This window comes from Amycolatopsis solani (assembly GCF_033441515.1).
Classification (GTDB): domain Bacteria; phylum Actinomycetota; class Actinomycetes; order Mycobacteriales; family Pseudonocardiaceae; genus Amycolatopsis; species Amycolatopsis solani.
Genome location: NZ_JAWQJT010000003.1, coordinates 226,762 through 688,134 on the forward strand (window position 1 = coordinate 226,762; position 461,373 = coordinate 688,134).

The 461,373-nt window shown below is 72.5% G+C and carries 342 protein-coding genes, 6 pseudogenes and 1 riboswitch (2 of these 349 cut by a window edge); of the genes and pseudogenes, 140 read left to right on the top strand and 208 right to left on the bottom strand.

Annotated elements, in window-relative coordinates; translation table 11 throughout:
• The 3 genes and pseudogenes from SD460_RS34050 to SD460_RS34060 form a co-directional block, all read right to left on the bottom strand.
• Nucleotides 1-14,242: the 5' portion of a type I polyketide synthase gene (locus SD460_RS34050; RefSeq protein WP_318307276.1), read on the bottom strand. 5,309 nt of this gene lie to the left of the window's left edge; the window shows 14,242 of its 19,551 coding nt (coding positions 1-14,242); it begins with the start codon at nucleotides 14,240-14,242; the stop codon falls past the left edge of the window.
• A 305-nt stretch (nucleotides 14,243-14,547) separates the two neighbouring features.
• Nucleotides 14,548-34,605 (bottom strand): type I polyketide synthase, encoded by a 20,058-nt coding sequence (locus tag SD460_RS34055; RefSeq protein ID WP_318307277.1) that lies wholly within the window; start codon nucleotides 34,603-34,605, stop codon nucleotides 14,548-14,550.
• Nucleotides 34,602-42,914: pseudogene (locus SD460_RS34060) on the bottom strand (type I polyketide synthase); the annotation flags it as partial. The gene SD460_RS34055 and the pseudogene SD460_RS34060, both read right to left, overlap by 4 nt.
• Before the next feature lie 212 nt (nucleotides 42,915-43,126).
• Here SD460_RS34060 and SD460_RS34065 point away from each other — a divergent pair.
• The 3 genes from SD460_RS34065 to SD460_RS34075 are packed head-to-tail and all read left to right on the top strand — an operon-like array spanning nucleotide 43,127 to nucleotide 46,249.
• Nucleotides 43,127-44,524 carry a glycosyltransferase gene (locus SD460_RS34065; protein ID WP_318307279.1) on the top strand — a complete coding sequence of 466 codons (1,398 nt, stop codon included), beginning with the start codon at nucleotides 43,127-43,129 and terminating at the stop codon, nucleotides 44,522-44,524.
• Complete coding sequence (locus SD460_RS34070) at nucleotides 44,521-45,492, top strand: ATP-binding cassette domain-containing protein (protein WP_290061713.1); 972 nt, start codon at nucleotides 44,521-44,523, stop codon at nucleotides 45,490-45,492. Before SD460_RS34065 ends, SD460_RS34070 begins: the two co-directional genes overlap by 4 nt.
• Nucleotides 45,482-46,249 (top strand): ABC transporter permease, encoded by a 768-nt coding sequence (locus SD460_RS34075; RefSeq protein ID WP_290061709.1) that lies wholly within the window; start codon nucleotides 45,482-45,484, stop codon nucleotides 46,247-46,249. Before SD460_RS34070 ends, SD460_RS34075 begins: the two co-directional genes overlap by 11 nt.
• 122 nt (nucleotides 46,250-46,371) lie before the next feature.
• Here the strand turns inward: SD460_RS34075 and SD460_RS34080 are convergent, their stop codons facing one another.
• From SD460_RS34080 to SD460_RS34095, 4 genes are all read right to left on the bottom strand, one after another.
• Nucleotides 46,372-55,839, bottom strand: a complete 9,468-nt coding sequence (locus tag SD460_RS34080) for an SDR family NAD(P)-dependent oxidoreductase (protein WP_318307280.1) — start codon at nucleotides 55,837-55,839, stop codon at nucleotides 46,372-46,374.
• A 7-nt stretch (nucleotides 55,840-55,846) separates the two neighbouring features.
• Nucleotides 55,847-80,962: a type I polyketide synthase gene (locus SD460_RS34085; protein ID WP_318307281.1), complete on the bottom strand. Its 25,116-nt coding sequence runs from the start codon at nucleotides 80,960-80,962 to the stop codon at nucleotides 55,847-55,849.
• Nucleotides 80,963-80,988: 26 nt separating this feature from the next.
• The gene (locus tag SD460_RS34090; RefSeq protein WP_318307282.1) at nucleotides 80,989-107,529 is read right to left on the bottom strand and encodes a type I polyketide synthase; all 26,541 of its coding nucleotides are present in this window, start codon (nucleotides 107,527-107,529) and stop codon (nucleotides 80,989-80,991) included.
• A 136-nt stretch (nucleotides 107,530-107,665) separates the two neighbouring features.
• The gene (locus tag SD460_RS34095) at nucleotides 107,666-108,697 is read right to left on the bottom strand and encodes a GDP-mannose 4,6-dehydratase (protein WP_290059880.1); all 1,032 of its coding nucleotides are present in this window, start codon (nucleotides 108,695-108,697) and stop codon (nucleotides 107,666-107,668) included.
• Nucleotides 108,698-108,891: 194 nt separating this feature from the next.
• Here SD460_RS34095 and SD460_RS34100 point away from each other — a divergent pair, with 194 nt between their 5' ends.
• On the top strand, nucleotides 108,892-109,947 hold the full coding sequence (locus tag SD460_RS34100; protein ID WP_290059879.1) for a DegT/DnrJ/EryC1/StrS family aminotransferase: 1,056 nt from the start codon (nucleotides 108,892-108,894) through the stop codon (nucleotides 109,945-109,947).
• Nucleotides 109,948-110,206: 259 nt separating this feature from the next.
• Here SD460_RS34100 and SD460_RS34105 read toward each other — a convergent pair whose 3' ends face one another.
• The 11 genes from SD460_RS34105 to SD460_RS34155 form a co-directional block, all read right to left on the bottom strand.
• On the bottom strand, nucleotides 110,207-110,491 hold the full coding sequence (locus SD460_RS34105; protein ID WP_290059878.1) for an HPr family phosphocarrier protein: 285 nt from the start codon (nucleotides 110,489-110,491) through the stop codon (nucleotides 110,207-110,209).
• The gene (gene ptsP / locus SD460_RS34110) at nucleotides 110,491-112,182 is read right to left on the bottom strand and encodes a phosphoenolpyruvate--protein phosphotransferase (protein ID WP_290059877.1); all 1,692 of its coding nucleotides are present in this window, start codon (nucleotides 112,180-112,182) and stop codon (nucleotides 110,491-110,493) included. Before ptsP ends, SD460_RS34105 begins: the two co-directional genes overlap by 1 nt.
• Before the next feature lie 33 nt (nucleotides 112,183-112,215).
• Nucleotides 112,216-113,271 (bottom strand): zinc-dependent dehydrogenase, encoded by a 1,056-nt coding sequence (locus SD460_RS34115; RefSeq protein ID WP_290059876.1) that lies wholly within the window; start codon nucleotides 113,269-113,271, stop codon nucleotides 112,216-112,218.
• The gene (locus SD460_RS34120) at nucleotides 113,268-113,723 is read right to left on the bottom strand and encodes a PTS mannitol transporter subunit IIA (RefSeq protein WP_160698390.1); all 456 of its coding nucleotides are present in this window, start codon (nucleotides 113,721-113,723) and stop codon (nucleotides 113,268-113,270) included. Before SD460_RS34120 ends, SD460_RS34115 begins: the two co-directional genes overlap by 4 nt.
• On the bottom strand, nucleotides 113,713-114,021 hold the full coding sequence (locus tag SD460_RS34125) for a PTS lactose transporter subunit IIB (RefSeq protein WP_125310453.1): 309 nt from the start codon (nucleotides 114,019-114,021) through the stop codon (nucleotides 113,713-113,715). The genes SD460_RS34120 and SD460_RS34125 overlap by 11 nt, the downstream gene beginning before the upstream one ends.
• A 34-nt stretch (nucleotides 114,022-114,055) precedes the next feature.
• A complete protein-coding gene (gene mtlA / locus SD460_RS34130; protein WP_290059874.1) occupies nucleotides 114,056-115,168 on the bottom strand; it encodes a mannitol-specific PTS transporter subunit IIC in 1,113 nt (370 codons plus the stop codon).
• A 79-nt stretch (nucleotides 115,169-115,247) separates the two neighbouring features.
• Nucleotides 115,248-116,183: a 1-phosphofructokinase gene (gene pfkB / locus SD460_RS34135; RefSeq protein WP_247024828.1), complete on the bottom strand. Its 936-nt coding sequence runs from the start codon at nucleotides 116,181-116,183 to the stop codon at nucleotides 115,248-115,250.
• A 272-nt stretch (nucleotides 116,184-116,455) separates the two neighbouring features.
• Nucleotides 116,456-116,725, bottom strand: a complete 270-nt coding sequence (locus SD460_RS34140) for a hypothetical protein (protein ID WP_290059871.1) — start codon at nucleotides 116,723-116,725, stop codon at nucleotides 116,456-116,458.
• Nucleotides 116,726-116,741: 16 nt separating this feature from the next.
• Nucleotides 116,742-117,434 (bottom strand): helix-turn-helix transcriptional regulator, encoded by a 693-nt coding sequence (locus SD460_RS34145; protein WP_290059870.1) that lies wholly within the window; start codon nucleotides 117,432-117,434, stop codon nucleotides 116,742-116,744.
• 434 nt (nucleotides 117,435-117,868) lie between these two features.
• Nucleotides 117,869-120,679 carry an AAA family ATPase gene (locus SD460_RS34150; protein WP_318307283.1) on the bottom strand — a complete coding sequence of 937 codons (2,811 nt, stop codon included), beginning with the start codon at nucleotides 120,677-120,679 and terminating at the stop codon, nucleotides 117,869-117,871.
• Nucleotides 120,680-120,685: 6 nt separating this feature from the next.
• Nucleotides 120,686-123,472 carry an AAA family ATPase gene (locus SD460_RS34155; RefSeq protein WP_318307284.1) on the bottom strand — a complete coding sequence of 929 codons (2,787 nt, stop codon included), beginning with the start codon at nucleotides 123,470-123,472 and terminating at the stop codon, nucleotides 120,686-120,688.
• Nucleotides 123,473-123,841: 369 nt separating this feature from the next.
• Here SD460_RS34155 and SD460_RS34160 point away from each other — a divergent pair, with 369 nt between their 5' ends.
• Both SD460_RS34160 and SD460_RS34165 read left to right on the top strand, forming a co-directional pair.
• Nucleotides 123,842-124,801, top strand: coding sequence for a DUF742 domain-containing protein (locus tag SD460_RS34160; protein ID WP_290062062.1), 960 nt, complete (start codon nucleotides 123,842-123,844; stop codon nucleotides 124,799-124,801).
• 40 nt (nucleotides 124,802-124,841) lie between these two features.
• Nucleotides 124,842-125,507 carry an O-methyltransferase gene (locus SD460_RS34165; RefSeq protein ID WP_290062056.1) on the top strand — a complete coding sequence of 222 codons (666 nt, stop codon included), beginning with the start codon at nucleotides 124,842-124,844 and terminating at the stop codon, nucleotides 125,505-125,507.
• 108 nt (nucleotides 125,508-125,615) lie between these two features.
• Here SD460_RS34165 and SD460_RS34170 read toward each other — a convergent pair whose 3' ends face one another.
• From SD460_RS34170 to SD460_RS34200, 7 genes are all read right to left on the bottom strand, one after another.
• Nucleotides 125,616-126,686, bottom strand: a complete 1,071-nt coding sequence (locus SD460_RS34170) for an HAD-IIIC family phosphatase (RefSeq protein ID WP_290062063.1) — start codon at nucleotides 126,684-126,686, stop codon at nucleotides 125,616-125,618.
• A gap of 26 nt (nucleotides 126,687-126,712) precedes the next feature.
• Nucleotides 126,713-127,834: an acyl-CoA dehydrogenase family protein gene (locus SD460_RS34175; RefSeq protein WP_318307285.1), complete on the bottom strand. Its 1,122-nt coding sequence runs from the start codon at nucleotides 127,832-127,834 to the stop codon at nucleotides 126,713-126,715.
• Nucleotides 127,827-128,102 (bottom strand): acyl carrier protein, encoded by a 276-nt coding sequence (locus tag SD460_RS34180; protein ID WP_318307286.1) that lies wholly within the window; start codon nucleotides 128,100-128,102, stop codon nucleotides 127,827-127,829. The genes SD460_RS34175 and SD460_RS34180 overlap by 8 nt, the downstream gene beginning before the upstream one ends.
• Complete coding sequence (locus SD460_RS34185) at nucleotides 128,103-128,960, bottom strand: 3-hydroxyacyl-CoA dehydrogenase family protein (protein WP_290062059.1); 858 nt, start codon at nucleotides 128,958-128,960, stop codon at nucleotides 128,103-128,105.
• Nucleotides 128,961-129,050: 90 nt separating this feature from the next.
• The gene (locus tag SD460_RS34190; protein ID WP_290062060.1) at nucleotides 129,051-129,329 is read right to left on the bottom strand and encodes a hypothetical protein; all 279 of its coding nucleotides are present in this window, start codon (nucleotides 129,327-129,329) and stop codon (nucleotides 129,051-129,053) included.
• Between the two features lie 32 nt (nucleotides 129,330-129,361).
• Nucleotides 129,362-132,109 carry an AAA family ATPase gene (locus SD460_RS34195; RefSeq protein WP_318307287.1) on the bottom strand — a complete coding sequence of 916 codons (2,748 nt, stop codon included), beginning with the start codon at nucleotides 132,107-132,109 and terminating at the stop codon, nucleotides 129,362-129,364.
• A 13-nt stretch (nucleotides 132,110-132,122) separates the two neighbouring features.
• Nucleotides 132,123-132,386, bottom strand: coding sequence for an Rv0250c family protein (locus SD460_RS34200; protein WP_290055937.1), 264 nt, complete (start codon nucleotides 132,384-132,386; stop codon nucleotides 132,123-132,125).
• A 191-nt stretch (nucleotides 132,387-132,577) separates the two neighbouring features.
• On the opposite strand from SD460_RS34200, the gene SD460_RS34205 reads away from it, so the two are divergent.
• Both SD460_RS34205 and SD460_RS34210 read left to right on the top strand, forming a co-directional pair.
• Nucleotides 132,578-133,375, top strand: a complete 798-nt coding sequence (locus tag SD460_RS34205) for a thioesterase II family protein (protein ID WP_290055936.1) — start codon at nucleotides 132,578-132,580, stop codon at nucleotides 133,373-133,375.
• Between the two features lie 44 nt (nucleotides 133,376-133,419).
• Nucleotides 133,420-134,181: a DeoR/GlpR family DNA-binding transcription regulator gene (locus SD460_RS34210; RefSeq protein ID WP_086865209.1), complete on the top strand. Its 762-nt coding sequence runs from the start codon at nucleotides 133,420-133,422 to the stop codon at nucleotides 134,179-134,181.
• A 1-nt stretch (nucleotide 134,182) separates the two neighbouring features.
• On the opposite strand, the gene SD460_RS34215 is transcribed toward SD460_RS34210, so the two are convergent.
• From SD460_RS34215 to SD460_RS34230, 4 genes are all read right to left on the bottom strand, one after another.
• Nucleotides 134,183-135,343, bottom strand: coding sequence for a cytochrome P450 (locus tag SD460_RS34215; RefSeq protein WP_290055935.1), 1,161 nt, complete (start codon nucleotides 135,341-135,343; stop codon nucleotides 134,183-134,185).
• An 82-nt stretch (nucleotides 135,344-135,425) separates the two neighbouring features.
• Nucleotides 135,426-136,937, bottom strand: a complete 1,512-nt coding sequence (locus tag SD460_RS34220; RefSeq protein ID WP_290055934.1) for a hypothetical protein — start codon at nucleotides 136,935-136,937, stop codon at nucleotides 135,426-135,428.
• Nucleotides 136,938-137,136: 199 nt separating this feature from the next.
• Nucleotides 137,137-137,550, bottom strand: coding sequence for a hypothetical protein (locus tag SD460_RS34225; RefSeq protein WP_290055933.1), 414 nt, complete (start codon nucleotides 137,548-137,550; stop codon nucleotides 137,137-137,139).
• Between the two features lie 99 nt (nucleotides 137,551-137,649).
• Nucleotides 137,650-137,817: a hypothetical protein gene (locus tag SD460_RS34230; RefSeq protein ID WP_290055932.1), complete on the bottom strand. Its 168-nt coding sequence runs from the start codon at nucleotides 137,815-137,817 to the stop codon at nucleotides 137,650-137,652.
• Nucleotides 137,818-137,968: 151 nt separating this feature from the next.
• Between SD460_RS34230 and SD460_RS34235 the strand changes: the two genes are divergently transcribed.
• Complete coding sequence (locus SD460_RS34235) at nucleotides 137,969-138,376, top strand: hypothetical protein (RefSeq protein WP_290055931.1); 408 nt, start codon at nucleotides 137,969-137,971, stop codon at nucleotides 138,374-138,376.
• A gap of 3 nt (nucleotides 138,377-138,379) precedes the next feature.
• On the opposite strand, the gene SD460_RS34240 is transcribed toward SD460_RS34235, so the two are convergent.
• On the bottom strand, nucleotides 138,380-139,570 hold the full coding sequence (locus SD460_RS34240) for an MFS transporter (RefSeq protein ID WP_290055930.1): 1,191 nt from the start codon (nucleotides 139,568-139,570) through the stop codon (nucleotides 138,380-138,382).
• A 50-nt stretch (nucleotides 139,571-139,620) separates the two neighbouring features.
• Here SD460_RS34240 and SD460_RS34245 point away from each other — a divergent pair, with 50 nt between their 5' ends.
• Nucleotides 139,621-140,709 carry an ROK family transcriptional regulator gene (locus tag SD460_RS34245; protein WP_290055929.1) on the top strand — a complete coding sequence of 363 codons (1,089 nt, stop codon included), beginning with the start codon at nucleotides 139,621-139,623 and terminating at the stop codon, nucleotides 140,707-140,709.
• On the opposite strand, the gene SD460_RS34250 is transcribed toward SD460_RS34245, so the two are convergent.
• The 3 genes from SD460_RS34250 to SD460_RS34260 form a co-directional block, all read right to left on the bottom strand.
• Complete coding sequence (locus SD460_RS34250) at nucleotides 140,702-143,644, bottom strand: 3-keto-alpha-glucoside-1,2-lyase-like domain-containing protein (RefSeq protein ID WP_290055928.1); 2,943 nt, start codon at nucleotides 143,642-143,644, stop codon at nucleotides 140,702-140,704. The genes SD460_RS34245 and SD460_RS34250 overlap by 8 nt on opposite strands.
• 165 nt (nucleotides 143,645-143,809) lie before the next feature.
• Nucleotides 143,810-145,036: an acyl-CoA dehydrogenase family protein gene (locus SD460_RS34255; protein WP_318307288.1), complete on the bottom strand. Its 1,227-nt coding sequence runs from the start codon at nucleotides 145,034-145,036 to the stop codon at nucleotides 143,810-143,812.
• A 64-nt stretch (nucleotides 145,037-145,100) separates the two neighbouring features.
• Complete coding sequence (locus tag SD460_RS34260) at nucleotides 145,101-145,934, bottom strand: TetR-type transcription factor C-terminal domain-containing protein (protein ID WP_318307289.1); 834 nt, start codon at nucleotides 145,932-145,934, stop codon at nucleotides 145,101-145,103.
• A gap of 106 nt (nucleotides 145,935-146,040) precedes the next feature.
• Here SD460_RS34260 and SD460_RS34265 point away from each other — a divergent pair, with 106 nt between their 5' ends.
• The 9 genes from SD460_RS34265 (at nucleotide 146,041) to SD460_RS34305 (ending at nucleotide 153,763) form a co-directional block, all read left to right on the top strand.
• A complete protein-coding gene (locus SD460_RS34265) occupies nucleotides 146,041-147,033 on the top strand; it encodes a phosphotransferase family protein (protein ID WP_290055925.1) in 993 nt (330 codons plus the stop codon).
• Nucleotides 147,033-147,818, top strand: coding sequence for an enoyl-CoA hydratase-related protein (locus SD460_RS34270; RefSeq protein WP_290055939.1), 786 nt, complete (start codon nucleotides 147,033-147,035; stop codon nucleotides 147,816-147,818). The genes SD460_RS34265 and SD460_RS34270 overlap by 1 nt, the downstream gene beginning before the upstream one ends.
• 309 nt (nucleotides 147,819-148,127) lie before the next feature.
• A complete protein-coding gene (locus SD460_RS34275) occupies nucleotides 148,128-148,820 on the top strand; it encodes a dihydrofolate reductase family protein (protein ID WP_290055924.1) in 693 nt (230 codons plus the stop codon).
• Between the two features lie 14 nt (nucleotides 148,821-148,834).
• The gene (locus tag SD460_RS34280; protein ID WP_290055923.1) at nucleotides 148,835-149,197 is read left to right on the top strand and encodes a YciI family protein; all 363 of its coding nucleotides are present in this window, start codon (nucleotides 148,835-148,837) and stop codon (nucleotides 149,195-149,197) included.
• Nucleotides 149,194-150,396, top strand: coding sequence for an RNA polymerase sigma factor (locus tag SD460_RS34285; RefSeq protein WP_318307290.1), 1,203 nt, complete (start codon nucleotides 149,194-149,196; stop codon nucleotides 150,394-150,396). Before SD460_RS34280 ends, SD460_RS34285 begins: the two co-directional genes overlap by 4 nt.
• A 228-nt stretch (nucleotides 150,397-150,624) precedes the next feature.
• Nucleotides 150,625-151,938, top strand: a complete 1,314-nt coding sequence (locus SD460_RS34290) for a tachylectin-related carbohydrate-binding protein (protein ID WP_290055920.1) — start codon at nucleotides 150,625-150,627, stop codon at nucleotides 151,936-151,938.
• Between the two features lie 69 nt (nucleotides 151,939-152,007).
• Entirely contained in the window at nucleotides 152,008-153,333 is a 1,326-nt protein-coding gene (locus SD460_RS34295; protein ID WP_290055919.1) for a tachylectin-related carbohydrate-binding protein, read from the top strand.
• Nucleotides 153,334-153,343: 10 nt separating this feature from the next.
• Complete coding sequence (locus SD460_RS34300; protein ID WP_290055918.1) at nucleotides 153,344-153,508, top strand: hypothetical protein; 165 nt, start codon at nucleotides 153,344-153,346, stop codon at nucleotides 153,506-153,508.
• Nucleotides 153,509-153,607: 99 nt separating this feature from the next.
• Nucleotides 153,608-153,763 (top strand): hypothetical protein, encoded by a 156-nt coding sequence (locus SD460_RS34305; RefSeq protein ID WP_290055917.1) that lies wholly within the window; start codon nucleotides 153,608-153,610, stop codon nucleotides 153,761-153,763.
• A 7-nt stretch (nucleotides 153,764-153,770) separates the two neighbouring features.
• On the opposite strand, the gene SD460_RS34310 is transcribed toward SD460_RS34305, so the two are convergent.
• The 4 genes from SD460_RS34310 to wzt all read right to left on the bottom strand — a co-directional run bounded on the left by SD460_RS34310 (nucleotide 153,771) and on the right by wzt (nucleotide 157,486).
• Nucleotides 153,771-154,727 carry a helix-turn-helix transcriptional regulator gene (locus SD460_RS34310; protein ID WP_290055916.1) on the bottom strand — a complete coding sequence of 319 codons (957 nt, stop codon included), beginning with the start codon at nucleotides 154,725-154,727 and terminating at the stop codon, nucleotides 153,771-153,773.
• A 114-nt stretch (nucleotides 154,728-154,841) separates the two neighbouring features.
• Nucleotides 154,842-155,231: a hypothetical protein gene (locus SD460_RS34315; RefSeq protein WP_290055915.1), complete on the bottom strand. Its 390-nt coding sequence runs from the start codon at nucleotides 155,229-155,231 to the stop codon at nucleotides 154,842-154,844.
• Nucleotides 155,232-155,463: 232 nt separating this feature from the next.
• The gene (locus SD460_RS34320) at nucleotides 155,464-156,579 is read right to left on the bottom strand and encodes a M48 family metalloprotease (protein ID WP_290055914.1); all 1,116 of its coding nucleotides are present in this window, start codon (nucleotides 156,577-156,579) and stop codon (nucleotides 155,464-155,466) included.
• 166 nt (nucleotides 156,580-156,745) lie between these two features.
• Nucleotides 156,746-157,486: a galactan export ABC transporter ATP-binding subunit Wzt/RfbE gene (wzt, locus tag SD460_RS34325; protein WP_290055913.1), complete on the bottom strand. Its 741-nt coding sequence runs from the start codon at nucleotides 157,484-157,486 to the stop codon at nucleotides 156,746-156,748.
• Nucleotides 157,487-157,552: 66 nt separating this feature from the next.
• Between wzt and SD460_RS34330 the strand changes: the two genes are divergently transcribed.
• The gene (locus SD460_RS34330; RefSeq protein ID WP_290055912.1) at nucleotides 157,553-158,185 is read left to right on the top strand and encodes a TetR/AcrR family transcriptional regulator; all 633 of its coding nucleotides are present in this window, start codon (nucleotides 157,553-157,555) and stop codon (nucleotides 158,183-158,185) included.
• Nucleotides 158,186-158,201: 16 nt separating this feature from the next.
• On the opposite strand, the gene SD460_RS34335 is transcribed toward SD460_RS34330, so the two are convergent.
• The 9 genes from SD460_RS34335 to SD460_RS34375 are packed head-to-tail and all read right to left on the bottom strand — an operon-like array spanning nucleotide 158,202 to nucleotide 167,632.
• Nucleotides 158,202-159,554 carry a DUF6351 family protein gene (locus SD460_RS34335; RefSeq protein WP_290055911.1) on the bottom strand — a complete coding sequence of 451 codons (1,353 nt, stop codon included), beginning with the start codon at nucleotides 159,552-159,554 and terminating at the stop codon, nucleotides 158,202-158,204.
• A 12-nt stretch (nucleotides 159,555-159,566) separates the two neighbouring features.
• Nucleotides 159,567-160,484: a poly(ethylene terephthalate) hydrolase family protein gene (locus SD460_RS34340; RefSeq protein ID WP_290055910.1), complete on the bottom strand. Its 918-nt coding sequence runs from the start codon at nucleotides 160,482-160,484 to the stop codon at nucleotides 159,567-159,569.
• Between the two features lie 20 nt (nucleotides 160,485-160,504).
• A complete protein-coding gene (locus SD460_RS34345; protein ID WP_290055909.1) occupies nucleotides 160,505-161,728 on the bottom strand; it encodes a 2-hydroxyacyl-CoA dehydratase family protein in 1,224 nt (407 codons plus the stop codon).
• Nucleotides 161,725-162,726 (bottom strand): 2-hydroxyacyl-CoA dehydratase family protein, encoded by a 1,002-nt coding sequence (locus SD460_RS34350; protein ID WP_290055938.1) that lies wholly within the window; start codon nucleotides 162,724-162,726, stop codon nucleotides 161,725-161,727. The genes SD460_RS34345 and SD460_RS34350 overlap by 4 nt, the downstream gene beginning before the upstream one ends.
• A gap of 5 nt (nucleotides 162,727-162,731) precedes the next feature.
• Nucleotides 162,732-163,970 (bottom strand): CaiB/BaiF CoA transferase family protein, encoded by a 1,239-nt coding sequence (locus SD460_RS34355; RefSeq protein ID WP_318307291.1) that lies wholly within the window; start codon nucleotides 163,968-163,970, stop codon nucleotides 162,732-162,734.
• On the bottom strand, nucleotides 163,967-165,106 hold the full coding sequence (locus SD460_RS34360; protein WP_290055907.1) for a CapA family protein: 1,140 nt from the start codon (nucleotides 165,104-165,106) through the stop codon (nucleotides 163,967-163,969). The genes SD460_RS34355 and SD460_RS34360 overlap by 4 nt, the downstream gene beginning before the upstream one ends.
• Complete coding sequence (locus SD460_RS34365) at nucleotides 165,103-165,888, bottom strand: amino acid ABC transporter ATP-binding protein (protein ID WP_290055906.1); 786 nt, start codon at nucleotides 165,886-165,888, stop codon at nucleotides 165,103-165,105. Before SD460_RS34365 ends, SD460_RS34360 begins: the two co-directional genes overlap by 4 nt.
• Nucleotides 165,885-166,760 (bottom strand): amino acid ABC transporter permease, encoded by an 876-nt coding sequence (locus SD460_RS34370; RefSeq protein ID WP_290055905.1) that lies wholly within the window; start codon nucleotides 166,758-166,760, stop codon nucleotides 165,885-165,887. Before SD460_RS34370 ends, SD460_RS34365 begins: the two co-directional genes overlap by 4 nt.
• The gene (locus SD460_RS34375; protein ID WP_290055904.1) at nucleotides 166,757-167,632 is read right to left on the bottom strand and encodes a transporter substrate-binding domain-containing protein; all 876 of its coding nucleotides are present in this window, start codon (nucleotides 167,630-167,632) and stop codon (nucleotides 166,757-166,759) included. The genes SD460_RS34370 and SD460_RS34375 overlap by 4 nt, the downstream gene beginning before the upstream one ends.
• Nucleotides 167,633-167,841: 209 nt before the next feature.
• Between SD460_RS34375 and SD460_RS34380 the strand changes: the two genes are divergently transcribed.
• Nucleotides 167,842-168,831 carry a PaaX family transcriptional regulator gene (locus SD460_RS34380; RefSeq protein ID WP_318307292.1) on the top strand — a complete coding sequence of 330 codons (990 nt, stop codon included), beginning with the start codon at nucleotides 167,842-167,844 and terminating at the stop codon, nucleotides 168,829-168,831.
• 180 nt (nucleotides 168,832-169,011) lie between these two features.
• The gene (locus tag SD460_RS34385; RefSeq protein WP_318307293.1) at nucleotides 169,012-170,388 is read left to right on the top strand and encodes a glycoside hydrolase family 10 protein; all 1,377 of its coding nucleotides are present in this window, start codon (nucleotides 169,012-169,014) and stop codon (nucleotides 170,386-170,388) included.
• A 62-nt stretch (nucleotides 170,389-170,450) separates the two neighbouring features.
• Here the strand turns inward: SD460_RS34385 and SD460_RS34390 are convergent, their stop codons facing one another.
• Nucleotides 170,451-171,872, bottom strand: coding sequence for a serine/threonine-protein kinase (locus SD460_RS34390; protein ID WP_318307294.1), 1,422 nt, complete (start codon nucleotides 171,870-171,872; stop codon nucleotides 170,451-170,453).
• Nucleotides 171,873-171,969: 97 nt separating this feature from the next.
• Nucleotides 171,970-172,581 carry a TetR/AcrR family transcriptional regulator gene (locus SD460_RS34395; RefSeq protein WP_290060236.1) on the bottom strand — a complete coding sequence of 204 codons (612 nt, stop codon included), beginning with the start codon at nucleotides 172,579-172,581 and terminating at the stop codon, nucleotides 171,970-171,972.
• 95 nt (nucleotides 172,582-172,676) lie between these two features.
• On the opposite strand from SD460_RS34395, the gene SD460_RS34400 reads away from it, so the two are divergent.
• A complete protein-coding gene (locus tag SD460_RS34400) occupies nucleotides 172,677-173,807 on the top strand; it encodes an alpha/beta hydrolase family protein (protein WP_290060234.1) in 1,131 nt (376 codons plus the stop codon).
• Between the two features lie 15 nt (nucleotides 173,808-173,822).
• On the opposite strand, the gene SD460_RS34405 is transcribed toward SD460_RS34400, so the two are convergent.
• The 3 genes from SD460_RS34405 to SD460_RS34415 are packed head-to-tail and all read right to left on the bottom strand — an operon-like array spanning nucleotide 173,823 to nucleotide 176,249.
• A complete protein-coding gene (locus SD460_RS34405) occupies nucleotides 173,823-174,674 on the bottom strand; it encodes a dioxygenase family protein (protein ID WP_290060233.1) in 852 nt (283 codons plus the stop codon).
• A gap of 12 nt (nucleotides 174,675-174,686) precedes the next feature.
• Nucleotides 174,687-175,679 carry an amidohydrolase family protein gene (locus SD460_RS34410; protein ID WP_290060231.1) on the bottom strand — a complete coding sequence of 331 codons (993 nt, stop codon included), beginning with the start codon at nucleotides 175,677-175,679 and terminating at the stop codon, nucleotides 174,687-174,689.
• Nucleotides 175,680-175,685: 6 nt separating this feature from the next.
• Nucleotides 175,686-176,249, bottom strand: a complete 564-nt coding sequence (locus SD460_RS34415) for an NADPH-dependent FMN reductase (protein ID WP_290060230.1) — start codon at nucleotides 176,247-176,249, stop codon at nucleotides 175,686-175,688.
• A 95-nt stretch (nucleotides 176,250-176,344) separates the two neighbouring features.
• Between SD460_RS34415 and SD460_RS34420 the strand changes: the two genes are divergently transcribed.
• A complete protein-coding gene (locus SD460_RS34420) occupies nucleotides 176,345-176,836 on the top strand; it encodes a MarR family winged helix-turn-helix transcriptional regulator (protein WP_290060228.1) in 492 nt (163 codons plus the stop codon).
• An 83-nt stretch (nucleotides 176,837-176,919) separates the two neighbouring features.
• Entirely contained in the window at nucleotides 176,920-177,627 is a 708-nt protein-coding gene (locus SD460_RS34425; RefSeq protein ID WP_290060226.1) for a FadR/GntR family transcriptional regulator, read from the top strand.
• Here SD460_RS34425 and SD460_RS34430 read toward each other — a convergent pair.
• Genes SD460_RS34430 through SD460_RS34445 form a run of 4 tightly spaced genes read right to left on the bottom strand, consistent with a single transcriptional unit; the run spans nucleotide 177,624 to nucleotide 182,551 of the window.
• The gene (locus SD460_RS34430; RefSeq protein ID WP_290060224.1) at nucleotides 177,624-178,649 is read right to left on the bottom strand and encodes an ABC transporter permease; all 1,026 of its coding nucleotides are present in this window, start codon (nucleotides 178,647-178,649) and stop codon (nucleotides 177,624-177,626) included. The two genes, SD460_RS34425 and SD460_RS34430, sit on opposite strands and share 4 nt — an antisense overlap.
• A complete protein-coding gene (locus tag SD460_RS34435; protein WP_290060222.1) occupies nucleotides 178,642-180,141 on the bottom strand; it encodes a sugar ABC transporter ATP-binding protein in 1,500 nt (499 codons plus the stop codon). The genes SD460_RS34430 and SD460_RS34435 overlap by 8 nt, the downstream gene beginning before the upstream one ends.
• Before the next feature lie 11 nt (nucleotides 180,142-180,152).
• Entirely contained in the window at nucleotides 180,153-181,199 is a 1,047-nt protein-coding gene (locus SD460_RS34440) for a sugar ABC transporter substrate-binding protein (RefSeq protein WP_290060219.1), read from the bottom strand.
• A gap of 29 nt (nucleotides 181,200-181,228) precedes the next feature.
• Nucleotides 181,229-182,551: an enolase C-terminal domain-like protein gene (locus SD460_RS34445; protein WP_438860861.1), complete on the bottom strand. Its 1,323-nt coding sequence runs from the start codon at nucleotides 182,549-182,551 to the stop codon at nucleotides 181,229-181,231.
• Between the two features lie 183 nt (nucleotides 182,552-182,734).
• Between SD460_RS34445 and SD460_RS34450 the strand changes: the two genes are divergently transcribed.
• The 3 genes from SD460_RS34450 to SD460_RS34460 are packed head-to-tail and all read left to right on the top strand — an operon-like array spanning nucleotide 182,735 to nucleotide 185,577.
• A complete protein-coding gene (locus tag SD460_RS34450; protein ID WP_290061645.1) occupies nucleotides 182,735-183,838 on the top strand; it encodes a substrate-binding domain-containing protein in 1,104 nt (367 codons plus the stop codon).
• Between the two features lie 12 nt (nucleotides 183,839-183,850).
• Nucleotides 183,851-184,819, top strand: a complete 969-nt coding sequence (locus SD460_RS34455; RefSeq protein WP_290061644.1) for an ABC transporter permease — start codon at nucleotides 183,851-183,853, stop codon at nucleotides 184,817-184,819.
• Nucleotides 184,816-185,577, top strand: a complete 762-nt coding sequence (locus tag SD460_RS34460) for an ATP-binding cassette domain-containing protein (RefSeq protein ID WP_290061643.1) — start codon at nucleotides 184,816-184,818, stop codon at nucleotides 185,575-185,577. The genes SD460_RS34455 and SD460_RS34460 overlap by 4 nt, the downstream gene beginning before the upstream one ends.
• On the opposite strand, the gene SD460_RS34465 is transcribed toward SD460_RS34460, so the two are convergent.
• Genes SD460_RS34465 through SD460_RS34485 form a run of 5 tightly spaced genes read right to left on the bottom strand, consistent with a single transcriptional unit; the run spans nucleotide 185,565 to nucleotide 191,342 of the window.
• Complete coding sequence (locus tag SD460_RS34465) at nucleotides 185,565-186,359, bottom strand: amidohydrolase family protein (protein WP_290061642.1); 795 nt, start codon at nucleotides 186,357-186,359, stop codon at nucleotides 185,565-185,567. The two genes, SD460_RS34460 and SD460_RS34465, sit on opposite strands and share 13 nt — an antisense overlap.
• Nucleotides 186,356-188,275, bottom strand: coding sequence for a DUF8034 domain-containing protein (locus tag SD460_RS34470; RefSeq protein WP_290061641.1), 1,920 nt, complete (start codon nucleotides 188,273-188,275; stop codon nucleotides 186,356-186,358). Before SD460_RS34470 ends, SD460_RS34465 begins: the two co-directional genes overlap by 4 nt.
• A gap of 1 nt (nucleotide 188,276) precedes the next feature.
• Complete coding sequence (locus SD460_RS34475; protein WP_290061640.1) at nucleotides 188,277-189,152, bottom strand: carbohydrate ABC transporter permease; 876 nt, start codon at nucleotides 189,150-189,152, stop codon at nucleotides 188,277-188,279.
• The gene (locus tag SD460_RS34480) at nucleotides 189,142-190,008 is read right to left on the bottom strand and encodes a carbohydrate ABC transporter permease (protein ID WP_290061639.1); all 867 of its coding nucleotides are present in this window, start codon (nucleotides 190,006-190,008) and stop codon (nucleotides 189,142-189,144) included. Before SD460_RS34480 ends, SD460_RS34475 begins: the two co-directional genes overlap by 11 nt.
• The gene (locus SD460_RS34485) at nucleotides 190,005-191,342 is read right to left on the bottom strand and encodes an ABC transporter substrate-binding protein (protein ID WP_290061638.1); all 1,338 of its coding nucleotides are present in this window, start codon (nucleotides 191,340-191,342) and stop codon (nucleotides 190,005-190,007) included. Before SD460_RS34485 ends, SD460_RS34480 begins: the two co-directional genes overlap by 4 nt.
• A 199-nt stretch (nucleotides 191,343-191,541) precedes the next feature.
• On the opposite strand from SD460_RS34485, the gene SD460_RS34490 reads away from it, so the two are divergent.
• Nucleotides 191,542-192,291, top strand: coding sequence for a FadR/GntR family transcriptional regulator (locus SD460_RS34490; RefSeq protein ID WP_290061637.1), 750 nt, complete (start codon nucleotides 191,542-191,544; stop codon nucleotides 192,289-192,291).
• Nucleotides 192,292-192,506: 215 nt separating this feature from the next.
• Here SD460_RS34490 and SD460_RS34495 read toward each other — a convergent pair whose 3' ends face one another.
• Nucleotides 192,507-193,388, bottom strand: coding sequence for a transporter substrate-binding domain-containing protein (locus SD460_RS34495; protein WP_290060749.1), 882 nt, complete (start codon nucleotides 193,386-193,388; stop codon nucleotides 192,507-192,509).
• A 303-nt stretch (nucleotides 193,389-193,691) separates the two neighbouring features.
• On the opposite strand from SD460_RS34495, the gene SD460_RS34500 reads away from it, so the two are divergent.
• Nucleotides 193,692-195,128: a non-reducing end alpha-L-arabinofuranosidase family hydrolase gene (locus tag SD460_RS34500; RefSeq protein WP_318307296.1), complete on the top strand. Its 1,437-nt coding sequence runs from the start codon at nucleotides 193,692-193,694 to the stop codon at nucleotides 195,126-195,128.
• A gap of 39 nt (nucleotides 195,129-195,167) precedes the next feature.
• Here SD460_RS34500 and SD460_RS34505 read toward each other — a convergent pair whose 3' ends face one another.
• The gene (locus SD460_RS34505; RefSeq protein ID WP_318307297.1) at nucleotides 195,168-195,779 is read right to left on the bottom strand and encodes a TetR/AcrR family transcriptional regulator; all 612 of its coding nucleotides are present in this window, start codon (nucleotides 195,777-195,779) and stop codon (nucleotides 195,168-195,170) included.
• Between the two features lie 68 nt (nucleotides 195,780-195,847).
• Here SD460_RS34505 and SD460_RS34510 point away from each other — a divergent pair, with 68 nt between their 5' ends.
• Together SD460_RS34510 and SD460_RS34515 are read left to right on the top strand one after the other, a co-directional pair.
• Nucleotides 195,848-196,723, top strand: coding sequence for an NmrA family NAD(P)-binding protein (locus SD460_RS34510; RefSeq protein ID WP_290060755.1), 876 nt, complete (start codon nucleotides 195,848-195,850; stop codon nucleotides 196,721-196,723).
• On the top strand, nucleotides 196,720-197,751 hold the full coding sequence (locus SD460_RS34515; protein WP_290060757.1) for an amidohydrolase family protein: 1,032 nt from the start codon (nucleotides 196,720-196,722) through the stop codon (nucleotides 197,749-197,751). Before SD460_RS34510 ends, SD460_RS34515 begins: the two co-directional genes overlap by 4 nt.
• A gap of 10 nt (nucleotides 197,752-197,761) precedes the next feature.
• Here the strand turns inward: SD460_RS34515 and SD460_RS34520 are convergent, their stop codons facing one another.
• Nucleotides 197,762-198,598 carry an MmyB family transcriptional regulator gene (locus SD460_RS34520; protein WP_290060758.1) on the bottom strand — a complete coding sequence of 279 codons (837 nt, stop codon included), beginning with the start codon at nucleotides 198,596-198,598 and terminating at the stop codon, nucleotides 197,762-197,764.
• Between the two features lie 100 nt (nucleotides 198,599-198,698).
• Here SD460_RS34520 and SD460_RS34525 point away from each other — a divergent pair, with 100 nt between their 5' ends.
• Together SD460_RS34525 and SD460_RS34530 are read left to right on the top strand one after the other, a co-directional pair.
• Entirely contained in the window at nucleotides 198,699-199,553 is an 855-nt protein-coding gene (locus SD460_RS34525; RefSeq protein ID WP_290060759.1) for an SDR family oxidoreductase, read from the top strand.
• Between the two features lie 131 nt (nucleotides 199,554-199,684).
• The gene (locus tag SD460_RS34530) at nucleotides 199,685-200,119 is read left to right on the top strand and encodes a DUF6292 family protein (protein WP_290060761.1); all 435 of its coding nucleotides are present in this window, start codon (nucleotides 199,685-199,687) and stop codon (nucleotides 200,117-200,119) included.
• Between the two features lie 41 nt (nucleotides 200,120-200,160).
• On the opposite strand, the gene SD460_RS34535 is transcribed toward SD460_RS34530, so the two are convergent.
• Together SD460_RS34535 and SD460_RS34540 are read right to left on the bottom strand one after the other, a co-directional pair.
• Nucleotides 200,161-201,486, bottom strand: coding sequence for an MFS transporter (locus tag SD460_RS34535; RefSeq protein ID WP_318307298.1), 1,326 nt, complete (start codon nucleotides 201,484-201,486; stop codon nucleotides 200,161-200,163).
• 63 nt (nucleotides 201,487-201,549) lie between these two features.
• On the bottom strand, nucleotides 201,550-202,293 hold the full coding sequence (locus SD460_RS34540) for an SDR family oxidoreductase (RefSeq protein ID WP_290062699.1): 744 nt from the start codon (nucleotides 202,291-202,293) through the stop codon (nucleotides 201,550-201,552).
• A gap of 91 nt (nucleotides 202,294-202,384) precedes the next feature.
• Between SD460_RS34540 and SD460_RS34545 the strand changes: the two genes are divergently transcribed.
• Nucleotides 202,385-203,230: a LysR family transcriptional regulator gene (locus tag SD460_RS34545; protein WP_318307299.1), complete on the top strand. Its 846-nt coding sequence runs from the start codon at nucleotides 202,385-202,387 to the stop codon at nucleotides 203,228-203,230.
• 11 nt (nucleotides 203,231-203,241) lie between these two features.
• Here the strand turns inward: SD460_RS34545 and SD460_RS34550 are convergent, their stop codons facing one another.
• The 6 genes and pseudogenes from SD460_RS34550 to SD460_RS34575 all read right to left on the bottom strand — a co-directional run bounded on the left by SD460_RS34550 (nucleotide 203,242) and on the right by SD460_RS34575 (nucleotide 209,414).
• Nucleotides 203,242-204,882: a RecQ family ATP-dependent DNA helicase gene (locus tag SD460_RS34550; RefSeq protein ID WP_290062697.1), complete on the bottom strand. Its 1,641-nt coding sequence runs from the start codon at nucleotides 204,880-204,882 to the stop codon at nucleotides 203,242-203,244.
• 448 nt (nucleotides 204,883-205,330) lie between these two features.
• Nucleotides 205,331-205,591, bottom strand: a pseudogene (locus SD460_RS47045) (hypothetical protein); the annotation flags it as partial.
• Nucleotides 205,592-205,916: 325 nt separating this feature from the next.
• Nucleotides 205,917-207,110, bottom strand: a complete 1,194-nt coding sequence (locus SD460_RS34560; protein ID WP_290056447.1) for a L,D-transpeptidase — start codon at nucleotides 207,108-207,110, stop codon at nucleotides 205,917-205,919.
• A gap of 2 nt (nucleotides 207,111-207,112) precedes the next feature.
• Nucleotides 207,113-207,943 (bottom strand): arginase family protein, encoded by an 831-nt coding sequence (locus SD460_RS34565; RefSeq protein ID WP_290056448.1) that lies wholly within the window; start codon nucleotides 207,941-207,943, stop codon nucleotides 207,113-207,115.
• Nucleotides 207,936-208,631 (bottom strand): GntR family transcriptional regulator, encoded by a 696-nt coding sequence (locus tag SD460_RS34570; RefSeq protein WP_290056449.1) that lies wholly within the window; start codon nucleotides 208,629-208,631, stop codon nucleotides 207,936-207,938. Before SD460_RS34570 ends, SD460_RS34565 begins: the two co-directional genes overlap by 8 nt.
• 54 nt (nucleotides 208,632-208,685) lie before the next feature.
• Nucleotides 208,686-209,414, bottom strand: a complete 729-nt coding sequence (locus SD460_RS34575) for an IclR family transcriptional regulator (RefSeq protein ID WP_290056450.1) — start codon at nucleotides 209,412-209,414, stop codon at nucleotides 208,686-208,688.
• Nucleotides 209,415-209,515: 101 nt separating this feature from the next.
• Here SD460_RS34575 and SD460_RS34580 point away from each other — a divergent pair, with 101 nt between their 5' ends.
• The 3 genes from SD460_RS34580 to dmpG are packed head-to-tail and all read left to right on the top strand — an operon-like array spanning nucleotide 209,516 to nucleotide 212,234.
• Nucleotides 209,516-210,307 carry a 2-keto-4-pentenoate hydratase gene (locus tag SD460_RS34580; RefSeq protein WP_318307301.1) on the top strand — a complete coding sequence of 264 codons (792 nt, stop codon included), beginning with the start codon at nucleotides 209,516-209,518 and terminating at the stop codon, nucleotides 210,305-210,307.
• Nucleotides 210,304-211,236, top strand: a complete 933-nt coding sequence (locus SD460_RS34585; protein WP_290056452.1) for an acetaldehyde dehydrogenase (acetylating) — start codon at nucleotides 210,304-210,306, stop codon at nucleotides 211,234-211,236. Before SD460_RS34580 ends, SD460_RS34585 begins: the two co-directional genes overlap by 4 nt.
• Nucleotides 211,233-212,234, top strand: a complete 1,002-nt coding sequence (gene dmpG, locus SD460_RS34590; protein ID WP_290056453.1) for a 4-hydroxy-2-oxovalerate aldolase — start codon at nucleotides 211,233-211,235, stop codon at nucleotides 212,232-212,234. The genes SD460_RS34585 and dmpG overlap by 4 nt, the downstream gene beginning before the upstream one ends.
• Here dmpG and SD460_RS34595 read toward each other — a convergent pair.
• From SD460_RS34595 to SD460_RS34605, 3 genes are all read right to left on the bottom strand, one after another.
• Entirely contained in the window at nucleotides 212,203-213,207 is a 1,005-nt protein-coding gene (locus SD460_RS34595; RefSeq protein ID WP_318307302.1) for an LLM class flavin-dependent oxidoreductase, read from the bottom strand. The genes dmpG and SD460_RS34595 overlap by 32 nt on opposite strands.
• Nucleotides 213,204-214,517, bottom strand: coding sequence for an MFS transporter (locus tag SD460_RS34600; RefSeq protein ID WP_290056455.1), 1,314 nt, complete (start codon nucleotides 214,515-214,517; stop codon nucleotides 213,204-213,206). The genes SD460_RS34595 and SD460_RS34600 overlap by 4 nt, the downstream gene beginning before the upstream one ends.
• Before the next feature lie 72 nt (nucleotides 214,518-214,589).
• The gene (locus tag SD460_RS34605) at nucleotides 214,590-215,399 is read right to left on the bottom strand and encodes an alpha/beta fold hydrolase (RefSeq protein WP_290056456.1); all 810 of its coding nucleotides are present in this window, start codon (nucleotides 215,397-215,399) and stop codon (nucleotides 214,590-214,592) included.
• Nucleotides 215,400-215,612: 213 nt separating this feature from the next.
• Between SD460_RS34605 and SD460_RS34610 the strand changes: the two genes are divergently transcribed.
• The 4 genes from SD460_RS34610 to SD460_RS34625 all read left to right on the top strand — a co-directional run bounded on the left by SD460_RS34610 (nucleotide 215,613) and on the right by SD460_RS34625 (nucleotide 221,093).
• The gene (locus tag SD460_RS34610) at nucleotides 215,613-216,446 is read left to right on the top strand and encodes an IclR family transcriptional regulator (RefSeq protein WP_318307303.1); all 834 of its coding nucleotides are present in this window, start codon (nucleotides 215,613-215,615) and stop codon (nucleotides 216,444-216,446) included.
• A 148-nt stretch (nucleotides 216,447-216,594) separates the two neighbouring features.
• The gene (locus tag SD460_RS34615; protein ID WP_290056458.1) at nucleotides 216,595-218,127 is read left to right on the top strand and encodes a class I adenylate-forming enzyme family protein; all 1,533 of its coding nucleotides are present in this window, start codon (nucleotides 216,595-216,597) and stop codon (nucleotides 218,125-218,127) included.
• A gap of 72 nt (nucleotides 218,128-218,199) precedes the next feature.
• Entirely contained in the window at nucleotides 218,200-220,314 is a 2,115-nt protein-coding gene (locus SD460_RS34620; protein WP_290056459.1) for a CaiB/BaiF CoA-transferase family protein, read from the top strand.
• 11 nt (nucleotides 220,315-220,325) lie between these two features.
• Nucleotides 220,326-221,093: an enoyl-CoA hydratase/isomerase family protein gene (locus SD460_RS34625; RefSeq protein WP_290056460.1), complete on the top strand. Its 768-nt coding sequence runs from the start codon at nucleotides 220,326-220,328 to the stop codon at nucleotides 221,091-221,093.
• A gap of 53 nt (nucleotides 221,094-221,146) precedes the next feature.
• Here SD460_RS34625 and SD460_RS34630 read toward each other — a convergent pair whose 3' ends face one another.
• Both SD460_RS34630 and SD460_RS34635 read right to left on the bottom strand, forming a co-directional pair.
• Nucleotides 221,147-221,482 (bottom strand): ferredoxin family protein, encoded by a 336-nt coding sequence (locus SD460_RS34630; protein WP_160702064.1) that lies wholly within the window; start codon nucleotides 221,480-221,482, stop codon nucleotides 221,147-221,149.
• Between the two features lie 17 nt (nucleotides 221,483-221,499).
• The gene (locus SD460_RS34635; RefSeq protein ID WP_290056461.1) at nucleotides 221,500-222,477 is read right to left on the bottom strand and encodes an NAD(P)/FAD-dependent oxidoreductase; all 978 of its coding nucleotides are present in this window, start codon (nucleotides 222,475-222,477) and stop codon (nucleotides 221,500-221,502) included.
• Nucleotides 222,478-222,676: 199 nt separating this feature from the next.
• Between SD460_RS34635 and SD460_RS34640 the strand changes: the two genes are divergently transcribed.
• The 8 genes from SD460_RS34640 to SD460_RS34675 all read left to right on the top strand — a co-directional run bounded on the left by SD460_RS34640 (nucleotide 222,677) and on the right by SD460_RS34675 (nucleotide 231,422).
• Nucleotides 222,677-223,900, top strand: coding sequence for an aromatic ring-hydroxylating dioxygenase subunit alpha (locus tag SD460_RS34640; protein ID WP_290056462.1), 1,224 nt, complete (start codon nucleotides 222,677-222,679; stop codon nucleotides 223,898-223,900).
• On the top strand, nucleotides 223,900-224,832 hold the full coding sequence (locus tag SD460_RS34645) for a DODA-type extradiol aromatic ring-opening family dioxygenase (RefSeq protein ID WP_290056463.1): 933 nt from the start codon (nucleotides 223,900-223,902) through the stop codon (nucleotides 224,830-224,832). The genes SD460_RS34640 and SD460_RS34645 overlap by 1 nt, the downstream gene beginning before the upstream one ends.
• A complete protein-coding gene (locus tag SD460_RS34650; protein WP_290056464.1) occupies nucleotides 224,829-226,082 on the top strand; it encodes a M20 family metallopeptidase in 1,254 nt (417 codons plus the stop codon). Before SD460_RS34645 ends, SD460_RS34650 begins: the two co-directional genes overlap by 4 nt.
• Nucleotides 226,079-226,945: an alpha/beta fold hydrolase gene (locus SD460_RS34655; protein WP_290056465.1), complete on the top strand. Its 867-nt coding sequence runs from the start codon at nucleotides 226,079-226,081 to the stop codon at nucleotides 226,943-226,945. The genes SD460_RS34650 and SD460_RS34655 overlap by 4 nt, the downstream gene beginning before the upstream one ends.
• A 106-nt stretch (nucleotides 226,946-227,051) precedes the next feature.
• The gene (locus SD460_RS34660) at nucleotides 227,052-227,906 is read left to right on the top strand and encodes an alpha/beta fold hydrolase (RefSeq protein WP_290056466.1); all 855 of its coding nucleotides are present in this window, start codon (nucleotides 227,052-227,054) and stop codon (nucleotides 227,904-227,906) included.
• Entirely contained in the window at nucleotides 227,903-228,856 is a 954-nt protein-coding gene (locus SD460_RS34665) for a quinone oxidoreductase family protein (RefSeq protein ID WP_290056467.1), read from the top strand. Before SD460_RS34660 ends, SD460_RS34665 begins: the two co-directional genes overlap by 4 nt.
• Before the next feature lie 137 nt (nucleotides 228,857-228,993).
• A complete protein-coding gene (locus SD460_RS34670) occupies nucleotides 228,994-229,764 on the top strand; it encodes an IclR family transcriptional regulator (protein ID WP_290056468.1) in 771 nt (256 codons plus the stop codon).
• Between the two features lie 50 nt (nucleotides 229,765-229,814).
• The gene (locus tag SD460_RS34675) at nucleotides 229,815-231,422 is read left to right on the top strand and encodes a carboxylesterase/lipase family protein (protein ID WP_318307304.1); all 1,608 of its coding nucleotides are present in this window, start codon (nucleotides 229,815-229,817) and stop codon (nucleotides 231,420-231,422) included.
• Between the two features lie 46 nt (nucleotides 231,423-231,468).
• Here SD460_RS34675 and SD460_RS34680 read toward each other — a convergent pair whose 3' ends face one another.
• Both SD460_RS34680 and SD460_RS34685 read right to left on the bottom strand, forming a co-directional pair.
• Nucleotides 231,469-232,233 (bottom strand): HpcH/HpaI aldolase family protein, encoded by a 765-nt coding sequence (locus SD460_RS34680; protein WP_318307305.1) that lies wholly within the window; start codon nucleotides 232,231-232,233, stop codon nucleotides 231,469-231,471.
• Between the two features lie 14 nt (nucleotides 232,234-232,247).
• Complete coding sequence (locus tag SD460_RS34685) at nucleotides 232,248-233,237, bottom strand: aldo/keto reductase (RefSeq protein WP_290056471.1); 990 nt, start codon at nucleotides 233,235-233,237, stop codon at nucleotides 232,248-232,250.
• A 113-nt stretch (nucleotides 233,238-233,350) separates the two neighbouring features.
• Between SD460_RS34685 and SD460_RS34690 the strand changes: the two genes are divergently transcribed.
• The 3 genes from SD460_RS34690 to SD460_RS34700 are packed head-to-tail and all read left to right on the top strand — an operon-like array spanning nucleotide 233,351 to nucleotide 236,425.
• On the top strand, nucleotides 233,351-234,571 hold the full coding sequence (locus SD460_RS34690; RefSeq protein WP_290056472.1) for a four-carbon acid sugar kinase family protein: 1,221 nt from the start codon (nucleotides 233,351-233,353) through the stop codon (nucleotides 234,569-234,571).
• A complete protein-coding gene (gene pdxA, locus SD460_RS34695; protein ID WP_290056473.1) occupies nucleotides 234,568-235,593 on the top strand; it encodes a 4-hydroxythreonine-4-phosphate dehydrogenase PdxA in 1,026 nt (341 codons plus the stop codon). Before SD460_RS34690 ends, pdxA begins: the two co-directional genes overlap by 4 nt.
• Nucleotides 235,594-235,618: 25 nt before the next feature.
• Nucleotides 235,619-236,425, top strand: a complete 807-nt coding sequence (locus SD460_RS34700; RefSeq protein WP_318307306.1) for a DeoR/GlpR family DNA-binding transcription regulator — start codon at nucleotides 235,619-235,621, stop codon at nucleotides 236,423-236,425.
• On the opposite strand, the gene SD460_RS34705 is transcribed toward SD460_RS34700, so the two are convergent.
• The 8 genes from SD460_RS34705 to sigK form a co-directional block, all read right to left on the bottom strand.
• Entirely contained in the window at nucleotides 236,409-237,572 is a 1,164-nt protein-coding gene (locus SD460_RS34705; RefSeq protein WP_290062342.1) for a sialidase family protein, read from the bottom strand. The genes SD460_RS34700 and SD460_RS34705 overlap by 17 nt on opposite strands.
• A gap of 14 nt (nucleotides 237,573-237,586) precedes the next feature.
• Nucleotides 237,587-239,293 carry a dipeptide ABC transporter ATP-binding protein gene (locus SD460_RS34710; RefSeq protein WP_290062344.1) on the bottom strand — a complete coding sequence of 569 codons (1,707 nt, stop codon included), beginning with the start codon at nucleotides 239,291-239,293 and terminating at the stop codon, nucleotides 237,587-237,589.
• On the bottom strand, nucleotides 239,290-240,891 hold the full coding sequence (locus SD460_RS34715; RefSeq protein ID WP_318307307.1) for an ABC transporter substrate-binding protein: 1,602 nt from the start codon (nucleotides 240,889-240,891) through the stop codon (nucleotides 239,290-239,292). The genes SD460_RS34710 and SD460_RS34715 overlap by 4 nt, the downstream gene beginning before the upstream one ends.
• Nucleotides 240,892-240,928: 37 nt before the next feature.
• A complete protein-coding gene (locus SD460_RS34720; protein ID WP_290062346.1) occupies nucleotides 240,929-241,807 on the bottom strand; it encodes an ABC transporter permease in 879 nt (292 codons plus the stop codon).
• Complete coding sequence (locus SD460_RS34725) at nucleotides 241,800-242,753, bottom strand: ABC transporter permease (RefSeq protein ID WP_290062348.1); 954 nt, start codon at nucleotides 242,751-242,753, stop codon at nucleotides 241,800-241,802. Before SD460_RS34725 ends, SD460_RS34720 begins: the two co-directional genes overlap by 8 nt.
• A gap of 228 nt (nucleotides 242,754-242,981) precedes the next feature.
• Nucleotides 242,982-243,968 carry a ferritin-like domain-containing protein gene (locus SD460_RS34730; protein WP_290062853.1) on the bottom strand — a complete coding sequence of 329 codons (987 nt, stop codon included), beginning with the start codon at nucleotides 243,966-243,968 and terminating at the stop codon, nucleotides 242,982-242,984.
• Between the two features lie 236 nt (nucleotides 243,969-244,204).
• A complete protein-coding gene (locus SD460_RS34735; protein WP_290062855.1) occupies nucleotides 244,205-244,924 on the bottom strand; it encodes an anti-sigma factor in 720 nt (239 codons plus the stop codon).
• On the bottom strand, nucleotides 244,921-245,514 hold the full coding sequence (gene sigK, locus SD460_RS34740; protein WP_290062856.1) for an ECF RNA polymerase sigma factor SigK: 594 nt from the start codon (nucleotides 245,512-245,514) through the stop codon (nucleotides 244,921-244,923). Before sigK ends, SD460_RS34735 begins: the two co-directional genes overlap by 4 nt.
• 237 nt (nucleotides 245,515-245,751) lie before the next feature.
• Here sigK and SD460_RS34745 point away from each other — a divergent pair, with 237 nt between their 5' ends.
• Both SD460_RS34745 and SD460_RS34750 read left to right on the top strand, forming a co-directional pair.
• A complete protein-coding gene (locus SD460_RS34745; protein ID WP_318307308.1) occupies nucleotides 245,752-247,323 on the top strand; it encodes a molybdopterin-dependent oxidoreductase in 1,572 nt (523 codons plus the stop codon).
• A gap of 117 nt (nucleotides 247,324-247,440) precedes the next feature.
• Nucleotides 247,441-248,109: a fasciclin domain-containing protein gene (locus SD460_RS34750; protein ID WP_318307309.1), complete on the top strand. Its 669-nt coding sequence runs from the start codon at nucleotides 247,441-247,443 to the stop codon at nucleotides 248,107-248,109.
• A gap of 242 nt (nucleotides 248,110-248,351) precedes the next feature.
• On the opposite strand, the gene SD460_RS34755 is transcribed toward SD460_RS34750, so the two are convergent.
• Nucleotides 248,352-248,789 (bottom strand): ATP-binding protein, encoded by a 438-nt coding sequence (locus SD460_RS34755; RefSeq protein ID WP_290057653.1) that lies wholly within the window; start codon nucleotides 248,787-248,789, stop codon nucleotides 248,352-248,354.
• Between the two features lie 158 nt (nucleotides 248,790-248,947).
• Between SD460_RS34755 and SD460_RS34760 the strand changes: the two are divergent.
• Nucleotides 248,948-249,372: pseudogene (locus SD460_RS34760) on the top strand (fasciclin domain-containing protein).
• Between the two features lie 144 nt (nucleotides 249,373-249,516).
• Here the strand turns inward: SD460_RS34760 and SD460_RS34765 are convergent.
• Nucleotides 249,517-250,383 (bottom strand): IniB N-terminal domain-containing protein, encoded by an 867-nt coding sequence (locus tag SD460_RS34765; RefSeq protein ID WP_290057654.1) that lies wholly within the window; start codon nucleotides 250,381-250,383, stop codon nucleotides 249,517-249,519.
• A 273-nt stretch (nucleotides 250,384-250,656) separates the two neighbouring features.
• Here SD460_RS34765 and SD460_RS34770 point away from each other — a divergent pair, with 273 nt between their 5' ends.
• From SD460_RS34770 to SD460_RS34780, 3 genes are all read left to right on the top strand, one after another.
• Nucleotides 250,657-253,056: a helix-turn-helix transcriptional regulator gene (locus SD460_RS34770; protein ID WP_318307310.1), complete on the top strand. Its 2,400-nt coding sequence runs from the start codon at nucleotides 250,657-250,659 to the stop codon at nucleotides 253,054-253,056.
• A 67-nt stretch (nucleotides 253,057-253,123) separates the two neighbouring features.
• Nucleotides 253,124-253,324 carry a hypothetical protein gene (locus SD460_RS34775; RefSeq protein WP_290057656.1) on the top strand — a complete coding sequence of 67 codons (201 nt, stop codon included), beginning with the start codon at nucleotides 253,124-253,126 and terminating at the stop codon, nucleotides 253,322-253,324.
• 118 nt (nucleotides 253,325-253,442) lie between these two features.
• Nucleotides 253,443-253,778 carry an STAS domain-containing protein gene (locus SD460_RS34780; protein WP_290057657.1) on the top strand — a complete coding sequence of 112 codons (336 nt, stop codon included), beginning with the start codon at nucleotides 253,443-253,445 and terminating at the stop codon, nucleotides 253,776-253,778.
• Nucleotides 253,779-253,818: 40 nt separating this feature from the next.
• Here SD460_RS34780 and SD460_RS34785 read toward each other — a convergent pair whose 3' ends face one another.
• From SD460_RS34785 to SD460_RS34815, 7 genes and pseudogenes are all read right to left on the bottom strand, one after another.
• Nucleotides 253,819-254,685, bottom strand: a complete 867-nt coding sequence (locus SD460_RS34785) for an ABC transporter ATP-binding protein (RefSeq protein ID WP_290057658.1) — start codon at nucleotides 254,683-254,685, stop codon at nucleotides 253,819-253,821.
• Nucleotides 254,682-255,080, bottom strand: coding sequence for a GntR family transcriptional regulator (locus SD460_RS34790; RefSeq protein ID WP_290057659.1), 399 nt, complete (start codon nucleotides 255,078-255,080; stop codon nucleotides 254,682-254,684). The genes SD460_RS34785 and SD460_RS34790 overlap by 4 nt, the downstream gene beginning before the upstream one ends.
• A 46-nt stretch (nucleotides 255,081-255,126) precedes the next feature.
• Nucleotides 255,127-256,116 (bottom strand): ABC transporter permease, encoded by a 990-nt coding sequence (locus tag SD460_RS34795; RefSeq protein WP_290057660.1) that lies wholly within the window; start codon nucleotides 256,114-256,116, stop codon nucleotides 255,127-255,129.
• Nucleotides 256,117-256,340: 224 nt separating this feature from the next.
• A pseudogene (locus SD460_RS34800) lies at nucleotides 256,341-256,859 on the bottom strand (ATP-binding cassette domain-containing protein); the annotation flags it as partial.
• A 51-nt stretch (nucleotides 256,860-256,910) separates the two neighbouring features.
• Nucleotides 256,911-258,575, bottom strand: a complete 1,665-nt coding sequence (locus SD460_RS34805; RefSeq protein ID WP_290057662.1) for a DUF885 domain-containing protein — start codon at nucleotides 258,573-258,575, stop codon at nucleotides 256,911-256,913.
• Between the two features lie 84 nt (nucleotides 258,576-258,659).
• Nucleotides 258,660-259,436 carry an alpha/beta hydrolase gene (locus tag SD460_RS34810; RefSeq protein ID WP_290057663.1) on the bottom strand — a complete coding sequence of 259 codons (777 nt, stop codon included), beginning with the start codon at nucleotides 259,434-259,436 and terminating at the stop codon, nucleotides 258,660-258,662.
• 79 nt (nucleotides 259,437-259,515) lie between these two features.
• Complete coding sequence (locus tag SD460_RS34815) at nucleotides 259,516-260,733, bottom strand: amidohydrolase family protein (RefSeq protein ID WP_290057676.1); 1,218 nt, start codon at nucleotides 260,731-260,733, stop codon at nucleotides 259,516-259,518.
• 93 nt (nucleotides 260,734-260,826) lie between these two features.
• On the opposite strand from SD460_RS34815, the gene SD460_RS34820 reads away from it, so the two are divergent.
• Together SD460_RS34820 and SD460_RS34825 are read left to right on the top strand one after the other, a co-directional pair.
• A complete protein-coding gene (locus SD460_RS34820) occupies nucleotides 260,827-261,390 on the top strand; it encodes a TetR/AcrR family transcriptional regulator (RefSeq protein ID WP_290057664.1) in 564 nt (187 codons plus the stop codon).
• A gap of 65 nt (nucleotides 261,391-261,455) precedes the next feature.
• Nucleotides 261,456-262,676, top strand: a complete 1,221-nt coding sequence (locus tag SD460_RS34825) for a PucR family transcriptional regulator (protein ID WP_290057665.1) — start codon at nucleotides 261,456-261,458, stop codon at nucleotides 262,674-262,676.
• A 47-nt stretch (nucleotides 262,677-262,723) separates the two neighbouring features.
• Here SD460_RS34825 and SD460_RS34830 read toward each other — a convergent pair whose 3' ends face one another.
• From SD460_RS34830 to SD460_RS34855, 6 genes are all read right to left on the bottom strand, one after another.
• A complete protein-coding gene (locus SD460_RS34830) occupies nucleotides 262,724-264,127 on the bottom strand; it encodes an MFS transporter (protein WP_318307311.1) in 1,404 nt (467 codons plus the stop codon).
• A gap of 450 nt (nucleotides 264,128-264,577) precedes the next feature.
• A complete protein-coding gene (locus SD460_RS34835) occupies nucleotides 264,578-264,835 on the bottom strand; it encodes a serine hydrolase (protein WP_318307312.1) in 258 nt (85 codons plus the stop codon).
• A gap of 67 nt (nucleotides 264,836-264,902) precedes the next feature.
• Nucleotides 264,903-266,867, bottom strand: coding sequence for a S9 family peptidase (locus tag SD460_RS34840; protein WP_318307313.1), 1,965 nt, complete (start codon nucleotides 266,865-266,867; stop codon nucleotides 264,903-264,905).
• Nucleotides 266,868-266,911: 44 nt separating this feature from the next.
• Nucleotides 266,912-268,324 carry a serine hydrolase domain-containing protein gene (locus SD460_RS34845; RefSeq protein WP_290057669.1) on the bottom strand — a complete coding sequence of 471 codons (1,413 nt, stop codon included), beginning with the start codon at nucleotides 268,322-268,324 and terminating at the stop codon, nucleotides 266,912-266,914.
• Nucleotides 268,325-268,429: 105 nt separating this feature from the next.
• Nucleotides 268,430-269,710, bottom strand: coding sequence for an NAD(P)/FAD-dependent oxidoreductase (locus SD460_RS34850; protein ID WP_290057670.1), 1,281 nt, complete (start codon nucleotides 269,708-269,710; stop codon nucleotides 268,430-268,432).
• Nucleotides 269,711-269,835: 125 nt separating this feature from the next.
• A complete protein-coding gene (locus SD460_RS34855) occupies nucleotides 269,836-271,206 on the bottom strand; it encodes a serine hydrolase domain-containing protein (protein ID WP_318307314.1) in 1,371 nt (456 codons plus the stop codon).
• A gap of 145 nt (nucleotides 271,207-271,351) precedes the next feature.
• On the opposite strand from SD460_RS34855, the gene SD460_RS34860 reads away from it, so the two are divergent.
• From SD460_RS34860 to SD460_RS34880, 5 genes are read left to right on the top strand one after another with little or no spacing between them, the layout of a single operon-like run.
• Entirely contained in the window at nucleotides 271,352-272,788 is a 1,437-nt protein-coding gene (locus tag SD460_RS34860) for an amidohydrolase family protein (protein ID WP_290057672.1), read from the top strand.
• Nucleotides 272,788-273,732, top strand: a complete 945-nt coding sequence (locus SD460_RS34865; RefSeq protein ID WP_290057673.1) for a dipeptidase — start codon at nucleotides 272,788-272,790, stop codon at nucleotides 273,730-273,732. The genes SD460_RS34860 and SD460_RS34865 overlap by 1 nt, the downstream gene beginning before the upstream one ends.
• Nucleotides 273,729-274,928, top strand: coding sequence for an NAD(P)/FAD-dependent oxidoreductase (locus tag SD460_RS34870; protein ID WP_290057674.1), 1,200 nt, complete (start codon nucleotides 273,729-273,731; stop codon nucleotides 274,926-274,928). The genes SD460_RS34865 and SD460_RS34870 overlap by 4 nt, the downstream gene beginning before the upstream one ends.
• Complete coding sequence (locus tag SD460_RS34875; RefSeq protein WP_290057675.1) at nucleotides 274,925-275,290, top strand: RidA family protein; 366 nt, start codon at nucleotides 274,925-274,927, stop codon at nucleotides 275,288-275,290. Before SD460_RS34870 ends, SD460_RS34875 begins: the two co-directional genes overlap by 4 nt.
• A 16-nt stretch (nucleotides 275,291-275,306) precedes the next feature.
• On the top strand, nucleotides 275,307-276,512 hold the full coding sequence (locus SD460_RS34880; RefSeq protein ID WP_318307315.1) for a PucR family transcriptional regulator: 1,206 nt from the start codon (nucleotides 275,307-275,309) through the stop codon (nucleotides 276,510-276,512).
• Nucleotides 276,513-276,529: 17 nt separating this feature from the next.
• Here SD460_RS34880 and SD460_RS34885 read toward each other — a convergent pair whose 3' ends face one another.
• From SD460_RS34885 to SD460_RS34960, 16 genes are all read right to left on the bottom strand, one after another.
• Complete coding sequence (locus tag SD460_RS34885) at nucleotides 276,530-277,396, bottom strand: SAM-dependent methyltransferase (RefSeq protein ID WP_290054776.1); 867 nt, start codon at nucleotides 277,394-277,396, stop codon at nucleotides 276,530-276,532.
• Nucleotides 277,393-278,604: a cytochrome P450 gene (locus tag SD460_RS34890; protein WP_318307316.1), complete on the bottom strand. Its 1,212-nt coding sequence runs from the start codon at nucleotides 278,602-278,604 to the stop codon at nucleotides 277,393-277,395. Before SD460_RS34890 ends, SD460_RS34885 begins: the two co-directional genes overlap by 4 nt.
• Before the next feature lie 164 nt (nucleotides 278,605-278,768).
• Complete coding sequence (locus tag SD460_RS34895; RefSeq protein ID WP_290054780.1) at nucleotides 278,769-279,239, bottom strand: MarR family winged helix-turn-helix transcriptional regulator; 471 nt, start codon at nucleotides 279,237-279,239, stop codon at nucleotides 278,769-278,771.
• Nucleotides 279,236-280,765, bottom strand: a complete 1,530-nt coding sequence (locus tag SD460_RS34900) for an MDR family MFS transporter (protein WP_290054783.1) — start codon at nucleotides 280,763-280,765, stop codon at nucleotides 279,236-279,238. The genes SD460_RS34895 and SD460_RS34900 overlap by 4 nt, the downstream gene beginning before the upstream one ends.
• On the bottom strand, nucleotides 280,762-281,535 hold the full coding sequence (locus tag SD460_RS34905) for an alpha/beta fold hydrolase (RefSeq protein ID WP_290054785.1): 774 nt from the start codon (nucleotides 281,533-281,535) through the stop codon (nucleotides 280,762-280,764). The genes SD460_RS34900 and SD460_RS34905 overlap by 4 nt, the downstream gene beginning before the upstream one ends.
• An 85-nt stretch (nucleotides 281,536-281,620) precedes the next feature.
• Complete coding sequence (locus SD460_RS34910; protein ID WP_290054788.1) at nucleotides 281,621-283,027, bottom strand: dihydrolipoyl dehydrogenase family protein; 1,407 nt, start codon at nucleotides 283,025-283,027, stop codon at nucleotides 281,621-281,623.
• Nucleotide 283,028: 1 nt separating this feature from the next.
• The gene (locus SD460_RS34915; RefSeq protein ID WP_290054790.1) at nucleotides 283,029-283,592 is read right to left on the bottom strand and encodes a hypothetical protein; all 564 of its coding nucleotides are present in this window, start codon (nucleotides 283,590-283,592) and stop codon (nucleotides 283,029-283,031) included.
• 94 nt (nucleotides 283,593-283,686) lie between these two features.
• Entirely contained in the window at nucleotides 283,687-285,975 is a 2,289-nt protein-coding gene (locus tag SD460_RS34920) for a hydantoinase B/oxoprolinase family protein (RefSeq protein WP_290054793.1), read from the bottom strand.
• Nucleotides 285,976-285,982: 7 nt separating this feature from the next.
• Nucleotides 285,983-288,085 (bottom strand): hydantoinase/oxoprolinase family protein, encoded by a 2,103-nt coding sequence (locus SD460_RS34925; protein ID WP_290054795.1) that lies wholly within the window; start codon nucleotides 288,083-288,085, stop codon nucleotides 285,983-285,985.
• Between the two features lie 20 nt (nucleotides 288,086-288,105).
• Complete coding sequence (locus SD460_RS34930) at nucleotides 288,106-289,683, bottom strand: FAD-dependent monooxygenase (protein WP_318307317.1); 1,578 nt, start codon at nucleotides 289,681-289,683, stop codon at nucleotides 288,106-288,108.
• Nucleotides 289,680-290,423: an alpha/beta fold hydrolase gene (locus tag SD460_RS34935; protein WP_290054800.1), complete on the bottom strand. Its 744-nt coding sequence runs from the start codon at nucleotides 290,421-290,423 to the stop codon at nucleotides 289,680-289,682. The genes SD460_RS34930 and SD460_RS34935 overlap by 4 nt, the downstream gene beginning before the upstream one ends.
• Before the next feature lie 38 nt (nucleotides 290,424-290,461).
• A complete protein-coding gene (locus SD460_RS34940) occupies nucleotides 290,462-291,769 on the bottom strand; it encodes an MFS transporter (RefSeq protein WP_290054803.1) in 1,308 nt (435 codons plus the stop codon).
• A gap of 175 nt (nucleotides 291,770-291,944) precedes the next feature.
• On the bottom strand, nucleotides 291,945-292,757 hold the full coding sequence (locus tag SD460_RS34945; RefSeq protein WP_290054806.1) for an SDR family NAD(P)-dependent oxidoreductase: 813 nt from the start codon (nucleotides 292,755-292,757) through the stop codon (nucleotides 291,945-291,947).
• A 22-nt stretch (nucleotides 292,758-292,779) separates the two neighbouring features.
• On the bottom strand, nucleotides 292,780-296,784 hold the full coding sequence (eccCa, locus tag SD460_RS34950; protein WP_318307318.1) for a type VII secretion protein EccCa: 4,005 nt from the start codon (nucleotides 296,782-296,784) through the stop codon (nucleotides 292,780-292,782).
• 128 nt (nucleotides 296,785-296,912) lie between these two features.
• The gene (locus SD460_RS34955; protein ID WP_290062129.1) at nucleotides 296,913-297,479 is read right to left on the bottom strand and encodes a hypothetical protein; all 567 of its coding nucleotides are present in this window, start codon (nucleotides 297,477-297,479) and stop codon (nucleotides 296,913-296,915) included.
• Nucleotides 297,480-297,613: 134 nt separating this feature from the next.
• On the bottom strand, nucleotides 297,614-298,207 hold the full coding sequence (locus SD460_RS34960) for a TetR/AcrR family transcriptional regulator (RefSeq protein ID WP_290062128.1): 594 nt from the start codon (nucleotides 298,205-298,207) through the stop codon (nucleotides 297,614-297,616).
• Nucleotides 298,208-298,344: 137 nt separating this feature from the next.
• On the opposite strand from SD460_RS34960, the gene SD460_RS34965 reads away from it, so the two are divergent.
• Nucleotides 298,345-299,706 carry an FAD-binding oxidoreductase gene (locus tag SD460_RS34965; protein WP_318307319.1) on the top strand — a complete coding sequence of 454 codons (1,362 nt, stop codon included), beginning with the start codon at nucleotides 298,345-298,347 and terminating at the stop codon, nucleotides 299,704-299,706.
• 45 nt (nucleotides 299,707-299,751) lie between these two features.
• Here the strand turns inward: SD460_RS34965 and SD460_RS34970 are convergent, their stop codons facing one another.
• From SD460_RS34970 to SD460_RS34985, 4 genes are all read right to left on the bottom strand, one after another.
• Nucleotides 299,752-300,618: a VOC family protein gene (locus tag SD460_RS34970; protein WP_318307320.1), complete on the bottom strand. Its 867-nt coding sequence runs from the start codon at nucleotides 300,616-300,618 to the stop codon at nucleotides 299,752-299,754.
• Between the two features lie 5 nt (nucleotides 300,619-300,623).
• Nucleotides 300,624-301,439: an alpha/beta fold hydrolase gene (locus SD460_RS34975; RefSeq protein WP_318307321.1), complete on the bottom strand. Its 816-nt coding sequence runs from the start codon at nucleotides 301,437-301,439 to the stop codon at nucleotides 300,624-300,626.
• A gap of 87 nt (nucleotides 301,440-301,526) precedes the next feature.
• Nucleotides 301,527-302,165, bottom strand: coding sequence for a TetR/AcrR family transcriptional regulator (locus SD460_RS34980; protein ID WP_290062124.1), 639 nt, complete (start codon nucleotides 302,163-302,165; stop codon nucleotides 301,527-301,529).
• Between the two features lie 83 nt (nucleotides 302,166-302,248).
• Nucleotides 302,249-302,677 carry an organic hydroperoxide resistance protein gene (locus SD460_RS34985; protein WP_290062122.1) on the bottom strand — a complete coding sequence of 143 codons (429 nt, stop codon included), beginning with the start codon at nucleotides 302,675-302,677 and terminating at the stop codon, nucleotides 302,249-302,251.
• A 150-nt stretch (nucleotides 302,678-302,827) separates the two neighbouring features.
• Between SD460_RS34985 and SD460_RS34990 the strand changes: the two genes are divergently transcribed.
• Together SD460_RS34990 and SD460_RS34995 are read left to right on the top strand one after the other, a co-directional pair.
• Nucleotides 302,828-303,778, top strand: a complete 951-nt coding sequence (locus SD460_RS34990) for an oxidoreductase (protein WP_318307322.1) — start codon at nucleotides 302,828-302,830, stop codon at nucleotides 303,776-303,778.
• Nucleotides 303,775-304,395 (top strand): chorismate mutase, encoded by a 621-nt coding sequence (locus SD460_RS34995; RefSeq protein ID WP_318307323.1) that lies wholly within the window; start codon nucleotides 303,775-303,777, stop codon nucleotides 304,393-304,395. Before SD460_RS34990 ends, SD460_RS34995 begins: the two co-directional genes overlap by 4 nt.
• Nucleotides 304,396-304,533: 138 nt before the next feature.
• On the opposite strand, the gene SD460_RS35000 is transcribed toward SD460_RS34995, so the two are convergent.
• Nucleotides 304,534-304,968 (bottom strand): MarR family winged helix-turn-helix transcriptional regulator, encoded by a 435-nt coding sequence (locus SD460_RS35000; protein WP_438860618.1) that lies wholly within the window; start codon nucleotides 304,966-304,968, stop codon nucleotides 304,534-304,536.
• A 79-nt stretch (nucleotides 304,969-305,047) separates the two neighbouring features.
• Here SD460_RS35000 and SD460_RS35005 point away from each other — a divergent pair, with 79 nt between their 5' ends.
• The 4 genes from SD460_RS35005 to SD460_RS35020 all read left to right on the top strand — a co-directional run bounded on the left by SD460_RS35005 (nucleotide 305,048) and on the right by SD460_RS35020 (nucleotide 308,424).
• The gene (locus SD460_RS35005; RefSeq protein WP_318307324.1) at nucleotides 305,048-305,830 is read left to right on the top strand and encodes an alpha/beta fold hydrolase; all 783 of its coding nucleotides are present in this window, start codon (nucleotides 305,048-305,050) and stop codon (nucleotides 305,828-305,830) included.
• A gap of 26 nt (nucleotides 305,831-305,856) precedes the next feature.
• Complete coding sequence (locus SD460_RS35010; RefSeq protein ID WP_290056617.1) at nucleotides 305,857-306,612, top strand: MBL fold metallo-hydrolase; 756 nt, start codon at nucleotides 305,857-305,859, stop codon at nucleotides 306,610-306,612.
• 65 nt (nucleotides 306,613-306,677) lie between these two features.
• On the top strand, nucleotides 306,678-307,481 hold the full coding sequence (locus tag SD460_RS35015; RefSeq protein WP_290056618.1) for an IclR family transcriptional regulator: 804 nt from the start codon (nucleotides 306,678-306,680) through the stop codon (nucleotides 307,479-307,481).
• A gap of 145 nt (nucleotides 307,482-307,626) precedes the next feature.
• Complete coding sequence (locus SD460_RS35020; protein ID WP_290056619.1) at nucleotides 307,627-308,424, top strand: alpha/beta fold hydrolase; 798 nt, start codon at nucleotides 307,627-307,629, stop codon at nucleotides 308,422-308,424.
• Nucleotides 308,425-308,547: 123 nt separating this feature from the next.
• On the opposite strand, the gene SD460_RS35025 is transcribed toward SD460_RS35020, so the two are convergent.
• From SD460_RS35025 to SD460_RS35050, 6 genes are all read right to left on the bottom strand, one after another.
• Nucleotides 308,548-309,993, bottom strand: a complete 1,446-nt coding sequence (locus SD460_RS35025) for an MFS transporter (RefSeq protein WP_290056620.1) — start codon at nucleotides 309,991-309,993, stop codon at nucleotides 308,548-308,550.
• Nucleotides 309,990-310,784, bottom strand: coding sequence for an alpha/beta fold hydrolase (locus SD460_RS35030; protein WP_290056621.1), 795 nt, complete (start codon nucleotides 310,782-310,784; stop codon nucleotides 309,990-309,992). Before SD460_RS35030 ends, SD460_RS35025 begins: the two co-directional genes overlap by 4 nt.
• An 87-nt stretch (nucleotides 310,785-310,871) precedes the next feature.
• The gene (locus SD460_RS35035; protein WP_318307325.1) at nucleotides 310,872-311,771 is read right to left on the bottom strand and encodes an aldo/keto reductase; all 900 of its coding nucleotides are present in this window, start codon (nucleotides 311,769-311,771) and stop codon (nucleotides 310,872-310,874) included.
• Nucleotides 311,768-312,637 (bottom strand): helix-turn-helix domain-containing protein, encoded by an 870-nt coding sequence (locus tag SD460_RS35040; protein ID WP_290061307.1) that lies wholly within the window; start codon nucleotides 312,635-312,637, stop codon nucleotides 311,768-311,770. The genes SD460_RS35035 and SD460_RS35040 overlap by 4 nt, the downstream gene beginning before the upstream one ends.
• 87 nt (nucleotides 312,638-312,724) lie before the next feature.
• Entirely contained in the window at nucleotides 312,725-313,507 is a 783-nt protein-coding gene (locus SD460_RS35045) for an SDR family NAD(P)-dependent oxidoreductase (protein WP_290061309.1), read from the bottom strand.
• Between the two features lie 65 nt (nucleotides 313,508-313,572).
• Nucleotides 313,573-314,454, bottom strand: a complete 882-nt coding sequence (locus SD460_RS35050; protein ID WP_290061311.1) for a LysR family transcriptional regulator — start codon at nucleotides 314,452-314,454, stop codon at nucleotides 313,573-313,575.
• 98 nt (nucleotides 314,455-314,552) lie between these two features.
• Between SD460_RS35050 and SD460_RS35055 the strand changes: the two genes are divergently transcribed.
• A complete protein-coding gene (locus SD460_RS35055; RefSeq protein WP_290061313.1) occupies nucleotides 314,553-315,395 on the top strand; it encodes a TIGR03620 family F420-dependent LLM class oxidoreductase in 843 nt (280 codons plus the stop codon).
• 8 nt (nucleotides 315,396-315,403) lie between these two features.
• Here SD460_RS35055 and SD460_RS35060 read toward each other — a convergent pair whose 3' ends face one another.
• Complete coding sequence (locus SD460_RS35060; protein ID WP_290061314.1) at nucleotides 315,404-316,198, bottom strand: alpha/beta fold hydrolase; 795 nt, start codon at nucleotides 316,196-316,198, stop codon at nucleotides 315,404-315,406.
• 26 nt (nucleotides 316,199-316,224) lie between these two features.
• Entirely contained in the window at nucleotides 316,225-316,458 is a 234-nt protein-coding gene (locus SD460_RS35065; RefSeq protein ID WP_290061315.1) for a hypothetical protein, read from the bottom strand.
• 93 nt (nucleotides 316,459-316,551) lie between these two features.
• Between SD460_RS35065 and SD460_RS35070 the strand changes: the two genes are divergently transcribed.
• The gene (locus SD460_RS35070) at nucleotides 316,552-317,157 is read left to right on the top strand and encodes a TetR/AcrR family transcriptional regulator (protein WP_290061316.1); all 606 of its coding nucleotides are present in this window, start codon (nucleotides 316,552-316,554) and stop codon (nucleotides 317,155-317,157) included.
• A 6-nt stretch (nucleotides 317,158-317,163) separates the two neighbouring features.
• Here the strand turns inward: SD460_RS35070 and SD460_RS35075 are convergent, their stop codons facing one another.
• Both SD460_RS35075 and SD460_RS35080 read right to left on the bottom strand, forming a co-directional pair.
• Nucleotides 317,164-317,607, bottom strand: coding sequence for a nuclear transport factor 2 family protein (locus tag SD460_RS35075; protein ID WP_290061318.1), 444 nt, complete (start codon nucleotides 317,605-317,607; stop codon nucleotides 317,164-317,166).
• A gap of 41 nt (nucleotides 317,608-317,648) precedes the next feature.
• Complete coding sequence (locus tag SD460_RS35080) at nucleotides 317,649-318,038, bottom strand: tautomerase family protein (protein WP_290061319.1); 390 nt, start codon at nucleotides 318,036-318,038, stop codon at nucleotides 317,649-317,651.
• Nucleotides 318,039-318,179: 141 nt separating this feature from the next.
• Here SD460_RS35080 and SD460_RS35085 point away from each other — a divergent pair, with 141 nt between their 5' ends.
• Entirely contained in the window at nucleotides 318,180-318,626 is a 447-nt protein-coding gene (locus SD460_RS35085) for a winged helix-turn-helix transcriptional regulator (RefSeq protein ID WP_290061320.1), read from the top strand.
• Nucleotides 318,627-318,674: 48 nt separating this feature from the next.
• Here the strand turns inward: SD460_RS35085 and SD460_RS35090 are convergent, their stop codons facing one another.
• On the bottom strand, nucleotides 318,675-319,856 hold the full coding sequence (locus SD460_RS35090) for an FAD-dependent monooxygenase (RefSeq protein WP_318307326.1): 1,182 nt from the start codon (nucleotides 319,854-319,856) through the stop codon (nucleotides 318,675-318,677).
• A 57-nt stretch (nucleotides 319,857-319,913) separates the two neighbouring features.
• Here SD460_RS35090 and SD460_RS35095 point away from each other — a divergent pair, with 57 nt between their 5' ends.
• The 5 genes and pseudogenes from SD460_RS35095 (at nucleotide 319,914) to SD460_RS35115 (ending at nucleotide 324,165) form a co-directional block, all read left to right on the top strand.
• Nucleotides 319,914-320,447 carry a MarR family winged helix-turn-helix transcriptional regulator gene (locus tag SD460_RS35095; protein ID WP_290061327.1) on the top strand — a complete coding sequence of 178 codons (534 nt, stop codon included), beginning with the start codon at nucleotides 319,914-319,916 and terminating at the stop codon, nucleotides 320,445-320,447.
• A gap of 178 nt (nucleotides 320,448-320,625) precedes the next feature.
• Nucleotides 320,626-321,392 (top strand): annotated as a pseudogene (locus SD460_RS35100) (SDR family NAD(P)-dependent oxidoreductase).
• An 82-nt stretch (nucleotides 321,393-321,474) separates the two neighbouring features.
• Nucleotides 321,475-322,605 carry a zinc-dependent alcohol dehydrogenase gene (locus tag SD460_RS35105; RefSeq protein WP_290061329.1) on the top strand — a complete coding sequence of 377 codons (1,131 nt, stop codon included), beginning with the start codon at nucleotides 321,475-321,477 and terminating at the stop codon, nucleotides 322,603-322,605.
• A gap of 14 nt (nucleotides 322,606-322,619) precedes the next feature.
• On the top strand, nucleotides 322,620-323,192 hold the full coding sequence (locus SD460_RS35110; protein WP_290061331.1) for a hypothetical protein: 573 nt from the start codon (nucleotides 322,620-322,622) through the stop codon (nucleotides 323,190-323,192).
• Nucleotides 323,193-323,679: 487 nt separating this feature from the next.
• Nucleotides 323,680-324,165, top strand: a complete 486-nt coding sequence (locus SD460_RS35115; protein WP_318307327.1) for a hypothetical protein — start codon at nucleotides 323,680-323,682, stop codon at nucleotides 324,163-324,165.
• Between the two features lie 28 nt (nucleotides 324,166-324,193).
• On the opposite strand, the gene SD460_RS35120 is transcribed toward SD460_RS35115, so the two are convergent.
• From SD460_RS35120 to SD460_RS46920, 3 genes and pseudogenes are all read right to left on the bottom strand, one after another.
• The gene (locus SD460_RS35120) at nucleotides 324,194-324,460 is read right to left on the bottom strand and encodes a hypothetical protein (RefSeq protein WP_290060128.1); all 267 of its coding nucleotides are present in this window, start codon (nucleotides 324,458-324,460) and stop codon (nucleotides 324,194-324,196) included.
• 102 nt (nucleotides 324,461-324,562) lie between these two features.
• The gene (locus SD460_RS35125; RefSeq protein WP_318307328.1) at nucleotides 324,563-325,756 is read right to left on the bottom strand and encodes a serine/threonine-protein kinase; all 1,194 of its coding nucleotides are present in this window, start codon (nucleotides 325,754-325,756) and stop codon (nucleotides 324,563-324,565) included.
• 188 nt (nucleotides 325,757-325,944) lie between these two features.
• A pseudogene (locus tag SD460_RS46920) lies at nucleotides 325,945-326,145 on the bottom strand (ATP-binding protein); the annotation flags it as partial.
• A gap of 651 nt (nucleotides 326,146-326,796) precedes the next feature.
• Between SD460_RS46920 and SD460_RS35130 the strand changes: the two are divergent.
• Entirely contained in the window at nucleotides 326,797-327,129 is a 333-nt protein-coding gene (locus tag SD460_RS35130; protein ID WP_290060126.1) for a helix-turn-helix domain-containing protein, read from the top strand.
• A gap of 66 nt (nucleotides 327,130-327,195) precedes the next feature.
• Here SD460_RS35130 and SD460_RS35135 read toward each other — a convergent pair whose 3' ends face one another.
• Together SD460_RS35135 and SD460_RS35140 are read right to left on the bottom strand one after the other, a co-directional pair.
• A complete protein-coding gene (locus tag SD460_RS35135; RefSeq protein ID WP_290060125.1) occupies nucleotides 327,196-327,357 on the bottom strand; it encodes a hypothetical protein in 162 nt (53 codons plus the stop codon).
• A gap of 124 nt (nucleotides 327,358-327,481) precedes the next feature.
• Entirely contained in the window at nucleotides 327,482-327,769 is a 288-nt protein-coding gene (locus SD460_RS35140) for a hypothetical protein (RefSeq protein ID WP_290060124.1), read from the bottom strand.
• Nucleotides 327,770-327,858: 89 nt separating this feature from the next.
• On the opposite strand from SD460_RS35140, the gene SD460_RS35145 reads away from it, so the two are divergent.
• The 4 genes from SD460_RS35145 to SD460_RS35160 are packed head-to-tail and all read left to right on the top strand — an operon-like array spanning nucleotide 327,859 to nucleotide 332,673.
• Nucleotides 327,859-328,554, top strand: coding sequence for a response regulator transcription factor (locus tag SD460_RS35145; protein ID WP_290060123.1), 696 nt, complete (start codon nucleotides 327,859-327,861; stop codon nucleotides 328,552-328,554).
• Nucleotides 328,551-329,936: a HAMP domain-containing sensor histidine kinase gene (locus tag SD460_RS35150; RefSeq protein WP_290060122.1), complete on the top strand. Its 1,386-nt coding sequence runs from the start codon at nucleotides 328,551-328,553 to the stop codon at nucleotides 329,934-329,936. The genes SD460_RS35145 and SD460_RS35150 overlap by 4 nt, the downstream gene beginning before the upstream one ends.
• A gap of 56 nt (nucleotides 329,937-329,992) precedes the next feature.
• On the top strand, nucleotides 329,993-330,694 hold the full coding sequence (locus tag SD460_RS35155; RefSeq protein WP_290060121.1) for a DUF998 domain-containing protein: 702 nt from the start codon (nucleotides 329,993-329,995) through the stop codon (nucleotides 330,692-330,694).
• Entirely contained in the window at nucleotides 330,691-332,673 is a 1,983-nt protein-coding gene (locus tag SD460_RS35160; protein WP_318307329.1) for a glycosyltransferase family 4 protein, read from the top strand. Before SD460_RS35155 ends, SD460_RS35160 begins: the two co-directional genes overlap by 4 nt.
• A 15-nt stretch (nucleotides 332,674-332,688) precedes the next feature.
• Here SD460_RS35160 and SD460_RS35165 read toward each other — a convergent pair whose 3' ends face one another.
• The 4 genes from SD460_RS35165 to SD460_RS35180 all read right to left on the bottom strand — a co-directional run bounded on the left by SD460_RS35165 (nucleotide 332,689) and on the right by SD460_RS35180 (nucleotide 335,097).
• On the bottom strand, nucleotides 332,689-333,360 hold the full coding sequence (locus SD460_RS35165) for an anti-sigma factor domain-containing protein (protein ID WP_318307330.1): 672 nt from the start codon (nucleotides 333,358-333,360) through the stop codon (nucleotides 332,689-332,691).
• Nucleotides 333,317-333,922 (bottom strand): RNA polymerase sigma factor, encoded by a 606-nt coding sequence (locus SD460_RS35170; protein ID WP_290060118.1) that lies wholly within the window; start codon nucleotides 333,920-333,922, stop codon nucleotides 333,317-333,319. The genes SD460_RS35165 and SD460_RS35170 overlap by 44 nt, the downstream gene beginning before the upstream one ends.
• 141 nt (nucleotides 333,923-334,063) lie before the next feature.
• A complete protein-coding gene (locus SD460_RS35175) occupies nucleotides 334,064-334,465 on the bottom strand; it encodes a VOC family protein (protein WP_290060117.1) in 402 nt (133 codons plus the stop codon).
• A gap of 62 nt (nucleotides 334,466-334,527) precedes the next feature.
• The gene (locus SD460_RS35180; RefSeq protein ID WP_290060116.1) at nucleotides 334,528-335,097 is read right to left on the bottom strand and encodes a hypothetical protein; all 570 of its coding nucleotides are present in this window, start codon (nucleotides 335,095-335,097) and stop codon (nucleotides 334,528-334,530) included.
• Nucleotides 335,098-335,275: 178 nt separating this feature from the next.
• Here SD460_RS35180 and SD460_RS35185 point away from each other — a divergent pair, with 178 nt between their 5' ends.
• Nucleotides 335,276-335,677 (top strand): polyketide cyclase, encoded by a 402-nt coding sequence (locus SD460_RS35185; protein WP_290060115.1) that lies wholly within the window; start codon nucleotides 335,276-335,278, stop codon nucleotides 335,675-335,677.
• A 177-nt stretch (nucleotides 335,678-335,854) separates the two neighbouring features.
• Here the strand turns inward: SD460_RS35185 and SD460_RS35190 are convergent, their stop codons facing one another.
• A complete protein-coding gene (locus SD460_RS35190) occupies nucleotides 335,855-337,225 on the bottom strand; it encodes a glycosyltransferase (RefSeq protein WP_290060114.1) in 1,371 nt (456 codons plus the stop codon).
• A gap of 56 nt (nucleotides 337,226-337,281) precedes the next feature.
• Between SD460_RS35190 and SD460_RS35195 the strand changes: the two genes are divergently transcribed.
• Nucleotides 337,282-339,315 carry a glycosyltransferase gene (locus SD460_RS35195; protein ID WP_290060112.1) on the top strand — a complete coding sequence of 678 codons (2,034 nt, stop codon included), beginning with the start codon at nucleotides 337,282-337,284 and terminating at the stop codon, nucleotides 339,313-339,315.
• Nucleotides 339,316-339,343: 28 nt separating this feature from the next.
• On the opposite strand, the gene SD460_RS35200 is transcribed toward SD460_RS35195, so the two are convergent.
• Nucleotides 339,344-340,222 carry a MerR family transcriptional regulator gene (locus SD460_RS35200; RefSeq protein WP_318307331.1) on the bottom strand — a complete coding sequence of 293 codons (879 nt, stop codon included), beginning with the start codon at nucleotides 340,220-340,222 and terminating at the stop codon, nucleotides 339,344-339,346.
• A gap of 290 nt (nucleotides 340,223-340,512) precedes the next feature.
• Here SD460_RS35200 and SD460_RS35205 point away from each other — a divergent pair, with 290 nt between their 5' ends.
• On the top strand, nucleotides 340,513-340,986 hold the full coding sequence (locus tag SD460_RS35205; protein ID WP_318307332.1) for an SRPBCC family protein: 474 nt from the start codon (nucleotides 340,513-340,515) through the stop codon (nucleotides 340,984-340,986).
• Between the two features lie 64 nt (nucleotides 340,987-341,050).
• On the opposite strand, the gene SD460_RS35210 is transcribed toward SD460_RS35205, so the two are convergent.
• Both SD460_RS35210 and SD460_RS35215 read right to left on the bottom strand, forming a co-directional pair.
• Entirely contained in the window at nucleotides 341,051-341,656 is a 606-nt protein-coding gene (locus tag SD460_RS35210; protein WP_290055736.1) for a response regulator transcription factor, read from the bottom strand.
• Nucleotides 341,653-342,795, bottom strand: coding sequence for a sensor histidine kinase (locus SD460_RS35215; protein ID WP_290055735.1), 1,143 nt, complete (start codon nucleotides 342,793-342,795; stop codon nucleotides 341,653-341,655). The genes SD460_RS35210 and SD460_RS35215 overlap by 4 nt, the downstream gene beginning before the upstream one ends.
• A 94-nt stretch (nucleotides 342,796-342,889) precedes the next feature.
• Between SD460_RS35215 and SD460_RS35220 the strand changes: the two genes are divergently transcribed.
• On the top strand, nucleotides 342,890-344,326 hold the full coding sequence (locus SD460_RS35220; protein WP_290055734.1) for an alpha/beta hydrolase: 1,437 nt from the start codon (nucleotides 342,890-342,892) through the stop codon (nucleotides 344,324-344,326).
• Nucleotides 344,327-344,571: 245 nt separating this feature from the next.
• Complete coding sequence (locus SD460_RS35225; protein ID WP_290055733.1) at nucleotides 344,572-345,669, top strand: Fic family protein; 1,098 nt, start codon at nucleotides 344,572-344,574, stop codon at nucleotides 345,667-345,669.
• A 300-nt stretch (nucleotides 345,670-345,969) separates the two neighbouring features.
• Here the strand turns inward: SD460_RS35225 and SD460_RS35230 are convergent, their stop codons facing one another.
• Together SD460_RS35230 and SD460_RS35235 are read right to left on the bottom strand one after the other, a co-directional pair.
• Nucleotides 345,970-346,215 carry a hypothetical protein gene (locus tag SD460_RS35230; RefSeq protein ID WP_290055732.1) on the bottom strand — a complete coding sequence of 82 codons (246 nt, stop codon included), beginning with the start codon at nucleotides 346,213-346,215 and terminating at the stop codon, nucleotides 345,970-345,972.
• A gap of 460 nt (nucleotides 346,216-346,675) precedes the next feature.
• The gene (locus tag SD460_RS35235; protein ID WP_290055731.1) at nucleotides 346,676-347,641 is read right to left on the bottom strand and encodes an alpha/beta hydrolase family protein; all 966 of its coding nucleotides are present in this window, start codon (nucleotides 347,639-347,641) and stop codon (nucleotides 346,676-346,678) included.
• 102 nt (nucleotides 347,642-347,743) lie between these two features.
• Here SD460_RS35235 and SD460_RS35240 point away from each other — a divergent pair, with 102 nt between their 5' ends.
• The 3 genes from SD460_RS35240 (at nucleotide 347,744) to SD460_RS35250 (ending at nucleotide 350,079) form a co-directional block, all read left to right on the top strand.
• Nucleotides 347,744-348,589, top strand: coding sequence for a helix-turn-helix transcriptional regulator (locus SD460_RS35240; protein ID WP_290055730.1), 846 nt, complete (start codon nucleotides 347,744-347,746; stop codon nucleotides 348,587-348,589).
• Nucleotides 348,590-348,672: 83 nt separating this feature from the next.
• Nucleotides 348,673-349,098, top strand: a complete 426-nt coding sequence (locus SD460_RS35245) for a MarR family winged helix-turn-helix transcriptional regulator (RefSeq protein WP_290055729.1) — start codon at nucleotides 348,673-348,675, stop codon at nucleotides 349,096-349,098.
• Between the two features lie 90 nt (nucleotides 349,099-349,188).
• Nucleotides 349,189-350,079 (top strand): NmrA/HSCARG family protein, encoded by an 891-nt coding sequence (locus SD460_RS35250; RefSeq protein ID WP_290055728.1) that lies wholly within the window; start codon nucleotides 349,189-349,191, stop codon nucleotides 350,077-350,079.
• Nucleotides 350,080-350,085: 6 nt separating this feature from the next.
• Here SD460_RS35250 and SD460_RS35255 read toward each other — a convergent pair whose 3' ends face one another.
• Nucleotides 350,086-350,565 carry a DUF6326 family protein gene (locus SD460_RS35255; RefSeq protein ID WP_290055727.1) on the bottom strand — a complete coding sequence of 160 codons (480 nt, stop codon included), beginning with the start codon at nucleotides 350,563-350,565 and terminating at the stop codon, nucleotides 350,086-350,088.
• A gap of 162 nt (nucleotides 350,566-350,727) precedes the next feature.
• Between SD460_RS35255 and SD460_RS35260 the strand changes: the two genes are divergently transcribed.
• The 3 genes from SD460_RS35260 to SD460_RS35270 all read left to right on the top strand — a co-directional run bounded on the left by SD460_RS35260 (nucleotide 350,728) and on the right by SD460_RS35270 (nucleotide 353,389).
• On the top strand, nucleotides 350,728-351,870 hold the full coding sequence (locus SD460_RS35260) for a sensor histidine kinase (RefSeq protein WP_290055726.1): 1,143 nt from the start codon (nucleotides 350,728-350,730) through the stop codon (nucleotides 351,868-351,870).
• Entirely contained in the window at nucleotides 351,867-352,523 is a 657-nt protein-coding gene (locus tag SD460_RS35265; protein WP_290055725.1) for a response regulator, read from the top strand. Before SD460_RS35260 ends, SD460_RS35265 begins: the two co-directional genes overlap by 4 nt.
• A 107-nt stretch (nucleotides 352,524-352,630) precedes the next feature.
• Nucleotides 352,631-353,389 (top strand): signal peptidase II, encoded by a 759-nt coding sequence (locus SD460_RS35270; protein WP_290055724.1) that lies wholly within the window; start codon nucleotides 352,631-352,633, stop codon nucleotides 353,387-353,389.
• On the opposite strand, the gene SD460_RS35275 is transcribed toward SD460_RS35270, so the two are convergent.
• Both SD460_RS35275 and SD460_RS35280 read right to left on the bottom strand, forming a co-directional pair.
• A complete protein-coding gene (locus SD460_RS35275; RefSeq protein ID WP_290055723.1) occupies nucleotides 353,298-353,909 on the bottom strand; it encodes a TMEM175 family protein in 612 nt (203 codons plus the stop codon). The genes SD460_RS35270 and SD460_RS35275 overlap by 92 nt on opposite strands.
• Nucleotides 353,910-353,972: 63 nt before the next feature.
• On the bottom strand, nucleotides 353,973-354,848 hold the full coding sequence (locus SD460_RS35280; protein WP_290055722.1) for a LysR family transcriptional regulator: 876 nt from the start codon (nucleotides 354,846-354,848) through the stop codon (nucleotides 353,973-353,975).
• A 100-nt stretch (nucleotides 354,849-354,948) separates the two neighbouring features.
• On the opposite strand from SD460_RS35280, the gene SD460_RS35285 reads away from it, so the two are divergent.
• The 3 genes from SD460_RS35285 to SD460_RS35295 all read left to right on the top strand — a co-directional run bounded on the left by SD460_RS35285 (nucleotide 354,949) and on the right by SD460_RS35295 (nucleotide 357,138).
• A complete protein-coding gene (locus SD460_RS35285) occupies nucleotides 354,949-355,797 on the top strand; it encodes an LLM class flavin-dependent oxidoreductase (protein WP_290055721.1) in 849 nt (282 codons plus the stop codon).
• Between the two features lie 9 nt (nucleotides 355,798-355,806).
• Nucleotides 355,807-355,950 (top strand): hypothetical protein, encoded by a 144-nt coding sequence (locus tag SD460_RS35290; protein WP_290055720.1) that lies wholly within the window; start codon nucleotides 355,807-355,809, stop codon nucleotides 355,948-355,950.
• A gap of 111 nt (nucleotides 355,951-356,061) precedes the next feature.
• Nucleotides 356,062-357,138 (top strand): hypothetical protein, encoded by a 1,077-nt coding sequence (locus tag SD460_RS35295; RefSeq protein WP_290055719.1) that lies wholly within the window; start codon nucleotides 356,062-356,064, stop codon nucleotides 357,136-357,138.
• A gap of 14 nt (nucleotides 357,139-357,152) precedes the next feature.
• Here the strand turns inward: SD460_RS35295 and SD460_RS35300 are convergent, their stop codons facing one another.
• On the bottom strand, nucleotides 357,153-357,737 hold the full coding sequence (locus tag SD460_RS35300; protein WP_290055718.1) for a GNAT family N-acetyltransferase: 585 nt from the start codon (nucleotides 357,735-357,737) through the stop codon (nucleotides 357,153-357,155).
• 122 nt (nucleotides 357,738-357,859) lie between these two features.
• Between SD460_RS35300 and SD460_RS35305 the strand changes: the two genes are divergently transcribed.
• The 4 genes from SD460_RS35305 to SD460_RS35320 all read left to right on the top strand — a co-directional run bounded on the left by SD460_RS35305 (nucleotide 357,860) and on the right by SD460_RS35320 (nucleotide 359,632).
• On the top strand, nucleotides 357,860-358,120 hold the full coding sequence (locus SD460_RS35305) for a hypothetical protein (RefSeq protein WP_290055717.1): 261 nt from the start codon (nucleotides 357,860-357,862) through the stop codon (nucleotides 358,118-358,120).
• 90 nt (nucleotides 358,121-358,210) lie between these two features.
• Entirely contained in the window at nucleotides 358,211-358,471 is a 261-nt protein-coding gene (locus SD460_RS35310) for a DUF6355 family natural product biosynthesis protein (protein ID WP_290055716.1), read from the top strand.
• Nucleotides 358,465-358,758 (top strand): DUF6355 family natural product biosynthesis protein, encoded by a 294-nt coding sequence (locus SD460_RS35315; protein ID WP_290055714.1) that lies wholly within the window; start codon nucleotides 358,465-358,467, stop codon nucleotides 358,756-358,758. Before SD460_RS35310 ends, SD460_RS35315 begins: the two co-directional genes overlap by 7 nt.
• A gap of 358 nt (nucleotides 358,759-359,116) precedes the next feature.
• Nucleotides 359,117-359,632: a hypothetical protein gene (locus SD460_RS35320; RefSeq protein WP_318307333.1), complete on the top strand. Its 516-nt coding sequence runs from the start codon at nucleotides 359,117-359,119 to the stop codon at nucleotides 359,630-359,632.
• A 646-nt stretch (nucleotides 359,633-360,278) separates the two neighbouring features.
• Here SD460_RS35320 and SD460_RS35325 read toward each other — a convergent pair.
• The 12 genes from SD460_RS35325 to SD460_RS35380 form a co-directional block, all read right to left on the bottom strand.
• Nucleotides 360,279-361,538: an MFS transporter gene (locus SD460_RS35325; protein WP_290055713.1), complete on the bottom strand. Its 1,260-nt coding sequence runs from the start codon at nucleotides 361,536-361,538 to the stop codon at nucleotides 360,279-360,281.
• A gap of 96 nt (nucleotides 361,539-361,634) precedes the next feature.
• Nucleotides 361,635-362,345, bottom strand: a complete 711-nt coding sequence (locus tag SD460_RS35330) for a 2OG-Fe(II) oxygenase (protein WP_290055712.1) — start codon at nucleotides 362,343-362,345, stop codon at nucleotides 361,635-361,637.
• Between the two features lie 45 nt (nucleotides 362,346-362,390).
• Nucleotides 362,391-362,687: an acyl carrier protein gene (locus SD460_RS35335; RefSeq protein WP_290055711.1), complete on the bottom strand. Its 297-nt coding sequence runs from the start codon at nucleotides 362,685-362,687 to the stop codon at nucleotides 362,391-362,393.
• Entirely contained in the window at nucleotides 362,674-363,990 is a 1,317-nt protein-coding gene (locus SD460_RS35340) for a class I adenylate-forming enzyme family protein (RefSeq protein ID WP_290055710.1), read from the bottom strand. The genes SD460_RS35335 and SD460_RS35340 overlap by 14 nt, the downstream gene beginning before the upstream one ends.
• Complete coding sequence (locus SD460_RS35345) at nucleotides 363,987-364,853, bottom strand: biotin synthase BioB (protein WP_318307334.1); 867 nt, start codon at nucleotides 364,851-364,853, stop codon at nucleotides 363,987-363,989. Before SD460_RS35345 ends, SD460_RS35340 begins: the two co-directional genes overlap by 4 nt.
• Nucleotides 364,854-364,968: 115 nt before the next feature.
• A complete protein-coding gene (locus tag SD460_RS35350) occupies nucleotides 364,969-366,234 on the bottom strand; it encodes an alpha/beta hydrolase (protein ID WP_290055708.1) in 1,266 nt (421 codons plus the stop codon).
• On the bottom strand, nucleotides 366,234-367,076 hold the full coding sequence (locus SD460_RS35355; RefSeq protein WP_290055707.1) for a GNAT family N-acetyltransferase: 843 nt from the start codon (nucleotides 367,074-367,076) through the stop codon (nucleotides 366,234-366,236). Before SD460_RS35355 ends, SD460_RS35350 begins: the two co-directional genes overlap by 1 nt.
• The gene (locus SD460_RS35360; protein ID WP_290055706.1) at nucleotides 367,073-368,479 is read right to left on the bottom strand and encodes a B12-binding domain-containing radical SAM protein; all 1,407 of its coding nucleotides are present in this window, start codon (nucleotides 368,477-368,479) and stop codon (nucleotides 367,073-367,075) included. The genes SD460_RS35355 and SD460_RS35360 overlap by 4 nt, the downstream gene beginning before the upstream one ends.
• A 14-nt stretch (nucleotides 368,480-368,493) precedes the next feature.
• The gene (locus SD460_RS35365; protein ID WP_290055705.1) at nucleotides 368,494-369,270 is read right to left on the bottom strand and encodes an aspartyl/asparaginyl beta-hydroxylase domain-containing protein; all 777 of its coding nucleotides are present in this window, start codon (nucleotides 369,268-369,270) and stop codon (nucleotides 368,494-368,496) included.
• 178 nt (nucleotides 369,271-369,448) lie between these two features.
• Nucleotides 369,449-369,775 (bottom strand): Os1348 family NHLP clan protein, encoded by a 327-nt coding sequence (locus SD460_RS35370; RefSeq protein WP_290055704.1) that lies wholly within the window; start codon nucleotides 369,773-369,775, stop codon nucleotides 369,449-369,451.
• A gap of 127 nt (nucleotides 369,776-369,902) precedes the next feature.
• A complete protein-coding gene (locus SD460_RS35375; protein ID WP_318307335.1) occupies nucleotides 369,903-370,883 on the bottom strand; it encodes a ParB/RepB/Spo0J family partition protein in 981 nt (326 codons plus the stop codon).
• Nucleotides 370,884-371,106: 223 nt separating this feature from the next.
• Nucleotides 371,107-371,712 (bottom strand): GNAT family N-acetyltransferase, encoded by a 606-nt coding sequence (locus tag SD460_RS35380; protein ID WP_290055702.1) that lies wholly within the window; start codon nucleotides 371,710-371,712, stop codon nucleotides 371,107-371,109.
• 178 nt (nucleotides 371,713-371,890) lie between these two features.
• On the opposite strand from SD460_RS35380, the gene lxmK reads away from it, so the two are divergent.
• The 4 genes from lxmK to SD460_RS35400 all read left to right on the top strand — a co-directional run bounded on the left by lxmK (nucleotide 371,891) and on the right by SD460_RS35400 (nucleotide 375,347).
• Nucleotides 371,891-372,940 (top strand): class V lanthionine synthetase subunit LxmK, encoded by a 1,050-nt coding sequence (gene lxmK / locus SD460_RS35385; protein WP_290055700.1) that lies wholly within the window; start codon nucleotides 371,891-371,893, stop codon nucleotides 372,938-372,940.
• Nucleotides 372,941-372,978: 38 nt separating this feature from the next.
• Entirely contained in the window at nucleotides 372,979-373,854 is an 876-nt protein-coding gene (locus SD460_RS35390) for a T3SS effector HopA1 family protein (RefSeq protein WP_290055699.1), read from the top strand.
• Nucleotides 373,855-373,946: 92 nt separating this feature from the next.
• On the top strand, nucleotides 373,947-374,102 hold the full coding sequence (locus SD460_RS35395; protein ID WP_290055698.1) for a hypothetical protein: 156 nt from the start codon (nucleotides 373,947-373,949) through the stop codon (nucleotides 374,100-374,102).
• Between the two features lie 21 nt (nucleotides 374,103-374,123).
• A complete protein-coding gene (locus SD460_RS35400) occupies nucleotides 374,124-375,347 on the top strand; it encodes an MFS transporter (RefSeq protein ID WP_290055697.1) in 1,224 nt (407 codons plus the stop codon).
• Here SD460_RS35400 and SD460_RS35405 read toward each other — a convergent pair.
• Entirely contained in the window at nucleotides 375,321-378,587 is a 3,267-nt protein-coding gene (locus tag SD460_RS35405) for an AfsR/SARP family transcriptional regulator (protein WP_290055696.1), read from the bottom strand. The two genes, SD460_RS35400 and SD460_RS35405, sit on opposite strands and share 27 nt — an antisense overlap.
• 263 nt (nucleotides 378,588-378,850) lie before the next feature.
• Here SD460_RS35405 and SD460_RS35410 point away from each other — a divergent pair, with 263 nt between their 5' ends.
• Both SD460_RS35410 and SD460_RS35415 read left to right on the top strand, forming a co-directional pair.
• Nucleotides 378,851-379,132, top strand: coding sequence for a hypothetical protein (locus SD460_RS35410; RefSeq protein ID WP_290055694.1), 282 nt, complete (start codon nucleotides 378,851-378,853; stop codon nucleotides 379,130-379,132).
• A 508-nt stretch (nucleotides 379,133-379,640) separates the two neighbouring features.
• Nucleotides 379,641-380,261, top strand: a complete 621-nt coding sequence (locus SD460_RS35415) for a TetR/AcrR family transcriptional regulator (RefSeq protein WP_290055693.1) — start codon at nucleotides 379,641-379,643, stop codon at nucleotides 380,259-380,261.
• Here SD460_RS35415 and SD460_RS35420 read toward each other — a convergent pair.
• Complete coding sequence (locus tag SD460_RS35420; protein ID WP_290055692.1) at nucleotides 380,251-381,183, bottom strand: helix-turn-helix transcriptional regulator; 933 nt, start codon at nucleotides 381,181-381,183, stop codon at nucleotides 380,251-380,253. The genes SD460_RS35415 and SD460_RS35420 overlap by 11 nt on opposite strands.
• A 53-nt stretch (nucleotides 381,184-381,236) precedes the next feature.
• Here SD460_RS35420 and SD460_RS35425 point away from each other — a divergent pair, with 53 nt between their 5' ends.
• Together SD460_RS35425 and SD460_RS35430 are read left to right on the top strand one after the other, a co-directional pair.
• Nucleotides 381,237-381,800, top strand: coding sequence for a DinB family protein (locus tag SD460_RS35425; RefSeq protein ID WP_438860601.1), 564 nt, complete (start codon nucleotides 381,237-381,239; stop codon nucleotides 381,798-381,800).
• Nucleotides 381,797-382,885: a winged helix DNA-binding domain-containing protein gene (locus SD460_RS35430; RefSeq protein ID WP_318307336.1), complete on the top strand. Its 1,089-nt coding sequence runs from the start codon at nucleotides 381,797-381,799 to the stop codon at nucleotides 382,883-382,885. The genes SD460_RS35425 and SD460_RS35430 overlap by 4 nt, the downstream gene beginning before the upstream one ends.
• On the opposite strand, the gene SD460_RS35435 is transcribed toward SD460_RS35430, so the two are convergent.
• On the bottom strand, nucleotides 382,882-383,838 hold the full coding sequence (locus SD460_RS35435; RefSeq protein WP_290062837.1) for a helix-turn-helix transcriptional regulator: 957 nt from the start codon (nucleotides 383,836-383,838) through the stop codon (nucleotides 382,882-382,884). The genes SD460_RS35430 and SD460_RS35435 overlap by 4 nt on opposite strands.
• Nucleotides 383,839-383,949: 111 nt before the next feature.
• Between SD460_RS35435 and SD460_RS35440 the strand changes: the two genes are divergently transcribed.
• The gene (locus SD460_RS35440) at nucleotides 383,950-384,408 is read left to right on the top strand and encodes a nucleoside deaminase (protein WP_290062835.1); all 459 of its coding nucleotides are present in this window, start codon (nucleotides 383,950-383,952) and stop codon (nucleotides 384,406-384,408) included.
• A 25-nt stretch (nucleotides 384,409-384,433) separates the two neighbouring features.
• Nucleotides 384,434-385,396, top strand: a complete 963-nt coding sequence (locus SD460_RS35445) for an isopenicillin N synthase family dioxygenase (protein WP_290062833.1) — start codon at nucleotides 384,434-384,436, stop codon at nucleotides 385,394-385,396.
• A 3-nt stretch (nucleotides 385,397-385,399) separates the two neighbouring features.
• Here the strand turns inward: SD460_RS35445 and SD460_RS35450 are convergent, their stop codons facing one another.
• Together SD460_RS35450 and SD460_RS35455 are read right to left on the bottom strand one after the other, a co-directional pair.
• On the bottom strand, nucleotides 385,400-385,825 hold the full coding sequence (locus SD460_RS35450; protein WP_318307337.1) for a hypothetical protein: 426 nt from the start codon (nucleotides 385,823-385,825) through the stop codon (nucleotides 385,400-385,402).
• A 154-nt stretch (nucleotides 385,826-385,979) separates the two neighbouring features.
• Complete coding sequence (locus SD460_RS35455) at nucleotides 385,980-387,251, bottom strand: GGDEF domain-containing protein (protein ID WP_318307338.1); 1,272 nt, start codon at nucleotides 387,249-387,251, stop codon at nucleotides 385,980-385,982.
• Between the two features lie 229 nt (nucleotides 387,252-387,480).
• On the opposite strand from SD460_RS35455, the gene SD460_RS35460 reads away from it, so the two are divergent.
• Nucleotides 387,481-388,440: a chitinase gene (locus tag SD460_RS35460; RefSeq protein ID WP_290062888.1), complete on the top strand. Its 960-nt coding sequence runs from the start codon at nucleotides 387,481-387,483 to the stop codon at nucleotides 388,438-388,440.
• Nucleotides 388,441-388,611: 171 nt separating this feature from the next.
• Nucleotides 388,612-389,985 (top strand): purine-cytosine permease family protein, encoded by a 1,374-nt coding sequence (locus SD460_RS35465; RefSeq protein ID WP_290062890.1) that lies wholly within the window; start codon nucleotides 388,612-388,614, stop codon nucleotides 389,983-389,985.
• Here SD460_RS35465 and SD460_RS35470 read toward each other — a convergent pair.
• Both SD460_RS35470 and murJ read right to left on the bottom strand, forming a co-directional pair.
• Complete coding sequence (locus SD460_RS35470) at nucleotides 389,949-390,437, bottom strand: hypothetical protein (protein ID WP_318307339.1); 489 nt, start codon at nucleotides 390,435-390,437, stop codon at nucleotides 389,949-389,951. The two genes, SD460_RS35465 and SD460_RS35470, sit on opposite strands and share 37 nt — an antisense overlap.
• A gap of 127 nt (nucleotides 390,438-390,564) precedes the next feature.
• Complete coding sequence (murJ, locus tag SD460_RS35475) at nucleotides 390,565-392,343, bottom strand: murein biosynthesis integral membrane protein MurJ (RefSeq protein ID WP_290062798.1); 1,779 nt, start codon at nucleotides 392,341-392,343, stop codon at nucleotides 390,565-390,567.
• A gap of 122 nt (nucleotides 392,344-392,465) precedes the next feature.
• On the opposite strand from murJ, the gene map reads away from it, so the two are divergent.
• The gene (map, locus tag SD460_RS35480; protein ID WP_290062797.1) at nucleotides 392,466-393,251 is read left to right on the top strand and encodes a type I methionyl aminopeptidase; all 786 of its coding nucleotides are present in this window, start codon (nucleotides 392,466-392,468) and stop codon (nucleotides 393,249-393,251) included.
• A 27-nt stretch (nucleotides 393,252-393,278) separates the two neighbouring features.
• On the opposite strand, the gene SD460_RS35485 is transcribed toward map, so the two are convergent.
• The 5 genes from SD460_RS35485 to SD460_RS35505 form a co-directional block, all read right to left on the bottom strand.
• Nucleotides 393,279-393,536, bottom strand: coding sequence for a hypothetical protein (locus SD460_RS35485; RefSeq protein ID WP_290062796.1), 258 nt, complete (start codon nucleotides 393,534-393,536; stop codon nucleotides 393,279-393,281).
• 415 nt (nucleotides 393,537-393,951) lie between these two features.
• Nucleotides 393,952-394,827, bottom strand: coding sequence for a hypothetical protein (locus SD460_RS35490; RefSeq protein WP_318307340.1), 876 nt, complete (start codon nucleotides 394,825-394,827; stop codon nucleotides 393,952-393,954).
• On the bottom strand, nucleotides 394,824-395,267 hold the full coding sequence (locus SD460_RS35495) for a peptidase inhibitor family I36 protein (RefSeq protein WP_290063265.1): 444 nt from the start codon (nucleotides 395,265-395,267) through the stop codon (nucleotides 394,824-394,826). The genes SD460_RS35490 and SD460_RS35495 overlap by 4 nt, the downstream gene beginning before the upstream one ends.
• 30 nt (nucleotides 395,268-395,297) lie before the next feature.
• Nucleotides 395,298-396,845, bottom strand: a complete 1,548-nt coding sequence (locus SD460_RS35500; RefSeq protein WP_318307341.1) for a helix-turn-helix domain-containing protein — start codon at nucleotides 396,843-396,845, stop codon at nucleotides 395,298-395,300.
• On the bottom strand, nucleotides 396,832-396,990 hold the full coding sequence (locus SD460_RS35505) for a hypothetical protein (RefSeq protein WP_290062932.1): 159 nt from the start codon (nucleotides 396,988-396,990) through the stop codon (nucleotides 396,832-396,834). The genes SD460_RS35500 and SD460_RS35505 overlap by 14 nt, the downstream gene beginning before the upstream one ends.
• Nucleotides 396,991-397,083: 93 nt before the next feature.
• Here SD460_RS35505 and SD460_RS35510 point away from each other — a divergent pair, with 93 nt between their 5' ends.
• The 3 genes from SD460_RS35510 to fxsT are packed head-to-tail and all read left to right on the top strand — an operon-like array spanning nucleotide 397,084 to nucleotide 401,668.
• Complete coding sequence (locus SD460_RS35510) at nucleotides 397,084-397,818, top strand: NUDIX hydrolase (protein WP_318307342.1); 735 nt, start codon at nucleotides 397,084-397,086, stop codon at nucleotides 397,816-397,818.
• The gene (locus SD460_RS35515) at nucleotides 397,815-398,555 is read left to right on the top strand and encodes a 5'-methylthioadenosine/S-adenosylhomocysteine nucleosidase family protein (protein ID WP_318307343.1); all 741 of its coding nucleotides are present in this window, start codon (nucleotides 397,815-397,817) and stop codon (nucleotides 398,553-398,555) included. Before SD460_RS35510 ends, SD460_RS35515 begins: the two co-directional genes overlap by 4 nt.
• Complete coding sequence (gene fxsT / locus SD460_RS35520; protein WP_318307344.1) at nucleotides 398,552-401,668, top strand: FxSxx-COOH system tetratricopeptide repeat protein; 3,117 nt, start codon at nucleotides 398,552-398,554, stop codon at nucleotides 401,666-401,668. Before SD460_RS35515 ends, fxsT begins: the two co-directional genes overlap by 4 nt.
• Here fxsT and SD460_RS35525 read toward each other — a convergent pair.
• Genes SD460_RS35525 through SD460_RS35560 form a run of 8 tightly spaced genes read right to left on the bottom strand, consistent with a single transcriptional unit; the run spans nucleotide 401,652 to nucleotide 411,482 of the window.
• The gene (locus tag SD460_RS35525) at nucleotides 401,652-402,263 is read right to left on the bottom strand and encodes a TetR/AcrR family transcriptional regulator (RefSeq protein WP_318307345.1); all 612 of its coding nucleotides are present in this window, start codon (nucleotides 402,261-402,263) and stop codon (nucleotides 401,652-401,654) included. The two genes, fxsT and SD460_RS35525, sit on opposite strands and share 17 nt — an antisense overlap.
• On the bottom strand, nucleotides 402,260-403,093 hold the full coding sequence (locus SD460_RS35530) for an SDR family oxidoreductase (RefSeq protein ID WP_290058747.1): 834 nt from the start codon (nucleotides 403,091-403,093) through the stop codon (nucleotides 402,260-402,262). Before SD460_RS35530 ends, SD460_RS35525 begins: the two co-directional genes overlap by 4 nt.
• 52 nt (nucleotides 403,094-403,145) lie before the next feature.
• Nucleotides 403,146-404,312, bottom strand: a complete 1,167-nt coding sequence (locus tag SD460_RS35535) for an acyl-CoA dehydrogenase family protein (protein WP_318307346.1) — start codon at nucleotides 404,310-404,312, stop codon at nucleotides 403,146-403,148.
• Nucleotides 404,309-406,258, bottom strand: a complete 1,950-nt coding sequence (locus tag SD460_RS35540) for an acetyl/propionyl/methylcrotonyl-CoA carboxylase subunit alpha (RefSeq protein ID WP_290058750.1) — start codon at nucleotides 406,256-406,258, stop codon at nucleotides 404,309-404,311. The genes SD460_RS35535 and SD460_RS35540 overlap by 4 nt, the downstream gene beginning before the upstream one ends.
• Before the next feature lie 7 nt (nucleotides 406,259-406,265).
• Nucleotides 406,266-407,864 (bottom strand): acyl-CoA carboxylase subunit beta, encoded by a 1,599-nt coding sequence (locus tag SD460_RS35545; RefSeq protein WP_290058751.1) that lies wholly within the window; start codon nucleotides 407,862-407,864, stop codon nucleotides 406,266-406,268.
• On the bottom strand, nucleotides 407,861-409,009 hold the full coding sequence (locus tag SD460_RS35550) for an acyl-CoA dehydrogenase family protein (protein ID WP_290058752.1): 1,149 nt from the start codon (nucleotides 409,007-409,009) through the stop codon (nucleotides 407,861-407,863). The genes SD460_RS35545 and SD460_RS35550 overlap by 4 nt, the downstream gene beginning before the upstream one ends.
• The gene (locus SD460_RS35555; protein ID WP_290058754.1) at nucleotides 409,006-410,694 is read right to left on the bottom strand and encodes an acyclic terpene utilization AtuA family protein; all 1,689 of its coding nucleotides are present in this window, start codon (nucleotides 410,692-410,694) and stop codon (nucleotides 409,006-409,008) included. Before SD460_RS35555 ends, SD460_RS35550 begins: the two co-directional genes overlap by 4 nt.
• Nucleotides 410,691-411,482 carry a TIGR03084 family metal-binding protein gene (locus tag SD460_RS35560; RefSeq protein WP_290058756.1) on the bottom strand — a complete coding sequence of 264 codons (792 nt, stop codon included), beginning with the start codon at nucleotides 411,480-411,482 and terminating at the stop codon, nucleotides 410,691-410,693. The genes SD460_RS35555 and SD460_RS35560 overlap by 4 nt, the downstream gene beginning before the upstream one ends.
• Nucleotides 411,483-411,614: 132 nt before the next feature.
• Between SD460_RS35560 and SD460_RS35565 the strand changes: the two genes are divergently transcribed.
• The 7 genes from SD460_RS35565 to SD460_RS35595 all read left to right on the top strand — a co-directional run bounded on the left by SD460_RS35565 (nucleotide 411,615) and on the right by SD460_RS35595 (nucleotide 421,735).
• A complete protein-coding gene (locus SD460_RS35565; protein WP_318307347.1) occupies nucleotides 411,615-412,820 on the top strand; it encodes a cupin domain-containing protein in 1,206 nt (401 codons plus the stop codon).
• Nucleotides 412,817-412,996, top strand: a complete 180-nt coding sequence (locus tag SD460_RS35570; RefSeq protein ID WP_290058759.1) for a hypothetical protein — start codon at nucleotides 412,817-412,819, stop codon at nucleotides 412,994-412,996. The genes SD460_RS35565 and SD460_RS35570 overlap by 4 nt, the downstream gene beginning before the upstream one ends.
• An 83-nt stretch (nucleotides 412,997-413,079) precedes the next feature.
• A complete protein-coding gene (locus SD460_RS35575) occupies nucleotides 413,080-415,917 on the top strand; it encodes a tetratricopeptide repeat protein (RefSeq protein WP_290058761.1) in 2,838 nt (945 codons plus the stop codon).
• Between the two features lie 61 nt (nucleotides 415,918-415,978).
• On the top strand, nucleotides 415,979-416,809 hold the full coding sequence (locus tag SD460_RS35580; protein ID WP_290058762.1) for an enoyl-CoA hydratase-related protein: 831 nt from the start codon (nucleotides 415,979-415,981) through the stop codon (nucleotides 416,807-416,809).
• Nucleotides 416,806-417,405, top strand: a complete 600-nt coding sequence (locus SD460_RS35585; protein WP_290058763.1) for an acetoacetate decarboxylase family protein — start codon at nucleotides 416,806-416,808, stop codon at nucleotides 417,403-417,405. Before SD460_RS35580 ends, SD460_RS35585 begins: the two co-directional genes overlap by 4 nt.
• A gap of 269 nt (nucleotides 417,406-417,674) precedes the next feature.
• The gene (locus SD460_RS35590; protein ID WP_318307348.1) at nucleotides 417,675-420,581 is read left to right on the top strand and encodes a ribonucleoside-diphosphate reductase subunit alpha; all 2,907 of its coding nucleotides are present in this window, start codon (nucleotides 417,675-417,677) and stop codon (nucleotides 420,579-420,581) included.
• 80 nt (nucleotides 420,582-420,661) lie between these two features.
• Entirely contained in the window at nucleotides 420,662-421,735 is a 1,074-nt protein-coding gene (locus tag SD460_RS35595) for a ribonucleotide-diphosphate reductase subunit beta (protein WP_290061795.1), read from the top strand.
• A gap of 48 nt (nucleotides 421,736-421,783) precedes the next feature.
• On the opposite strand, the gene SD460_RS35600 is transcribed toward SD460_RS35595, so the two are convergent.
• Nucleotides 421,784-422,143: a DUF2255 family protein gene (locus tag SD460_RS35600; protein ID WP_290061797.1), complete on the bottom strand. Its 360-nt coding sequence runs from the start codon at nucleotides 422,141-422,143 to the stop codon at nucleotides 421,784-421,786.
• Between the two features lie 66 nt (nucleotides 422,144-422,209).
• Nucleotides 422,210-422,406: riboswitch (cobalamin riboswitch) on the top strand.
• Nucleotides 422,407-422,504: 98 nt separating this feature from the next.
• Between SD460_RS35600 and metE the strand changes: the two genes are divergently transcribed.
• Complete coding sequence (metE, locus tag SD460_RS35605; RefSeq protein ID WP_318307349.1) at nucleotides 422,505-424,745, top strand: 5-methyltetrahydropteroyltriglutamate--homocysteine S-methyltransferase; 2,241 nt, start codon at nucleotides 422,505-422,507, stop codon at nucleotides 424,743-424,745.
• 124 nt (nucleotides 424,746-424,869) lie between these two features.
• Here the strand turns inward: metE and SD460_RS35610 are convergent, their stop codons facing one another.
• The gene (locus tag SD460_RS35610; RefSeq protein WP_290061799.1) at nucleotides 424,870-425,274 is read right to left on the bottom strand and encodes a pyridoxamine 5'-phosphate oxidase family protein; all 405 of its coding nucleotides are present in this window, start codon (nucleotides 425,272-425,274) and stop codon (nucleotides 424,870-424,872) included.
• Between the two features lie 74 nt (nucleotides 425,275-425,348).
• Here SD460_RS35610 and SD460_RS35615 point away from each other — a divergent pair, with 74 nt between their 5' ends.
• The 4 genes from SD460_RS35615 (at nucleotide 425,349) to SD460_RS35630 (ending at nucleotide 430,491) form a co-directional block, all read left to right on the top strand.
• Nucleotides 425,349-426,320, top strand: a complete 972-nt coding sequence (locus tag SD460_RS35615) for an AraC family transcriptional regulator (RefSeq protein WP_318307350.1) — start codon at nucleotides 425,349-425,351, stop codon at nucleotides 426,318-426,320.
• A 17-nt stretch (nucleotides 426,321-426,337) separates the two neighbouring features.
• The gene (locus SD460_RS35620) at nucleotides 426,338-427,798 is read left to right on the top strand and encodes a cytochrome P450 (protein ID WP_290061801.1); all 1,461 of its coding nucleotides are present in this window, start codon (nucleotides 426,338-426,340) and stop codon (nucleotides 427,796-427,798) included.
• 237 nt (nucleotides 427,799-428,035) lie between these two features.
• Complete coding sequence (locus tag SD460_RS35625) at nucleotides 428,036-429,853, top strand: putative bifunctional diguanylate cyclase/phosphodiesterase (protein ID WP_290061804.1); 1,818 nt, start codon at nucleotides 428,036-428,038, stop codon at nucleotides 429,851-429,853.
• 176 nt (nucleotides 429,854-430,029) lie between these two features.
• Nucleotides 430,030-430,491, top strand: a complete 462-nt coding sequence (locus SD460_RS35630) for a peroxiredoxin (RefSeq protein WP_290061802.1) — start codon at nucleotides 430,030-430,032, stop codon at nucleotides 430,489-430,491.
• 7 nt (nucleotides 430,492-430,498) lie between these two features.
• Here the strand turns inward: SD460_RS35630 and SD460_RS35635 are convergent, their stop codons facing one another.
• The 5 genes from SD460_RS35635 to SD460_RS35655 form a co-directional block, all read right to left on the bottom strand.
• A complete protein-coding gene (locus SD460_RS35635) occupies nucleotides 430,499-430,696 on the bottom strand; it encodes a hypothetical protein (protein WP_318307351.1) in 198 nt (65 codons plus the stop codon).
• On the bottom strand, nucleotides 430,693-431,223 hold the full coding sequence (locus SD460_RS35640) for a GNAT family N-acetyltransferase (protein WP_290063168.1): 531 nt from the start codon (nucleotides 431,221-431,223) through the stop codon (nucleotides 430,693-430,695). The genes SD460_RS35635 and SD460_RS35640 overlap by 4 nt, the downstream gene beginning before the upstream one ends.
• Nucleotides 431,224-431,264: 41 nt before the next feature.
• The gene (locus SD460_RS35645) at nucleotides 431,265-432,467 is read right to left on the bottom strand and encodes an LCP family protein (RefSeq protein ID WP_318307352.1); all 1,203 of its coding nucleotides are present in this window, start codon (nucleotides 432,465-432,467) and stop codon (nucleotides 431,265-431,267) included.
• Between the two features lie 95 nt (nucleotides 432,468-432,562).
• A complete protein-coding gene (locus SD460_RS35650; RefSeq protein WP_290052747.1) occupies nucleotides 432,563-433,816 on the bottom strand; it encodes an SAM-dependent methyltransferase in 1,254 nt (417 codons plus the stop codon).
• A 91-nt stretch (nucleotides 433,817-433,907) separates the two neighbouring features.
• Complete coding sequence (locus SD460_RS35655) at nucleotides 433,908-434,600, bottom strand: alpha/beta hydrolase (protein WP_290052749.1); 693 nt, start codon at nucleotides 434,598-434,600, stop codon at nucleotides 433,908-433,910.
• Between the two features lie 117 nt (nucleotides 434,601-434,717).
• Here SD460_RS35655 and SD460_RS35660 point away from each other — a divergent pair, with 117 nt between their 5' ends.
• Nucleotides 434,718-435,446 (top strand): SIS domain-containing protein, encoded by a 729-nt coding sequence (locus tag SD460_RS35660; protein WP_290052751.1) that lies wholly within the window; start codon nucleotides 434,718-434,720, stop codon nucleotides 435,444-435,446.
• 390 nt (nucleotides 435,447-435,836) lie between these two features.
• Nucleotides 435,837-437,012, top strand: a complete 1,176-nt coding sequence (locus SD460_RS35665; RefSeq protein ID WP_318307353.1) for a serine hydrolase domain-containing protein — start codon at nucleotides 435,837-435,839, stop codon at nucleotides 437,010-437,012.
• A 64-nt stretch (nucleotides 437,013-437,076) separates the two neighbouring features.
• On the opposite strand, the gene SD460_RS35670 is transcribed toward SD460_RS35665, so the two are convergent.
• Together SD460_RS35670 and SD460_RS35675 are read right to left on the bottom strand one after the other, a co-directional pair.
• Nucleotides 437,077-438,948 (bottom strand): ABC transporter ATP-binding protein, encoded by a 1,872-nt coding sequence (locus SD460_RS35670; protein ID WP_290052753.1) that lies wholly within the window; start codon nucleotides 438,946-438,948, stop codon nucleotides 437,077-437,079.
• 98 nt (nucleotides 438,949-439,046) lie between these two features.
• Nucleotides 439,047-439,487 carry a MarR family winged helix-turn-helix transcriptional regulator gene (locus tag SD460_RS35675; RefSeq protein WP_290052756.1) on the bottom strand — a complete coding sequence of 147 codons (441 nt, stop codon included), beginning with the start codon at nucleotides 439,485-439,487 and terminating at the stop codon, nucleotides 439,047-439,049.
• Between the two features lie 71 nt (nucleotides 439,488-439,558).
• Between SD460_RS35675 and SD460_RS35680 the strand changes: the two genes are divergently transcribed.
• Together SD460_RS35680 and SD460_RS35685 are read left to right on the top strand one after the other, a co-directional pair.
• Nucleotides 439,559-440,410: an LLM class flavin-dependent oxidoreductase gene (locus SD460_RS35680; RefSeq protein WP_290052759.1), complete on the top strand. Its 852-nt coding sequence runs from the start codon at nucleotides 439,559-439,561 to the stop codon at nucleotides 440,408-440,410.
• 33 nt (nucleotides 440,411-440,443) lie between these two features.
• Complete coding sequence (locus SD460_RS35685; protein ID WP_290052760.1) at nucleotides 440,444-441,787, top strand: glycosyltransferase 87 family protein; 1,344 nt, start codon at nucleotides 440,444-440,446, stop codon at nucleotides 441,785-441,787.
• Here SD460_RS35685 and SD460_RS35690 read toward each other — a convergent pair.
• The 7 genes from SD460_RS35690 to SD460_RS35720 all read right to left on the bottom strand — a co-directional run bounded on the left by SD460_RS35690 (nucleotide 441,774) and on the right by SD460_RS35720 (nucleotide 450,599).
• Nucleotides 441,774-441,983 (bottom strand): helix-turn-helix domain-containing protein, encoded by a 210-nt coding sequence (locus SD460_RS35690; RefSeq protein WP_003071237.1) that lies wholly within the window; start codon nucleotides 441,981-441,983, stop codon nucleotides 441,774-441,776. The genes SD460_RS35685 and SD460_RS35690 overlap by 14 nt on opposite strands.
• 178 nt (nucleotides 441,984-442,161) lie before the next feature.
• On the bottom strand, nucleotides 442,162-443,790 hold the full coding sequence (locus tag SD460_RS35695) for an ABC-F family ATP-binding cassette domain-containing protein (RefSeq protein WP_290052761.1): 1,629 nt from the start codon (nucleotides 443,788-443,790) through the stop codon (nucleotides 442,162-442,164).
• Between the two features lie 182 nt (nucleotides 443,791-443,972).
• Nucleotides 443,973-444,614, bottom strand: coding sequence for an acVLRF1 family peptidyl-tRNA hydrolase (locus tag SD460_RS35700; protein WP_290052763.1), 642 nt, complete (start codon nucleotides 444,612-444,614; stop codon nucleotides 443,973-443,975).
• Nucleotides 444,615-444,673: 59 nt separating this feature from the next.
• Nucleotides 444,674-447,586, bottom strand: coding sequence for a S8 family serine peptidase (locus SD460_RS35705; protein ID WP_290052765.1), 2,913 nt, complete (start codon nucleotides 447,584-447,586; stop codon nucleotides 444,674-444,676).
• 305 nt (nucleotides 447,587-447,891) lie between these two features.
• Nucleotides 447,892-449,454, bottom strand: coding sequence for a deoxyguanosinetriphosphate triphosphohydrolase family protein (locus tag SD460_RS35710; RefSeq protein WP_318307354.1), 1,563 nt, complete (start codon nucleotides 449,452-449,454; stop codon nucleotides 447,892-447,894).
• Between the two features lie 162 nt (nucleotides 449,455-449,616).
• On the bottom strand, nucleotides 449,617-450,255 hold the full coding sequence (locus tag SD460_RS35715; RefSeq protein ID WP_290052768.1) for an SRPBCC family protein: 639 nt from the start codon (nucleotides 450,253-450,255) through the stop codon (nucleotides 449,617-449,619).
• Nucleotides 450,252-450,599: an ArsR/SmtB family transcription factor gene (locus SD460_RS35720; protein WP_290052770.1), complete on the bottom strand. Its 348-nt coding sequence runs from the start codon at nucleotides 450,597-450,599 to the stop codon at nucleotides 450,252-450,254. Before SD460_RS35720 ends, SD460_RS35715 begins: the two co-directional genes overlap by 4 nt.
• Nucleotides 450,600-450,744: 145 nt before the next feature.
• Here SD460_RS35720 and SD460_RS35725 point away from each other — a divergent pair, with 145 nt between their 5' ends.
• The gene (locus SD460_RS35725; protein WP_290052771.1) at nucleotides 450,745-452,415 is read left to right on the top strand and encodes a GGDEF domain-containing protein; all 1,671 of its coding nucleotides are present in this window, start codon (nucleotides 450,745-450,747) and stop codon (nucleotides 452,413-452,415) included.
• Nucleotides 452,416-452,522: 107 nt separating this feature from the next.
• Here SD460_RS35725 and SD460_RS35730 read toward each other — a convergent pair whose 3' ends face one another.
• Nucleotides 452,523-452,957, bottom strand: a complete 435-nt coding sequence (locus SD460_RS35730; protein WP_290052772.1) for a DinB family protein — start codon at nucleotides 452,955-452,957, stop codon at nucleotides 452,523-452,525.
• Nucleotides 452,957-453,544, bottom strand: coding sequence for a class I SAM-dependent methyltransferase (locus SD460_RS35735; protein WP_290052773.1), 588 nt, complete (start codon nucleotides 453,542-453,544; stop codon nucleotides 452,957-452,959). The genes SD460_RS35730 and SD460_RS35735 overlap by 1 nt, the downstream gene beginning before the upstream one ends.
• A 91-nt stretch (nucleotides 453,545-453,635) precedes the next feature.
• Here SD460_RS35735 and SD460_RS35740 point away from each other — a divergent pair, with 91 nt between their 5' ends.
• On the top strand, nucleotides 453,636-454,220 hold the full coding sequence (locus SD460_RS35740; protein ID WP_318307355.1) for a helix-turn-helix domain-containing protein: 585 nt from the start codon (nucleotides 453,636-453,638) through the stop codon (nucleotides 454,218-454,220).
• Here the strand turns inward: SD460_RS35740 and SD460_RS35745 are convergent.
• Genes SD460_RS35745 through SD460_RS35760 form a run of 4 tightly spaced genes read right to left on the bottom strand, consistent with a single transcriptional unit; the run spans nucleotide 454,211 to nucleotide 457,828 of the window.
• Entirely contained in the window at nucleotides 454,211-455,368 is a 1,158-nt protein-coding gene (locus SD460_RS35745) for a sulfotransferase family protein (protein WP_290052776.1), read from the bottom strand. The two genes, SD460_RS35740 and SD460_RS35745, sit on opposite strands and share 10 nt — an antisense overlap.
• Before the next feature lie 8 nt (nucleotides 455,369-455,376).
• On the bottom strand, nucleotides 455,377-456,165 hold the full coding sequence (locus SD460_RS35750) for an SDR family oxidoreductase (protein WP_290052778.1): 789 nt from the start codon (nucleotides 456,163-456,165) through the stop codon (nucleotides 455,377-455,379).
• Nucleotides 456,162-457,352: a hypothetical protein gene (locus SD460_RS35755; protein ID WP_290052781.1), complete on the bottom strand. Its 1,191-nt coding sequence runs from the start codon at nucleotides 457,350-457,352 to the stop codon at nucleotides 456,162-456,164. Before SD460_RS35755 ends, SD460_RS35750 begins: the two co-directional genes overlap by 4 nt.
• Nucleotides 457,349-457,828 (bottom strand): nuclear transport factor 2 family protein, encoded by a 480-nt coding sequence (locus tag SD460_RS35760; protein WP_290052783.1) that lies wholly within the window; start codon nucleotides 457,826-457,828, stop codon nucleotides 457,349-457,351. The genes SD460_RS35755 and SD460_RS35760 overlap by 4 nt, the downstream gene beginning before the upstream one ends.
• Before the next feature lie 39 nt (nucleotides 457,829-457,867).
• Here SD460_RS35760 and cysD point away from each other — a divergent pair, with 39 nt between their 5' ends.
• Together cysD and cysC are read left to right on the top strand one after the other, a co-directional pair.
• Nucleotides 457,868-458,800: a sulfate adenylyltransferase subunit CysD gene (cysD, locus tag SD460_RS35765; RefSeq protein WP_318307682.1), complete on the top strand. Its 933-nt coding sequence runs from the start codon at nucleotides 457,868-457,870 to the stop codon at nucleotides 458,798-458,800.
• Nucleotides 458,800-460,608, top strand: coding sequence for an adenylyl-sulfate kinase (cysC, locus tag SD460_RS35770; protein WP_290052785.1), 1,809 nt, complete (start codon nucleotides 458,800-458,802; stop codon nucleotides 460,606-460,608). Before cysD ends, cysC begins: the two co-directional genes overlap by 1 nt.
• Here cysC and SD460_RS35775 read toward each other — a convergent pair.
• The gene (locus tag SD460_RS35775) at nucleotides 460,605-461,309 is read right to left on the bottom strand and encodes a class I SAM-dependent methyltransferase (protein WP_290052786.1); all 705 of its coding nucleotides are present in this window, start codon (nucleotides 461,307-461,309) and stop codon (nucleotides 460,605-460,607) included. The two genes, cysC and SD460_RS35775, sit on opposite strands and share 4 nt — an antisense overlap.
• Nucleotides 461,310-461,369: 60 nt before the next feature.
• Nucleotides 461,370-461,373, bottom strand: partial view of an Lrp/AsnC family transcriptional regulator gene (locus SD460_RS35780; RefSeq protein ID WP_290052787.1) — the final stretch only. The gene runs 452 nt beyond the window's last position; the window shows 4 of its 456 coding nt (coding positions 453-456); its start codon lies off the right edge, out of view — the gene reads right to left on this strand; the stop codon is at nucleotides 461,370-461,372.

Consider the following 461,373-nt stretch of genomic DNA (forward strand, 5'->3'; position numbering starts at 1 on the left):
AGTCGAAGGTGAGCGTGGCGGGCAGCCGCAGCCCGGTGGCGGCGTCGAGGCGGTTGCGCAGCTCGACCGCGGTGAGCGAGTCGAAGCCCAGCTCGCGGAACGGCCGGTCGGCGGCGACCCCGGCGGTGCCGGTGTGCCCGAGGACCGCCGCGACCTGCGCGCGGACGAGGTCGAGCACGGCGCGGGACCGTTCGGCGCCGGTGAGGCCGAGCAGCGGGCCGTCGAGCCGCGGCAGGTTGGCCGCCGCCTGCCGGGCGGGGGTGCGGACCAGGCCGCGCAGCAGGTGCGTGACCTCGGGCTGCGCGCCGAGCGCGGCGAAGTCGAGGCGGACCGGCAGGACGGTGTCGAGCCCGGACGCGCAGGCCGCGTCGAACAGCGCGAGGGCGTGCTCCGGTTCGAGCGCGGGCATGCCGGTGGCGGCCATCCGGCGCAGGTCGGCGTCGGTGAGGGTGGCGGTCATCCCACCCGCGCGCGACCACGCGCCCCAGCCGAGGGAAAGCGCCTTCTGGCCGCGGGCCCGGCGGCGCCGGACGAGCGCGTCGACGGCCGCGTTCGCCGCGGTGTAGTTGGCCTGCCCGGCCGCGCCGAAGGTGCCGGCGACCGAGGAGTAGACGACGAACGCGGTCAGGTCGAGGTGGCGGGTCAGCTCGTCGAGGTGCCAGGCGGCGTCGAACTTGGGCGCCAGCACGGTGTCGAGCCGCTCGGGGGTGAGCGAGCCGAGGGTGCCGTCGTCGAGGACACCGGCGGTGTGCACGACGGCGGACAGCGCGACGCCGTCGAGTACGCGGGCCAGTTCGGCGCGGTCGGCGACGTCCGCCGCGGCGACGTCGACCTCGGCGCCGGCCGCGGTCAGCTCGGCGGTCAGTTCGGCCGCGCCGGGGGCGCCGGGCCCGCGGCGGCTGACCAGCAGGAGCCGCCGGGCGCCGTGGGCGGTCACCAGGTGGCGGGCCAGCGTGGCCCCGAGCCCGCCGGTGCCGCCGGTGATCAGCACGGTGCCTTCGTCCCACTTCGGCGGGACGACGTCGTCGGCGTACGGGACGCGGGCGATCCGGGCGGCGCTGATCTCGCCGTCCCGCACGATCGTCTGCGGTTCCCCGGACGCCACCACGGCGGGCAGCGCGGCGAGGGACTCCGGCGTGCCGTCCACATCGGACAGGAAGAACCGGCCCGGGTGCTCGCGTTGCGCCGAGCGCACGAGGCCCCAGACGGCCGCGGCGGCCGGATCGTCCATCCCGGACGTGACGAACACCAGCGGGGAGTCCTGATCGGACTGCAGCACGGCGAGCGCGTCGGCGGTCGCGGTGCGTACGCCGCCGGGTCCGCCCGCCGGAACGCGGTGGACGACGAAGGCGGCTTCCTCGACGGGACGAGGGATCGGGACCCAGTCGAGGTGGTACAGCGAGTCGACGGGCCGGGTCCGGGCCGGGGCCGCGGGCCGCAGCACCAGCGAACCGACCGAGGCGACCGGGTCGCCGGCCGCGTCGCGCAGTTCGATGGCGACGGAGTCCTCGCCGAGCCGGGTGAGCTTGGCGCGCACGACCGCCGCGCCACCCGCGTGGAGCGTGACGCCGCTCCACGCGAACGGCAGCCTGCCCCCGTCCACCTCGGTCAGCCCGGCGTGCTCGGCCGCGTGCAGGACGGCGTCCAGCAGCGCCGGGTGCAGGCCGAACGCGGCGGCGTCCCGCTCGGCTTCCTCGGGCAGCACGACGTCGGCGTACACCGCGCCGGGGGTGCGCCAGACGGCCTTGAGCCCGCGGAACAGCGGGCCGTAGGCGAACCCGCCCGAGGCGAGCCGCTCGTAGAACCCCTCCAGGGCAACGGGTTCGGCGTCCGGCGGGGGCCACGCGGCGGTGGCGTCCGGGGTGGCCGTGCCGGTGCCGAGGCGGCCGCTCGCGTGCCGCGTCCACGGCTGCTCGCCACCGCCCTCCGGGCTGGAGTACACGGCCAGGGCGCGGTCGCCCGCGGCGCCGGCCGGGCCGACGACGACCTGCAGCCGCACCGCGCCGTCGGACGGCAGGACGAGCGGGACTTCGAGGGTCAGCTCGTCGACGCGGTCGCAGCCCGCCCGGTCGGCCGCCTTGATCGCGAGGTCGAGGTAGGCCGTGCCGGGCAGCAGGGCCGCGCCGAGCACGAAGTGGTCGGCCAGCCACGGCTGGGTGCGCAGCGAAAGCCGTGCGGTGAAGAGGAACCCGCCGGAATCCGGGAGTTCGACGCCCGCGCCGAGCAGCGGGTGCCGGGCCGCGTCGAGGCCGGCCGAGCCGAGGTCCCCGGCGACCGCGCCGGAGGTGCGCGGCCAGTGGCGCTCCCGCTGGAACGGGTAGGTGGGCAGGTCCGGGCCGGGGCCGCCGGCCGGGCCGAAGAACGCGGGCCAGCCGACCCGCACGCCGGCGACGTGCAGGCGGCCCAGCGCCGTCACGAACGCGGTCTCCTCGGGCTGGTCGCGGCGCAGCAGCGGGACGCACGCGACGCCGGAGCCGAGGATCTCGCTCGCGGCGGCGGACAGGGACCCGTCCGGCCCCAGCTCGACGACGGCGGCGGCCCCCTGTTCGCCGAGCACGCGCACGGCGTCGGCGAAGCGGACGGGCTGTCGCACGTGCTCGACCCAGTACTCCGGCGTGCGCAGATCGGCGAGTTGACCGGTCACGGTGGACACGATCGGCAGCCGGGCCTCCCCGAACTCCAAGCCCGCCAGCACTTCGGCGAACTCGGCGAGCATCGGGTCCATCAGCGGCGAGTGGAACGCGTGGCTGACCGCGAGGGGCCGGATGTGGTGCCCGGCCGCGGTGAGCGCGTCGGTGGTCCGGGTGACGGCGGCTTCGGAGCCCGCGACGACGACCGCGCGGGGTCCGTTGACCGCGGCGATCGTCGCGCCTTCGGCCAGGAACTCCCGGACTTCGGCTTCGGGTGCGCGGACCGCGGCCATCGTGCCGCCGGACGGCAGCGCGGCCATCAGGCGGCCGCGGGCGGCGACGAGCGTGCACGCGTCCTTCAGCGACAGCACCCCGGCGACGTGCGCGGCGGCGATCTCACCGACCGAGTGCCCGGCGAGCCAGGACGGCTTGACCCCGAGGGATTCCAGCAGCCGGTACTGCGCGACCTCCAGCGCGAAGACCGCGGGCTGCGTCCAGTCGGTGCGGTCCAGCCGCGTGCCGTCCGCGGCGAAGACGACGTCCCGCAGTGGCTGGTCGAAGTGCGCGCACACGGCGTCGAAGGCTTCGGCGAACACCGGGAAGCGCCGGTACAGCTCGGCTCCCATGCCCGGCCGCTGCGCGCCCTGCCCGGCGAAGACGAACGCGCTCTTGGCTCGGGTCCGCGCGGGCGACCCGACGGGGGTCTCGGCGAGCACGGCCAGCTGGTCGAGGGGGTCCCCGACGATGGCCGCGCGGTACGGGAACGCGGTGCGGGTGGTGGCGAGGGCCCGGGCGATCCCGGCGGGAGCCCGGTCGCTCAGCAGCGCGTGCAGCCGCGCGGCCTGCGCCGACAGCGCCTGCGGGGTGCGCGCGGACAGCAGCAGGGGCGCGGTCGCGGGTTCTTCGGCGACGACGTCGTCGAACACCGGTGCCTGTTCGAGGATCGCGTGCGCGTTGGTGCCGCTCAGTCCGAACGACGAGACGCCGGCGCGGCGCGGCCGCCCGGACTCCGGCCAGGCGCGGTGCTCGGTGAGCACGCGTACGTCGCCCGCGGTCCAGTCGACGCGGCTCGACGGCGCGTCGACGTGCAGGGTCTTCGGCAGCTCGCCGCGGCGCAGCGCCAGGACCATCTTGATGATCCCGGCGACGCCGGCGGCGGCCTGCGTGTGGCCGAGGTTGGACTTGACCGCGCCGAGCCACAGCGGTTCTTCGCGGTCGCGGCCGTAGGTGGCCAGCAGGGCCTGCGCTTCGATCGGGTCGCCGAGGACCGTGCCGGTGCCGTGCGCCTCGACCGCGTCGACGTCCGAAGTGGACAGTCCGGCGTCGGCGAGCGCCTGGCGGATCACGCGTTGCTGCGCGGGGCCGTTGGGGGCGGTGAGGCCGTTGGACGCGCCGTCGGAGTTGACGGCGGTGCCGCGGACCACGGCGAGCACCGGGTGGCCCTGCTCGCGGGCGGTCGAAAGCCGTTCGACGACGAGGATCCCGGCGCCTTCGGACCAGCCGGTGCCGTCGGCACCGTCGGCGAAGGGCTTGCAGCGGCCGTCGGCGGCGAGCCCGCCCTGGCGGGCGAACTCGGCGAAGGAGTTCGGCGTGGTCATGACCGTGACGCCGCCGGCCAGCGCGGTCGTGCACTCGCCGCGGCGCAGCGCCTGCGCGGCCCAGTGCAGCGCGACCATCGACGAGGAGCACGCGGTGTCGACGGTGACCGAAGGCCCTTCCAGCCCGAGCGTGTAGGACAACCGTCCGGAAAGGACACTCGCGGTGGTGCCGGTGGCGAGGTGACCCTGGACGTCTTCGCCGGAGGTGGCGAGCAGGGTGCCGTAGTCCTGCCCGTTGGTGCCGACGAACACGCCGGTGTCGCCGCCGTGCAGCGTCGCCGGGTCGATCCCGGCGCGCTCGAGGGCCTCCCAGGACACTTCGAGCAGCAGCCGCTGCTGCGGGTCCATCGCCAGCGCCTCACGCGGCGAGATGCCGAAGAAGTCGGCGTCGAAGTCGGTGACGCCGTCGAGGAAACCGCCGGTCAGCGCGTACTCGTAGCCGGAGGCGAGGGTGGCGAGGTCCCAGCCGCGGTCGCCGGGGAAGCCGGTGATGCCGTCCTCGCCGCCGGCGAGCAGGCGCCAGAAGTCCTCGGGCCCGCGGACGCCGCCGGGGAACCGGCAGCCGATGCCGACGATGACGATCGGGTCGTCGTCGGCCGCCGCGCGGACCGGCGCGGTGGTCTCGACCAGCGTTCCGGCGAGCTCGCCCAGCAGGTGGCGGGTGAGGATCTCCGGGGTCGGGTGGTCGAACACCAGCGACGGCGGCAGGTCGAGCCCGGTCGCCAGCGCGACGACGTTGCGCAGCTCGACGGCGGTGAGCGAGTCGAAGCCGAGGTCGCGGAACGCGCGGTCGGGCGCCACTCCCGCGGTGCCGGTGTGGCCGAGGACCACCGCGACCTGCTCCAGCAGCAGCCCGAGCAGGAAGTCGAACCGGTCGTCCTCGGGGACGGCGCCGAGCCGGGCACGCAATTCTTCCTCGCCACGCGGGGCTTCGGCGCGCGCGGCCGCCGGGATGCCGCTGAGCAGCGGGCCCGGGCGCAGCACGTGGGTGTAGCGGGCCCAGTCGATGTCGGCGACGACGACGGTGGTGTCCGCGAGGACGCGGTCCAGCGCGGCGGTCGCGCGCTCCGGGTCGAGCGGGGTGAGCCCGCCCCGGCGGGCGCGGTCGGCGACTCCCGCGTCGGCGGCGAGCATGCCGCCGCCGGCCCACGGGCCCCAGGCGATCGACGTCGCGGGCAGGCCGAGGCCGCGGCGGTGCTCGGCGAGCGCGTCGAGGGTCGCGTTGGCGGCCGCGTAGGCGGCCTGGCCGGCCGAGCCGAAGGTGCCGGCGACCGAGGAGAACAGCACGAACGAGCGCAGGCCGCCGGTCAGCTCGTGCAGGTGCCACGCGGCTTCGGCCTTGGCGCGGTAGCCGGCCTCGAAGCGGTCCGGGGTGAGCGTGCCGAGCACGCCGTCGTCGAGGACCCCGGCGGTGTGCACGACGTCGGTCAGGCCGGGAATCCCGGCCAGCACGGCGGCGAGGGCGGCGCGGTCGGCGGCGTCGCACGCGGTGATGGTCACCTCGGCACCGAGCTCGGTGAGCTCCCGGCGCAGTTCGTCCGCGCCCGGGGCGTCGGGCCCGCGGCGGCTGAGCAGGACCAGCGTGCGGCCGGCCTTCGCCAGGCGGCGCGCGACTTCGGCGCCGAGGGCGCCGGTGCCGCCGGTGATGAGCGTGGTGCCCTCGCCGGGCTCCGGGGCACGGGCCGCCGTCGGTGCGGCGACGATCCGGCGGCCGAACAGCCCACCCGCGCGGATGGCGAGCTGGTCCTCGCCGCCGGCGCCGGTCAGCGCGGCGGCGAGCCGGCGCGGCACTTCGGCGTCGAGTTCGGCGGGCAGGTCGACGAGACCACCCCAGCGCTGCGGGAGTTCGAGCGCGGCGGCGCGGCCGAGGCCCCAGACGGCGGCCTGCGCGGGCCCGGTCACCGGGTCGCCCGGCGCCACCGCGACGGCCTCGCGGGTGACCGACCACAGTGGCGTGGTGCCGAGCGCCTGCAGCAGCGTGGCGGTGGCGGTGAGCCCGGCCGGGACGCCGGGGAAGCCGGTTTCGTCCAGGGCCAGCAGGGAAAGCACCGCGTCGAACTCGCGGTCGCGCAGGCGGTCGCCGATGGTGTCGTCGAAGATCAGGGGCTCGCCGTCGAAGTACCCGGCGACGGTGGTGACCCACGGGTCGGCGGCCAGCGCGGCCGGGACGACGACGAGCCAGGAGCCGCTGCCCGGGCGGGCCGCGGTGAGCGGGACCCAGGTGGCCTTGTGGCGCCATCTGTCCACAACGGACTCTTCGTGGCGCGAACGGCGGTAGGAGGACAACGCCGGCAGCAGCGCGCTCACCGAAGCGTCGTCGACGTCGAGCCGCGCGGCCAGTCCGGCGGCGTCGCCGCGGTCGACGGCGGCCCAGAACTCGGTGTCGGCCGTCTCGCCGGCCGGTGCGGCCGCCGAGGGCCAGAACCAGTCGTGCTGGAACGCGTACGTGGGCAACGGAACCCGCTGCGCGCCGGTCCCGGCGAAGAAGGCGGACCAGTCGATCCGGACGCCGGAAACGTGCAGCTGCCCGAGCGCGGCGACCAGGGTCTCGACGTCGTCGCGGCCGCGGCGGGCCACCGGGATGCCGTCGGTCATCGCGGCCAGGACCGCGTCCGGGCCGATCTCGACGATCAGGCCGGCGCCGCGCAGGTGCTCGGCGGTGTCGGCGAACCGGACCGGCTCCCGGACGTGCGCGACCCAGCGTTCCGGGTCGGTGACGTCCCCCTCGGCGATCACCGGCACGGCGGGATCGGCGAAGGTCAGCCCCGCGATGGCGTCGCGGAAGGCGGGCAGCATGGGGTCCATCAGCGGCGAGTGGAACGCGTGCGACACGGTGAGCCGCTTGGTGTCCGGGAAGTGTGCCGCCGCGGCGAGCACGGCGGCTTCGACACCCGACAGCACCACTGAATCCGGGCCGTTGACCGCCGCGAGCGCGACCTCGCCGGTCAGGTGGGGCGCGATCTCTTCCTCGGTGGCGCGGACGGCGACCATCGCGCCGCCGGGCTCGAGGTCCTGCATGAGCGACGCGCGGGCGGTGACCAGCGTGCAGGCGTCGTCCAGCGACAGCACCCCGGCGACGTGCGCGGCGGCGATCTCGCCGACGGAGTGGCCGCCGACGAAGTCCGGCCGGATACCCCACCCGGCCAGCAGCCGCACCAGCGCGACCTCGACCGCGAACAACGCGGGCTGCGCGAACCCCGTCTGCGCCAGCGCCTCGGCGTCCTCACCCCACAGGACTTCGCGCACTCGCGGGTCGAGGCGGTCGAGCACAGCGTCGAGGGCGGTGGCGAACTGGGGGAAGGTGTCGTAGAGGCCGCGGGTCATGCCGGGCCGCTGGGCGCCCTGGCCGGTGAAGACGAACGCGACCTTCGGCGCACCCTTCGCCTCGCCGGTGGTGACCAGCGGCGACGGGCGGCCCTCGGCGAGCGCGGCGAGCCCTTCGGGGGCGAGGACGACGGCGCGGTGGTCGAACGCCGAGCGCGTGGTGGCCAGGGAGTACCCGAGGTCGATCGGGTCCGCGGTGACGTCCAGCAGGCGAGCCGCCTGGTCACGCAGGGCTTGCGGCGTGCGGCCGCTGAGCACCAGCGGCACGCACGGCAGTTCGCGCTCGGCCTCGTCGCGGGCCGGGATGACGACCGGCGGTTCCTCGATGATGGCGTGCGCGTTGGTGCCGCTGATGCCGAACGACGAGACACCCGCGCGGCGCGGGCGGCCGGCCTCGGCGGGCCACGGCCGCGCGTCGGTGAGCAGCTCGACGTTCCCGGCGGCCCACTCGACGTGCGTCGACGGCTCGGTGACGTGCAGCGTGCGCGGCAGCGTGCCGTGGCGCATCGCCTGGACGACCTTGATGATCCCGGCGACCCCGGCCGCGGCCTGCGCGTGCCCGATGTTGGACTTGATCGAGCCCAGCAGGAGCGGGTTTTCCCGGTCCTGGCCGTAGGTGGCGAGCAGGGCCTGCGCTTCGATCGGGTCGCCCAGCGTCGTCCCGGTGCCGTGCGCTTCCACGACGTCGACGTCCTTCGTGGACAGTCCGGACGCGGCGAGCGCCTGGCGGATCACGCGTTGCTGCGACGGGCCGTTCGGGGCGGTCAGGCCGTTGGACGCGCCGTCGGAGTTGACGGCGGAGCCGCGCAGCACGGCGAGGATCTCGTGGCCGTTGCGGCGGGCGTCCGACATCCGTTCCAGGACCAGGATGCCAGCACCTTCGGACCAGCCGACGCCGTCGGCGGTGTCCGAAAAGGACTTGCAGCGGCCGTCGGCGGCGATGCCGCGCTGGCGGCTGGACGCGACGAACGAGCCGGGCGTCGACATGACCGTGACGCCGCCGGCCAGTGCGAGGGAGCACTCCCCCTGCCGCAGGGCCTGCGCGGCCCAGTGCAGCGCGACCAGCGACGACGAGCACGCGGTGTCGACGGTGACCGTGGGGCCTTCGAGGCCCATCGTGTAGGCGATCCGGCCGGAGGCGACGCTCGGGGCGCTGCCGTTGCCCTGGTAGGCGTCGGCTTCCGGGCTGCCCTGCAGCAGCATCCCGTAGTCGGAGTACATCACGCCGACGAACACGCCGGTCCGCGAGCCGCGCAGCGACACCGGGTCGACGCCCGCGCGCTCCACCGCTTCCCACGACACTTCCAGCAGCAGCCGCTGCTGCGAGTCGGTGGCAAGCGCTTCCCGCGGGCTCATCCCGAAGAACGCCGGGTCGAACTTCCCGGCCTCGTGCAGGAAACCGCCGTGGCGCGTGTACGACGTGCCGGGGTGGTCGGGGTCCGGGTGGTAGAGGCCCTCGACGTCCCAGCCGCGGTTGACCGGGAAGCCGGAGACCGCGTCGACGCCCGAGTCGACCAGGTCCCACAGGTCTTCCGGCGAGCCGACGCCACCCGGGTAGCGGCAGCCCATGCCGACGATGACGATCGGGTCGTCGGACACCGGCCGCGCCAGCAGCGGGGTCTCCTCGGCGACGGCGCCGGACAGTTCGCGGTCGAGGTGCGCGGCGAGCGCTTCCGGGGTCGGGTAGTCGAAGACGAGCGTCGCGGGCAGGCGCAGGCCGGTCGCCGCGTCGAGGCGGTTGCGCAGCTCGACGGCGGTCAGCGAGTCGAAGCCGAGGTCCTTGAAGGCACTGCGGCCGTCGACGGTGTCGGTGGCCGCGTAGCCGAGCACGAGCCCGGCTTCGGTGCGCACCAGCTCTTCCAGCGCGCGGGCGCGGTCGGCCTCGGCGAGCCCGCCGAGCCGGTCGGCCAGCGCGGACGCCGGGCGGCTCGTGCCCGGCGCGGCACCGCCGGGCACGAGCCCGCGCAGCAGCGCCGGGACACCCGGGCGGCCGCGCAGGGCGCCGACGTCCACGCGCATCGGCAGGACGGCGGGTTCGGCTTCGGTCAGGGCGGCGTCGAACAGCGCCAGGCCCTCGGCCGGGTCGAGCGGGGGCAGGCCCGCGGCGGCGAGGCGGCGGTGGTCGGCGTCGGACAGCCGGGCCGCCATCCCGGCGTCCCCCGCCCAGGCACCCCAGGCCAGGGACTGGCCGGGCAGGCCGTCGGCGCGGCGCCGCTGGGCGAGCGCGTCGAGGAAGGCGTTGGCGGCGGCGTAGTTGGCCTGCCCCGGGCTGCCGAGCACGCCGGCGGCCGAGGAGAACAGGACGAACGCGCCGAGGTCGCGGGTCAGCTCGTGCAGGTTCCAGGCCGCGTCGGCCTTGGCGCGGAAGACGGTCGCGATGCGTTCGGGCGTCAGGGTTTCCACGACGCCGTCGTCGAGGACGCCGGCGGCGTGCACGACCGCGCCGACCGGGTGCGCGGCCAGCAGCGCGGCGAGGGCGTCGCGGTCGGCGGCGTCGCAGGCGGCGATGGTGACGTCGGCGCCGAGCGCGGTCAGCTCTTCGCGCAGTTCGGGCGCGCCCGGGGCGTCGGGGCCGCGACGGCCGGCGAGCAGCAGGCTCCGGACGCCGTGGGTGGTGACCAGGTGCTTCGCGACCAGGCCGCCGAGCCCGCCGGTGCCGCCGGTGACCAGGACGGTGGCGCCGTCCGGGAAGTGCGCGGCCGGGCCGTCGCCGACTGGGAGGCGCGCCAGCCTTGGCAGGACGATCCCGCCGTCGCGCAGGGCGGCCTGGGCTTCGCCGGAGTCGAGGACGCGCTGCAGCGGCGCGGTGAGGTGCTCGGGCTCGTCGACGTCGACCAGCACGAACCGGTCGGGGTGTTCGGCCTGCGCGGAGCGGACGAGACCCCAGACCGCGGCGGCGGCCGGGTCGACGACGTCGCCCTCGGCGGCCGGGACGGCGTGCGCGGTGACGAAGACCAGCCGTGACCGGGCGAACTCCGGTTCGGCGATCCAGGTCCGCAGCTGTTCGAGGGCCCAGGCCGTGGCGGCGTGAGCGGCGGCCGCGTCGCCCGCGCCGGGCGGCACGGGGGCGAGGACGACGGCCGGGACGCCGCTGAGGCGGACGGTCGCGAGGTCGGGGACCACGGCAGGGGTGGCGAAGCCCAGGCCGGTGCCGAGCACGACCCAGTCGGCGTCGTCGGCGGGCTGCGTGACGGCGACCGCGGGCGCGGGTGTCCACACGGGACGGAAGAGGGATTCGTGCCGGGTCGCGCGCAGGTCCCCGGCGGCGACGGGCCGGAACGTCAGCGCGTCGGCGGCGAGCACCGGGGTGCCCGCGGGGTCGGTGACGGCGAGCGCGACGGCGTTCTCCCCCACCGGGGTGAGCCGGGCGCGCAAGGTGGTGGCGTGCGCGGGCTGGACGCCGACGCCGGTCCAGGAGAAGGGCAGGCCGTCGCGGCCGAGGTGGGCCGAGGCGTGCAGGACGGCGTCCAGCAGGGCCGGGTGCAGGCCGAACGACGCGGCTTCGGTCTCGTGCTCGGGCGGCAGCGCGACTTCGGCGAGGACCTCGTCGCCGTGCCGCCAGGCCGCGCGCAGGCCCTGGAACGCGGGTCCGTAGCCGAGTCCTTGCCCGGCCAGTCCCTCGTAGAAGCCGTCCAGGTCAAGGGGTTCGGCGCCGGCGGGCGGCCACTCCGCCGGCAGGACCGCGGCGGGGGCGCCGCCGACGCCCAGGCGGCCGGCGGCGTGCCGCACCCAAGTGTCGTCCTGCTGGGAGTAGACGCTGACCGAGCGGCTGCCGTCCTCGGCGGGCGGGCCGGCGACGACCTGCACGCGCACGCCGCCGGACGCGGGCAGCACGAGCGGCGCCGCGAACGTGAGTTCTACGACGCGGGCGCAGCCGACCTGCGCCCCGGCGCGGCCCGCCAGTTCCAGGAACGCCGTGCCGGGCAGGAGTTTGGTGCCGAGGATCTCGTGCTGGCCGAGCCAGGCCTGGCGGCGCACGGACAGCTCGCCGGCGAACAGGAAACCGCCGGATTCGGGCAGTTCGACGGCCGCGCCGAGCAGCGGGTGCCCGGCCGGGTCGAGCCCGACCTGGCCGAGGTCGCCGCCGGTGCCGCCTTCGAGCCAGTAGGTGCGGCGCTGGAAGGCGTAGGTGGGCAGGTCGACGACGCGGGCGCCGGTGCCGTCGTGCCACGCCGTCCAGTCGAAGGCGCCGCCGCGGACGTGCCAGCGGGCCAGCGCCGACAGCAGGGTGGCCGTCTCGTTGCGGCCCCGGCGGGCGGTGGGGATGCAGTCGGTGTCCGGGCCGGTCAGCTCGGCCGTCATCGCCGAGAGCGTCGAGTCCGGGCCGACTTCGAGGAACGTGGTGACACCGCGGGAAACCAGGTCGCCGACGGTGTCGGCGTAGCGGACGGCGTCGCGCACGTGCCGGACCCAGTAGTCCACTGTGGACACATCGCCGGACGCGACCATCGGGATCGACGGTTCGACGAAGGTCAGGGTGTCCAGCACCGCGCGGAAGTCGTCGAGCATGGGGTCCATCAGCGGCGAGTGGAACGCGTGGCTGACCGTGAGCCGTTTGGTCTTCTCGAACCGCGCGGCGATGGCGAGCACCGCGTCCTCGGCGCCGGACACGACGACGGCGTCGGGGCCGTTGACGGCGGCGATCGAGACGTCGCCGGTGAGCAGCGGGAGGACGTCGGCTTCGGCCGCCTGGATCGCGACCATGGCGCCGCCGGCGGGCAGCGCCTGCATGAGCCGGCCGCGGGCTTCGACGAGCTTGACGGCGTCCGGCAGCGACAGCACGCCGGCGACGTGGGCCGCGGCGATCTCGCCGACGGAGTGCCCGGCGACGAAGTCCGGGCGCACGCCCAGGGATTCGAGCAGGCGGAAGAGCGCGACCTCGAAGGCGAACAACGCGGGCTGCGCGACGCCGGTGTCGTCCACAGTGGCGTCTTCGGGCAGGTCGAGCAGTGCGAGGATCTCGGATCGGGTGCGGGTGAACACCGGGAAGTCCAGCGTGTCACCCATGCCGGCGCGCTGGGAACCCTGGCCGGTGAACAGGAACGCCGACGCGCCGGGGTGCCCGGCCGAGCCGGTGTGCACGCCGGGCGCGGCGGCCGAGGTGGCGAGCGCGTGCAGGGCGGCCAGCAGTTCGTCACGGTCGGCGCCGGTGACCACCGCCCGATGCGGGAAAGCGACGCGCGTGGTCGCGAGGGAATGGGCGACGTCGAGCGGGGTGTGCTCCGGGCGGGCGTCGAGGTGGGCCAGCAGGCGGGCGGCTTGCTCGCGCAACGCGTCCGGCGTGCGGCCGGAGATCGGCCACAGGTACCCGGCGGGCTCCCGGCGTTCGGCGGCTTCGACCGGTTCGGGGACCGGCTGTTCGAGGATCAGGTGCGCGTTGGTCCCGCTGATGCCGAACGACGAAACGGCGGCGCGGCGCGGTTTCCCGGTCTCCGGCCACGGGCGCGGCTCGGTCAGCAGCGAGACCCGGCCGGCGCTCCAGTCCACATGGGACGTCGGCGCGTCGACGTGCAGCGTCCGCGGCAGGACGCCGTGGCGCATGGCCTGGATGGTCTTGATGACGCCGCCAACGCCGGCGGCGGACTGCGTGTGCCCGACGTTCGACTTGAACGACCCGAGCCAGAGCGGGTCGCCGGCGCGCTCGCGGCCGTAGGTGGCCAGCAGCGCCTGCGCCTCGATGGGGTCGCCGAGGATGGTGCCGGTGCCGTGGGCCTCGACGGTGTCGATGTCGTCGGTGGTGAGCCCGGCGTTTTCCAGGGCCTGGCGGATCACGCGTTGCTGGGACGGGCCGTTGGGCGCGGTGAGGCCGTTGGAGGCGCCGTCGGAGTTGACCGCGGAGCCGCGGATGACGGCGAGCACCTCGTGGCCGTTGCGGCGGGCGTCGGACAGCCGTTCCAGCAGCAGGAGCCCGGCGCCTTCGGAGAACCCGGCGCCGTCGGCGGCCTCGGCGAAGGACTTGCAGCGGCCGTCGGAGGCCAGCCCGCCCTGGCGGTCGAACTCGCCGTAGAGACCGGGGGTGGCCATCACGGCGACGCCGCCGGCGAGCGCAAAGGAGCACTCCCGTGCCCGGAGCGCGCGGGCCGCCCAGTGCAGCGCGACCAGCGACGACGAGCACGCCGTGTCGACGGTGACGGCGGGCCCTTCCAGGCCGTAGAAGTAGGCGATGCGGCCGGAGATGACCGAGGATTCGGTGCCGGTGACCAGGTAGCCCTCGACGCCGTCGGGCAGCGCGGCGAGCCCGCGGCCGTACCCCATGGAGCCGGCCCCGACGAAGACGCCGCCGGTGCCTCCCTCGACCTCGCGCGGGTCGATGCCGGCGCGTTCGAAGGCTTCCCAGGCCAGCTCGAGGACGATCCGCTGCTGCGGGTCCATGGCGAGCGCCTCGCGCGGCGAAATGCCGAAGAAGGCGGGGTCGAAGTCCCCGGCGCGGTGCAGGAACCCGCCTTGGTGCCGCGAGTCCGGCCAGCCGCGGCCCTCGGGGAACCCGGTGACGGCGTCGACGCCGTCGGCCACCAGCCGCCACAGGTCCTCGGGCGACTGAACCCCGCCCGGGTACCGGCAACTCATGGCGACGACGGCGACCGGTTCGGCCGCCGCGGCGAGCAGCGTGGTGTTCTGGCGCCGCAGCTGCTTGTTCTCCTGCACGGCGACGCGCAGTGCTTCGACGACTCGATCCGACCCGGCCGGCATAGACATCTCCAGGGTGAGCGTGTTCTTACCCGGGTGACGCCACCGCGACGGCGTTCGGCGCCGAGCGACGTCCACTTGCCGGGGAGTCAACCGCACCCCCAGCAGGGAAACCCCCAGACTTGGCCCCGGACCTGGGGCCCTCCCCCGCCACCCCGGACCCGCTGTTCAGCGCCGCCGCGGGTGGTCGTGAGTGGTAAGTCGGGTTCTAACCCGACTTACCACTCACGACCACCCGCACCGAGCGCTTCTGGACACGCCGAGGCGGCACTTTCCCTACGAAAGTGCCGCCTCGGTCGGTCCCCGGGTCAGTCCTGGTCGCCGCCCAGGACGAAGCGGACCAGGTCGTCCGCGTCCATGTCGCCCACGTCGCCGTCCTCGTCGGGCGCCTCGGGCTCGTCCGCGCGGTCCGCCGCCTCCGACAGGAGCTCCATCAGGCCCAGCGAGCGCAGCTGGTCGAACGACACCGACGCCAGGAACTTCCGGACGCGGGCCTCCTCCGCCGACGCCGGGACGTCGTCCTCGTCGCCGAACAGCTCGCGGTGCAGGTGGGCCGCCACCGCCTGGGAGGTCGGGTGGTCGAACACCAGGGTCGACGGCAGCCGCAGGCCGGTGCGCTCGCCCAGGACGTTGCGGACCTCCACCGCGGCCAGGGAGTCCACGCCCATCTCCCGGAACGCCTGGGACGGCTCGATGTCGCCCGGTTCGCCGTAGCCGAGCAGCTCGGCCGCGACCGTGCGGACCAGCTCGAGCAGCGCGTCCCGCCGCTCGGCCGGGGCCAGCCCGGCCAGCTCCTCGTGCAGCGTCGCCTCGGCCACCACCGCGTCGCGTTCGGTGTCGCCCGCCGAAAGGGCCTGGCGGACCTCCGGCAGCTCGCTGAGCAGCGCGCTTTCGCGGGGCAGCGTGAACGTCTGCGCGAAGCGGTTCCAGTCGAAGTCCGCCGCCAGCAGCGAGCCGCGGACGCTCAGGGCGCGGCCGAACGCCACCATCGCCTCTTCCGGGACCAGGGGCACCAGGCCGTGGCGCTGCATGTGCTCGAGCATGTCGCCCTGCAGCGCCATGCCGGCCTCACCCCACACGCCCCAGCCGATCGACACGCCCGGCAGCCCGCGGCGTTCGCGGTCCTCGGCCAGCGCGTTCAGGTACGCGTTCGCGGCGGCGTACGCGCTGAGCTTGCCGCTGCCGAGCATGCCCGACACCGACGAGTACAGCACGAAGAAGTCCAGCGGCCGGTCCCCGACCAGCTCGTCGAGGTGCCGCGCACCCTCCACTTTGGACCTCAGGACGCCTTCGACCTCGTCCAGGGTCAGCGCGACGACGTCGGCGCCGTCCTGGGCGACGCCCGCGGCGTGCACGACCCCGCGCAGCGGGTCCGACTCGGGCATCTCCGCCAGCACCGCGGCCAGCTGGGCGCGGTCGGCGACGTCGCACGCGACCACCGACACCTCGGCGCCGCGATCGGTCAGCTCCTCGACGAGCTCCGCCGCGCCCGGCGCGTCGGGGCCGCGGCGGCTGGTCAGCACCAGCCGCCGGACGCCGGCGTCGGCCAGCCAGCGGGCCGTCTCGACGCCGAGCGCGCCCGTGCCACCGGTGATGAGCACCGTGCCCGGACCGGCCAGCGCCGGGGTGACCGACGGGGTCTCCGCCGCCGTGGTGCGCCGCAGGCGGCGGCCCAGCAAGCGGCCGTCGCGCAGGGCGATCTGGTCTTCGCCGCCGAGGCCGGCCAGCACGTGCGGCAGGTGCCGCAGGTCGGCTTCGCCGGGTTCGGCGGGCAGTTCGACCAGGCCGCCCCAGGCCGCCGCGCGTTCCAGCGCGACGGTGCGGCCGAAGCCCCAGACCGCCGCCTGGCCGACCGTGTCGGCGGCCGCGTGGCGACCCTCGACCGGCAGCGCTTCGCGGGTGAGGCACCACAGCTTGGCCTCGACCCCGGCCCGGGCGAGGGCCTGGACGAGCACCGCGGTGAGCACCACGCCCGGCGGCGCGGTCGGTGCCGCGTCGATCGGCCGCGTGCTCAGCGCGAGCAGCGAGACGACGGCGTCGAACGTCCCCGGCAGCTCCCCGAGCCGGGCCGCCAGCGCGGCGGGGTCGTGGTCGGTCACGGTCAGGACGGTGACGTCGCCGGGCAGCGCGCCCAGCACCCGGCCACCCCAGTCGCCGGTGTCTTCGGGGACGACGGCCAGCCAGCGGCCCGGGTCGGCGTGGCCCGCCGGCGGCCTCAGCGGCGTCCAGTCGATGCGGTACCACCAGCGGTCGACGGCGGCTTCGGTGCGCAGCTTCTCCCGCCACGACGCCAGCGCGGGCAGCACGGCGTCCAGCGCGGCCCGGTCGACGTCCAGCGCGGAGGCCAGTGCCCCGCCGTCGGTCGCCGCGACCATGCCCCACAGCCGCGCGTCGGCCGCGCTCTCGCCGCCCTCGGAGACGGCCGGCGGCGCCGGCTCGGGCCAATAGGTTTTGCGTTGGAAGACGTACGTCGGCAGCGGCACCCGCGCGGTGACGCCGGCGCGCTCGTAGAAGGCGTTCCAGTCGATCGTGACGCCCTGGGCGTGCGCCCCGGCGACCGCGGTCACCACCCGGCGCCAATCGCCTTCGCCGGTGTGCAGGGTTTCCTGGAACACCAGCGGTTCGCCGGTGCGGTCCATGGTCTGTTCGAGGGCCATCTTCAGCACCGGGTTCGGGCTGGGTTCGAGGAATGCGCTCGCCCCGCCGGCCACCATCGCGTCGGCCGCCTCGCCGAACAGCACGGTCTGGCGCAGGTTGCGGTACCAGTACCGGGCGTCCAGCTCCGCGGTGTCCAGCAGGCCGCCGGTCACCGACGAGTAGAACGGCACGGCCGAGCTGCGCGGGGTCACCGGCGCGAGCAGTTCCAGCAGGTCGGCTTCCAGGAGCTCGACCTGCGGCGAGTGCGCGGCGAAGTTCACCCCGGCCAGGCGCCAGCGCATCATGCCGGCGGCGGAAAGCCGCTTCTCCAGCTTCGCCATGGCGGTCTCGTCGGCGGAGACGGTGACCAGCTTGGGACCGTTGACCGCGGCGATCGAGACGTCTTCGCCCACCAGCGCGCGGACGTCGTCGGCGGGCGCGACCACCGACAGCATCACGCCGGTGCGGGCCAGCTTCTGCCGGATCAGGCGGCTGCGCAGGGCGACCACTCGCGCACCGTCCTGAAGGGACAGTCCACCCGCGACACACGCGGCGGCGATCTCGCCCTGCGAGTGCCCGGCGACCGCGGCGGGTTCGACGCCGAACTCGCGCCACAGCGCGGCGAGCGACACCATCACCGCCCACAGCGTGGGCTGGACGATGTCGACCTCTTCGAGCGCCTCGGCGTCGTCGAGGACGTCGAACAGGGACCAGCCGACGAACTCGCTCAGCGCCGCGGCGCACTCGGCCATCCTCGCCGCGAACACCGGCGAGGCGGCCAGGAGGTCGCGAGCCATCCCGGCCCACTGGGAACCCTGGCCCGGGAAGACGAAGGCCGGGTTGCGGGTGCCGAACGCGCGCCCGGTCACGACGTCCGGGGCCGCTTCGCCCGCCGCCACCGCGGTGAGCGCCGCGACGAGCCCGGCCCGGTCCTCGCCGACGACGACGGCCCGGTGCCCGAACGGCGTCCGGCCCGCGAGCGCCCGGCCGACGGCGGCGATGTCCTGGTCGGCGAGGTGCGCCAGCAGCCGTTCGGCCTGGCCCCGCAGGGCACCGGCGGTCCGGCCGGACAGCACCCACGGCACGATCGACGGCGCCTCGGCGGGTTCGGGCGCGGGCACCGGCGCCGGGCCGGCTTCGAGCACGGCGTGCGCGTTGGTGCCGCTGATGCCGAACGACGACACCGCGGCGCGGCGCACGCGCCCGGATTCCGGCCACGGCCGCGCTTCCGCGAGCACCTCGACGCCGCTGCCGTCCCAGTCCACATGGGACGACCGGGTCTCCGCGTGCAGTGACCGCGGCAGCACGCCGTGGCGCATCGCGAGCACCATCTTGATGATCCCGGCGACGCCGGCGGCGGCCTGGGTGTGCCCGATGTTGGACTTGACCGAGCCGATCGGCAGCGCGTTTTCGCGGTCGCGGCCGTAGGTGGCGATGAGAGCCTGCGCCTCGATCGGGTCGCCGAGCGCGGTGCCGGTGCCGTGCGCCTCGACCGCGTCGATGTCCGAAGTGGACAGACCGGCGCTCGCGAGTGCCTGCCGGATCACGCGTTGCTGCGACGGGCCGTTCGGCGCGGTCAGGCCGTTGGACGCGCCGTCGGAGTTGACCGCGCTGCCGCGGACGACCGCGAGGATCTCGTGGCCGTTGCGGACCGCGTCGGACTGCCGCTCCAGCACCAGCATCCCGACGCCCTCGGCGAAGCCCAGCCCGTCGGCGTCGTCGGAGAACGCCTTGCAGCGCCCGTCCGCGGCGAGGCCGCGCTGGCGGCTGAAGCCGATGAAGGTGCCCGGCGTGGCCATCACGGTCGCGCCGCCGGCCAGTGCCAGCTCGCACTCGCCGCTGCGCAGCGCCTGCGCGGCCAGGTGCAGGGTGACCAGCGACGACGAGCACGCCGTGTCGACGGTGAGCGTCGGGCCTTCGAAGCCGAACGTGTAGGCGACGCGCCCCGACGCGACACTCGGGGAGCTGCCGTTGCTTTCGTAGCCGTCGGTGTCGGCGAGGTGGTTGAGCGTCAGGCCGTAGTCGTTGTACATCACGCCGACGAACACGCCGGTGCGGCTGCCACGCAGGCTCGCCGGGTCGATGCCGGCGCCTTCGACCGCCTCCCAGCCGGTTTCCAGCAGCAGCCGCTGCTGAGCGTCGGTGGCGAGGGCCTCCCGGGGGTTCATGCCGAAGAACTCGGGGTCGAACTCGCCCGCGTCGTGCAGGAAGCCGCCTTCGCGGGTGTAGGTCGTGCCCGGGTGGTCCGGGTCCGGGTGGTAGAGCGAGGCGACGTCCCAGCCGCGGTTGGCCGGGAACGCCGTGATGGCGTCGCGTTCCTCGGTGAGCAGCCGCCACAGGTCGTCGGGCGAGGCGACCCCGCCCGGGAAGCGGCAGCTCATCCCGACGATGACGATCGGGTCGCCGGCCACCGCGGCGGGCGTCGGCGTCTCGTCGGCGACGGCCCCGGAACCGAGCAGCGCCTCCAGGAGGTGCTCGCCCAGCGCGGCGACGGTCGGGTAGTCGAACACGGCGGTGGCGCCGAGCCGGACGCCGGTCGCGCCGTCGAGCCGGTTGCGCAGTTCGAGCGCGGTCAGGGAGTCGAAGCCGAGCTGCTGGAACGTCTGGCCGGCGTCGATCGAGCCGCCGTCGGCGTGTCCGAGCACCTGCGCGACCTGGGTGATCACCAGGTCGCGGACGGCACGGGTGCGCCCGGCGGCGTCGAGCGCGCCGAACCGCTGGACCAGCCCGACGGCCGCTTCGGCGCCCGCCGCGGACCGCTTGAGCGGGACGCGGATGAGGCCGCGCAGCACCGGCGGGACGTCACCGAGGGCGCGCAGCACCGGCAGGTCGAGCCGGACGGGGGCGACGTCGGGGACGCCCGCGGCGAGCGCGGCGTCGAACAGGCTCGTGCCGAGCTCGGCGGGGATGGCCGGGGTGCCCGCGCGAGCCATCCGCGCGAGGTCGGCGTCGGACAGGTCGCTGGTCATGCCGCTGCCGGACGCCCACGGACCCCACCCGAGCGAGGTGGCGGGGAGGCCGGCCGCGTGGCGGTGCCGGGCGAGGGCGTCGAGGAAGGCGTTGGCGGCGGCGTAGTTGGACTGGCCCGCGGTGCCGACGGTGCCGGCGACCGAGGAGAACACGACGAAGGACCGCAGGTCGCGGGTCAGTTCGTGCAGGTTCCAGGCGCCGGCGACCTTGGGCCGCAGGACCCGTTCGAAGCTCTCGGCGGTCTGCGAGCCGAGCACGCCGTCGTCGAGGACGCCGGCGCTGTGCACGACGGCGGTGAGCGGGTGGTCAAGCCCGTCGAGCAGGGCTTCGAGTGCGTCCCGGTCGGCGACGTCGCACGCGGCGGTGGTGACTTCGGTGCCGTGCGCGGCGAGTTCGGCGACGAGGGTGGCGACTTCCGCGGGGTCGCCCCCGCTGCGGCTGACGAGCAGCAGCCGCCGCATCCCGTGCTCGGCGGCCAGGTGCCGGGCGAAGACCGCACCGAGGCCACCGGTGCCGCCGGTGATGAGGACGGTGCCGTCCGGGTCGCCGAAGTCCCGCGCTTCGGGCGGGACCGCGACCCGGGCGAGGCGGCCGCCGTGCACCCGGCCGTTCTTGACCGCGACCTGGGGTTCGTCCGCCGCGAGGGCGGCTTCGAGGTGCTCGCCGGTGCCGTCAAGGTCGACGAGCGTCAGGCGGCCCGGGTGTTCGGCCTGGGCGGAGCGGACCAGGCCCCACACCGCCGCGGCGACGGGGTTGCCCTCGGTGGCGCCGCGGGTGACGACGGCCAGGCGGGTCTCGCGGAGGCGGTCGTCGGCGAGCCAGCGCTGGAGGAGGTCGAGGACGCGGGTGGTGAGGTCGAGGGCCTCGGCCGCGGGGTCGTTGCCGGGCGGGTCGAGGAGGGGCAGGACCAGCAGCTCCGGTGCGGCGGTGGCGGCGGCTTCGAGGTCGGTGAAGGTCACCGCACCAGGGAGCACCTCGGGCGCCCCGAGGACTCCGACTTCGGTGAGGTTCTTCGGTTTGACGGCCAGCGGGGTCCACGTGAGCCGGTACAGGTTCTCCTGGCTCACCGCGCGGATCTCCGTCGGCTGGCGCAGGCGCAGTGTCGCCACCTCGGCCACCAGCGCGCCGGACGGGTCCGCGATCGTCAGCGAAACCCCCGCCCCGGCGCGGGAAATCCGTACCCGGACCGAAGCCGCGCCGGTGGCGTGGAGTTGCACGCCCTCCCACGCGAACGGCAATCCGGCCTCGCCGCCGAGCAGGCCGATCGCGTGCAGGCACGCGTCGAACAACGCCGGGTGCAGGCCGAACGCACCCGCCTCCCCCGCGTCGTCCGGGGGCAGCGCCACCTCGGCGTACACCTCGTCGCCGGACTGCCACGCCGCCCGCAGGCCGCGGAACGTGCCGTCGTAGGACAGCCCGCCGTCGGCCAAACGCTCGTAGTGACCCGACAGATCAACGGAATCCGCGGCGGGCGGCCACGGAAAAGCGTCCCCCTGCGGACGCTGCGGGCCGAGCACGCCGGTCGCGTGCTGGACCCACATCGAGTCGTCGCCGTCCTCCGGTCGCGAGTGGACGGTCATGGTCCGGCGCCCGTCCTCGCGCGGCGCGGACACGCGCAGCTGCAGCTGGACCCCGCCGCGCTCGGGCAGCACCAGCGGCGCTTCCAGGGTGAGGTCGTCCAGGCACGGCGTCCCGGCTTCGTCCCCGGCCCGCAGCGCGAGCTCCGCGAACACCGTCCCCGGCAGCACCACCGCGCCGCCGACGACGTGGCCGCGCAGCCACGGGTGCCCGGACACCGACAGCCGGCTCGTCAGCAGCACCTCGCCCGATCCGGCCGGGCGCACCACGGCCCCGACCATCGGGTGGCCGCCGACACCGAGGCCCGCGGCCGTCGCGTCGCCGCGCGGGGTCGCGCCGCCGCGGGGCCAGAAGCGCTCGCGCTGGAAGGCGTACGTCGGCAGGTCCACCCGACGGCCGCCCGGCAGCACCGCCGCCCAGTCGACGCGGGCCCCCACCACGTGCAGCCCGGCGAGCCCGGACAGGACCGCCCGCGGCTCAGGGGTTTCTTTGCGCAGCAACGGGACCGTGTGCGCGTCGGCCAGGGTGCCTGCCGTCATGGCGGAGAGGACGCCGTCCGGGCCGAACTCGGCGAACACCCGCACGCCGTGCTCGTGCAGCGCCGTCACGCCGTCGGCGAAGCGGACCGTCCGGCGGACGTTGTCCACCCAGTGGTCCGCGGTGAAGTCCGTGACGAGCGCGCCGGTGACCGTCGAGACCACCGGGATCCGCGGCGGCGCGTAGGCCAGTTCCGAGGCCACCGCGCGGAATTCGTCGAGCATCGGGTCCATCAGCGGCGAGTGGAACGCGTGCGAAACGGTCAGCTGCTTGCTCTTCTCGAACCGGGCCGCAACGGCGAGCACCGCCTCTTCGGCACCGGCGAGCACAACGGCGTCCGGGCCGTTGACCGCGGCGATCGCGACGTCGTCGCCCAGCAGCGGCTCGACCTCCGCAGCGGTGGCCCGCACGGACACCATCGCGCCACCGGCCGGCAGCGCACCCATCAGCTCCGCGCGCGCCGCCACCAGCGTGCACGCGTCGGCCAGGGTCAGCACGCCGGCGACGTGCGCGGCCGCGATCTCGCCGACCGAGTGCCCGAGCACGTAGTCGGGCCGCACGCCCCACGACTCGAAGAGCCGGTACAACGACACTTCCAGCGCGAACAGCGCGGGTTGCGCCGCGGCCGTGTCCGCGAGGCGGCGGGAGTTCTCGCCCCAGACGATCCCGGCCCACTCGCCGGGCAGCTGCTCGGCGATCGCGTCCCAGGCCTGCGCGAAGACGGGATAGCGCGCGTAAAGCAGCCGTCCCATGCCCAGCCGCTGGGCACCCTGACCGGCGAACAGCGCGGCGAGCTTCGCCGATTCGGCGACCCGCCCGGTGACGACGGCCGGGTGCGGTTCGCCGGACGCGAGTGCGTCCAGGGCCGCGGCCAGCTCGGCGCGGTGCTCCGAGAGCACGACCGCACGGTGGTCGAAGGCGGCCCGGCCGGTCGCGAGGGTGTACCCGGCGTCGACGCGGTTGACGTCGAGGCCGCTCAGCCGCGCGGCCTGCTCGCGCAGCGCGCGGTCCGTGGTGGCCGACAGCGGCCACGGCACCACTCCGGCGTCCGGAGGCGCCTCGCCGAGCGCCACCGAGGGGGCCTGTTCGATGATCGTGTGCGAGTTGGTGCCGCTGATGCCGAACGACGACACCGCCGCGCGCCGCACGCGGCCGGTCTCCGGCCAGGCCCGGTTCTCGGTGACGACTTCGACGTCCCCGGACGCCCAGTCGACGTGCGAAGACACCTCACCGGCGTGCAGTGACGGCGGGACGACGCCGTGCCGCAGCGCGGCGACCATCTTGATCACGCCGGCGACGCCCGCCGCGGCCTGGGTGTGGCCGATGTTCGACTTGACCGAGCCGAGCAGCAGCGGCGTTTCCCGCTCCTGGCCGTAGGTCGCGAGCAGGGCCTGCGCTTCGATCGGGTCGCCCAGCGTGGTCCCGGTGCCGTGGCCTTCCACGACGTCGACGTCCGAAGTGGACAGTCCGGCGACGGAAAGCGCCTGCCGGATCACGCGTTGCTGCGACGGTCCGTTCGGGGCGGTGAGGCCGTTGGACGCACCGTCGGAGTTGACCGCGGACCCGCGGACCACCGCCAGGATCGGGTGGCCGTTGCGCTGAGCGTCGGAAAGCCTTTCCAGCAGCAGCATCCCGGCACCCTCGGACCAGCCGACGCCGTCCGCGCTGTCCCCGAAGGACTTGCAGCGGCCGTCCGGCGAAAGCCCGCGCTGGCGCGAGAACCCGACGAACGTCCCCGGCGTCGACATCACCGTGACGCCGCCGGCGAGCGCCAGCGAGCACTCCCCCGAACGCAGCGCCTGCGCGGCCCAGTGCAGTGCCACCAGCGACGACGAACACGCCGTGTCGACCGTGACCGCCGGGCCTTCCAGGCCCAGCACGTAGGCGACGCGGCCGGAAGCGACGCTCCCGGCACTGCCGTTGCCCTGGTACGCCTCCAAGTCCGCGCCCGCGACCAGGCTGTTGTAGTCGTTGTACATCACGCCGGCGAACACGCCGGTCCGGCTGCCGCGCAGGCTGCGCGGGTCGAGACCGGCCCGCTCGAACGCCTCCCACGAGACTTCCAGCAGCAGCCGCTGCTGGGTGTCGGTGGCGACGGCCTCGCGCGGGCTCATCCCGAAGAACGCGGCGTCGAACTCGGCCGCGTCGTGCAGGAAGCCGCCGTGGCGGGTGTAGGACGTGCCCGGGTGGTCCGGGTCGGGGTCGTAGAGCGCGTCGACGTCCCAGCCGCGGTCGGCCGGGAACTCGGTGATCGCGTCGGTGCCGCCGGTGACCAGCTCCCAGAGCTGCTCGGGCGTGGTGACGCCGCCCGGGTAGCGGCAGCTCATCGCGACGATCGCGATCGGCTCGTCGGCCACCGCGGCGGTCACCGGCGCGACCTCGACCCGGTCGCCGTCACCGTCGTCCAGGACGTCGGCGAGGTGGCGGGCCAGCGCGGTCACCGTCGGGTAGTCGAACACCGTCGTGGCGGGCAGCGCGACGCCGGACGCGGCGGTCAGCTTGTTGCGCAGGTCGACCGCGGTGAGCGAGTCGAAACCCAGCTCCTGGAACGTCTTCGCGGCCGGGACGGCAGTGGCGTCGGCGTGCCCGAGCACCAGCGCGACCTGCTCACGCACCAGCGTCAACAGCGCTTCGGAGCGCTCCTCCGACGTCAAGCCGGCGAGGCGGCGGAGCAGGCCGGCAGCCCCGCGCCCGGCCTGCTTGCGGCCGGTGACGCGGACGAGGCCGCGCAGCAGCGGCGGGATCTCCGGCTGGGTCCGCAGCACCGGGAGGTCGAGGCGGACCGGCAGCAGCACCGCGTGGTCGGTGGCCAGTGCGCGGTCGAACAGCCGGATGCTCTGCTCCGGCTGCAGCACCGGCATGCCGAGCCGGGCCATCCGCTCGAAGTCGGCGTCGCTGAGCGTCCGGGTCATCCCGGTCGCCGCGGCCCACGGGCCCCAGCCGAGCGACTGCGCGGGCAGGCCGCCGGCCTCGCGGTGCCGGGCGAGCGCGTCGAGGAAGGCGTTGGCGGCGGCGTAGTTCGCCTGCCCGGCGCCGCCGAAGGTGCCGGCGACCGAGGAGAACGAGACGAACGCTTCGAGCGGGAGGTCGCGGGTCAGCTCGTGCAGGTTCCAGGCCGCGTCGACCTTGGGCCGCAGCACGGCCGCGAGCCGTTCGGGCGTGAGCGAGCCGAGGACGCCGTCGTCGAGGACGCCGGCGGTCTGCACGACCGCGGTCAGCGGGTGCTCCGGCGAGACGTCGTCGAGCAGCGCGCGCAGGGCGTCGCGGTCGGCGATGTCGCAGGCCCGCACGTCGACCTGCGCCCCGGCGGCGGTGAGGTCGGCGGCCAGTTCGGCCGCGCCCTCGACGGCCGGGCCGCGGCGGCTGACCAGCAGCAGGTGCCGGGCGCCGCGCTCGGTGACCAGGTGCCGGGCCAGCAGCCCGCCGAGCCCACCGGTCCCCCCGGTGATGAGCACGGTCCCGTCCGGATCCCACCCCGCACTTTCACGTGAAAGTGCGGCTCCCTGGTCGTCGCTTTCACGTGAAAGCGGCGCTTTGCGCTTCAAAGCGGAGCTTTCACGTGAGAGCGGCGCGTCGGCGCGGGCGAGGCGGGCGGCGCGGGGTTCGCCCGCCACCAGCGTGAGCTGCGGTTCTCCCGTCGTGAGGGCGTTCGGCAAGGCGGCCAGGGACGCGTCGGTGCCGTCGAGGTCGATGAGCGCGACGCGGCCCGGGTGCTCGACCTGCGCGGTGCGGACCAGGCCCCAGACGGCGGCCGCGGGCAGGTCGGCCCCGGTCGTCGCGCCCCGGGTGACCAGCACCAGCCGGGCCGGGTGCGCGCCGGCCAGCCAGTCCTGCAGGATGCCCAGGACGTGCGTGGTCAGTTCGTGCGTCTCCCGGACGACGTCGGCGCGCTCGTCCGCGGCGATCGGCCACAGGACGACACCGTCTTCGGCGGCCAAGGGACCGGAAAGCCGGGCGGCGTCGGGGAAGACGCCGGCCACGCCGAGCGGGTCGACGCCGGCGACCGAGACCGCGGCGGTTTCCGGGGCGCCGACGGCGATCGGCGTCCACTCGAGCTGGAACAGGGAGTCGCGGTCGGCCACCGGGACCGCGGACTGGGGCCGCAGCACCAGCGAACGCACGGTTGCGACCGGCTCGCCGTCGAAGTCGGTCAGGTGCAGGGACACCGCGTCGTCGCCGGCGGGCGAGACGCGCAGCCGCACCGCGCCCGCGCCCGAGGCGTGCACGGTGACGCCCTCCCACGAGAACGGCAAGGCACCCGGCCGCACGACCGGACTGAACGACGTGGCGTGCAGACACGCGTCGAGCAGCGACGGGTGCAGCCCGAACGTCTCGGCGGACTCGTCCTCGGGCAGCTCGACTTCGGCGTAGACATCCTCGCCGTGGCGCCAGGCGGCGGTCAGGCCCCGGAAGGCCGGGCCGTACTCGAAGCCCTGGTCGGCGAACCGGTCGTAGAAGCCGTCTAGGTCGATCTCGGCGGCGCCGTCCGGCCGGGTGACCGGCGAAGCGGGCTCGCCGGTGGTGCGCAGCGTGCCGCCGGCGTGGCGGGTCCACAGCTCGTCGGGGGCGTCCTCCCGGCGGGAGTAGAGCGAGATCGGCCGCTCGCCGTCCGCACCCGGGGCGCCGACGGCGATCTGGACGTGCGTGCCGGTCTCTTCGCCCAGGACCAGCGGTGCTTCGAGGGTCAGCTCGCCGACGGCCGGGCAGCCCGCCTGCTCGCCGGCCGCGGCGGCCAGCTCCAGCAGCGCGGTGCCGGGCAGCAGCACCGAACCGGCGATCCGGTGCCCGGCGAGCCACGGGTGCGCGGCGAGGGAAAGCCTTGCGGTGTAGAGGAATCCCCCGGACTCGGGCAGCTCGATGCCGCCGCCGAGCAGCGGGTGGGCGACGGCGTCGAGGCCGGTGCCGCCGGTCAGCAGGGCCACGCGCGGCCAGAACCGCTCGTGCTGGAACGGGTACGTCGGCAGCTCGACCCGACGGCCACTCTCCACATAGGACGCCCACTCGACGTCGACGCCGTGCAGGTGCAGCGCGGTGAGGGCGTCGACGACCGAGCCTTCCTCGTCACGGTCGCGGCGCAGGCACGGCACGGCGACCGCCTCCGGCGGCAGGGTTTCCGCGGCCAGCGCGCTGAGCACGCCGGCCGGGCCGAGTTCCAGGAACGCCGTGACGCCGTCCCGGACCAGGGTCGTCAGGCCGTCGGCGAACCGGACGGCGCCGCGGACGTGCCGGACCCAGTAGTCCGCAGTGGACAGTTCCGGCCCGGCGACCGCGCCGGTCAGGTTCGACACCACGGGGAGGTCCGCGGGCGCGTACTCGATCGTCTCGGCGACCGCGCGGAACTCGTCGAGCATCGGGTCCATCAGCGGCGAGTGGAACGCGTGGCTCACGTCGAGACGGCGGGTGCGGTGGCCGTCCGCGGCGAACACGGCGGCGATCTCGGTGACGGCGTCTTCGGCACCGGAGATGACGACCGACTCCGGCCCGTTGACCGCGGCGATCGACACCCGGTCGGTCAAGGCGGCCGCAACCGCGGCTTCGGGCGCGTTGACGGCGACCATCGCCCCGCCGGCGGGCAGCGCGGCCATCAGCCGGCCGCGCGCGGCGACCAGCCGGCAGGCGTCCGCGAGGGAGAACACCCCGGCGACGTGCGCCGCGGCCAGCTCGCCGATCGAATGCCCGAGCAGCAGGTCCGGCGTGACGCCCCACGAGCGCGCGAGCCGGTACAGCGCGACCTCGATCGCGAACAGCGCGGGCTGGGCGATGTCAGTGGACTCCAGCGACGCCCCGGCGTCGAACATCCGGTCCCGCAACGGGAAATCGAAGTGCGCGCCGACCTCGTCGAGCGCGGCGGCGAACACCGGGAACCGCTCGTACAGCTCACGGCCCGCTCCGGCGCGCTGGGCGCCCTGGCCGGTGAACAGGAACGCCGTCCGGGCGCCGGAAACCGCTTCGCCGACCGCGAGCCCGGGTGCGTCGGTGCCGTCGGCCAGCGCGACGAGGGCGGCCAGGGGGTCGCCAGTCAAGACCGCGCGGTGCTCGAAGGTGGTGCGCGTCGTGGCCAGGGACCAGGCGACGTCGCCCGGGTCGCTGGCCAGCAACCGGCTCGCCTGCGCCCGCAGGGCTTCCGGGGTGCGCGCGGACAGCAGCCACGGCGCCGGACGGCCGGTCGCCGCGGGTTCCGGCTCGGCGGCCGGGGGCTGCTCCAGCACGACGTGGGCGTTGGTGCCGCTGATGCCGAACGACGAGACCGCCGCGCGGCGCGGGCGCCCGGTCTCCGGCCACGGCCGGGTCGCGGTGACCAGCTCGATGTCGCCCGCCGTCCAGTCCACATGGGACGAAGGCGCGTCGACGTGCAGGGTCTTCGGCACGACACCGGACCGCAGCGCGTACACGGACTTGATCACGCCCGCGACCCCCGCGGCGGCCTGGGTGTGACCCAGGTTCGACTTGATCGAGCCGAGCAGCAGGGGCCGGAATTCGTCGCGGTCCTGGCCGTAGGTGGCCAGCAGGGCCTGCGCTTCGATCGGGTCGCCGAGCGTCGTGCCGGTGCCGTGGCCTTCGACGACGTCTACGTCCGAAGTGGACAGCCCGGCGGCCGACAACGCCTGCCGGATCACGCGTTGCTGCGACGGGCCGTTCGGCGCGGTCAGGCCGTTGGACGCGCCGTCGGAGTTGACCGCGCTGCCGCGGACCACCGCGAGGACCGGGTGGCCGTTGCGGCGGGCGTCGGAAAGCCGTTCCAGGACGAGGACTCCGACGCCTTCGGACCAGCCGACCCCGTCGGCGGCATCGGCGTAGGACTTGCACCGGCCGTCGGCGGCGAGCCCGCGCTGGCGGCTGAAGTCGATGAACGTCCCCGGCGTCGCCATCACGGTGACGCCGCCGGCCAGTGCCAGCTCGCATTCGCCGCGCTGCAGCGCGGTCGCGGCCATGTGCAGCGCGACCAGCGAGGACGAGCACGCCGTGTCGACGGTGACCGACGGCCCTTCCAGGCCGAAGACGTAGGACAGGCGCCCGGACAGCACGCTGCCCGCGTTGCCGGTGCCGAGGTAGCCGAGCGAGTCGGCCGGGAACTCGACGTTGGCGCCGAGGTAGTCGTGGTACATGATCCCGGCGTAGACGCCGGTGCGGCTGCCGCGCAGGGTTTCCGGCCGGATCCCGGCGCGCTCCAAAGCTTCCCACGACGTCTCGAGCAGCTGGCGCTGCTGCGGGTCCATGGCGAGGGCCTCGCGCGGGGAGATGCCGAAGAAGCCGGGGTCGAACCCGGCGACGTCGTCGAGGAAGCCGCCTTCGCGGGTGTAGCTGGTGCCCGCGTGGTCGGGGTCCGGGTGGTAGAGGGCGTCGACCGGCCAGCCGCGGTCGCCGGGGAAGCGGGAGACGCCGTCGCCGTCGCCGAGCACGAAGTCCCACAGCTCGTCGGGCGAGGTGATGCCGCCCGGGTAGCGGCAGCCCATGGACACGATGACGACCGGGTCGGCCTCGACCGGGGTCGTCCGCGCCGGGGCCTGGACCGCTGCCAGGGTGCCGACCAGTTCGTCGTGGAGGTGGCGGGCGAGGGCGAGGACGGTCGGGTAGTCGAAGACGAGCGTCGCGGGCAGCCGCAGGCCGGTGTCGGCCTGGACGGCGTTGCGCAGCTCGACCGCGGACAGCGAGTCGAAGCCGAGGTCCGAAAAGGACTGCCCGGGCTCGACCTGGCCGATCGAGCTGTAGCCGAGCAGGGCCACGACGTGGGTGCGCACGAGGTCGACGAGCGCGCGCTGCCGGTCGGCGGGCGCGAGCGCGGCGAGCCGGGCGGTGAGGCCGGAGTCGGCGCGGGCCCGGCGGCGGGTGGTGCCGCGGATCAGGCGGCGCAGCAGCGGCGGCACCTCGGGTGCGGCGGACAGCGTGTCGAGGTCGAGCCGGACCGGGGCGAGGAGGGCGTCGTCGGCGCCGAGCGCGGCGTCGAACAGGCTGAGTCCCTGGTCGAGGGTCAGCGGCGGGGTCCCGGCGCGGGTCATCCGGTCGAGGTCGGCGTCGGTGAGGGTGCCGGCCATGCCGGTTTCCCAGGCGCCCCAGGCGAGGCTGACGGCGGGGAGGCCGTGCGCGTGCCGGTGGGCGGCGAGGGCGTCGAGGTAGGCGTTTCCGGCGGCGTAGTTGCCCTGCCCCGCGGCGCCGAACACCCCGGCCACGGACGAGAAGAGGACGAAGGTCTCGACGTGTCCGGCCAGCTCGTGGAGGTGCCAGGCGGCGTCGACCTTGGGGCGCAGGACGGCGTCGAGCCGGTCCGGGGTCAGCGAGCCGAAGGTGGCGTCGTCGAGGACGCCGGCGGTGTGCACGACGGCGGTGATCTCGTGCTCGGCGAACACCGCGGCCAGTGCGTCGCGGTCGGTGACGTCGCAGGCGATGGCGGTGGCGTCGACCCCCAGCTCGGCGATCAGCTCGGCCGCGCCCGGGGTGTCGGGGCCGCGGCGGCCGAGCAGGAGCAGGCGGCGGGCGCCGTGCTCGGCGACCAGGTGCCGGGCGAGGTGCGTGCCCAGGCCGCCGAGGCCGCCGGTGATGAGGACGGTGCCGTCGAAGCGGCCTTCGGACGCGGGCGCGACGGCGGCCCGGCCAAGCCGCGGGACGTGCAGCCGTCCCTCGCGGACGAGGACCTTCGGCTCCCCGAGCGCGACGGCCGCGCCGAGGAGAGTGTCGTCGCCGGTGTCGACGAGGGTGATGCGGCCAGGCTGTTCGGCCTGCGCGGAGCCGAGGAGCCCCCAGATCGGCGCGGTGGCGAGGTCGGTCGAACTGGCGACGACGACCAGGTGCGAGTCGGCGAACCGCTCGTCTTCCAGCCAGGCCTGGACGGTGTGCAGGACTTCGCGCAGGGTCTCCCGGACGCCCTCAGGAGTCTCGCCGCGCACCTCCGGCCGGTAGAGCACGGGGGGTCGTGAGTGATGAGGAGGGTTAGAACCGTCCTTTTCACTCACGAGGACCCGGGCGTCGGGGGTCGGGGCGGGTTCGAGGGCCGGCCAGTCCACCGGACCGGTCGCCACGCTCGCCGGGACCGGGACCCAGTCCACGGTGAACAGCGACTCGTGACGCGCCTTCCGCCCCGCGCCGGTGCTCGCGGCGACCGGGCGCAACGCGAGCGCTTCCACCGACGCCACCGGTTCGCCCGCGGTGTCGGTGACCTCGATCGCCACCGACACCGGGTCGGCCGCGTCGATCCGGACCCGCAGCGCCGACGCGCCCGGAGCGTGCAGTGTCACGCCCGACCACGCGAACGGCAGCAGCCGGTCGGCGTCCTCGCCGCGGTCCGCCGCGCCCAAGGCGTGCAACGCCGCGTCGAGGACCGCCGGGTGCAGGCCGTACCCGTCCGTCGCGCCCGCCTTCCGCGGGGCGGTCACCTCGGCGAACACCTCGGTGCCGCGGCGCCAGACGCGCTCCAGGCCCTGGAACGCCGGGCCGTAGCCGAACCCGGCCGACGCCAGGCCGTCGTAGAAGCCGGTGAGGTCGACTTCCTCCGCGTCCGCGGGCGGCCACGCGAGCGGCACCGGATCCGCGGCCCCGGGAGCGAGCACACCCCCGGCGTGGCGCTCCCAGGCCGTGTCCTCGGGTTCGTCCTCGAGTCGCGAGTGGACGGTGAACGCGCGCCGCCCGGTGTGGTCCGGGGCGCCGACGAGCAGCTGCACCCGCACGCCGCCGCGCTCGGGCAGGACGAGCGGCGCTTCCAGCGTCAGCTCGGCGACGCGCGGGCAGCCGACGCTGTCGCCCGCCCGCATCGCCAGTTCCAGGAAAGCCGTGCCGGGCAACAGGATTGCGCCCATGACGACGTGGTCGGCCAGCCACGGCGTAGCCGCCGCGGAGAGCCGGCCGGTGAACAGGTGGCCCTCGCCGTCGGCGAGTCCGGTGGCCGCGCCGAGCAACGGGTGCCCGGCCGCGGTCAGGCCGAGCCCGCCCGGGTCGGTCGCCGCCGCGCCCGGCGGGGTCGCTTCCGGCCAGTAGCGCTCGTGCTGGAAGGCGTACGTCGGGAGGTCGATCAGCCGCGCGCCGGTACCCGCGTGGAATCCGGCCCAGTCCACCGGTACGCCGGCGACGTGCAGCGCCCCGACCGCCGCCGTGATGGTGTGCTCCTCCGGCCGTCCGGCCCGCAGCAGCGGCACGCACTTGACGTCGTCGCCCGCCCCGCTCGCCATCGCGCTCAGCACGCCGTCGGGGCCCAGCTCGACGAACCGGGTGACGTCCCGCTCGGCCAGCCAGCGCACGCCGTCGCCGAAGCGGACGGCGTCCCGCACGTGCGACACCCAGTACGCCGGGTCCTGCAGTTCGCCCGCCGCCGCGACGCGGCCGGTGCGGTTCGAGACGACCGGCAGTTCCGCCTCGCGGTAGGAGATCCGGCGCGCGACCGCGGCGAATTCGCCGAGCATCGGTTCCATCCGCGCCGAGTGGAAGGCGTGGCTGACGCGCAGCCGCTTGGTCCGCCGGTCGCCCAGCGCGGTTTCGAGGGCGTCGATGGCGGCCGCGTCACCGGAGAACACCACCGAGTCCGGCCCGTTGACCGCGGCCAGCGAGACCTCCGGCCCGGTGATCAGCTCGAGCGCTTCGGCTTCGGTGATTTCGGCGGCCAGCATCGCGCCGCCGGGCGGCAGCTCCTGCATGAGCCGGCCACGGGCGGTGACGAGCGCGCAGGCGTCCGCCAGCGAGACCACGCCGGCGACGTGCGCCGCGGCCAGCTCGCCGACGGAGTGCCCGAGCAGGTAGTCCGGCTTCAGCCCCCACGACTCGGTGAGCCGGAAGAGCGCGACCTCCAGCGCGAACAGCGCCGCTTGCGCGTACTTCGTCTCGTCGAGCCCTTCACCCGAGCGCACGACGTCGGTGAGCGCCGGGTCGAGGTGGGCGCACGCGGCGTCCCACGCCTCGGCGAACGCCGGGAACGCCTCGCGCAGTTCGAGGCCCATCCCGGCCCGCTGCGCGCCCTGCCCGGTGAACAGGAACGCGACGGCGCCGGACGTGGCGACGCCCGACGCGCCACTCCCCTCGGCCAGCGCGGTCAGCCCGGCCCGCAGATCGTCCACAGTGGAGCCGGTGACGACCGCGCGGTGCGGCAGCGCGGCCCGCGAAACCCCCAAGGAGTAGGCGAGGTCCAGCGGCGACTGGTCCACAACGGACAGCAAGCGGCCGGCCTGGCCGCGCAGCCCGGCGGCGTTCTTCCCGGACACCGGCCAGGCGAACACGCCCGGAACCCGCGGTGACGGCTCGACGACGGCCTCGACCGCCGGAGCCTGCTCCAGGATGACGTGCGCGTTGGTCCCGCTCAGCCCGAACGACGAGACACCGGCCCGGCGCAGCCGCCCGGTCTCCGGCCACGGCCGGGTGCCGGTGACCAGCGCGAGCCCGCTGGCGTCCCAGTCGAGGGCGGACGTCGGCGCGTCCACGCCCAGGGTTTCCGGCAGGACGCCGTGCTGCAGCGCGAGGACCATCTTCAGCACCCCGGCCACCCCGGCCGCGGCCTGGGTGTGCCCGAGGTTCGACTTCACCGAGCCGAGCCACAGCGGTTCGCCGTCGCGGTCGCGGCCGTAGGTGGCGGCCAGGGCTCGGGCCTCGATCGGGTCGCCGAGCGTGGTGCCGGTGCCGTGCGCCTCGACGGCGTCGACGTCGGAGGGGGTCAGCCCGGCGCCCGCGAGCGCCGCGCGGATGACGCGCTCCTGCGCCGGGCCGCTCGGGGCGGTGAGCCCGTTGGAGGCACCGTCCTGGTTGACCGCGCTGCCCCGCAGGACGGCGAGGACCCGGTGGCCGTTGCGCTCGGCGTCGGACAGCTTCTCCAGCACCAGCACGCCGGCGCCCTCACCCCAGCCGGTGCCCGCCGCGCCTTCGGCGAACGAGCGGCAGCGGCCGTCGGGGGCAAGGCCGCGCTGGCGGCTGAAGGCGATGAACAACGTCGGGGTGGCCATCACGGTCGCCCCGCCGGCCAGCGCCAGCGAACAGTCGCCGCGGCGCAGGGCGTGCGCGGCCAGGTGCATCGCGACCAGCGATGCCGAACACGCGGTGTCGACGGTGATCGCGGGCCCCTCCAGGCCGAGCGCGTAGGCGACGCGTCCGGAAAGGACACTGGAGGCGTTGGCCGTGGACAGGTAGTCCTCGGCGCCTTCGGCCGCGCTCGCGGCGAGGTGGATGTAGTCCTGGAAGTTCGTGCCGGTGAAGACCCCGGTCGACGAGCCGCGCAGCGACGCCGGGTCGATGCCCGCGCGTTCGATCGCCTCCCACGAGATTTCGAGCATGAGCCGCTGCTGCGGGTCCATGACCAGCGCTTCCCGCGGCGAGATGCCGAAGAACGCCGGGTCGAAGTCGCCGGCGTCGTGCAGGAAACCGCCGTGGCGCACATAAGACGTGCCGCGAGAGGCGCCGTCCGGGTCGTGCAGCCGGTCGACGTCCCAGCCTCGGTCGGCCGGGAACTCCGTGATCGCGTCCCGGCCGGCGGACAGCAGGTCCCACAACGCTTCCGGCGTCGACGCGCCACCCGGGAAGCGGCAGCCGAGGCCGACGATCGCGATCGGTTCCTGGTCGGCCGTCTCGGCCTCCCGCAGCTTCGCGCGTGTCTCCTGCAGCTCCACGGTGACCCGCTTGAGGAAGTGCCGGAGCTTTTCTTCGTTGTCCATCAGCGCTCGCCCATCCTGCGTGCTCACGAGATCCCGAACTCCTTGCCGAGCAGGTCGAACATTTCGTCGTCCGAAGCCGCGAAGACTTCTTCGCCGTCCGCGCGCTCCGGCCGCAGCCCGTCGAGCAGGCGGTGCAGCCGCCGGGACACGGCGTCCCGGCGGGTTTCGTCGAGGTCGCCGTCCGCCATCGCCCGTTCCAGGGCGGCCAGCTCGGCGTCCAGCGGGGCCCCGAGCTGGTGCCGCCCGGCCGGCACCAGCTCGGCACGCAGGTACTGCGCGAGCGCGAGCGGCGTCGGGTGGTCGAAGACCAGGCCCTGCGGCAGGTTCAGCCCGGTGCGGCGGGCCAGCAGGTTGCGGAACTCGACGGCGCTGAGGGAGTCGAAGCCGAGCAGGCCGAACTTCGCCTCGGGCTCGATCGCGTCCGCCGAGGCGTGCCCGAGGATCATCGCGGCCGCCGTCCGCACCGCCTTCGACAGCGTGCTGACGCGCTCGGGTTCCGGCATCCCGGCCAGCTGCTCGGCCAGGGATTCCTCGGCGGTCTCCGGTGCTCTTCGGGCCGCTTCGATGGCCGCGCGGGCGCTGGGGACGCCGTCGAGGAGGTGGGTGGTCCGCATGAGCGCCATGCCGGGCGCGTACCGGGACCAGTCGATGTCGGCGACGGTGACGGAGGTGTCCCCGCGGCGGAGTGCTTCCCCGAGGGCCAGCAGTGCCCGGCGCGGCGCGAGGGCGGCGGCCCCGCTGCGGCGCATGCGTTCCTGGATGGCCGGATCGGCCGCCATGCCGACCTCGCCCCAGGCACCCCAGGCGACCGACAGGGCGGGCAGCCCGGCGGCGGCCCGCTGTTCGGCGAGCGCGTCGAGCACGGCGTTCGCGGCGGCGTAGCTGCCCTGCCCTGGCCCGCCGACGGTGCCGGCGATGGAGGCGAAGAGCACGAAGAGGCTGAGGCCGGTGGTCAGTTCGTGCAGGTTCACGGCGGCGGCGGTTTTGGGCCGCAGCACCGTTTCGAACCGGCTCGGATCGACGGCCTCGACCACGCAGTCGTCGAGCACACCGGCCGCGTGCACGACTCCTCGGAGGGGGAATTCCTTCGGCAGGCTCTCGATGAGCTGCCGGAGGGCGTCGCGGTCGGAGACATCGCAGGCGGCGACGGTGACCCGGGCGCCCGCGGCGGTGAGTTCGTCGGCGAGCTCGCGCGCGCCGGGGGCGTCGAGGCCGCGGCGGCTGGTGAGCACGATGTGCCCGGCGCCGGACTCGGCGAGCCAGTGCGCGAGTTTCCCGCCGAGGGCGCCGGTACCGCCGGTGACGAGCACCGTGCCGTCGGCGGGCACCTCGCCTCCGAGCCCGGTAGGCGGACCGGCAGGATCGGGCACCAACCGTCGCACCAGGGCACCTTCGGCGCGCAGGGCGATCTGGTCCTCCTCCCCCGCCGCCGCGAGGGTGCCCGGCAGGCGGGTCAGGGCGCGGGGTTCGAAGTCCGGGGGTACGTCGATCAGCCCGCCCCACCGGCCCGGGTACTCCATCGCGGCCACCCGGCCCAGGCCCCACACCGCGGCCTGCGCGAGGCGGCCCGGCGCGTCGCCCGGGCCGACCCGCACGCCGCCGGTGGTCAGGCACCACAGGGGTGCGTCGACCCCGGCGTCGCCGAGGGCCTGCACCAGGGCCGCCGTGGTCGCGAGGCCGCCGGGTACCGAAGGCGTTTCCGGGGCCGTCGTCTCGTCCAGGGCCAGCAGCGACAGCACCCCCGCCGGGCTCGGGAACGTCTCGAGCAGCGTCGTGATCCGCTCCGCCAGCGCCGGGCGGTCCGGCCCGTCCACGACGAGCCGGACGGTGTCCGCGCCCAGGACGTCGACCAGTACCTCGATCCGCTCGTCGCCGTCGAGCGAGGCGGGCACCGCGATCAGCCAGTCCTCGCGGCGCGGGGCGGCCGTGCCCGTGAAGGGCTGCCAGTCGACGCGGTAGCGCCAGCCGTCCGTGGTGGACCGATCGACGTACCCCTTGCGGTGCGCGGAAAGCGTGGGCAGGACCCGGGCCAGCTCGTCGGCGTCGGCACCGAGTTCCGCGGCGAGCGCCGGGAGGTCGGTGCCTTCGAGCGCCTCCCAGAAACCGTCGGCGGGTTCGGCCGCGGGAGCCGCGGGTTCCGGCCAGAACCGCTCGCCGTCGAACGGGTACGTCGGCAGCCGGACGCCGCGCGCGTCGGCCCCGGCGAAGAAGCGGGTCCAGTCGATCGCGAGGCCGTCGACGTGCAGCCGGCCCAGCGCGGTGACGATCGTGGTCTCCTCGTCGCGGCCCGCCCGCAGCAACGGCACGAAGGTGGCATCGACCGTCTCGGCGGCCATCCCGCACAGCACGGCGTCCGGGCCGACCTCGACGAACCGGGTGACCCCGCGCCCGGCCAGGTCCGCGACGACATCGCCGAAGCGGACGGTCCGCCGCACGTGGTCCACCCAGTACTCGGCCGTCGCGAACAGCTCGTGTTCCGGCTGCCCGGTCACCGCGGAGATCAGCGACCGGCGCGGCGGCCGCAGGTCGAGCCCCGCGACGACCTTGGCGAAGTCCTCCAGCATCGGCTCCATCAGCGGCGAGTGGAAAGCGTGGCTGACGGCCAGCCGCTTGGCCTTCTCGAACCGCTCCGCGACCGCCAGGGTCGCCGCTTCGGAGCCGGCGATCACCACCGACGACGGCCCGTTGACGGCGGCGAGCGCGACGTCCGGGCCGAGCAGCGGCTCGACGTCGGCCGCACTCGCGCGCAGGGCGTACATCGCCCCGCCCTCGGGCAGTTCCTGCATGAGCCGGGCCCGGGCGGCGACGAGCGTGCACGCGTCGGCCAGCGACAGCACCCCGGCCGCGTGCGCGGCGGCGATCTCGCCGATCGAGTGCCCGGCGAGGTGGTCGGCCCGGACTCCCCACTCTTCCAGCAGCCGCAGCAGCGCGACCTCGACGGCGAAGATCGCCGGTTGCGCCCAGCCGGTCGTGTCCAGGCGGGCGGCGTCGCCGAAGACGACGTCCTTCAGCTCGTCGCCGAACTCGGCGCAAACCTCGTCGAAGGCGTCGCGGAACACCGGGTAGCGGTCGTGCAGCCCGCGGCCCATGCCGAGCCGCTGGGAACCCTGGCCGGTGCACAGCAGTGCCGTGCCACCGTCGCTCGCGGTGCCTTCGACGAGGTTCCCGGCCAGCGCCGAGCGCATCGCTTCGAGGTCGGCGCCGACGACGACCGCGCGGTGCTCCAGCGCGGCCCGGCGGGTGGCGAGGGCGAGCCCGGTGGCGGCGAGCGGTGAGCCGGCGCCGGCCAGGCGGGCGGCTTGGGCCCGCAGCGCGGTCCGGCTGCGGGCCGAAAGCACCCACGGCACCACAGCGGCCGGCGGTTCCGGCGCCGGAGCCGGCGCTTCGGGAGCCTGTTCGAGCACGACGTGCGCGTTGGTCCCGCTGACGCCGAACGCGGACACCCCGGCCCGGCGCGGGCGAGCCACCTCGGGCCACGGCGTCGGCTCGGTGACCAGGTCGATCGAGCCGGCCGTCCAGTCCACATGGGACGACGGCGCGTCGACGTGCAGGGTCGGCGGCACCAGCCCGTGCCGCATCGCCTGGACGACCTTGATCACCCCGCCGACACCGGCGGCGGCCTGGGTGTGGCCGATGTTCGACTTGAACGAACCCAGCAGCAACGGCGTTTCACGGTCCTGCCCGTAGGTCGCGAGCAGCGCCTGCGCTTCGATCGGGTCGCCCAGGGTCGTCCCGGTGCCGTGCGCTTCGACGACGTCGACGTCCGAAGTGGATAGACCAGCGTCGGCGAGCGCGGCCCGGATGACCCGGCGCTGCGACGGGCCGTTGGGCGCGGTGATGCCGTTGGACGCGCCGTCGGAGTTGACCGCGGAACCCCGCACCACGGCGAGGACTTCGTGGCCGCGGCGGCGGGCGTCGGAAAGCCGTTCCACGACGAGCATCCCGACGCCCTCGGCCCAGCCGGTGCCGTCGGCGGCTTCGGCGAACGCCTTGCAGCGCCCGTCCGGCGCGAGGCCGCCCTGCTGGCTGGTGCCGAGGAAGTAGTTGGCGCTGGACATCACGAGCACGCCGCCGACGAGCGCGAGCTCGCACTCCCCCGCCCGCAGCGCCTGCGCCGCCAGGTGGAGCGCGACCAGCGACGAAGAACACGCGGTGTCGACGGTCATCGACGGGCCTTCGAGACCGAGCACGTAGGACACCCGGCCGGACACCGCGCTGGCGGCGTTGCCGAGCCCGGCGTGCGCCCCGACGTCGGCGTCACTGCCCGCGAGCACGCTCGCGTAGTCCTGGCCGTTGGTGCCGACGAACACGCCGGTCGGGGTGGCGCGCAGGCCGAGCGGATCGATCCCGGCGTCCTCCAGCGCCTCCCACGACGTTTCCAGGACCTGCCGCTGCTGCGGGTCCATCGCGAGGGCTTCGCGCGGGGAGATGCCGAAGAAAGCGGCGTCGAAGCGGTCGATGCCGTCGAGGAAGCCGCCGTAGGTGGTGGCCGACGCGCCCGCGGCGAGCGTCGCGAGGTCCCAGCCGCGGTCGCGGGGGAACGGGCCGACGGCGTCGTGGCCGTTCGCGACCATCGTCCAGAGGTCTTCGGGCGAGCGGACGCCACCCGGGTACCGGCAGCTCATGCCGACGATGACGACGGGGTCGTCCGTGCGCGCCCGGGTCCGGCGGACCGGGCCGGTGCGCTCGCCGCCGCCGAAGAGCCCGGCCAGCAGCAGGCGGGCGACGGCGGACGGCGTCGGGTGGTCGAACACGAGCGTGGCGGGCAGTTCGAGGGCGGTGGCAGCGGTGAGCCGGTTGCGCAGCTCGACCGCCATCATCGAGTCGAAGCCGAGGTCGGTGAACGGGTCGCCGGTGCCGACCGCGCCGGTGTCGCCGTGGCCGAGCACGGCCGCGACGGTGGTCCGGACGAGATCTTCGGCCGCGCGGACGCGGTCGGCCTCGCCGAGCGCGGCCCAGTCGCCGGCCACCGGGCTCGCCGGGACGCGCACCGGCGTCGCCGGCGTCGCCTCGATTTCGGTGACGGCGCCGCCGAACTCGATCTCGGCGGCGAGGAACACCGGGCGGTCCGCGGAGTCGAGCAGCGCGAGGCTGACCGTGGTGTCCCCGAGCGGGGCGACGCGCAGCCGCAGCTGGGTCAGTCCCCGCGCGTGCAGCGAAACCCCGCGCCAGGCCACCGGTTCCGCACCGCAGGCTCGGACGGCTTCGGCAAGCAGGAGGGGGTGAATGTCGAACGCGCCCGGGTCACCGTCGAGGGTCACGTCGCTGAGGTACGCGCCTTCGACCAGCACGGCAGATTCCGCCCCAGCCGCCGCAGCCAGCACGCCAGTGGCGTGGTGCGTCCAGCCCGAGCCTTCCGTCGCACTTTCACGTGAAAGTGCGGCGCCCTGGTGCGCACTTTCACGTGAAAGTGCGGAGTGCACGTCGACTGGGCGGCGGCCGTCGGGGCCGGGCGGGCCGACGCGCACCTGCAGCACGACGACGTCCTTCGGGGCCAGGGCGAGCGGCGTCGTGAGGGTGAACTCGGCGATCTCCGGGCAGCCGAGGTTGCGGGCCGCGCGCAGGGCGAGTTCGAGGAATCCCGTGCCGGGGAACGAGGTCCGGCCGGCCAGCCACGGCTGGGTGGCCGGGGAAACGGTGCCGGTGAGCACGGTTTCGGTGGTCGCGGCGACGTCGAGGGCCGCGCCGAGCAGCGGGTGCCGCACCGGGGTGAGGCCGAGCCCGGCCGCGTCGCCGGTGCGCGGGGTGAGCGTCGGCCAGTAGCGCTCGCGCTGGAAGGCGTAGGTGGGCAGGTCGACCGGCCGGGCTCCGGCGTGCACGGCCGCCCAGTCGGCGGTGCCGCCCGCGACGTGCAGCGCGGCCAGCCCGGCGATCAGCGCGGTGTCCTCGGCCTGGTCCTTGCGGGCGAGGGGAATCCCGCCGGTGACGAGTCCGGAAAGGACGGCCGACGGGCCCAGTTCGGCGAACCGCGTCACGCCGGACCCGGTGAGCCGGGTGACCGCGTCGCCGAACCGGACGGTCTCGCGGACCTGCCGGACCCAGTACTCCGGGTCGGTGACGTCCCCGCCCGCGACCAGCGGGATTTCCGGCTGGGCGAAGGACAGCTCCGTGACCACCGCCCGGAAATCGGCCAGCATCGGGTCCATCAGGCGGGAGTGGAACGCGTGGGACACCTTGAGCCGCCGGGCCCCCGGGAACCGCGCCGCGACGGCGGTGACGGCGTCCTCGGGTCCGGAAAGGACCACCGACTCCGGGCCGTTCACGGCGGCGATGTCGACGTCTTCGCCGCGGACGTCCACTTCGGACGCGCGCACCGAGATCATCGCGCCACCCTCGGGCAGCGCGCCCATGAGCTTCGCGCGAGCGGAGACGAGCGTGCAGGCGTCGTCGAGCGACAGCACCCCGGCGACGTGCGCGGCCGCGATCTCCCCGACCGAGTGCCCGGCCAGGAACGCCGGGCGCACCCCCCACGACTCCAGGAGCCGGAACAGCGCGACCTGGTAGGCGAACAGCGCGGGCTGCGCGTGCTCCGTCCGATCGAGACGGTCGTCGGTGACCACGCCGAGGCGGTCCGAGAGCTCGGCGAACGTCTCGGCGAAGACCGGGTACACCTCGGCGAGCCGGGTGCCCATCCCGGTCCGCTGCGCGCCTTGGCCGGAGAAGAGGAACGCCGTCTCGCCGCGGGACGCGGTCCCGGTGGTCACGTTCGCGGCGGCCCCCTGCTCGTGCCAGGAGCGCAGGCCGGCGCGCAGGGCCGCGGTGTCCGGCCCGGTGACGGCGAGGCGGTGCTCGAAAGCCGTGCGGGTGACCGCGGTCGACAAGGCGACGTCGGCCGCGTCGGCGGCATCGGTGGTGGCGTCGAGCAGGGCTTCGGCCTGGGCACGCAGCGCGGGTTCCGAGCGGGCCGAGACGAACCACGGCACCGGCCCGGCGGGCCGCGGGCCGCGATCGGCCGGCTCGGGCGCCGGAGCCTGTTCGATGATCGTGTGCGCGTTGGTGCCGCTGACCCCGAAGGACGACACGGCGGCGCGGCGCGGGCGGCCGGTCTCCGGCCACGGCTCCGGCTCGGTGACCGGGCGGACCGAGCCGGCACTCCAGTCCACTTCGGACGAAAGCCGGTCGGCGTGCAGCGTGCGCGGCACCTCGCCGTGGCGGATGGCCAGGACGGCCTTGATGATCCCGGCGACCCCGGCGGCGGCCTGGGTGTGCCCGAAGTTCGACTTGACCGAGCCGATCAGCAGGTCGTGCTCGCGGTCGCGGCCGTAGGTGGCCAGCAGGGCCTGCGCTTCGATCGGGTCACCGAGCCGGGTGCCGGTGCCGTGCGCTTCGACGACGTCGACGTCCGAAGTGGACAGCCCGGACGCGGCGAGCGCGGCCTGGATCACGCGCTGCTGCGACGGTCCATTGGGGACGGTCAGGCCGCTGCTGGCGCCGTCGGAGTTCACGGCGGTGCCGCGCAGCACGGCGAGGACGGGGTGGCCGTGGCGCCGCGCGTCGGAAAGCCTTTCCAGGACGAGGATCCCGGCGCCTTCGGCCCAGCCAACGCCGTCCGCGCCGTCGGCGAACGCCTTGCAGCGCCCGTCCGGCGCGAGGCCGCCCTGCTTGCTGAACTCGGCGAACGCCTCGGGGGTCGCCATGACCGTGACGCCGCCGGCGAGCGCGAGGGAGCACTCGCCCGAGCGCAGCGCCTGCGTCGCCCAGTGCGCGGCGACCAAAGAGGACGAACACGCGGTGTCGACGGTGGCCGAGGGCCCTTCGAAGCCGAAGGAGTAGGCGAGGCGGCCGGAGAGCACGGCCGCGGTGGTGCCGGTGCCGGCGTGGCCTTCGACGGTCTCGCCGGACGCCGCCAGGAGCTTGCCGTAGCTCTGGCCGTTGGTGCCGACGAACACGCCGGTGCGGCTGCCGCGCAGGCTCGCGGGCACGATCCGGGCGCGTTCGAGGGCCTCCCAGGTGACTTCGAGCAGGAGCCGCTGCTGCGGGTCCATGGCGAGCGCCTCGCGCGGCGAAACGCGGAAGAACCCGGCGTCGAACCGGTCCGCCGCCTCGACGAAGCCACCGCGCCACGCGTCGACGTCGCCCAGGCTGATCGTGCTGCGGTCCACCCCGGCCAGCAGCGCGGACCACCCGCGGTCGGCCGGCAGCGGCCCGATCGCGTCGGTGCCGGCGTCGACCAGGTCCCACAGCTGTTCCGGCGTCGTGACCCCACCGGGGAACCGGCACCCGATCCCGACGACCGCGACCGGCTCCACGGCGGCGGCTTCCATCTCCCGCACGCGCTGACGCGACCGGTGCAGGTCGGCGGTGACGCGCTTGAGGTAGTCACGCAGCTGGCTCTCGCTGGCCATCCTCGCCTCTCGGTGTCGTCCGGCCGGGACTCGCGCCACCGCGGGTCCGGGTTCCGTGGAGTCAACCGCGTCCGGCGCCCGCAAACCCTTAGTCTTCGCACCGGCGGCGGCCCGGACCCGTCGCGGAATGTAGGTGATTCACGGAAACGGCGTTGTTACGGTCGCGGCGGCCGTGTGCTCCCGCCGAGGAAAGGTGCTTCTCCATGAGCCGAGAACGGCGTCCGATCCTGTTCGTCAGCTCACCCGACAGCGGGCTGGTCAACTCCCTGCTCGTGCTGGCGGCGGAACTCTCCCGGCGAGGGGTTCCCGACCTGTACTTCGCCACCTTCGACAACCGCCGCGAAGAGGTCGAGGCCATCGGGGCCGACGGCAGCGGCAGCCGCGTCGAGTTCCGGTCGCTCGGTGCGCCCGTCCCCGAACTCTCCTCCGGGGAGTGGGACGACGAGACCTACCACGCGGTCACCCAGAAGTCCCGCTGGAAGGCGCACAAAGCGCTGATGCGGCACACCTTCGACACCCGCTTCCGCGACCAGGCCTACCGCGCGCTCACCGAGATCGTGCGCGAGGTCGAGCCGGCCGCCATGATGATCGACTCGCTGCTGCACGCCGGGTTCGAACTCGCCGTCACGCAGCGGATCCCGCACGTGGTGAGCGTGCCGTTCTCGGTGAGCAACCACCTGACGAAGCTGCCGCCGGGCTTCCCCGTCCCGCACTCCGGGCTGCCGCTGGAGATGACGGCCGGGCAGCGCCTGGCGAACGCGTGGTTCGGGTTCCGCCGCAAGGCGCTGTACTTCACCGATTCCCTGCTGCGCAAGCGGGTCGTCGAGTACGTGAAGTCCAACAAGGAGCTCGGCGTCTCGCGGCTCGCCGCGAAGTACACGTCCCGGATCGACGAAGCCGCGCTCGTGCTGGTCTACTCCCTCGCCGAGCTGGAGTACCCGGTGGACATCCCGGCGCACTTCCGCATGCTCGGCGCGATCGTGCCGCCGCTGCCGGAACTGCCGGACGAGCAGGACGTCAAGGGCTGGCTCGACCGGCACGAGTCGGTGGTCTACATCGGGTTCGGCACGGTCGTGCGGATGAGCGAAGCCGAGATCAAGGGCCTGGTCGAGGTCGCGCGGCGGCTCGAAGGCAAGCACGCCGTGCTCTGGCGGCTGCCGGCCCAGTCGTGGCACCTGCTGCCGCCGTCCGACGAGCTGCCGTCGAACCTGCGGGCCGAGAAGTGGCTGCCCTCGCAGCTGGACGTCCTCGCCCACCCGCACGTGCGGGCGCACTTCACCCACGGCGGCGGCAACGGCTACATCGAGAGCCTCTACTTCGGCAAGCCGCTGCTGCTGCGGCCGCTGTTCGTCGACGGCTACGACCAGGCCGTCCGCGCGCGGGACACCGGCGTCGGCCTGGTCGTCGAGTCCTCGCACGGCATCGACGCCGACGACGTCACCGCGAAGCTGACCGAAGTGCTGGAGAACCCGTCGTTCACCTCGCGGGCCCGGGAAATGGCCCGGCTGCAGCACGAGCCGGGCCGCGGCCGGGACGGTGCCGCCGACGCGCTGCTCGCGCTCGCCGCCGGGACGCCGGCCGCGACCGAGCCGGCCCGGTGATCGAGGCCGCGGGCCTGGCCCGCACCTTCACCGCCGACGGCCGGGAGGTCGCCGCGGTCCGCGGCGTCGACCTGCGGGTCGAGGCCGGCGAGATCGTCGCGTTCCTCGGCCCGAACGGGGCGGGCAAGACCACGACCATGCGGATGCTCACGACGTTGCTGCGCCCGACCGCCGGCCACGCCCGGATCGCCGGCGCCGACCTGCTCACCGAGCAGAAACGCGTGCGGCGGCACATCGGCTACGTCGCCCAGGGCGGCGGCACGGTCGACGAGCGCAAGGTCCGCGAAGAGCTCATGCTGCAGGCCCGCCTCTACGGGCTCAACAAGACCGACGCCGCCGAGCGCGTCCGCGAGATCTCGGGCCAGCTGGGCCTGACCGGCCTGGAAGACCGGCTGACGTCGGCGATGTCGGGCGGCCAGCGGCGGCGGCTCGACCTGGCGCTGGGCATGGTGCACCTGCCGGTGGTGCTGTTCCTCGACGAGCCGACCACCGGCCTCGACCCGCAGAGCCGCGCCCACCTGTGGGGCCACATCCGGCGGCTGCGCGACGAACAGGGCGTGACCGTGTTCCTCTCGACGCACTACCTCGACGAAGCCGACGCGCTGGCCGACCGGATCCAGGTGATCGACGACGGCGTGATCGTCGCCGAGGACACCCCGGAGGCGCTGAAGTCCCGGCTGCTCGGCGACGGCGTCGAGGTGACGGTGCCGCCGGAACGCGCGGACCACGCCGAACTGCTGGTGGCCGGGCTGCCCGGGATCCGCGGCCTGCGCCGCGACGACGCGACGTTGCGGTTCCAGGTCGCGCAAAGCGAAGAGGTGCTGTCGCCGCTGGTGCGGGCGCTGGACCAGCAGGACATCACGCTGGTGGCGTTGCGCGTGCAGCGCCCGACGCTCGACGACGTGTTCTTCGCCCTGACCGGCCGGGGCCTGCGCGAGCCCGTCAAGGAGGTCACCGATGCTGCGTGAAGCGCTCCTGGTCTACCGCAGTGAGCTGGCAGTGCTGCTGCGCAACAAGCCGTACCTGGTGCTGGGCATGATCCAGCCGGTGCTGTACCTGGTGCTGTGCGGGCCGCTGCTGGCCGTGCTGGTCAGCAAGACCCCCGGCGTCGCGGCCCAGACGTCCTGGGTGGACCTGACGCCGGCGCTGATCATCCAGATCGCGGCGACCAACGGCGTCTACTGCGGGTTCGTCCTGATGTCGGGCATCCGCTCCGGCGCGGTCGACCGGCTGCGGGTGACGCCGGTGAGCCGCACGGCCCTGAGCCTCGGCCAGGCCTTGCCGTCGGTGACGCTGTCGCTGATGCAGGGCGTGATCATCCTGCTGCTGGCGAGCCTGGTGTTCGGCGTGGCGCTGAGCGTGGTGGGCGTGGCCCTGGTCCTGGTGATCACGGCGCTGACGGCGCTGTCGATCGCGTGCTGCGCCAACGCGATCGTGCTGAAGCTGCGCAACGAGGACACGTTCTCGTCGATCGTGAACATCGTGATCCTGCCGCTGACGCTGCTGTCGGGCATCCTGCTGCCGATCACCCCGGACCGGGCCCCGATGTGGCTGTACGTGCTGTCGCGGTTCAACCCGCTGGCGTACGTGGTGGACATCAGCCGGGCGAGCTTCCGGGAGACGCTGCCGGTGCTGCCGACGGTGGCGGGCGCGGTGGTGATCATCGGGCTGACCGCACTGGCGGTGCGGTGGAACTCGCGCACCTTCCAGGCGGTCGCCGCCTGATCTCACTGCACCGACCGGGCCGGGGACTTCCCCCGGCCCGGTTTTCGTGCGCCGGGTGGTCGTGAGTGTTTAGTCGGGTTAGAACCCGACTAAACACTCACGACCACCTTGCACCGAGCGGGTCAGTCGGCGCCGAGCTCCGAGTCGATCAGGCGGAACAGCTCGCCGTCGTCGGCCGAGTCCAGGGACTCCAGGAACTCGCTCTCGCCGCCGAGGCGGTCCAGCAGGGAACGCAGGCGGGTCGTCAGGAAGCCGACGGTTTCGGGGGCCAGGGCGGGATCCGCGGCGAGAGCTTCGAAGCTGCTCAGCGACGACAGCACCTGCGCCGACGGGTCCACCGGCTCCGGGCTCAGCAGCGAAAGCAGGTGCGCGCTGAGCACCCGCGGGTTCGGGAAGTCGAACAGCACCGTCGCCGGCAGCGTCAAGCCCGTCGCGTACCCCAGGCGGTTGCGCAGTTCCACGACCGTCAGCGAGTCGAAGCCGATCTCCGTGAAGCCGGTGTCCGGGTCGATCGCCGCCGGGGAGCCGTGGCCCAGGACGCTCGCCGCCAGTTCGCGGACCAGGCCCAGCAGCTCGCGGTCCTGGGCGTCCGGGGCCAGCTCGCCCAGCCGCGGGACGAACGACCGGACGCCGTCGGCGTCGATGCGGGCCGTGCGGCGGGTCTTCGGGACCAGGTCGCCGAGCACCGGCGGGACGATGTGGCCGCGCAGCACCGTCAGGTCCAGGCCCACCGGGACGACCATCGCGGCCGGCGAACCGAGCGCCGTGTCGAACAGCGCCAGGCCCTCCTCCGGGGTGAACCGGCGCAGGCCGGACTTCGCCAGGCGCTGGGCGTCGACGTCGGCGAGCGTGCCCGCCATGCCGTCCTCCTGCGCCCACGGGCCCCACGCGAGCGACACCGCCGGCAGCCCCTCCGCCCGCCGCTGGGCGGCCAGCGCGTCGAGGAACGAGTTCGCCGCCGCGTAGTTGCCCTGGCCGACGCCGCCGAGCAGGCCGCTCGCCGACGAGTACAGGACGAACGCCGCCAGGTCGAGCCCGCGGGTCAGCTCGTGCAGGTGCCAGGCGCCGTCCACCTTGGGGCGCAGCACCTTCTTCAGCCGCGCTCGCGTGAGCGACCCCACGACGCCGTCGTCGAGGACGCCGGCCGCGTGCACCACCGCCGTCAGCGGGTGGCCTTCCGGGACGCCCGAGAGCAGGTCGGCGACGTCTTCGCGGTCGGCGGTGTCGCACGCCGCGACCCGCACGTCCGCGCCCAGGCCCTTCAGCTCGTTCACCAGCTCCGCGGCCCCCGCGGAGCCGAGGCCCCGCCGTCCGGCCAGCAGCAGGTGCCGGACGCCGTGGTGGGTCACCAGGTGCCGGGCCAGCAGCCGGCCGAGCCCGCCGGTGCCGCCGGTGACGAGGACCGTGCCGTCCGGGTCGCCGAAGCCGGGCTCCGGGCGGTCCCCCGCGGGCGCCCGGACCAGCCGGGCACGGTGCGGGACGCCGTCGCGCACCGAGATCTCCGGTTCGCCGGAGTCGACGGCGGCACGGGCGGCGTCGCCTTCGACCAGCAGGAACCGGCCCGGGTTCTCCGACTGCGCCGCGCGGACCAGGCCCCGCACCGCGGCGGCCGCCGGGCCGTCACCGGTCCGGAACACCACCGGGACGTCGTCGGCGGCGAGGAAGAACTGCAGCTGGTCCAGCACCAGCGCGGTCGCGCGGTGGGTCGCGGTGACCGGGTCGCCGCTGGTGTCCACCGGCACGACGGCCACGCCGTCGTCCTTCGCCGCGGCCACCAGGGCGGCCAGGTCGGTCGCGTCCTCGCCGAGCACGACGAGCCGCTTGCCCGTCGGCGAAACTTCCGGCGAGGGCGTCCACTCGAGGTGGAACAGCGAGTCGTGCCCCTGCTGCCGCGGCGTGGCGGCTTCCCCGAACGACACGGCTTCCGCGGACACGATCAGCGTGCCGCCGGGGTCGGTCAGGGTGAGGGCGATGGCGTCGCCGTCACGGCGGAGGTGCACCCGCGCGGCCGCCGCGCCACTCGCGTGCAGCGCGAACCGCGTCCAGCCCGTGGCCGGGCGGAGCGGGGTGTCCAGCAGGGTCACGGCCTGCAGAGCCGCGTCGAGCAGGGCCGGGTGCAGGCCGAACGCGGCCGCGTCGTCCTGGCGCGAAGCCGGCAGGGCCACCTCCGCGAAGACCTCGTCACCCGAGCGCCACGCCGACCGCAGGCCGCGGAAGGCCGCGCCGATCCCGGCGAGGTCCTCGTAGAAGCCGTCGAGCTCGAGCTCCACGGCCGCGGGCGGCCAGGCCGGGTCCACCGCGGGTTCGGGCGAGCCGGGGGCGAGCCGGCCGGCCGCGGTCCGCGTCCACGGCTGCTCCCCCGCGCCTTCGGGCCGCGTCCAGATGGTCAGATCTCGGGTGCCCGCGGGGTTTTCCGCGCCGACGACGACCTGCGCGTGCACGCCGCCGACCGGCGGCAGCGTCAGCGGGACCTCGACGGTCAGTTCCTCGACGAGGTCGCAGCCGACCTCGTCGCCCGCGCGCACGGCCAGTTCGACGAACCCCGCCTCGGGGAACACGATCACGCCGTCCACGGTGTGGTCGGCCAGCCACGGCTGCAGCTGCGGCGAAAGCGCGCCGGTGAACAGGAACCCGCCCGACTCCGGCAGCGCGACGCCGGCGCCGAGCAGCGGGTGCTCGGCGGAGTGCAGGCCGGACAGCCGCAGGTCGCCGTTCGCGCCGTGGAAGCCCTCGGGCCAGTAGCGGTCCGGGGCGAAGGGGTACGTCGGCAGCGCGACCGGGCGGCCGCCGCCGAAGAACTTCGCCCAGTCGACCGGGACGCGGTTCTGGTGCAGGCGGGTGAGCGCGGTGACGAGCGAGCGCGGTTCGGCGGTCAGGCCGGCGACGACCTCGCCGCCAGTGAGGCTTTCGGCCGCCATCGCGGCGGCGACACCGTCCGGGCCGGCGTCAAGGAACGTCGTCACCCCCGCTTCGGCCAACGTCGTGACGGCGTCGGCGAACCGCACGGCCTCACGGGCCTGCCGCACCCAGTACTCCGGCGCGGTGAAGTCGGCGTCCGCGGCGACGGTCGAGACGATCGGGATCGACGGCGCCGCCAGGTCCAGCCCGGCCACCACGCGGCCGAACTCGGCCAGCGCGGGTTCGATGAGCGGCGAGTGGAAGGCGTGCGAGACGGCGAGCCGCTTGGTCTTGGCGAAGTGCTCCCCCACCGCGAGCACGGCGGCTTCGGTGCCGGACACGACGACCGAGCGCGGCCCGTTGACGGCGGCGACCACGACGTCGTCGCCGAGCAGCGGGACGACCTCTTCTTCGCTCGCCACCACGGAAAGCATCGCGCCGCCCGGCGGGAGGGCCTGCATGAGCCGCCCGCGCGCGGCGACCAAGCGGCACGCTCCGGCCAGGCTGAACACCCCGGCGACGTGCGCGGCCGCGATCTCGCCGACCGAGTGCCCGGCCAGCTGGTCCGGGGTGATCCCCCACGACTCCAGCAGCCGGAACAGCGCGACTTCGAACGCGAAGATCGCCGCCTGCGCGTATTGCGTCTGGTTCAGCAGCTCGGCGTCGTCGCCGTACATGACTTCGCGCAGCGGGCGGTCGAGCTCGACGTCGAGGTGCGCGAGGACGGCGTCGAGCGCGTCCGCGAACACCGGGTAGGTGGCCGCCAGTTCACGGCCCATGCCGAGGCGCTGGCTGCCCTGCCCGGCGAACAGGATCGCGAGCTTGCCTTCCGGCCCGGCCAGGGTCGGCCCGTCGAGCGCGCGCAGCCCGGCGAGCAGCTCGTCCCGGTCGGCGGCGACGACGGCGGCGCGGTGGTCGAAGTGCGTGCGGGTGGTCGCCAGCGCGGCCGCGACGTCGGTGAGATCCGCCTGCGTGGCAACGAAGTCGGCGATCCGCGCGGCTTGTGCGGCGAGGCGCTCCGGAGTGCGGGCCGACAGCAGCACGGGCACCGGGCCGCGCACCGTGGCCGCGGTTGCCCCGAGGTCCTCGGCCTGTTCGAGGATCACGTGCGCGTTGGTGCCGCTGACGCCGAACGACGACACGGCGCCGCGGCGGGCCCGGCCGGTCTCCGGCCACGCGCGTTCCTCGGTCAGCAGCGAGATCGACCCGGCCGTCCAGTCCACTTGGGACGTCGGCTCGTCGAGGTGCAACGTCCTGGGCAGCACGCCGTGGCGGATGGCCTCGACCATCTTGATCACGCCGGCGACGCCCGCGGCCGACTGGGCGTGCCCGAGGTTCGACTTGATCGAGCCCAGCAGCAGCGGCTCTTCGCGGTCCTGGCCGTAGGTCGCGAGGAGCGCCTGCGCTTCGATCGGGTCGCCGAGGGACGTACCGGTGCCGTGCGCCTCGACGGCGTCGACGTCCGATGTGGACAGTCCGCCGTTGGCGAGGGCCTGGCGGATCACGCGTTGCTGCGACGGGCCGTTGGGGGCGGTGAGGCCGTTGGACGCGCCGTCGGAGTTGACGGCGGTGCCCCGCAGCACGGCCAGCGGCGTGTGACCGTGGCGGCGCGCGTCGGAAAGCCGCTCCAGCAGGAGCAGGCCGGTGCCTTCGGCCCAGCCGGTGCCGCCCGCGGTTTCGGCGAAGGACCGGCAGCGCCCGTCGGGGGCGAGCCCGCCCTGGTAGCTGAACTCGACGAACGCGCTCGGGGTCGCCATCACGGTGACCCCGCCGGCCACGGCCAGCGAGCATTCGCCCGACGCCAGCGCCCGCGCGGCCATGTGCAGCGCGACCAGCGACGACGAGCACGCGGTGTCGACGGTGACGGACGGGCCCTCCAGGCCGAACAGGTAGGAGATCCGGCCGGACAGGACGCTGGTGGCGGCGCCGGTGAGCAGGTGCCCGGCCAGCTCCGGCGGCGGCGAATAGCCGTTGCCGGAGCCGCCGACGTAGACGCCGGTGGTGCTGCCGCGCAGGGCTTCGGGGTCGACGCCGGCGCGTTCGAACAGCTCCCACGCCACTTCCAGGAGCTGGCGCTGCTGCGGGTCCATCGCGAGGGCTTCGCGCGGGGAGATGCCGAAGAAGCCGGCGTCGAAGTCCGCGACGCCGTCGACGAACCCGCCCTCGTGGACGTAGGACGCGCCGCCCTGCAGGCCGAGCAGGTCCCAGCCGCGGTCGCCGGGGAACTCCGTGATCGCGTCGGTGCCGTCGGCGACCAGCCGCCACAGGTCCTCGGGCGAGCGGACGCCGCCCGGGTAGCGGCAGCTCATGCCGACCACGACGATCGGGTCGCCGTCGACCGCACCGGCCGCGACGGGCGCGGCGGCCTGGTCCTCGTCACCGAGCAACTCGGCGGCGAGCAGGCGCGCGACGGCGTCCGGGCGCGGGTGGTCGAAGACCAGGGTGGACGGCAGAGTCAGCCCGGTGGCCGCGTTGATCCGGTTGCGCAGCTCGACCGACGTCAGCGAGTCGAAGCCGAGTTCCTTGAAGGGGCGGCGGGGTTCGACCGCGGCCGCGCCCGCGTAGCCGAGCAGGCCGGCGACCTGCGCGCGGACCAGGTCCAGCAGCAGGGTTTCCCGCTCCTTCGGGTCGGCCTCGCGCAGGCGGGCCAGCAGCCCCGAAGCCGCCGTGACGTCGCCCGGACCCGCGTCCGCGAGCGCCCGGACCTCGGGCAGTTCGCCGAGCAGGGTGCCGTCGCGGCGCGAGGTGAGTGCCGGGACGAACCGGTCCCACCGGACGTCGGCGAGCACGACGGCGGTGTCGTCGTGGGCGACGGCCTGGCCGAGCGCGAGCAGCGCCTGCTCGACCGGCAGCGGCGGAAGCCCGCGGGCGCGCAGGAACCCGGCCGTCTCTTCGTCTTCGGCGACGCCGGTGTCCGCCCAGGCGCTCCAGGCCACCGCGGTCGCGGTGCGGCCGCGGTCCCGGCGGTGCCGGGCGAGCGCTTCGAGGCCGGTGTCGACGGCGGCGCGGTCGCGCTGGCCTTCGGCACCCCACACCGCGCTCACCGACGTGAACAGCACGAACGCTTCGAGGTCGGCGTCGGCGAGGTCTTCGTCCAGCTGGACGGCGGTGGTCCACGCGTCGGGGGCTCCGGTCATCCCGGCGGTGTGCAGCACGGCGGTCAGCGGTCGGTCTTCGGGCACCGCGGTCACGACGTCGGCGCCGCATCCGGTGACCCACTCGGCGACGCGCGCACCGAAGCCCTCTTCGGCGCCGGTGACCAGCACCGTGCCGTGCGGACGCCAGGGTTCGGCGGCGCCCCCGGCGGCGGCGTGCACCAGGCGGCGGCCGAACGTCCCGGACGCGCGGACGGCGACCTGGTCTTCCGGGCCGCCGAGCGCGGCGGCGAACCGGGTGGCGGCCCGCTCGTCGAGGGTTTCGGGCAGGTCGATCAGGCCACCCCAGGCCCGCGGGTACTCCAGCGCCAGCACCCGGCCGGCCCCCCAGAGCGCGGCGCGGGCGGGGTCGGCGATCGGGTCCGAGCGGCCGACGGACACCGCGCCGCGGGTGACGGCCCACAGCGGCCGCACCGGGTCGGACCCGGCCAGCAGCTCGGTCAGCGCGGCGGTCGTGGTGAACGTCGTCCCGTCGAGGTCCAGGAACGAGACGACACCGGTGTGCTCGCCGAGTCCGGCCCGCAGGACCTCGACCGGGTCGGCGTCCGAGGCCACCACGAGCCGGTCGGCGTCGAAGGGGAGGTCGAAGCCTTCGGGGACCAGCGCGAGCCAGCGCCCGGCGGCGGGAGTCCCGGCGGGCAACGGCTTCCACGTGACGCGGTAGCGCCAGCCGTCCACAGCGGACTGTTCGCCGCGGCGGCGGCGCCACGAGGACAACGCGGGCAGCACGCGGGTGAGCGCGTCCTCTTCGACGTCGAGGGTGCTGCTGAGCGCGGTGAAGTCGGCGTCGTCGACCGCGGTCCAGAACTCGGCTTCCGCGGGGTCCGCGGTGGTCGCCGGGGCGGGCTCGGGCCAGTAGTTCTCGTGCTGGAAAGCATAAGTCGGCAGCGGGACGACCTTCGCGCCCTCGGCCAGGAAGCTCGCCCAGTCCGGGCTGACGCCGCGGACGTGAGCCTTGGCCACCGACGTCAGGAAGCGGTCGAGGCCGCCATCGGTGCGGCGCAGGGTGCCGGTGACGACCGCGCGGGCGCCGGCGTCTTCGGCGATCTCCTGCAGCGGGACGTTGAGCACCGGGTGCGAGCTGATCTCCAGGAACGCCTGGTACTGCAGGGAAAGCAGCTCGCGGATGGCTTCCTCGAACCGGACGCGCTGCCGCAGGTTCCGGTACCAGTAACCGGCGTCCAGCCGGGTCGTGTCGAGCCACTCGCCGTCCACAGTGGAGAAGAACGGGATGTCCGACTGCCGCGGCTTCAGCCCGGCCAGCGCGGTCGCCAGCTCGTCCTCGATCAGCTCGACGTGCGCGGAGTGCGAGGCGTAGTCGACGTCGATGCGGCGGGCACGCAGGCCGGCCTCGGCCAGTTCGGCGAGGAACTCCTCCCCCGCCGCCGGGTCGCCGGCGACGACGACGGACGACGGGCTGTTGGCCACCGCGACCGACAGCTTGCCGTCGAACCGGGCGAGGCGGGCTTCGACGTCGGCGGCGGGCGCCGACACCGACAGCATGGTCCCGGCCCCGGCGAGCCGGCGCGCGATGGCCTGGCTGCGCAGGGCGACGACCCGGGCGGCGTCGGCGAGGTCGAGCGCGCCGGACACGCAGGCCGCGGCGATCTCGCCCTGGGAGTGGCCGACGACGGCGTCCGGGGTGATCCCGTGCGCCTGCCACAGCGCGGCCAGCGCGACCATCACGGCGAACGACGCGGGCTGCACGACGTCGACGCGGTCGAGCGGAGCTGCGCCCCGCAGGACCTCGGTCAGCGACCAGTCGAGGTACGGGGACAGCGCGGCTTCGCACTCGGCGATGCGGGCGGCGAACACCGGCGACTCGTCGAGCAGCCGGGCCCCCATGCCGGCCCACTGCGCGCCCTGGCCGGGGAAGACGAACACGACCCGGCCGTCGACGTCAGCGACGCCGGTGGTCACCGCCGGGCCCGGGGTGCCGTCCGCCAGCGCGGCGAGGTCGTCGCGCGGGTCCTCGGCGACGATGACCGCCCGGTGGTCCAGCGCGGCCCGCGACTTCGCCAGCGACCAGGCCAGGTCGGCGGCGGAAACATCCCCGGCGTCGAGGTGCTCGCGCAGGCGAGCGGCCTGCGCGGCGAGCGCGGCTTCGGTGCGCCCGGCGACGACGAACGCGCGGACGCCCGGCCGCGCCTCGGTTTGCGGGCGCTCGACCGGTTCCGGCTGTTCGAGGATCACGTGCGCGTTGGTGCCGCTGATCCCGAACGACGACACGGCCGCCCGGCGGACGCGGCCGGCGTCGGGCCACGGCGTGTGCTCGGTGACGACCTCGACCGCGCCCGCCGTCCAGTCCACATGGGACGACGGCTCGTCGAGGTGCACCGACTTCGGCACCACGCCGTGGCGCATGGCCTGGACCATCTTGATCACGCCCGCGACCCCCGCGGCCGCCTGGGTGTGCCCGATGTTCGACTTCACCGAACCCAGCAGCAACGGCGTCTCGCGGCCCTTGCCGTAGGTGGCCAGGAGGCTCTGCGCCTCGATCGGGTCACCGAGTGGCGTGCCGGTGCCGTGCCCTTCGACGACGTCCACATCGGACACGGTGAGCCCGGCGCCGGTGAGGGCCTGCTTGATCACCCGCTGCTGCGACGGTCCGTTGGGGGCGGTCAGGCCGTTGGACGCACCGTCCTGGTTGACCGCCGAACCGCGCAGCACGGCCAGGACTTCGTGGCCGTGGCGGCGCGCGTCCGAAAGCCGCTCCAGCAGGACGAGGCCGACGCCCTCGGCCCAGCCGACGCCGTCGGCGGACTCGGCGTAGGACTTGCACCGCCCGTCGCGCGCGAGGCCGCCCTGGGCGGAGAAGTCCACAAAGGACCCCGGCGTGGCCATGATCGTGACGCCGCCGGCGATCGCCAGCTCGCAGTCCCCGGCCCGCAGAGCCTGCGCCGCCCAGTGCATCGCCACCAGCGACGACGAACACGCCGTGTCGACGGTGACGGCCGGGCCTTCCAGCCCGAGGGTGTAGGAGACGCGGCCGGACAGCACGCTGCCCGCGGTGCCGACGCCGAGGAAGCCCAGCGCCTCTTCGGGGAACTGCGCGCCTTGGCCGTAGTCGTGGTACATCACGCCGGCGAACACGCCCGTCTTGCTGCCGCGCAGCGAAAGCGGGTCGAGGCCGGCGCGCTCGATCACCTCCCAGGAGACCTCGAGGAGGTGGCGCTGCTGCGGGTCCATGGCCAGCGCCTCGCGCGGGGAGATGCCGAAGAGGCCAGGATCGAAGCGGCCCGCGTGGTCGAGAAAACCGCCTTCACGAACGTACGAACGTCCTCGTTCATCGCCGAACAGACCTCCCAGGTCCCAGCCCCGGTCTTCGGGGAACGCTCCGATGCCGTCGCCGCCGTCGAGCACGAGGTCCCACAGCCCCTCGGGCGAGGTGACCCCGCCCGGGTAGCGGCAGGCCATCGACACGATCGCCACGGGTTCCGGTTCCGCCGTTTCGAGCTCCTCGACGCGCTTGCGCGTCTTGGCCAGGTCGGCGGTGACCCACTTCAGGTACTCGACGAGCTTCTTGTCCTCGGTCATGACGGCCTCAGCCCTCCCGCTCGAGTCCGGACCCGTCGCCGAGCCGGCCCAGTTCGTTGTCGATGAAGGCGAAGATGTCGTCCGTGCTGGCCGCGTCGAGCCGCTCCGAGACGTCTTCGCCGGCGGGCTCCGCGTCGGTGATCTTCGCCAGGAGCCGGCGCAGCCGGGCCGCGACGTCCGCCTCCGCGAAGTCGCTCGCCGTGCCCGCGGCGACCAGCTCTTCGAGCCGGTCGAGCCCGTCCGGCAGCGAAGCCGCGGCGGCCGGCGCCGGGGCCAGCTCGGCCCGCAGGTGCGCGGCGAGCCCGGCCGGGGTCGGGTAGTCGAAGACGAGCGTCGCCGACAGGGTCAGCCCGGTCGCCGCGGTGAGCCGGTTGCGGAACTCGACCGCGGTCAGCGAGTCGAAGCCCAGTTCGCGGAACTCCAGCCCGGCCCCGACCTGCTCGGCGGGGTGCCCGAGCACCGCCGAAACCTGGTCGCGCACCAGGGACAGCAGCGTCCGCTCCTGCTCGCTCTCCCGCAGGGACGCCAGCCGCACCCGCAGATCGCCCGCGGCGGCGCGGTCCGTCCCGGCGGCCGCGCTGCGCCGGCCGGGACGGCCCACCGGGCGCAGCAGCCACGGCAGCTCGCCGCGGGTGCGCAGGGTGGGCAGGTCGACGCGCACCGGGACGAGGTGCGCGGTGCCACCGGCCACCGCGCGGTCGAACAGGTCCGTGCCCTGTTCGGCGCTCAGCGGCGGCATCCCGCCGCGGACCATCCGCTCACGCTCGGCGTCGGTCAGGTCGCCGGTCATGCCGGTGTCCCAGGCACCCCAGGCCAGGCTCACCCCGGCCAGGCCGAGAGTCCTGCGGTGGACGGCGAGGGCGTCGAGGAACGCGTTCGCCGCCGCGTAGTTGGCCTGCCCCGGCGTGCCGATGGTGCCGGCCACCGAGGAGAACAGCACGAACCCGGCGACGTCGCCGGCGAGTTCGTGCAGGTGCCAGGCCGCGTCGAGCTTCGGCGCGAACACCGTCTCCAGCCGTTCCGGCGACTGCGAGGCCAGCACCCCGTCGTCGACGACCCCCGCGGTGTGCACGACGGCGGTCAGGTCGGGAACATCAGCGAGCACGGCGGCGAGCGCGTCCCGGTCGCTGACGTCACAGGCCACGACCCGGACGTCCGCCCCGGCCAGCTCCGCGACCAGCTCGTCGACCCCCTCAGCCGCCGGCCCACGACGGCTGAGCAGCAGCAGCTTCCGCGCGCCCTTGGCCACGAGGTGCCGGGCGAAGACCCGCCCCAGCCCGCCGGTCCCGCCCGTGATCAGCACCGTCCCGTCCGGGTCCCAGGCGTCGCTTTCACGTGAAAGCGACGCTCGGGTCAGGCGGGCGACGCTCAGGGTTCCGTCGCGCAGGAGCAGTTGGGGCTCGCCGGTGGCCAGGGCCGCGCGGATGCCGTCGCCGTCGGGGGCGTCGGCGTCCAGGAGGACGAACCGGCCGGGCTCCTCGGACTGCGCCGAGCGCACCAGGCCCCAGACGGCGGCCGCGGCGACGTCGTCCCCGCCGATCGCCCCGCGGGTGACGAAGACCAGCCGCGGTGCCGGGCTCTTCAGGTATCCGAGGACTTCCGCGGTGAGCGCGTGGGCCGACGCCACCGCGTCCGGACCGCCGGTGACCGGGATGGCCAGGACGTCGGCGCCGGACACCAGAGCGGTCGCGAAGTCCGGCTGGGCCTCGACGCCGAGGGCGGCGGCGAGGTCGGTCCCGACGGCCGCCCACGTCTCGGTGCCCGGCTCGGGGATCGGGACGGGCGTCCAGCGCAGCTCGAACAGCGCATCCGCCTCGGCGGGGGCTTCGGCCGCGCGGAGGGTGACGCCGGTGGCGGTCAGGACCGGCTTCCCGGCGTCGTCGGCCAGCGCCAGCGTCACCGAGTCGCCGCCGGCCGGGGTGATCCGGACCCGCGCGCGGCTCGCACCGGACGCGTGCAGCGTGACGCCGGTCCAGGCGAACGGCAGCCCGGCCGGCGCGCCCTCGCCGAAGCCGATGGCCTGCAGGGCCGCGTCGAGCAACGCCGGGTGCAGCCCGAACCGGCCGGCTTCGGTGCCGTCCGGCAGGGCCAGCTCGGCGTAGACCTCGGCGCCGGCGCGCCAGACGCGGTGCAGGCCCCGGAACGCGGGCCCGTAGGCGAACCCGGCTTCGGCCGCCTGGGCGTAGAAGTCCGTCAGGTCGGCCTCGACCGCGCCGGCCGGCGGCCAGGCTCCGGGCAGCGGCCCGGCGGCGACCGCGCGCGGCACCAGGGTGCCGGTCGCGTGCCGGGTCCAGTCGTCGTCGGTCCGCGAGGAGATCGTCAGCTCGCGGCGGCCGCCTTCGCCGGGCTCGCCGACGGCCAGCTGCAGCACGACGGCGCCGTCCGGGTCGAGCACGAGCGGCACGGCCAGGGTCAGGTCCTCGACCGCCGCGCAGCCCACCTCGTCGGCGGCGCGGACCGCCAGTTCGAGGAAAGCCGCGCCGGGGAACAGGATCGTGCCGCCGACGACGTGGTCGCGCAGCCACGGCTGGGTGGCCGCGGACAGCCGGCCGGAGAAGACCACGCCCGGCGAGTCGGCCAGCGCGAGGGTCGCGCCGAGCAGCGGGTGCCCGGCCGGGGCGAGGCCGAGGCCGGTGGCGTCGCCGCCGGCGGCCGGCAGCGGCCAGAACCACTCGTGCTGGAAGGCGTACGTCGGCAGCGTGACGCGGCGCGCCTTCGGGAAGCGGGCGGCCCAGTCGACGGCGACCCCGGCGACGTGCAGCCGCGCGAGGGCCTCGGCGGCCGCGGTGGCTTCGTCGCGGTCCTTGCGCTGCACCGGGATCACGTGCGCGGCCGGTTCGTCGACGACCGCGGTGAGCGTGGCGTCCGGGCCGAGCTCGGCGAACACCGTCACGCCGGCTTCGGTGAGCCGCTCGATCGCGTCGCCGAAGCGGACGGTGTCGCGGATCTGGCTGACCCAGTACGCCGGTGACGTGACGTCGCCCGCCGACACGACCGGCACGCGCGGCTCGGCGAAGTCCAGCTTCGCGACGACGTCGCCGAATTCGGCGAGCATCGGCTCCATCAGCACCGAGTGGAAGGCGTGCGAGACACGCAGGCGCCGGTGCTTGGCGAACTTCGCCGCGACCGCGACGACGGCCTCTTCGTGTCCGGAAAGGACGACCGAGCCGCGGCTGTTCACGGCGGCGACGTCGACGCCTTCGCCGACGAACGGGAGAACGTCCGCTTCGGACGCCCGCACCGCCACCATGACGCCGCCGGAGGGCAGCGCGCCCATCAGCCGGGCCCGCGCGGAAACCAGCGCGCAGGCGTCCGAAAGGGACAGCACCCCGGCGACGTGGGCGGCGGCGATCTCGCCGACCGAGTGCCCGGTGACGAAGTCGGGGTGCACGCCCCAGGACTCGAGCAGCCGGACCAGTGCGACCTCGAAGGCGAACAGGGCGGGCTGCGCGAACTCCGTGCGGTCGATGCGGTCTTCGTCGCCGAGCGCGGCGTGCACCTCCGGGTCGAGCAACGCCAGGACCTCGTCGAACGCGGCCGCGAACACCGGGTGCGCCAGGTACAGCTCGCGTCCCATGTGGACGCGCTGCGCACCCTGCCCCGAGAAGAGGAACGCGACCGGCGGCGCGACGCGAGCCTCACCTTGCAGCGCCGGATCCCCGGCCGCGACGGCACGCAGTCCGGTGACGACCTCGGCGAGTTCGCTTCCGACGACGGCCGCGCGGTGCGTGAACGCCGCCCGGGTCGTCGCGGTCGCGTGCGCCAGGTCGGTCACCGGGATGTCGGTCGTCTCGAGGTGGTCGGCCAGCCGGTCGGCCTGGGCACGCAGGGCTTCCGGCGTCCGGCCGGAGACCACGACCGGCACCGGACCGGCGCCGGCCTGAGCGGGCCGGGAAGCGGGCTGCTCGGCCGGCTGTTCGAGGATGACGTGGGCGTTGGTGCCGCTGATCCCGAACGACGACACCGCCGAGCGGCGAACCCGCCCGGTCTCGGGCCACGCCGTGGTGTCCGGGACCAGGTCGACCGCGCCTTCGGTCCAGTCCACATGGGACGACGGCACATCGGAGTAGCGCGACTTCGGGACGACGCCGTGACGCATGGCCTGCACCATCTTGATCACGCCCGCGACGCCGGCGGCGGCCTGCGTGTGGCCGATGTTGGCCTTCACCGAGCCCAGCAGCAACGGCGTTTCGCGGTCGCGGCCGTAGGTCGCCAGGAGGCTCTGCGCCTCGATCGGGTCACCCAGCGGCGTCCCCGTGCCGTGGCCTTCCACGACGTCCACATCGGACGTCGTGAGGCCCGAGACCGTCAGCGCCTGGCGGATCACCCGTTGCTGCGATGGGCCGTTCGGCGCGGTGAGGCCGTTGGACGCGCCGTCCTGGTTGACCGCCGACCCGCGCACCACGGCGAGGACTTCGTGGCCCTGGCGGCGGGCGTCGGACAGGCGCTCCAGCAGGACCACGCCGACGCCTTCGGCCCAGCCGACGCCGTCGGCGGAGTCGGAGAACGACTTGCACCGGCCGTCCTGCGCGAGGCCGCCTTGAGCCGAGAAATCGACAAAGGCACCCGGGGTGGCCATCACCGTGACCCCACCCGCGATCGCCAGCTCGCAGTCCCCGGCGCGCAGGGCCTGCGCGGCCCAGTGCATGGCGACCAGCGACGACGAACAAGCCGTGTCGACGGTGACCGCCGGGCCTTCCAGCCCGAGCGCGTAAGCGACGCGGCCGGACATGACGCTGCCCGCGGTGCCGATGCCGAGGAAGCCGAGTGCCTCCTCCGGGAACTGCACGCCTTGGCCGTAATCGTGGTACATCACGCCCGCGAACACGCCCGTCTTGCTGCCGCGCAACGAAAGCGGGTCGACGCCGGCGCGTTCGATGACCTCCCAGGACGTTTCGAGCAGCAACCGCTGCTGCGGATCCATCGCGAGGGCCTCCCGCGGCGAGATCCCGAACAGGCCGGGGTCGAACATCCCGGCCTCGCCGAGGAACCCGCCTTCGCGGACGTAGGAACGGCCGCGGTCGGCGCCGAACAGCCCGGCCAGGTCCCAGCCGCGGTCGGCCGGGAACGGGCCCACGCCGTCGCCGCCGTCGAGGACGAGCTGCCACAGCTCCTCGGGCGAGGTGACCCCGCCCGGGTAGCGGCAGGCCATCGACACGATGGCGATCGGCTCGTCGGACACCGGCGCCTTGACCGTCGTGCGCGCGACCGGGGTGTCGTCCCCGGCCAGTTCGCCGCGCAGGAAGCCGGCCAGCACGACCGGGGTCGGGTGGTCGAACACGAGGGTCGCGGGCAGCCGCAGGCCGGTCGCGGTGGCGAGCTGGTTGCGGAACTCGACCGCGGTGAGGGAGTCGAAGCCGAGGCCGCGGAACTCGCGCTCGACGTCGACGGCCGCGGCGTCGAACCCGAGCACGGCGGCGACCTGGGTGCGGATGACCTCCAGCAGGGCCTTGTGCTGCTCGCTCTCGCGGAGGCCGGAAAGCCGTTCGCGCAGGGCGTTCGCGGCCGGGGTGGCCCGGCCCGCGCCGCGGCGGCTCTTGCGGCCGATCGGGCGCAGCAGCCACGGCGGCTCGGCCGCGCTGCGGATGCGCGGCAGGTCCAGCAGCACCGGCACGAGCGCGGGCTCGGTGAGCGCGATCGCCCGGTCGAACAGCGCGCACCCCTGCTCGACCGGCAGCGGCGGCATGCCCGCGCGGGTCATCCGCTCGCGGTCGGCGTCGGTGAGGGTGCCGACCATGCCGGTCTCCCAGGCGCCCCACGCCAGTGACGTCGCGGCGAGCCCGCGGGCGTGCCGGTGCGCGGCGAGCGCGTCGAGGAAGGCGTTGGCGGCGGCGTAGTTCGCCTGGCCCGGCGAGCCGATGGTGCCGGCGACCGAGGAGAACAGCACGAACGCGGCGACGTCGCCGGCCAGCTCGTGCAGGTGCCAGGCGGCGTCGGCCTTCGGGCGCAGCACGGTGTCGAGCCGTCCGGCGTCGAGGGAGCCGAGGACGCCGTCGTCGAGGACGCCGGCGGCGTGCAGGACGGCGGTCAGCGGCCGGTCGGCGGGAATGCTTCCGAGCAGGTCCGCGGCGGCGGCGCGGTCGGCGAGGTCGCAGGCGGCGACGGTGACTTCGGTGCCGTGCGCGGCGAGTTCGGCGACCAGCTCGACGATCCCGTCGGCGTCGCCGCCGCGGCGGCTGGCGAGCAGGACGTGCTTGACGCCGTACTCGGCGGCCAGGTGCCGGGCGAAGACCCGCCCCAGCCCCCCGGTCCCCCCGGTGATCAGGACGGTCCCGTCCGGGTCCCAAGCGTCGCTTTCACGTGAAAGCGACGCCCCCAGGTGGGAGCTTTCACGTGAAAGCGGCGCGCGGCCGAGGCGGGCGGCGCGGGCGGTGCCGTCGCACAGGAGCAGTTGCGGTTCGCCGGTGGCGACGGCGGCGGGGAGTCCGGCCAGGGAGGCGTCGTCGACGTCGGCGAGCACGAACCGGCCCGGGTTTTCGGTCTGCGCGGACCGGACGAGGCCCCAGACGGCGGCCGCGGCGAGGTCTTCCCCGGCGACGGCGCCTTCGGTGACGAAGACGATCCGGGTGGTCTCGTTCGGGATCTGCAGGGTGGTGAGGACGTCGGCGGTGAGGCGGTGCACGCCGTCGAGCACGTCGGCGCCGCCGTGCACCGGCACCAGCAGCACGTCCGGCTCCGCGGCCAGCGCCGTGGCGAGGTCCGGGTACGCCGTGCCCAGCTCCGCGAGCCGGGAGCCCAGCACCGCCCAGGTGCCTTCGGGGACCGCACCGGGCAGCGGCTGCCAGTCGAGCCGGAACAGCGACTCGGGGCCGGACTCGACCGGCGTCGCCGCGCGCAGGGTGAGCGCGTCCACCGACAGCACCGGCGCGCCGGTCTCGTCGGCCAGGTCGAGGGTGACCGAGTCGTCGCCGGCGCGGGTGATCCGGGCCCGGACCCGGCGCGCGCCCGCCGCGTGCAGCTCCGCGCCCGCCCAGGAGAACGGGAGCCCGCCCGGCACTGAATCAGCGAAAGTGATGGCGTGCAGGACCGAGTCGAGCAGTGCCGGGTGGAGGCCGTACTCCTCGTGGTCGTCGCCCGGCAGCTCGGCTTCGGCGAAGACTTCGCCGTCACGCAGCCAGACGCGCCGCAGGCCGCGGAACTGCGGCCCGTAGGCGAAGCCCGCCTCGGCGAAGTTGTCGTAGAACCCGGTCAAGTCCACTTCGGACGCTCCGGCGGGCGGCCACTCCCCCGCGTCGAAGCCGGCGGGGAGCGTGCCCGGCGTCAGGACGCCGGTGCCGTGGCGGATCCACTCGGTGTCGGGGCGGGAGGACACGCTGACCTCGCGGCGGCCGTCCGCGTCCGGGGCGCCCGCCACGACCTGCACGAGCGTCGCGCCGGACAGCACCAGCGGTGCCGCCACGGTGAAGTCCTCGACCCGGCCGCAGCCGACCTGGTCACCGGCCCGCACCACGAGTTCGAGGAAGCCGGCGCCGGGGAACAGCACCTGGCCGCCGATCACGTGCTCGTCGACCCACGACGGCGACAGCCGGCCGGAGAACACGACCTCGCCGGAGCCCGCCACCTCGGTGACCGCGCCGAGCAGCGGGTGCCCGGCCGCGGTGATGCCGAGCTGGTGCGCGCCCGGGACGAGCCGCGGCCAGTACCGCTGCCGCTGGAAGGCATACGTCGGGAGCGAAACCCGCCGGGCGCCGGTGCCGTCGAACAACGCGGCCCAGTCCACCGGCACGCCGCCGACGTGCAACGCGGCCAGCGCGGTGACGGCGGTGGTCTCCTCGTCGCGCCCGGCACGCAGCACCGGCGCTAGGACTTCGCTGTCGACCAGCGCGGTGAGCACGGCGTCCGGGCCCAGCTCGGCGAACGCCGTGACCCCGGCGTCGAGCAGGTGCGCGGTCGTGTCGGCGAACCGGACGGTGTCGCGGACCTGCCGCACCCAGTACTCCGGCGAGGTGAAGTCGCCGACGACCGGGATTCCCGGTGCGCGGAAAGTCAATCCGGCGACGACCGCGCGGAATTCGCCGAGCATCGGCTCCATCGCCGCCGAGTGGAACGCGTGCGACACGGTGAGCCGCTTGGTCTGCTCGAAGCCCTCGGCCGCGGCCAGGACAGCGGCCTCGGTCCCGGACAGCACCATCGACGACGGGCCGTTCACCGCGGCGAGCGAGACGTCGGCCGACAGCAGCGGCCGGACCTCGTCCTCGGTGGCGCGCACGGCGACCATCGCGCCGCCCGGCGGCAGCGCCTGCATGAGCCGGGCGCGGGCCGCGACGAGCGTGCACGCGTCGGCCAGCGACAGCACCCCGGCGGCGTGCGCGGCGGCGATCTCGCCGACCGAGTGCCCGGCGAGGAACGCGGGCCGCACCCCCCACGACCGCACCAGCCGGAACAGCGCGACTTCGAGCGCGAAGAGCGCGGGCTGGGCCCAGCCGGTCTCGCCCAGCACCGCGGCGTCGTCGCCGAAGACGACTTCGCGCAGCGGACGCGGCAAGGCGGTGTCGAGGTGGGCGCAGACCGCGTCGAAAGCGTCGGCGAACACTCCGAACCGCTCGTAGAGCCCGCGGCCCATGCCGAGCCGCTGCGAACCCTGGCCGGTGAAGAGGAACGCGACCGACCGCTCCCGCGCGATCCCGCGGGCGACCGGCGTGCCGTCGATGAGCACGGCCCGGTGCTCGAACGCCGAGCGTGTGGTGGCGAGCGAGAACCCGGCGTCGAGCGGGTCGAGGCCGTGGGGCAGGGCGTCGAGCTGGGCGTCGAGCGCGGCTTCCGACCGGCCGGAGATTAGCCACGGCACCACGCCCGGCATGACCTCCCGCGCCGGCGGCGCCGGGGAGAAAGCCGGGGCCTGCTCGATGATCACGTGCGCGTTGGTGCCGGACAGCCCGAACGACGAGACGCCGGCCCGGCGCGGGTGCCCGTTCTCCCGCCACTCGACGGGCTCGGTGAGCAGCTCGACCCCGCCCGAAGTCCAGTCGACGTGGGTGGAGGGCTCGGTCACGTGCAGCGACGCCGGCAGCTGTTCGCGCTGCAGGGCCAGGATCATCTTGATGACACCGGCGACGCCCGCCGCGGCCTGGGTGTGACCGAGGTTGGACTTCACCGAACCCAGCAGCAACGGCGCCGAGCGGTCCTGGCCGTAAGCGGCCAGCAGCGCCTGCGCCTCGATCGGGTCGCCGAGGGTCGTGCCGGTGCCGTGCCCTTCGACGACGTCCACTTCGGACGGACGCAGCCCGGCGCTCGCCAGTGCCTGCCGGATCACGCGCTGCTGCGACGGGCCGTTGGGGGCGGTGAGGCCGTTGGACGCGCCGTCGGAGTTGATCGCCGAACCCGCCACCACGGCGAGGACGTCGTGGCCGTGGCGGCGCGCGTCGGACAGCCGCTCGACGACGAGCACGCCCACGCCTTCGGACCAGCTCGTGCCGTCGGCGGAGTCGGAGTACGCTTTGCACAGCCCGTCCGGCGCGAGGCCGTTCTGGCGGCTGAAGCCGACGAAGCTGACCGGGGTGGCCATCACCGTGACGCCGCCGGCGAGCGCGAGGTCGCACTCCCCCGCGCGCAGGGCCTGCGCGGCGAGGTGCAACGCGACCAGCGACGACGAACACGCCGTGTCGATCGTCATCGCCGGACCTTCGAGACCGAGCACATAGGACAGTCGCCCGGACACGACGCTCGCCGCGACGCCGGTGCCCGCGTGGGCCTCGACATCGTCGGCGGAGCGGACGATCACCCCGGCGTAGTCCTGGCCGTTGGTGCCGACGAAGACACCGGTGCGGCTGCCGCGCAGGACGCTGGGGTCGATGCCGGTGCGTTCCACGGCTTCCCACGACGTTTCCAGCAGCACGCGCTGTTGCGGGTCCATCGCCAGTGCTTCGCGCGGGGAGATCCCGAAGAACTCGGGGTCGAAGTCGGCGGCGTCGGGCAGGAACCCGCCGCGGTCGACGTAGCTGCTGCCGCGGCCTTCGCCCGCCAGCGCGGACATGTCCCAGCCGCGGTCGGCGGGGAAGCCGGTGATCGCGTCGCGGCCCTCGGCCAGCAGCGTCCACAGGTCTTCCGGCGTGCGGACGCCGCCGGGGAAGCGGCAGCTCATGCCGACCACGACGATCGGGTCGTCCGTGGTGCCCGCCGGGCCCGCCGCGGCGGGCGCCGGGACGTCGCCGCCGAGCACTTCGGCGAGGAGGAATTCGCCCAGGGCCAAGGGGTTCGGGTGGTCGAACACCAGCGTCGCGGGCAGGCTCAGGCCGGTCGCGGCGTCGAGCCGGTTGCGCAGCTCGATCGCGGTGAGCGAGTCGAACCCGAGGTCGGAAAACGCCCGGGTGGCGCCGATTTCGGCGGTGCCGTCGTGCCCGAGCACGGTGGCGACGTGCTCGCGGACCAGGTCCAGCAGCACGCTCGCGCGTTCGGCGGCGGGGGCCGCGAGCAGCCGCGTGGCCAGCGCTCCGCCCGCCGCGGGAGCCGTCTCGAGCTCGGCGAGGACGCGGCGGACGACCGGCAGGTCGGCCAGCAGCGGGCTGCGGCGGATGCTCAGCAGCGACCGCAGGACGTCGGCGTTCTGGATGTCGGCGACGACGAGCTGCGCGGCCGGGCCGCCCGCGTCGGCGAGCACGGTGACGGCGAGGTCGGGGTCCAGGCCGCCGCCGAGGCCGGCGGCCATGCCGTCCCCGGCCCAGGCGCCCCAGGCGATCGACGTCGCGGCCTGCCCGCGGGCGCGCCGGGCTTCGGCGAGCGCGTCGAGCACGGCGTTGGCGGCGGCGTAGTTGGCCTGGCCGGGGTTGCCGACGGCGCCGGCGACCGAGGAGAACAGGATGAACGCGTCGAGGTCGCCGGTCAGCTCGTCGAGCAGCAGTGCGGAGTCGACCTTGGCGCGGAAGACGGCGTCGAAGCGGTCCGGGGTGAGGCCGCCGAGGACGCAGTCGTCGAGGACACCGGCGGCGTGCACGACGGCGTCGGGCTGGTGAGTCTCGAGAAGTTCGGTGAGCTGGGTGCGGTCGGCGACGTCGCAGCGGGCGATGACGACCCGCTCGTCGGGGCCGGGTTCGCCGCCGGAGCGGCTGGCCAGCACGACCCGGCCGGCCCCCTGGTCGAGCAGCCACTTCGTGACGTGGCGGCCGAGCGCGCCGGTGCCGCCGGTGACGAGGACCGTGCCGCGGGGCCGCCACGGCGTGGGTGCGGCGGTGGCCGGAGTGAGGCGGCGGCCGTAGACGCCCGAAGCGCGGACGGCGAGCTGGTCGTCGTCGCCGTCGAGGGCCGCGGCGAAGCGGCCGAGGATCCGGGCGTCGAGCTCGGCCGGGAGGTCGACGAGCCCGCCCCAGCGGCGCGGGTACTCCAGTGCGGCGACGCGGCCGAGACCCCAGACCGCGGCCTGGTCGGGAGCGGTCACCGGGTCGGCGGGGCCGGTGGAGACGGCGCCGCGGGTGACGCACCACAAGGCCGTGTCGGCGCCGAGGTCGTCCAGGGCCTGGATGAGCGCGGTGGTCTCCTCGAGCGCGAGCAGCGAGACGACGACCGGGGCGAGGTGGTCGCGGAGCAGGTCCGCCAGCTCCGCCCGGTCCACAGTGGACACCGTCAGCGCAGTACCCAACGCGTCCGCGACCTGACGGAACCACGGGTCGTCCGACGACGGGACGAGGACCAGGCGTTCGCCGGTCGGCGCGGTCGTGGTGGTGAGGGGACGCCACTCGACGCGGTAGCGCCAGCCGTCCACCACGGACTGCCGCTGCCGGCGGGCGCGCAGGGCCGACAGCGCCGGGACGACCGACTCCAGGGCCGGGGCGTCCACCCGGAGGTCCGCGGCCAGCGACGCGAGGTCACCGTTCTCCACCACCGACCAGAACGAGTCGTCCGCGGCGGTCCGCGCGGCCGGTTCCGGCCAGTAGCGGCGGCGCTGGAAGGCGTAGGTCGGCAGCTCCGCGGCGCGGGCGCCGGTTCCGTCGAAGAACGCGGCCCAGTCGATCCGGGTGCCGGTCCGGTACAGCGCGGCCACCGCGGCGGCCACGGCGGCGCGGTCGTCGCGGTCGCGGCGCAGCAGCGGGACGACGCTCGCGCCCGGGACGTCGACCAGGGCGGTGAGCACGGCGTCCGGCCCGACCTCGACGAACGACGTCACCCCGCGCCCGGCCAGCCCGGCGACCGCGTCGGCGAACCGGACGGTGCCGCGAACGTGCCCGACCCAGTACTCCGGGTCCGTGACGTCGCCGGCGGTGACGACCGGGAGCTCCGGCTCGGCGAACGTCAGCCCGGCGACGACCGCGCGGAAGTCGTCGAGCATGGGGTCCATCAGGTGCGAGTGGAACGCGTGGCTGACGGTGAGGCGCTTGGTCTTCTCGAACCGCGCCGCCACCGCGAGCACGGCGTCTTCGGCGCCGGAGAGCACGACCGAGCGCGGTCCGTTCACCGCCGCCAGGCCGACCTCGCCGGTCAGCAGCGGGCGAACGTCCTCTTCGGACGCTTCGACGGCGACCATCGCGCCACCGGGCGCAAGCGTTTGCATCAGGCGGCCGCGGGCGGCCACCAGCGCGCACGCGTCGGCCAGGGACACCACCCCGGCGACGTGCGCGGCGGCGATCTCGCCGACGGAGTGCCCGGCGACGAAGTCCGGCCGCACGTCCCACGACGCCAGCAGCCGCACCAGGGCGACCTCGATCGCGAAGAGGGCGGGCTGCGCGTGCCCGGTCTGCGCGAGCGCGTCGGCGTCCGCACCCCAGACGACGTCCCGCAGCCCGGGTTCGAAGAAGGCGAGCACCTCGTCGAGGGCTTCGGCGAAGACCGGGTAGGCCGCCGCCAGCTCGCGGCCCATGCCGAGCCGCTGCGCGCCCTGGCCGGTGAAGAGGAAGGCCAGCACCGGCGGGCGGCCGGCCTCGGCGCCCCCGGCCAGCGCCCGCAGCTCGCGGATCGCCGCTTCCGGTGCAGCGGCGACGATCGCGGCCCGATGGGCGAAGCTCGCCCGGGTCGTGGCGGCGGCGAAAGCGACGTCAAGCAGGTCCGCGGACGTATCCAGCCGGTCGGCCAGGCGGGTGGCCTGGTCTCGCAGCGCGTCGGCGGTCCGGCCGGAGACGACGAGCGGCACCGGCGTCGCGGCGACCTCTTCGCGGGGCTCTTCCGGCTTCGATTCGGGAGCTTCGAGGATGACGTGGGCGTTGGTGCCGCTGATCCCGAACGAGGAGACACCGGCGCGGCGGGCGCGGTCCACCGACGGCCACTCGACCGCCTCCGCGACGACCTCGACCGCACCGGCCTCCCAGTCCACATGGGACGACGGCTCGCCGACGTGCAACGACTTCGGCACGATCCCGTGCCGCATCGCCTCGATCACCTTGATCATCCCGGCGACCCCGGCGGCGGCCTGCGTGTGCCCGATGTTGGATTTGATCGACCCGAGCAGCAACGGCGTGACGCGGTCCTGGCCGTAGGTGGCCAGCAGGGCTTGCGCCTCAATGGGATCGCCGAGGGTGGTGCCGGTGCCGTGCGCCTCGACGACGTCGACGTCCGAAGTGGACAGACCAGCGTTGGCGAGTGCGGCCCGGATCACCCGCTGCTGCGACGGCCCGTTCGGCGCGGTCAGGCCGTTCGAAGCGCCGTCCTGGTTGACCGCGGAACCCCGCACCACGGCGAGGATCCGGTGCCCGTGGCGCCGCGCGTCGGACTGCCGCTCGACGACCAGCAGCCCCGCGCCTTCGGACCAGCCGGTGCCGTCGGCGTCGTCGGAGAACGCCTTGCACCGGCCGTCGGGGGCGAGGCCGCTCTGGCCGCTGAACCCGATGAACCCGCCCGGGGTGGCCATCACGGTCACGCCGCCGGCGAGGGCGAGGTCGCACTCCCCCGACCGCAGCGACTGCGCGGCCAGGTGCAGCGCCACCAGCGACGACGAGCACGCCGTGTCGATGGTCATCGCCGGGCCCTCCAGGCCCAGCACGTAGGACAGGCGGCCGGAGGCGACGCTCGCGGCCAGGCCGGTGCCGGTCTGCCCGCGCAGGTCGGCGTCGGTCGTCATCAGCAGGTCGGAGTAGGTCTGGCCGTTGGTGCCGACGAAAACGCCGGTGCGCGAGCCGCGCAGGCGCGTCGCGTCCAGCCCGGCGCGCTCGAACGCCTCCCACGACACTTCGAGGAGGAGCCGCTGCTGCGGGTCCATCGCGACCGCTTCACGCGGCGAGATCCCGAAGAACGCGGCGTCGAATTCGGCGGCGTCGTAGAGGAAGCCGCCCGCCTGGGTGTCGCTGGCGGCCAGCGCGGCGGTGTCCCAGCCGCGGTCGGCCGGGAAGCCCGAAACGGCGTCCGCGCCCGAGGCGACCAGGTCCCACAGCCCGTCGGGACCGGTGACGCCCCCGGGGAACCGGCACGCCATGCCGACCACCACGACCGGGTCGTCGGACACCGGCCCGGTGACCACGACGGCGGTCCCGGTGTCCCCCGAGCCGACCAGCTCGCCGCGCAGGAACTCCGCGACCGCGCCCGGCGTCGGGTAGTCGAACACCAGCGTCGAGGGCAGCCGCAGCCCGGTCACCGCGGCGAGCCGGTTGCGGAACTCGACCGCGGTCAGCGAGTCGAAGCCGAGTTCGCGGAACTCCCGCGTGGTCTCGACGTCGTCGGCCGCGTGCCCGAGCACCGCGGCGACCTCGGTGGCGACGTGGCCGGTGAGCACCCGCAGCTGCTCGGCCGCGCGCATTCCGGCGAGCTGTTCGCGCAGGGAGCCGCGCACGTGCTCGGCGTCGCCGCCCGCGCGGCGGCGGCCGGGCTTGGCGACCGGGCGCAGCAGCCACGGCAGCTCGCCCTGGGCCCGCATCGCCGTCATGTCCACGCGCATCGGCACGACCACCGCGCCCGGCGAGCGGGTCGCCCGGTCGAACAGCCGGATGCCCTGCTCGACGGTCAGCGGCGGGACGCCACCGCGGGCCATCCGCTCGCGGTCGGCGTCGGTGAGGGTGCCGACCATGCCGGTTTCCCAGCCGCCCCAAGCCAAGGAGAGCGCGGCCCGGCCTTCGACGTGCCGGCGCTGGGCGAAGGCGTCGAGGAAGGCGTTGGCGGCGGCGTAGTTGCCCTGCCCGGCCGAGCCGACCGTGCCGGCGACCGAGGAGAAGACGATGAACGCCGACAGGTCGAGGTCGCGCGTCAGCTCGTCGAGGTGGACGACGGCGTCGGCCTTGGGCCGCAGCACGGTGTCCAGGCGGGCCGGGTCGAGCGAGGCGACGACGCCGTCGTCGAGGACGCCCGCGGTGTGCACGACACCCCGCAGCGGGTGCGCGGCCGGGATCCGGGCGAGCACGGCGGCGAGCTGGTCGCGGTCGGCGGCGTCGCAGGCTTCGATCGTGACGTCCACGCCCAGTTCGTCGCGCAGTTCGGCCGCGCCAGGGGCGTCGGGGCCGCGGCGGCTGGTGAGCACGAGGTGCCGGACGCCGTGGGTGCGCACGAAGTGCCGGGCCAGCTCGCGGCCGAGCCCGCCGGTGCCGCCGGTGATGAGCACGGTGCCGTCGGGTTCCCAGCGCGGCGGCAGGGTCAGCACGATCTTGCCGACGTGCTTCGCGCGGCTCATGTGCCGGAACGCGGCCGGGGCCTGGCGCAGGTCCCAGCTCCGGATCGGCAGCGGCGTCAGGACGCCGTCGGCGAAGAGCCGCAGCAGTTCGCCGAGCAGTTCGGCCGTGCGGTCGGGCCCGGCCTCGCCGAGGTCGAAGGCGCGGTAGCGGATCCGCGGCAGCGCGGCGGCGTCGCGGATGTCGGTCTTGCCCATCTCGAGGAACCGGCCGCCGTCGGCGAGCAGGTTCATCGAGGCGTCGGCGAACTCGCCCGCCAGCGCGTTGAGGACGACGTCGACGCCCGCGCCGCCGGTGACGCGGCGGAAGTCGGCTTCGAACTCCAGCGAGCGCGAGGAGGCGATGTGGTCGTCGGCGACGCCGAGTTCGCGCAGGACGTGCTGCTTGCCCGCGCTCGCCGTCGCGAAGACCTCGGCGCCGAGGTGGCGGGCGAGCTGGATGGCGGCCATGCCGACGCCGCCGGCGCCCGCGTGGACGAGGATCTTCTGGCCGGGCTTGAGGTTCGCGAGGTCGACGAGTGCGTAGTACGCGGTCAGGAACACCAGCGGGACGGACGCGGCGGTGCGCGCGGACCACCCGGCGGGCACCGGCGCGAGGTAGCGCGGGTCCGAGACGCTGTGGGTGCCGAACGAGCCGGGCAGCATGCCGAAGACGCGTTCGCCGACGCGGGCCGGGTCCACGCCCTCGCCGGTCGTCTCGATCACGCCGGCGCCTTCCGCGCCCAGGTCACCGAGCTTGCCCGGGTACATGCCGAGCACGGACAGGACGTCGCGGAAGTTGAGCCCGGCCGCTTCGAGGCGGACCCGGACGTGCCCGGCGGGCGGGTCGGCGAGCACGTCCGGGCACGCTTCGGCGCCCAGGTCGTCGATGCCCGCGGGACCGGCGGTGAGTCGCCACGCCGGTACCGCGGGAGGCAGGAGGTCGCCGTTGCCGGCCAGGCGGCCGAGCCGGGCGACGCGGACGCTTTCGCCGCGGACGGCGAACTGGGGTTCCCCGGAGACGACGAACCCGGTGCCGGGCAGCGCCGCGCCGGCTTCGAGGTCGACGAGCACGAACCGGCCGGGCTGTTCGGACTGCGCGGACCGCACGAGCCCCCACGCCGCGGCGGCGGCGAGGTCGGCGACGCGGTCCCCCGGCTCGACGGCGACAGCTTCCCGGGTCACGAACACGACCCGCTGGGCCCGCTCGTCGGCGTCCTGCAGCACGCTCAGCGCCCGCGCGGTGACCTCCCGGACGGCGGCCAGCAGGTCTGCCGCGGCCGGTCGTGAGTGATAAGTCGGGTTAGAACCCGACTTATCACTCACGACGCCGAGCGGGACCAGGAGGACGTCCGGTTCGAGGGCCAGTGCTGTTTCGAGGTCCGCGCACGGGCGGGCGACGGACGCCAGGAGCGGGTCGTCGCCGAGGAGGGCCCACGTGCCCGCCGGCGCGTCCTTGGCCAGGGCCGCCGGGACCCACGCCAGCTGGTAGAGGGAGTCGTCGTCGGCGTCACGCTGGGCCGCTTCGCGCAGCTGGAGGGACTGGACCGTCAGCACCGGCGCGCCGGTCTCGTCGGTGACGGCGATGGCCACCGACTCGCGGTCCACCGGCGTGATCCGGGCGCGGATCCGGGTCGCGCCCGAGGCGTGCAGGGACACCCCGGACCACGCGAACGGCAGGCCGCCCGCGACCGTGTCGAGCCGGTGCAGGGCGTGCAGGACCGCGTCGAACAGAGCGGGGTGCAGGCCGTAGTCGCCGTCGGCCTCGCCGGGCAGCTCTGCCTCGGCGAGCAGCGCGTCGCCGTCCAGCCAGGCCCGGGTCAGGCCGCGGAACGCGGGCCCGTAGGCCAGGCCGGTCGCGGCCAGCTCGGGGTACACAGTGGACACGTCGAGCTCGGTGGCGCCGGACGGCGGCCACTCGCCCGCCACCGCCGCGGCCGGGTGCTCGCCGACCGCGACGAACCCCGCCGCGTGCTGCACCCACTCGGCGTCCGGGCCGGTGCCGCGCGAGGAAATGGTCAGCTCGCGGCGCCCGGCGTGGTCCGGGCCGCCGGCGGCGATCTGCAGCAGCACCGGCTCGTCCGGACGCAGCCACAGCGGCGCGGCGATGGAGAGGCTTTCCACGGCGGAGCAGCCGACCTGGTCCGCCGCGCGGACGGCCAGGTCGAGGAACCCGGTGCCGGGGAACAGCACGTGCCCGCCGACGACGTGGTCGGCCAGCCACGGCTGCGCGTCTCGCGACAGCAGCCCGGACAGCACGACACCGCCGGAGTCGGCGAGGTCGACCGCGAAGTCCAGCAGCGGGTGCCCGGCCGGGGTGAGCCCGAGGCGTTCGACGGCGCCGCGGCCCGGGACGACCCGCGGCCAGTAGTGCTGCCGCTGGAAAGCGTACGTGGGCAGGGTGATCCGCCGGGCGCCGGGGAACCACGGCGTCCAGTCGACGTCGGCGCCGGCGACGTGCAGCCGCGCCAGTCCACTGAGGACGGACTCGGTTTCCGGGCGGTCCTTGCGCAGCAACGGGGTCACGAGCGCGCCGGGCTCGTCGACCATCGCCGACAGCACCCCGTCCGGACCGATCTCGACGAACGCCGTGACGTCGAGCTCGGCGAGGACGTCGGCGAAGCGGACGGTGTCGCGGACGTGCCGGACCCAGTACTCCGGCTCGGTGACGTCGCCGGTGGTGACCACCGGGATCCGCGGCGACGCGAACGCCAGCCCCGCGACGACCTCGCGGAACTCGTCCAGCATCGGGTCCATCAACGACGAGTGGAACGCGTGGCTCACCTTGAGCCGCTTGGTCTTCCCGAAGTGCGACGCCACCGCGAGCACCGCGGCTTCGGTGCCCGAGAGCACGACCGCGTGCGGGCCGTTGACCGCCGCGATGCCGGCGCCGTCGACCAGCCGGGCGCGAACGTCGGCTTCGGACGCCTCGACCGCGACCATCGCGCCACCGCGCGGCAGGGCCTGCATCAGGCGGCCGCGGGCGGTCACCAGCGCGCAGGCGTCCTCGAGGGACAGGACCCCGGCGAGGTGGGCGGCGGCGATCTCGCCGACGGAGTGCCCGGCGACCCGCGCCGGCCGGACGCCGTGCGCCTCGGCCATGCGGGCCAGGGCGACTTCGAGCGCGAACAACGCCGGCTGCGCCCAGCCGGTCTCGGCGAGCAGGCTCGCGTCGTCGCCCCACAGGACGTCCCGCAGGCCGGGGTCGAGGTGGGCCAGGACGGCGTCGAGCGCGTCGGCGAACGGCTTCGAGGTCGCGTACAGCTCGCGGCCCATGCCGAGCCGCTGGGAACCCTGGCCGGTGAACAGGAAGCCCACCGTAGGCGCTTCCCCGGTGCCGCGCGCGATCTCGCGGACGCCGTCCGGCGTGGCCAGCAGGACCGCGCGGTGCGGGAAGCTCGCGCGGGTGGTGACCAGGGAGTAGCCGGCGTCGAGCGGGTCGAGCCCGGCCTCGGTGAGCCGGTCGAGCTGGGCCTGGAGGGCGTCCTCGGTCTTGCCGGAGACGACCCACGGCACGACCGGAACCTCCGGCCGCGGCGAGGGAACCGACCGCGGCTCGGGTGCTTCGAGGATGACGTGGGCGTTGGTGCCGCTGATCCCGAACGACGAAACCCCCGCCCGGCGGACGCGGTCCACCGACGGCCACTCGACCGCCTCGGCGACAACCTCGACCGCACCGGCTTCCCAGTCCACATGGGACGACGGCTCGCCGACGTGCAACGACTTCGGCACGATCCCGTGCCGCATCGCCTCGATCACCTTGATGACCCCGGCCACGCCCGCGGCGGCCTGCGTGTGCCCGATGTTCGACTTCACCGACCCCAGCAGCAACGGCGTTTCACGGTCCTGCCCGTAGGTCGCGAGCAGTGCCTGGGCCTCGATGGGATCGCCGAGAGTCGTCCCGGTGCCGTGCGCCTCCACGACGTCGACGTCCGAAGTGGACAGACCCGCGTCGGCCAGCGCGGCCCGGATCACCCGCTGCTGCGACGGCCCGTTCGGCGCGGTGAGGCCGTTCGAAGCGCCGTCCTGGTTGACCGCGGAGCCCTTGAGCACGGCGAGGACCTCGTGCCCGGCGCGGATCGCCTCGGACTGCCGCGCCAGCACCAGGACGCCGACGCCTTCGGACCACCCGGTGCCGTCGGCGTCGTCGGAGAACGCCTTGCAGTTCCCGTCCGGCGCGAGGCCGTTCTGGCCGCTGAACCCGACGAACCCGCCCGGCGTCGCCATCACCGTGACACCACCGGCGAGCGCGAGGTCGCACTCCCCCGCGCGCAGCGACTGCGCCGCGAGGTGCATCGCGACCAGCGACGACGAACAGGCGGTGTCGATGGTCATCGCCGGGCCTTCCAGGCCCAGCACGTAGGACAGCCGGCCGGACACGACGCTGCCCGCGATGCCGGTGCCGGTCTGCCCGCGCAGCTCGACGTCGGCGGTGAGGAACAGGTCGGAGTAGGTCTGGCCGTTGGTGCCGACGAACACGCCGGTGCGCGAGCCGCGCAAGCCGGTGGCGTCCAGCCCAGCGCGTTCCAGCGCCTCCCAGGACACCTCCAGGAGCTGCCGCTGCTGCGGGTCCATCGCGACGGCTTCGCGCGGCGAGATCCCGAAGAAGCCCGCGTCGAATTCGGCGGCGTCGTAGAGGAACCCGCCCGCGCGGGTGTCGGAGGCGGCGAGCGCGGCAGCGTCCCAGCCGCGGTCGGTGGGGAAGCTCGACACGCCGCTGTGGCCGCCGGCGACCAGGTCCCACAGGTCTTCGGGGCTCGCGACCCCGCCCGGGAAGCGGCAGGCGACGCCGACCACGACGACCGGGTCGTCGTCCCGCCGTCCGGCCACCACCGCGGTGGGCGCGTCGGCGCCGCCGAACAGCTCGGCCAGCACCAGCCGGGCGACCGCGATCGGCGTCGGGTGGTCGAACACCAGCGTCGACGGCAGCCGCAAGCCGGTGAGCGCGGCCAGGCGGTTGCGCAGCTCGACCGCGGTCAGGGAGTCGAAACCCAGGTCGGAGAACGACTTCGTGGCGCCGACGGCGGCGGGATCGGCGTGCCCGAGGATGGTCGCGGCGCGGCCGCGGACCAGGTCGGTCACCTGAGCCAGCCGCTCCTCGCCGCTCAGCTCGCGCAGCCGGCCGGCGAGATCGGCGGCGGCCGCGGACGTCGTGGCGGCCGAGCGGCGGATGCCCCCGGCGAGCCCACGCAGGAGCGGCGGCAGCTCTTCGAGCAGGCGCAGGGCGGCGAGGTCGACGGCGACCGGCGCCACCACGGCCCGCGGCAGCGTCAGCGCGGTGTCGAACAGCGAAAGTCCGTGCTCGAGTTCCAGCGGCGGCATGCCCGAGCGGGCCATCCGCGCGCGGTCGGCTTCGGCGAGCGAGCCGGCCATGCCGACCGTCCAGGAGCCCCATGCCAGGGCGTGCGCGGGCAGCCCGGCGGCACGGCGGTGGGCGGCGAGGGCGTCGAGGAAGCTGTTGGCGGCGGCGTAGCTGCCCTGCCCGGCGCCGCCCATGAGCCCGGCGACCGAGGAGAACAGCACGAACGCGTCCAGATCGTGGGTCAGCTCGTGCAGGTGCCACGCGGCGGCGGCCTTGGCGGCCAGCACCGGGGCGAGCCGGTCGGGGGTGAGCGCGGTGACGACGCCGTCGTCGAGCACGCCGGCCGCGTGGACGACCGCGGTCAGCGGGTGCTCGGCCGGGATGGCGGCGAGCGCGGCGGCCAGGTCGTCGCGGTCGGCGACGTCGCACGCGCGGATCTCGACGCCGAGCTCCTCCCGCAGCTCCCGCGCCCCCGGTGCGTCCGGCCCACGGCGGCTGAGCAGCAGCAGGTGCCGGACGCCGTGCTCCCGCACGAGGTGCCGGGCCAGCTCCGCCCCCAGTCCCCCGGTGCCCCCGGTGATCAGAACGGTCCCGTCCGGGTCCCAGGCGGAGCTTTCACGTGAAAGCTCCGCGTCTACGCGGGCGAGGCGGAGGGCCTGGGCGGTGTTGGCACGCAGGCGCAGCTGGGGTTCGTCGAGGGCGAGGGCGCGGTGGATGACGGCGTCGGTGGTTTCGGCGTCGGCGTCGACCAGGACGAAGCGGCCCGGGTTTTCCGCCTGAGCCGTGCGGATCAGGCCGTGCACGGCCGCGGCGGCGAGGTCGCCGGCTTCGGTCACGAAGACCAGCCGAGAGTCCGTGGAACGGTCGTCCGCCAGCCACTCCTGCGCCAGCTCGAGCGCGCGGGTGGTGAGCGTGGTGAGGCCGTCGAGGGGGCTGCCGTCGTGGGTCAGCCGGACCAGCGTGACGTCGGTGGCGCCCGCCGGCGGCAGCACGACCGGCGCCCAGCGCGGCTCGAACAGCGAGTCCACATCGGACTGGGCGGTTACGGCTTCCGCGCGCACCGAGCCGATCGACGCCACCGGCTGCCCGGCGGTGTCGGTGAGGGCCAGCGCCCCGCCGTCACCGGCCCGGACGCGGACGCGGGCCGCGCCCGCCGCGTGCAGCGAAACCCGCGTCCACCGGGTGGGATAGCCGGTGATGCCCGCGGCCCGCAGCACCTCGTCGAGGAGCCGGGGGTGCAGCCCGAAACGAGCCGTGTCGGCTTCGTCCTCACCGAACGCGACTTCGGTGCCCGGGTCGTCCGCGAAGTCTTCGTGGTGCGCACCGGTGGCGAGGACGCCCTCGGCGCGGCGGATCCAGCTGCCCTCGCCGCGGGTGTGGATGTCGAGGCGGCGGCGGCCGGTCGCGTCCGGCTCGCCCACCGTGAGCTGCAGGTCGGCGGCCCCGTCGGCGGCCAGTTCCAGCGGGGCGCCGAGGGTGAGTTCTTCGACCAGGTCGCAGCCGAGGTCGAGGCCCGCGCGCAGGGCGAGCTCGACGAACCCGGTGCCGGGGAACACGCCGCCGGTGAGCCACGGGTGGGTGCGCGCGGAGATGCGCCCGGTGAGCAGCAGGCCGTCGGACCCGGCCGGGGCCAGGGACGCGCCCAGCAGCGGGTGCGCGACCGGGTCCAGGCCGAGCCCGGCGGCGTCGGCGGTGATGTCCACAGTGGACGGCCAGAACCGCTCGCTCTGGAACGGGTACGTCGGCAGCGAGACCGCGCGGGCGCCGGTGCCGGCGAAGAACGTCGTCCAGTCGACCCGGACGCCGGCGGTGTGCAGTCCGGCCAGCGCTTCGGTGAGCACCGCGGGCTCGTCGGAGTCCCGGCGCCCCAGCGGGATCGCGGTGACGTCCCCGAGCAGCGGGGTGAGCGCGGCGTCCGGGCCCAGCTCGGCGAACACCGACGCGCCGGACTCGGTGAGGCGCGCGACGGCGTCGGCGAACCGGACCGGCTCGCGGACGTGGCGCACCCAGTACTCGGCCGTGGTCACGTCCCCGGAAGCCATGAACGGCAGCACCGGCTCGGCGAACGACAACCCGCCCACCACCGCGCGGAAGTCGTCGAGCATCGGGTCCATCAGCGGCGAATGGAACGCGTGCGACACCGAAAGCCGGCGCGTGCGCTCGAAGTGCGCGGCGGCGGCCAGCACGGCGTCCTCGGCGCCGGACAGCACGACCGACCGCGGGCCGTTGACCGCGGCGATGGCGACGTCGTCGCTCAAGTACGGCCGGACGTCCGCCTCGCTCGCGCGGACGGCGACCATCGCGCCCCCGGCGGGCAGCGCCTGCATCAGCCGGGCCCGCGCGCTCACCAGCACGCAGGCGTCGTCGAGCGACAGCACCCCGGACACGTGCGCGGCGGCGATCTCGCCGACGGAGTGCCCGGCGACGAAGTCGGGCCGGATCCCCCAGGACTCCAGGAGCCGGAACAGCGCGACCTCGACCGCGAACAACGCGGGCTGCGCGGACCCGGTCCGGTCCAGCGCGGCGGCGTCGGTCCCCCGCAGCACCTCGCGGACGGCCGGGTCGAGCCGGTCGAGCGACGCGGCCAGCGCGTCGGCGAAGACGGGGAACCGCGCGGCCAGCGCGCGGCCCATCCCGAGCCACTGCGCGCCCTGGCCGGTGAAGACGTAGGCGAGCGCGGGCGGCCGCTCGACCGAACCCGTGAAGACACCGGGCGCGTCCCCGTCCGCCAGCCAGGCGGTCAGCGCCGCACGGGGGTCCGGCCCCGAGACGCTCAGCCGCTCTTCGAACGCCGAACGGGTGGTGGCCAGCGAGAAAGCAACGTCGAGAGGATCGGCGGTGACGCCGGCGATCTGCGCGACCTGGGCGCGCAGCGCGGCCGGGGTCCGACCGGAAATCAGCCACGGCGCCGGGATTTCAGTACGCGAAGCCGCGGTGACCGGCGCGGCGGGTGCCTGTTCGATCAGCACGTGGGCGTTGGTCCCGCTGACCCCGAACGACGACACCCCGGCCCGGCGCTCACGATCAGCCGAAGGCCACGGCTGGTTCTCCGTGGCGAGCCGGACCGCACCGGAGCTCCAGTCCACATGGGACGACGGCGTGTCCGCGTGCAGCGTCCGCGGCACGACCCCGTGCCGGATCGCCTCGACCACCTTGATGATCCCGGCGACCCCCGCGGCCGCCTGGGTGTGCCCGATGTTGGACTTGACCGACCCCAGCAGCAGCGGCGTTTCCCGGTCCTGCCCGTAGGTGGCCAGCAGCGCTTGGGCCTCGATCGGGTCGCCGAGCTTCGTCCCGGTGCCGTGCGCCTCGACGACGTCGACGTCCGAAGTGGACAGTCCGGACGCGGCGAGCGCGGCGCGGATCACGCGCTGCTGCGAAGGACCGTTGGGCGCGGTGAAGCCGTTGGACGCGCCGTCGGAGTTCACCGCGGTGCCGCGGACGACGGCGAGCACCTCGTGCCCGTGGCGCTGCGCGTCCGACAGCTTCTCCAGCACCAGCACGCCGATGCCTTCGGACCAGCCGGTCCCGTCGGCGTCGTCGGAGAAGGCCTTGCAGCGGCCGTCGGCGGACAGCCCGCCCTGGCGGCTGAACTCCAGCAGCGACCCCGGCGTCGACATCACGTTCACGCCCGCGGCCAGTGCGAGGGTGCATTCCCCCGCCCGCAGCGCCTGCGCGGCCAGGTGCACCGCGACCAGCGACGACGAGCACGCCGTGTCGACCGTGACGACCGGGCCCTCGAGCCCGAGCGTGTAGGCCACCCGGCCCGACAGCGCGCTCGCCGCGATGCCGGTGCCGACCGAACCGTCGGCGTCGGCCAGCGACCGGACCATCAGGTAGGCGTAGTCCTGCCCGTTCGTGCCGGTGAAGACGCCGGTCCGGCTGCCGCGCAACCGCTTCGGGTCGATACCGGCCCGTTCGATCGCTTCCCAGGACACCTCCAGCAGCAGCCGCTGCTGCGGGTCCAGGGACACCGCCTCGCGGGGCGAGATCCCGAAGAACGCCGCGTCGAAATCGGTTACGCCGTCGAGGAACCCGCCGGCCTGGCTGACGCCCATGCCCCGCTCGTCGACCCCGGCGCCGGTGACCGCCTCGACGTCCCAGCCGCGGTCGGCGGGGAACGGCCCGATCGCGTCCCCGCCGTCCTCGACGAGCCGCCACAGCGCTTCGGGACCGCGGACGCCGCCGGGGAACCGGCAGCCCATGGCCACGATGGCGATCGGCTCCGTGGCGGCGGCCCGCAGTTCCTGGTTCTGCCGCTTGAGCCGCTCGGACTCCTTCATCGCGGCACGGAGTGCTTCGACGACCCGGTCGCTCGGGGTGGACATGTGTCAGCTCCGTAGGTTCATCGGGGTCAGGTGGCCTCGCCGTCGAGCGCCGCGCGGACCAGGTCGTCGACCGACATGCCGTCGATGTCGGCGGCCTCGTCCCCGGCCGGGTCGGGCCCGGCCAGGCGGCGCAAGGTGTCCAGCACGCCGCTTTCGCGCAGGCGCGCCGGGGACACGGCCGCGAGCAGGGCCCGCAGCTCGGTGTCCAGGTCGTCGGGGTCCGCGGCCGGGGCGAGCTGCCGCACCAGGTCGGCGGCGAGCACGGCGGGGGACGGCTGGTCGAACACGAGCGTCGCGGGCAGGTCGAGCCCGGTCGCCGCGGCGAGCTGGTTGCGCAGCTCGATCGCGCTGAGGGAGTCGAAGCCGAGCTCGGAGAACGGCCGCTCCGGGTCGACCGCGTGCGGCCCGGCGAACCCGAGCACCGCGGCGACCTGGGTGCGGACGACGTCGAGCGCGGCCTTCTCGCGATCCGGCGGCGGCAGCTTGCCCAGCCGCTCCCGCAGCACCGCGCCCGCGCCCGCTTCGACCGGCGCTTCCGCGGTGAGGCGGTGGTACTCCGGCAGGTCGGTCAGCAGCGGCGCCGGCCGGGCCGCGGTGAAGGTCCGCAGGAACGTCTCGTGGTCGATGTCGGCGACCACCGGCGCCGCCTCGGCCGCGAGCACGACCTGCGCGAACGCGGTGAGCGCGAGCTCCGGCGGCACCGGGCGGGTCCCGGTGCGCTGGGCCCGGGCCGCCGCGTCGGCGGTCTCGGCCATGCCGGCTCGCCAGGCGCCCCAAGCGATCGAGGTGCCCGGCAGGCCCTCCGCGCGCCGGCTTTCGGCGACGGCGTCGAGCACGGCGTTCGCCGCGGCGTAGTTCGCCTGGCCGGCGTTGCCGACCGAGCTGGACGCCGAGGAGAACAACGCGAAGACGTCGAGGTTCAGGTCGCGGGACACGCGGTCGAGCACGAGCGCGGACTCGGCCTTCGCCGCGAACACGGCGTCGAACCGGTCCGGGCCGTAGCCCTCCAGGACGCCGTCGTCGAGGACACCGGCCGCGTGGATCACCGCGGTGACGTCCGCCGTGAGCAGCTCGCCGACGGCGGCGGGGTCGGTCAGGTCGCAGGCGACGATGGACGCCTTCGGGCCCAGCTCGGCCAGCAGCGCGACGGCGTCCGGGGTGTCCGGGCCGCGGCGGCCGGTGAGCACGACCCGCGCGGCGCCTTCGCTGAGCACCCAGCGGGCGACGTGCTTGCCGAGCGCGCCGGTGCCGCCGGTGACGACGACGGTGCCGCGCGGCTGCCACGCCCGCGCCGACGGGCCGGCCGGGGCGCGCACGAGGCGCCGGGCGAACGTGCCCGCCGCCCGCACCGCGACCTGGTCCTCGGTCCCGGCGAGCACCGCGCCCAGCCGGGCGAACGCGTGGTCGTCGAGGTCGGCGGGCAGGTCGGCGAGGCCGCCCCAGCGCTGCGGCTGCTCCAGCGCCGCGACGCGGCCCAGGCCCCAGAGCGCGGCCTGCGTGATCGAGGTGACCCGGTCCGAGGGCACGGCGGTGACCGCGCCGCGGGTCAGGCACCACAGCCGGGCCGCGCTGCCGGCCAATGCTTGCAGCAGCGCGGTGGTCGCCACGGCACCCGCGGTCGGCGTCGATTCGTCCAGGCCCAGCAGGGAAACGACACCGGTGACGCCGTCGAGCGCCGCGGTCACGGTCTCGGGGCCGGTGACCTCGGCGCCGAGCGCGGTGACCACGCCGGTGACCCACGGGTCTTCGGCGAAGCCGGCGGGCACGACGACCAGCCACTTGCCGTCCGGCACCGCACCCGGGGCACCGCCGAGCGGCTTCCAGGCGACGCGGTACCGCAGGTCGTCCACAGTGGACTGCTGGGCGCGGCGGTGCTGCAGGTCCAGCAAGGCGGGCAGCACGGCGTCGAGCGCGGCCGGGTCGACGTCGATCTCCTTGGCGAGCACGTCGGCGTCGAGGCCGGTCAGGAAGTCCGGCTTGACGGTGACGGCCGGGGCGTCCGGCCAGAACCGCTCGTGGTGGAAGCGGTAGGTGGGCAGGTCGACCGGGCGTGCCCCGGTGAACAGCCCGGCCCACTCGACCGGGGTGCCGCCGACGTCGAGCCGCGCCAGCGCCGAGACCAGCGTCGGCTCGTCCTCGCGGCCGGCGCGCAGGGCGGCGGTCACGGTGGCGGATTCGCCGGTGAGCGTCCGGGTCAGCGCCGCGAGGGTGCTGTCCGGGCCCAGTTCCAGGTACTTCGTGACACCGAGCGAGTCGAGCGCGGCGACGGCGCCGGCGAACAGCACCGGACGGCGGACGTGGTCGGCCCAGTACGCCGCCGTGCCCAGCTCATCGGTGACCGGGGACGCGGTGACGGTGGACACGACCGGGAGCGCCGGCGGGGCGAACTGCACCCCCGCGGCGATCCGCTCGAACTCGTCCCTCATCGCGTTCATATGCGACGAGTGAAACGCGTGGCTGACCCTTAAACGTCTAGTCTTTCGGCCCCGGGCCGCGACCAGCTCCGCGACCTCGGCGACCGCGCCGGTGTCACCCGAAACGACCACCGCCTCCGGCCCGTTGACCGCGGCGATCGACAGCGGCCGCCCGCTGATCAGCTCTTCGGCCTCGGTTTCGGTGACCTGCAGCGCGGCCATCGCCCCGCCCGGCAGCTCCTGCATGAGCCGGCCGCGGGCGGCGACCAGCCGGGCCGCGTCGGCCAGCGACAGCACACCGGCCGCGTGGGCGGCGGCGAACTCGCCGATCGAATGCCCGGCGAGGTAGTCGGGCCGCACGCCCCACGACTCGACGAGCCGGTAGAGCGCGACCTCCACGGCGAACACCGCGGGCTGCGACCACCGGGTCTGCGCCAGCACCTCGGCGTCGTCGCCGAAGACGACGTCCCGCAGCGAGCCGGGCAGGTCGAGGTCCAGGTGCGCGCAGGCCTCGTCGAACGCGGCGGCGAACACCGGGAACCGTTCGTACAGGGCGCGGCCCATGCCCGGGTACTGCGAACCCTGCCCGGAGAACAGGAACGCGAGCTTGCCCGCAGCGGGCCGGCCGGCGTGCACCAGCGGCGACGGCGTCCCGGCGGTGAGCGCGCCGAGCCCGGTCAGCAGTTCGTCGCGGTCCCCCGCGACGACGACCGCCCGCGACTCGAACCAAGCGCGGGTCGTCGCCGCCGAGAAGGCGACGTCGGGCAGCGCGAGTCCGGGGTGGGCGAGCAGGTGGTCGCGCAGGGCGCGGGCCTGGGCCCGCAGGCCCTCGTCGGTGCGTGCGGACAGCCGGACCGGCACGGTCGCCGGGGCGGCGGCCGGACGCGGGTCCACCGGCGGGGCCTGCTCCAGCACCAGGTGGGCGTTGGTGCCGCTGGCGCCGAACGCGGAGATCCCGGCCCGGCGCGGGTGCCCGGTCTCCGGCCACGGCAGGCTCTCGGTGAGCAGCTCGACGCGGCCCGCGGACCAGTCGACGTGCGCGGACGGCTTGTCCACGTGCAGGGTCTTCGGCAGCAGCCCGTGCCGCATGGCCAGCACCATCTTGATCACCGCGGCCGCTCCGGCCGCGGCCTGGGTGTGACCGAGGTTGGACTTCACCGAGCCGAGCAGCAGCGGCCGTTCGCGCTCGCGACCGTAGGTGGCCAGCAGTGCCTGCGCCTCGATCGGGTCGCCGAGCTTCGTGCCGGTGCCGTGCGCCTCCACGGCGTCCACTTCGGACGGTGCCAGCCCGGACACGGCCAGGGCGCGCTTGATGACGCGTTGCTGGGCCGGGCCGCTGGGGGCGGTGAGCCCGTTGGACGCGCCGTCGGAGTTGACCGCCGAACCCCGCACCACGGCGAGGACCGGGTGGCCGTGGCGGCGGGCGTCGGACTCGCGCTCCAGCACGATCATGCCGACGCCTTCGGACCAGCCGGTGCCGTCGGCGGCGTCGGCGAAGGCCTTGCAGCGGCCGTCCGGCGACAGCGCGCCCATCTCGCCGAACTCGACGAACCCGGTGGGGCTCGACATCACCATCACGCCGCCGGCGACGGCCAGGGAGCACTCCCCCGCCCGCAGCGCCTGGGCCGCCAGGTGCAACGCGACCAGCGAAGACGAGCACGCGGTGTCGACGCTGACCGACGGGCCCTCCAGCCCGAACGCGTAGGAGACGCGACCGGACAGCAGGCTGGCCGCCTGCGCGGTGGCCTGGTGCCCGAGGGTGTCGGTGGGCGGGGTGTAGTCGCCCGACCCGCCGCCGATGTAGACGCCGGTGTCGCCGCCGCGCAGCCCGGTGGCGTCGATGCCGGCGCGTTCGAACGCCTCCCACGCCACTTCGAGGACGAGCCGCTGCTGCGGGTCCATCACGATCGCCTCCCTCGGCGCGATCCCGAAGAACCCGGGGTCGAACTCGGCCGCGTCGTGCAGGAACCCGCCTTCCTTGGCGGCGCTGCTGCCGGGACCGTCGCCGGTCAGCGTGGTGAGGTCCCAGCCGCGGTCGGCCGGGAAGCCGCCGACGACGTCCCGCTCGTCGACGACCGCCCGCCAGAGGTCTTCGGGCGAGCCGATGCCGCCGGGGTAGCGGCAGCTCATGCCGACGATGACGATCGGGTCGTCGGTGAGCGCCGCCGGGGCGGCTTCGGCGGTGACCTCTTCCGCGCCGAACAGTTCGCCGAGGAGGAACGCGGTCAGCTCGCGCGGGGTCGGGTGGTCGAACACGAGCGTCGCCGGCAGCCGGAGCCCGGTCTCGGCGCTCAGGGCCGTGCGCAGGTCCATCGCGGTGAGCGAGTCGAAGCCCAGCGCCGAGAACGCGCGATCGGGCTCGATCCGGTCGGTGCCGGGGTGCCGGAGCACGGTCGCGGCGGCCTTGCGGACCAGCTCCAGGACGACGTCGGACCGCTCGCCCGGAGCCAGGTCGCGCAGTCCTGGCCCGGTCGCCGGGGCCGGGGTGTAGAGCGGCGACAGCAGCGGGCTCGGGCGGGCCGCGGTGAACGCCGGGCCGAAGCGGTCCCACCGGACGTCGGCGACGACCGTGGTGAGGTCGGCGGACCGCACGGCGGCGAGCAGCGCGGTCGTGGCGGCGGCCGGGTCGAGCACGGGCAGCCCGCTGTCACGCAGGTGGGCCTCGTCCTCGCCGGTGCCCGCCCACGCCGAGAAGGCGACGACGGTCGCGGGTTCGCCGCGGTCACGTCGTTGCCGCGCGAAGGCTTCCAGCTCGGCCGCTTCGGCGGCTTCGTCGCCGCGGCCGCGCACGCCCCAGACCCCGGCGACCGAGGTGAGCAGGACGAACGCTTCCAGCGGCCAGTCGGCGTACTGCCGGGCCTCGTCGAGGCTTCCACTGTGGACGACCGCGTCGGGCGGGGCCGTCAGTGCGGCCGGATCGCGGACGACGTCGACCCCGGTCAGCTGGTCCGCGAGGAGCGCGGCCGGTCCGTCGCCGATGACGAGCACGGTGCCCCGCGGGACCCAGCGGTCCCCGCCCGCGGCGGCGCGGGTGAGGCGGCGGCCGTAGGCCCCGGCCGCGCGGACGGCGACCTGGTCTTCGTCCCCGCCCAGCACCGCGCGCAGGCGCGCCGCGGCGCGGGTGTCCAAATCGGACGGGACGTCGACGAGCCCACCCCAGCGCAGGGGGTCGTGCAGGGCCGCGACGCGGCCGAAGCCCCACAGCGCGGCCGGTCCGCCGGCGCGCTCGGCCGGGGTGACCGCGACGGCGCCGCGCGTCACGCACCAGACCGGGACGTCGACCTCGGCCAGCAGTTCCCGCGTGCCCGCCACGGTTTCCCGCAGTGACACGACCAGGTCGGCGCCGGCCAGGTCGCGCCCGGCCCCGAGGGCCTCGGTGACCCGCTCGGCCCACTCGGCGTCGTCGCCGGGGACGACCGCGATGGTCACCGGCTTCGGCTCGCCGACGGTGACCGGCTGCCACGTGACGCGGTAGCGCAGGTCGTCGGCCGCGGCCGCTTCGGCCTGCTTGCGCCGCCAGGCGGCGAGCGCGGGCAGGACGGCGTCGAGCGCGGCCGGTTCGACGGCCAGCTGCTCCGCCAGACCGGCGGTGTCGGCGCGGCCGACCGAGGTCCAGAAGGCGTCGTCGGCCGGGCCGCTCGTGACCACCTCGGGCCAGTACCGCTCGTGCTCGAAGGGGTAGGTCGGCAGCTCGGCGAGGCGGGCGCCGGTGCCGGCGAACCACGCGGCCCAGTCCGGGTTCACGCCCGCGGTGAACAGCGTGCCCAGCGCGATCGCCACACCGTCCTCTTCGGACCGGCCACGGCGCGCCAACGGGACGACCACGCGATCGTCGGCCGGCTCGACCAGGGGCGTCAACGCGGCGTCGGGCCCGATCTCGACGAACAGCGACACGTCGGCCAGCCGGTCGAGGGCGTCGCCGAAGCGGACGGTCTCGCGGACGTGCCGCACCCAGTAGCCGGGGTCGGTGACGTCGCCGTCGGTGACCAGCGGGATGACCGGCGCCGCGAACCGCAGGCCTTCGATGGCGGCCCGGAACCCGTCGAGCATCGGGTCCATCAGCGGCGAGTGGAACGCGTGGCTCACGGTGAGCCGCCGTCCGCCGCCGAAGGTCCCGGCGACCGCGAGCACGGCGTCTTCGTCCCCGGAGAGCACCACGGACTCGGGGCCGTTGACCGCGGCGAGCGCGACGCCGTCGGTGAGCCGCGCGCGGACGTCGGCTTCCGACGCGCGCAGGGCGACCATCGCGCCGCCCTCGGGCAGCTCCTGCATCAGCCGGGCGCGGGCGGCGACGAGCGTGGCGGCGTCTTCCAGCGAGAACACCCCGGCCACGTGGGCCGCGGCGACCTCGCCGATCGAGTGCCCGGCGACGAAGTCCGGGCGCACACCCCACGACTCCAGGAGCCGGAACGCGGCGACCTCGAACGCGAACAACGCGGGTTGCGCCCAGCCGGTCCGGTCCAGCTCGGCCGCGTCGTCGCCCCAGGCGACGTCGCCGAGGGCCAGCCGGAGGTGCGCGCCGACCTCGTCCCAGGCGTCGGCGAAGACGGGGTACCGCGTGTACAGCTCGCGGCCCATGCCCAGGCGCTGGGCCCCCTGGCCGGAGAACAGGAACGCGGTGACCCGCTCGCGGGCCACTCCTCGGCTGACGACCTCGCCGCCGAGCAGCACCGCGCGGTGGTCGAGCGCGGCCCGGCCGGTGGCCAGGGTGTACCCGGTGTCGAGCGCGTCGCCGTCCACAGTGGACACCAGCTCGTCGAGCGCCGCGGCCGAACGCGCGGACACCGGCCACGGCACCGCCGCCGGTGCGCTCCCGGTCACGGTGTCCCGCGCGGGCGGGGCTTCCAGGATGACGTGCGCGTTCGTGCCGCTGACCCCGAAGGACGACACGGCCGCACGGCGCGGGCGGTCCGTCTCCGGCCACGCGGTCGGCTCGGTGACCAGGTTCAGGGCCCCGGCCGTCCAGTCCACGTGGGACGACGGTTCGGCGACGTGCAGCGTTTTCGGGACGACGGCGTGGCCGAGGGAGAGCACCATCTTGATCACGCCGGCCGCACCCGCCGCGGCCTGGGTGTGCCCGAGGTTGGACTTCACCGACCCCAGCAGCACCGGCGTCTCGCGGTCCTGCCCGTAGGTGGCCAGCAGCGCCTGGGCCTCGATCGGATCGCCCAGCGTCGTGCCGGTGCCGTGCGCCTCGACGACGTCGACGTCCGAAGCAGCCAGACCCGCGTCGGCGAGCGCCGCCCGGATCACGCGTTGCTGCGAGGGACCGTTCGGCGCGGTGAGGCCGTTGGACGCGCCGTCCTGGTTGATCGCGCTGCCCCGCACCACGGCGAGGATCTCGTGGCCGTGGCGCAGCGCGTCGGACCGCCGCTCGACGACCAGGACCCCCGCGCCTTCCGACCAGGCCGTGCCGTCGGCTTCGTCGGAGAACGCCTTGCAGCGGCCGTCGGCGGCGAGGCCGCCCTGGGCGTCGAACTCGGTGAACGAGAACGGGCTGGTCATCACGGTGACGCCGCCGACCAGCGCGAGCGAACATTCGCCGTCGGCCAGCGCGCGGGCCGCCCAGTGCAGGGCGACCAGCGACGACGAGCACGCCGTGTCGACCGTGACGGCCGGGCCTTCGAGGCCGAGCGTGTAGGACAACCGTCCGGAAAGGACACTCGCCGTGGTGCCGGTGGCCATGTGCCCGGCCACGTCGGCGTCGGAGTTGAGCAGCAGCCCGGTGTAGTCCTGGCCGTTGGTGCCGACGAAGACGCCGGTGGCGGTGCCGCGCAGGCTCGCCGGGTCGATCCCGGCGTGCTCCAGGGACTCCCACGACGTCTCCAGCAGCAGCCGCTGCTGCGGGTCCATCGCCAGGGCTTCCCGCGGGGAGATGCCGAAGAAGCCGGCGTCGAACCCGGCCGCGTCGGGCAGGAAGCCGCCGTGGCCGTCGCCGAGTTTCGCGAGGTCCCAGCCGCGATCGGCCGGGAACGGGCCGATCGCGTCGCCGCCGTCTTCGAGCAGCTGCCAGAAGGTGCGCGGCGAGGTGACGCCGCCGGGGAACCGGCAGCCGATGCCGACGATCACGATCGGGTCGTCGGCGGTGGCGCGGGTCGCGACCTCGGTGGTCACCGGCGTGTCGAGGCCGACCAGTTCGCCGAGCAGGAACGTCGTGAGCGCGCGCGAGGTGGGATGGTCGAACACCAGCGACGACGGCAGCGTGAGCCCGGTCGCCGCGCCGATGCCGTTGCGCAGTTCGACCGCGGTGAGCGAGTCGAACCCGAGGTCGGCGAACGCGGCGTCCGGCGCGACCGCCTGGGCGTCGCGGTGGCCGAGCACCATCGCGACCTGCGTGCGCAGCAGGCTCAGCAGGTGCTTCTCGCGGTCGGCGGGCGGCAGCCCGGCGAGGGTGCCGCGCAGATCGCCGCGCTCCCCCGCCTCCCGGGCCTCGCTGAGCACGGCCTTGGCGGCCGGCAGGTCGGCGAGCAGCGGGAACGGCCGGCCGAGGGTGAACGCCGGCACGAACCGCGCGAAGTCGAGGTCCGCGACCACGATCTCGGTGTCCCCGGCCCCGATGGCGCGCCGCATCGCGGCGACGGCCCGGTCCGGCGGCAGCAGCGCGAGCCCGCCGCGGCCGACGCGGTCCTGCACACCCGCGTTCCCGCCGAGCATCCCGGCGCCCGCCCACGGGCCCCACGCGATCGACGTCGCGACCCGGCCGGCGGCCCGGCGCCGGGCGGCGAGCGCGTCCAGGTACGCGTTGGCGGCCGCGTAGTTGCCCTGCCCGGCCGCGCCGAACGTGCCGGCGGTCGAGGAGAACAGCACGAACGCGTCGAGGTCGCGGTCCGCGGTCAGCTCGTCGAGGTGCTCCGCGCCGAGGCACTTCGCCTCGAACACGGCCGCGAACTGCTCCGCCGTCAAGGAATCCGTGGTGCCGTCGTCGACCACCCCGGCCGTGTGCACCACGGCGGTCAGGTCCGGGATGGCCTCGATGACCCGGGCCAGCGCGGCGCGGTCGGCGACGTCGCAGGCCACGACGGTCGCGTTCGGCAGTTCGGTGGCACCCGGGGCGTCCGGGCCACGGCGGCTGAGCAGCACGAGGCGTTCGGCGCCCGCTTCGGCGAGCTGCTTGGCGACTTCCCGGCCGAGACCGCCGGTACCCCCGGTGATCAGTACCGTACCCCGGGGGGTGTAGTCCGTTATACGACCGACCGGTGCCGTGGCGAGGCGGCGGGCGAACACCCCGGACGGCCGGATGGCGACCTGGTCTTCGTCGCCGATCCCGCGCAGGACGGCGAAGAGGCGGCCGACGGTGCGGGCGTCGAGAACCTCGGGCAGGTCGACGAGCCCACCCCAGCGGTGCGGTTGTTCCAGGCCCAGCACGCGGCCGAGGCCCCAGAGGGCGGCGGCCCGCGGGTCGGGCGCCGGGTCGGCCGCGCCGGTGCTGACGGCGCCGCGGGTGGCCCACCACAGCGGGGCCTCGTCCCCCAGCTCCCGCGCGAACCGCAGGGCCTCGGCGGGCTCGGTCAGCAGTGAAAGGACGTGGTCGGCTTCGGGCCGCTCGGCGCCCGGCTCGACCCGGGTACCGCCGACGGCTTCGGCGACCGAGTCGGCCCACGGGTCGTCGTGGGCCACGACGAGCACCCGGCTCGGCGCGGCGGGTTCGGCCCGGACCGGGGTCCACACCACGCGGTGGCGCCAGGCGTCCACTTCGGACTCGTCGCGCACGCGGTGGCGCCACGCGGCGAGCGCGGGCAGCACGGTGCCGAGCGCGTCACGGTCGACGTCCAGGGTGGCCGACAGCGATTCGACGTCCGCCGCTTCCAGCGCGGTCCAGAACCCGGTGTCGGCTTCCGGCGCCGCGGGCGCCGGTTCCGGCCAGTAGCGGGACCGCTGGAACGCGTACGTCGGCAGGTCGATCCGGCGGGCACCGGTGCCGGCGAAGAACGCGGCCCAGTCCGGCCGGTAGCCGCGGGCGTGCAGGTCGCCGAGCACCGCGGCGATGGTCTCGTCCTCCGGCCGGTCCTTGCGCAGCAGCGGTTTCGCCGCGCTCATCGCCGACAGCACGGCGTCCGGGCCGAGCTCGACGTAGGCGGTGACGCCGGCTTCGTCCAGTGCCGTGATCGCGTCGGCGAACCGGACGGCCTCACGGGCGTGGCGGACCCAGTAGTCCGGGCCGTCGGCGAGGTCGGCGCCGTCGACGGTGGACACGAACGGCAGTTCCGGCGCCGAGAAGGTGAGCCCGGCGATGGCGGCGCGGAACTCGTCGAGCATCGGGTCCATCAGCGCGGAGTGGAACGCGTGGGAAACGGTGAGGCGGCGGGTTTTCTCGAACCGCTCCGCGAAGGCGAGCACGGCGGCCGCGGGGCCGGAGACGACCACGGACTCCGGGCCGTTGACCGCGGCGACGTCGACGTCGTCCGGCAGCTGCGCGCGGACGTCGGCCTCGGTCGCGCGGATCGAGACCATCGCGCCGCCGGCCGGGAGGGCCTGCATGAGCCGGCCGCGGGCCAGCACCAGCGTCGCCGCGTCGGCCAGCGACAGCACCCCGGCGACGTGCGCGGCGGCGATCTCGCCGACGGAGTGCCCGGCGACGTGGTCGGGCCGCACGTCCCAGGACTCCAGAAGCCGGAACAGCGCGACTTCGATCGCGAACAGCGCCGGTTGCGCGTACCGGGTTTCGTTCAGCAGCTCGGCGTCCGGCGTGCCCGGCTCGGCGAAGAGCACGCGCCGGTCCAGCTCGAGGTGCGCGAGGACCTCGTCGAGGGCCTCGGCGAACACCGGGAACCGCTCGTACAGCTCACGGCCGGAGCCGGGGCGCTGGCTGCCCTGCCCGGTGAAGAGGAACGCCGTCGTGGGGCGGGTGGTCGAGGTGCCGCGCAGGACGTGCGCGGCGGGTTCGTCTTCGGCGATCGCGGATAGTCCACTTCGGACGTCTTCGGGCGTCGACGCCAGGATCACCGCACGGTGACTCAGATCGGCCCGCGCGGTGGCCAGGGTGAAGGCTAGGTCGGCCGGGTCACCCGGCGACACGAGCAGCCGGTCGGCCTGGGCGCGCAGGGCTTCCGGCGTCCGGGCCGACACCACCAAGGGCACGGTCCCCAGCGTCATCGGCTCGGGCAGTTCGGCCGGCTCGGGGGCTTGTTCGAGGACCGTGTGGACGTTCGTGCCGCTCAGGCCGAACGACGAGACCGCGGCCCGCCGGGGCGCGCCCGTCTCCGGCCAGTCCGCCGCTTCGTCGAGCAACCGGATCGCGCCGCTGGACCAGTCGATGTGCGACGACGGTGTGGCGGCGTGCAGGGTCCGCGGCAGCACGCCGTGGCGCATGGCCATGACGAGCTTGAGCACCCCGGCGATCCCGGAGGCCATCTGCGTGTGGCCGAGGTTGGACTTGACCGAGCCGAGCAGCAGCGGCCGCTCGCGGTCGCGGCCGTAGGTGGCCTGCAGGGCCTGGACCTCGATCGGGTCGCCGAGCGGAGTGCCGGTACCGTGGCCCTCGACCGCGTCGATGTCCGAAGTGGACAGTCCGGACGCGGCGAGCGCGGCGCGGATCACGCGTTGCTGCGACGGGCCGTTCGGCGCGGTCATGCCGTTGGACGCGCCGTCGGAGTTCATCGCCGAACCCCGGACGACCGCGAGGATCTCGTGGCCGTTGCGCTGCGCGTCCGACAGGCGTTCGACGAGCACCAGCCCGACGCCTTCGGCGAGGCTCATGCCGTCGGCGTCGTCGGAGTAGGCCTTGCAGCGGCCGTCGGGCGCCATCGCGCGCTGGCGGCTGAAGCCGATCCACGGCGCCGGTGTCGCCATCACGGTGACCCCGCCGGCGAGCGCGAGCGAGCTCTCGCCCGAGCGCAGCGACTGGCACGCCAGGTGCAGCGCGACCAGCGACGACGAGCACGCGGTGTCCAGGGTGACGGCCGGGCCCTCCAGCCCGAACAGGTAGGCGATCCGGCCGGACAGGACACTCGACACCGCGCCGGTGATCATGTGCCCTTCGGAGCCCTCGGCCGCGTTGAGCACGGTCGAGCCGTAGTCCTGGTAGCTGGCGCCGACGAACACGCCGGTCCGGCTTCCCCGCGCCGCCGCCGGGTCGACGCCCGCGCGTTCGAAGGTCTCCCAAGCGACTTCCAGCAGCAGCCGCTGCTGCGGGTCCATCGACAGGGCCTCACGCGGGGAGATCCCGAAGAAGCCGGCGTCGAAGTCGGCGACGCCGTCGAGGAACCCGCCGAGCGTCGAGTACGTCTTGCCGCTGCGGTCGGGGTCGGCGTCGAACAGCCCGGCGGCGTCCCAGCCGCGGTCGGGCGGGAACGACGAGATCGCGTCGCCACCGCCGATGACCAGGTCCCACAACGCTTCCGGCGACGTGACCCCGCCGGGGAACCGGCAGCTCATGCCGACGATGGCGATCGGCTCGTCGGCGGCGGTGGCCGCGACGACGGTCTCGCCGGCCACCGGACCGTCCAACGTGGACAGGATGAACCCGGCGAGGGTGTCGGCGTTCGGGTAGTCGAACACGACCGTGCTGGGCAGGCTGAGCCCGGTCACGACCTCCAGGCGGTTGCGCAGGTCGACCGCGGTGAGCGAGTCGAAGCCCAGCTCGCGGAAGGCGCGGTCGGCTTCGACGGCGTCCCCGCCGGAGTGCCCGAGCACGGCGGCCGCTTCGGCACGCACGAGGTCGACGACCAGGCGGCGCCCGGCGTTGGCGGGCAGCGCCCGGACCCGGCCCGCGAACGCCGAGGCGTCCGCGGTGTCGTCGGCCGCTTCGGCGAGCCGCCGGACGGCGGGCAGCTCGGAGAACAGCGGGCTGGGCCGCACCGACGTGAACACCGGGTGGTAGCGATCCCAGTCGAGATCGGCGATGAGCAACGACGTTTCGTCGTCGGCCAGTGCGCGCTTCAGCCCGGCGAGCGCGAGGCGCGGCTCCATGAACCGCAGGCCGCTGCGCAGGATCCGGCCGGGGTCGACCCGGCCCAGCTCGCGGTCGTCGGCCCAGATGCCCCAGGCGACGGTCGTCGCGGGCACCCCGCGGGCGCGCCGCTGCTCGGCGAGGGCGACGAGGTGCGCGTTGGCCGCGGAGTAGGCGCCGTGGTCGCCGCTGCCCCACAGGCCGGCGGTCGAGGAGTACAGCACGAAGTGTTCGAGCTCGCCCTCGTCGAGGAGTTCGTCGAGGACGCGGTCGAGGTTCGTCGCGCCGGTGACCTTGGCGTCGAGGACCTCGGCGAACGCGGTCGCGTCGGTGCCGGTGAGCGGCGCCAGCGCGATGTGGGCCGCGGTGTGCACGACGGTGGTGATCCGCCGTCCTTCACCCTTCAGGCGCCGGATGAGTTCGGCGACGGCCTCTCGGTCGGTGACGTCGAGCGAAACCACCTCGGCCGACGTCCCGAGTTCGTCGAGGAGGGCCTGGGCGTGGGGCGCGTCCGGCCCGCGGCGGCTGGTGAGCACGAGGTGCTCGATCCCTTCCGCGGCGAGCCAGCGGGCCAGGTGCGGGCCGAGGGTGCCGGTCGCACCGGTGATGATGGCGGTCCCGTGGGCGCGCCACGCCCGCTTGGGTGCGCCGGTGACGGGTGCGGGCACGAGCCGCCGGGCGAAGACGCCACCCGAGCGGATGGCGAGCTGGTCTTCGTCCCCGGCCCCGGCGAGCACGGCGACGAGCCGCCGGGCGGCGGCCGCGTCGAGGGTCTCGGGCAGGTCGACGAGCCCGGCCCAGTGCGCGGGGTGTTCGAGCGCGGCGGACCAGCCGAGGCCGTGCACCTGGGCCTGGGCGGGGTCGCGGACGGGATCGGCCGGGCCGGTGGAGACGGCTCCGCGGGTCAGCGCCCAGACGCGCGGCGCGGGCTCGATCCCGGCGACGGCCTGGACCAGCGAGAGCGTCCGCAGCAGACCGCGGTCGAGACCGGGGTGCTCCGTCGGGGCGTGGTCGGCGGCGAGCAGCGAGACGATCCCGGTGACGCCGTCGAAGTCCCCGATGGTGCCATCGGCGACCTCACGCACGTCGGCTCCGTGCCCGCGCAGGATGTCGGCGACGTCTTCGCCGTCGCCGAGCACCAGCCAGGTGCCGGACAGCGTCGTCCCGGCCGGGCGGACCGGGCGCCACGCGATCCGGTACCGCCACGAGTCCACTGTGGACTCGTCGTCACGGCGGGCGTGCCACGCGGACAGCGCGGGCAGCAGGTCGTCCAAAGCGGACCGCTGGCGATCGTCCAGCTCGAGCAGGTTCGTGAGCCCGGCCCGGTCGTCGCGCGTGATGGCCTGCCACAGCTCGTCGTCGGCCGGGGCCGCTGTCGCCGTTCCGGTTTCGTCGATGGCCCAGTAGTGCTCGTGCTGGAACGCATACGTCGGGAGGTCGATCCGCCGGCCGCCGGTGAGGGTGTCCGCCCAGTCGACCGGCACGCCGCGGGTGTGGGCCTCGGCCAGGGACTTCAGGAACCGGTCGAGGCCGCCGTCGTCGCGGCGCAACGTGCCCAGTGCCGTCGCCGAGGCACCGGCCAGTTCGCCGATCGCCATGCCGAACACCGGGTGCGGGCTCGACTCGACGAACACCGCGTGCCCGTCGGCGACCGCAGCCGACAGCGCCGCGGCGAACTCGACCGTGCCGCGCAGGTTCCGGCACCAATAGCCGCCGGTCAGCTCGGCCGGCTCGACGAGCCCGCCGGTGACCGTCGAATAGAACCGGACACCGGTGTCGCGCGGGGAAACCGGGGCCAGCAGCTCGGCCAGTTCGGCCGCGATCCCGTCGACCTGCGGCGAGTGCGCGGCGAAGTCCACGCCGTCGAGCCGCCAGCGCATCAGCCCGGCCTTGGCCAGCCGGACCTCCAGCTCGGCCAGCGCGGCGGGCTCGCCGGACACGGTGACCGAGCGCGGCCCGTTCACCGCGGCGACGGCGATCCGGTCGGCCAGGTCCCCGATCAGCGCGCGGACTTCGTCCCCGCCCGCGACGACCGACAGCATCGCGCCGTGCCCGGACAGGCGTTCGGCGATCAGCTTCGACCGCAGCGCCACCACCCTGGCACCGTCCTCGAGGGACAGTGCGCCCGCGACGCACGCGGCCGCGATCTCGCCCTGGGAGTGCCCGAGCACCGCGACCGGCTCGACCCCGTGCGCGCGCCACAGCTCGGCCAGCGAGACGAGCACGGCCCACAGCACGGGCTGGACGACGTCGACGCTGGTCAGCGCGTCGTCGTGCAGCACGTCGGCCAGCGACCAGTCGACGAAGGGTTCGAGCGCGGCGGCGCACTCGGCCAGCCGCCCGGCGAACACCGGGGACGTGGTGAGGAGTTCGCGGGCCATGCCCGGCCACTGCGAGTCCTGCCCGGGGAAGACGAACACCGGCGCGCCGGACCGCTTGGCGGTGCCCTGCACGAGGGCGGGGTCGGCGGTGTTGCCGGCCAGCGCGGTCAGCCCGCGCCGCAGGTCGGCGAGGTCTTCGCCGACGACGACGGCCCGCTGCTCGAACCCGCTGCGGTGGTGGGCGAGCGTCCACCCGACGTCGACCGGGCGCTCGTCGCCGAGGAAGTCCAGCAGCCGCAACGCTTGCACCTTCAGCGCGGGCGCGCTCTTGGCCGACAGCGGCCACACGACCGGCCCGGTCTTCTCCGGCGGTGCGACTTCCTCGACCGCGGGCGCGGCCTCGATGATGGCGTGGGCGTTGGTGCCGCTGATGCCGAACGACGAGACGCCGGCGCGGCGCGGGTGCCCGGTCTCCGGCCAGGCCCTCTCCTCGGCGAGCAGCTCGATCGCCCCGGCCGCCCAGTCGATCTTCGTGGACGGCTTGGCGACGTGCAGAGTGCGCGGCAGCACGCCGTGGCGCATGGCGTGCACCATCTTGATCAGGCTCGCGACCCCCGCGGCCGACTGGGTGTGCCCGATGTTGGACTTCACCGAGCCGATCAGCAGCGGGCGTTCGCGGTCGCGGCCGTAAGTCGCCTGCAGCGCCTGGACTTCGATCGGGTCGCCGAGCGCGGTGCCGGTGCCGTGCGCGTCGAGCGCGTCCACTTCGGACGGTTCGAGGCCGGCGTTGGCCAGCGCCTGGCGGATCACGCGCTGCTGCGACGGGCCGTTGGGCGCGGTGAGGCCGTTGGACGCGCCGTCGGAGTTGACCGCGGTGCCGCGGACGACTGCGAGGATCGGGTGACCGTGGCGCTGGGCCTCGGAAAGCCTTTCCAACACCAGCATCCCGGCGCCTTCGGCGAGGGACATGCCGTCGCCCTCGTCGGAGAACGCCTTGCAGCGGCCGTCGAAGGCGAGCGCGCGCTGGCGGCTGAACGCGACGAACGGGTCGGGCGAAGCCATCACCGTGACACCACCGGCGATGGCCAGCTCGGATTCGCCGGAGCGCAGCGACTGGCACGCCAGGTGCAGCGCGACCAGCGACGACGAGCACGCCGTGTCGACGGTGACCGACGGGCCCTCGAAGCCGAACAGGTATGACAACCGTCCGGAAAGGACACTCGGGATGGTGCCGGTGACCAGGTGGCCTTCGGTGCCGTCGCCGGTGGCGACGCCGTAGTCCTGGAAGCTGGAGCCGACGAACACGCCGGTCCGGCTCCCCCGCACGGCCGCCGGGTCGACGCCCGCGCGTTCGAAGGCCTCCCAGGACACTTCGAGCAGCAGCCGCTGCTGCGGGTCCATCGACAGCGCCTCGCGCGGCGAGATGCCGAAGAAGCCGGCGTCGAACTCGGCCGCGTTCTCGAGGAAGCCGCCCAGCGTCGAATACGTCTTGCCGCCGCGTTCGGGATCGGGGTCGAACAGGCCGGCGGCGTCCCAGCCGCGGTCGCCGGGGAACGCCGAGATCGCGTCCACGCCGCCGGTGACCAGGGTCCAGAGCTCCTCGGGTGTGGTGACCCCGCCGGGGAACCGGCAGCCCATCCCGACGATCGCGATCGGCTCGTCGGTGGCCCCGGTCGCGGCGGCCACGGTGCCGGCGACCCCCGGGCCGTCGATCTCCTCGCGCAGGAACGCGACCAGGGCGAGCGGCGTGGGGTGGTCGAAGACGAGCGTCGCGGGCAGGGCCAGGCCGGTGGCGTCGGCGAGGCGGCGGCGGAACTCGACGGCGGTCAGCGAGTCGAAGCCGAGGTCGCGGAAAGCGCGTTCTTCGGCGACGGCGTCCGCGGTGACGTGTCCCAGCACGGCGGCGGCCTCGGCGCGGACCAGGTCGAGCAGCGCGCGGTCCCGTTCGTCCGCCGACATCCCGGCGAAGCGGGCGGCGAAGGCACTGACCGCGGCGGTCAGGGCGACGGGTTGCGCCTCGGCGAAGGCGTCGAAGAGCCGGGCGGCGCGGGTGGCGGTGAAGACGGGCAGGAAGGTGTCCCAGGCGATGTCGGCGACGACGAGGGCGGTGTCGTCGCGCACCAAGGCTCGTTCCAGTTCGGCGAGGGCGCTTCCGGTCGGCAGGAAGCCCATCCCGCGCCGGCTCAGCTGACCGGCGACGTGCTCGTCGGTGGCCATGCCTTCCTCGGCCCAGGCCCCCCAGGCGATGGAGGTCGCCCGGCGGCCGGCGCTCCGTCGTGCTTCGGCGAGCGCGTCGAGGTAGGCGTTGCCCGCGGCGTAGGCGGCCTGGCCCCCGCTGCCCCAGACGCCCGCGACGGAGCCGAAGAGCAGGAAGAAGTCGAGGTCGTGCCCGGCGAGGAGGGCGTCGAGGTGCGCGGCACCGCCGGTCTTGGCGGCCATGACGCGGGTGAGTTCGGCGAAGTCCGCGGTGTGCACGGGGTCCATGGCCTGCGCGACCCCGGCGGTGTGCACGACACCGGTGAGATCCGGGTGGTCCGCGAGCAGCGCTTCGACGGCGGCTTTGTCCCCGACGTCGCAAGCGGCGATGGTGACCTGTGCCCCGGCGGCGGTGAGTTCGGCTTGCAGTTCGGTCGCGCCCGGGGCGTCCGGGCCCCGGCGGCTGACGAGCACGAGGTGTTCGGCCCCGGCGCCGGCGAGCCACCGGGCGACGGACGCGCCGAGGGCACCGGTGCCGCCGGTGACGAGGACAGTGCCGCGGGCCTGGAAGCGGCCCGGGGCGTCGGCGGCCTGGTACCGCACGATCCGCCGTCCGAAGGCGCCTTGCGGGCGGAGTGCGACCTGGTCTTCGCCGTTCGCGCCGGTCAGCACGGCCGCGAGCCGCCGTCCGGTGGGGAGGTCGAGGGTGGCGGGCAGGTCGATCAGGCCGCCCCAGAGCGCGGGCTGTTCGAGCGCGACGGTCCGCCCGAAGCCCCAGACGCGGGCGGCGACGGGGTCGGGCCCGTGGTCCCCCGGCGTGGCGACGGCGCCGGTGGTGAGGCACCAGAGCCGCAGCCCGAGATCGGCGTCGGTGAGGGCCTGGACGAGGGTGAGCAGCTCGGCCAGCCCCCGGTCCCCGGCGGCGGGCAGGTGGATGACGCCTTCGGCCGGCCCGGCGGCCGCGAGCGCGGCGGCCAGGGTGGCGCGGTCGGCCGTCGCGATGCGGGTCACCGTCGCGCCGTGGGCCGTCAGTGCGGCCTCGACCTCCGCGCCCTCATCCGAGGTGACCAAGAGCCAATGGCCGGTCAGGACCGGTGCTTCCGGCGTGCGGAACGACGTCCACTCCGCCCGGTACCGCCAGGACTTCGCCGTCTCCTCCGCCGCGCGGCGGTCGCGCCAGCCGGTCAGCGCCGGGAGCAGCGTCTCCAAGGACGACCGCTGCTCCTCGCCCAGGTCCAGCAGACCCGCCAGTTCCGACGCGTCGCCCCGGCCGATCGCCTCCCACAGCGGGCCCTCGGCGTGATCCGCGGTCCGCGGCACGGGGGTCGCCCAGTAGTGCTCGCGCTGGAACGGGTACGTCGGCAGGTCCACCGTCCGCCCGCCGCCGAGGTACGCGCGCCAGTCCACCGCGCAGCCGCGCGTGTGCAAAACCGCCAGCGCGGCAACGGCCGACTCCGCCTCGGGACGGTCCTTGCGCAGCAGCGGCACCGTGCCGGGCCGGTCCAGCAGCGCCGACAGCGTACCGTCCGGGCCCAGCTCCAGGTACGTCGACGCGGCGTCCTCGACCGTCTCCGTGAACCGGACCGTCGCGCGGACGTGCTCGACCCAGTACTCCGGCGAACACACGTCACCGTGCGAAACAAAAGGCAATGCCGGCGCGGAAAACACCAGTGACGAGACCACCGAGCGGAACTCGTCCAGCATCGGGTCCATCAGGTGCGAGTGGAACGCGTGCGACACCGAAAGCCGCGTCGTCTTCCCGAACCGGGCCGCGACCGCCAGCACCGCCTCCTCGACGCCGGACAGCACCACCGACTCCGGCCCGTTCACGGCCGCCAGGTCGACACCGTCCACCAGGGCCGCGCGGACGTCCTCTTCGGACGCCCGCACCGCGACCATCGCCCCACCGGCGGGCAGCGCCGCCATCAACCGCGCCCGCGCGGACACCAGCGCGCAGGCGTCGTCCAGGGACAGCACGCCGGAGACGTGCGCGGCCGCGATCTCGCCGACCGAATGCCCGGCGACGACGTCCGGGCGCACGCCCCACGACTCCAGCAGCCGGAACGCCGCCACACCGAACGCGAACAACGCCGGCTGGGCGTTCCCGGTCCGCTCCAGCGCGGCCGGGTCGTCTCCCCACACCACGTCGCGCAGGCCCGGGTCGCACCGGTCCAGCACCTCGGCGAACGCGTCGGCGAACACCGGGAACCGCGCGGCCAGCTCGCGTCCCATGCCGAGCCGCTGCGCGCCCTGGCCGGGGAAGACGAACGCGAGCCCGCCGCCGGCGACGGCCCCGCTCACCGCACCGGGAGCCGGCGCGCCGAGCGCCAGCGCGGCGAGTGCCGCGGCGGCGTCCGGGCCGTGCACCACGGCCCGGTGCTCGAACGCCGTCCGCGTGGTCGCCAAGGACCACGCCAGGTCGCCACGCGGGACGTCGAGCCGGGCCAGGTTCGCGGCCTGGGCCCGCAGCCCTTCGGCGGTCCGCGCCGACAGCACCAGCGGAGCGTCCTCGACCGGGGAGGAGGCAACCGGCGCGACCGCGGGCCCGGCCTCGAGAACCACGTGCGCGTTGGTCCCGCTGATCCCGAAGGAAGACACCCCGGCGCGCCGGGGCCGATCCAGCGCGGGCCACGGCATCGCCGCGGAAGCCAGCGACACCGCGCCGGCCGTCCAGTCCACATGGGACGACGGCGTCCCCGCGTGCAGCGAACCCGGCACGGTGCCGTGCTCCATCGCCAGGACCATCTTGATGATCCCCGCGACCCCCGCCGCGGCCTGCGTGTGCCCGATGTTGGACTTCACCGAACCCAGCAGCAACGGCGTGTCGCGGTCCTGCCCGTACGTCGCCAGCAACGCCTGGGCTTCGATCGGGTCGCCGAGCGTCGTGCCGGTGCCGTGCCCTTCCACGACGTCGACGTCCGCAGTGGACAACCCGGACGAAGCCAGCGCGGCGCGGATCACCCGCTGCTGCGAGGGACCGTTCGGCGCGGTGAGGCCGTTGGACGCGCCGTCGGAGTTCACCGCCGATCCCCGCACCACGGCGAGCACGCGGTGCCCGTGCCGCCGCGCGTCGGACAGCCGTTCCAGCACCAGCACACCGACGCCCTCGGACCAGCCCACGCCGTCGGCCTCGTCCGAATAGGACCGGCACCGGCCGTCCGGGGAAAGCCCGCGCTGGCGGGAGAACTCGACGAACGAGTTCGGGGTGGACATCACCGTCACGCCGCCGGCCAGGGCGAGCGAGCACTCCCCCGAGCGCAGCGCGTGCGCCGCCCAGTGCAGCGCGACGAGCGACGACGAGCACGCCGTGTCGACGGTGACCGCGGGCCCTTCGAGGCCGAGCGCGTAGGCGACCCGGCCGGACACGACGCTGGACGCCGTCCCGCTGCCCTGGAAGCCCTCGAAGTCGCCGCCGGCCAGCACCAGACCGTAGTCGTTGTACATCACGCCGGCGAACACGCCGGTCGCGCTGCCGCGCAGGGTCCGCGGGTCGATCCCGGCGCGCTCGATCGCCGTCCAGGACGCCTCCAGCAGCAGGCGCTGCTGCGGGTCCGTCGCTTCGGCTTCGCGCGGGCTCATGCCGAAGAACGCGGCGTCGAATTCGCCCGCGTCGTGCAGGAAGCCGCCCTCGCGGGTGTAGGACGTGCCGGCGTGGTCGGGGTCCGGGTGGTAGAGCGCGCCGAGGTCCCAGCCGCGGTTGACCGGGAACGGCGACGTCGTGTCGCGGCCCTCGGCCACCGCCGCCCAGAGGTCCTCCGGCGACGCGATGCCGCCCGGGAACCGGCAGCTCATGCCGACGATGACCACGGGGTCGTCGTCGGCGACCGCGGTCCGGGTGACCGCCGGACCGGCGTCGGCGCCGAGCAGCCGGTCGCGGAGGTGGCCCGCGAGCGCGGCCGGGGTCGGGTAGTCGAACACGAGGGTGGCGGGCAGCCGCAGGCCGGTCGCCGCGTCGAGCCGGTTGCGCAGTTCCACCGCGGTCAGCGAATCGAAGCCCAGCTCGGCGAACGACCGCGCCGGGTCGACCGCGCCCGCGCCGGCGTGCCCGAGCACGGCGGCGACCTCGCGGCGCACCAGGTCGGTCACCCGCGCGGCGCGCCCGGCGTCGTCCAAAGTGGACAGCTGGTGGGCCAGCCGTCCGGCACCCCCGGCGGCTCGCACCGCGCGCCGGCCGCCGACCAGCGCTCGCAGCAACGCGGGTGGTTCCGGCTGCGCGGCGAGCACCGGCAGGTCGAAGCGGACCGGCACGACGGCCGGCTCGCCGGTGGTCAGGGCGGCGTCGAACAGGGCGAGGCCTTCGGCTTCGGTGAGCGCCGGGATGCCCATGCGCGCGAACCGGCCACCGGCGCCGCCGGCCATGCCTTCGCCGCCCCACGGGCCCCACGCCAGCGACACCGCGGGCAGCCCGGCGTCCCGGCGCTGCTGGGCGAGGGTGTCGAGGAACGCGTTGGCCCCGGCGTAGTTGGCCTGCCCGGCCGCGCCGAGCGTGCCTGCCAGGGAGGAGAACAGGACGAACGCGTCGAGTTCGAGGTCGCGGGTCAGCTCGTGCAGGTGCCAGGCGGCGTCGGCCTTCGGGGCCAGCACCGTGGCGAGGCGGTCCGGGTCGAGGGTGTCGAGGAGCCCGTCGTCGAGGACGCCGGCGGCGTGCACGACGGCGGTCAGCGGGTGCGCGGCCGGGATCCCGGCCAGCAGCGCGGCCAAGGCGTCCCGGTCGCTCGCGTCGCAGGCGGCGACCGTGACGTCGGCGCCGAGCCCGGCCAGCTCCGTGACCAGGCCCTCGGGCGCCCGCCCGCTCCGGCTGACCAGCAGCAGGTGCCGGACGCCGTGCTCTCGCACCAGGTGCGCGGCCAGCGCGCGGCCCAGTTCGCCGGTGCCGCCGGTGATCAGGACGGTCCCGTCCGGGTTCCAGCCGTGCGCTTCCCCGGTGGCCGTGCGCACCAGCCGGGGCGCGAACACGCGCCCATCGCGAACCAGGAGCCGCGGTTCGCCCGTCGTCAGCGCCGTCTCCAGCGCCGCCGGAGTGACGTCCTCTGTGGACTCGACCAGCACGAACCGGCCGGGGTGCTCTTGCTGCGCGGCCAAGACAAGCCCGCGCACGGCCGCGCCGGGCAGCCCGCCCGGGACGACCAGCGCCAGCCGGCGCGCGTCCTCGGTCAGCCGCTCCCGCAGCAGGTCCAGGGCCTCGCCCGCGAGCGCGCGGGCGGCTTCGGGTGGCGTTCCGTCCGGAATGGACAGCGTGACGACGTCGGCGTCCGCGCCGGTGAGACCGGTGACCGGTTCGGTCCAGTCCACCCGGTAGACGCCCCCGCCGGTCACCGGGGCCTCGGTCGTGATCGGGCGCACGGTGAGGGAGCCGACCGTCGCGACGACGTCGCCGTCGGGCGTGGCCAGCGAAAGCGTCAGGGTCTCGTCGCCGGTCTTGTGCAGCGTGACGCGCAGGGCGGTGGCACCGACCGCGCGCACGGCGACGTCCTGCCACGAGAACGGCACGCCGCCCGGGCCCGCGAAGCAGGCGGCGGCGTGCAGGGCCGCGTCGAACAGCGCGGGGTGCAGGTCGAACGTCTCGGCTTCGACGTCGTCGGGCAGCGCGACCTCGGCGAAGACGTCGTCGCCGTGCTGCCAGGCGGCACGCAGTCCCTGGAACGCGGGGCCGTACTCGCGCTCGTCGTAGAAGCCGGTGAGGTCGACCGCGGTGGCGTCCGCCGGCGGCCAGGCGGCGGGGACGTCCGCCGTGCTCTCGATCCGCTCGGCCAGCCGGCCGACCGCGTGCGAGGTCCAGCTGACTTCGCCGTCGGGTCGCGAGTGGACGGCGACTGGGCGGCGGCCCCGCTCGTCGGGCGCGCCGACCCACACCTGCACGACCACGCGTTCGCCGGCCGCGCCGAGCACGAGCGGGCGGGTCAGCGTCAGGTCTTCGACGTCCGGGCAGCCGGTCTCGGCCCCGGCGCGCACGGCCAGTTCCAGCAGCGCGGTGCCGGGCACCACCACCGCGCCGCCGACGCGGTGGTCGGCGAGCCACGCGTGCGTGCCCGCGTCGAGCCGGCCGGTCAGCAGCAGGCCGCTGGCGTCGGCCACCTCGACCGCGGTGCCCAGCAGCGGGTGGTCGACGCTGCGCAGCCCGGCCGAGCGCAGGTCTCCCCGCGCGCGGCCGGTGTCGCGCGGCCAGAACCGCTGCCGCTGGAAGGCGTACGTGGGCAGCTCGACCCGTGCGCCGGTGCCGGCGAAGAACGCGGTCCAGTCCACCGCGACGCCGTCGCCGTGCAGCCGGCCGAGCGCCTCGGCGGCCGACGTGGTTTCGTCGCGGTCCTTGCGCAGCACCGGCACGGCGAGCGCGCCGGGCACGTCGACCAGCGGCGTCAGCGCCGCTTCCGGGCCCACCTCGACGAACCGGGTGACGCCCGACTCCGCGAGCCGGGCGAGCACGTCGCCGAAGCGGACGGCGTCCCGGACGTGCCGCACCCAGAACTCCGGGTCGGTGACGTCGCCCGCGGTCACCACCGGCACCGACGGCTCGGTAAACGCGAGTTCCGAGACGACCTCGCGGAACGCGGGCAGCATCGGGTCCATCAGGTGCGAGTGGAAGGCGTGGGACGCGCGCAGCCGGGTCGTGCGCTCGAAGCGCGCGGCGACGGCCAGGACGGCATCCTCCACACCGGACACCACCACGGCCGAGGGTCCGTTGACGGCAGCGATGTCCACGCCGTCCACGAGCGCCGCCCGAACGTCCTCTTCGGACGCACGCACGGCGACCATCGCACCACCGGCGGGCAGCGCGCCCATCAGGCGGGCGCGGGCCGACACCAGCGCGCAGGCGTCGTCGAGGGAGAGCACCCCGGCGCAGTGGGCGGCGGCGATCTCTCCCGCCGAATGCCCGGCGAGCACGTCCGGCCGGACGCCCCACGACTCCAGCAGCCGGAACAGCGCGACCTCGACGGCGAAGATCGCCGGCTGCGCCTGGGCCGTGTCCGCCAGCAGCTCGGCGTCGGCTCCCCAGACGACGTCACGAAGCTCCGGCGAGAGCCGGGTGAGGACCTCGTCGAACGCGGCCGCGAACACCGGGTACGCGCTGTGCAGTGCCCGGCCCATGCCCAGGTGCTGGGAACCCTGGCCGGTGAACAGGAACGCGGTCTTGCCCTTAGCCCGCGGCGACGCGAACGCGGTCAGGTCCCGGAGCGCGGCAGCCACCGCGGCTTCGTCCGCACCGACCACAGTGGACCGGACGGCGAAGGCGGTCCGCGCGGTGGCGGCGGAGAAAGCCACATCGGCCAGCGGCGTCCCCCGCTCCAGCACGTCGGCCAGCCGGGCGGCCTGCGCGCGCACGGCGTCTTCGCTCTTGCCCGAAACCAGGATCGGCAGCGGCCGCGCGACGGGCTCCCGGACCGGCTCCTCGACGACCGGCGCCTGCTCGACGATCACGTGCGCGTTCGTGCCGCTCAGCCCGAACGACGAAACCCCGGCCCGGCGCGGCTCGCCGGTCTCCGGCCACGGCGTCGCCGCGGTCGCCAGCTCGACGCGCCCGGCCGTCCAGTCCACATGGGACGACGGCGCGTCGACGTGCAGCGTCGGCGGGACCAGGCCGGTGCGCATCGCGAGCACGACCTTGATCACCCCGGCGACGCCGGCCGCCGCCTGGGTGTGCCCGAAGTTCGACTTGACCGAACCGAGCAGCAGCGCGCGATCGCGGTCCTGCCCGTAGGTCGCCATCAGCGCCTGCGCCTCGACCGGGTCGCCCAGCGTGGTGCCGGTGCCGTGCGCCTCCACGACGTCGACCTGCGCGGGCGCGAGCCCGGACGTCTTCAGCGCTTCCCGGATCACGCGCTGCTGCGACGGCCCGTTCGGGGCGGTGAGGCCGTTGGTGGCGCCGTCCTGGTTGACCGCGCTGCCGCGGACCACGGCGAGCACCGGATGCCCGTGGCGGCGCGCGTCGGAGAGCCGTTCCAGCACCAGCACGCCCGCGCCCTCGGCCCAGCCGGTGCCGGCGGCGGAGTCGGCGAACGAGCGGCAGCGGCCGTCCGGGGACAGCCCACCCTGGCGGCTGAACTCGACGAACGTCGTCGGCGCGGACATCACCGTGACCCCGCCGGCCAGCGCCAGCTCCGACTCGCCCGAGCGCAGCGACTGCGCGGCCAGGTGGAGCGCGACCAGCGACGACGAGCACGCGGTGTCCACCGTGACCGCCGGGCCGACCAGCCCGAGGACGTAGGCGAGCCGGCCGGACAGCACGCTGTTCGTGTTGCCGGTGAGCAGGAAGCCTTCGGACGGGCCCGCCGCGCCGGTCAGGTACTCCTGCGCCATCGCGCCGACGAACACGCCGGTGCGGGTGCCCTTCAGCGAGCCGGGCACGATGCCGGCGCGCTCGATCGCCTCCCACGCCGTCTCGAGCAGGATCCGCTGCTGCGGGTCCATTTCGGCCGCTTCCCGCGGGGAGATGCCGAAGAAGCCGGCGTCGAACTCGGCCGCGTCGAGCAGGAACCCGCCGGACATCGCCGCCTCGCCGCCGTCCGCGGCGAGCGCGCCGAGGTCCCAGCCGCGGTCGGCGGGCAGCCCGGTGACGCCGTCGCGCCCCGAGCTCAGCAGCTCCCAGAAGTCCTCGGGCCCGGTGACGCCGCCGGGGTAGCGGCAGCCCAGCCCGACGATCGCGATCGGCTCGGCCGCGCGGCTCTCGAGCTCCGCCAGCTTCTGCTGGGTGCGCACGAGGTCCGCGCTCGCCCGCTTGAGGTAGCTCCGCAGCTTCTGTTCGTTGTCCATGAATCAGCAACCCATCCCGACACGACGGCGAGCGGTGCGCCCCGGTGACGGCTGCTGCTCCGGCAACCCGGCGCCCGGCGGTGTGGCCGCCCGGGGCGCGAATGTCTTTGGTGTCCCCAGCGGGACCGAGAAAGCGCTACCAGACGGCGGCGGTCAGCGACTCGCCGAGGTCCAGCTCGCGGCTGGTCTGGCTCAGGTCGGACTCGACCATCATCCGCATCAGTTCTTCGAACGTCACGACCGGCTTCCAGCCGAGTTCGGTGCGGGCGCGCGTCGCGTCGGCGCAGAGCACCTCGACCTCGGCCGGGCGCACCAGGCTCGGGTCGATGACGACGTGGTCGCGCCAGTCGAGCCCGACCGAGGCGAACGCGATCTCGGCCGCTTCGCGGACGGTGTGCATCCGGCCGGTGCCGATGACGTAGTCGACGGCTTCGTCCTGCTGCAGCATCAGGTGCATGGCGCGCACGTAGTCGCCGGCGAAGCCCCAGTCGCGGACCGCGTCGAGGTTGCCGAGACGCAGCTCGTCCTGCACGCCGAGCTTGATCCGCGCGACCGCGCAGGAGATCTTGCGGGTGACGAACTCCATCCCGCGCCGCGGCGACTCGTGGTTGAACAGGATGCCCGAGACGCCGTACATCCCGTACGACTCGCGGTAGTTGCGGGTGATGTAGTGGCCGTAGGCCTTGGCGACGCCGTAGGGGCTGCGCGGGTGCAGGATCGTCCGCTCGTTCTGCGGGGTCTCCGCGGCCTTGCCGAACATCTCCGACGAGGAAGCCTGGTAGAAGCGGATCCCGCCGCCGGTGGTGGGCCGGGACTTGTCCAGCCCGCAGACCATCCGGATCGCTTCGAGCACCCGCAGCGCGCCCATGCCGTTGACGTCGGAGGTGAGCTCGGCCTGCTGCCAGGACATCGGGACGAAGGAGATCGCGCCCAGGTTGTAGACCTCGTCCGGCTGCACCAGGTCCACCGCCGCGACCAGGCTCGCCTGGTCCAGCAGGTCGCCGTTGACGAAGTTCAGTTCCGTGGCCAGCCTGCTGATGCGCAGCTTGCGCGGGTTGGCCTGGCCGCGCACCAGCCCCCACACCTGGTACCCCAGGCCCAGCAGGTACTCGGCGAGGTAGGAGCCGTCCTGCCCCGTGATGCCCGTGATCAATGCTCGTTTCGTCATGGTTCTCCCACGTCCACCGGCCGGCTGCGCCCACGGCTTCCCGAGACTGCCGCTGATCGGATCCCATTGGACTCCCCGCCGACTCGGGAAATCATTGGAGAATCACGGCGTTCCGCCGCGATCACTGGTGTTTTCCAGTCGCGGGCGGCCCCATCCTGGCGCTTTCCGGCATCTGCGAAACGAGCGAGGAACCGATGGCCTTTGCCTACCCCGTCTCCCAGCCGTACCTGACCGGCCGGGAGAGCGAGTACGTCACCGAAGCGGTCGGCACGGGCTGGATCTCCGCGCAGGGACCGTTCGTCAGCCGGTTCGAGGCGGCGTTCGCGGACTGGAACGGCGTCGCGCACGGCGTCGCGTGCTCCTCGGGCACGGCGGCGCTGACGCTGGCGCTGCGGGCGCTGGGCATCGGCCCGGGCGACGAGGTGCTGGTGCCCGAGTTCACCTTCGTGGCGTCGGCGTGGGCGGTCACCTACACCGGCGCGACCCCGGTGTTCGTGGACTGCCGCGACGACCTCACGATCGACCCGGTCCTCGCGGAGGCGGCGATCACGCCGCGCACCAAGGCCGTCATGCCGGTCCACGTGCACGGCCGCCGCTGCGACATGGACGCCGTCATGGAGCTGGCGTTCGAGTACAACCTCCGGGTCGTCGAGGACACCGCGGAGGCGCACGGCGTCCGCCCGGTCGGTGACATCGCGTGCTTTTCGCTGTACGCCAACAAGATCGTGACGGCGGGCGAGGGCGGGATCTGCCTGACCGCCGACCCGCGCCTGGCCGCCCAGATGGCGCACCTGCGCGGCTTCGCGACCGGCAAGGCCCACGACTTCGTGCACAAGAACCTGGCCTACAACTTCCGGATGACCAACCTGCAGGCGGCCGTGGCGCTGGCCCAGGTCGAGCGGCTGGACGAGATCCTGGAGCTGCGGTCGCAGATCGAGAAGCGCTACGACGAGCGCCTGGACATCCCCGGGATCACGCGCATGCCGGGCCGGGACGTGCTGTGGATGTACGACCTGCTGGCCGAGGACCGCGACGAGCTGAAGGCCCACCTGGCCGCGGCGGGCATCGAGACGCGGGTGTTCTTCCCGCCGATGAGCCGCCAGCCGATGTACCTCGCCCCGTCGTGGCGCGAGCTGAACGCGGCGAAGTTCGCGGCCGCCGGCCTCTGCCTGCCGACCCACACGGGACTGTCCGAAGCGGACCAGGACGTCATAGCATCCCGCGTCCGCGACTTCTACGGCGTGCGCTGACGCCGCCGCTTTCACGTGAAAGCGACGCCCCCAGGTGGTCGCTTTCACGTGAAAGCTACGCACTGGAAGACGAAGAACCGCCCACCGGAAGCCCGGTGGGCGGTTCGTTTCGTGGGGCTCCGGCGGGCCGCCCGCACAGTGGGGGCAGACGGCCCGCCGGAAGTTCGGGTCCGGCGGGGTACCCGGCCTGGGGGTCGCCGGGCGCCCCGCCGGAGCGGGACCGGGTGAGTCCACGAAGCTCCCCGGCCGCACAGGGGCGTCAGGCGGGTGCCTGCTCCGCCGAATCGAGGTCGCGGGCCAGGAGCTCGACGACCTGCGTCACCGCGTCCTCGGCGCCTTCGCCTTCCGCGGTCACCAGCACCTCTTCGCCACCGCGGACGCCGAGGGCCATCAGCGCGAGGATGCTGGCCGCGTCGACCAGCTGGTTCTCGTCGCGGCCGATCTTCACCGGGACCGGCAGCCGGCCCGCCAGCTCGACGAGCAGCTTCGCCGGTCGTGCGTGCAGCCCGACGGGCGAGCCGATCACCACTTTCCTACTGGACATCAGGATTCCCCATCTCGTGAACGCTGGTCGACCGACCGGGCCGAGAACTCTTCGACGGCCTTCCGCGCCGACGGCACGTCCGGTGCCCTCAGCACTTCCGCGGCCAGGATTTCGCACTGCTCCACCGTGTGGTCCTTCAACGCGGCCCGCACCGCCGGGACCGCGGACACCGACATCGACAGGCTGGTGATGCCCAGCCCCGCGAACACCGGCGCCAGTCCGGGGTCGCTCGCCGCTTCGCCGCAGATGCCGGCGGGCTTTCCCGCTTCCTTCGCCGCCGCGGCGACGTTGGCCACCAGCGCCAGCAGCGCCGGCTGCCACGGGTCCAGCAGCTCCCCCAGCTCGCCGAGCATGCGGTCGGCGGCGTAGGTGTACTGCGAGAGGTCGTTGGTGCCGATGCTGACGAAGTCGACCTCCGCCAGGATGTCCCGCGCGCGGATGGCCGCGGCCGGCACCTCGATCATCACGCCGACCTTGCCGATCCCGTGTTCCCGCGCCAGTTCCCGGAACGCCGCCGCCTCCGCCGGGGTGGCGATCATCGGCGCCATCACCCGCACGTCCGCGTCGTGGTCGCCCGCCGCCAGGCTGATCGCCTCCAGCTGCGCGGTGAGCAGGCCCGGGTTGCGGACGCCGACGCGGTACCCGCGCACCCCGAGTGCCGGGTTCGGCTCGTCTTCGGTGTTGGCGAAGGGGATGTACTTGTCGGCGCCGGCGTCGAGCGTGCGGATCACGACCTGGCGGCCGGAAAACCCGCGCAGCACTTCGCCGTACGCCGCCCGCTGCTCCTCGACCGTCGGGGCTTCCGTGCGGTCCAGGAACAGGAACTCGGTGCGGAACAGCCCGACCCCTTCGGCGTCGGCCGCGGCGTCCGTCGCCGCCCCGCCGGCGCTGCCGACGTTGAGCAGCAGCTTGACCGGGTGGCCGTCGGCGGTGGCGCCGGGCCCACTGTGCGCCGCGAGCTTTTCCTTCAGCGAAGCCGCTTCCGCTTCGATCCGGTGGACGTAGTCGTCGTCCGGGTCGACGGCGACCGTGCCGCGCGTGCCGTCGACGGCGATCCGCTGCCCGTCCGCCAGGCCCGCGGCGCCGGCGCAGCCGACCACCGCGGGGATTCCGAGCGCTCGGGCGACGATCGCCGTGTGGCTGGTCGGGCCGCCCTTCTCGGTGACGATGCCGAGCACCTTCGCCGGGTCGAGCAGGACCGTGTCGGCCGGCGCGATGTCCTGTCCCACCAGGACGAACGCGCCGTCGACCGCCGGGATGCCCGGCTGGGCCAGGCCCAGCGCGGCGGCGATCGCCCGGTCGCGGATGTCGATCAGGTCCGCCGCCCGCTCGCCGAGGTAGCCGCCGATGGCCTCGAGCGCGGCCACGTGCTTGCCGAACGCGTCCCGGATCGCCCAGGCGGCCGGACGGCCGCCGGCCACCGCGTCCGAGATGCCGGTGCGCAGTGACGGGTCCTGCGCCATCATGATCTGGGTGTCCATGATGGACTTCGACTCGCCCGACACCGAAGCCGCGCGCTTCTCCAGATCCGCCACCGCCGCGTCGAGCGCTTCGGTCGCCGCCGCCAGCTCCGCTTCGGGAGCCGCCGGGGTGTCCCAGTGCTCCGGCAGCACCGGGGGCGGCGTCAGCCGCACCACCGGGCCGGCGGCCGCGCCCGGGCTCGCCGGGTTGCCGCGCAGTTCGTCAACCACCGTTGGTCGCCTCCTCAGGTCCGCACGCACCGCTTACGCGGAAACGGTGCCCGGCTCGATCGTCACCTTGATCGCCTCGCCGCTGCTGACGATGTCGATCGCCTTCAGCACGTCCGACAGCGGCAGGTGGTGGGTGATCAGGTCGTCGACCGGGACCTTGCCCGACGAGATCAGCTCGAGGGCCTGGCGGTTGTGGTCCGGGCTGGACCCGTTGGCGCCGTAGATGGTCAGCTCCCGGTAGTGCACCAGGTTCGAGTCGCACGCGATGATCGGGTTGTCCTTCGGCAGGCCGCCGAAGAAGCTGATCCGGCCGCGGCGCGCGGTCATCTTCAGCGCGTCCTCCTGGGCCTTGCCCGCCGCCGCGGCCGTGATGACCACGTCGGCGCCGTCGCCACCGGTGAGCTCGAGGACCTTCTCGACCACGTCGACCTCGCTGCCGCAGATCGCGGCGTCCGGCTTGACGAGGTCGGCCGCGAGGTCGAGGCGGTTGCGGTTGAGCTCGACCAGGTAGACCGCGGCCGCGCCCTTGGCACGGGCCAGCCGCACGTGCAGGCAGCCGATCGGGCCGGCGCCGACGACCACGACGACGTCGCCCTCGCCGACCTGCGCGAAGTTCTGTCCATTCAGGACACAGGCGAGCGGCTCGGCGACCGAGGCCTCGGCGTAGCTGACGCCGTCCGGGATCCGGTTGACGCCGTCGACCTTGAGTACCTGCTTCGGCACGATCATGTACTCGGCGAACCCGCCGTCGAAGTGGTAACCCATCGACAGCTGGTTCGGGCAGACCTGCTGCAGCCCCTTGCGGCACTGCTTGCACTCGCCGCACGGGATGGCCGCGATGACCTGCACGCGGTCGCCGGCCGACCAGCCCGCCGTGTTCGCGCCGGTTTCCACGACCTCGCCGGCGATCTCGTGGCCGATCACGCGCGGCGGGTCGATGTGGTGGTGCCCGTGCCGGAAGATCTTCAGGTCGGTGCCGCACGTCGACGTGTTGTGCACGCGGATCTTGATCTCGTCCGGGCCGGGGTTCGGCTCGTCCGCGTCTTCGACCCGCAGGTCACCGGGCGCGTAGAAACGTGCCACCTTCATCGGGAAAACTCCTCGTCCACTTCGTTCAACAGTCGCAGGATCGTTTCGGCGTCCGGTGCCTCGCGCAGCTGCTTGACCTGTTCGGAATCCATCAGGATCCGGGCCAGCGAGGACAGGATCCCGACCTGCTCCGAACCCTTGGCCGCGATGCCGACGCAGAGCCGGACGTCGTTGCCGTCCCAGTCGACCCCGGCGGGGAACTGGAGGATCGCCAGCGCGGTGCGCTTGACGAACTTGCGGGACTCGTCGGTGCCGTGCGGGATCGCGACGCCCTCGCCGAGGTAGGTCGACACGGACTTCTCGCGCACGTGCATGGCGTCGAGGTACCCCGGCTCCACCGCCCCCAGTTCGAGGAGCTTGTTCCCGACCTGGGTGATCGCGTCCGCCTGGTCGGGGGCGGTGCAGCCGATGAGCACGGACTCCGGTCCGAGGATGGCAGCGTCAGTCGGCAAGGGAACCGCCGTCCCGGATCGCCTGCTCGACGCGGTCGAAGACCGGGTCGCCGAGGAAGCTCTGGAAGCCCAGGATGACCGCGCCGGTGCCGGCCTTGCGGGCCCGGTTGACCAAAGTGGACTGGCAGAGCACGACCTGTGCGTCCGCCGGGATTTCGTTGACCGGCGTGTGCTCGACCTTGACCGAGTACGGCTTCAGCCGCTTGGCCAGCTGGGAGGCGACCATCACGCTGCTGCCCATGCCGGCGTCGCAGGCGATGATGACCTTCTTGACTTCCTTGCCTTCGATGCTGCTCATCCTCGTGGTTCCTTCCTTCGATCGACGGTGATCGTCACGCCACCGAGCCACCGGCGGCGATCGCCGCGGCACGTTCTTCCTTGCGGGCGTCGCGCCCGAACTTCAACAGCACCGCCGCGACGATGAACGACACGGCCGCCGCGATCACGACACCGGCGATCACGCCCAGGTAGCCGCCCTTCGGCGTCACCGCGAGGACCGCGATGATGCTGCCCGGCGACGGCGTGGCGGTCAGGCCGGCGTTGAAGATGCTGAACGTCGCGACACCCGCCGCGCCACCGGCGATCGCGGCCAGGATCAGCCGCGGGGTCGCCAGGATGTACGGGAAGTAGATCTCGTGGATGCCGCCCAGGAACTGGATGACGATCGCGCCGGGCGCGGTGGCCCGCGCGCTGCGGGCGCCGAAGAAGGTCAGCGCCAGCAGGATACCGAGACCGGGGCCGGGGTTCGGCTCGATCAGGAACTCGATCGCCTTGCCGTCCTTCAGCGCGTCCGCCACCCCCAGCGGGCTCAGCACGCCGTGGTTGATCGCGTTGTTGAGGAAGAGGACCTTGGCCGGCTCGACGATGATCGAGACCAGCGGCAGCAGGTGCGCGTCGATCAGGCCCTGCACGCCGTTGCCGAGCGCCTTGGTGATGCCCTGCACGACCGGGCCGATGCCCAGCATGCCCAGCACCGCCATCGTGCCGCCGATGATGCCGGCGCTGAAGTTGTCGACCAGCATCTTGAAGCCCGGCGCGGTCTTGCTGCCGACCTTCTCGTCCCACAGCTTGATCAGGAAGCCGCCCAGCGGGCCCACGATCATCGCGCCGAGGAACATGGGGATCGACGCGCCGACCGCGATGCCGACCGTCGCCACCGCACCGACGACCGCACCGCGCTGGCCGTGGACCATCCGGCCACCGGTGTAGCCGATCAGGACCGGCAGCAGGAAGTTGATCATCGGGTCGACGAGCTCGGCGATGTGCGCGTTGGGCGTCCAGCCGCTCGGGATGAACAGCGCGGTGATCAGACCCCAGGCGATGAACGCGCCGATGTTCGGCATGACCATGCCGGCGAGGTACCCGCCGAACCGCTGGATGCTGACCCGCGCGCGTTCCGCCCTCGACGGAGTGGCTTCCTCTTCGCGCTCCGCAGTGGTAGTCATCGTTGGCTTCCTTTTCTGGGAAAGGGGTTGGGGAGGGATCGCCATCCGGGGATGGCGGTGAGCGGTCCGGGCCGGCGCGCTACTCGCGCACCTTCTCGTCCCACTCCGGACGCGGGTCCACCCGCACTCGACGCGCCCCCACGTCTTCGGGGCCCGGCATCGTGCTCCCGGGCAGCGACACTGCTGCCGCTCCCCAGGCGACGGCTGTGGCCAGCGCCTGCGGGCCACTCCCCCCTGCCGCCAGGAAACCGGCGAGCATCGCGTCGCCGGCCCCCACCGAGCTCCGCGGTTCGGCCGATGCGTTGGCGCACCAGACTCCCGCGTCTTCCACCAGCACGGCGCCCTTGCTGCCGAGACTGGCGAGAACCGTGCCCGCGCCGAGGGCGCGGAGTTCCTGTGCGGCGTCGACGACGTCCCGCACCGTGTCCAGCTGCCTGCCGACCGCTTCCTCGAGCTCGTCGAGGTTCGGCTTGACCAGGGCGGGCCCGGCCTTGACCGACGTCCGGAACGCCGGGCCGCTGGTGTCCACGACGACCTTGGCCCCGGTCGTCGCCAGGCGCGCGATCAGGTCGGCGTAGAAGTCTTCTCCGGCACCGGGCGGCAGGCTTCCCGCCGCCACCACCCATTCCGCGTCGGCCACGTGGGACATCAGCGTGTCGCACAGGGTTTCCAGCTCCGCACCGGAAAGGTGCGGTCCGCTCTCGTTCACCTTGGTGACGGTCGCGTCCGGTTCGACCACGCTGATGTTGCTGCGCACGGGTTCCGCGGTCCGCACGCGGACCACGTCGATGTTGTAGTCGTGCAGCAGGCTGATCAGGTGGTCGCCGTCGGCACCGCCGGCCGGGACGACCGCACGGGCCTTGAGTCCATTGCGCACCAGAGCGCGTGCGACGTTGATGCCCTTGCCTCCCGGCTGGACACGCGCACCCGTAGCCCGGTGCAGCTCGCCCCGGATGAGCCGGTCGACCTCGATCGTCCGGTCGACGCTCGGGTTCGCCGTCAGGGTCACGAACACTTCAGCACACCTCCGCCGGGGTCCTCGTTGGTTTGGTTGATATTGCCTTTGTTCGTCTGCGTTTGCAAGACCCAACTTCACCGGAAGTTCAACCGTTATCTTCGGAAGTCCGTGATCTTTGCGCTGTGGCCAGGAAGAACGTCGACCACGGCGCGTGGCCGCAAACCAACACAAAGCCAGATATCCAACGTGGCCGCCGAACACGACGAGGCGGGCCGGGTGGACCTCCGTTTTCCGGAAGCGCACCCGGCCCGCCACGTCGTTTTCCCTCGTCACGCCGCTTCGCCCACCGTCCCGAGCGCCGCGGCTCCCGCCGGGGTCAGCCGGGCCCGCACCCGCTGGCCCACCCGCCCCGGCCCCGCCGGCGCCACCAGGCCGCGGTGCGCGAGCTCGTGGGCGGTGTACTGGTCGCAGCACCACAGCCCGTCGATGTAGAGGTCGGGCTCGCAGCTGCAAGCGATTTCCGCCCGGCCGGCCGCGACCGCGCGCAGCATCGCCCGTGCCCGGTGGTTCAGTTCGTCCGGGAGCCTCGTCGCACCCATCGCGGCCACGTCCCCATCACCGCACGAAGTCCGGGAGCGCACGCGGAGGCCACGACCCGACCCCGAAGATGCCCATGGAGTAGGCCTTCGAGATCAGCGCCGGCCGGTTCTTCACCTTCATCTTCCGCAGCAGCGTCGTCACGTGGTACTCCACGCCGCCGCGGCTCATGTAGAGGTTGGCCGCGAGCTGGATCGTGGAGACCCCGGACGCCACCCCTTCGAGGATGCGGGCGTCGATCTCGGACAGGATCTTCTTCTTGCTGCAGGCCACCTGGTTGCCGCGCTCGTTCTTGTCCGGCCGGAACACGACGGTCAGGCTGTCGAGCCGGTCGCCGACGCCGTGCACCGTGGAGCCGATGAACTCGCCCGACAGCGTCGTGCCGTTCTCGCGCATCACCAGGATCCGCTCGACGAACCGGCTGCGCTCGCCGCGCGCCAGCAGGCGCAGCTGGTTCTCGACCTTGCTCCGCACGCTGGGGTGCAGCAGGTCGCAGAGACCGGTACCGGTGACCGCGTCCGAGCTGCGCTCGAAGACGCGGAAGAACTCCATGCTGGCCGACACGATCCGCAAGCGGTGGTCGAGGTTCACCATGCACATCTCGGGGGTGATCGCCCGCAGGGCGGGCTTGCGGGTGGCGGTCCGGACAGCCCGGTCCGCGACCACGGCCACCTCGACACCCACAGCCAGATCCGCAACGTCCGCACTCATGAAGGCATTCCTTTCTCCGGCTGGAAGCTGAAGCCCCGGGGGCGAAAAGGCCGACGGCGGGGAGTCACTGTGTGTGCGCCGTGTCTCCGGGGTGATGCAGATCATGTTATGCACGCTTGATTATCACCGGCAACACAATCCGGACACCCGGTCTTAACACTGTGGTGCGGGGGCGGTGGGGGTACGGAGGTACGGACCGCCGTGCGGTGCGGTGCGGTACCGAACCCGGGGGCGGGCGGGCAACCGCGTTGCCCTTTTGGCTCCCGACCTGGGAAATGCGGGGAAAAGGGGGTCCGTACCCCCGCACCCCGCACCGCACCCGCGTACCGAACTTGCGGGACCGGGGGGGGCGAGGCGGACCGCTCGGTGCAGGTCGTGAGTGTTCAGTCGGGTTCTAACCCGACTGAACACTCACGACCTGCGGCGGACGGGAATCAGCTTTCCTGCTCGAGCGCGCCGAAGCGCTCGATGAGCTCGGCCCGGCCGCTGACTTCGAGCTTGCGGTAGGTGCCGGTGAGGTTCTTCTCGACCGCACGCCGGGTGACGCCGAGTGAATCGGCGATCCGCTGGTTCGTCCAGCCCTGGACGACGAGCCGCGCGACCGCGGCCTCGGTCTTGGTGAGGTTCCCCAGGCTGTCGCCGGAAAACCGCAGTACGGGACCGTTCAGCTCGGTTTCGCCGCTGCCGTCCAACCAGGACGCGCCGATCGCCTTCACCAGTTCCCGGCCCTCGGCCAGCAGGTCTTCGGCGTCGGGCAGGCCGGCGTCGAGCAGCCGGGCGCCCAGCACGACCGCGGTGCGGGCGCGCTCGACGACGTTCTCCGACTCGCGCAGGATGCCGGCCGCTTCCTGCAGCAGCGCGATGCCGTCCGCGCCCCCGGTCAGCATCCCTTGCAGGCGCAGGGAACGCCCGACGCTCAGCGCGGTCCCCCAGGCCTGCGCGAACTGGTCCTCTTCCGCCGCGTGCGCCTGGGCCGCGGTCAGGTCGCCGAGCCGCTGGCGCACCAGCGCCGCCCAGATCCGCCACGGGTACTGGGGTGTGTTGACCCAGCCCTCGCGTTCCAGCCGCCGCCCGCAGTCCAGGAACCGGCCCAGCGCGGTCGCCGGGTCGCCGCGGACCAGGTCGATCATCCCGCGGGTCAGCCGCCGCGCGGCGAAGACGCGGTGGTCCGTGCCGTCCATCGGCGTGCCCAGCAGGCGTTCGCCGAGCTCCGGATCCTGGGTCTCCAAGGCGATCTGGGCGAGGGTGGTGACCGACCGCGCGAGCGCGTCCGGCCAGGCTTCGTGGTCGGTGCCCTCCAGGACGCCGAGCGCGATCCGCCGCGCCTTGGCCAGCTCCCCTTGCGCCAGCTTGACTTCCGCGAGTTCGGCGGCGATCAGCGGCGCGGTGTCCGGCCAGTGCTCCTGCGCCGCCTGGGCGGCGGCGGTCAGCGCGGGCTCGAGCACGGCGGCGCGGTCGGCGAGGACCGCGGTCGAGACCAGCAGCGGCAGGGACGTGTAGGCGTGCCGCGGGTCGAGCGGCTCTTCGCTGATCAGTCGCTTGAGGACGGTCTCGACGTCGTCGACCGGGACGCTGCCCGAGAGCACCGCGGTGTGCAGCAGCACCACCGCGAGCTCCCGGCCGGCCGGGGCGTCGAGGCGGCCGGTGTGGTCGAGTTCGGTGAGGCGGGCCAGCGCGGCTTCACCGCCACCGGGCTGCCCGATCCCCGGGTACCACGTGCGGGCTTCGGCCCGCAGCGCCAGCTCCGCCGGTTCTCCCTCGCGCAGCACGGGTTCGACGGCGGCGCGCACGGCCGCGCCGAGGTTCGGCGACGCCGCGGCGAACGCGGGCGGGATCCACAGCGCGGCTTCGGCCTGCTGCGGACCGGGCGGCAGCAGCGAAAGCGCCTGCGACAGGTGCCGGGCCGCGGCGACCAGGTCGAAACCCCGTTCCGCGGCGGCGAGTTCGACGAGCAGCCGGCCGCGCTCTTCGCTGTCGGGCGCGGTGTTCAGCAGGGCCCGGCGCAGGTAGCGCGCCGCGAGCTCGCCGGCCCCGCGCTCCAGCACGCTGCCCGCGGCCGAGCTGAGGATCCGCACTTCCCACGGGTCTTCGGCGATGCCGACCTTCATCAGCGTCTCGGCCACCCGTTCCGCCGGGCGGCCGTGCTCGTAGAGCAGCCGCGCCGCGCGCCGGTAGAGGTCTTCCCGCAGTTCGACCGGGATCGCGGACTCGATGCCGTCGCGCACGCTCGTGGTGACGAACCCGATCCGCCCGTCCTCGCGGTCGACCAGGCGCAGCCGTTCCAGGTGCTGCACCGCCGAGGAGTACTCGACGTCGTCGAGGCCGACGAGGTCGGCGGCCAGCACGGGCTCGGCGAGGTCGCCGAGCACCGCGACCGCGCGGGCCAGCGCGAGCACCGCGGGTGGCTGCGACCCCAGCGACATCAGGACGCGGTGGTCGAGCAGCCGCACGGCTTCGGTTTCCGCGGCCGCGGTCTGCGCGGCGACCGGCCGCAGCCCTTCGGCGACCAGTCCGGTGAGGACGGTCGCGACGTCGGCCGGGTTGCCGCCGGAGACCTCGTGCAGCATGGCGGTGAACGGTTCCTCCGCGCGTTCCCCGAACGCGACCTCGGCCATCGAGGCGACCCCGGACCGCGAAAGCGGTGCGGGCACGACGATCCGCGCGGCCGCCGTCACCAGTTCGTGCACCAGCGGGTACTTCGGCGCCTCGCACTCGTCGGCCAGCGCCAGCGCGAGCAGGATCCGCGATCCGCTCAGCCGCTTGGCGAGGTAGCCCAGCAGGCGCAGCGATCCCTGGTCGGCCCACTGCAGGTCGTCGACGATCACCACGACCAGGTCGTCGTGGGACATCGCGTGCACGACCGTGTGCAGTCCATAGAGGACGGCTTCGGTCGGCAGGTAGTGCTCGTGGCCGTCGGTGATCAGCCGTTCTTCGGTCAGGGCGCGCAGGATCTGCTCGGACGCGCCCTGGAACCACCGGTCCCGCTCGGCTTCACCGGCCGCGACGAGCACCGGGCGGCACAGCTGCTGGGCGATGCCGAAGGCGAAGTCCTCTTCGAGCCGGGTGGCGTCCGCGCGCAGCACCCGGGCGCCCGCGCCGAACGCCGCCGCCATCGTGTCCCGCAGCAGCGCGGACTTCCCGCTGCCGGCCGGACCGCTGATCAGCAGCAGGGAACCGTCACCGCCCGCGGCCGCGTTCAGCGCGGTCGCGATCGCGGCCCGTTCGGCGTCTCGCTCCAGCAGCACCGGTCATCAACTCGCTGCGGAGCCGGGGCTCATCAGCTCGGCGAGCTGCCCCCGGCCGGTCACGGTCAGCTTGCGGTAGATCCGGGTCAGGCGCAGCTCGACCAGCCTGCTGCTCAGCTGCAGCGCCCGCGCGATCTCGGGATTCGTGCGGCCCGCGGCGGCGAGCGCCGCGATCCGGGCCTCCTGTTCGGACAGTGCGCCGGCGGGGTCGCCGGGCGCGGGGCGGGTGGCGGCGTCGGGCCCGCGGCGGGCCAGCCGCCCGGAGACGTCGCGGATCTTCTCGGCGAGTCCCGCCGGCAGCAGCTGCGGCCGCAGGGTCGCGACGCGCCCGATCAGCGCGGTGGCCTCGGCGACGTCGCCGTCGTCGAGCCGCGCGGCGGCGAGTTCGGTGACGGCGGTGAGGAAGTCGACGCGCCGGGCCGTCCCTTCCAGCAGCAGGACCGCGCGTTCGAGGTGCGCCCGGCGTTCGCCGCCGGTGAAGACGTCGGCCAGGCGCAGGCTCGTGGCCCCGCGCGCGCCCGGCACGCCCCAGGTTTCCGCGCGGGCCAGCGCTTCCCGGGCCAGTTCGACGGCGCCGCCGTCCCCGGCGCGGGCCAGCGCCAGCGCCGCGCCGGTCCGCCAGGGCAGGTCGACCGGGTTGCCTTCGCGCCGCCCGGTGGTGCCGCGGCCCGCCGCGCGGAACGCTTCGAGCGCGGCTCGCGCGTCGCCCTTCGCCAGGTGCACGCGGCCGCGTTGCAGCAGCAGATATCCGGCGGCCAGCCCGTCGTCGGCGCCGGGCGGGAGCACCGGGCCCACCGCGCGCTCGGCTTCGTCGAGCCGCATCGCGGCCAGCGCCGCTTCCGCGCGCACGGCTCGAAGCCCGGGCAGCGCCCGCGGGTGCCACGCGCGTTCGGGCAGCCGGGCGGTCGCGGCTTCGAGGTCGGCCTGCGCCTGGCCGAGGTTGCCGCGGCGCAGTTCGCAGCGCGCCCGCAGCAGCACGGCGTTCGCCGCGACCGCGCGGGCGCCGGCGCGGACCGCGTCCTGGTGGACGTCGGTGAGGCCGAGCACAGCTTCGGACAGCTCGTCGGTGCACAGCAGCACCCACGCGGCCCGCAGGCGCAGGGTGTGCGGCAGGTTCGCGCGCGGTTCGAGCGCGAGCCGGGCGAGGTCCCGCGCCCGGCCGGGCTCCCGGCCGCGGCGGGCGAGCTCGACCGCGGTCGTCACCGCGCGCACGGGGTCGGTGTCCCCGGGCACCGGCGGCGGCGCGTCGAAGGCGGCGGCCGGGACGACCGGGCCGGCCGCGCAGTCTTCCTGCGCCAGCCTGCCGAGGGCGGCCAGCGCGGCGGTGCCGGCGTCGAACCCGCTGCGGCGGCGGCAGGTCGCGGCGATCACGCGGTGCGCCGTGCGGGTGTCCCCGCGGGCGAGCAGGTGGTCGGCCGCTTCCAGCAGGACCGCGCCGGAGACCTCCGGGCCGGTGTCGAGCAGCACGCGTTGCAGGCGCTGGTCGCTCAGCTCCGGTTCGTCGGCGACCTCGGCCAGCGCGAGCCCCAGCATCAGCTTCCGGCGTTCGGCCGGGCTGACCGGTTCCCGCAGCGCCCGGCCGAGCAGCCGCGCGGCACCCGCGTCGTCCCCGAGCACCCGGCGCTGTTCGGCGGCCCGGCGCAGCGTCGCGACCGCCCACGACGCACCGATCGGGCGGACGGCGGCGAGCAGTTCGGCGAGCTGGTCGTCCGGCACCGCGGCGCGGTAGGCGAGTTCGGCGCACCGGTTCGCGAGCTCGCCGCGCTCGGCGGCGCTCAGCGTACCGAGCGCGGCGTCGGCGGTCGTGCGGTCGGCGATGCGGGTCGGCGCGCCTTCGCGCACCAGGCCGAACCCGACCAGCTGGCGCAGGGCGTCGCCGACGCGGCCGGCGAGCGGGCCGGCCAGGTTCGTCACGAGGTCGAAGTCGAGCAGCCCGCGGCACACCGCGATGGCGCGCAGCAGGTTCAGCGCGTCGGCGGGCAGCGCGGCGATCGACACGGCCAGCTCGGCGGCGCGGACGTCGGCCAGGTGCGCGGTGACGGCGGGCAGGTGCTCGGCCACCGGCTCGCCCCCGGCGGCGGCGAGCCGTTCGAGCACCGGCGCGACCAGCGCGGGCCGCCCGCCGGTGAGGCGGTGCAGCCCCGCGGTGAAGCGGGGGTCGGGCAGGCTGCCGGGGAAGCGGTCGCCGACCAGCTGCCGCAGGCCGTCCTCGGTGAGCAGCCGGACGTCGGCGGTGTCCCCGCCGGGCACGGCCGGGTGCTCACCGGTGGCGAGCACGGACCGGACGAGCAGCATCGGTGCCTGCTGCAGCCGGTGTTCCATGGCTTCGAGCCAGGCTTTCGAGCCGGGATCGGCCCACTGCGCGTCGTCGACGGCGATCAGCAGCGGCCCCTGGCTCGCGACGCCCACGAAGTCGCCGCACAGGGTCGGGATGGACCGCTCGGCCGAGGCGCGGCCGCACGAGCGCGGCCCGCCGTCGAGCCGGCAGTCGGCGTCGGCGATGTCGGCGAAGAGCCGGTTGATGACGCCGCGGTGCACGGCCGATTCCCCGGGCGAGCAGGAGGCGAAGGCGGTGATGACGCCGGCGACCCTGGCTTCCCGCACGGCGGCGGCGAGCAGCGCGCTGCGCCCGGCCCCGCGCGGGCCGACGACGGTCACCTGACCGGACCGCCCGGCCAGCACCCCGCGAATCCCCCGCCGCAGCACGGCGATCTCGTCCTCCCGTTCGACCAGCCGCGTTTCGGCGGTGCGGCGCGACCGGTCGTCCCGCTCCCCGAGCCAGGGAACGGTCAAAACGGGCGCGGCAACGGGCCCTGCGCTCCGGGCGACGGTGTCCTCGGAGGGCAGGGCAGGCGCGATCGGCCACGCCGATCCGGCTCTGCCTGATCCGGGCACCACCATCACCCTCCGCCCCACAGCGGCTGCTTACCGTCACCCACCGGCGGTGTACCAGAGGGTGACGTGGCTCTCCAGCCTAAGACGACCAATGTTGGTTTAACAAGTCCAGCACCTTCGTTTTGTCTGCGGTTGGCCCCTGCCGACAACGCACTACCCACGAAGACCCAGAAATCCCTACATTAAGGCAAAGTGACTTGACACCCCGCCAGGGCCGTGGGTGAAGGTGGCTCGACACCCCGCCCGACCGGTTTCGAGGCCGCGAACATGAAAAACTCCCACGATCGCCGCCCGGCGAAGCTCGGATCAGCCACCCTGTCCTTCGGCGGGTGGGGCGACTACGAGGTGTGGGCGGCGCATGGATTCACACCCAAACCCAACTCGGACCCCGGGCACGCGCCGGAGCCGCAGGCCGAGGGCGGTGAGGGAGCGGCCGAGCCAAGCCGTGACGAGGGTGAGGGCACGTCCGCTGCCTCTCGGGCCCGGGGTGAGCGCGCCGGCGGGTCAGCCGACGCCGCTGCCCGTGCGACCGGCACCGGCGCGCGGGGCAAGCGCGCCGGCAAGTCCGCTGCTGCCCGCACCCCCGGCCGGGGCAAGGCGAGCAGTACTGGCAAGTCGGCCGTCCCCGCCACCGGCGAGGCGAGCGGCCCCAGCAAGTCCGACCCCGGTGCCCGTAATTCCGGTCCGCACCGGAACGGCGCCGGTGAACCCACTCGCAAGCCGCGGCCCGGTCAGCCCCACGATCCCGCCGAGGACGATCGCACCCGCGGGCGACGAGCGGCCAGCCTCGGTACCCGGCTCGAAGAGCCCGGCACCACAGCGCCCAATACCCCAGCAGCCGGCACCGCAGCGCCCAGCACCCCAGCGGCCAACACAGTCCCAACCACCCGGGAACGCCCCCGCCCCTACGTCCGCGGCAGCACCCCGCCACCCCCGCGCGCCCGGCACCTCCTGCCTCCCGAAGTCATGCTCTTCGCCACCGGCCGCCACCGCGGCGCCGCCGGGCTCGACCAGGACCTCGCCGCCCTGTGCCGGATGTGTCAGATCCCCACCTCCATCGCCGAGGTCTCCGCCTACCTCCGGCAATCCCTCGACGCCACCCGCGACCTCGTCCAGCACGGGATCGACCGCGGGCTGCTCGTCGCCGACGTCGCGGAGCTCGGGACAGCCGGCCGCCCGCCGCTCGCTCTCCTGCAGCGCGTCCACCAGGGACTGCTCCGCCTGTGAACTAGACCTTTCCAGGACCCGGCGAACCTAGGCTTCCGCCATGGCGACCCAACTACTGGCGTCCTCCGACGTGCTCGGCTACGTGAGCGAGCATTCGCAAGCCGAGGACGAGATCCTGCGCGAACTGCGCGACGAGACGGCCTCGCTGCCCATGGGGGCGGCGATGCAGGTGTCCGCGGAAGAAGGCCGGCTGCTCGCGCTGCTGGTCAAGCTCACCCGGGCGCGGCTGGTGGTGGAGGTCGGCACCTTCACCGGCTACAGCTCCCTCTGCATGGCCCGGGCGCTGCCCGCCACCGGGCTGCTCATCACCTGCGACGTCACCGACCGCTGGCCGGCGTTCGGCCGGCCCTACTGGCGGCGGGCCGGGGTCGAGGACCGGATCGACCTGCGGATCGATCCCGCCACGCAGGTGCTCGACGCCCTCTTCTACGAGTACGGGCCGGGCACGGTCGACCTCGTCTTCATCGACGCCGACAAGGTCGGGTACGCCGCCTACTACGAGGCCGCGCTCGGGCTGCTGGCCCCCGACGGGCTCATCGTCGTCGACAACACCCTCTTCTTCGGCCGCGTCACCGATCCCGAGGCCCAGGACCCCGACACGGTCGCCATCCGCGAGTTCAACCGCTTCGTGCGCGACGACCCGCGCGTGGAGATGTCGCTGCTGCCCATGGCCGACGGCATCACGCTCATCCGCAAAGCAAGCTGAAGGACCAGGACAGGCCGCCACGGACCCACCGTGGCGGCCTTTCCCCATGCCCCGCACCAAAAAAAGGGCCCGCCCCCGAACCGGGAGCGGGCCCTTCCTCCGAGAAACTCAGCGCACCCCGACCGGCTCGTCGAGGTCGGGTGCCACCAGGGTCACCGTCGTGGGCTCCTCCTGCGGCACCGGCTCCAGGTGCAGCCGCTGCAGCCCCGGCACCTCACCGGAAGGCAGCACGGCCGTGCACGCGCACGCGTCGTCGGCGAACCCCGCGAAGCGGTACGCGATCTCCATCATCCGGTTGCGGTCGGTCGGCCGGAAGTCGGCGACGAGGTGCGCGTCGGCGCTCGCGGCCTGGTTGGCCAGCCAGCGCAGGATGACCGAGCCCGCGCCGAACGAAACGACCCGGCACGACGTCGCCAGCAGCTTCAGGTGCCAGAACTCCTCGAACGTCTCGAGCAGGATCACCCCGACCGCGCCGTGCGGGCCGAACCGGTCGCGCATGCTGACCACCAGCACCCGGTGCGACGGGTCGTCGAGCAGGCCGCGCAGCTTTTCGTCGGAGTAGTGGATGCCGGTGGCGTTCATCTGGCTCGTACGCCGGGTCAGCTCCTCCACCCGGGACAGCTCGGTGTCGGTGGCCGGCAGGATCGTCATCCGCAGGTCCAGCGAACGCAGGAAGTCCTCGTCCGGCCCGGCGAACCCGGCCTGGGCCTCCTGCCGGCGGAACGACGCCTGGTACATCTGACGCCGCCGCCGCGAGTCGACGGTGATCGTCTCCGGGCTGAACTCCGGCAGGTTCGCCAGCTCCAGCACGTCTTCCGCGCGGTAGGTGCGCACCTGCGGGTGGTGGTAGGTCACCTCGGCCAGCTCGCTGTCGCGGTCGTCGACGAACGCGATCGTCTCGAGGGCGAAGTTCAGCTCGTCGGCGATCGCCTTGACCGACTGCGACTTCGCGTGCCAGCCGATCTGCGGCAGCACGAAGTACTCCGCGAGGCCCAGTTCCTCCAGCCGCGCCCAGGCGTGCTCGTGGTCGTTCTTGCTCGCGACCGACTGCAGGATGCCGCGCCCGTCGAGAGTCTTCACGAGCTGCCGGATCTCTTCGGCGACCTCGACCGCCCCGTCTTCGAGCAGCGTGCCGTTCCACAGGGTTTCGTCGAGGTCCCACACCAGGCACTTGACCATGGTCGTGCTTGCCACCGGAATCCTCCTCAGTCGCCGGTATTCACGAGGACACGGGTGTGCCCCGCCAGGATGAGCTGGCAGATCTCGTTGCTGCCTTCGATGAGTTCCATCAGCTTCGCGTCGCGGTGCGCCCGGGCGACCACGTGGCCGTCCTGGGCCGCGGCCGAGGCCAGCACCTGCACCGCGGTGCCCGAACCGCGGGCCGCCGCGGTCGAGCTGACGTACTTGGCCAGCACGGTCGCGACCACCATCTCGGGCGACCGCTCGTCCCAGGCCCGGCTCGCGTGCTCGCACACGCGGGTCGCGGCCTGCTCGTCGGCGTAGAGGTCGGCCAGGTGCCGGGCGACGAGCTGGCGGTCGGCCAGCGCCACCCCGCCCTGGTAGCGGTTCGCCGCGTGCGCGCCGGCCGCGGCCAGGCAGGCCCGCAGGATGCCGACGCAGCCCCAGGCCACCGAAATCCGGCCGTAGGCGAGCGCGGTCGTGATGAGCATGGACAGTTCGACCCCGCCGCCGCCCAGCACCGCCGAGCGCGGCAGCCGGACGTCGTGGAGCCGGACGGTCGAGTGGCCGGCGGCGCGGCACCCGCTGGGGTGCGGGACGCGCTCGATCGTGACGCCCTCGGCGTTCGACGGCACCACGACCGCGGTGCCGAGGCCGTCGAGCTCGCCGACGACCACGATCAGGTCCGCGTACGCCGCCGCGGTGATCCAGACCTTCTCGCCGTTGACGACGACGTCGTCGCCGTCGGCGCGGACGGTGGTGGCCACCGACGACAGGTCGCTGCCCGCCGCGGGTTCGCTGAAGGCCACCGCGGCCAGGTCGCCGGAGGTGAGCCGGCCGAGGTAGTCCGCCCGCTGGGCGCGGTCGCCGAAGCGCTGGATGGTCCAGGCCGCCATGCCTTGGGAGGTCATCACGCTGCGCAGCGAGCTGCACAGCGAACCGGCGTGCGCGGTGAACCAGCCACTGTGGACGCTGCTGGCGCCGAGACCGCCGTACCCGGCGGGCACCTCGGCGCACAGCAGGCCCCGCGCGCCCAGTGCGCGCAACAGGTCTTCGGGCAGCCGGCCGTCGACGTCCCAGGCCGCCGCCCGGTCACCGACGCGGGCGGTCAGCTCGGCGGCGGCCGCCGCGAGCGGGGACTCACTCATCGAGCAGGCGCCCCACGAGCGCCGTCATGCCTTCGACGGTGCGGAAGTTGTCGAGCTTGAGGTCCGGCCCGACGATCGCGATGCCGTAGGTCTGCTCGAGGAACACGACCAGCTCCATGGCGAACATCGAGGAGACCAGGCCGGTGCGGAAGAGGTCCTGGTCCTCCGGGACGTCCTGCTTGACGCGTCCGGTCAGGAACTCCCGGATCTCCCGCGTCACGGCCTCCGGCGTGCGTGCCGGGGTTGCGGTGGTGGAGACGTCGTTCACTCAGAACACCTTCCCGTACTCGTAAAAGCCCCGTCCGGTCTTCCGGCCGAGGTGGCCGTCGGCCACTTTGGACTGCAGCAGGGCGCACGGCGCGTGCCGCGGGTCGCCGGTGCGTTCGGCGAGCGCCCGCAGCGCGTCGGCGAGGTTGTCCAGGCCGATCAGGTCGGCGGTGCGCAGCGGGCCGGTCGGGTGACCGAGGCAGCCCTGCATGAGCTCGTCGACCGCTTCGACGGACGCGGTGCCTTCTTCGACCACCCGCGCCGCGTCGTTGATCATGGGGTGCAGCAGGCGGCTGGTGACGAACCCCGGCGAGTCGCGCACGACGATCGGGCGCCGGCTCAGCCGTTCCAGCAGGCCCAGCACGGAGTCCAGAGTGGACTGATCGGTGCGCGGCCCGCGGACGACCTCGACGTTCCGGATGAGGTAGGCCGGGTTCATGAAGTGCGTCGCCAGCAGGTCCGCGGGCCGCTCGACCGCGTCGGCCAGCTCGTCGACCGGGATGCCGGAGGTGTTGGTGATCAAGGGGGTTCCCGGTGCGACCAGCGCCGCCAGCTCACCGAGCACAGTGGCCTTGACCTTGTCGTCTTCGATGATCGCTTCGACGACCGCGGTCGCGTCCTTCGCCGCGTCCAGGCCGGTCGTCGCGGTCAGCTCGCCTTCGGGGACGTCGGGGAACGCGCCCATCAGCCTGCCGTGCCGCAGTTGCTGCGCCACGCGCCGCTTCGCGAGTTCGACCGCCTCGCCGTCGATTTCGACCAGGGTGACCGGAACTCCGTGTCCCAGTGCCATCGCCGTGATGGCCGAGCCCATCACCCCGCCGCCGATCACGGCCGGCCGATCCTGCGCCTGCCCGCCCACCGCGCCTCCCTGAGTCTTCGGGACTTTTTCCTTCGTGCGTCAGGAGCGTCGGTCACCGCGGTGGTACCGGTCAACGAACAGCGCGCATATCTAGGGTTTTCCGTCGGCCGCGCCGGTGCTCAGCACGCCCAGTGCCGCCAGGTCGCCCATCCACGCGCGCAGGGAACCGGTGAGCTCGGCCGGTTCGAGGTCGCACGTGGGCGCCAGCGCCAGCGCCGCGGCGGCCGGATCCCAGTCGTGCTGGGCCAGCGCGATCCACATCGCCGCGCCGAGGCCGCTGGCGAGCACGCGGTGCTCGCCGGTGGGCAGCACCATTTCGAGGACGCCGGTGTCGTCGACGATCACCGCGAGTCCGGGCACCGGGCGCATACCGCTCCCCCGCGTTCTCCGCGCGTCACCCGTCACAGCGCGGGTTCCGGCGCGATCAGGCCGCCGGGGAACCGCTCCTGCAGCTGGGTGCGGCCGTTGACGCCCAGCTTGCGGTAGACGCTCGTCAGGTGGATCTCGACGGTCCGCACGGCGAGCTGGAGCGCGTCGGCGATGGTCCGGTTGGTGGCGCCGGTCGCGGCGAGCTCGCCGACCCGCCGTTCCCCCAGGGTCAGCACGTCGGTCACGCTGCCGGTGACGGGGTAGTTGCGGCCACCGGCCGCGGTCACCCCGGCTTGGGCCTCCTCGGCCCGGCTCCAGAACCCCGAGCGCACCGAAAGGTCCACGGCGGCCCGGAACGCCCGGCGCGCGCCCTGGTGGTCACCGGCACGCAGAAGTGCTTGTCCCAACGCGGTTTCCGCTTCGGCGAGGTACCAGGACGCCGCCGTCCCGCCGAGCACCCCGGCCGCCGCGGTGAGGCCGTCGACGGCGGCGTCGCCTTCGGCCACCAGGCCGCGGCCCAGCAGCGCCAGCCCCCGTGCCGACGCCGATCCCCAGGCGCGGGCCAGTTCTTCGCCGTGCGCCACGAGGTCCGCGGCCTCCGCCCGCCGGCCGAGCCGGACGAGCACCCGGGCGCCGTCGAGCCACCACGGGACGAACAGCGGGTTGGCGCCGCCTTCCGCGCGCAGGGCGGCGCCGCACCGGCGCAGGTGCGCCAGCGCCCCTTCGAGGTCTCCGCGGGCCTCGGCGAGCCGTCCCCGCGCCAGCAGGTGGAAGGGGAAGCGCAGCACGGACCCGTCGGGCCCGGTCCGGTCGGCGCGGGCCATCGCCGCGCCCGCCCCGTCGACGTCGCCCTGCTGCAGCAGGACCAGCGCACTCGCGACCAGGGGCGCGGTCGCGAGCTCGGCGCGGTCGTCGCGCTCGGCGGCGCGCGCGGCCGCCGTCGCGTCCGAGAGCGCCCGTGACAGGTCGCCCGCCCCGCAGGTGAGCCACGAATGCGCGGTCAGGGCCACGACTTCCGTCCAGCCGGTGTCGTCGCGCACCGGGCCGGGCGAGAGGCCGCCCAGCGCGTGCAGTGCTTCGTCGACCTCGTCGGCGGCGAACAGGACGTAGGCGGCCAGCGAACACGCCCACCGCACCGAAGGTTCCGGGCGTTCGAGGGCCCGCCGCGCACAGGAGATCGCGAGGTCCCGGTCGGTGCCGCGGATCATGTGCGCCAGCGCGGCCAGCGCCAGCACCCCGACCTCGGGCGGGGTCTGGCCGGTCAGCGCGGACATCGCGGGCAGGCGCGCGCCGACCAGCTCCAGCGAGCCGGGCTGTTCGAACGCGACGGCCAGCAGCGCGGCCTCGAGCTCGGTCCGCAGGCCGCGATCGGCGTCGCCGGCCCGGTCTTCGTCGAGCTGCTCGAGGGCGCCGGTCAGCAGCCGCGTCGCCTCCTGCGGTTCGCGCGCCGACAGCGCGGCGATGGCCAGCTGCAAGGAGATCCGGGCCCGGCTGCGGGTGTCTTCGGCCAGTTCGGCCATGCCGGCCAGCGTCGCGTACGCGGCCAGCGGGTCGCGCACGCCGACCAGCCGGGCGAACTCGATCCGCACCGGCATGTCGTGCGGCCGGTCGGCGACGAGCACCCCGAGGTAGCGGGCGGCGTCGTGCGGCCGTCCCGACCGTTCGGCGGTGCGCGCGGCCTCGGCGAGCACGTCCCGCATCCACCGCTCCGGCAGCAGCCGGCGGCCGAGCAGGTGCGCGCCGACGTCCTCGGGCGAGCGGCCGCGGTCGTTGAGCAGCCGCGCCGCGGTCAGCCGCAGCGGGCCGAGCCGCCGTTCCGGCACGCCGGCCAGCACCGCGTCGCGGACCGCGGGCGAGGCGAGTTCTCCGCCGCCGTCGCGCAGCAGCCCTTCGGCGGCCAGGACGCCGAGCGCGTCGGCGGCGAGCGGTTCGGGCACGCCGCCGAGCAGGGCGACGAGCTCCACGTCGGGCGCGCCGAACACGGCCAGCGCCTCGGCGACGTGCCGGACGTGCTCCGGGCGGCCGGCGAGGACGCGCTCGACCAGCCGGGCGCGGGCGCCCGGGGCGAGCACGCGGGCCCGCGCCAGCGCCTGGTCGTCCGGGGCGAGTCCCTCCAGGTGCAGGGCCGCGCAGAGTTCGCCGAGGAGGGCGGGGTTGCCGCCGGTCAGCCGGGACAGCTCGCGCGCGAAGCCGGGTCCGGGCGGTTCGTGCCACCACGCGGCGGCGACCTCGGCGACCTCGGTTTCGCCGAAGTCCGCCAGGTCGACGGTCGCGACGTCGCCGGGCGGCAGCGCCATCGGCGGCCACAGCGGCCGTGCGGTTGGCCGCTGCGCGACCACGACGAGCAGGGGCTGCTCGGCGCCGCGGTGCGCCTGGTGCGCCAGCACCCGGACGGACGCCTCGTCGCAGTGGTGGAAGTCGTCGAGCAGGACGACGACGGGACCGGTCACGGTGAGCTCGGCCAGCCGGCGGCCCAGCCGCCGCGACAGCACCGGTACCGGCATGCCGTACCGGCTCCCGGCGTCCGGGAGCAGCCCTTCGGCCGCCCGTCCGGCGGTCCCGCCGCCCGGACGGCGGCAGGTCTCCGACAGCACGACCGCGCGGTCGCCGACCGACCGCGCGAACTCCGCCAGCAACGCCGTCTTGCCGGTGCCGGTCGCCCCGCGCACCCGCACCAGGGTCGCCGACCCGGCCCGCGCGTTGGCGAACGCCGAACCGAGGACTTCCCGTTCCCGCCGCCGGCCGACCACGCGCCCGGCGACGCCCGTCACCTCCGCCATCCTCACCCTGCTTTCACGGAAGGCGGCGGCCGCCCAGCCCCTCGTCGTCGGCACCGTGCCACATTTCGCGCGCGTACGGCGTATCCGGCACGAGCACCCGATCGGCGGCGGCCCGCGGCGTGGCGGGCAGCTCCCCCAGCCCGCTTTCGATCCAGCCGAGGTCGCTCATCAGGCGCCGCATCGGCGGGGTGTCACCGTGGATCCGGTGCAGCGACTGGATGGCACGGCGCAGCTCGGTCGCCTTGCGCCGGGCGGCGGTGAGCGCGTCAGCGGTCATCAGGACTCCTCCCGTCGGGCACGGCCGGATCGCGTGCCCCGCCGACGTTAGGTCGTCGCGCACCCGGAAAACCCCGAACCTCGGCGGGCTTCGGGTGAAGATCCCCCGGTGTGAGCGGCAACACTAAGGAATCCGTGGGGGCGGGCGGGGTTCACTGACGGACCTGACCCGCGTCGAAGGGAAACGCTCTCGTGAACATCGCGGACAACGCCACGACGTCGTGGATCCGCCGTTACCACCCGGCACCCGGCGCGGGCACCCGGCTCGTCTGCTTCCCCCACGCCGGCGGCTCGGCCAGCTACTTCCACCCGGTCTCCGCGCGGTTCGCGCCGGACGTCGACGTCGTTTCGCTGCAGTACCCGGGGCGCCAGGACCGCCGCCGGGAGCCGAACCTCGCCTCGATCGCCGAGCTGGCCGACCTGATCGCCGACGAGCTGGCCGCCCTCTCCGACAAGCCGGCCGTGTTCTTCGGGCACAGCATGGGCGCGGTGCTCGCCTTCGAAACCGCGTGGCGGCTGGAACTGCGCGGCCTGCGGGCGCCGGGGGCGATCGTCGCGTCCGGGCGGCGCGGGCCGTCGACCTTCCGCGACGAGCGGATCCACGAGCGCGACGACGACGGCGTGCTCGACGAGGTCCGGGAACTCAACCGGGTGGACCGGACGGTCATCGGCGACGACGAGATCCTGCGGATGGCGCTGCCGGCGATCCGCGCCGACTACCGGGCGATCGAGACCTACGCCTGCCCGGCCGGGCGCCGCGTCCGCTGCCCGGTCACCGTGCTGATCGGCGACCAGGACCCGAAGGTGACCGCCGAGGAGGCCGGGAACTGGGGCGAGCACACCGAAGGCGGCCTCCGGCTGTCGGTCTTCCCCGGTGGGCACTTCTTCCTCGCCCGGCACCAGAGCGCGGTGAACGCGGAGCTCCAGCGGGAGCTCCAGGCCCTGGCCGCCCCCGCGGCGGCATTGCCTTCCGGGCGTGATTCAACATAAAGTAACATCAGCAACCACACAGAACGACATGGGCGGGGGTCGCGGTGTACGCGGAAGAGCGTCAGCAGCTGATCCTCGAGCAGGCCCGGTCCCGCGGCCGGGTCGACGTGGCCGAACTGGCCGGCGAGTTCGCCGTGACGACGGAGACGATCCGCCGCGACCTCACCACGCTGGAACGCCACGGGTCGCTCCGCCGGGTGCACGGCGGGGCGATCCCCATCGAGCGCCTGGGGTTCGAACCGGCGTTGAACACCCGCGAAAGCGTGATGACGGCGGAGAAGAAGCGCATCGGCAAGGCCGCGCTCGCCGAACTGCCCGCGGAAGGCGCGATCCTGCTCGACGCGGGCACGACCACCGCGCACCTCGCGGAAGCGCTTCCCATCGACTGCAACCTCACGGTGGTCACCAACTCGGTGAACATCGCGCTGACGCTGTCCAAGCGTCCCAACCTGACGGTGATGCTGGTGGGCGGGCGCCTGCGGGCGCGCACGCTCGCGTCGGTCGACTCGTGGGCGTTGCACTCGCTCAGCGAAACGTTCGTCGAGGTGGCGTTCATGGCGACCAACGGCCTGTCGGTCGAGCGCGGCCTCACCACCCCGGACCCGGCGGAGGCGATGGTCAAGCGCGCCTCGATCGCCGGCGCCCGCCGCGTCGTGCTCCTCGCCGACCACACGAAGGTCGGCAACGACCACTTCGCCCGCTTCGCCGAGCTGTCCGAAGTGGACACGTTCATCACCGACGGCGGCATCGATTCCACGGTGGCCGCCGAAATCGAACGCGAAGGCGTGAACGTCCTGACCGCGTGAGCTACCAGCGCACCGGCAGCTCGTAGAGTCCGAAGAGGACTCCGTCGTGCTTGAACTCCAGCTCGTCGGCGGGCACCGCCAGCCGCAGCCGCGGCACCCGCTCGAACAGCGTGGTCAGCGCGACGTCCATTTCCAGCCGGGCCAGGTGCTGCCCGATGCACTGGTGGATCCCGTAGCCGAAGGCGACGTGGTGGCGCGCCGAGCGGGCCGGGCAGAACTCGCCGGCGTCCTCGAACACGGTCCCGTCGTGCCCCGCCGCCAGCCCGAGCGGCGCGACCCCTTCCCCGCGGCGGATGAGCTGGCCGGCGATCTCGAGGTCCTCGGTGGCGACGCGCAGGCTGACGACGTCGGAGATCGAGAAGAACCGCAGCAGCTCCTCCACGACACCCTCGTGCCCGATCCACTGCGGGTTCTCCAGCAGCGTCACGACCCCGAGCGACAGCATGTTGGCGGTGGTCTCGTGCCCGGCGACCAGCAGCAGCATGGCCACGCCCAGCAGCTCGGCGTCGTCCAGCACCCCGCCGTCGATCAGCCGGCTGATCAGGTCCTCCCCCGGCCGCGCCCGCTTCGCCGCGATCAGCTCGGCGAGGTAGGTGTTGATTTCCCCCAGCGCGACTTCCCGCTGCCGGGCCGTCGAAGCGAGGCTGACCAGGACACGGGTGCGGGACTCGAAGTGCTCGTGGTCCGCGTAGGGAACCCCGAGCAGCTGGCAGATGACGAGCGACGGCAGCACGAGGCAGAAGGCGGACACGAGGTCCGCGGAGTTCCCGGCGGCGAGCATGGCGTCGATCCGCTCGTCGACGACCTGCTGCACGCCGGGCCGCAGTTCACGCACCTTCCGCACGGTGAATTCGGGGATGAGCAGCTTCCGGTACCGCGTGTGCTCGGGCGCGTCCATGGCCACGAACCACCCGGGAAGCGCTTCCGGCGCCCCGCCGGTGGCGGGAAAACCCGGCTTCGACGGATCGGAGCTCAGCCGCGGATCGGTCAGCGCGGCCCGGACGTCCTCGTGCCGCGCGACGAGCCAGACGGGCGTCCCCCCGGGCAGCACGGTCCGGCACAACCCGGGCCGGGACCGCAGCTCGGCATAACCCTCGGGCGGAGTGACCTGACCGGGCGCCCGCCGCGGGAAGCCGACGACCCCGGGTTCCGTGCTCACCATGCCCCGGTTCTACCCCGCGGCGGCACGCCCGTGCGTGGTGGCGGCGAAAGTCTGGAAGAACCCCTAGCGAGCCGGCCGGTGCCTAGTCCCGCACCCAGGTGAACGTGACCCGGGCACCGACCGGCAGCCGGGCCAGGTCGCCGAGTTCGAGGACGTCGGTCATGACGCCGAAGGCCTTGGCCTTGCGCAGCCGGAGTCCCCCGTTCGCCAGCTGGTAGCGGTAGAGGCCGTTGGCGTCGCTGCGCACGTCGTCGTGGGCCGCGATGGTCCACTCGCCGTCATCGGCCTGGAGGACGATCTCCTTGCGCCAGGTGATGCCGTCGCCGAGCCGGATGACGAACTCCACTTCGTCGTCCGGACGCGCGCCCGCTTCGACCTGGTAGTCGACCCGATCCAGATCGCGGGTGACGAGGTGCCCTCCCGGACGTTCACTCCAGGCCGTGGGATGGCTCGGCGGCAACGGCGGCCCCACCGGGATGTCGGCGAGCCCGCCGTCCGGGACGACGCCGATCCGGTCCCAGCGGAACCCGCGGGCGGCGAAGGTCTCCGGGTCAGGCACGTGGCGCAGCTCGCCGTGCTCGACGACGTAGACCGCGGCCGCCGTCTCTTCCTTCAAGAGGGCGAGGTCCCGAGGTGCCTTGTCGAGCGCGCTGAAGCCACCGGCCGGCACGACCCGGACGTCGTTCCAGGTGAATCCCAACCTGAACAGGGTGTCCGGGTCGGGTATGTGGAAGCCCTTGCCGCCGTAGGTGACGGACACGGGCGCGTCGTCGATTTCACGCAACACGGCCCGATCACCGGGAATCGTCGATATGTAGTTCAACGACCCGTCCTTCAGTTCCAGGACTTCGGACCAGCGCAGGCCGAGCCGATCGAACTCGTCCGGACTGGTGATCCAGAACTTCGCTCCGGCGTAGATCACGTATATCCGCGCGTCACCCTGATCGCTCAGCAGTTTCCCGTTCGCCAGGTACCACGGCAGTTGTGGTGAATAGTTCTCGACGAAGAAGCCTCGCCACTCTTGTCCGTTGTCCTGGTGCACGAACCGGTTTCCCGGATCGTAGACGGACGTGAATTCCAACACTCCTTCGGCACCCGGGTACCGGTTGTCCCAGATGAACACCCGGCTGGAGTCGCCGTCCTCCTCGTACCCGTACGCGACGACCTGGTGGTCGCGGGCGAACCCGCCGACGTCCCGGGACTGCACGAGCCCGATCGGCTGCGGCAGCCCTTGCTCCAGCAGCGTCTTGAGCTTCGGGTACTGCTCTTCCCGCGTCGCGCGGGCGACCCCGATCCCGTTGAGCCACGTCGGATGGTCGGGCGTTCGCATGAAATGGAAGAACATCGGCCAGTTGTTGACGATGCTGGTGATCAGCCGGTCGTAGATGTATTCGGCCAGCGGGATCCCGTCCCCCGGCAGAGCCGGCTCCACGGGGATCCGCACCATGTGGTGCCAGTAGTCGAGGGCCGCGAAGGCCATCCCGCCACAACGCCCCAAGGTTTCGGTGATCGGGATTCCGGCGATCTGGACCTTGTTCGTGAACGAGTTGTCGAACGCGAACCCGTCGAGTTTCGGATCAAAAGAAACGCGCATTTTCTACCTCCGTCCCGGCTCCCGCTGCCCAAGACGTACACCCACAGCGTTCACCGGTGCCGCGAAGGCGGACTTCACCTTCCCCCGGCAGTCGCGCGCGATTGATCCATTGTTACCGGTGGCCGATGAATTGGGCCGAAAGATGCGAACACTCCCCCGGCCGGCGCGGAGCGGAGACCGCGCCGGCCGCCGTGAGTGGCTAGTGGTCGTTGAGGTAGTAGTGCGTGCTCTGGAACTTGTAGTTCGGCCCCAGCCAGACCGTGACGCCGATGCTCGTGTTCTCCGGCAGGTTGTACACGCCGCCCTGGGAAGCGCTGGCCGTGGCGCAGGATCCCAAACCGCCGGAGGCGGTGAGCGTGTAGCGGATGTCGTAGGCGCCCGGGACGGAACTCTCCTCGCTGGCGACCTGGACCCGGGGCGAGAGCCCGTCGGACGCCGTGTCGCAGACCGAGACGCGGTCGCCGTTCTCCTCGATGTAGACCGTGCCGCCCTTGTCCGCGTCCGTGGTGGTCCACGTGTGGTCCCAGCCGCCGGCGGGCGGCTCCACGCTCGCCAGCGCCGGCGTCGCGGCCGCGAGGGTGCCGGTGACGGCGAAAACGGTGGTTGCGGCCATGGCCGCGATCTTGTGACGCATCGTGTCAACCCTTCTCCGGTCCGCGCGGGAAGTCCGGCGGACTGCTGTGTTCTCGATCGATCCGGTGCGGCGCGCCGGTCAGCGGGCGCCGCCGCCGGGTGCCGGGACGTCACCGATGTAAGGTCCGCCGCCCGTTCCGCCGACCGGGGACGAGCCGGCCGAGGGGCCGTCCGCCGCCGACGCCAGTGGGGTGAGCACGGTGATCAAGGCCGCGGCGAGCAAAGCGGCCGCACCAGCACGTTTCATCGTTCGATTCCCTTCGTCCGCCCCACGGTGCCGGACGCGACTTCCAAAGCGCTTCCGCCGAACCCGCCACGCGGAACCCGGCCACCGCATACGATCGGCGCGGCGCGGCCCGGACGCCCTTCCCCTCCGGCGGCGAACTGTGGAGGCGGGCATGTCACCCCTGGTCTCGGCGACCATCCAGACGATCCCGCGGGCGCTGCTGCTCGTGGTGGGCCTGCTCGGCCTGATCTTCGCGATCAAGGCCCGCGCCCGCGGCGGTTCCGGCCTGATGGTGGCCGCCTTCGTCGTCATGCTCGTCACGACGGTGGCGGGCATCGTGTGGCAGTTCGTGTCGCTGGACGCGGCGTCCTGGATCAGCTCCGACGACCTGAGCGCGAGCGACCTCGGCCTGATCTTCACGGCGGTCGCCCTGCCGCTCGACGCGGCCGCGGTGCTCTCCTGGCTCCTGGTCGCGCTCGCGGTCGTCAAGGGTGGCCGGCCGCGCCACCCCGGCTACGCGCCGCCGCCCGGCTACCCGATGGCCGGGCCGCCGCCCGGGTACTCCCAGCCGCAGAACTGAAAGCTACGCGGCGGCCCGGCGGCGGTCCACCGCGAACCCGGCCACAGCCAGCACGAGCCCGATCGCGCTCACGACCACCCCGGCCCACGCCGTCGCGCGGTAGCCGAGGCCGACCGAAATGACCACGCTGCCCAGTGCCGCGCCGAGGCTGTTGGCGGTGTTGAACGCCGACTGGTTCAGCGCCGCGCCCATCAGCTGGGCGCCCGGCGCCACCGCGATCAGCCGGGCCTGCAGCACCGGGCCCAGGAACAGGATCGTCCCGCCGATCAGGAACGCGCCGGTGAACAGCCCGAACGCCGAACCCACCGTCAGTCCGAAGTAGACGTTCGCGGCGATCACCGCCGCGAAGCCCGCCACCATCGCCCGCCGCAGGTTCCGGTCCGCCTGCCAGCCGCCGAGGAAGTTCCCCGCCGTCATGCCGAGACCGACCGCGACCAGCACCCACGGCACCGCGCCCGGCGACAGGCCGGTGACCGACGTCGTGATCGGCGCGAGGTAGCTGTCGACGGCGAAGAAGCCGGCGATCCCGATCGACGCGGTCGCCGCGACCAGCCACACCTGCGGCCGGCGCAGCGCGCGCAGTTCGCCGGACGGCGATCCGCCCGGGGCCGGCCCGTCGGGCACCGTCGCCGCCACCGCGAGCAGCGCGAGCAGGAAGACCCCGGCGATGACCAGGTAGGCCGCGCGCCAGCCGGCGGCCTGCCCGAGCCGCGTGATCACCGGGACGCCCGCCACGTTGGCCACGGTCAGCCCGCTCAGCACCACGGCGAAACCGCGCCCCTCGCTGCCCGGCCCCATCAGCGTCGCCGCGAGCAGGCCGGCGGACCCGAAGTAGGCGCCGTGCGGCAGGCCGGCGGCGAACCGGGCCACCAGCACCAGGCCGAACGTCGAGGCGACCGCGGACGCGGCGGTGCCGAGCACGAAGAACACGAGCAGCCCGAGCACCAGGCGTTTGCGCCGCATCGGGGCGGTGATCGTGGCGAGCACGGGCGCGCCCACGACCACGCCGAGCGCGTACGCGGTGATCATCCACCCGGCCCGGGCGACGGAATCGGGTTCGGCGTTCCCCACCACGCTGCGCGCGATCTCGGGCAGCAGCCCGGCCGGCACGAACTCCGTCAGCCCGATCCCCACCGACCCGAGGGCCAGCGCGAGCAGGGCCGCCCAGCGGCGCCGACGGGTGAGGTCGTCCATTCCGGCGACTTTAGCAACGCTGTTGCGTTAATACCAGGTAAGGTGCGGCCGTGCATCTGGCTTTCCTGCGGGACTACCACGAAGCGCTGGTGCTCGCGCTGGCCCGGACCGTGCCCACGCTCGAGCGCGGCACCGTCGCCGAGGTCACCGGGCTGACCCCGCAGGCCGTGTCGAAGGTGCTGGCCCGCCTGGTCGAGGAGGGACTGCTCGAACCGGCGGGCGTGCGGCGCCCGGCGCGCGGCAAACCGGCCGCGGTCTACCGGCTCGTCCCGGGGAGCCGCTGGGCGATCGGCGCGCACGTCACCCGCCGCGAACTGCGCCTGGTCCTCACCGACCTGGCCGGCACCGTCCACGCGTCGACGGCGGCGCCGCTGCCCGCCGACTTCACGCCGGAACAGCTGCTGGGCGAACTGTCCTCCGGCGTCACGACGATGATCGACGGGCACAGCCTGCGCACGCCGGAGCTCGCCGGGGTCGGCATCGGCATGATCGGGCCGCTCGACCAGTCGACCGGCACCGTCCGCGGCGCCCACCGGCTGCGGCACTGGCGTGACGTCCCGCTCGCCGAACTCGCCGGGAAGCGGCTGGGCCTGCCCGTGGTCGTGGACAAGGACGTCACCGCCGGGATCACGGCCGAGGCCTGGCGCCGCGGCACCACCTTCCGCGACGCCGCCCTGGTCGTGGTCGACGCCGGGGTGGGCGCCGGGCTGTGGCTGGGCGGTGCGGCCCACCGCGGCGCGCACACCAACGCCAGCGAGTTCGGCCACGCCGTCGTCCAGCTCGACGGGCCGCTCTGCGCGTGCGGACGCCGCGGCTGCCTGGAAGCGGTCCACGAGCGCGCGCCCGGCCCCGCCGCGGCGGCCGCCGTGCTCGCGACCGGCGTGGTCAACCTCCTCCAGACCCTCGACCTCGGCCACATCGTCCTCGGCGGGGCGGACCTGCTCCCCCACGGCGAGCTCTACCGCGACGCCGTCGAACACGCCGTGCGCACCCAGCTGCCGGGCGCCGGCTGGCTCACCGTGGAGGTCTCCCTGACCGCGCTGGGCACCGACGTCGTGGCGGCCGGGGCGGCCATGCAGGTGCTCAACACCCGCTACGGCCTCCCCGAACCGCCGCGACCCCGGCCGTCGCTCAGCTGATCGGTTCCACCCAGACGTTGCGGAACCTCGGATTCGCACCGGCGTCGCCGTGGTCCTGCAGACGGATCGCGCCCAGTGCGGCGCCTTCCGGATCGCCGCCCCCGGTCGAGCCGGTGATGGCGACGTCGTTGTGGACGGTCACGCCGTTCCACACGACGGTCACCCTGGCGTTGTCGGTCTTGGTCCCGGCACTGTCGAACCGGGCCGCCCGGAACGTGATGTCGTAGGTCTGCCACGTCCGCGGGGCGGTCGCGGCGTTCACGTCCGGTGCCTTCTGCGAATAGATCGAGCCCGCCTCGTCGTTGGCGAGCGTGGTGTCGCCGAAGGAATCGAGCACCTGCAGCTCGTACCGGTCCTGCAGGTAGACGCCGCTGTTGCCGCGCGCCTGCCCGGTGACCTCCGGCGGGTAGTCCGGCTCGTACCACTCGACGTGCAGCTTGAAGTCGCCGAACTTCTGCCGGGTGCGGATGTCCCCGCCGAGCGCTTCCATCGAGCCGCCGTCGATCGGCCACGGTGCCGCGCCACCGGAGCGGAGCTCCCAGGCGTTCAGGTTCGTCCCGTCGAACAACGGGACGCGGGTGGCCGCGGTGACGGTGATGTTGTCGAGGTTGACGTTGCCGGCGTCGCCGCTGTCGAACCGGTAGGAGATCGAGTTCGCGCCCGCCGCGAGCGGCAGGGCTTCCGGCTGGAGCGCCCAGTTGTCCCACGTGGTCGTGCTGGCCAGCCGGGTCTGGCGGACCTTCGTCCCGTTCACGTAGACGCTCACGGATTTCGTGCCGGCACTGGGGTTCGGGCCGTTCGAATACCGCAGGCCGACGTTGTAGGTCCCGGCGGACGGCGCGGTCACCGCGAACGTCGTTGCGGCGCCTTGGTTCCAGTACCCGTCGACGAAGCCGGTGGCCTGGTAGCCCGGGTGGTCGGTGTTGACGCTCGCGCCGCCGGTCAGCGTCGCCCGTTCCGCTTCGTAGGTCACGCTCGCGGGCGGCCCGCCGACCACGGAGTTGAGGGTGTACCACGCTTCCGTGCTCCACAACGGCGTGCCGGATTCGGCCGCGAACGGCCGCGGGGACCGGACGTGCACGACCCGGCCGGCCTGCAGACCGGCGATCTGCAGGGTGACCTTCTTGCGGTCGGCGGACACCGTCGCGCCGGTCACGGAAAGGGTCTGCTCGTCGACCTTCGGGCCGCCGTACGCGGCGGTCGGGACGTAACGCCATTGGGAGACCTGGTACTTCGTGCTCAGGTTCTGCACGGTCGCGGCGGACAGCGGCTGCGTGTATTCGAGCTCGAACCCGCCCGAGACGGCTCGCATGGCGAGCATGTCGAAGGCGTTCGTGCCGTTGGGGGTCAGCTTCTGCAGGCCGTAGGCGAGCTTGCCCGGCTGGCCCCAGTTGCCGCCGCCGTCGATCCCGCCGGTGTAGATCGCACCGTCCGGGCCGAGGCTGATCCGGCTGACGCCGGACTCGAGCCCTTGCGTCATCCGGAAAACCGCGCCCTGGTACTCGCCATTGACCTTCTCCAGGTACACCCGCTGCAGGCCGCCGTAGGTCACGTCGCCGTAGACGAGCTGGCCGGCGAACGTGCCCTGCGTCAGCTGGACCGGGTTGCTGGGCGAGTTCGCGATTTCGTTGTGCGGCAACCACACCACCGGCGCGGTCACCGGCTGCGCGTCGAACGGGCCCGCCGGGTTCGTGTAGTGGTTGAAGAACCGGTTCTGCTCGACGCGCACGAGCTTGTTCGCGGGCAGCCAGCCGCCCTGGTTGTCGGTGACGAAGATGTCGCCTTCCGGCCCCCAGCCGATGCCGTGCGGGGTGCGCAGGCCACCGGCGATGGTCGAGACGGCACCGGTGTTCTTGTCGACCTTGATGGTGACCCCGCGGCCCGGCGCGGGCTGCGGGTTGGTGGTCGCGCCGCCGAGGTCGATCGCCACCGACAGGTTGACGTAGAAGAACCCGTCCTTGTACAGCAAGCCGAACGCGAACTCGTGGAAGTTGCCGCCGAACGGCCAGGTCGCGACCGTCCGGTAGACGTCGGTGACCCCGTCGCCGTTGGTGTCGTTCAGCTCGACGAGCCGCGTCTTCTCCGACACGTACAGCTTGCCGTCGACGTACTTGACGCCCATCGGTTCCTTGAGGCCACTGGCGATCCGCTGGGTGCGGACCCGCGACGGGTCCGTGGTGCCGGTGGCGTTGCTGATCAGCTGGACCTCACCGGCGGTGTTGTTCGACCCGCCCCAGGTCGCGATGGCGAGACGGCCGTCCGGCAGCCAGTCCATCCCGGTCACCTGCGGCTGGAACCCGGCGGGCCGCAGGTCGGTCAGCGTGAAGCCGGGGTGGACGCTGGTCAGCGGCAGGCCGTCGCCGGGCGAGTCGGCGGTGCCTTCGCACTCCTTCTTCCCCGGCGAAGTCACCCGCACGACGCCGGCGTCGGTGCTGAGCACGGAGTTGGGCACCACCGCGAAGGCCGACGCGCCGGGCGGCTGCCACTCCAGGGTGATCTGCTGCTCGCCTGCGTTGTCGAAGTGCTCGATCCGCAGCGCGTGGTAGCCGGTGGTCAGCGAGACCGAGCCGGTCACCGCGGTCGCCCCGTGCAGGCCGTCGTTGGTGATCACGACCTGGCCGTCGACGCTCAGGCGCGAGCCGTCGTCACTGGTCAGCCGGAACTGGTGGGTGCCGGCCGTCGCGATGCTGATGTTGGCGGTCACCTCGGACACGAAGAAGTCGCCGACCCCGAAGTCGCCGGTGCCGGTCCAGTTGATCGTCGGCATCAGCTTGTCGACGTTGGGGGTCAACCCGGGCTTGATGGTGCAGAGCTTGGTCAGCTCGGTTTGCAGATCGAAAACCCGGAGCGTCACCCCCGGCTCTTGGGGTGGCACGGCGGCGTGAGCGGGTGCGACGACGACGGCGGACAGGGCCGTGACCAGTGATGAAAGCATCAGAAGCGCTCGGCGGCGGCGTTCGCGAAGCATCTTTGCTCCTCGGGGATCAGCCAGGGTCTCTACCTGACGCTCCGCGAGGGTAAAGAGGACTTTTGCATCAAGTCAACGAAAGTATGTCGCGTTTGAGCGAAATTACGCCGTCCAGACGCAAAAGTGGCCGGCTCAGGCCGGCGGCAGCACCGGTTCCCGCCGCAGCTCGGCCTTCGCGATCGACCGCAGGTGCACCTCGTCCGGCCCGTCGAACAGCCGCATCGCGCGGTGCCACGCGTACATCGCCGCCAGCGGGGTCACGTCGGTGACGCCCGCGCCGCCGTGGACCTGGATCGCGCGGTCGATCACCCGGGTCGCCGCCCGCGGGACCGCCACCTTCGCCATCGCCACCAGATCACGCGCGGCCTTGTTGCCGGAGACGTCGATGACGTGGCTGGCGCGCTGGCACAGCATCCGCGCCTGGTCGATCTCCAGCCGTGACTCCGCGATCTGCTGCCGCACCACACCTTGGTCGGCCAGCGGACCGCCGAACGCGACCCGGTCCTTCGACCGCTGAACCAGGAGCGCGAGCGCGCGTTCGGCCGCGCCGAGGGCGCGCATGCAGTGGTGGATCCGCCCCGGGCCGAGCCGGGCCTGCGCGGCCGCGAAGCCGCCGCCCTCTTCGCCGATCACGTTCTCCACCGGGACGCGGACGTCGTCGAAGCGGACTTCCGCGTGGCCGTGCTGGTCGTGGTGGCCGAACACCGGCAGGTCACGCACGATCGTCACGCCCGGGGTGTCGCGCGGCACGAGCACCATGGTCTGCTGCCGGTGCGTGGCCGCCCCGGGGTCGGTCTTGCCCATCAGGATGAAGAACGCGCACCGCGGGTCCATCGCCCCGCTGGTCCACCACTTGCGGCCGGTGATCACGTAGGTGTCGCCGTTACGCACGATGCGGGTCGCGATGTTCGTGGCGTCGCTGCTGGCGACGTCCGGCTCGGTCATCGCGAACGCCGAGCGGATCTCCCCCGCCAGCAGCGGCGCGAGCCACTCGCGCTTCTGCGCCTCGCTGCCGAGCAGGTGCAGCAGTTCCATGTTCCCGGTGTCGGGCGCCTGGCCGTTGATGGCTTCGGGCGCCAGGTCGAGGCTCCAGCCCGACAGCTCCGCGATCGCCGCGTACTCCAGCTGCGTCAGCCCCGATTCGGCGGGCAGGAACAGGTTCCACAGCCCTTCGGCGCGCGCCGCCGTCTTCAGCCGCTCGACGACCGGCGGCACGACGTGGTCGTCCGGGCCCGCGGCCCGGCGGTGCGCCAGGTACTCGGCCTCCGACGGCAGCACCTGGTCCCGCATGAACACCAGCATCCGTTCGCGGAGTTCGCGGGCACGCGACGAGGGGGCGGGGAGATCGTGATCCACCACGGGACACTCCTGAACAAAGCCGAGCGATTGGTCGGGTCGACCGTACGAGCGGGCGCGCGGGGTGTCAACGCGCGAGCCGCACCACGTCCAGCGCGAACCCGACGTACTGGCGCGCGACCGTCTCCGGCGACGACGGCCCGGCGGGCGACCACCACTGCGGCAGCGCGGTGCACATCGTGACCACGGCCCGCGCGGCCTCCTTCGGCGTCGGCGTCGTCAGCACCCCGCGGCGGCAGCCCTCGACCACCTCGTCGTCGACCATGTGCTGCACCTCCTGCCGGGTGGCGGCGATGCGGATCCGGTCCGGCTCGTCGAGGCTGCGCATTTCGCTCGCCCCGATGAACCCGAGCTCCCGCCGGTAGGTGTGGAACAGCGCCAGGCATTCCACCAGCCGGGTGAACCGCTCGACCGGGCCGTCCACCTCGGCGCGCGCCGCGCGGGCGCGCGTCAGCAGGTCGTCCATCGTCAGGTCCAGCAACGCGACCAGCAAGTCCTGCTTGGCCGGCCAGTGGTGGTAGACGCCGGGCACGGACAGCCGCGCGCGCTGGGCGATGTCCCGGATGGTCGCGCCGTGGTAGCCGAGTTCGACGAAGGCGTCGAGCGCGCCGGCCAGCGGCGGTTCGAGCCGCAGCGGCCCGAAGTCGCGCCAGCTCCCGGCCGCCGGCGTGCCGCGCAGCGTCGCGAGGTCGACGGCCAGCAGGTCCGCGGCCTTCGCGAGCCGTCCGTCGTCGATCTTCGTCCCGCCGTTCTCGACGGCGCTCCACGTGCCGGCGCTGACGTCGAGCGCCTGCGCCACCTGGCGCAGGGTCAGCCCGGCGCCGCGGCGGGCGGCGCGCAGCCGGGCCCCGACCTCCTTCCGGGAGTCGAGCTCCTCCGGCGCTACCCCACGCACTCCCACCGGCCCGTCCTCTCGGCGCTTGACAGTTCCGGACACCTCGGGGATGGTACTCGACATCGTGTTCAGCTTTACCGTGCAAGCGTTCGGTAGCGAAAGGGGTTCCGGCATGGCGAGCCCACCGGGTGTGTCCGTCGCCGCGATGGAGGCGGTCCTGCGCGAGCACGGGCTGCTGACCGGGCCGCTGCGGGTGGAGCTGCTCGCGGGCGGCCGGTCGAACCTGACCTACCTGCTGAGCGACGGGACGAGCCGGTGGGTGCTGCGCCGCCCGCCGCTGGGCCACGTCCTGGCCACGGCGCACGACATGCACCGCGAGTTCCGCCTCCTGCGTGCCCTGCACCCGAGCGCGGTGCCCGTCCCCGAACCGATCCTCAGCGGCGGCACCGACGTCCCCTTCTACGTCATGGGGTTCGTCGAGGGCAGCGTCGTGCGCGAACGGCACCAGCTGGAGTCCTTCGGCGGCGGGGAAGCCACGCGCCTGGCCGACACGCTCGTCGAGGTCCTGGTCCGGCTGCACGACACCGATCCCGCGGCGGTCGGGCTGAGCGACCTCGGCCGGCCGGACGGCTACCTCGAACGCCAGCTGCGCCGCTGGGCGCGGCAGCTGCGCGACTCCCACAGCCGCGACCTGCCCGAGCTGACCGCGCTCGGCGACCGGCTGGGCCGCCGGGTGCCGCGATCCGGCGCGGCGGCGATCGTGCACGGCGACTACCGCCTGGACAACGTCGTCGTCGATCCGGCGAGCGGGCGGATCCTCGCCGTCCTCGACTGGGAGATGGCCACCCTGGGCGATCCGCTGACCGACCTCGCCTCCGCCGTGATCTGGTGGGACAGCCCGGATTCCGCGGTCGCCGCCGCACCCGGGAACGCCCCCGGCTTCCCCGGCGGCGGCTTCCTCGCCGAGTCCTACGCCCGGCACAGCGGCCGGGACCTCGCCGAACTGCCGTGGTACCTCGGCTTCGCCTGCTACAAGATCGCCGCGATCTTCGAAGGCATCCACTACCGCGCCCGGCAGGGGCTCACCGTGGGCGAGGGCTTCGACCACCTCGGCGACCTCGTGCCCGCGCTCGTCGACCGCGGCCACGCCGCCCTCGCTTCGTGATGAGCACGGTCGCCTACGCCCTCGACGGGCGCGTCGCCCGGATCCGCCTCGCGGACGCCGCCCGCGGCAACTCCCTCACCATGTCCACTGTGGACGAGCTGGGGCGTGCCGTGCGGCGGGCCCGCGCCGACGAGGCGCACGTCGTGGTCCTGTCGGCCGAAGGGCGCGCCTTCAGCGTCGGCGGCGACGTCTCGGCGTTCGCCGCGGCCGGCGACGTCGGGGTCCTGGTCGACGACCTGGCCGACGCCCTGCACCGCACGATCAGCGACCTGCACCGGATGGACGCGATCGTCGTCGCCGTGGTCCAGGGCACCGCGGCCGGCGCCGGGCTCGCCCTCGCCGCGGCGGCCGACCTGGTGCTCGCCGGCGCGTCCGCGCGCTTCACCCTCGCCTACACGAAACTCGGCTTCTCCCCCGACGGCGGCAGCTCGCTGCTGCCGGCCTCCCTCGGCCTGCACCGGGCACTGCACTTCGCACTGCTGAACCCGGTCGTCACCGCCGCCGAAGCCCACCGGCTCGGTCTGGTCGCCGAGGTCCACCCGGACGACGAGCTCGAAGCCGCGGCCGCCGAAGTCGTGCGGCGCCTGGCCGAAGGCTCCCGGACCGCCCAGGTGGCGACGAAACGCCTCCTGCGCGAGACGGCCACCCCGGCCCCCGAAGTCGCGCTGCGGCGGGAAGCCGTGTCCATCCGGACCAGGGCCGCTTCCCCGGACGGCCGCGAAGGGGTCGCGGCCTTCCGGGAGAAGCGCGCACCCCGGTTCTCCGACACCCCGGAGCCCGCCTGAGGCCGGCCGGCCGGGAAAGCGCCCCAATGTGGCATTGGGTGCGTCTGACGCACCCAATGCCACATTGGGTGCGCTGGACGCACCGAACGCCACATTGGGGCGCATGCCTGAGGCTGGTCAGGCCGTCGGAACGACGCCGCCACCGCACCTCCGGCGGGAGCGCGCTGACCCAGCTCGTCGAGCTGCCCGCACCCTGATCTCGCCGCCCGCGAAATTTCTTTCGCGGCGCGTGTCGAGAACGGCTCGCCGGCTCCGACTGAGGGGTACCGGCGGCCGGCCAGGCCGCCACCCACGAGAGGTGTGCGAACGATGACCAAGGTGACCGCCCAGCTGTCGGTGTCCCTCGACGGCTGCTACACCGGGCCCCGCGACGACACGGGCGACTGGATGCAGGGCCCCGAAGCACCCGGGTTCTTCCGGGTGACCCGCTGGGCCGTCGACGCGATGGCCTGGCGCGAGCGGCAGGGCTTCGCCGGCGGCGAGCAGTCGGCCGACTCGGAGATCATCGCGGAGATGTTCGCGGCGGCCGGCGCCTACGTCATGGGACGGCGCATGTTCGACGCCGGCGAGGTCCCCTGGGGCGACGAGCCGCCGTTCCACGCGCCGGTGTTCGTCGTCACCCACCGGCCGCGGGAGGTGCTCGAACGCCAGGGCACGTCGTTCACCTTCGTCACCGAAGGGCTCGAGCGGGCCGTCGAGCTGGCCAGGGCCGCGGCCGGTGGCAAGGACGTGGCGGTGGCCGGTGGCGGGCAGCTGGTGCGCCAGGTGCTGACCGCCGGGCTGCTCGACCAGCTCGAGCTGCACATCGCCCCGGTGCTGCTCGGCGACGGCCAGCGCCTGTTCGACGGCGGCCTCGGCCTCGGCGCCGACGACGGCATCGAGCTGACCCCCACCCGGGTCGTCGACGCGCCCGGGGTGACCCACATCCGCTATACCGTCAGCGGGCGGTCGAAGCTGGCGCTGGACGACCGCGGCGCCAGCGGCGAGCTGGTCGGGCAGTGAGCGAGGAGCGAACGATGAAGTACATGCTGCTGATCTACGGCAACGAGGAAGCCTTCACCTCGGTGGGCGCGGAGACGCTCGCCGAGATCGTCCGCGAGACCGACGCCCTCAACCAGGAGCTGTTCGAGTCCGGCGAGCTCGTCGGTGCCTACGGCGTCGCCGACGAGGTCAACACCAAGATGGTCCGGGTCACCGGCGGGACGCCGGTGGTGACCGACGGCCCCTACGCCGAGGCCAAGGAGTTCCTGGGCAGCTTCACGATCGTCGACTGCGAGAACCTGGACCGGGCGCTGGAGATCGCGGCGCGCAGCCCGTCGGCGCGCTACTGGGGTGTCGAGGTCCGGCCGCTGATGCACGAGGCGAACGTCGGGCCGTGACCGATTGGCAGGCCGTCCGGCGGCTGGTGCCGGAGGTGCTCGGCACGCTGGTGCGCCGCTACGGTCTCTTCGACGCCTGCGAAGAAGCCGTCCAGGAGGCGCTGGTGGCGGCCAGCGCCCAGTGGCCGGTGGAGGGCTGGCCGGAGAACCCGCGCGGGTGGCTGGTGACGGTGGCGTCGCGCCGCCTGGCCGACCAGGTGCGCAGCGACGCCGCCCGCCGCCGGCGGGAGGAGGCCGACGTCCTCCGCACGCCACCCGCCGGCGGCGAGGTGTACCCCGACGACACCCTCACGCTGCTGTTCCTGTGCTGTCACCCGGCGCTGACCCCGCCGTCGCAGATCGCGCTGACCCTGCGGGCCGTCGGCGGCCTGTCGACCGCCGAGATCGCCCGTGCCTTCCTCGTGCCCGAAGCGACCATGGCCCAGCGCATCACGCGGGCGAAGCAGCGCATCAAGGCGGCCGGGGCGAGCTTCGCCCTGCCGCCGCCGGCCGAACAGGCGCAGCGGCTCGGCGTCGTGCTGCACGTGATCTACCTGGTCTTCAACGAGGGCTACACGGCCACGTCGGGGACGCGGCTGGTGCGGGCCGACCTGACGGCCGAAGCGATCCGGCTGGCCCGCGAGGTCCACCGGCTGGTCCCCGCCGACGGCGAAGTCGCCGGGCTGCTGGGTCTCCTGCTGCTGACCGACGCCCGCCGCCGGGCCCGCACGGCCCCGGACGGCTCGCTGGTCCCGCTGAGCGAGCAGGACCGGACGCTCTGGGACGCCGAAGCCATCGCCGAGGGCGTGGCTTTGGTGACCGGCGCCCTGGCGAAGGGCCCGGTCGGGCCGTACCAGCTCCAGGCCGCCATCGCCGCCGTCCACGACGAGGCACCCAGCGCCGCCGGCACGGACTGGCCGCAGATCCTGGCCCTCTACACCGTGCTCGAGCACGTGGCCCCCAACCCGGCGGTGACGCTCAACCGCGCGGTCGCGGTGGCCGAGGTCCACGGCCCCGCCCCCGGACTGGCCCTGCTCGACAGCCTTTCGGCCGACGACCGCATCGCCGCGTCCCACCACCTGGTGTCGGTCCGCGCGCACCTGCTGGAGATGGCGGGCGACCACGCCGCGGCCCGCGCGGGCTACCAGGAAGCGGCCCGCCGCACCACCAGCGAACCCGAGCGGCGCCACCTCCTGGCGCGCGCCGCCCGGCTGGGCTGACTACGCCTCGCCCTCCCTGGGGACAACGAGACCGACAGTCCACTGAGGACTGATCGACGCTGATCGCGAGCACCGCCCGGCGGAGAAACTCGCGGCTGTCCGCATGCGGCCAATGGCCGTATTCGCTCATGCGCCGCCGCGAATTCCCCTCATAAGCTCTGCCCCGTCGAGCCGCCTTTCCCGGGGTCGCGGCCGGCACCAATCTTCCATTCCACGAGGGGTTTTCCCATGTTCAGATCCAGAGTGCGCGCCGCCGTGCTGGCGTTCCTCGTCCTGCTCAGCGGCCTCACCACGACCGCGCTGACCGCCGGTCCCGCTTCCGCCGCCGCGGCGTGCTCCGGTGGGGTTTCGGTCTACGGTGTGCTGCCCGACGGCCGGCTCAGCTACACCACCATCGACCCGGACACCGGCGACATCACGCACGTCGTCGTCTCCTCGAAGACGCTCGGGTTCACCGCGAAAGCGCTGGCCACGCTCAACTTCAACACGCTGCTCGTGACCTCGACGGCCGGTGTCCTCTACCGCGTCGACGTCGTCACCAACAGCGGCAGCCTCACCTTCAACGACCCGATCGACGTCCAGCACGGCTGGACCCACAACCTGCTGTCCTACGACGGCCACGGCCACCTCTACGGCACGACCTCCGGCGGTTCGCTGCTGCAGTACCTCGTTTCCGCGCCCAAGCCCGGGACGAACCAGATCGGGCAGCGCCGTGAGATCGGCAGCGGCGGGTTCGCGCTCAAGACCCTCGCCGCGGCCGGGGACGACCGGCTCGTCGCGACCGCGTCCGACGGTCAGCTGATCAGCTACGCCGTTTCGCAGACCGGCACCACCTACACCCGCGGCCAGCTCGACGACGCCGGCTGGCAGAGCTTCGAAAACCTCGTCTCCCCCGGCGGCGGCCTGTACTACGGCAAGAACCCCGACGGCGCCATGTACTGGTACGAGGACGACGACCCGACCGACGGGTCCGGCACGGACATCGCCTACCACCTGAACGACCCGGTCGCCTCGCGCGGCTGGACGCAGTACCTGCTCTCGGCCGACCCGGCCGGCTGCACCAGCACCACGCCGGTCAAGCCGCTGCGCTCGAAGATCGCCACCCTCGCCACCGGCGAAGTCGGCACCACCGAAGCGAACTGCGACAAGTACAACGACGGCTGCAACCAGGGCGCGAACGACTGGTGCGCGATGTTCGCCACCTGGACGTGGGCGAGCGCCGGGGTGGCGAACGTCCCGCGCGGCACCTGGGTCGCCCGCGGCCTCGGTGCATGGGGCGTCGACCACGGCCTGTTCAAGTCCCGGACCGGCAGCTCGCACGGCAGCCCGAAGATCGGCGACTGGGTCATCTACGGCCCGCCGGACGGCACCACGGGCGGCCACGTCGACGTGATCACCGCGGTGCACCCCGACGGCACGCTCACCGTCGTCGGCGGCAACGTCAGCAACAAGGTGACGCGGAAGGTGATCGACCCCGACACCGCCCGCTCCGGCCAGCAGAACCAGCTGATCTCCGGCTACGTCTCCCCGCCCGGCGCCTGACCTTCCCCCGTTCCCGAGCGGTGCCGCGGCCCGGCCGCGGCACCGCCCAGCCCACTTTGGAGCTTTCTCATGCGTTTCCCCACGAGATCGATCGCCGCGGGCCTCGCCGCGCTGGCCGTGCTGACCGCCGGTGCCACCGCCGCGAGCGCCACCACCGAGTCCGACGCCATGGCCGCCCGGATGGAGCAGCTGGCCGCCTACGCGACCGCGGCCTGCGTCACCGGCGGCCCGACCGCGGCCGACACCGCCGCGGCCACCCGGCTCAACAGCGTCCTGACCGGCACGCTCAAGGGCCACATGACGCCGTACCGGGTGTCCTGCGCCCGCGCCGTCATCGACGCCGTGCAGGCACGCGGGCTGGACGAGCGCGCGGCCGTCATCGCGATCACCACCACGATCGTCGAGTCCCTGATCGAGAACATCAGCGAGAAGGTCGACCACTCCAGCCTCGGCCTGTTCCAGCAGCTCGACTCCTGGGGCACCGAGTCGCAGCGGCTCAACCCGACCTGGGCCACCAACGCGTTCCTGGACGTGATGGAGGACTTCTACCCGAACGGCAGCTGGCGCGGTGCCGCGATCGGCGACGTCTGCCAGCGGGTCCAGCGCTCCGCCTTCCCCGACCGCTACCAGCCGCAGGCCGCGGACGCGCAGCGCATCGTCGACGAGCTGAGCAGCCCGGCCTCGACCACCGTGTCGGTCTACGGCGCGCTGGGCGACGGGCGGCTGACCTACAGCACCATCAACTCGCAGACCGGCGACCGCAGCAAGACCCTGGTCTCGACCGACAACCTCGGGTTCGTGCCGAAGGCGCTGGCCACGCTGAACTTCAACACCGTGCTCGCGACCTCGCCCGCCGGCGTGCTCTACCGCGTCGACGTCATCACGAACAACAACTCGCTGCAGTTCGGCACCCCGGCCGCGATCGGCAGCGGCTGGACGCACGACATGCTGACCTACGACGGCCACGGCCATCTCTACGGAATCGCCGGCAGCACGCTGATGTCCTATGTGGTCTCCCGCCCGAAGCCGTCGAGCAACCACATCGGCCAGCGGGCCGTGATCGGCACCGGCTTCACCATGCGCACCATCGCCGCCACCGGCGACGACTGGCTCATCGGCATCAGCACGGCGGGAATCCTGCGCTCGTACCACATCGCGGCCGACTACACCTGGACCGGCACGACGCTGGCGGACCGCTGGAGCACCTTCGACCAGATCGTCTCGCCCGGCTACGGCCTGTACTACGCCCAGACCCGTGACGGCGCGCTGTACCGCTACCACGACCACAACCCGTTCGACTTCGACGGCTCGGACATCCAGGGCTTCGGCGCCGACCCGGTCGACACCAAGGGCTGGACGCAGACGCTGCTCTCGGCCCAGCCGTTCGGCGCCTGACCGTTCCGGCATGGGAGCCGAACCGGGCGCGCGCTGGTGGGGCGGGACGGGCGGGCCCCGGCCGGACCCGCGGGGGTGGTGGCCCGAACCGGACAACCTGCACTGGGTGCGGGGCCCGGAGCCGGACGAGGAACCGCCGGCCGGGCCCCGCCCGGACCCGGCGGGTCCCGCGTGACCGGATCCGGACAGTGGCCGGACTTGCTCTCCCGGCGTAAGACATCGCCGCCTAACTTGTCACTCAGCAGAGATCACTTTTCGCGGGGAGGACGAAGACATGTTCAAGAGAATGGTGACCGGGGTGGTCGCGGCGGCGCTGACGGTGCTCGCGTTCGGGGCCGTGGCGGCACCGGAAGCGTCGGCGACGGGGAAGCCGCAGCCGCAGTGCGTGTGGATCTGGACCGCGGGCGAGCCCTGGTGCCACCTCAGCTAGTCCTCGCCTAACCGAGCCAGCCCAGCCGGGTGGCCGCGTGCACCGCGGCCACCCGGTTGTCCGCTTGCAGGGTGTCGAGCAGGCCCTGGACGTGACGGCGCACGGTCCGCTCGCTCACGTCGAGGTGGCGCGCGATGGCCCCGTCGGTCATCCCGGTGGCCAGCAGGTCGAGCACCTTGGCCTGGGCGGGCGTCAGCCCGTGGCGCTGCTGACCGCCGCCCTCGCCGATCGGCACGGCCTGGCTCCACACCAGCTCGAACAGCATCCGCAGGCCGGCCACGATGGTCGGGCTGCGCACGAAGACCGCGCCCGCCATGCCGCTGGGATCGAGCGGCAGCAGCGCCGAGTGCTGGTCGGCGATCACCATCTTCATCGGCAGCTCGGGCGCCACCCGCATGGTCCACCCGGCGGCGATGCTGGCCTCGACGACGCCCTTCGCCCCCTCGAACTCCAGCGCGGCGCGCTCGTAGACGTTGCGCAGCCGCACGCCGCGTTCGGTCACGGCGTCGGGCAGGGCCATCGCCGTGTTCGCGTCCGGTTTGCGTTTGAAGTGGCGCGTGGTGAAGGTGAGGAACTCTTCCTTCGCGGAGAGGCACAGCTCGAGCGACAGCGCCCCGATCCGCTGCGGATCGGACAACACCTCGACGGCGGCGTCACTGCCCCCGCCGTAGGTCGCCCGGTAGACGGTCTGGAGCAGGTCGAGCTGCTGCCGCGCGGCGACGATCTGCCGCTGCTGCTCGACGAGCCGCTGCTGCGCACCGAGGATCGCGTGGTCGACGGCCCGGACCGGCTCCATCGGCGCCAGCACCGGATCACCGCGGAAGTCCCGCCGGACGAACCCGAGGTCGATCAGCTCCTGCATCTCCGGCCCACCGGCCCGCGGATCGTCCATCGCCACGGGCCCCGACCGCACCATGGCGTCGTACAGCGCCCCCGCGTCGGCCGACAGCAACCCTTCGAGCATCCGTGCACCCTCCGCACCCCATGGTAAGTCATTTCGATCTTCGGCTCAGGCGCCGATCGGGGCTGCGGGAGTCACTCCAGGGGGCGGCGACCGGTTGAGTGATCGCCGGGCACGTCACCCGGTCGGCGGAACGTGCGCGGCGAACGCCCAAGCGAAGAGGCCACGGCCGGCCGCGCTCGTCGCGAGTGTGACGAAGCCGGCTTTTTCGGCGAGCATCCAGTGCGGGCCGCAGTCCGCGATGACTGCTTTGTCACCGATGTTCGGCGGCGTCACCACGACGACGCCGCCGCGATCCAGCGACACTCCGAAGAACGAGGCCACCGACTCGGGATCCAGCAGCTTGCAGGCGTGGAGCGGCTTCCGCTCCGGCGTTTGGCTCGACACCTCCAAGCTGCCACCGGGAGACGGCTGCGCGACCGAGGCCGCCGGCGTGTCGCCGCCCCGTGCCGCCTCCAGCACCAGCGCGACGAGCGCCACCCCCATGGCGACGACGGCGACGGCCATGACCAGGCCGGTGCCGGGCCGTTCGTGGAAGTGGATCGGGCCCGAGAAGTCCCGGCCCTGCACGAAGTTCTTGAGCTTCTTACCCGCCGAGGTGTTGCCCGTGGAGCCCGCGGGACGCCCATCCGATCGGCAGGTCCGCCCGGCAAGCCGCCGGAGGGGGTGCCCTTAACAGGCTCCGCCCTGGAAAACGCGGGCCGTCTCCCCCTTTCCGAGGGAGACGGCCCGCCCGGGATCAACCGTGTGCCGTGGCCGGTGGCATCAGCTTCGGGTACACCTTCTGGAACTTCTCGATCATCGTCGCGGTCGGGACCACCCGGTTCGGGTTGCCCTGGCTCGTCGCCTGCTTCTCGCCCCACGCGCCCGCGGCCTTGCGCTGGTCGGGGGTTCCGTGGCTGTGGTAGCAGTCGCCGATGGAGGCGTCCAGGTAGGTGACCTCCTGCTGGGTGCGGGCGTCCCACGCGAAACCCTTGGCGTGGGCGACGAAGTAGCCGCCGTAGGCGTCGGGGCCCATCTCGGAGGACTCGTTGCGCGGGTGGTTGTCGTGGGCGAAGTCGACCTGGTGACCGTACTCGTGGCCGACCACGGACTCCACCGAGACGTCGTCGAAGCCGAGGACGTTCACCGTGTCGAGCAGGCCGTCGCCGAGGGCCACCCGCTTGCCGCCGAGGCTGTCGGCCGGGGCAGCGAACGCGTTCAGGGTGAGCAGCGGGTTGCGGCCGCCCTGCAGGGCCGGGACTTCGTAGAGCACCTTGGTGGCGAGCGCGGCCGCGGCCTTCACCTTCGCCGGCGCGAGGCCGAGGCCGAAGGTCTGCGCCATCTTCGCCTGGCTGCCGAGGTCGGTGCCCTTCCAGGCGACGAGCTGGATGTTCCAGCTCTCGATGTCCCAGAAGCCGCGCAGTTTGCCGATCGTGGCGGTGGCACGCGCGGTGTACTGGCCGTCGGTGCCGAAGACCTGCGGGGCCTTGTCGGACGCGACGCCTTGGACGTAGAGCTGGCTCAGCCCCGACAACGCGTCGAGCGCCTGGTTCTCGAGCGGGGTGAGCTGGGCCGCGAGCTTGTTCGCGTACGTCAGCAGCGAACCCTCGGTGCAGCCCGGGATCGGGCCCTCCGCGGCCTGCGCCCGCGGGCCGACGCGCGGGATGGGCGACTCGATGAGCCGGTCGACGCCGCTCAGCGCGTTCGCGGGAAGTCCGTTGTAGAGGTCGGTGACGTCCTGGTACAGCTGCGCGACGTCCTGCTCGACGGTGGCGGGCGCAGCCGCCGCGGGTAAGGCCGTGGCGAGCACGAGCGCCGCCACGGTGCTGGCCGCCGCGAGCGTTCGGCCGAGGAATCTGGTCCGGTCGGGCAAGGTGGTTCCCCTCTTCGGTTCCGGTTCAAGATCACGAAGCACCGCCACAGTAGGGCGACGATTGGCGGTGGAACCGGCACCGGCGGGAGACCCCCGAAATGGCTCACGCCTTTCGAAGGGTTTTCGCCGTGCGGAGATCGGCCGAAAGTACTAGAAGCCGCGACGGCTACACCCGGCACTTGTAGGTGTCGATGACCTCGCGCAACGAGCCGCTCGTGCGGATCCGGCCTTCGTCCATCCAGAGGGCCGTCGTGCACAGCTCGGTGAGCAGTTCGTCGGAGTGCGAGGCGAACACCAGCACCCCGGAACGCCGGGCGAGGTCGACCAGCCGCGAGCGAGCCTTGGCGAGGAAGGCGGCGTCGATCGCGCCGAGGCCCTCGTCGAGGATGAGGATTTCGGGGTCGATCGTGGTCACCACGCCCAGCGCGAGCCGGACCCGCATGCCCGCCGAGTAGGTGCGCAGCGGCAGGTGCAAGTAGTCGCCGAGCTCGGTGAACTCGGCGATGTCGTCGATCCGCTTCTCCATCTGCCTGCGGTTCATGCCGAGGAACAGGCCGCGGATCAGGATGTTTTCGCGGCCCGAGACCTCCGGGTCCAGTCCCACGCCGAGGTCGAACACCGGCGCGATCCGGCCGACGACCCGGCTGCTGCCCCTGGTCGGCTCGTAGATGCCGGCCAGCAGCCGCAGCAAGGTCGACTTGCCGGCGCCGTTGTGCCCGACCAGGCCGACCCGATCGCCCTCCTCCAGGGACAGGGTGATGTCCTGCAGCGCCTCGATGATCGGCACCTTCGCTTCGGTCCCGATCTTGCCGCCGACCTTGCCGAGGACCTGCTTCTTCATCGAGCGGGTCTTGGCGTCGAAGATCGGGAAGTCCACGTAGGCGTTGCGCACCTCGATGCTCACCATGCCGCCAGCATATGCTAACGATAGTTATCATTCGCATCTGGCTCGCCAGGAGGTAACGTGCGGCCGGTGAGCAAGCACATCGCCGAGCCGGGCTTCCGGCCGCCGCAGCAGGCCCGCAGCCGGGCGACCCTCGAGAAGGTGCTGGCCGCGGCCGAGCACGTGCTCGCCCACCGCGGGATCGAGGAGTTCACCGTCGGCGCGGTCGCCGACCAGGCGGAGATGTCCGTCGGCGCGATCTACCGCCGGTTCTCCGGCAAGGACCAGCTCCTGCACGCCGTGAAGGACCAGCTGCTCAGCCAGCTCGAGACGAACGTCGGCGAAGCACTGCGCACCGCCGCACCCGGTTTGCGCGGAACCATCGGCGCCTTCACCCAAGCCCTGGCGCACACCTTCGCCGACCACGATCGGGTCTTCTCGGAACTGCTCGACGGCCAGCGCGCGGAAGGCCGCGAACGCGGCTTGCGAGCACTCGCCGCGATCCAGGAAGCGCTCGTCGGCTCCGCCGGGGCGCACCTGCGCGAAATCTCCCGCCCAGACGGTGAACAGGCCATCCGGATGGCCGCCCGGACGGTCATCGGCGCGTGCGTGCACCGCGCGGCAACCTGCCGGTACTGGCCCGACGACCTGTCCTGGACCACGTGGGCCGCCGAAACGACCGAGCTGGCCCTCGCCTACCTGACCTCCGCTCGCCTGGCCTGACCGAAGCGCACCGGGTTCAGGTCGTCGGGTACGGCCGGTTGAACCGCGGCGGGGTGTACGGCAGGTACCGTCCCGGCACGCCGTCCGCACCCGTGGCCAGTGCGTTCATCGTGCGGGGTGCCGTGTCGGGCCAGTGTCCCGTGCGCAGGCGGGTCAGCATCCGGTCGATCGCCGCCTGCTGTTCGCCGGTCGTGTACGTGCAGTGGCCCGCCGTGCGCACGTACGTCTGCCGGAGCAGGGACGCATTGCCGGCGCGGCTGACCAGCCTGCCGTACGACTGCTGCTGGGCCACCGTCGAGATCTGGTCGCCCGTGCCGTTGACCGTGAGCACCGGGATCCGCAGGTCGCCGGTGAAGACGATGCCCCGTGTCAGGTAGCGGACGGCGGCGGGGTCGGCGGACACGCGGGGGGCGGCGGCGAGCCGGCTCAGGTCCGCGCGCAGGTCGAGGCCCGCGCGCTCGTACAGCCGCCGCACGGCGTTCTGCTGGCTCGGTTCCGCCGTCTTGAGCTGGCTCGCGTAGTCGACACCCGTGTTCCACGACGGGTTCCCGCCCGCCAGCTGCTCGATCGCCCGCCTGCTGGAGACCGCCTGCCCCAGGTACGGCAGCGGGCCGCCCGCGAGGGCCAGGAACATCCCCTGCTCCACGCCGTCGACGTCGGGGGCGGCCGGGACCGGGGTCGGCGAGCCGTCGGCGGCCAGGCCCCACGCGGGCAGCTGGCCGATCGCCGCCGCGAGGGCGATGCGGGCCTTCCCCGCCGGGGTCGCCTGCGCCGACGTCGCCGCGGAAATCCACCGCTGCTGCGTGCCCGGGACGTCGGCCGGGATGGCGGTCACCGGGAGGTCGGGGAACAGCAGGGTCTTGAGCGTGAAGACGGTGTCCAGCTTCTGGTTCCACTGCCCCACCGCGCCGCCGAGGCCGCCGCACATCGGGATCGCCGCGTCGAAGCGGCCGGGGTGGACCTGCGCCACGCCGGCGGCGACCATCCCGCCCATCGACCGGCCTTCGGCGATCGCGTACCGGGCGGGGCCGAACGCGGATTCGAAGCGCCCCAGCGCTTCCGCCTGGTTGTCGATGGCCCGCGCGATGTTCCAGCTCGTCACCGTGCGGGTGGTGCCACCCACCGCGTAACCGCGGTCCAGCAGGCTCGCGGTGAGCGCACTCGACAGCCCGCCCGCGGCGAAGTCGAGGTCCACCAGCACGGTTCCGTTCCACCGCAACGGTTTCGCGAAGGTGTACGGCGTGCTGTCGGCCAGTTGCCCGCTGACGCACGTCGCCGTGCCCACGCAAGGCTCCGCGGCCTGGGCGGTGGCGGGGAGCGCGGCGGCGAGCGCGACGCCCGCGGCCAGCGCGGTGATCTTGATTCCCATGAACCACTCCTGTCAGAAGTTCTTGGCCGTGACGGTCCAGCCCGGCGTGACGCACAGGCCGCAGCCGGCGCCGAGGAAGTAGCTCCGCGCGACGCGGTTGCCGTTCAAGGTGAAGTCGAACCAGGCGACGAGCACGCGGACGGCCTCTTCGCGCACGCTCGGGTCGGGATTGCCGTCACGCTGGCCGTAGACGAATCCGGTGTGCCCGGCGGCCGGGTTGGTCGCGCGGACCGCGGGGACGGTGACGAGGTCGTAGTTTTCGCCGCTGTTCGGGTAGGCGACGTCGCTGGGGCCGCCGTCGGCGAACAGCGTGGGCGTGTGCAGGTTCCGCAGGTTTTCGCGGCCGTAGCCCAAGGTGCCGTCGGCGAAGAAACCGCTGTCCAGCGACAGCACCGACTTCACGCGAGGATCGGCGCCCGCGACCAGCGCCTCGATACCGCCGCACGAGTGCCCGGTGACGCCGACGCGCCGGGTGTCGAGCCGGTCCCGCAGGGCACTGCCCCGGCGGCCGTTTTCCCGTTCGGCCCAGGTGATCGCGTCGGTGATCACCTTCGGTTCCGGGCTGCCGTTCTCGGTCAGGGCGGGCTCGGCGAACCCGCCGACGGCCACGACGACGAACCCGTGCGCGGCGAGCAGCGTCTCGACGGTCAGCAGTTCGTCGTTGCTCGTGTGCCGGCACGCGCCGTTGCCGAACACCACGACCGGCAGGCGGCCGTGCACCCGGTCCAGGTCCGCGGGACGGTAGACGGTGTACTCGGCGGCGTAGTCCCCGGTCCGGGCCGCGGCCTCGCGGACCACGGGGTGGAACACCTCGGACGCGGGTGGGGCCGCGGCTTCCAGTTCGGGTGAGCTGGGAACCGCGGCGGCCGCGGTCGCGACGAGGGCCGTCACCGCGGCGACGAGCAGCGGTGCGAGGAATGCCTTGCCCATCGGAAGTCCTTTCCGGACGGTCAGGTCAGTTCGTCGAGCCACGCGGTCATCCGCGCGGTCAGGTCGGCTCCCGTGCGGGCGTCGACGTTGTCCGCGGGCAGTTCCAGCACCGGGATGCCCGCCGCGCGCAGGGCACGGGTCGTGAAGTAGCTGCCGCGCGCGTCCTCGGAAACCAGGTGCACCACCCCGTCGACGCCGTGGTGGCGGGCTTCCTTGACGTACCACTCCGCCGACCACGGCGGGGTGTAGAGCTGGTCGCTGAACGCGGCGAAGCGGGCGGCCAGCGCGCGCAGCGGGTCGTCGCCGTAGCGCAGGTAGCCGTCCGCGGCGATGGCGAGGTACATCGACCACACGAAGACGGCGCCGTGCGACTCCTGGAACCGCCGGTAGAAGTCGAGGTCGAACCACAGCCCGCGGCCGATCCACATCAGCCGCAGCCGCTCGTCGGGACACACCGCGACGCCGGCGTCGATCCGGTCGCGGACCTCGTCGTGGAACGCCCGCGCCGCGTCACGCGCCCATTCGGTGCCGCGGTGCCACTGGGGCACCATGACGCTCGGGATGCCGTCGGTGACGGCGATCGGGCACGGCCGGGCGGCCGCGATGAGGTCGCGGGTGCGGCGGTTCCACTCCTGCTGCTCGTTGACCAGGTCCAGGACCTCGCGGAACCGCGTCTCGGAGAACACCCGGCCGGTGGTCTGCTCGAGGAACCGGATCAACCCGGTCAGCTCGCCGGTCAGCAGGTCGAGGCGGTCGCTGCCGATGGCTTCTTCCCAGCGGTGCGGCATGAGCTCCCACCACCGCTCCGGGACCTCGTTCTCCGCCGCGCTTTCCAGCGGGTAGTAGGTGACGCCGGGTTGCGCGTCCCAGACGTCGAAGATCTTGCGGGACGCGTCGCCGGTCGTCTCGCCGAGCACGATCGACGGCGCCGGCAGGCCACCCCACGGCGCCTGCCCGGGGTCGTCTTCGAACGCCGACGCCAGCGAGGTGGCGCTGTACTGCTCGATGTAGTCGGGGTAGCCGCGCTCGCGCAGCAGGCCGAGGTAGCGCTGGGTCTGCCGTTTCGCCGCGACGATCGAGGCCCACCACTGGTTGACCACGTACGGGATGTCCATCGCCCGGAAGATCTCCTGGGGCGCGTCCGCGTTCACCAGTGCCAAGGGAGTACCGGCCTCGCGCACCCCGGCGAACCACTCGCGCTGGTAGGCGGTCGCGGAGGTCGCCGACGCCAGCCGGGCGGTCACGCCGCGGCTCCCGCCGGTGCCAGCGCGGCCAGCGCCTCCGAGGTCAGCTCGCCGTACGGCTGACGCTCGGCCAGGATCGACCGCAGTCCCGTCGCGGCCCGCTGCTCCGGGAAGTCCCACGGCGGCGCGTCGTCGTGGACCCGCGCGTAGGAGAACAGGACTTCCGCACCGCAAGCGCGGGCGGCCGCGGCGGTGTGCGCCGCCCGCTGCCGGACGGACGCGCGGGGCGCCGACGGGCCGTTGTACTGGTACCGCTCGGCGAGCGCGAGTTCCGTCGGCGCCGCGCAGGTGCGGGCGAACAGCAGCTCCCCCCAGTCGTGGTCCTCCCCCACGACGAGGAAACCGGTGCGCTCCAGCGTTTCGTACACCGCCGGGTGGTCGTGGGAGCTGCCGGTGAGGAACAGCCGCACCCCCTCGGTCTCGGCCGGGTCGGCCGCCACGCGGTCGACGAGCGCGATGGCGTCGGTGACCGGCAAGGCGGTGGTCGCGGCGACGATTTCGAGGAACCGCGTGCCGCTCAGCCGGTTTTCCCGGCGCAGCGCGGCGACCCGGCCGAGCGACCGGCGCAGGGTGTCGTGGGCGGTGATGGCTTCGGCGAGGTCGTCGTCGCTGATCGGCCGCCAGCGTCCGAGCCACTCGCGCAGCTGCGCGATCTTCGCGTGGACGTACCGGGTGGTCGTGTGGTGCGGCAGGTGCAGCACGTCCACCAGCCGCAGCGGCGGCAGCCCCAGCGCCGGCTCGATCCGGTGCAGCTCCCGCAGGGCGTAGAACAGGCGCAACGACGCTTCGCAGTCGCGGGAGACGACGATGGCTTCCAGCGGCCCGTAGTCGTCGGTGAGGATCCGCGTCAGGATCGAGCGGGCGACCGGGTCCACGCCGCGGCCCAGGTAGCGGTCGCCGAGTGCGCTGTCCTGACCCGGTTTCCCGGTCAGCCGCAGCGGAAGCAGTCCCGCCGCGGTGATCAGCTCGACCGGGACGTCGGCGCCGACGTAACCCACGGCGTTCAAATGACCGCCTCCGCGACCAGGTCCGCCAGCTGCTCTTCGGTGTAGCCGAGCAGTTCGCGGTAGACGTGCTCGTTGTGCTCCCCCAGTCCCGGCGCCGGCCGGTCGAGGGCGACGCGGGCGGCGGAGAACCGGATCGGCACGCCGGTCCCGGCCAGGTCGGCGACGTCGCCGTGGTTCGGGTGCCGCAGCGGCACGACCTCCTCGCGCGCCAGGACCAGCGGGTCCCGGACCGCTTCGCGCGGTTCGCGGACCTCGGCCGCGGGCACGCCTTCGGCGGTGAACGCGGCGAGGATCTCTTCCAGGGGCCGCACCCGGCACCACTCGCGGATGATCCCGTGCAGCTCGTCGGCGGCGCGGACGCGCTGGTCGCGCGTGCGATAGCGGTCGTCCTCGGCCAGCTCCGGACGGCCGATCGCGCGCAGCACGCCGTGGGCGAACGCGTCGGTCGGCGCGCAGAGCGCGAGGTAGCCGTCGGCCGCGGGCAGGATCCCGAACGGCGCCAGCCGCGGCACCATGGAACCGGTGCGCTGGGGCAGGCCGACCGCGTCGAAGGCGTCGAACGGCTCGCACGCGACCAGCGACGTCAGCGCGCCGAGCATCGACACGTCGACACGCTGGCCTTCGCCGGTGTGCTCGGCCTGCAGCAGCGCCGACACCGTGCCGACCACGGCGAACAGCGGCGCGAGGAGGTCCCCGATCGGCAGTCCGAACCGCACCGGGCCCTCGTCGGGCTCGCCGGCGGTCATCATCACGCCGCTGAGCGCCTGGATGATCGAGTCCATCGCCTTGCCCGAGCCCGGGCCACCTTGGGCGCCGAATCCGCTGATCGAGGTGTAGACCAGCCGCGGGTTGATCTCCTTGACGTGGTCGTAGGAGATGCCGAGCCGGTCGGTGACACCCGGGCTGTAGTTCTCGACCAGCACGTCGGCGTCGCGGACGAGGTCGGTGAACACCGCGCGGGACCGCGGGTTCTTCAGGTCGAGGGTGACGCTGAGCTTGTTGCGGCCGCGCAGCAGCATCGACACCGAAAGGTCGTCGTCGTGGCGGCGGGCGAGGTTGAGCCCGTCGCGGCCGACGTAGGGCGCGTTGTTGCGTGAGGAATCCCCGCCGGTGGCGGGGTTTTCGACCTTGATCACGGTCGCGCCGAGCCCCGCCAGCAGCAGGGTCGCGTACGGTCCGGCGAGCGCGGTGGTCAGGTCGATGACGGTGCGGCCGGCCAGTGGCTGGTCGGTCATGAAGGAACTCCCTCGGTGAGATCGACGAGCACTTCGGTGCCGCGGGTGGTGAACCGGCCGTTGAGCCGGGCCCCGCGGGTGATGTCCTCGACGTACTTCGTCACGGTTTCGCCTTCCGGCGTGCCGCCGACCGGGACCGGACGGCCCTGGTCGTCGATCCAGCACGGCACGAACCCGGCTTCGCGCAGCCCGGTGCCGTCGAAGCGGCAGAAGGCGATGACGGTGTTGCGGCTTTCGGGGTGGAACGGGAAGAACGGCATGTCCGGATCGGGCGCGAAGCCGTACAGCTTGGTCCGCCGTTCCGCCCACGCCTGCAGTTCTTCCGCACCGACCCCGGCGCCCGGGGTGAGGGCGTGGGTGACGGTGGCGAAGTTGCCGAGCCCGTGGAAGATCGGCCGTCCTCTGTGGACTTCGATGCCGCGCATGATGTGCGGGTGGTGGGAGAACACGGCGTCGGCGCCGGCGTCGATCGCCGCGCGGGCGACCGGGCGCTCGTACATCGCGACCTCGACCGGGGTGTGCCCGACACCCTTGTGCAGGGCCACGAGCACGACGTCGGCCTCGGAACGCAGGCTGCGGACGTCCTCGGCCATCGCGTCCAGGCTGTCGGGGTCGGCGAAGGTGTAGATCTTCGGCGGCCCGCCCGGGCTGGCGTGGTCGAGCTCGTAGTGGGTGAGCACGTGCACGTACGCGCAGCCGGGTTTGCGCGAGGTGGCCCAGGATTCCCGCGGGCCGACGCAGTTGTACGAGAGCACGCCGATCCGCAGGCCGCCGCGCTCGACGATCGCCGGCCGCCGGGCCTGCGCGAGGTCGGGCCCGGCACCGGTCGTCTCCATCCCCGCCGCCCGGGAGTAGGCGATGGTGTCGGCCAGTCCCCCGGCCCCGGCGTCGAGGACGTGGTTGCCCGCCAGCGTGGCGACCGCGAACCCGGCCCCGGCCACCGCTTTCAGCGCCGCCGGGTCCGCGGGCGGCGCGGGGACGTCGGTGCTCTGCTGGACCGCGGTGGTGGAGTGCGGCACCTCGATGTGGCCGATGGCGAGGTCCATCGCCCGCAGCACCGGCGCGGCCGGGGCGAGGAAGAACTCGGGATCCGGCTCGTCCAGGATGAGGTCGCCGACGGCGCCGACAGTGATCACGAGACACCTTCCTTTTCGGACAGATGGCGGGACAGGAAGGCACGCAGCCGGTCGGTCCGCGGCCGGGCGAACAGCTCGCCCGGCGGGCCCTCTTCGACGATCCGGCCCGCTTCCATGAACACGCACCGGTCGGCGACCTCGCGCGCGAAGGTCATCTCGTGCGTGACGACGACCATCGTGGTCCCCGCCGCGGCGAGGGTCCGCAGCACCGCCAGGACTTCGTCGACCAGCTCGGGGTCGAGGGCACTGGTCGGCTCGTCGAACAGCATGATCCGCGGCCGGACCAGGACCGCGCGGGCGATGGCGACGCGCTGCTGCTGCCCGCCCGAAAGCTGCCGCGGGTAGTGGTCCTCGCGGCCGGCCAGGCCGATGCGCTCCAGCAGTTCCCGCGCTTCCCGCTCCACAGTGGACCGGTCGCGGCCGTGGACGCGGATCGCCGCGTCGGTCACGTTGCGCAGCACGGTGAACTGCGGGAACAGGTTGAACTGCTGGAAGACCATGCTCATCCGGCGGCGCTGGGCGGCGATCCGCCGTTCGGTCAGCGGCCGCAGCCCGGCCGTCGACCGCCGGTGACCCAGCAGCTCGCCGTCGAGGTACATCGCGCCGCCGTCGATCGGTTCCAGCTGGTGCGCGCAGCGGACGAGCGTCGACTTGCCCGAGCCCGACGGCCCGATCACCACGACCGCCTCGCCTTCGCGCACGTCGAGGCTGACCCCCGCCAGCGCCGTCACCGGCCCGAACTCCTTGCGGACGTCGCTGATCCGCAGCACCGGCGTGGTCATCGGACCTCCCGGTGGCCGCGGGAGAACCGGCGCTCCAGCCGGCGTTGCCCGGCCGTCAGGACGGTGACCACGACCAGGTACCAGAAGCAGGCGACCAGCAGCATCGGCACGATCTCGTAGGTGCGGTTGTAGATCACCTGCACCGAGTGCAGCAGGTCGGACATCGCGATGACCGACACCAGCGCGGTGCCCTTGAGCACGTTGATGAACTGGCTGCCCGCGGGCGGGATGATCACGCGCATCGCCTGCGGGAGCACGATCCGCAGCAGCGTCTGCCCCGGCGGGTAGCCCATCGCGCGGGCCGCGTCACGCTGTCCGGGGTCCACTGAGGACACCCCGGCGCGGAAGATCTCCGCCAGGTACGCCGATTCGACCAGCGACAGCCCGATGACCGCGGCGGTCAGCGGGGTGATGACGCTGTTGGCGTCCCAGGTCCCGAAGACCGGGCCGAACGGGATGCCGAGCGACAGCTTCGGCAGCAGGTAGGCGAGGTTGAACCAGAAGATCAGCTGCACCAGCGGCGGGATGCCGCGGAAGAGCCCGACCCACAGCGTCGCCACCCACCGGGCGGGCCCGAACCCGCTCAGCTGCATCGCCGCGACGACACCGCCGGCCAGCGACCCGAGGACCATCGCCGCGACCGCGAGCAGCACCGTGGTGCCCAGACCCGCCATGACGCTCTTCTCGAAGAGGTACTTCGCGACGACGTCCCACTGGAACCGCGAGTTGCCGACCAAGAAGACGGCGAGCTGGGCGGTCAGCACCGCCAGCACGAGCACGAACAGCCAGCGCAACGGGCGCAAGCGGCCGCGAGCCGAAGCGACGTCGTCGGGCGCGGCCGTCGTTTCCTCCACAGTGGACATCGTGGTCATTTCGCCGACGCCGCGTCGAAGATCGGCTGCGGGACCGTGACGTCGTCGAGGCCCCACTGGTGCATGATCCGCTGGTAGGTGCCGTTGCGGAAGAGCTCTTCGAACGCCTTCTGCAGCACCGGGCCGAGCTTGCCCGCCTTCGGGGTGTACAGCGCGAGGTTGTCCTTCGTGGCGCCCTGTTCCTCGGTCTGCGTCACGTACTCGTACTGCCCCTTCTGCTGCGTGGTCACGTCGATCGCGGCCGCCTGGGTCATCCCGGCGGCCTCGGCCCGGCCGGACTTCGCGGCCAGCAGGGTCGCGTTCGTGTCGTCGAGCCCGACCACCTGCACGGCCGGTTTCTTCGCGCCTTCGCAGAACTTGGACAGCTTGGCGAGCTGGTCTTCGACGACGCTGGCGGTGACCACGGCGACGCGCTTGCCGCACAGGTCGGCGGCCTGCTTGACGCCGGCGGCCGAACCCACGGGGATCACGTAAGCGGTCCGGGTGGTCATCCACGTGACGGTGTCGAACTGCTTCTCGCGTTCGGCGGTGGCCTTGACCGGCCCGTTGAAGGCCTCGTACCGGCCGCTGAGCATGCCCTGCAGCGCGGCCGGGAGCCCGCTGACGATGGTCGTTTCCGTGCGCACGCCGAGGAGCTGGCCGAGCGCCTGCTGGAAGTCGTTGTCGATGCCGGTGACGGTCTTGCCGTCCGGGCCGACGGTCCGGTACGGCGGGTGGGAGTCGCCGGCGAACCGGAGGACACCCGCGTCCTTGACCGCGGCCGGGAGCTGGTCGTGCAGCGCCTGGTCGGTGGTGAGGGCGGCGGCGGTGGGCGCCGAAGCGGCGCCGTCGTCGACCGTGCACCCGGCCAGGACGAACGCGGTGGCGGCCACGGCGAGCGAGCTTCGACGCCATTGACGAAGAGAGGAACCCATGTCGTTTACTTCCTGCGGAAGGCAATAGGTTGCTAAGCGGGTGCCGATCGTCGCATGATGTGTCGCGTGATTCAACCCCTCGATCCGGCGCCCCGGACCGCACTGCCACCATGGACACCCGCGGCGGACCGGCCGCCGGGACCGACCGTGGAAGAGGCAGGCGCGCGATGACGGCGACGCCCTCGGGGCCGCTGCCCCGCTCCCAGCAGGGAGCCGAGCCCCAGCTGCTCCTGACGTCCCTGCTCGGTGACTTCTGGTACTGGCGCGACGAGCACATCCCCTCGGCCGCGCTCGTGCAGCTGCTCGGCGAGTTCGACATCAGCCCGGCGAGCGCGCGGGCGGCGATCCGCCGCCTCGCCGCCCGCGGCCTGCTCACCGTGTCGCGCAGCGGCCGGACGACGGCGTACGGCATCCCGGCGCGCACGTCCGAAGTGATCATCGAGCGCACGCACCGGATGCTCACCTTCGGCACGACGGCGCCCGAGTGGGACGGGCAGTGGACCGTGGTCACGTTCTCGGTGCCGGAACAGGACCGCGGCCTGCGCACGGCCCTGCGGTCCCGGCTGCGCGTCCTGCGGTTCGCCGCGCTCTACGACGGCGTCTGGGTCAGCCCGCACGACCTCGCCGAACCGGCCCTCACCGCGCTACGCGAGCTGGACCTGCGCAGCGCGACGGTCTTCCGCGCCACCGAGGTCCCCGGCTCGGCCGCGGCGGCCACGGCGTTCGACCTCGAGCCCCTCGCCCGGGAGTACGAGCAGTTCGTCGAGCGCTACGAGCAGGTCCTCACCGGCTTGGAGGCCGGCTTGATCAGCCCGGCGCAGGCGTTCCGCACCCGCACCGAGCTGCGCGTGGACTGGCGGCGGTTCCCGGAGACCGACCCCGACCTGCCCGCCGGCCTGCTGCCTGCGGACTGGGCGCGCGACCGCGCCCAGAAGGTGTTCCTGCAGATCTACGACCGCCTCGGCCCGCTGGCCGAGCTGCGGTTCCGGCAGGTGCTGGGGGCCACCGACCCCGAACTGGCCGAGCTGGCCACCCACCACGACTCGGTCAAGGTGGCCGCGTTGTTCGCCGGCCTCGGCGACCGCCACCCGGCCGGCGACACCCCGTTCGAGCAAGCCGCCGAAGCCCGCCGCCTGGACGACGCGCGCCGCGGGTAAGGACGGCAGTTCCCGGTCCGACCGCAGAAAGACCTGCCAGCGAAACTCGTTCGAAACTCTTTGCGGGGCGGCGAAGCACCGTGTTCTTCTGCTTGCGGTAAGTGATTTTCGTCGACTCGTCCAGGTCACCGGCGACCCCGCGGTGGACGTCTCCTGGGCGCGTGCCTAAGGAGACCACGGATGGCAAGAACTTCGGCGGGTCCGCGCAGCAGCTGGTGGCGATCGCCCGCCACCCGAGCACTGGCCGGCCTGGCCACCGTCGCCGCGACGGCCGCGGTCCTGGTGACAGCTCCCGGCGCCGACGCCGCGGCGAGCACCCTCGGTGCCGCGGCCGCGCAGTCGGGCCGGTACTTCGGCACCGCCATCGCCGCCGGGCGGCTCGGCGACTCGGCCTACACGACGATCGCGGCGCGCGAATTCAACATGGTCACGCCCGAGAACGAGATGAAGCCCGACGCGACCGAGCCCAACCAGAACCAGTTCAACTTCTCCTCGGGCGACCAGATCTACAACTGGGCGGTGAGCCACGGCGCCAAGGTGCGCGGCCACACGCTGGCCTGGCACGCGCAGCAGCCCGGCTGGATGCAGAACATGGGCGGCAGCAACCTCCGCAACGCCATGATCAACCACATCCAGAAGGTGATGGCCCACTACCAGGGCAAGCTCGCGTACTGGGACGTCGTCAACGAAGCCTTCAACGAGGACGGCAGCCGCCGATCGTCGAACCTGCAGAGCACCGGCAACGACTGGATCGAGGTCGCGTTCAAGACCGCGCGCGCGGCCGACTCGTCGACCAAGCTCTGCTACAACGACTACAACATCGACAACTGGAACTACGGCAAGACCCAGGGCGTCTACAACATGGTGCGGGACTTCAAGTCCCGCGGCGTCCCGATCGACTGCGTCGGCCTGCAGGCCCACTTCACCGGCGGCAGCTCGGTCCCGAGCAACCTCCAGACGACGATCTCCAGCTTCGCGGCCCTCGGCGTCGACGTGGCGCTCACCGAGGTCGACGTCACGAACTCCTCCACTTCGCAGTACGCGGCGCTGACCCAGGCGTGCATGAACGTCGCGCGCTGCGTCGGCATCACGGTGTGGGGCGTGCGGGACAGCGACTCCTGGCGCTCCAACGAGAGCCCGCTCCTGTTCGACGGCAACGGGAACAAGAAGGCGGCGTACAACTCGGTGCTGAACGTCCTCAACTCCGGCGGGGGCACGCCGACGACGACACCGACGACACCGACGAACCCCACGACGACCCCGACCACGACGACGACCACACCGGGTGGCGGCAGTTGCACGGCATCGCTGTCGGCCGGGCAGTCCTGGAACGACCGGTACAACCTCAACGTCTCGGTCAGCGGGTCCAGTTCGTGGACGGTGACCATGACCGTGCCGAGCCCGGCGCGGATCAGCGCCACCTGGAACATCAACGCGACGTGGCCCAGCAGCCAGGTCCTCATCGCGACGCCCAACGGCAACGGCAACAACTGGGGCGTCACGATCATGCACAACGGGAACCGCAACTGGCCCAGCGTCAGCTGCAGCGCCTCCTGAGTCGCACTTCCTGAGGACGGCCCGTTCGCCGCGCTGCGCCGGCGGACGGGCCGTCCGTGCGTTCAGCGCTTCCCGGGGTGTTTCCCTGCCTCGGGGCGCGGGCCGCCGTCCGGCTTGGGCGGGCCGCCTTCGCGCTTGGCCGGCCCCTTGCCCGGCTGCTCCTTCGGCCCCGCGGCGGCGGCCACGCCCACCGACACCCGCTTCGAGGATTGCGGCGTAGCCACGACGACGGCGGTCGCAGGCGGCAAGGTGACCCCCGACGGCGCCGCGGCGGACGTACTGGGCGGGGCGGCCGCGGCCGGCTCGGCCGGGGAGCTTGCGGGGTCGGCGGGCCGGGCGAGCACCACCGTGAGCAGCCCGGCCGCCGCGGTGGCGAGGACACCGCCGGCGGTCAACGCCCGGCGCCGCGCGGACGCCGGAGTGACGGGCGCGGCGGTGGCGGCGGCGTCGGTGGCTGCGGTGGCGGGCGCAGTGGCCGCGGTGTCCGCAGCGGCGGCGGTGGCCGCAGCCGCCGCTGCGGCGGCGCCGGGCGCAGTGGGTTTCAACGCCCGCCGCCACGCGGACGCCGGCTTGACGGGCGCGCCCGCGGTGGCGGCAGTGCCGGCGACGGCCGCATTGGCCGAGGTGCCGGCGGCAGACGCAGTGGTCACGGCGGCGGCGGACGCAATGGTCGCGATGGCTGCGGTGGTCGCAGCGGCGGGCTCGCGCAGCAACCGCGGCAGCTGCTCGGCCCCCGGCCGGTCCGCGGGATCCTTGGCGGTCATCAGGCGCAGCGTGTGCGCGAGCGGTTCGGGAGTGCTGCCGGGAACGCGGGGCGCGCGGTTCAGCCGGGCCAGTGCCGACTCCGCCAGTGTGCCGGGGAACTCGCGCTGGGCGGTCAGGCACTCCAGGAGGATCAGGCCGAGCGCGTAGATGTCGGCCGCCGGGCCGGCGGGGTCGCCCAGGATCTGCTCCGGTGCCAGGTAGGCGGCGGTGCCGGTGACCAGGCCGGTGCCGGTGATGTGCGTGGAGTCCAGCGCGTGCGCGATGCCGAAGTCGGTGATCAGCGGGCCGCCGGCACCGAGGAGGATGTTCGCGGGTTTCAGGTCGCGGTGCACGATGCCCCGGGCGTGGACGTGGGCCAGCGCCTCCGCCAGCCGGACCCCCAGCTCGCTCACTTCGCCGGTGGTGAACGGCCCGGCCAGCAGGCGCTCGGCGAGGTTCTCCCCGTCGACCAGCTGCATCACCAGGTAGGGCCGGTCCCCCTCGGTGCCGCTGTCGTACAGCGTCACCACCCGGGGGTGGTCGATGCTGGCCAGCAAGGTCCGCTCCCGCGCGCGGCGCAGCTGGTCAACCGCCACCGCGTGCCGGTCGTAGACCTTGACAGCGACCTCGCGCCCCAGCTCGCGGTCGACGGCCCGGTGGACCCGCGCGGTGGCTCCCTTGCCGAGCAACGGCCCGACTTCGTAGCGTCCGGCGAGCACGTGCGGCGGCTCGTTCGTCATCGGCAGGCACCCCATCCGGCTCGTGGTCCTCACCGGTACCCGCAAACGCGGCAGGCGCAAACGCAGGAGTGCGACGGTGCCGCGCAAGTCACTCGAGTCAGCCGGCCGCCTTCAGGGCCGCTTCGACCGCTCGCGCCAGTGCTTCCAGGTACTCGTCGTCGCTGGGGCCCTTGACCACCAGCATCCGGAAGGCGAGCGGCGCGATCAGCAGGTCGGTGCCGAGCTCCGGGTCGAGGCCGGGCGGCAGCTCGCCGCGGTCGATCGCGTTCCGCAGGACCGCCTGCGCCGCCGCTCGGCGCGGTTCCGCCACTCCGGTCTGCAGCACCTCGGCGAGGGTCTCGTCGTACGCGGCTTCGGCCAGCAGCCCGGCCCCGATCCGCGTGATGAGCGGGTGGGCCAGCTGGCCGCGGAAGGTGGCGAACAGCTCGCGCAGGTCGCCGCGCAAGGCGCCGGTGTCCGGGGTGGGCGGGAGCGCGCCGGCGACCTTCTCCCGGATCAGCTCGGCGAGCATCGCCTGCTTCGACGGCCACCGCCGGTAGAGCGCGGCCTTGCCCACCCCGGCGCGCCGGGCGACCGCGTCCATCGACGTCCGGGCGTATCCCGTGTCCGCGAGCTCGGCGAACGCGGCGTCGGTGATGGCGTCGGTCACCTGACGGCGCAGCACCGCCCCGCCGCTCACCGGCCGGGTTCCGTCGTCGGGCGTCGCCATGCCGCCAGTGTAGCGAACGGAACGGTGGCGTTCCATTCACCTGAGTGCTACAACGGAACGAGACCGTTCCGTTCGCACCAACCGGGAGGCACCCGATGAAGTTCCTCTTCGACGACCCGTCCTTCTCCTTCGAAGCCCTGCGCGCCGCCGGCTACCTCGCCTACGCCGGCGCCGACCTCGGCGAAGTGCTGGTGACCTGCCGCGAGATCCCGGAAGGCGACGAAGCCGCCTGGTCCGCCCAGTGGGCCGCGACCGCCGCGCGGATCGAGGGCATCGGCCGCGACGCCCTCGCCGCCGGGCACCGGGTCAGCGCCCGCGAGGCCCTGCTGCGGGCCTCCAACTACTACCGCGTCGCCGACTTCTACCGCCGCGACGACCCCGAGCACGATCCCGAGTCCGCGCGGCTCGCGAAGGCGTCCCAGCGGACCTTCGCCGACGCCGCCCCGCTGCTGGACACCCCGGTCCGCGCGCTGACCATCCCGTACGAGGGCACCACCCTGCCCGCGTACCTCTTCCTCGCCGACGGCTCCGGCACCCCGCGCCCGACCGTGCTCTTCCACGGCGGCTTCGACTCCACCCTGGAGGAGAGCTACTTCGCCATCGCCGCGGCCGCGCTGCGGCGCGGGTACCACGTGCTCGCCTTCGACGGCCCCGGCCAGGGCGCCCCGCTCCGCCGCGGCCTGCGGTTCCGGCCCGACTGGGAAGCCGTGGTCACCCCGGCCGTCGACCTCGCCCGCACCCTGCCCGAGGTCGACGACGAGAAGATCGCGCTGATCGGGATGAGCATGGGCGGCTACCTCGCCGCCCGAGCGGCCGCGTTCGAGCACCGGCTCGCGGCCTGCGTGCTCTACGACGGCGTCTACGACCTGCACGAGCCCTTCACCGCCGTCACCGGGTTCGAGCACGACACCCAAGCCCGCTGGATCGTCCGCAACGGCAAGTGGACCTTCGGTCTGTCCACGTTCGACGACGTGGCCGAGGCGACGCGCGCCTACACCATGGCCGGGATCGCGGGGCGCATCACCTGCCCCACCCTCGTCCTCGACGCCGAAAACGACCAATTCTTCCGAGGCCAGCCCCAGCGCCTGCTCGACGAGCTGACGTGCGAGAAGGAGCTGATCTTCTTCCGCGAGGACGAAGGCGGCGGCGAACACTGCCACGAAGGCGCGCTGTTCCTGTTCCACCAGCGCACGTTCGACTGGCTCGACACCGTCCTCGGCCGCTGAGTCCCCCGGCTGTTCTCAGGTGCCGGGGCGCAGGACGAAGTCGTACGTGAGCGCGCGGTAGGGCCCCGCCAGGCCGCGGGCGCCGTGGTCCTCGCGGAGGGTCGTCGTCTTGACCGCCTCGGCGGGCACAGCGCCTTCGATGGTGCTTTCGACCAGGGGATCGCCGTCGAAGTAGATCTGGGTGGTCAACGGCAGGCACCCCGCGGCACTGACGATCGCGTGGATGTGCCGGGGGCGGCGGCCGTCGAGCTTCAAAGCTCGCGTCAGCGTCGCCAGCGGGCTCTGCGTGGCGAGGCCGAAGGTCTCGACACCGGGCATGACCGTGCGGAACTCGTAGTGGCCGCGGTCGTCGGCGATGATCCTGGCGCGCAGGTTGTCGGCGGGGACACCGGTGGCGTCGTTGGGGATGTCCAGCGGCGCGAAGTCGGCGGCGGTCAGTCCGGAGTAGACGTCGTTCGCGTCGATCTGCCAGATCTCGAGGGCCGCACCGGGCAGCAGGTCGCCGGTGGTGGTGCGCACGATTCCGGACACGACGAGCGGTTCGCCGGGCTCGTCCGGCCGCATGGGCAGCACGGCGGGACTGCGCAGGACGGGCGCCCCGGGCCGATGGGCGGGACCTTCCATCTCCCAATGGCTCGCGCCGTCCTTTTCCGGGTGGGCGTAGCTCGCGCCCGCGGTTCCTCTTTGGACGGTCTTGAAGAAGAGGATGCTCGCCGACGGCAGTTCATCGGCGTCGGCGACCTGCCTCAACCAGTCGGCGGCGCCGAGCAGTTCGTCGAGGGTGACCTGGTGCTTCAGGATGACGTCGTCGATCGCGCGGCGCAGATCGGCGAACACGACACGCAGCCGTTCCGGCGGCTCGTTCACGGGTGACTCCTTTCAGTGCCGCCGGATGCCGGCGACGAGCTTTTCCCAGTTCCGGTACGCGATGAGCTCGCGCTCGGCGTCGCCGACGGGCGCACTGTCCACAAAGGCCCGTGCCGACCCGGCGCGCTCCCGGTTGAACGGGTGGTCGGAGGCGTACATGATCCGCTCCGCGCCCACCGTTTCGAGGCTCCACCGCAGGTACTTGTGGCTGGAGATGCCGCCGGGAGTGACGAACACGTTGGTGCGGAAGTACTCCGCGATCGGGCAGCGTAGGCCAGCGAGGTCGTCCATCGCGGCGACGCGGTCGAGGTAGAACAGCACGACTTCGCCCCAGTGCCCCAGGATGACCTGCAGGCCGGGGAACCGGTCGAAGACGCCGGCGAGGATCATCCGCAGGACGGTCAGGCCGGCGTCGTAGTGCCAGCCGAACGCGCCGGTGGCCAGCATGCCGTCCACCGGCTCGCCGAACCCGCGGTAGTACGCGTCGACGACGCCGGGTGCCGGCGCGCGGGGGTGCAGGTAGACCGGCGCGCGCAGGTCTTCGGCGGCCTCGTAGATGTCCCAGAACTCCGGCGCGTCCAGGGCGCGGCCGCCGGAGCGCGCGTTCACCAGCGTGCCCGCGAAGCCGAGTTCGGTGACCGCGCGCCGCAGTTCGGTGGCCGCGGCCGCCGGCGACGGCGTGGCCAGCGTCGCGAACCCCTGCAGGCGCCCGGGGTGACGGCGGACCGCTTCCGCGAGGCCGTCGTTCACGGCCGCCTGGAGGGCGGCCGCCTCCGCGGCGGGCAGGTTCTGCAGGCCGGGCGTCGTCAGGGACAGGACCGCGGTGTCGATGCCGGCGTCGTCCATGGCCGCGATCCGCCCGGCTCCGACGTCGAGCAGCGCGGGCAGGACTTCCCCGCCGAGAGCCCGGTTCATCATCGGCTCGGCCGGCCGCGGATCGTGCCGCCGCCAGGCCTCGGCCACTTCGGTGGTGAGGAAGTGCTCTTCCAATGCGTAAAGCCGCATCGCGGGTCAGTCCCGGACGGCTTTGAGCGCGCCGGCCCAGGATTCGAGCTGGCCGAACAGGATCGTGGCGGCCTGGTCGTGCGCGGCCGCGGGCGTGAAGGTGGTGAAGTCCCGGAAGTCGGTGAGCAGCGAGAAGGACAGCTGCTGGCGGACGTGGGCGATCCGCAGTTCGCTGCAGATCGCGCGCAGGTGCTCGATCGCCCTGGCGCCGCCGAGCGAGCCGTAGGAGACGAAGGCGGCGGCCTTGTCGTTCCATTCGCGGTAGAGGTAGTCGATGGCGTTCTTCAGCACCGCGGACGTCGAGTGGTTGTACTCGGGGGTGACGAAGACGAAGCCGTCGAACTTCGCGATGGTGGCGGCCCAGGCCCGGGTGTGCTCGCCGGCGTACCGGCCCGCGCTGGCGGGGACGGGCTCGTCCAGGTGGGGCAGCGGGTGGTCGAGCAGGTCGATCAGCTCGTAGTCGGCGCCGGTGCGTTCCTTGGCCCTGGTCAGGACCCAGTCGGCCACGGCGGCGCCGTTGCGGCCGGGGCGGGTGCTGCCGAGGATGACGGCGAGCTTCAGGTCGCTCATGGTGGTCCTCCGAAATCGCGAGACTTGAATCTTCAAGTCAAACTAGCCACTCTGACTTGAAAGTTCAAGTGCGACCCGGTCGGTACACTCCTGCCATGCCTGCCCCGAACGACGAGCCGCGCTGGTTGACCGACGACCAGCTGGCGGCGTGGCGCGGGTTCGTGAAACTGCTCCAGCGGCTGCCCGCGGCCCTGGAAACCCAGCTCCAGCAGGACGCCAAGCTCAGCCTGATCGAGTACCACGTCCTGGCGCACCTGTCCGACCAGCCCGGGCGCCGCTTGCGGATGAGCGAACTCGCCGCACTGGCCAGCACGGAGCTGTCCCGCCTGTCCCACCTGATCGGCCGGCTCGAGAACCGCGGCTTCGTGGCGCGCGAGCCGGATCCGGAGAACGGGCGCTACACGCTCGCCGTGCTGACCGAGGCGGGGTACGCCCACCTCGTCGACGCGGCACCCGCCCACGTGGCGCGGGTACTGGACCTGTTCGTCGACGCCCTCGGCGCGAACGAGCTGCGGACCCTGCACCGGATCTCCGGCAAGGTGCTCGACCGCATCGAGCAGGCCGAGGAACATCATATGTCCCGGTGACCAAACGTCACCCAACCGTTCGAATACTTCGAAAGCGCACTCGAGCACGCGGCATTCATCATACGAATGCTAAAGTTTTTGCCATGGCGAGGTCCCTGACCGACGAAGCGATCGACCGGATCCGGGAGTTCGTCCGGTCCGGGCGGTTCCCCGCGGGGTCGCGGCTGCCGCCCGAGCACGAGCTCGCCACCGAGCTGGGGATTTCGCGCAGTCCGACCCGCGAAGCCGTGAAGGCGCTCGAGCTGGCCCGGGTGCTCGAAGTGCGCCGCGGCGACGGCACGTTCGTCACGAGCCTCGCGCCCAGCCTGCTGCTGGAAGGTCTCGGCACCGCGGTCTCGCTCATGCAAGGCGGCACGGTGCTCGAGCTGACCGAAGTGCGGCGGCTGCTGGAGCCGGCCGCCACCGGCCTCGCCGCCACCCGGATCACCGAAGACCGGCTGCGCGCGGTGGCCGAGCTGCTCGAAGCGATGCAGGAAGCCGTCGAGGACGTCGAACGCCTGACCGTGCTCGACGCCGCCTTCCACCGCGAGGTGATCACCGCGGCGGGCAACGAAACCCTGACCGCGCTGCTGGACGGCATCTCCTCGCGGACGCTGCGGGCGAGGATCTGGCGCGGCACCGCCGACCGCGGCGTCACGCGGGAAACCCTGTCCCAGCACCAGGCGATCTACGACGCGCTGGCCGCCCGCGACCCCGGCGTGGCCACCGCGGCCGCGCTGATGCACGTGGACACGTCCGAACGCTGGCTGCGCGCCCACCTGGCCGAGCTGCGAACCCTCGACGGCGCCTAGGTCTGCCGCTTGCCGCTGGTGATGCGGGACATCACCAGCGCGACCAGGATGATCGTGCCGTTGAGCGCGCCGATCCACTGCGCGGGCACGCCGGCCAGCGTGAGCACGTTCTGGATCATGTACAGCAGCAGGATCCCCGTGAAGGCACCGAAAAGCGTGCCCCGGCCGCCGTTCAGGCTGACGCCGCCGATCACCGCCGCGGCGAACACCGTGAAGATGTACCCGTTGCCCTGCGCCGCGGCCACCGAAGCCAGCCGGCCCGAGAGCAGCAGCCCGCCGAGCGCGGCCAGCACGCTCGCCGCGATCAGGACGATCCACACGACGCGCCCGGTCCGGATGCCCGCGGCTTTCGCCGCGTCCTCGTTGCCGCCGATCGCATAGAGGCTGCGGCCGAAGCGGGTGTAGCCGAGCAGCACGACCCCGCCGGCGAACAGCAGCACGCAGATCCAGATCGACGCCGGGATCCCCGCCCACGGCGTGGTGCCGAGGTAGAGCATCGAATCGGGCAGGCCGAAGAACGTCTGACCGCCGGAGATCCCGGTCAGCAGGCCGCGCAGCACGATCAGCATGCCGAGGGTGACCACGAACCCGCTCAGTCCGAACCGGACGATCAGCAGCGCGTTGAGCACCCCGACCAGGACGCCGACCGCGAGCACCACCGGCACCGCCGTCCACGAGGGCAGCAGGCCGAGCGAGTGACCGCCGCCGATCGTCAGCCAGGCCGCGACGCCGGGGGCCAGGCCGAACGTCGACTCCAGCGAGAGGTCCATCTTGCCGACGACCAGGACCAGCGTCTGGGCCAGCACCAGCAACGCGATCTCCGACATGGTCTGCAGGATGTTGAGCACGTTGTCGTACTGGAGGAACACGGGGTTCACCAGCTGGCCGACCACGGCGATCGCGACGATCCCCGGCACCAGCGCGAAGTCGCGCACGCGGGCGAGGGCGATCCGCCGCGGCGGCCGGGTGGCGGCGGGCTCGGACCGCGCTTCGGCGCGCAGGGCGGTGCGGCTGTCAGGCATCGAGGTCGACTCCTTCCATGGCGGCCACGACCTCGCGGTCCGGCCGGCCGGCGGGCATTTCGGCGGTGAGCCGTCCGTGGACCAGCACGAGCACGCGGTCGCAGAGCCGCAGGTCGTCCAGCTCGTCCGACGCGATCAGCACCCCGGTGCCCCCGGCGGCGGCTTCGGCCACCTTGCCGAGGAGGAACTCCTTCGACCGCACGTCCACCCCCGCGGTCGGGGTGATCAGCACCAGCACGCGAGGATCGCCGGCGAGGGCACGGGCCAGGACGACCTTCTGCTGGTTGCCGCCGGAGAGCGCCGACACCGCCAGGTCCGGCCCGGGCGTCTTCACCTCCAGCCGGTCGATCATCGTCCCGGCCAGCCGGTCGCGGAGAGCGGGCCGGACGAAGACGCCTGGGCCGAGCCGGTCCAGGACGGACAGGGTCGTGTTGTCCGCGACCGACATCCCGGGCACGAGCCCTTGGCGGTGGCGGTCTTCCGGGACGAAGCCGAGGCCGGCGGCGAGGGCCGCCGGGACGTCGCCGGGGCGCGGGCGGTGGCCGCCGACGAGGACGGTGCCCGAATCGGCTTCCCGCAGCCCGGTCAGCGTCTCGGCGACCTCGGTCTTGCCGCTGCCCCCGGCCCCGGCCAGGCCGACGATCTCCCCCGGCGCGACGGCGAAGGAGACGTCTTCGAACGCGGGAGCGAGGCTCAGCCCGCGCACTTCGAGCACGGGTGCCGAGCCGGAGCGCGACGACGACGCGCGTTCTTCGGCCACGACGGCGTTCTCCCCGGTCATCGCCGCGACGAGCTCCGCCTTCGGCAGCTCGGCGACCGGCGCGGTCAGCACGTGCCGGGCGTCGCGGAAGACCGTGACCGTGTCGCAGATTTCGTAGACCTCCTGCAGGTGGTGGCTGATGAACAGGAAGGTCACGCCGTGGCGCTGCAGGTCGGCGATGTGGCCGAACAGCCGGGTGATGGCGCCGCCGTCCAGCTGCGCGGTCGGCTCGTCGAGGATGACGAACCGCGCGCCGAAGGACAGCGCCCGCGCGATCTCGACGAACTGCCGCTGCTCGACCCCGAGCTCACCCGCCGGGCGGCGCACGTCGACGTCCACCGACCAGCGTCCGAGCAGCTCGGTGGCCGCCCGGCGCACCGCGGACCAGCGGACGAACCCGCGCAGCGTCTCCTGCCGGTTCAGGAACAGGTTCTCCGCCACCGAAAGGTCCGGGATGATCGTCGAGCGCTGGTACACGCAGGCGGCCAGCGACCGCCAGGTGTCCCGATCGGACAGTCCCGGCGCCGGCTCGCCGTTCAGCCGCACCGAGCCGGAATCCGGTGCGGTCAAGCCGGTGAGGACGGAGACGAGCGTCGACTTCCCGGCACCGTTGCGGCCGACGAGCGCGTGCGTCTGTCCTGGCAGGACGGTGAGATCCGCGTGGTCCAGTGCGACCGTGGCGCCGTAGCGCTTGACCACCTGCCGCGCTTGCACGACCGGCACCGCACCCATGGTCACCTCCCTCAGCTCTTGCTGTTGCCCCACAACGACTGGTCGTCGACCTTCACGCTGGCGACCGGCCCGAAGCTCGCGCCGTCCGCGGTGACCAGGGGCGCGGCCAGCTGGTCCTCCATCAGGCCGTCGCGGACGGCCACGATGGTGCTGTCGTGGTCGGTCTTGCCCGGCACCGGCTGCTGGCCCGCGATGGCGTCCTTGACGTACTGCAGCGCGTACTTCGCGAACAGGTCGGCGGGCTGGGACACGGTCGCGTCCATCTCACCCGCCCGGATCTTCTCGAGCTCCTCGGGGATCCCGTCGTTGGACACGACGAACACGTGCTTCGGGTCGGCGGCCGGCACGAGCAGGCCGCGTTGCTTCAGCAGCTGCAGCGTCCCCGAAAGCGCGAAGCTGGATTGCATGTAGACGCCCTTGATGTCCGGGTTCGCGGTCAGCCGCGTCTGGAGCTTCTGGGCCGCGGTGCCGGCGTCCCAGTTGGTGGCTTCGCCGAACACTGTGACACCGGGGAAGTTCTGCTTCATGCAGTCGTTGAACGCCTCGGTGCGGTCGCGCCCGTTGATCGACGCCAGATCGCCTTGCAGCATCACGACCTTGCCCTGGCCGCCGAGCTTGGTGCCGAGGAACCGGCACGCCTTTTCGCCGTAGGCGCGGTTGTCCGCCCGCACGACCATGTAGACGGTGCCCTGGTCGGGCCGGGTGTCGACGGACACGACCGGGATCTTCTTGCCCGCCAGCTGCTGCAGCGTCGGGATGATCGCCGCGGTGTCCTGCGGTGCCATCACGACACCCTTGACGCCCTGGCTGATCATCGTCTGCACGTTGGCGGTCAGCGTGGCGACGTCGTTCTGCGAGTTGGTGGTCTTGAGGTCGAGGCCGAGCTGGCCCGCGAACCGGGGCACGTACTTGATGTAGGCGTTCCAGAAGTCGGTGTCCGAGCGGGGGTAGTCCACGCCGACGACGGTTGCCCCGGACGCGGCGGTGCCCCCGCTGCCGCAGCCGGCGAGCAGGCCGGCCGCGACGACCGCGGCCGAGCACAGGTAGCGGATCTTCATGACAGCTCCTCGTTGACGGACTGCGGTGATCACGCGACCACCACCGCTTCTTCGCGCCAGGCCGGACCGTCGGGGTACCGGTAGCGCGCCACGGATTCGGGGTGCAGGCGGGCGCCGAGGCCCGGCCGCTCCGGCGCCAGGTACCGGCCCCGCTCGACCCGCACCGGGTCGACGAAGTGCTCGTGCAGGTGGTCCACGTATTCGATGACGCGGTCGTGGCGGGTCCCGCTCACCGCGACGAAGTCGAACATCGCCAGGTGCTGCACCATCTCGCAGAGCCCGACGCCGCCGGCGTGCGGGCACACCGGCACGCCGAACTTCGCGGCCAGCACCAGGATCGCGATGTTCTCGGTGACGCCGGCGACCCGGCTCGCGTCGAGCTGCAGGATGTCGATCGCCTCGGCCTGCAGCAGTTGCTTGAACACCACCGCGTTCGGTGTGTGCTCCCCGGTCGCCACCTTGATCGGCGCCACCGCCCGGCGGATCGCGGCGTGGCCGAGCACGTCGTCGGGTGACGTCGGTTCCTCGATCCAGTACGGGTCGAATTCCGCCAGCGGCCGCAGCCACTCGATGGCCTGCCCGACCCCCCACACCTGGTTGGCGTCGATGGCGATCCGCACGGACGGGCCGACGACCTCGCGCGCCAGCCGCAACCGCCGGACGTCTTCGCCGAGATCGGCCCCGACCTTGAGCTTGATCTGGGTGAACCCGGCTTCGACCGCCTCCGCCGCGAGCGCCGCCAGCTTCTCCGGTGCGTAGCCGAGCCAGCCGGGAGTCGTGGTGTAGGCGGGAAAGCCCGTCGCGAGCAGCTCGGCTCGCCGCGCCGCCCGGCCCGGTTCGGCGCGGCGGAGGATGTCGAGCGCCTCGTCCCGGGTAAGCGCTTCCTCGAGGTACCGGTAGTCGATCAGGCCGGCCAGCTCCGCCGGCGGCAGCTCGGCGAGCAGCCGCCAGACCGGCTTGCCCTCGCGGCGCGCCCGCAGGTCCCACGCGGCGTTGACGATCGCCGCCGCGGCCATGTGGATCGCGCCCTTGTCGGGGCCCAGCCAGCGGAACTGGCTGTCGCCGGTCAGCCGGCGGGAAAACCCGCCGAGGTCGGCGAGCGCGTCGTCCACCGGCAGGCCCAGCACCAGCGGCACGAGCGCGCGGACGGCGGCGACCTGGACGTCGTTGCCGCGTCCCACGGTGAACGCGAGGCCGTACCCCTCCTCCCCCGCGCTCGTGCGGATGGTGACGTACGCGGCGGAGTAGTCGGGTTCGGGGTTCATCGCGTCCGAACCGTCCAAAGTCGCCGAAGTCGGAAAGCGGACGTCGACGGCGTCGATCGCGCTGATCACCTCGGGCAAGGTCGCCACCTCCCTGGAACGCCACCCCTCAGACAACATATGTATGGCTACGCTTTCGCCGCGGGAAAGTCCAGAAGCAAGCGAAGTCCGCCGGAACCCTGGTCGAGACATCATACGTCTGCTACCGTTTTCGACGCCGTACCGCGAGACCCGTACCCGGAGCACTGCCGCTGAGACGAATGCGGGGTCACGATGAGAGCTGGAACAGGCACGTCCCGGAGAACCGCGCTCAAGTACCTGGGCGCCGGCGGCGCGACGGTGACCGCGAGCGCGCTGCTCGCGGCGTGCACGAGCGTCCAAGAGGGCCAGAACGGTGGCGGCGGCGCCCGTTCCGGCCCCTTCCCGAGCACGCCGCAGTGGCGGTTCGTGTTCGTCAACCACGTCACCACCAACTCCTTCTTCGTCCCGACCCGGACCGGGCTCGCCGACGCCGCCGCGCTGCTCGGGGTGCCCGAGCCGCAGTGGACCGGTTCGGAGAACGGCAACGTCGCCCAGATGGCGAGTGCCATGGAAACCGCGATCACCGGCAAGGCCGACGGGATCGCCGTCGCGCTGACGGACGACAACGCGTTCGTCGACCTCACCAAACGCGCGCTGGGCCAGGGCATCCCGGTCATCGCCTACAACGCGAACGCCGCCGGCAACTACCCGCTCACCTACGTCGGCCAGGACCTGTACCTCTCCGGGTTCCGGATGGGGCAGCGCATCGCGCAGAAGGTCACCTCCGGCGACATCCTCGTCGGCATCTCCCAGCCGGGCGGCAACAACGTCCAGCCGCGGCTCGACGGCATCACCGACGCGCTCAAGCAGGCCGCGCCGGGCGTGCGCGTCCAGTCGGTGAACACCGGCGCCGAACAGGCCGGCGAACTCAACGCGATCACCGCCGCGTACACCGGGAACACCGCGGTGAAAGGGATCTACGCGGTCGACGCCGGCAGCACGGCCGCGTGCGCGAAGCTGATCGCCGACCGCGGCCTGTCCGGCAAGATCGGCGGCGGCGGGTTCGACCTGCTCGACGACACCGTCACCGGCGTGAAGGGCGGCGCGCTCGACTTCACCATCGACCAGTCCCCCTACCTGCAGGGTTTCCTTTCGGTGCTCTACCTGTACCTGTTCCGGCTGTCCGGCACGCTGGTCGCGCCGCCGGTCACCGACACCGGTCTCACGTTCGTCACCAAGGAGAACGTGGGCCCGTACGCGACGGCCAAGAGCCGGTTCGAAGGCGGCGACAACAAGGACGTCATCGCGATGCCGGGCGCGATCCCGCTGCCGCCGGCGTCGGTGCTGAGCCGGTAGCGGGGCGCCGTCGTGAGATCGCTGCTGCTCGGGGTGATGCGGGTCAAGGAACTGAGCATCCTGCTGGTCACGATCGCCGCCGGGATCTACTTCACGGTGACCACGGACGCGTTCAACTCCGCGGACAACTACCAGACGATCGCCCAGTACGTGGCGCCGTGGGCGATCATCGCGGCGGGGCAGGTGATGCTGCTGATCTGCGGGGAGATCGACCTGTCCGCCGGCTTCGTGTTCACGCTGTCGCCGTTCCTGCTGATGCAGTTCTTCGTCAACGGCTGGCCGTTGTGGCTCGCGCTGCTCGCGGCGATCGCGCTGAGCGCGCTGATCGGCGTGGTGAACGGGCTGATCCGGACCGTGCTGACGATCCCGTCGTTCATCACGACCCTGGGCATGGCGTTCCTGTTGCAGGGCCTGGTGCTCATCATCTCCAACGCCCGGCCGGTCGGGGCGCCGAAGGACAGCGGGCTGCTCGAAGTGTTCGGCGGTGCCCGCTGGACCGAGTTCCTGTGGGCCCTGGGCGTGGTCGTCGTGATGCAGGTGGTGCTCTCGGCGACCCGGTTCGGCATCCACACCCAGGCCACCGGCGGCAACCCGATCGGCGCCGCGGAGTCCGGCATCCCGGTCAACCGCGTGAAGGTGGTCAACTTCGCGGTCACCAGCACCCTGGCCGGGCTCGCCGGCATCCTGCAGGGCACCCGGGTCGGCTCGTACGACCCGACGAACGGCGGCTTCACCACGATGTTCTTCGCGGTGGCGTCGGCGGTGATCGGCGGCACGGCGCTGCTCGGCGGCTCGGGCACGGTGGCCGGCGCGTTCCTGGGCGCGCTGCTGCTCGGCATCGTGTTCGACGGGTTCAACCTGACCGGCGTCAGCGCGAACGCGTTCAACGTCGTGCTCGGCGCCGCGATCCTGGGCGCGATGGTGCTGAACGTGACGCTGATCGTGGTGCGCAAGCGCGTCGGCTCCCGGGAGGCGGCATGACCGACGTCATCCGCGCCGAGGGCATCAGCAAGAGCTTCGGCCCGGTCGCCGCGCTGACCGACATCTCCCTGCACGTGCGGCGCGGGGAGATCCTCGGGCTCATCGGCGACAACGGCGCGGGCAAGTCGACACTGATCAAGATCCTCACCGGCTACCACCAGCCCGACGGCGGCCGGCTGCTGTTCGAGGGCGAGCCGACCACGCTGAAGTCGGTGGTGCACGCGCGGTCCTTGGGCATCGAGACGGTGTTCCAGGACCTCGCGATGGTCGACGACCTGCCCGTCTACCTGAACCTGCACCTCAACCGCGAGCTGACGCACCGCCCGCTGCCGTTCCTGCGGCGGCGCGAGATGAAACGCCGCGCCCGCGAAGCGCTGGACTCCATCGGCATCTCGATCCCGTCGGTGACGACCGAGGTGGGCATGCTCTCCGGTGGCCAGCGGCAGGCGATCGCGGTGGCGCGGTCGGTGTATTCGAACGCGAAGCTGCTGCTGCTCGACGAGCCGCTCGCCGCGATGGGCGCCAAGGAGAGCGCGGTCATCCTGCGCCTGCTGCGGGAACTCAAGCAGCGCGGGGACATCGCGATCATCCTCATCGCCCACAACTACGGGCAGGTGGTGGACGTCTGCGACCGCGTGAACCTGCTGCAGCACGGGGAAATCACGTTCGACAGGGCGTCCGCGGACACCTCGGTCGCCGAGCTGCTCGAGCTGGTGAACGCGGAATACCGCCTCGACGGCGGGCCTCAGCCGAGGTAGATCTTCTCGGCGTTGCCGTGGAGAACAGGTTCGGCCGGGTAGCCGTCGAGGGCGGTGCGGACCAGGTCCAGCCAGGCGTCGTAGCCGGTGGCCAGCGTCATGACGGGCCAGTCGCTGCCGTACAGGCACCGGTCGGGCCCGAACACGTCCAGGGCTTCCCGCAGGGTGTCGACCACCACCGAAGGTGCCGTGCCCGGGGCGGTTTCCGTGGCCAGTCCCGAAAGCTTGCACCGCACGGCGGGGTTCCGGGCGAGCCGGCGCAGGTCCTGGCGCCACCCGCGGTACCCGGGCCCGCCCGGCGACGGCTTGCCGAGGTGGTCGAGGACGATCGTGGTCCGCGGGCAGGCTTCGGCCAGCGCCGCCAGTTCGGGCAGCTGGTGCGCGCGGACGCAGGCGTCGAACGGCAACCCCACCTCCCCCAGCAGGCGGACCCCCGCGCGGAAGTCCCGGCCCTCGAGGAAGCCCGGGGCTTCGTCCTGCACGTTGTGCCGCACCCCCACCACGAACGGGTCACCGGCGTACCGGGGCACCGCCGTGGGGTTCCCGAGGTCGGCGTGGGCGACGATCCCGCGGATCCACGGGCGCAACGCCGTTTCGGTTCGCAGCCAGGCGATCTCGGCGCCGGCACCGGCCGGGGTCCGCCCGCCCTCGACGACGATGACCTCGTGCCCGCCCGGGAAGTCGGCCGGGGTGAACGGGCGGTTCAGCCGGGTGACGTCGTCGAGCCACGGGTAGCGCAACCGCCGCGGGTCCCAGAAGTGCACGTGGGAATCGAGGATCATGCTTCCTCCTCGTCGAACGGCGTCGCGTACGAAGGCGGGCGGGCCCGCAGCGCGAGCCGCAGGGTCAGGCGGATCCGGGTGGAGCGCGGCAGGTCCACCCGCAGCCACGGGCCGCCGACGTCGATCGATCCCTGCGTCACGACCGGTTCGCGGTGGCCGTAGTCGTAGAGACCGCCGAGCCACGACGGGTCGTCGCAGCGGGTGTGGGCCGCGGTGCGGATGTGGTGCTCGGCGAACGCCCCGGCCTGCACGAACACCGACCGCGCCTCCTCCGGGTCCAGGTTGACCAGCTCGACCACCGTCGCTTCCGGATCGATGGCGGAGACCAGCGCCGCCACCGCCGGGGGCAGGCCGGGCCGTCGCGCGGCCGCGTCGTAGTACCGGACGCGGGCCTGCTGCAGCCCGCCGTTGTAGCTCACCTGCGGACCACCCCAGGTCAGCTGGACCAGCGCCTCGGTCACCACGGGGTTGGACTGCTGCCACAGGTGGATGTCGGCCTCGGGCACCGGGCGGCCGCGGTGGCGTTCCACCCGGGCCAGCCGGTGGCGGACCTGGGCCTGTGCGGCGGCCAGGATCCGCTCCGGGTAGTCCGGGTTGTCCCCGGCGAGGTAGGCGAACCACGGCTGCTCGTGCCCGGCCTCCTCCTTGCTGCGGAACGGCCGCACGATCCGCCAGTCGTGCCCGCCCGCCGCGCGCAGCCGGTCGAGGCGGTCCCGGTCCGCCGGTGCGCCCGAGTGGTGCCACAGCGCGACCGGGACCCCCATCAGCATCGGGTTGTAGTCGAACCAGCCCCGGTCGTCGTACCGGAAGGGGACGTGCAGCGCCGGGGTGTCCACGTCCTCGCGCAACTGGACCGTCCACTTGGAAGCGAGGCTGGAGTCCGCTTCGGTGAACGCCATGACCTTCCCGTGGGCGATGACCTCGTCCAGCGCCGGGCGCACCAGGTCGGTGAAGGTGTCGTCCCCGGTGGCGAGCGCGGCGGAGAGGGCGGCGACGACGGCCGCGTGCCCGACGCTGTACCAGCCGTGCGGCCAGGACCAGCCGTAGTGCCCGCCGTACCAGCGGCCGTCCAGCAGCCCGCCCACGGTGCCGTCGGGAGCGACGTTGTCCGGGAGGATGCCGTTGTTGGCCGCCGCGCGCTCCCGCCACGCGCCGACGTACTCGGCGAGCCAGTCGCGGTAGCGCTCGTCGCCGGACAGCAGCAGTGCGTTGAAGACGAGCCCGGCGGCGGCCAGGTTCACCGCGGTGTCCCCGACGCCGATCCGCCGCCGCATTTCCTCGCCCAGGCGGGGATCGCGGTCCCGGGACGGCTCTTCGGCGTCCGCGGGCAGCAGCCACTCGAGCGGGAAGCCGTACATCGCCGCCTCCGCGGGCAGCCACGGGTACGAGCCGCCGTCGAAGAGTCCTTCGCGCGCCGGATCGCTGCCGTTGTGGGGACGGCGGATGATCCGGTGGGCGGGGTCGTAGTTGCCGTGGGCCGGGTCGACGTAGAGCTCCGCGAACCGCAGCGCGCGCCCGCGCCACCGCTCGGGCGCCGCCATGCACAGGAAGTACAGCAGCAGCAGGCTTTCGCCCTGGTGGAACCAGTCGTAGCCGCGTTCGTACTCGTCGTTCAGCATACCCAGCTCGGTCAGCTGCCGGGTGACGCCTTCCCAGTGCCGCTCGGACTCGGCCAGCAGGTCGTCGGCGCCGCCGAGCAGGTAGAGCTGGGGCCAGTTGAAGAACGTTTCGTAGAAGTCGTCGACGCCGTCACGGGAGGTCAGCCGGTCTTCGTAGACCAGCCGGCCGTCCGGGCCGGTGAAGTCGCGGGCGAACCGCCGCCAGGCGCGGTCCAGCAGCGCGAACAGTTCTCGCTGGGCGAGGGCCCAGCCCGGCGGTTCGAGCAAGGGGACCGAAGCCGTGATGAGGGGGTGCACGTCACTCCTTGGTCGCGCCGGCCAGCATCCCGGCGACCAGGAAACGCTGGGAGAACAGGAAAACGACGAGCACCGGGGTGATCGCCAGCAGCGTGGCCAGCGCGAGTTCCGGCCGCTCCACCGCCGCGGTGCCGACCGTCGGGTTGAACTGCGGCACCGAGTTCAGCAGGGTGCCCAGGCCCACCTGCACCGGGAACTGGTCGCTCTGCGGCAGCAGGACGTAGGGCAGGAAGTAGTTCGTCCAGTTGGCCACGAAGCTGAAGAACCCGACGAGCGCGACGATCGGCGCGGCCAGCGGCAGGGCGACGCGGCGGAACACGCCGAACGGCGTGCAGCCGTCGAGCTTCGCCGCGTCGATCAGGTCGCGGGGCACCGCGGTGGTGAAGTAGATGTAGGTCAGGTAGACGCCGAACGGATAGAACGCGTACGGCAGGACCACCGACCACATCGAGCCGATCAGGCGCACCGCGTTCAGCTCGAGGAACAGCGGCACGACGAGGGTCGCGTTCGGCATCAGCATGACCACCAGCGTCGCGACCAGCAGCGTCTTGCGACCGCGGAACTCGGTCATCGCGAGCGCGTAGCCGGCCGGGATCGCCACGCACAACGTGATCGCGAGCGCCACGAACGAATAGAGCGCGGAGTTGCCCAGCCAGCCGAAGATCGCGTTGTCCTGGAAGGACGTGAGCGCGGTCCAGTTGTCCGCCAATGCCCGCAACGACCCGAACGACAGCGGGTGGCCGTGCACGAGCTGGTCGTCGGTCTTCGTGGCGGCCAGCACGAGCCACAGCACCGGCAGCACGAAGAAGACGAGGAACAGCACGAGCACCAGGGCCGGCAGCGGGTTCGGCCGCCTCCTGGCGCGGTCAGTCGGCATCGAAGAACCCCGATCGTGCTACGAACACACCCGCGACGACGAGCCCGACCAGCAGCAGCTCCACCGAGATCGCCGCGGCGGTGTTGACGTTGTTGTTCTGGAAAGCGAAGTCGTAGGAGAGCTGGTTGAGCGAATAGTCCCGGCCGGCGACGCCGACGCTCGCCTGCGAGAGCAGTTGCGGTTCCACGAACAACTGCGTCCCGCCGGCGAACGCCAGGATCACCATGTAGACGATCCATTTGCGCAGCAGGGGGATCTGGATGCGCCACGCCGTCTGCCACGGCCCGGCACCGTCGATCCGGGCCGCCTCCAGCAGATCGGGCGAGATGTTGTTCAAGGCGCCGTACATCACCACGATCCAGCCGCCCGCCCCGGTCCAGAACGCGATCAGGGTGAACAGGACGGGGAGGTTGCCGGGCGCGACGACCTGGCCGAAGGTGTCGAACCCGGCGACGCGCAGCAGCCCGCTCACCGGGCTCACCGCCGGGTCCAGCAGGAACAGCCACACCATGACGCTCGCGGCCCCGGCCAGTGCACCCGGGATGTAGTAGAGGAAGCGCAGCGCCTTGCCGGCGGCGTCCGCGGTCAGGCGGTGCAGCAGCAGCGCCAGCCCGACCACGAACACCACCAGGGACACGAGCCAGCACACCAGGTAGAGCGCGACGTGCCCGACGGCGGCGAAGTACCGGAAGTCGGTGGCGGCCTGGACGAAGTTGCTGAGGCCCGCAAAGTTGTCGCCCGCGTCGGTGAAGGCGAAGTACACGGCGTACCCCGTGGGGATGACGCCGAACGCGATCAGCAGAACGACGTAGGCGGCGACGAACAGCTGCCCGGATCCCCGCCGCGCGGTCGTCACCGGGTGACCTCGTAGCCGTTGGACTGCGCGTAGTTCGTGATCGCGGTCTGCCACTCGGGCAGCATCGAGACGATCGACTTGCCCGCGGTCAGCCCGGGCGTGATGGTCGCGGCCCAGATCGCCTCCTGGCTGAACTGCCCGTAGCCCCACCCGCGCCACACCTGCGAGGCGGCCACCTGCAGCGGCGTGGCGACGTCGTTGGCGTAGTACTTGCCGGAAGACTGCTTCGCCAGCCACGTCTTCGCCGCGGCCGCGTACGCGGGGTACCCCGGGGCCACCTTGCCCTGGTATTCGTCCGAAGTGGTCACCCAGGTGAGGAAATCGGTGGCGTCCTTGAGGTTCGCGCTGTGCGCGGACAGCAGCCAGGTGCCGCCGCCGACGTTGCCGACCGACGGCGCCGGGTCGCCGGCCCACTGCGGCAGCGGCGCGACCGCGATCCGGCCGGCCGGGGTCTTCAGCGACTCCTGGAACACCGAGCCGCCGAACCAGGACGGACCGGGCAGCATCAGGATCTTGTCCGCGGCGTTCTTGGCGAAGTCGGAGCTGAACACGCTGCCGGTCGACATCGTCTTGTTCTTGACGAGCGTGTCGAGCAGGGCCGCCATCCGCGTGCACTCCGGGCTCGTGGTGTTCACCTTGACCTGCTTGGGGCCGGTGATCTCGTTGGCGCCGCACTTCGAGGCCCAGAGGTAGATCTCCGGTGCGAAGCTGTCGCCGGCCGCGCCGACGAGGTAGCCCGGGTGCTCGGCCGCGACGCGCTCCCCCAGCGCCTGGTACTCCTCCCAGGTCTTGGGGACCTGGTAACCCCAGGACTGCATCAGCGAGGCGTCGTACCAGAGGACGGTCTGGGCGAGGTCGTTGCGCAGGCAGTACAGCGTCCCGTCGACCGTGCAGGGGTCGTTGGCGCCGGCGGTCCAGCCGCTCAGCGTGGCGTCCGGGACCTGGCCCTTGTTCAGCGGCGCGGTGAACCCGGCCGGCACCGCCCACGCGGTCTCGTTGTTCTGGGAGCTGAACACCACGTCCGGCCAGCCGCTGCGGGTCCGGTTGAACAGGCCGACCTTGGTCTGCAGGTAGTTGGAGCCGTTGGCGTCCCCGTCGTAGGTGACGACGTCGAGCTGCACCGCGGGGTGCTGCTTCTGGTAGAGCTGCGCGGCGGGCAGCCGCGTCGAGTCGACCCAGACGGTGATCTTGCCGCCGGTCTGCGGCACCGGCTGGAACCCGCCCTGGGCACCGCCGGCGCTCCCCCCGTTCCCGCAGGCCGTGACCGCCGCGAGGACGGCCACCACACCGAGGGCCAGCCGGCGGACTCCGGCGGCGCGCACCTGACCTGTCATGAGGTACCCCACTTCGTCGTGGCCGCCGATATGTGTCGGACACATCTTCGGCGCGTGGCCGCTTGGGCGGGACTATCACAGCCCTTCGGCGAGCTTCCGTCAAGGGTCGGCGTCAAATGAGTCATACACATTCGGAGTCGAGCACCGCGGATGTATCGTCTCCACACGGACGGCGACCCAGCACGAAGGAGGCCAGTGGGTGGACGAGATCCCCGCACCGAGCAAGACCGATCCGCCGGCCCCGTACCGGCCGGGGTACGAACTCGTCGCCGAACAGGTCCTGAAGCTGATCGCCGAACTCCGGCTGCGCCCCGGTGACCGCATGCCCACCGAGAACGAGCTCGCCACCCGCCTGGGCACCTCGCGCACGGTGGTGCGCGAGGCGATCAAGATCCTGTCCGCGCTCGGCCGCGTCCGCGCCCAGAAGGGCCGGGGCCTCTACGTCGCCGACGACGAGGGGATGCTCGGCTCGGCCCGCTGGTCGGGCTACTTCCTGCCCACCGACCTCGACCACGTCTACATGCTGTTCGAGTTCCGCCGCGTCCAGGAGACGACCGCCAGCCGGCTGGCCGCGACCCGGGCCACCCCGGTCGAGCTCCGGGCGATCGAGGCGGCCGCGGAAACCTGCCGCGAAGGCCACCTGACCGGGCAGGCGACGCTGTTCGACCGCGGCGACGAAGACTTCCACCTCGGGATCGCGACCGCGTCCCACAACCAATTCCTCCTGGCCGCCGTCCGCGAAGCCCGCCGGCTGCAGCGCCAGTCCAGCACCATCGGCCTCCACGGCACGGTCGGCGGCCACGCGGCGGAGGCCATCGAGGAGCACGCGGCGATCTACGCGGCCATCCGCGACGGCGACCCGGAAGCGGCCGCCGAAGCCGCCGCGGTCCACCTCGACAACACCCTGGAGGACTACCGCCGCGAAATCCAGCGGCGCGTGTTCGGCTAGCACGCGCCGGATCGCCCGGCCCGCGGCGCGAATCGGCGAGCGCCCCAATGTGGCGTTCGGTGCGTCCAGCGCACCCAATGTGGCGTTCGGTGCTCCATCCATGCCCCCGCCACCACCCTCAACGGAGGCGCTTCGCGCCGCGGTGCCCATTCAACGCACCCAATGCCACATTGGGGCGCTTTGCCCGCGCGGCAACGAACCTCGGACGCGCGACGCTAGCCGGACGTGGCCGCGTTGAACACCGGCTTGGGCACCGAAACCTGGTTCAGTCCCCAGCGCGACATGATCCCGACGTACGTACCGTTCTCGAAGAGCTCCTCGAAGACCTTCTGCAGGACCGGGCCGAGCTTCGAAGACTTGGGGACGTACAACGCCAGATCGTCCTTGGTCGCCCCCTGCGCCTCGGTCTGGGTGACGTACTTGTTCCCGCCCTGGCGCTGCGTGACGTCGATCGCCGCGGCCTCGGTCATCCCGGCGGCGTCCGCGCGGCCCGAACGGGTGGCCAGCAGCGTGGCGTCGGTGTCGTCCAGGCCGACCGTCTGGGTGGCCGGGCGCTTGGACTGCGTGCAGAACCGCGACAGCTTGTTCAGCTGCTCCTCGACGACGCTGGCGGTCACCACCGCGATGCGCTTGCCGCAGAGGTCTTCGGGACGGGTGATCCCGGCGGTCGAGTCGACCGGGAACACGTAGGCCGTGCGGGTGGTCATCCACGTGATCGTGTCGAACTGCTTCTCGCGTTCGGCAGTGGCCTTGACCGGGCCGTTGAAGGCGTCGTACCGGTTGCTCAGCATGCCCTGCAGCGCGGCCGGCAGCCCGGCGACGATGGCGGTCTGCGTCTTGACCCCCAGCACCTGCCCGATCGCGGCCTGGAAGTCGGCGTCGATTCCGGTCACCGTCCCGTCCGGGGCGACCGTGCGGTACGGCGGATGGGAATCGCCGGCGAACCGGATCACCCCGGCGTCCTTGATCGCCTGCGGCAGCGCGTCGTGCAGGGACTGCACCACCGGGAGGTTCGTCGCGGTGGCGAGAGTCGTGGAGCCGGCGCCCACCGTGCAGCCGGTGAGGGCCGTCCCGATGGCCGCTCCGGCGAGGATCATGCTTCGGCTTCGTCGGCGAAGAGAGGATCGCATCGTGCTTTCTTCCTTGGCTGAGGTCGGTCCCGCGAAGAATAGGGTGCAACAACGGCGGCGATCGTTGCACAAACTGTCGCGTGCTTCAAGTCACTTCGTGCGCATGTAACTTTCACGAGCCCTGCCTTCTCGATGCGGCCGTGAAGTGGCCCGACAACGCGGATCTCCGCGCGAACCGGTGCGCGGATTGACAATCGCGCGCACGGGAGTTCAAGGTGACGCGGAAAATGTTAGCGATAACAGTCGCTCACCGTCCGGGAGAAGGTCGCGATGAACAGACGAAGCATCCGATCACTGATCGCCGCGGTCACCGCCGTGGCGGCGGTGACGGTGACGGTGGCGCTGGGCGCCGGCACGGCGCAGGCCGACGTCACCGGCGCGCTGCGCGGTGCCGGTTCGAACCGGTGCCTGGACGTGGCGAACGCGAGCCAGAGCGACGGCGCCGCCCTGCAGATCTACGACTGCTCGGGCGGGACGAACCAGCAGTGGACGGCGACGGACGCCGGCGAGCTGAGGGTGTACGGCGGCAAGTGCCTCGACGTCCCCGGGAGCGCGACCACCGCCGGCACGCGGCTGCAGACCTGGACCTGCCACGGCGGCGCCAACCAGCAGTGGCGGGTGAACGCGGACGGCACGGTCGTCGGCGTGCAGTCCGGGCTCTGCCTGGACGTCGTCGGCGCCGGCACGGCCAACGGCACCGCGGTGGAGATCTGGACGTGCCACGGCGGCACCAACCAGAAGTGGTCCGGCCTGTCCGGCTCGACCCCGACGACCACCACCACGACGACCGGCGGCGGCAGCGGCTGCTCGCTCCCGTCGACGTACCGCTGGTCTTCGTCGGGTGTGCTGGCGACGCCCAAGAACGGGTGGGTTTCGCTCAAGGACTTCACCAACGTGGTCTACAACGGGAAGCACCTCGTCTACGGGTCGAACGTTTCGGGGTCCACGTACGGCTCGATGGCGTTCAGCCCCTTCACGAACTGGTCCGACATGGCCTCGGCGGGCCAGAACGGGATGAGCCAGGCCGCGGTCGCGCCGACGCTGTTCTACTTCGCCCCCAAGAACATCTGGGTGCTGGCGTACCAGTGGGGCGCCTGGCCCTTCATCTACCGCACGTCGAGCGACCCGACCAACCCCAACGGCTGGTCCTCGCCGCAGCCGTTGTTCACCGGCAGCATCTCCGGTTCCGGCACCGGCCCGATCGACCAGACCCTGATCGCCGACGGCTCGAACATCTACCTGTTCTTCGCCGGTGACAACGGGAAGATCTACCGGGCGAGCATGCCGATCGGCAATTTCCCGGCCAGCTTCGGCTCGTCGTACACGACGGTCATGAGCGACTCGACGAACAACCTGTTCGAGGCGGTCGAGGTCTACAAGGTCCAGGGCCAGAACCAGTACCTCATGCTCGTCGAAGCGATCGGCGCGAACGGGCGCTACTTCCGCTCGTTCACCTCGAGCAGCCTCGGCGGCTCGTGGACCCCGCAAGCGGCCAGCGAAAGCAACCCCTTCGCGGGCAAGGCCAACAGCGGCGCCGGCTGGACGAACGACATCAGCCACGGTGACCTCGTCCGCACCAACCCGGACCAGACCAAGACCGTCGACCCCTGCAACCTGCAACTGCTGTACCAAGGCAAGTCCCCGAGCGCGAGCGGTCCTTACGACCAGCTGCCTTGGCGGCCGGGTCTCCTGACGCTGCAGCGTTAGCAACCACGGACGGGGAACCCAGCCGGGTTCCCCGTCCGGTCACTCGGGCAGCACACGGCGGAGGTACCGCCGGATCCGGTCGAGGTCGACGTCGGCGTCCAGGCGAGCGCGGTCCGGCACCTCCTCGGCGAGCGGGTCGATCCCGAACAGCAACCGGGGCAACGCCGGGTGCACAGCGAGGCCGATCAGCTCGTTCGCCACCGCTTCGGCCTCGTCGGCGGCGAGCCCGGAGGTGGCCACCAGGTGCGCCGCGAGGTGGCCGGTCGTGACCCCGAACAGGACGTCGAAGAGGCCCGCCGCCAGTTCGGGCAGCCGGTCCGCCTCGCCGATGCCGAGGCGGACCATCCGGCCGACCGAGGACCAGCCCAGCAGCTGCACGAAACGCCCGCAGTACCGCACGACCGCCTCCTCCGGCTGCTCCGCGTAGTCGGCAGGCGTACCCATCCGGGCCCCGAACAGGTCGCGGACGCGGTCGACGACCGCGAGGAACAGTGTGTCCTTGGTCGGGAAATGCGCATACAGGGACCGCTTCGACGTCTCCGCGCGTGCCGCGATCGCGTCCATCGAGGTCCGTTCGAAACCGGTCTCCAGGAACGCGAGCTTCGCCGTGTCGAGGATGTGCTCGCGCAAGGCTTCCCCACGTCGGGCCATGGCGTCCCCTCCAAGTAAACGGTACAGTAGAGTTTACTTCTACTCATCGCTGAACGGAGCCATCATCCATGATCGTCGTCACCGCTCCCACCGGGCAGATCGGCCGCAAGCTCGTCACCACCCTGCTCCAGCGGGACGAGCCAATCCGCCTCGTCGTCCGGGATCCCGCCCGGCTGCCGGCCGAGGTGCGGGAGCGCGCCGAAATCGTCGCCGGGTCGCACCGCGATCGCGACGTCGTGGACCGCGCCCTCGACGGCGCCGACGCACTGTTCTGGCTCATGCCGGCGGCCGCGACCGCCGTCAGTCCCTACGAGGCTTACGTGAGCGCCTCCGTTCCCGGCGCCGACGCGGTCGTGCGCCACGGGGTCCCCCGCGTGGTGATCGTTTCCGCACTGGGCCGCGGATCGCAGATCTACGCGGGGCACGTGTCGGCGTCCCACGCGATGGAGGACCTCTTCCGCAGCACCGGGGCGCACGTCCGCGCGCTGGCGCTGCCCACGTTCATGGACAACATCCTCCGCCAGGCGGCCACCATCAAGAACGGCGTCGTCTCGGGCACCCTGCCGCCCGGCTTCCGGATGCCGTGGATCGCGACGAAGGACATCGCGGCACTCGCCGCCGATTACCTGCTCGACCGCACCTGGACCGGGCAGGACTCGGTCGAATCCCTCGGCGGTGACGACCTCTCCTACCTCGACGTCGCCGAAATCCTCACCGAGGTGCTCGGCACGCCCATCCGGTACGAGCCGGGAGAACGCGCCGCCGTCAAGCAGTTCCTCGTCGGCCGCGGCGTTTCGGAGGCGATGGCCCAGTCCGTGGTGGACATGGATCTCGCGGGCGAACGCGGCATCAACAACGCCACGCCACGCACTCCGGGGAACACCACCCCCACGACTTTCCGGGAATTCGCCGAGGAAACCGTCAAGCCGGCGGTGACCGCGTGACGCTCATCTGCGTCGAAGAGCACGCGATCGACCAGCCGATCGCCGAAGCGGCAGGCCCTGTTCTCGCCGCCGAAGCGCCCTACCTGCGCATGCAGAGCTCCAGTTCCGCTCCTGTGCGGCGCGGTCCCGGCCGTCGCCCCGCCGTCGAGCTCCAGGAAGCGCTCCGGCGCGGAGCCGACCTTGGTGAGGAGCGCATCCGGCGGATGGACGAGCACGGCATCGACCGGCAGATCGTGTCCTGGACCAGCCCGATCCAGCTGGTCCCCGCGGACAAGGCGATCGGCCTGTGCCGGTCGGCCAACGACCGGCTCTCCCGCGCGGTCGCCGCGCACCCCGATCGGCTGCAGGGGCTGGCGGCGCTGCCGTGGCAACTGCCTTCCGCCGCCGTCGACGAGCTCGATCGCGCCGTGACCGGTCTCGGCCTGCGCGGGGTGCTGATCCTCGGGCGTCCCGGGGCAGGCTTCCTCGACGATCCCGCCTACCAGCCGGTCCTCGACCGGATCGCCGCGCTGCGGGTGCCGCTCTACGTGCACCCGTTCCACCCGGTGCCGCAGGTCCGGGACGCCTACTACACGGGGTTCAACGACAGGGTGTCCGCGGAACTCGCGCTGGGCGCGTGGGGCTGGCACCACGAAGCGGGGATCCACGTGCTGCGGCTGATCCTCGCCGGGGTCTTCGACCGGCTCCCGGGGTTGCAGGTCATCAGCGGCCACTGGGGAGAAATGGTCCCGTTCCACCTCAGCCGGCTGGACGACGTGCTCTCCCCGGGTGACACCGGGCTGTCGCGGACCATCACCGAGATCTACCGTTCGCACGTCTGGGTCACCCCGAGCGGCATGTTCGACCGGCCGCACTTCGACTTCGTCCGCGCGGTGGTGGGGCTCGACCGGGTGATCTGGTCGACCGACTACCCGTTCCTCCACCTCGACGGCACCCGGGCGTTCCTCGACGAGCTGGACCTCACGCCCGAGGACCGCGAGAAGATCACCCATCGCAACGCGGAACACCTGTTCCGGCTGGCGGGATGACCAGGGTCGGTCAGCCGCGGCCGGGGGCCAGGTTCTGCGTGCCCATCGCCGCCAGGAAGTCGAGCTTGCTCCGGGCGTCCGTGCCCGGCCGGGGTGTGTAGACGACGACCCGCAGGTTCGAGCCCTGCGTGGTGAGCACGTCGGAGTCGAGGTCGATCGCGCCGATCTCGGGGTGCTCGACCACTTTGTGCCCGCTCTGGTGCTCGGCGACCGACGCGCCCGCCCACAGTTCGCGGAACCGCGGCACTCGCCGCAACCGGGCGATCAGGGCCGCGACGTCCGGGTCGCCCGGGTAGCGGCTGGTCGTGGCGCGCAGGTCCGCCACGACGGACTCCTCGAACGCGGCCCGCTCCTCGCGGCCGAACCGGACGGGGCTCGGCATGCCCTCGAACTGCATGAGCAGCAGGTTGCGGTGGTCCTCGCCGATCGCCGTCGGGTCGCCGAAGGTCGCGGCGAACAGCGGGTTCCAGTGCAGCAGCTGCCAGGTGGCGTCGTACACGGCGAGCGGGTGGCTCTCGAGCCGTTCGAGCAGGCGGTGCACGCTGCCGGGGATCAGCCGGGGAACGCGGTGCGGGTCGGCCGGGTGCCCGGCCAGGCGCATGAGGTGCGCGTACTCCGCGTCCGACAGCTGAAGCGCGCGGCTGAGGGCGGTGCAGACCTGGGCCGACGGCTTCGCCGCGCGACCCTGCTCCAGCCGGACGACGTACTCGATCGAGATGCCGGCCAGCACGGCCAGTTCCTCGCGCCGGAGTCCGGGAGCACGCCGGGGCCCCTTGTGCGGAATCCCCACGCTGGCCGGTTCGAGGCGGTCTCGCCACGTCCGCAGGGCCCGGCCGAGATCGTCCATGGGGTCATTCTGCGCCCGCGCGGCCCCTTCGTGGTGGTACTCGCGATACCAGGACATCTCGTGGCTGCCTCGCGAGCGAGGAGCCGCGCACGGTAGGCCCATGAACGCGATCGATTCCAGCACCCCTTCCGAGCTCGTGGTCGTCACCGGCGCGAGCACCGGCATCGGCCGGGCCACCGCACGGCGGCTGGCCGCCGACGGCTTCCACGTCCTCGCCGGCGTCCGCACCGAGGCCGCCGCCGCGGAGGTGAAGGCCGAGCACGTCGAACCGGTGCTGCTCGACATCACCGACGAACGCCAGGTGGCGGCCCTGGCCGACCGGGTCCGCGGGGACCGCCGGCCGCTGCGTGCCGTGGTGAACAACGCCGGGATCGCGGTGAACGCGCCGATCGAGGCGCTGCCGCTGGCCGAGTGGCGCCGTCAGTTCGACGTCACCGTGTTCGGTCAGGTGGCGGTCATCCAGGCGCTCATGCCCGCCCTCCTGCGCAGCAAGGGGCGCGTCGTCAACATCGGTTCCACCGGCGGGAAGGTCGCCATGCCGGCCTTCGGCGCCTACTCCGGGGCGAAGTTCGCCATGGAAGCCGTCAGCGACTCCCTGCGCCGCGAGGTGGAGCCGTTCGGCGTCTCGGTCGCCGTGATCGTGCCCGGGGCGGTCCGCACCCGGCTGACCGAACGCGGCGGCGCGACCTCGGCCCGGCTGGCCGAGGCGATGACCCCGGAGCAGTGCACGCGCTACGCCGGCCTGATGAAGGCTTTCCGCGCCACCACGGAGTCCTGGGGCACCCACGGCCTGGACGCGGCTGTCGTCGCCGACGCCGTGTCGAGGGCCGTCCACGCGCGCAAGCCGCGTACCCGCTACACCGTCGGCCGCGACGCCGCCGTCATGACCCGGCTCACCCACCTCGTCCCGGACCGCCTGCTCGACCGGATGGTGCGCCGCACGATGGGACTCTGAGGCCGCCGCGGTTCGTGGGCTCTCGTCACGTGCTGGGCAAGAACGCGGTCGTCACGATGTGAGTCCGGACGCAGGCGTCCCGGCGGTGGAACGCGCGGCATGCGGGCCGGAGGTGCTCTAGCGTGGCAGGCATGGAGCCCCTCGAGCCTGACACCCGAACGCTCGAACGCGGCCTGGCGCGGTACGTCCGGGCGGTCGCGAGCGCGGTCGGCGTCCCGGCCGAGAGCACCACGGTCGAGATCAGCGACACGGCCACCGCCTACCTCGGGCTGCCCCTGCGCTGGCGCGACCGGCCCGACCACGACGTCATGCTGGTGTGGAGCGAACGGCGGGGGTGGTCGCTCGCGGTGGAGACCGAACCCACCCAGAGCCCGGACGTCATCGCGCACCAGGGCGGCGAGAACCTCGTGCCGGCCCCGGCCGCGGTCGCGCGGTTCGTCGCCGACACCGCCGCCGGACGGCACCCCGGCCCGGCGGCCCCGGCCGCCGTGAAGACGGCGTCGCGCACGTCGCTGACCGAGCAGCTGCGGCCCTACCTGGGCCGCGAACCGGACTCCCCGGCTTGACCTCCCGTGCTCAGGTCTCGAGACCTCGGATTGACGCCGCTTCAGCGGACGGCCGAAGAGACCCCGGCGCGCAGTCCCGTCGCCGCCAGGACACCCGCGAGGGCCACGGACGCCGCCACCACCAGGCCCGTCGCCAGGTGTGGCGGAGACGGGCCCAGCGCGACCGCGCCGATCACCGCCGTGCCGATGGCCGATCCCAGCTGGGGTGCGGTGTTCAGCAGGCCGGACGCGATGCCGCGGTCGCCGTCGGCCACCACCTCGGTGCCCGCGTGGGTGGCGGCCACCGACGCCGCGCCCAGGCCGCAGCCCGACACCGCCAGTGACACCGCGAACAGCACCGTGGACGACGTCGACACGGCCGGCGTTGCCGCCGCCAGCGCCACCACGACCACGCCGAGCCCGGCCGTCGCGGACACTCTGGCGCCCGTGCGGTCCAGGACTCTGGCTCCCACCGCGCTGCCGGCGACCACGCCGAGGCTGAACGGCGCGAACAAGACCCCGGTCACTCCCGGCGAAAGTCCTTGCCCCGCCTGGAAGAACGCCGTTCCGACCACACTCGCCGGGGTCGTGGCGAAGGTGAGGGCGAACGCGACCGCGAGCGCCGACAAGAACCGCGGCGAACCGGCGAGCCTGCCCGGCACCAGCGGGTTCGCCGAGCGCGCTTCCACTACCGCGAACGCCGCCAGCAGCACCACCGCCGCCGGGGCCGTCACCGCCGGCGCCACCCCGGACAGCGCGGTGATCCCGGCCAGCAGGCCGCCGGTCACCAGGAACGCGCCCGGCAGGTCCAGCGGGGCGCGCCGGCCGCCGTGCCCGTGACCGGACAGGCGGCCCGGCGCGAACGCCAGCACCACGAGGCAGACGGGTACGTTCACCAGGAACATCGCGCGCCAGCCCAGCAGCTGCACCAGGACACCGCCGCACGCGAAGCCGGCCGCGCCCCCGGCCGCCGCGGTCGCGGTCCACCACGCGACCGCCTTGACCCGCTCCGGGCCTTCTTCGGTGAGCGTCAGCACCAGCGCGAACGCCGAAGGCACGACGAAAGCGGCGGCCATGCCCTGCACGGCCCGCGCGACGACCACCACCGGCAACGCCGGCGCGAGCCCGGCCGTCAGGCTCGCGACCGCGAACGCCGCCACCCCGGCCAGGAAGGTCCGCCGGTGCCCGAAGCGGTCACCGAGCCGGCCCGCCGGGACGAGGAACCCGCCGAACAGCAACGCGTACCCGCTGACCACCCACTGCGTTGCCGCACCGGAACCACCGAGGTCGGCCCCGATTTCGGGCAGCCCGACCACGGCGATCGTCACGCCGAGGACGTCCACGAACTGCGCCAGGCACAACAGCAGCAGGGCCGCCCGCTCTCGCATCCGCTCACCCTCCTCCGGCCCCATCGTGCGAGAGCGCAACCGCTGGCGCCACTCGCCTGCGCGCTACAGCTGGGCGGCACCGCCGTCCACGGGGATCTCGGCGCCGGTGGTGAACGTCGCCTCGAACGCGAGGTACGCCACCGTGGCCGCGACCTCGGCCGGCTCGCCGAAGCGCCGCATCGGGTTCTGCGCGATCATCTCGGCCTTGGCCGGCCCGGCGGCCTCCGGCGGCATGGCCGCGTCGAGGATGCCGGTGTCGATCGGTCCCGGGCTCACCGCGTTGACGCGGACCCCGCGCGGCAGCAGTTCCCGCGCCAGTGACCGGGTCATCGACCGCAGTGCCGCCTTGGTCGCGGCGTAGGCGCTGATCAGGTCGAGTCCCTTGACGTTCGCCACCGACGTCGTGAGCACGACACCGGCACCCTCGCGCAACAGCGGCGCCAGTTTCTGCACCGTGAAGTACGGGCCCTTGGTGTTCACCGCGAACAGCTCGTCGTACCGCGCTTCCGGCATCGACTCGAACGGCGCGAACGCCGTCACGCCCGCGTTGACGAACACCGCGTCCACCGCGCCGAACTCCGCGCGAACCGCCCGCGCCAGTTCCTCGACGTCGGCCATCGACGCGGCGTCGCTGCGCACGGCCGTCGCCCGCTCCCCCAGCCGGCGCCGCGCGGACTCGAGCTTTTCCTTGTCCCGCCCGGTGATCAGCACCCGCGCGCCGCGGGCCACCAGCAGTTCGGCGGTCGCGAGACCGAGTCCGCTGCTGCCGCCGGTGATCACGACGTTCTTTCCCTCGTATGCGTTCATGCTTCGAGTCAACGGCCGGGGCCGCCGCCGCGTCCAAGTCCCGTTCCGCATGCCGCCATACCTCCGGGGCATGGCGGCGTAGCCTCGAAGGGTGGATCTCGACCTGCGGCTGGTCCGGTACTTCACGGTCGTGGCCGAGCACGGCAACATCGGCCGCGCCGCCACGGCCCTGCACCTCGCCCAGCCGTCGCTGAGCCGCCAGATCCAGCGGCTGGAGCACCAGCTCGGCGTGCGGCTGTTCGCGCGCACCCCGCAGGGCACCACCCTCACCCCGGCCGGCGCGGCGTTCCTGCCGCGCGCCCACGCGGTCCTCGATGCAGCCGTCGGCGCCGTGACCGTCGCCCGCGCCGCCGACCCGCCGCGGGAAATCACCATCGGCTACGCCGAGGGCCTGATCATCACCCCCGCGGTGCGGGCGCTGCGCCACCGCCACCCCAGCGCGCGCGTGCGGACGCGGCTGCTGCGCTGGCACGACACCCGCGCCTTGCCCGACGGCCGGGTCGACGCTCTCGTCGCGCGAGAGCCGCTGCCGTTCCCCGCGACGGTGACACCGCTGTACGACGAACCGCGCGTCCTGCTGGTCCCCGTCACGCACCGCTTGGCGGGCAAGGAGGTCGTCTCGGTGGCCGACCTGGGTGACGAGGACCTGGTGGCGTGCGCGGTGACGCCGACGCTCTGGAGCACCCCGAAGGACGGCTCGCCACCGCCCGCCCCGGACGACAGCTTCGAGGACAAGCTGGAGCTCGTGGCCTCGGGCAGCGCCGTGGCGGTCCTGCCCGCCGGCGACCACCGCCTTCGGCTGCGCGACGACGTGACGGCGATCCCGGTCGAGGGCTTCGAGCCCTGCCGGGTCGTGGTGGCGTCGCGGACCCGGCACCCGAACCCGCTGGTGGCCTCGTTCCGCGAGGCCGCGCGGCTGCTGGTGCCCGCCGGCTGAACTCCGCACCCTCACTCCGCCGCGAGCAGACCGTGCTCGCGCACCGCGGGCGCCGACAACGTCTTGTAGCCGTGGTCGTCGAACACGATCGTCACCGTGTCGTCGGCCACGGACATCACCACGCCGCGCCCCCACTCCGCGTGCTCCACCGGGCTGTTGACGGGAAACTCGCCGTCTCCGGAGGACGCCGGCTCGGCGGTGCCGGCGGTGCACGTGTCGCAGTTGCCGCACGGCCGCTCGAGCCGTTCCCCGAAGTAGCCCAGGAGGAATTGGCGGCGGCAGCCGGTGGTTTCGGCGTACCCGCGCATCATGTCGATCCGGGACCGGATCAGCCGCTGGTGGGCTTCGGCGGCCTCGACGCCCTGCGCCACGGCTTGCCCGGGGTCCACCCCGGAGTCCCGGTACTCGAGGCGGCCGTCGGCGGTGACGCCGACCGATCCCGTCTGCTCCAGCAGGTTGACCGCCCGGGTGCGCTGGGCCGCCGAGACGGTCACCGCCTTGCCGAGCTCGGCCGGCTTCAGCGGCGCGCCGTGCCCGGAGAGCGTGGTGGCCACCTCCGCCAGCGCCTGCTCGGGTGCTTTCGCCGCGGTCAGGAACTTCTGGCGGCCGAGGTCGCGTGGCCGGTGGTACAACGTGATCTCCGCCGGTTCGCCGTCGCGGCCGGCGCGGCCGATCTGCTGGTAGTAGGTGTCGAGCGACTCCGGCGCCGCCGCGTGCAGCACGAACCGCAGGCCGGCCTTGTCGATGCCCATGCCGAACGCCGACGTCGCGACGACCACGTCGAGGTCGCCGCGCAGGAACTCCGCGTGGACGCGGTCGCGGTCGGCCGCCTTCATCCCGGCGTGGTAGGCCGCCACGCGAACGCCTTCGGCGGCGAGCTCACCGGCGTAGGTGTCGGCGTCCTTGCGGCTGGTGACGTACACCAGCCCCGGACGGGTCGCGGGGTCCGAGGTCAGCGCGCGCGTCCGCGTGAGGACGGCCTGGTGGCGGTCGTCGTCGTCCGGCAGCGGGTCGACGCCGAGGCGCAAGTTGGGCCGGTCGAAGCTCGCGAGCACCTCCCGGTGCTCGCGCAACCCCAGCCGGGCCACGATGTCGGCGCGGACGGGCAGCGCGGCGGTCGCCGTCAGCGCGATCACGCGGGGGTGCCCGAGCCGCTCGATGACCGGCGCCAGCCGCAGGTAGTCCGGCCGGAAGTCGTGCCCCCACGCGGAAACGCAGTGCGCCTCGTCCACCACGAACAGCGAGACGCCGAGCTCGGCGACCGCGTCGAGCACCTCGTCGGAGGCCAGCTGTTCAGGGGACAGGAACAGGTACTCGGCGGTGCCCTGGCGCAGCGCCTCCCACGCGTGCTCGCGCTCGGCGGCGCGCTGCGCGGAGTTCAAGGCCACCGCCTCCGGCGCGCGGCTGCCCTCGATGCCTTCGATCTGGTCGTGCTGCAGGGCGATCAACGGCGACACCACCAGCGTCGGGCCGTCGAGCAGCAGCGCGGGCACCTGGTAGATCGCGGATTTCCCGGCCCCGGTGGGCAGCACGGCCAGGACGTCCCGGCCCGCCATCACGTGTTCCATCGCCGCCAGCTGCTCGCCGGTCAGCTGCCGCCAGCCGAACTTCTCCGCCGCGATGCACTGGAGTTCGTCGCGTCTTCTCGCCATCCGCGGCAGGTACCCGCGCCCCGCGGACGAAAACCAGACCCGGTCAGCGCTGGTCTTCGACGCGCAGGGCGGCCTGCTCCGGCCCCGCGGCCGGAACCGTGCCGGCGTCGACGGCCACTTCGTCGGGCTCGGTGTCGACCGGCGGGCCGTCGCCCTCGACCGGCGCCAGCTGGATCGGCTCCCGCGAAGACGCATCGGCGTCCGGATCGTCCCGGTCCCAGGCGGGCGAATCGAGGCCGTCCGGTTCGGGATCCCGGTCGAGCTCGAGCCGTTCCTGCTGTTCCGAACCGAGGGCCTGGTCCGGACCGGCGACGTCCGCCTCGGACGTTTCCTCCGGCTCGCGGATCTCCGCCGCCATCGAACCGCCGGGAATGTCGGCGGAGATGCCGGTTTCCGCGGCGTACTGCTGATCGACGGCGTCCTCTTCGGACGGCCCGGCATCGAGCACCACGTCCGCGGCCGGGTCCGGCCGCTCCTCGGCGAGCCGCTCCCCCAGCGGCCGCGGGTGCGCCTCCTCCCACGGCGTCATGCCGTACTTCGTCACGCCCGTCCAGTGCTCGGGCGGGTCCATGCCCTGCTCGAGCGGATCGACGCGCAACCGGTCCTCGTCCAGGTCTTCGGCGGCGTTCAGCGCGGCCGGATCGGTCTCCACGGAATCCGGCGCACCGGTGTCCTGCGGCGGGTCGTAGGGCTGATGGGGCTCGGTCACCGGGACCACCTTCCTTCATCCGGCGGTGACCGTGTGTTCCCGCTCCCGGGCCGGTGAAACGCCCGCCCGCCCCGGATGACCCGATGAGGGCCCCGGCAAAGTCGCGGGTGCGCGATCGACCGGATCCGCCGCGATGTCATGAACGACCCGTTCACGACGCCCGGGCCACCGATCCCCGGCGCCGCCTCCCGCGCACCGAGCGGCTTGCCGAAGGGGAGGTCGCGAATGACTCATTCGGGACCTCCAAGGCCGCCAATGACTCATTCGCGACCTCGCTCGTACTCCCCACCCTGCCAGGGCGGCGGGACCCGCGACTTTGCCGGAGTCAGCCGCGCAGGGCGCTGCCCGCCTGCCAGGCGCTCCAGCTGATCGCCCAGTCGCCGTGGCCGTTGTTGATGGCCAGCTGCGGGCCGCCCGAGTTGGTGATCTCGACGACGTCGCCGACGTTGAAGTTGTCGAAGAACCACTTGGCGTTCTCGGTGTTCATGTTCAAGCAGCCGTTGGAAACGTTGGCACTGCCCTGCACGCCGACCGTCTTCAGGTTCTCGTGCAGGTATTCGCCGTCGTTGGAGATGCGGACGTTCCAGTTCTCCGGCGCGCTGTAGTAACCCGGGTCGCCCTCGCACACGCCGTAGCTGCAGGAGTCCATGATCTTGTGCTCTTCCTTCCCCAGCACCGTGTGGGTGCCGTTGAAGGTCGGCGTCGGGCCCCGCGGCGGGGTGTCGGCGGTCTTGCCCATGCTCGTCGGCGCGGTCTTCACCAGCTGCCCGTTGTGGAACGCCTTGATCTGGTGGGTCTTGCCGTCCGCCTTGGCCACCCAGGAGTCGTGCACCTTGTACGTGGCCGAGACGTCCTGCCCGCCGTACAGCCCACCGCCGATCGCCGTGCCGAAGGTCGTGGTCTCGAGCTTCACGGTCGAGCCCGCCTTCCAGTACTCCTGCGGCCGGAAGTGCGCCTCCCGCTTGCCGACCCAGTACCAGCCGCCCCCCTGGGCGGGCGAGGAGGTCACCTTGAAGGATTTCTCCACCGCGGCCTTGTCGGTGATGTCGTGGTCGAACTTCAGGCCGATGATCAGCCCGACCCCGACGTCGCTCGACGCCGGCTGGAACAGCGCCGGCGTGGCGACACCGGCCGGCTTGACGGTGTGCACTTCCCCGCGTTGCTCGGTCGCCGCGCCCGCTGGGTTCACCGCCGTGGCGACCACCTGGTACGTGGCCCCGTACCGGAGGCGATCGTCGCTGGTCCACGTCGTCTTGTCCGGCGAGAGCCCGCCTTTGACGGTGTTGCCGGTCTGCGGGTTGGTGACGGCGACGGCCTGCAAGGTGCCACCCGAAGCCTTGACGACGATCGGGTCCTTCGGGCTCAGCTGGTCCCCGCCCTCGAAGGCCACGGTCGCGGCCGGCACCCCGGGAACGTTCGCGGCCGCTCCGGCCGCTTGCGCCGTCCCCGCGGTTTCGGCCGGCCCACTGCACGCGGCCAGCACCAGGGCAACCATGCCGAGACCGGCCATACGGATCATTCTCACGACCCTTCAGACGTGCGAGCCGTGTCCGCGTTGTGTCGAAATCCGAGGATCTCCAGGCCGGCGCCGAGGGCCGCGGTGAGGCGGGTGATCGTCCGCCGGGTGGTCCGGTCGTGGACGTGCTCGGGCAGCCACGCGCAGGCGATGCCGGCGGCGCGGACGTCGGCGGTCGCGCACGCGGCGGCGAGGCAGTCCTCGATCCGGGCCAGGGACGGGCCGGGGCCGGAGGGGAAGCGCGCGCCGGACAGCTGGGCGCCGTCGATGACGTCGACGTCGAGGTGGAGGTAGACGGGGACCGGGCCGAGCCGGCCGAGGGCGGCGGTGATCGCGGCGGGGTCGGCGGGCACGCGGTGGACGTCGCTGGCGGTCAGGGCGTCGCGTTCGGCGGGGTCGAGGTCGCGGGCGTCGGCGAGCACGACGCTGGTGTCGGGGACGGGCCGCAGGCCGAGCGAGTCGTCGAACAGGCCGGGCGTGCGCCCGGTCAGCATCGCCAGTGCCATGCCCGCGAGGTAGCCGCTGGTCGAAATGGCGGGAGTGTTGAAATCGCCGTGGGCGTCCAGCCACAGCACGGCCACGTCCCGGTGGCGGCGCTGCAGCCCGGCCACCGTGGCCCGCGCGGTGGCGCAGTCACCGGAGAGCACCAGGGGCCTGGCGGCCCGCGTCACCGCGTCGAGGGCGGCTTGGTGCAGCACGTTCATCCGGGCGGGGACCGGGCCGGCGGGCAGGACCGGGCGGACGACCTCGGTCGCGCCGAGGGGGATCGGGAAGGCCGGGATGGGCTCGTCGACGTGCCAGGGCGTGACGATCAGGTCCCACGTGCCGTCAGCCACGATCTTCCTTCCGGTCGGCGAGCAAGCCGAGCAGCCGTTGCAGTTCGGCGGCACCGGCCCGCAGGTGTGCGGTGAGTTCCGCCCTGGCTTCTTCGGGGCTGCCGTGCAGCGCGTCCAGGAGCCGGCGGTGGTCGTCTTCGGTGCGGCCGAGTTCACGGCGGGAGCGCTCGGCCAGCGCGAGGGCGAGGCGCTGTTCCTGCTGGAGCTGCTCGTGGAAGCGGCGCAGCCGGGGACTGCCGGTGGCCTCGACCAGGGTGGCGTGGAAGAGCCGGTCGCCGTCGAGCGCGGCGGTGGTGTCGCCGTCCTCGAAGGCGCGTTCGATCCGGTCGGCCAAGCCGGCCAGGCGCTCGTAGATCACCGGGTCCCGGTGCCCGGTGAGGGCGTCGGCCGCGGCCAGTTCGACGGCGGCGCGTGCCGCGTAGATGTCGGCGACGTCCGGGCCGGTGATGTCCGCGACGACGATGCCGCGGTTCATCCGGTAGCGGACCAGGCTCTCGCTTTCGAGGGTCCGCGCGGCCTCGCGTAGGGTGCTGCGCGAGACGCCGAGCTCGGCGGCGAGGGCGGCCTCACGCAACGGCGTACCCGGCGGCAGCCGGCCGCTCAGGATGGCTTGCCGGAGGGCGTCGGCGGCCTGCTCGGTGGTGCTCTGACGCTGGATGCCCGCACCCAGGCCGGAAAGGGGGTTCATTGATTCCAGATTGCCATATTGTCCGACAATCCGGCAAGACCGTACCGCTGGTGGTCAGGGCTCGACGGACCGGCGCAGCACGCGGGACAACCCCAGGGCGGCCGTCCGGACCGCGGGGGCCAGGTGCGCCGGGCGGAACTGTTCGCGCGGGACCGCCACCGACAGCGCCGCGACCGCCTGCGCGCCGCTGAACACCGGGGCCGCGATGCAGCTCACCCCCGCCGCGGCCTCCTCCTCTTCGTACGCCATGCCGGACACCTGCGTTTGCTCCAGCGCCGTGCGCAGGCGGACCGGGTCGGTGATCGACGACGGCGTCAGCCGCGGCAGCGGATCCGCCAAGATCGCGTCCGCCAGCGACGGTTCCGAGAACGCCAGCAGTGCCTTGCCGATCGCCGTGCAGGTGAGCGGGAGCCGGCCGCCGATGCGGGACGGGAGCGGGACCGCGTCGTGCCCGCGGATGCGGTCGAGGTACACGACGTCGCGGTCGTCGCGGATGCCGAAGTGGACGGTCTGGCGGGTGCTCTCGAACAGGTCCTGGAGGAACGGCAGCGCCGTCTCGCGCAGGTCCTGACGGCGGGGCACCAGCGACCCCAGCTCGAACAGCGTGCCGCCCAGGCGGTACCGCTCCCCCGCGCGCTCCAGCAGGCCGAGCCGGACGAGGTCGCCGACGAGGCGGAACGTCGTGGTCTTGGTCAGGCCCGCTCGCACCGCCAGTTCCGTAAGACGGAACTCACCACCGTCCGGGCGGTACACGTCCAGGACAGCTGCCGCTTTGTCCAGCATGTTGCCACCTTGGCTGTTCCGTGTCACGGGACAAACTTTGGCACACCGCCGGGCCGCGGCCTATACCTGGCACGTCACGATCCCCGCTGCGGAGGTACCCGATGAACGAAGCCGTCCCCAAGGCCGCCGAAGTGCTGGCAGTCGCGGCCGCCACCGCGACGCCGTGCCCGCCGATCCGCGACCTCTTCGCCGACGGCGACATCGACGCCGCGTACGAGGTGCAGCGCCTCACCACCGAGCGCGTCCTCGCGGCCGGGCACCGCCTGATCGGGCGCAAGATCGGCCTGACCTCACCGGCCGTGCAGCGGCAACTGGGCGTGGACCAGCCCGACTTCGGCGCGTTGTTCTCCGACATGGCCCTCGAGCACGGAGGCACCGTCCCCGCCGGCCGCCTGTTGCAGCCCAAGGTCGAAGCGGAAATCGCGCTGATCCTCGGCGCCGACCTGCCCGGCCCGGAGTGCTCGATCGCCGACGTCCGCGCGGCCACGGCGTTCCTCGCCCCCGCCTTGGAGATCGTCGACAGCCGGATCGCCGGCTGGGACATCACCATCGTCGACACGGTCGCCGACAACGCCTCCTCCGGCCTGTTCGTCCTCGGCGACACCCGCGAGACGCTCGACGGCGTCGAGCCCGTTGACGTCGAAATGCAGCTGCACCGCGGCACCGAACTCGTCTCCGAAGGCACCGGCCGCGCCTGCCTCGGCGACCCCCTCAACGCCGCCGCCTGGCTCGCCACCACCCTCGCCCGCCGCGGCGAGCCCCTGCGCGCCGGCGACGTCGTCCTCACCGGCGCGCTGGGCCCGATGGTCCCCGCCGCCCCCGGCGACGTCTTCACCGCCCGGATCTCCGGCCTCGGCGACGTCACGATCAGCTTCGAAGGGAACGCCTCGTGAGCGCGAAAGTCGCCATCATCGGCTCGGGCAACATCGGCACCGACCTCATGATCAAGGTCCTGCGCCTGTCCGAGCACCTCGACATCGCGGCCATGGCCGGCATCGACCCGGACTCCGACGGTCTCGCCCGGGCCCGCCGCCTCAAGGTCGCCACCACGCACGAGGGCGTCGACGGGCTCGTGAAGCTCGACGAGTTCGCCGACGTCCAGTACGTCTTCGACGCCACCTCCGCCGGCGCGCACCGGCACCACGACGAGGTCCTGCGCGGCCTCGGCCGCACCGTCATCGACCTCACGCCGGCCGCGCTCGGGCCCTACGTCGTCCCGCCGGTCAACCTCGACGAGCACCTCGGCGCCCCCAACGTCAACATGGTCACCTGCGGCGGCCAGGCCACCATCCCGATCGTGGCCGCGGTCGGCGCGGTGACGCCGGTGCACTACGGCGAGATCATCGCCTCGATCTCGTCCCGTTCGGCGGGGCCGGGCACGCGAGCCAACATCGACGAGTTCACCGAAACCACCGCGGCCGCGATCGAGAAGGTCGGCGGCGCCACCCGGGGCAAGGCGATCATCGTCCTCAACCCGGCCGAACCGCCGCTCATCATGCGCGACACCGTGCACTGCCTGGTGTCCGATGTGGACGCTCTGGGCACCGAGGCCATCACCGCGTCGATCGAGGAGATGGTCGGGCGGGTGCAGGCCTACGTCCCCGGCTACCGGCTCAAGCAGAAGGTCCAGTTCGAGACCGTCACGGCCGACGACCCCCTGAACCGGCTGGTCCCGTCCGGCGACGCGGTGAAGGTGTCGGTCTTCCTCGAAGTCGAAGGCGCCGCCCACTACCTGCCCGCCTACGCAGGGAACCTCGACATCATGACCTCGGCCGCGCTGCGGACCGCCGAACGCATGGCCACTCAGGAGGCAGTCCGATGACCGACCTGTACATCCAGGACGTGACCCTGCGGGACGGCATGCACGCCATCCGCCACCGCTACACCGTCGAGCAGGCGCGCGCGATCGCCGGCGCCCTCGACGCGGCCGGCGTCGCGGCGATCGAAATCGCCCACGGCGACGGGCTTTCCGGCTCCAGCATCAACTACGGCGTCGGCGCGCACACCGACTGGGAATGGATCGAAGCGGTCTGCGACGTCACCCGCACCGCCATCCCGACCACGTTGTTGCTGCCCGGGATCGGCACGCTGCACGACCTGCGCGAGGCCCACCGGCTCGGCGTCCGTTCGGTCCGGGTCGCGACGCACTGCACCGAGGCCGACATCTCCGCCCAGCACATCGGCGCCGCCCGCGAGCTGGGCATGGACGTCGCCGGGTTCCTGATGATGTCGCACATGGCCGAGCCGGCCGAGCTCGCGAAGCAGGCCAAGCTGATGGAGTCCTACGGCGCCGCGTGCGTCTACGTGACCGACTCCGGCGGCCGCCTCACCATGGACGGCGTCCGGGACCGGGTCCGCGCGTACCGGGACGTCCTCGACGCGGAAACGCAGATCGGCATCCACGCCCACCACAACCTCGCGCTCGGCGTCGCCAACAGCGTGGTGGCGGTCGAGAACGGCGTGGTCCGGGTCGACGCTTCCCTCGCCGGGCAGGGCGCCGGGGCGGGCAACTGCCCCCTGGAGGCGTTCATCGCGGTGGCGGACCTGATGGGCTGGGACCACGGCTGCGAGCTGTTCCCGCTCATGGACGCGGCGGACGACCTGGTGCGCCCACTGCAGGACCGCGAGGTCCGGGTCGACCGCGAGACGCTGAGCCTCGGTTACGCGGGCGTCTACTCGAGCTTCCTGCGCCACGCGGAGGCGGCCGCAGTGCGGTACGGCTTGGACACCCGGGCGATCCTCGTGGAGGTCGGCCGGCGCGGCATGGTCGGCGGCCAGGAGGACATGATCACCGACATCGCCCTCGACCTCGCCGGCTAGGACCGCAAGACCAGGCCGGCGAGTCGGCGGCCAGCTGCCGCGGCAGGTCGTAGGAACCGACGTGCTGCAGCAGCACCGCCGACACGCCGGCCTGGTCCAGTTCGATCAGCCGCGCGGCGATCTCGTCCGCCGTGCCGTACAAGCAGAACCGCCGGGCGAACAGCTCGGCGGCGTCGTCGTCCACAAAGGACTCACATGCCCGGACCGCGGCATCCCACGACTCCGCGTGCAGCAGGTCCGGGCGCAGCTCCGGCAGGCGCTCGGGCACCCGGACCCGGACGCCCGCCGCCTCGAGGAACGCCGCGCCGCCGTTGGCCGCGATGCTCAGGCACACCGGCTTCAGTTCCCGCGCGTCCCGCCGCACGGAGTCCGTGACGCGGCAGAACGCCGACACGGTGACCGGCACGGAGCCGCCGGCCGCCACCTGCCGCATCGCGGCTTCGAGGGGCTCGGGAGCGACGCCCGAAAGCAGGATCGCGCCGTCCGCGATCTCGCCGGCCAGCCGCAGGTTCCGCGGCCCGCTCGCCGCCAGGTACAGCGGCACGGCGACCGGGTCGCGCAGCCGCGACCGCACGCCGCCGAAGTCGACTTCGTTTCCCGCCAGCAGGGACCGGATCACCTGGAGCCCGGACCGGAGTTCCGCCCGGGTCGACGGGGCGAGCCCGGCCGGGACGACCGAGCTGTTGCCCACGCCGACCCCGAGCACGAACCGGCCGGGCGCGAGCTCGGCCACGGTCCGCGCCGCCCCGGCCAGCACCGACGGGTGCCGGGTCACGACGTTCGTCACCGCCGTGCCCAGCCTGATCCGCGACGTCCCGGCGGCGGCCGCGGCCGCGGTGGCGAAGACGTCCCGCCACAGCAGCTGCGAGTCCGGGAACCACACGTCGTCGAAGCCCAGCCGCTCGACCTCCTGGACGAAAGCCACCAGCTCGGGCAGCGGAACGCACGGCGGAACCCGGACCCCCAGCCTCATGCCGCCGGCGCCCCGGACACCTCGCGCAGGATGTCCGGCTGCTCGGACCGCGCTTCCCGCAGCAGCACCCCGCCGACCACGGTCACCGCCCACGCCGCCGCCATGTACGCGGCGACGGATACCCAGGTGCCGGTCGACTCGAGGAGGGACGCGCTGATGGCGGGAGCGAAGGCGTTGCCGAAGATCGTGCCGAGGGTGAAGCCGATCGCCATGCCGCTGAACCGCAGCGAAACCGGGAACGCCTGCGAGAAGAAGACCGGGAACACCGCGTAGTTGCCGGCGTACGCCGCGAACAGCAGCGCGAAGCCGAGGAACATCAACCAGGGGTTTTTGGTGTTCAGCAAGGGGAACCAGGCGAACGGGAGCACGACCATCGCCGCGGCGGTGGCGACGAAGACCGTCTTCGGCCCGATCCGGTCGGCCAGCTTGCCGTACAGCGGTGCGCCGATCACGACCACGAACAGCCCGGGCAGGAGCACGTCGAGCATCGCCGACGTGCTCAGCCCCAGCTCGGTTTTGCCGTACGTCAGGACGTACACCGAGCTCACGGTGATCGTGACGCCCGCGCCGAGCGTCGCCAGCGTCACCAGGAAGACCGTGCCGCCGCACTTGCGCAGGACGTCCACCAGCGGGAGCTTGTGCACCGCGCCGTCGCCCTTGACGTCCGCGAACTCCGGGCTCTCCCGCAGGCCGAGCCGGATCACCAGCCCGGCGACCACGAGCAGCACGCTCACCAGGAACGGGATCCGCCAGCCCCAGGCCACCAGGTCGTCCTCGGGCAGCCGCGCCACCAGCAGGAACATCGCGTTGGCCAGGATGGTCCCGACCGCCGTGCCGGTGTTGAGGATCCCGCCGAAGAACCCGCGCCGGTGCTTTTCGGCGTGTTCGACGGTGAGCAGAGCGGCGCCGCTGGACTCACCACCGAGCGACACGCCCTGCACGATCCGGAGCGCGACCAGCAGGATCGGCGCGGTGATGCCCAGCGTGCCGTACGACGGGAGCAACCCGATCGCGGTGGTCGCGATGCCCATCATCAGCAGCGTGGTGACCAAAATGGACTTGCGGCCCATCCGGTCGCCGAGGTGCCCGAACAGCAGGGCGCCGAACGGGCGCGCGACGTAGCCGACCCCGAAGCTGGAGAGCGAGATGAGGGTGCCCACGACCGGATCGGCGGCGGGGAAGAAGATCTTGGGGAACAGCAGCGACGCCGCCAGGCCGTAGACGAAGAAGTCGTAGAATTCGACGGTGGTGCCGAACCACCCGGCCAACGCGGCCCTGGTCTGTTGCCGTTGTGGTGTACCAGTGGACATAGCTGCCTCCGGAAGAGCCGGGTTGAGTTGCCGTACTTTTGTTCGGGGGGCCGACATCGGCAATGCGCGGGTTCAGTCAGCGGACCGGCAGAAGAAGGGCAGCACGACCGCCGCGACGTCGTTGGCCTTGTCCTCCATGAGCGCGACGGTGCCGCCGTCGATCACGGCCGAGTCCACGAGGGCAGCCGCGGTCAGGTGCTTTTCCAGCGGCTCCAGGGCCGGCAACGCGAACGGATCGTCGCCCGCGCCGAGGAGCAGAACGGGGGCACGCACCAGTCCGATCCGCCGTTCCATCTCGTACCGCGCGCACGCCAGGTGGCCTTCGCGCGGATCGACGCCGGGCGCCAGTGCGTCCCGGACGAACCGGTCGAGCAGGCCGGTCGCCGCCTCCGGGTAGTAGGGGCGCCGCTGCTCCCACCACGTCAGCAGGTGGCCGCCGCCGGGTTCGCGGGCGGCGTCGTCGACGCCGGGACCGTCCACATGCGACGCCCGGTAGTCCGCGTCGGCCCACGGCGTCGACGACAGGACCACGGCCGTGATCCGGTCCGGTGCCGCCGCGGCCAGCTCGACCGCCACCACGCCGCCGGTGTGGTGGCCGACCACCGCCGTGCGGTCCACGCCGAGGGCGTCCAGTGCCGCGAGGACGCCACGGGCGTAGTCCTCGATGCGCTGGGGCGCGGGCAACGCCGTGCTGTTGCCGAACCCCGGCATGTCGAGGGCGATCACCCGGTGCTCCCCGGCCAGCAACGGCTGGAGCTCGCGGAACTCGTCGAGTGATCGCGGGGTCTGGTGGAGCAGGAGCACGGCCGGGCCGCTCCCCTGCTCCGCGTAGTGCACCTGCCCGCCGGGCACCGTGGCGTAGCCGTACTCCACCGTCGTCATGCGGCTCCCTGAGGTCGGAAACGAGTTGCCCGGGAGTGTTCGCCTTCACGGGCGGTGAGCCCCTGCCCGCGGTCCGCCTACCGAACCGGGTCATCGAACCTTTTCACGGCGGTGGCCGCCGGAAACCCGGCTGTAACGGACGGTGACGTCAGCTGGACTTGGATCTTTCCGCATGGTGATAATCACGGTTCGTTCCGAGCGCGAGGAGGTGCCGTGGAGACCGACGAAGACAGCCGGCCCAATTCGGTGCTCGGCAAGGCACAGCTGCTGCTCGGCGCCTTCGAATCCGGCGCCTACCAGCTGGGGCTCACCGATCTGAGCCGCCGGTCCGGGGTCCCGAAGGCGTCGGCCTACCGGCTGGCTCAGGAACTGGTCGAGTGGGGACTGCTGGAACGCCGCGGCGACTGCTACCAGCTGGGCCTGCGGGTGTTCGAACTCGGCCAGCGGGTGCCGGCGTCGGCGGTGCTGCGCGCGGTCGCCCGGCCCGCGCTGGCGGACCTGTTCGCGGCGACCCGCGCGACGATCCACCTGGCCGTGCTCGACGGCGTCCACGTGCTCTTCCTCGAGAAGGTCGCCGGCGAGGCCAACATCCACTCGCACTCCCGCATCGGCGGCCGGCTGCCCGCCCCGGCCACGGCGACGGGCAAGGTGCTGCTGGCCACCTCCCCCGACGTCGACGAGCACCTCGCCCGGCTCGACGAAGCCGGGCTGACGCACCTGACGTCCCGGACGGTGTCCTCCGTGGACGATCTGCGCAAGCAGCTGACCGTGGTGCGGGCGAAGGGGTTCGCCCTGGAGATCGAGGAAACGATGCCCGGGGTCGGCAGCCTCGCGGTGCCGGTCACCGGCGCGGACGGCACGGTCCACGCGGCGGTGTCGACGACCGCGCCCGTCGCCCGCCTGGCGCCGAAGCGCCTGCTGCCGGAACTGCGCACGGCCGCGGCCGCCATCGCGCGAGCGCTCGACCGCGCCCTGCTCACGGCGTCCGAGGTACGCAACGAGCCGTTCACCGCCCTCCAGGCCCCACCGAAACGGGCCGCGGGCTGACGGGTCTGCCGCGGCTGGTCGTGAGTGTTTAGGAGGGTTCTAACCGTCCTAAACACTCACGACCAGCCGACCACCCGCTGAGCCGGACCGGTCTGCTCAGCGGACCAGCGGCTTGGGCCGGGTCCGGGCCGGTCCGACGATCACCCGGGTGAGCGAACTTTCGCCGGACACCCCGGTCGAGCTGCTGACCAGCCGAGCCCGGCAGGATCCGGACCGCGAGCTGGTCCGCTTCGACGACGGCACGCGCCTGCGGATCGGCGACGTCGACGCAGGCTCGCGTGCTGTCGCTTCGCGGCTCGGCGTCGTCCCCGGGGAGCGCGTGCTGACCTGCGTGCGGCCGGGGCGCGCCGCCGTGGAGCTGCTCTTCGGCCTCGCCCGGCGAGGCGCGGTGGAGGTGCCGCTGGCCCTCGACGTCACGCTCCCGGCGGCCGCGGCGATCCGGCACTCGACCAGGGCATCGCTGCTGATCGCCGGCACTTCGGCGCTCGCCGCCAACCCCGCCCTGCTGACCCTGGCCGAGCGGGTCGTCCTCGTCCGCGAGGACGATCCCGGACCGCCGGGGCACCCGTTCCTCGACGAGCTGCCGGTGACCGGAGCCCGGGAGCACCGTCCCGCGCCGGGTGACGTGCTCGTCGTGCTGTCCACTTCGGGCACCACCGGCCGCGCGAAAGCCGCCGAACTCCCGCACTTCGCCGCCGTGCGGCACGCCCGCCGGGTGGCGGCGACCATGGGCTACGGCCCCGGGGACGTCCTGCTCAACGTGTTCCCGTGGCACCACGTCAACGTCCGGCACACCGCGCTCCTGCCCGCGTTGCTGACCGGGGCACGGCTGGTCGCCCACCGCCGGTTCTCCGCGTCCCGGTTCTGGGAGATCTGCCGCGCCGAAAGGGTCACGGCGTTCAACTTCATGGGCGCGATGCTGGCCATCCTGGACCGTCAGCCGGGCACCGACCGCGATCACGCCGTCCGCCTGGCCTACGGCGCCCCGGCCCCCGCCGAGCTGGCCGCGCGGTTCCTCGACCGCTTCGGCGTGAAAGCGCTCGAGGCCTACGCCAGCACCGAACTCGGGGACGTCGCCGCGAACACCCCGCACGACTGGCGGCCGGGCACGGCGGGCCGGGTCGTCCCCGAGTACGAAGTCTCGATCCTCGACGACACCGGCCGGCCCCTTCCGCCCGGCGAGACCGGCCAGATCGCCGTCCGGGCCCAGCGGCCGGACATGCGGTTCCGCGGCTACGCGGGCGACCCCGCCACCACCGCCGCCGTGCTCCAGGACGGCTGGTTCCGCACCGGCGACCGCGGCCGTCTCGACGCCGACGGCTTCCTCACCTTCGCCGGGCGGCGCGGTGACGTCGTCCGGCGGCGCGGGGAGAACATCGCGACCTGGGACGTCGAGCAGGTGCTGCGGGCGCTGCCCGGCGTGGTCGACGCCGCCGCGATCGGGGTCGAGTCGGACCTCACCGAGCAGGAGCTCCTCGTCGTGCTCGCCACCGATCGCGCGCTCGACGGGCCCGCCGTGCGGGACTGGTGCCGCACGCGGCTGCCGCGGCACGCCCAGCCGCGGTACGTGCGGATCGCGCGGGAGCTGCCGCGCAACGGGAGCGGCAAGGTCGTCAAGGCGCTGCTGCCGTCCACTGTGGACGAGCACACGTGGGACGCCGAAGCCCGGTCCACCCAGTGAACCGCGGGCGACCGGGCGGGTACCTCCGCTGCCTACGGTCGGCCGACATCCCCGTTGCCGCAGGAGGACCCGTTGCGTGTACTCGACCTCACCGACGAACTGGCCCGGCAGGGCGCCCGGCTGCTGGTCGGGCTCGGCGCCGACGTCGTGCGCGTCGACGACGACCTGACCGGGCCCGAGCGCATCCACTGGCACGCCGGGAAGAAGCTGGCGGCGGATCTCGACGCGCTGGCCCGGGAAGCCGACGTCATCCTGGAAAGCGGGCCGGTGGCGAAGCTGCGTGGCCTGCACGCCGACGGGACCTCGCGGTGGCCGGACGCCGTCCACGTCGTCGTGACGCCGTTCGGCCTCACCGGCCCGCGCCGCGACTGGCTCGGCGGCGACCTCGTGCTCGCCTCCGCCGGGGGGATGACCTGGCTCGGCGGCAAGCCCGGCGGCCCGCCCGAACCGCCGCCGCGCGAGCAGGCCTGCCAGCTGGCCGGCGCGCACGGCGCGATCGCCGCCCTGCTGGGCGTGCTCGCCGGGACCGGGCAGCTGATCGACGTCTCGGCCCAGGAAGCGGTCGCCGCGACGCTGGAAACGGGCGCGATCTCGTGGATCCACGCCGGCCGGTTCCCGGTCCGCAACGGCGGCGTCTACGAGCACGTCGCCCATCGGATCTTCGCGGCCGCCGACGGGTACGTCGCGGGCGGCTACTCCGGCAGCGAGCGCATGTGGACCGGCCTTCGGGACTGGCTGGCTGAGGAAGGAGAGGCCGGTGACCTCCTGGACGAGCGGTTCGCCGATCAGGTGGTGCGGTGGGCCGAGCGTCCGCACGTCGACGACGTCGTCGCCCGGTTCGTCGCCAAGCGCACCGCGGCCGAGGTCGCCGAGGAGGGCCGCGCCCGTTCTCTGCCGTGGGCCGAGGTGACTCCGCCGGCGGAGCTGACCCGCAACCCGCAGCTGCGCGACCGGCAGTTCTTCGTCTCCGTCGACGGCATCGAGGACGCCGGCTTCCCCTGGAACGCCCCCGGCCTGCCCCGGCCGGTGACGCTGTCCCCGCTCACCGAAGGCGGGTGGACCAGCGCGCCGGTGCAACGGCGACCCGCGCGGAGCCGCGCGCTCGACGGCGTCCGGGTGCTGGACCTGACCTGGGTGCTGGCCGGGCCCTACGCGACCAAGATCCTCGCCGAGCACGGCGCCGACGTCGTCAAGGTCGAGTCGAAGCACCGACACGACCCGACGCGGTTTTCGACGTCCATGCGGCTGCGGCCGGACGCCGGGCCCGACGACTCCGGCTACTTCCTGAACTTCAACCGTGGCAAGCGAAGCGTCGCGCTCAACCTGCGCACGCCCGAAGGGCAGGCGGTCCTGCGGGAACTGGCCGCCCACTGCGACGTCGTCGTGGAGAACTTCAGCCCGGGCGTGCTGGCGAAGTGGGGCTTGGACTACGAGTCGCTGCGCGCGATCAACCCGAAAGCGATCCTGGTGTCGATGTCCGGCGTCGGGCACACCGGGCCGTGGCGGAAGGCCGTCACCTTCGCCGACACGCTCGCCGCGATGTCCGGGCTGTCCGCCGAGACGGCCGAACCGGGCGAAAAGCCACAAGGGCTGGCTTTCGGGCTGGGGGACATGGTGGCCGCCAACGCGGCGGTGCTCGGCGCCCTGGACCTGCTGATCCGCGGCGAAGGCGGGCACGTCGACCTCTCGCAGCTGGAGGCGATGGCGGCCACGATGGGCCCGGCGGTCCTCGGCACCGCGCGTTCCGCGCCGCACGGCGTCTACCCGGCGGCCGGGGACGACCGGTGGGTGGCCATCGCCCCGCAAGACGAAACGCAGTGGGCCGCGCTGCGGGCCTTGGCTTCGGACGAGATCGACACCCTCGCTGCCTGGACCCGGCCGCAGGACGCCGAGGACCTCACCGCCCGGCTGCAGGCCGCCGGGGTCCCCGCGGCCGTCGTGGCGACCGGTCGCGACCTCGTCCAGGACGAGCACTTGGCCGAACGCGGCTTCTACGAGCGCCTCGACCACCCGATCGCGGGCGCGGTGCTGCACGAGGGCATCGTCGCGCGCCTCGCGGCGACCCCGGGCGCGCTCACCTCGCCCGCTCCCCTGCTCGGCCAGCACACCGACCCGGTCCTGCGCGAGCTCCTGGGCTTCGACGACGACCGCCTGGCCGCCCTGCGCGCCGCCGGGATCACCGAATGAAAGGAACCCGCATGCCGGTCCTGACCACCACCCGGGACGCCGGGGTAGCGACGATCCGGATCGACCGGCCGCCGGCCAACGCCGTCGATCCGGCCATGATCGCGGAGTTCCGCGAGGTGCTGCCGCCGCTGGCCGAAGACCCGGACGTGCGGTGCCTGGTCATCACCGGCACCGGCAAGTTCTTCATCGCCGGCGCCGACATCGCCGTCATGCGGGACCTGTCCGACGTCAACCAGGCGAAGATGCGCGGCTGGATCGAGGTGCAGCGGATCCTGGAACGGGCCCCGAAACCGGTGATCGCCGCCATGAACGGCCACGCCCTCGGCGGTGGCGCCGAGCTGGCCTTGGCCTGCGACCTGCGGATCCTCTCGGCCACGGCGAGCTTCGGCTACCCGGAGATCACCCTCGGCCTGTTCCCCGGGGCGGGCGGCAGCCAGCGGCTCCCCCGGCTCGTCGGACCGCACCGGGCCAAGCGGCTGATGATCGAGGGCACGCGCCTGTCCGCCCAGCAGGCCCTGGAGTTCGGCTTGGTGGATCGGGTGGTCGAGCCCGGGCTGTTCGACGCCGCGGTCGCCGAGGAGGCCCAGCTGCTCGCGGCCAAGCCGACCGCGGCCATCGGCATCCTCAAACGGGTCGTCGACGAAGGTCACGGCCTGCCGATCGAGGAAGCCTTGCTACGCGAAGGGAAAGGCGTCGCGGAGCTGATCCGCACCGCGGACGCCGCCGAGGGCCTGCAAGCCTTCCTGGACAAGCGCCCGCCCCGGTTCATCGGCCACTGAGAGGTCGGGAGTGTTTAGGACGGTTAGAACCGTCCTAAACACTCACGACCGGGTCAGTACTGGGCGACCATCGGGGTGTCCACGCCGAGGTCGCCGATCGTGCCGGCGCCGCCGGGGTCGCCGAGGGGCGCGTCGCGGCCGGGCAGGGGCTGCTCGAAGAAGGCGATCGAGTCCGTCACGAACACCGTCTTGCTCTCGTCGCCACGCGCTTTGCGGTCGACGAAGATGGCGTCCACCGGGCACTCCGGCTCGCACGCGCCGCATTCGATGCACTCGTTGGTGTTGATGTAGCTCTTGCGCTCGCCGACGTAGATGCAGTCGACAGGGCAGACGTCCAGGCAGGCGCGGTCGGTGACGTCGATGCAGTTGGCGCCGATGACGTAGGCCATGGGTTTTCCTTCCGGGGTCAGGAGTTCTCGGTCGAGTGACCGGGGAAGAGGGACAGTTCGGGGTCGAGGGCGACCGCGGCGTTGTTCACCGCCGTGGCGACTTCGCCGAAGCCGACGGACATCAGGCGCACCTTGCCCTCGTACTCGGTCACGTCCCCGGCGGCGTAGACGCGGTCGAGGCTGGTGCGCATCCGCGAGTCGACCAGGATCGACCGGCCGCGCAGCTCCATCCCCCAGGACGCCAGGGGGCCGAGGTTGCTCACGAAGCCCAGCGCGGCGATTACACTGTCCACTTCGAACACCTGCGGCTGGTCTTCGCCCCGCACGCGGACGTGAGCCAGCCGCAGCGTCTCTTCTCCGGTAAGCGCTTCCACTTCGGCGTCGGTGACGATCCGCGTTCCCCCGGCGGTGACGGCCGTGACGCTCGCCGCGTGCGCGCGGAACGCCGACCGCCGGTGGACGAGGGTGACGGACTTCGCGATCGGCTCCAAGGCCAGGGCCCAATCGACCGCGCTGTCGCCGCCACCCACGACGAGCACGTTGTGGCCGATGTGCGCGTCGAGGTCGGTGACGAAGTAGCTCAGGCCCCGGCCGAGGTAGTCCTCCCCGGCGGGCAACTTGCGCGGGGTGAACGTGCCGATCCCGGCCGTGAGGATCACCGCGCCGGCGCGCACGACCACGCCGTCGGACAGGGTGACCTCGGGCCGGCCGTCCTCGGCGCGGCCCAGCGCGACGGCTTGGCGGCCCAGCAAGTACTCAGGGCTGTGGCCATGAGCCTGGTCCAGCAGCGCGGCCACGAAGTCGCGGCCCCGCACGCGCGGCAACCCGGCGACGTCGAGGATTTCCTTTTCCGGGTAGAGCGCGGCGATCTGCCCGCCCGGCTGGGGCAGCCCGTCGACCACGACGGTGCGCAGGCCGCGGAAGCCCGCGCAGTAGGCGCCGTAGAGGCCGGTCGGTCCGGCGCCGACCAGCAGGATGTCGGTGTCGAGGGCCATGAGTCCTCCGTGGGATGTCGAAAGTGGACAGCGTCGGACAGTAAGCGGGTCGCGCGGCGCGGACCCGGATCGCGGACCGGTGAGCGGACCACGGCCCGGTTTTCGGATCGGGTTCGGTGAGCGGACCGGAGGCGTTGGCCGACCGGGCCGGCGGTGGTGGACTCACCGTCAGCTTCGGCACAACGAACTTGGAGCGGTCATGAGCGTGCAGAACGGCGAGACGGCCACCACCCCGGCCCGGCGCGGCCGGCGCCCGGCGAGGCTCCCGGGCCGGCAGGACTGGTCGAGCTGGCCGCACTACCAGGCCGCGGCGGCCGGGTTCCGCGGCTACTGGTACCCGGTGGGCTACTCGTCGCGGTTCACCGGCAAGCCCCGGCAGATCACCCTGCTCGGGCAGAAGATCGTGCTGATCCGCGACGGCGGAAAGGTGTACGCGCTGAAGGACCGCTGCCCGCACCGCGGCGTCCCGCTGTCGGAGGGCAACCAGCAGTTCCCGGGCACGATCTCGTGCCCGTACCACGGCTGGACGTTCGACCTGAAGTCCGGTGACCTCAAGGCCGCCATCACCGACGGCCCGGCCTCGCCGATCTGCGGCAAGGTCAAGCAGCCCACCTACGCGGTCGAGGAGCGCCTCGGCATGGTGTGGGTCTTCGTCGGCGACGGCGAAGAAGCCCCGCCGATCGACGAGCAACTGCCCGAGGAACTGGTCAGCAACGAGGCCATCGTCGGCTCGCGCATCCAGCCCCGCGAAGGCAACTGGCGCTTCGCGTGCGAGAACGGCTACGACGAAGGCCACGCGAAATACCTGCACCGCACGGCGTTGTGGCGGCTGTTCAAGGCGATGCCGGTGTGGAACGAGACCCGGATCATCGAGCGCGGGCGGTGGATCTACCGCGTCCAGGACAAGCAGTACTGGACCGCCGACTTCCCCGGCCTGGGCAAGTGGGACAACCAGGCGTGGTTCAAGCTGAAGCCGCCGAAGAAGGTCGGCAACGTCGGCAACACCAGCACCCACCGCCAGACCAACCCGGTGATCGCCGCGCAGGAGTTCCCCGGCTTCGCGTCGGTGAGCATGCCCGGCGTGCTGCGGATCGTCTACCCGACGTTCATCCACTACGAGTTCTACGTCCCGGTCGACGCGGACAACCACCTCTACGTCGGTGTGCTGGCGAGCTTCCAGCGCGGGCTGAAGGCGCTGCCGTTCTACGCCAAGTACCTCGGCTTCGTCCGGTGGCTGTTCCACGGCCAGTTCTCCGGGCAGGACAAGTGGATGGTCGAAGTCACCGACGCCCCGCCGGAGAAGCTGTACCGGCCCGACGACTCGCTGCTCAAGTGGCGCAAGCTCGCCGAAGACACCTGCGAGGAACGCGTCGACCGGCTGGGCGCGCAGGGCGTCTCCGTTCCCGTCCCGGCCGCCGACTGATGGCGCGCGTGGTGCTCGGCGTCGGGGCGTCCCACTCGACGTTGATGAACACCCACTGGGACAAGGTCGTGCACACCGACCGCGCGGAACGCTTCCGCGACGCACTGCGCGAAGCCCGGAACGAGATCGCCGCGGCGGAACCCGATATCGCGATCATCGTCGGCTCCAACCACTTCCGCGGGTTCTGGCTGGACATGATCCCGCCGTTCACCCTCGGCGTCGGCGAGGTGATCGGCTCGGGCGAGGCGAAGACGCCGTCGGGGCCGCAGAAAACCGCACCGGAGTTCGCCCAGCGGCTCGCCGAAGACCTCGTCGAACGCGGCACTGAAGTGGCCATCTCGGCACGCCTGCAGATCGACCACGGTCAAACGCACGCGATCCAGTACCTCCTCGACGACCTCGCCGTGCCGGTGGTTCCGTTGGTGGTCAACGTCTTCGCGGCCCCGCTGCCGCGCACCGACCGCTGCGCCAAGCTGGGCCGCAACATCGCTGCAGCCATCGCGGCCCTGCCCGAGGACCTGCGGGTGGTCGTCATCGCGTCCGGCGGCCTGTCGCACCAGCTGCCCTGGCCCGACGACTGGCGCGCGCCCGAAGGCGAGGACGAGGAGTTCCTCGTCGAGGCGTGGCTCAACGGCCGCGGCGACTGGGAAAGCTACGACGGCCGCCGTCGCGAGATCATCACCGCGGCCCGTCCGGTGCTGTTCCCCGAATTCGACGAGGCCTTCTTGGCCGACCTCGAACGCGGCGAACTCGAGAAGTACACGTCCCTGACGACCGAGGAGATCGGGAAGGCGGCCGGCAACGGCGGCCAAGAACTGCGCACCTGGCTCGTCATGGCCGCCGCGCTGGGCTTCGAGCCGGGCCGCGCGCTGGCCTACTCCCCCATGCCCGAATGGCTGACCGGGATGGGCGTCGCGGTGATCCGGCCGTGACAGCCCTCGACGCGGTCCTCGCGTGGATCACCGAAGACCGGCTCCGCCAAGCAGCGCACGCGGTGACAGCGATCCCGAGCCCGACCGGCCGCGAAGCACCCCTCGCCCGGATGCTGGCTTCGCGGTTGTCGGCGGCCGGGTTCGGCGCACAGGCCCAGCACCTCGACGAGTTCCAGGCCAACGCCGTCGGCCGCCTGCGTGGTTCCGGCGGCGGCCAAGATCTGATGCTCTACGCGCCGATCGACACCCTCACCACCGGACAGTCCGAATTGGACACTCCGTGGATCGGCCCGGAGCTGCGTCCGGACATGCGACCCGAACCCCGCGACGAAGGTCCGTTCGTCACCGGCCTCGGAGCGAGCAACCCGAAGGGACACGCGGCTTGCATCCTCGTGCTCGCCGAGGCCTTGGGTGCGGTCCGGCCGGAGCTGGCCGGTGACGTCGTCGTGGCGTTCGGCGCGGGCGGGATGCCGACCAACGCCATCGAAGCGCCCGGCTACCCCGCGCGGGCCAACACCGGGCAAGGCGCCGGCTGCTCGTTCCTGCTCGAACGCGGCTGGCACACGGACTACGCGGTGATCGCGAAGCCCGGGGACTTCGTCGCCCACGACGAAGTCGGGCTGTGCTGGTTCGAGATCACCGTGCCCGGCATCCACACCTACGTCGGCAGCCGCCACCGGCTGCCCTACCGCAACCCGATCGTCACCGCCGCCGAAGTCGTGACGCGCCTGGAACGCTGGCTCGCCGACTACCCCGCCCGCCACCGCACGGCCACCGCGGCTCCGCAGGGCATCATCGGATCGATCGCCGGGGGCTGGGAACGGATGCTCGCGGTCACCCCGGCGGCCTGCCGGATCCGCGTGGACGTGCGGATCGCCCCGGGCGCGACACCGTTGTCCGTCAAGCGGGAACTGGCCGCGTTCCTGGAGCAGTTCGACGTGGAACTGGAGATGGTCCTGGCCATCCCGGGCACGTCCACCCCGCTCGACTCGCCGATCGTGCACACCGCGATCGACGCCTGGGAAAGCACTTCCGGCCGACTCCACGAACCCGTGCCGGACAACAGCGGGGCCACGGACGCGAACATCCTGCGCGCCCGCGGCATCCCGACCGTCCGGACCGGCATGCCGAAAGCGACCTCCGCAGACTTCAGCCGCGGCATGAACACCGTCGACGTCCGCGCGATGCGCCGCCTGTGCGAGGTGCTCGCGCGGACCACCCTCGCCACCACCGGGAAGGAAGCAGCATGACCCCACCCCCCGAGAGCCACTACGCCGACGGCGGCGGCGTCACCTACCACTACCACGACCTCGGTTCGGGCCCGGACACCGTGTTCCTGCACGGTGGTGGCCCCGGCTGCACCGCGTGGAGCGACTTCGGGCCGGTGGCGCCGCTGTTCGCCGAAGACCGGCGGTGCCTGCTCGTCGACATCCAGCAGTACGGCCGCTCGGCGAAGACGACCATCACCGGGCCGATGTGGGACCACCACGCGGCCAAGACCGTCGCCCTCCTGGACACGTTGGGCGTCGAGCGCGCCGACTTCGTCTGCAACTCCTGGGGCGGCACCATCGCCCTCAACCTCGCCGCGAAGTACCCGGACCGGGTGCGCTCCCTGGTCGTCACCGGCAGCATGCCGGTCTTCTACGGGCCACTGGCCCCGCTGCCCGAGGGTGGCCGCCGCGGTCGCAACGCCCGCGACGTCTATTACGGAGGCGAAGGCCCGACGCGCGAGAAGCTGCGCCACCTGATCACCAGCCTCGAGTGGTACGACGGCGACCAGCTCCCCGAAGAGACACTCGACCTGCGGTACGAGCAAAGTCTCGACCCAGGCGAGCGCGAGCTGGCCGCCATGTCGGACTCCCCGCGCGGCGAGTGGCAGGACCTGACGGACGAGCTGGGCCGCATCCAGGCGCCCACGCTGTTCGTCTGGGGCATGCAGGACGCGTTCCTCACGCCCGACTACCCGCTGATGCTGGCGCGCATGATCCCGAACGGCAACCTGCACGTCATGGACCACGTTTCCCACCACCCGCAGGAAGAACGCCCGCACGCCTACCACGCGGTGGTCGACGGGTTCTTCCGTTCCCTGGTCCCGCAAGGAGTTCCGGCATGAAGGTCCTGCTCGCCCTGACCGCCGCGGCCGCGACGCTGGCCGCCCTGCGCAAGCTCGCCGCCTACAGCAACACCCAAGTCCACCGCATCAACACCAAGGAGCTCGCGTGAGCATCTGGACCGAACTCTCTCCCCTCGCGCACCGCGTGGAGTACGTCGACGCCGGCGGCGTCCCCACCCGGACGCTGCGGGCCGGGAACCCGGACGCCGAGGCCGTCGTGTTCCTGCACGGCACCAGCGGGCACCTCGAGGCGTTCGCGCGCAACATCGTGGCGCACAGCGAGTTCGACCTGCACGCCATCGACATGCTCGGCCACGGCTACACCGGCAAGCCCGCCCGGCCGTACGAGATCGCCGACTACGTCCAGCACCTCCTGGACTACTTCGACGCCGCCGGGATCCGCGCCGCGCACATCGTCGGCGAGTCCCTCGGTGGCTGGGTCGGGGCCCGCGCCGCGATCGAGCACCCGGAGCGGGTGCTGAGCCTGCAGCTGCTGTGCGCCGGCGGCACCGTGGCCAACCCCGAGGTCATGAACCGCATCCGCACCAGCACGAAGGACGCCGTCGCCACCGACGACGTCGAGCTCACCCGCAAACGCTTGCGGCTGCTCATGGCGAGCGAGGAAGACGCCACCGAAGAACTGGTCGAGGTCCGGCACGCGATCTACCACACGCCGGAGTTCGTGGCCAATGTGGACAACCTGCTCTCCCTGCAGTCCATGGAACGGCGGCAGCGCAACCTGTTGCGCCCCGAGCAGCTCGCCCGCATCACGCAGCCGACGCTGATCGTGTGGGGCCGCAAGAACCCGTTCGGCGAAGTGCCGGAGGCCACGAAGATGCACGAGGACATCCCTGGTTCGCAGCTGGAGCTGTTCGAGGACTGCGGGCACTGGCCGCAGCACGAGCAGGCCGCCCGCTACAACCCCTTGAGCGTCGAGTTCATCCGCAAGGCCGCCGCGTGAGGGCCGCGCGGTTCCACACGTGGGGCTCGGCCCCGGTCGTCGACGAGGTCCCCGAGCCGGCGCGGGCCGAAGGTGAGGTGCTGGTCGACGTCCAGGCGGCGGCGGTGGCCCACCTGGACGCCACCGTCGCCAGCGGCACGTTCAACCTCAAGCCGCCCTTGCCGTACGCCGGTGGCGTGGAAGGCGCGGGAGTCGTCGTCGAGTCCGATGTGGACTCCGGTCTCGCACCGGGTGATCAGGTGATGTTGCGCGGGGCCGGGCTGGGCCTGCTGCGTGACGGGACCTGGACCGAGCGGCTGAGCGTGCCGGCCAAGGCCGCGAACAAACTGGACGCCCCGCTGCCGCCCGAGGTCGCGGCGACGTTCTACGTGCCGGCGACGACCGCGTTCGTGGTCCTGCACGACGTGGCCCGGCTCGCCGAGGACGAGCAGGTGATCGTCGTCGGCGCGGCCGGTGCAGTCGGTTCCATGGTCGCCCAGCAGGCCGTGCTCGCCGGGGCGAAGGTCACCGGGATCGTCGGCCGCGCGGACCAGCTCGGCCACGTGCCCGACGGCGTCACCGGCATCTGCCTCGACTCCACTGAGGACATCGAGCGGCTCGCCGCGGACCGGCCCGCCTCCCTGCTGGTCGACACGCTCGGCGGCGACGGGCTGGTGGCCCGGACCCGCTGGGTGCGGCCGGGCGGGCGCGCGGCGGTGATCGGGTACGTGACCGGCACCGAAGTGCGCGTCGACCTGCCGTCGTGGCTCCTCGACGACGTCGCGCTGCTGCCGGTCAACATGATCCGGCAGGAGCGCCGGGCCCGCGAGATCTCCGGTGACCTCGTCAAGAAGCTGTCCGCGGGCGAGCTTTCCCTGGCCGTGCAGAAGTACGCCTTCGCCGACGCGGCGCTCGCGCTGGAGGACCTGCGGGCCGGGCGGGTCCGCGGCCGCGCAGTGCTGGTCCCGTAAGGACGTCGTGAGTGTTAAGGAGGGTTAGAACCCTCCTTAACACTCACGACCAGCCGCGGTAGACCGCCTGCCGGAGCCGGTTCGGTGAGCGGACCGGTCCGTTGGCCGGACCGGTTCCGCTCAGCGAACCTGGACCCATGGAAGCGAACAGCGTCCTCGGCAAGGTCCAGCTCATCCTGGAGGCCTTCGGGCCCGACGACGAGCACCTCAGCCTCACCGAGCTGGCCCGCCGCTCCGGCGTCGCCAAGGCGTCGGTGCACCGCCTGGCGCAGGAGCTGCTGACCTGGGGTGTGCTGGAGCGGCGCGGCAGCGACTACTGGCTCGGCATCCGCCTGTTCGAAATCGGCCAGCGGGTGCCGCGCCAGCGCATCCTGCGCGACGCCGCCCGGCCGTACATGGAGGACCTCTACCAGGCCACGAACGAGACGATCCACCTCGCCGTCCCCGACGGCCGCGAAGTCCTCTACCTCGAGAAGGTGTCCGGCCACAGCCAGGTGACCAAGCCGTCCCGGGTGGCCGGCCGGATGCCGATGTACTGCACCGCCACCGGCAAGGTGCTGCTGGCCTTCGGGCCTCGCGCGCTGGTCGACGAGGTGATCGCGTCGCCGCTCGACCGGCTCACCCCGCACACGGTCCACGCTCCCGGCCTCCTACTCAACGAACTCGCGCGGGCCCGCGCGAACGGCTACGCGGTCGAATACGAACAGACGCGCGTCGGTTTCGTCAGCGTCGCGATTCCGCTGACCGGCGCGACCGGCCTGACGACCGGGGCGCTGTCCATCACCGCGCCGCTGTACCGGGCCGACGTCGGCAAGTACGCCGGGCTGCTGACGATGGTGGGCCACCGGATCACGAAGACGGTCAGTGCCCTGCGGTCCGGTGATCGGACCACGCCGGTTACCCGGTGAGGCCCGGCACCGCATCCTGCACCGACACCCACTCGGCTTCAGGAGGATCGGTGCGGAAAAGACTCAAGTGGCTCGGCGTCGCGGTCGCGGTGGCGGTGACCGCGACCGCGGTCGCCGCGGTCGCTCCGGCGGCGGCGAACGCCGTGCACTCGCTCATCGTCCAGACCGACACAGGCAAGCTCGCGGGGAAGAGCACCGGGGCGGTGGATGCGTTCCTGGGCATCCCGTTCGCCGCCCCACCGGTCGGCGCGCTCCGCTGGCAGCCACCGCAGCCGGCTCCGGCGTGGACCGGCGTCCGGCCCGCGACCAGCTACGGGTCGGCGTGCCCGCAGGGTGCCGGTTCGACCGAGGACTGCCTCTACCTCAACGTCTTCCGTCCGGCGCGGGCGACGAACGAGCGGCTGCCGGTGCTGCTGTGGATCCACGGCGGCGGCTTCTCGTCCGGCTCCGGCAACGACTTCGACGGTTCCCTGCTGGCCGAGACGAACAACATCGTCGTCGTCACGATCAACTACCGGCTCGGCGCGTTCGGCTTCCTGAACCTCCCCGGCCTCAGCAAGACCGGCGGCGGCAACTACGGCCTGCTCGACCAGGTCGCCGCCCTGAACTGGGCCAACCACAACATCGACCGGTTCGGCGGCGACCACCGGGCGGTAACCATCGCGGGGCTCTCCGCGGGCGGCCACTCGGTGTGCGCGCTGCTGGCGTCTCCGCTGACGCACGGCCTGGTCGACGGCGCGATCATCCAGAGCGGTGGTTGCCCGAGCCACACCGTCGCCGAGTCCCAGGCCGTCGGCACGCGGTTCGCCACCGACGCGGGTTGCGCCACCCATCAGGTGAGCTGCCTGCGCGCCAAGTCGGCAGCCGAAATCCAGGCCGCGAGCGCCGTCGTCCGCGGCGGTATCCTGAGCGGCCCGCTGCCGACCGCCGGCGTCCCCGAGCTGCCGATCGCGCCCCTCACCGCGGTGCGGACCGGCCGCTTCGAGCGGGTGCCGCTCCTGATCGGCAGCACCCGCGACGAGGTGCGGGCCTGGGCCCGGCCCTTCGCCACCGCGACGCCGGCCCAGTATTCGAAGAGCCTCGAGTACCTCTTCGGCACCCGCGCGGCGGACGTCGAAAAGGTGTACCCGCTGAGCAACTACCCGGCGCAGGACACGGCGGCGTACGCGCTGGGTGCCGTGTGGACGGACGCCAGCGCCTTCTACGGCCTCGGCGGGTGTCAGTACGCCCAGCTGGCCCAGCAGGTCTCGAAGTACCAGCCGAAGACGTTCCTGTACCGCTTCGACGCACGAAGCCCATCGGGCCAGGGCACCCCGGCCGGCTTCGACGTCGGCGCGACCCACGCGGCGGACCAGGCCTACCTCTGGCCCACCCCGACCAGCCTCTTCGACCGCGACAAGCTCCGGCTGTCGGCCGAAATGGTCCGCTACTGGGGCGCGTTCGTCCGTGAAGGCACCCCGGACGCGGCCGGGCAGGCGGAATGGCCGGGCGTCAAGGACCAGCGCGCGATGGTCCTCCAGCTCGGCGGCAGCTCGGCGGTGACCTCGGCCGCGTTCGCCGCCACGCAGCACTGCGACCTGTGGAACAGCTTCAGTTACCCGTGGCTCGACATCAACCCCGACCAGCTCGCCCAGCAGGTCGGTGTGGTGCGCCAGTAGCCCCGGCAGCGCCGGCCGGCGTGATCACCTCACGCCGGCCGGCGTACTAACCCTTCGCCTGCTCCAAATGCGCGGCCGAGGCCTGTTCCAGATGCGTGAGGTCACTGGCCACCGTCGCGAGGGTGTAGCCCTCCCCCAGCCTCCGGGCCGCCGTCGCTCCGTCGCTCGTGTGGATCCCCGCCGCCACCCCGGCGTCGGCCGCGGCGCGGGCGACGCGGGCGAGGGCGGCCTCGAACTCGTCGGCGACCGCCGGGTCGCCCGGATAGGCGCCGCCGACGGCGAGGCACAAGTCCGACGGTCCCACGTAAACCCCGTCGAGGCCGGGGGTCGCGCAGATCTCCTCGACGTTGCGCAGTCCCTCCGGCGTCTCGATCATCGCGAGGACGACCGTGCCCGCGTCCGCCTCCGCGGGGCGCGGGCCGATCCGGAGCGCCGAGCGCATCGGGCCGTACGAGCGGACGCCGCCCGAGGTCGGGTAGCGGGCCGCGCGGACCGCGGACGCGGCCTGCTCCGCGGAGTCGACGAGCGGGACGATGATGCCGCGGGCGCCGGCGTCGAGGGCGCGGCCGATCGGGGTCGGGTCGTTCGCCTCGACGCGCACCATCCCCGCGCTGCCGCCGGCGTCGACGGCCATCAGGTTCTGCAGCAGGTCGCTGTAGCCCAGCAGGCCGTGCTGGCCGTCGAGGCAGACGTAGTCCCAGCCGAGGCGGGCCAGGCGCTCGGTGGAAACCGGCGAGGCGAGCACCACCCAGTAGCCGAGGATGCGCTCCCGCGCGCGGACGCGGCGGGCGAAGTCGGTCGGGTCTGCCATCGGATCTCCTGGGCTCATCGGTTGTAGGCGGGCATCGGGCCGCGCAGCGCGTCGCCGACCTCGTCGCACGCCGCGACGACGTCGTCGGGCAGCGGGCCGCGGGCGACCGCGTCGATGTTGGCTTGCAGCTGCTCTACGCGCGAACCGCCCAAGAGCAGCGCGTCGGAGCCGGGGCGCCCGCACAGCCACCGCAGGCTCAGCTCGACGAGGCCGATCCCGGCGTCGCCGGCGATCGCGGACAGCCGCTCGACGGCATCGAAAAGCGCGCGGTTCCAGTAGCGGTCGGTGTACATGGCGGCCACGCGCGAGGTGTCGAAACGCCCGCCCTGCGCGGGCTCGTCGAACGAGTACTTGCCGGTGAGCAGCCCGCCACCGAGAGGGTTGTAGACGATGGTCGGCAGTCCGGCGGTGCGGGCGAACTCGACGTATTCCTCCTCGATCCGCCGCGAGAGCAGGTTGTAGAGCTGCTGGCCGACGGCCGGCCCGGGAACCCCGGCGACCGCGGCGGCGTGGTTGAGCTCGGCCACCTGCCACGCGGCGTAGTTGGAGATGCCCCAGGCGCCGATGCGGCCCTCGCGCAGCAGCTCGCCGAGGGTCTCGACGGTCTCGCCGATGGGTGCCGCGCGGTCGGGCTTGTGCAGGTAGAGGAGGTCGACGCGCTCGGTGCCGAGCCGGCGCAGGCTGCCCTCGACGGCGGCGCGCAGCCCCGCCGCCGACAGCGGGGAGTGCTCGCCGATGTCGGGGTGCGGCATCCCGGCCTTGGTCGCGAGCACGATGCGCTCCCGGCGCTCACGCAGGAGGTCGCGCAGGATCTCCTCGGTGGTGCCGCCCGCGTAGGCGTTGGCGGTGTCGATGCTGGTGACGCCCGCGTCGAGCGCGGTGTCGAGCATGCGGGCGGCCGCGGCGACGTCGGCAGTGTCGCCGAACGTCATCGTGCCGAGCACCAGCCGCGTCGGCCCGACCAGCCTGTCGAGCGTCGTCGCGGCGGGATCGGACGCGGTCATCGGTTCCTCCTGCGAGATGGGATCACTGTGTCCGGTAACTCTGGCATTTTTGCGCGATCTGCGCAAGAATCACGGCGTACTGCACATTACGCGCGACTTGAGGAGGGTGCCTGGTGGCTACGACCGCGCCGCGGGTCCTGCTGCTCGCGGACGACGTGTCCGGCGCCGCCGAGGCCGCCGCGGCGCACGGCGGCCCCACGCTCCTCCGGCTGTCCCTCGGCTCCGACGCCGCCGCGCGGGCCGCCACGGTCCTCGCCCTCGACCTCGACTCGCGGGCGGACGACGCGGAAGCCGCGACAGCGGGCCTGCGAGCCGCGCTGGCCGCGCACGCTGCCGACCGCGAGGTCCTGGTCAAGATCGACTCGCTGTTGCGCGGGCACCTCGGCGCCGTCGTCGGCGAGCTGCGCTCGCTGGGGCGGCCCGTGGTCGTCGCGCCCGCCTTGCCGGTCGCCGGGCGGACCGTCCGAAGTGGAGTCGTGCACGTCGGCGGCATCCCGCTGCACCACACTGCGGCGTGGGCCGCGGAACCCCGCGCGGCCCCGGACTCGGTCGCCGCGGCCGTCGGCCTTCCGGCGCGGGTACTCGACCTGCCCGTGGTCCGCGGTCCCCGCCTGGCCGACGAAATGCTGACCGCGCACCGTTCCGGCCGCGTCATAGTCGGCGACGCCGAGCGCGACGACGACCTGGATGCTCTCGTCGCCGCGGCAAGGGTGGCCGGGGCGACCCTCGTCGGCGCGGCCGGTCTGGCCGCCGCAGCCGGACGCGCCGCAGCGTGGCCCGGCCGAGCCGAAAGTGCGAGCGAGAACTCCGGTGCGCCGTTGCTCGTGGTGGTCGGCACGGCGGCACCGTCGGCGCGCGAACAGGTCCGCAGGCTGCGCGACGCGGGTGCCGCGGTGGTGACCGTGGACGCCGGCGCGTCATCAGTACAGGCTCGCGACGAGCTGGCCGCGGCGCTGCGCACCGGAACGGCCGTACTCGCGGTGTCCCCCCGTTTCGTGGGCGAGGCCCGGGTGTCCGAGCTGCTGGCCGCGCTGGTGCGCGAAGTGCTGCAGGGCATCGCCGCACCGGTCGACCTCGCGCTCACCGGCGGGGAAACCGCCCGCCGGACCCTCGACGCCCTCGGCATCTCCGAACTCCGCCCGCTGCACCAGGTGCACCACGGCGCGGTGGTCAGCCGGGCTCCCGACGGACGCACCGTCGTGACGCGCCCGGGCAGCTTCGGCGATCCGGACTCGCTCGTCGCCATCGCCCGCAGCGTGCGCGCGGGCGACCTGCAGAACACGAACCAGGACGGCCCGTCCGAAGCGGGCCGCGCCGGACAAGGAGGACGATGAGTACCGCTGGACTAGGCCCTGTGGTCGCGGTGACGATGGGAGACGGGGCAGGTATCGGCGCCGAAGTGGTCGTGGGCGCGCTCCTGGCCCCCGAAACCTCCGCGATGTGCCGGCCCGTCGTGATCGGTGACGCGGCCAGGCTGCGGCAAGCGGCCGCGGTGCTGGCGCGTGACGCCGACGTCGTGGCGGTCGGCGACGTGGCGGACGCGGTGTTCACGCCGGGCCGGATCAACGTGATCGACCTGGGGCTGCTGCCCGAAGACCTGCCCTGGGGCCAGGTCTCGCCGGTGGCGGGGGACGCGGCCTACCAGTACGTCGCCGCCGCCGCCCGGCTGGCCGTCGCCGGGGAGGTGCAAGCGATCTGCACCGCCCCGCTGAACAAGGAGGCGCTGCACGCCGGCGGGCACGTCTACGCCGGGCACACCGAGATGCTCGCCGACCTCACCGGCACCGACGAAGTGTCGATGATGCTGACCACGCCGACGCTGCGCGTCATCCACGTGACCACCCACCTCGGGCTGGTCGACGCGATCCGGGTGATCGAGCCGGGACTGGTGGAACGCACCGTGCGGCGCGGCTACGACGCGTTGCGCCGCGCCGGCGTCGACGCGCCGAGGATCGGGGTGTGCGCGATCAACCCGCACGCGGGTGAGAACGGGCTGTTCGGCTACGGCGAGGAAGAGGAAAAGATCGTCCCCGCGCTCGAGGTGCTGCGCGCCGACGGGATCGACGCCGAGGGGCCGCTGCCCGCCGACACGGCCTTCTTCCTGGCGGGGCGCGGTGACTACGATCTCATCGTGGCGATGTACCACGATCAGGGGCACGGGCCGGTCAAGGTGCTGGGCATCGAGGCGGGGGTCAACATCACCGTGGGGCTGCCGGTGATCCGGACGTCGGTGGACCACGGCACGGCGTTCGACATCGCCGGCACCGGGCGCGCGGACTCGCGCAGTATGGTCGAGGCGCTGCGCCAGGCCGCCGCGCTGGCCACCCGCCGGTCCGCCGAGGACCCGGTGGCCTGACCGGGTTGGGATGGGGAGGTAATCCATGGCTGTGAGTACGCGCCGTCGTCGTGAGCAGATCGTCCGCATGGCGCGCACCACCGGCCTCGCGAGCGTCGAGGAGCTCTCCGCGGCCTTCGACGTGACGCCCTCCACGATCCGCCGCGACCTCGCCCTGCTCACCGAGCAGGGCGAGGTCGCCCGGACCTACGGCGGGGCGATGGCGGTCGCCGCGCCCCCCGAAGAGCCGCTGCGCCAGCGCACCGGGGAGGCGTTCGAGGCCAAGCTCGGCATGGCCCGGTGGGCCGCGGCGCAGGTCCGCGCGGGCGAGACGGTGCTGCTGGACGCGGGATCGAGCGTCGCCGCGCTGGCGCACGAGCTGCGTGAGCGCTCGCCGCTCACGGTCGCGACCACCGGCATGACCGTGGTGGAGGCCTTGGGCGGCGCCGAAGGCGTGCGCGTGGAATGCCTCGGCGGCACGTTCCGGCCGATGTCCGGCGGCTTCGTCGGGCCCCTCGCCGAAGCCGCGCTGGAGCGGATGAGCTTCGACCGGGTGTTCCTGGGGGCCGACGGGGTGAGCGCCGAGGACGGGATCTGCGAGGCCGAGCTGGCGCAGACCCGGCTCAAGGAGCTGATGATGGCGCGCGCGGAGCGGGTTTACGTGCTGGCTCACGCCGCGAAGCTGGGCCACCGGCCGTTCCACGCCTGGGCGCGGCTGCCCGCCGGCTGGACACTGGTGACCGACGAGAAGGCCGACCCTGCCGCGGTCGCGCCGTTCGTGGCGCGCGGCGTCGAAGTGATCACCGCGCGCCCGAACGGAACCGCCGCCGGCCCGGTCAGCCCAGGAGCGTGACCGGCAAGGTCACCGCACGGATGGCGCGCCGGGCCCAGGTGTAGGCGATCTCCAGCTCGTCGCCGCGGCGCACGACCGTGGGGTAGGACATCTCCCGGTCCCCCGGCGTGCCGTCGTAGAGCACCGCCGCCGCGCCGCCGGTGTCCTCCCGGGACGCTTCCAGCACACAGGCCCGCCGCCATGTGTGGCCGGCGTCCTCGGACACCGACACGGTGAGCGGCACCCGCCGCACGCCCCACACCGCGTCGCGTTCCAGCTCGACGGGCGCGCCCTCGGCCACCCGCTTGATCATGTCGTCCGTGACCGCGCCCGGCGGCGCCGTCGCGGCATCGACGTCGTTGTGCACCAACGCGATCGCCCCGGACGCCAGCGTCACGGCCTGGATCGAGGAGTTGTTGTTGGGCAGCTCGGTCGGCGCCGGCGCGGACCAGGTCCGGCCGTCGTCGCGGGACTCGCTGCGGTACACGCGATCCGCCCACCGGCTGCGGAACAGCCCGACCAGCAGGCCCTCGCCCAGGTCGAGGATGTCCATGTGGACGCAGCCGGTGCTGCCGGGCACCGGGTGCTCGGTCCACGTCCGCCCGTCGTCGGTGGAGCGCAGGACGAGGCTCACGTCGGCGTCGCCCTTCCAGACCCGGCCGGGCACGACCCGGCAGTCGAACGCGGGAAGCAGCCGCGTGCCCGCCGCGGTCGTCACCACCGGCTGGCGGATGAACAGACCTTCCCGCGGGCTGAGCCGGGACACCGGCCCCCAGGTGCGCCCGCCGTCGGCGGAGGTCCGCGAGCGGACGACGGAGGTGTCCTGGCTGCCGTACTCCTGCGCGGTGTAGAGCAGGCGCAGGACCTCGCCGTCGTGGTGCAGCACCGGGTTCTGCTCCGAGCGCGACGGGTCGTCGGACACCTGCTGCGGAGCCGACCACCGGTCACTGCCGGCGGGGCGGCGAGCCAGGTGGATCGAGACGTCGGGATTGCCTTCGCTGCTACCGCCGAACCAGGCGCACAGCAGGTCGCCGTCGGGCAGCGCGCACAGGAAGGAGGCGTGGCTCTGCGGGCCGGGCGGCGGCAGGAACGCCGAGCGGACCCCCGGCAGGTGCGGGTGCGGCCGCACGAGGCCGTCCAGCGGCTCGTCGGGCAGGTCGTCGATCATCGAGGTCCTCCGGATCAGTTCTGCTCGAGACGGCGAGCGGCGCGCAGGCGCCGCTTTTCCGCCTGCACCGCGGGGTCGGGCACCGGCGCCGCAGCCAGGAGCTGGGCGGTGTAGTCGTCGCTGGGCGCGGACAGCACCCGCGCGGTGGGGCCGTGTTCGACGAGCCTGCCGCCGCGCAGCACCGCCACGTGGTCGGCGAGCGACTCGACGACGGCGAGGTCGTGGGTGACGAACAGGCACGCGAATCCGCGCTCGCGCTGCAGTTCGCGCAGCAGCTCCAGCACCGTCCGCTGCACCGACACGTCCAGGGCGGACGTCGGCTCGTCGGCGATAAGCAGCTCGGGATCGAGCGCGAGCGCGCGGGCGATGCTGACCCGCTGCCGCTGCCCGCCCGAGAGCTCGCGCGGGTAGCGGTCGAGGAAAGCGCGCTCAAGCCGCACGTCGTCCAGCAGCCCGGTCAGGCGCGCCCGCGCGTCGCGTGCGCTGACCGAGCCGCGGCTGCGGATGCTCTCCAGCAGCGTGTCGCTCACGGTCTGGCGCGGGTTGAGCGACGCGGCCGGGTCCTGGAACACGATGCCGTAGCGCCGTCGCACCGAGCGCAGCCCGCGCTCGCGCAGCCGGGTCACGTCCTGGCCCGCGATCAGCACCCGCCCCGCACTGGCCCGGTTGAGGCCGACGACGGTGCGGGCGATCGTGGACTTCCCCGAACCGGACTCGCCGACCAGCCCGAGCACGGTCCCGGCCGGCAGCGTGAGGCTCACCCCGTCGACGGCGCGGAACGCGGGCGCGGTGAGCCGCCGGCGGTAGGTCACCGACAGTCCGTCCAACTCCAGTGCGGGAGGCGCCGCCGCAGGTTCCCGTGCCGCGGGCGGCCGGCTCGCGCCCAGCCGTGGCACGGCCCCGAGCAGCTCACGTGTGTAGGGCTGCGACGGAGTCGCGAACAGGGCCTCGGCACCGGCCTGCTCGACGACCTCGCCGTCGCGCATCACGGTGACGTCGTGGGCGAGATCGGCGACGACGCCCATGTCGTGGGTGATGAGCAGGACCCCGCTGCCGAACTCCGCGCTGATGTCGCGCAGCAGGTCGAGGATCTCGGCCTGCACGGTCACGTCGAGCGCGGTGGTGGGCTCGTCGGCCACCAGCAGCGACGGGCGGCACGCGAGCGCCGACGCGATCATCACGCGCTGGCGCATGCCGCCGGAGAACTCGTGCGGGTACTGGTCTACGCGTCGGCGCGCGTCGGGCACCCGCACGAGGTCGAGCAGCTCGATCGCCCGCGCGCGGGCGTCGGCGCGGGACAGGTGTTCGTGGTATTCCAGCGGCTCGGCGATCTGCCGGCCGACGCGCTGCACCGGGTCCAGGTAGAGGCTCGGGTCCTGGAAGATCATCCCGATGTCGCGGCCGCGGACCGCGGTGAGCTCACGCTCCCCCAGCCCGACCAGCTCGCGCCCCTCGAGGGTCATCGACCCCGAGACGGTGGCGGCCCGCGGCAGCAGGCCGAGCACGGCCAGCGCGGTGGCGCTCTTGCCGCACCCGGACTCGCCGACCAGTGCCCGCACGCGCCCGCGCCGGACCGTCAGGTCGACCCCGCGCACGGCCTGCACCGGCCCGCCCGTCGTCCCGGGCCGGGGCGCGTAGCCGACACGCAGGTCCGTGACCGCCAGCAGGTCGCCGGTGTCCTCTGTGGACGCACGCAGCGCGTCCGGTACCGCTCTGGTCATGACTGCCCCTTGTAGGCCCGGGTGATGTCCTGTCCACCCCAGATCTCGCGGATGCCGCCGACGGCACCGCGCTGCAGCACGTACGGCGACTGGCGCAGCACGACGCCGTACACCGCGTCCTGCATCACGGCCGAGAGCGCCTTCCCGTAGCGGTCCGCCTGCCCGGTCTCGCCACCGGCGCCGGACGCCTGGGCGAACAGGTCGTTGACCGCCGGGTTGTCGTAGTGGACCCAGTTCTGCCGCCCACCGGCCTGCAGGTACTCGGCGGCGAGGTCGGGCGTGAGCGGCGTGCCCCAGTTCCACGTCGCGACGTCGAAGTCGCCGGCGGCCAGCCGGGACTCGAAGACCGTCTCCTCCAGCGGCGTCGTGATCAGGTCGATGCCGATCTCGGCCCACATCTGCTTCCAGACCTGCGCGATGGTGGCGTCCGGCTCGCGGGACTGGTAGATGAGCGTGGCGCGGGTGCCCGGAGCCAGCCGGGCCTCGCCGGCGAGCCGCTTGGCCTTGGCGAGGTCGAAGTCGTAGACGTGGTCGAGCCCCTCGGACCAGCCGGGCATCGAGTCGTTCCACAGCGGCAGCTGGGCGGGCTCGGAGCTGTTCGGGTAGACGACCTTGACCAGGGTCCGGCGGTCGATCGCCAGCTGCGCGGCCTGCCGGACCCGCACGTCGTCGAACGGCGCACGGGTGGCGTTGAACCCGAACGTGCCCGGGTAGCTGTTGGAGGTGGTGAGCTCGACCGCGCGCACCGTCTTCGACCGGGCGGCCTGGTCGAGCATCGCCTTGGTCGGGCCGGCGACGACGTCGACCGAGCCCGCCTGCAGTCCCAGCATCGCGGCGCTGGTGTCGCGCAGCAGCTCGTAGGCGATGCCGTCCACGTAGGGCAGCTTCGCGCCGTCCGCGCCGGTGTCCCAGTACCCGGGGAAGGCCACGACGTCGGTGCGGGTGTCGGGCACGAACTTCTTCAGCGTGAACGGGCCGGTGCCGGATTCGTTGCGGGCCAGCCACTCCCGGCCGTGGGCCCGCACAGCGGCAGGCGACACCATCGCCCGGCCCGGCCCGGCCGACGACGAGAGGCGGACGAAGATCGAGGGACTGGGCGCGCTGAGCGTCAGCCTGATCGTGTCGGCGTTCACGACCTCGACGCCGGTGACGTCGCCGAGCGTCCGGGCCGCCGTGGAGCCCGGCACGTGCCGCATCTGCTCGATGTTCCAGGCCGCGGCCTGCGCGTCGAAGGGGGTGCCGTCGTGGAAGGTGACGCCGGTCCGCAGGTGGATCACCGGCCGCAGCGGGTCGTCGAGGTTCCCGGAGACGGCGAGCTTCGGGGCGACCGCGGACTTGCCCGCGCCGTCGGGCCGGTACTCGAACAGCGGCTCGTACATCGACCAGTACGGGCCGATCGAGGTGTTGGTCGTGAGCGGGTCGAGCGTCGTCCAGTTGTTGCCGACGCTGCCGACGATCAGCGTCCCGCCACGCACGGGCTGCGCGGGGGCCTGCGCGGGCTCGCCGGCCGGGGTGATCGCCGAGCAGCCCGCGAGCGCGACGGCGAGGCCGGCGGCGACGGCGGCGCGCAGCCGCCGGTGGAGCCAGGGACGGGACAAGACAGGTTCTCCTTTGAACATGCGGTGGCGCGGCGGGTCAGGCGTCGACGAGGCTTTCTCGCAGCCCTTCGCCGACGAAGTTGATCGCGAGCACGCTGACGAACACGGCCAGGCCGGACGCGGTCGAGATCCACGGCGCCGAGGCGAGCGAGTCGTAGCCGTCGCGCAGCAGACCGCCCCAGCTCGGCGCGGGCGGCTGCACGCCGAGGCCGAGGAAGCTCAGCGCCGCCTCGGTGAGGATCGCCGAGGACAGCAGGACGATGCCCTGCACGATGGCGGGGCCGACCGCGTTGGGCAGCACGTGGCGCGCGAGGATGCGCGTTTTGCGCAGTCCCAGCACGCGCGCGGCGGAGACGTAGTCGAGCTCGCGCACGACCAGCACCTGCCCGCGCACGACCCGCGCGACGGCGGGGATCGCGACGACCCCGACGCTGAAGGCCACCGTGGTGGCGCTGGGGCCCAGCGCCGCGGTCAGCGCGAACGCGAGGATCAGGCCGGGGAAGGCCTGTCCGGCGTCCATCACGCGCATCAGCGCCTCGTCGACCCAGCGGCCGGTGTAGCCGGCGAGCAGGCCGATGACCAGCCCGCCCGCGAACGCCACGAGCACGGCGCCCAGTCCGACGACCAGCGAGACGCGGGCCCCGAACACCGCGCGGGAGAGCACGTCGCGCCCGAGTGCGTCGGTGCCGAACAGGTGCTGCGCCGACGGGGCCTCGAGGATCCGGTCGAACTGCCCCGCGTTGGGGTCGTAGGGCGCGATCAGCGGCGCGGCCACCGCCACGAGCAGGAACAGTGCGAGCACCACCGCCGACGGCACGGCGAGCCGGGAGTGCCGGAAACTCAGCCAGGCGCGGCGCACCGCTCCCGATCCGGCGGCACCGGGGTCCACGGGCACGAACTGGGTCGGGTCAGTCATAGCGGATCCTCGGGTCGACGAGCGCGTACACCACATCGGTCAGCAGGTTCACCAGCAGCACCAGCACGCTGAGCACGACGAGCAGCCCGAGGATCACGGGGTAGTCGCGGGCGCTGATCGAGTCGACCAGCAGCAGCCCGACGCCCGGCACCGAGAAGATCGTCTCGGCCAGGATCGCGCCGCCGAGCACCCCGCCCACCTGCAGACCCGCCGCGCTGATGACGGGCACCGCGGCGTTCTTCAGCACGTGCCGGCGCAGCACCTGGCGGCGGCCGCCACCCCGGGCACGGGCCGCGAGCACGTACTCCTGGCCGAGGGCGTCGAGCACCGCGGCCCTGGTCTGCCGGGCGAGGATGGCGGCGGGCGCGACGGCGACGGTGATGACCGGCAGGACCAGCAGCGCGAAGTGCTGCGCCGGATCCTCGGAGAACGGCACGAACCCCGCGGGTGGCAGCAGGCCCCACATCAGCGAGACGGCCATCACCAGCAGCGCGCCGAGCCAGAACGGGGGGATCGCGATGCCCCCGAAGCTGACGACGGTCAGCAGGACGTCGGACGCGCGCCCGGCGCGCAGCGCCATCAGCACCCCGGCGAGGCCGCCCAGCAGCACCGCGAGCGCGATGGCGAACAGGCCGACCTCCAGGGTGACCGGCAACCGCGCGAACACGGCGTCGGACACCGGCGAGTCGGTGCGGAAGGACCGGCCGAGATCGCCGGTGAACACGTGGCCCAGCCAGGAGAGGTAACGGGTCAAGGGCGGCTGGTCGAGCCCCATTTCCGCGCGCAGCGCCGCGAGCTGTTCCGCGCTGACGCCGTTCTGCTGGATGCCGGCGCCGGCCAGTGCCGCGTCGCCCGGCATGACCGCGACGAGCGTGAACGACAACGCCGTGACGATCAGGACGACGGGCACCAGCGACAGCACGCGACGCAACAGGAAGGGCCCCACGGTCCATCCCTCCTCCGGTTCGGGTCTGTGCGGTGACACTGCCACAGGTTGCGCACTTCGCGCAATACCAGAAGTAAACTGCGCGATACGTGCGGTTCACGGGGCTGTGCACGCCGACGACGAACTCAGCGCGGTGCGGGAATGAGGCCGATGAGGCGAGGTCTGGGGCGCCGGAGTAAGAGCGGGGTGCCGGGCCGCCCCGACGGCGGCCCGGCACCCCGCTGCGGGTCAGTTGGCGGCGCTGGTGTTCACCTCGCCGTTGACACCCTGGGGGAAGAAGCCGCCGGACGTGGCGGCCTTGTTCGTCAGGTACACGATGTTCAGCACCTGACCGGGTGAGCGGCTGTAGGCGATGCCGTTCGCGTCGGTGGGCACGATGTTGGCGTTGCCGCGGCTGTCGATGACGCCCTGGTCGTCGTCGGCCGGGCCGTCGAGACTGTCACGGGCGTTGGACAGCTTGACGCTGGCTTCGCGCAGGTCGCGGCCCAGGAGGCCGAGCCCGAGGATGCCGTCGGTGTGCTGGTAGAGCGCGCTGCGGATGTTGCCCGCGTGGTAAGCCTCCACGGCCAGGATGCCCGCGGCGGCCTCGAGGTAGGTCTTGTTGGTGATCAGCGGCGCGGCGCCCTTGTAGGCGGTGACGCCGACGTCTTCGAACAGGAACGCCGCGAGCAGGAAGTTTTCTTCGCACGCGAACGCGTCGAAGCTGCGGCCGGGCTTGACCAGGCCGGCGGCCTGGGCCGCGGCCGTGAAGCTGGACTGCAGGTCGATCGCCGGGCGGCTGACCGCGGCCGAGCCGAGCGCGGTGCGCAGGAACTGGACGTGGGCCTTCTCGTCCCCGGCGATTTCCTGGGCGTACTGGCGGGCGGCTTTGGTCTTGAACTTCACCGCGCGGCCGCCGGTGACGCCGCCGCGGGTGCCGGTGCCGGTGGTCATCGCGTCGGCGAGGCCCTTGCCGGTGACGGCGTGCAGGTAGAACTCGGCTTCGAGGTACTCGAGGTTGAGGGCGAAGTTGAGGACGGCACCGTCAGTCACCCCACCGGCCGCGGCGGCCTCAGGGGCAGCTGCGGCGGCGGACGCGGTCCCGAGGCCGCCGAGGGCTCCGGCGCCGACGACGCCGAGGCCGGTCATCCCGGCTGCTTTGAGGAAACGGCGGCGATCCTGGTCGTTCTCCGCACTCCGATTGATCATCGAAGCGACATAACGCTTTCCAAACACGGACGAATCTCCTCCCCGCCCGCGCGGGCGCGGCGGGCGTAACCCGCCGCCGGATCCCGGCGCCGGGATGGATTCTTCGTGGACCTTTCCCTTTCGAGGCCGGCCGCGCCGCGGATGGGTCGATTCCCCGATCGTGGCAGCAAAGCTCGGCGAGTGGACTGTCTGTCGCAAGAGGACTGACGGGTGACGACCACGATGGCCCGGCCACCATGGTGACCGGGCCATCGTGCCGGGGTTCAGCTGAGCGCGAGGTTCGCGACCGACGGCGTGGTCGGCTGCAGCGACCCGGTGGCGGGCTCGACGGTCACCGCGACACCGTCGACGCCGGCGGAGAGGGCGGCCTCGACAGTGCCCTCGGGGGCGACCAGCCCCGCCGACCTCGGGACACCCGGGCCGGTCAGCCACACCTCGTAGGCGTGGCCGGCGTCCAGCCGCGGCAAGGCCCGCGCGGCGACGAGGACCTGGCCCAGCTGCCGGGAGGCCGTAGCCGAGATCGAGCCGCCGCCGGGCACGGCGGCGCGCACGGTGGTCGCGTCGGGTGCGGAGATCACCGCGCCGCCGCCGGCCACCGGCACCGGGCGGCCGGAGACCGACTGGTCCAGCCCGATGCTGATCCCGCCGGCGAGCACCGCCGCGGCCGCGGCGACGGACACCACCCCGATCAGGGCGCGCCGGCGCCACGGGGACCGTCGCGGCGGGGCGGCCGGCCCGGCGGTGACGCGGGGCGGCAGCTGCCGGGTTTGGGAGATCTCGGTGAGCACTCGCCGACGGAAGCTCTCGTCCGGTCCGGTGGCGGCCGCTCTGCCCAGCAGGGCAGCGGTTTCGCGGAACTCGGCCACCTCGTCCGCGCACGCGGCGCATTCGCCGAGGTGCCGGGTGAACGCGGCGCGTTCGAGGTCGTCGACCGCGTCGAGGGCGTACGCGCCGGCGAGGATGTGGGCGTCGGCGGTGGTCATCGGTGCACTCCCAGAGCGTCGCGCAGGCGGATCAGCCCGTCCCGCATGCGGGTCTTGACGGTGCCGACCGCGACACCGAGTTTCTCGGAAACCTCCCGGCAGGTGTAACCCTGGAAGTAGGCGAGCAGGATCGACTCCCGCTGGAGTTCGGTCAGGGCCGACAGCGCGGCCCGGACCTGCGCCCGGTCGAGCTGCTCCAGCGTCGTCTCGGTGACGTCGTCGTAGGGGCGACGCAGGTCCAGCCGGTCGGCTCGCTCTTCCCGGTCGACCGCGGACTGCTCGGACCGGACCCGGTCGATCGCGCGCCGGTGCGCGATGGTCAGCGCCCAGGACTGCACGCGTCCGCGCACGGGGTCGAATGTCGCTGCCTTGCGCCAGATCTCGAGCAGGACTTCCTGGGTGACCTCTTCCGCGTGCGCCCGGGAGCGCAGCACGTGGAGCACGGTGCCGAAGATCGGCCCGGCCAGGTGGTCGTAGAGCGCGGCGAAAGCCCGCTCGTCTCCGAGCGCGGTGCGGGCGAGCAGCTGTTCCGGTGTGTGCTCCGGCACCGTGCCGGGGCCGGGGCGGAGCGCGACTGCGTGGGCGGTCATGGCACCTGTCCTTCCCGGCGGGCGCCGAGTCGCGTGCCGCGGTCGGCGGCGGTCACCAGGAGTTCGTCCCGGCCTGCTCGTGCGGATTGGTGCTGTGACGAGAACCGCAGCCGCTCACCCACACGGAGGAGCGAGCCCTAGCTGTCCACAATGGATCAGCCCCGTTCTTCTCACCCGATCCGGGGGGACGGAGACGGCACGACCAATACCGCGACCGCGCTGCGTCGAATTCCCGGTATGACCGCCACCGAACTCGACGCACCGGAAGCGCCGCCGCGTACCCGGCTGCGGTTTTTCGCCGCCGCCTTCACCGGCATCCTGGCGCTGGCCGCCGCGCTGGCGGCCGGGCACCTCGTGGCCGGGTTCATCAGCGTCAACGCCTCGCCCTACCTCGCCGTGGGCAACGACGCCATCGACCTCACCCCGGTCGAGCTCAAGGACTTCGCCGTCCGCACCTTCGGGACCTACGACAAACTGGTGCTGCTGGGCAGCATGGCCGTGGTCATGGTGGGCGTCGCCGCGCTCGCGGGAGTCCTTTCGCGACGGTCCCCGGTCCCGGGGACCGTGGTCATCGCACTGTTCGGCCTGGTGGGTACCTTCGCCGTGCTCGAACGGCCCGACCTGAGTGCGGTGGCGCTGCTCGCGCCGCTCGCCAGCTTGGTCGTCGGCATCGCCGTGTTCCTCCTGCTGCACCGAATCGCGCCCCGCGTGTGGCGGGAAGCGGACGGCGAGAAGACCGGCACCTCCCGGCGGGCGTTCCTGCTCGGCGGCGCCGGAGTCGTCGTCGGCGCCGGAGCGGCGGGGCTGGGCGGCCAGCTGATCAGCTCGTCCCGGGACGCCACGGCGTCACGCGAAGCGGTCGGCAAGCTCGTCCCCGCGCGCACCGCGCCGACGATCCCCGCCGACGCGGACTTCTCGAAGCTGGGCACACCGCCGTTCCTCACCCCGAACGACAAGTTCTACCGCGTCGACACCGCGTTGTCGGTGCCGCAAGTCCGCACCGAAGACTGGAGCCTGCGCCTGCACGGCATGGTCGACCGCGAAATCCGCTACAGCTACAACGACATCCGCAATCGGCCGCTGGTGGAACGGACCGTCACCATGACGTGCGTGTCGAACGAGGTCGGCGGTGACTACGTCTCGACGGCCAACTTCATCGGTGTCGACCTGGCTGATCTGCTGGCTGAAGCCGGGGTGCGCTCCGGGGCTGAGCAGCTGTTCTGCACCAGTGTCGACGGCTGGACCTCGGGCACACCGGTCGCGGCAGCGACCGACCGGGGTCGGGGGGCGATGCTGGCGATCGGGATGAACGGCGAGCCGTTGCCGCTGGAACACGGGTTCCCCGCCCGGCTGGTCACCCCCGGGTTGTATGGGTATGTGTCGGCGACGAAATGGGTCGTGGACATCGAGGTCACCACCTGGGCCGCGCGCCAAGCGTACTGGCTCAAACGCAGCTGGGCCCGCGAGGCACCGATCAAAACCGAATCACGCATCGATTCCCACCGCGGCTTCGCCAACGTCCAAAAGGGAAAGGTGCGCGTCGCCGGGGTCGCGTGGGCCCAGCACACCGGGATCGAGAAGGTCGAAGTCCGCATCGACCAGGGCCCGTGGCAGGCCACCACACTCTCCCAAGAGGTCAACCTGAACACGTGGCGGATGTGGTGGACCGAAGTGGACCTCCCCGCGGGGGTGCATCAGGTGTTCTGCCGGGCCACCGACAAGTCCGGCTACACCCAGACCAACCAGCGGGCGGGCACCGTCCCCGACGGGGCGACCGGCTGGCACAACGTCACCTTCACCGCCGCCTAGAAAATCTTTTTCCGCGATCGACCAATCCGGTCCGTCCGGGGGCCCGAATGACGGGTAACAGAGGCGGTCATCGGAACAGTTCGCCTTCAGCCGCGTCATCAATGGGAGTGAATTCTCGTGCGTAACCTTCGTATTGCCGGTATCGGCCTGGCCGCGGCCGCCGCGCTGACCCTGACCGCGTGCAGCGGCAGCGACACCGCGTCCTCGGGCAGCTCCAGCGCCCCCGCCCCGTCCTCGTCGATGGCCGCCCCGTCCTCCAGCGCCGCCGCCGGCGGTGACGGGATGACCACCAACGCCGACGTGTTCGGCCCGGCCTGTTCGCAGCTGCCGCAGGGCTCCGCGCCCGGTTCGCTGGACTCGATGGGACCGCAGCCGGTCGCCTCGGCCGCGTCGACGAACCCGCTGCTGACCAAGCTGGTGGCGGCGGTCAAGGCCACCAACCTGGTGGACACGCTCAACAGCGCACCGTCGATCACGGTGTTCGCCCCGGCCGACCCGGCCTTCGCCGCCCTGGGTGACGCGAAGTTCGCCGAGCTGGCGGGCAAGCCGGCGGAGCTGTCGCCGATCCTGCAGTACCACGTCGTGGGCAAGCGCTACGACGCCAAGGGCCTCGCGGCCGCGGGCTCGCTCGACACCCTCAACGCCGCCGGCGGGCAGCTGAAGATCGAAGGTTCCGGGGAGAACATGACGGTCAACGGCGCGAAGATCCTGTGCGGCAACATCCCCACGAAGAACGCCACCGTCTTCGTGATCGACAAGGTCCTCACGCCGGGCACCAACAAGTAACACCGGCTTGGCCACCGACGGGTGGCCGGCACCGGACGGCCGCCTCGGGCTTCCCAGACCTCCTGGAGTCCGAGGCGGCCGTTCTTCGCTTGTCCCGACCCGGACAGCGATCGCAGTCTGGCGGCGGGTAGCAGGAGATCCGCCGCCGGGGACGCCGAAGCGGCGGCGTCCGCCGGTCGTCGCCACCGCCGGATCACTCCAAGGCCGTGGCGGCGACCGGCCCCCTCGGCCCTCGGCCGCGCTCAAGGGCCGAGGGGGAAGACCCTGATCGGCACCAGCGCCCAGACCACTTTCCCGCCGCTGTCGGCGCGCACGCCCCAATCGAGGGACAGCTGCTCCACCAGCCGGAGCCCGTACCGCCCCGACCCCGGGTGGCAGGCCCGCACCGTCGTGGCGTCCGGATCGCGGTCGCTGACTTCGACCAGCAGGTGCTCGGCCCGGCGGGTGACGTGCAGTTCGCGGGCCGCCGTGGTGTGCCGGTAGGCGTTGCTCACGAGCTCGTCGATGACAAGCAGGACACCCCCGAACCGATCGCCGGGATCCGCACCGAAGGTCAGCGACCCGGCGACGTGCGAGCGCACGTGGCGGAGATCCGGAAGACCGTCCAGCACGACTCTGGCTTCGGCCGCTCCGGCGACCTGCCGGGTGAGCTCGGCCAGCTCCTCGTCGAAATCCACCACGGAAACGGCCTTCCCTCGACGCCAGTCCACCTCGTCGTTCGGGCCGGCTCTTCGAGCGGATTGGTTCCCGGATCGCCCGATCGGGTGGTCGGCACGTGGGCGCCCGTCCCGCTCGGCGGGGGCCGCGAATCCACAGTGGACTTCTCCCCGTTCCAGGAGTGCTTGTGACGAACGTTCGTCTTGCCGCGGCCGCAGGCGGAACCCCCGACGGGGTGACCACCGACGCCGATGTGTTCGGCCCAGCCTGTCCGCGGTTGCCGCCAGGGGCGACGGATGCGCAGCCGGTCGCCTCGACGAACCCGCTGCTCACCAGGTTGGCGGCCGCGCTGAAGGCCGTCGGCTTGGTCGACGCGCTCGACCACCGACCGGCCATCACGGTGTTCGCTCCCGCCGACCCGCGTTCGCGGCGCTGGGCCGTGCCGAACCGGCCGAGCTGGTACCGACCCTCGAGCACCACATCGCCGGCAAGCGCTACGACGCCGAGCGGCTCGCGACGGCCAGCTCAGGCGCGAAGATCCTCTGCGGCAACATCCCCACGAAGAACGCCACCGTCTTCGTGATCGACAAGGTCCTGGCCCCGTAACCGCCGGGCAACGCAGACGTCCGGGCCGCGAGCGCCCTCCCTTGCGGGTGGCCCGGAACGCGGAACGGCCGCCGCGGTCTCCCGATCACCGGGAACCGCGGCGGCCTGCCTGCCGGGGTGGCGCACCACCCCGGCCGCGAGGACCTAGTGGGGCAGGTGGAAGTCGTTGCCCGAGCCGATGGACAGGTGGCTGAGGTCGGCGCCGATGGTTCCGCTCAGCGCGCCTTCGCCGATGTTGCCGACGAGGTCGTGGACGTCGGAGACGTTGCCGCTGTGCGAGGCGATGTCGCCGACGTGGCTGGTGACGTCGCCGAGGGTGCCGTTGTGGCTGATGTCGCCGACGTGGCTGACGACGTCGCCGACGCCGTGGGCGGTGATGTCGCCGACGGTGTGCTCGATGCCGGTGTTCGCGCCGAGGGTGCCGGTCAGGTCGCCGATCGTGGAGCCGACGCCCTGCGCGCCGTCGACGGCGGAGGTGAGGCCCGAGACGTTCTGCAGCCCGGCGGTGAGGTCGCCGCCGTCGAGGGCGCCGGTGACGTCCCCGCCCGCGACGTGCCCGGTGACGTCGCCGACGGCGCCGGTGACCGTGGTGACCGGGTCGGCCTGGCCGCCGCCGAGGTGGTCGATGCTGCCGGTCAGGTCGCCCGCGGCGGAGAACGGGTCGGTGATGTTCTGGGTGAGGGCGGTCATGCCGCTCACCGCGCCGAGGACGTTGTTCTCGGAAGAGGTGTCGCCGAGCGCGAAGTTCTGGGTGAGGGCCTTGAGCTGCTCGATGGCACCGGCCTGGCCGGTGGTGATCGAGTCGAGGTTCAGGCCGTTCGCGCCGCCGAGGGTGCCGACCGGCGCGAAGTCCAGGACGAGCGGGAGGATGTCGTGCAGGTCGGCGCCGGAGACGTCGCCGAGGCCGGCGTCGTTCAGCGCCTGCTGCGGGTCCTCGCCGAAGGCGCCGCGGGCGGACGAGTCGTTGAGCAGGTTGAGCGTGAATTCGTACAGCGACTGCGCGGGGTTCATCGACCGGGCTCTCTCTGGGGAACGGATGGGGTCGCGATCACGGCGACCGCTCCGACGCTAGGGCCGGCCTGGTGGCGGGCACATCAGGTCTGACACCTAGTCACGATCTTTCTCACCCCCCAGGGGGCCGCGTCACCCGTTAGGGGATCGCGCTCGTTTGTGGCCTGGGTCTCGTCCGCGAACCGGGGGCCGAACCGCCCATCTGCGGCCCCGCGCTGGCTCGAACCTCTCGGTGGGGACCAGTGCAGGTCGCCGTGTCCGGAGGTGCCGACCGTGGTGAAGGAGCTGCTGCCCGCGCAGTTGCGTGACGTGCTGACCGGGATCGCCACCCGTCCGGACGACCCGCTCCGGGTGGTCCTGTCCGGGCCCCCCGGGCACGGGAAGTCGACGGTGCTGGCCGCGATCGGCCGGCACTACAGCGACGCCGGTGTCCCGGTGATCGGCCGCGACGCCCTCGCCGACCTCACGTCCGCGGCGGATGCGGCCGATGCGGCGATCCTGCTCGACGACGCCGACACCCTCACCGGTCCCGCCCGCGCCAGGCTCGTCGGGCTGGCCGGGGAAACCACCCGGCTGGTGCTCACGCACACCCCCGGCGCCGCCGGGGCCGTGGCCGCCGAGCTGGTCCGCCCCGAAACCCGGCACATCCGGCTCGCCGCGTGGACCGCCGCCGACATCGTCCGGTTCGCCGAGGGCGTGCTCGGCCGATCTCTCACCCCGGAGCAGGCGACCGCCACCCAGCGCGTCACGGCCGGGGTGCCGCGGCTGGTGACCCACTGGCTGCGGGCGACCGCCGCGGGGGAACTGATCGAAGAGCTGCGAGCGGAGCTGGACCTGCTCGGCGAACCGGGCCGGACGTACCTCGTCGCGGCCGGCGCCGGTCGCGGCCGGGACATCGAGCTGCTCGCGACGGCTTTGCGCCTGGACCGCGACGACGTCTCCGCGGTCGTCGACCGGGTCCGCGCGGCCGGGCTCCTGACCGCCGGCGACAGCGTGCCGCCGGTCGTCGTCCGGGCGGTCCGCGCCCACGTCGGCGTGGACCGCCAGCTCACGGTGCTGACCCGGATGCTCGAAGTCCTGCTGGCCACCGGGCAGCCGGTGCTCCCGGTCGCCCGTGAGCTGCTGCGCCTGAGTGCGGCCGGCGACGTCGTGCGGGCCGGGCTCGAGGCAGCAGCCGCCGAGGTGCTCTCCGACGACCCCTTTCTCGCTGCCGACCTCTACGCGGCCGCCGCTCGAGGCGGCAGTTCGCGCACCCGGCTGGCCCCGGGCTGGGCGAGCGCCTCCGTCCGCTCGGGACGGCTCGACACGGCGCTGGCCCTCGGCGACGAACTCCTGAGCTCCGAAGTGCCCGAGGACCGGGCGCACGGGGCGCTGGTCGCGGGGACCGTCATCGCTCGCCGGGGCGATCTGGCTCGCGGCGCGGAACTCCTGCGCTGGTCGGGCGAGCCGGGTGCGGGACGGCTGGCCGACCTCGCCGGGTTGGCCCTCGGCGAAGCGAGACCCGGCGGGCCGGAGCACGCCGCGCCGCTTTCGGCCCACGGTCACCTCGCCGGCGAACTGCTGGACGGGATCCGGGAGTCGGTGAGCGGCCATCCCGAAGCCGCGTTGACGACGCTGCTGGCCGCGGCCGACTCCGCCGCGGTGGCCGGCACCGGCCACCTCCTGCCCGATTCACCCGCCGCGCTCGCCGCACTGGTCGCGGTGCACGCCGCCGAATTCGACCTCGCGCACGGCGTCCTGACCCGCGCCGCCGGCAGCGAACGGCGCACCCTCCTGCTCGGCTGGACGGCGATGCTCCGCGGCGACCTGGCGGCCGCGGCGGTCCACAGCACGGCCGTGCGCACCGGGAACGTCCCCCTGACCCCCCGCGATGAACTCTTCCTGCGCGCCCTCGAACTCGGATTGGCCCGGCGCAGCGACACCCCGGACGCGGTCCGCGCGCACTGGGCCACGGCCTACGAAGCGATGATGCGCCAGCCGGTCGACCTCTTCACGCTGCTGCCCATCGGAGAACTGCTCGTCGCCGCGGCCCGCGTCGAGGAGGATTCCCGCGTCGCCTCACACCGTGCCCGCGCCGTCGCTCTGCTTCAGCGGCTCGAGTCGCCGGCGCTGTGGTCCACGTGGCTGCACTGGTCGATGTTCCACGCCGCGATCCTGGCCGGTGACCACGGCACGGCGCGCCGCACCCTCCAGCCGCTCGAAGCGGCACCGGGGCGCCTCGCGTCCGCGCTGACCGACGCCGGCGAGGTGTGGCTCGCCGTTCTCGGGGGAAGCGTGGACAGCGAGACCGTGCTCGCCGGTGCGGAACGCCTGCGCCGAGCCGGTCTCCGCTGGGACGCGGCCCGGCTGGCCGGGCAGGCCGCGATCCGGGCCACCGACCGCATCGCGATGGTGACGTTGCTGCGCGCCGCCAAGCGGTTCTCGTCCGGCGCGACGGGCGAACCGGCGGCCGGTCCGGCCACGGCGGCCGTGCCTGCGCTGACGCCGCGGGAACGCGACATCGGGCGCCTGGTCGTGGCGGGCCACACCTACCGCGAGATCGGGGAACTGCTCCACATCTCGGGCAAGACCGTGGAACACCACATGGCGCGCCTCCGCGGAAAACTGGGCGTCACCGACCGCCGGACGATCGCGACCTTGCTGCGCGGCATGCTGAGCGAAGGAGAAGCTTGAAGCACGTTTCGTCAGAGATCAACCGGGGTAGGTACCTGCCGGTGAGAATTCGGCGAAGGAGGTGCAAGTGACGTCACTGGACGACGAGGCGATCGCACATGACACGCGTGTTCACGCGTTCGAGGGCGACGACGCCGAGGTCACGCTGGCCGAGCTCGCCGAACTCGGCGAGGCCGCCGGCGATCTGCACCGCCGGATCACCGAACACCTCGCCCGGCTGGCCGCTACCAGCCCGCCCGGCACCGTCGAAGACGACGTTTCCGCCTGATCGCCCGCCGGCGTCCTCGGGGCGTCCGGCACCGCCCGCCCAGGAGACCGCCGTGCCGCCCACCCGCCAGGACCGAACCCGCCCCGCGCTCCGACCGGTTCCCGGTGAGGCGCTGACCGTGACCCGCCGCCGCGTCGACGGCGTCACCGTGCTGACGATGGCCGGTGAGATCGACCTGCTGACCGTGCCCGAGTTCGCCGCCACCCTCGCCACCTGCACCGAGGGCCCGGTCGTGCTGGACCTGACCGCGGTCACCTTCCTCGACTCCAGCGGCATCAACGCCGTCCTGCGCGCCTCGGGCGAGGTGGAGAGCGCCGGCCATCGTCTCCTCGTCGTCGCCGACCTCGCGGACGAGGGCAACGCGGTGATCAGGCCACTGCGCTTGTGCGGCGCCGACGAGCTGCTCACGGTGGTCGCCTCCGTGGCCACGGCTCTCGCCCGCTTGCGACGCTGACCCCGCGGCGTCGGCGTGGTCGCGGATGTCCGGCCCCCGGCTACTTGCGCGAGGCCGAAAGCCGCCGTTCGCGGGAAGCGCGCAGGTAGCCGATGACGAGGGATTCCAGGTCGGGTTCGGTGCCCGCCCAGCCTTCCGGCGTCGGGTCGGCCTCCCGCAGCAGCAGGGTGGACTGGCGCTCGGTGCGGGTGGCGCTGATCAGCGTTCCCTCCACAACGGACTCATCGGCCGCGGGGCCGACCAGGATCCGGTGCTGCGCGAGGACTTCCTCGATGTCGCCGCTGAGCTGAACGCGGCCCTCGTCGATCAGCAGGAGGTGGTCGCACACCTCGCGCAGGTCGCTGAGCAGGTGCGAGGACATCACCACCGTGGTCCCGCGGTCGGCGACCTCGGTCATGATGATCCGCAGCGTCTCGTCGCGGGCCAGCGGATCCAGGTCGGACAGCGGTTCGTCCAGGAGCAGCAGCCGGGGCAGCCGCCCCAGTGCCACCGCGATGGCCACCTGGGTCAGGACGCCCGCGGACAGGGTGCCGACCTTCGCGTCGTAGTCCACGCCGCCCAGCAGCCCGAGCACCTCGCGCACCCGGTCGGTGGACCAGCGGTCGTTCATGGCCGCGCAGGCGCGCACCAGTTCGCGCACCGTGAGGTCGCGGTAGAGCGGCCGGCTCTGCGCCAGGAACGAGACGTCCGGGTGGGTCCGGCCCCGTACCGGCGTGCCGAAGGCCGTCAGCTCGCCGGTGGTCGGGCGGGTGAGGCCCGCGGCCATCCGCAGCAGGGTGCTCTTGCCCGCGCCGTTCGGGCCGATCAGGGCGACGACCTTGCCCTCGGGCACGGCGAAATCGCAGTCGCGGACGGCCCAGCGGGCGCGGTAACGCTTGCCGAGAGCGGTGGAGGTCAAGGGGTTCATGATCGTTCCTCGGCGGAGTAGTGCTCGTCGCGGACCGCGGTGTAGAGGGCGTCGACGTCCTCGACGACGAGGCCGTCCTGCTGGGCGTGGCGCATCCAGGCCGTGAGTTCCTGCCGCAGCGGCGCGTCGTCGCCCGCCGTGGCCTCGGAAGACAGTGACCTGGTCACGAAGGTGCCCGAGCCGCGGCGGCCCTCCGCCAGGCCTTCCCGTTCCAGTTCGCGGTAGGCCTTCAGCACGGTGTTGGGGTTGACGGCGGTCGCCTCCACCACCTCCCGCGCTGAGGGCAGCCGGTCGCCGGGGTTCAGCAGTCCCAGCCGCATGGCTTGCTTGGCCTGCTGGACGATCTGCATGTAGGTGGAGACCCCGGAGCGCCGGTCGATCCGGAACTCGATCACGCCGGTCAGCATAAGTGCTCGCGCGGCCCGCGGGTCTCCACCCCGCTCAGCTCTGCCGCCGCAGCACCCACGCGGTACCCGCCAGCAGCAGGACCGCGAGCCCGCCGTAGATCGCCAGGTCGGCGAGGTGCACCTGCCAGGCCTGGCTTTCCGGGACGAAGTCCGCGTACCTCTTGGCGAGGCCGGACTTCGGCAGGCACGCGAGGTACCCCTCCTGCGTGTTCGACGCGCCGCCCGTGGTCGTCTTGCAGGCTTGGATCAAGGCCTGGGCCCGGTCGTCGGAGACCGGTTGCCCGGCGGCGTCGAGCCAGCCTTCGCCGAGCACGAGGCTGCCGTCCTGGTGCACGGTGACCGGGTGGTCGGGCGTGACCTCCAGCCGCTGAGCCGGGACCAGGCGGTCCACCAGGCCGGCCAGGGCGAGGCGCACGACGACGAACGCGGCGAGTCCGCCGGTCATGGCCACCAGGGTGCGGCGGGTCGCCACCCCGAGGAAGGTGCCGAGCGCGAACGCGAACAGCGCGTAGCCGACGGGTGAGACATTCCCGATGCCGAAGTTGAAGGCCGTGAACGGGCCGTTCACGAACGGTCCCAGGATGCCGGCCGCGGACAGCCACCACGAGACCAGCGCCTGGAGCACGATCAGCACGGCCAACGCCGGCACCAGCGCGACGAGCAGCTTGCCGGCCATCCACCGGGTACGGCTGACCGACTGCGTGAACGCGAGGACGTGCGTGCCCTGTTCCAGTTCGCGGGCGAACAGCGGCGCCCCCACGAACGCGCCGATCAGGGCCGGCGTGCAGAGGATCACGGCCCGCGCGATGTCGAACGGGGTCGACCACTTCTCCCCGAAGCTCTTCGCCGCACCGGACGGCGAACACTTGTCGAGGGTCTGGGACACGCAGGAAGCGAGCCCCGTCGACGCGAGGTCGTCGAGCACGGCCGACCGCAGCACGACGATGGCGCCTGCCCCGGCGACCAGGACGCCGAGCATGGTCAGCAGGTGCGCGCGGTGCAGCCGCCAGGAAACCCAGATCACGCCGCGTCCTCCCGTGCTGCTTCCCGCATGCGGTTCATCGCCAGTACGCCGAGCGGAACGCCGCCGTCACCGAGCCGGCTGACGTCGCCGGCCAGGAGGACGCGTCCTTTGTGGAGCAGGACCAGGTGATCGCACACGCCTTCCAACTCTGCCAGCACGTGCGAAGACAGCAACACGGTGATGCCCTGCGTCCTGGCCTCGGTCACCAGCGTGCGCAGCACGGTCTCGCGGGCCAGCGGGTCCAGATCGGCCAGCGGCTCGTCGAGGAGCAGCAGGCCCGGGCGCTTGCCCAGCGCCAGCGCCAGCGCGACGCGGGTGCGCTGCCCGCCGGACAGGGTGCCCACCTTCGCACTCATCGGCACCGCCGCCTGCCCGACCAGGTACTCGGCGTAGCCCTGATCCCAGGCCGGGTTGGTCCGCGCCCCGAGCTTCAGCGTCTCGGCCACGGTGAGCTGCTGGTACAGCGGCTTCTGCTGCGCCAGGTAGGACACCGCGGGGTGCAGCCCCTTGCCCGTCGGCCGGTCCCCGAACACCGTGATCCGCCCGGCCGTCGGGCTGAGCAACCCGGTGATCAGCCCCATCAGCGTGCTCTTGCCCGCCCCGTTCGGGCCGACCAGGGCCACGATCCGGTTCTTCGGGACCACCACGGACGTCTCCCGCAGCGCCCAGCCCCTGCGGTACCGCTTGCCCAGGCCCGTGGCAATGGCCGGAAGCGCCTGGTCGAGCTGCTTCGGCATGGTCATGGCCGTCTCCTCTCCGTCATCGACGATGGCGAAGGTACCACATTTCACTAGTTAAGTAGTGAACTTCAGCGCGGCCTTGACGTTGTGCTCGACGGCGGTGAGCGGAAGGGCGCCGTGGCCGAGCACGGTCTCGTGGAACTCGCGCACGTCGAACCGGCTGCCCAGCTCCCGCTCCGCCAGGCCGCGCAGCTGCCAGAACTTCTCGAAACCCAGCCGGTAGGACAGCGACTGGGCGGGCAGGTCGGTGCCGTAGCGCAGGATCTCCGAGGCCACCTGGGCGGGCGACTCCATGGTCATCGAGGCCATGTACGCGCGAGCCTTGTCCTCGGACCAGCTCAGCAGGTTGAGCCCGGTGTCCACGACGAGCCGCTGGGCCACGAACCGCTGGTGCAGAAGGGCGCCGTAGCGGTCCCACGGATCGGCGAAGAGACCCATTTCGAACCCGAGCGAGGCCGCGTACTCGGCCCAGCCCTCGCTATACGCGCCTAAAGCCTCCGCCGCGCCCTGCGCCTGCAGCGGGTGCAGCGCGGGATCCTCGGCCTGGCGCGCCAGGTGGAAGTGGTGACCGGGCACGAGCTCGTGGAAGATCAGCGCGGCGGCCGAAATCTGCGCGCGGTCGGCCAGGCCGGACCCGTTGAACCGGTAGCGGCCGACCGGGTTGGCCGCAATGGGCGGCTCGTAGTAGCCGAACGTCATGCCCGGTTCCAGTTCCGGGTCGAGCCGGGCGACGCCGTACTCCGCCCGCGGCCGGACCTGGAACCACTGGCCGACCAAGGGTTCGATGGCGGCGATGTGCTTGCGGTAGGTCTCGGCGACGTGCTCGGGATCGGGAGCGTGGAAGCGCGGGTCGGCTTCGAGCCGGGCCCGGTAAGCGGTCTCGTCGCCGTCGAAGCCGATCTCCCGGCGGACCTCGGCCAGCTGCTCGGTCAGCTGCTCGACCCGGGCCAGGCCGAGTTCGTGCACGTCGGCGGGCTCGATGGGATAGGTGGCGTACTGGCGTACCAGCCTGCGGTACGCCGCGTCACCGCCGGGGTACTGGCCGAGCCCGATGCCCTCGACCGCGCCCCGCGCACCCGGTCCGTCCAAATAGGACAATACGGCGTCGAAGGCGGGCAGCAGTTCGCCGGCGATGAGCCGGTCCACGCCGTCGACCAGCGCCCCGCGCGCCGCGGTGCCGAGGCCGGCCAGCCGGGACTCCGCCGGCCGCAGGAACTCCGAGGCCGCGGAGCGGTGCGCACGCACGGCGGTCCGGAAGCCGGGCAGGGCCGCGCGCGGCAGCCGGATGCCCCGTTCGGCCTGACCGGCGAGCTTGGTCCGCGCGGCGTTGACGGCGTGCGTGAAGTCGGCGGCCAGTGACAGGTAGCGTCGCGCGTCGTCGCCGGTGGTGAAGGTGAACGGGCGGAACACCTGCCGGCCGAACAAGGTCCACCCGAAGCTCTGGTACGGCGCGACCGGGAAGCTCCACCAGTAGTCCTCGTCGCCACCGGCCAGGGTGCCGGCCAGCTCGCGCACCACGGCGGCGGTCGAGCTGTCCGCGCCGGCGTCCGAACCGAGTCCGGCCAGCAGCCGGCGGCCCAGTGCGGCGGCCTCACTCGCCTCTTCGTGGGTGCCGCGCGGCAGCTGGGTGACCGGCTCACCCGCGTGCAGCGCGAACTGCGGCTGGGTGCGCCGCAGGTGCGCCCACAGTTCGTCGGCCGGCTCACTCGGTGAAATCATGCCGGCCAACCTAACCCCGTGGCACGCCACCGGGAATCGACAACAGTCGCGTTTTTCCCGCGTGACGCCGCACGATTGTCGCGCTCAGTGTGCGTGGCACGTCTTCAGGTAGCTCAGGAACGACGCCTGCAGCCCGGTGAGGTGCGTCTCGCGCAACACCGTGCGCGACACGTCCCGCGATCGTCCCCGGCCGTGCACCTGTTCCAGCACCGCGAGAACGTGGCGGGACATTTCACGGTACAGCGGGATTTCCCCCAGCAGTTCGGCTTCGTTCAGCGTGACGTGCAGCCGGGGACCGGCCGAGTCTTCCGGCTGGGCTCCGGCCAGGGCGAAGATCCGGCTGTCCGGGCCCACGACACCGGGACTGCCGGCGCCGAAGGTCGCGAACGGAACCGCCTCGCGCAGCCAGGCGTAGAGGGCGAAAAGACCGCCGTAGGAATAGCCGAACAGGCCGTGCCCGCCCTCGCTGACCCGCAGCCGCGAGCTCAAAACCGGGTGCAGCTCGTCGGTCAGGAAGCCGAGGAAGACGTCCGCGCGGGTGTCCGCCAGCTCGGCGAGGTAGGCGTCCAGGTACTCCTGGGTCATCGCGCCCGAGTCACGCGCCGCCGCGAGGGTCGCCACCATCCCGTCGCTGACGGGTTCTCCCGGCGGCACGAGGTCGCGGTTGCGCAGCCGGGCCCAGTCGGCGGCCTCCTCACCGGCGTAGCCGACGCTCACCTGGATGTACGGGGCGATCTTCAGGTACGGGTCCGCCTGGACGACGATGAGCGGCGCGGTGAGGCCGACCGCCCAGTTGCCGTCCACCACGTAGATCAGCGGCAGCGGTTCGGTGGAGTCCGCGTAGCCGGGCGGCGTGGTCACCCAGACGCCGTAGCGCGCCCCGACCGCGCCGTGATTTCGAAGTACTCAGTGTCGGCGAAGCAGCCGTGCAGCATTCCGCTCATCGAGCCTTTCCTTTCACGACGCGGCCGTCCTTCACGACGAGAACGGCCATCTCCGGATCCGCGAACACGCTCGCGTCTCGGAGCGGATCTCGTTGCCAGGCCACCAGATCGGCCCGCATCCCGGCGCGGATCATCCCGGCGGTCTCACCCAGGCCGAGGATGCCGGCGTTGACGCTGGTGGCCGACACCAGCGCTCGCATGGGTGACTCCAGCTCGGCGCGCAGGCGCAGCTCCTCGCCCCGGCGCCGCTGACCCGGTCCGATGAGGTCGGAGCCCAGGCCGATCCGCAGGCCCGCGGCCCGGGCGATCTCCAGTGCCGAGGCCATCCGCTGCCGGACGCCGGTGACGCGGTCCCGCGCCGCCGGATCCAGGTCCATGCTCTCGGTGTCCATGAGCTGCTCGACCACGGCGAAGGTGGGCACCAGCGCCACGTCGTGCTCCCGCATCAACCGGGCCGTCGGCTCGTCGATCCCGGTCCCGTGTTCGACGCAGCGGACGCCGGCCACGACGGCGTTGCGGATGCCCGCGTTGTTGTGCGCGTGGACCGTGACGTAGGTGCCGCGCGCGGCCGCTTCTTCCACCGCCACGGCGATCTCTTCGGACGTGAACTGGGTGTCGGCGAGGCGGTCGTGTCCCCCGACGACACCTCCGGTGACGCACAGCTTCAGGAACGTCGCCCCACGGCGGAAGGACTCGCGGACGTTGCGCCGCAGCTCGTCGGCGTTACCCGACATCAGCGACAAGGCGCAGAGCCCCGGGATGTGGTGCGTGGCCCACAGCTCGGTCGGTTCCCACGCCGCCCCGTAGTAACCGTGCCCGCCGGTCTGGCACTGCACGGGACCGCACGACAGCACCCGCGGACCCCGCACCTTGCCCTTCGCGATGACGTCGACGACGCCGCCGTCGATACCGCCGGTGTCGCGCACCGTGGTGAAGCCCGCGTCGAGCGCGTGCCCCGCGGTGGCGAAGATGTCGGCGGCGAGTTCGGCGGCCGAGAGCTGGAACCCGAACTGGGCCCGGACCGGGCTGGCGAGTCCGAAGTGGACATGGGCGTCGATCAGCCCGGGCGTCAGCAGCATGCCGCCGAGGTCCACGGTCGTCGCGCCCGCCGGCGCCCGGCCGACCGCGGTGATGATGCCGTCGGCCACGCACACGTCGGCCGGGGCCGGGTCGGTGCCCGACCCGTCCGCGACCACGCCGCCGGCGAACCACACGTCGGTCAAGAAACCTCCCCCACGTACTAAACAGTGGTGAATTGGATGTGCGGTAACGTACTAAACAGTGGTGAACTCGTCAAGGGAGGCAGCGTGCGATCGCCGGTCGGTGAAGGACGGGAACGCCTGTTGCAGGCGCTGTTCGACGAATTCGGCGGGGGTGGTCCCGGGCCGAACCTGTCGATGCGTCAGGTGGCGGAGCGCCTCGGCGTGCACCACACGCTGCTGACCTACCACTTCGGATCGCGGCCGGGCCTGCTGGCCGCCGTGCTTTCGGAAGCCCGCCGCCGCGACAACCGGGTGATCGCCGCGGCCGGCGGCGAACCGGGGTTCGCGACGTTGTGCCGGGCCATCTGGGACTTCTACGCGAACGCCGCGCACGAGGACCGGATCCGGGCCTTCTTCCGCTTGGCCGGGCTGGCGGTCTACGAACCGGACGCGTTCCAGGAGTTCGTCGCCGGCCTCGACGATCTGGCGCGCCTCCTCGAAGCGGCGGCTCTCCGTGAAGGGGCCACGGCGACGGACGCGAAGCAGCGGAGCGTCATCGCCACCGCGGGGTTGCGAGGACTGCTGCTGCAGCGGTTGCTGACCCCGGCCGCCGAGGTCGACGCCGCGGCCGAGCGCTTCATCGTCTCGTTGGCGGCGCCTCCCGCATGAGGACGGGCGACTCCGGCCCCGCGCGGGTTACGGTGGACGGCAGCCGCCGAAACGAGAGGGGCGCCGTGTCCGACCGCGACCTCCAGTCCATCGTGGACGAACTCGCCGAGCGCCTGCAGCGCTCGGTCGCGATCGACGACCCGGCCATCCGCCTGCTCGCCGCCAGCCGCCACTTCGGGGACGAAGACGCCATGCGCGTCAGCTCGGTGCTGAACCGGGCGGTCGAACCGCGGATCGTCGACCACCTCCTCGCCCAGGGCGTCGACCACTGGGTCGCGCCCGCCGTCGTCGACGTCGAGGGCGGCGCGCCGCGGCTGTGCGCGCCGGTCCGCTGCGACGGCATGCTGCTGGGCTACCTGTGGCTGATCGACAAGAACGGCACCTTCACCGAACAGGAGACGACGGCCGCGGGTGCGGCCGCCGACACCGCGGGAGCGGTACTGCTGCGCCGGCTGCTGCTGCACGAGCGGTCGAAGGCACGGCAGGAAGGCATCCTCCGCGAGCTCGTCTCCGGCGACCCGGCCGCGCGCGTCCAGGCGATCGAAGACCTGCGCGCCGAACAGCTCTTCGGCGACGAGAGCACCCACTTCACCGTGCTCGCCGTGCAGTGCCCGGCTTCGCGGACGACCGCCGCGCCGCGGGAGGTCGCGTTCGAGGCGGCGGTCGAGGAAGGCGTCCGCGCGGTCCCCGACGACGTCGCGCTGATGGCGGCGCACCGGTCCCGCGCGTGGATCCTGTTCGTGCAGCGGGTTCCGCCGTCCCGCACGCTGGTCGACGCGGTGGCCGAACGGATCACCACCCGCTTCCGGCGGCTCGGCGACGAGAAAGCGCGGCCGGTGTTCGGGCTCGGCGGCACGGTGACGACCCTCGGCGACGTCGTCACGTCCTACCGTGAAGCGCTCCTGGCCGCCCGCGCCGCCTCGCTGCTGCCCGGTATCGGGGCACTGGCCCGCTGGGGCGAGCTCGGGCCCTACGAACTCCTCCTGAAACTGCCGCCGGAAGACCTGCTCGACTCGTCCGGGGTGCCGGCGCTCGCGGCGATCGAGCGGGAGGACACCCACGACGTCCTGCTCCCCACGCTGACCGCCTTCTTCGACCACGGCGGCAACATCCAGCGCACCGCCGACTCCCTGCGCGTCCACCGCGCCACGCTGTACCAGCGGCTCAAGCGGATCGAGCAGATCACCGGCTGCAGCCTGGACTCCGGCGACGACCGGCTGATGCTGCACCTCGGGCTCAAGCTGCGGGTCCTCGCCGCGGCCTACCGCGACCACCTCGGCCGCTGACCGGCGCCGCCCGCCCCGGCAAGACGCGGGCCGGGCGGCGCGGGATGTCACAGGCTCGCCACGCGCCGGGGAAGAGCCACGCTCGCCGCGATCGCGCCGAAGCCGACCACGATCGAGATGACGAAGATCGTGCCGAAAGAGGACCAGGTGGGCAGAGGCGTCCCGGGGACGAGGTCGCTCGCCAGGACACTGCCCGACACCTGCGCGCCCAGCGTCCCGCCGACCGAACGCACGACCAGGAGGAAGCCGCTGGCACTGGCCACCCGCTCCGCGGGCACCGACGACGACACGATGTTCATCGCCTGCGTCAGCCCGACGCCGACGCCGAGCCCGGCCAGTCCCGAGGCGAGCGCGAGCATGCCGCCGTCGTTCCGGGCCAGGAACAGGATCGCCGACGACGCCACGAGCGGCACGCACGACAGCACCATCACCACCTTGCTGCCCAGCAACCGCTCCAGCCGCCCGGTCAGCGCCGCCGAAACGGCACCGGCCAGCCCGAGGGGCAGCAACAGCAATCCCGTCGTCGTCGGCGTGGCCCCGAGCCCGTACCCGGCGGCCGGCGGCGCGGCCACGATCGTCGGCAGCGCGAGGAAGACCGCGTACGTCGCCCAGCCGGCCGTGAACGCGACCACGCACGTGACGAGCACCGCTTTCCCGCCGACCCGCAGGTCGACCAACGGCCGCTCGATCCGCCGCTCGACCACCGCGAACACCGCCACCAGCACCACTCCCGCGCCGGCGAGCGTGAGGAACTTCGCCGACGACCAGCCCCACGTGGGAGCCTCGGTGAGGGCGATGAGCACCCCGAACAACCCGGCGCTGAGCAGCACCGCGCCCGCCCAGTCGATCTTTCCCTCGCCGGTGGCCGGAGTGGAGGGAAGGACCACCGCGGCCACGATGCCGAGGAGCACCAGCGCGGCCAGCGGAAGCCAGTAGAGCCAGTGGTAGGACAGCACGGTCAGCAGCGGGCCGGCGAGCAGCAAGCCGGCGACGGAGCCCAGCGCGGACATGCCGACGAGCACCCCGTTGCCGCCCTTGGCTTTCTCGGCGGGCCGGGTGTCCCGCAGGATGCCGATCGCCAGCGGGACCAACCCGAGCCCGGCGCCTTGCAGGACCTGGCCGATCGCGAGCACCCCGATCGAGGTGGCCACGGCGGCGATGAGCACGCCGGCCACAGCCACTCCCCATACTCCGAAGAAGACCATTTTCTTGTTGTGGAGGTCGGCCAGCCGCCCGATCAGCGGGGTGCAGATCGCGCCGGACAGCAGCAGCCCGGTGAAGACCCAGGTGATCGACGCGGTCGAGGCGCCGACACCTTGCTGGATCAGGGGCAGTGCCGGGACGAGCATCGATTCCAGTACACTGTAGACAAGCACCATGGCACTCAGGACGGCCGCGGCGAGCGATCCGGTTCTCTGTCCTCGTGCGGTGGTGATCGTGGATGTGGACATGCGCGGCCTCCTGGGAGAGCGGGAACAGGGTGTGCCGGGTCCGCTTCGGTCACCGGGTTCCGGCGGAGTTCAGTGACCGGCAGCTGCGGATCGAGGCGTGCTCCTCGCGCAGTCGCCGAAGCGGATGCATGAGTGTCGCCGCTCACTTCCGGGTTGCTCTACAAGCAGATGTCGCGTTCTGGCCGGGCCGCCACGACACCTGTCGCGCACCGGCTCTCAGATCTTCGGGGTCGCGCGGCCGCCCAGGTGGACGTACGGCTCCCCGGTGGGGAGCCGGTAAAACGTCACCGGCAGCCAGGAAGCGCCGAGTTTCTGGCGCGCCAGAAAGAGGCCGTCCGGGCCGGATCTCGGCGGTGGCCTGCTCGCTGAGCACCCGGGTGCCGTCCGGAGCCAGACCGCCGCTCAGGTGCAGGCGGGCGAAGGCCGGCAGGTCCGCCGCCGTCGAGTGGATCAGGCAGGCCGGGCCGATCGCCCGGGGCAGCTCCACTGCGGAGCGACCGAGGGTCCGGGAACATGTCCCGAGGCGGCGCGGTGGAGCAGCGCTTCCTCGGGCAGGGTGCCGGTGTGGGCCAGGCCGAGCGGGGTGGCGATGCGGTCGCGGACGGCCGCGTCCCCGGTGCCGCCGGTCAGCTTCTCGATCACCCGGCCGGCCAGTACTAAGCCGGTGTTGGAGTAGGAAAACGTGGCCCCGGTAGCCAGGTTGAGCACGCCGGACCCGGCCGCGGTGACCTCGTCGCCGCGCAGGACGGTGGGCAGGCCCGCTGCCGGCCTTCGGTCACGACGCGGGCATGTGGCGCTCGAACCACCACAGCGCCCGCGCCAGGAAGTCGAGCTGGGCGGGGAACGCGCGGACGCCGTGGCCTTCCTCGGGGTAGATCGCCAGGACCGACGGCACGCCGTGGGCCACCAGGGCCTGGTGGAACTCCTGGGCCTGACCCGGCGGCGTGCAGTTGTCCAGCGCGCCGGCGACGTTCAGGCACGGCGTGCGGACCTTGCTGGCCTGCAGCACCGGGCTGCGCGTGTGGGCGCGGGTGCCCGGCTGCTCGGGGTCCGCGGCGAGGAAGCGTTTGCCCCACGCCGAAATGTTGCTCGTGAAGCTCATGCTGTACCAGTTCGTCACCGGTGAGACCGGGACCGCGGCGGCGAAGCGGGTGTCCTGGGTGACCAGCCAGGCCGACATGAACCCGCCGTAGCTGCCGCCGATCAGCCCGACCCGCTCGCCGTCGGCGAGCCCGCGCTCGACCAGCGCGTCGATGCCCGAGAGGTAGTCGTGGGTGTCGGCGCCGCCCATGTCGGCGACGACGCGGCCGGCGAACTCCTGCCCGCGGCCGCTGCTGCCGCGCGGGTTCGGGCTGAGCACCGCGTACCCCTGCTGCACCAGCAGCGGCACCCAGGCGTACCGCATCGACCAGGTGTTCTGGTACGACCAGATCGGGCCGCCGTGGATGCTCACGACCAGCGGGAACGGGCCCTCACCGGCCGGGCGGCAGAGGATCCCGTCGATCTCGAGCCCGTCCGGCGCGGTCCACGTGACGGCCTCGGCGGTCCCCGCCACCGAGCGGAGGAACTCCGTTCCCGGGTGGGCGATCGACGCGAGTACCGGCGATCCGCTCAGCACCAGGTGCGGCTCCACCTCGTAGGAGTCCTGCACGGTGAGGACGCGGCCGTCCGCGGTGAAGGAGCCCTGCGGGTGGAAGGAGCCGGCGTGGCAGGCCAGGTCCGTCGACAGCACTTCCTCGACGTCGCCGCCGGGGACGGTGATGACCGCGGCGACCGAGTCGAGCCGGCGCAGCCCGACGTAACCGAGGCGCTCGGCGTCGACCCACTCCAGGTACGTGACGTCTGTGCCGCGCGTGTCGAGCCGCCGCACGGCGCCGGTCGCCGTCTCGACGAGCAGCAGGTCCCCCGCGACCAGCCAGCGGTCGCTGCAGACGGCCTCGGCGACCGCCACCCACTTGCCGTCCGGCGAACCGGCGGGCAGCCCCAGCTGGACGTCGCTGCCGAGCAGCTTGCGCGTGTCCCCGCTCAGGTCGATCAGGGTCAGGTGGGCGGTGTACCACTCGTCCTCGCCCGGCGCGTCCGACGCGATCGCCACGACCTGGCCGCTGCCGCACCAGGCGGCCTCCCAGCAGTTCAGGCCGTCCGGCGAAACCCGGGTCACTTCGCCGGTCGCGACGGTGCAGACCCACAGGCTGCGCCACCCGGCTTCGTGCGTGCCGTCGTCGAGCTTCGGGAACCACGACGGCTTTTCCTCGACCTGCCGCGAGTTCGTGCCCGAGCCCTGGCCGCCGGCCAGGTCGGCGCCGAGGCCGGCCACACCGAGCAGCACCTTTTCGCCGTCGGGCGACCAGTGCGCGTACTCGACCGTCCCGGGCACCGCGGGGGCCGCGTGCGCCTCCCCGAACCGGTCGTCGGCGAGCAGGTACAGCTGGAACTGCCCCGCTTCGCGCCGGTCGGACAGGAACGCGAGCGTGCTGCCGTCCGGGGAGAACCGCGGCTGCCGCGACGAGCCCGTGCCGCTCGTCACCGGCCGCAGTTCGCCGTCCTGCGCGGTGTAGACGGCGGTCCGCGGCACGCCCTTCAGCTCGTCGAGCACCGCGCCGGTGACCACCACGCGCGTGCCGTCGCGGGACACGTGCGGTTCGCGAAGGGCGTGCGGGCGGCCGAAAGCGGGCTCGTGCACCGCACGCAGGTGCTCGGTGACCGTCCGATGGGCTTCGGTCGTCTCCAGGTTTTCCACTGGCGATCTTCCTTCCTGCTCCAGGACTTCTTTGCCGCGCGGCACTAACCGACCCGCTCGGCGAGGTAAGACAGACGGGCCAGCCTGGGCCGGCCCACAGAGTCCGCCTCGTAAAACTCCATGGGCACCGATGCCATCGGTGCCCCCGCCGGTCCCATGCCCACCAAGAACCGGGACCGCTTGGCGTCGACACAGGTCATCGGGAGGGGCGTCGGCTCTCGCGGTCCACCGACCAGCCCCATCAGCCGGCTTGCCTCCGCCAGCGCGGGCGCCCACTCCTCCTCCACCACGTACAGGCCGCCGTCCGCACCACACGTGACCGCGAAGGTGCCCTCCACCGATCCGTACCGGCCGACGTACAACGAGGGATCCACGGATTCGGGGACCTCGGGCGCCGACGGCGGAGCCGGCAGCTCCACACCGAACTCCCGCTCGAGGATCTCGGCGGAAAGCGCCATGTGCAGGCCGGTTCCGGTGTTGCCGTTGGTCAGGACCGCGACCGCGGCGTGGTGGTCCGGGAGCACCCACAACGCGGAGTGCATGCCGATGTTGCCACCGCCGTGCGCCACCAGCCGGTGGTCGCCGGCGTCGACGATCCCCCATCCCAGCCCCCACCGGGGGTAGGGGAAGCCGCCCCAGATGTCGGCCTGCGGTGTCCGCATCGCCGCCACCGACTCCGCCGACAGCACGCGGCGCCCGTCAGGTCCGAGACCGCCGTCGAGGTGCAGCCGCGCGAGCCCGATCAGGGCGGCCACGTCGAGCCACAGGGTCGAGCCCGCGGGCGCGTTGCCGTAGTACTTGCGGAACAGCGGCGCCGGCACCACGGTGCCCGTGGCCGGGTCGGCCAGGTGGCCGACGGCGGTCGAGCCCATGATCATCCGGTCCGAGTACGTCGTGGCGTTGAGCCCGAGCGGGCGCAGGATGCGCTGCTCGAGTGCGTCGTCGTAGGCCTGCTTCGTGACGACCTCGGCAATGCGTCCCAGCGTCACCATGCCCGGGTTGCTGTAGCTCCACTGCCGGCCCGGCGTGCCGGGAAAGGGCACGGCCTCGAGCCGCCGCATGAACTTCTCGATGGCGTCCGGGCCCGCCGGGTCGTCGGGGAAGTAGGTGCCGGGTAGCCCGGAGGTGTGACTGAGCAGCATCCGCACGGTGACGCCCGCCGACTTGACCGGGTCGGCGAGGGTGAAATCCGGCAGGTAGCGCTGGACCGGCGCGTCGAGCTCGACGGCTCCGTCGTCCACCAACGTCATGATCAGTGACGAGGTGAAGACCTTGCAGATCGAGCCGGAGGCGAACAGGGTGTCCGCAACGACGGGCGCACCGGTCTTCATGTTCGCCGTACCCGTCACGGCGCTGACGGTTTCCTCGCCGTAGAGGATCGCCGCCGCGGCGCCCGGCACGAAGGTGGTGGCGGCAAGCTCCGCCAGTCTCACCTGGAGTTCGTCTGACGTAATCATTCTTCGGACCCTGCCACTGAACACGGGTCGGCACACGCTCGAACCGTCGCATTCTTCCCGGTCCGGAATCGACAGATGTCGAGTGCCTCGGGCCCGGGCCGGGGTTCAGCCCATCACGGTACCCGAGTTCGCGGAATTCCTCTTGCGCCGCCGGGAAAACGCGCCCAGGTCGAGTTCCAGACCCGTGCGCGGCGCCCGGAACCGCACCGGCGAAGCGTCGTGATCGGCACCGTTCTCGACCCGGTCGATCAGCTCCGCCAGCACCTGCCCGACCACCGGGGCGTTCTTGAACTGGTTGCCGCTGGTCCCGATCGCGACGTAGAAACCGCCGAGGTCCGTGCGATCGTAGATCGGGGTCCAGTCGTCCGCCACGTCGTAGACGCCCACCACCCCGCGCGCCCGGTTCGGCACCGCCAGCTCCGGCAGCCGCCGCGCCGCCCGCGTCACCTGGGCCTCGAACACCGCCGCCGTCGGGTGGACGTCGACCGCGTCGGGATCCTCGACCCACCGCAGGGGGTCGCACTCCGGCTCCGTGCCGCCGACGAGCAGGTCGCCGCCGACCTCGCCGCGGAAGTAGGTGCCGAGGTCCGTGTCCGCCACCGCTGGCCCGCGGTACCCCGCCGGGACCGGGACGTGCGCGACCTCCTGCCGCAGCGGGCGCACGCCGACGGTGAAGTCGGCCCCCACCCCGGCCAGCCGGTTCACCGCCCCGGACCACGGCCCGGCCGCGTTGACGACCACCCCGCACGCGATCCGGGTGCCGTCCGCCAGCCGGACCGCCGTCACCCGGCCACCGGACTTCTCGACGTCGGCGAGCGTGGCGCGGAAGCGGAACCGCGCGCCTTCGGCGGCCGCCGCGGCGGCCAGGTTGACCGCCGCCAGCGAAGGATCCGAGACGTACCCCGCGTCCGGGGTGTACACGCCGCCGAGCGTGCCCCGCGTATCCGCCCAGAACTCCTCGTCCTCGAGGCGTTTCGGCGGCCAGTAGCGGCCGGTGTCGATGCCGGGAACCCGGTCGGCCAATGTTGCGCTGTCCCATTCTTCGTACGGGACACCGAGCTCGTCGAACAGCGGCAACCACGACCCGCGCGGGGCAGCGTCGACGTCCAGCATCACCAACCCGGACCGGCGGAACGTCGCCAGGTCACCGACGTCGTGCCCGAGGTGCCCGGCCCAGTCCCGCCAGCCGAAGTGCGCCTCCCACGCCATCGCCACCCCGGCGGCGGTCGAGAAGTTGAACCGCACGACCGCGCTCGACGCCGACGTCGACCCCTGCCCCGCCCCGGGAGCACGGTCCAGCACGACCACCTTCCGCCCCGCCCGGGCCAGCTCGAGCGCGATCGACGACCCGATCACCCCGGCGCCGACCACCACCACGTCCACCATGCGCGTCCCCTTCGCCGAACGGAATCCGTGGCGTCAGTCTCGGGCACGGCGGGCGGGAGCACAGTCGACCGTCGTCGTCGATCCGGCATTTCCGGCGCGACATCTGTAGTCGCCCGGCGGCGGACTCAGGGTGTCCGCTCGTAAAGCGTCCCCAACCGCACCAGGGTGAAGCGGCCGTCCGGGTCCGGTTCGAAGAACTGCACCGCCACGTGACTCCCGGGGCTGCCGGTGTCCAGGACGAACCGGCTCCGCTCGCCGTCGACACAGGTGATCGGCACGGCCTGGCCACCGCCGGTTCGGCTGCCCATCAGGCGATCCCATTCGGTCAGGCCGGCGTCCGGGAGCAACCGCGCGTGAAGCTGCCCGTCGTGCACCTCGACCGCTACCTGCCCGTCGGAGGCCCGGTAGCGGCCGGCGAACCGTGCACCGTCGACCTCGAAGGGAGATTCAGGTGGAGCGATGGGGGCCGGGCCCTGGACGTCGAAGAACTCGTCGAGGAGCTCCGTGCACAGCGTGGAATGCAGCATCCCTCCGGTGGAGCTGTTGGTGAGCACCGCCAGCACGACCTTCTGCCCGGGAACGACGTAGAGCGTCGAGTGCATGCCGAGGTTGGCGCCGGAGTGCGTCAGGACCGGGTCGTCGCCTTCCCGGAAGATCCCCCAGCCGAGCCCGAAGTTCGCGCACCCGGGCAGGCAGCCCCAGAAGTCGTCGTACTGGGGTGTGCGCATCTGCTCGACGGCCGCCGCCGACAGGAGGGGGTGGCCGTCGAGGTGCATCCGCCCGAAGCGGATCAGGGCTTCGACGTCGAGCCACAAGCGCGAACCGGCCGGGCCGTACTCGGGCCAGACCCGCAGGCGGGGCACCCGCCTGACCGTCCCGTCCACGACGTGCCCGACGGCGGTCGAGTGGAGCAGCATCTCCTCGGCGTCCGCCGTCGCGGTCATGCCGAGCGGCTGGAGGATCCGGGAGCGCAAGGCGACGTCGAAGCGTTCGCCCGTGATCACCTCCACCAGGCGTCCGAGGGTGCTCATTCCCATGTTGCTGTAGGAAAACCGGCGGCCGGGCTCGCCGGTGACGTTCAGCGTCGCGAGCTCGTCCATCAGCCGTTCGAGCACGTCGTCGCCCGGCGGGAGGTCCGGCAGGTAGTTGCCGGGCAGGCCGGACGAGTGGGTGAGCAGCATGCGCACGGTGATCGCCGCCGAGCGGTCCGGGTCGGCCGTGGTGAAGCCGGGGAGGTACGCCGTCACGGGGGCGTCGAGGTCGAGCCGTCCCTCGTCCACCAGGGTCATCGCCAGGGACGCGGTGAGCGTCTTCGTGACGGACCCGGCCGCGAACAGCGTGCCCGGCAGCACGGGAGCGCCGGTGTCCACGTTGACCGTCCCGGTCTCCGCCCGGACGAGCGTGCCGTCGTGCCACAGCGCGGCCGACGCACCCGTCACGGTGAACTTCTCCGCCAGCCGGGCCAGCCGCTCGGCGAGTTCGTTCGAGGTGAGCATCAGTCGATCCTGCCAGGTGAAAGGCCACAAGGGATGCGACAGCTGTCGCATCGAGAACTACGTCCGCACGACTCCTGTCCATACCTGGGCCAAACCCGGGGCTCTAGCGTGAGGTGACTCGCTGGAGAACGGAAGGAAGACGACGATGTCACTCCTGCTGACCGGGGCGACCGTCATCGACGGCGTCACCGACAAGGGCGTCGAAGGCCGCGCGGTCCTGATCGAGAACGGCCGCATCGCGGCGATCGGCCGCCCGGACGAGCTGACCGGCACCGAGACCCTCGACTTCAGCGGGAAGTTCCTCATCCCCGGGCTGATGAACGCCAACGTGCACCTCCTCGTCAACGTGCTCTTCGAGACGCTCGTCCGGTACGAGGGGCGCTACGAGGACCTGATCACCGAGGCCGCGCAGGTCGCGCTGGAGAACGGGCTGACGACGGTCTTCGACACCTGGGGACCGCGCCGGGCGCTGACGGCGGTCCGCGACCGCATCGACCGCGGCGAGACGCCCGGCAGCCGGATCCGCTGCGCCGGCAACATCGTCGGGTTCGACGGCCCGTTCTCCGACGACTTCGACAAGCGGATCCCCGGCGTCGGCAGCTCCCGCTTCGTCGACCGGGTGAACGCGGCCTGGGTCGAAAACGTCGGACGGCACCTGATGTGGCTGACGCCCGAAGAAGTCGGCAAGGAGGTCCGCGCCTACCTCGAACGCGGGGTCGACTTCGTCAAGTACGCGTCGAACGAGCACGGCGGGGCTTCGGCCGGCGCCTTCCTCCAGTTCTCGGAACGCACGCAGCGCGTCATCGTCGACGAGGCTCACCGCGCCGGGCTGACCGCGCAGTCCCACACCGGGACGGTCGAAGGCCTGCGGATGGCCTTGGAAGCGGGCTGCGACCTCGTGCAGCACTGCAACATGACGGGCCCCACCGAAATCCCGCGCGAAACCCTCGAACTCTTCGCCGAGAAGAACTGCGGCGCCGTCATCTTCCCGCTGACGGAAAACGGTATCAAGGTGCTGAGGGAGTCCATTTCGGACTTCGAGTGGACGCTGTGGAAAGCCTCGGACACCAACGCCCGCAACCTCATCGGCTCGGGAGCGTCGATCCTGCTCGCCAACGACGGCGGCATCTTCGCCCCGGAGGTCATGAACGAGCCGATGATCAAGGGCACCTGGAACGGCCTGCCCGAAGACGAGGCACTGGGCCGCCTGGCGACCGGGCACTTCGTCTGGCTGCGCGCGATGGAGGAAAAGGGCATGGCGCCGATGGCGTTGCTGCACGCGGCCACCCGCAACATCGCCGAGGCCTACCACGTCGACGACGACCTCGGGACGATCGAGGCCGGCAAGATCGCCGACCTCGTCGTCCTCGACGAGAACCCCTTGCTGGGCGCCAAGAACTACCAGAGCATCCACGCCGTCATCAAGGACGGCGCCGTGGTGGACCGCGACGCGCTGCCGGAGCAGCCGCTGCTGACCGCGGAACTCGGTCCCGCGCTCGAGGAAGAAGCCCGCTTCAAGAAGGCCATCCACCACGGCGCACGTCTGCCCGGGTGCCCCTCCTGCGTGAGCGGAGACCACTGATGCCGGTGTGGGAACAGCACTGCTGCCTTCCGCTCGACCCGGACACCGACGTCGACGTGCTGTGGCGGTACGCGAAGGCGGGCGCGTCGTTCGTGTCGGTCAACGTCGGCTACGCGCCGCACGACGTCGCGGAGACGATCAAGGTGGTCTCGGGGTTCCGGCACCAGCTGCTGGCGCGGCCCGACCGCTACGTCCTGGCCCGCACGGCCGGCGACGTGCGCGAGGCCGAGGCCACCGGACGGCTCGCGGTCGCGTTCGACCTGGAGGACACCCGCCCGCTCGGCGGCCGGACCGACCTGGTGCAGACCTACTACGACCTGGGCGTGCGCACCATGCTGCTGACCTACAACAAGCGCAACGCCGCCGGCTCGGGCTGCCACGACGAAACCGACCACGGCCTGACGGAGTTCGGCCGGGAGGTGGTGGCCGAGATGAACCGGGTGGGCATGGTGGTCGACGCCGCGCACTGCTCGTACCGGACGTCGATGGACGTCTTCGCGGCGTCGACGGCACCGGTGGTGGTGTCCCACACGGCGGCGCGGGCGGTGCACGACGATCCACGCAACGTCCGGGACGACCAGCTGCTCGCGTGCGCGGCGACCGGGGGCGTCGTCGGGATCAACGGGGTGGGCATGTTCTTGGGGGACAACGACGCGAGCACCGAGGCGCTCGTCCGCCACGTCGAGCACGCCGTGGAGCTGGTCGGCTGGGAGCACGTGGGCCTCGGGCTGGACTACTGCTTCGACCAGGTCGATGACGAGCTGGCCGCCAACCCCGACCTGTTCCCGGCGAGCTACGCGCAGTGGGACCGGCTGGAGTTCATCGAGCCGGAACGCCTGCCCGCCATCACCGCGGCCCTGCTGGACCGCGGTCACACACCGGAGACAGTGGAGGGGATCATGGGCGGGAACTTCCTGCGCCTGGCGGAAAAGGTGTGGCGATGACCCGCGTCGTGGTCGTGGGCGCCGGTGTCGTCGGGCTCTCGTGTGCTTGGTTCCTGCAGGAGCACGGCGCGGACGTCACCGTCCTGGACCGGTCGGGCGTGGCGGCGGGTGCCTCGTGGGGCAACGCCGGCTACCTCGTGCCGGCCATGGTGGCGCCGCTGGCGGAGCCGGCCTTGCTGCGCGAGGGCGTGCGCAGCCTGCTCAGCCCGGGCTCGCCGGTCTCGGTGAGCGGGCGGCCGCCCGTGGCGTTCCTGGCCGGGTTCGCCCGGAACGCGACCGCGTCCCGGTGGCAGCGCGGGATGGCCGCGTTCGGGCCGCTGGCGGCGGACAGCCTCGGCACTTTCGACGAGCTGCTCAAGGGCGGTGTCGCGGCGGAGGTCCACGAGCGAGCCCTCCGGATCGGGTTCACCGCCGGCCAGGACACCGCGGGGCTCGAACACGAGCTCGCCGGCGCGTCCTACCGGATCTCGGCGGGCCACGAGGCTCCGTTCTCCGACCGCGTCACGCAGGTCCTGCACCTGGAGGGGCAGCGGTTCCTCGCGCCGGGCGCGTTCCTCGACGCGCTCGCCGGATCGGTGCGCGAGCGGGGTGGCGAGATCGTCGAAGGCGCTCACGTGCGGTCGGTCGGCTTCGGGCCGCGGGGGCTGCAGGTGGACACCTGGGCCGGCCCGCCGCACCGGGCTGACGCCGTCGTGCTCGCGACGGGCGCGTGGCTGCCGGAACTGGGCCGCCGGTTGGGGGTGCGGGTGCCGGTGCAGGCCGGGCGCGGGTATTCGTGCAGTGTCCGGCTCCCCGAACCGCTCGAGGGTCCGGTCTACCTGCCCAGCGCCCGGGTGACGCTCACGCCGTACGGCGACCGGGTCCGCGTCGCGGGCACCATGGAGATCGCCGACCGGGACGCGCCCTTCGACGGCCGCCGCCTGGACGCCGTCTTGCGCTCGCTGCGCCCCCTGCTCGACGGCGGCTGGGACGACGTGCGGGAGCCGTGGGTCGGGTCCCGGCCCCTGACCCCCGACAGCCTGCCGCTGATCGGGGCGACGAAGGTTCCCGGCGTCCACGTCGCGGGCGGCCTCGGCATGTGGGGTGTGACGCTGGGACCGGTCACCGGGAAGCTGCTCGCCGCCCAGATCACGGCCGGGACGTCCGTGCCCGAGCTGACTCCGTTCGACCCGCTGCGCCGAGAGAGGCTTCGATGAGTGCCGACCCGGTTACCCCGCCGCCCGCACCGGCGTTCCGCCGGCAGGGCGATCTCCTGCTGTTGTCGGGCCAGGTCGGGGTCGACGAGAACTGGCGGCCGGTGGGCGGGTCGTTCGCCGACGAGGCTCGCGCGGCTTTCGCGAACGTCCGGCGGGTGCTGGCCGAGGCCGGGGCGCAGCCGGACCAGCTGCTCAAGGTCACCGCCTACCTGGCCGACCTCGAGGACTGGGCGGGCTACAACGAGGTCTGGCTCGAGGAGTTCCCCGGCCGGCGACCCGCCCGGACGACGATCGGCGCGCGGCTGGTACCACCCTTCCGTGTCGAGCTCGACGTCGTCGCGTGGCTCGGTGCGACCCCCTGAAGTTAGATTCGCGGGCGTGAGCGAAGGCCTGCAGCGAGTGGTGGACACCCTGGCCCGGCGGCTGGGCCGGGCGGTCGCGGTCGACGACGTCCACTTCCGGCTGCTCGCCTACAGCGCGCACGCCGGCCCGATCGACGACATGCGGGCGCGCGTGATCCTGACCCGCGAGGCGCCACCGGAGGGGGTCGCCTGGCTCCGGCGGTTCCGGCTCGCCCGCGCCGACGGCCCGGTCCGCCTTCCCGCCGCCCCGGAGCTCGGCCTGCTCCCCCGGGTCGCCATCCCGATCCGGTTCCAGGGCGTCCAGTTCGGCTACCTGTGGCTCATCGACGCCGACGATCCGGTGGACGACGCCGGGCTCGCGCTCGCCGGGGCCGCGGCCGGCGAAGCCGCGGAGGTGCTGTTCCGCGAGCGGACCCTGGGCGAGCTGCACGACGCCCGCGTCGGGGAGTTCCTCCGTGATCTGCTGTCGGACGACCCCGCGGCCCGCGCCCTCGCCGCCGACGGACTCGTCGAATCCGATCTCTTCGCGGAGCGCGGTGGTGTCGTCGCCGTCGTCGTCGCGCCCCTGCCGGTCGCCGGTCAGGAGGTCGACGCGGGTGACCGCCTGGCGCTCGGCGCGGCGCTGCGCGCGGCCGCCGGCGCGTTGCCGGTGCGCGAGAGCATGGTCCTGGTCCGCCCCCGCCACGGCTTGCTCGTCGTGACGCAGCGCGCGGCGGAGCGGGCCACCCGGGTCGCGGACGAGCTGTGCTCGTCGGCGGAGCGGCGGCTGGGGCGCCCCGAGCGCTGGCGGGCCGTGGTCGCCGGGGTGGGCGGTCCGGCCGCGCGGCTGGCCGACGCCGCGACGTCGTACCGGCAGGCGCTCGACGCGATCCGGGTCGCCGACGTCATCCCCCGGTTCCGGCCCGTCGCGCACCACGACGCGCTGGGGATCTACGCCCTGCTGGCCGCCCAGCCGCGCGAGCAGCTCCGCGGGATGGGGGTGGCCAGCGCGATCACGGCGCTCGTCGACGCCGACCCCGAACTGCTCGTCACCGCGGAGACCTTCCTGGACCGCGCGGGCGACTCCCGCGCGGTCGCCGAGCGCCTCGGCGTGCACCGGGCGACGGTCTACCACCGGCTCCGCCGCATCGAGGAGCTCACCGGCTTCGACCTGGGCGACGGCGAACGCCGCCTCGTCCTGCACCTCGGCATCAAGGCGGCGAAGCTCCTCGGCGACATCTGAGGTGACCGCCGCGCGGCTCACCCCTTCCGGGCCACGCCCCACCGGGATTGGCGGATCGGGTCGTCGACGGCCGGGTCCGGGCCGCGGCCGTAGCGCGCCGTGTAGTCGGCGACCGGAAGTTCCGTGACCTCCCAGCCCGCCGCCCGCAGCGCCGCCGCCGAGTCGGGACGGGCGTCGCCGTCGAGCAGGCTCGGCAGGTGGGACCCGATGGCCTCGCCCGTGCCCGCGTACAGCTCGTGGTCGCGGAACCCGGCCGTTTCCTGGCCGGGCACGATCTCGTAGCCCAGGTGACTGCCGGGGGCGGACAGCCGGTCGACCTGGGCCAGCACCCGCTCCTCCACCGGACGCGGCAGGTACGGCAGCACCCCCTCGGCGATCCACGTCGTGGGCCGCTCCGCCGAGAACCCGGCGGCCAGCAGCGCGCCGTCCCAGCCGTCGGCGAGGTCGACGGCCAGCCGGTCGACGCGCACCCTCGCCCGCGCCCCGGCCGAGTCGAGAACCGCGGTCTTGAAGCCGAGCACGTCCGCGCGGTCGATCTCGAAGACCCGCTCCGCCGCGGGCAGGTCGAGCCGCAACGCCCGGGTGTCGAGGCCGGCGCCGAGCAGCACGACCTGCGGGGTCGCCGCCGCCCGCACCACGTCGTCGAAGACCCGGGTGCGCAGGCCGCAGTAGGCGCCCAAGCGACCCCACACCGGGTGCGCGTCGCCCTCCTCGACGTCCTCGATGCGCGTGGGCATCGCGACTCCGGTCCGGGCGTGGCGGACGAAGTGCTCGGCGTAGCGGTCCCGGACCAGGCCGTCCGGGCGGTGGGTCTCGATGGCCCGGGTGGCGGCGATCATGAGGGCGGTCGTGCTCACTCCCCCGGCCAGTCCGACGTCGCTCACGCGGCCCGCCTCCGCGCGACCAGCCGCAGGCCCGCCGGCTGCACCGTGACCAAGGGCAGCTCCCGGACCTTCGACCCGGGCGGGTGGATCAGGTGCCACTCCCGCAGGATCGTCGCGAGCGCGACGCCCAGTTCGGCCCAGGCGAACGTGTCGCCGGGACACCGGTGCCGGCCGACGCCGAACGGCATCATGGCGTCGGCCGCGTACCCGGCGAGGTTCTCGTCGAGCCACCGGTCGGGGTCGAACGCCAGCGGGACGTCGAACACCTTCGGGTCGCGGTGCAGGGCCGTGAGGCTGAACCCGACCTCGGCGCCGGCGGGGATGCGGTACCCGCCGAGGGTCGTCGGCCCGGTCGCCCGCCGGGTCAGCAGCCAGTTCGAGGTGTGCAGGCGCAGTGTCTCCTTGATGACCCGGTCGAGGACGGGCAGCCGGGCGAAGTCGCTGTGCCGCACGGGGGCGTCGCCGAGTTCGGTCGCGAGCTCGCGCACCAGCTGCCGTTCGACGGCCGGGTGGCCCGCGATCTCGTGCAGGGCCCAGGCGAGGGTGGTGGCGACCGTCTCCGAGCCGGCGATCAGCAGGGTGACGACCTCGTCGCGCAGCAGCTCGCGGTCGAAGCCCGCGCCGTGCGCCTTGACGAGCACGTCCAGCAGGCTCGCGCCGGCCGAATCGGTGCCGTCGCTGCGCGCGATCACGTCGTCGACGACCTGCCGGACTTCGTCGGACGACTTCCGGTAGCGGCGGTTCACCTTGATCGGCACCCGCTCGAGCCAGTCGGCCGGGTAGACCGTGTGCGCCATGATCCCGGACACGATCCCGGGGAAGGCGGCCATGATCCGCTCCGCCGCCCCGTCGGCGAGCTCCGCCTTGAACAGCGTGTGGACCAGAGCGTCCACCGCCATTTCGTGGGTGACGCGCGGGATGTCGAGCACCTCCCCCGGCTGCCACCTCGCGCTGCCGCGCTCGACGGCGTCCCGCATTTCCGGGACGTAGGAAGCGATGCGGTGCCTGCCGAAGGCGGGCTGCATCAGCCGGCGTTGCCGGCGGTGCGCGTCGCCGTCGGCCACGATGACGCCGGCGCCGAAGGTCTTGGTCGCCTTCTCGAAGACGCGGCCGCGGCGGAACACGTCACCGCCGGCGAGCAACACCGACCGCACCAGCCTGGGTGTGGTGATCAGGTGGACCGGCTTCCGTCCGATCAGGACGGTCACGACGTCGCCGGCGTCGGCGAGTGAAACGGTCGCGGACGAGTCGCGGCAGGTGGCCCAGTCCGGGCACCCGGCCGGGTGCGACAGCGGGTTCCGCCACCGTGGGTGCGGCCATGGTCATGAGCTCCGTTCAGAGAAGGCTTTCCGCGTACCCCGCGCCGCCGGTGTCACTCGACTCCCCCGCACCGGCGGGGAGCCGGGGTGGCGGCACTTCCGTTGAACCTGGCCAGCAGCTCGGCGAACGTGTCGACGTCCTCCTCGGCCCACGAGCCGAGCAGCTTGTCCAGCCGCCGCCGTCGAGCCACCCCGACCTCTTCGACCCGGCGATGCCCGATGTCCGTCAACCGCACCAGGTACGCGCGCCCGTCGTCGGGTGCCCCGACCCGCTCGATCAACCCGAGCTCCTCCAGGTGCTGGAGCTGGCGCGAGATCGTCGGCGACGTCACGCCGACGTGGCACGCGAGTTCGGTCGGACGGCGGGGGCCGCGCTCGGCGAGGTGGGCCAGGAGGCGGTACGCCGCGACCTTGAGGTCCGGGTGCACCTCCCGGCCGAGCCGGCCCAGCGCCGCCCGGTCTTGGCGGACGAAGACGGCGAACTCGCGTTCGAGGCCGGTGATCGTTTCTTCGTCCAGTGTCATCGCGCATCCCCGGGCACGGCGTTGGTGGTCCGGAGCGGCACTTCCCGGATGAACAGCACGCACACCAGCGCGACCAGCGCCAGCGGCACCGCGTACTGGAAGAGGGTGCCGGTCGCCTGCCCGTAGGCGTCCTCGACGACGGCCCGGACCGCCGGCGGCAGCTCGGCCGGCCGGGACAGGGAACCGCCGGTGGCGGCGGAGCCCAGCTTTTCCGCGATGTGGTGCCCGACCTGGCCGGCCAGCACGGCGCCGAGTGCGGACACCCCGATGGTGCCGCCGAGCGTGCGGAAGAACGACACCGACGAGGTCGCCGCGCCGAGTTCGCGCGGGTTCACCTGGTTCTGGACCGCCAGGACGAGGTTCTGCAGCGTGCTGCCCAGCCCCAGGCCGAGCAGGGTCATCGCGACGGCCAGTTGCCAGTAGGGCGTGTCGCGGTCGGTGAAGCCGAGCAGCGTCAGCCCGGCGGTGATCAGCACGGCGCCGGTGACCAGGATCGGCTTCCAGCGGCCGGTGGCGGTGATGATCCGGCCGGCGACGGTGGACGCCAAGGCGAGGCTGAGGATCTGCGGGAGCGCGAGCAGCCCCGCCACCGTGGGCGACTTGCCTTCGGCCAGCTGGAAGTACTGGCTCAGGTAGGTCGTCGCGGAGTAGAGGGCGACCCCGATCGCGAGGCCCGCCGTGATGGCCAGCAGCACGGTCCGGGTGCGGAACAGCCACAGCGGCAGCACCGGGGCCGCGGCCCGCCGTTCGACGGCGACGAACGCCAGTGTCAGCAGCAGGGTGCCGCCGAGCAGGACGGCGGTCTGCCAGGACAGCCAGGCGTAGCGGTCGCCGGCGAGCGTCACCCAGATCAGCAGGACCGACGCCGCGGCCGTCAGCAGCGCGGAGCCGGCCCAGTCGACCTTCACCGAGCCCTTCACGACCGGCAGGTTCAGCGTCTTCTGCAGCATGATCAGCGCGACGACGGCGAACGGCGCGCCGACGAAGAAGCACCAGCGCCAGCCCAGCCAGTCCGTGTCGACGATGAGGCCGCCGATCAGCGGCCCGGCGCTGGTCCCGACCGCGAACACCGCGCCGAAGTAGCCGGAGTACCGCCCGAGTTCCCGTGGCGGGATCATCGTCGCGATGATCACCTGGATGAGCGCCATCAGCCCGCCCGCGCCGATCCCCTGCACGACGCGGGCCGCGATGAGCAGGCCGGCGTCGGCGGACAGGCCCGACAGCACCGAGCCCACCGTGAAGATGGTCAGGCTGGCCTGCACGAGCAGCTTCTTGCTGACCAGGTCGGCCAGTTTGCCCCAGACCGGGCTCGACACCGTCGTGGAGAGCAGCGTCGCGGTGATCACCCAGGTGTAGACGCTCTGGCCGGCGTGCAGGTCGGCGACGATCGTCGGCAGTGCGTTGGTCACGACGGTCGAGGACAGGATGGCCACGAAGATCCCCAGGTACAGCCCGGACAGGGCCTGCAGGATCTGCTTGTGGGTCATCGGCGCGGGAACGGCGCGCGGGAGGGTCTCGGCGGTCATCGCGCGGCTTGTTCGATGAGCTTGGTGACGACGTCGGGCCGGCTGAGCAGGACGGCGTGGGAGCCGTCCACCTCGGTGGTGCGGGCGCCGGCCCGGCCGGTCATGAAGCGCTGCACGTCGGGGCTGATCGCGCGGTCCTGGCGCGGGATGAGCGCCCAGGACGGGATGGTGCGGAACCCTTCGGCGACGCTGGCGTCGGTGACGGCCTTGGTGTTGGCGGGCCGCTGCGTGGTGGCCAGGTCGGCCGCGGTGGTGCGGTCGAGGTCGCCGGCGAAGGCCGCGGGGAACTGCGCCGGGTCGATGACGACTTCGGTGCCGGCCGGGACCTGGGTGGCGATCAGCGGCAGCGGCGTCGACGACTTCGCGGCAAGCTCGCCGATGGTCTCGCCGGCGACCGGGATGAACCCGGCGATGTAGACGAGCGACTTGACGCCGGTGACCTTCGTGGCGGCGTTGGTGATCACCGCGCCGCCGTAGGAGTGGCCGACCAGCACCTTCGGGCCGTCTATTGTGGACAGGTAGCTGGTGACGTAGGCGGTGTCACTCGTCAGGCCCTGCAACGGGTCGGCGATGGCGCGGACGGGGTAGCCGTCCCGGCGCAGCCGCTCGATGACGGGGGCCCAGCTCGAGGAGTCGGCCCACGCGCCGTGCACGAGGACGATGGTCGGCTTCGGGCCGCCGGTGGCGGTGGCCGTGGCCGGTGCGGAAGCGGCGAACAGGGCGAGGGCCGCGACGCCGGCGACGGCGAGGCGGGAGAAGCGGAAACGCATGGCGAAACCCCTTTCGGGGAAAGGAAGGCGTGCCGGTGCCCCGCCCCGCCGGATCGCGGCGGGGCCGGGGCACCGGCCGGGTGGGTCAGCGGCCGTAGGCTTCGAGCAGCCGCAGCCACACCTCGCTGACGGTGGGAAAAGCCGGGACCGCGTGCCAGAGCCGGTCGATCGGCACTTCGCCGGCGATCGCGATGGTCGCCGCGTGGATCATCTCCGCGACGTCCGGGCCGACGAGGGTGAAGCCGACGAGCACCTTGCGGTCCTCGTCGACGACCATCCGGGCATGCCCGCGGTAGCCCTCGGCGTGCACGGCGGATCCCGCCGTGGCGGCCAGGTCGTAGTCGACGACGCGGGTGCGCAGCCCGGCGGCCTCGGCCTTGGCCGCGGTCAGGCCCACCGACGCGACTTCCGGCTCGGTGAAGACGACCTGCGGCACCGCGCGCTCGTCGGCGGTGGCCGCGTGCCGGCCCCAGGGAGCGTCGTCGACCGGCTCCCCCTTGGCGCGGGCCACGATGACGTCGCCCACCGCGCGGGCCTGGTACTTGCCTTGGTGCGTAAGCAAAACACGGCGATTCACGTCACCGGCCGCGTACAGCCAGTCGTTGACCCGCATCGTGTCGTCGACCGTCAGCCAGGACCCCGGCTTCAGGCCGATGTTCTCCAGGCCGAGGTCCTGGGTGTTCGGCGTGCGGCCGATCGCGACGAGCAGTTCGTCGGCTTCGATCTGCTCGCCGTCGGTGAGCGTGATCGACACCGTGCCGTCGTCGTTGCGCTTGACGGACCCGGCCTCGGCGCCGATGCGGACCGAAACCCCCTTGTCCTGCAACGAAGCCGCCACCTGCTCGCCGACGAACGGCTCGTTCAGGTGCAGCACGCCGTCGCGGGCCAGCATCGTCACCGACGACCCCAGCTGGCTGAACGCGGTCGCCATCTCGGAGGCGACCACGCCGCCGCCGATGACGGCGAGCCGGGCCGGAACCTCCTTCGCCGCAACGGTTTCACGGCTCGTCCACGGCTTCGCGTCGCGGAGGCCCTCGATGTCCGGGACCAGCGCGCCGCTGCCGGTGGCGACGACGACCGCGTGGCGCGCGGTCAGCGTCGTGGTGGTGCCGTCGGCGGCGGTCACCTCGACGATCCGGTCGCCGGCGATCCGGCCGTGTCCGCGCAGCAGCGGGACGCCGACCGAGTCGAGCCAGGACACCTGGCCCTCGTCGTTCCAGTGGGACGCGAAGTCGTCGCGACGGCGGAGGACGGCGGCCACGTCGAGCTCGCCGGTGACGGCTTCCCGCGCGCCGGGCACCTGCCGGGCGGCGCGGAGGGCCGCACCGCTGCGCAGCAGGGCCTTGGTGGGCATGCAGGCCCAGTAGGAGCACTCGCCCCCGACCAGTTCCCGCTCGACGATCGCGGCGGTCAGGCCGCCCTGCACCAGCCGGTCGGCCACGTTTTCCCCGACCGGGCCGGCCCCGATGACGATGACGTCGTAGTCGCTCACGTCAGTTCCCCTTCGCGGCGCGGCCGAGCCGGATCGCCGAGACGAGGAAGAAGATGCCGCCGAGGACGGCGTAACCGGCCACCCCGGACAGCGCCGGGTTCGCCGCGGAGGCGCTGATGACGAAGTTGGCGCCGGCCAGCACGGAGATGCCGCCGCTGAGGATCATCGGCCACTGGCCGCCCATCTTGCGGCGGGAGATGCCGACGACCAGCTGGACCAGACCGGCCACGATCGCCCAGGCGCCCCACACCCGCAGCACCGCCGGGATGCCCGACGCGGCGGCGACGCCGATGCCGATGGTGGCGAGCAGGCTGATCGCCATGTTCACGTACAGCCCGGTGACCGAACCGTTCCCCTTCGCCGACCGGGCGTCCACGATGGCCGACCCGACGTCGAACAGCGGGTAGACGACGACCAGGGCGACGCTGACCGCCCCCAGGCCCGACTTGGTGGTCAGGAACACCAAGACCGCCCACACGATGGCGAACGCGAACCGCACGAAGTACAACCGGCGTAGCGCCGGAGCGAACCCACCTACGGCGGGCGAGTCGACAGTAGTCACCATGATCCCTTTCGCAAGACCGAACGTTCTATCTCATCTCAGCATGGCCGCTGGGCCGCCCAGTGTCAAGACCGAACGTTCTATCCGAAGTCTTACGTCAGGCCCAGCGCCGGTAATCGTCGGCCGGCAGCGGGTGGTCCACCGGCACCACGCGCGAGTTGACCGCGGTCAGGCACCCCGGGCAGAACAGCTGGCGGAACACGACTTCCGCGTCGACGTACTCGAGCGGGTCGTGCCAGATGTGCGGCCCCGCTTCGGTCGGCGCCGCGTCCCGGCGGGCCAGCGAAGCCACGTACGCGCCCCCTTCCAGGGGCCCGATCTCCGTTCCACAGTGGACGCACGCCACCGTTCCGCTCGCCAGGACCACCAGGTTGTCGTCGAGCCGGCGCACCTCCGCCAGGTCCGGGGTGCCGATCGGCTCGAGAGCGACACCCGGCGAACGACGGCGTCGCAGCTTCTCGCGCACCTCGCCGGTCGCGGTCACGTCCACCTCGCCGGCGCGGAGCACGACGCCGTAGACGTCCCGAGCGGCCTCGGCCGACACCCGTACCTGCGCCACGTCGTCGCGGACGCTCTCCGGCGAACGCAGCAGCGGGTCGCCGTAGCCACCCCCGGCCTGCCAGTGCAGGTACAGCGCGTCACCCGGCCCGAGGTGCGACTCGCCCTCGCAGGGCAGCACCTCGATCTGCCCGCCCAGCTCGCCCAGGTCGGCGGGGATGGTGACGGCCTGGGCGAGCTGGGGTTCTCGGACCCCGCGGACGACGAGGTCGAGCTGGGAGTTGCCGGGATAGCCCCCGGCCAGGCCGACGTTCTGGTTCGCGACCTTGCCGGTCCCGGAGACGACCAGCGACAGGGTCCCCGTCTGGTCGGGGTGCTGGACGTAGCAGACCGAGCCGCTCATCCCGCCCCGCTGCCGCCCCGGCCCGCCGGAGTCGATCTGCTCACGGCGCCACAGGGCGACGAGCGGGTAGAGGTACTCGGTCATCTCGACGTCCGGCGCCCGCGCGGCGGGGATGATCAACCGGCCGCCGGTGTCGACGCCGTCGTGGTACACCTGCGCGCCGTAGCCGCCCGCCATGACGTCGAAGATGGGCGACACGAACCCTTTGCCGCCCCCGCCGCGAACGTCCACACCGGACACCACGCAGAGGTCGGTGGTGCCGTTGCAGATGGATTGCACGTCGGTGCGGTGGTCCGGCTCGGCGTCCAGCATCTTGGCCAGCACCTCGGCGACGAGGTTGCCCGAACCCCAGGCCGGGCCGAAGGGTCCCTTGCCCACGGCGGCCGGGAAGGACGCGTTGGTGATGGTGTCCTCGTCGGTGATGATCTCGAAGCAGCGCATCAGCCCGCCCGCCGCCCACGGGATGTCCCCCGCCAGCAACGGAAGCATCGTGAACACGATCCCGGCCCGCAGCCCCGGATAAGGGCAGTTGATGATGCCGGTTTGCCCGGCGGTGCCGCGGAAGTCGAAGACGAGCTTGTCGGCTTCCTTCGTCATCGCGACCTTGATGGCGTGCAGGCCGCGGTCGCCGGTCTGCGACTGCTCCTGGTAGCCGACCGCGCTCCACGTCCCGTCAGGCAACGTCTCGAGCTTGGCGCGCAGCCGGCGTTCGGCGTCGTCCATCATCCGGCGCATCACGGACTTCACCGTGTCGGCGCCGTACTTGGTGATGAGCCGCAGGATCTGCTCGGCGGCGTTCTTGTTGGCGGCGATCTTGGCGCGCAGGTCGAGGCCCACCAGGTGCGGCAACCGCGAGCGGCGGACCCAGGCTTCGGCGACGTCGCGCTGCAGCACACCGCCGCGGACGACCTTCATCGGCGGCGTCGGGACGGCCTCGCCGAAGACGTCCTGCGCGGACGGGCTGAACGAGCCCGGCCGCGGCCCGCCGAGGTCGACCTGGTGCGCGATCGCCGTCGTCCAGCCGAACAGCCGGCCGTCGTGGAAGATCGGCGCCAGGATCGCGGCGTCGTTCTGGTGCAGCCCGCCGCCGATCCACGGGTCGTTGCACAGGAACATGTCGCCCTCGGCGATGCCGGGGTTGTCGCTGCGGTTGCGCAACGTCCACGTGATGGCCAGGTCCATCGAGCCGATCAGGCCGATGTTGTACGTGCCGACCTGGACCTGCTCGCCGAGCTCGTCGCAGATGGAGAAGTTGAAGTCGTTGGACTCGGTGACGACGTGCGAGCCGGACATCCGCCTCAGCGTCTCCCCCATCTCCTGGGTGATCGCCCACAGCCGGTGCCGGACGACCTCGTAGGTCAGCGCGTCGACGTCGGCGTCGCCGTTCTGTTGCAGGGGCAGGGAAGGCGAGATCTGCCGCAGCAGTTCTTCGCGCGGCATGGGGCGGCTGGTGAACTCGTCCGCGCCGGGGATTTTCGAAGTCATGGTTTCCTCACTGGTAGCGCAGCACGAGGTTGCCGAGGTGGTCGACGCGGCCGGTGACCCCGGCCGGGACCACGACCACCGTGGTCGGGACGTCCACAATGGCCGGTCCGACGAGTTCGTGGCCCGCGCGCAGCCGCGCGTAGTCGTAGACGGGAGTCAGCACGTAGCCGGTCTGCGAGTCGAGGCAGACCGAGCGTTCGCCGAGCAGGGCCTCCCGCGGATCGGGGCCGTCGGCGGGCGGGACCTCCGGCAGCGCGATCGGGAAGCCGAGACCGGCCTTGGCCCGCATGCGGTAGGTGATCGCCTGCACGCCGGCTTCGCGGTAACCGGCGCCACTGCCGTTGATGCGCTCGTACTGCTCCTCGAAGCGCTCGAGGATCTCGTCGCCGGTGCGCTCGGTGAACTGCGCGTCGGGGACGGCCGTGGCGAGCTCGGTGACCTGCATCGAGTACCGCAGGTCGATCTCGCGGTGCAGCGACACGTCGTGGAACTTCACCTTCTGCCGGTCGAGCGCGCGCTGCAGGTCGGCTTCCAGCCGGGCGAAGTGGGACTCGAGCACGCTGTGGTCGACCGGGAACGACGACGGGTCGGACAGTTCCGCGCTCAGCGCGACGTCGGAGGCCGCGAGCCCGTACGCCGAGAAGGCGGAGGCGACCGGCCCGAGCGGCACGACGACCTCGCTGACGCCGAGGTCCTGGCAGTACCCGGCGCAGTGCGCGGGTCCCGCTCCCCCGAAGGCGTAGGCGACGAAGTCCCGTGGGTCGTAGCCGGCCTGCACGACCGACCGGCGCAGGAGGTCGCCCGCCTGCGCGTTCTGCACCTCGTGGATGGCGATGGCGGCTTCCTCGACGGTGAGGCCGAGCGGTTCGGCGACGTGCTCGCGGATCGCCTCCCGCGCCAGGTCCAGCCGCAGCGGCTTGCGGCCGCCGAGCAGCCCGCGTTCGCTGAGGATGCCGAGCACGAGGTTGGCGTCGGTGTTGGTCGGCCGGGTCCCGCCGTTGCCGTAGCAGGCCGGGCCGGGGACGGCTTCGGCGCTCTGCGGGCCGAGCCGCAGGTTGCCGCCTTCGTCGACGGACGCGAGCGCACCGCCGCCGGAGCCGATGGTGTGCACGCGGATCGTCGCCGCGTTGATCGGGAACTGGTTCACGATCGAGCCGGGCGCCATCACCGGCTCGCCGTCGACGATCAGCCCCGCGAGGAACGTCGTCCCGCCGACGTCGGTGGTGATCACGTTGCGGTGCCCCAGTTGTTCGGCCAGGCGCATCCCGCCGATCACCCCGCCGGACAGCACGGACCCCACCGTGGTGATGGCGTGCTCGGGGGCCCGGTCGGCGGTGATGGTGCCGCCTTCGCTCTGCATGACCAGCAGCGGCCCCTTGAGCCCGCCCTCCTCCAGCTGCTTCTGCAGCGGCACCAGGTAAGTGCGCAGCCGCGGACCGACCTGGGCGTTCATGATCGTCGTGGACGTCCGCGCGAATTCGCGGATGCGCGGACTGACCTCCGAGGACAGCGTGACGTACATGTCGGGCGCGATCTCGTGGATCAGCTCGCGGACGCGCTGCTCGTGGCCACCGTTCTTGAACGACCACAGCAGGCAGACGGCGATCGCCTCGACGCCTTGGTCCACAAGAGACTGAGCGACCCGGCGCACCTCGTCTTCGTCGAGGGGCACCAGGACCTTCCCGGCGTGGTCGATGCGCTCGGTGACTTCGAGGGCCCGGTACTTCGGGATCAGCGGCGCGGGCTTGCGCTGCCGGAGTGTGTCCTGGATTTCGTGGGCCGAGCGGCCGAGGGTGCGGCCTTCGGCGTTCATGATGTAGATCGCGTCCCGGTGCCCCTTGGTGGCGATCAGCCCGACGTCGGCGACCTGGCCCTGCACCAGTGCGTTGATCGACGCGGTCGTGCCGTGGGCGATGTAGTCGGTCTGCGAGAGCAGCTCGCCGACGCCGATGCCGAGTTCGGCGGCGAGGTCCTCGATCGCGCGCATGACCCCGACCTCGCGGTTCGGCGGGGTCGTCGGCGTCTTGGCCGACACGATCCGCCCGGCGCCGTCGGAGGCGACCGCGTCGGTGAACGTGCCGCCGACGTCGATGCCCAGTGCGTATGGCATTGCGTTTCTCCTGGTGGTGGTTACCGGCGGCGGGCGGTCACGGTGCTGAGGAGCTCGCCGGGGTGGTCGTCGGCGCCGCCCATCCAGGCGACGTGCTGGTCCGGGCGCACGAGCAGCAGCTCGGCGGGGTAGCGGCCGGGCAGGTCGACGACGGTGAGCGGGATCCCGAGGTCGCGGGCGGCGAGGGTCCACGGCGTGATGGCGACGCCCGGGTCCGTGCGCAGCAGGGTAAAGCCGGAGCCGAGCACGTCGAACACCGGCCGGCCGTCGTCGAGCCGGACGTGCGGCAGCCGGAACCCGGGCCGCGCGCGATCCTGGTAGCCGCCCATGGTGATGTCGACGCCGTCTTCGCCCCCGACGACCAGCGGCGAGCCCGCGTAGTGGTAGCCGAAGCTGAAGCCGTCGGGCGAATAGCGCCGCGGCTCGGTTTCGGCCAGCCGCGCGGCGAACTCCGCCCGGGCCCGCTCGCCTTCGGGCCCGGCCAGGTGGATGTCCGGGGAGACGTCCGCGAACGACGTCCGGGCCTGCGCCCCCACGGCGGCGGCGAACTGCTCGCCGACCGGCTTGCGCTCGAGTTCGTAGGCGTCCAGCAGCTCCGGGGGCGCCCAGCCGTGGTGGACGGCGGCCAGCATCCAGCTCAGCGTGGCCGCGTCCTGGATGCCCGCGTTCATCCCGAACCCGCCGACCGGGATCCAGATGTGGGCGGCGTCGCCGGCCAGGAACACGCGACCGGCGCGGTACCGCTGGGCGACCAGCCGGCGCCCGGTCCAGCGCACCACGCCGAGCACCTCGTGCTCGACCGGACGGCCCACCGACTCCCGCAGCAGCTGTTCCGGGTCCTCGCCCTCGGTGTCGTGGTCCGGCGGGAAGGCGACGTGGTTGAGCCACAGTTCCTGGCCGTCGATGGCGATCAGCGACGCGATCCGGCGGCCGTAGGTCCAGTACGTCCAGGCCCGGTCCTTCGCGGCGAGCCGGCCCAGCTCGGGCGAGCGGACGAAGGTGGACACGAACCGCTGGATCGCGTCGACGCCTTCGTACCGGATGCCCAGCTGCCGCCGGACGGTGCTGTGGGCGCCGTCGCAGCCGACGACGTAGGCGTACCGCAGGGTGCGCATCTCCCCGCCGGACTCCACGACCGCCTCGACGTGGTCGTCGTGCTGCCGCAGTTCCACCAGCCGCGTGCCGCGTTCGAAGGTCAGCCCGGGCAGCTTGCGCGCGTGGTTCTCCAGGATGGGCTCGAGGTACAACTGCGAGACCCGGTGCTGCGGCTCCGGCGTGGGCCAGCCGTCCTGGCCGACGCCGGCCAGGACGTCGTGCGTGGACGGCAGGTCGATGCGGTAGATCTCCTCGCCGTCCAGCGTCGTCCGGTACTGGATCGACGTCGGGTAGTCCTCGGGCAGCCCGGCCCGGCGGATCTCGTCGGCCAGCCCGAGCCGCCGGAAGATCTCCATCGACCGCGCGGACGTCGTGTTGCACCGCGGGTTCACGGGCCGCTCGTCGGTGGCCTCGACGACGTGACAGGGCACGCCGCGCTGCGCGAGGTCGATGGCGAGGGTCAGGCCGGCGGGGCCGGCGCCGACGATCAGGATTCCGGTCATGCGCTCAGGAACTCCCCTACCAGCTTGGTGAACTCGTCCGGCCGGTCGACGTGGATCCAGTGCCCGGCGCCCGCCACCACGTGCAGGCGCCCGTGGGGCAGCGATTCGGCCAGGCGCTCGGAGACCTCGACCGGCTGGACCCGGTCGCACTCGCCGTGCAGAGCGAGCACCGGGTTGGTGATCTTGGCCGGGTCGACCGGCGGCGGTCCGCCCACGACGTCGGCGAACATCGACCGGAACGCCGCCTCCGCGCCCGGGCGGACCGCCTGCTTCAGCCGGAGCTCGGCCAGTTCGTCCAGGAGTCCTTCTTGGACACCCTCGTCGGCGACCAGCCGGCCGAGCGTCGCCCGCATGGACCTCCGGGTCGGGTTGTCGTAGAAGGGAACCGTTGCCGGCAGCCCTCCCGTGCCCGCGCCGCCCATGACGACCGCGCGGTCGACCCGATCGGGGGCCACGGACAGCAGCGCGAGTGCCGCGGCACCGCCGGCGGCGGAGTTGCCGACGAGGTGCACGCGGTCCAGCCCGTGGCGGTCGAGGAGATCGAGGACCTGCCGGGCGCGGGCGAGTGCCCACGCCCGCGGCCCCTTGAGCCCGCCCGTCCCGGCGATCTGGGTGCCGAAGCCGAGCAGATCGGGGGCCAGGCAGCGGAACTCACCGTCGAACCCGGCCCGCACGCTCGCCCAGTTGCTCGCGGCGTCCACGCCGGGCCCGCCGCCGTGCAGCAACAGCAGGGCAGGCACGTCCGTCCTCCTTTGTGGATCGTACGTCGGATCGCCGGTCACGGCAGCCGCGCGACGACTGGGGTGGCTTCGTTCTCACGCACCCGCCCGAACCGGGCGAGCAGGAGCGTCGCGACGGCACCGACGACACCGGGGATCGCGAAGAAGCGGAACATCGAGGCCGGCGCCCAGCCCGCCTGCAGCAGGAACCCGGCGAGCAGCGGGGCCAGGACGGCACCGAGCCGGCTCACCGCGACCGCCATGCCGAGGGCGGTCGCGCGGGCTTCGGCCGGGTACAGGCTCGGCACGATGACGTTGATCCCGGTCACCGTCCCGTTGAGGAACAACCCGACCAGCACGGCCACGACCAGGGCGATCGCCAGCATCCCGAGCGAGAAGGAGAACAGGATGAGCGCGAGGGCGCCGATGCCGAAGTAGGCCGCCGTCAGCCGGCGCGGGCCGAACTTGGAGACCAGCAGTCCCAGCAGGACCGCGCCCGTCACGCCGCCGAGGCTCAGCAGGACTCCGCCGCTGATGCCCTGTCCGCTGGACATCCCGGCCTTCAGCAGCAGGCTGGGCGTCCACGAACTGGCGAAGTAGAACATCAGCTGCGCCGACACGAAAGCGACCCAGACCAGCACGGTCCGCACCGCGTTGCTCCCGCGGAACAGCGAGTCGAGGACCACCTTGCGCGTCGTCGCCGCCGACGGTGCCGCGGGCAGCTCCTCGACCGGGGTGCGGCCTATCGAGACGAGGATCCGGTTGAGCTTCTCCAGTGCCCGGGACGGACGGCGGGCGACGAGGAAGTCCATCGACTCCGGCAGGAACCGCAGCGCCACGGCGAAGAGGAGAGCCGTGACGACGGCGCCGAACACGAAGACCGAACGCCAGCCGAACGCGCCCAGCAGCACGCTCGACGCGATTCCCGCGATCACCGACCCCAGGCCGTAGCCGGTGGTGATCAGCGCGACCACCAGCCCCCGGCGCCGGTGGTTCGCGTACTCGGAGGTGAGCACCGGCAGGCTGGCCGCCATCGCGCCGACGGCCGCTCCCGTCACCACGCGGCAGGCGAGCAGCTGGCCGAAGTCCTGCGCCGCGGCGGCGGCGAGCATGCCCAGCGACGCCAGGGCGAGGCAGGCGAGGGTCAGCGAGCGGCGTCCGACGCGGTCGGCCAGCGGGGCGAGGAAGAGCCCGCCGACGGCCATGCCGGCCAGCCCGCCGCTGAGCAGCACGCCCACCGACGACGGGGACAAGCTCCACTGCCGGGTGATCGACGGCCCGACGTAGGAGGTGACCAGGAGGTCGAACCCGTCGACCAGGTTGATCACGAGGCACAGCGCGACCGCTCTCACCTGCGCGCGGCTCATCGGTGAGTTCTTCACCTGTTCAAGGACGTTCAAGGGAAACCTCGCTTCGTTGCGGCGGCCGGTTACGTCCCCCCGGGGAAGCTCTGTATGTAGCGCTCACTCTACAACTTCGGACACGGGTTGACCAGCACTCGACCGGGGACGATCCGTCTCGTTCGGGGAGACCCGGAGGAAATCAGCTCGGCGAGCCGAGGCTCTTGGCCAGCACCACGTCCATGGCCCGGCCCGGCAGTACCCGGCCCAGCGCCAGCAGCAAGTGCGCGTCGGCACCGACCTGGTAACGCGACCGCGGGCGCTTCGCCGTGAGCGCGCGTTCGACGACCGCGGCGACCCGTTCCGGCGCTCCGGCTCCCGCCTCCACCTTCCTGCTGAACTCCAGGTACGTGTCCGTCGCGGAACCGTACTGACGCTCCGCGGTCTCGCCCATCGTCACGCGGTCGGCCGCCGCCGCGGCCTCGGTGCTCGCCCGGTTCCGCGACTGGAAACTGCCGGGCTCGACGACCACCACGGGCACGTTCCACGGCCGCAGTTCCTGGCGCAACGAGTCCGAAAGCGCCTCGACGGCGAACTTCGAGGCGCTGTAAGCACCGAGGAGCGGGATCGCGACCCGGCCGCTCGAGGAGCTGATCATCACGACCCGCCCCCGTCCGGCGCGGACCGCCGGCAGGAAAGCCTGGCACACGGCCACGACTCCGACCACGTTGACCTCGAACTGCGCCCGCAACCGGTCGAGCGGAATGTGCTCCACCGGAGCGGAAACCGTGACTCCGGCGTTGTTGACCAGTCCGCTCAACGGGCCGATGTCCTTCGCCACCGCGGCCAGCTGCGCCGCGTCGGTCACATCGAGCTCCACCGGCCGGATGCGGGGATGTGCCGGAGCGTCGGCGATCTTCCGCACCCCGGCCACCACGTCGTGTCCGCGCTCGGCGAGCCGGACGGCGATCGCCCGCCCGATCCCGCTGGACGTCCCGGTCACCAGAAAAGTCATGGATGTCTCCTGAATTCGAAATCTAGTCGGGCTGGATCCACGACACCTGGATCAACTGCTTGCCGTTCTTCCGGGTCAGCAGATTCCCCCGCCCCGGCGGCATCGCCGACGGCTTGATGTTGCCGACCAGCGCACCCTCATCACGCGAACCGTTCATCACCATGCCCGGCGCCGCGATCTCCTTCAACTTCCCGATGATCGGGTCATACATCGCCTTGCTCGCACCACCCGTGCGGCGCACCACCACCAGGTGCAGACCCACATCCTTGGCCTGCGGGAGGAAGTCGGAGATCTTCCGCAGCGGGTTGGCCGTCGAGGTGGCGACCAGGTCGTAGTCATCGACCAGGATGAACAACTCCGGGCCCTTCCACCACGACCGCGTCTTCAACTGCTCCTGCGTCACATCCGGACCCGGCAACCGCCGCGTCATCGAATTGAAGACGTCCCCGACCATGCTCTCCAGCTGGTTCGCCGACACCGCATACCCCAACAGCGCGTCACCTTGGACGAAACCGAGCATCGTGCGCCGGTAGTCCACCAGCAGGATCAACGCCTCCGAGGAGGTGTAGCGCTCCGAAATACCGCGGGCGATCTGCCGCAGCAGGTTCGTCTTGCCGGATTCGCCGTCGGCGAAGGCGTAGAAGTGCGGCTCGGCGTTGAAGTCCAGGTAGATCGGCTGCAGGTCTTCCTCGTTGACTCCGATCGGGACCAGCTTCGACTCCCGCGCCGTGTCGAGCTTGAGGACCTCCTCGTAGGTGATCATCTCCGGCAGCAGCCGCACCTGCGGCGCCACCCGGCCCCGCCACGCACCCTTGATCTTGCCCACCGCGTCCGCCACCCCGGCGGCGATGGTTTCGGGGTCGCTGGAGCCGTCGATGCGCGGGAGACCGCCGAGCATGTGCAGCTTCTCCCGGGTCAGGCCGCGGCCTGGGCGTCCGGCCGGGATGTTCACCGCGACCCGGCGGTCGATGTCGGACTCGGTCGGGTCACCGAGGCGCAGTTCGAACCGGGTGCCCAGCATGTCCTTGATCGCCGGGCGGATGTCGGCCCACCGGTTCGCCGCCACGATCACGTGCACGCCGTAGGAGAGGCCCTGGGTGGCCAGGCGGGTGATCGTGGTTTCCAGCTCTTCGAAGTCATCGCGCAGGGCGCGCCAGTTGTCCACGACCAGGAACGCGTCGCCGAACGGGTCCTGGTCCGGGCGGATCTCCCCGCGGCGTTTGCGGTTGCGGAACTCGGTCATCGAGTCGATGCCCATCGCCCCGAACCGGCCCTCCCGCTCGGTCAGCAGCGTGGTCAGCTCGGCCACGATCCGGCGGGCCTTGTCCGGCTCCCGCCGGGCGACGGCGACGCCGCCGACGTGGGGCAGGTCGGCGAGGCCGGTCAGGGTGCCGCCACCGAGGTCCAGGCAGTAGAACTGCGCCTCCTCCGGCGTGTGGGTCAGGGCCATCGACATGATCAGCGTCCGCAGCATCGTCGACTTCCCCGACTGCGGACCCCCCACGATCACCCCGTGCCCGGACGCCCCGGAAAAGTCCGCCCAGAGCGGGTCACGGCGCTGCTCGTATGGCCGGTCGATGATGCCGAGGGGCACCTGCAGGCGGCCGTTGCCGAAAAACCCGACCGGGGACAGACCCCGGTCGTCGGTGGGGTTGAGGTTGGGCAGCAGCGTGTCCAGGGAGTTGGGGTCCTTCAGCGGCGGCAGCCACACCTCGTGCGCCGGCGGGCCTTGGCCCACCAGCCGCGACACGATCACATCCAGCTCCGAAGGCTCCACCGCCTCCTCCGACTGCGGCGCCGCCGCGACCGGGGTTTCGATCAGCTCCGGCTCCTTCGGCAGCTCCACGAAGTCCGGCACGAACAACTGCGGGCGTTTGTCCGCCCGCACCACCGTCGCCGCCGGCCCGGCCGCTTTCAGCCCGGCCGGGCGGTACGGGCCCGACACATAGGAAGCCTTGAACCGCACCAACGTGGACGTGTCGAACTTCAAATACCCACCCCCGGGCACCGACGGGAGTTCGAACGCGTCCGGCACCCCGATCGCCGCCCGCGACTCCGCCGCCGAGAACGTCTTCAACCCGATGCGGTAGGACAGGTGCGAGTCCAGACCACGCAGCTTGCCTTCCTCCAGCCGCTGGGAGGCCAGCAGCATGTGCATCTGCAGCGACCGGCCCAGCCGGCCGATCGCGACGAACAGGTCGATGAAGTCCGGTTTCGCCGAGAGCAGCTCGGAAAACTCGTCACACACGATGAACAACGCGGGCAGCGGGTCGAGATCAGCGCCGTTCTCGCGGGCTTTCTCGTACTCCCAGACGTTTTTGAAGTTGCCGCCGTTCTTCAACGCTTCCTGACGGCGGTTCATCTCCCCCGCCAGCGCGTCCTTCATCCGGTCGACCAGCGTGACCTCATCGGCGAGGTTGGTGATCACCGCCGACACGTGCGGAGCCTTGTCCAAACCGAGGAACGTCGCACCACCCTTGAAGTCCACCAGAACGAAATTCAACGTGCTGGAGGAGTGCGTGGCCAGCATGCCGAGCACCAGGGTGCGCAGGAACTCCGACTTACCCGACCCGGTCGCGCCGATGCACAGCCCGTGCGGGCCCATGCCTTCGGCGGCGGCTTCCTTGATGTCCAGCTCGACCGGCTGGCCGTATTCCCCGACACCGAAGGGGACGCGGTAGCGGTCACGGATCGGGCGGGGCCGCCACGCCTGCTGCACGTCGAAGGTCATCGGGTCACCCGGGATGCCCAGCAGCTCCAGCAACGACGGGTTGGACAACAGCGGCTCTTCCTCGCCGACGTCCTGGCCACCTGAACCACCCAGGCGATACGGGGAAATCCGCCGGGCCAGCGTTTCCGCTTCCACGACGCTCAACGTGTCCGGGCGGCCGAACCACTCGACGCCGCCGGCGCTGCGCGCCCCCATCCGATCCGCCTCGACCACCAGCCGGAGGCCGCGCCGGGAAGCCAGGTTGCCGATCGACTCCGACAGGTCGATCAGCGTCACCCCGACCAGTCCCTCTTCGAGGATGATCTGCTCTTCGCGGGTGACCTCGGCGTCGTCGAGGACGATCACCACGTGCGGCTCATCCTGCGCCGGGGTGGCGTTGCGGGAGAAGCGCTGCCGGTCACGGAGTTCTTCGTCGAGCCAATCCTCGATCTGCGCCAAGGAACCGGCCATCATCCGCATCGGCCCGATACCGTCGGCCAACGTCGGGTGCTGGGCGTGCGGCAGCCACTTCGCCCACTCCCACTCCCCCTTGGCGCGCCCGGCGGTCGCCACCGCGATCAGCACGTCTTCCGGGCTGTGGAAGGAAACGATCTGCGCGAGCATCGCGCGGGTCAGGCCCCGAGTCAGTTCCAGGTCCCCTTGCAGGCACACCGCGGCGAAGCCCCGCAACGCGATCTGGGTGGGAAGGTCGGGCACGATCGAGTGCGCCTGGACGAACCGGCGCAACGCCAGGGTCGAGATCGGCTCCAGCTCGTCCACCGGGCCCGTCTGCGGCGGCACGAGCCGCGTGGCCAGCCGGTGCGAACTCCGTCCCACGCGCAGGTGCAGGAAGTCCTGGTCGTTCTGGCGGCGCTCCCACATCCGGCGGCTGGCCGCGAGCGACCACAGCGACTGCGGATCCGGATGCACCCACTCCAGGGCAGCGCGCTGGTCGACCATCGCCTCACGCGCGCGGTCACGCATCTGCCCGAGGTAGCGCAGGTAGTCCTTGCGGTCTTCGTCCATCTCGGCGCGCTTGGCCCCGCCGCCCTTGCCGCCGCCGCTCGCCATCATCCCGAGGGTGCCGAGGACCGTGGTGGCGCCCAGGGCGATCGTCAGCGGGTTGCGCTGGCTCGACTGGAACAAGAACACCAGCAACCCCAGCGACGCCACGATCATCACGACCGGCAGCGCTTTCAGCACGATGTTCCCGGGAATGACCCGCGGCACCTCCGGCGGCGGCTCGAGGTGGACTTCACCACCCGGCGGCCGCGGCGCCGCCAATCGGGGCGACCGCTTGAACTGGAGAGTGCTCATCGAAACCTTTCACCGACCCGGACGGTGACCGACACAGGGACGTTGCCGCGCGTCGCGACGGAACAGGGGCAGGTGGCATGGGCCGCCATCGCCGGCTCTTCGGCGCGGCCCGCGGTCCGGCCGTCGCGTCAGACGGTTCCGGCGCTGAGGCCGGCCTTCCTCGCGGCAGTGCCGAGCCGAAGGGCCGAAACGAGGAAGAAGATGCCACCGAGCACGGCGTAGCCGCCGATGGTGACGAGCGAAGCCCCGTCGCGCCCGGCCTGCAGGATGAACGACGTCCCGGCGACGACCGAAAGGGCGCCGCTGAGGATCATCGGCCACTGGCCGCCGAGCCCGCGGCGGCTGATCCCGACCGCGAGCTGCACCAGGCCCGAGACGACGGCCCAGCTCCCCCACACGCGGAGGACGCCGGGGATGCCGGACGCCGCCGCGACGGCCACCCCGGCCGCGGCCAGCAAGCTGACCGCCACGTTGACGTACAGCGCCAGCACCGAGCCGGTCGCCTTGGCCGCCCGCGCGTCGACGATCGCCGCGGCGACGTCGAACAGCGGGTAGAGCACCAGCAGCGTGACCGCCGCCGGGCCGAGGTCCGACGCGGTGGCGATCAGCAGCGCGGCCCAGACGAGGGCGAAGGCGAAACGGGTGAAGTACAGCCGCCGCAGCGACGGTGCGAGGGCACTGGGGGCGGTACTCACGGAGGTCTCCTTCGGTGGACGGGGCCGCCGACGCGGAACCCGGGTCACTCCTTGTATGGAGCGATCAGTACACAACCCACCGTAGCCAAGAGTGCGGCTCTCGTCAAGACCGAACGTTCTACCTCAGAGCGAGGTCACTTCCCCGCGGCGGCGAGGCGGTGTTCCAGGATCCCGTCGACGCCCTGGCGGAACGTGTCGCAGACTTCGGCGGGCTCCGACAGGCAGCCCGCCGCCATCGCGCCGTCGCGCAGCATCACGAAGTGCCGCCCCGCGGGTTCCGCCGGAGTGTCACCCACCTGCGCGAGCAGCTCGGTGACCGTGCGGAGGAACCACTCGCGATGCGAGAGGACGGCCTGATGCACGGGATGGGCGGGGTCCGGGTACTCCGCCACCGCGTTGAGGAAGGCGCAGCCCCGGAAGTGGGCCGACCCGATGCCGTCGGCGATCGACTTGGCGATCGCCCGCAGGCCGTCGGCCGCCGGCAGACCACCGGCGACGACCTTGTCGATCCCTTCGCGCTCCATCTCGTGGACACCCTCGAGGTAGGCGACGACGAGGTCGTCCTTGCTGGGGAAGTGCCGGTACAGCGTGGCGCGGGTGACCTTGGCCTCCGCGACGATCCGGTCGATCCCCACGGAGTGCAGACCCTCGGCGTAGAAGATCCGCGTGGCCGTCGCGAGCAGCCTCGACCGCGCTTCCGACACCTGACCTCGAGCGTTGAGCACCATGGTGCAAGTTTAGCAGATAGAACGATCGGTATCACTACACCAAGTCACCCTGACACTCGATCGAACGCGCGTTAGAGTGAACGCTACATTCAAAGAGGAGAACGTTCGGTACTCCCCTGCCTCGACGAAGGACACCCATGCCCCACACCCGCGACCACGCCCGTTCCCTCGCCGACGCCCACCGCGCACTGCGCACCGCCGTGCCGGACGGCCAAGTGCACTCGGCCGGCCCGGGATACGCCGACAGCATCGCCTTGTGGAACGGCGCCGTGGAACACCGGCCCGCCCTCGTGCTGACCTGCACCACCACCGCCGACGTCGTGCTCGGGGTGCGGACCGCCCGCGAGTTCGGCCTGCCGCTCTCCGTCCGCTCCCGCGGCCACGACTGGGCCGGGCGCGCACTGACCGACGGGGGCCTGACCCTGGACGTGCGGCCCTTGAACAGCGTCCGGGTCGACCCCGCCACCCGGTCCGCCGAGGTCGGCGGCGGCGCGTCCGCCAACCACCTGCTGGCCGCGGCCGGCGAGCACGGCCTCGTGGGCGCGACCGGCACCATCGGCACGGTCGGGGTCGCCGGGCTCACCCTGGGCGGCGGCTACGGACCGCTGGCCGGGCGGATCGGCCTCGCCGCCGACAACCTGCTGGCCGCCGAAGTCGTCACGGCCGACGGCTCGGTCGTGCACACGGACGCCCGGCACGACCCGGACCTGCTGTGGGCCCTGCGCGGCGGCGGGGGCAACTTCGGCGTCGTCACATCGATGACCGTCCGCCTGCACGCCGTGCCGGCGGTGGTGACCGGACTCGTGCTCTACCCCTGGCACCAGGCCGGGCCGGTGCTGGCGCGGGTGTGCGAGGCGCAGCACGAGGCGCCCGACGACCTGACGATCCAGACCGGCGTGATCGCCGCACCGGACGGTTCGCCCGCGCTGCTCGTGCTGCCGACCTGGGCCGGCGACGTCGTCACCGGCGAAGACCCGTCGGGGCCGGTGACGGCGCTGACCCGCCTCGGCGACCCCCTGCTCGCCCAGCTGGACACCGTTCCCCTCGCGACCGCGATCGCCGGGCGCGACGCGATGTTCCCCGACGGCAGGCACGTCACCATCCGGACCCGCTCGGTGCCCGGGCTCGACGAGGGCGTCACCGACGTCGTCGAGCGGTTCGGCGGCCGGCTCCCGACGCCGCAGTCCGGGATCAGCCTGCACCACTTCCACGGCGCCGCGGCGCGGGTCGCCGCCGCCGACACCGCGTTCGGCCTCCGCCGGCCGCACCTGATGGCCGAGATCCTCGGCATCGGGCAGGACACCGGCGGCTGGGCGGACGAGGCGTCTGCCGCACTGGCCGGGCACGCTTTCCCCGGCGGGTACGCCAACCTGCTCGGCCCGGACGCGACCGACCAGATCCCTCACGCTTACGGCGACAACCTGCCGCGGCTGCGGCGCGTCAAGGCCACTGTCGACCCCGACGGCGTCTTCTCCGCGACGCCGTTGCCGATGAGCTGACCGCACCTGGTCAGGAGGCGCTCCAGCCTCCTGACCAGGACCGGCTCACGACTTCGGCGCGGCGAACGGGTTGGCGTCCGCGTGGTGGTGCCCCCACTCGTCCGAGCGCCCGAAGTCGTGCGGCACCCAGTCGTCGCCGACGTCGATGCCGCCGCAGCCGATCTCCAGGTGGAAGCCGCTGGGGTTGCGGACGTAGAAGGAGATCGCCTTGTCGTTCATGTGCCGGCCGAGGCTGATCGAGATCGGCACGGCGTTGGCCTGGGCCCGGTCGTAGGCCCGCCCGACGTCGTCGATCGAGCCGTGTTCGAGCTCCAGGTGGTGGATCGACGCGGTTTCGGCGTTCGCGAGCGCGATGCTGTGGTGGGTCCGGTTGCAGCGGAAGAAGAACAGGCCGGGCGCGCGGTAGTCGGTCAGCTTGAATTCGAGCACCGACTCGTAGAGTTCGCGCAGTTCCTCGAGCTTGGGGCTGGCGAGCACGAAGTGCCCCAAGCCCGTGATACCGGACCCGCCCGCCGGCCGCTCGGCGCCGAGGCGCACCTTGGCTTCGCCGACCGCCAGCTCCACGCGGTAGCCGACCGGGTCGGTGAACCAGCGCAGCTGCGTGGCACCGCGCAGTTCCCTCTCCTCGGCTGTGCCCTCCGCGACGGCGAACCCGGCGTCGGTGAGCCGCCGGGTCAGCCGGTCGAGCTCGCGGGATGAGTCGACGATCCAGCCCAGCTCGCGCGGACGGTCCTCAGTGGACGGATGAAGGGCGAGGCGGTACTTGAACTCGTCGAGCTCGGCGAGGACGATCTCGTCCGTGCCGGACTTGGCGTGGGTGACGCCGACGCCCAGCGTGCGCACGAGCAGGTCGGTCCACGCGTCGACGTCGGTGACGTCGAGACCGACGTACCCCAGCTTCCTGATTCCCACGGGTGTCATCCCTCCGCCGCGGCGGCCGCGCCGCCCTGCAGGAACTCGCGGACGATGTGGTTGAACTCGGGCGCGCGCTCGTACTGGACCCAGTGCCGGCAGTGCGGCAGCACCCGCAGTTCGGCGTTCGGGATGCCGTCGAGGATCTTGGCCGCCCAGGCCAGCGGCACGGTCTGGTCCTCCCGGCCCCACACGAGCAGCGTGGGGGCGGCGATGCGGCCCAGGTCGGGGGTCAGGTCGCCGAAGTTCGGCGGGATCGGCAGCTCGGGGTGCGCGCGCAGGCTCGACTCGTAGCGCTCGTCGATGAGGGCCTCGGTCGCCAGCGACTCGTCGTAGACCATCAGGCGCACGAACTCGGCCATCGCTTCGCGCGACGGCTTTTCCGCGGCCATGTAACCGAAAAGGTGTTCGAGGCCGGCGGGCCAGGGCGGCGCGTCGGCCGGCAGGACCCCGCCCGGCGCCATGAGCACGAGCCGGTCCACGCGATCCGGGTACCGCATGGCGATCCGCATGGCCACGGCGCCGCCGTAGGAGTTGCCGACCAGGTGGGCCCGCTCGATCCCGAGCGCCGTCATCGCGCGGCACACGCGCTCGGCGGCGTGGAAGATCAGCGGCTCGTCCGCCTCGGGCCGCGGGGACGCACCCCAGCCCGGCAGGTCGACCACGATGTTGCGGTGGTCGGCGAAGGCGGGCAGGTTGCCGCCGAAGTTGCTCATCCCGGTGGCGCCCGGCCCCGATCCGTGCAGCCACACGACCGGGCTGCCCGAACCGGCCTCGGTGTAGGCCAGGCGCGCGTCACCGACATCCAGAGTGCTCGTCACTGTGCCACCCTATTCGTTGTATGTAGCGCTCACTATACAACGGGCAGCGGTGTTATCAAGGCCGTCCGGACGTCGATCGGCCCGCGGTCAGCGCTTGCGCTTCGGCGCCCGCTGCTCCGCCAGGCCCCGGATCAGGGCGACGAACGGGGCGACCTGCGAGCGGTAGCTCATGCCGTCGAAGCTGTTGGTCACCGAAAGCCCGTCCGTCAAAGCCCGCCCGAGGACGGCGAGCTCCTGGACGAGGGCTTCGTTGTTCTTGCCACCGTTCGGGGCGAAGATCGGGGTGAGCGCGGCGACCCAGGAAGCGTGCGCGTAGTCGCGGATGCGGCGCACGGTCGCCCGCACCGCCTCGGCGTCCTTCTGCGGGCCGACGCTGATGGCGACGAGCAGCTGCAGGTAGTCCGGGCGGCGGTCGAGGGAATCACAGGCCGCGGAGAACCACGCTTCGAGGCGGTCGAGCGGCGCCCGTTCGTCGAAGGACGACGGGTTCGGGAACAACGCGTGCAGCTCGTCGAAAGTCCGCTCCAGCAGCGCCGCCAGGACGCCGAGCTTGTTGCCGAAGTGGTAGTAGATCGAGCTCGGCGGCAGCCCGGATTGGGCACTCAGGTCCGAAATCGCCATGCCGTCGTAGCCTTTTTCCCCGACGAGGGCGCGAGCCGCGTCGAGGATGACCTCCTGGCTGCTCAAGCCGGCGGCCGTCGGTACGGAGCTGGAATCCCTCGCCATGCGGCCATGATAGGTCCGCACCGGGGCCGCTCCCCACCGGGCGCGCCGGGCCGGGGAGTCTTCGCCGGCCCGGCCGCCCCGGCTCAGGCGACGGTCGCGTCGACGGTCACCGGGATGTTGCCGCGCGTCGCGTTCGAGTACGGGCAGATCGCGTGGGCGCCTTCGACGAGCTGGTCGGCGGTCGCCTGGTCCACACCGGACAGTTCGGCGTGCAGCGCCGCGCTGAGGGTGAAGCCGCCTTCGTCCGTCGAGTGCACCTGCACCTCCGCGACGACGGCGGAGTCGGTGACCCTCACCTTCCGCTGCGCCGCGACGGCCTTCAGCGCCGAGTGGAAGCACGACGCCCAGCCGGCCGCGAACAGCTGCTCCGGGTTGGTCGCACCGCCGGGGCCGCCCATCTCCTTGGGGATGGCCAGGGAGAGGTCGAGCAGGCCGTCGTCGGTCCGCGCCTGGCCCCCCGCGCGCCCGTCGCCGGTCGAGGTGGCGATGCCGAGGTACAGAGGCTTGGTCATGGCGGGAATCCCTTCACGATCGCGGACCAGTCCGCGATACCGAACGTTCTATCCTGTTCACTATGGACCGCCGGGTCGCGCCAAGTCAAGACCGAACGTTCTATCTTACTGTGCTATAGTGATCGTTACATACAGTCGGAAGGGGCACCCGTGACACGGCACCGCTGGTCCTTCGAGGACATCCCCGTCCAGCACGGCCGGACCGCCCTCGTCACCGGCGCCAGCACCGGGCTGGGCTTCGCGATCGCGGACGCGCTCGCCCGCCGGGGCGCCGACGTCGTCCTGGCCTGCCGCGACGCCGGCCGGGCGGCCGCGGCGGCCGACCGGATCTGGGCCGGCTCTCCCGGCGCCGTCGTCCGCACCCTGCTGGTGGACTTCGCCTCGCTCGCGTCGGTCCGCGCCGCCGCGCGCCGGCTGCACGACGAGTACGACCACCTCGATCTGCTCGTGAACAACGTCGGCGGCTTCCGCGTGCGGTACGCGGTCACCGAAGACGGCTTCGAGTCGACCATGGCCGTGAACCACCTCGGCCCCTTCGCGTTCACCGGCCTGGTGCTGGACCTGCTCACCCGCACCGCCGGGTCGCGCGTGGTGACGATGGGCAGCAATGGGCACCGCCAGGGCACCATCGACCCGGCCGACCTCGACCCCGAGCCCGGTCCCGCCTACCGGTTCATGGCGGCCTACAACCGGGCCAAGCTGGCGAACCTGCTGTTCGCCCACGAACTCGACCGCCGCCTGCGGGCCGCCGGGAGCCCGGCGATCGCGGTGGCCGGGCACCCGGGCCTCGCCCGGACCGAGGGTGGGCGCGAAATGAACTCGCTGATCAGGGCCGCGCTCAACCCCAAGGTCAACCCGCTCGCGCTCGCCCTGTCCCAGAGCGCGGCGAAGGGCGCACTCGGGCCGCTGCGCGCCGCCACCGACCCGAACGCCCGGGGCGGCGACTACTTCGGCCCGCGCGGGCGCACCGGCTACCCCGAGCTGGTCACCTCCAGCACGCTGTCCCACGACGACCGCCTGCGGCGGCGGTTGTGGGAGGCGTCCGAGCACCTCACCGACGTCACCTACCTCCCCATCCACGAAAGCGAGGCAAGCAGTTGAGGACGAGCACGAAGGTGGCCCGCGGCATCGCCGCCACGGCACTCACGGTCGCCGGCACGATGACGCTGACCGTCCCCGCGGCCACGGCCGCCGAAGTTCCCGCCGGGGCCGAACTCACGGCGAACGGCTCGCTCGGCAGGCTCGGCCCGCTGACCGACCTCGTCGTCGAACGCCTGCGCGTCGGCGACGACGTGGCGGCGGCCAAGTTCGGCACCGACTCACCGATCGACGACCCCGCCCGCGAGGAGCAGGTGCTGAACCAGGTGCGCGCCCAGGCCGCGGCCATCGGCCTGGACCCGGACGCGGCGGCGGCGTTCTTCCGCGACCAGATCACCGCCAGCAAGGTGGTGCAGCGCGGGCTGTTCGCCCGCTGGACGGCGCACCCGGACGAGGCCCCCACCACCCGCCCGGACCTGGCCCAGATCCGCACGCGGCTCGACCGGCTCACCACGGACCTGCTCGCGGGGCTGGCGTCCACTGTGGACATCCGCGCCGAGCGGATCCGGTGCACCGTGCAGCTGGCCTTGGCGACCGGTTCGGCGGTGGTCCTGGACCGGCTGGACGCGCTGCACCGCCAGGCGCTCGGCACCGCCGTGCGTTCCGTGTGCGCGGCGTGACCGACCTGCCCTGAACTCGAAGCCGCCGGCCTGAGGCGTACCCCGCTCAGGCCGGCGGCCAGTTCCGCGAATCGAGGCGCCGAGGTCCGGCAGCTCGCTTTCGACCGGCCGGGCCCGCGGCACCACCGGCCGGCACGGTCACCGCGGCCCGGCGGCTTTGATCAGGAGTTCGTGCAGGACCGCCTGCTCGGCCTCGGTCAGCGTGCCGACGGTCTCGGCCAGGACGGATTCCAGGACGGACGATCCAGCCTCGAAGGCGCGCTCGCCTTCGCCGGTCAGGCGGTGGCGGGTGGCCCGGCCGGGGCCCTCGACCCGCTTCAGCAAGCCCCGCTCGATCATGCGCTTGGCGAGGGCGCCCATCGACTGGTCGGTCTGGAAGGTCAGATCCGCCAGGGTGTGCAGCGTGGCGTCCGGCTGCTGGTGCAGGTGACGGAGAACGTCCCACTGCACCAGGGAAAGCCCGTGTTCGGCCAGCCGGCGGTTGGCTTCGCGGTGGTGACTCCACTGAAGCCGCTTCACAGCGAGCCCGATCTCCTGAAGCGACGGTGACACCAACGCAGCGTAACCCACCATCCGCGACCCTCCCACTTGCCAAACTAAGTATGTTTATATAAGGTTGTTTACATAGCCTACCCCACCAAGGAGAGATCGCATGAGCACCACAGTCCCCGCCGGGAGCCTCCGGCCCACCCGCACCCTCGACGTGCCGGCCGCCGGCGGCGTGGTCACCGTCGAAGACCGCGACCACACCCGGCCCTTCCTCCTCCTGCACGGCGGAGGTGGCCCGGCGACGGTGACCGGCTTCGCCGACCTGCTCGCCCATCGCACGCACTCCCGGGTGCTGACCCCGACCCACCCCGGCTTCGCGGGCACCCCGCGGGTACCGGGCGTGGATTCGACCCGCGCCCTCGCGGCCGCCTACGTCGGCCTGCTCGACGAGCTCGGCCTCAGCGACGTCACGGTGATCGGCAACTCGTTCGGCGGCTGGCTGGCCGCCGAGATCGCGCTCCTGGGCAGCCCCCGGGTCGGCGGCGCGGTGATCGTCGACGGCATCGGGATCGAGGTCGAAGGGCACCCCGTGACCAGCGTCGCCGGCCTCACGCCCGCCGACCTGAGCAAACTGTCCTTCCACGACCCGAGCAAGGCACCGACGCCGCCCGCGGCCGGCGGCACCGGGCCGGGCCCGGACGTCCAGGCGCTGCTCTCCTACACCGGGCCGACCATGTCCGACCCGACGCTGCTGGACCGGCTCCGCGCGCTCGACCTGCCCGTCCACGTCATCTGGGGCGAGAGCGACGGGATCGTCAGCGCCGAGTACGGCAAGGCCTACGCCGCGGCCATCCCGATGGCGAAGTTCACCGTGCTGCCCCGGTCCGGCCACCTGCCGCAGGTCGAGACCCCCGAAGAACTGCTCGGCGCCATCACCGACCTCTGATCATTCCCGGAAAGGAACACCACGACATGAGCACCTCCCTCGCGGTCACCCGGATCGCCCACGCGTGCCAGCTGATCGAACTCGGCGACCTGCGGATCCTCACCGACCCGTGGTTCACCGAGAAAGCCACGTACCACCAAGGCGAACGGGTCGCGGTGCCCGTGTCCGCACTGGGCCGGCTCGACGCGGTCGTGATCAGCCACGAGCACTACGACCACTGCGACCTCGACGCCCTCCTCGCCGGCGGACTGGACCCGGCCACCCCGCTCGTCGGGCCGGGCACCGTGACCGCCATCGCGAAGGCCAAGGGGTTCACCACCCTGCACACCGTCGAGGCGTGGGAGTCCGCCCGGGTCGGCGACCTCACGGTCACCGCCACCCCGGGCCAGCACGGCGTCCACGAGGTGACGTTCGTGCTCCAGGCAGGCGGCCGGACCCTGTTCTTCGGCGGCGACTCGCTGCGGGTGCCCGAACTCGACCAGATCCCCGATCGCCTCGGGCCGGTCGACCTGACGATCCTGCCCACCAACGGCCTCTGCATCCGGCCGGCGAACCTGGCCCAGGTGGTGATGAACGCCGAACAAGCGGCCGAGCTGACCGCCGTGCTGCGGCCGACGCTCGCGATCCCCCACCACTACGCGTTCCACAGCGGCTACCTCGGCGACCGCCTGATCACCAAGGGCGACCAGGATCCGCGTCACTACGCCGACGCCGTGGCCCGCCTCGCGCCGGACGTCGAGGTGCGCATCGCACTGCCCGGCGTCCGGGTGGTCGTCCCGTAGCCGGCCCGCGTCCCCCGGCGTCAGCACGTCCGCCGCACACTCCCTCGCACGGAAAGGAAGCACCAGTGGCCGAGGACGGGCACATCCGCGCGCTCCGGATCCTCGAGACGCTCGCCGCCCTGCACCAGCCGGCCGCGTTGAAAACGATCGCCGAGCGCGCGGGCCTGCCCTCGACCAAGGCCTACCGCGTGCTGCGGGACCTGCAGGACCACGGGTACGTCGACCACATCGGACGTCGCGGCTACCGGGTGGGCGCTCGTGCGGTCGCCCTGGCCTCGCTCGTCGGGCCACGCCCGGCCCTTCTGCGCCGGGCACGCCCGGCGCTCGTCCGGCTCGCCGCCGAGACGAGCGAGACGGCGAGCCTGCAGCTCCGCAGCGGCGCCCACCGCGTCATGGTGCTCAGCGCCGACCCTCCCGGCACCGCCGCCCACCCGATCGCGCACATCGGCGAGCGCTCGCCGCTGACCTCGGGGTGCGCGGGGACGGCGATCCTCGCGTTCCTCCCCGCCCACCAGGTCGACGACGTCCTCCTCGCCCAGCCGAGCCAGGCCGCGCGAACCGATGTGCCCGAGCAGCTCGCCGAGATCCGCCGCCGGCGCTACGCCCTCTCGCGGTCGGTCAACCACCGGGCGCTCAACGGCATCGCGGCACCGGTGCTCGACCCCGATTCGGGCCACGCCTTGGGATCGGTCGCCATCGCCGGCCACGCCTCCCGGCTGTCCGACCCGGTCCTGCACCGTCTCGCGACACCGCTGCTCGCCGCCTGCGCGGAACTCGGTGCCCACCTCGCCACGGTCCTCGGACCGAGCTCGTCGGTACGGCTCGAATCGCTCGACGTGACGATTCAGGACGTGCTCGACGTCGAATGACGGCTCGGATATTCCCGTGATCGGCCATGACGAAGGTCATTCGTCGTTATTTGCACATCCTGCACTTTGCGTTGGCTCGGGTGGTGGCCACGGCCGACGATGGTTCTCGAGCTGAACGATCACTGAGCAGAAAGACAGCCAGACAATGAAAAAGATTCTTCCCGCGGTCACCCTGGGGCTGGCCGGCATCGTGGCGACGGCGATCCTGGGCTCGCCGGTGAGTGCCGGTGCCACCGCGGCGCCGGTCCAGGTCGAGAACACGAAGCCCAAGGTCCACAACGTCGTCCTGGTGCACGGCGCGTTCGCCGACGGCTCGGGCTGGCGGGCGGTGCACGACCGCCTGGTGGCGAAGGGCTACCACGTCAGCATCGTCCAGGAACCCGAAACGAGCCTGGCCGACGACGTCGCGGCGACGCGCCGCGTCATCGCCATGCAGGACGGGCCCGTCGTGCTCGTCGGCCACAGCTACGGCGGCGAGGTCATCACCCAGGCCGGCGACGATCCCAAGGTGACGGCGCTGGTCTACGCCGCGGCGTCCGTACCCGACGCGGGCGAGACCCTCGGCGAACTCCTGCAGAAAATCCCCTCACCGACCAATGACATCAAGCCCGCCGGTGATGGCTTCCTCATGCTCGACCCGCAGAAGTTCCCCGCCGATTTCGCCGCCGATCTCCCCGCCCGGCAGGCCGATTTCATGGCCCGATCGCAGGTCTTCGTCTCCGCGAGCATCCTCGAGGAGAAGGTGACGACGGCCGCCTGGAAGACCAAGCCGAGCTACGGCATCGTCGCCGGAGCCGACATGGTTTCCCACCCGGACCTCGAGCGCTGGATGTACCAGCGCGCGCACGCGAAGATCACCGAGGTCCCCGGGTCCAGCCACGTCGTCTACATCTCGCACCCGGACAAGGTCACCGCGGTCATCGAAGAGGCCGCCGGCCGCTAGGACGTCCCCGAGAGGTGTGCGCCACCGCATTCAGCGGCGGCGCACACCTCTTCGGCGTTTCCTCAACGGCCGACCCGGGTCGCGACGCCCGACCGGCGGTCCACAAAGGAGTGGGAGAAGCGACTACCTCGGCACCCTTCCCGCGTGCTCCTCCCGCACCGGGTGCTCCCGTGCTTCCGAGGGCGCATCCAAAGACGGAACGCGTTCGGCGCGCAGCGACAGCAAGGAGGCGGCGAACAGGAGCGCGGCGATGAGGATCGAGACCGTGGTGATGGCCCGGGCCGACCCGTACGCGCCGGCGGTCGCGTAGAAGATGCCGCCGATGATCGCGACCGACAGGGCCGCGCTGATCTGCAGGGTCGCGTTGACCAGACCGCTGGCCAGCCCGGCGAACGCGCGCGGGATGTGGGTGACCGTGATGCGGATCAGCGACGGCAGGGCGAGCCCCTGCCCGAAGCCGATGAGCGCCAGCGGTGCGGCCGTCCACGCCGTGTGGTCCGAGGCGACCAGTCCGGCGAACGCGAGGAACCCGACGGTCTCCAGGAACAGGCCGAGCGCGGCGATCCGGCGTGGCATGACCCGCATGAGGTGCGGCACGGTCAGCGGACCGATCAGGAATCCGATGCCCAGCGGCAGGATGTCCAGGCTCGCCTGCAGCGGAGTGCGGCCGACGGCCTGCTCGTGTTCGGAGAAGACGAGGAAGAACGCGGCGATCGAGTAGAACAGGGCGACCGACACGAGCGCGAGCCGCACTCCGGGCGCGGTGACCGCCCGGGGCGGCACCAGGGGCACGACGCGGTCGCCGCCGAGGGCGGATTCGTAGCGCCAGAACCGGTACAGCACGCCCGCGGCGGCGACGAGCACGACGAAGGACCACCAGGGCCAGTCCAGGGCGCGCCCTTCGACCAGGGGGATGACGATCCCGGCAAGACCCGTGAAGAGCAGGAGCGCACCGATCCCATCGAGCTTCTCCGCGCTCCGGGTGTGCGGGTCGCGCAGGAACAGGCTGCCCAGCAGGGCCAAGGCCGCGACGGGCAGGTTGAGGAGGAAGATCACCCGCCAGCCCAGCCCCCAGACGTCGGCGGTGACGAGCAGGCCGCCCAAGGACTGGCCGATGACAGCGGCGAGGCCGAGGGTCGCACCGTGGAAGCCGAGGGCGACCGTCTGGTCACGGCCGTCGAGGCTCGCGCGGATGAGGGCCAGCGACTGCGGCGCCATCAGCGCGGCCGTCAGACCTTGCAGGACGCGCCCGACGAGAAGCAGCCAGGGTTCGCCGGCCGAGCCGCACAGCAGCGAGGCGAGGGCGAACCCGACGAGGCCGATGAGGAAGGTCCGCCGCCGCCCGTACAGGTCGCCGAGCCGGCCACCGAGGGTCAGCGTCACCGCGTAGGTGGCGGCGTAGCTCGCCACGATCTGCTGGCCCAGGATGTCGCCGCCGCCGAGATCGTCCTGAATGGAGGGAATGGCGAGGTTGACGATGAAGAAATCCAAGGGCGGCAGGAGCGTGCCGGCCAGCAGGGTGACCACGCCGACCCACGTCCGGGCCGGCGTTTTCGATGTCGGAGTCATTGCTTGGTCCCGCTTTCGGTTACGGCAAGCCGGTTCACGAAGTCCAGCAGCAGAGCGCAGAAGGCTTCGGGTTGTTCCAGCGGAGCGAGGTGTCCGGCATCGGCGAGGACGGCGACCTTTCCGGACCCGAGCTGGTCGCTCAGGGCGGCTGCGCCTTCGAAGAAGTCGGGCATGTCGAGTTCACCGACGCCGACCAGTGCCGGCCCGGTCAAGGTGCGCAGGGCATCCGCGTTCTGGTTCAGCGGGTCCGCCGCCACTTCCGGTTCGCCGTGGGTGAGGCGCGCGATCAGCTGGTTGCGCATCATGACGGCGGCCTGGGCGCGTACGGCGTCGGACGCCTTGGGTGACGTCCAGGCCGCCACGCCGGCGCGCACGGCGGCTTCGACGTCACCGGCTTCCAGCGCGGCTCGCTCCCGGTCCCACGCGGTCCGCAAGCGGGCGGAGGGCGGCAGGTCGTGCGGCCGGTAACCGATGGACACGAGGCCCTGCACGCGCAGCGGCGCGGTGACGGCGATTTGGAGCGCCACCAGAGCACCGAGCGAGTTCCCGGCCACGGTGAACCGGTCGGCACCGAGGTGGTCGAGGGTGTCCAGCACGTCGGCCCAGGGGGTCACCTCGGCACGCCGGGCAGCGGCGACGTCGCCATGGCCGGGCAGATCCAGGGCGATGGCGCGGACACCCGCCTCGGCGAGCAGCGGAAGGTGCGCCCGCCACATCGTGCGGTCGGCGGGCCGGGCGTGCAGCAGGACGATCGGCCGGCCTCGGCCGGCTTCGTCGAACGGGAGTATCACGATTGCTCGGCTCCTCGAATACAGGGAAACGCACACGGGCGTGCTCGTGCCCGCGGCAGGGGTCGAAGTTCTGCGGACGAGCGGCGGTTACGCGGCCGCGGTGAGTTCCGCCAGCTCCGCTTCGGTGAGGTGGAGCCGGGCCGCGGCCAGGTTCTCTTCCAGGTGAGCGACCTTCGACGTGCCGGGGATGGGCAGGACGACGTCGGATCGGTGCAGCAGCCACGAAAGCGCCACAGTGGACGGAGTGCAGCCATGCGCCGCGGCGATGTGGTCGACCGGCCCGCCGCGGCGAGCCAGCTCCCCCGCGGCCACCGGCGCCCACGGGATGAACCCGATGCCATGCCGGGTGCAGTAGTCCAAGACGTCGGCGGAGCTGCGATCCGCGACGTTGTACCGGTTCTGGACGGTGGCGATGTCGGCGATCCGCCGAGCCTGCTCGATCTGGGAGACCGTGACCTGCGACAGTCCGATCGCGACGACCTTGCCCTCGTCCTGGAGGTTTTTCAACTCCCCGACCTGGTCCTCGAGCGGAACCGCGGGGTCGACGCGGTGGAGCTGGAACAGGTCGATGGCCTCGAGGCCGAGGCGGCGCAGGCTCAGCAACGCTTGCTGGCGAAGGTATTCGGGGCGGCCGACCGGGGGCCAGGCCCGGGGTCCGAGGCGCACCAGCTCGCCGCCCCGCCGGACGACGTCCGGGCCGTTGCGCGTCAGGCCCGCCTTGGTCGCGATGAGGACGTCGTCCGGGTAGGGGTGGATCGCCTCCCGGATGATCTCCTCACTGACGTGCGGCCCGTACGAGTCCGCGGTGTCGATGAGCTGCACGCCGAGTTCGACGGCCCGCCGCACGACGCGCACGCACTCGGCGCGGTCCTCGGGCTCGCCCCACACCCCGAGCCCGGTCAGCCGCATGGCCCCGAAACCCAGGCGGGCGAACTTCTTCCCGGCGATCTCAAAGGTGCCCACGCTGTCCGCGAGGGAGACGTTCATGATCGGGTGTCACCTTTCTCGAGAGCCTCGGCGTCGTCGGCGGCCGTGGCCGCTTGCTCGGCCAGCCGTCGGAGGAGGACCAAACCGTCGTGACTGGCGCTGCCGGGTTCGGCGCTGTAGACGGACAGGTGCTGCCCGGGCGCGCTGGCGACGGCGAACGTCTCGAAGTGCAGCCGCAGCTCCCCCACCCGCGGGTGCACGAAGTGCTTCAGCTCGCTGGTCCGCGGACGCACCTCGTAGCGGGCCCACAGGTTCGCGAACGCCGGGCTGCGCAAGCTCAGTTCCCCGACGACCCGCTCGATGCGCTCGTCCGCGGGAAACTGCGAAGACGACGCCCGCAGGTTGCTCACCGCGAGCCGCGACGCGGCGTCCCAGTCAGCGTAGAACGACCTCGCGTACGGATCCAGGAAGATCATCCGCAGCAGGTTGTCGTACCGGGCGAACCCGCGGTAGAGCTCCCGCGCCAGCGCGTTCGCGCCCAGGATGTCCTGTGCCGCACCGACCAGGAAGGCGGGTACTTCCGGCATGCCGTCCATCAGCCGCACCAACTCGGGAGCGACGGTGAGCGAGGTGGCCGCCCGCGCCCCGAACAGCGGCAGCGCGAGCCGGAACAGGTGCGCCGCGGCGTCGTCGTCCAGCTGCAGCGCGCCGGCGATCGATCGCAGCACCTGATCGGACGGGTGCCGTTCCCGGCCCTGCTCCAGCCGCACGTAGTAGTCCGTGCTCACTCCCGCGAGCATTGCCACCTCGTCGCGCCGGAGCCCCGGCACCCGCCGCGGGCCGTCGTCGGGCAGACCGACGTCCTGCACCCGGACCAGCGCCCGTCGCGCTCGCAGGTAGTCACCAAGCTCGTTGTCACTGTCCACACCGTCGACACTAATGCGGACCGGCGCCCGGGGGCGTGGGTGCAGCGCACCCACGTTGGCCGAGCCGGCGCTCCGGCGTCACGGCGCTCAATCCTGCTGCTCCGTCGGCCGGACCAGGACCTCGTTCACGGCGACGTGGCGTGGCCTGGTGACGATGAAGGTGATGGTGTCCGCCACGTCCGCGGGACGCAGTCGCTCCATTGTGGAGTATCGCTCGTACATCCGCTCCCGGACGTCGGGGCGGTTCTGGAGGGGCAGCTCGGTCTCCACCGCACCGGGCTCGACGAGCGAAACGCGCACATGGCGTCGGGTGACTTCGCGGCGGAGGGCTTCACCGAACGCGGTCACGGCGTACTTGCTCGCGTTGTAGACACCGCCGCCGCCGCGGACCACCCGGCCCGCGGTGCTGCTGACCAGGACGAGATCGGCCACCCGGCGGGGACCGTCGGCCGCTGCCTCGAGCAGGTGCGGGGCGGCCGCGTGCGCGGTGTACATGAGCCCGAGCGTGTTGAGCTCGAGCATCCGGCGCCAGTCGGTCGTATCGGCGCCGGTGATCGGCCCGAGAATCATGACGCCCGCGTTGGCCACCACGGTGTCGAGGCGGCCGTAGGCCTCGACGGCACGGGCGACGGCGGAATGAGCTTGCTCCTCGTCCGTGATGTCGGCGCTCACGGCGAGAGCGTGGCCACCGGTGCTCGTGATTTTTTCGACGAGTACGTCGAGACGGTCCGCTCGACGGGCGACCACGGTCACCCGTGCGCCGAGCGCGGCCAGCGCCAGCGCGGTGCCTTCGCCGATGCCGCTGCTGGCTCCGGTCACCAGGGCCGCTGTGCCGGCGAGAGGACCGTCGGCCTGAGGTTGACTGATCATGAGCTCGACGGTACGAGCGCTTCGGCCGGTGTGGGAGGGAGTGGTACCCCCACCCGCAGGGTCCACTATGGACGGTGGGAGGCAGCCTCGTCGCGGAAGGCCGCCACCGCGCACTCGGCCGCGCTGTTCGCCGTGTCCGGGGCGACGACGACGCTGCCGTCGATCGTGATCGCCGGCTCGAGCGGGATCGCGCGGACGCGGGTCGAGCGGATCTCGGCGACCTGGTCGGCCGGCAACACCGTCCAGCTCCGCGGTTCCGAGCCGACTTCGACGATCGTCTCCTGCAGCGTGCCCGTCGGGCGGCCGGCCGCCAGGTGCCACCCGGTTTCGCTCAGCGCGAGAGCCACGGCGTCGTGCAGCGGCGGGTCGTGCTCGCGGGCGGGCAGGCGCAGCGTGCCGCCGGCCAGTTCGGTGCGGCCGACGGCACCCCGGTCCGCTGCCGGGTGCCGCCGGGACACCACCGCGTACAGGCGTTCGGTCCAGGCCGGCAGCACCTCGAGCCCGGGTGCGGAACGCACCCCGCGAGTCAGCGCCAGGTCGAGGTCACCCTGGCGGAGAGCGTTGAGCCGGGCCTCGACCGGCAGATCGGCCAGCACGACGTCGAACTCCGGCGCCCGCTCGCGGAAGGCGTCGATGCCGCGTTCCAGCCGGGCGGTCATGCCGGGGGCGGTGCCGATGCGCACGAGCGGCACGACCTGCTGGGCCGCGATCTGCACCTGACCGGCCGCGGCGAGCGTGCCGCGTGCCGCTTCGAGCACGCGTTGCCCGGCCGCGGTGAGCCGGACCCGCCGGGGCGACCGGTCGAGCAGCCGGACCCCGAGCTCCCGCTCCAGCCGGGCGATCTGCTGGCTGACGGCCGGTTGCGCGACGTGCAGCCGCTCGGCCGCCCGGCCGAAGTGCAGCTCGTCCGCGACGGCGACGAAGTAACGCAGCGCCCGCAGCTCCACAGTCCCACCCTGATTGACCTCGACGATAAGGAAAGCTTATCGCAGCACGTGCCGATTGCCGCTGGTTCGCGCCACCATCCGGTGCTGAAGTCGTGATCATGACCATCGAACTGGGACCGCTCGGCGCTTACCTGACCGCCGCCGAGGCCACCGCGGCGGACGCCGTCGCGCTGGAAGAAGCCGGCTACGACGCGATCTGGCTGGCCGCGTCACCGGCCGCGGACCTCCGCTCGGCGGAGCGGCTGCTCGACGCCACGCACCGGATCGTGGTCGGCACCAGCGTGCTCAACGTGTGGCAGTCCGAGGCGGGCACGGTCGCGGAGTCCTACCACCGGATCGTGGCGAAGCACGCCGGCCGGCTCATCGTCGGCATCGGCGCCGGCCACCGGGAAGTCGACGCCGGCTACGCGTCCCCGGTGGCCAAGATCGCGAGCTACCTGGACGCGCTGACCGCGGCCGGCGTCCCCGCCGACCGGGTGCTGCTGGCCGCACTCGGGCCGAAGATGCTCCGGCTGGCGGCCGACCGCGCGGCGGGCACCCTCACGCTGCAGGTGACGCCCGAACACACCCGCCTCGCCCGGCAGGCCCTCGGCGCGGGCAAGCTGGTGGTGCCCGGGCACGGCGTGCTGCTGGACGCCGACGCCGAACGCGCCCGCGAGACCGGCCGGGCCGCCGTCCGCCCCATGCTGGGCATCGCCAACTACGCCAACAACCTCCGGCGGATCGGCTACACCGACCAGGACCTCACCGACCCGTTCAGCGACCGCCTGGTCGACGCCCTCGTGCTGCACGGCGACGCACCGGCCATCGCGGCCGGCATCAGGGCCGAGCTGGCGGCGGGGGCGAACCACGTCGGCCTGCACGCGATCGCCGAAGACCCGATCGGCGTCCTGCGCGCGGTCGCCGAGGCGACCCGCGCGGTGGCGGCGCAGCGAGCGTAGGCCGAGAGTCAGGACGCGGAAACCGCGCGGCTCCTTGCCGGATCCGGCAGCGCCGCCCAGAAGTTCGTCAGGGCCGCGGCGACCGGTGCCGGCGTCTCCTCGGGCCACCAGTGGCCCACGCCCTCGAGGTGCGCCATCGTCGCGCCTGATTGCCGCGCGGCCCAATCGTGCTGCGCCAGCGTCCCGGACGCTCGCTCGAAGTCGTCGACGGCGATGAGGGCGAGCCCCGGGCGGTGCGCGGCGCTCGGCAGCTGCCGTCCCGCTTCGGCCATCGCCGACTGCCGTGCCGACCGCAGCAGCTTGAGGACGGCGCGGCCCATCTCGGGATCCATGCCGGCCGCGACCCGCTCCGCCAGGCGCCCGGTCATCCCGAGAGCCGACGTCACGGCGAGCCGCTGGGCCAGATCGCCGCCCCACAGCTCCCGCACCGACTCCTCCCCCGGGCCCTCCTGCTGCCACACCTGGGCCCGCGGATGCCAGTCGTAGTCGGGCGCGAACACGCCGAGTGCGTCGGAAGCCCAGCTGCGCACCAGATCCGGACGGCTCATGACCAGCGTCGCGACGTGGATCCCGCCCCAGTCGTGCCCCACCAGGTCGACCGGGGCGCGGAACAGCTCCAGCTGGGACGCCAGCCAGTCCCGATAGGCCGTCATCGACGAGTCGAAGCCGCGGGGCGCGGGGACGCCGAACCCCGGCGGGGACAGGACGACCGCGTCGGCGCGACCGAGCTCGCCGATGAGCGGTCCCCAGATCGCCGCCGATTCGGGGTTGCCGTGGACGAGGACGAGCGGAGTGTGCGACACGAGGCCACCTTTCGAGTAGTTGTGGTTCAGCCGATCGCCACCACGCAGCGGCAAGCACCGGCCGCGTGGCTGAGCTGGACTGGATCCGCCGGCGAAAACTCCCTGAGGCCCTCGCCCTCGAGATCCACCTTGACGACGCCGGGCGAAGGCGGTTCGTGCACCGTCCCGCGCCGGACCCGCCGGGTGCCCTTCGCCGGATCGAGCTCCTCGAAGACCAGCACCCGGTCGCCCGCGGCGAAATGGTTCCCGTTGCCGATCATCGTGGAACCTTCCCGGAGCCAGAGCCTGCTGTGCCGCCCACTCTACACATACTTGTTGGTTGACACGCAAGTTTGTTTGCTAGACTCCGCTGCATGACCACCACGCAACGCCGCACCCAGCAGGAACGCCGGGACCAGGCCGAAGCCGCGCTGCTGGCGGCCGCCGCCGAACTGGTCGTCGAGCAGGGGGTGCGCTCGCTGACGCTGGCGCGGGTCGGCGAACGTGCCGGCTACAGCCGCGGGATCGTCACGCACCACTTCGGCGGCAAGCAGGCACTGGTGGAGCGGCTCGCCCGGGCGACGCAGGCCGGGTTCGTGCCGGGCCTCGGCGATCTGCCGCCGGGCCCGGACCGCCTGGTGCGCCTGATCGACGGCTACCTCGGCCGGCTCGCGCGCCTCGACGTGTTCAACCGGGCCTTCCTCCTGCTGTGGGCCGAAGCCGCCACCCAGCCGGACCTGGCCCCGATCTTCCGCGAGCGAGACGACGCCTTCCGCGCCGACCTGCGCGAAGACATCGAGGCCGGCATCGCGGACGGCGCCGTCGACCCCGGCCTGAAGCCCGACGACGCCGCGATCGCCATCGTCGGACAGCTACGCGGCATCGCCCTGCAAATGCTCGTGGACCCGGGTGGCGTGGACGTCGATCAGGTGCGTCGCAGCGTCACCGGCTACTGGCGCCGGGTGCTCGCTCCGGAATGAGGCCTTTCACTCCCCGAACGGCGTGGGCGCCCCACCGGGCATGACGGCCCGGTCGTAGTACTCCCGGCACGAAACGATCTTGAGTGCCCGGTCCAGCACCAGCACGGCGGCCGAACGACCGCTGAACGGCTTGCCGGTGGCCTTCATCTTCCCGCCGCCGAGGTCGTCGCCGGAGAAGGTGCCCCGCCCGGTCACCTCCACGGTCACGAACCCGTCGCCGGCGTGGACGTCCTCGACCGACATCACGAAGTCCGGGACGGCGGCCCGCCAGAGACGGTGGTGGGCGGCGATCAGGTCGTGCCCCCGGCGCCGCACCCCGAAGGTCACGTCGAAGTATTCGCCGTCCTCGGCGTAGAGGCCGACGAAATCTTCCGGAGTCGGCGCGCTCCAGGCGTCCGCCCACTGCCGGGCGATATCGGTCGGGGTGGTGGTCGTGCTGATGGCAGGCAAAAGTGTTCTCCCTGATTCCGTGCGTTCGGGATTCGCGCCGGTCAGTGGACGGCGCCGGGCTCCTCGGTGATTTCGGGCAGGATCACGCCGTTTTCCAGCGCGTTGGCACCGGGGATTTCTTCGAGGAAAATCGCCAGGCTTTCCTTGGCGTCTCCGGTGACTTCGGACCAGGCGTCGGCGATTCCGTCAATGAGTTTCGCCCGCACTTCCCGCGAGCGGCCCGCGCGGATCAGCCCGACCATTCGCGGCGCGTCGATCGCCTCGCCGACCACGAAGAGGCTGCCGCGCGGGACTTCGACGAACGAGCAGTACACGTACGCCCCTGGTGCGCCCGTCACCTCGCAGTGCACCCTCGTCGCCGCCGCCGCGACCTCCGCCTTGTGCCGCAACGTCGCGCCGCCGGCCGGGACCGTGAACTGGTAGTAGGGCACGGGGTGACCTCCACGGGACCGCCGAGTGGGACTCGAATCGAGTCGGACTCTAACCCACCTCACTTGAGCTCGCAACCAGCTAAGACTCAAAGAAGGTCTGACGGTGGCTATCAGACTCAAAAGAAGTCCTACACTGGTGCCGTGAAGCACGACGACCTGCAGGAGCTCTACTGCTCCGTCGCCCGCACCTGGTCGGTGATCGGCGAGCGCTGGACGATGATGATCCTGCGCGAGTGCTTCCGCGGCGAACGCCGCTACGACCACTTCCGCGCCAAGCTGGGCCTAGGGAGCAACGTCCTCAACGACCGGCTCCGGGTCCTGGTGGACGAGGGCATCCTGGACCGCGTCCGGTACCAGGACCACCCTCCGCGGTACGAGTACCGGATCACCGGCAAGGGCGCCGATCTGTACCCGGTGCTCGTCGCCCTGATGTCCTGGGGGGACAAGTACAAGAACGACGTTCCGCCGGTGCGGCTGATCCACCGTGCGTGCGGCCACGAAGCCGACCCGCAATTGACCTGCGCGCACTGCGCGAAGCCGGTGTCGTGGCGGGAAATGACCGCCGAGTTCGAACCGGACGCCTGGTGACGGTCCGCGGCTGGCGGTAGTGCGGCCGTCCGGCCGCACTGGAACGCCTCAGGTCACCACGAGGTGCGGCAACGGGCGCTCGGTGGCCGCAACGCTGGTCACCTTCGCGACGACCGGGGCGAACGGCCGCGAAGTGAGGACCTTGTCGGCCACGCGGCGCAGCCCCAGCCCCCACCGGGTTCGCGGGTACGCGAACGGCACGATCCAGCGCGGAAGCGCCTGGACGTCCTCGACCAGCGGCCGCATCCACTCCTCGTAGGCGGTGAGCGCCGGCTCGAGGCTGTCGGTGGCCAGGGAGGCGGCGAGGACGTACCCGCTGACGAGCGCGAGTGACGCACCGCCGCCCCCCATCGGGGTGACGCACCAGGCCGCGTCCCCGGCCAGGCACACCCGCCCGCGATGCCAGACCGGCAGGCGGATCTGGGTGAGGTTGTCGATGTAGACGTCCTCGGCGGTGTCGAAGGCGTCCAGCACACGCGGTGCTTCCCAGCCGACGCCGGCGAAGCGGGCATGGACACGGCTCAGCGCGTCGGCGCGATCCAGGCGCGTCAGGTCTTCGGCGCGCGAGAAGGAGAGGATGGCTCGCGTGGTGCCGTGGTTGTCCGGCCGCAGGTGCACCTGGCGGCCGCCCGCGGCGGTGTACCAGCGCCAGCGGTCGTCGTCGCCGTCGACCCGCGGGATCGTGCCGAACACCATGGCGATCCCGAGGTCCCGGCGCTCGACGCGGTCACCGAAGAGCCGGTCGCGGGTCGAGGAGCGGACCCCTTCGGCGACGACCAGGAGGTCGGCGTGCAGTACTCGGCCCGACGCGGTGGTCACGGCGACCGCGGTGGCGTCTTCGGCGACCTCGGTGATCGAGTCGCCGTAGCCGATCTCGACGCCGTCGGGCAGGTGCTCGAGAATCGTCCTGGCGAAATCACCGCGCAGGACCTCGAGCTCGGCGGTCGCGCCGTCCGGCCCGCCGGAAGGCAGTTCGCCGAGCACCCGCCCGGCCGCGTCGACGAAGACCGTCCCGGTTTCGGTCGTGTTCTGCGCCTTGACCGCGTCGGTCAGGCCCATGCGTGCCAGGACTTCGCGGCCGACTCCCCGGACGTCCACGTTCTGCCCGCCGTCGCGGAACGCCGCGGCCCGTTCCAGCACGGTGACCTCCCACCCGGTCCGCCGCAGCCAGAAGGCAGCCGAAAGACCGGCGATGCTCGCCCCGGAGATCACCGCGTGTCGTGTAGTCATCCCACTCCCGTCCAAGATAGCTTCACCATGAAGCTACTTCATGATGAAGGGATCTGCATGGCCACGCCGGATCCGCTGACTACCGACTGGACACCGGCCCAGATCGAGGTGATGCACTCGCTGCGGGACTGGGCGGTCGGCTTCGCCGAGCTCAACCAGCACCTCGCGGCCTGGATGGGACTGCCGGGATCCGACGCCAACGCCCTGGGCCAGATCACCTGGGCCGCCGAAACCGGCGCCCCGCTGTCCCCGGTCCAGCTGTCCCGGCGCATCGGCCTGTCGACCGGCGCGACAACGGCGCTGGTGAACCGGCTCGAGTCGGCCGGGCACCTCCGGCGCAGCCGCGAAAGCACCGATCGCCGCCGGGTCACCTTGCGCCCCACCCCCGCCGCGCGTGAGCGTGCCCGCGAGTTCCTCGCCCTAGCGGGCGTCGAGGTCGCGGCCACGCTGCAGGCCGCGGACCCCGCCGAGCTCCGGATCGTCACCGCGTTCCTGGCCCGGATGACGACGGCTTCGGCTCAAGCGAGCCGTCGCCTGGGTGGCTCGCCAGGGCAGCGCCGGACGACGCGGTCCGCAGCGTCGTCGTCCTGACCATCACCTCCCGCCCGGCTTCCGCCCGAGTTCGGTGCGGCCCAGCCCGGGAAACCCGGCGAGGACGACGAGAGCGGCGGGTCCCGCTGAGACTGATCCCGGCCGCGACCGCCGCGCCGGGTCCGGTGACCGGACCACCCGCGTTGGCGTCGTCCCGCACCTTCCGCATGCTCGGCCGATGAGCTCCCGCCGGCACACCGAAGAAGCCACCCACGACGGGCCCGTCCTCGTCACCGGCGGCACCAGCGGAATCGGCCTCGCCATCGCGGAGGCCGTCGCCCGCACCGGACGCCCCGTGGTGGTCACCGGACGCTCCGAAGCCCGCTGCCACACGGCGGACCAGCAGCTCCACACCATCGCCGGCGAGCGCCGGCTGGCGCTGGTCGCGGACACCACCGACCCCGACGCGCTGGCCGCGGCCGTGAGCCGGGCGGCCGAACGCTGGGGCCCCGTCACCGGCCTGGTCACCGCCGCCGGCCGGCTGGCGCGCGGCTCGGTGCTCGACCTCACGCCCGGTGACTTCCGCGCCGCCCTCGACACCACGTCATCGGCACGTGGCTGGCGATGCGCGCCGTCCTGCCCGGCATGCTCGAGGCGGGGCACGGCCGCATCGTCACGATCGGCTCCGTGCTCGGCTCGACCGGCGCCCCCGAACGGTCCGGTTACGCCGCCACCAAGGGCGCGGTCGCCGCGCTCACCCGGTCGGCGGCGCTGGAGGTCGCCGGGAGCGGCGTCACCGTGAACTGCGTCGCGCCCGGCCCCGTTCGCACCCCGATGAACGAAAACGACACCGCTGCCGACGCCGCCTTCACCGCCAAGGTGCCGCTCGGCCGCTGGGGCAGGCCCGAGGACATCGCGCACGCGGTGCTCCCGCTGCTCGCCGCCGGCTCGTCCTTCACCACCGGCGCGGTGCTGCACGCCGACGGCGGCTACACCGCGCAGTGAAGCACGCATCGGCACGCCCACGGTTATGGGGCAAGGGCCCGGGTACGCACCCGGACAACCTTGAGGAGGCGCCGTGCGTGCGATGGTGTATCGCGGACCGTACAAGATCCGTGTCGAAGAGAAGGACGTCCCACCGATCGAACACCCGAACGACGCGATCGTCCGGGTCACCAGGGCCGCGATCTGCGGCTCCGACCTGCACCTCTACCACGGGATGATGCCGGACACGCGGGTCGGCATGACCTTCGGTCACGAGTTCATCGGCGTGGTCGAAGCAGTGGGCTCCGGCGTGCAGAAGCTCAAGCCCGGCGACCGCGTCATGGTGCCGTTCAACGTCTACTGCGGGACGTGCTGGTTCTGCGCGCGCGGCCTGTTCTCCAACTGCCACAACGTCAACCCCAACGCCACCGCCGTCGGCGGCATCTACGGCTACTCCCACACCTGCGGCGGCTACGACGGGGGCCAAGCGGAGTTCGTCCGTGTCCCCTTCGCCGACGTAGGCCCTTCGGTGATCCCGGACTGGCTGGAGGACGAAGACGCCGTCCTGCTCACCGACGCGCTGGCGACCGGCTACTTCGGCGCGCAGCTGGGAGACATCGTCGAGGGTGACGTCGTCGTGGTCTTCGGTGCCGGCCCGGTCGGGCTCTTCGCCGCGAAGTCGGCCTGGCTGATGGGCGCGGGCCGGGTGATCGTGATCGACCACCTCGAGTACCGGCTGGAGAAGGCGCGGACCTTCGCCCACGCGGAGACCTACAACTTCACCGAGTACGACGACATCGTGGTGCACCTGAAGAAAATCACCGACCACCTCGGCGCCGACGTCGCGATCGACGCGGTCGGCGCCGAGGCCGACGGCAACTTCACCCAGCACGTCACCTCGGCCAAGCTGAAACTGCAGGGCGGCTCACCGGTCGCGCTCAACTGGGCCATCGACGGCGTCCGCAAGGGCGCCACGATCTCGGTGGTGGGTGCCTACGGCCCGCTGTTCAGCGCCGTCAAGTTCGGTGACGCGATGAACAAGGGCCTGACGCTGCGGATGAACCAGTGCCCGGTCAAGCGCCAGTGGCCGCGGCTGTTCGAGCACGTCCGCAACGGCTACCTCAAGCCCAGCGACATCGTCACCCACCGGATCCCGCTCGAGCACATCGCCGAGGGCTACCACATCTTCTCCGCCAAGCTGGACGGCTGCATCAAGCCGCTCATCGTCGTCTGAGGAAGGCCACGACCATGACCTACACATCGGAGCGGCCGCCGATCGCCGAATCGAGTGACGCGCTGCGCGAGCGGATCCCCGGCTGGGGCGCCGACCTGGACCCGAAGGACCGGCCGTCGGTGCCCAAGCTGCAGTGGCAGGAGGACCGCTCGGGCGCCCACTGGGAGTTCCCCGAACGGCAGCCGGAGAAGTGGCCGCGGGAACGCTCGATCGAGCACAAGTTCCTCACCCCCGTCTTCGGCACCTCGTGCCCGCCGCGCGGGGTTTCCGGGGCGCTGCGCAAGCTGTCCTACCGGAAGTACAGCGAAGGACGGGCCGCGCACTGGCTCCTGCTGCTGGCCGCCGACCGGGTGGACGCGTGGGAAAACCACCTGCGCTCGTTCGGCACGCCGCACCCGGACAACCCGATCACCGAGACCGGCGTGCTGAGCGAGTTCCGCCGGCACGGGCTCTCCTCGCGGCTCGGGAAGAAGCGCGCGGACGTCAAGCACCAGGTGCTCGACCCGATCGTCGTGGCGGGACCGTGGGTGCTGGCCGGTGGCCTCGCCTTCTCCGCCGTCCGGAAGCTGCTGCGCGGCCGGCGGTGACGACGGGTCCGGCGCGGCCGCGCCCCCGGCCGCGCCGGACCCGATCCGGCGTCCGCGCTCGTCCTCGACGTGCGGGGCCGTCGGTGGCGTCCTCTTCGACCGGGCCGCCCGGTACACCCGCTCGGCCCGGACTTCGAGGACAGAGGTCCCGATGCCATCCCCCTGGCTTCCGACAGCGCCCCACGACTGGGTGAACGCGGTGCCCACCGAAACCGGACCGGTTCGCTACCGCCCGACCGGCGCCCGGCCGCGCCGGCGACGAGTGAGGTGGCCGCCGGGAAGACCCTCGGGATCACCGTGAACGGCCGGATCGCCACGACGGCGGACGTGCGGGTCCGACACCCGGCACGGCTGATTCCGGAACCGTCACCGCGATCGCGGGTGGTCGGGGACGAGCGCGGGTGCCGCGGGCCGGTCACCGGCCGAAGGCAGTGAAGCGACGTCCCGGTTCCCGGTTGAGCGGAGTCGCCCGGGGTACCTCGGCCGGATGACCGACAACCGAGATCCCGCACCGCCGCCGGGCGTGTCCGTCCGGCAGTTCACCGACGAACTGCTCCACGCCGCCACGGCGGGCGCTTACGAGGAGGTGGCCGAAGCGCTGGACGTCCTCGCCCGCGCGGATTCGGCGCAGGTCGCCGCTTCCGTCGTCGGCGAGCTGGTCGTCCGGTGCACCGCCACGATCCGCGACCACGAGCGCGCCGACGCCGGCACCGTCTTCACCGTCGTCATCGAGGACCAGGGCGGGGAGCCCGCCGAGGTGGAACGGCTGCCACCCGGACCGAGGTCGGCGCTGCGCGCCCTCCTCGCCGCCCTCAACCACGATGCCGCGAGCCGCGACATCCACGTCGACCTCGCCACCCGCGGCAGCCCGGCGGACGTCGTCGCGGTCCTCACCCACCTGCTGGTGTGGATCGCGGAACTGTCGGACCCCTCCGGGGCACCCCTCCCCGTGTTGAGCTGCTTCACCGAGTGAGCGATCGGCTCAACCCGGCACGCGGTGCTCAGGGACGAGATCGTCGTCGGCACCGAAGGCGGCTCAGTCCGGTCAGCTCGTCCCGCAGGATCGCGTCGACCTGGTGCTCGGCCCGGCGCAGCGTCGCGGCCGCGGGTCCGGCCATGGCGATCACCGCGGTGCCGGCGATCCCGGCGGCCGCCGAGTGCGACCAAGCCACCAGCACGGCCCCGAGCGTGGCCAGCAGCACGGGCGCCGCGAACGGCCGGGACCACACGCGACCGGGCCAGGCGTGGTCGAGCGGAAACGAGCCCATCGGCAACCACCTTCGAACGAGCACGGCATGCCGCTCAAACCGCGCTACCAGCACAATCGCGGACGCTCTCCGTGCCGTTACCGCATTGGGCCTGCACGAATGTCAGGAACCGTGCCGTCCCTTGCCTTTTCCTTTGTCCTTGCCCTTGGCCTTGCTGCTGGTGTACGCGCTTCCGGAGGTGGCCGGGGGCGCCGCCGCGAGGCGCGGTGGTTGCGCGGCTTCGCTGTGCGTAGAACCGGCGATGACGGCCGAGGCAGGCGGCCTCGCGGGCACCGGCGCCGGGGACGTGGACCTGGTCGGGGCGGCCGAGCCGGGCGCGGGCCGGCCGCTCGGCGTGGCATCGGGCCACGCGAGCAGCACGGCGAGCACCCCGGCCATGACGGTCGCGACCCCACCGGCGGCGACGAGCTTGCCCCGACGACGAGCCGGCGCCGCGACCGCTTCGGCGGCGGCTGGTTGCCGCAGCAGCTTGAGGACCTCTTCCGCGGTGGGACGCAGTCCGGGCTCACGGGCGGTCATCCGCTCGAGGGGCCGGGCCAGCGGGCCGTCCGGGACACGGGGCGTCCGGTTCAGGCGGGCCACGGCCGACTCCGCGAGCGTGCCGGGGTACTCCCGCTCGCCGGTCAGGCACTCCAGCAGGATCAGGCCGAGAGCGTAGACGTCGGCGGCCGGGCCGGCGTGGTCGCCCACGACCTGCTCGGGTGCCAGGTAGGCCGCGGTGCCGGTGACCAGGCCGGTGCCGGTGACGTGGGTGGCGTCCAGCTCGTGCGCGATCCCGAAGTCGGTGATCAGCGGACCGCCGGCGCCGAGCAGGACGTTCGCGGGCTTGAGATCGCGGTGCACCACGCGCTGGGCGTGGACGTGGGCCAGCGCCCCGGCCAGCTGCGTGGCCAGGTCCCGCACCTGTTCGGCCGGCAGCGGGCCGGCCAGCAGCCGCTGGGCGAGGTTCTCCCCGTCGACGAGCTGCATCACCAGGTAGGGCCGGTCGCCGTCGGTGCCGCTGTCCAGCAGCGCCACGACGCGCGGGTGGTCGATGCCGGCCTGGATGGTCTTCTCCCGGACCCGGCGCAGCTGCTCGACGGGCATCGCGCCCCGCTCGTAGAGCTTGATCGCGACGTCACGGCCCAGCCGCCGGTCGAAGGCCTGGTAGACCCGCGCGGTGGCACCGCTGCCGATCAGGCCCGCCACCTCGTAGCGCCCGGCGATCACGTCCGGATCGTCCCTTCGCCACGGCGTGACGTCCAGCGTGAACCGGGGCGACGTCCGTTCGCCGTCGGCGGCCCGCTCACCGAGCATGGGCCGGTCCGGTTCCTCGGTGCGGGCGTCGGGTGACGAGGAAAAGTGGCGGCTGTGGCCGGCGCATGAGGATCGACCTCCGCAGACGGAGCACGAACACCGGCCGCGAACGTCGCCGCGGCCGAGGACTACGGCTGCTGGTTGAACCGCGCGTTGCGAGATCACCGTACGCGCCGCGTCGCTGGGCATCACTCACCGGACCGGCGCGCCCAGGTCATGGCGACGGTGGTGCCCGCGGCGCTCGAATCGAAAACGGCCTCGGTGGCGAAGCCGTGGATCAGCGGCAGGCCGCGGCCGTGCAGGGGCCCGGGGCGAGGCGCCGGCCGCCAGTGGCCCTGATCGGTGACGGTGCCGGTGATCGCTTCGAGGTGGCAGGGCGTGTGCAGGGCGAGCGGGCCTCGGCGTCGTGCTCGGCCAGGCCGGTGCGGCCGACCCGACGGCTCCGGTCCCGGGCCGTCGCTCGGAGGGGTGAAACCTCGTCCTGTTCGTCGAGGTCACGCGCCCCCGGCCGGCCTTGGCAGAAAATCTATGGTGGCTGGGGTAGACATTCGACGGCAGGCGTGGGTAATCTTCTCCTCGTAGCGAGAGAGACAACGTCAAGCGAACGCGGGAGAGGACGTAACTACCCGCGAGGCGAGAGAGAACCGGTCAGGTGGCCGGAGCCGATCGGTGAACGGGGCTCCGGGCAGTGACCAGCGGCGTCGGCGTGCTGGGACCGATCAGGGAAAGGGTTCCGGCAGTGGCGCTCGCGGCAGGTGAAGGTGCAGTACCGAGTAAGTGGAAAGTAACGGAGAGAAGGGAACGGGAACATCACTGGATCGCCCGCGGCGGCCGGATAGTGCCGCGCGGGTGCCGTAGTCCCATCGAGTTCGGAGGTGGTGCTCGGTTACGAATGAGCGATCCCCGCGCAGGCTGGTTTCCGGCCGGACGCGGGTGCAGAACGCCGGCGGTCGCGCCGGTTGGCAATGGTGAAGATCCCTACCCTTGAGGACCCCGGGTGCCGCGGTGGCACCCGGGGTCCTTTGTGATGCGGAGGTGGAATGATTCCTGACCCACAAGGACCGGCCACGCCCAGCGCGGCCGACAAGTTCGACGACGAGCACTACCCGGCCTACACGATGGGCCGGGCCGCCGAGATACTCGGGGCCACGCAAGGCTTTCTGCGCAGCCTCGACGAAGCCGGGCTGATCGCGCCGCAACGGTCCGCCGGCGGGCACCGGCGCTATTCCCGCCACCAGCTGCGGATCGCCGCGCGCGTGCGGGAGCTGGTCGACCAGGGCACCGCCATCGACGCCGCCTGCCGCATCGTGTCCCTCGAGGACCAGCTGCACGAAGCCCGGCAACAGAATTCCCGTCCCCAGCACGCGGACTGACGCCGTGGGTGTGCCGCCCTCACCGGCGGTACACCCGTGAACGGTGTCCGGACGGACCCGGCCGCGTCATCGGCGAGCGTTCAAGGCACCGCGCTTCACGATCCCGATCACGCCCGTCGCGACGAACAGGACGGCACCCACGACGATCAGCCAGAACAGTCCCTTGATCACCATTCCGAGCACGATCAGGACCGCCCAGACGATCAGCAGTCCGACGAGCAAACCCATGACCACTCCCTTCAACGCCGACTTCGGACGACACGTCGAATACCCGCCGTCCCGGCGCATCATGCTCGGCAGGTCGGATGCGTTCTCAGCGTTCTCACAGCTCGTCAAGGCTGCCCCACTGGCGTCAGCCGCTGTGGGCGTGCTCGATCGCTTCCGGCCCGTGGCTCTCGAACCCGTCCACGCCGAATCCGTGCACCGCGCCCACGACGATCGCCCCGGCGATCAGGAGTCCGATGAGGACGGTCAGGACGAGCACCAACCGGCGACGGCCGCGCACCGCCGCGGCTTCGGCCGCGAGCGCCGCGAGGATCTGCCGCCAGCCCTGGGGCGAACTCGGCTTCCCCGCCGCGGCGTAGAGGGCGGAGCGGACCTGCTCACGTTCCGCGTCCGAGCAGCGGATCCCTTCGGGCATCGTCGTACCCGGCGCTTTTTCGTGCCCGCGAACGTTAATCTTCGATGAGAGTTCGGCGCCCGGGCGAGAACCTCCTCTACAGTTGCCGGGTGCACTTGGTGATCGTCGACGACGAGACGGCCGTGCAGGACTCGCTGTCGCGCACGCTGCGGTTCGAGGGCTACACCGTTTCCGTCGCGGGCGACGGCGCCGCCGGGCTCACCTCGATCCGAGACGAGAACCCCGACGGCGTGCTGCTCGACGTCACGATGCCGGTGCTCGGCGGGCTCGAGGTGTGCCGGGTGCTGCGGGCCGAAGGCAACACCGTGCCGGTCCTCATGCTGACCGCGCGCACCGCCGTCACCGACCGGGTCGCCGGCCTCGACGCGGGGGCCGACGACTACCTGGTCAAGCCCTTCGCGTTGCAGGAGCTGCTGGCCCGGGTGCGCGCGCTGCTGCGCCGCACCGAATACAACGTCGCGCCCGCCCAGGTCACGCCCGCGGTGCTGCGGTTCGCCGACGTGACCCTCGATCCGGCGACGCGGGAGGTCTTCCGCCGCGACCGCGCCCTGCACCTGACCCGCACCGAGTTCGCGATGCTCGAGACGTTCCTGCGCCACCCCCGGATCGTCCTCACCCGCTCGGTGATGTTCGAGCACGTGTGGGGCTACGACTTCGGGGCCGCGTCCAACGGGCTCGACGTCTACGTCAGTTACCTGCGCCGCAAGCTGGAAGCGGACGGCGGGCCGCGGCTGCTGCACACCGTGCGGGGCGTCGGGTACGTGCTGCGCGAGGAACCGCTGTGAAACGGCTTCGCCGGCGGAAGCTGTCGCTGCGGGCACGGCTCGGCGTCCTCGTCGCCACCGCCGTCGCACTCACCGTGGTGACGGTCTCGGCGATCTCCTGGGGCATCACGCGGGCCGACCTCTTCGACCAGTTCGACGCCCGCCTGCAGTCCTACGCCGAGCTCGCCGCGAAAGCCTCCTCGCCGGAGGAAGCACTCTCGACCCTGAGCTTCACCACAGCGGAGCCCGGCTCCCGCCGGAACAACGGCCTCACCGTCCAGTTCCGCTCGCCCACCGGCGCCGTCACCGGGACCGCGGGGGCGCTCCCGAAACTCCCGCCCCCGCCGCCCAAAGCGCCGTTCTCGGTCAGCCGGGCGTCCACCGTCGACCGCGGCGACCAGGACGACTTCCGCATGTGGACCGCCTCGCGCTCCGACGGCGGGACCGTTCAGGTCGCCCAGGACTCCGAAGACGTCGAGGACGCGCTGGGCCGGCTGGGTTCCTGGCTGCTCGTCGTGTCCGCCGCCGGGGTGCTCGGCGCCACGGTGGTCGGCCGGGCGATCGCCCGCTCGGCGCTCCAGCCCGTCGACGACCTCTCCTCCGCCGCCGAAAAGGTGGCCCGCACCCAGGAACTGTCGACGGCGATCGACGTCACCGCGTCCGGGGAGATCGGGCGGCTGGCCACGTCGTTCAACGCGATGCTCTCCGCGCTGAGCCGCTCCCGCGACGAGCAGCGACGGCTGGTCGAAGACGCCGGCCACGAGCTGCGGACGCCGTTGACCAGCCTGCGCACCAACATCGAGCTCCTGATCCACGCCGACGCCAACCCCGGCCGGCAACTCCCGGCCGAAGACCGGGCCCGGCTGCTCGCCGACCTCGACGCCCAAGCCGTCGAGCTGACGGCCCTGATCGGCGAGCTGGTCGACCTGTCCACCGGGGAACGGCCGAGCGAAGCCGAAGAGCGGCTCGCACTGGCCGACGTCGTCACCTCGGCCGTCGAACGCACCCGGTCGCGGTGGCCGAACGTCACGTTCGACGCCGAGCTGACCGACGCCGACGTGCTCGTCCGCCCCGCGGCCGTCGAGCGGGCGGTGCTCAACGTGCTCGACAACGCCGCCAAGTGGTCGCCCCCGGGCGGCCGGGTGCGGGTCAGCATGTCGACCGGCGGCGGCACGGTGCGCGTCCGGGTCGACGACGAAGGCCCGGGCATCCCCGAGGCGGACCTACCCCACGTGTTCGAGCGGTTCTACCGGGCCGACGCCGCGCGGGCACTGCCGGGTTCCGGGCTCGGGCTGGCCATCGTCGAGCAGGTCCTCACCCAGCACGGCGGGCGGGCCACGGCCGCCCGCGCCGGCGACGGGGGCGCCCGGTTCGACCTCGTCTTCCCGCTGGCCGCTTCTTAAGGAAACCCAGCGCGATCTTCATCGAACTCTCATGCCCGGCCAGCACCGTCTGAAGGGTGACTCCACGGATCGCGCTTTCGCCGGCCCCACTGGCGACGCTGACGCTGGTCATGGCCGCCGTCGCCCAGGCGATCATCGCCGGGCTGACGCTGGGGCTCGCCGGCCGCGTAAGCCCTTGGCTGGACCCGGTCAGCGACTACGCCTGGCACCGCGGCGGCCAACTGCTGTTCACCGTCGCCATCCTGCTGCTGCTCGCGTGCGCGGCGGCGCTGGCGATCGCCGCCCGGCTGGCCGCCCTGCCCCGTGATCCTTTGGTGAGCACGCTTTTCCTGCTCTGGACGGCCGGGCTCACGGTGGTTCTCTTCTGCCGCAGCAACTTCAGCGCGGCGAACCCCACGCTGTCCGGCGAGATCCACCGCGCCGGCGGAGCGGTGCTGTTCGCCAGCCTGCCGCTCGCGGCCTGGACGTTGAGCGCCCGGCTGCGAACCGAGCCCCGCTGGCTCACCGCGGCCCCGGCTCTCCGGCGCGGCGCGATCGCCGGCACCGTGACCGCGGCCGCGTTCGGCGCGGCCCAGGTGCTCCGCTGGCTCCCGGCCGGCTTGCTCGAACGCGCCGCACTGCTGGCCGAATTCCTGATCGTCGCCACACTGGCGCTAATGCTGCGGCGTGCCTCCCGCTCGGCAACCGCCACCGAGCCGTCGACGACGTCCGGGACGGCCGGCTCGGCGGGCACCGAACTCCGGCGAGCCGCCCGATGACCCTCCTCGCCATCACCTGCGCACTGGCCGCCGCCGCGTTGTTCGCGGTCGCCGCAACCCGTCAGCACACCGAAGTCACCAACCTGGCCGTGACGGGAACACCCGGACTGCGCACCCTCGCCCGGCTGCTGCGTTCTCCCGGGTGGTGGGTGGGCACGGGACTGGCGACCGGCGCCGGCCTGCTCCACGTCGTCGCGCTGGCGCTGGCTCCGCTCCCGGTGGTCCAGCCGCTCGGGGTGTTCAGCCTGGTGCTGACCGTCCTCTTCGGACGGCGTGCCCGCAGCCGCCGGGTGGTGACCGCGGTCGTGCTCGTCGTCGCCGGTGTCGCCGGGTTCGTGGCCTTCGCGGCCTCGGCGGCACCGGCCGCGGCGATCAGCGCGGGCACGGCCGAGGGCGTGGCCGTCGCCGGATTCGCGGTCGCGGTGGTCAGCTGGTTCGCCCGGGCCGGTTGTGCCGTGCTGGCCGCCGCGGCCGCTGTCCTTTTCGGACTCGGGTCGGCGGTCGTGCACGCGGCCGCGTCCCAGTCGCCGTTCACGGCGGTGCTCCTCACCGGCCAAGCCCTGCTGTTGCTCGGCGCGGGCGGCGTGATCCTGCACCGCGCGTACGCCGCGGGGTCCACCGCGGTCGTCGTCGGTACCGCGACCGTGCTCGACCCCTTGACCGCCGTCGCCGTGGCCGCCGTGGCCTACGGCGAAGTTCCCCAGCCCGCGGCCGCGCTCGCCGCGGCCGTCGCTCTCGCCGGTGTGCGCGTGCTCGCCGGTGCCGTTCCGCATGCCCCATCGAAATCCGAGGAGAACCCCGTGCACCCGACCGGCCTTCGCGTCCTGATCGGCGCCGACACGTTCCCGCCCAACGTCAACGGCGCGGCGTTCTTCGCCGAGCGCCTGGCCCGTGGTCTCGCCGGCCGCGGCCACGACGTCCACGTCGTCTGCCCCTCCGACGACGGCCCGGCCCGCACCGAACAGCGCGACGGCTGCACGATCCACCGGATCCGCTCGCGCGCCATCCCGTTCCACGGCGACTACCGGTTCTGCACCCCCGGCCGCGCCCGGGCGGCCGCCGCCGGGATCCTGGACCGGGTCCGCCCGGACGTCGTCCACGTCCAGGCGCACTTCGGCGTCGGCCGTGCCCTGCTCGCCACCGCCGCCGCGCGCGACGTCCCCGGCATGGCCACCAACCACTTCATGCCGGACAACCTCCTTGGCTACACCCCCTTCCCGCGCCGGCTGAAGGACGCGATCGCCCGCCGGGCGTGGCAGGACCTCGTGCGCGTCTACCGCGACGCCCGCATCGTCACCACGCCGACCCCGCGCGCGGCCGAGGTCCTCGCGGGGATCGGCCTCGGCCGGCCGGCGCAGGTCGTGTCCTGCGGCATCGACCTCGCCCACTACGCCGCACCGGTCCGTCCGGCCGGCCGCACGGCGTCGGTCCTGTTCGTGGGACGGCTCGACGCGGAGAAGAACATCGACCAGCTGCTGCGCGCACTGGCCCCGCTGCCGCACGTCCGCGCGGACCTCGTCGGCGACGGCACCCGCCGCCAGGAGCTCGAAGACCTCGCGACCGAGCTGGGCATCGCCGATCGCGTCACCTTCCACGGGTTCGTCTCCGACGCCGAACTCGTGCACCGCTACGCCGAAGCCGACGTGTTCTGCATGCCCGGCACCGCCGAGCTGCAGAGCCTGGCCACCATGGAGGCGATGGCGGCGGGTCTCCCGATCGTCGCCGCCGACGCCCTCGCCCTGCCCCACCTCGTCCACCACGGCGAAAACGGGTACCTGTTCGAGCCGGGCGCGATCACCGCGATCTCGGGCTGGATCGCCGGCCTGGCCGCCGATCCGGACGCCCGCGCCCGCATGGGTGAGGCGTCCCGGGCTATCGTCGCGCAGCACGACATCGACGACGCGCTCGCCGCTTTCGAGGCGCAGTACCGGATTCTGCTGGGGGTGCCCGCGCCGGCCATGGTCGAGCAGGCCGCCTGACCGGGCTCCGGAGAGTCAGCCGCGGAGCGTGCCTTGGACCATGCTGGTGCCGTGTTCCTGCTGGCCGAGCTGCTGGGCGGACACGTCGACCACGGGGAACGCCTGCAGGGTCAGGTTCGGCGGGATGGCGACGTCCGCTTCGGTGCCGACGGTGACGCCGAGCGGGATCATCGTCGTCTTGCCGTCGTAGAGCCAGATCTCGTAGAGGCCCGCGGGGGCCGGCATGCCGGTCAGCTCGAGCTTGAGCCGCAGCGAGCCGGAGCCGCTGTCGACGATCCGGACCCGACCGGACGCGCCGTCGGGCGCCGACGGCTGCCGGTTCAGCTGCGCTTGCGCGACCACGCGTTCCTCGTCCTGGCCGGTGACCACCAGCGTTCCGGCGATCGCGACGGCCGCCGCGGCCGCCGCCACGACGCCGTAGCGCGCGACCCGGGGGAAACCACGCCGGCGGGGCGCGACGGGCGACGGCTGACCGGTCTCGGCCGCGATCCGGTCCCACACCGACTCGGACACCGGCGGCAACGCCGTCTCGGCCGCGGCCTCACGGCCGAGACCGGCGACCGCGCGCAGCGCTTCGAGCTCGTCACGGCACTGGGTGCAGCTGTCGAGGTGAGCGGTGTCCCCGGGGCCGGATCGCTGCTCGTCAAGGGCGAGCAGGACGAGGTGATCGGGATCGGGATGCGTCATCGGTCACCTCCTCCGGCACGCCGCCGAGCTCCGAGCGCAACTTCCGCATCCCGCGGCGCAGGTGGCTCTTCACCGTGCCGAGCGGGAGGCCGGTCCGCTCGGCGATCTGCGGGTGGCTCAGGTCAGCATAGAAGGCGAGCTCGAGCACTTCGCGTTGCGCGTCCGGCAGGCGGCGCAGGCCGTCCGCGACGATCAGCCGGTCCACGACCCGCTCGGGCGACTCCGCCGCGGGCGCCTCGGCCGGAGCGGTCGCGGCGGCCGCGTCGGTGTCGCGCTGCCGACGGCCGCGGGCGCGCAGCAGATCGACGATGCGACGCCGGGTGATGCCCAGCAGCCAGGCGAGCAGGCCCGCCTTGTCCGGGTCGTAGCTGTGCCTGCCGTTCCAGGCGGAAACGAACGTCGCTTGCACGACGTCGTCGACGTCGGCCTGATCGCGCAGGCTGGCCCGCACCAGCCGCTGCACCGCGGGCCCGTGCCGGTCGAACACCGCCCGCAAGGCCTCCGGCTCACCGTCGGCGAACCGGCGGGCCAGCTCGTCGGCCGCCGCGGCATCATCGGGCACGACGACACAGTAACCGCGCTCCGGAGCGACGCAACACCTTCCAGCAGCGGCATCCCGGACGCGGTCAGCCGAGCGGCACTTCTCCACGCTGCACCCGTTCCTCGCACACGCGGCCGCGCCGCACAGGCCCGATCCGGCCGATCACCACGCCGCGCCGGGCCGGTGGGTTCCGATGCTCCATTCCTTGCCGCCGGGATCGAGCAGCCGCGCCCGGCGGGTGCCCCATTCGGTGTCTTCCGGCGTGATCACCGCGGTCGCGCCGGCGGCGACACCCAAGGCGAACCAGGCATCGACCCGCTCCGGTGTGTCCGCCCAGAGGTAGAGGCCGTCGCCGGTGCTCTGCCCGATCAGCCGCGGCCGGTCGTAGCTCGCGTCCGCGGTCGCGAGCATGAGCACGATCCCGCCGAGCCGGACCTCGGCGTGGCGGACGCTGCCGTCGTCGCCGTCCTGGCGGGTCACCACCTCGAATCCCGTCTCGACCAGCCAGTCCAGCGCGGCGGGTGCGTTCTCGTAGCTGAGATAGGCGTGCAGGGCCGAAGTCACGATGTCCTCCCGTCCGGCGGCCGGTGGAGGACGCCCGTCCCCCACCGGCCGGCTGATCGCTGCTACTTGCGGAGCATCGGGTTGCCGTAGCCGATGACGAGGCCCGCGGTGAACGCCGTGACGCCGAACGTCTTGTTCAGCAGCGCCGCCGCCGGGGCCGTCAGGGCCAGCGTGACGCCGTCCGGGGTGGCCGCGCCGATGGTGAACAGGTCGGCTCGGGTGCGGAAGTCGACCTTGCCGCTCAGCACGCCGCGGTTGAGGTCGATCGTGTAGCTCGTCAAGGACAGGCACGTGCGGCCGGCGCGCAGCAGCAGCCCGCCGACGTGCTCGATCGTCCCGTCGGCGGGGTTGCCGACGATGGTGAAGCCGAACACGGTCTTGCCGCCGGGGTGGCTGACCCGGGCCAGCACCGGGGACACCCGCACGCCGAGCGAGGTGAGCGCCGCGGCCGCGGCCGGGTCCAGCGTCAGGTCGGTGCGGCCCTTCCCGAAGTGGTACCCGTGGTGATGGTGGTGCGAGGTGGTGATCCGGGCCGGGGCGCTGCCGCCCTGGACCGCCTGAGCAGGGGCGGCGGCGAGACCGGCCATGACAGCTGCGGCCACGACCGACACCCCGAGCATGCGAAGACGCATGACAACTCCGTTCTCGATACCTACCGGACGTCAGGGGGTACGCCGGCCACGGCGCGAACGGATGCAGGAGGATGGTCACGTGCTCGGTGATCGGTGGGGCGTGAGCGACGGCGAGATCGCGCGCCCTTACCCGTGTGACGACTTCGTCACTTCACCGACGCTGCAAGCCTGGCGGGGCGTGAGCATCGACGCGCCCGCCGAAGCGGTGTGGCCGTGGGTCGCGCAAGTGCGGCTCGCGCCGTACTCCTACGACTGGATCGACAACCTCGGCCGCCGCTCGCCGCGCGAGCTGGTGGGCCTTCCGGAACCCCAGGTCGGGGAGAACTTCACCGCGACAGGCGGGCGCAAGCTCGGCCGGATCGTCTCGGTCGTCCCCGGGGAACAGCTGACCGGCGCCATCATGGGCGCCTTCATGTCCTATGTGGTCGAGCCCGGGCACCGCGGCACTTCGCGCCTGCTGCTGAAGGTCGTCATGCGCACCCACCGCTGGGTGGCCGCCGGGCTGTCCGTCGGCGATCTGGTCATGGCCCGGCGGCAGCTGCGCACTTTCAAGCTGCTCGCCGAGCAGCACCGGCGCTGAGCCACCCCAACCCGGCACTTCGATTCAGCTGCGATTCACTCGCCGGGGCTTCTTGCCGGTCTGACGGCGGCCAAGATCTTCCCTTCTACCTGCACTTACCCCTGAACGGCCGGACAATCCCGCGTGCGCCCCGCGGGGCGACAGCCGGTTCTCGCTAGGCAACCGCGACCCCCTCACCTAGGTTTGCAACGACTCTGCATCGGTTGGGGAAGGAAGTCGCATGGCCGAGAGCAGCCCGCGCGCCGCGAAGCGCGGTCCCCGTCCCTCGATCAGCCGGTGCGCGGCACCGCGGATCTCATGAGCCCTCGCGAGGACGTCGGTCACGGCGTGGCCCACGGCTTGCGGAGTCAGCCCGTGCGGGTCGAGGACGCTGCCGGTCCGGCTGCGTTCGAGGTCGTGGGCCACCGCGAACTGATCGCTGGAAAACGGCAGGGCCACCGCGGGCACGCCCGCGGCCAGGCATTCGGTGAACGAGTTGTTGCCGCCGTGGTGCACGACCGCGGACGTCCGCGGCAGCAGCGCCCGCTGCGGCACCTGATCGGCGACCTCGACCCACGGGTGGCCGGCGAACGGGGCCCGCACGCTCGCGGTCCGGTTCCCCGCGGACACCAGCACCGACACGCCGGGCACCTCGATCAGGCCCCGGACGACGGTGTTCAGCACGTCGTCCCGGGCGGAGAGGAAGGTTCCGAAGGACACCAGCACCAGCCGGCGCCGTCCGCCGTCGGTCAGCCGCTCGATCCGGGCGGCCCACTCCTCGGGCAGCCGCGCTTCGCCGACATCGCTGCAGTGCCCGGCGAACAGCCGGGCCGGCGCCGGCGGCAGGGCGGGCAGCCAGGGCAGTTCCGGGTAGTTGAACAGCACGGCCTCCGGCGAGGTCAGGCCGAACGCGCTACGGGGCACCGGCCGGCCGGGGGCGTGCTCGGCCAGGAACCGGGCGAACAGCCCGGTGAAGCTCCGGTCGTTGGCTTCGACCTCGGCCCGCAAGGCGGCCAGCTCTTCCTCGGCCGGCCGGACGGCACGCGGCCAGTACGGCGGCAGCCCGAAGAACCGGCCGGGACCGTCGACGACGTAGCCGGGATGCCCGGGGCAGTAAGCCGCCCAGCGGCGGCCGAGCGCGTGGACCGCCAGCGTCACGGCGTAGGCGAGCTGGTCGATCAGGAACCAGTCCGGGCGAAGGCGGTCGTCGAGCGCCCGGACCGCAGCGAGCACGCCCTCGGGATCCGGCAGCATGTCCGCCCGCCGGTGCCGGGCCTGCGTCAGCAACGCGGGCACGGCACCGGCCCTGGTCGCGTCGAGGAACTCCGCCAGCCGCCGCGCCCCGGCCGCCTCCTGGCGGGTGCGCTCGGCGATCCCGGTGTTCGCGTTGTCCCCGAAGGCGAACGGCTCGAAAGCCACCCCGTGTTCGCGGGCGAGCCCCGCGAACGCCGGAGCGCAGGCGAACGTGACGTCCGCGCCCTTCGCCGCGAGCGCCGCCGCCACCGTCGCGAGTGGACGCGCGTGCGAAGCGAACGGCGGACTCACCACCACGATCCGCGATCCCACCATGCCGAACTCCTTCCCCAGCCCCGCCGACCCTACGGCCCGACTGCCGGAGCAGCTCAGTGACCACTCCGCACCTCCGCACGCCCGTCCCGGCCGACCCGCTCGCCGACCTGCGAAGCTGGGCGACCAGCCCCGGCCCGCTCGACGAGGTCCGCCGGGCCTTCCACCCGGACTTCGCCGGCCTCGCTCTCGTCGAATACGCCGGGGACCCACCGGCCCCGGACGACCCGGACGCCGCGGTGGCCGCGTTCCGGGCCCTGGCTCGCCGAGCGGAACTCCCCGGCCCCGGCGAGGTGCTCGCGGCGCTTCCGGAAACCGGCGCCGGCCGGCCGGACGAGCTGGCCGCCTCGATCGCCTTGGACGTCTTCGCCGGCGCGGTCGCCGCCCACGGGCCGAGCGCCGCCGCGGCCGCGATCCGCTCGTCGTTCGAGCACGCAACGCCACGACGTGCCGCCCTCCTGCTGGATCTGGCCGAGCGGCACGGCCTTCGCTGCCTGCCGGTCGGCACCGTGCTCGCCCGGGGGTTCGGCGACCGCGGCTACCGGCACGCCGCCTGGCGCTACCTGTCCCAGTGCGACGCGACCGACGCGCTGGTGGCGGCCCAGGAGCGAGCCGAAGACCCCTACGAGCGGGCACTCACCGCGGTGTGCCTGGCCCGCACCGCCGAGTCCGCTTCGGACAGTCCGTTGTGGACTTTCCCGCCGCCGGACCAGGCCGGGCTGACCGTCGCGCAGTCGATGCTGCTGGGCTCGTTCGACCAGCCCGGCGCCGGCGCCAGCGGCGGGCTCACCGTCCTTTTGCGACACCTCGGCACGGCCCTGCCCCGCCACGAAGGGATCGCGCGGGTCGTCACCGTGACACTGCTCGGCCACGACGGGCTCCGCGACCGGACCACGCTGGTGGACCCCGGCGGTCCCGGGCACGTGGTGCTGCGCCTGCCGGTCGACGCTCCCGGTCCCCCGGCGCAGGTGGCGCTGTCCCGGCTCCGGCCGTCGATCACGTTCCTCGCCCGGCACCTGCTGTGGCTGGCGGGCTGCACCCCCGACGTGGTCCACGTGCGCTACGCCGACGACGGCTCGGCCGCGGTCGCGGACGCGGCCCGCGCGGTGGGGGCGCGAATCGTGTTCACCCTCACCGCCGACCCGCACCGCTCGCTGGCCGAGCGGCACCGGTCCGGCCGCCCCGGCGACCGCGCGGCCGCCCGGTTCGACCTGCACCGGCTCTACGCCGCGGACCGGCTGGTCGCGACGGCCGACACGGTGCTGGGACTCCCCGGGCGGCCGGCCGGCGAACTCACGAAGTACTTCCCCCGGCTGCGCGGCGGTCCCGAGCCGGAATCCCCGCCCGAAGGCATCCCGCGGCTGGCTCCGGCGGCCACGTCCGAAGCCCGCCAGCAGCAGCTCGCGACGTCGCTGTTCGCCCCGAGCGCCGGTCTCCCCCGGCTCGGCCCGGCCGCCCGCGAGCTCCCGATCATCCTGAGCGTGGGCCGGCTGCACCCGGTGAAGCAGCAGGACCTGCTGGTCGAGGCCTGGCTCACCCGGGGGCTGTGGCAGCACAGCGCGCTCGTGCTCGTCGGCGGCGACACCACGAACCCGACCGGCGACGAAACGCGGATCCTGGACCGCATCCTGGAGCTGTACCGCCTTCACCCCGATGCGGCCGGCCGGCTCGCGATGCTGGCCGCACTGGACAACGACGACGTCCGCCTGCTCGAACACGGCCTCACCCACCGGCTCCCCGCCCCGACGCCCCACCTGTACGTCTGCCCCAGCCGCAAGGAGGAGTTCGGCATCGCGGTGGTCGAAGCCATGGACGCGGGCCTGCCGGTGCTCGGCCCGCGCCGCGGCGGCCTCGGCCACTACATCGAGCACGGGCGCAACGGCGTGCTCGCGGACACCTCGAGCCTCGCCGCGTTCGGCGACGCGCTCGCCGCCTTCGTCCGCGGGGCGGCCGACGACCCGGCACGCGCCCGGGCGATGGCGGCGGCCGGACGGGACACCGTCGCGAGCCGCTTCGGCATCCACGAAGTCGCCGGCCGGTTCGCCGCGGTCTACCAGCGCACCGCGGCGCAGCCGATCCCGGACGCGCCATGACGTGCCAGCGGTTGTGCAGCGAAGGGGTTCAGCCCTTGAGGTGCTCGGTGACGAGGTCGACGGCCCGGTCGAGGTCGTTGGCCCACCGCACGTCCTGGCCGCTCAGGTACTCCCAGCCGGCCCCGGCGACCACGACGGCGAAGCCGAGCCGCTCGATCCGCTGCCGCAGCAGGTCGTCGACCGTGCTGGGGGCCATGGACCAGAGCACCACCAGCGCGGGGTCCAGCTTGGCGGCCATCCCGACCGTCGTCTCCGCGGGCACCATCTGCCCGAGGAAGCGCGCGAGCACCCCGATTTCGGCGAGAGCCGCGCGGAGGACCTCCATCGGCAGGGTGTGCCGCTCGTGCGGGCAGCAGGACAGCAGGACCACCCGGCCGGGCGCCGGATCGGCGAACCGGGCGCAGTAGCGCTCGAGCGACCGCGAGATTTCGGTGGTCAGCGCCCATTCCGCTTCGAAGCAGGCCTCGCCGCGCAACCAGCGGCCACCCAGCTTGTGCAGCACCGGGACGAGCACGTCGTTCCACGTCGCGGCGGGCCCGATGGCGTCGAGCGTCTCGTTCAGCAGGGCCGCCATGGTGGCGAAGCCGAGGGATTCGGCGGCCCGCTCGATTTCGACGGCCCGCCGGGCGACCGGCACTTCGGCCGCCGGGGCGTCCGAGTCGGCGAACGCGGCGGCCGCGGCTTCGCGCGCGCGAACGCCCCGGTCGATGAGCCGGCGCATGTGCTGGAGCCGCCGCACGTCGGCGTCGGAGTACCGGCGGTGGCGGCCGTCGCCCCGCAGGGTCGGACCGACTCCGTAGCGCGCGTCCCACGTGCGCAGCGTGACCGGGGAGACGCCCAGCGCCTCGGCGACCATGGCAGGAGTCCACGAGGCGCCGGCCCGGCCGTTCGTCGCGTCCACGTCCATCAGCACCACGTTCCCACAGCAGCGCGGACCGCCCGTCCGCGTGTGCAAGCTTTCACCGATACGGCATCCGGCGGCGGTTGGACACGATTCCGGAGCAAGACTCGCACTTATCCAGCCGATTTGTGACTGAAGTCACACGATAGCGCCCCTGGGTGTCGAACGCGACGAGATTCAGCGCCGCCCCTTCGCGCCACGCATCACTGAATCGGTTGCGCATCGGTTTGCGCTCGCCGATGACGGGTAGCCGCAAGTGTCCACACCTGCCGAGCGCGAAGGAGCTGACTGCCGCAATGAGCACGATCACCAAGTCCGCCGACGTCAACGCCGACGTCACCACCGTCTACAACCAGTGGACCCAGTTCGCCGACTTCCCGCGGTTCATGGAAGGCGTCGACCGCGTCGACCAGCTGGACGACCGGCACACCCGCTGGACGATCAGCATCGCCGGCGTCACCAAGGAGTTCGACGCGACGATCACCGAGCAGCACCCCGACGAGCGCGTGGCCTGGTCGTCGGACTCCGGCCCCACCCACGCCGGGGTGGTGACCGTGCACCGCCTCGACCAGGACCACACGCGGGTGACGGTGCAGATGGACATTGACCCCGACGGCTTCGTCGAGAACGTCGCCGACAAACTCGGCATCCTCGACCGCCGCGTCCAAGGCGACCTGGACCGCTTCAAGACGTTCATCGAGCAGCGAGACGGCGCCGAGACCGGCGCCTGGCGCGGCGACGTCGACCGCCCCGCCCAGAACACCCCGTAACGGGCAGCGTGCGGCGCGGCGGGTTTCCACAGGACCCGCCGCGCCGCGAGGCGGCCCTAAAGACTCAAAGCCACCCGTTGGTTTCCGCGAGACGGGCGGCTTCGGCACGCGTGCGGGCTTCGGTCTTGCCGATGGCCGAAGACAAGTGGTTGCGCACCGTTCCCGGGGTGAGGTCGAGCGCCCGCGCGATGTCGGCGACCGTGCCGCCCTCCGCGGTCGCGCGAAGTACGTCGGCTTCGCGGTCGGTCAGCGGGCTGGTGCCGGTGGCGAGGGACTCGGCCGCCAGGGCCGGGTCGATGAACCGCAGGCCCGCGTGGACCCGGCGGATCGCGTTGAGCAGCTGCTCGGGCCGGGAGTCCTTGACCACGAACCCGGCCGCGCCCGCGGACATCGCGCGGGCGAGGTAGCCGGGGCGGCTGAACGTGGTGCAGATCAGCACGCGGCACGACGGCATCGCGTGCCGCAGCTCGGCGGTGACCGCGAGCCCGTCCCGGCCGGGCATCTGCACGTCGAGGAGCGCGACGTCGGGATGGGTGCGCTGGACGGCCGGACCGACGTCGAGACCGGAACCGACCTCGGCCACGACGTCGATGTCGGGTTCGAGGCGCAGCATCGACGCCAGCGCGCCGCGCACGAGGGCCTGGTCGTCGGCCAGCAGGACGCGGATCACGCCGGGACCGCCTCGGCGTGCGCGAACACGCGGTAGCCGCCGCGCGGACCGCGACCGTGCTCGAGCCGGCCGCGGATCTCGGCGAGGCGTTCGGCCAGGCCGGTGAGACCGTGCCCGGCCGCCGGATCGGCGGTGACCGTCCCGTCGTCGGTCACCTCGACCCAGCCGGGACCGACGCGGATCCGGCACCGCCCCGCGTCGGAGTGCCGGAGCACGTTGGTCACCGCTTCCCTTACCACGTAACCGAAGACTCCGCGAAGCTCCGGCTCGACCTCGTCCACCGAAGCCGGCAGCTCGGCCTGCACCCCGGCGGCGCGCAACGCCAGCCGGGCCCCCGAAAGCTCGGTGGCCAGCGACACCTCCCGGTACCCCGAGACGGTGGCGCGGACGTCGGCGAGGGACTGGTGGCACAGGGTTTCGAGGTCGCGAACCTCGGCCAGCGCGGGGCCGGTGTCCGCGGCCGACTCGAGGATGCGCCGGGCGAGCCCGAGCTTGACGGCCATCGTGGACAGGTTGTGGCCGAGGATGTCGTGCAGCTCGCGGGCGACCCGTTCGCGTTCGGACGCCACGGCCATCCGCCGGATCTGCTCGCGGGCGGCCTTCAGGTGCCCGGTCGTGAACGTCAGCGCGAAAACGGTCCCCACCGCCGCGGTGACCCCGCCGAGCGTGAGCACCTGCGACCAGCTCACCCGCCCGGACGTCGTGAGCATCCACGCGAGCTGGGCGGCCGCCGTGGCGAACCCGAGGGGCAGGGAGTAGCGCAGCGGCAGCACCATCAAGCCGATCGCGATGGCGAAGGTCAGGTCGGTCAGGTGGTCCGGCGAGCCGAAGAGCAGGGCGGGTGTGGCGCCGAAGACGAACAACGCCGCCACGACGACCGCCCGCTGCCGCCGCAGCGCCGACGGCGCGAACCACAACGCGAAGAGGTACCCGGCGACGTAGAGGCCGATGGCGGTCAGCGCGAGGGCCGTCCGCGCCGCACCGTGCCCGCCGTGGGCGATCACGGCCACCCGCGGCAGCAGGACCAGCACCGCGAGCCCGTTGACGACCACGGGCGCCACCCGGCGCCGCCGGTCGGTCCAGAAGCTCCAGTCCGGCCACTGACGGACCGAAAACCGGCCGGGATCACGCTCGCTCACCGGCCCACCCTAAGCACCGGGCACGCGAGCCGCCCCATGACAGATGGCACAGGACGCCCCCGCCGGGCCGTGGTCCGGTGAAGCCATGGAACCGATGAGGAAGATCTTGCCGGCGGCGCTCGCCGCGGCCGCGGTGGTGTCGGGGGTGTCCGCGGCGGACGCGTCCGGCGGGGCGCCAGTGGCGTGGGGGCCGTGCCCGGCCGACGTCGCCAAGCCCGGCTTGCAGTGCTCGACGCTCGAGGTGCCGCTGGACTACCGACACCCGGACGGGCGAAAGATCACGGTCGCGCTGTCCCGGCTGCCGAGCGCGAAGCCGGCGCAACGCCGCGGCGTCCTGCTGGTCAACCAGGGCGGCCCCGGCCTGACCGGCCTGGACTTCCCGGGGTTGCTGGTGGGCGCGGGACTGCCGCAGCGGGTGCGCGACACCTACGACGTGATCGGGTTCGACCCGCGCGGGGTCGGCCACAGCACCCCGGTGACCTGCGACATGACGCCGAAGCAGACCGTGGAGAGCGTGAACCCGCCCTTCCCGTACCGCGCGGCGGACGTGACGAAGGCGGCCGAGGCCGCGAAGACCGTCGCGCGGCAGTGCCTGACGTCGGCGACGGCGTCGGCGCTGCCGTTCATCACCACGGCGAACACCGCGCGGGACATGGACGGCATCCGGACGGCGCTGGGCGAGCCGAAGCTGTCGTACTACGGCGATTCCTACGGGACCTACCTCGGCGCGGTGTACACGACGCTGTACCCGGACCGCAGCGACCGGATCGTCCTCGACAGCAGCCTCGGCCCGGAGGGCTACGACGCCGAAGCGCTGCGAAGCCAAGGCCTGGGCTTCGAAACCCGGTTCCCCGACTTCGCGAAGCTCGCCGCGGCCGACCCGGCCCGGTACGGCCTGGGCGCCACGCCCGCGGCGGTGCGCGCGAAGTACTTCGAACTGGCCGAGCGCCTGGACCGCGAACCCGAACAGGGCTACGACGGCACGACGTTCCGCACGCTCACCGCGGCCCTGCTCCGCGCGGACGCCGCCCTGCCGGCGCTGGCGAAGCTGTGGCACGAGCTCGACGTGAACGAGCCGGTGTCGTTACCCATCGGCGCCGCCGCGGCCTCCGACAACTTCGCCGCGAGCTACCTCGCCGTGGTCTGCGGCGATTCCCGGTGGCCGGAAGCGGTGGGAACTTATGAGCGCAACGTCGCGATCGACCGCATCCGCCACCCGATGTACGGCCCGTACGCGGCGAACATCCGGCCATGCGCGTTCTGGCCGGCGCCCGCCGAGCCCCGGGTGCGCATCACCGGCGACGGCCCGGAGAACGTACTGATGCTGCAGAACCTCCGCGACCCGGCGACGCCGCTGCCGGGAGCCCTCCGCCTACGCACGGCATTCGGCAGCCGAGCCCGCCTGGTGACGGCCGATCAGGGCGGTCACGTGGCTTACCTCAATGGTGCGAACCAGTGCGGGAACGACGCCGTGAACGACTACCTCGCGACGGGAAACCGGCCGGTACACGACGTTTTCTGCCGGAGCTGAGCGAGCCGCAGCACGGGGTGACCACGGCGGGCCCGTCTTCGGCGAACCGACGGACGGCCCGCCTTTCCGCGTCGTCCGGTCATGCCGACGAGCGGACGTCAGTGCCCATGGAATCGCCTTTCGTCAGGCCTTTGACCGCGGGGCCAACCCCCAACGCCAACGTGGAGCTGGGGCACACGCCTTCTGGAGGGGACCCAGCGGCGTGGCGATGACGTCGCCTTCGACATCCCGGATATGGTGCGTCGATGTCCACAGAGTCGGCACTACGCGAATGGCGCTATGGCTCCATCATGGCGGAGCGGTTGGCGGCGTCTCTGCTCGCAATCGATGGCTACAGTGATATCGCGCCACAGGCACCTATCGGTGGCCCCGACGGACGCAAGGACATCCTGGCCGTTCGCGATGGGCGGCTCCACGTGAGCGCAGTCTATTTTCCGCCAACACCTCAACGCTTTTCCTCAACTAGCAAAAAGTTTGTCCACGACCGACGTGGTATCGCTAAAAACAATGGCGACCGATTCATATTCTTCGTGAACCAAAACCTCACTCTAAAGAACAGAATATCTCTCAAGAATTTAGGTTCAGAGACGGACGAGATCTACGATTTGCAGAGGATCGCGTCGATATTGGACTCGCCGCCCGGATATGGGGCCAGGCTGAGCTACCTGCGCATCCAGATGACCCTCGAAGAGCAGGTGTCCTTCTTCTCAACACTTCAAGAGCAGCTCGTTCGTCGCGCCAGCGAGAGGCACTATGAGAGTGCACCCCTGCAGGAGATGATGGGGCGCACACTCGACCGCGTCGACGAGGTTTACAACCTCGTCGCATCCAGCATTGAGCACGATGTGCTCGGCGACGTCCGCTCCCCTGTTGGAGACCTCAGTATTGCGAGCCTACTGCTGATCCACAGTGCCGTGACGGACGATTCCCCAATGCCGTCCGAGGTGCGAGGCATCTTCCGGTCGGTACCCGTCTGGATTGCCGATGGCGCGGGAGGCAAGCTCGACAGTCCCTCTGCGCCAGAGCAGATCGTGCCCGAACTGAAGAAGACGTTGACGTGGTGGCGGGAAGAATACAAAATCTTGGCGGCGAATCCTGTCCAGAGCGCCGTGGTTTCCGCATTGTCGATTTTGCACTGGAAATTGGCCAAGACTCATCCATTTGTCGACGGGAACGGCCGCGTGATCCGCTTTATTTTAAATAGAGCCAGCGAGGAGCTGCTGCAACGCCGCGTCGACAGACGACTCATGCAAGACCGTAAAGCGTATTTTGGTGCTCTATCCGCCGCGATGAGCGGCGACCTCACTCAACTGCGTCTGTTGATTTCTGCAGCTTTGCAGTAATACCTCGACATGTAGCACACTTGGGGAGCCTCGAGAACTGTAGCTTCCGCCCAGCGAGGACACCAGATAGTCGAGTCAGGCATGGAGCCGATTGCGCTCCCGCTGGTGAGAGGCACAGGACTGATCGCGGTGCTGTCAGGGTAGCTAACTGACGTCCTGTCATGCCGCTGAGGGGCGTGTTGCAACGTCCTCACATGCCGACGAGCGGATGGCCCCGAGGCAACCCAGTTTATCGAGGGCTGCACCGGGTGACGTCCGACGAGTACCCCGGCGCCTGGCTGATGCTCTGCCGGGAGCTCGTCAACGTCCTTCTCGGTCGATCGAGTACAAAGCCTCCAACGGCGTACGGCTCGTCGCCTCGGCCAGGGCCGTGACAGCCGCTGCCGCCAGCGCAGTCAGATTGAGAGCAGCCAGCACCGCGTCCTCTCGGGAGGCGGCATGGGTGATGTTGTAGACCTCCGCATCCTCATCGGCAAGGTAGGCTGCTACACCTTCGACCGCGGCGCGGCGCGTGGCCGCCCGCTTCCTTCGTTCGCTGCTCGACACTCTGCCAGTATCTCGCCAGCGTCCGCACATGCCGTTGACCGAGCGTTGCAACGTCCGCTCATGCCGATGAGCGGACAACAGCCGGGAAGGGCGGCCGAGATGCTCGGTCAGCTCCTCAACGCGGCACTACGCCTTGAGCCGCCGCTCCGAGTGACGACGTCACCGAGTACGTGGACCCTGTCGCATCCAGATCTCCGCATCGCACGACGGGCAGCGCAGCCGATGCTCGCCACTCCCATCATCGGAATACGGAAACCAGTCCACCTCCAGGAAGCCATCGTCATTTTCAGGGCAGCGCAGATTTTCTCGAGCACCTTCGGTCACTTGCTTGGCTGCCTGGATCCACGCTGAGCGAGTCAACAGTGCCCCTTCCTCGACATGACGTCCGCTACTGCCGAATTGCGGACGTTCAGGCGAACCTCCGTCCACCACTGCCAACGACACACCACGCTGGCGGCGGCTACTTGGTGTGCACCGTGCCGAGTGCCGGGTCGCTGCGGATCGCGTCCGTGGCCCGCTGCCAAGCAGGGTCACCGGCGTTGAGGGCGGATTGCAGGTAGGCCCACGTCATGCGCTGGGTGACCGCCAGTCGTTCGGGGTCCTCGTCGTCGGTCTCGGCGAGGCTGTAGCCCATGATGCCGCCGAGGTAGTGCTTCGCGCCGGGCAGGGTCAACAGGGCGTCGGCGCCCGGGCTGAGGTGGTACGGCTCCGCGTGCCACTCGGCGCCGCGCGTGGTCGCGATGGGCTGGTCGTCGTTTTCGCCGTAGACGACCAGCGTCCGTGTGCTCAGGTGCGAGAAGTCGCACGCCAGTTCGGGATAGCGCTCGCGCATGGTGTCGGTCATGCCCTCGGCGCTGCCGGTCGAGGCGAGCAGTACACCCGCGCTGATCCGGGGGTCGCGCAGGTCGAGGAGGGCGCCGCCGGCCGGGTCGGTGGCTCGCGCGCCGAGGAGCGCACTGACGGTGTTTCCGCCGGCAGAGTGACCGACCGCGGCGACGCGGGCCGGATCAAGGCGTCCGGCGACGACCGGTGCCTGGGCCTCGACAGCGGTCAGGTTGTCGAGGATGACCTCGAAGTCGTCGACCCGGGATCGCCAGAACAGCGGGTGGCCGGGAGCGTTCTCGTCCAGGCCCAGCCCACCGCTGGGAGAACTCAGGTGGGTCGGTTGGATGACGGCGAATCCGTGGCTCGCGTAGAAGTCTACGAGGGGCGAGAAGCCGTCCTTGGACTTCAGGTAGTGCGAGCTTCCACCGCCGTGGGACAGCAGCACGATCGGCACGGCGTCGCCGTGCAGGGGTGCCGTGACTCGCAGCTCCAGCGGAAGGCCGCGGCCGGGCGCGGGCAGGGTGACCGGGTTGACCGAGACGGTCGGCGTCGCTTCCGGGACGGGGATGCGCCGAGCGAGCTGCACGTAGTTGTTGGTCATGGACCTACCGTGCGTCCGATCGCCGGGGTTCTGCCAGGTCCGAGTTGTCCAGGACCAACCCGGTCCTGGCTGCGGCTGGATCCGCGCGCGCATACTGACGAGGTGATCGATCGGACCGGACTCGCCGAGTTCTTGCGCCGCCGGCGCGAGGGGCTTACGCCCTCGGACGTCGGTCTGCCGGAGACGGTGCGCCGCCGGACGCCCGGCTTGCGGCGCGAAGAGGTCGCCGTGCTGGCGGGCGTATCGAGCGACTTCTACGCCCGCCTAGAGCAGGCCCGCGGCTCTGACCCGTCCGAGCCGGTCGTGGCCGCCCTCGCTCGCGCGCTGCGGTGCGGCCCCGATGAGAAGGACCACCTCTTCCGCCTCGCGGGTGTGCCGATTCCGCCGCGCCAGGTCGGTCGCCATGTCGACCCGGGAGTGCGTCAACTCGTCGCGCACCTGGACGGCCTGCCGACGTTGGTCTTCAACGACCTCGGGGATGTGCTCTACACCAACGCACTCGACGACGCGCTGGCCTGCCGTGGCGAGCTTCGCCCCGGCCGTGACAGCAATGTCTACCGGCGCTGGTTCACCCGCCCGGCGTCCCGTGATCGCGTTCCGGAAGCGGATCGGGCCCGCCTGTCCACGGCCCACGTGAGCGACCTTCGCGCCACCTACTCCCGCCGCGCCGAGGACCGGCAGATCACCGAGCTGGTGGATGAGCTCGCCGCGCACAGCGCGGAGTTCCGGACGCTGTGGGACCGGCACGACGTGGCCGTCCGACGTGCCGATCTGAAGGACGTCCGGCACCCCGTGGTCGGGCTGGTCCGGCTGCGTTGCCAGGTGCTGGTGACGCCCGATACCGGTCTCCGGGTGCGTGTTCTCCTGCCGCTGGAGGGTACGGACGCCGCCGAGAAGCTGGAGCTGCTCCAGGTGGTCGGCACCCAGCAGTTCCTCGACGCGGAGTGAACCGACGGCGGGCTTCACCCGTCGGGAAGGCCGGTCCGCGGCCGGTAGGCTGGGCGTTCGGCACCGGAAGGCAGGATGCGGGCATGGGCTACGGCGACAAGCTTTTCTGGCTCTCGGTCCTGATCCAGCGCAGGTATGCGCAGATCTGCGCCGAGTACGACCTGACCCCCTCGCAAGCCACGCTGCTGTGCGCGATCAGGAACGAGCCGCGGCGGATGGCGTACCTCGCCACCTCGCTCGGCATGACCAAGAACGCGCTGAGCCAGCTCGTCGACCGCACCGAGCGGCGCGACCTGGTCAGCCGGGTGAACTCGGAGCAGGACCGGCGGGTCATCATGCTCGGCGTGACGCCTGCGGGGAAGGTGCTCGCCGAAGCCGTCTACGCCGAGACGACCAAGCGGCTGCCCGACATCGCGGAGCACCTCGACGCCGACGACCAGCGCGACTTCGAACGCGTCGCCACCGCCATCGTGGACGCGGCCGGCGTCCCGGGATCCGCCTCGTCCTGACCCACCGCGCCACGACCACGGGCGCCTTGCCATGAGTTCATGCCGTGAACTAATATTGTTCACGGCATGAACCAATGAGAGGTGCGCGACATGGACACGCAGGAAAACGGCACGATCGCGGTCTTCGGTGGGACAGGGCAGCAGGGCGGGGCGGTCGTCGACGCGCTCCTCGCCCGAGGAGCGCGGGTGCGGGCCCTCGTCCGCACCCCCGAGTCCGACCGGGCGCGGGCGCTGGCCGCCCGGGGCGTCGAGCTGTCGGCCATCCGGATCGGCGACGCGACGTCGACGGTCGCCGCGCTGGAGGCGGTTGACGCCTTCTCCTTCATGACCCCGGAGGCGAACAGCCTCGAGGACGTCGAGGAGGAGGTCCGAGTGGGCACCGCCCTCGTCGACGCGGCGGCCGCGGCGCGCGTGCCGCACGTCGTGTTCACCTCGGTCTTCGGGGCGGATCGCGAAACCGGCGTGCCGCACCACGACTCGAAGCACCGGATCGAGGAATACCTGAAGCTTTCCGGCCTGCGGGCCACGATGGTCCGCCCCACCGCCTTCATGGAGAACTTCGCGACCGTGATGGCGCCGAGCCTGGAGGACGGAACGATCGTGCTGAGGCTGCCGCTGCCGGACGACATCGCCCTGAAGATGGTCTCGATCAAGAACATCGGCCAGGTCGCCGCCTCGATCCTGCTCGGCACAGCGGAAGTGCCCGGCGGAGCGGTCGAGGTCGTCGGCGACGAACTGACGGGTAGCCAGATCGCCGCCGCGTTCGGCGCACGCGCCGGGCTCCCGGCTCGCTACGAGACCTTACCGCTGAGCGTCCTCGGCAACGACCTCGACAAGGCGATGTTCCGCGAGTTCGCCACGGCGTCCGAACACCCGTCGGACCTCGCGGCGGTGCGGGCGATCGAGCCGGCCACCTGGGACCTGGCCGAGTGGATCCGCTCCACCGGCTGGACCGCGCCCGCGGACCGGGTCCGTTCCTGAGTGCTGCTACTGGGAGCGAACGGTTTCACGGTCCGGGCCGGTGGCCATGGTCGCCTGTGCGGTGCGGGGCCAAGTCCAGGCGTACCGCAGGATGAAGGCGAGAACGATCAGTTCCAGTGCGACGCCGAGGCCGTAGAAGTACCTCCAGGACTCGCCCACCGCGGCGAACGCCGCGAAGGGGACCTGCACCGAGGCCACGATGAGGTTCGTGGTGCGGTTCGCCCGGGCGGGCAGGGTCGTCGACAGCACGACCATGAAGATCGGGATCGCCATGAGCGCGAGGAAGACGGCGAACAACGTCGGGCTGATGTCGAACTCGAAGACGACGCCGGCCTCGATGTCTTTGATGACGCCGGGGTTGAAGAAGCCGAGAATGTCCACGTAGGCGTACAGGAGCACGAGGCTCGTCCACGCTGCGGCGAGCTTGGCTCTCACCGGGATCCGCTGCTCTTCCAGTGTGGTCGTGGTGGGTTGACGTGTTCTCATCGTGGGCTCCGTTGTCGTCGTGAGGACCGGTGGGCCCACGATCGCCGAGCCCGGCGGCGGGCACATCGTCGTCGAGGCCGGACCCGCCCCGGCCGAGAGGAGGACCGGCGTCTCGTTCTTTCGGTCGGTCCCCGACGCCTCGGCGGTCCCTAGGCTGGCGGCGTGACCATTAACGCCCTGCGCTCACTGTGGGCCGAGCCGCGCGCCACAGACGCTCCCGAGCGGGTGTCGCGCGACTGGGTGCTGGTCGGGGCGTTGATGGTGACGGCGCTGCTCGAGGGAATCCTCCGGGACGACGTCGCCTGGCGGCCGTTCGCGACGATCGTGGCGGTCGGACTCGCGCCGGTGCTGCTGTGGCGGCGTACCCACCCGTTGGCCTGTGTCGTGGTGGCCTTCGGCACCGCGATGGCGTTGGGACTGGCGAGCCTGCTCGGCGGGACCCCGAGCGTGGGGCTCGACACGATGATCTACCTCCTGGTGCTCGTCTACGCGCTGGTCCGCTGGAGCTCAGGGCGCGAGATCGTGATCGGGCTGGCGGTGGTGGCGGTCGCCGCGGGAATCGGCATGGCCCCCGACTACGTCGGGCCGACCGAGGTCTTCGGCGGGTTCGCCGTCCTCGCGGCGGCGGCGGCGGGCGGAGCGGCGTTCCGCTACCGCGCCGAGAGCCGGCGCCGGAAGTGGGACCAGATCCGCGGCCAGGAGCGGGTCGGCCTCGCGCGCGAGTTGCACGACATCGTCGCCCACCACGTCTCGGCGATCGCCGTGCAGGCGCAGGCGGGCCGGGCGATGGCCGGGCAGCGACCTGAGGCGGCACTCGAGGTGCTGGCGGCGATCGAAGGGGAAGCGTCGCGGACGCTCGCGGAGATGCGGGCGATGGTCCGCGTGCTGCGCGACGAAGCGCCGGCGGGGTACGCGCCCCAGCCCGGCGTCGCCGACCTGGTGGCCCTCGCCAGACGCGCCCCGGTCCCGGTCGTCGACGTGGAGTTGCCGGATGACCTGGACGAACTTCCGCCCCCGATCGACGCGGTGGTCTACCGGCTGGCGCAGGAGGCGCTGACCAACGCCCTGCGGCACGCCCGCAACGCCTCGCGTGTGGAGATCCGGGTCGTGGACGGCGCGGGAACGCTGCGGCTGCGCGTGACCGACGACGGGCAGATCGACCCGGCACGGCCGGTGGACCACGGCTTCGGGCTGCTGGGGATGACCGAGCGTGTGCAGCTGCTCGGCGGCACGCTGCGTGCCGGGCCGGCGCCCGGAGGCGGGTGGACGGTCGAGGCCGAACTGCCGGCGAAGGTACGCCGATGACGGTGCGCGTGCTGGTGGCCGACGACCAGGATCTGGTGCGCACCGGCCTGTCGATGATCCTTGACGCGCAGCCCGGCATCGAGGTCGTCGGCCAAGCCGCCGACGGCCACGCCGCCGTCGAGCTGGCGCATCGGCTCCGCCCCGACGTGTGCCTGGTCGACATCCAGATGCCCGGGCTCGACGGCATCGAGGTGACCAAGCTCCTCGCCGGGCGGGGCGTCCCGGACCCGATCGCGGTAGTGGTGATCACGACGTTCGACCTCGACGAGTACGTCCACGGCGCGCTCCGGGCCGGCGCCCGGGGCTTTCTGCTCAAGGACGCCGGGACGGAGCTGCTCGTCCAGGCCGTCCACGCCGCCGCCATCGGCGATGCCCTGATCGCGCCGAACATCACCCGGCGGCTGCTGGCCACGCTCGCCGGCAGGGAACCGCCGAGCCGACAGACCCAACCGATCGAGCCGCTCACCGAACGCGAGGAGGAGGTGCTGACGCTGGTCGCACGCGGCAGCACGAACGCCGAGATCGCCGCCGAGCTGTTCATCGGCTTGACGACCGCCAAGACCCACGTCGCCAGCCTGCTGACCAAGATCGGCGCCCGAAACAGGGTCGAGATCGCGATGTGGGCGTACGACACCGGCCGGGTGGGGCACTGAACGCAGTTGGCACACAGAAGGTTACCGATCGTAAAGATTCCGCAATAAACACCAGTCACCCTGGGCGATGAGAAGCACACTGACCGCTACCGTCAGGGGACGCGATCATGAGCGACAACTCGATGACAGCCGCCGTCCGCCCCATGCAGGTGACACGAAACGCTGGACCGGCGGTGCTTGCCCTGCTGGCGGTGGTCACCGTGGTGGATCAACTCGGCAAGTGGTGGGCCTGGCGGCACGCACCCCTGGCGAAAATCAACTACGGCGGCAACTTCCTCGTCGGCGAGACGATCAGCCGCTGGTACGCCGACCCGACCACCGGCGCGCTGCTCGACCTGATGGACTTCGGCGTGCTGACCGCCGCCGCGGTCGTCCTGATCCGCCGCCGACCGTCAGCGGTCGTTCTCGTTCCCGCCGCCCTCATGGTCGGTGGCTGGATCAGCAATCTGCTCGACCGCCTGGGGTTGCACTACCTGACCGCCCCGGGCAGCGTCCGCGGAGCGGTCGACTTCATCGCGCTCGGCCCGATTCGCTACAACCTGGCCGACGTGTTCATCGTCTGCGCCACGCTTCTGTTCGTGCTCGCCGTCATCACGAGCACCTTGACCACCAACCGATCCCCAGCCGCGTCCCCCGCACCCCCGACACGGCACCATCGACGTCGGACATGGTTGTCCGGCGTCGCCACCACCACCTGTCTCGTCCTCGTCGTCGGTTTCGGCGCGCTGAACTACGGCGGTGTGACCACACCGAACGCCTCCCCCAGCGACACCTCTACCGGTCGGCGCGGCGGGCCCGCAGCCAGAAGGCGATCCTCGCCGGGAACAGCAGCAGCAACAGGACGTAGTAGCCGAAAGGCGGCTTGATGAACCCCACCACGACCGCGAGCGCGAACACGGCCGAGCTCAGCGCGTGGTTCCAGAACACCTCGTCCGACACCGGTTCGGCGTCCCCGCGGATGTCCGGGTTCCGGCGGATGATGGTCACCATCGTCGTGTGGCAGAGGCTGCTGGCCAGCAGCGTCCCCAGGTAGAACAGCACGGTGAAGCGCTCGGACTGGTACGCGCCGATCAGCTCGGTCGGGAAGGGCAGCAGCGCGATCGTCAGCAGCCAGCAGAAGTTGACGCGGATCAGCGCGGGGCTGTACGACCGCACGTGCTCGAAGATCCGGTGGTGCACGCCCCAGAAGCGGCCGATCACGACGAAGCTGAGCAGGAAGCTGACGATCTTCGACCAGTTGTGCGTGACCGCCTCGACCGCCGGCTTGTGCTCCGCGACCAGCTCGGGCACCAGGTCGGTGAGCGGCAGGACCAGCAACGTCAGGGCGATCGCGACCACGGCGTCGGTGAAGAACACCAACCGCTCGGCGGACTTCTTCTGCTCCACGCGAACATCAAACACCACACTGCCGCGGCCACGACCACCGCCGCGGCGATCAGGTCCGTCTTGTCAGGTCTCGGTGTCCGGAGTGTCGGTGAACGCCCGGACGAACGACGACACGCAGTCCTGCGGAGTCCGCAGCGACGCGATGACGTGCCCGTCGATGGTCAGCGGCGGGTCGAGCGGCAACGCGCGGACCCGGCGCGCGGCGAACCCGGCCAGCTGCTCCGCGGTCAGCAGCGTCCACGCCCCATGGCCGTTGCCGACCTCGATCAAGACGGTGAGGATCGAGCCGCCCGACCGGCCCATCGCTCCCCCTCCGGCCTGGTTCAGGGCCGAGGCGACCGCGTCGTGCAACGCCGGGTCCTCCTCCCGGGCCGGCAGCCGCAAGGCAGCCCGGTCCAGATCCGCCGGCCGCACCACCGGGAGGCCGGCCGCCGGATGCTCGTCGGACACCACCGCCAGCAGCGACTCGGACCACGCGCGCACCACGCGCACGCCGTCCGCCTCCACCGGGCCACGAACCAGCGCCAGGTCCAGCTCGCCGGCCCGGACCGCGGCGAGCCGGGCGGGCACCGGCAGGTCCACGAGCGAGGCGTGTGCGGGCCGGACCCCGTCGAGCAGGAGCTCCGCGGCGCGCTCCAGCCGCGCGGTGAGACCGGGGGCGACGCCGATCCGCAGGTGGGCAGCGGGTTCTCCGGCGACTACGCGCACGCGTGCCGCGGCGGCGAGCGTCTCCCGGGCGGCCTCCAGCACGCGCAGACCGGCCGAGGTGAGCCGCACGTGCCGCGGGGACCGGTCGAACAGCCGGGTGCCGAGGTCTCGTTCCAGCCGCGCGATCTGGTGGCTCACCGCGGGCTGCACGATGTTGAGCCGCTCGGCGGCCCGGCCGAAGTGCAACTCCTCGGCGACGGTCACGAAGTACCGCAGCGCGCGCAGTTCCACATGCCCTCCAGGCGGATATCCGGCCACGATGACAAAAAGTGATCGCTGAGCAGTCTAAGTGGGGCTGGTTCGCACCAGAGGCCCCGGCTGGGATGAAGGCATGCGCATCGGCACCGGCTTGATCAGTCCCCCCTCCCCCGCCGAAGTAGTGGCCGCCGCGGCCGACGCCGCCGAGCGCGGCCTCGACAGCTTCTGGACCAACCAGAACCCCGGCGGCTGGGACCCGCTCACCCTGCTGGCCTCCCTCGGCCGGCGACCGGCCGAAGTCGGCACGGCGATCGTCGCCACCTACCCCCGCCACCCCGTGACCACCGCGACCGAAGCACTCACCATCCAAGCCGCCTCCGGCGGTCTCGCCCTGGGCGTCGGCCCCAGTCACGCCTGGTACGTCCAGGAGCAGCTCGGCCTCCCCTACACCTCCCCACTCCGGCACACGCGCGAATACCTGACCGTGCTGCGCTCGCTGCTGGCCGGCAGGCCCGTGCGGTTCGACGGCGAGTTCTTCACCGTCGACACGCGTCTCGACATCGCCGCCCCGGCCCCCAGCCTCCTGCTGTCGGCGCTCGGGCCCCGCATGCTCGAGCTGGCTCACGACCTCGCCGACGGAGTGGCCGCCGCCTGGGTCACGCCGGACATGGTGGCCAAGAACATCGCCCCTCGCACCGCCCCGGGCGCGCGCATCGTGGCCCAGGCCGTGACCCTGCTGAGCCCGGACCCCGACCGAGCCCGCGCCGGCTTCGCGGAGCAACTCACCGCGGTCGGGCAGATGCCCGCGTACCGCGCCTCACTCGATCGCGCAGGACTCGCCAACCCGGCCGACACTCTCGTCATCGGAGACGACACCACCGTGACGGACGCGGTGAAGCGCTACCAAGACGCCGGCGTCACCGACCTGATCGTCGTACCGCTCAACGAAAGGAGCCGCACCTTGGACCTCCTCCGCACCTGAACGAGGGGTATGGCCCGCGTAGCTGTGGGGCCGCCGATCGGCATCACCACGATCGCCGACCGGCGGCCGTCCGCGAGCACCCGGCTCCTGATCAAGGAGATCGTCGCGGTCGCCCGGGGCACCGACCCCGTGCTGCTGGAGGCACAGCGGTGAGGGGAGCGGGTCTTGCCCTTGATCTTTGTGCTGACGGCGCTTTTGCCCGCACCCGGAGTTCCGCGATCGAGGTAGCCTGACCAGCCGTGGCCCCGATCGAGGGAGATGCCGGTGGACGTTTCCTCAGCGGTTCCTGAGGAGCTGCGCCCGGTGGTGACGACGGCGTCCGGAACGGTGCGGCTGGTGTTCGTGCCGCGCGTCACGCGCCTGCTGACCAAGACGTGGGCCGGCAGCCTGGCCATCCCGTTCGCGGTGGTGGGCCCCCTGCTCGTGGGTGTCGTCCTGCCCCTGGTCGCCCTCTTCTTCGGGTGGGCCGCGATGGGGACCACTGCCCTGGTCCTCGGCGGCATCCTCGGTGCGCTCGGCTTGGTGCTGTCGGTCGCGATGCCGTGGAGTCTGCGGTCCGACGCACGGTGGGTCGAGCTGAGCCCGGCGCGGGTGCTCGTCAAACGACTGTCCGGGGCGTCGCAAACCATTGCTGTGCAGTCGATCGCCGTCGTCGAACACGTGAAGCTCGCCGAACCCGCCGGTGTCGAAGTGGAACTGCGCACGACGGACGAGACCGTCCGGGGCGCCGAGCGGATCGACGTGGACGCCCGGACCCTGGCGGAGTGGCTGAGCAGCCTTTCCGGCGTCGAGGTCGAGCACCGGAAGGTCGTCGACCGGGTCAACCCGACCCGCGACCGGTGGTGGCGGCGCACGCAAGTCGCCGCGGTGTGGGAAGTACCCGCCGACGCCGTGCCGGTGATCGCGAACGAACTCGGCGTCCGGTGCGACGCCTTCGTGCCCCGGGCCGCCGCCAGGAACGGGAACACCCACGCGATCGACGTCTACGACCCGGACGACGTCCAGGAGATCACCGACCAGCGCACCCCCGAAACCATCGCGGCGTTCATGCTGCGCCGGCTGACGAGCTTCACGCACGAGGCGAGGCTGCCCGCCGGCGACGACCCGCTGCTCCACCTCGTCGAGGACACCGAACTCGCCGAGCGGTACCGCACCGCGGTGCGGCATCTCCGCGATCCCGGCCCGGAGACTCAAACCTCCGTCACGTTCGCGCAGTACTCCCTTTGCCAAGCCGTGCGCGGCGAGCCCCTCCCGGCTGCGGGGCCACCACCGCCCGGCTTCGAAGCGATCCTCGCCACCTCGATGGCCGCCCCGTTCCCCAGGCCGACCCGATACGCCTGAACGAACCTGCGGCGCTACAGCCGTCTGGTGGTGATCAGCGAGATACCGGGAACGCCGTGCTCACATCCGGCTTCGGTGAAGCCGAGCTTGTCCAGCACACGACGGGAAGCAGTGTTCCAGTCCCACACCGTGGCCCACAGACGTCCGTACCCGGCCGACCTGGCCCAGTCCACGACAGCCGTCGCGGCCTCGGTCGCGTAACCCCGCCCCCAGGTCCGGCGCAGCAGTTCGAACGCCAGCTCAGGTTCTCCCCCGAATCCCCGCCCGCGGTCGATCAACCCGCAATAGCCGATGACGTCCCCGGTGGCTTTCCGCTCGACCGCCGGCAACCCGGCCGACGACACTCCGCCGGCGCGAATCGCCTCCTCGAGTTCGGCGACCGTGGGATGCCCGTCGGCATCGATCCGCCGATGCGGCGGCACCCGCGGATCACGTTCGGCCCACAGCTCGCGCTGCACACCGGCCTCGGCCACCCGCCACGGCCGGAGCAGCAGGCGATCGGTCTCGAGCACGACCCCACGTCCCGCGGTCTGTCCGGTGGCCATGAAAGCAATCTCCCACGCGCGCACGTCCGATGCTTCGTTCGGCGTCCTGGTCACTCTCGCCGCACCCAGAACCGGATCCGGACGCGAAGGTGGACCATTCGGGTGAACCTGCTGCGGGCGGCTCAACGGAGCCGGCGCGTCGGGAGTGATGGCAGCGGGTACCGGGAGGAGAAATCATGAAGAGGGGCAAGGTGTTCGTGGGCGTGCTGTCGCTCACCGCCGGACTCGTGTCGCTCGGCACGGGGACGGCGTCGGCAACGGACGGTTGTGTGACCACGAAAGTCACCTATGCACCCAGTGGCTGGGTGCAGCGCGTCACCGTCGCGAACACGTGTGACCATTCGTTGTTCACTGTGGACAGTCACCCGTTCGACGGCAGCTTCGACAAGCGCAGCCCCGGTGTCGCGGAGCTCAAGCCCAACCACTCCTGCCACTAGAAATCCGAACGGCGATCCACGGAGGGACCGAAAATGAGGTCGACGAGGACACGAGCGTCCGCTGCCGCGGCAGGGGTGGTCGCTCTGGCGATGAGCACGACGCCGGCGGTGAGCGCCGAACCGTTCACGGAAGCGCCGTCCCTGAGCGCGGGGGTGCTGACCTGCGGCTACCACGAGACGGTCGAGGAGAGTTTCTACAACCACTGCACCAGCGACGGTTCCAGTGTCTGGATCCGCGTCGAGATGCACCACGGAATCAAAGGCAAGGACGTGTGTGCCCACCCGGGCGAGAACCGGCTCGGCTACACCGCTTGGGTCGCCTACGCCTGGTACAAGGGGACGCTGTGCTGACGCCCGGGAAGCGTGCGCTCATCGGGTCGATCGCCGCGGTCTTCGCCGTTCTCGCGATCGGCGCGGAAGGGTCGGCGAAGTCCGAAGCGGAGCAGTGCGGCTTCTGGGAGGGCGGCCCCTCGGCGTTCTACACCCACTGCACCTCCGACGGATCGCACATCCAGATCCGCGTCGAACGGGAGAACGGCCTGCCCGGGTACAACGACTGCGCCTACCCGAACCGCAACTACCTCGGCTTCGCTTCACAGATCAAGTTTGCGTGGTACACCGGGCGGTCGTGTCCCTAGTGCGCGTGGGAGCAGCGCAGCAAAGTCGCCTTGGCGGTGGAGAGCACCATCCGGATCCGGGGGCCGATGTCGCCCCAGATCTCGCTCGCCGGCCGGCCCGTGACGACAACAGGATGCTCACCGCGGTCCGCAGGCTCTGCGGCCAGCCCGCCGGTACGCCCAGCGGTGTCGACGTCCAATCCACCCGCGCCAGGTCGCCCCCGATCTCGGTGAATCCGGAACGGGTCCACGAAACCCTTGCCCGCCTGTCCCGCGCTGAAACACGAATAGCGTCTCGGCGCACTGTTTTTTCTCAGGCGACGGCTCTCAGCGGCTCGGTGTCCCCCTTGTTCTGCCGACCGCCAAGTGGACCTGCGTCATGAACAGAGTCGACCCCTCCGGGCGCGTCGGTGACCGCCCCGTGCTCATGACACTCGGCTGGGCAGCAGGCGACGGCATCGCCGTCACCGCCGACGGGACCCACGTGCTCATCTTCCGCCGGGAAGACGGTTGCCCTGAAGCCGTGATCCGCCACGCCCGGGGCGCCATCCCCGCGAGCCTTCGCCGGCGATGCGACATCGGCCCGCGAGATCGCGGGCCGCCACCGTGCTCGGGTGTGCGGGCCGGGATGTGGTGCGGACGGCAGCTGCGGTCGGCGGACGAACTTGGCGTCGATCTGCAGCTGGTGGCCGGGCGCTGCGCTCGTCTTCAGCAGGCCGAAGTGGTAGTGCTGCCGCAGGTGGATGACTTCTCGATCGCCTCGGATGGAGTGCTGGTCGGGCAGTGCAGCGGGGCGCGACGTCGCCGGCGGCAGCGGTCAGACATGCGCGTAGAAGAACTCCTCGGCCAGATCCGGTTGCAGCGCTCGACCTTACCGTTGTGGCGTGGGGTGTAGTGGGTGATGCCGCGCGCGGCGGACGAACCCGATTGCCGTGGATGCGCCGGCCGCCGCCGGGGATCTGGCCGGTCTGACGCCCGTCGGATCGAGGAAGCGGCGCCGGTTCAGTCCCTGCTGCAGCAGGTGCCGGCCGACGGTCCGGATCGAGGTGGTGATGCCCTCGGCGGGGTGGTCGAGCATGCCGGCCTCACCATGACGACACTGGCGGTTGAGGCCCCGCCGGCTGTCGCCAACGTCATGACCCGCAACACCTAGCCCGGGATGGACATGAGTCGGTAGGCCACAGCCGACGTGTTCGCCACCTCCGTGACAACGGTACCCACGGAGTTCGCACACTCCGCATCTGCGAACAACTCGAGCACTTTGCTGTCGCCGTAACCACGCGCCGCAGACCGCGCGGTGGTGAACCCGAGGGTCGCCACCGCACGGCATCCACTGCCCGTAGGGACCGTTGCTTTCTTGCTCGTGAATCCCGCTCCGGAGAACAGGCAGAACCCGTAATCCTGGCAGTGCGCACTGACATCGGCCTGAGCCGGAGTTCCGGCCGAGACACTCAAAAGCACACAACCTGAAAACACAGCAACAATCGACATCGATTTGCACACCATGAACAAACCCCCCGATAACGGTACTGATGAGGAATTCAGGTCGAAGCGGTCGCCGGGCCGACTTCCTTGACCCGCGTACCGAGTGGCGTGATCAGGAGCGCGGCCAGCAGGAAGACGGCCGCCAGCACACCCCAGCCGACCGTGCTCTGGCCGCCGGCCAGCCAAGCGAACAGCGCCGGCCCCAGCATCATGCTCAGGTCGAAGCCGGTGTTGAAGAACCCCTGGTACTGCCCGAGCGACTCCTCCGGCGCCAACGCGTAGACGAGCCCCCACGAGCCCGCCGTGTAGAACACTTCGCCCGCCACGATGGCCAGCGCCAGTACCACGACGGCGCCGACCGCCAGCGGCACCCCGGACGCCATTCCCGCCACGGGAAACATCACTGCCGCCACCGCGAACAGCACGCCACCGCGCCGTCCGGCACGAACCGACGTGCGCACGTCGTCGACCCCGCGGGAGGCAGGGATCTGGAGGACCACGATTCCGACGGTGTAGATGGCCATCGCGACCGACACGATCCAGAGAGGAGCGTGCATCCGCGACGAAACCCACAACGGCAGGGCAATGGTGAGCATGGATTCGGAGAGCGTCAAGATGCCGTTCAAGACGGTCAGCGCGGCGAACCGGACGTCTTTGACGACCTCGAACCGAGACCGTCCGGCCCGCTCGGCCGGCGGTTCACCAGCTTCTCGAGCCGGTACCGCCGCCCGTCCGGGCATCGACAGCCAGACCAGCAGGCCGGCCAAGACGAACGTGAGCGCTTCGGCCGCGAACCCGAACCGGAACGCCGTCTTCGAGCCGTCGGCCAGCACGAGTGCACCCAAGCCCAACCCGATCAGCATGGTGGAGTTGCTCAGGGACTTGACCACGGCGCGGTACCGGATCCGGCGTTCCTTGGGTACCGAACGCCCGATCAGCGCACCGATCACCGCCGCGCTCCCCCGACCACAAACCGTCAGCACACTCAGCAGGATCAGCGCGAGCCAGCCCGGAGCGAAGATGACGGCCGCGGTGGCCGCGCACATCGTCCACACCAGGACGGCGTACAGCCGGTGCCCGTCGACCCGGTCCGCGAGCGTTCCCATCACCGGCCCGGAGGCGATGCCGAGCAGCGCCGCGACGCTCATCCCGGCACCGTAGGCGACCGGGCTCAGGCCGAGATGCCGGATGCAGTACAAAGCGAGCAGTGAATACGAAAGGCCGGTGCCGAGATACAGCACCGCCAGTGCCACCGCCAGCATCCGCTCGCCACGGCCGTGCAGTTCATTGACGAATCTGGTGCGAGCCCCCTTCATAACGGTGATCATAGCGGGTTTCGTCCCGTGCCGAAGACACGCGCTATCGTCACATCGGCGGAATCGTCGACCCACGAACGGTGGTCTCGCCGCCCCTCATCGAACTCCAAGAGCTTCCGCCATCCTTTCTCGCGCGCTACGCGCGTTCGTTTCACGCACGTCCTTCGAAACGAACCCGGTGAGCGTGCACCGCAAGGATTCACCGGCGGTTTCGTCCACGCGGTGGATCTGGTGGACGGTCTCCGCCTTCACCAGGACCAGCCGGTTCGGCCTGGGTGCGATGGCCACCGGGCTGATCGGGCACGCGTCGAGGAGTGCCTCCATGCGGGAGACGGGAGCGTCACTCGCGACCTCGCGCAGCTCCTCCGGATCCACGTCGAGCACCATGAGCTCGCCTCCCCACGACGGACGCCAGGTCTCGTGCAGGAACACGATGAACTCACCCCGCCGCCCGTGGCCCGCGTCGTCGTGCCAGCCGAGCCGGCTCTTCGCGGGGTACTTCCAGAAGGTGAAGGCGATCCGGTTCCAGTCGACCTCGTGCTCGCCGTAGAACTCGCGCTCGCGGTGCACGGTCCGCACAAGCTCCTCGTAGACGGCGGGCCTGCCACCCACACCTACCGCGCACAGGTCGTCCCGGAACTGGATTCCCTTGGCCCGGAACGCCATTCCGTCCTCGGCAGGCGAAATCACGCTGTCCACCTGCGCGAAGTTCGCGCGGGAGAGCATGGTCCGCGCCGATGCCAGCTTCGCCTCGTCGAGAAAGCCGTCGATGACGACGAACCGCTTACCGCGTTGAGAGACTTCCATTCCCACCCTCCGTGTTCTGCTTCCCGCTATCGGGAACCGACAAGATCAGGTCGTCGCGGACAGGGCCGCCGCCCAGCCGCTGACGCACCGGTGCTCCGGTTCGAGCAAGGCACGGTCGGGCAGCTCCGCGCCGGTGACCGCCTCCACTTTGCCGGCCAAGGCGATCCAGTCCAGGGACCCCAGTCCCAGGCGCGCGAAGTCCCGGCGGCGCAGGCTGGGGTTCTCGAGGATCTCTTCCACCGTCGCGACCGGGATTCCGAGCTCCCCGAACGCCTCGACGACCTGGGTCGCGACCAGCAGTTCGTACTCGGCTCCCCGACGCTCCGCGTCATGCCCGGGCACCGGCGTTGTCCTTCCGCACCAGGTCGATCATCGCGTCGCGGTCAGGCTTGCCGAGCGTGTTCGCCGGCAGGCGCTCGCACCTCACCAGGCGCGGCACGGGTGCGCCGGCGCGCTCCAGCCGATCCGCCAAGGTTGCCTCGACGCCCGGGGATCCCGCCACCACGACGAAGAAGTCTTCGATCTCCGGCGTCGGGTTGCGCGGGACAGCGAGGAAGTGCACGTCGTCGACGCCCGGAACGGAACGCAGCGCCGCATCGAGCTCGGACACGTCGACGAACCGGCCGTTGAGCCGGAGCGGACCGCGGGTCCGTTCGACGAAACGCACGACGCCGTCCCGTTCCCGCCGGACGACGTCTCCGGTCCACCACTCGTGCGTGCTCTGCTCCCCGCCGCCGAGGTATCCCTGAACCGGGGCCGCCAGCCGCAGCACGAGCTCACCGGTTTCGCCGGTGTCCGGGCGGAGCACCTCGACACCCGGCAGAGGGCGTCCGATCCCGTCGGTGCCGCAGAACGTCCCGCCCGTCTCGGACGAGCCGTACCCGCGAAGCAGTGAAACCCCGAACCTCTCCCGGAACACTCGATCGAGTTCTTCGGGGACACGACCGGCGCCTGCGATCGCTGCCCGCAGCCCGCGTTCCCCCCGTCGCGGCGCGTCGACGAGGAGGCGGGCCAACGGCGGCGTGGCCGCCAGCACCGAAACGGCACCCGAATCGATCCGGCGGCTCAGGGAACCGATGCCCGCCAACGGCGTCACCTCGACGCTGCTGCCGTTGACGAGCGCACTCACCGCGACACCCCAACCCAAGGAATGCGCCAGGGGGATCGGCACGGCGACACGATCTCCGGGAACCAGCGACAGACCGACGCGATAACCTTCCGCCTCGACCACCAAGCTCCCGACACCCCGCTTGACCAGCTTCGGCCGGCCGGTAGTCCCCGAACTCAGGTGGAGCACCGCGGTGCCGGTCAGGTCGAAGGCCGGCGCGTCCGACGTCCTCGGCGCCACCTGCAGGTCCGGCCGCACGTGGCACGCGTCGCGGGGGGCCGACGAGTCACCCGGGCTCACCGACACCGGGAGGGGCACCGGGACCGCGTCCAGCCGCCAGGCGGCCACCGCGGCGAGCAGCAGGTCCCGGCCCTGCAGTCCGCGGAGAACAACCGGGTCCCCCGGCCGGACGCCCGCCGCGGCCAGCCGGTCGCCGACTTCCTCGAAGCGGGATTCACGCTCTTCCAGCGGCACCCCGTCGATCTCCGCTCCTTGCGCGAGGATCAAGCCCGCGAGCCCTTGGCGCTCACCGCTCATCGTGACGCCGCCGGTACCGCGTCGTCCAGGAACACCGAGCCGCGGACCTCCAGCCCCGCCGCCCGGACGAGCTCTTGGACGTGCTGCATCTTCACCACGAAGCGGTCCTTGCCGTAGATCAGGTAGCGGTGCCGGTCGGAGTCGCCCGTGAAGTTCACCGTCATGACGTTGGCGCCCGCCGCGAGCCCGCGTGACTGCCCGCCCGTGCTGGTCTTCTCCAGCGCGCTCACCGAGGGGATGAGCAGCTCGGGGTAGCTGATCCGAAGACAAGCCAGCACGTTGAGCGCCAGGTCGACGGACCCCGGGAGCCGCAGCTGCAACGGGGTGTCCGGGGCCGGCACGAACGGGCTCACGCTGCACATGTGGACACCGAGCTCGCCGGCCAGCTCGATGTCGTCCACCACGCTGTCCAAGCTTTGCCCAGGCAGGTCGGAGATGAGGCCGGTCCCGACCTTGTAACCCAGGTCCAGCAGGTCCCGCAGACAGCGCAGCCGTTCGTCGAGGCTCTCGTGGCGAAGCTCCCGGTGGAGCCGGGGGTCGCTGGTCTCGTGCTTCAGGATGTAGCTGGTCGCTCCGGCCTCGCGCAGGCGCGCGTACTGGTCCTTCCGCATGTTTCCCAGGTTGAGCAACACTTCGGCGCGGCCGCCGAACAGCTCCTTGATCCGGGGAACGGCTTCCTCGACGGCCGCCAGCTCCCGCGGCGTTTCCCCGCCTTGCAGGAGGATGATGTCGATGCCGGCGTCCTTGATCCGGACAGCTCGCTCCAGGATCTCGTCGGCGCTCATGAAGTAGCGGTCGTTGCCGCGGGTGTTGTCCCGGCGCATGGGGCAGTAGTCGCAGTTCACCCGGCAAACGTTCGTCACTTCGATGACACCGCGAAGCACTACGGTGGCACCGAAAGACTCTTCGCGAGCCTGCCTGGCCCGGGCGAACACCTCCTCTTGCTCGGGGCCTCGGGCCAGCAGCATGGCGCGAATTTCAGATCGGGTGAGCGGCATCGTCCCTCGCTTCTGTGTCGGATGGGGTGTGGGCGGTGGTCCGTGGCACCGCGAAGGAGACGACCTGCTCGGCGATGAGCGCGGGGTCGGCCGTTTCCTTGAACGAGGCGACGACGGTCGCCAGGTCCGGCTCGAACCGGACCGTCGACGTCACCCCGTTGACGGACACCTCGATCTTGTCCCCCGGGGCCGCCCACTCGGTGCTCAGGTAGAGCGTCACCGTGGCGGCACGTGCCACCTCGATGACGACTCGCCCCGGTGTCCTCCGATGGGCGCGCACCTCGCCCGCCTCGCTCGGACCGATCCCGCCGAGCCGGACCCAGAACGCGCGTCCGTGCCGGTCCTCGTCGGCTCGGTGCCGGACCTCCACCGGTGAGCCGGTCCGCCGCCGTCTCGTCAGCCACTGCTCCAACCGGCGGTGGAGCGGCATCCCGTCGTCCAGCCCGAGGGTCTCGAGCCCGTGCCGGCCGCCTCTCACCTCGGCGTACTCCAGCTCCTGGTGCCCCAGCTCTCGCAGTTCGGCCACGGATCGGCGGTCGAAGTGCGGAGGGATCTGCTCGTCTTCGCTGCCGTGAACGACGAACAACGGCAGCGGGCGCAGGTTCGGCACGAGCGCGCGGCTGCGCCGGTCCGTCCCGAACATCTCCCACATCGAGAGCGCGCCGTTGATCGGCACCGCCGCGGCGAAGTGCGGCCAGAACCGCATGCCCAGGTTCCACGTCGCCAAGCCACCCATCGACACCCCGGCGACGACGCACCGGTCGGGATCGACGCCGAGTTCGGTCCGGGCCCACCGCAGGGCGGCGAGCGCCAGGTCTCCGCTCCGGAGGTCCCAGCTCGGCTTGGCGAACCGGTTGCCGAAGATGCCCGCCATGTCCAGGCCGTTCCCGGTGCGCGGCGGCACCCGCGCCGTCGGGCAGATCACAGCGGATCCGACGCGGTCGCCGAGGGTCGTGAACTGCGGGAGCACCTGCTTTCCGGAGCCGCCGGCGCCGTGGAGGACCACCAGCGCACCGAGCTGCCCGGGGCGGGCGCCGGCCGGCACGTGGATCGCCGCGGAGGTGCTACGGCCGTGTCCGTCGACCAGGTCCACAGCGGACGGGTACGACTTTCGCCCGGTTTTCTCCCACTGCGAGAGCAGCCCTCGCAACGCGACCGGGCCGACGCCTTCGCGCCGCAGCACCGACAGTGCCGTACCGACATCGGCCTCGGCGCACAATGCCCGCGCTTCTCCGGAGCTCAGCATCAGCCGGACCTCCCCGCGCCGGCCGTCGTGGCGACCGGCCGCGTGGCCGGCTTCACCGGGAAGTCCCACCGCCCGAGCCGTACCGGAGTGCGGCTCAGCCGCTTCGCCCCGGTGCCCGTCAACGCCAAGGCGATCGCCAGATCACCGGCCGGTAGCGGGAGCTCCATCGTGGTCACCGGCCCGGTACCGGCCGGGGCGCGAACTGCCGAGACCACTTCCCCGAGGTCCGCGATCGTCCGGGCGGGACAAGCACTCAGCACGATCCGCCGTCCGTCGATCACCCAGCGGGCCGCGCTGCCACCGTGAGGCGCACGCTTCGCCTGGGAGCCGAGCAGATCGGGGACCAGCGGCGGCCCCGCGGCGGCTCCGACCGTGAGCACGCCCGAATTCTCCGCGAACCCGATGCCCCGGCCCTCGTCGTCCTCGGCGATCCGGACTTCGAAGCGGTGCAGCAGCGTGCTGCTCAAGCGAAGCCGCAGCACCCGCGCCAGAGCCGCTTCCGGCTCGTGCGGCTCGACCCACGCGGCGATTCCGGCGCAGCCGGCCGCGCGGGCAGCCTCCCGGAGCGCGAACGCCAGACGCAGCACCGCACCGGAGCCCCGGAGCGACTTCTCGACGAACACACCCTTCAGCAGCAGGTGATCACCCCACCGCATGCTCCGGTGAACGGCGCGGATCCGGCCAGCCGGGTCGATCAGGCCCATCCAGTGGTAGTCGTTCGCCGCAGCCAGCTCCTCGGCCAGCCTGCCTGCGCCGAGGCCGTCGAAGGTGACCAGCGCGAGAACCTCCTCCGCGTCGCCGGGGGTCAACGGGCGCACCACGCAGTCGTCTTCCGCGGTCATCCGAGGCCCTGCCGAACCGGCTCCGCGTCAGGCCGGCTGCGGGTCAACGCGAGGTACGGGAAGTTCGCCGCCACACCGTCCGGCGCTTTCCCCGGCAACGGAACCTTCTTCATCCGCTTGCTCGAACTCCGCGCCGCCATGAGGTTGAGCAGCACCCGTGTGCTCATGAAGCGGCTGTCCAGCTCCTCGATGACCCAGGAGAAGAGGTCCGGGTCGAACGGGTAGAACGTCGGGTCCAGCAGGTCGTCGTCGGCCAGGGAGAGCTGCCGGGCGAGTGCCGTCTCCGGCAGGACCCGGTACCCGAGGTTCATCACCAGCTCTTCCGTCGCCAGGTTCGCATTGACGTACTGGGCGGTCGCACGCACGCTTGCGCGGCTTTCCCCCGGTCCGCCGAAAACCACGTTCATCCGCAGTTCGAGGCCGTGGCGCTTGGCGCGTTCGATGAACCTGGTCACGTGCCGGGTGCCGAAGCTCTTCCCCAGGACCTTCATCATCCCGTCGTCCAGGCTGTCCGGTGAGACGACCACGAACTCGACGTCGCTGTGACCGAGCAGCTCGGCGAACTCGTCGTCGAACGGTTTCGGGGTGAAGTAGGCGGACCAGGTCAGCCCGGGGAGCTTCTGCTCGATGATGGTCCGCACCACCTCCTTGGCGTACTTGAGCTCGCTGTTGAAGATGCCGTCGGTGAAGAACACCCGCCGGATCCCCGATCCGTGGATCGCGTGCAGCTCGGCCGCGATCAGGTCCAACGGCTTGAGGTCACCTTGGTTCTGTCCGCTGATGTAGGCGTAGGGGCAGTAGACGCAGCCCTGGTAGCAGGTCTTGCGGCGGGTCTCGACACCGATCATCGTGCCTTCGACCTGGCCCTGGCGGCGGACGTACGCGGACATCAGCGAATGGGGATGCTGCAGGTCGTTGGCGAGGAACCCCGGAAACCGCGCTCCGCTCAGGTTCCGGCCGGAACCTCGGTGCGCGTCCGGGTCCGCGACGATTTCGAGGATCGTCTGCTCCCCGGGCCCGATCACCCCGACGTCGAAGCCGAGCCGCCGGACCAACCCGTCCGCGAAGAGGCTGTACCCCGGGCCGCCTCCCACCAAGAGCGGACCGCCGCGACCGACGACCTCCCGGACCCGGGCGACGAACGCCTGGTAGTGGTCGACGTGCCCGTCGCAGGTGAGGTCCAGCGGGTCGATGTTGCGGATCGTGAAGCCGATGACATCCCACTCTCCGGCTGCCCACGAGAGGTCGCCCAGCGCGGCGGGGGTCTCGACGAAGTCGATGAGCCGGGTCTCGTGCCCGGCGCGGTCAAGGGCGTCCTGCACACAACGGAGACCGATCGGGAAGATGGGGTCGTTGCCGGGCATGGGGAGACTGGCCAGGTTGACGAGTGCGACACGAGCCATCAGCGTTCTCCTGTCTACGCCCGGACCATTTCGGCAGACCAGAAGCTGCGTGCCAGCAGTCTCCGCCACACGCCCATCATGTGAGCCAGAGCTCGCACCTCCACCGCGGTCAGATCCGGGTGCCACAGGTCGAAGAGCAGGACAGCGCGCCCCGAGTCCGAGTCGTTCCACGCTTCGTGCTCGAAGGAGTCGTCGAAGACGAAGGCTTTACCGCGTTCCCATTCCCGCGTCTCGTCGCCCACGCGGAGGGCACTTCCCTCGGGAACCACCAGTCCGAGATGGCATCGCAGGTGCGCGTTGGTGTAGCCGGTGTGCGCGGAGACGTGAGTGCGCGGCTCCATGATCGAGAAGTAGCACATGCCTCCGTGGGTGCCGGTGACGCCGGGAACCGCGTCGAGGGCACGCGCTGTCGCCGGGCACAGCCGGAGGTTCCGGGAGTAGGCCTTCCCGATGCAGTACAGGTAGAGCGCGGTCCAGCGGCCCTTGTCGGTGAGCTCACTCGGCTGCGAAACCGCACCACCGCCGGCGAAACCGCCCGCGTCGGTGAATTCACGGGTGATGTCCGCGGCCGAGGCTTCGAAGGCCGGGAGCCAGGGGAACCTGTCCCGGTCCCACCAGGCCGCCGCGGTGAGACCGGGAACGAAGATCTCGGGCTCCTGCCCGTGTGGCAGGTCCGGGACCGCTCGGCGCGAACTGATGTCCACGCCCTCGACGACGCGGGCCACGTCGCGCCGGTCGACCCCGTTCTGCTCGATCCACTGCTCCAGGTACTCCGGACTCTTCTCGATCAACGGCTGCACTGAACGCCCCTCCCAGGTCGTGCGGTTCGAACACGGGCCGGCCGGGCGGGCTCTTCGCAGCAGCTCCGAAGAGCCCGCCCCATCAACCCCCTCGTGCTTGCCTGCCCACCTTCACCCGGGCACCACCTTCACCGGGAAGTCGGCGGCGGCACCGGACTTCGCGGCCGGCTCAGGCCACGTCGTACTGGTGCTCGGGCACCAGGCTCGGACCGCACGACGGCATCACGAGCTTGTGCAGGAAGTCCGAGTCGACGAGGTCGAACAGTGCCTCGCAGGACCGGTCGAAGCGCTCGGGGTCGGTCGCCATGAGGACCTCGACCGCTTCCTTCTCCATGCGCAGGCCGGCGTTCGCGAGGGCCTCGCTCGGGTTGTTGGCCAGTGCGGCCGCGAACTCCTTGTCGTAGGTCAGCCGTCCGACGACCGCGTCCATGATCTGGGCCACCTTGACGGCCTCCGCGATCTGCTCCGCGGTGTAGGCGTCAGTCGAATTGGGCATGCTTTCTCCCTTTTACTGATCGATTTTCCTGGAACCGTCCCGTCCAGGACCTCGACATTGCCAGGAGATCGGAGTCTCGGTCAAGCACTTCAATTCTCGCTTTTCTCGGTGCCGTATTCGTTGACTTCTATTTTGCCTTCAGCTCGACGCCGTCACCGGTGCGACTCTCCAGGCGCTCGGCGAAGCCTCGCCAAACCGATGCGCATTCACGGGCCAGTTGCACCACCGTTTCGCGTTGGTGAACGGGTACGCCCCTGACCATTTCATCCCACTGGTCGTCCTCGACGGCCGCGCAACCGATGAACCGCAACAAGGCCCGGCCGGCCTCGCTGAAGCGCAACGACGGATCCCGGGCGAGCAGCGCCACGAATTCGGCGGCCGAAACGGCCCGAGGTTCCCCCGGCCCCGATCTCCGGTCACGCCGGGTGCGCCCATCCCGCGCTGCGGCCGGTTTCACGGCGGCGCGGCCGAGCGGCACGGGTTCGTTCCCGTTCCGCTGCCGGGGAGTCACCGGGGCCTCACCGCGGGCGAGCCTCGCGCGCACGTCCCGCGCGGTCGACGGGGAGATGCGAGCGGCTTTGGCGATGTCGCGCAAGGACGCGGCCGGATTGGCCGTGATCACCTCGGCGGCACGTCTGCGCGCCTGGGCGCCGTCCAGCGGCCGCAGCCGGCCGTCCCGCCCGACCCGGACGTTCGACTGCCCGATCCGGTCAGTCGAACACTGCCGGATCTTCGCGACGGTGTCGGCCGACAGGCCGGTCACCGCCGAGATCCGCCGGTTAGACCACATCGGGTGGGAGTCGACGATCCGGGCGGCGGCGACCTTGCGGTCGGCCGTCGACAACGGCAGGCCGTGCGCGTGGTTGAGCTCGACGGCAAGCACGAAGGCGTCCGCGTCGCCACCGCTGAAGAACAGCACGTCGACGGTGTCCTCGCCCCGGAGGACGGCCGCCTTGAGCCGGTGCATCCCGTCGACGACCCGCATGGTCGGCCGGTGGACGACGATCGGCGGCAGCACGGCCTCCGTCGCCGCGAGCAGCTTGGTGTGCTCGACCTGCTCGCCGTGAATGCGCGGGGAGTCCGCCGTCACCAGCTGCGCGATCGGCACTCTCTCCGGCGCGGCGGAAAGTCCGGCCCGTTCCCTCGGAGATTCCTGCATCTGCGTCCCCTCCCACGACCCACGCCGGGGCCGGGCGGCCACCTCGGCCGGCTCGACCCCCGGACGAGCCGATCGGTGGCCGCCCTCCTCCCCTGCGGACGGACCGGCAGAGCTTCGCCGACGGCGCAGACATCTCGCAGACGCCACCGTGTCTGCCCAGGTCAACGCCGGTTCAGGGCACCCTGACCGTGACCGGGCTCTCGAACACGGCGAACCCGTGCCGCTCGTAGAGTCGTCGTGCGGGGTTGCCGTCCGTGACCACCAGGCCCACGACCTCGACGGCCGCGGCGGCCGCTCGAGCCAGCGTGCGCCGGAGCAGGACCGTCCCCGACCCGGGGTACGACGGGTGGCGGAACAAGTCCGTGATCAGCAGTCCTCCCCAGGGCACGTCCCCGGGCAGGTGGTTGAGCACCACTCCGGCCACGACCACCCCGTCGTCGCAGACCAGCCCGCTCAGCGGTGACAGGGGCCCGTACGCCGTCCCGGCCACCAAGCCGTCGAAGCGCCGGCGCAGTACGGCAGCGTCTTCGTACTCCTCGCGATAGTCGGGGTGCCCGGGTGCGTACGCGGCGCGCCACGCCGGAAGCAGATCGTCGACCGGCAGGTCGAGCGGAGTGAACCGGAGGGGCTGTGGAGCGTCCTCGCACGCCCATTCGGCGAGCGGAAGCGACGCGGACAGATCGCAGGTCATGCGGTGGGTCGCCCGGATGAGCCGGGCTCCTCGCCGCACGAGCTCGTCGGCGAGGGACCGTGGTCCGGTGGCCGCCCAGCCGGACAACTCACGAAGGATGACATCCGCGGCGCCGGCGCCGAGAACTTCCACGCGATCCGCCCACGGGAGGCCCTGGCTCTCCCTCCGGAGATAAGAAAGAACCGGAACACCGTCGGCGTCGACGCGAACCTCGCGCACCCTCACTCCCTACCGTTGTTCCCATCCGCAGGTTAACATGATCAGGGTGACAGAAATCGACACCGACGATCTGGACGTCACCGAGCGGACGATTGCCGATTCACTGTTGACAGAACTGGGATTGGGCGCGCTCGACACCGTCACGGGAACGTTCACCGGCCGGCACCGCAATTGGGCAGGCGCCACTGTTTCGGGCGCCGGGGTCTTCGTCAAGCGAATCGAAGCAGCATCCCCGGACGGCGCCGCCCGGCTCGGCAGGCTGATCTCCTTGGAATCGGCGGATTGGAACCCGGCGCCGAGGCCACGGTGTCACGGCTGGGATTTGCGCTCCGGAATGCTGGTGTACGAACTGATCGCGCCCGCGCGAGACGGCGCACGGCTCGCCGACGACGGGGATTTCGACGAAGCGACCGCCGCGGTTCTGGGTCACCTCGTGGCCGGACTGCACAACGAGGATCCCCCGCCCTGGCTCGACACGTCGATCCCCCGGCTTCCCCCACGGCACGAGCTGGACGCCCTCCCGCTCGACGCGTTCCGCGCGGCGTGCGCCGCCGAGCTCGAGTTGTGGCGGTTGCTGCAGGGGGACGACGCGCTGACGTCGGCGATCCACGAGCTGAACGTCGCGCCGGACGGACTCCACACCCCCACGCACTGCGACCTCCGGCTGGACCAGTTCGTGGTCGGCGAAGAAGGGGTCCGCCTCGCCGACTGGGACGAACTCAGGCTGGCGGATCCCGCGCGCGACGTCGGCGCCTTCGCCGGTGAATGGCTGTACCGGAGCACGCAGCGGATCGTGTTCGAAGACGGAACACCCGGGCACCGGGACGTCGTCGCCAAGGGGGCCGCGCAGTTCGCCGCCGTGCGCCCGCTGATCGCGGCGTTCTGGCGGGCGTACCTCGACCACCGCCGGGAACCGGACCCCGATCTCGCCCGCCGTTCGGCGGCGTTCGCGGGCTGGCACCAGTTCGATCGCGTCCTCGCCGCCGCCCACGGGCAGTCCCGGCTGCTCCCGGTCGAACGCGCCGCGGCCGGTATCGGCCGAGCGGTGCTGCTCGCTCCGCAGCGGTTCACCACCACACTGGGGCTCGCCACGTGAAAAGCGTCTTCCCTACGACAGGAGCGTCGATCACGACCTTGCTCGATGTCCTGCGAGAGCTCGACGTCGACGTGCGGGAGGACGAGGTCGCCATCGCCGGTCAGATGCTGGAGACACCCACCGGAACCGCCCTGCGCGCGCAGCTGGCGGCCGCTTTGTACGATCGCCTGCACGTCGGTGGGACCACGGCGTCCCCCGAAGCTCCCGGGTTCAGCAGCCGGCTCGCGGCGGCGGTTCCCCACGAGTTCACGCGTGTCAGCGGTCGCGTGGTCTCCCGCAGTGGCGCGGACGACGTGGTCGTCGAAATCGAGGGTGTCCGGGTGCGCGTTCCGGCGTCCCGGACCACGGCCCGCTCGGCAGGGGAGTTCGTTTCGATCGACATCGGCTGCACCCGCCCGAGCCTGGCGCCCGGCTTCTTCCTCGTCGACGGTTCAGCGGGGCACGGGCTCGTCTCGGGAGACCACACCCTTCGCGTTTACGCGCACCTGGTCGAACCATCCACCGCGACCGCCGCGTGGCGCGCGATCTTGGTGTCCCTCGAACAACTCCGGGTGCCGTTTCGAGCCAAGATCAGCCTGCACCTCCCTCGCCGCGACGCGCTGGTGCTCTACCTCGGACGCGAGGCCTGGCCGTGCACGACCGACATCGTCGATGCGCTGACGAGCGCGCCCGGCCTCGGCCGCTCGGTGTCGGTATACGCGCACCAGCTCGCCGACGGGGTCGCGGCGGCCTGGGACCCGGCGGATGTGCGGCCCGGATACCGGGGGCTCAGCTTCGGCGAACACCGATCACGCGCCATCGCCGACGCCCTGCTGGCGCCGGGAGCACCAGAGGAGGAACTGGCCCGCTCCCTGGAAAGGAGCAACGTCGACGCGACCGGGATCTTCCGGAACCTCAACTCCCCGGCGTTGTGACTCAGCTCACACGCACTGTTCGCTTGTCGCGACGGACAACCGCGTAGAGGCTGAAAGGGCACCACCACAACCGCACCTTCGAAAGGTTCTCGATGCATTCCGAAGAATTGTTTGCGGCGTACGCCGAATTCACCACCCCGGCCGACCTTTCGACCCCGGTCGCCGGCTCGCACGCCACGTCGCGCAACACCACGACGCCCGGCTTCCTCTCTTCTGCCGCACCCGGCCCGGAGACGGTGAGCGAGTAGGTCTTGACACAGGAGGGTCGGGTGACCACTTTTCGGGAAGTCTTCGCGAACTCCGAATTCCGTGCCATCTTCTGCGGTTTCGGTCTGTCCACCGCCGGTGACTTCCTGGCCAGGGGCTCGGTGACCATCGGGGTGTACGCGTCGAGCCAGTCGACCGGGCTCATGGCCATCACCTATGCCTTGACCTTCCTCCCGGACCTGGTCGGCGGGGCGCTGCTGTCCGGCCTCGCCGACCGGTTCAGCCGCAAGACCGTGATGATCGCGGCCGATCTGATGAGAGCCGCGTTGGTGGTTCTGATGGCGACGGCCGGCCTGCCACTGGCGATGCTGTGGCTGCTGTTCATCGCGGTTCGCTTGCTGGATTCACCGTTCCGCAGTGCCCAGACGGCGACCCTTTCACTGGTGCTCACCGGTGATCGGTATGTGGTCGGCACTTCGGCCAACACCATGCTGGCCAACCTTGCCGTGGGAGCCGGCTTCGCGGGCGCGGGCGCCGTTGTCCAGCAGCTCGGCATGAGCACAGCGCTCTACATCAACGCAGGGACCTTCGCGTGTTCCGCACTGCTGATCTGGCGTGGCGTCCGGTCCCGCCCCGTGGCCGCGACGGGCTCCCCACGCACAGCCGGCTGGTGGACCTCGTTGGCAGCCAGCTCGCAGCTGGTGCGCAGCGACCGGAGGCTGCGCACGCTGATGTGCTTCGCCGTCGTCCCCGGTATCTGCATGGTTTCGACCGCGCTCGTCGCGCCCTACACGATCGAGACGGGCAATGGCGAGGCCGCCGCCGGCGCGCTGATGGGCATCGGATCGGCGGGGATGGTCGTCGGCGTGTGGGCGGTGGCCCGGTGGGTACGTCCCGAGGTCAGGATGCGGCTGCTGGGCGTCCTGGCCGTGCTGTCGGCGGCGCCTTTCGCACTGTGCGCCTGGCACCCCGGGCTGATCGCGGACTCGGTGATCTGGTTCGTCAACGGCGCCGCGACCTGCTTCTGGGTCCCCGTGACCACAGGCGTGGTGACCGCGACGCCCGAGGCCATGCGGGGACAAATGAGCGGAATGGTCTTCGCACTGCTGAGGGTGGTACAAGGAACGGCGGTTCTGACCTACGGACTCCTGGCCGAGGTCTTCGCGCCCTCGTCGGTCATCGCCGCGGCCGGTGTGCTCGGTGTGGTCGTGTCCGGCCTGATCGGGCTCGCTTGGCGGCGGGTCGACGCTGGACCTCGATCAGCCGCCGCGAACACCGTCCAGTGATCGGCGAAGCTCGGACGACGCGGGAAGTCCGGTTGTGCTCAGGCACGCGTCGGCGAGTCCGCAGTATTTCTCCGCGGCAGCCGGGTCTCCCGCGGCACGGCGGGCCGAAGCGAGGGCCCGCAGTGCGCGCGCTTGATCGAGCTGGGCCCCGCACCGCCGCGCCTCGATGAACGCCGACTCCGCCCAGCCGGCCGCGACATCGATGGCGCCGTTGTCGAGCTCTGCTTGCGCCAGAACGACTTTCGCCCGCATGCCCAGGATCTGCAGTCCCGCGGCCTCGGCCAGCTGCACGGCCTTCTGCGCCTCGGAGACGGCTGCGGTGACATCATCGGTCAGCCGGCTCACTTCGGCGTGCCCGGCAAGCGCGACGATTTCGCCGCGCCGATATCCGATCTCCTGGCACACAGCCAATGCCGAACGGTAGAGCTGATGCGCTTCGTCCAGTTCTCCGCCGGTCAAGGCCACCGCCGCCAGAGCGGTCAACGCCTCCGCCTCCTCCTCTCTGGCCGAGCTGTCGCGGGCAATGCGCAACGCGAGCCGGGCGTGCCGCCCGGCGGCCGCCAGGTCACCGACCTCCCGGAAAGCACGGGAAAGATGGCCGAGCACGTCAGCCTCGAAGTGACTGAGCGAACCTCGGCGAAGCAGTTCCAAAGACCGGCTGAACTGCTCGATCGCCTCGTGACAGTGCCCTCGTAGCAACAAGATCTCACCGAGGATGCCGCGTACGTCGCCCTCGGTGGCCTGTTCACCTGAAAGGTCGCAGAGCGAGATCGTCCGGCGCGCGGCAACCTCGGCGTCATCGAGGTTCCCGCGCAAGAACTCGGCGTAGCTCAGACCGAGCCAGCCGAAGCGCCGCAAGGGGGTGTTGGTCGTCTTCTCGGCCAGTTCGAGGCCCGCGCGCATGCGGGCGACACCGTCGTCGACCCGCCCGACGTCCCGGTCGAGGTTGCCCAGGGAGATGAGTGCGCGCGCCTGACCTTCGACATGCCCGGCCGCGCGGTAGGCAGCGAGCTCCGCCTCGAAGTGGTGCAGTGCTCCCTGCTTGTCACCGTGCCGGAAGCTCAGGGAGCCCAGGCAGCAGTTGATCGCGGCGATCGCGGCGAGGTCGCCGCGATCCTCGGCCGCCCGCAACGCCGCGGCACACGCGCCGAGGCCCTCCTCGCGATAGCGACCACTCGCCACCAGGTACGGCCGTAACGTTTCGACCAGCAGCCAGGTGAAGGGGGCCAGCTCACCGTCCGAAGCGTCGACGACAGCCGCGAGCACGTTCAGGCACTCGGCGCTCATCCACGCCATGGCCTCGTCGGGATCCGCGAAAACCTTCCGCTCGGCTCTCGCGAGCCTTTCCGGCCGGGGTAGGTGCACATACGTGGGATACAGCATGCCCGCTGCCGATTCCGTGTGGCGGAAGTAGAAGGTGAGGAGTCTTTCCTTGGCCGCGAGCAGCGTGGCCTCCCGATCGTCCGCCACGCATTGTTCAGCCGCGAAGACGCGCAGCAGGTCGTGCAGCTGGTATCTGCGCCGGTTGTTCCTCAGGACCAGGTTCGCCACGGTCAGCTGTTCGATCACCGCCTGGACGTCGCCGTCGGGCGAATCCGTCAACGCCGCGACGGCCTCGACCGAGAAGTCCGGTCCGGCCACGAGGCCGAGCAGCCGGAACGTCCTCGCGGCGGCGGCGTCCAAAGCCACGTAGGAGAGCCGAAAGGCCGTGCGAACCGTGGCTTCCTCGTCACCTTCGATCTCCAACGATGCCAGCCGGTTTCCCTGCCGCAGCATTGCCACGTGCTCGGCCAGCGGCCCGTCCGGTTGCCCGACCACGTTGGCGGCTGCGATCCTGAGCGCGAGCGGGAGATAACCGCACAACTCCGCCATCTCGACGACGGCATCGGGTTCGGCCGCCACCCGCTGCGCCCCGATCATGTTCGCCAGCAGGGTATGGGCGTGTTCGGCGGCGAGCACACCCACGTGGACCAGCACGGCGCTCTGCAGTGCCACCAGACCCCGGAGGTCGTTGCGGCTGGTGATCAGCACACCACAGCCGGGAGCGTTCGGGAGCAAGGGGCGAACTTGGCTCGGGTTGACGGCGTTGTCCAGCACGACCAGGATCTTCCGGCCTCGCAAGAGGGTGCGGTACAGGGCGATGAGCTCTTCCTGCCCGGTGGGGAGGCGCGTCGTCGTCGCGCCGAGTGCGACGACGAACCGGGCGAGCACCTCGGTGGGCGTCAACGCCGGCGTCGCAGCGTGGCCCCGCAGGTCGACGTGGAGCTGGCCGTCCGGAAACCGGCCACGCATGCCATGTGCCACCTTGACCGCGAGCGACGTCTTGCCGACGCCCGGCAAACCGCTGATCACGACCACCGGCACACCGGAAACGTCGCCGCCCAATGCTGCTTCGACCTGCCCCACCAGCTGTTCCCGGCCGACGAAGTCCGGGATGTCGGCCGGCAGCTCGTGCGGGACCAGCTCGCCTGCGGCAGGGCCGCCCGCTCCCGCCCCGGCCGGCCCCTGATCGTGCGCCAGCACCTGCTCGTGGACCTTCTGCAGCTCGACGCCGGGATCGACCCCCAGTTCGGTCGCGAGGGCCCGCTTGATCCGGTCGTAAACCGAGAATGCCTCGGCCTGCTGACCCGAGCGGTGCAGTGCGAGCATCAGCTGACCGTGCAGCCGCTCCCGGAGCGGCGCGGCGTCGGCCGCCACCTGCAGCTCGTGGACCAGTTCACGGTGCCGGCCGAGGCCCAGCTCGGCGTCGAACAAGTCCTCGAGCGCGGCGAGCCGCTCCCGTTCCAGACGAGGCGCGTGCACCGTGCGAAAGAGGTCCGAAGGAATGTCCGCGAGCGCGGGGCCACGCCAGTGCGAAAGGCTTTCACGCAGGGCGTCGGCCATCTCGTGGAGGCCGCTGGCCTGCCGGGCGCGTTCGCGCGCCTCGAAGAAGCGGTCGAGGTCCAGTTCGCCGGGTTCGACGGTTATGCGGTACCCGCCGGACACAGTGGTGATGCGCCCGGCGTCACCGATCACGCGACGCAAGCGCTGCACGTAGGTTTGCAACGTCGCTCTCGCACCACGCGGCGGCGCTTGATCCCACAGCTGGTCCACGAGGCTGTCCGCGCTCACCATGCTGTTGGCGGACAGGAGCAACATGGCGAGCAAGACCCGCAGTTTCGGCGCGTTGACCAGAACGACGTTGCCCGCTACCTCCACCTCGATCGGGCCGAGGATGCGAAAATTCAGCCCCTCACCCATCGTTCACCCCCCGGTGCCGACTTGCGCGGGAGCAATTGTATCAGTCCGGCAGACAACGGCAGTGCCCCTGGAAATCTGCCCGGGATCGTCGCGGTCGGGTCCACACATTGATGAGTCCACTGTGTACGGATGTGGGGATCTTCGCGGTCCCGTCCGAGCACTGGAGGCACGCCGCGTACCGGCCGAACACGGGGAACCGTCATCGGGCTCCGCGGTCAGGACGCGCCGGTCTCCCGCGTGGTGCACCGTGGCCGTCTTCGCGAATGCTGTTCACGCTGGCTGCTCTTCGTTTGTTTCAGCTTGATCCGACGGTACGCATTCACCAGCGCGGAAACTTCACCACACCTGGTCGGGCCGTTCGCCGCGCACCAGTCCGCCGCAATGGTTCACCGATCCTGTCCCTCCGCAACGATCTGCGGGCCGTTCTCTTCCCGTGGCTCGCGTTCGTCATCGCTTCTGGTGGTACGGCCGCAGTTTCACACTGGTCAATCAGCTGTGCGGCATCGAAGGGGGCCGAATCGGCAAATCTTGCCGGCCCCTGGTGACCGGGCGCTGTTCCGTGCGTGGCGCCCGGATCCGTCTCGCGGTCAGCCTCATCGCTCCTACCGGCGATGGGAGCAGTGGTTCACGTTGCTCCTCGTCTCCGCCGAGCGGGGCTCGCACTGCGCGATCCGGCTGCTCCTATCGACGACCGACCGCAGCGGTGCAGTGCGAGCGTTGGGTCGGTAACCCACGACGGTGGCTGTTCGGCGCCGCTGCGCACCACACTTCCGGTCCCGTGTGTGCGCTGACCGAACTGTTCCACACGATCCCCGCGGTGGACAACGACGCGGCACGCTTGGCTTCGAGGGCAAGAACCCCATCCCGAGGGACCGGTCCGAGCGCTGCGCGTAGCCGGCCAAGGCGCCTCGCCGACCCGGAATCAGAGCTCTTCGGTATGAGATCCCCGTTGCGGGAGGTATCCCTCTGATCCTCCGGTTAGCGACCGCTCACCTAGAATGAGTGGCGATCGATGCCGCCACCCCCGGCGGGGCTATCTGGGAGGATCACCGGATGACGATGTCGCTGTCCGCCGAATTGTGGCCGGACGTGCAGCCGGAGACCGCTCGGCGGCTCATGCTCGCCGGGGTCGAGGCCTTTGCCAAGCGGGGGTACCACGCCACCACCACGCGGGACATCGCCGGGGCCGCGGGGATGTCGCCCGCCGCGCTCTACGTGCACTTCCCGTCGAAAGCCGCGCTGCTCTTCGCCATCAGCCGGTACGGGCACGAGCAGACGCTCGCGCTGGTCGAGAACGTCGTCGCCAAGGTGTCCGATCCCGTCGAGCGGATCCGGCTGATCGTCGAGGACTTCGTCGCCTGGCACGCGCGGCGGCACACCGTCGCGCGGGTCGTGCAGTACGAGCTGCAGGCGCTGCCCGAGGAGGAGTTCGAGGTGGTCGCCGAGCTGCGGCGGCGGATCGAGCGGATCGTGCGCAAGGTGATCGCCGACGGGGTCGAAGCAGGCGTGTTCACCGTGTCGGACTCCCACACCTCCGCCCGGGCGGTGCTCTCCCTCGGCGTCGACGTCGCCCGCTGGTACAGCGAGCGTGCCCGGCAGACACCCACCGCGCTCGGCAAGGAATACGGTGGCCTGGTGCTGCGGATGCTCGGCGTGACGCCAGTCACAGACTGAGCGGTTGGTCGGCAGCCGCCGCGTAACGACGGGCCAGGCGCGCGAACGCGTCCTTCAACTCCGGTGGCCCGACGACTTCGATGTCCGCGTCGAAGCGGCCGATCGTCGCGGCCAGGCCGGTCCACGACCACGCGCCCAGCACCAGCCGGCAGCGGTCCGGGCCCAGTTCCTCCACCACGCCGTCGCCCGCGTAGGTCGACACGACGCTCGCCGGCCGGTCCAGGAGCACCTCGCCGCGGCACTCGTCCTTGCCCGAAAAGCGGTCCGCGACGAACGCCGCCACGTCTCCCCCGGGCAGCTCCCGCGGGGTGAACCGCGGGCCGGTCGGGACGCGGGGGTTCATCCGGTCGACGCGGAACGTGCGCCAGTCCGCGCGGTCGAGGTCCCACGCCACCAGGTACCAGCGCCCGCCCCGCGTCACCAGGTGGTGCGGCTCGGCCCGGCGCGGCACCGCGCCGGACGCGTAGTCGAACCGCAGCACCTCGCGCGCCTGGACCGCGGCGCTGAGCGCCGCCAGCACCGACGGCTCCACCGGCGGCCCGGCGGACACCGCCGTGACGTGCAGGGCGTCCACGCGGTGGCGCAGCCGCGCCGGCATCACCTGGCGGACCGTGTTCAGCGCCCGCGCGGCCGCGTCCTCGATCCCGCCGCCGGAGACCGTGCGCAGCGCCACCGCGAGGGCGACCGCCTGGTCGTCGTCGAACAGCAGCGGCGGCAGCTGCGAACCCGCATCGAGCCGGTAGCCGCCGTCCGGTCCCTTGACCGCCGCGATCGGGTAGCCGAGCTCGCGCAGGCGGTCGACGTCGCGGCGCACCGTGCGCTCGCTGACCTCCAGCCGCTCGGCCAGGAGCGCGCCCGGCCAGTCGCGGCGGGCCTGGAGCAGGGAGAGCATGGCCAGCAGCCGTCCCGAAGTTTTCGGCATGCCGCGATCTTCCCAGAAATAGCGGACACACCCTGTCCGCTACCGGTGCCAGAGTGGTCCTCGTGCAGAACGACACCGAACGCAACGACCTCATCGCCGAACTGGCGGCCGCCCGCGCCGCCCTGATCACGACGGCGCGCGACCTCACCGACGAGCAGGCCGGCGAGCAGCCGACCGTCAGCGCGCTATGCCTCGGCGGCCTGCTCAAGCACGTCGCCACCATGGAGGAAAACTGGCTGCGCTTCGCGGTGGAAGGCCCGTCCGCGATGCGCTACGACCTCCCCGACGGCGTGACCTGGGCCGACATGGCGGCCGGCACCGCCCGCGAGTTCCCGCAGTGGGCGATCGAGCACCAGAACGAGTTCCGGATGCTGCCCGGCGACACCCTGGCGGCGATCCTGGCCCGCTACGAAGACGTCGCCAAGCGCAGCGAGGACGTCATCACGAGCCTGCCCGACCTGTCCGTGACGCACCCGCTGCCCGAGGCGCCGTGGAACCGGCCGGGCACGGTGTGGAGCGCGCGGCGGGCCGTGCTGCACGTCATCACCGAGACCGCGCAGCACGCCGGGCACGCGGACATCATCCGCGAGGCGCTGGACGGCCAGAAGTCGACGTGACCGTCCTGGACACGCGGGCGCTCAACCGCGCCACGCTCGCCCGCCAGCTGCTGCTCGAACGCGCCGGGCTGCCGGTGCACGACGCCGTCGCGCACCTCGGCGGCCTGCAGGCGCAGGAGCCGCAGGAGCCGTTCACCGGGTTGTGGTCGCGGCTGCGCGCGTTCGACCCGGCGGCGTTGTCGGAGCTGCTGACCGGGCGGCGCGTGGTGCGGACGCACCTCATGCGCCGCACCGTGCACCTGCTCACCGCCGGTGACGTCCTGGCGTGGCGGACGCGGTTCGACGCGATGCTGCGCCAGCGCGTCCTGGGCACCTACCGCCGTGAGCTCGCCGGGGTCGACCTCGGCGAGCTCACGGCGGCGGGCCGCGCGGTGCTGGCCGACGGCGAGCCGCGCTCGATGGGCGACCTCGCCCGCGCGGTCGCCGATCGCTGGCCGGACGCGGGACCGCGGCCGCTCGGCGAAATGCTGATCGCCGCGCTGCTCCCGGTGGCGCAGCTGCCGCCGCGCGGGCTGTGGCGCGTCAAGGCCGGCGTGCGGTACCTGCCGTTGCCCGCATGGCTGGGCCACGACGTCGACCCGCTCGCCCCGGACGACGAGGTGGGGCAGACGCTGGTGCGGCGCTACCTCGCGGCGTTCGGGCCCGCGGCGACGGCCGACCTGCGCGCGTGGAGCGGCCTGGCCGGGCTGCCGGCGGCGGTGAAAGCCGTGCGCGACGAGCTGGTGGTTTTCCGCGACGAGCGCGGCCGCGAGCTGCTGGACCTGCCGGAAGCGCCACGGCCGGACGCGGACGCGCCGGCGCCGGTGCGGTTCCTGCCGGCGTTCGACAACGCCATCCTCGGCTACGACGACCGGACCCGGATCATCGACGACGCCCATCGCGGGCTGTCGGTGGCCGGCGAGCGCGTGGTGCTGGTGGACGGCCGGGTGTCGGCGACCTGGACCGTCGAAGCGGACGCCGTCGTCGTGCGGCCGCTGCGGCGGTTCGCGAAAGCGGAACGCGCCGAGGTCACGGCGGAAGGCGGCGAGCTGGCGGCGTTCCTGTCCGACGGCGAAAGCGACCGCGTCCGGGTCGAAGCGGGCTAACCGACCGCGCGGGCGAACCGTTCCGCCACCTCGCGCAGCCGTTCCACCAGGCCCGGCGGGGCCTCCTCGACCACGAAGTCGAACCCCCACTGGGCCAGGTGGTACGGCACCGTGTCCAGGGTGTTCGCCCCCGTCCGGACGCGGCAGCTGTGCTCGTCGATCGGCTCGACGGCGCCGGTCGTCGGCGGGACGCGCCGGGCGACCTCCTCGGCGGGGGCGGCCACGCGCAGCACCAGCTGGTGCGGGTACGGCGCCGACGAGATCTGGCGCGAAACGTACGCCGCCAGGTCGTCGGCCGGGGGTTCGCGCGGGGTGAAGCGGAAGCTCGCGGCCGGCACCCCGGTGATCCGGTCGGCCCGGAACGTGCGCCAGCCGGCGCGGTCGAGGTCGAACGCGACCAGGTACCAGCGCCGTCCGGTGTGGACCAGGCGCAGCGGCTCGACCGAGCGTTCCGTCACCGCGCCGGACCGGTCGCCGTAGCCGAAGCGCAGGCGCTCGTGGTCGCGGCAGGCCGCGGCGATCGCCGTCAGCACCGACGCGTCCACCGTCGGCCCGGCGCCGGGCAGCGAGACCGTCGCCGCCTGCAGGGCGCCGACCCGCGGCCGCAGCCGGGCGGGCAGGACCTGCTCCAGTTTCGCCAGCGCGCGCACCGACGTCTCCTCGATGCCGCTGACCGTGCCGCTCGCCGCCGTGCGCAGCCCGACCGCGACCGCGACGGCTTCGTCGTCGTCCAGCAGCAGCGGCGGCAGCGCGGCGCCCGCGCCGAGCCGGTAGCCGCCGGCCACCCCCGGCGTCGCGTGCACCGGGTAGCCGAGGGACCGCAGCCGCTCGACGTCGCGGCGGATCGTGCGGACGTCGACCTCGAGCCGCGACGCGAGGTCCGCGCCCGGCCAGTCGCGCCGCGCCTGCAGCAGCGAGAGCAGCCGGAGCAGGCGTTCCGAAGTGCCGTACATGACACGCAGTGTGCCAGACATCGAGGACAGCTCCGGTCCTCGATCGGCCGGATGGTGCAGCCCTGCGGTCAAACACTTGCCAGGCACCGCCTCCGCCGGAAAGAGTGACGCATGCCGATCGACCCGCACGCCCTGCTCGCCGTCGCCCGCGAGGAAGCCGAGCTGGGCAAGGCCGAAGGCGGCGTGCCGATCGGGGCCGCGCTGTTCGACACCGCGGGCACCCTGCTGGGCCGTGGGCACAACCGGCGCGTGCAGGACGGCGACCCGTCGACGCACGCCGAGACAGCGGCGTTCCGCGACGCCGGCCGCCGCCCGCACTACCGCGACACGATCATGGTCACGACGCTTTCGCCGTGCTGGTACTGCTCCGGTCTCGTCCGTCAGTTCGGGATCGGACGGGTCATCATCGGCGAAGCGGAGACGTTCCACGGCGGGCACGACTGGCTCGCCGAGTTCGGCGTGGAGATCACCCTGCTCGACGACCCCGCCTGCACCGCGCTGATGACCGAGTTCATCGCCGCGCGCCCGGACCTGTGGTTCGAGGACATCGGGGTCGAAAAGTCCGAATAGGACAGTGCTGTTGCGAGGAGCCGGTATGCCGTCAACCGTTCCGCTCGTGGACCTTTCGCCGTGGTTCGGGGGAACGTCCGAAGGCCGCGCCGACGTGGCCGGCCAGATCGACCGCGCGCTGCGGGAGTCCGGCTTCCTGCTGGTCACCGGGCACGGCGTGCCGGACGACCTGCGCCGCCGGACGCGGGAGCTGGCGCGCGAGTTCTTCGCGCTGCCCGAAGACGTCAAGCAGCGCTACGCGGTCACGGTCGGCGGCCGCGGCTGGCTGCCGCCCGGCGTCGAGGCCAACGGCTACGCCGAGGGCACCGAGACCCCGCCGGACCTCAAGGAGTCCTACTCCGCGGGCGCCGACGAAGGCGTGGGCGTCGCCGACATCGACGGATTCTGGTTCCAGCCCAACGTCTGGCCCGGCGAGGTGCCCGGCTTCGCCGAGGTGGCGACGGAGTACATGCGCCGGATGCGCGCGCTGTCGGACCACCTGCTGGAGGTCTTCGCCGCGGCCCTCGGCCTGGCCGAAAGCCACTTCACGCGGCACACCGCGCACCCGACGTACACGTTCAACATCAACTGGTACCCGCCGATGACGCACGTCGGCGCGCCCGCGGCGGACCAGTTCCGGATCGGCCCGCACACCGACTTCGGCACGGTGACGGTGCTCGACCGCCAGGCCGGCGTGGGCGGGCTGCAGGTCTGCACGGACGGCGGCGAGTGGGAAGACGCGCCGTTCCACCCGGACGCGTTCACGGTGAACATCGGCGACCTGATGGCCCGCTGGACCGGCGACCGCTGGCGCTCGACCCGCCACCGCGTCCTCCCGCCCGCCACGACGGCCCCGGACGAGGACCTGGTGTCGCTGATCTTCTTCTACGAGACCGATCACGACGCCCGGATCACGTCATTGGGGCCGCCGCTGGGCAAGCGGACCTACCCGGAGGTGATCGCGGCGGAGTACCTGCGGGAGAAACTGACCGCGATCACCGTGGGCTGAGGATCAATCGACGCAGATCCGTTCCGCGATCGCGGCCGGGACCTTTTCGCACAATCCTCCGGTGCCCCAATTCGCCGGGACCCAGGCGCCGTTCCGGTGGGCGAAAAGAACGCTGCCGCCGTCGATTTCACTGGTAAAGCGCGCGAACGCCCACGGCGCCACGCACTTGATGCGCTGGAGCCCCTTGCTGTCGACGAGCAGCGCGCCGGACGCCTGCTTGTCGACCTTGAGCGCGGCGTCCAGCTTGGCCTTGGTGGCCGAGGCACAGACGTCCACCGGGGCGCTGACCTCGGCCGCCGGCGTGGGACGAGCGGCGGCCGAGGTGGCCGTCGTCGCCGTCACCGTGGTCGGTGCCGTCACCGTGGCCGGGGCCGCCGCGGCGACCGGGGTGCCGGCCGGCGAATTCTCCGGGCCGCTGCAAGCCGACAAAACAATTGCCGCCGCCGCAATGGCTCCCGCTCCCGCGACACGACGAAGTACGGACATCGATTCCCCCTGGGTTCGGAGACGGCCCCTCACCGTCTTTCCTGCCCTCAAGACGCCCCGCGGTGGTGCCGGTTGTACGGCATTCCTAACGGAAGGATCACGGCTCCGGATCGGCGCACAGCGTCCGGTTCCGGCCCGCCGCCTTCGCGCGCAACAGCGCCGCTTCCGCCGCCAGGAGCGCGTCCGCCAGATCGCCGCCGGCCGGGCAGGTCGCGACACCGATCGACGCCGTCACGCCGACGAACTGGGGGCCGTCGCTCGAGGCCTTCAGCGCCACCAGCGTCGAGGCGATGCGCAGCCGGATCCGCTCGGCGATGGCCATCGCGTCGAACCGGCCGGTGCCGGCCAGCAGGACGGCGAACTCCTCACCGCCGGAGCGGCCCACGAGATCCGCGGCCCGGACCTCGTCGCGCAGGGTGTCGGCGACCGCGCGCAGGACGGCGTCGCCGATGCGGGCGCCGTAGCGGTCGTTGAGCCGGCGGAAGTGGTCGAGGTCGAGCAGCAGCACGGCCGGGCCGGGGCCGTGCGCGCCGAGCCGGTCGAGCTGGGCTTCGGCGGCGCCGCGCCACGACGCGGCGGTCAGCACGCCGGTGCCGGGGTCGAGGGTGACGTGGTCGCGGCGGCCGCGGCCGAGCCCGCCGCGGTGCAGCACGACGGTGGCGCCGGCCAGCACCGGCACGAGGAGCGGGGCGGCGACGGCGGCCCAGGCCAGCGGCAGGCCGAACGCGGTCATCGCGGCGTCGAAGGCGTGGCCCGGTGCGGCTTCGCGCGGGCGGCGGGGGCCGTCGGCGGCGGTCACGAGCGCGGCGTTCACCGCGAGGAACACCACGCCGGCGACGGTGAGCAGGAGGACGGTGCGGGATTCGAGCACTTCGCCGAGCGGCCGGGCGCCGGTCGCGGTGAGGAAGGCACCCGCGACGAGACCGGCCAGCGCCGTCGACGCGGCGCCGAACACCTGCCGGTACACGGGTCTTCTGCGGACCCGGAACCACTGGTGCAGGGCCGAGAGCACGATCAGGGCGACCGCGAAGCCGGGCCGGAGCACCAGCACCCCGGCGAAGATCCACGGGGTGTCGACGCCGGGGCCGAGGAGGGTGTCCTCGCGGTGGCGCTCCACCGGCCGCGCGAGCTCGGCGGACACCACCATCCCGCCCAGCAGCAGCGCGAACGGCACCAGCATCGCGGAAAGGGGCGGGAACCGGACGGTGGCGAGCGCGACGGCGGCGACGGACAGGACGTCGACCGTGACGAGGTAGAGGACCTGGCCGCGGCGCGGCAGCCGCCACAGCGCCCAGCGCCCCAGCACGACGGCGGGCAGGAACCGTCCCGGGCGGCGTCCTCCGCCGGCGGCGACCGAATCCCCCACCATTTCGGCAAAGTAGCCGGAATGCCCGGCGCTGTCGATCCGCCTTCAGGGGAATCTCACACGGGCCGACGCTCGGGAGCCGCGCGGGCACCGTGTGTCATTTTCCGACCGAAGAAGGGTTGACACGCAACATTGGTCTAGTCCACTGTGTGGTGGCACACAGCGCTCCTCCCGGGATGATCCCGCCGCCTCAAACCGGAGGTGCTCCATCCAGCACGTTTGGAGGACCCCCATGAACTCAGTACGCCGTCTGGTCACCCTCGCGGTCGCGGCCGGAGCCGCGATGGCGACGGCGGTCGGCCTCGCCCCGCAGGCCATGGCCGCGGTGGACCCGGTGCTCGCTTCCCCGTACCTGTACCAGTGGGGCGGGCAGACCAGCCCGACCGCGGCGATGTCCGCGACCGGCGTGAAAGCGTTTACCCTCGCCTTCGTCCTGTCCGACGGCACCTGCAACCCGAAGTGGGACGGCAGCCGCTCGCTGACCGGCTCGGACAAGACGATGATCCAGAACATCCGCAACGCGGGCGGGGACGTGATCCCCTCCTTCGGCGGCTGGTCCGGCACGAAGCTGGGCTCGAAGTGCACGTCGGCCTCGGCGCTGGCAGGGGCGTACCAGAAGGTGATCGACGCCTACGGCCTCAAGGCGATCGACCTCGACATCGAGAACACCGACGAGTTCCAGAACAACACGGTCCAGGACCGCATCCTCAACGCGGTCAAGCTGACCAAGCAGAAGAACCCGGACCTCAAGGTCGTCATCACCATCGGCACCACCACGACCGGCCCCGACTCGTGGGGCAAGCGCCTGATCAACCAGGCCAAGGCGATCGGCGCGGGCGTCGACGTCTGGTCGGTCATGCCGTTCGACTTCTCCAGCGGCGGTGACATGGCCGCACTGACGAAGTCCGCGGTCGACGGGCTGAAGAACCAGCTCAAGACCACGTTCGGCTGGAACGACGACACCGCCTACCGGCACAGCGGCCTCTCCTCGATGAACGGCAAGACCGACAACGCGGGCGAGACCGTCACGGTCGCGAACTTCAACTCGATCCGCGGCTACGCGACGAGCCACCACCTGGCCCGCTTCACGTTCTGGGCCACCAACCGCGACTGCAGCGGCGGCGGCGAGTGCAGCGGCATCACGCAGGACAAGTACGCGTTCACCAAGATCGTCGCCGGCTACACCGGCTGATCCGAGACCCGTAGTGGGGCAGTCGGAGGCCCTCTCACCGGCATCGGGGCCGGTGAGGGGGCCTTCGCGGATCTCGGGTACCGGCCACCGGGAACCGTGCCGCTCATCGGGACGACGGGACCCCCGCGAAACCGTCACACCGGCGCAACTTTCACCGCTTACCGTCTTCCCATGACGAGGACCGAAGCGGCCGGTTACGGCGACAAGGTGGTGGCCGTCGAGCCCGGCGGGGTCGAGCCCGTCGCCGACGCCGACCGGCACGGGACGCCGCGGCAGCTGGCCTGGACCTGGGCCTCCCCCAACCTCGAGTTCGCCACCGTCTTCGTCGGCGTCCTCGCCGTCAGCGCCTTCGGGCTGACCTTCTGGCAAGCCGCGCTCGCGGCCGTCGCCGGCAACGGGCTGGGCGCGCTCGCGCACGGTGTCCTGTCCGCGCGCGGGCCGCGGTACGGCGTGCCGCAGATGGTGCTCGGGCGGGCCGCGTTCGGCTACCGCGGCAACGTCCTGCCCGCCGCGCTGATGTCGGTGATGGCGGGCATCGGCTGGTTCGCGGTCAACAGCGTCAGCGGCGCCTTCGCCCTCGCCGGCCTCACCGGGCTGCCCGTGCTCGCCTGCCTCGTGCTCGTGGTCGCGCTGCAGATCGTCATCGCCTTCTTCGGGCACAACCTCGTGCAGGCCTACGAAAAGTACGTCTTCGCCGTGCTCGCCGTCGTGTTCGCCGCGGCGAGCGTCGTGGTGTTCACGAAGGCGGGCCCCAGCGCGAACACCGGGAGCGTCGGCGGGTTCCTGCTCACCGTCGGCACCGCGTTCGGCTACACCGCGGGCTGGAACCCGTACGCCGCCGACTACACGCGCTACCTGCCCAAGACCGCGTCGACCCGCGCGATCGGCCGCTACGCCGGGCTCGGCCTGTTCCTCTCCACCACCGTGCTGATGCTCGCCGGCGCCGCGTCGGCGACCATCGCCGGGGCGGACGACGCCAACCCGGCGACGGCGTTCACCGGGCACCTGCCCGGGTTCCTCGCCGCGGCGACGCTGCTCGCCATCACGCTCGGGGCGGTCGCGGCGAACGTGCTGAACGTCTACTCGGGAGCGCTCGCCTTCCTCGCCCTCGGCGTCCGGCTGCCGCTGGCCTGGCGCCGCGCGGCCGTCGCGCTCGCCTTCGGCGCGGTCGGGTTCGTGCTGGCCTGGCTGGGGCTCGCCGACGCCGGGCACGCGTACGAGAACTTCCTGCTGGTCATCGCCTACTGGATCGGCCCGTGGCTCGGCGTGCTGCTGGCCGACCACCACCTGCGCCGCGGCACCGACTTCGGCGCGCTGCTGGCCGACAAGAGCCACCGCAACACCGCCGGGTTCACCGCGTTCCTCGTCGGCCTCGTGGCCTCCGTCGGGCTCTTCGCGAACCAGTCGCTCTACACCGCGCCGATCCCGAAAGCCGTACCCGGCACCGGGGACCTGACGTTCGCGGCCGGGTTCGTGCTCGCCGCCGGGACCTACCTGCTCCTGCGCCGTCAGCGCACCGGCGTGCCGTCGCGGCGGCAGCCGTAGGGGGAGCACCGGCCCCAGTCGAACGTGGGCGGCGGCAGGGTGACCGTGGCCTTCGACGGGGGCGGCAGCTCCACGGTCACGGTCGGCGTCGGCGTCGGCTCCGGCGTGCGGCGCGCGTGCATCATCACCGGGGACGGCGTCGTCGTGGTCGTGGGCGCGGCGACCGCGCTCGACGAGGGGACGCCGGTGGCCGGCTGCAGCTGCGGGAACTGCGTCGACCCCGGCACGGGTTCCGGCCGCGTCGCCAGCGCGAGCGCCAGCCCGCCCAGCACGACGAAGACCGCCAGCGCCAGCGCGAGCCGGCCGCCGGAACCGCGCGGCCCGGGCTCGGTGGCGCGCCGGGCCGCCGTTTCGGCCGAGCGCGAACCGGGTTTGCGCGGCCGCGCGCCCGCCGCCCGCAGCAGTTCGTCGACCGTGACCCGATCCCGCCGCCTGCGCGCACTGCGCGTCATGCACGACCTCCGCCCCATCGTCGATCCGGGTGGATCGTAGGAAGCCTCGCCGGAAATGTAAACGCGCTGATCGCAGCGGTCTCGTAATCGTTTCGAGACATCCGGATCGCGCTCCCGGCCGTAGTCGTCAACGAGGCGCGAACCGCCGCAGGAGACCGGCCACGCGCCGGGTCACGGGGGTGAACTCCGGCAGCTTCAGCGCGGCCAGCAACCCGAACGGGACGGCCATCCCGAGCAAGGTCTGGACCGGCAGTTTCACCCACGCGCCGGCGATCACGCCGAGCGAACCGGGCACGGCGTACCCGGCGAGCACCGCGGCCCCGACGCCGAGGGCGCTCGCCCCCAGCACGATCAGGCCGACCCGCAGCGACCGCTTGCTGCGCAGGTGCCCGAGGCGGACCCACAGCCAGACCTGGCCGAGCACGGCGCCGACCACGAACCCCGCGCCGTTGACGAGCATCACGCCGTAGACGACGTGCTCGCCGTCGAGCAGCCCGCGGCAGAGCAGCAGCAGCGGGATCTTCACCGCGGTCATCACGAGCATGATCAGCGTCGGCGTGCGGGCGTCCTTCATCGCGTAGAACACCCGCAGCTGCAACATGACCAGCGCGAACGGCAGCAGCCCGACGGCCGAGACGGCGAGAGTTTGGCCGAGCCGCTCGGCGTCCGCCAGCGTGCCGCGGCCCCAGGTGAAGATCGCGATGCCGACCGGGGTGCCGACGACGGCCAGCACCGCCGAGATGGGCACGAAGAGCACCGTGGACATCCGGGAGGCGAGCGAGAGGTCGCCGACGAGCGATCCCGTGTCGCCGTCCGCGGCGGCCCGGCTCATCCGCGGCATCAGCGCGGTCAGCAGCGAAACGCCGAGGATCCCGTACGGCAGCTGGAAAAGCAGCGACGCGTAGCTGTAGGCCGTCACCCCGCCGCTGGTGCCGCCGGTCAGCACCCGGGTGGTGACGACGAACCCGACGTGGCTGATCACGACGTAGCCGAGGATCCACGCGGCGAGCCCGCCGAACTCCTTGATCCGCGGGTCGAAGCCCCAGCGCCAGCGGAACCGGAACCCGGTGCGCAGCAACGCCGGGATCAGCACGACGGCCTGCGCGACGATGCCGAGCGTGGTGCCGAGGCCGAGCACGAGCAGTTTCGGGTCGCTCATCCGGACCGGGTCGAGGGTCAGCTCCCCCGGCACCACGGCGAACACCACGAGCGTGCCGGTGACGACGACGTTGTTGAGCACCGGCGCCCAGGCCGGCGGGCCGAAGACGTTCTGCGCGTTGAGGATCGCGGACAGCAGCGCGAAGAGGCCGTAGAACAGGATCTGCGGCAGCAGCAGGTACGCCAGCGCGGTGGTCAGCCCGGGGTTGGCCTCCGCTGACGATTTGTCGACGTAGAGCGCGGTGAACAGCGGCGCGATCGCGACCGCGACGGCCGTGCCGATGGTGAGCAGCACCAGCGCCATCGTGATCAGCCGCTGCGTGTAGGCGCGGCCGCCGTCCGGGTCGTCGTGGGAGCGGACGAGCAGCGGGACGACGACGCTGGCGAGCACGCCGCCGAAGAGGAGCTCGAAGACGATGTTGGGCAGCGTGTTCGCGACGGTGAAGGAGTCGTTGACGACCCCGGTCCCGACCACGGCGGCCAGCAGCAGCTTCGCCACGAACCCGGTGACCCGGCTGACCGCGGAGGCGACCGCCATCCGCCCGCTCGAGCGGGCCAGCGACGAGCCGGCGCCCTCGCCGCGGCCGGCGCTGACCGGGGACGCGGGCGGGCGCGCGACGATCTGGGTGGCGAACTCGTCGTAGGGCCGCCGCGAGACGTCGAGGTCGCGGGTCGGCCAGTGCGGGCCGCGCAGCTCGCTCGGGAGGAAGACCGTCGCGTCGTCGTCCGCGGGTGGGGGTGCCGCCATGGCCCAAGCCTGCCAGGTCGGGCGGGCTTCCGGACCGCTTCGCCCCCGACTGGTATTCTTATACCGGAGGAGTGCTACCGTTCCGGTATAAGAATACCGGCCCTTGTGACGCGAGGTTTTTCGTGATCGAACTGAAGTCGCCTGCGGAGATCGACCGCATGCACGTGACCGGGCGCTTCGTCGCCGAGGTGCTCACCGAGGTCGGCCGGCTCGCCGACGTCGGCGTCAACCTCATGGACCTGGAGCACCACGCGCGCGGCATGATCAAGCGGCGCGGGGCGGAATCGTGCTACTGGGACTACGCGCCCTCGTTCGGCAAGGGGCCGTTCCGCAACGTGATCTGCCTGTCGGTCAACGACGCCGTGCTGCACGGCCTGCCCCACGACTACGTGCTGCGCGACGGCGACGTGCTCACCGCCGACCTCGCGGTCACCATCGACGGCTGGGCGGCGGACTCGGCGCGCACGGTCATCGTCGGCACCCCGGCCGAGGAGGACCTGCGGATCATCCGCGCCACGGAGGAAGCGCTCGAAGCGGCGATCGAGGTGACCCGCGCCGGCAACCGGCTGGGCGACATCTCGGCGGCGATCGGGGCGGTGGCCGAGGCGTACGGCTACCCGGTCAACACCGAGTTCGGCGGCCACGGCATCGGCCGCACCATGCACGAGGACGTGCACGTGTCCAACAAGGGCACGGCCGGGCGCGGGATGAAGCTCAAGCCGGGCCTGACGCTGGCGCTCGAACCCTGGTTCGCGCGCACGACCGACCGGATCGTGTTCGACCCCGACGGCTGGACCATCCGCTCGGCCGACGGCTCCCGCACGGCCCACTCCGAGCACACGGTCGCCGTCACCGAGGGCGCTCCCCTGGTGCTCACCCGGCGTGCGGCGGAGCTCGGGAACAACTGAGCGATCCGCGACGCTGCGTGACCCGCGTCAGGCGGCGACGGTGATGTCCAGCGCGGCGCGTCCGGCCTCGGTGAGCTCGGCCGGCACGCGCCCGGTGGCGGCTTCGACGGCGGGCCGCAGGTAGCCGCCGTGGGCGAGCGCGTGGGCGGTCATCTGATCGCAGCAGGCGAATCCGTCGATGAAGAGGTCGGGCTCGCAGCTGCACGACATCTGCGCGCGCCCCGCCGCCACCGCCTTCAGCATCGCCATCGCGCGGTGGGTGAGCTCGACTCCTGAACCGGACACCGGACTGCCTTTCTCCTCGGAACCACTACGCATAGTCATTCGCCCGTTGGGCCGATTGTGTTACTTACGGCACTATGACGTTTCGGACGCGGAGGAGGTTCCGTCGAGTCGGAAGCCGGTTCAGACCGCGCCCTGAAGGGGACTTTCCTGTCATGTGGTGACAGGAAAGTCCCCTTCAGGGCACCGCCAGCCGGGCCGGGCGAAACGGGACTACCGCGACCTCGCCGTGCGCCGGACCGAAGCCCGCCCAGGCAACCCGGGAACGCCCCGCTGGCTCCGCTCGGCGGTCCGCCAACCGTGGCGCGGCCGGCCGCGGGATGAAGGGGACGTTGCCGGCATCTCCTGCACTGAAGGGGACGTTCCTGTCATCTGGTGACAGGAACGTCCCCTTCAGGGCAGCACGGGCCGGCGGAGCTCAGCGGTCCACCACCCGCCGCGCGTTCGCCAGCCGGACCTCCCGCGCCTTCGCCAGCGCCTCGAACTCGCCACGGCGATCCTCGATCGCCCGCCGCTGGTAAGCGGTCTCCACCGCCAGCCACGTCCCGGCCAGCCCGGTCCGCGTGCGGCACGCCAGATCCGCCCGGGCCACCCCGATCTCCTCCGGTGTCGGCGACGGCCCGCTCCACCGGACGTCGTCGTTGGCCGCCCACACGTCGGTGTACCGCTCCCCCGACGCCGCCATGCACTCGCGCCAGCCGGACATCGCCGCCTGGACGCGCGGGTCGGCCTGGGCGGTCAGGTACAGCTCGCGGTCGAGCTCGGCGAACGCCGGGCCCGGCAGCGCCGCGGGTACGCCGTCCTCCAGGCGGCGGCGGGCCTCGCCGAGGCAGCCGCCCTCGGGGACCGGGTGGCCGCGGATCTCCGACGTCCCCTTGCCGGTGTAGACCGCGAGTGCGTCCAGCGGGGGTGACGGCTGCGGCGGGCGGTCCGGCGGGACCGCCGCGTGGTAGCCGAGCCGGGCGACCTCGGCCGCGTCCACGATCCCGTAGCGGCCGCCCGACGCCGGGCGGGTCGCGTCCACCGCGTCGGACGGCGGCGGGGTCCACGGGTAGCCGAACCGGGCCAGGCAGTCGCGGGCCAGCAGGCCGGTGGCCCGCTCGATGGTGTTCACCTCGGCGGCCGGGTGGCGGTAGGCGTCGAACGGGAGCACGACGTCCGCGCCCGACGCGACCGCGCGCACCGGCCCGATCGCGGGCGGCCCGGGCTCCGCGGCACCGCCCGCCGAGAAGGCGATGCCGCACCCGAGCGCCGCGACGGCGACGGCCGCCGCGGCGATCCGGGTTCTCCTCATCCGTAGTACGTGCCGCAGGCGATGTTGAAGTGGTGGGAGTTCATCACGTCGTTCGCCACCCAGCCGTCGTGGTTGTCGCCGGAGAGCCGGACATCCGCGAAGTTCCGCACCGTGCCGCTCGACCGGATCGTGAAGCACGACCCCCGGTACTGCGAGTTGTAGTAGACGGCGATCGGGGAGTTGGTGTCCTTGTTCTCCATCGAGCTGACGTTGTTGTACGTGCCGTCGCCCGCCCACAGCGGGACGCTCGTGCCCGCGTACCGCAGGCTGCCCCAGTTGGCCTGGCTGTTGAAGTTCTCGAACTTGTAGCCACCCAGGTCGGAGTTCGAGTACATGCACGCGTACTGCGCCCGGCACGCCGCCTGGGCCGGCGTGGCCGCGGCGACCCCCACGACCGCCGCGACGAGCGCCACGGCCGTGGCCGCTGCTGCTGTTTTCATGGTCCCTCCTCGGTTTCGGTGCGCACAGCTTCAGCGCTCGGCGTTGTCCGGCGCCGGAACCGGCGCGGCGGCCGACAAAGGTCCGGACAACACGACGGCCGACGGGCCGCACCCCGCTTGGCCGCCACCGGGCGGGCCCGGGGCCGCGAGCACGAGCACCGCCGCGAGCACGACGAGGTGCCGTCCGTGCCGCGCCCGGCGGGCCCGGGCCTCGGCGGCGGTGCCGGCGTCGAGGTAGGCCCGCTCGTGGGTGGTGAGGTGCCGCGGGGGCCGGGCCCACGCGCGGACCGCGGCCAGGTGCGCGCCACGCGGCAGCAGGCTCGGGTCGCGGTGGTGCCGCCGCCAGGCGGTCGCCGCCCGGGTGAGTTCGCGGTGGGTGCGCCCCGGGCCGTCGGACCGGTCGCGCAGGCGCGGCCACGCGTCGAGCACCGCCTCGTGGGCGAGCCGGAGCCGGTGGGCGTCACGCACGAGCACCCGGGCCCGGACGAACCGGCCGACCACGTCGGCGGTGAGCGGGGTGTCGTCCAGCTCGTCGACGTCGACGGCCCGGAGGCCTTCGAGGGGGTCGGCGAGCCGGCGGAACAGGTCCCGCGCGACGGCCTGCCCGGCCGGGCCGAGCGCGGCGAACACGGCTTCCGCCGCAGCGGCCGGCAGCGCGCCGAACTCCCCCGCCGCCTGGAAACCCGCGAGCGTCAGGCGGTTGCCGCTGCGCCGCCGCCACGTCTCCAGCAACGCCTGCGACAGCCACGGCAACGCCCCGGCCCGCCCGTGGGCGAGCGCGACGGCCGTGGTCAGCAACGGGGTTTCGACCATGCACCGGACGCGCGCGGCCGGGCCGGTGATCGCCTGGCGCAGCTCGTCCGGGGTCATCGGCCCGACCTCGACGCGAGCCGGCGCCGCGCCGAGCAGGTCCGCGCAGCGGTCCGCGAAGTCCGCGCGCACGGCCAGCACCACCCGCGGACCGTCCGCGCGCAGTGCGGCGGCGAACCGCGCCCGGTCGTCGTCGCGGCCGGGGGTGAACAGCTCCTCGCACTGGTCGACGACGACCAGCGACGCGGCTTCGGGCACGCGGCGCAGCTCCCGCGCGGTGGTGAAGACGACCGGGCCGGTGAGCCGCAGCGCCAGCCCGGCCCGCAGCAGCGACGTCTTCCCGGAGCCGGACGCGCCGGTCACGATCACCCGCCGGTGCGTGGCGATCCGGGCGAGCAGCGTCTCGACGAGCCGGTCCCGGCCGAAGAAGAAGTCGGCGTCCTCGTGGTCGTAAGCGGCGAGCCCGCGGTAGGGCGCGGTGCCGGCGGCGGGGGCCGGGGTGGTCAGTTCGGCCGCCGTCGCGCGCCAGCGGCGTTCCCACTCGTCGCCGTCGCCGCCGCACGCCCGCACGTAGGCGAGGGTCACCGCCAGGCTCGGCAGCCGGCGCCCGCCCGCGGCGTCGGACAGCGTGGTGGCGGAGAAGTGCGCCCGCCGCGCCAGTTCGCGGTAGGACGGGTTCCCCGCGTTCTCGCGCAGCGCCCGCAGGCCGGCCGCGAACGCGGTGAGCGCGGAGCCGTCCGTTTCGAGGGGGTTCTCAGCGCGCGGCATGGCTCACCGTCGCCCCGGGCCGGCTGCTCGCGGTGGTGGCGGGCGCCTGCCACGCCGAGGCGAGGCAGAACCCGGCGGCCAGCCCGGCGAACAGGAGGACGGCGGCCAGCTTGCAGGCGAGCGAGACCGGAAGGTGCACACACATCACAGGCCCTTTTCGTCGTTTTGACACTAACTGCGCTCAGGTTAGATCGCGAGCCGACTTTGCGTCAAGCTGACATGAAGCTAGGCTTGCGGCGTGCCCCAGGACACGACATGGCAGATCCCCCAGGTCGCGGTCGCCGTCGACCTCGCGATCCTCACCGTCCGCGAAGAGCGGCTGAGCATCCTGCTCGTCGAGCGCGCGGAGGAGCCCTACCTCGGGCAGCTCGCGCTCCCCGGCGGGTTCATCGCCTCCGAAGACGAGGACATCGACGTCGCCGCGGCCCGCGAACTGGCCGAAGAGACCGGCCTGGCGGCCGAACGGCTGCATCTGGAACAGTTGCGGACCTACGGCGGTCCGGACCGTGATCCTCGGGGGAGGGTGGTGACGGTGTGCTACCTGGCGCTGGTGCCGGATCTGCCGATCCCGGCGGCGGGCGGGGACGCTCGCGCCGCCCGCTGGGAAGCCGTGAGCGACGTCGAGCGCACGGACGCGCCGGTGGCCTTCGACCACCGCGCAATCATCGCCGACGCGGTCGAGCGGGCCCGCGGCAAGCTCGAGTACACGACGCTGGCCACGGCGTTCTGCCCGGCCGAGTTCACCATCAGCGAGCTGCGGCGCGTCTACGAGATCGTCTGGGGCCGCCGCCTCGACCACCGCAACTTCCACCGCAAGATCACCGGGGTGGCCGGGTTCCTCGTGCCCACCGGCGACCGGACCGCGCGGGACGGCGGCCGGCCGGCCGCGCTCTACCGGCGGGGCCCGGCGACGGTGCTGCACCCGCCGATCCTCCGCGGGCCCAACCTCGACGCAGAAAGCGAGACGGCGTGAACGGCGTTCCGGAACCCACGATCGTGGTACTGACGGCGCTGGAGGTGGAGTACGCGGCCGTCCGCGCGCTGCTGGCCGAGCGCCGGGTGGAGACCCACCGGTCGGGCACCCGGTTCGAGGTGGGGCGTCCCCCGGGCGGCCGCGGCTCGGCCGTCCTCGCGCTGACCGGGCCGGGCAACCAGGCGGCGGCCATCCTCAGCGAGCGCGCGATCGCCGCCTACGACCCGCGGGCGCTGCTGTTCGTCGGCGTCGCCGGTGCCCTGCACGACGACCTCGAGCCCGGGGACGTCGTCGTGGGCACCAAGGTCTACGGCTACCACGGCGGCAAGGACGAGGACAGCGGCTTCCGCGCCCGGCCGCAGGCGTGGGAGATCCCGTACGAGCTCGACCAGCTCGCCCGGCACGTCGCCCGCGAAGAGCAGTGGCTCCCGGACGGACGGCGTCCGCCGGTGCACTTCCGGCCGATCGCCGCCGGGGAGGTCGTGCTCAACTCGCGCACCACCCCGCTGGCCGAACAGCTGCGCACGAACTACGACGACGCCGCCGCGATCGAGATGGAAAGCGCCGGCGTGGCCAAGGCCGGCCACCTCAACCACGGCCTGCCGGTGGCGGCCATCCGGGGCATCAGCGACAAGGCCGACGGCCACAAGCACGCCGCCGACCAGGCCGGCTGGCAGCCGGTCGCGGCGGCGAACGCGGCCGCGTTCGCCTTCGCGCTCGCCGCCGAACTCCCGTGACTCCCACGGTCGTGGTGCTGACCGCGCTGGAGGTGGAGTACACGGCGGTGCGGGCGTTGCTGGGCCACCGCCGGGTGACGACCCACCCCTCCGGCACGCGGTTCGAGGTGGGCGAGCCGGCCGGCGGCGGGGCCACGATCGTGCTCGCGCTCACCGGCCAGGGCAACCAGGGCGCCGCCGTCCTCACCGAACGCGCCATCGCCACCTTCGCGCCCAGCGCGCTGGTGTTCGCCGGCATCGCCGCGGCGCTCCACGACGACCTCGCCCCCGGGGACGTCGTCGTGGCGACGAAGGTCTACGGCTACCACGGCGGCAAGGCCGACGACGGCGGCTTCCGGACCCGGCCGCAGGCCTGGGAAATCCCGCACGAGCTCGACCAGCTCGCCCGCCACGTCGCCCGCGAAGGCGGCTGGCTCCCCGCGCCCCGGCCGCCGGTGCACTTCCGGCCGATCGCCGCCGGGGAAGTCGTCCTCGGCTCCCGCAACGCGCCGCTGGCCGAACAATTGCGCACCACCTACGACGACGCCGCCGCGATCGAGCTGGAAAGCGCCGGCGTCGCCAAAGCAGGGCACCTCAACCACTCCTTGCCGGTGCTGACCGTCCGGGGCATCGGCGACGGCGGCGCGCACGCCGCCGCGGCCGCGCACGCCGCCGCGTTCGCCGTGGCCCTCGCCGCCGAGATCCCGGCCCGGCCGGGCGGGGTCACGACCGGCGTGAACTGGCCGTACCGGGCCGGTGTGGTCCCCCTCCGCGCGGACGGCTTCCAGGACCGCGAGATCACGCTCGCCGGCACCACGGTGCTGTCGGGACTGGGCGGCGTCGGCAAGACGCAGCTGGCCGCGGACCTCGCGGAACGCGCGTGGGCCGCCCGCGAGGTCGACCTGCTGGCCTGGGTGACGGCGGAGTCGCGGGACGCGGTCCTGACGGCGTACGCGCAGCTGGCGAAGACGCTCACCGGCATCGACGACCCGGATCCCGGCCAGGGCGCGCGCCGCCTGCTGGAGTGGCTGGCCACCACCCCGAAGCGCTGGCTGCTGGTGCTGGACGACGTGCAGCACCCCGCGGACCTGCAGGGCCTCTGGCCGCCCACGACCGGGCGGGTCGTGGTCACCACCCGGCGGCGCGACGCCGCGCTCGCCGGCGACCGGCGGCGGATCGTCGACGTCGGCCAGTTCACCCCCGCGGAGTCCCGCGCCTACCTGAACCGCAAGCTCGCCGTCCGCCCGCACCTGGCCGACGACGTCGCCGGGCTGGCGGACGACCTCGGGCACCTGCCGCTGGCGCTGGCTCAAGTCGCGGCGTACGTCCTCGACCGCGAGCTCCCCTGCTCGGCGTACCGGCAGCGGTTCCGGGAGCGCAAGCTGGCCACCGTCCTGCCCGACGACCACCAGGCCACCGTGACGGCGGCGTGGGCGTTGTCGATCGCCCACGCCGACCGGCTCGAACCCGCCGGGCTGGCCGGCCCGCTGCTGCGGGCGATGAGCGTCCTCGACCCCCACGGCATCCCGTTCACCGTGCTCACCGCGCCGCCGGTCCTGGAGTTCCTGCGCAAAGCGGCCCGGCGGCGCGTGACCGCGGACGACGCCCGCGACGCACTGGGCTGCCTGCACCGGCTGAGCCTGGTGAGCCTCGATCCCGACACCGTCCGCGTCCACGCCCTCGTCCAGCGCGCGGCCCGGGACGACCTGCGCCCGAAGCAGCTCGCCCGGATCACACGGGCCGCCGCGGACGCGCTGGTGCAGTCCTGGCCGGAGGTCGAGTCCGACCGGGCACTGGCGCAAGCGTTGCGGCGCAGCACTTTCGCGCTGGAAGCCACCGGCGACGTCGAGCAGCTCTGGCGCCGCGGGTACCACGTGGCGCTGCTGCAAGCCGGGCGGAGTCTCCGCGAGAGCGGGCAGGCCGGCGCGGCGGTCACGTACTTCCGCCGGTTGTCCGGCACCGCCGCGCAGCGGCTCGGGGGCCACCACCTCGACACCTCGATCGCCCGGCACGACCTGGCGGAATCCGTGGGCGCCGCGGGCGATCCGCGGGCCGCGGTGGCCGAGCTGAGCGCGTTGCTGGCGGTCCTGGACCGCACCCCGGGGCGGACCCACCAGCTGACCTTGACCGCGCGCAGCACCTTGGCCAGGTACCTGGGTCAATCGGGGAACTTCGCCGGGGCCGCGGCGGTCTACGAAGCCCTGCTCCCGGACCTGGAACGGGTACTCGGCGCCGGGCACCAGGCGACGTCGGCCACCCGGCACAACCTGGCCGTCATGCGGGAAGGGGCCGGCGACACGGCCGGCGGGATCGCGCTGCTGGAGCAGTCCGTCCAGGAGCGGCAGCAGACCCTCGGCCCGCACCACCCCGACACCCTCACCGCGCGCGGCACGCTGGCCAGGCTGCGGGGTGACGCGGGCGACGTCGCCGGAGCGGTGGCGGAGTACGAGAGCCTGTTGCCGGAACTGGCGCGGGTGTTCGGACCCGAGCACCCCACCACCCTGATCACCCGCGGCGCGCTGGCCGAACTGCGCGCCGGCGTCGCCGAGCTCGAGCCGCTGGCGGACGATCAGCGGCGCGTGCTCGGCCCCGACCACCCCACCACGTTGAGCACCCGCCTGACGCTCGCCTGGGTCCGCGGGAGCAGCGGTGACCCGGTAGCGGCCGCGGCGGAGTGCGAAGCGGTCATCCGGGACCAGCGGCGGGTGCTGGGTCCCGATCACCCCGACACCTTCACCGCCCGGCACCACCTGGCCGCGCTGCGGGCCAGAGCAGGTGACCCGGCGGGCGCGGCGGCCGTCGTCGAGGAGCTGCTGCCGGAGCTGAGCCGCGTGTTCGGGCCGGCCAGCCCGAACGTGCTGACCACCCGCCACAACCTGGCACGCTTCCGGAGCTGGGCGGGGGATCCGGGCGGGGCGGTGGCCGCCCTCGAACAGCTGATGCCCGACCTGTACCGCGTCCTGGGGCCGGACCACCCCACCACGCTGACGGCTCGCCACACCCACGCCACCCTGCTGGGCGAGACCGGGGACGTGACCGCGCTCGAACGCCTGCTGCCGGACCTGGAGCGCGTCCTCGGGCCCGGGCACCCCGAAACCGCCGGTGCCCGCGAAGACCTCAGCCGCTTCCGGTGACCGCCAGCCGCAGTTCCAGCGTCCGCGCCCATTCGCGCACGATCTGCTTGCGCCGCCGGGTGTCGTCGGTCAGCAGGTTCGCCAGGCCCAGGCCGCGCCCCAGGTCCAGGGTGGCCTGGACCAGTTCGCGGACGCCGGGCCGGGACTCGTCGACGGCCAGCAGCTCGACCGTGACCCGGTGCGCCTCGCGGCCGACCCGGGCCTCCAGCGGCACGAGCACGTCCCGCAGTGCGTCGTCGGTCGCCGCCACCGACCACAGCTGGAGGGCCGCGCGGAACAGCGGCCCGGTGTAGAGGTTCAGCACCATCTCGACGACGCCCTCGATCCGGGACGCCCCGGACGGCAGGTCCGCGGCCTGGGCCCGCAGTTCGTCGATCTGCGACTGGCCGAGCAGGTCGACCGCCGCCACCACGAGGTCCTCGCGGGCCGGGAAGTGGTGCTGGGCCGCGCCGCGGGAAACGCCGGCGCGCTCGGCGATCCCGGCCACCGTCACGCCGTGCCAGCCGCGCTCGCCGAAGCTGTCGAGCGCGGCCTCGATCAGCCGCCGCCGCGTGGTGCGGCTGCGTTCCTGCTGGGGTTCGCGGACGCCGGTCAAGCCGGGTCCACCCAGAAGTCGAGCTGCAGGTCCTCCTCCGACCCGCCGATGCGGTACTTCGCGAAGTCGGTGACGCCTTCCGCGCGCAGCACTTCGTCGTCGAGGAAGAAGTTCCCGGTCGCTTCGGTGCTGGGCTTGGTGAGGATCGCGTACGCGGCGTCGGCCATGATCTCCGGCGTGCGGCTGCGGTCGGCGAGCTCGGCACCGACGACGTTGCGGATCGCCGCCGTGTCGATCGTGGTGCGCGGCCACAGCGAGTTGACCGCGATGCCGTCCTTCTTGAGCTCCGCGGCGAGCCCGACGGTCACCAGGCTCATCGAGTACTTCGCGATGCTGTACGCGAGGTGCCCGGCGGTGAACCACTTCTCGTCGAGGCTGATCGGCGGCGACAGCGTCAGGATGTGCGCGCCGGCCGACTTCCGGAGGTGCGGGATGGCCAGTTTGGACAGCAGGAACGTGCCGCGCGCGTTGATGTCCTGCATGAGGTCGTAGCGCTTCATGCTGACCTGCTCGGTCGGCGTCAGGTCGATCGCGCTCGCGTTGTTCACCACGATGTCGATGCCGCCGAACTGCTCGACGGTCTTCGCCACGGCCGCCGCGACCCCGTCGTCGTCGCGGACGTCGCCGAGGATCGGGAGGGCGTGCCCGCCCGCCTTCTCGATCGCTTCCGCGGCGGTGTAGATCGTGCCGGGCAGCTTCGGGTGCGGCTCGGCGGTCTTGGCCAGCAGAGCGACGTTGGCCCCGTCGGCGGCGGCCCGGAGCGCGATCGCTTCACCGATGCCCCGGCTACCACCGGACATGATGATGGTCTTGCCACCCAATCCAGCCATGTGAAACCTCCGTGAAGAAGCGCATCTTTCCTAGGGAAAGTGGCGCCTGGGATCAGTAGGACTTGGGCAGGCCGAGGCTGTGCTGGCCGACGAAGTTGAGCACCATCTCGCGGCTGACCGGGGCGATCCGGCCCAAGCGCACCGCCGTCACCAGCGTGCCGAGGCCGTACTCGGTGGCGAGGCCGTTGCCGCCGTGGGTCTGCACGGCCTGGTCGGTCGCGCGGATGGCCACCTCGGCGGCGGCGTACTTGGCCATGTTGGCCGACTCGCCCGCGCCGAAGTCGTCGCCGGAGTCGTAGAGCGACGCCGCTTTCTGCGTCATCAGCTTCGCCAGTTCGAGCTCGATCTTGATCTCGGACAGCGGGTGCGCCAGACCCTGGTGGGCGCCGATCGGAGTGCCCCAGACCTGCCGCTGGTTGGCGTAGGAGACGGCCTTGGCCAGCGCGTACCGGGCGATGCCGAGCGAGAACGACGCGCCCATGATGCGTTCGGGGTTGAGGCCCGCGAACAGCTGCGCGATCGCCGCGTCCTCCTCGCCGACCAGTGCCTCGGCCGGGAGCTTGACGTCGTCGAGGAACAGCGAGAACTGGTTCTCCGGCGCGATGATGTCCATCGGGATCTTCGTGTACTCGAAGCCCTCGGTCCCGGTCGGCAGGATGAACAGCGCGGGCTTGAGCCGGCCGGTCTTCGAGTCCTCCATGCGCCCGACGACGAGCACGGCGTCGGCCTCGTCGACGCCGGAGATGTAGACCTTGCGTCCACTGAGGACCCAGCCGTCGCCGTCGCGCTTCGCGGTGGTGGTGATCTTGTGCGAGTTCGACCCGGCGTCCGGCTCGGTGATCGCGAAGACCATCCGCTTGGTGCCGTCGGCGATGCCGGGCAGCCACTGCTTCTTCTGGTCTTCGGTGCCGAAGCGGGAGATCACGGTGCCGCAGATCGCCGGCGAGACGACCATGAGCAGCAGCGGCGAACCGGCGGCGGCCAGCTCTTCCAGCACCGCGGCGAGGTCGGCGATGCCCGCGCCCCCGCCGCCGTACTCCTCGGGGATGTTGACGCCGAGGTAGCCCAGCCGGCCGGCCTCGTCCCACAGCTCGTGGGTCTTTTCGTCGGCACGGGCCTTCTTCGCGTAGTACTCGTGCCCGTACTTGGCGCCGAGCTCGGCGACGGCCTTCCGGAGCGCGATCCGCTCTTCCGGCTCGATGAAGTTCATCGCGTTCATGCTTCTTCTCCCACCACAGCCAGAATTGTGCCGACTTCGACCTGTTGCCCGACGGTCACCGGCAGTTCGGTCACCACGCCGTCCGCGGGGGCCGCGATCCGGTGTTCCATCTTCATCGCTTCGAGCCACAGCAACGGATCGCCCGCCTTGACCGGGTCACCGGCCTGCACGGCGAGCCGCACGACCGTGCCCGGCATCGGCGCGACCAGCGAACCCGCCGCCAGCGCCGCGTCCGGGTCGGCGAACCGCGGCTCCGCCTTGAGCGCCACCGAGCCGAGCGCGGAGTCCACGTAGGACACCCCGTCGTGGCGGGTGACGACGAAGGTGCGCCGCACCCCGTTCACCTCGAGCACGACCCGGCCGGGCTCGGCGGTGACCAGCCCGGCTTCGTAGCCGTCGGCTTTCAGCCCGTCCCTCGTGAGGGAGTAGCCGACTTCGTACTCGCGGCCGGCGACGGTGAAGACCTTGCGCTGCCCGGCCGAGCGGACGTTGCGCCAGCCGCTGGGCAGCCTGCGCTGCGTGGTCGCCGACGCCCGGTTGCCCGCCGCGTCCGCGAGGGCGGCGGCCAGCGCGGAGAGCCGCTCGGTGTCCACAGTGGCCAGGGGCGCGGCGAGGGTGTCGAGGCCGTGGCGGTCGAAGAACGCCGTATCGGTCTCCCCGGCCAGGAAAGCTTCGTGGCGCAGGATGTTCACCAGGAGGTCACGGTTGGTGACGACCCCGTGGATCTTCGCCGCGGCGAGGGCCTTCGCGAGCCGCCGGGCGGCTTCGGCGCGGGTCGGGGCCCAGGTGATGACCTTGGCGAGCATCGGGTCGTAGTGGACGCCCACCACGGAACCGCTCTCGAACCCGGAGTCGAGCCGGAGCCCGGCACCCTGGGTGAACGCACGGTCCACATCGGGCACTTCGAACGTGTGCAGCGTGCCGCTCTGCGGCTGCCAGCCCGCCGCGGGGTCCTCGGCGTAGAGCCGGACCTCGATGGAGTGCCCGACGGTCGGCGGCGGGTCGGCGGGCAGCCGCTCACCCTCGGCGATCCGCAGCTGCAGCGCGACCAGGTCCAGGCCGGTGACGTTCTCGGTGACCGGGTGCTCGACCTGCAGCCGGGTGTTCATCTCGAGGAAGTAGAACCGGCCGTCGGGCCCGGCGAGGAACTCGACCGTGCCCGCGCCGACGTAGTCGATCGCCTTGGCGGCCTTGCGCGCGGCGTCGAACAGCTCTGCACGCATCGCTTCGTCGACAAACGGCGAGGGCGACTCTTCGACGACCTTCTGGTGGCGGCGCTGGATCGAGCACTCCCGCTCCCCCACCGCCCACACCGTGCCGTGCTGGTCGGCCAGCACCTGGACCTCGATGTGCCGCCCGGTCTCCAGGTACCGCTCGCAGAACACCGTCGGGTCGCCGAACGCGGACCCGGCCTCCGCACTGGCGCCTTCGACCGCCTCGGCCAGCTCGTCGAGCGAGCGGACCACGCGCATCCCGCGTCCGCCACCGCCGGCGGACGCCTTGACCAGCAACGGCAAGTCGTCGGCAGTCACGGACGCGGGGTCCAGTTCGGACAGCACCGGGACACCCGCGGCGGCCATCAGCCGCTTGGACTCCACTTTGGAGCCCATGGTCTCGATGGCCTCCGGCGGCGGCCCGACCCAGGTCAGCCCGGCGTCGAGCACGGCCCGCGCGAAGGCGGCGTTCTCGGACAGGAAGCCGTAGCCGGGGTGGACGGCGTCGGCACCGGTGTCGGCCGCGGCCTTCACCAGCAGTTCCGCGCGCAGGTACGTCTCCGAAGGCGCGTTGCCGGGCAGGCGGACGGCCGCGTCGGCTTCCAGCGCGTGGGGTGCGGCGGCATCGGCGTCGGAAAACACCGCCACCGTGCCGATCCCGGCGTCACGGCAACTGCGGAAGACCCGGCGGGCGATCTCGCCGCGGTTGGCGACCAGCAGGTTCTGGATCATCGCTCACTCACATCCGGAAGACGCCGAAGCCCTCGGCGCCCTTCACTGGTCCATTGTGGATCGCCGACAGGCTCAGCCCCAGCACGGTGCGGGTGTCGCGCGGGTCGATGATGCCGTCGTCGTAGAGCATGCCGGAGAGGAACATCGGCATCGACTCGGCCTCGATCTGGCCTTCCACCATGGCGCGCATGGCCTTGTCGTGCTCCTCGTTGTACTCCTGGCCGCGGCTTTCGGCGGCCGCTCGGGCCACAATGGACAGCACGCCGGCCAGCTGCGCCGGTCCCATCACCGCGGACTTCGCGCTCGGCCACGCGAACAGGAAGCGCGGATCGTAGGCGCGGCCGCACATGCCGTAGTGCCCGGCGCCGTAGGACGCTCCCATGAGGACGGACAGGTGCGGCACCTTGGAGTTCGACACGGCGTTGATCATCATCGCGCCGTGCTTGATGATGCCGCTCTGCTCGTACTCCTTGCCGACCATGTAGCCGGTCGTGTTGTGCAGGAACACCAGCGGCGTGTGGATCTGGTTGGCCAGCTGGATGAACTGCGCGGCCTTCTGCGACTCCTCGCCGAACAGCACGCCCTGCGCGTTGGCCAGGACGCCGACCGGGTAGCCGTGGATGCTCGCCCAGCCCGTCACCAGCGAAGACCCGTACAGCGGCTTGAACTCGTCGAAGTCGGAGCCGTCGACCACCCGGGCGATGACCTCGCGCGGGTCGAACGGCACCTTGAGGTCGGTCGGCACGATGCCGAGCAGGTCCTCGGTGTCGTACAGCGGCTCGGCGTAGTCCGGCTTCGGTGTCGGGCCCTGCTTGGTCCAGTTGAGCCGCTTGATGATGTTGCGGCCCAAGCGGATCGCGTCCTGCTCGTCGACGGCCAGGTAGTCGGCCAGGCCGGACGTCCGCGCGTGCATCTCGGCGCCGCCGAGCGACTCGTCGTCGGACTCCTCGCCGGTGGCCATCTTGACCAGCGGCGGCCCGCCGAGGAACACCTTCGCGCGTTCTTTGACCATCACGACGTAGTCCGACATGCCCGGCAGGTACGCCCCGCCGGCGGTGGAGTTGCCGAAGACCAGCGCGACCGTCGGGCAGCCCGCGGCCGAAGCCCGCGTGATGTCGCGGAAGATCCGGCCGCCGGGGATGAAGATCTCCTTCTGCGTCGGCAGGTCCGCGCCACCGGACTCGACGAGGTTGATCGACGGCAGCCGGTTCTGCGCGGCGATGTCTGCCGCCCGGAAGGACTTCTTCGTCGTCCAGGGGTTGCTCGCGCCGCCCTTGACCGTCGGGTCGCTGGCCGAGATCAGGCACTCGACGCCTTCGACGACGCCGATGCCGGTCACCAGGCTGGCGCCGACGCGGTAGTCGGTGCCCCAGGCCGCCAGCGGCGAGAGCTCCAGGAACGGCGAGTCCTCGTCGAGCAGCAGCTCGATCCGCTCCCGCGCGAGGAGCTTGCCGCGCTTGCGGTGGCGTTCGACGTACTTCTCGCCGCCGCCGGCCACGGCCTTCGCCTGCTCGGTGTCGATCTCGGCGAGCTTCTCCAGCATCGCCTCGCGGTTCGCGCCGAAGTCGGCGGCCCGCGTGTCCACTGTGGACCTCAGGGTTGTCACGAGGTGTATCCCAATCGCTTCGCGGCCAGGCCGGTGAGGATCTCGGTGGTGCCGCCGCCGATGCCGAGGATCCGGACGTCGCGGTAGTGGCGCTCCACTTCGGACTCGCGCATGTAGCCGAGCCCGCCGTGCAGCTGGACGGCCTCGTTGACCACCCATTCGGCGGCCTCGACGGCGGTGTTCTTGGCGAAACAGGCTTCGGCGATGACTTCCTCGCCCGAGACGTGCCGGATCGCGGCCTGCCGGGTGTAGGTCCGCGCCACGTCCACCTTGCGCGCCATCTCGGTGAGCTTGTGCTGCACGACCTGCCGCGAGATGAGCGGGCGGCCGAACGTCTCGCGCAGCCGGCACCAGTCCAGGGTCAGGTCGAGGGCCCGCTGGGCGTGCGCGTACGCCTGCACGGCCAGCGAAAGCCGTTCGGTGACGAACTGGGTGGCGACCTGCGCGAAGCCGCTGTTCTCGGCGCCCACCAGGTTCTCCACCGGCACCCGGACGTCCACGTAGGACAGTTCGGCGGTGTCCGAGCAGAGCCAGCCCATCTTTTCGAGCTTGCGGGAAACGGTGAACCCGGGCGTCCCGCGTTCGACGACGATCAGCGAGAGCCCGTGGGCGCCGTCGCCCCCGGTGCGCACCACGGTCGTCACGAAGTCCGCGCGGCAGCCGGAGGTGATGTAGGTCTTGGCGCCGTTGATGACGTACTCGTCGCCCTCGCGGACCGCGGTGGTCCGGATCCCGGCGACGTCGGAGCCGCCGTCCGGCTCGGTCACCGCCAGGGAGCCGATCTTGTCCCCGGCGAGCGTCGGGCGGACCCAGCGTTCGATCTGCACGGGATCGTTCGCCTCGGCGATGTGCGGGACGGCGATGCCGCAGGTGAACAGCGACGCGAACAGCCCGCCGGAGCCGCCGGCGTAGTGCATCTCCTCGGCGACGACCAGCGCGTCGAGGTAGTTGCCGTCGCCCCCGCCGATCTCCTCGGGGAAGGCGACGCCGAGCAGGCCCAGCTCACCGGCTTTGCGGTGCAGGTCCCGGGGCAGTTCGCCGGCCCGCTCCCAGTCGTCGAGGTGCGGCAGGACCTCCTGCTCGACGAACTTGCGGACGGTCTTGCGCAGCTCGGCCCGTTCGGGCGTCCGGAAGGGGTCGGTCACAGGAGCACCTCCGGGACGTCGATCTCACGCGACCGCAGCCATTCGCCGAAGGCCTTGGCCTGCGGGTCGAACCGCGCCTGCGACGCGACCCCCTGCCCGAGGATGCCTTCGACGACGAAGTTCATCGCCCGCAGGTTCGGCAGCAGGTAGCGCGTCACCGGCAGGTCGGCGGTTTCGGGCAGCAGGAGCTTGAACTCGGTGACGGTCAGCCGGTGCACGAGCCAGCGCCACGCTTCTTCGGAGCGCACCCAGACGCCGAGGTTGGCGTTGCCGCCCTTGTCGCCGCTGCGGGCGCCGGCGATCGTGCCGAGCGGCACCCGGCGGACCGGGCCGTGGCCGAGGGGTTCGGGCAGCGCGGGCTCGTCCACTTCGGACAAGTCCCGAGTGGACGCCGAAGGTGCTATGTCGACACGCATGCCGTCCGGCAGCACGGCGACGTGCGGGACCTCGGCAGCGTCCACATAGGCCGCGGTGTAGACGCCGAAGGGGGAGGCGTCCGAAGGCGGTGCGGTGACGTGGAAGCCCGGGTAGCTGGCCAGCGCCAGCTCCACGGCGGCCCCGGTGAACGCGCGCCCGGCCACCTTCGGGTCGGCGTCCTTGACGGCGACGTGCAGGAGCGCGCTCGCGGTCTGCTCGGTGTCGGCGTCGGCGTGGTCGGTGCGGGCGAGTGTCCACTTGACCTCGGCGGGGGGCCGGTCCTTGAGCGCTCCTTCGAGTTGTTCCTTCACCAGCGCGGCTTTCGCCTCGATGTCGAGTCCGGTGAGGACGAACGTCGTCTCGTTGCGGAACCCGCCGAGGGTGTTGAGCGCGACCTTCAGCGTCGGCGGCGGAGCTTCCCCCCGGACGCCCGAAATGCGCACGCGATCGGGTCCGTCTTCGGTCAGCGAGAGCGTGTCGAACCGGGTCGTGACGTCCGGCCCGGCGTACCGCGCGCCGGTGATCTCGTAGAGCAGCTGCGCGGTGACCGTCCCGGCGTTCACCACTCCCCCGGTGCCCGGGTGCTTGGTGATGACGCTGGAGCCGTCGGCCTCGATCTCGGCGATCGGGAAGCCCGGCACCCCCAGGGAATGCTCGGTGAAGAAGGCGTAGTTGCCGCCGGTGGCCTGCGCGCCGCACTCGATGACGTGCCCGGCGGCGACCGCGCCGGCGAGGGCGTCGAAGTCGTCGCGGGCCCAGCCGTAGTGCGCGGCGGCCGGGCCGACGATCACCGAGGCGTCGGTGACTCGCCCGGTGACGACGACGTCCGCGCCCGCGTTCAGGCACTCGACGATGCCCCAGGCACCGAGATAAGCGTTGGCGGTCAACGGTTTCCCGAGACCGAGCTCGTCCGCGCGGGCGACCAGGTCGTCGCCTTCGACGTGCGCGATCTTGACGTCGAGCCCCAGCTTCGCGGCCAGCTCCCGCAGGGCGTCCGCGAGCCCGGCCGGGTTGAGCCCGCCCGCGTTGGCGACGATCTTGACGCCCTTTTCCCGCGCCAGCCCGAGGTTTTCCTCCATCTGGCGGAGAAACGTCTTGGCGTAGCCGCGATTGGCGTCCTTCATCCGGTCGCGGCCGAGGATGAGCATGGTCAGCTCGGCGAGGTAGTCGCCGGTCAGGACGTCGAGCGGTCCGCCGGTGAGCATCTCGCGGACCGCGGAGAACCGGTCGCCGTAGAAGCCGGACGCGTTGCCGATGCGGTAGGTCATGCGAACTGCCCTGGCTTCCGGCCCGCACCGGGCGGACCGGCGAAGGCCTGCGCGACGGTCAGCCACTCTTCGACGTCGGCGCCGTCCGCCACCAGATCGGTGTCGGCCGGGTGCCGCCGCTGGGTGACGACCAGGCAGAAGTCCACGGCGCTGCCGGTGAGCTTCTGCTCGGCGTCCTCCGGGCCGAACGCCCAGGGGGAGCCGTCGGGTGCGGTCAGCTCGACGCGGAACTCCTCGGCCGGCGGCGCGAGCGAGTGGGCCAGGTAGGCGAAGTCGCGGGTGCGCGTGCCGAAGCGGGCGATGTGCCACAGCCGCGCGGTGGGCTCGCGGGTCAGGCCGAGCGCGTCGAAGACGTCCTGGCCGTGGGCCCAGGTCTCCATCATGCGCGCGGTCGCCATCGAGGCCGCGCTCATCGGCGGGCCGTACCAGGGCAGCTTCTGCCCGGCCGGCACCGCGGCGAGGGCTTCGGCAAGCGCGGCCCGCCCGGAACGCCAGTCTTCGAGGATCTCCCGCGGCGGGCGCTCGGCCCCGGCCGCGGCGCCGTCGTCGACGTAGGTCTCCCCGGCCTTGAGGAGCTCTTCGACCTCGGCCTGCCACTTCTCCGGGTGGGCCGCGGCGATCAAGGCCTTGCGGTCGGTCCAGGCCAGGTGCGCGATCTGGTGCGCGATCGTCCACCCCTCGGCGGGTGTCGCCCGCGCCCAGTCCGACGCGGGCAGGTCCGCCACCACGTCGTCGATCGCCAGTGATTCCGCGTCGAGATCCCCGAGGATCACGCCGAGGTCCGCCATCCGCCGCCTCCTTGCGTCCTGGCGCCCAGCGTGGCACCGGCCGCCGGAAAAATCAAGCGCGCCTGATTGTTTCTTGCCCGGACCGCGTATGCTGGGGAGACGCCGGAAACGACCACAGGATCCGTGGGAGACATGACGCCTCCTCGCACGCTGGCCGACCTGATCACCCCGACCCCCGTGAGTCGGTTCCTGGGCGATTCCCACGGCCGCGAACACGCCTTGTTCCGCGGCGGGGCCGCCGCCTTCGACCCGGTGCTCCCCTGGTCCGCGCTCAACGACCTGCTCGAGCGGAACCGGCTCGTCCCGCCGCGGCTGCGCCTCGTGCGCGGCGGCGCCGACGTCGATCCCGCCGCCTACGTCGACGAAGTCCCGTTGCGGGACGGCGGGCACGCGCGGCGGCTGATCACCGGCGCGTTGCTCGGCCAGCTCCGCGAGGGCGCGACGCTGGTCGTCGACGCCGTCGAAGAACTGCACGGCCCGGTCGGCGCGCTCGCCGCCGCGCTGGAGCGCGACCTGCGCGAACAGGTCCAGGTCAACCTCTACGCCAGCTGGGGCACCTCGCACGGGTTCGACGTCCACTGGGACAACCACGACGTCCTCGCGCTCCAGGTCGCCGGCCGCAAGAACTGGCGCCTCTACGGCCCCACCAGGCCGTTCCCGCTCTACCGGGACGTCGAGGCGCCACCGCCACCCGAAGGTGACCCGGTCGCGGAGTACCTGCTCGAAGCGGGCGACGTGCTGTACCTGCCGCGCGGCCACTGGCACGACGTCGCCGCGCTCGGCACCCCGTCGCTGCACCTGACCTTCGGGTTCGCGCCCGCCACCGGGATCGACCTCGCCGAGTGGCTGGTCGACCGGCTGCGCGCCGACGAGCGGTTCCGGCGGGACCTGCCGCGCTTCGCCGCGCCGGAGCGGCGCAAGGAACTCGCCGAGACCCTGTACGCGGCCATCGGCGAGTACTTCGACGCCGAAGCCGTCGACCGCTTCCTGCTCGAACACGACGGGAACGCCCGGCTGGCCCCGGGGATCCGCCTGCCGTGGGGCGCGACACCCGAAGCGCTGCCGCCGGGCGACGACGCCGTCGCGCGGCTGCTGACCACGCGCGCGGCGGTCCGGCGCCGCCCGGACGGCACCGTGGTCCTCTTCGCCGCCGGGCACCAGTGGGTCTTCGCCGGCGCCGCCGAACCGGTGCTCACCGCGCTGGCCGAGGGCGCGGGCCGGACGATCGCGGACCTGGCCGCGCTGCCCGGGTCCACAGTGGACGCGGCCACCGTCCGCGCGCTGCTGGCCGAACTGACGTCGGCCGGCCTAATTGTCGTCGAGGAGGCGCCGTCATGACCCCCACACCACCGGCCCGCGGCCTGCTTTTGCGTGTCGAACCCCTACCCGGCGCACGGAAGCAGCACGCGCCGGAGAACGACGGCACCGACCGGCACGGGGCGGGGCACGGTCCCGGCCTGGCGGACTGGCTGCGCGGCTGGTCCGCGACCCGCACCACGCCCGGGGCACCATGAGCAGGCCGCTCGCCGAAGCCCTGGCCACCCAGATCGCCTCCCGGTAGGCGACCGGCGGGACGCCCGTCGCGAGCTGGACCGGGTTGCTGCGCCACGGCGTCCGGACGTGCGAGACGGTCGTGCCCGGGCTGCCCGCCGGCTGGGCGGACCGGCTGCACGCCCAGATCGACAGCGGCGACCTGGTCGAACTGCTGTCCGCCGCGGAGAACATCGCGACCCGGCTCGGCGCGCCCGGCGGCGGTGAGTACGCCCGCTGGCTGCGCAAAACCGTCGGCGCGCTGCGCGTCCACGACCACGCGGTCATCCGGGCGCTGGCCGCCCTCGGCGTCCCGCTGGCCACCACCAACTACGACGGGCTCATCGAGGACGTCACCGGCCTGCCGCCGGTGACCTGGCGCGACGGCGCGCGGGTCGAGCGGGTGCTCCGCGGGGACGAACCGGGTGTGCTGCACCTGCACGGCCACTGGCGGGATCCCGCGTCGGTCGTGCTCGGCGTCCGCTCGTACGAAGCCGTCCTCGGCGCCGACCACGCGCAGACGATCCAGCGCGCGCTCGCCACGCTGCGGACCATGGTGTTCGTCGGGTTCGGCGCGGGTCTGGGCGACCCCAACTTCGGCGCGCTGCTCGACTGGATCAGCCGCGTGCTCACCGGTTCGGAGTACCGGCACTACCGGCTTTGCCTGGCCCGGGAGGTGCCCGCGCTGACCGGGACCGCGATCACGCCGTTGCCCTACGGCGAGGACCGGGCCGAGCTGGCGGGCTTCCTGCTCGGCCTGCCCGCCGCGAAAGCGGACGCGGCCCCGGGCCCGGCGGGCCGGCTGCCGCCCCGCCCCCGCTGCTTCGGCCGGGACGCGCTGGTCGAAGCGCTCGTCACCGCCGTGCTCGCGGACCCGGTGCGGCCGATCCCGGTCCTCGGGCCGCCCGGGATCGGCAAGAGCACGGTCTCGGCGGCCGCGTTGCACGACCCCGCGGTGGTCGCCCGTTTCGGCGCCCGCCGCTGGTTCGTCCGGTGCGCCACCACCCGCGGCGGCGCCGAGCTGCACCCGGAAATCCTCGCCGCGATGGGGTTGTCACCCGGCGCAGACCCCCGGGCGCAGGTGCTCGCCGCGCTGGCGGCCGCCCCCGCGGCGCTGGTGCTCGACAACGGGGAGACGCCGTGGGAAGCCGACCGCGAGGGCACGGAGGCCGCGCTCGCCGAGCTGGCCGGGGTGCCCGGGCTCGCCCTCGTGCTGACCGCGCGCGGCAGGCAGCGGCCGCCGGGCGTCCCCTGGTGCGACGCCGTCGAAGTGCCACCGCTGAAGCTGGCCGACGCGCGTGAGCTCTTCCTTTCCGTGGCGGGCCGCCGGTTCGCGGCCGACCCGGTCCTCGAACCACTGCTCGTCGCGCAGGACGGCCTGCCGCTGACCGTCGAGCTGCTGGCGTACCGGGCCGAAGGCGAACCGGACCTCGCGGGCCTGTGGCGCCGCTGGCGGGCGAAGCGGCATTCCTTGATCACCAGCGGTAGCCTCGGCTTCCGCGCCGGGCCGGAGGTGTCCTTCGAAGTGTCGATCAACGGACCACGTATGACGGGCACCGCGCGCCGGCTGCTCGGCCTGCTTTCCGTGCTGCCGGACGGCATCGCGCACGCGGACCTCGACGTGCTCGTGCCCGAGGACCCCGAAGCGGCGTCGACGCTGCGCAAGGCGGGGCTCGCGTTCGACGAAGCCGACCGGCTGCACGTGCTGCGCCCGATCCGCGACCACGTCGAGACGACCCACCCGATCCCCGCCGAAGACCTGGACCTGCTGGTCCGGCACTGGTCCGGGCTGGCCGTCCGGTGGGCGGCGCGGATCGACCGGGCCGGCGGGGCCGAAGCCGTCACGCGGCTCACCGCGGAGTACGGCAACGTCGACGCGATGCTCGAGCGCGGGCTCGCGGCCGAAGACCCGGTCCCGGCCCTCGACGCGGCCATCGCGCTGGCCAAGTACCTCGCCGCGACCGGGCTCGGCTCGGCCCGGATCCTGCACACCGCCCGGGAAGCCGCGAACCGCGCCGGCGATCTCCGCCGCGAGGCGAAACTGCTGGTGGCGCTCGGGGACCTCGCGTACTCGCGGACCGACCAGGCCGACGTCACCGAGCTCTACCGGCAGGCGGAGGAGCTGTACCGGCGGATCGGCGACCGCGGCGGCGAGGGCGACTGCGGCCGTCGTCTCGGCGACGCGGCGCTCGTCCACGACGACTACGCGACCGCCGACGCGCACTACCGGCGCGCGCGGGCGCTGTACACCGAAGCCGGCGACCTCCACGGGCAGGCCGACTGCGTCAAGTCGCTGGGCGACCTCGCGCTCAGCCGCGACGAGTACGCCGAAGCCATCGCGCACTACGAGGAAGCCCGGCCGGTCTACGAGCGGATCGGGGAACTGCTGGGGCAGGCCAACTGCACCCGGCGGCTCGGCAACGTCGCGCGCAAGCTGGGCGAGCACGCCCAGGCGGGCCGCCGCTTCGCCCAGGCACTGGCGTTGTTCGAGGAGATCGGCGACGTGCTGGGCCAGGCGAACTGCACCAAGGGCCTCGGCGACGTCGCGCTGGCCGGCGGCGACCCGGCCGCGGCCGCGGACGGCTACCAGCGCGCCAACACCCTGTACCAGCAGCTGGGGAACACCCTCGGCGAGGCGAACAGCGTCAAGTTCCTGGGCGACGCCGCGCTGGCCGGCGGCGACCGCGCGGCCGCCGTCGAGTGCTACCAGCGGGCGCTGCCGCTCTACGAACGGATCCCGCAGCCCTACAGCGCCGGCACGACGTACCAGCGGCTGGCCCGGCTCAGCGACGGCGCGGACCGCACCCGCTACGTCCGCGCGGCCCGCGAGGTGTGGCTCAAGATCGGGCGGGCCGACATGGCCCGCAAGCTCGACGAGGAGTTCGGCGAGCCGGTGGTGTCCTGAGGCGGGCGCTCACGCTATTGACATCTTGCCAGTAACGGCGGGCCGCACTACGTTCGTCGCCATGGCCGAGATCACCTACGCCGTCGCGGACCGGATCGCCACGGTGACGCTGAACCGCCCCGAGGCGCGCAACGGCTACACGATCCGGATGGCCGACGAGCTCAGCGAGGCGATGGACCGCGCCGACCGCGACGAAGACGTCCGCGTCGTCGTGCTGACCGGCGCGGGCAAGGACTTCTGCGTGGGGGCCGACCTCTCGCAGGGCGGCTTCGACTTCGACCCGTCGACCGGCCCGGACGCGGCGTGGCAGGAGCCCGCCGGCCGGTGCTCGAAGCGGATCTTCACGATGAACAAGCCGGTGATCGCGGCCCTGCACGGCGCGGCGGTCGGCGGCGGGATCACGATCACTCTGTCGTGCGACTACCGGCTCGCCTCGGAGGACTCGCGCTTCGGTTTCGTGTTCACGCGCCGCGGGATCTACCCCGAAGGCGCGTCGGCGTGGTTCCTCCCCCGGCTGGTCGGGATGGGAACGGCGCTGGACTGGATGATCAGCGGCCGCGTCTTCCCCGCGGCGGAGGCGCTGGAGAAGGGCCTCGTGCACCAGGTCTTCCCGGTGGGGACGGTGCTCGACGCGGCGTACAAGCTCGCCCGCGAGATCGTCGCGAACACCGCGCCGGTGTCGGTCGCGGTGACCCGCCAGCTGCTCTACCGAATGGCGAGCGCGGAATCGCCGTTCCCGGTGCACGAACTCGACTCCCGCCTGATCGGCGGCCTGGGCTCGAACCCGGACGCCGTCGAGGGCGTCCTGTCGTTCCTGCAGAAGCGGCCGCCGTCGTGGGGCCTGCGCGTGGACCAGGACCTCCCCTCCTACCTCCCTTGGGTGACCGAATGAGCCTCTACCCGCCGCAGCCCTGGCACCTGACCGCCGACGCGAGGGTCTCGGTCTGGCGCGTGCCGGTCTCGGACCTGCCCGCGGTTCCCGCCGAGCCCCTGGTGATCGCCGGGCACGCATCGGTGTTCACGGCGTGGATCGACTACACCCCGCCGGGGCAGCTGGCCTACCACGAGCTCCTGGCCGCGGTGTCGATCAAGGCGCGCCGGGTGTCCTGCTCGATCACGGAGATCTGGGTCGACAGCGAGGCGTCCCTGGCGGGCGGCCGCGAGCTGTGGGCCATCCCGAAGGACCTGGCGACCCTGGACTTCACCGGCGGCCCCACCTTCACGGCGACCGCGGCCACTTCCGACGACTGGATCGCGACGGCGGCGTTCAAGCGCCGCCCGGGCCTGCCGGTGCGGGTCCCGACGTCGTTCGAGGTGGTCCAGTCGCGCGACGGCCTGCTGCGGACGCCGGTCGGCGCGAAGATCCGCCCGCGCCCGGCGTCGGCGGACTGGAGCTTCAACCCGGACGGCCCCCTGGGCTACCTCGCCGGGCGGCGGCCGGTGGCGAGCCTGGAGCTGCCTTCTTCGACGTTGCGCTTCGGCGCCTGAACGGCTGCGGAAGGTACCCGCGAAACCCCGCGATCGCGCGGTGAAGTACTTCTCTGGGTGATCACACAATCCCGTCAGAGTGAACTCGCGACACGCCATCTGGGGGCCCGTGCGGGCAGGCACCCCTACATGTAGTCTCTGGGAACCGGCAGGCCCCAGCGACGGGGAGACCGCTGCGCAAGACCTGCCAAGCAGCCTGGAGAAACACCTGCGCACGGCCTCGTGAGGCCGTGCGGCGATCGAACGCGCCCGAAAAGTTGGAGACACGCATGTCAGTCGAAACCGGTCAGCGGCCCTCCGCCGCGGACACACCCACCGCGATCCGGGTCATCCGGCGGGACGGCAGCGTGTCGCCGTTCGACGCCGGGAAGATCTCGGTCGCGTTGACCAAGGCGTTCCTCGCGGTCGAGGGTGGCGACGCCGCCGCGTCCTCCCGCGTGCACCACGTCGTCGCGGAGCTGACCCAGCAGGTCGAGGCCACCCTGCTGCGCCACGCCGGCCCCGAAACCGCCCTGCACATCGAGCAGATCCAGGACATCGTCGAGCTCGCGCTGATGCGCGGCGAGCACCACAAGGTCGCTCGCGCCTACGTCCTCTACCGCGAGGAGCGCAGCAAGGCCCGCGAGGCCGCCAAGCCCGCCGCCACCGAGGTCGCGCTGAACGTCAAGGGCGCCGACGGCGTCCTGCGCCCGCTCGACTGGGCCCGCGTGTCCCACGTCGTGGGAGAAGCCGTCGCCGGTCTCGAAGACGTCTCCGCGGAGCCGGTGCTGGCCGAGGCCAAGCGCAACCTCTACGACGGCATCAGCGCCGACGAGCTGGCGCTGGCCCAGGTCCTGGCCGCCCGCGTGCTGGTCGAGCAGGAGCCGAACTACTCCTACGTCTCCGCCCGCCTGCTGCTGGACAAGCTGCGCGGCGAGGCGCTGAGCTACCTGGCGAAGAAGCCGCGCCAGGCCAGCCAGGACGAGATGACCACCGAGTACGCGCCGTACTTCCGTGCCTACCTGCGCCGCGCGGTCGAGCTGGAGCTGGTCGACGCCGAGCTGCTGCGCTTCGACCTCGACAAGATCACCGCCGCGATCCGGCCGGAGCGCGACCTCGACTTCGGGTTCCTCGGTCTGCAGACGCTGTACGACCGGTACTTCCAGCACCACGACGGCACCCGCTTCGAGCTGCCGCAGGCGTTCTTCATGCGCGTCGCGATGGGTCTCGCCATCCGCGAGAGTGACAAGGAAGCCCGTGCGATCGAGTTCTACGAGTTGCTCTCGAGCTTCCACTTCATGGCGTCCACGCCGACGCTGTTCAACTCGGGCACCACGCGCCCGCAGCTGTCGTCCTGCTTCCTGACCACTGTGGACGACGACCTGGACTCGATCTTCCAGGCGTACAAGAACAACGCGCTGCTGGCGAAGTACTCGGGCGGCCTCGGCAACGACTGGACCCCGGTCCGCGGCCTCGGCGCGCACATCAAGGGCACCAACGGCCAGTCGCAGGGCGTCGTGCCGTTCCTCAAGATCGCCAACGACACCGCCGTCGCGGTCAACCAGGGCGGCAAGCGCAAGGGCGCGGCGTGCGCGTACCTCGAGACGTGGCACGTGGACATCGAGGAATTCCTCGACCTGCGCAAGAACACCGGTGACGACCGTCGCCGCACCCACGACATGAACACCGCCAACTGGGTGCCGGACGAGTTCCTCCGCCGCGTCGAGGCGAACGCCGAGTGGACGCTGTTCTCGCCGAACGAGACCCCGGACCTGCACGACCTGTACGGCAACGAGTTCGCCGCCCGCTACCGCGAGTACGAGGCGAAGGCCGAGCGCGGCGAGATCAAGGTGTTCCGCAAGATCCGCGCGGTCGAGCTGTGGCGCCGCATGCTGACCATGCTGTTCGAGACCGGCCACCCGTGGATCACGTTCAAGGACCCGTGCAACCTGCGCTCGCCGCAGCAGCACGTCGGCGTCGTGCACTCGTCCAACCTGTGCACCGAGATCACGCTGAACACCAACAGCGAAGAGGTCGCGGTCTGCAACCTCGGTTCGGTGAACCTGCTCAAGCACGTCACCCCGTCCGGTTTGGACACCGCCCGGCTCGAGAAGACCGTGCGCACCGCCGTCCGCATGCTGGACAACGTGATCGACATCAACTTCTACACGATCCCGGAGGCGCGCCGCTCCAACCTGCGCCACCGCCCGGTCGGCCTGGGCATCATGGGCTTCCAGGACGCGCTGTTCGAGATCGGCGTCCCCTTCGCCTCCGAAGAGGCCGTGAAGTTCGCCGACGTCTCGATGGAGCACCTCTCCTACTACGCGATCTCGGCGTCGACCGACCTCGCCGAGGAGCGCGGTCAGTACCAGTCGTTCGAGGGATCGCTGTGGAGCAAGGGCATCCTGCCGATCGACTCGCTGCAGCTGCTCATCGACGCGCGCCAGGGTGACGCCCTCGACGTCGACACCTCGTCCACTTTGGACTGGGCGCCGCTGCGCGAGCGCGTGAAGACCGTCGGCATGCGCAACTCCAACGTGATGGCGATCGCGCCGACCGCGACGATCTCCAACATCTCCGGCGTCGGGCAGTCGATCGAGCCGCTGTTCCAGAACCTGTTCGTCAAGTCGAACATGTCCGGCGACTTCACCGTCGTCAACCCGCACCTGGTCCGCTCGCTCAAGCAGCGCGGGCTGTGGGACGAGGTCATGGTGAGCGACCTGAAGTACTTCGACGGTTCGCTGGGTCAGATCGACCGCGTGCCGGACGACCTGAAGGCGCTGTACGCCACGGCGTTCGAGATCGAGTCGAAGTGGATCGTCGACGCCGGTTCGGTGCGCCAGAAGTGGATCGACCAGGCGCAGTCGCTGAACCTGTACATCGCGGCGCCGAGCGGGCGCAAGCTCGACCAGCTGTACCGCTACGCGTGGCACAAGGGCCTCAAGACCACGTACTACCTGCGGGCCCAGTCCGCGACGCACGTGGAGAAGAGCACCCTGCGCGGCACCGACGGCAAGCTGAACGCCGTCTCGGCCACCCCGGCCCCGGCCACCCCCGCCCCGGCCCCCGCCGCGGCCGTCCCGGCCCCCGCGCCGACGCCCGCCCCGGCGCCGAAGCCCGAGCCCGACGTCGACTTCGTCGCGACCGAAGGCGCCGCCTGCCGCATCGACGACCCCGACTGCGAAGCCTGCCAGTAAGCCCGCCGCCGGTCGTGAGTGTTTAGTCGGGTTAGAACCCGACTAAACACTCACGACCCCGCCAGCCTGAAGTGAGCGATATGACCAACTTGGAGACCGCCGGCGCGACCGGCCTCGGGGAGATCGAGGTCGGCGCCGCCCGGATCAACGTCGACGACAAGCGCATGATCAACGCGCGCGCCGACGTCAACCAGCTGCTGCCGATGAAGTACACCTGGGCCTGGGAGAAGTACCTGGCCGGCTGCAACAACCACTGGATGCCGACCGAGGTCGCCATGCAGGCCGACATCGCGCTGTGGAAGTCGAAGGACGGCCTCACCGAGGACGAGCGGCAGATGCTCAAGCGCAACCTCGGCTTCTTCGCGACCGCGGAGTCGTTGGTGGCCAACAACATCGTGCTCGCGGTGTACCGCCAGATCACCAACCCCGAGTGCCGCCAGTACCTGCTGCGCCAGGCGTTCGAGGAAGCCGTGCACACGCACACCTTCCAGTACATCTGCGAAAGCCTCGGCCTGGTCGAGGGCGAGCTGTTCAACATGTACCGCGAGGTCCCGTCCATTTCGGACAAGGACGCGTGGGCGCTGAAGTACACGCAGCACCTGGAGGACCCGGACTTCGAGACCGGCACGCCGGAAGCCGACACGGCGTTCCTGCGTGACCTCGTGGCGTTCTACGTGATCTTCGAGGGCATGTGGTTCTACACCGGCTTCGCGCAGATCCTGTCGCTGGGCCGCCGCAACAAGATGGTCGGCATCGCCGAGCAGTACCAGTACATCCTGCGCGACGAGTCGATCCACCTGAACTTCGGCATCGACTGCATCAACCAGATCAAGATCGAGAACCCGCACCTGTGGACCCCCGAGTTCCAGGAGGAGGTGCGCGGGATGCTGAAGGAGGCTTGCGAGCTCGAGGTCAACTACGCCCGCGACACCATGCCGCGCGGCATGCTCGGCCTGTCGGCGCAGCTGTGCGAGCAGTACATGCACTTCATCACCGACCGCCGCGCGCAGCAGATCGGGCTCGCCCCGATCTTCGGTGAGACCGAGAACCCGTTCCCGTGGATGTCCGAGGCGATGGACCTGAAGAAGGAGAAGAACTTCTTCGAGACCCGCGTCATCGAGTACCAGTCGGGCGGCGCTCTCGACTGGGACTGAGTCCTCACGCGAAAGCCCGGCCACGCCTTGGTGCGTGGCCGGGCTTTTTCACGCCCGGGGATCGATCCGGATCGTCGCGGCCCCGGCCTGCGGACTCGCGACGAGGGCCTCGGCCGCCGGGCCGTACTTGCCGGCGAAGGCGGCGTCGACCCCGGCGGGCGGGTCGAACCCGGCGGTCGTGAGCACGACCTCGCGGGTGCCGCCGCCCACCTCGATCCGGCCGCGGCCGTGGTCCCGCGCCGCCACGTACCAGCGCGAGCCGACGCCGCGGTAGGCGCGGACGTAGAGCTCGCCGCCGACCACCGCCATGCCGATCTCCACGCCGGGCCCGCCGCCGTCCCCGGCGGTCAGGACGAGGGACGGGTGCTCGGCGAACAGGGCGAGGTCTTCGTGGGTCCAGGCGGTCACGTCCCCAGTGTGCCGGGTCCGCGCCCGGTACCGCCCGCCCGGCCGATGTCCTAGACTCGGCCACGCCACTGGTTCCCCGGTGCGGGTTTCCGACGTCCCGGGGAGGCAACAGGGAACCCGGTGCGAATCCGGGACTGCCCCGCAGCGGTGAGTGGGAACGAAAGCCGTCAAAGAGCACTGAGCGCGAGCTTGGGAAGCGACGGCCGGTAGGCGCGAGCGGTTCGCCCACGAGTCCGAAGACCTGCCCGTGGTGCGGACGCCGACGGCGTGCGCGAGTCCGGGCCTCGCGGGATGGGCACGACCGAAACGCTCGCCTTCGCGCGCGTCCGGACTCTTCGGACTAGCTCGCGAGGAGAGAGCTGTGACCATCGGCACCACTGTGCTCGGCTACCCCCGGATCGGCCCGGACCGGGAGCTCAAACGCGCCCTCGAGCGCTACTGGGCGGGCAAGATCGACGAGGCCGCGTTGCGCGCCGTCGGCCTCGGCCTGCGGGAACGGACCTGGCGCGAGCTGCGGGACGCCGGGCTGGACTCGATCCCGTCCAACACGTTCTCGCACTACGACCACGTGCTCGACACCGCCGAGCTGTTCGGCGTGCTGCCCGCCCGGCCGGGTCTTTCGCCGCTCGACACCTATTTCGCCGCGGCGCGGGGTGTCCAGGACGCGCCCGCGCTGGAAATGACGAAGTGGTTCGACACGAACTACCACTACCTCGTCCCCGAACTGGGCCCGGACACCGAGTTCACGCTCGCCGGGACCAAGCCCCTCGACGAGTACCGGGAAGCTCGCGCCCTCGGGATCGAGACGCGGCCGGTGCTCGTCGGCCCGGTGACGTTCCTGGTGCTGAGCAAGGGCACCGGCGGATTCGCCCCGCTGGACCTGCTCGACGCGCTGCTCCCCCGCTACGCCGACCTGCTGGCGCAGCTGCACGACGAGGGCGTGGAGTGGGTGCAGCTCGACGAACCGGCGTTCGCCGGCGACCGCACCGAAGCCGAACTGAACGCGCTGATCCGCGCCTACCACTGGCTGGGGAAGGCGGCGGCCCGGCCGAAGCTGCTGGTGGCCGGGTACTTCGGCGGGCTGGGCCGCGGGCTCGGCGCGCTGGCCCGCGCGCCCATCGACGCGCTCGCCGTCGACCTGGTCAGCGACGAGTCCTTTGTGGACGCCGTGGCGGCCGAACCGGCGTTGCGGGACAAGGAGGTCGTGGCCGGCGTCGTCGACGGGCGCAACGTCTGGCGGACCGACCCGCACCGGGCGCTGAGCAAGGCCGCGACGCTGCTGGGCGTCGCGAAGGCCGTGAGCGTCTCGACGTCGTGCTCGCTGCTGCACGTGCCCTACGACGTCTCGCGCGAGGACCTGCACCCGCGGTTGAAGAGCTGGCTCGCCTTCGCGCGGCAGAAGGTCGACGAGGTCGTGCTGCTCGGCCGCGCGCTGCGGGGCGAGTCCCCGGACCTGGCGGCGGCGCGGGCGGCGGTCGCGGACCGGGCGTCGGCGGCCGAATTGGCCGATTCGCAGGTACGTGCCCGGCTGGCCGCGCTCGAGGCGGCTCCGCGGGCGCCGTACGAGCAGCGTGCCGCCGCGCAGCAGGCCGCGCTCGGACTGCCGCCGTTGCCGACCACGACGATCGGCTCGTTCCCGCAGACCGCCGACGTGCGGCGGGCGCGGGCGGCGCACCGGGCGGGGACGCTCGACGACGCCGGGTACGACGCCGCGATGCGCCTCGAGGTGGCGCGGGTCGTGCGGCTGCAGGAGGAGCTGGGGCTGGACGTGCTGGTGCACGGCGAGCCGGAGCGCAACGACATGGTGCAGTACTTCGCCGAGCAGCTGAGCGGGTTCGCCGCGACCGCGCACGGCTGGGTGCAGTCCTACGGCTCCCGCTGCGTCCGCCCGCCGATCCTCTACGGCGACGTCTCGCGGCCGGCGCCGATGACCGTTTCGTGGGCCCGGTACGCGCAGAGCCTGACGCGCAAGCCGGTCAAGGGGATGCTCACCGGCCCGGTGACGATCCTGGCGTGGTCGTTCGTCCGCGACGACCAGTCACTGACCGACACCGCCCGGCAGGTGGCGCTGGCGATCCGCGACGAGGTCCGCGACCTGGAGGCCGCGGGCATCCGCATCGTCCAGGTCGACGAGCCGGCGTTGCGGGAACTGCTGCCGCTGCGGCGTTCCGCGCACGAGGCGTACTTCGAGTGGGCGGTCTCGGCGTTCCGGCTCGCGACGTCGGGCATCGCGGACGCGACCCAGATCCACACGCACATGTGCTACTCGGAGTTCGGCGAGGTCCTGCCGGCGATCGACGCGCTGGACGCGGACGTCACGTCGATTGAAGCGGCGCGCTCGAAGATGGAGGTGCTGGCGGACCTCGACGCGGCGGGCTTCGGCCGCGGCGTCGGGCCGGGGGTGTACGACATCCATTCGCCGCGGGTGCCGCCGGCCGGCGAGGTGGCCGCGGCGCTGCGGACGGCGGTGGGCGCGGTGCCGGCTTCGCGGGTGTGGGTGAACCCGGACTGCGGGCTGAAGACGCGGGGCTACGCGGAGGTGGAGCCGGCCCTGCGCAACCTGGTGGCCGCGGCGGCCGAGGTGCGCGCCGAGCTGACCTGACGGCTGCGCTGGGCTGCGCCCCGCGGTCTCCACTTTACCGGCGGGGTACGACAGTTCCGGCGTCAAAAGCCGTGAAGGCCTCCTTACCGGCGCTTAGGGCCGGTAAGGAGGCCTTCACGGCTTTTCAGTACGCGTAGCGGCGCACCTGGTCCGGGTGGAGGACCAGGCGGAGCTGGTCCACGGCCAGCAGTTCCTTCAGGTCGGCGGCGCGGGACGGGTCGTCGAGGTTCCAGTAGCGGGCCGCCAGGCGCTCGGCCAAGTCATGGGCGCCGTCCGGTTCGAAGGAAACGCTGCCCGCGACCGAAATCCACCGTTCGCGCTCGCCGACCGGGGCCGCCACGATGATCGACGCGCGGGGGTCTCGGCGGAGGCGGCGGACCTTCGGCGCGTCCGGTTCGGAGAACAGCTGCAGCGTGCCCGTCGCGGTCGCCTCGAACCACACCGGGCGCGGTGGCCCGCCCGCCACCGTCAGGAAGCCGTGCAGCGGGCGGCGGAGGAACTCGAGGTCCGAAGGGGTCAGTGTGTCCATGACCCCGATTCAACCCGCCCGGCCCGGACGATCCCATGGGTGAAAAGCCGGAACGCCTGTGCGATCGTCTGAGGATGGACATCCTGGGCGACCTCTTCCGCGGCGTGCGCGCGCACGGCTCGCTCTTCGGCAGCTCCGCCCTGTCGCCGCCCTGGTCACTGAACTTCGTCGACGGGGCCCCGCTCACCCTCTGCACCGTCCTCGACGGCGCCGGCTGGATCGTGCCGGACGAAGGTCCGCCCGAGCCGCTGCGGGCCTACGACACCGTCGTCGTGCGCGGGCCCGGCACCTTCCGCTTCGTCGACGAGCTCGGCAACGACGCCGAACCCGTCGACTGCGGTGAGTTCTGCGCCGCGCCGGAACTGGGCGGGACGCGGCACCGGCGCGGCTGGTACGAACCCGGGGTAGGCGCCGTGACGCTGATCGTCGGCGCCTACCCGGTCGGCGGGGAGATCAGCCGTCCGCTGCTGGACGCGCTGCCCGTCGTGCTGCGCGTGGACGGCGGCGGCACCGGGGACGCCGTCCTGGACCACCTCGCCGCCGAAGTCGCCGCCGACACGCCGGGCCAGCAGGTCGTCCTCGACCGGCTGCTCGACTGGATGCTCGTCTGCACACTGCGCGAGTGGTTCGACCGGCCCGGCGGCGAGCCGCCGGCGTGGTGGACCGCCCAGCGCGACCCGGTGGTCGGCCACGCGCTGCGGCTGCTGCACGACGAGCCCGCGGCGCCCTGGACGGTCGGCGCGCTGGCCGGGCGCGCCGGCGTTTCGCGTTCGACGCTCGCCAAGCGCTTCGCCGACCTCATGGGTGAACCGCCGCTGACCTACCTCACCCGCCGCCGCATGACGCTCGCCGCCGACCTCCTCCTCGACGGCGCCAGCGTGGCGACGGTCGCGCGTGAAGTCGGGTACGCCGACCCCTTCGCGTTCAGCGCCGCCTTCAAACGGGTCCGCGGCGTCAACCCGAGCGGGTTCCGGAAGCGACCACCCGAAAGGACGGCAACCCAGGTGTTGTCAGACCGTCAACAAGGGTGCATCGTGGAGGCCTAGCCGATCTCAGTGGGGAGATGGTCACCTTGACGGGCACCGTGAGCCGAGCCGCCGAAGCACTGCGCGAACGCGTGCCGCCGTTGACGGCGCTCCCCCTCCCCCGCGGGGTCGACGAGCGCTGGCTGCGGTCGCGCTGGCCGGTCAAGGAACTCGCCACGCCGCCCGCGGGCAGCGGCCTCAAGCCCGTGCTCGGCGACGAAGGCCCGCCGGTGGTCGGGCACATGCTCGAGATGATGCGCTTCGGCCCCGCCTTCGGCCTGCGCCGCCACGAGCTCTACGGCCCGGTGTCGTGGACCGCCGGTTTCGGGCGCAAGATCGTCGCGCTGTCCGGGCCGGAAGCCACGCAGATCGCGCTCGTCAACAAGGACAAGGCGTTCTCCCAGGAGGGCTGGAAGTTCTTCATCGAGAAGTTCTTCGAGCGCGGCCTGATGCTGATGGACTTCGGCGAGCACCACCTGCACCGCCGGATCATGCAGGAAGCCTTCACCCGCCAGCGCTTGACCGGCTACGTCAACGAGATGGGCCCCGCGCTGCGCGAAGGCGTCGCGAGCTGGGAGTCGAGCGGGCGGCCGCGGCTTTACTGGGCGCTCAAGCAGCTGACCCTCGACGTCGCGACGCGCGTGTTCATGGGCATGCGCAGCGGCTCCGACGCGCACCGGATCAACCGCGCGTTCGTCGACTCCGTGCGCGCCGGCACCGCGTTCGTGCGCTTCCCGGTGCCGGGCGGGCGCTGGTCGGCCGGTCTGCACGGGCGCCGCGTCCTGGAGCGCTACTTCGGCGAAAACCTGCCCGCCAAGCGGGCTTCCGACGGCGACGACCTGTTCTCCGCGCTCTGCCACGCCACCACCGAGGACGGCGACCGGTTCACCGACACCGACATCGTCAACCACATGATCTTCCTGATGATGGCCGCGCACGACACGACGACCATCACCAGCAGCGCCATGGCGTACTACCTGGCCAAGCACCCCGAGTGGCAGGAACGCGCCCGCGCGGAGTCGCTGGCGCTGGGCGACGACGTCCTCGACATCGACGCCGTCGACCGGCTCGAGACGCTCGACCTGGTCATGAAGGAGGCGCTCCGGCTGGTCGCGCCGGTGCCGACGCTGACCCGCCAGACCGTCAAGGACACCGAGGTGCTCGGGCACTACATCCCGGCGAACACGCTGGTCGGCGTCTCGCCCACGATCAACCACTTCACGCCGGAGTGCTGGACGAACCCCTTCGAGTTCGACCCGGAGCGCTTCGCCGAGCCGCGCCGCGAGGACAAGTCGCACCGGATGGCGTGGATGCCCTTCGGCGGCGGCGCGCACAAGTGCATCGGCCTCCACTTCGGCGGTCTCGAGGTGAAGTTGCTGATGCACGAAATGCTGCGCGCCTACCGCTGGTCGGTTCCGGAGAGTTACACCGCGAAGTGGGATTACGTCTCGCTGCCGGTCCCGGCCGACGGTCTGCCGGTGCGGCTGACCCCGCGCTGACGCGGGCACCGGCTACCACGGCACACAGGCCGTGACAAGATGTCACCTCATGTGGACAGTCGTTCACTCGTTCAGCCGGTAGACACCCCGTTACTCGCATGATGGCGTGGCATCGGTCGCGGGCGAGGGGTACCCGTTGTGGCTTCCGGACCCCCGGCACCGCGGCTGAACTGGCCTGACCTGTGCGTGAAGAGGTGGAGTGTGCCTGAGCCCGGTGCCGCGCCAGGACTGCTGGACGTGGCTCGCCGGTGGGCGGCGACGTTGGCCGACACCAAAGGAGTAACACTTCCCCCGGAGGAGCTCGAACCGCTCTTGCTGGAGGTCGCGAACGAGGCGGCCGACCACGCCGGCTCCCGGCACGAAGGAGCGCGGCTGCGGTTCTCCGCGCTCTACGCCGCGTCGCCGATGGGGATCGCGCTGGCCGACCCGGACGGCGAAATCGTCGAGGCGAACCTCGCGCTGGGCCAGCTGCTCGGCTGCTCGCCGGAGAAGCTGCGGGGCCGGCACCTCACCGACCTCGGCTCGACCGACCACGACGTCTCGCGGCTCAAGGCGGGGCTCGAGCAGGTGCGCAGCGCGCGCGAGCGGTACCAGGAGCGGATGCTGCTCGACCACGCCGACGACGGGCAGCTCTGGACCGACGTCACGCTCGCCCGGCTGCCCGGCGACGAGCCGGGGTCGGCCTACCCGGTGCTGATGGTGTCGGACGCGAACGAGCTGCACCTGCTGCAGGAACGGCTGCTGCACCAGAACGTGCACGATCCGCTGACCGGGCTGCCGAACGCGTCGTCGTTCACCACCAAGCTGGAAGCCGCGCTCGGCGCCGGCGCGCACGACGACATCGCGCTGATCTACCTCGACGTCGACGGCTTCAAGGTGATCAACGACGGCCTCGGCGCCGGCGTCGGCGACCAGGTGCTGCGCGGGGTGGCCGCCAAGCTGTCGGCCGTCTTCACCGGCCCCCACGACGGGTTCGTCGCGCGGCTCTCCGGCGACGGCTTCGCGGTGCTGCTGCGGGGCCGGCTCGCGGCCACCGAGGTCGTCGAGCTGGTCGAGCGCGCGCTGGAGGACCTCAACGAGCCGATCTACCTCGGCGGGCACGGCATCGGCGTCAGCGCGAGCGCGGGCATCGTGGTGCGCGCGGCCGTCGAGGGCGGCGCGGCCGAGCTGCTGCGGGCGGCGGAAATCGCGCTGCACCGGGCCAAGGAGGCCGGCAAGGCGCAGTGGATGCTGTTCGACCCGGAGCTCGACGCCCGCGACCGCGGCCGCTACCAGCTCGGCGCGGTGATCGCCGGCGCGCTGGAGAACGGCGAGTTCTCACTCGTCTACCAGCCGACGGTCCGGCTCGCCCGCACGGACGAGCTCGCCGCGGTCAACGCCGGGCTGCGGTGGAACCACCCGGAGAAGGGCGAGCTGAGCTCCGACGAGTTCTACCCGCTGGCCCAGACGACGGGCATGACGGTGCCGCTGGGCCGCTGGCTGCTCGCCGAGTCCCTGGCGGCGACGTCCCGCTGGCGCACCCGCTTCGGCGACGCGGCCCCGGACGTCTGCGTCCGCCTCCCGGCGCGGCTGGCCATCGACCCGGACCTGGTCCTGCTGGTGAAGGAGCAGCTGGACAAGCACGAGCTGCCGGCGAAGTCCCTGCGCCTGTGCACCGACCCCGCCTCGGTCCTCGACCCGAGCGGCGAGGTCCTGGAGTCGTTCGCGGTGCTGTCCGACCTCGGCGCGCAGCTCGTCCTGACGATTTCGGGCTCGGCGGACCTGGAGCTGATCCCCCAGCACCAGCTCCCGATCCGCCACGTGATCCTGTCCGGCCCGGTGGTCGACGCGCTCGACGCGGCAGAGCCGGCGGAGGCGGACATCCGGCACCTGACCCAGCTGATCACCCGCGCCCGCGAGCTGGACCTGCGGGTGGGCGCGGAAGGCGTCCGCACCCACGACCAGGCGGCCCGCCTGCGTCAGCTGGGCGTCCTGGCGGCCCGCGGCCCGTTCGTCGCGGACTCGGCGACGGGTGACGAAGTGGACGAGCTGATCGCCCGCCACCCCGCCCCCTGACCAAAGCGCCCCAATGTGGCGTTGGGTGCGTCCAACGCACCGAACGCCACATTGGGTGCGTCTGACGCACCGAACGCCACATTGGGGCGCACGGGCCGGCGCCGGACCAAGCCGGTCGGCGGGTGGCTCCGAAGGACCGGCAGGATGGGTTCTGCCGCCGACGAGAAGGGACGTCCATGGACGCCGGAGACCTCGCCCCCGACTTCACGCTGCCCGACGACCAGGGGGCCGACCGCACGCTGTCGGACTTCCTGGCCACCGGGCCGGTCGTGCTGTTCTTCTACCCCGCCGCCATGACCGGGGGCTGCACCGCCGAGAGCTGCCACTTCCGCGACCTCGCCGCCGAGTTCGCCGAGGTCGGCGCGCACCGGATCGGGATCAGCCCGGACGGTGTCACCAAGCAGCGGCAGTTCTCGGAGGCCAACAGCTTCGACTACCCGCTGCTGTCCGATGTGGACGGCGAGGTCGCGAAGCAGTTCGGCGTCTGGCGGAAACTGCTGCCGCTGCACGCCAAGCGCGTCACGTTCGTGATCGGCGAGGACCGGAAGGTGCTCGAGAAGATCAAGAGCGAGCTGAACTTCACGGTCCACGCCGACCAGGCGCTCAAGGTGCTGCGGGAGCGCAACAAGGTGTCCTGAGAGCGGGTCAGCGGCGCCAGCCGCGCGGAGGCCAGCCCGGCGGCCGGCGCACCCCGGCCGCCGGCCACCCCCGCGGCCGGTCGCGCCGGCGCCGCCCGTACTCGTGGACGTCGGCGCGATGCCCGCGCCGCTCGGCCCGGCTCGCGACCTCGCGCCGCACGCACAGCCACCGGTGCCCGGTGTCGGTCACACATCCCCAGTTCACGGCTTCTCCTTGCGCCAGACGTGGTTGGTGCCCGAGCACGACGGCGCCAGCGGCTTCTCCGCCGGCTCGGAGCGCACCTCGGTGAAACCGAGCCGCGCGGGCACCGCTCCACTTCGGACGTTCAGCTCGTCGTGCTTGATCTCGACGTAGCCGGCCCCGAGCCGGAACGCCTCCGCCGTCAGGAACCCGGCGGCCCGGGTGATCAGGCCGCGGCCGGTGTGGCCGAGCGCGAGCCAGTACCCGATTTCGATGCCGCCGTCCCGGGTCATCATCCCGATGGCGCCCGCGATTTCGCCGCCGACGCGGATGGCGAAGTCGTGCGTTTCGCCGCTCTCCCAGTTCTCGTTGGTGCGCTTGAGGAACTCGGCGGAGTCGTCGGCCGTGTAGCCGCCGGCCGCCCAGATCATCCACGCACCGATGTGCTCGAGGGACCCGGCAACGGTCGCGGTGAGCTCCGGCCCGTCGGCGAACCGCCAGCGGGCCAGGGTGAATTCGTCCACGCGATACGACTCGGCCGGGGTCTCCATGGGTTCCATGGTGCCCCGGCCGAGGATCGAGCGCGCGCGAATTAATTGACGATGACGCTGTCCGGCACCGCGCTGTCGTTCTTCAGAGCGTCGAACAGCTGCTTCGACTTGTTCTTGTCCCAGTTCTCCGCCGACCCGCTCGTCACCGGCACCGTCGTCGTCACCACGCCGCCCGAGGAGATGCCGCGCATCGCGAGCGCCAGGCCCGCCAGGTTGTGGACGTGGTCGCTCGAGTCCATCGTCAGCGCGTCCGGGGCCGAGGACAGCAGCGGGAAGAAGTCGAACGGGTTGAGCAGCGTGCCCGGGCTCGCGATCTGGCTGACCAGCGCGCCGATGAACTTGCGCTGGTTGGCGACGCGGTCGAGGTCCGAGCGCGGGGTCGCGTCGCTGTGGCGCATGCGGACGAAGCCCAGCGCGGACCGGCCGTCGAGCGACTGGCAGCCGGCCTTGATGCTGATGCCGGTCATCGTGTCGTTCATGTCCTTGTCGATGCACATGTCGACGCCGCCGATCGCGTCGACGATCTTGGCGAACCCGCCGAAGCCGACTTCCGCGTAGTGGTCGAGGTGCAGGCCGGTCGCGCCTTCGACGGTCTGCGCGAGCAGCTTCGGGCCGCCGAGGGAGAACGCCGCGTTGATCTTGTTCGTGCCGTGGCCCGGGATCTTCACCTGGGAGTCGCGCGGCAGCGACAGCAGCGTCGGCTTGGTGTCGTTGTCCGGGATGTGCGCGACCATGATCGTGTCGGTGCGCTGCCCGCCACCCGCCGCGGCGACGTCGCCGGTGGCCAGCCGCTCCTCGTCCTCGGCCGTGAGGCCTTCACGGCTGTCCGAGCCGACGATCAGCCAGTTGGTGCCGGACTCGGCGACCGGGCGGCCCGCGTAGTCGGCGAGCGCGTCGACGCGCTTGATCGAGAACTCCAGGTAGACCCAGATGCCGGCCAGGAAGACGACGAAGACCAGCACCAGCGTGCCCAGCACCTTGCCGAAGCTCCACCGGCGGCGGCGCGGCGGCCGGGACGGCGGGTAGTCGTCGGCCGGGCGCGGCGGCTCCCGGCGCGGCGGCGGGGGCGGCGCGTACTGGGGCTCGGGCTCGCCCATGGGGCGGGTGCGCTCGTCGTACGGGCTGCGGCCCCGCCCGGGCAGCGGCATCATCTGCGCGCGCTGGTGCTCCCGGGAGCGCCCGGCGGGCGGCCGGGGCGGCGGCATCCGGCGCCCGCCGTCGTCGCCTCGGTACGTCATCACCATCACCCAATCCCGATCCGGACAAACTTTCGCCGTCAGTACACCGCACGCGTCCGACTAGAGGACGTCCGGCACCGGGGTGGGGTTGCGACGCGGGGTTACTCGCCGGTTGCCTCGTAGCCGAACTGGTGCACCTTGAGGTACCCGGAGCGGAACCCGGCCTCGGAATAGGCCAGGTAGAACTCCCACATCCGGCGGAAGACGTCGTCGAACCCGAACCCGGCGATGTCGGCCCAGCCGTGCAGGAACCGCTCGCGCCACAACCGTAACGTGCGCGCGTAGTCCTGGCCGAACTCGCGCATTCCGGCCAGCTTGAGCCGGGTGTTCGCCTTCACGCCCTCCTCGATCGAGCGCACCGACGGGATGATGCCGCCCGGGAAGATGTACTTGTGGATCCAGGTGTAGGCGCGCGACGAAGCCAGCATCCGGTCGTGGTCCATGGTGATGGCCTGCAGGCCGAACCGCCCGCCGGGGCGCAGCCGCTCGCCGATCGTCTCGTAGAACGCGGGCCAGTAGGACGCGCCGACGGCCTCGATCATCTCGACGCTGACCACGGCGTCGTACTGGCCGCTCGACTCGCGGTAGTCGCAGAGCTTCACCTCGACGCGGTCGGAGAACCCGGCCGCCGCGATGCGCTCGGTGGCCAGCGCGCGCTGCTCCTCCGAAATGGTCAGTGACGTCACCCGGGCGCCGCGGGCGGCGGCGCGGATGGCGAGTTCACCCCATCCGGTACCGATTTCGAGGACTTCGCTGCCGTCGCGGACGCCCGCGTAGTCGAGGACGCTGTCGATCTTGCGGTACTGGGCGGCCGTGAGGTCGTCGCCGGGGCCGAACAGCGCCGACGAGTACATCATCGACCGGTCGAGGAACGCCCCGAACAGGTCGTTCGACAGGTCGTAGTGCCGGTGGATGTTGGCCCGCGCGCCTTCGAGGGTGTTCTCCTCGGAGGGCGGCTGCGTGCGCTCGGCGATCCGCCGGAACTTCTGCAGCACCGGTGGCACCAGCGTGCCCATCCGCTCGGCGAACGGCGTAAGCACCTCGGCCAGGTCGGACGCGGTCCAGTCACCGGCCATGTAGGACTCGCCGAAGCCGATCTTGGCGTCGGCGCCGAGGCGGTGGAAGAAGGATTCCGGCCGCAAAATCCGCATTTCGGGTGATTTCGGGCCGCCGGCCCCGAGGACCGTGCCGTCCGGGAACGTCACCCGCACGTCGAGCGGGCGGACGGCGCGGCGGAACAGCGCGGCGGCGATGCGCGCGCGAAACGGTGAGTGCGGCGGGCTGGCCAGGCCCGGCCAGCGGTCTTCTTCCGGCACGTCCCCGGTCGACGCCCGGTCAACGCTCGAAGTGGTCACGATGCTCCCTCCGGCCGGCTGCGCCGGTGATCTATCCTAGTTCGCCGCACCCCGCGGCGCGCTTCGCCGAATCCCCTGCCCGGGGCGGGCTTCACACGGGTATTCGGAGCCGCTCGGGCCCCGGAGCGGCCCATGCGCCGCGAAGCTCGGCACCGGCGTCCCCAGCGAGCACTTCCAGTGTGAAAGCAATCGTCAGCCGGGTCCACACGGACGAGCGGCGCAGCATCGCGTGCCCCTCGTTGGCGATCTCGAACCGGGCCACCCGGGCGGCGACGCCCTCGGCGCGTTCGGCGAAGGCGTGGGACTCCGCCGGGCTGGTCATCCGGTCGCGGGTGCCGTGCACGATGAGCACCGACCGCCCGGCCACGGCCCCGACCGGCTCGCCGCGCGGGGTCCAGGGCGCCAGCGCGCAGACCCCGCGCACGGCGGGGTCGTCGGCGACGCGCAGCGCCACCCGGCCGCCCATGGAGTGCCCGACCAGCACCACCGGGACACCGGGGTGCTCGGCGTGGATGCGATCGAGGGCCCAGCGCGCGTCGTCGAGGGGGTCCATGGCGGGGGCGTTCCAGCCGTAGCGCCGGTTGCGCAGCAGCCGCACCTCGACGCCGCGCCGGCGGCCGGCGCGGTGCAGGGCGCGCGCGATCGGGACCATCCGCAGGTAGGCGAGCTTCCAGGGCGGCACGGGACCCGTGCCCCGCTCCGCACCGCCGTGCAGCACGAGCACGACCGCCTCGGTGCGCCCGCGCGCCGGCCGCACCGACACCGCCGGTTCCGCCTCGCTCACCCGCGTCCTCCTCCTCGCCCGCATTCGGGTCAACCTGGATCGTCCACCCGGCTATTCCACCGCGCACCACCATCTTCGCGGTAGATTCGGCGCCCGATCCCCGACGGAAGGGTGGGTGTGGTGAGCGCCACGGACATCTCCGGCAGTGTCGCCAAGCAATTGGCGGACGTCGAGCAGGCCAACGCCGAGGCAGTGCGCGAAGCGGCGGAGCTGGTCCTGGGGGTGATCCGGGCCGACGCACTGGTCTATACCGCGGGGGCCGGGCACTCGCTGGCCGCCGTGGCCGAGACGTTCTACCGGGCCGGCGGGCTCGCCTGCGTCTACCCGCTCTACCACCCGGACCTGCTGCCCCTGCACGGCGCGGTGAGCAGCACGCAGACCGAGCGGCGCACCGGACTGGCCGCGGAAGTGCTGGCCGAGCGCGCCCCGGGCCCGGACGACGTGCTGGTGGTCTTCTCGACGTCCGGCTCGAACCCGTACCCGGTCGAGCTGTGCATCGAAGCGCGCGAGCGCGGCGCGGCGGTCATCGCGATCACGTCGAGGGCGTGCGTGGCGGCGGCGCCGAAGCGCTCGTCGAGCAACCTCGTGGAGCAGGGCACGGTGGTGCTGGACTCGCTCGTCATCCCCGGCGACGCGAGCTACCCGCCGGACGCCCCGCGCACCGCGCCGCTGTCCACTGTGGTCAACGCGTTCCTGTGGAACCTGGTGCTCGCCCAGGTCTACGACCGCGGCGCGGCCGAGGGCATCGACATCCCGCTGTGGCGCAGCTCCAACGTACCGGGCGGCGACGAGGCCAACGCGGCGCTGCTGGAGAAGTACAGCGCGCTCGTTCCCCGGCTGCGGTAGCCGGGCGGCGACCCCGGAGAACGTGGTCGCGAATGACTCATTCGCGACCGCCGGATGTGGGGACTCCGGCGAAGTCGCGCTTGTCCGCGCCGCATTCGCCCGGCGCCCTTCGCCTCGACGGCGCGCGAACCGGCGCGCGTCCCACCAGGACCAGCGACCGACGCAGTGGTCGCGAATGACTCATTCGGGACCTCCGAGGTCCCGAATGAGTCATTCGCGACCTTCCGGACCCGCCGAGACGCGAGCGAGGGGCTCTTCGGCTCGCGGCGGGGCGACCCCCAGTCCGTGAAAAAGCACCGGCCGGGCACGCCTTGACGGGCGTGCCCGGCCGCTTTAGCGTCGGCATACCGACTGGTCGGTGTGGACCGGTCGCTCCCCCGAGGAGGTCCGATGGACAGCGCCACGGCGACGGTGCACGGCGAGTGCGCGCCCGGTTTCGAACCGGTGCGCGAGGCCTTCGAGGAGAACTTCCGCTCCCGCGGCGAGCTGGGTGCCGCGTTCACCGCCACCCGGCACGGCGAGGTCGTGGTGGACCTGTGGGGCGGCTGGACCGGGCCGGCGCGTGACGCCGCCTGGCAGCCGGACACCCTCGCCAACGTGTGGTCGACGACCAAGGGCATGACCGCGCTCTGCGCGCACCGGCTCGCCGACGCCGGCGAGCTGGACATCGACGCGCCGGTCGCGAAGTACTGGCCGGAGTTCGCCGCCGCGGGCAAGGCGGAGGTGCCGGTGCGGTGGCTGCTCTCGCACCGCTCCGGCGTGCCCGGCATCGGGCTCGACCGGCCCGTCCGGGTCGAAGAACTCTACGACTGGGACCTCATGACGTCGCTGCTGGCGGCCCAGGAACCGCTCTGCGAGCCCGGTTCCGCGGGTGGCTACCACGCGCTGGCCTACGGGTGGCTCGTCGGCGAGGTCGTGCGGCGGGTCGCCGGGCAGGGCATCCGCGAGTTCTTCGCCGAGCAGGTCGCCGTTCCGCTCGGCGCCGACTTCTCGATCGGGCTGGCCGACGACGCCGACCTGGGCCGGTGCGCGACCCTGGTCGACCCGGTCATGACCGAGGAGGTGGCGAACGCGCTGGCGGCGGCGTTCGCGAGCGCCGGCCCGGTCGCGCAGGCCGCGCTGGCCAACCCGCGCCTGTCCGGCCACGACGCGAACGAACCGGCGTTCCGCCGGGCCGTCCTGCCGGCGTTGAACGGCCACGGCACGGCCCGCGCGATCGCCACGATCTACGGCGCGCTGGCCACCGGCGGGCTCCTGTCCGCGCCGGCGCTGGCGAAGGCCCGCGAGAGCCAGGGCAAGGAGATCGACGCCGTGCTCGGCCTGCCGAACGAGTGGGGCCTGGGCTTCTACCTCGGCAGCGACGCCCGCGGCTTCGGCCCGAACCCGGCGGCCTTCGGCCACGACGGCCTCGGCGGCTCCACCGGCGGCGCCGACCCGGAGAACGGCATCTCGTTCGGCTACACGCTCAACCAGCTCGGCCCGCTCATCCGCGACGACCCCCGCAAGATGGCCCTGGTCAACGCGGTGTACGAGAGCTTGGGCCTCGTGAGTGTTCAGGAGGGTTAGAACCCTCCTGAACACTCACGACCAGCCGCGGCAGAGTGCTTTCCGCGAGCCGGCCCGGCGCCGGTCACGCCACCGCGGGCTCCTGGTCCGCGAACTGCGTCGCGTGCAGCGTCGCGTACCGCCCACCGCGGGCCAGCAGCTCGTCGTGCGTCCCGCGTTCGACGATCTCGCCGTGCTCCAGGACCAGGATCTGGTCCGCCGCGCGGACCGTCGACAGCCGGTGCGCGATCACCAGCGCCGTCCGGCCGGCCAACGCGTGCGTCAGCGCCTCGCCGACGGCCGCCTCGGACTCGGAGTCCAGGTGTGCCGTCGCCTCGTCGAGGATCACGACCTTGGGCTGGGCCAGCAGGAGCCGGGCGATCGTCAGCCGCTGGCGTTCGCCGCCCGAGAGCCGGTAGCCGCGCTCCCCCACCGTCGTTTCGAGGCCGTCGGGCAGGGAGTGGACCAGCTCGCCGAGCCGGGCGCGGTCGAGCGCCTCCCAGATCTCGTCGTCGGTCACGCCCGGCCGCGCGTACGCCAGGTTCGCGCGGATCGTGTCGTGGAACAGGTGCCCGTCCTGGGTCACCACGCCGACGGTTTGCCGCAGCGAAGCGAAAGTCAGCTCGCGGACGTCCACATCGGACAGCCGGACCGAACCCTCGTCGACGTCGTACAAGCGCGGCAGCAGCGAAGCGATCGTGGACTTCCCCGCCCCCGACGACCCGACCAGCGCGACCATCTGCCCCGGCTCGGCGCGGAACGAGATGCCGTGCAGCACCTCTTCGCCGCCGCGGTGGTCGAGCGTGGCGACGTCTTCCAGCGACGCCAGCGAATACCGGTCCGCCGCCGGGTACCCGAAGCGGACGCCGGAGAACTCGACCGAAACCCCTTCCGAGGGCGGCAAAGCACGCGCGGACGGCTTCTCCTTGATCATCGGCTCGAGGTCGAGGACCTCGAAGACCCGCTCGAACGACACCAGCGCGGTCATGACGTCGACGCGCACGTTGGCCAGCGCGGTCAGCGGCGCGTAGAGCCGGGTCAGCAGCAGCGCCAGCGCGACCACGGTGCCCGGCGCGAGCTTGCCGGTCAGCGCGAGGTAGCCGCCGAGGCCGTAGACCAAAGCCTGCGCCAGCGCCGAAACCAGGGTCAGGCTCGTCATGAACCAGCGGGTCAGCATCGCGGTGCGCACGCCGATGTCGCGCACGCGCCCGGCCCGCAGCGCGAAGTCGTCCGCTTCCTGCACCGGACGGCCGAAGAGCTTCACCAGCGTGGCGCCCGGCGCGGAGAACCGCTCGGTCATCTGCGTGGTCATGCCGGCGTTGAGGTTCGCGGCCTCCCGCTGCAGCCCGGCCATCCGGCGGCCGAGCCGGCGCGCGGGGATCACGAAGATCGGCAGCAGCACCAGCGCGATCAGCGTGACCTGCCAGGACAGCGTGAGCATGACCGCCAGCGACAGCGCCAGCTGGATGACGTTGGTGACCAGCCCGGACAGCGTCGCGGTGAACGTCCGCTGCGCGCCGATGACGTCGTTGTTGAGCCGGGAAACCAGCGCGCCCGTGCGGGTCCGGGTGAAGAACGCGACCGGCATCCGCTGCACGTGCTCGAACACCGCGCGGCGGAGGTCGAAGATGATGCCCTCGCCGATCCGCGCGGACTGCCACCGCTCGATCAGGCCGAACCCGGCGTCCGCGATCGCCAGCGCGGCGATGACGACGGCCAGCCACACGACCACCGACAGGTCGTGCCCGCCGACGATCGCGTCGACCACCTTGCCCGCCAGCACCGGCGTCGACACGGCGAGGACCGCCGAAACCACCGTCAGGACGAGGAAAGCCAGCAGCCGCCGCCAGTGCGGCCGGGCGAAGCGGGCGACGCGCTTGAGCGTGCCGCGGCTGAGCCCCTTCGGCACGTCGTCGGCGCGCATCGCCGAACTCCACAGCCCCCACATGTTGTCCATGGGAAAACCCCCAGTCTCTAAACCTCTACCTTAGCTGAGGTTTTCTCCGGATATGACCTGGACAACGCCACCATCGCCCGTTTCCTTCCCGCCGCCGTTCACTCCGCGCGAACGACCCGTTCCAGCGCGCTCCGCAGTCCTTCGGCATCCTCGGCGGCCAACGGTGCCAGCAACAGTGCCTCAGCCTGCCGGGTGACCTCTTCTCCCGCTTCGCGGACCCGCTCGCCTTCGGCGGTCAGCGTGACCAGGCGCTTGCGGCGGTCGCCCGGCGCGACCTCGCGCCGAACCAGACCCTTGGCCTCGAGCTCGTCGACGAGCGCGACCATCGTCGTCCGGTCGACGCCGAGGCGCACTGCACCGTCCTGTTGCGACTGCCCCGGCCCGTCACCGAAGAGCGCGAGCAGCGCGAGCTGCCGCCCGGTGACGCCGAGCGGTTCGTACCGCGGCTCGGCCAGCTCGGCGAGCCGCAGCTGCGCGTGCTTGAGCAGGTAACCGAGCCGCCGGGTGACGGCCGGGGGCGCTTCGAGGTCGCTGGACACAGGAGGACTCTACCCTTAGGCTGATCGTCAGTTTTGCTGATGATTTATAAGACTGATAATCAGGAGCACACATGACCACGATCGGACTGAAACCACCCCAGCAGCACCTCGGCATCGCCGAGCTCCGCGAGACGTGGGCGATCGCCGACGACGCCGGGTTCGACGGCTGCTGGGTGTTCGACCACCTCGCCCCGATGGGCCCGGACCGCACCGGCGACGTCTTCGACGGCTGGAGCCTGCTGGCGGCGATGGCGGAGGCGACGAGCCGGGTCCGCATCGGCTGCCTGGTGGCCGGGAACACCAACCGCCACCCGGGCACCTTCGCGAAGATCGCGGCCACGATCGACCACCTCTCCGGCGGCCGCCTCGACGTCGGCCTCGGCGCGGGCGGCGACACCCACACCGACGCGATGATGGGCACCCCGACCCCACCGGCCGTCGAACGCGTCGAAAGACTCGCCGAGGCCTGCGAAATCCTCCGTCTGCTGTGGACCCGGCCGGTGACGGACTTCCGCGGCCGCCACTACACGCTGACCGGCGCCGTCAGTGATCCGAAGCCGCTCCAGGCGAAACCGCCGCTGTGGCTGGGCAGCAGCGGGGAAAAGCGCGGCCTGCGGGTGGTCGCCGAGCACGCCGACGTCTGGCTCAACGCGGCCTTGCCGGGGACGGACATCGCCGAACTGCGGCGGCTTTCCCGGGTCCTCGACGAGCACTGCGCCGCCGCCGGCCGCGACCCGGCCGCGATCCGCCGCGCCGTGCAGTTCCGGCTGCCGCCCGGCCCGGACGCGGCGCTGCGGCTGGCGCGGGACTACGTCGAGGCGGGCTTCACCGAGCTGGTCCTGATGCCCGCCGGGCCGGACGGCGTCGTCGCGGCCTGCGAAACGGCGGCGAAGCTGCTCCCCCGCCTGCGAGACGTCGACTGAAGCCGTCAGCGGGGCGCTCGGTAGCCTGACCGGGTGGGAACGGAGGTGGGCCGGGCGCCCGCATGGCGGCGCGCGGCACGGCTCTTCACCGCACCTTCGCGCACCCTCGAAGCCGCCCCCTTGCGATGGGATCTGGGCTTCTACCTGGTCTGCCTGGCTTTCGCGCTGCCGACCGCGCTCATGTCCGAGTTCTACGGCTACCGCGTCTGGGGCAACTTCGCGACGGTCGCGTACGGCTTCGGCGTGCTGCACAGCGGGTGGCTGCTGTGGTCCGCCCGACGGGGCCGCGAGCCGCGGGGCGTGCTCGGTTCGCGCTGGTGCGCCATCGCCGCCGTCGGTTTGTTGGCAATGATCCTTCCGTTGGCGCTCCTGGTGATCCGGCGACTGACCGGAGTGGACTGGCTGATCACGCCGTTCTCCTGGGCCGCGCAGCCCGAGGTGTGGGTGATCGAGCGGTCCGCGGATCTGCTGCTGCACCACGGAACCCCGTACGTCGACGTCACCACGCTCGGCCGCGCCCCCGAAGTAAACGATTACACGCCCTACGGTCCCGTGATGGCACTCTTCGGCCTGCCGCGGGCGCTGTTCGGCGGTTCACCGGTGGCGGACGCGCTCACCGACGCCCGCTGGGTGTTCGCGCTGGCCGCCTGCGCGTGCGTGCTGGGCACGCTCAAGCTGCTGAAGTGGCCGAAGGTGCCGGTCGGGGCCGCGCAGCTCGCGCTCGCCTGCCCGCTCACCGCGCTCACCTGGGCCGTCGCCGGCCCGGACCTCGCGATCGTCGGCCTGCTGGTGCTGGCGTGCGCGCTCGCGGCCACCGGGCGGGTCGCCTGGTCGGGACTCGTGCTGGCGCTGGTGATCAGCGCCAAGCTCATCGTCGCGCCCGCGGCCGCGGTGCTGGCGGTGTTCGTGCTGGTACGCCGCGGAAAGCCCGCGCTGACCCGGTTCGTGGCGGCGCTGGTGGCGACGACGGTCGCGCTGCACCTGCCCGTGTACCTCGTGGACCCGGCCGCGTTCGTCGAACACGTCTTCCGGTTCCCCCTCGGGATGGGCGCTGTGCGGTCGCCCGCGGCGAGCCCGTTGCCGGGCCACCTGATCGCCGGTCTCGGCGTGGTGGGCCAGGTGACGGCGTTCGTCCTCGTGGGCGCCGCCGCCGTGGCCATGCTGGTCTGGCTGGTGCGCCGGCCCCCCGCGAACGGCTCCGGCGCACTCCTGCGCATCGCCGTCGGACTCGGCGCGTTGATCCTGCTGACCCCGGCCACCCGGTACGGCTACCTGGTGTATCCCCTGGTCCTGCTCGGGGCCCACCTGGTGTTCCGCGTGGCCGAAGACTCCACTGCGCGCCCCCCGCGCAGCAGTTCCCGAACTACTTCTTCTTGACCCGCGTCGCCCCGCCGCGCCCCCGCAGCTGGACTCCGGACTCCGACAGCACCCGGTGCACGAACCCGTAGGACCGGCCCGTCGACTCCGCCAGGGCCCGGATGCTGGAGCCCTTCTCGTATTTCTTCTTCAGGTCAGCGGCCAGCTTGTCGCGCGTGTTGCCGGTGATCCGCGCGCCTTTCTTGAGATCAGCCACGTCGATCGCCTTCCCGCCGAGAGTGTTCTGGGCCACATATCGGCCCCTGCCGGGGCAATGATCGAACACTGAGCGCCGGATTGCCAGACGACAGCCGTAAAACGACCGAAATTGCGATCACATTGGGCCATTCCAGTGCCTCGCCGGGAGTGATCTTGCACCCGAATGGACGCACCCCTCAGGCAAGCTGGACAAGTTCCAGATAGTCCGCCGACCAGTGGTCCTCGGTCCCGTCGGGCAGCAGGATGACCCGCTCGGGCTCCAGCGCCTCGACCGCGCCCGGGTCGTGGGTCACCAGGACGACGGCGCCGGAGAAGCTGCGCAAGGCGTCCAGGACCTGCGCGCGGCTGGCCGGGTCGAGGTTGTTCGTCGGCTCGTCGAGCAGCAAGACGTTGGCAGCGCTGGAGACCAGGCCGGCCAGCGCGAGCCGGGTCTTCTCGCCGCCGGAAAGCGTGCCGGCCGGCTGGTCGAGTTGTTCGCCGGTGAAGAGGAACGAACCCAGCAGGTTCCGCAACTCCTGCGCCCCGGTGTCCGGAGAGAGATGTCGGATGTTTTCCCACACCGACGCATCATGATCAAGAGTTTCGTGTTCCTGAGCGTAATAGCCCAAACGCATTCCGTGACCCGGCACGATCTCGCCGGTGTCCGGGGTTTCCATTCCGCCGAGCAGCCGGAGCAAAGTGGTCTTTCCCGCACCGTTCAGCCCGAGTACGACCACCTTCGAACCGCGGTCGATCGCGAGGTCGACGCCGGTGAAGATTTCCAGTGAGCCGTACGACTTCGACAGCCCCTCGGCGGTCAGCGGCGTGCGGCCGCAGGGCGCCGGGTCGGGGAACTTGATCCGGGCGACCTTGTCGGCGACCCGGGTCTCGTCGAGCGAGGACAGCATCTGCTCGGCGCGGCGGGCCATGTTCTTGGCCGCCACGGCCTTCGTCGCCTTCGCGCCCAGCTTCGCGGCCTGCTGCTGCAGCGCCGACGCCTTCTTCTCGGCGTTGGCGCGCTCGCGGCGGCGGCGCTTCTCGTCGGTCGCGCGCGCGTCGAGGTAGCGCTGCCAGCCCATGTTGTACAGGTCGAGCTCGCCGCGGGTGGCGTCGAGGAACCAGACCTTGTTGACGACGTCGGCGAGCAGCTCGACGTCGTGGCTGATCACGACCAGGCCGCCGTCGTGCTGCTTGAGGAAGCCGCGCAGCCAGTTGATGGAGTCGGCGTCGAGGTGGTTGGTCGGCTCGTCGAGCAGCAGGATCGTCTCGGACTTGCCGCCGGCACCCGCTTCGGCCGCGGCGAACAGGATCCGGGCCAGCTCGACGCGGCGGCGCTGACCACCCGACAGCGTCTGCAGGGTCTGCGCGAGAACCCGGTCGGCGAGGCCCAGGTTCGAGCAGATCCGCGCGGCTTCGCTCTCCGCCGCGTACCCGCCGAGGGACGCGAAGCGCTCTTCGAGCCGGGCGTAGCGGTTGATGGCCTTGTCCCGCGCGGCCTCGTCGACGAGCTCGGCCATGGAGGCCTGCGCCTTCTCCATGTCGCGCATCAGCTTGTCGAGGCCGCGCGCGGAGAGCACGCGGTCCTTCGCGGTGACCGAAAGATCACCTTCGCGCGGGTCCTGCGGCAGGTAGCCGAGCTCACCGCTGCGGCGGACGTCGCCCGCGTGGGGCTCGCCCTCGCCGGCGAGGACCTTCAGCGAGGTGGTCTTGCCCGCGCCGTTGCGGCCGACGAGGCCGATGCGGTCGCCGGGCTGGATGCGGAGGGTGACGCCGTTGAGCAGGATGCGCGAACCCGCGCGCAGCTCAAGGCCGGTGGCCGTGATCAAGGGAACTCCCGTGGACGGGGGTGAACGGAGGACAGCGTCAGGCGGCCGCGAAGGCCGCGGCGTCACTCCAGCTGGATATCCACGGAGACCAGTGTACGGGGCGGGGTCCACGGGTTTTTCCGGACGTGTGCGGTCTCACCCGGGTCGTGAGTGGTAAGTCGGGTTAGAACCCGACTTAGCACTCACGAGGGGTCGCGCAGCGTGACCTGCACCGACAAGGCGCGGACGGCGGCTTCCTCCAGGACCGCCCGGCTCGGCTCGGCGATCTCCAGCACCCGGGGTTCGGCGCGGGCGAACAGCGGCGCCAGCCGACGGTCTTCACGCAGCTCCTCGAGGGCCCGGCGGTCGCCGCCGAGCACCACGGCGTCCACTTCGGACAGTCGGGGGACGAGCACCTCGAACGCGTCCCGCGCGGCGGCCTGGAGCGCCTGCCGCGCCTGTCCGGCGCGACGCCGGGCGAAGCGCTGCTGCGACCAGCCGCCCGCGGCGGACCGGCCGTGCACGAGGTGCCGGTCGGTGCGCGAGACCTCGACCCGCCCGTCCCGGGCGATCCCGACGCTGTGACTGCCGAGCCGCACCAGCAGGAGCGCGATCCGCCGCGGCACCGAGACGTGCGCGGCGAGGGAACCGCCGTCGAGCGGTCCGAAAGGGACGGTCGCGGTCGCGGTGGCCCCGTCGGCCGCGGTCACCCGGACCTCGAACGGCGTGGTTTCGGTGGCGGCGATCCCGCCGTGCCGTTCGCCGAACCGGGCGAAGAAGCCGTCCAGGCGTTCGGGCGGTACTTCGACCGCGCGACCGCCACCGGCGACTTCCCTGGGCTTCACGGGGAAAACGGTACGGGGCCGCCGCGAACTTCGCGACGGCCCCGTACCGGTCTACGGGTTTACAGCGGGTGCACCGGGCCGTTGTTGGTCACGCCCCGCACGTTCGACGGCGCGCCGGCCGCCGGGGGCTGGACGAACCCGTTGATGTGCAACGCGACCGCGCGGATCGAACCGGAGTCGCTCGCCGCCGCGTCGACCACCGAGAACGTCCACGTGCCGTCCGCGGCCGCGCCGGTCAGGCCGCCGGTCAGGGACTGCGTCGGCCGCCAGGTGCCGGTGAACGGCGCGTTGGCCGAGGTCACCGTGCTGAACGCCGCCGCCGCGTTGTCGGCGAAGACGACCTTGCACAGGTTCTTGCCCGAGCTGCCGTTGCGCTGGAACACGGTCGCCTTGGCACCCGAAGGCGCGGTCAGCGTGCCGACCAGGTCACCGACGTACGAGTGGTTCAGGCCCACCGTCGTCGAGGCCGGGTCCGTGCTGCACGTGGTGCCGTCCACGGAGAACGTCACCTTGGACGCGCGGCCGACCCCGGTGACCGGGATGGTCACCGACGCGCCGACCGGGCTGTTGTCCGGGATCGCCACCGGCTCGCCGGTGTAGGCGAAGTCCTGCGCGACCGGCGACGGGGTGCCGACCGGCAGCGAGAACGACGTCGTCGTCGGCGAGTGCGCGCCGGCGAAGGTGACGCGGGCGTTCAGCACCACCGGCACGCCGAGCTGCTGGCTCGCCGGGACGGTGATGGTGAAGTCGTTGACGCCGGTCTGTCCCGGGCTGATGGTGCCGTAGGACTTGGACCGCGGCGCGACCGTGACACCCGGGGTCGGGCTGGTGAGCACGACGCTGGTGGACACGGCGGTGCCGTCGCCCTCGTTGGTCACCGGCAGGGTGACCTTGGCGGTGTCGCCCGGGTCGAGCGCCGAGCCGCCGTCGGCCGGGGTGACCGTCGGCTGCTTCGCCACCGCGAGGGGCTGCGGGCTGGCCCCGGTGTAGGCCAGCACCTTGTCCGCGAGGATGACGCCGGCCCCGGTGAAGTTGTCGCGGCCCGGGGTTTCGATGTCGATCGCGGTGGTGATCAGCGCCTCGCGGACCTCGGACGGCGGCAGCCCGGGGTTGCCGGACAGCACGAGCGAGGCGATGGCGGCCGCGTGCGGCGCGGCGGCCGAGGTGCCGAAGAACGGGTTGAAGCCGGTCACGCTGGTGGTGACGCCGTCGGCCGCGGTGATCTCCGGCTTGTTCCGGACCTCGCCGCCGGTCGAAGACACGTTGCCCGGGGTGATGGGCGTGCCGTCGGCCTCGTAGAACACGCGCCGCGGGCCGTCGGAGCTGAACCGCTCGGCCTTGGTGGCGCCGCTGAACGAGCCCGGGTACGGGCCGGCCGGGTTGGCCGGGTCACCCGGCTCGAGGAGCCGGCCGAAGGCCTTGGCCGCCGGGGCCGCCGCGACGCTGAAGGCGTCCCGCGCGGCCGAGTGGCCGACCGTCACGCCCGGGGTGTTGAAGGCCTTCAGCCCGTCCGCCGAGTCGGAGAACCGGCCGCGCAGCGCGGACAGCGACAGGTAGCGGTTCTGGCCGGAGAACTTCACGATGGCCAGCCGCAGCCCGGTGCCGCCGAACGACGGCGTCGTGATGCGCTCGTACGGGTCCTGGGTGCCGGTCTGGACGTCCTGGCTGAAGCTGACGACCGCGCCCGCGGAGTTGAGCAGGTAGAGGTCGTAGTCGTTGGCCGAGGCGCCCAGCGGGTCGGACCAGTGCAGCGTCACCGGGACGCCGGCCGAGGAGGCGTTCGAGATGGGCTCGTAGATCTGGTTGCCCGCCGCGCCCGCGAAGTTGTGCGCGGTGCCGGCGAACTTGCCGACCGACTTGCCCGAGTCGACGAAGTCGCCTTCCCAGTGCCCGGCGGTGCCGCTGGTGACGTTGCCTTCGTTGCCCGCCGAGGAGAAGTACAGCGCGCCGTCGGCGGTCACGTCGTTCACGGCCTGGGCGATGATCCAGTCCTGGAACGGCGATTCCTTGAAGTAGATGACGTCGTCGACGATGACGTCGCAGTGCGACTCGAAGCGCAGCTTGCGGATGTTGTCCGCGAAGCTGGCGTCGGAGTTGAACGCGGAGGCGAAGCCCAGCTTCGCGTTGGGCGCGAGGTCGTGGATGATCTCGAGCATCGCGGTGCCTTCGTCGCCGTCGCCCTCCTGGCCGGCGATGACGTCGACGTCCGGCGGCAGCTCGCCCTTGGCGACCGAAGCGGCCAGGGAGTCGACGCCGTCGGACAGCGCGCACGCCTTCACGCCGACGCCGGTGACGCCGAACTGCTGGCGCGCGAGGTCGGCGTTGTGCGCGCGGTCGCCCTCGCTGGTGAGGGTCGCGGCCGCGGCGGCGCTGCGCTGCGCCTTGGCGTTCACGGCTTGCTGCAGTTCGCCGGCGATGCGGTCGGCCTTCTGCTGCTTGGATTCGGTCTTCCCCGGCGTCGTCGCGGGGGTGGCCAGCTCGCGGGCGGTCATCGCCTCGTCGGCCCGCTCGACGCGCTTGACGTCGCCGCGGGCGGCGATCTCGCCGAGCGCGCTCACCGGGACTTCGGCGCGGACGCTGCCGTAGCGGTCCGACACCGCGCGGATGCCCGCCCCGGCCTTGGTGAGCCCGGCGATCAGGTCCGGCGACACCTTGCTCGCGCGGATGTCGACCAGCGCGGTCCCGGCCGGGGAAACGGCGGCCCCGGACTGCAGTGCGTTCAGCTGCTTCGCCGTGCCCTTCGCGGCGACGAGCAACTGGCTGTCCAACTTGGACTCGGTGGCGGTGCGCCCCGCCTTGACCGCCTGCAGGGCGGCGATCTGCTGCTGCGCGGTTTCGGTGAACGCGTCCGGCGTGGACGCGGTGGCGGCCCCCGCGGCGGGCGGGGAAACCAGGCCGAGCGCGGCGAGCAGTGCCGCGGCCCCGGCGGTGAAGGCGGTGGATCTCGATCTCGTGGAACGGGTACGACGCACGTGCGCCCTCCGAATCTCCAGGCGCGTGCCCCGACTCACGCTGACCGACAGCCGGTGATCACCGGCTGGATCAAGCTAAGTACGGTGAGTTCAGCGTAAAAACCCGCCGTTCGAGTGACAAAGGACAGGTATTTTCCGGAACCGGACGGACGTCGTAGGCCGTTCAGCGCAACGGTGAATTTCCCACCGGACACGGGCGGGACAACGAGGGCACCGCAAGGGCGACCACCGGCTGGGACGTCCACAATCACCACCGCCGGCGCGTGCAAGCACCCGGCCGGCGGGGAAAAGCCGTTACCGCGCGCTCAGAGCACGAACGAATCCGACCACGGCTGCGAAGCGCGTCCGGACAGGGCGTCCAAAAGGGTCACCGCCTGCTTGTCGGTCAGCGAAGCCACGAAGTCGACGACCGCGCGGCCGCGGGCCAGTCCCCGCACCGCGTCCGCCCCGGTCACCGGTTCGCCGGTCGCGCCGACGAGCAGCTCGGGCGCCGTCCGCGCGAGACCGTCGTATTCGGCGCGGGCCAGCTCGACGAGGTCGTGCAGCCGGCGCGGCAGGCGCGACACCTCGTCGCGGTCGAGCAGCCACGCGTCGAGCGCGTCGACCAGGCTGGTCACCAGCCCGGCCTGGCCGCGCTGGTGCAGCGCCAGGTCGGGGCGCAGCAGCACGAACCGGCGGTGCACGAACTTGAGCACCTGGACCTCGTGCCACTGGGCGGGCCGCAGGGAGACGTGCCCGGTCCGGGTGGACGGCGAAGCGAGCACGAAGACGCCGTCGACGAGCCGGGCGGTCCAGTTCGCCGAGAACGCCGCCGTCGCCTGCTCGGCCTCGATCGAGCCGTCGAACTCCCCGGCGAGCAGGCCGTCGACCAGCTCCGCGCGCACCCGCGCGACGGCGGCGGCGAACGCGTCGTCGTCGACGATCCACGCGTCCTTGGCGTGCATGCGGCGGCGCAGGCGTTCCAGCGATCGGCCGGGGCGGCGCAGGTCGGCGTGCAGCGCCTCGTCGTCCAGCCCGGCCAGCTCGACCGCGTGCTCGAGCCACTCCCCCAGCTCCGCGGCGACCGGCGCGTGCTGCAGCACCCCGATGCGGTGGAAGTCCTGGAGGTCGTGGATGGCGTAGGCGATGTCGTCGGCGGTGTCCATCACGGACGCTTCGACGGTCTGCTGCCAGCTTTCGACGCGGCCCGCGAACGCCGCGCGCGCGTGCTCGAAGTCGTCGAGTTCGGTGGCGTAGGCGGAGAACTTGGCCGCACCGGTGCCCGGGAGGTCGCCGGGCTCGCCGGCCCCGCGCGGCGGCACGTCCATGGCGGACGGGTGCGGCGAGGGGTGGTGCAGCCGCAACCACGGGTACTTGAGGACGGCGGCGCGCACCGCCGCGGTGAGGTCGAGCCCGACCGCCGACGGCCCGCGCACGTCGGTCGTGGTGATGATCCGGAACGACTGCGCGTTGCCTTCGAAGCCGTCGGCGAGGCCGAAGCGGTGCCGGGCGATCCGGTCGAGCGTCTGCTCCCCGAGGTGCCCGAACGGCGGGTGCCCGAGGTCGTGGGCGAGCGCGGCGGCCTCGGCGACGTCGGGGTCGCAGCCGCCGAGCTTGTCGGCGAGGCCGGCGTCGGGCCCGGTCGCGATGCGCTCGGCGATGGCACGGGCGACCTGCGCGACCTTCAGGCTGTGCGTGAGCCGGTTGTGCAGCAGCCCGGCCCCGCCGGCGCTGACCACCTGCGTCACCCCGCCGAGCCGCGCGAAGAACGGCGACGCGGCGATCCGGTCGCGGTCGATCCGGAACGGGCTGGTCGCGAGGTCGGTGAACCCGCCGGCCCCGGCCACGGGATCGCGCCGCGCCACCCGCGGGTCGGTCTCCTGATCCATGCGCCCGACCCTATCCGGCGCCCCACCCCGGCGACGGGTCAGCCACTCCCGCCGTCAGGTCCGCGCGGTCCCGCCGGAGCCGCGCGGCCGCGACGCCGTGAATGACTCATTCCTGTCGCCGGACGTAGTGAATGACTCATTCCTGTCGTTCCGGGCCGGCCGCTACGCCTCGGGTGGGGCGGTGTAGGCCGCCAGGCAGCGGTCCGCCTGCGCGCGGGCCACGGCCTCGTCCTCGCCGCCCGCGACGTGGGCCTCGTACCAGGCCTCCCCGGCCTTCGTCACGAACTCGACGCCCTCCGGGGACCCCATCCACGCCATCGCCTCGGCCGGGTCGACCGCGTACTCGCGGCCGGCGGCCAGGTGGCGGACCAGCGCCGTCAGCGCCATGTCCCAGCCGATGCCGACCGCGCCCGGGCCGAACTGGTCCCAGTGGTCGTCGACGTGGGCCACGTGCTCCAGCTCGAACCGCGTCCCGTCACCCTCCGGGGTCAGGCGGACCTCGATCCAGCTGACGCCGCCGTGCATCTCCCACGTCGCGGCGAAGCTCTTCGGCGGGTCGCAGCGCTCGACCGTGCCGCCCGCGTTGCCCTCCAGCTGGTACTTCCCGCCCACCCGCAGCTCGCCGCTGACCGGCAGGAACCAGCGCGGGAGGCGCTCGGCGTTCGTGACCGCGTCCCACATGTCCTCGACGTCGGTGTCGTAGACCTGGCTGATGGTCATGACCCGCGCCTCCCCCGCGTCGAGCACGCGGGTGCCCACCGTCCGGCGGACGGCGCTGATCTGGTGGCTGACGTCGATCACGGACTTTCTCCTCGGTCGAGACGGCGCTCGCGCTTGCCGCGGGCGATTTCGGTGGCCAGTGCGTCCAGGGGTGGCGTCCAGTACCGGCGGAACCGGCCGAGCCAGTCGTCGACGTCCCGCAGCGGGTCGGGCCCGACCGCGTACAGTCGCCTGGTCCCGTCCGCCCGGACGACCGCGAAGCCGTTGTCCCGCAACACCTTCAGGTGCTGCGACACGGCGGGCTGCGAGATGCCGAACTCGGCCCGGATCACCTCGGTCACCGCGCCGGCGGCCCGCTCGCCGTCGGCCAGCAGCTCGAGGATCCGGCGGCGGACCGGGTCGCCGAGGACGTCGAACGCGTGCACCCGGCCAAGCTACAAGCCGTCGCTTATATAAGTCAACCCTGAACAAGTGAGGACCGTCACGCGCAGTTACTCCGATGTGAGTAACGCCGGTGAACATCAGACGACATCGGTTCCGCTCGCCGCGCCCACCGGCGAGGATCGGCTCGTGAAGTCGCCACGCGCGGTCCGCTTCGCCTTCCAGCCGCTGTACAGCCTCCAGACCGGGGGCGTGGTGGCGCACGAAGCGCTGGCCAGGCCCGGCCACGGAACGGTCCCCGAACTCCTCGCGCAGGCCCGCCGCGAAGGCCGGCTCGCCGACGCCGACCTCGGTCTCGCCATCGCGGCCGTCCGCCAGGACGCCGAAGAGCCGACCTCGCTCCCCCTGCACCTGAACCTCTCCGCCCGCACCCTCACCGCGCCGCTGTCGATGGTCGACGACCTGCTGGCCGAGCTCGGCGACGCCGGGCGCCGCACCCGGGACGTCGTGCTCGAGATCGGCCCGCCCTTCGCGGCGGTGCCCGCCGAGCGCGCGCTGGCCGGGATGCGGGCGCTGACCGAGCTGGGCTTCCGGCTCGCGCTCGACGGTCTCGGCCGCGGCGACCTCCCGCTGGGCCTGCTCGTCGAGGCGCCGGTCGACGTCGTCAAGCTCGACCGCACGGTGCTGCGCGGGCTGCCGGACGACCCGGCCGCGGTCGCCGTCGTCGAGGCGCTGCTGCACTTCACGAACCGCACCGGCACGCGGCTGGTCGCGACCGGGCTGGAGACCGACGCCCAGCTCGAGGCCGTCCGCGGGCTCGGCGTCCGGATCGCGCAGGGCAACCTGCTCGCCGCACCCACCGCCGAAGGCCCGGCCCCGGCGCTGCTGACGCGGCCGCGCCCGGCCGTCGCGCCCGGACCGGCGAAGTGCGTCGGCGACTTCCTGCGCCCGGCGACGACGCTGCCGGAAACCGCCACCTGCGACGAGGTCCGCGAAGTGCTCGCGGCGGCCGACGCGCCCTCGGGCGTGGTCGGGGTCGACGAGCTGAACCGGCCGCGCTGGTCGGTCGACCGGACCCGGTTCCTGGTCGCCGTGACCGGCCCGTACGGGCACGCGCTGCACGCGAAGCGCCCGGCGGCCCGGCTGGCCGACACCCCGCACACGATCGAGGCCCGCGCCGGCGCGATGGAGTTCCTCGAGCTGGTGACCGACGCCGACTGGGGCCGCACCGGCGACGACGTCGTCGTGGTCGACGAGGTGGGCCGCTGCCTCGGCGTCGTGCTGGTGACCGAGGTGGTCCGCGGCGTGGCCGAGGCGAAGGTCGAGGCCGCGGCGGCGCTGAACCCGCTGACCCGGCTGCCGGGCAGCGACACGGTCGCCCGCGACGTCGCCCGCCGCATCACCATCGGCGAGCCCTTCGTGGCGGCGTGGCTCGACATCGACAGCTTCAAGGCGGTCAACGACACCGCGGGCTTCGCCGCGGGCGACAACCTGATCCGCGAACTGGGCGCGGCGCTCACCGAGCTCTCCGGCGGCCTGCGCCGGATGCGGGTGAGCCACGTCGGCGGCGACGACTTCCTGGTGGTCTGCGACGTCGACGAGATCGCCACGGTGGCGGGCGCCCTGCTGGACCGCGGCTGGTCGGCCGACGGCCTGCCGGTGACGGTGTCCTTGGCGACCCTGGTCTGCGCGAGCGACGCGATCCGCTCGTACCAGGAGGTTTCGCGGCTGCTGGCGCCGTTGAAGAAGCGCGCGAAGGCGGTACCCGGGTCGAGCTGGGTCCTCGGCCGCCCGGGGTCCGACCGCGTCGAGGTCCTGCGCGGCATCGGCACCCGCGGCTTGCAGGCCGCCGCCGGTTGACACCCGCCGGCCGGGCCCGATCAGCAGTCCGCCGCCGGTGGTCGTGAGTGTTTAGGAGGGTTAGAACCCTCCTAAACACTCACGACCCGCCGGCGGACCTTCGTGGGTCAGCGGCCGGTCGAGCCGTCGATCAGCTCGCGCAGGATGTCCAGGTGGCCGGCGTGCCGGCCGGTCTCCTCGATCAGGTGGGTCAGCGTCCACCGCAGCTCCGCCACGTCGGCCCCGGCCACCACCGCGTTCACGCGGGCCGTCGTTTCCCGGTACGCGCCCACGATGTCCTCGACGCTCTCGTCCGGCTTCGCGTGGAAAGTCGCCTTCCACCGGGTGGTCCGCTCCCCCAGCACCCAGTGGCGCTCGACGTGCGTCAGGTGCTTCACCAGCCCGAGCAGGTTCGTCCCGGACGCGACTCCCGGCGTCCGCACGGCGGGCTCGCCGACCCCCTCGACCTTCGCGAGCACCGACGCGCGCAGGTAGTCGAGGAAGCCCAGCAGCACCTCGCGCTCCCCCGGCCCGGTCTTCGGCGGCCCCGCGTCGCGCGCCATCAGGCGGCCCGCCGGACGACCAGCACGTGGTCGGTCACCGTCGCGGTCTGCCCGCCCGGCCCGGTCGCCACCCGCTGGGGCGCGTCGGCGCGCTCGGCCCGCCACCCGGCGTCCAGGTCCAGCTCGGCGAAGACCTCGTCCGGCGTCGGGAAATCACCCTCGGTATTCCACGACCACGGCGCCGCCGAGCCGTGATCGACGACGACCAGGCGCCCGCCGGGGCGCAGCGCGTGGGCCGCCGTGCGCAAAACCTTCGCCCGCGGCAGCTCGAACGGCGTGTGGAAGTACTGGGCGGACACCAGGTCGAACTCGCCATCGGGGAACTCCTCGGCCAGGTCGGCGCGGACCGCGGACACCGGCAGGCCGCGCGCCTCGCGAGCGAGGTGGGCCACGGCGGTGGCCGAGATGTCGGCGGCGGTGACCCGCCAGCCGCGCCCAGCGAGCCAGAGCGCGTCGCCGCCCGCGCCGCAGCCCAGGTCCAGTGCGGTGCCGGGCGGCAGGCCGGCGGCGATTTCCGCGAGCACCGGGTTCACCCGGGTCGGGCGGGGCTCGCGGTAGTGGTCGTCCCAGAAGCGGACGGCGTCCATGTCTCTCCTTCGTGCCGGGGTACGGCGATCACCGTGCCCCGCGGGCCCGGCGGGCCGCACGAAAACTTGCCGGACCGGCAAGACTGGGGGCATGAGCGAGGAGATCGACACCGTCCTGGACGCGGTCGGGCCGCGGTTGCGCGCGCTGCGGCGGCAGCGCGGCAGCACCCTGGCCGGCGTCTCGGCCGAGACCGGGATCTCGGAAAGCACGTTGTCCCGGCTGGAAAGCGGGCTGCGGCGGCCGAACCTGGAGCTGCTGCTCCCGCTGTCGCGCGCCTACGACGTCCCGCTCGACGACCTCGTCGGCGCCCCGCGCACCGGCGACCCGCGCGTCCACCTGCACCCGGTGCACCGGTACGGCATGACGTTCGTGCCGCTCACCCGCCGCCCGGGCGGCGTGCACGCGTACAAGATGCTCATCCCCGCGGGCGAGCCCGCCGAACCGGCGCCGCAGACGCACAGCGGCCACGAATGGCTCTACGTCCTCAACGGGACGCTGCGGCTGGTCGTCGGCGACCGCGACCTGGTGCTGCCGCCGGGCGAGGCAGCGGAGTTCGACACGACCGCGCCGCACTGGCTCGGTTCGGCCGACGGCCGCGCGGTCGAGCTGCTCATCCTGTTCGGCCTGCAGGGCGAGCGCGTCCACGTCCGGCCGCGCGAGAACGATCAGCCGTAAGCCGCCTGGTACCCCGCGAACCGCTCGTCGACCTCCTCGGCCGTCAGGCCGAAGTCCGCCAAGCTGTAGCGGTGCACCGGTTTCCGTTCCCCGGTGCGGCTCTTCTCGTGCACGGCGGTCATTGCCGCGCGGGCCTCGTCCGTCAGCGCCAGTCCGAAGTGGTCGTACACAGTGGACACCGTGCCGACCGGGTCGGCGACGAAGTCTTCGTAGGCCACGTCGCAGAACTGCGCCGGGTCGTACCGGCCGCGCGCGTGCAGGAACTCGTCGGCACCGCGGGCCCACAGGTCGAGCTGCCCGCGGCCGATCACCTCGCCGCGGAACCGGGTGGACCAGCCGTCGGCGGCCTTCTCGGCGAGGCTGCACATCGAGCCCATGATCGTGCGCGGCGCCCGGTGCGTCTGGATCACCAGCGCGTCCGGGTAGTTCGCCATCAGCGCGTCCAGGGCGAAGAGGTGGCTCGGGTTCTTGAGCACCCAGCGCTTGCCCGCGTCCGGCAGCCCGATGAGCTGCAGGTTGCGCCGGTGCCGGGCGTAGGCGTCCGTCCAGTCCTGCTTGGCCAGCCAGCGCGAATAGCGCGGCAGGTGCGCGAGGCACTCGAACGAAACCGAGCGCATCGACTGGCGCAGCAGCTGCCAGCACTCCTCCACCTGGTCGGCGGACATGTGGTGCACGCCCATGAACTCCGGGTGCTCGACGTGGTGGCGCTCGAACCCGGCCTGGATCCCCTGGAAGATCGGGTTGCCCGCCCACGTCTCCCGCGGCGGCCGCGGCTGCGGCACCTCGGCGAGCCACACCTCGAGACCCTGGTGCGCGGGATCCTCGACGAGCAGCCGGTGCAGCGCGGTCGTCCCGGTGCGGGGCAGGCCGGTCACGAAGATCGGCCGGTCGACGCGGACCCCGGCGTGCGCCGGGTGCTGCTTCCACGACGCCTCGCTCAGCAGCCGGGCCACGAGGGCACCGCGCAGCATCGCCCGGTGCACCTTGTTGCCGAACGGCGTGAGGTCTTCGTCGGCCTCGTACGACTCCAGCAGCACGCGCAGGCCCTCGACGTACTCGCCGGAGCCGAAGTCGTCGAGCCCGGTGAGCTTCGACGCCGAAGCGTGCAGGTCCTCGACGGTGCCGACGTCATCGCGGCCGGGGAGCATCGAACCTCCTAGTGGTGGTACTCGCCGCCGTTGACGTCGAGGCACTGCCCGGTGATCGCGCGCGCCATCGGCGAGGCGAGGAACACCACGGCGTCGGCGATCTCGTCGGGCTCGGGCAGCTTGCGAAGGTCTATTGTGGACGCGGTTTCGGCGTACACCTCTTCGGGCGTGATGCCGCGTTCCTTGGCGAGGTAGTTGAAGTACCACTTCAGGTTCGGCGCCCAGATGTACCCGGGTGCGACGGTGTTGACCCGGATGCCGTCCGGGCCGAGTTCGCTCGCGAGGCTCTGCGAAAGCGAGAGCAGCGCCGACTTCGCCATCTTGTACGCGCCGAACGTGCGCCGGGAATGTCGCAGCACGGCCGAATTGATCATCACCAGCGAGCCCTTGCTCTCCTTGAGCGCGGGCAGGAACAGCCGGGTCAGCCGGAGCACGGAGATCCCCGCGGTTTCGAATCCTTTGCGGACGGCGTCGAGGTCCACAGTGGCCAGATCGGTCAGCGGCGGGACGGCGAAGGCGTTGTGCACCAACGCGTCCACGCGGCCGAACGCCTCGACGGCCTCGTTCACGAGGTTCGCGGCGGAGTCCTCGTCGTCGATGTCGGTCCGAACCGCGACGGCGCGACGGCCGAGGTCGGTGACCTCCTTGGCGACCTCGGTCAGCCGCGACTCGGTGCGCGCGGCGAGCACGACGTCGGCGCCCGCCTCGGCGCTCCGGACGGCGATCGACCGGCCGAGCCCCGGTCCGATGCCGGAGACGACGACCACCTTGCCCTGCAGCAGATCCGCCACGCTCACCCCAGCATCCGGGCGGCGACGGCGTCCTGCCGGGCCGCGATCCGCGCCGACCACTCGGCCGGCGTCACGCGTGCTTCTTCGTGGTGGGGCAGCCGGTCCGGCAGCTCGTCCACCTTGACCACCTCGACGACGGGGCCGTCGTCCGGCCCCAGGTCCCGGTTGAGCCGCTGCCAGCGGATCTGGACGTACCCCCGGTCGTGGCCGGTGCGCTCCAGCCAGTTCGCCACACCCGGGTCGCGCTCGCTGATCACGAACCGGATCTTGCCGTCCGGGTCGACGCGCGCCTGGTCGGCGGTGAGGCTCGTCTGGTGGTTGATGTAGTCGAGCGAGACGTACCACAGGCTCCCCAGCTGGATGCCCTGGTACGGCGCGTCCGCGCAGCGCGGCACGGTGACGATCATGGCTTCTTCGTCGCCGAGCTCGTAGTGGCCGGCGGAGGAGAACTGCGTGGTGAGCCCGCCGGGGGTCGACCGCGGCTCGGTCATCGTGTTGACCGGCAGGTCGTAGTAGAACCACTTCGGGAAGGCCAGGAACGTCTTGATCCGGCTCAGCAGCATCTTGCCGGTGACGCCGTAGCGCTTGGCCAGCGCCGTCCGGTCCGGCACCGGCGGCGCCTGCCCCGCGGTGTCGGCGCACCGGATCCGGATCTCGCCGCGCTTTTCGGTCGCCCAGTCACTGTGGACCTCGCGGACCACGAGCATCGACGACCCTGCGCCGAGGGTGAAGTAGTTCGGCCCCGCGTTCTCGCGCGCCGGGCCGAAACGCAGTTCGAACCGGCCGCCTTCGCCGATTTCGAGGGCGCGGTCGTCGAACGCGGTCAGGCTGTCGGGCACCACGACCGGCGAGTAGTCGCCGTTGAGGACCTGGAAGCTCAGGTCGGCGGTGGTCCCGCGGACGCCGGTGACGACGTACTCGCGGTCGTCCCGGATGTTCGCGTTGAAGTACAGGGTGTCCGGGTTGTCGAGGCCCATCTTCGTGTAGGGCCCGGTGGACGCGGTGAAGTACGGGAAGTCGCGCTGGTAGGCCCAGGCCATCTGCAGCGACGCGCGGATGCTGCCGGCGAGGTAGTCGTAGCCCTCGAGCAGGTCCTGCTCGGTCTTCACGTGCGGCGCTCCGGCGATCAGCTTTTCGGCCTCGGCGATGGCGTCGGCGAACGGCCGGGTCAACGAGAACTCGTTCTCGATCATGCCGGCACGGCCCAGCGGTTCGCGAGCAGCCGGAAGCCCGGGTCCTTCGCCCACGACTGCATCGACTCGTAGGTCCGGACGTAGCCGATGTGCGTCGTCCGCCAGGCGCCGTCGGCTTCGCGGCGGTAGGTGTCCTCGTAGAACGCGGCGCCCTCGATGATCACCTTGTGCTCGGGAACGATGACCTTGTCGGTGAACGCCCAGCGCCCGGTCGCGGTGTCGCCGTCGACCTCGATCTCGGGCTGACCTGCGTGGTGGACGGTGATGATGCCGTTGCCGAGGCTCTCGGTGAGGAACGCGACGATCGCGTCACGGCCTTCGAAGTGCTTGCCCTCCTCACCGGTCGCGCGCGTCCCGTAGTCGGCCGTGGCGTCGGCGGTGAAGGTGTCGGCCACCTCGTCCCACTGCTTCAGGTCGACCGCGCGGAGGTAGCGGTACTTCAGCCGGCGGATCTCTTCGAGTACGACCAGGTCCATCGTCCTAGGGTCCCGCACCGCTTGACCGATGACAAGAACATGTTCTACTTTTTTCCGGTGTCCGTGACCTCGTACGAGCTCTCGCACCTGGCCGCGCTCGAAGCGGAGGCCGTGCACGTCTTCCGCGAGGTCGCGGCGACGTTCGAGCGGCCGGTCCTGCTCTTCTCCGGCGGCAAGGACTCGGTGGTGATGCTGCACGCCGCCGCCAAGGCCTTCTGGCCGGCGCCGCTGCCCTTCCCCATGCTGCACGTCGACACCGGCCACAACTTCGACGAGGTGCTGCGCTTCCGCGACGAAACCGTCGCCGCCCTCGGTTTGCGGCTCGAGGTCGCGAGCGTGCAGGACGACCTCGACGCCGGCCGCGTCGTCGAGGAGACCGGTCCGCGCGCCAGCCGCAACCGGCTGCAGACCGTCACGCTCCTGCGCGCGATCCGCGAGGGCGGGTTCGACGCCGTGTTCGGCGGGGCACGCCGCGACGAAGAGAAGGCCCGCGCGAAGGAGCGCGTGTTCAGCTTCCGCGACGAACACGGCCAGTGGGACCCGCGGGCCCAGCGACCGGAGCTGTGGAACCTCTACAACGGACGGCACCGGCGCGGCGAGCACATCCGCGTCTTCCCGCTGTCGAACTGGACCGAGCTCGACATCTGGCAGTACATCCGCGACGAGCGGATCGCCTTGCCCCCGTTGTACTACGCACACCGGCGTTCCGTGGTCCAGCGCGACGGCATGCTGCTGGCGGCGACCCGCTTCCTGTCCCTTGTGGACGGCGAGACGCCGTACGAGGCGACCGTGCGCTTCCGGACGGTCGGCGACGCGACGTGCACCGGCTGCGTCGAGTCCTCGGCGGCGACACCGTCCGAAGTGGTCGCCGAGGTCGCCGCCACCCGCGTCACCGAACGCGGCGCGACGCGTGCCGACGACCGGATTTCCGAAGCGGGCATGGAAGATCGCAAGCGGGAGGGCTACTTCTGATGCAGCTGCTGAGGATCGCCACGGCGGGCAGCGTGGACGACGGGAAGTCCACTTTGATCGGCAGGCTGCTGTTCGACTCGAAGGCGATCTTCACCGATCAGCTCGCCGCCGTCGAACGCGCCAGCCGCGAACGCGGCGAGGACTACCCGGACCTCGCGCTGCTCACCGACGGCCTGCGGGCCGAACGCGAGCAGGGCATCACGATCGACGTCGCGCACCGCTACTTCGCCACGCCCCAGCGGAAGTTCATCATCGCCGACACCCCGGGCCACCTGCAGTACACGCGGAACATGGTGACCGGCGCGTCGACGGCCGACCTGGCGCTGATCCTGGTGGACGCGCGCAAGGGCGTGCTGGAGCAGTCCCGGCGGCACGCGTTCCTCGCGTCGCTGCTCGGGATCGGGCACCTCGTGGTGTGCGTGAACAAGATGGACCTCGTCGGCTGGTCGCGGGAACGGTTCGACGAGATCCGCGAGGACTTCCGGCGGTTCGCGATGAAGCTCGACGTCGCCGACCTGACGTTCGTCCCGCTTTCGGCACTGCACGGCGACAACGTCGTCCACCGCAGCGCGAGCATGCCGTGGTACGAAGGGACTTCCCTGCTGCACCAGCTGGAAGAGGTGCACGTCGCGTCCGACCGCAACCTGATCGACGCCCGGTTCCCGGTGCAGTACGTGCTCCGACGGCCGGACTTCCGCGGCTACGCGGGCACGATCGCGGGCGGGGTGTTCAAGCCGGGCGACGAGGTCGTGGCGCTGCCGTCGGGGATCACCTCCCGCGTCCGGGCGGTGTGGGGCCCCGGCGGGACGCCGCTCGCGGAAGCGTTCACCGGGCAGGCGGTGACGGTCGAGCTGGCCGACGACCTGGACCTGGGGCGGGGCGCGATGCTCTGCCGCCCGGGCAACCGCGCGGAATCGGCCCGCGAGGTCGACGCGCTGGTGTGCTGGTTTTCGTCGCGGGCTTCGCTGACCCCGGGTGCTTCGTACGCGGTCCGGCACACGACCACCGAAACGAAGGGCACGGTCGAGCGCCTCGAATACCGCCTCGACGTGACGACGCTGCACCGGGAAGCCGCGGATTCGCTGGCCCTGAACGACATCGGCCGCATCCGGCTGCGCACGCGGGCGCCGCTGCTGTTCGACCCCTACCGCCGCAACCGCGCCACGGGCGGCTTCCTGCTGGTGGACGAGCACACCGGCGACACGGTCGCGGCGGGCATGATCACCGGCTCGGTCGCGTCGCCGGTCGTCTGGCACACCGCGGCGGTCCGCCGCGAGGACCGCCCGACCCGCGGCGCGACGGTGTGGCTCACCGGCCTGTCGGCGTCGGGCAAGTCGTCGGTGGCGGTGGAGCTGGAACGCCGTCTCGTCGCGGCGGGCCGCCCGGCGTACCTCCTCGACGGCGACAACCTGCGGCACGGGCTGAACGCCGGGCTGGGGTTCAGCCCCGAGGACCGCGCGGAGAACGTGCGGCGGGTGGCCGAGGTGGCACGGCTGTTCGCGGACGCGGGCGTGGTGGCGATCGCGTCCCTGATCAGCCCGTACGCCACGGACCGGGCTTCGGCGCGGGCGATTTCCGGAGACCTGCCGTTCGTGGAGGTGTTCGTGGACACGCCCCTGGAGGTCTGCGAGGCACGTGACCCGAAGGGGATGTACGCGAAGGCGCGCGCCGGCGAGATCAAGGGGTTCACCGGCATCGACGCACCCTACGAGCGCCCGGCGTCGCCCGACCTGGTGCTGCACCCGGCCGACGGCGACCCGGCCACCATGGCGGCGGCGATCCAGACCCTGCTGGACGACCTCGCCTAACCGGCTTCGAGCACGAAGAAGAGGAAGCTCGGGAAGGTGTCGAGGATCGCGAAGTCGTCCGGGAACAGCTCCCGAGCCGCCGCCGTGGGCCGGGGTTCGTGGAGGGCGGAGATCCGGAACCCGGCGGCGGTGAAGGCGTCGGTCATCGCGTGCAGCGGCTTGTTCCAGAAGGTCATCCGCGCGAGGCGGCCCCGCATCGGGAATTCGTCGGTCCAGGTGTAGGCGGCGAAGTAGTCCGGCCGCGGCCCTTCGTGGCGGTGCGTGAGGTTGACCATCATCGGGTGGTTGACCGACGCGATCAGGCGGCCACCGGGCTTGAGCACCCGGTGCAGCTCGTGCAGCGTCGGCCCCCAGTCGCGCAGGTAGTGGAGCACGAGGGACGCGACGACGTCGTCGAAGCCGTGGTCGGGAAAGGGCAGCGGCTCGGCGAGATCGGCGACCCGCAGATCGGCGTCTTCGCCGAGCCGCCGCCGCGCCTGCTCGACCATCCCGGCACTCTGGTCGAACCCGGACACGACGGCGCCGTTGTCCCGCAGGGCGGCGAAGAGCGGCCCCGACCCACAGCCGGCATCGAGAATCCGCCGCCCGGCGACGTCCCCGGCGAGCGCGAGGGCGGCGGGCCGTTCGTAGTGGGCGTTCATGAGGCTGCCGTCGTTCTCGGCCGCGTAGGCCTCGGCGAAGTCGTCGTAGTCGGCGGTCATCCCTTCATCCTGCCGGAATCACAGCAGCTTCCGGTTCGCGCTCGGTCAGGCCGGCCCCGGTCAC

Bases quoted from the DNA above. Each gene is read 5' to 3' on its own strand.
- SD460_RS34530 (WP_290060761.1), top strand. From the start codon at position 199,685: ATGGAGCCCCTCGAGCCTGACACCCGAACGCTCGAACGCGGCCTGGCG.
- SD460_RS35010 (WP_290056617.1), top strand. From the start codon at position 305,857: ATGAGCACCTCCCTCGCGGTCACCCGGATCGCCCACGCGTGCCAGCTG.
- SD460_RS34170 (WP_290062063.1), bottom strand. From the start codon at position 126,686: ATGGTCAAGTGCCTGGTGTGGGACCTCGACGAAACCCTGTGGAACGGC.
- SD460_RS35640 (WP_290063168.1), bottom strand. From the start codon at position 431,223: ATGGAGACCCCGGCCGAGTCGTATCGCGTGGACGAATTCACCCTGGCC.
- SD460_RS35115 (WP_318307327.1), top strand. From the start codon at position 323,680: ATGACCGACAACCGAGATCCCGCACCGCCGCCGGGCGTGTCCGTCCGG.
- SD460_RS34365 (WP_290055906.1), bottom strand. From the start codon at position 165,888: ATGACCACGCCGGTGCTGCGGATCAGCGACGTCCGCAAGGAGTTCGGG.
- SD460_RS34595 (WP_318307302.1), bottom strand. From the start codon at position 213,207: ATGAGGCTGGGGGTCCGGGTTCCGCCGTGCGTTCCGCTGCCCGAGCTG.
- SD460_RS34905 (WP_290054785.1), bottom strand. From the start codon at position 281,535: ATGCGTTTCCGCTTCTCCCGCCTCGCCGTCGCCGGCGTCGCGGCCCTC.
- SD460_RS34680 (WP_318307305.1), bottom strand. From the start codon at position 232,233: ATGGCAGACCCGACCGACTTCGCCCGCCGCGTCCGCGCGCGGGAGCGC.
- SD460_RS35020 (WP_290056619.1), top strand. From the start codon at position 307,627: ATGAAAAAGATTCTTCCCGCGGTCACCCTGGGGCTGGCCGGCATCGTG.
- SD460_RS34195 (WP_318307287.1), bottom strand. From the start codon at position 132,109: ATGGCGGAGGTGACGGGCGTCGCCGGGCGCGTGGTCGGCCGGCGGCGG.
- SD460_RS34300 (WP_290055918.1), top strand. From the start codon at position 153,344: ATGGGAGCCGAACCGGGCGCGCGCTGGTGGGGCGGGACGGGCGGGCCC.
- SD460_RS35320 (WP_318307333.1), top strand. From the start codon at position 359,117: ATGAACAGAGTCGACCCCTCCGGGCGCGTCGGTGACCGCCCCGTGCTC.
- SD460_RS35355 (WP_290055707.1), bottom strand. From the start codon at position 367,076: ATGACCGCGGAAGACGACTGCGTGGTGCGCCCGTTGACCCCCGGCGAC.
- SD460_RS34485 (WP_290061638.1), bottom strand. From the start codon at position 191,342: ATGACAGGTCAGGTGCGCGCCGCCGGAGTCCGCCGGCTGGCCCTCGGT.
- SD460_RS35455 (WP_318307338.1), bottom strand. From the start codon at position 387,251: ATGGTGGGGGATTCGGTCGCCGCCGGCGGAGGACGCCGCCCGGGACGG.
- SD460_RS35440 (WP_290062835.1), top strand. From the start codon at position 383,950: ATGCCGATCGACCCGCACGCCCTGCTCGCCGTCGCCCGCGAGGAAGCC.
- SD460_RS35065 (WP_290061315.1), bottom strand. From the start codon at position 316,458: ATGATCGGCAACGGGAACCATTTCGCCGCGGGCGACCGGGTGCTGGTC.
- SD460_RS34160 (WP_290062062.1), top strand. From the start codon at position 123,842: ATGAAAAACTCCCACGATCGCCGCCCGGCGAAGCTCGGATCAGCCACC.
- SD460_RS34125 (WP_125310453.1), bottom strand. From the start codon at position 114,021: ATGAGCAGCATCGAAGGCAAGGAAGTCAAGAAGGTCATCATCGCCTGC.
- SD460_RS35125 (WP_318307328.1), bottom strand. From the start codon at position 325,756: ATGCTCGGTGAGCGGGCCGCCGACGGCGAACGGACGTCGCCCCGGTTC.
- SD460_RS35120 (WP_290060128.1), bottom strand. From the start codon at position 324,460: ATGGGCTCGTTTCCGCTCGACCACGCCTGGCCCGGTCGCGTGTGGTCC.
- SD460_RS35285 (WP_290055721.1), top strand. From the start codon at position 354,949: ATGCGCATCGGCACCGGCTTGATCAGTCCCCCCTCCCCCGCCGAAGTA.
- SD460_RS34355 (WP_318307291.1), bottom strand. From the start codon at position 163,970: ATGACCGACCAGCCACTGGCCGGCCGCACCGTCATCGACCTGACCACC.
- SD460_RS34280 (WP_290055923.1), top strand. From the start codon at position 148,835: ATGAAGTACATGCTGCTGATCTACGGCAACGAGGAAGCCTTCACCTCG.
- SD460_RS34645 (WP_290056463.1), top strand. From the start codon at position 223,900: ATGGCGCGCGTGGTGCTCGGCGTCGGGGCGTCCCACTCGACGTTGATG.
- SD460_RS35265 (WP_290055725.1), top strand. From the start codon at position 351,867: ATGACGGTGCGCGTGCTGGTGGCCGACGACCAGGATCTGGTGCGCACC.
- SD460_RS34115 (WP_290059876.1), bottom strand. From the start codon at position 113,271: ATGAAGGTGGCACGTTTCTACGCGCCCGGTGACCTGCGGGTCGAAGAC.
- SD460_RS34225 (WP_290055933.1), bottom strand. From the start codon at position 137,550: ATGGCCGCAACCACCGTTTTCGCCGTCACCGGCACCCTCGCGGCCGCG.
- SD460_RS34965 (WP_318307319.1), top strand. From the start codon at position 298,345: ATGCCCCACACCCGCGACCACGCCCGTTCCCTCGCCGACGCCCACCGC.
- SD460_RS34190 (WP_290062060.1), bottom strand. From the start codon at position 129,329: ATGCGCCCGGTGCCCGGACTCGCGGTGATCGTCGACGACACCGGCGTC.
- SD460_RS34765 (WP_290057654.1), bottom strand. From the start codon at position 250,383: ATGAACCCCGCGCAGTCGCTGTACGAATTCACGCTCAACCTGCTCAAC.
- SD460_RS35045 (WP_290061309.1), bottom strand. From the start codon at position 313,507: ATGATCAGTCAACCTCAGGCCGACGGTCCTCTCGCCGGCACAGCGGCC.
- SD460_RS34475 (WP_290061640.1), bottom strand. From the start codon at position 189,152: ATGCCGACTGACCGCGCCAGGAGGCGGCCGAACCCGCTGCCGGCCCTG.
- SD460_RS35555 (WP_290058754.1), bottom strand. From the start codon at position 410,694: ATGACCTACCGCATCGGCAACGCGTCCGGCTTCTACGGCGACCGGTTC.
- SD460_RS34575 (WP_290056450.1), bottom strand. From the start codon at position 209,414: ATGCTGGACAAAGCGGCAGCTGTCCTGGACGTGTACCGCCCGGACGGT.
- SD460_RS34410 (WP_290060231.1), bottom strand. From the start codon at position 175,679: ATGCGGCTTTACGCATTGGAAGAGCACTTCCTCACCACCGAAGTGGCC.
- SD460_RS35140 (WP_290060124.1), bottom strand. From the start codon at position 327,769: ATGCCCGAAGGGATCCGCTGCTCGGACGCGGAACGTGAGCAGGTCCGC.
- SD460_RS34830 (WP_318307311.1), bottom strand. From the start codon at position 264,127: ATGTCCACATCCACGATCACCACCGCACGAGGACAGAGAACCGGATCG.
- SD460_RS35090 (WP_318307326.1), bottom strand. From the start codon at position 319,856: ATGACTACACGACACGCGGTGATCTCCGGGGCGAGCATCGCCGGTCTT.
- SD460_RS34685 (WP_290056471.1), bottom strand. From the start codon at position 233,237: ATGACCGCGTCCGATCCCGCCGCGACGACGCTCGACAGGCTGGTCGGG.
- SD460_RS35585 (WP_290058763.1), top strand. From the start codon at position 416,806: ATGAGCCTCTACCCGCCGCAGCCCTGGCACCTGACCGCCGACGCGAGG.
- SD460_RS35630 (WP_290061802.1), top strand. From the start codon at position 430,030: ATGGACGCCGGAGACCTCGCCCCCGACTTCACGCTGCCCGACGACCAG.
- SD460_RS34425 (WP_290060226.1), top strand. From the start codon at position 176,920: ATGGCGAGGTCCCTGACCGACGAAGCGATCGACCGGATCCGGGAGTTC.
- SD460_RS35305 (WP_290055717.1), top strand. From the start codon at position 357,860: ATGAAGAGGGGCAAGGTGTTCGTGGGCGTGCTGTCGCTCACCGCCGGA.
- murJ (WP_290062798.1), bottom strand. From the start codon at position 392,343: ATGGCGGCACCCCCACCCGCGGACGACGACGCGACGGTCTTCCTCCCG.
- SD460_RS34720 (WP_290062346.1), bottom strand. From the start codon at position 241,807: ATGACTGACCCGACCCAGTTCGTGCCCGTGGACCCCGGTGCCGCCGGA.
- SD460_RS34235 (WP_290055931.1), top strand. From the start codon at position 137,969: ATGTCACCCCTGGTCTCGGCGACCATCCAGACGATCCCGCGGGCGCTG.
- SD460_RS35465 (WP_290062890.1), top strand. From the start codon at position 388,612: ATGACGAGGACCGAAGCGGCCGGTTACGGCGACAAGGTGGTGGCCGTC.
- SD460_RS35395 (WP_290055698.1), top strand. From the start codon at position 373,947: ATGCATTCCGAAGAATTGTTTGCGGCGTACGCCGAATTCACCACCCCG.
- SD460_RS34340 (WP_290055910.1), bottom strand. From the start codon at position 160,484: ATGGGCAAGGCATTCCTCGCACCGCTGCTCGTCGCCGCGGTGACGGCC.
- SD460_RS35325 (WP_290055713.1), bottom strand. From the start codon at position 361,538: ATGAAGGGGGCTCGCACCAGATTCGTCAATGAACTGCACGGCCGTGGC.
- SD460_RS34875 (WP_290057675.1), top strand. From the start codon at position 274,925: ATGAGTGCCGACCCGGTTACCCCGCCGCCCGCACCGGCGTTCCGCCGG.
- SD460_RS35730 (WP_290052772.1), bottom strand. From the start codon at position 452,957: ATGGCGCGCGACGCGGGGCCGCCGAAGACCGGGCCGGGGGAGCGCGAG.
- SD460_RS35135 (WP_290060125.1), bottom strand. From the start codon at position 327,357: ATGGGTTTGCTCGTCGGACTGCTGATCGTCTGGGCGGTCCTGATCGTG.
- SD460_RS34065 (WP_318307279.1), top strand. From the start codon at position 43,127: ATGAGCCGAGAACGGCGTCCGATCCTGTTCGTCAGCTCACCCGACAGC.
- SD460_RS34900 (WP_290054783.1), bottom strand. From the start codon at position 280,765: ATGACCGCCGAGACCCTCCCGCGCGCCGTTCCCGCGCCGATGACCCAC.
- SD460_RS35595 (WP_290061795.1), top strand. From the start codon at position 420,662: ATGACCAACTTGGAGACCGCCGGCGCGACCGGCCTCGGGGAGATCGAG.
- SD460_RS35610 (WP_290061799.1), bottom strand. From the start codon at position 425,274: ATGGACACACTGACCCCTTCGGACCTCGAGTTCCTCCGCCGCCCGCTG.
- SD460_RS35250 (WP_290055728.1), top strand. From the start codon at position 349,189: ATGGACACGCAGGAAAACGGCACGATCGCGGTCTTCGGTGGGACAGGG.
- SD460_RS34175 (WP_318307285.1), bottom strand. From the start codon at position 127,834: ATGAGTGAGTCCCCGCTCGCGGCGGCCGCCGCCGAGCTGACCGCCCGC.
- SD460_RS34400 (WP_290060234.1), top strand. From the start codon at position 172,677: ATGAAGTTCCTCTTCGACGACCCGTCCTTCTCCTTCGAAGCCCTGCGC.
- SD460_RS34510 (WP_290060755.1), top strand. From the start codon at position 195,848: ATGATCGTCGTCACCGCTCCCACCGGGCAGATCGGCCGCAAGCTCGTC.
- SD460_RS35340 (WP_290055710.1), bottom strand. From the start codon at position 363,990: ATGAGCGGTGAGCGCCAAGGGCTCGCGGGCTTGATCCTCGCGCAAGGA.
- SD460_RS35415 (WP_290055693.1), top strand. From the start codon at position 379,641: ATGACGATGTCGCTGTCCGCCGAATTGTGGCCGGACGTGCAGCCGGAG.
- SD460_RS34560 (WP_290056447.1), bottom strand. From the start codon at position 207,110: ATGATCCGTATGGCCGGTCTCGGCATGGTTGCCCTGGTGCTGGCCGCG.
- SD460_RS35775 (WP_290052786.1), bottom strand. From the start codon at position 461,309: ATGACCGCCGACTACGACGACTTCGCCGAGGCCTACGCGGCCGAGAAC.
- SD460_RS35360 (WP_290055706.1), bottom strand. From the start codon at position 368,479: ATGGCTCGTGTCGCACTCGTCAACCTGGCCAGTCTCCCCATGCCCGGC.
- SD460_RS34850 (WP_290057670.1), bottom strand. From the start codon at position 269,710: ATGGTGGACGTGGTGGTGGTCGGCGCCGGGGTGATCGGGTCGTCGATC.
- SD460_RS35180 (WP_290060116.1), bottom strand. From the start codon at position 335,097: ATGCGTCTTCGCATGCTCGGGGTGTCGGTCGTGGCCGCAGCTGTCATG.
- SD460_RS35405 (WP_290055696.1), bottom strand. From the start codon at position 378,587: ATGGGTGAGGGGCTGAATTTTCGCATCCTCGGCCCGATCGAGGTGGAG.
- SD460_RS34305 (WP_290055917.1), top strand. From the start codon at position 153,608: ATGTTCAAGAGAATGGTGACCGGGGTGGTCGCGGCGGCGCTGACGGTG.
- SD460_RS34240 (WP_290055930.1), bottom strand. From the start codon at position 139,570: ATGGACGACCTCACCCGTCGGCGCCGCTGGGCGGCCCTGCTCGCGCTG.
- SD460_RS35165 (WP_318307330.1), bottom strand. From the start codon at position 333,360: ATGACGCATCCCGATCCCGATCACCTCGTCCTGCTCGCCCTTGACGAG.
- SD460_RS35735 (WP_290052773.1), bottom strand. From the start codon at position 453,544: ATGGACGCCGTCCGCTTCTGGGACGACCACTACCGCGAGCCCCGCCCG.
- SD460_RS35680 (WP_290052759.1), top strand. From the start codon at position 439,559: ATGACCACGATCGGACTGAAACCACCCCAGCAGCACCTCGGCATCGCC.
- SD460_RS34500 (WP_318307296.1), top strand. From the start codon at position 193,692: ATGAACAGACGAAGCATCCGATCACTGATCGCCGCGGTCACCGCCGTG.
- SD460_RS35615 (WP_318307350.1), top strand. From the start codon at position 425,349: ATGGACATCCTGGGCGACCTCTTCCGCGGCGTGCGCGCGCACGGCTCG.
- SD460_RS34915 (WP_290054790.1), bottom strand. From the start codon at position 283,592: ATGGTGACTACTGTCGACTCGCCCGCCGTAGGTGGGTTCGCTCCGGCG.
- SD460_RS35535 (WP_318307346.1), bottom strand. From the start codon at position 404,312: ATGAACGCGATGAACTTCATCGAGCCGGAAGAGCGGATCGCGCTCCGG.
- SD460_RS34085 (WP_318307281.1), bottom strand. From the start codon at position 80,962: ATGTCCACCCCGAGCGACCGGGTCGTCGAAGCACTCCGTGCCGCGATG.
- SD460_RS35745 (WP_290052776.1), bottom strand. From the start codon at position 455,368: ATGCTCCCCGGCCGCGATGACGTCGGCACCGTCGAGGACCTGCACGCT.
- SD460_RS35200 (WP_318307331.1), bottom strand. From the start codon at position 340,222: ATGGACGTGGACGCGACGAACGGCCGGGCCGGCGCCTCGTGGACTCCT.
- SD460_RS35110 (WP_290061331.1), top strand. From the start codon at position 322,620: ATGACCTACACATCGGAGCGGCCGCCGATCGCCGAATCGAGTGACGCG.
- SD460_RS35710 (WP_318307354.1), bottom strand. From the start codon at position 449,454: ATGGATCAGGAGACCGACCCGCGGGTGGCGCGGCGCGATCCCGTGGCC.
- SD460_RS34860 (WP_290057672.1), top strand. From the start codon at position 271,352: ATGTCACTCCTGCTGACCGGGGCGACCGTCATCGACGGCGTCACCGAC.
- SD460_RS35645 (WP_318307352.1), bottom strand. From the start codon at position 432,467: ATGGTGATGACGTACCGAGGCGACGACGGCGGGCGCCGGATGCCGCCG.
- SD460_RS34385 (WP_318307293.1), top strand. From the start codon at position 169,012: ATGGCAAGAACTTCGGCGGGTCCGCGCAGCAGCTGGTGGCGATCGCCC.
- SD460_RS35755 (WP_290052781.1), bottom strand. From the start codon at position 457,352: ATGATCGAGAACGAGTTCTCGTTGACCCGGCCGTTCGCCGACGCCATC.
- SD460_RS34635 (WP_290056461.1), bottom strand. From the start codon at position 222,477: ATGGCCCTCGACACCGACATCCTGCTGGTCGGCGCCGGACCGACCGGC.
- SD460_RS34090 (WP_318307282.1), bottom strand. From the start codon at position 107,529: ATGGACAACGAACAGAAGCTGCGGAGCTACCTCAAGCGGGCGAGCGCG.
- SD460_RS35500 (WP_318307341.1), bottom strand. From the start codon at position 396,845: ATGCCGCGCGCTGAGAACCCCCTCGAAACGGACGGCTCCGCGCTCACC.
- SD460_RS34655 (WP_290056465.1), top strand. From the start codon at position 226,079: ATGACCCCACCCCCCGAGAGCCACTACGCCGACGGCGGCGGCGTCACC.
- cysD (WP_318307682.1), top strand. From the start codon at position 457,868: ATGTTCTACTTTTTTCCGGTGTCCGTGACCTCGTACGAGCTCTCGCAC.
- SD460_RS34395 (WP_290060236.1), bottom strand. From the start codon at position 172,581: ATGGCGACGCCCGACGACGGAACCCGGCCGGTGAGCGGCGGGGCGGTG.
- SD460_RS35270 (WP_290055724.1), top strand. From the start codon at position 352,631: ATGAGCGACAACTCGATGACAGCCGCCGTCCGCCCCATGCAGGTGACA.
- SD460_RS34925 (WP_290054795.1), bottom strand. From the start codon at position 288,085: ATGCCATACGCACTGGGCATCGACGTCGGCGGCACGTTCACCGACGCG.
- SD460_RS34310 (WP_290055916.1), bottom strand. From the start codon at position 154,727: ATGCTCGAAGGGTTGCTGTCGGCCGACGCGGGGGCGCTGTACGACGCC.
- SD460_RS35000 (WP_438860618.1), bottom strand. From the start codon at position 304,968: ATGGTGGGTTACGCTGCGTTGGTGTCACCGTCGCTTCAGGAGATCGGG.
- SD460_RS35105 (WP_290061329.1), top strand. From the start codon at position 321,475: ATGGTGTATCGCGGACCGTACAAGATCCGTGTCGAAGAGAAGGACGTC.
- SD460_RS34920 (WP_290054793.1), bottom strand. From the start codon at position 285,975: ATGACTTCGAAAATCCCCGGCGCGGACGAGTTCACCAGCCGCCCCATG.
- SD460_RS35160 (WP_318307329.1), top strand. From the start codon at position 330,691: ATGACCCTCCTCGCCATCACCTGCGCACTGGCCGCCGCCGCGTTGTTC.
- SD460_RS34290 (WP_290055920.1), top strand. From the start codon at position 150,625: ATGTTCAGATCCAGAGTGCGCGCCGCCGTGCTGGCGTTCCTCGTCCTG.
- SD460_RS35130 (WP_290060126.1), top strand. From the start codon at position 326,797: ATGATTCCTGACCCACAAGGACCGGCCACGCCCAGCGCGGCCGACAAG.
- SD460_RS34980 (WP_290062124.1), bottom strand. From the start codon at position 302,165: ATGGCGAGGGATTCCAGCTCCGTACCGACGGCCGCCGGCTTGAGCAGC.
- SD460_RS35290 (WP_290055720.1), top strand. From the start codon at position 355,807: ATGGCCCGCGTAGCTGTGGGGCCGCCGATCGGCATCACCACGATCGCC.
- SD460_RS34945 (WP_290054806.1), bottom strand. From the start codon at position 292,757: ATGACTTTTCTGGTGACCGGGACGTCCAGCGGGATCGGGCGGGCGATC.
- SD460_RS34440 (WP_290060219.1), bottom strand. From the start codon at position 181,199: ATGAAGATCCGCTACCTGTGCTCGGCCGCGGTCGTCGCGGCCGGCCTG.
- SD460_RS34390 (WP_318307294.1), bottom strand. From the start codon at position 171,872: ATGACGAACGAGCCGCCGCACGTGCTCGCCGGACGCTACGAAGTCGGG.
- SD460_RS35255 (WP_290055727.1), bottom strand. From the start codon at position 350,565: ATGAGAACACGTCAACCCACCACGACCACACTGGAAGAGCAGCGGATC.
- SD460_RS34865 (WP_290057673.1), top strand. From the start codon at position 272,788: ATGCCGGTGTGGGAACAGCACTGCTGCCTTCCGCTCGACCCGGACACC.
- SD460_RS34985 (WP_290062122.1), bottom strand. From the start codon at position 302,677: ATGACCAAGCCTCTGTACCTCGGCATCGCCACCTCGACCGGCGACGGG.
- SD460_RS35565 (WP_318307347.1), top strand. From the start codon at position 411,615: ATGACGCCTCCTCGCACGCTGGCCGACCTGATCACCCCGACCCCCGTG.
- SD460_RS34745 (WP_318307308.1), top strand. From the start codon at position 245,752: ATGACCGCCACCGAACTCGACGCACCGGAAGCGCCGCCGCGTACCCGG.
- SD460_RS34640 (WP_290056462.1), top strand. From the start codon at position 222,677: ATGAGCGTGCAGAACGGCGAGACGGCCACCACCCCGGCCCGGCGCGGC.
- SD460_RS35005 (WP_318307324.1), top strand. From the start codon at position 305,048: ATGAGCACCACAGTCCCCGCCGGGAGCCTCCGGCCCACCCGCACCCTC.
- SD460_RS34700 (WP_318307306.1), top strand. From the start codon at position 235,619: ATGGCTGTGAGTACGCGCCGTCGTCGTGAGCAGATCGTCCGCATGGCG.
- SD460_RS35190 (WP_290060114.1), bottom strand. From the start codon at position 337,225: ATGGTGGGATCGCGGATCGTGGTGGTGAGTCCGCCGTTCGCTTCGCAC.
- SD460_RS35540 (WP_290058750.1), bottom strand. From the start codon at position 406,258: ATGATCCAGAACCTGCTGGTCGCCAACCGCGGCGAGATCGCCCGCCGG.
- SD460_RS35035 (WP_318307325.1), bottom strand. From the start codon at position 311,771: ATGAACGTCTCCCTCGCGGACAGCGTGGGCACCTTTGAGATCGCCGGG.
- SD460_RS35490 (WP_318307340.1), bottom strand. From the start codon at position 394,827: ATGAGGAGAACCCGGATCGCCGCGGCGGCCGTCGCCGTCGCGGCGCTC.
- SD460_RS34705 (WP_290062342.1), bottom strand. From the start codon at position 237,572: ATGATCGACGACCTGCCCGACGAGCCGCTGGACGGCCTCGTGCGGCCG.
- SD460_RS35055 (WP_290061313.1), top strand. From the start codon at position 314,553: ATGACCATCGAACTGGGACCGCTCGGCGCTTACCTGACCGCCGCCGAG.
- SD460_RS34415 (WP_290060230.1), bottom strand. From the start codon at position 176,249: ATGAGCGACCTGAAGCTCGCCGTCATCCTCGGCAGCACCCGCCCCGGC.
- SD460_RS34315 (WP_290055915.1), bottom strand. From the start codon at position 155,231: ATGGCCGTCGCCGTCGTCGCCATGGGGGTGGCGCTCGTCGCGCTGGTG.
- SD460_RS34600 (WP_290056455.1), bottom strand. From the start codon at position 214,517: ATGTCCACTGGTACACCACAACGGCAACAGACCAGGGCCGCGTTGGCC.
- SD460_RS34105 (WP_290059878.1), bottom strand. From the start codon at position 110,491: ATGTCCAGTAGGAAAGTGGTGATCGGCTCGCCCGTCGGGCTGCACGCA.
- SD460_RS34670 (WP_290056468.1), top strand. From the start codon at position 228,994: ATGGAAGCGAACAGCGTCCTCGGCAAGGTCCAGCTCATCCTGGAGGCC.
- SD460_RS34140 (WP_290059871.1), bottom strand. From the start codon at position 116,725: ATGGGTGCGACGAGGCTCCCGGACGAACTGAACCACCGGGCACGGGCG.
- SD460_RS35235 (WP_290055731.1), bottom strand. From the start codon at position 347,641: ATGACCAACAACTACGTGCAGCTCGCTCGGCGCATCCCCGTCCCGGAA.
- SD460_RS35445 (WP_290062833.1), top strand. From the start codon at position 384,434: ATGCCGTCAACCGTTCCGCTCGTGGACCTTTCGCCGTGGTTCGGGGGA.
- SD460_RS34075 (WP_290061709.1), top strand. From the start codon at position 45,482: ATGCTGCGTGAAGCGCTCCTGGTCTACCGCAGTGAGCTGGCAGTGCTG.
- wzt (WP_290055913.1), bottom strand. From the start codon at position 157,486: ATGGTGAGCATCGAGGTGCGCAACGCCTACGTGGACTTCCCGATCTTC.
- eccCa (WP_318307318.1), bottom strand. From the start codon at position 296,784: ATGAGCACTCTCCAGTTCAAGCGGTCGCCCCGATTGGCGGCGCCGCGG.
- SD460_RS35070 (WP_290061316.1), top strand. From the start codon at position 316,552: ATGACCACCACGCAACGCCGCACCCAGCAGGAACGCCGGGACCAGGCC.
- SD460_RS34370 (WP_290055905.1), bottom strand. From the start codon at position 166,760: ATGACCACGATGTCCACTGTGGAGGAAACGACGGCCGCGCCCGACGAC.
- SD460_RS34270 (WP_290055939.1), top strand. From the start codon at position 147,033: ATGAGCACGGTCGCCTACGCCCTCGACGGGCGCGTCGCCCGGATCCGC.
- SD460_RS35410 (WP_290055694.1), top strand. From the start codon at position 378,851: ATGCTGTTCACGCTGGCTGCTCTTCGTTTGTTTCAGCTTGATCCGACG.
- SD460_RS35205 (WP_318307332.1), top strand. From the start codon at position 340,513: ATGAGCACGATCACCAAGTCCGCCGACGTCAACGCCGACGTCACCACC.
- SD460_RS35530 (WP_290058747.1), bottom strand. From the start codon at position 403,093: ATGGCTGGATTGGGTGGCAAGACCATCATCATGTCCGGTGGTAGCCGG.
- SD460_RS34100 (WP_290059879.1), top strand. From the start codon at position 108,892: ATGGCCTTTGCCTACCCCGTCTCCCAGCCGTACCTGACCGGCCGGGAG.
- SD460_RS34505 (WP_318307297.1), bottom strand. From the start codon at position 195,779: ATGGCCCGACGTGGGGAAGCCTTGCGCGAGCACATCCTCGACACGGCG.
- SD460_RS34540 (WP_290062699.1), bottom strand. From the start codon at position 202,293: ATGAACGCATACGAGGGAAAGAACGTCGTGATCACCGGCGGCAGCAGC.
- SD460_RS34805 (WP_290057662.1), bottom strand. From the start codon at position 258,575: ATGATTTCACCGAGTGAGCCGGCCGACGAACTGTGGGCGCACCTGCGG.
- SD460_RS35420 (WP_290055692.1), bottom strand. From the start codon at position 381,183: ATGCCGAAAACTTCGGGACGGCTGCTGGCCATGCTCTCCCTGCTCCAG.
- SD460_RS35580 (WP_290058762.1), top strand. From the start codon at position 415,979: ATGGCCGAGATCACCTACGCCGTCGCGGACCGGATCGCCACGGTGACG.
- SD460_RS35025 (WP_290056620.1), bottom strand. From the start codon at position 309,993: ATGACTCCGACATCGAAAACGCCGGCCCGGACGTGGGTCGGCGTGGTC.
- SD460_RS34735 (WP_290062855.1), bottom strand. From the start codon at position 244,924: ATGACCACCGCCGACGCCCACATCCTCGCCGGCGCGTACGCCCTCGAC.
- SD460_RS34855 (WP_318307314.1), bottom strand. From the start codon at position 271,206: ATGCTCACCTCGAACGAACTCGCCGAGCGGCTGGCCCGGCTGGCGGAG.
- SD460_RS34525 (WP_290060759.1), top strand. From the start codon at position 198,699: ATGAACGCGATCGATTCCAGCACCCCTTCCGAGCTCGTGGTCGTCACC.
- SD460_RS34275 (WP_290055924.1), top strand. From the start codon at position 148,128: ATGACCAAGGTGACCGCCCAGCTGTCGGTGTCCCTCGACGGCTGCTAC.
- SD460_RS34335 (WP_290055911.1), bottom strand. From the start codon at position 159,554: ATGGGAATCAAGATCACCGCGCTGGCCGCGGGCGTCGCGCTCGCCGCC.
- pdxA (WP_290056473.1), top strand. From the start codon at position 234,568: ATGAGTACCGCTGGACTAGGCCCTGTGGTCGCGGTGACGATGGGAGAC.
- SD460_RS35570 (WP_290058759.1), top strand. From the start codon at position 412,817: ATGACCCCCACACCACCGGCCCGCGGCCTGCTTTTGCGTGTCGAACCC.
- SD460_RS34550 (WP_290062697.1), bottom strand. From the start codon at position 204,882: ATGGCGAGAAGACGCGACGAACTCCAGTGCATCGCGGCGGAGAAGTTC.
- SD460_RS35760 (WP_290052783.1), bottom strand. From the start codon at position 457,828: ATGGACCTGGTCGTACTCGAAGAGATCCGCCGGCTGAAGTACCGCTAC.
- SD460_RS35370 (WP_290055704.1), bottom strand. From the start codon at position 369,775: ATGCCCAATTCGACTGACGCCTACACCGCGGAGCAGATCGCGGAGGCC.
- SD460_RS35665 (WP_318307353.1), top strand. From the start codon at position 435,837: ATGGACAGCGCCACGGCGACGGTGCACGGCGAGTGCGCGCCCGGTTTC.
- SD460_RS34625 (WP_290056460.1), top strand. From the start codon at position 220,326: ATGCCGGTCCTGACCACCACCCGGGACGCCGGGGTAGCGACGATCCGG.
- SD460_RS34450 (WP_290061645.1), top strand. From the start codon at position 182,735: ATGAGAGCTGGAACAGGCACGTCCCGGAGAACCGCGCTCAAGTACCTG.
- SD460_RS34145 (WP_290059870.1), bottom strand. From the start codon at position 117,434: ATGAGTGCGGACGTTGCGGATCTGGCTGTGGGTGTCGAGGTGGCCGTG.
- SD460_RS34930 (WP_318307317.1), bottom strand. From the start codon at position 289,683: ATGACCGGAATCCTGATCGTCGGCGCCGGCCCCGCCGGCCTGACCCTC.
- SD460_RS34495 (WP_290060749.1), bottom strand. From the start codon at position 193,388: ATGATCCTCGCCGGAGCGGCCATCGGGACGGCCCTCACCGGCTGCACG.
- SD460_RS35310 (WP_290055716.1), top strand. From the start codon at position 358,211: ATGAGCACGACGCCGGCGGTGAGCGCCGAACCGTTCACGGAAGCGCCG.
- SD460_RS35560 (WP_290058756.1), bottom strand. From the start codon at position 411,482: ATGGCGGACCTCGGCGTGATCCTCGGGGATCTCGACGCGGAATCACTG.
- SD460_RS34895 (WP_290054780.1), bottom strand. From the start codon at position 279,239: ATGACACTGGACGAAGAAACGATCACCGGCCTCGAACGCGAGTTCGCC.
- SD460_RS34605 (WP_290056456.1), bottom strand. From the start codon at position 215,399: ATGACGACGGTGGAGTACGGCTACGCCACGGTGCCCGGCGGGCAGGTG.
- SD460_RS35460 (WP_290062888.1), top strand. From the start codon at position 387,481: ATGAACTCAGTACGCCGTCTGGTCACCCTCGCGGTCGCGGCCGGAGCC.
- SD460_RS34535 (WP_318307298.1), bottom strand. From the start codon at position 201,486: ATGCGAGAGCGGGCGGCCCTGCTGCTGTTGTGCCTGGCGCAGTTCGTG.
- SD460_RS34430 (WP_290060224.1), bottom strand. From the start codon at position 178,649: ATGCCTGACAGCCGCACCGCCCTGCGCGCCGAAGCGCGGTCCGAGCCC.
- SD460_RS35330 (WP_290055712.1), bottom strand. From the start codon at position 362,345: ATGGAAGTCTCTCAACGCGGTAAGCGGTTCGTCGTCATCGACGGCTTT.
- SD460_RS35095 (WP_290061327.1), top strand. From the start codon at position 319,914: ATGGCCACGCCGGATCCGCTGACTACCGACTGGACACCGGCCCAGATC.
- SD460_RS35470 (WP_318307339.1), bottom strand. From the start codon at position 390,437: ATGACGCGCAGTGCGCGCAGGCGGCGGGATCGGGTCACGGTCGACGAA.
- sigK (WP_290062856.1), bottom strand. From the start codon at position 245,514: ATGACCGCCCACGCAGTCGCGCTCCGCCCCGGCCCCGGCACGGTGCCG.
- SD460_RS34380 (WP_318307292.1), top strand. From the start codon at position 167,842: ATGACGGCGACGCCCTCGGGGCCGCTGCCCCGCTCCCAGCAGGGAGCC.
- SD460_RS35245 (WP_290055729.1), top strand. From the start codon at position 348,673: ATGGGCTACGGCGACAAGCTTTTCTGGCTCTCGGTCCTGATCCAGCGC.
- SD460_RS35620 (WP_290061801.1), top strand. From the start codon at position 426,338: ATGGTCACCTTGACGGGCACCGTGAGCCGAGCCGCCGAAGCACTGCGC.
- SD460_RS34420 (WP_290060228.1), top strand. From the start codon at position 176,345: ATGCCTGCCCCGAACGACGAGCCGCGCTGGTTGACCGACGACCAGCTG.
- SD460_RS34220 (WP_290055934.1), bottom strand. From the start codon at position 136,937: ATGCGCGTTTCTTTTGATCCGAAACTCGACGGGTTCGCGTTCGACAAC.
- SD460_RS34870 (WP_290057674.1), top strand. From the start codon at position 273,729: ATGACCCGCGTCGTGGTCGTGGGCGCCGGTGTCGTCGGGCTCTCGTGT.
- SD460_RS34265 (WP_290055925.1), top strand. From the start codon at position 146,041: ATGGCGAGCCCACCGGGTGTGTCCGTCGCCGCGATGGAGGCGGTCCTG.
- SD460_RS34200 (WP_290055937.1), bottom strand. From the start codon at position 132,386: ATGACCGCTGACGCGCTCACCGCCGCCCGGCGCAAGGCGACCGAGCTG.
- SD460_RS35740 (WP_318307355.1), top strand. From the start codon at position 453,636: ATGAGCGAGGAGATCGACACCGTCCTGGACGCGGTCGGGCCGCGGTTG.
- SD460_RS35435 (WP_290062837.1), bottom strand. From the start codon at position 383,838: ATGTACGGCACTTCGGAACGCCTGCTCCGGCTGCTCTCGCTGCTGCAG.
- mtlA (WP_290059874.1), bottom strand. From the start codon at position 115,168: ATGACTACCACTGCGGAGCGCGAAGAGGAAGCCACTCCGTCGAGGGCG.
- SD460_RS34460 (WP_290061643.1), top strand. From the start codon at position 184,816: ATGACCGACGTCATCCGCGCCGAGGGCATCAGCAAGAGCTTCGGCCCG.
- SD460_RS34845 (WP_290057669.1), bottom strand. From the start codon at position 268,324: ATGATTACGTCAGACGAACTCCAGGTGAGACTGGCGGAGCTTGCCGCC.
- SD460_RS35350 (WP_290055708.1), bottom strand. From the start codon at position 366,234: ATGCTGAGCTCCGGAGAAGCGCGGGCATTGTGCGCCGAGGCCGATGTC.
- SD460_RS34630 (WP_160702064.1), bottom strand. From the start codon at position 221,482: ATGGCCTACGTCATCGGCGCCAACTGCATCGACGTCACCGACCGCGCC.
- SD460_RS34940 (WP_290054803.1), bottom strand. From the start codon at position 291,769: ATGAGCCGCGCGCAGGTGAGAGCGGTCGCGCTGTGCCTCGTGATCAAC.
- SD460_RS35590 (WP_318307348.1), top strand. From the start codon at position 417,675: ATGTCAGTCGAAACCGGTCAGCGGCCCTCCGCCGCGGACACACCCACC.
- SD460_RS34165 (WP_290062056.1), top strand. From the start codon at position 124,842: ATGGCGACCCAACTACTGGCGTCCTCCGACGTGCTCGGCTACGTGAGC.
- SD460_RS34230 (WP_290055932.1), bottom strand. From the start codon at position 137,817: ATGAAACGTGCTGGTGCGGCCGCTTTGCTCGCCGCGGCCTTGATCACC.
- SD460_RS34710 (WP_290062344.1), bottom strand. From the start codon at position 239,293: ATGACCAGAGCGGTACCGGACGCGCTGCGTGCGTCCACAGAGGACACC.
- SD460_RS34520 (WP_290060758.1), bottom strand. From the start codon at position 198,598: ATGGACGATCTCGGCCGGGCCCTGCGGACGTGGCGAGACCGCCTCGAA.
- SD460_RS34295 (WP_290055919.1), top strand. From the start codon at position 152,008: ATGCGTTTCCCCACGAGATCGATCGCCGCGGGCCTCGCCGCGCTGGCC.
- SD460_RS35220 (WP_290055734.1), top strand. From the start codon at position 342,890: ATGAGGAAGATCTTGCCGGCGGCGCTCGCCGCGGCCGCGGTGGTGTCG.
- SD460_RS35495 (WP_290063265.1), bottom strand. From the start codon at position 395,267: ATGAAAACAGCAGCAGCGGCCACGGCCGTGGCGCTCGTCGCGGCGGTC.
- SD460_RS34080 (WP_318307280.1), bottom strand. From the start codon at position 55,839: ATGACCGAGGACAAGAAGCTCGTCGAGTACCTGAAGTGGGTCACCGCC.
- SD460_RS34095 (WP_290059880.1), bottom strand. From the start codon at position 108,697: ATGACGAAACGAGCATTGATCACGGGCATCACGGGGCAGGACGGCTCC.
- SD460_RS34435 (WP_290060222.1), bottom strand. From the start codon at position 180,141: ATGGGTGCGGTGCCGGTCGTGCAAGCGCGGCAGGTGGTCAAGCGCTAC.
- SD460_RS35225 (WP_290055733.1), top strand. From the start codon at position 344,572: ATGTCCACAGAGTCGGCACTACGCGAATGGCGCTATGGCTCCATCATG.
- SD460_RS34465 (WP_290061642.1), bottom strand. From the start codon at position 186,359: ATGATCCTCGATTCCCACGTGCACTTCTGGGACCCGCGGCGGTTGCGC.
- SD460_RS34250 (WP_290055928.1), bottom strand. From the start codon at position 143,644: ATGCTTTCATCACTGGTCACGGCCCTGTCCGCCGTCGTCGTCGCACCC.
- SD460_RS35505 (WP_290062932.1), bottom strand. From the start codon at position 396,990: ATGTGTGTGCACCTTCCGGTCTCGCTCGCCTGCAAGCTGGCCGCCGTC.
- cysC (WP_290052785.1), top strand. From the start codon at position 458,800: ATGCAGCTGCTGAGGATCGCCACGGCGGGCAGCGTGGACGACGGGAAG.
- SD460_RS34570 (WP_290056449.1), bottom strand. From the start codon at position 208,631: ATGAACCCCCTTTCCGGCCTGGGTGCGGGCATCCAGCGTCAGAGCACC.
- SD460_RS34215 (WP_290055935.1), bottom strand. From the start codon at position 135,343: ATGGTGAGCACGGAACCCGGGGTCGTCGGCTTCCCGCGGCGGGCGCCC.
- SD460_RS35670 (WP_290052753.1), bottom strand. From the start codon at position 438,948: ATGGACAACATGTGGGGGCTGTGGAGTTCGGCGATGCGCGCCGACGAC.
- SD460_RS34960 (WP_290062128.1), bottom strand. From the start codon at position 298,207: ATGGTGCTCAACGCTCGAGGTCAGGTGTCGGAAGCGCGGTCGAGGCTG.
- SD460_RS34785 (WP_290057658.1), bottom strand. From the start codon at position 254,685: ATGAACCCCTTGACCTCCACCGCTCTCGGCAAGCGTTACCGCGCCCGC.
- dmpG (WP_290056453.1), top strand. From the start codon at position 211,233: ATGACCGACCTGTACATCCAGGACGTGACCCTGCGGGACGGCATGCAC.
- SD460_RS34580 (WP_318307301.1), top strand. From the start codon at position 209,516: ATGAACGAAGCCGTCCCCAAGGCCGCCGAAGTGCTGGCAGTCGCGGCC.